The 461373-nt window shown below is 68.2% G+C and carries 383 protein-coding genes, 2 tRNA genes, 1 other RNA gene, 1 pseudogene and 1 riboswitch (2 of these 388 running past the window's edge); of the genes and pseudogenes, 242 read left to right on the top strand and 145 right to left on the bottom strand.

The window, feature by feature from the left end; translation table 11 throughout:
* Window positions 1–1302, top strand: partial view of a hypothetical protein gene (locus R3E10_08305; GenBank protein MEZ4415743.1) — the 3' portion only. Its footprint begins 462 nt before the window's first position; only the last 1302 of its 1764 coding nucleotides appear in the window; its start codon lies off the left edge, out of view; the stop codon is at window positions 1300–1302.
* On the opposite strand, the gene R3E10_08300 is transcribed toward R3E10_08305, so the two are convergent.
* On the bottom strand, window positions 1299–2762 hold the full coding sequence (locus R3E10_08300; protein MEZ4415742.1) for an SDR family NAD(P)-dependent oxidoreductase: 1464 nt from the start codon (window positions 2760–2762) through the stop codon (window positions 1299–1301). The genes R3E10_08305 and R3E10_08300 overlap by 4 nt on opposite strands.
* Window positions 2763–2912: 150 nt before the next feature.
* Between R3E10_08300 and R3E10_08295 the strand changes: the two genes are divergently transcribed.
* Window positions 2913–6110: an amidohydrolase family protein gene (locus tag R3E10_08295; GenBank protein MEZ4415741.1), complete on the top strand. Its 3198-nt coding sequence runs from the start codon at window positions 2913–2915 to the stop codon at window positions 6108–6110.
* A gap of 57 nt (window positions 6111–6167) precedes the next feature.
* Here the strand turns inward: R3E10_08295 and R3E10_08290 are convergent, their stop codons facing one another.
* Entirely contained in the window at window positions 6168–7370 is a 1203-nt protein-coding gene (locus R3E10_08290; GenBank protein ID MEZ4415740.1) for a GGDEF domain-containing protein, read from the bottom strand.
* A 33-nt stretch (window positions 7371–7403) separates the two neighbouring features.
* Between R3E10_08290 and R3E10_08285 the strand changes: the two genes are divergently transcribed.
* A complete protein-coding gene (locus R3E10_08285) occupies window positions 7404–9221 on the top strand; it encodes an alpha-amylase family glycosyl hydrolase (GenBank protein ID MEZ4415739.1) in 1818 nt (605 codons plus the stop codon).
* Window positions 9222–9275: 54 nt separating this feature from the next.
* Here R3E10_08285 and R3E10_08280 read toward each other — a convergent pair whose 3' ends face one another.
* Window positions 9276–12638, bottom strand: a complete 3363-nt coding sequence (locus R3E10_08280; protein ID MEZ4415738.1) for an amidohydrolase family protein — start codon at window positions 12636–12638, stop codon at window positions 9276–9278.
* A gap of 221 nt (window positions 12639–12859) precedes the next feature.
* Here R3E10_08280 and R3E10_08275 point away from each other — a divergent pair, with 221 nt between their 5' ends.
* Complete coding sequence (locus R3E10_08275) at window positions 12860–14020, top strand: NAD-dependent epimerase/dehydratase family protein (GenBank protein ID MEZ4415737.1); 1161 nt, start codon at window positions 12860–12862, stop codon at window positions 14018–14020.
* A gap of 81 nt (window positions 14021–14101) precedes the next feature.
* On the opposite strand, the gene R3E10_08270 is transcribed toward R3E10_08275, so the two are convergent.
* Both R3E10_08270 and R3E10_08265 read right to left on the bottom strand, forming a co-directional pair.
* Complete coding sequence (locus R3E10_08270) at window positions 14102–16294, bottom strand: DUF11 domain-containing protein (GenBank protein ID MEZ4415736.1); 2193 nt, start codon at window positions 16292–16294, stop codon at window positions 14102–14104.
* A gap of 205 nt (window positions 16295–16499) precedes the next feature.
* Window positions 16500–17783: a hypothetical protein gene (locus R3E10_08265; protein MEZ4415735.1), complete on the bottom strand. Its 1284-nt coding sequence runs from the start codon at window positions 17781–17783 to the stop codon at window positions 16500–16502.
* 163 nt (window positions 17784–17946) lie between these two features.
* Here R3E10_08265 and R3E10_08260 point away from each other — a divergent pair, with 163 nt between their 5' ends.
* Window positions 17947–18513, top strand: coding sequence for a dihydrofolate reductase family protein (locus R3E10_08260; GenBank protein ID MEZ4415734.1), 567 nt, complete (start codon window positions 17947–17949; stop codon window positions 18511–18513).
* 13 nt (window positions 18514–18526) lie between these two features.
* Here the strand turns inward: R3E10_08260 and R3E10_08255 are convergent, their stop codons facing one another.
* Window positions 18527–19054, bottom strand: coding sequence for a hypothetical protein (locus tag R3E10_08255; GenBank protein ID MEZ4415733.1), 528 nt, complete (start codon window positions 19052–19054; stop codon window positions 18527–18529).
* A gap of 777 nt (window positions 19055–19831) precedes the next feature.
* Between R3E10_08255 and R3E10_08250 the strand changes: the two genes are divergently transcribed.
* The 11 genes from R3E10_08250 (at window position 19832) to R3E10_08200 (ending at window position 33519) form a co-directional block, all read left to right on the top strand.
* Window positions 19832–21907: a TonB-dependent receptor gene (locus R3E10_08250; protein MEZ4415732.1), complete on the top strand. Its 2076-nt coding sequence runs from the start codon at window positions 19832–19834 to the stop codon at window positions 21905–21907.
* Window positions 21908–21923: 16 nt separating this feature from the next.
* Window positions 21924–22361, top strand: a complete 438-nt coding sequence (locus tag R3E10_08245) for a hypothetical protein (protein ID MEZ4415731.1) — start codon at window positions 21924–21926, stop codon at window positions 22359–22361.
* 251 nt (window positions 22362–22612) lie between these two features.
* Window positions 22613–23833 carry an amidohydrolase family protein gene (locus R3E10_08240; protein ID MEZ4415730.1) on the top strand — a complete coding sequence of 407 codons (1221 nt, stop codon included), beginning with the start codon at window positions 22613–22615 and terminating at the stop codon, window positions 23831–23833.
* A 28-nt stretch (window positions 23834–23861) separates the two neighbouring features.
* A complete protein-coding gene (locus R3E10_08235) occupies window positions 23862–24845 on the top strand; it encodes a DNA-3-methyladenine glycosylase 2 family protein (protein MEZ4415729.1) in 984 nt (327 codons plus the stop codon).
* A gap of 29 nt (window positions 24846–24874) precedes the next feature.
* Window positions 24875–26356 (top strand): tryptophan 7-halogenase, encoded by a 1482-nt coding sequence (locus tag R3E10_08230; protein MEZ4415728.1) that lies wholly within the window; start codon window positions 24875–24877, stop codon window positions 26354–26356.
* A gap of 9 nt (window positions 26357–26365) precedes the next feature.
* A complete protein-coding gene (gene peaA / locus R3E10_08225) occupies window positions 26366–28042 on the top strand; it encodes a quinohemoprotein amine dehydrogenase subunit alpha (GenBank protein ID MEZ4415727.1) in 1677 nt (558 codons plus the stop codon).
* Window positions 28039–29478 (top strand): quinohemoprotein amine dehydrogenase maturation protein, encoded by a 1440-nt coding sequence (gene peaB / locus R3E10_08220; protein ID MEZ4415726.1) that lies wholly within the window; start codon window positions 28039–28041, stop codon window positions 29476–29478. The genes peaA and peaB overlap by 4 nt, the downstream gene beginning before the upstream one ends.
* Before the next feature lie 55 nt (window positions 29479–29533).
* Window positions 29534–29929, top strand: coding sequence for a quinohemoprotein amine dehydrogenase subunit gamma (gene qhpC / locus R3E10_08215; GenBank protein ID MEZ4415725.1), 396 nt, complete (start codon window positions 29534–29536; stop codon window positions 29927–29929).
* Window positions 29926–31020, top strand: coding sequence for a hypothetical protein (locus R3E10_08210; protein MEZ4415724.1), 1095 nt, complete (start codon window positions 29926–29928; stop codon window positions 31018–31020). The genes qhpC and R3E10_08210 overlap by 4 nt, the downstream gene beginning before the upstream one ends.
* An 82-nt stretch (window positions 31021–31102) precedes the next feature.
* Window positions 31103–32746, top strand: a complete 1644-nt coding sequence (locus tag R3E10_08205; GenBank protein ID MEZ4415723.1) for an ABC transporter ATP-binding protein — start codon at window positions 31103–31105, stop codon at window positions 32744–32746.
* A 5-nt stretch (window positions 32747–32751) separates the two neighbouring features.
* Window positions 32752–33519, top strand: a complete 768-nt coding sequence (locus R3E10_08200; protein ID MEZ4415722.1) for a S8 family serine peptidase — start codon at window positions 32752–32754, stop codon at window positions 33517–33519.
* Here the strand turns inward: R3E10_08200 and R3E10_08195 are convergent.
* Window positions 33470–34621 carry an NAD-dependent epimerase/dehydratase family protein gene (locus R3E10_08195; GenBank protein MEZ4415721.1) on the bottom strand — a complete coding sequence of 384 codons (1152 nt, stop codon included), beginning with the start codon at window positions 34619–34621 and terminating at the stop codon, window positions 33470–33472. The two genes, R3E10_08200 and R3E10_08195, sit on opposite strands and share 50 nt — an antisense overlap.
* Before the next feature lie 112 nt (window positions 34622–34733).
* On the opposite strand from R3E10_08195, the gene ppk1 reads away from it, so the two are divergent.
* The 4 genes from ppk1 (at window position 34734) to R3E10_08175 (ending at window position 40925) form a co-directional block, all read left to right on the top strand.
* Window positions 34734–36782, top strand: a complete 2049-nt coding sequence (ppk1, locus tag R3E10_08190) for a polyphosphate kinase 1 (protein MEZ4415720.1) — start codon at window positions 34734–34736, stop codon at window positions 36780–36782.
* Window positions 36783–36921: 139 nt separating this feature from the next.
* Window positions 36922–39291, top strand: a complete 2370-nt coding sequence (locus tag R3E10_08185; GenBank protein MEZ4415719.1) for a GAF domain-containing protein — start codon at window positions 36922–36924, stop codon at window positions 39289–39291.
* Window positions 39292–39510: 219 nt separating this feature from the next.
* The gene (locus R3E10_08180) at window positions 39511–40113 is read left to right on the top strand and encodes a DUF5706 domain-containing protein (GenBank protein MEZ4415718.1); all 603 of its coding nucleotides are present in this window, start codon (window positions 39511–39513) and stop codon (window positions 40111–40113) included.
* A complete protein-coding gene (locus R3E10_08175) occupies window positions 40110–40925 on the top strand; it encodes an MBL fold metallo-hydrolase (protein ID MEZ4415717.1) in 816 nt (271 codons plus the stop codon). Before R3E10_08180 ends, R3E10_08175 begins: the two co-directional genes overlap by 4 nt.
* A 55-nt stretch (window positions 40926–40980) precedes the next feature.
* On the opposite strand, the gene R3E10_08170 is transcribed toward R3E10_08175, so the two are convergent.
* Window positions 40981–41766, bottom strand: coding sequence for a hypothetical protein (locus tag R3E10_08170; GenBank protein MEZ4415716.1), 786 nt, complete (start codon window positions 41764–41766; stop codon window positions 40981–40983).
* A 116-nt stretch (window positions 41767–41882) separates the two neighbouring features.
* On the opposite strand from R3E10_08170, the gene R3E10_08165 reads away from it, so the two are divergent.
* The 3 genes from R3E10_08165 (at window position 41883) to R3E10_08155 (ending at window position 48672) form a co-directional block, all read left to right on the top strand.
* On the top strand, window positions 41883–45083 hold the full coding sequence (locus R3E10_08165) for a glycosyl hydrolase (protein ID MEZ4415715.1): 3201 nt from the start codon (window positions 41883–41885) through the stop codon (window positions 45081–45083).
* Window positions 45084–45155: 72 nt separating this feature from the next.
* On the top strand, window positions 45156–46709 hold the full coding sequence (locus tag R3E10_08160; GenBank protein ID MEZ4415714.1) for a hypothetical protein: 1554 nt from the start codon (window positions 45156–45158) through the stop codon (window positions 46707–46709).
* Window position 46710: 1 nt separating this feature from the next.
* Complete coding sequence (locus R3E10_08155) at window positions 46711–48672, top strand: cation:proton antiporter (GenBank protein MEZ4415713.1); 1962 nt, start codon at window positions 46711–46713, stop codon at window positions 48670–48672.
* 51 nt (window positions 48673–48723) lie between these two features.
* On the opposite strand, the gene R3E10_08150 is transcribed toward R3E10_08155, so the two are convergent.
* Window positions 48724–49320 carry a thioredoxin family protein gene (locus R3E10_08150; GenBank protein MEZ4415712.1) on the bottom strand — a complete coding sequence of 199 codons (597 nt, stop codon included), beginning with the start codon at window positions 49318–49320 and terminating at the stop codon, window positions 48724–48726.
* 193 nt (window positions 49321–49513) lie between these two features.
* On the opposite strand from R3E10_08150, the gene R3E10_08145 reads away from it, so the two are divergent.
* The gene (locus R3E10_08145; protein MEZ4415711.1) at window positions 49514–50581 is read left to right on the top strand and encodes a DUF1028 domain-containing protein; all 1068 of its coding nucleotides are present in this window, start codon (window positions 49514–49516) and stop codon (window positions 50579–50581) included.
* A 38-nt stretch (window positions 50582–50619) separates the two neighbouring features.
* On the opposite strand, the gene R3E10_08140 is transcribed toward R3E10_08145, so the two are convergent.
* Window positions 50620–51885, bottom strand: a complete 1266-nt coding sequence (locus tag R3E10_08140; protein ID MEZ4415710.1) for a glycosyltransferase — start codon at window positions 51883–51885, stop codon at window positions 50620–50622.
* A 559-nt stretch (window positions 51886–52444) separates the two neighbouring features.
* Between R3E10_08140 and R3E10_08135 the strand changes: the two genes are divergently transcribed.
* From R3E10_08135 to R3E10_08120, 4 genes are all read left to right on the top strand, one after another.
* Window positions 52445–53623 (top strand): hypothetical protein, encoded by a 1179-nt coding sequence (locus R3E10_08135; protein MEZ4415709.1) that lies wholly within the window; start codon window positions 52445–52447, stop codon window positions 53621–53623.
* Between the two features lie 79 nt (window positions 53624–53702).
* Complete coding sequence (locus R3E10_08130) at window positions 53703–54686, top strand: DUF3187 family protein (GenBank protein MEZ4415708.1); 984 nt, start codon at window positions 53703–53705, stop codon at window positions 54684–54686.
* 19 nt (window positions 54687–54705) lie between these two features.
* Complete coding sequence (locus R3E10_08125) at window positions 54706–55572, top strand: prolipoprotein diacylglyceryl transferase (protein ID MEZ4415707.1); 867 nt, start codon at window positions 54706–54708, stop codon at window positions 55570–55572.
* A gap of 152 nt (window positions 55573–55724) precedes the next feature.
* Complete coding sequence (locus R3E10_08120) at window positions 55725–56615, top strand: M55 family metallopeptidase (GenBank protein ID MEZ4415706.1); 891 nt, start codon at window positions 55725–55727, stop codon at window positions 56613–56615.
* A 65-nt stretch (window positions 56616–56680) separates the two neighbouring features.
* Here R3E10_08120 and R3E10_08115 read toward each other — a convergent pair whose 3' ends face one another.
* The 4 genes from R3E10_08115 to R3E10_08100 form a co-directional block, all read right to left on the bottom strand.
* Complete coding sequence (locus R3E10_08115) at window positions 56681–57121, bottom strand: DUF5658 family protein (protein MEZ4415705.1); 441 nt, start codon at window positions 57119–57121, stop codon at window positions 56681–56683.
* A gap of 74 nt (window positions 57122–57195) precedes the next feature.
* Complete coding sequence (locus tag R3E10_08110; protein ID MEZ4415704.1) at window positions 57196–57822, bottom strand: lytic transglycosylase domain-containing protein; 627 nt, start codon at window positions 57820–57822, stop codon at window positions 57196–57198.
* Between the two features lie 126 nt (window positions 57823–57948).
* Complete coding sequence (locus tag R3E10_08105; GenBank protein MEZ4415703.1) at window positions 57949–58302, bottom strand: tRNA-binding protein; 354 nt, start codon at window positions 58300–58302, stop codon at window positions 57949–57951.
* Between the two features lies 1 nt (window position 58303).
* Window positions 58304–59791: a serine hydrolase domain-containing protein gene (locus R3E10_08100; protein MEZ4415702.1), complete on the bottom strand. Its 1488-nt coding sequence runs from the start codon at window positions 59789–59791 to the stop codon at window positions 58304–58306.
* A 243-nt stretch (window positions 59792–60034) separates the two neighbouring features.
* Here R3E10_08100 and R3E10_08095 point away from each other — a divergent pair, with 243 nt between their 5' ends.
* Window positions 60035–61291 (top strand): LamG-like jellyroll fold domain-containing protein, encoded by a 1257-nt coding sequence (locus tag R3E10_08095; protein MEZ4415701.1) that lies wholly within the window; start codon window positions 60035–60037, stop codon window positions 61289–61291.
* Window positions 61292–61315: 24 nt separating this feature from the next.
* On the opposite strand, the gene R3E10_08090 is transcribed toward R3E10_08095, so the two are convergent.
* The 9 genes from R3E10_08090 to R3E10_08050 form a co-directional block, all read right to left on the bottom strand.
* Complete coding sequence (locus R3E10_08090; GenBank protein MEZ4415700.1) at window positions 61316–62116, bottom strand: ABC transporter permease subunit; 801 nt, start codon at window positions 62114–62116, stop codon at window positions 61316–61318.
* Window positions 62116–62889 (bottom strand): ABC transporter ATP-binding protein, encoded by a 774-nt coding sequence (locus R3E10_08085; GenBank protein MEZ4415699.1) that lies wholly within the window; start codon window positions 62887–62889, stop codon window positions 62116–62118. The genes R3E10_08090 and R3E10_08085 overlap by 1 nt, the downstream gene beginning before the upstream one ends.
* Complete coding sequence (locus R3E10_08080; protein ID MEZ4415698.1) at window positions 62886–64175, bottom strand: nitrous oxide reductase family maturation protein NosD; 1290 nt, start codon at window positions 64173–64175, stop codon at window positions 62886–62888. Before R3E10_08080 ends, R3E10_08085 begins: the two co-directional genes overlap by 4 nt.
* Window positions 64172–65281: a nitrous oxide reductase accessory protein NosL gene (locus tag R3E10_08075; GenBank protein MEZ4415697.1), complete on the bottom strand. Its 1110-nt coding sequence runs from the start codon at window positions 65279–65281 to the stop codon at window positions 64172–64174. The genes R3E10_08080 and R3E10_08075 overlap by 4 nt, the downstream gene beginning before the upstream one ends.
* A gap of 65 nt (window positions 65282–65346) precedes the next feature.
* Window positions 65347–67329, bottom strand: a complete 1983-nt coding sequence (gene nosZ / locus R3E10_08070) for a Sec-dependent nitrous-oxide reductase (protein MEZ4415696.1) — start codon at window positions 67327–67329, stop codon at window positions 65347–65349.
* A 44-nt stretch (window positions 67330–67373) separates the two neighbouring features.
* A complete protein-coding gene (locus R3E10_08065) occupies window positions 67374–67922 on the bottom strand; it encodes a c-type cytochrome (GenBank protein ID MEZ4415695.1) in 549 nt (182 codons plus the stop codon).
* Entirely contained in the window at window positions 67919–68350 is a 432-nt protein-coding gene (locus tag R3E10_08060; GenBank protein ID MEZ4415694.1) for an Rrf2 family transcriptional regulator, read from the bottom strand. The genes R3E10_08065 and R3E10_08060 overlap by 4 nt, the downstream gene beginning before the upstream one ends.
* Before the next feature lie 196 nt (window positions 68351–68546).
* Window positions 68547–69752 (bottom strand): aminotransferase class V-fold PLP-dependent enzyme, encoded by a 1206-nt coding sequence (locus tag R3E10_08055; protein ID MEZ4415693.1) that lies wholly within the window; start codon window positions 69750–69752, stop codon window positions 68547–68549.
* Entirely contained in the window at window positions 69749–70948 is a 1200-nt protein-coding gene (locus R3E10_08050; protein MEZ4415692.1) for a dicarboxylate/amino acid:cation symporter, read from the bottom strand. Before R3E10_08050 ends, R3E10_08055 begins: the two co-directional genes overlap by 4 nt.
* A 277-nt stretch (window positions 70949–71225) precedes the next feature.
* Here R3E10_08050 and R3E10_08045 point away from each other — a divergent pair, with 277 nt between their 5' ends.
* From R3E10_08045 to R3E10_08010, 8 genes are read left to right on the top strand one after another with little or no spacing between them, the layout of a single operon-like run.
* Entirely contained in the window at window positions 71226–71768 is a 543-nt protein-coding gene (locus R3E10_08045) for a Na+/H+ antiporter subunit E (protein ID MEZ4415691.1), read from the top strand.
* Between the two features lies 1 nt (window position 71769).
* Window positions 71770–72012 (top strand): monovalent cation/H+ antiporter complex subunit F, encoded by a 243-nt coding sequence (locus tag R3E10_08040; protein MEZ4415690.1) that lies wholly within the window; start codon window positions 71770–71772, stop codon window positions 72010–72012.
* A gap of 5 nt (window positions 72013–72017) precedes the next feature.
* Entirely contained in the window at window positions 72018–72332 is a 315-nt protein-coding gene (gene mnhG / locus R3E10_08035) for a monovalent cation/H(+) antiporter subunit G (protein MEZ4415689.1), read from the top strand.
* On the top strand, window positions 72329–73306 hold the full coding sequence (locus R3E10_08030; protein MEZ4415688.1) for a hydrogenase subunit MbhD domain-containing protein: 978 nt from the start codon (window positions 72329–72331) through the stop codon (window positions 73304–73306). Before mnhG ends, R3E10_08030 begins: the two co-directional genes overlap by 4 nt.
* Entirely contained in the window at window positions 73303–73614 is a 312-nt protein-coding gene (locus R3E10_08025) for an NADH-quinone oxidoreductase subunit K (protein ID MEZ4415687.1), read from the top strand. The genes R3E10_08030 and R3E10_08025 overlap by 4 nt, the downstream gene beginning before the upstream one ends.
* Window positions 73611–75098: a proton-conducting transporter membrane subunit gene (locus R3E10_08020; protein MEZ4415686.1), complete on the top strand. Its 1488-nt coding sequence runs from the start codon at window positions 73611–73613 to the stop codon at window positions 75096–75098. Before R3E10_08025 ends, R3E10_08020 begins: the two co-directional genes overlap by 4 nt.
* Window positions 75095–76594, top strand: a complete 1500-nt coding sequence (locus R3E10_08015; GenBank protein MEZ4415685.1) for a proton-conducting transporter membrane subunit — start codon at window positions 75095–75097, stop codon at window positions 76592–76594. Before R3E10_08020 ends, R3E10_08015 begins: the two co-directional genes overlap by 4 nt.
* Before the next feature lie 13 nt (window positions 76595–76607).
* Window positions 76608–78146: a proton-conducting transporter membrane subunit gene (locus tag R3E10_08010; protein MEZ4415684.1), complete on the top strand. Its 1539-nt coding sequence runs from the start codon at window positions 76608–76610 to the stop codon at window positions 78144–78146.
* A 7-nt stretch (window positions 78147–78153) separates the two neighbouring features.
* Here R3E10_08010 and R3E10_08005 read toward each other — a convergent pair whose 3' ends face one another.
* Complete coding sequence (locus R3E10_08005) at window positions 78154–79245, bottom strand: methylated-DNA--[protein]-cysteine S-methyltransferase (GenBank protein MEZ4415683.1); 1092 nt, start codon at window positions 79243–79245, stop codon at window positions 78154–78156.
* A 153-nt stretch (window positions 79246–79398) separates the two neighbouring features.
* On the opposite strand from R3E10_08005, the gene thyX reads away from it, so the two are divergent.
* The gene (gene thyX / locus R3E10_08000) at window positions 79399–80376 is read left to right on the top strand and encodes an FAD-dependent thymidylate synthase (GenBank protein MEZ4415682.1); all 978 of its coding nucleotides are present in this window, start codon (window positions 79399–79401) and stop codon (window positions 80374–80376) included.
* Window positions 80377–80386: 10 nt separating this feature from the next.
* Here thyX and R3E10_07995 read toward each other — a convergent pair whose 3' ends face one another.
* Complete coding sequence (locus R3E10_07995) at window positions 80387–81178, bottom strand: SDR family oxidoreductase (protein ID MEZ4415681.1); 792 nt, start codon at window positions 81176–81178, stop codon at window positions 80387–80389.
* A gap of 2 nt (window positions 81179–81180) precedes the next feature.
* On the bottom strand, window positions 81181–81552 hold the full coding sequence (locus R3E10_07990; protein MEZ4415680.1) for a cupin domain-containing protein: 372 nt from the start codon (window positions 81550–81552) through the stop codon (window positions 81181–81183).
* Between the two features lie 182 nt (window positions 81553–81734).
* Between R3E10_07990 and ggt the strand changes: the two genes are divergently transcribed.
* On the top strand, window positions 81735–83498 hold the full coding sequence (gene ggt / locus R3E10_07985; GenBank protein ID MEZ4415679.1) for a gamma-glutamyltransferase: 1764 nt from the start codon (window positions 81735–81737) through the stop codon (window positions 83496–83498).
* Here the strand turns inward: ggt and R3E10_07980 are convergent.
* Together R3E10_07980 and R3E10_07975 are read right to left on the bottom strand one after the other, a co-directional pair.
* The gene (locus R3E10_07980) at window positions 83469–83723 is read right to left on the bottom strand and encodes a hypothetical protein (GenBank protein MEZ4415678.1); all 255 of its coding nucleotides are present in this window, start codon (window positions 83721–83723) and stop codon (window positions 83469–83471) included. The two genes, ggt and R3E10_07980, sit on opposite strands and share 30 nt — an antisense overlap.
* A gap of 8 nt (window positions 83724–83731) precedes the next feature.
* Entirely contained in the window at window positions 83732–84565 is an 834-nt protein-coding gene (locus tag R3E10_07975; GenBank protein MEZ4415677.1) for a hypothetical protein, read from the bottom strand.
* 135 nt (window positions 84566–84700) lie between these two features.
* Between R3E10_07975 and R3E10_07970 the strand changes: the two genes are divergently transcribed.
* Both R3E10_07970 and R3E10_07965 read left to right on the top strand, forming a co-directional pair.
* Complete coding sequence (locus R3E10_07970; protein MEZ4415676.1) at window positions 84701–85315, top strand: hypothetical protein; 615 nt, start codon at window positions 84701–84703, stop codon at window positions 85313–85315.
* A 74-nt stretch (window positions 85316–85389) separates the two neighbouring features.
* Window positions 85390–86250, top strand: a complete 861-nt coding sequence (locus tag R3E10_07965; GenBank protein MEZ4415675.1) for a methyltransferase domain-containing protein — start codon at window positions 85390–85392, stop codon at window positions 86248–86250.
* Window positions 86251–86308: 58 nt separating this feature from the next.
* Here the strand turns inward: R3E10_07965 and R3E10_07960 are convergent, their stop codons facing one another.
* Window positions 86309–88450, bottom strand: a complete 2142-nt coding sequence (locus R3E10_07960) for an ATPase, T2SS/T4P/T4SS family (protein ID MEZ4415674.1) — start codon at window positions 88448–88450, stop codon at window positions 86309–86311.
* Window positions 88451–88631: 181 nt separating this feature from the next.
* On the opposite strand from R3E10_07960, the gene R3E10_07955 reads away from it, so the two are divergent.
* Window positions 88632–90464: a DegV family protein gene (locus R3E10_07955; protein MEZ4415673.1), complete on the top strand. Its 1833-nt coding sequence runs from the start codon at window positions 88632–88634 to the stop codon at window positions 90462–90464.
* Between the two features lie 46 nt (window positions 90465–90510).
* On the opposite strand, the gene R3E10_07950 is transcribed toward R3E10_07955, so the two are convergent.
* Entirely contained in the window at window positions 90511–90957 is a 447-nt protein-coding gene (locus R3E10_07950) for a hypothetical protein (GenBank protein ID MEZ4415672.1), read from the bottom strand.
* Between the two features lie 31 nt (window positions 90958–90988).
* Window positions 90989–92242, bottom strand: a complete 1254-nt coding sequence (gene rho / locus R3E10_07945) for a transcription termination factor Rho (protein ID MEZ4415671.1) — start codon at window positions 92240–92242, stop codon at window positions 90989–90991.
* A gap of 214 nt (window positions 92243–92456) precedes the next feature.
* On the opposite strand from rho, the gene R3E10_07940 reads away from it, so the two are divergent.
* Genes R3E10_07940 through R3E10_07925 form a run of 4 tightly spaced genes read left to right on the top strand, consistent with a single transcriptional unit; the run spans window position 92457 to window position 95371 of the window.
* Entirely contained in the window at window positions 92457–92843 is a 387-nt protein-coding gene (locus R3E10_07940) for a hypothetical protein (protein ID MEZ4415670.1), read from the top strand.
* A 16-nt stretch (window positions 92844–92859) separates the two neighbouring features.
* Complete coding sequence (locus R3E10_07935) at window positions 92860–93642, top strand: ABC transporter permease (protein MEZ4415669.1); 783 nt, start codon at window positions 92860–92862, stop codon at window positions 93640–93642.
* Entirely contained in the window at window positions 93639–94388 is a 750-nt protein-coding gene (locus R3E10_07930) for an ABC transporter ATP-binding protein (GenBank protein ID MEZ4415668.1), read from the top strand. Before R3E10_07935 ends, R3E10_07930 begins: the two co-directional genes overlap by 4 nt.
* Complete coding sequence (locus tag R3E10_07925; GenBank protein MEZ4415667.1) at window positions 94385–95371, top strand: MlaD family protein; 987 nt, start codon at window positions 94385–94387, stop codon at window positions 95369–95371. The genes R3E10_07930 and R3E10_07925 overlap by 4 nt, the downstream gene beginning before the upstream one ends.
* Window positions 95372–95400: 29 nt before the next feature.
* Here the strand turns inward: R3E10_07925 and R3E10_07920 are convergent, their stop codons facing one another.
* Entirely contained in the window at window positions 95401–96510 is a 1110-nt protein-coding gene (locus R3E10_07920; protein ID MEZ4415666.1) for a serine hydrolase, read from the bottom strand.
* A 271-nt stretch (window positions 96511–96781) separates the two neighbouring features.
* Here R3E10_07920 and R3E10_07915 point away from each other — a divergent pair, with 271 nt between their 5' ends.
* Together R3E10_07915 and trxB are read left to right on the top strand one after the other, a co-directional pair.
* Entirely contained in the window at window positions 96782–97789 is a 1008-nt protein-coding gene (locus tag R3E10_07915; GenBank protein ID MEZ4415665.1) for an NAD(P)/FAD-dependent oxidoreductase, read from the top strand.
* A complete protein-coding gene (trxB, locus tag R3E10_07910; protein MEZ4415664.1) occupies window positions 97789–98784 on the top strand; it encodes a thioredoxin-disulfide reductase in 996 nt (331 codons plus the stop codon). The genes R3E10_07915 and trxB overlap by 1 nt, the downstream gene beginning before the upstream one ends.
* Before the next feature lie 37 nt (window positions 98785–98821).
* On the opposite strand, the gene R3E10_07905 is transcribed toward trxB, so the two are convergent.
* Window positions 98822–99556 (bottom strand): SDR family oxidoreductase, encoded by a 735-nt coding sequence (locus tag R3E10_07905; protein MEZ4415663.1) that lies wholly within the window; start codon window positions 99554–99556, stop codon window positions 98822–98824.
* A 232-nt stretch (window positions 99557–99788) separates the two neighbouring features.
* Between R3E10_07905 and R3E10_07900 the strand changes: the two genes are divergently transcribed.
* From R3E10_07900 to R3E10_07815, 18 genes are all read left to right on the top strand, one after another.
* Window positions 99789–100505: an SDR family oxidoreductase gene (locus R3E10_07900; protein ID MEZ4415662.1), complete on the top strand. Its 717-nt coding sequence runs from the start codon at window positions 99789–99791 to the stop codon at window positions 100503–100505.
* A gap of 59 nt (window positions 100506–100564) precedes the next feature.
* The gene (locus tag R3E10_07895) at window positions 100565–101959 is read left to right on the top strand and encodes a class II fumarate hydratase (GenBank protein ID MEZ4415661.1); all 1395 of its coding nucleotides are present in this window, start codon (window positions 100565–100567) and stop codon (window positions 101957–101959) included.
* Between the two features lie 440 nt (window positions 101960–102399).
* Complete coding sequence (locus tag R3E10_07890) at window positions 102400–102816, top strand: 6-carboxytetrahydropterin synthase (GenBank protein ID MEZ4415660.1); 417 nt, start codon at window positions 102400–102402, stop codon at window positions 102814–102816.
* A gap of 7 nt (window positions 102817–102823) precedes the next feature.
* Window positions 102824–103432, top strand: a complete 609-nt coding sequence (gene folE, locus R3E10_07885; GenBank protein ID MEZ4415659.1) for a GTP cyclohydrolase I FolE — start codon at window positions 102824–102826, stop codon at window positions 103430–103432.
* Window positions 103433–103437: 5 nt separating this feature from the next.
* Window positions 103438–104139 (top strand): SDR family oxidoreductase, encoded by a 702-nt coding sequence (locus tag R3E10_07880; protein MEZ4415658.1) that lies wholly within the window; start codon window positions 103438–103440, stop codon window positions 104137–104139.
* Window positions 104140–104171: 32 nt separating this feature from the next.
* Window positions 104172–104543: a 6-carboxytetrahydropterin synthase QueD gene (queD, locus tag R3E10_07875; protein MEZ4415657.1), complete on the top strand. Its 372-nt coding sequence runs from the start codon at window positions 104172–104174 to the stop codon at window positions 104541–104543.
* A gap of 4 nt (window positions 104544–104547) precedes the next feature.
* Window positions 104548–105165 carry a hypothetical protein gene (locus R3E10_07870; GenBank protein MEZ4415656.1) on the top strand — a complete coding sequence of 206 codons (618 nt, stop codon included), beginning with the start codon at window positions 104548–104550 and terminating at the stop codon, window positions 105163–105165.
* 67 nt (window positions 105166–105232) lie between these two features.
* A complete protein-coding gene (locus R3E10_07865) occupies window positions 105233–105679 on the top strand; it encodes a tetratricopeptide repeat protein (GenBank protein ID MEZ4415655.1) in 447 nt (148 codons plus the stop codon).
* Window positions 105666–106118 carry an OsmC family protein gene (locus R3E10_07860; protein ID MEZ4415654.1) on the top strand — a complete coding sequence of 151 codons (453 nt, stop codon included), beginning with the start codon at window positions 105666–105668 and terminating at the stop codon, window positions 106116–106118. Before R3E10_07865 ends, R3E10_07860 begins: the two co-directional genes overlap by 14 nt.
* On the top strand, window positions 106115–107950 hold the full coding sequence (locus R3E10_07855) for a long-chain fatty acid--CoA ligase (protein MEZ4415653.1): 1836 nt from the start codon (window positions 106115–106117) through the stop codon (window positions 107948–107950). Before R3E10_07860 ends, R3E10_07855 begins: the two co-directional genes overlap by 4 nt.
* Window positions 107951–107959: 9 nt before the next feature.
* Complete coding sequence (cutA, locus tag R3E10_07850) at window positions 107960–108286, top strand: divalent-cation tolerance protein CutA (protein ID MEZ4415652.1); 327 nt, start codon at window positions 107960–107962, stop codon at window positions 108284–108286.
* 134 nt (window positions 108287–108420) lie between these two features.
* A complete protein-coding gene (locus R3E10_07845) occupies window positions 108421–109131 on the top strand; it encodes a tetratricopeptide repeat protein (protein ID MEZ4415651.1) in 711 nt (236 codons plus the stop codon).
* A 5-nt stretch (window positions 109132–109136) separates the two neighbouring features.
* Window positions 109137–109616 carry a macro domain-containing protein gene (locus tag R3E10_07840; protein ID MEZ4415650.1) on the top strand — a complete coding sequence of 160 codons (480 nt, stop codon included), beginning with the start codon at window positions 109137–109139 and terminating at the stop codon, window positions 109614–109616.
* An 89-nt stretch (window positions 109617–109705) separates the two neighbouring features.
* Window positions 109706–111262, top strand: coding sequence for a transglutaminase-like domain-containing protein (locus R3E10_07835; protein ID MEZ4415649.1), 1557 nt, complete (start codon window positions 109706–109708; stop codon window positions 111260–111262).
* Window positions 111263–111266: 4 nt separating this feature from the next.
* Window positions 111267–112049 (top strand): ABC transporter ATP-binding protein, encoded by a 783-nt coding sequence (locus R3E10_07830; GenBank protein ID MEZ4415648.1) that lies wholly within the window; start codon window positions 111267–111269, stop codon window positions 112047–112049.
* On the top strand, window positions 112046–113800 hold the full coding sequence (locus R3E10_07825) for a hypothetical protein (GenBank protein MEZ4415647.1): 1755 nt from the start codon (window positions 112046–112048) through the stop codon (window positions 113798–113800). Before R3E10_07830 ends, R3E10_07825 begins: the two co-directional genes overlap by 4 nt.
* Window positions 113801–114068: 268 nt before the next feature.
* Entirely contained in the window at window positions 114069–114218 is a 150-nt protein-coding gene (locus R3E10_07820) for a hypothetical protein (protein ID MEZ4415646.1), read from the top strand.
* Window positions 114219–114312: 94 nt separating this feature from the next.
* Complete coding sequence (locus tag R3E10_07815) at window positions 114313–114558, top strand: hypothetical protein (GenBank protein ID MEZ4415645.1); 246 nt, start codon at window positions 114313–114315, stop codon at window positions 114556–114558.
* A gap of 28 nt (window positions 114559–114586) precedes the next feature.
* On the opposite strand, the gene R3E10_07810 is transcribed toward R3E10_07815, so the two are convergent.
* Window positions 114587–116170, bottom strand: coding sequence for a DUF445 family protein (locus R3E10_07810; protein ID MEZ4415644.1), 1584 nt, complete (start codon window positions 116168–116170; stop codon window positions 114587–114589).
* Window positions 116171–116192: 22 nt separating this feature from the next.
* On the bottom strand, window positions 116193–117149 hold the full coding sequence (locus tag R3E10_07805) for a hypothetical protein (protein ID MEZ4415643.1): 957 nt from the start codon (window positions 117147–117149) through the stop codon (window positions 116193–116195).
* A gap of 71 nt (window positions 117150–117220) precedes the next feature.
* Between R3E10_07805 and R3E10_07800 the strand changes: the two genes are divergently transcribed.
* Complete coding sequence (locus R3E10_07800; protein ID MEZ4415642.1) at window positions 117221–118522, top strand: dicarboxylate/amino acid:cation symporter; 1302 nt, start codon at window positions 117221–117223, stop codon at window positions 118520–118522.
* A gap of 55 nt (window positions 118523–118577) precedes the next feature.
* Here the strand turns inward: R3E10_07800 and R3E10_07795 are convergent, their stop codons facing one another.
* Window positions 118578–119036: a DUF1499 domain-containing protein gene (locus tag R3E10_07795; protein MEZ4415641.1), complete on the bottom strand. Its 459-nt coding sequence runs from the start codon at window positions 119034–119036 to the stop codon at window positions 118578–118580.
* Window positions 119033–119794: an SIMPL domain-containing protein gene (locus R3E10_07790; GenBank protein MEZ4415640.1), complete on the bottom strand. Its 762-nt coding sequence runs from the start codon at window positions 119792–119794 to the stop codon at window positions 119033–119035. Before R3E10_07790 ends, R3E10_07795 begins: the two co-directional genes overlap by 4 nt.
* 152 nt (window positions 119795–119946) lie before the next feature.
* Between R3E10_07790 and R3E10_07785 the strand changes: the two genes are divergently transcribed.
* The 5 genes from R3E10_07785 (at window position 119947) to fabG (ending at window position 125249) form a co-directional block, all read left to right on the top strand.
* Window positions 119947–120945 carry a sugar phosphate nucleotidyltransferase gene (locus R3E10_07785; protein MEZ4415639.1) on the top strand — a complete coding sequence of 333 codons (999 nt, stop codon included), beginning with the start codon at window positions 119947–119949 and terminating at the stop codon, window positions 120943–120945.
* Window positions 120946–120980: 35 nt separating this feature from the next.
* The gene (locus R3E10_07780) at window positions 120981–122222 is read left to right on the top strand and encodes a LeuA family protein (protein MEZ4415638.1); all 1242 of its coding nucleotides are present in this window, start codon (window positions 120981–120983) and stop codon (window positions 122220–122222) included.
* Window positions 122212–122943, top strand: coding sequence for a response regulator transcription factor (locus R3E10_07775; protein ID MEZ4415637.1), 732 nt, complete (start codon window positions 122212–122214; stop codon window positions 122941–122943). Before R3E10_07780 ends, R3E10_07775 begins: the two co-directional genes overlap by 11 nt.
* Window positions 122940–124256, top strand: a complete 1317-nt coding sequence (locus R3E10_07770; protein ID MEZ4415636.1) for an ATP-binding protein — start codon at window positions 122940–122942, stop codon at window positions 124254–124256. The genes R3E10_07775 and R3E10_07770 overlap by 4 nt, the downstream gene beginning before the upstream one ends.
* Window positions 124257–124346: 90 nt before the next feature.
* Window positions 124347–125249, top strand: a complete 903-nt coding sequence (gene fabG / locus R3E10_07765; GenBank protein ID MEZ4415635.1) for a 3-oxoacyl-ACP reductase FabG — start codon at window positions 124347–124349, stop codon at window positions 125247–125249.
* A gap of 101 nt (window positions 125250–125350) precedes the next feature.
* On the opposite strand, the gene R3E10_07760 is transcribed toward fabG, so the two are convergent.
* Together R3E10_07760 and R3E10_07755 are read right to left on the bottom strand one after the other, a co-directional pair.
* Window positions 125351–125788, bottom strand: coding sequence for an Hsp20/alpha crystallin family protein (locus R3E10_07760; GenBank protein ID MEZ4415634.1), 438 nt, complete (start codon window positions 125786–125788; stop codon window positions 125351–125353).
* Between the two features lie 249 nt (window positions 125789–126037).
* Complete coding sequence (locus tag R3E10_07755) at window positions 126038–126238, bottom strand: dodecin family protein (protein ID MEZ4415633.1); 201 nt, start codon at window positions 126236–126238, stop codon at window positions 126038–126040.
* 137 nt (window positions 126239–126375) lie between these two features.
* Here R3E10_07755 and msrB point away from each other — a divergent pair, with 137 nt between their 5' ends.
* Entirely contained in the window at window positions 126376–126822 is a 447-nt protein-coding gene (gene msrB, locus R3E10_07750; GenBank protein MEZ4415632.1) for a peptide-methionine (R)-S-oxide reductase MsrB, read from the top strand.
* 75 nt (window positions 126823–126897) lie between these two features.
* On the opposite strand, the gene R3E10_07745 is transcribed toward msrB, so the two are convergent.
* Both R3E10_07745 and R3E10_07740 read right to left on the bottom strand, forming a co-directional pair.
* On the bottom strand, window positions 126898–127959 hold the full coding sequence (locus R3E10_07745) for a YncE family protein (protein MEZ4415631.1): 1062 nt from the start codon (window positions 127957–127959) through the stop codon (window positions 126898–126900).
* A gap of 5 nt (window positions 127960–127964) precedes the next feature.
* A complete protein-coding gene (locus R3E10_07740; protein ID MEZ4415630.1) occupies window positions 127965–129713 on the bottom strand; it encodes a hypothetical protein in 1749 nt (582 codons plus the stop codon).
* A gap of 205 nt (window positions 129714–129918) precedes the next feature.
* On the opposite strand from R3E10_07740, the gene R3E10_07735 reads away from it, so the two are divergent.
* The 9 genes from R3E10_07735 to R3E10_07695 all read left to right on the top strand — a co-directional run bounded on the left by R3E10_07735 (window position 129919) and on the right by R3E10_07695 (window position 136317).
* Window positions 129919–130551 carry a hypothetical protein gene (locus R3E10_07735; GenBank protein MEZ4415629.1) on the top strand — a complete coding sequence of 211 codons (633 nt, stop codon included), beginning with the start codon at window positions 129919–129921 and terminating at the stop codon, window positions 130549–130551.
* Window positions 130548–131039 (top strand): hypothetical protein, encoded by a 492-nt coding sequence (locus R3E10_07730; protein MEZ4415628.1) that lies wholly within the window; start codon window positions 130548–130550, stop codon window positions 131037–131039. Before R3E10_07735 ends, R3E10_07730 begins: the two co-directional genes overlap by 4 nt.
* A 108-nt stretch (window positions 131040–131147) precedes the next feature.
* Window positions 131148–132164 carry an isocitrate/isopropylmalate family dehydrogenase gene (locus R3E10_07725; protein MEZ4415627.1) on the top strand — a complete coding sequence of 339 codons (1017 nt, stop codon included), beginning with the start codon at window positions 131148–131150 and terminating at the stop codon, window positions 132162–132164.
* Window positions 132161–132520 (top strand): hypothetical protein, encoded by a 360-nt coding sequence (locus R3E10_07720; protein ID MEZ4415626.1) that lies wholly within the window; start codon window positions 132161–132163, stop codon window positions 132518–132520. Before R3E10_07725 ends, R3E10_07720 begins: the two co-directional genes overlap by 4 nt.
* A gap of 121 nt (window positions 132521–132641) precedes the next feature.
* Entirely contained in the window at window positions 132642–133826 is a 1185-nt protein-coding gene (locus R3E10_07715) for an acyl-CoA dehydrogenase family protein (protein MEZ4415625.1), read from the top strand.
* Window positions 133827–134030: 204 nt separating this feature from the next.
* The gene (locus R3E10_07710; GenBank protein ID MEZ4415624.1) at window positions 134031–134822 is read left to right on the top strand and encodes a hypothetical protein; all 792 of its coding nucleotides are present in this window, start codon (window positions 134031–134033) and stop codon (window positions 134820–134822) included.
* 72 nt (window positions 134823–134894) lie between these two features.
* Entirely contained in the window at window positions 134895–135422 is a 528-nt protein-coding gene (locus R3E10_07705) for a GTPase domain-containing protein (protein MEZ4415623.1), read from the top strand.
* A 66-nt stretch (window positions 135423–135488) separates the two neighbouring features.
* Window positions 135489–136040, top strand: a complete 552-nt coding sequence (locus tag R3E10_07700; protein ID MEZ4415622.1) for an RNA polymerase sigma factor — start codon at window positions 135489–135491, stop codon at window positions 136038–136040.
* Window positions 136033–136317, top strand: coding sequence for a zf-HC2 domain-containing protein (locus tag R3E10_07695; GenBank protein MEZ4415621.1), 285 nt, complete (start codon window positions 136033–136035; stop codon window positions 136315–136317). The genes R3E10_07700 and R3E10_07695 overlap by 8 nt, the downstream gene beginning before the upstream one ends.
* Before the next feature lie 19 nt (window positions 136318–136336).
* Here the strand turns inward: R3E10_07695 and R3E10_07690 are convergent, their stop codons facing one another.
* Genes R3E10_07690 through R3E10_07680 form a run of 3 tightly spaced genes read right to left on the bottom strand, consistent with a single transcriptional unit; the run spans window position 136337 to window position 140099 of the window.
* Window positions 136337–137734 carry an FAD-dependent oxidoreductase gene (locus R3E10_07690; GenBank protein ID MEZ4415620.1) on the bottom strand — a complete coding sequence of 466 codons (1398 nt, stop codon included), beginning with the start codon at window positions 137732–137734 and terminating at the stop codon, window positions 136337–136339.
* Window positions 137731–138480, bottom strand: a complete 750-nt coding sequence (locus R3E10_07685) for a glycosyltransferase family 2 protein (protein MEZ4415619.1) — start codon at window positions 138478–138480, stop codon at window positions 137731–137733. Before R3E10_07685 ends, R3E10_07690 begins: the two co-directional genes overlap by 4 nt.
* Window positions 138477–140099, bottom strand: a complete 1623-nt coding sequence (locus R3E10_07680; GenBank protein ID MEZ4415618.1) for a hypothetical protein — start codon at window positions 140097–140099, stop codon at window positions 138477–138479. Before R3E10_07680 ends, R3E10_07685 begins: the two co-directional genes overlap by 4 nt.
* A gap of 269 nt (window positions 140100–140368) precedes the next feature.
* On the opposite strand from R3E10_07680, the gene R3E10_07675 reads away from it, so the two are divergent.
* Window positions 140369–140442: transfer RNA gene (locus tag R3E10_07675), tRNA-Lys, on the top strand.
* Window positions 140443–140634: 192 nt separating this feature from the next.
* Here R3E10_07675 and R3E10_07670 read toward each other — a convergent pair.
* The 6 genes from R3E10_07670 to R3E10_07645 form a co-directional block, all read right to left on the bottom strand.
* A complete protein-coding gene (locus tag R3E10_07670) occupies window positions 140635–142077 on the bottom strand; it encodes a hypothetical protein (GenBank protein MEZ4415617.1) in 1443 nt (480 codons plus the stop codon).
* 240 nt (window positions 142078–142317) lie between these two features.
* Complete coding sequence (locus R3E10_07665; GenBank protein ID MEZ4415616.1) at window positions 142318–143100, bottom strand: VOC family protein; 783 nt, start codon at window positions 143098–143100, stop codon at window positions 142318–142320.
* Between the two features lie 75 nt (window positions 143101–143175).
* Complete coding sequence (locus tag R3E10_07660) at window positions 143176–143673, bottom strand: DinB family protein (protein ID MEZ4415615.1); 498 nt, start codon at window positions 143671–143673, stop codon at window positions 143176–143178.
* On the bottom strand, window positions 143670–144143 hold the full coding sequence (locus tag R3E10_07655; protein ID MEZ4415614.1) for a MarR family transcriptional regulator: 474 nt from the start codon (window positions 144141–144143) through the stop codon (window positions 143670–143672). Before R3E10_07655 ends, R3E10_07660 begins: the two co-directional genes overlap by 4 nt.
* Before the next feature lie 73 nt (window positions 144144–144216).
* On the bottom strand, window positions 144217–145572 hold the full coding sequence (locus R3E10_07650) for an amino acid permease (GenBank protein ID MEZ4415613.1): 1356 nt from the start codon (window positions 145570–145572) through the stop codon (window positions 144217–144219).
* Between the two features lie 167 nt (window positions 145573–145739).
* Entirely contained in the window at window positions 145740–146663 is a 924-nt protein-coding gene (locus R3E10_07645) for a leishmanolysin-related zinc metalloendopeptidase (GenBank protein ID MEZ4415612.1), read from the bottom strand.
* Window positions 146664–146935: 272 nt separating this feature from the next.
* Here R3E10_07645 and rnpB point away from each other — a divergent pair.
* Together rnpB and R3E10_07635 are read left to right on the top strand one after the other, a co-directional pair.
* Window positions 146936–147329, top strand: an RNA gene (rnpB, locus tag R3E10_07640) — RNase P RNA component class A.
* A gap of 16 nt (window positions 147330–147345) precedes the next feature.
* A tRNA-Arg gene (locus tag R3E10_07635) sits at window positions 147346–147419 on the top strand.
* Between the two features lie 566 nt (window positions 147420–147985).
* Here R3E10_07635 and R3E10_07630 read toward each other — a convergent pair.
* Window positions 147986–149056, bottom strand: coding sequence for a hypothetical protein (locus tag R3E10_07630; GenBank protein MEZ4415611.1), 1071 nt, complete (start codon window positions 149054–149056; stop codon window positions 147986–147988).
* A gap of 51 nt (window positions 149057–149107) precedes the next feature.
* Complete coding sequence (locus R3E10_07625) at window positions 149108–150160, bottom strand: hypothetical protein (GenBank protein MEZ4415610.1); 1053 nt, start codon at window positions 150158–150160, stop codon at window positions 149108–149110.
* A gap of 358 nt (window positions 150161–150518) precedes the next feature.
* On the opposite strand from R3E10_07625, the gene R3E10_07620 reads away from it, so the two are divergent.
* Window positions 150519–152885, top strand: a complete 2367-nt coding sequence (locus R3E10_07620; GenBank protein ID MEZ4415609.1) for a hypothetical protein — start codon at window positions 150519–150521, stop codon at window positions 152883–152885.
* Window positions 152886–152980: 95 nt separating this feature from the next.
* Here the strand turns inward: R3E10_07620 and R3E10_07615 are convergent, their stop codons facing one another.
* Window positions 152981–153769 (bottom strand): VOC family protein, encoded by a 789-nt coding sequence (locus R3E10_07615; GenBank protein ID MEZ4415608.1) that lies wholly within the window; start codon window positions 153767–153769, stop codon window positions 152981–152983.
* Between the two features lie 293 nt (window positions 153770–154062).
* Between R3E10_07615 and R3E10_07610 the strand changes: the two genes are divergently transcribed.
* Window positions 154063–154788 (top strand): hypothetical protein, encoded by a 726-nt coding sequence (locus R3E10_07610; protein ID MEZ4415607.1) that lies wholly within the window; start codon window positions 154063–154065, stop codon window positions 154786–154788.
* Between the two features lie 19 nt (window positions 154789–154807).
* On the opposite strand, the gene R3E10_07605 is transcribed toward R3E10_07610, so the two are convergent.
* Window positions 154808–155593 carry a hypothetical protein gene (locus R3E10_07605; protein MEZ4415606.1) on the bottom strand — a complete coding sequence of 262 codons (786 nt, stop codon included), beginning with the start codon at window positions 155591–155593 and terminating at the stop codon, window positions 154808–154810.
* Window positions 155594–155708: 115 nt separating this feature from the next.
* On the opposite strand from R3E10_07605, the gene R3E10_07600 reads away from it, so the two are divergent.
* The 3 genes from R3E10_07600 (at window position 155709) to R3E10_07590 (ending at window position 160146) form a co-directional block, all read left to right on the top strand.
* The gene (locus R3E10_07600) at window positions 155709–156035 is read left to right on the top strand and encodes a helix-turn-helix transcriptional regulator (protein MEZ4415605.1); all 327 of its coding nucleotides are present in this window, start codon (window positions 155709–155711) and stop codon (window positions 156033–156035) included.
* Window positions 156032–158758, top strand: coding sequence for an ADOP family duplicated permease (locus R3E10_07595; protein MEZ4415604.1), 2727 nt, complete (start codon window positions 156032–156034; stop codon window positions 158756–158758). Before R3E10_07600 ends, R3E10_07595 begins: the two co-directional genes overlap by 4 nt.
* 152 nt (window positions 158759–158910) lie before the next feature.
* On the top strand, window positions 158911–160146 hold the full coding sequence (locus R3E10_07590) for a hypothetical protein (protein ID MEZ4415603.1): 1236 nt from the start codon (window positions 158911–158913) through the stop codon (window positions 160144–160146).
* Between the two features lie 3 nt (window positions 160147–160149).
* On the opposite strand, the gene R3E10_07585 is transcribed toward R3E10_07590, so the two are convergent.
* Window positions 160150–161166 (bottom strand): crosslink repair DNA glycosylase YcaQ family protein, encoded by a 1017-nt coding sequence (locus tag R3E10_07585; GenBank protein MEZ4415602.1) that lies wholly within the window; start codon window positions 161164–161166, stop codon window positions 160150–160152.
* Window positions 161167–161211: 45 nt separating this feature from the next.
* Complete coding sequence (locus R3E10_07580) at window positions 161212–161880, bottom strand: O-methyltransferase (protein MEZ4415601.1); 669 nt, start codon at window positions 161878–161880, stop codon at window positions 161212–161214.
* A gap of 198 nt (window positions 161881–162078) precedes the next feature.
* Here R3E10_07580 and R3E10_07575 point away from each other — a divergent pair, with 198 nt between their 5' ends.
* Both R3E10_07575 and R3E10_07570 read left to right on the top strand, forming a co-directional pair.
* Window positions 162079–163029, top strand: coding sequence for a hypothetical protein (locus R3E10_07575; protein ID MEZ4415600.1), 951 nt, complete (start codon window positions 162079–162081; stop codon window positions 163027–163029).
* 22 nt (window positions 163030–163051) lie between these two features.
* Entirely contained in the window at window positions 163052–163540 is a 489-nt protein-coding gene (locus R3E10_07570; protein ID MEZ4415599.1) for a hypothetical protein, read from the top strand.
* Window positions 163541–163584: 44 nt separating this feature from the next.
* Here R3E10_07570 and R3E10_07565 read toward each other — a convergent pair whose 3' ends face one another.
* From R3E10_07565 to R3E10_07555, 3 genes are all read right to left on the bottom strand, one after another.
* Window positions 163585–166680, bottom strand: coding sequence for a glycosyl hydrolase (locus R3E10_07565; protein MEZ4415598.1), 3096 nt, complete (start codon window positions 166678–166680; stop codon window positions 163585–163587).
* A 121-nt stretch (window positions 166681–166801) separates the two neighbouring features.
* A complete protein-coding gene (locus R3E10_07560; protein MEZ4415597.1) occupies window positions 166802–167386 on the bottom strand; it encodes a protein tyrosine phosphatase family protein in 585 nt (194 codons plus the stop codon).
* A gap of 14 nt (window positions 167387–167400) precedes the next feature.
* Complete coding sequence (locus tag R3E10_07555; protein MEZ4415596.1) at window positions 167401–169887, bottom strand: TonB-dependent receptor; 2487 nt, start codon at window positions 169885–169887, stop codon at window positions 167401–167403.
* 240 nt (window positions 169888–170127) lie between these two features.
* Between R3E10_07555 and R3E10_07550 the strand changes: the two genes are divergently transcribed.
* Both R3E10_07550 and R3E10_07545 read left to right on the top strand, forming a co-directional pair.
* Window positions 170128–171384, top strand: a complete 1257-nt coding sequence (locus R3E10_07550) for an amidohydrolase family protein (GenBank protein ID MEZ4415595.1) — start codon at window positions 170128–170130, stop codon at window positions 171382–171384.
* Between the two features lie 7 nt (window positions 171385–171391).
* Window positions 171392–171814: a DUF1801 domain-containing protein gene (locus R3E10_07545; protein MEZ4415594.1), complete on the top strand. Its 423-nt coding sequence runs from the start codon at window positions 171392–171394 to the stop codon at window positions 171812–171814.
* A gap of 13 nt (window positions 171815–171827) precedes the next feature.
* Here R3E10_07545 and R3E10_07540 read toward each other — a convergent pair whose 3' ends face one another.
* From R3E10_07540 to R3E10_07530, 3 genes are all read right to left on the bottom strand, one after another.
* Window positions 171828–174302, bottom strand: a complete 2475-nt coding sequence (locus R3E10_07540; GenBank protein MEZ4415593.1) for an ABC transporter permease — start codon at window positions 174300–174302, stop codon at window positions 171828–171830.
* A gap of 152 nt (window positions 174303–174454) precedes the next feature.
* Window positions 174455–175237, bottom strand: coding sequence for an arginine deiminase family protein (locus tag R3E10_07535; protein MEZ4415592.1), 783 nt, complete (start codon window positions 175235–175237; stop codon window positions 174455–174457).
* Between the two features lie 12 nt (window positions 175238–175249).
* Window positions 175250–177667, bottom strand: coding sequence for an adenylate/guanylate cyclase domain-containing protein (locus R3E10_07530; protein MEZ4415591.1), 2418 nt, complete (start codon window positions 177665–177667; stop codon window positions 175250–175252).
* A 168-nt stretch (window positions 177668–177835) separates the two neighbouring features.
* On the opposite strand from R3E10_07530, the gene R3E10_07525 reads away from it, so the two are divergent.
* Entirely contained in the window at window positions 177836–179773 is a 1938-nt protein-coding gene (locus R3E10_07525; protein MEZ4415590.1) for an amidohydrolase family protein, read from the top strand.
* Here the strand turns inward: R3E10_07525 and R3E10_07520 are convergent.
* Window positions 179770–179955, bottom strand: coding sequence for a hypothetical protein (locus R3E10_07520; GenBank protein ID MEZ4415589.1), 186 nt, complete (start codon window positions 179953–179955; stop codon window positions 179770–179772). The two genes, R3E10_07525 and R3E10_07520, sit on opposite strands and share 4 nt — an antisense overlap.
* A gap of 180 nt (window positions 179956–180135) precedes the next feature.
* Between R3E10_07520 and R3E10_07515 the strand changes: the two genes are divergently transcribed.
* From R3E10_07515 to R3E10_07505, 3 genes are all read left to right on the top strand, one after another.
* Window positions 180136–180729 (top strand): class I SAM-dependent methyltransferase, encoded by a 594-nt coding sequence (locus R3E10_07515; protein ID MEZ4415588.1) that lies wholly within the window; start codon window positions 180136–180138, stop codon window positions 180727–180729.
* Window positions 180726–181760, top strand: a complete 1035-nt coding sequence (locus R3E10_07510; GenBank protein ID MEZ4415587.1) for a DUF5924 family protein — start codon at window positions 180726–180728, stop codon at window positions 181758–181760. Before R3E10_07515 ends, R3E10_07510 begins: the two co-directional genes overlap by 4 nt.
* Before the next feature lie 97 nt (window positions 181761–181857).
* A complete protein-coding gene (locus tag R3E10_07505; GenBank protein MEZ4415586.1) occupies window positions 181858–182580 on the top strand; it encodes an HAD-IB family phosphatase in 723 nt (240 codons plus the stop codon).
* A gap of 29 nt (window positions 182581–182609) precedes the next feature.
* Here the strand turns inward: R3E10_07505 and R3E10_07500 are convergent, their stop codons facing one another.
* Entirely contained in the window at window positions 182610–183770 is a 1161-nt protein-coding gene (locus R3E10_07500) for a PQQ-dependent sugar dehydrogenase (protein MEZ4415585.1), read from the bottom strand.
* 284 nt (window positions 183771–184054) lie between these two features.
* On the opposite strand from R3E10_07500, the gene R3E10_07495 reads away from it, so the two are divergent.
* Window positions 184055–185908 carry a PQQ-dependent sugar dehydrogenase gene (locus tag R3E10_07495; GenBank protein ID MEZ4415584.1) on the top strand — a complete coding sequence of 618 codons (1854 nt, stop codon included), beginning with the start codon at window positions 184055–184057 and terminating at the stop codon, window positions 185906–185908.
* A gap of 128 nt (window positions 185909–186036) precedes the next feature.
* Here R3E10_07495 and R3E10_07490 read toward each other — a convergent pair whose 3' ends face one another.
* The 4 genes from R3E10_07490 to R3E10_07475 all read right to left on the bottom strand — a co-directional run bounded on the left by R3E10_07490 (window position 186037) and on the right by R3E10_07475 (window position 192209).
* A complete protein-coding gene (locus tag R3E10_07490; protein ID MEZ4415583.1) occupies window positions 186037–188034 on the bottom strand; it encodes a filamin/ABP280 repeat domain-containing protein in 1998 nt (665 codons plus the stop codon).
* A 147-nt stretch (window positions 188035–188181) separates the two neighbouring features.
* A complete protein-coding gene (locus R3E10_07485; GenBank protein MEZ4415582.1) occupies window positions 188182–190065 on the bottom strand; it encodes a hypothetical protein in 1884 nt (627 codons plus the stop codon).
* 29 nt (window positions 190066–190094) lie between these two features.
* The gene (locus tag R3E10_07480; GenBank protein ID MEZ4415581.1) at window positions 190095–191402 is read right to left on the bottom strand and encodes a serine hydrolase domain-containing protein; all 1308 of its coding nucleotides are present in this window, start codon (window positions 191400–191402) and stop codon (window positions 190095–190097) included.
* A 117-nt stretch (window positions 191403–191519) separates the two neighbouring features.
* The gene (locus R3E10_07475) at window positions 191520–192209 is read right to left on the bottom strand and encodes an OmpA family protein (protein MEZ4415580.1); all 690 of its coding nucleotides are present in this window, start codon (window positions 192207–192209) and stop codon (window positions 191520–191522) included.
* 417 nt (window positions 192210–192626) lie between these two features.
* Here R3E10_07475 and R3E10_07470 point away from each other — a divergent pair, with 417 nt between their 5' ends.
* The 3 genes from R3E10_07470 (at window position 192627) to R3E10_07460 (ending at window position 197860) form a co-directional block, all read left to right on the top strand.
* A complete protein-coding gene (locus R3E10_07470) occupies window positions 192627–195452 on the top strand; it encodes a TonB-dependent receptor (GenBank protein MEZ4415579.1) in 2826 nt (941 codons plus the stop codon).
* Between the two features lie 111 nt (window positions 195453–195563).
* Complete coding sequence (locus tag R3E10_07465; protein ID MEZ4415578.1) at window positions 195564–197147, top strand: fibronectin type III domain-containing protein; 1584 nt, start codon at window positions 195564–195566, stop codon at window positions 197145–197147.
* 131 nt (window positions 197148–197278) lie between these two features.
* The gene (locus tag R3E10_07460) at window positions 197279–197860 is read left to right on the top strand and encodes a hypothetical protein (protein ID MEZ4415577.1); all 582 of its coding nucleotides are present in this window, start codon (window positions 197279–197281) and stop codon (window positions 197858–197860) included.
* A 55-nt stretch (window positions 197861–197915) separates the two neighbouring features.
* On the opposite strand, the gene R3E10_07455 is transcribed toward R3E10_07460, so the two are convergent.
* Window positions 197916–198653, bottom strand: coding sequence for a response regulator transcription factor (locus R3E10_07455; GenBank protein MEZ4415576.1), 738 nt, complete (start codon window positions 198651–198653; stop codon window positions 197916–197918).
* Window positions 198654–198879: 226 nt separating this feature from the next.
* Here R3E10_07455 and R3E10_07450 point away from each other — a divergent pair, with 226 nt between their 5' ends.
* Window positions 198880–199371, top strand: a complete 492-nt coding sequence (locus tag R3E10_07450; GenBank protein MEZ4415575.1) for a hypothetical protein — start codon at window positions 198880–198882, stop codon at window positions 199369–199371.
* Between the two features lie 21 nt (window positions 199372–199392).
* Here R3E10_07450 and R3E10_07445 read toward each other — a convergent pair whose 3' ends face one another.
* A complete protein-coding gene (locus R3E10_07445) occupies window positions 199393–199902 on the bottom strand; it encodes an SRPBCC domain-containing protein (GenBank protein ID MEZ4415574.1) in 510 nt (169 codons plus the stop codon).
* Window positions 199899–200213, bottom strand: coding sequence for a metalloregulator ArsR/SmtB family transcription factor (locus R3E10_07440; GenBank protein MEZ4415573.1), 315 nt, complete (start codon window positions 200211–200213; stop codon window positions 199899–199901). Before R3E10_07440 ends, R3E10_07445 begins: the two co-directional genes overlap by 4 nt.
* Before the next feature lie 136 nt (window positions 200214–200349).
* Between R3E10_07440 and R3E10_07435 the strand changes: the two genes are divergently transcribed.
* From R3E10_07435 to R3E10_07420, 4 genes are all read left to right on the top strand, one after another.
* On the top strand, window positions 200350–201915 hold the full coding sequence (locus R3E10_07435) for a M20/M25/M40 family metallo-hydrolase (GenBank protein MEZ4415572.1): 1566 nt from the start codon (window positions 200350–200352) through the stop codon (window positions 201913–201915).
* 5 nt (window positions 201916–201920) lie between these two features.
* The gene (locus R3E10_07430) at window positions 201921–203666 is read left to right on the top strand and encodes a D-aminoacylase (GenBank protein ID MEZ4415571.1); all 1746 of its coding nucleotides are present in this window, start codon (window positions 201921–201923) and stop codon (window positions 203664–203666) included.
* 6 nt (window positions 203667–203672) lie between these two features.
* The gene (locus R3E10_07425) at window positions 203673–204101 is read left to right on the top strand and encodes a hypothetical protein (protein MEZ4415570.1); all 429 of its coding nucleotides are present in this window, start codon (window positions 203673–203675) and stop codon (window positions 204099–204101) included.
* A gap of 120 nt (window positions 204102–204221) precedes the next feature.
* Window positions 204222–204635, top strand: a complete 414-nt coding sequence (locus R3E10_07420) for a hypothetical protein (protein MEZ4415569.1) — start codon at window positions 204222–204224, stop codon at window positions 204633–204635.
* A 117-nt stretch (window positions 204636–204752) separates the two neighbouring features.
* Here the strand turns inward: R3E10_07420 and R3E10_07415 are convergent, their stop codons facing one another.
* Genes R3E10_07415 through R3E10_07400 form a run of 4 tightly spaced genes read right to left on the bottom strand, consistent with a single transcriptional unit; the run spans window position 204753 to window position 207641 of the window.
* Window positions 204753–205910 carry a hypothetical protein gene (locus tag R3E10_07415; protein MEZ4415568.1) on the bottom strand — a complete coding sequence of 386 codons (1158 nt, stop codon included), beginning with the start codon at window positions 205908–205910 and terminating at the stop codon, window positions 204753–204755.
* A 56-nt stretch (window positions 205911–205966) separates the two neighbouring features.
* Complete coding sequence (locus R3E10_07410; protein MEZ4415567.1) at window positions 205967–206770, bottom strand: prepilin-type N-terminal cleavage/methylation domain-containing protein; 804 nt, start codon at window positions 206768–206770, stop codon at window positions 205967–205969.
* Window positions 206767–207183 (bottom strand): hypothetical protein, encoded by a 417-nt coding sequence (locus R3E10_07405; GenBank protein ID MEZ4415566.1) that lies wholly within the window; start codon window positions 207181–207183, stop codon window positions 206767–206769. Before R3E10_07405 ends, R3E10_07410 begins: the two co-directional genes overlap by 4 nt.
* Window positions 207180–207641, bottom strand: coding sequence for a hypothetical protein (locus R3E10_07400; protein MEZ4415565.1), 462 nt, complete (start codon window positions 207639–207641; stop codon window positions 207180–207182). Before R3E10_07400 ends, R3E10_07405 begins: the two co-directional genes overlap by 4 nt.
* Before the next feature lie 716 nt (window positions 207642–208357).
* Between R3E10_07400 and R3E10_07395 the strand changes: the two genes are divergently transcribed.
* The 10 genes from R3E10_07395 (at window position 208358) to R3E10_07350 (ending at window position 219399) form a co-directional block, all read left to right on the top strand.
* Window positions 208358–208498, top strand: a complete 141-nt coding sequence (locus R3E10_07395; GenBank protein ID MEZ4415564.1) for a hypothetical protein — start codon at window positions 208358–208360, stop codon at window positions 208496–208498.
* A gap of 135 nt (window positions 208499–208633) precedes the next feature.
* Complete coding sequence (locus tag R3E10_07390) at window positions 208634–209752, top strand: calcium/sodium antiporter (GenBank protein ID MEZ4415563.1); 1119 nt, start codon at window positions 208634–208636, stop codon at window positions 209750–209752.
* A gap of 25 nt (window positions 209753–209777) precedes the next feature.
* Window positions 209778–209876: riboswitch (TPP riboswitch) on the top strand.
* Window positions 209872–211770: a phosphomethylpyrimidine synthase ThiC gene (thiC, locus tag R3E10_07385; protein MEZ4415562.1), complete on the top strand. Its 1899-nt coding sequence runs from the start codon at window positions 209872–209874 to the stop codon at window positions 211768–211770. Its footprint overlaps the riboswitch before it by 5 nt.
* Before the next feature lie 99 nt (window positions 211771–211869).
* Window positions 211870–212475: a DinB family protein gene (locus R3E10_07380; protein MEZ4415561.1), complete on the top strand. Its 606-nt coding sequence runs from the start codon at window positions 211870–211872 to the stop codon at window positions 212473–212475.
* A gap of 263 nt (window positions 212476–212738) precedes the next feature.
* A complete protein-coding gene (locus tag R3E10_07375; protein ID MEZ4415560.1) occupies window positions 212739–213350 on the top strand; it encodes a sulfocyanin-like copper-binding protein in 612 nt (203 codons plus the stop codon).
* Between the two features lie 218 nt (window positions 213351–213568).
* Window positions 213569–215461, top strand: a complete 1893-nt coding sequence (locus R3E10_07370) for a hypothetical protein (protein MEZ4415559.1) — start codon at window positions 213569–213571, stop codon at window positions 215459–215461.
* Between the two features lies 1 nt (window position 215462).
* On the top strand, window positions 215463–215900 hold the full coding sequence (locus tag R3E10_07365; protein ID MEZ4415558.1) for a DUF3052 domain-containing protein: 438 nt from the start codon (window positions 215463–215465) through the stop codon (window positions 215898–215900).
* 203 nt (window positions 215901–216103) lie between these two features.
* Window positions 216104–216604, top strand: coding sequence for a sigma-70 family RNA polymerase sigma factor (locus R3E10_07360; protein MEZ4415557.1), 501 nt, complete (start codon window positions 216104–216106; stop codon window positions 216602–216604).
* On the top strand, window positions 216588–217760 hold the full coding sequence (locus R3E10_07355; GenBank protein MEZ4415556.1) for an anti-sigma factor: 1173 nt from the start codon (window positions 216588–216590) through the stop codon (window positions 217758–217760). Before R3E10_07360 ends, R3E10_07355 begins: the two co-directional genes overlap by 17 nt.
* A 106-nt stretch (window positions 217761–217866) precedes the next feature.
* Window positions 217867–219399 carry a M28 family peptidase gene (locus tag R3E10_07350; protein ID MEZ4415555.1) on the top strand — a complete coding sequence of 511 codons (1533 nt, stop codon included), beginning with the start codon at window positions 217867–217869 and terminating at the stop codon, window positions 219397–219399.
* Between the two features lie 109 nt (window positions 219400–219508).
* Here R3E10_07350 and R3E10_07345 read toward each other — a convergent pair whose 3' ends face one another.
* Window positions 219509–219814: an STAS domain-containing protein gene (locus R3E10_07345; GenBank protein MEZ4415554.1), complete on the bottom strand. Its 306-nt coding sequence runs from the start codon at window positions 219812–219814 to the stop codon at window positions 219509–219511.
* Window positions 219815–220169: 355 nt separating this feature from the next.
* Here R3E10_07345 and R3E10_07340 point away from each other — a divergent pair, with 355 nt between their 5' ends.
* From R3E10_07340 to R3E10_07315, 6 genes are all read left to right on the top strand, one after another.
* On the top strand, window positions 220170–220709 hold the full coding sequence (locus R3E10_07340) for a hypothetical protein (GenBank protein MEZ4415553.1): 540 nt from the start codon (window positions 220170–220172) through the stop codon (window positions 220707–220709).
* Window positions 220710–220807: 98 nt separating this feature from the next.
* Window positions 220808–221485 (top strand): nitroreductase family protein, encoded by a 678-nt coding sequence (locus R3E10_07335; GenBank protein ID MEZ4415552.1) that lies wholly within the window; start codon window positions 220808–220810, stop codon window positions 221483–221485.
* 8 nt (window positions 221486–221493) lie between these two features.
* Window positions 221494–223407, top strand: coding sequence for a glutamate-cysteine ligase family protein (locus R3E10_07330; GenBank protein ID MEZ4415551.1), 1914 nt, complete (start codon window positions 221494–221496; stop codon window positions 223405–223407).
* 21 nt (window positions 223408–223428) lie between these two features.
* Entirely contained in the window at window positions 223429–224607 is a 1179-nt protein-coding gene (locus R3E10_07325; protein MEZ4415550.1) for a succinylglutamate desuccinylase/aspartoacylase family protein, read from the top strand.
* A 34-nt stretch (window positions 224608–224641) separates the two neighbouring features.
* Window positions 224642–225313, top strand: a complete 672-nt coding sequence (locus R3E10_07320; GenBank protein MEZ4415549.1) for an SOS response-associated peptidase — start codon at window positions 224642–224644, stop codon at window positions 225311–225313.
* Between the two features lie 50 nt (window positions 225314–225363).
* Complete coding sequence (locus R3E10_07315; protein MEZ4415548.1) at window positions 225364–226521, top strand: response regulator; 1158 nt, start codon at window positions 225364–225366, stop codon at window positions 226519–226521.
* A gap of 63 nt (window positions 226522–226584) precedes the next feature.
* Here R3E10_07315 and R3E10_07310 read toward each other — a convergent pair whose 3' ends face one another.
* Both R3E10_07310 and R3E10_07305 read right to left on the bottom strand, forming a co-directional pair.
* Complete coding sequence (locus R3E10_07310; protein MEZ4415547.1) at window positions 226585–228078, bottom strand: AAA family ATPase; 1494 nt, start codon at window positions 228076–228078, stop codon at window positions 226585–226587.
* Entirely contained in the window at window positions 228078–229778 is a 1701-nt protein-coding gene (locus R3E10_07305; GenBank protein ID MEZ4415546.1) for an amidohydrolase family protein, read from the bottom strand. Before R3E10_07305 ends, R3E10_07310 begins: the two co-directional genes overlap by 1 nt.
* A 120-nt stretch (window positions 229779–229898) precedes the next feature.
* Here R3E10_07305 and R3E10_07300 point away from each other — a divergent pair, with 120 nt between their 5' ends.
* Complete coding sequence (locus R3E10_07300) at window positions 229899–230099, top strand: hypothetical protein (protein MEZ4415545.1); 201 nt, start codon at window positions 229899–229901, stop codon at window positions 230097–230099.
* A gap of 25 nt (window positions 230100–230124) precedes the next feature.
* Here R3E10_07300 and R3E10_07295 read toward each other — a convergent pair whose 3' ends face one another.
* Complete coding sequence (locus R3E10_07295; GenBank protein MEZ4415544.1) at window positions 230125–231243, bottom strand: aminotransferase class I/II-fold pyridoxal phosphate-dependent enzyme; 1119 nt, start codon at window positions 231241–231243, stop codon at window positions 230125–230127.
* Window positions 231244–231434: 191 nt separating this feature from the next.
* Between R3E10_07295 and R3E10_07290 the strand changes: the two genes are divergently transcribed.
* The 16 genes from R3E10_07290 to R3E10_07215 all read left to right on the top strand — a co-directional run bounded on the left by R3E10_07290 (window position 231435) and on the right by R3E10_07215 (window position 253797).
* Window positions 231435–232643, top strand: a complete 1209-nt coding sequence (locus R3E10_07290) for a 2,3-bisphosphoglycerate-independent phosphoglycerate mutase (protein MEZ4415543.1) — start codon at window positions 231435–231437, stop codon at window positions 232641–232643.
* A gap of 41 nt (window positions 232644–232684) precedes the next feature.
* Entirely contained in the window at window positions 232685–233539 is an 855-nt protein-coding gene (locus tag R3E10_07285) for a tetratricopeptide repeat protein (protein MEZ4415542.1), read from the top strand.
* A gap of 57 nt (window positions 233540–233596) precedes the next feature.
* The gene (locus R3E10_07280) at window positions 233597–234868 is read left to right on the top strand and encodes a pitrilysin family protein (protein MEZ4415541.1); all 1272 of its coding nucleotides are present in this window, start codon (window positions 233597–233599) and stop codon (window positions 234866–234868) included.
* Window positions 234865–236226 (top strand): pitrilysin family protein, encoded by a 1362-nt coding sequence (locus tag R3E10_07275; GenBank protein ID MEZ4415540.1) that lies wholly within the window; start codon window positions 234865–234867, stop codon window positions 236224–236226. Before R3E10_07280 ends, R3E10_07275 begins: the two co-directional genes overlap by 4 nt.
* Window positions 236226–236807, top strand: coding sequence for an NUDIX hydrolase (locus tag R3E10_07270; protein ID MEZ4415539.1), 582 nt, complete (start codon window positions 236226–236228; stop codon window positions 236805–236807). Before R3E10_07275 ends, R3E10_07270 begins: the two co-directional genes overlap by 1 nt.
* Before the next feature lie 254 nt (window positions 236808–237061).
* The gene (locus R3E10_07265; protein MEZ4415538.1) at window positions 237062–237703 is read left to right on the top strand and encodes a sigma-70 family RNA polymerase sigma factor; all 642 of its coding nucleotides are present in this window, start codon (window positions 237062–237064) and stop codon (window positions 237701–237703) included.
* Window positions 237704–237869: 166 nt separating this feature from the next.
* Window positions 237870–238424 (top strand): zf-HC2 domain-containing protein, encoded by a 555-nt coding sequence (locus tag R3E10_07260; GenBank protein ID MEZ4415537.1) that lies wholly within the window; start codon window positions 237870–237872, stop codon window positions 238422–238424.
* 11 nt (window positions 238425–238435) lie between these two features.
* Window positions 238436–239428: a DNA polymerase III subunit delta gene (gene holA, locus R3E10_07255; protein ID MEZ4415536.1), complete on the top strand. Its 993-nt coding sequence runs from the start codon at window positions 238436–238438 to the stop codon at window positions 239426–239428.
* Window positions 239425–240048, top strand: coding sequence for an SPOR domain-containing protein (locus R3E10_07250; GenBank protein MEZ4415535.1), 624 nt, complete (start codon window positions 239425–239427; stop codon window positions 240046–240048). Before holA ends, R3E10_07250 begins: the two co-directional genes overlap by 4 nt.
* Before the next feature lie 226 nt (window positions 240049–240274).
* Window positions 240275–240955 (top strand): tetratricopeptide repeat protein, encoded by a 681-nt coding sequence (locus R3E10_07245; GenBank protein MEZ4415534.1) that lies wholly within the window; start codon window positions 240275–240277, stop codon window positions 240953–240955.
* Between the two features lie 8 nt (window positions 240956–240963).
* Entirely contained in the window at window positions 240964–243618 is a 2655-nt protein-coding gene (locus R3E10_07240) for a hypothetical protein (GenBank protein ID MEZ4415533.1), read from the top strand.
* A 38-nt stretch (window positions 243619–243656) separates the two neighbouring features.
* Complete coding sequence (locus R3E10_07235; protein MEZ4415532.1) at window positions 243657–246101, top strand: AMIN domain-containing protein; 2445 nt, start codon at window positions 243657–243659, stop codon at window positions 246099–246101.
* Window positions 246102–246108: 7 nt separating this feature from the next.
* The gene (locus R3E10_07230) at window positions 246109–246957 is read left to right on the top strand and encodes a hypothetical protein (GenBank protein ID MEZ4415531.1); all 849 of its coding nucleotides are present in this window, start codon (window positions 246109–246111) and stop codon (window positions 246955–246957) included.
* Window positions 246958–246971: 14 nt separating this feature from the next.
* Window positions 246972–248468 carry a cytochrome c3 family protein gene (locus R3E10_07225; GenBank protein MEZ4415530.1) on the top strand — a complete coding sequence of 499 codons (1497 nt, stop codon included), beginning with the start codon at window positions 246972–246974 and terminating at the stop codon, window positions 248466–248468.
* The gene (locus R3E10_07220; protein ID MEZ4415529.1) at window positions 248465–249808 is read left to right on the top strand and encodes an NAD(P)-binding domain-containing protein; all 1344 of its coding nucleotides are present in this window, start codon (window positions 248465–248467) and stop codon (window positions 249806–249808) included. The genes R3E10_07225 and R3E10_07220 overlap by 4 nt, the downstream gene beginning before the upstream one ends.
* Before the next feature lie 419 nt (window positions 249809–250227).
* The gene (locus R3E10_07215) at window positions 250228–253797 is read left to right on the top strand and encodes a hypothetical protein (protein MEZ4415528.1); all 3570 of its coding nucleotides are present in this window, start codon (window positions 250228–250230) and stop codon (window positions 253795–253797) included.
* A gap of 102 nt (window positions 253798–253899) precedes the next feature.
* Here R3E10_07215 and R3E10_07210 read toward each other — a convergent pair whose 3' ends face one another.
* Together R3E10_07210 and R3E10_07205 are read right to left on the bottom strand one after the other, a co-directional pair.
* Window positions 253900–254550, bottom strand: coding sequence for a sulfite exporter TauE/SafE family protein (locus R3E10_07210; protein MEZ4415527.1), 651 nt, complete (start codon window positions 254548–254550; stop codon window positions 253900–253902).
* Window positions 254551–254563: 13 nt separating this feature from the next.
* Window positions 254564–254812: a hypothetical protein gene (locus tag R3E10_07205; GenBank protein MEZ4415526.1), complete on the bottom strand. Its 249-nt coding sequence runs from the start codon at window positions 254810–254812 to the stop codon at window positions 254564–254566.
* Between the two features lie 180 nt (window positions 254813–254992).
* On the opposite strand from R3E10_07205, the gene R3E10_07200 reads away from it, so the two are divergent.
* Window positions 254993–256372, top strand: coding sequence for a sigma-54 dependent transcriptional regulator (locus tag R3E10_07200; protein MEZ4415525.1), 1380 nt, complete (start codon window positions 254993–254995; stop codon window positions 256370–256372).
* A gap of 31 nt (window positions 256373–256403) precedes the next feature.
* Here R3E10_07200 and R3E10_07195 read toward each other — a convergent pair whose 3' ends face one another.
* The gene (locus tag R3E10_07195) at window positions 256404–257915 is read right to left on the bottom strand and encodes a protoglobin domain-containing protein (GenBank protein ID MEZ4415524.1); all 1512 of its coding nucleotides are present in this window, start codon (window positions 257913–257915) and stop codon (window positions 256404–256406) included.
* 127 nt (window positions 257916–258042) lie between these two features.
* On the opposite strand from R3E10_07195, the pseudogene ccoN reads away from it, so the two are divergent.
* The 7 genes and pseudogenes from ccoN to ccoS all read left to right on the top strand — a co-directional run bounded on the left by ccoN (window position 258043) and on the right by ccoS (window position 265004).
* Window positions 258043–260274 (top strand): annotated as a pseudogene (gene ccoN / locus R3E10_07190) (cytochrome-c oxidase, cbb3-type subunit I).
* Complete coding sequence (locus R3E10_07185; GenBank protein MEZ4415523.1) at window positions 260271–260447, top strand: cbb3-type cytochrome c oxidase subunit 3; 177 nt, start codon at window positions 260271–260273, stop codon at window positions 260445–260447. The pseudogene ccoN and the gene R3E10_07185 overlap by 4 nt, the downstream one beginning before the upstream one ends.
* Window positions 260448–260993: a c-type cytochrome gene (locus R3E10_07180; GenBank protein ID MEZ4415522.1), complete on the top strand. Its 546-nt coding sequence runs from the start codon at window positions 260448–260450 to the stop codon at window positions 260991–260993. It abuts the gene before it with no gap.
* Window positions 260994–261007: 14 nt separating this feature from the next.
* Window positions 261008–262348, top strand: a complete 1341-nt coding sequence (gene ccoG, locus R3E10_07175; GenBank protein MEZ4415521.1) for a cytochrome c oxidase accessory protein CcoG — start codon at window positions 261008–261010, stop codon at window positions 262346–262348.
* A complete protein-coding gene (locus R3E10_07170) occupies window positions 262335–262523 on the top strand; it encodes a hypothetical protein (GenBank protein ID MEZ4415520.1) in 189 nt (62 codons plus the stop codon). The genes ccoG and R3E10_07170 overlap by 14 nt, the downstream gene beginning before the upstream one ends.
* Before the next feature lie 256 nt (window positions 262524–262779).
* A complete protein-coding gene (locus R3E10_07165; protein MEZ4415519.1) occupies window positions 262780–264870 on the top strand; it encodes a cation-translocating P-type ATPase in 2091 nt (696 codons plus the stop codon).
* The gene (ccoS, locus tag R3E10_07160; GenBank protein MEZ4415518.1) at window positions 264867–265004 is read left to right on the top strand and encodes a cbb3-type cytochrome oxidase assembly protein CcoS; all 138 of its coding nucleotides are present in this window, start codon (window positions 264867–264869) and stop codon (window positions 265002–265004) included. Before R3E10_07165 ends, ccoS begins: the two co-directional genes overlap by 4 nt.
* A gap of 17 nt (window positions 265005–265021) precedes the next feature.
* Here the strand turns inward: ccoS and R3E10_07155 are convergent, their stop codons facing one another.
* Window positions 265022–265570, bottom strand: a complete 549-nt coding sequence (locus R3E10_07155; protein ID MEZ4415517.1) for an adenine phosphoribosyltransferase — start codon at window positions 265568–265570, stop codon at window positions 265022–265024.
* Window positions 265571–265738: 168 nt separating this feature from the next.
* Here R3E10_07155 and R3E10_07150 point away from each other — a divergent pair, with 168 nt between their 5' ends.
* On the top strand, window positions 265739–268018 hold the full coding sequence (locus tag R3E10_07150) for a heavy metal translocating P-type ATPase (GenBank protein MEZ4415516.1): 2280 nt from the start codon (window positions 265739–265741) through the stop codon (window positions 268016–268018).
* Window positions 268008–268337 (top strand): TfoX/Sxy family protein, encoded by a 330-nt coding sequence (locus tag R3E10_07145; GenBank protein MEZ4415515.1) that lies wholly within the window; start codon window positions 268008–268010, stop codon window positions 268335–268337. Before R3E10_07150 ends, R3E10_07145 begins: the two co-directional genes overlap by 11 nt.
* Window positions 268338–268346: 9 nt before the next feature.
* Here the strand turns inward: R3E10_07145 and R3E10_07140 are convergent, their stop codons facing one another.
* The 8 genes from R3E10_07140 to R3E10_07105 all read right to left on the bottom strand — a co-directional run bounded on the left by R3E10_07140 (window position 268347) and on the right by R3E10_07105 (window position 277871).
* Window positions 268347–269357 (bottom strand): Gfo/Idh/MocA family oxidoreductase, encoded by a 1011-nt coding sequence (locus R3E10_07140; GenBank protein MEZ4415514.1) that lies wholly within the window; start codon window positions 269355–269357, stop codon window positions 268347–268349.
* A 15-nt stretch (window positions 269358–269372) separates the two neighbouring features.
* Complete coding sequence (locus tag R3E10_07135) at window positions 269373–270560, bottom strand: Gfo/Idh/MocA family oxidoreductase (GenBank protein ID MEZ4415513.1); 1188 nt, start codon at window positions 270558–270560, stop codon at window positions 269373–269375.
* Window positions 270561–270629: 69 nt separating this feature from the next.
* Window positions 270630–272255, bottom strand: a complete 1626-nt coding sequence (locus R3E10_07130) for an amidohydrolase (protein ID MEZ4415512.1) — start codon at window positions 272253–272255, stop codon at window positions 270630–270632.
* 162 nt (window positions 272256–272417) lie between these two features.
* On the bottom strand, window positions 272418–273404 hold the full coding sequence (locus R3E10_07125) for an ATP-binding cassette domain-containing protein (GenBank protein MEZ4415511.1): 987 nt from the start codon (window positions 273402–273404) through the stop codon (window positions 272418–272420).
* Window positions 273401–274405, bottom strand: coding sequence for an ABC transporter ATP-binding protein (locus R3E10_07120; protein MEZ4415510.1), 1005 nt, complete (start codon window positions 274403–274405; stop codon window positions 273401–273403). Before R3E10_07120 ends, R3E10_07125 begins: the two co-directional genes overlap by 4 nt.
* Window positions 274402–275292, bottom strand: coding sequence for an ABC transporter permease (locus R3E10_07115; GenBank protein ID MEZ4415509.1), 891 nt, complete (start codon window positions 275290–275292; stop codon window positions 274402–274404). Before R3E10_07115 ends, R3E10_07120 begins: the two co-directional genes overlap by 4 nt.
* Window positions 275285–276238 (bottom strand): ABC transporter permease, encoded by a 954-nt coding sequence (locus R3E10_07110; protein MEZ4415508.1) that lies wholly within the window; start codon window positions 276236–276238, stop codon window positions 275285–275287. Before R3E10_07110 ends, R3E10_07115 begins: the two co-directional genes overlap by 8 nt.
* 13 nt (window positions 276239–276251) lie before the next feature.
* Window positions 276252–277871: a peptide ABC transporter substrate-binding protein gene (locus R3E10_07105; protein ID MEZ4415507.1), complete on the bottom strand. Its 1620-nt coding sequence runs from the start codon at window positions 277869–277871 to the stop codon at window positions 276252–276254.
* Between the two features lie 61 nt (window positions 277872–277932).
* Between R3E10_07105 and R3E10_07100 the strand changes: the two genes are divergently transcribed.
* Complete coding sequence (locus tag R3E10_07100; GenBank protein ID MEZ4415506.1) at window positions 277933–279177, top strand: DUF819 family protein; 1245 nt, start codon at window positions 277933–277935, stop codon at window positions 279175–279177.
* A gap of 13 nt (window positions 279178–279190) precedes the next feature.
* Here R3E10_07100 and R3E10_07095 read toward each other — a convergent pair whose 3' ends face one another.
* The 7 genes from R3E10_07095 to R3E10_07065 all read right to left on the bottom strand — a co-directional run bounded on the left by R3E10_07095 (window position 279191) and on the right by R3E10_07065 (window position 286382).
* A complete protein-coding gene (locus tag R3E10_07095) occupies window positions 279191–280366 on the bottom strand; it encodes an FAD-dependent oxidoreductase (GenBank protein ID MEZ4415505.1) in 1176 nt (391 codons plus the stop codon).
* An 80-nt stretch (window positions 280367–280446) separates the two neighbouring features.
* A complete protein-coding gene (locus R3E10_07090) occupies window positions 280447–281535 on the bottom strand; it encodes a D-2-hydroxyacid dehydrogenase (GenBank protein ID MEZ4415504.1) in 1089 nt (362 codons plus the stop codon).
* A gap of 97 nt (window positions 281536–281632) precedes the next feature.
* Complete coding sequence (locus R3E10_07085; protein MEZ4415503.1) at window positions 281633–282235, bottom strand: hypothetical protein; 603 nt, start codon at window positions 282233–282235, stop codon at window positions 281633–281635.
* Window positions 282232–282789: an RNA polymerase sigma factor gene (locus R3E10_07080; protein MEZ4415502.1), complete on the bottom strand. Its 558-nt coding sequence runs from the start codon at window positions 282787–282789 to the stop codon at window positions 282232–282234. Before R3E10_07080 ends, R3E10_07085 begins: the two co-directional genes overlap by 4 nt.
* A gap of 7 nt (window positions 282790–282796) precedes the next feature.
* Window positions 282797–283453 carry a hypothetical protein gene (locus R3E10_07075; GenBank protein ID MEZ4415501.1) on the bottom strand — a complete coding sequence of 219 codons (657 nt, stop codon included), beginning with the start codon at window positions 283451–283453 and terminating at the stop codon, window positions 282797–282799.
* Window positions 283454–283522: 69 nt separating this feature from the next.
* The gene (locus tag R3E10_07070; GenBank protein ID MEZ4415500.1) at window positions 283523–284716 is read right to left on the bottom strand and encodes a hypothetical protein; all 1194 of its coding nucleotides are present in this window, start codon (window positions 284714–284716) and stop codon (window positions 283523–283525) included.
* The gene (locus R3E10_07065) at window positions 284706–286382 is read right to left on the bottom strand and encodes a DUF885 family protein (protein MEZ4415499.1); all 1677 of its coding nucleotides are present in this window, start codon (window positions 286380–286382) and stop codon (window positions 284706–284708) included. Before R3E10_07065 ends, R3E10_07070 begins: the two co-directional genes overlap by 11 nt.
* A gap of 182 nt (window positions 286383–286564) precedes the next feature.
* Between R3E10_07065 and R3E10_07060 the strand changes: the two genes are divergently transcribed.
* From R3E10_07060 to R3E10_07030, 7 genes are all read left to right on the top strand, one after another.
* Entirely contained in the window at window positions 286565–287689 is a 1125-nt protein-coding gene (locus tag R3E10_07060) for a type III PLP-dependent enzyme (protein MEZ4415498.1), read from the top strand.
* A gap of 85 nt (window positions 287690–287774) precedes the next feature.
* Window positions 287775–289061, top strand: coding sequence for a hypothetical protein (locus R3E10_07055; GenBank protein ID MEZ4415497.1), 1287 nt, complete (start codon window positions 287775–287777; stop codon window positions 289059–289061).
* Between the two features lie 199 nt (window positions 289062–289260).
* Window positions 289261–290415: a hypothetical protein gene (locus R3E10_07050; GenBank protein MEZ4415496.1), complete on the top strand. Its 1155-nt coding sequence runs from the start codon at window positions 289261–289263 to the stop codon at window positions 290413–290415.
* An 11-nt stretch (window positions 290416–290426) separates the two neighbouring features.
* Window positions 290427–290903, top strand: a complete 477-nt coding sequence (locus tag R3E10_07045; protein MEZ4415495.1) for a hypothetical protein — start codon at window positions 290427–290429, stop codon at window positions 290901–290903.
* The gene (locus R3E10_07040; protein MEZ4415494.1) at window positions 290881–293640 is read left to right on the top strand and encodes an ATP-binding protein; all 2760 of its coding nucleotides are present in this window, start codon (window positions 290881–290883) and stop codon (window positions 293638–293640) included. The genes R3E10_07045 and R3E10_07040 overlap by 23 nt, the downstream gene beginning before the upstream one ends.
* Window positions 293641–293653: 13 nt before the next feature.
* Complete coding sequence (locus R3E10_07035; GenBank protein MEZ4415493.1) at window positions 293654–294733, top strand: response regulator; 1080 nt, start codon at window positions 293654–293656, stop codon at window positions 294731–294733.
* A gap of 113 nt (window positions 294734–294846) precedes the next feature.
* Window positions 294847–295821 (top strand): hypothetical protein, encoded by a 975-nt coding sequence (locus R3E10_07030; protein ID MEZ4415492.1) that lies wholly within the window; start codon window positions 294847–294849, stop codon window positions 295819–295821.
* A 6-nt stretch (window positions 295822–295827) separates the two neighbouring features.
* Here R3E10_07030 and R3E10_07025 read toward each other — a convergent pair whose 3' ends face one another.
* The 3 genes from R3E10_07025 to R3E10_07015 all read right to left on the bottom strand — a co-directional run bounded on the left by R3E10_07025 (window position 295828) and on the right by R3E10_07015 (window position 298836).
* Window positions 295828–297009, bottom strand: a complete 1182-nt coding sequence (locus tag R3E10_07025) for a hypothetical protein (GenBank protein ID MEZ4415491.1) — start codon at window positions 297007–297009, stop codon at window positions 295828–295830.
* Window positions 297010–297097: 88 nt separating this feature from the next.
* Window positions 297098–298474, bottom strand: a complete 1377-nt coding sequence (locus tag R3E10_07020; protein MEZ4415490.1) for a radical SAM protein — start codon at window positions 298472–298474, stop codon at window positions 297098–297100.
* The gene (locus tag R3E10_07015; protein ID MEZ4415489.1) at window positions 298474–298836 is read right to left on the bottom strand and encodes a hypothetical protein; all 363 of its coding nucleotides are present in this window, start codon (window positions 298834–298836) and stop codon (window positions 298474–298476) included. The genes R3E10_07020 and R3E10_07015 overlap by 1 nt, the downstream gene beginning before the upstream one ends.
* A gap of 129 nt (window positions 298837–298965) precedes the next feature.
* Here R3E10_07015 and R3E10_07010 point away from each other — a divergent pair, with 129 nt between their 5' ends.
* From R3E10_07010 to R3E10_07000, 3 genes are all read left to right on the top strand, one after another.
* Window positions 298966–300324, top strand: a complete 1359-nt coding sequence (locus R3E10_07010; GenBank protein ID MEZ4415488.1) for a HupE/UreJ family protein — start codon at window positions 298966–298968, stop codon at window positions 300322–300324.
* Window positions 300325–300444: 120 nt separating this feature from the next.
* Window positions 300445–301470: a peptidyl-alpha-hydroxyglycine alpha-amidating lyase family protein gene (locus R3E10_07005; protein MEZ4415487.1), complete on the top strand. Its 1026-nt coding sequence runs from the start codon at window positions 300445–300447 to the stop codon at window positions 301468–301470.
* Window positions 301471–301558: 88 nt separating this feature from the next.
* Window positions 301559–303538: a PQQ-binding-like beta-propeller repeat protein gene (locus R3E10_07000; GenBank protein MEZ4415486.1), complete on the top strand. Its 1980-nt coding sequence runs from the start codon at window positions 301559–301561 to the stop codon at window positions 303536–303538.
* Window positions 303539–303676: 138 nt separating this feature from the next.
* Here R3E10_07000 and R3E10_06995 read toward each other — a convergent pair whose 3' ends face one another.
* From R3E10_06995 to R3E10_06980, 4 genes are all read right to left on the bottom strand, one after another.
* Window positions 303677–304162 carry a hypothetical protein gene (locus R3E10_06995; GenBank protein MEZ4415485.1) on the bottom strand — a complete coding sequence of 162 codons (486 nt, stop codon included), beginning with the start codon at window positions 304160–304162 and terminating at the stop codon, window positions 303677–303679.
* A gap of 159 nt (window positions 304163–304321) precedes the next feature.
* On the bottom strand, window positions 304322–304969 hold the full coding sequence (locus R3E10_06990; protein ID MEZ4415484.1) for a hypothetical protein: 648 nt from the start codon (window positions 304967–304969) through the stop codon (window positions 304322–304324).
* Between the two features lie 141 nt (window positions 304970–305110).
* Window positions 305111–305521, bottom strand: a complete 411-nt coding sequence (locus R3E10_06985; GenBank protein ID MEZ4415483.1) for an SRPBCC domain-containing protein — start codon at window positions 305519–305521, stop codon at window positions 305111–305113.
* Complete coding sequence (locus R3E10_06980; GenBank protein MEZ4415482.1) at window positions 305518–305835, bottom strand: helix-turn-helix domain-containing protein; 318 nt, start codon at window positions 305833–305835, stop codon at window positions 305518–305520. Before R3E10_06980 ends, R3E10_06985 begins: the two co-directional genes overlap by 4 nt.
* A 163-nt stretch (window positions 305836–305998) precedes the next feature.
* Between R3E10_06980 and R3E10_06975 the strand changes: the two genes are divergently transcribed.
* The gene (locus R3E10_06975; GenBank protein MEZ4415481.1) at window positions 305999–309142 is read left to right on the top strand and encodes a glycosyl hydrolase; all 3144 of its coding nucleotides are present in this window, start codon (window positions 305999–306001) and stop codon (window positions 309140–309142) included.
* A 55-nt stretch (window positions 309143–309197) separates the two neighbouring features.
* Window positions 309198–312125 carry a serine/threonine-protein kinase gene (locus R3E10_06970; protein MEZ4415480.1) on the top strand — a complete coding sequence of 976 codons (2928 nt, stop codon included), beginning with the start codon at window positions 309198–309200 and terminating at the stop codon, window positions 312123–312125.
* 9 nt (window positions 312126–312134) lie between these two features.
* On the opposite strand, the gene R3E10_06965 is transcribed toward R3E10_06970, so the two are convergent.
* Window positions 312135–313454: a M20/M25/M40 family metallo-hydrolase gene (locus tag R3E10_06965; GenBank protein ID MEZ4415479.1), complete on the bottom strand. Its 1320-nt coding sequence runs from the start codon at window positions 313452–313454 to the stop codon at window positions 312135–312137.
* A 195-nt stretch (window positions 313455–313649) separates the two neighbouring features.
* On the opposite strand from R3E10_06965, the gene R3E10_06960 reads away from it, so the two are divergent.
* The 13 genes from R3E10_06960 to R3E10_06900 all read left to right on the top strand — a co-directional run bounded on the left by R3E10_06960 (window position 313650) and on the right by R3E10_06900 (window position 329594).
* Window positions 313650–315554, top strand: a complete 1905-nt coding sequence (locus tag R3E10_06960; protein MEZ4415478.1) for a 2-oxoacid:acceptor oxidoreductase subunit alpha — start codon at window positions 313650–313652, stop codon at window positions 315552–315554.
* Entirely contained in the window at window positions 315551–316498 is a 948-nt protein-coding gene (locus R3E10_06955; GenBank protein MEZ4415477.1) for a thiamine pyrophosphate-dependent enzyme, read from the top strand. The genes R3E10_06960 and R3E10_06955 overlap by 4 nt, the downstream gene beginning before the upstream one ends.
* Window positions 316488–317540, top strand: a complete 1053-nt coding sequence (locus R3E10_06950; GenBank protein ID MEZ4415476.1) for a hypothetical protein — start codon at window positions 316488–316490, stop codon at window positions 317538–317540. Before R3E10_06955 ends, R3E10_06950 begins: the two co-directional genes overlap by 11 nt.
* A gap of 3 nt (window positions 317541–317543) precedes the next feature.
* Window positions 317544–318398 carry a (Fe-S)-binding protein gene (locus tag R3E10_06945; GenBank protein MEZ4415475.1) on the top strand — a complete coding sequence of 285 codons (855 nt, stop codon included), beginning with the start codon at window positions 317544–317546 and terminating at the stop codon, window positions 318396–318398.
* Window positions 318395–323500, top strand: a complete 5106-nt coding sequence (locus R3E10_06940; protein MEZ4415474.1) for a 2-oxoacid:acceptor oxidoreductase family protein — start codon at window positions 318395–318397, stop codon at window positions 323498–323500. The genes R3E10_06945 and R3E10_06940 overlap by 4 nt, the downstream gene beginning before the upstream one ends.
* A 69-nt stretch (window positions 323501–323569) precedes the next feature.
* A complete protein-coding gene (gene rsxC, locus R3E10_06935; GenBank protein MEZ4415473.1) occupies window positions 323570–324898 on the top strand; it encodes an electron transport complex subunit RsxC in 1329 nt (442 codons plus the stop codon).
* A complete protein-coding gene (locus R3E10_06930; protein MEZ4415472.1) occupies window positions 324895–325896 on the top strand; it encodes an RnfABCDGE type electron transport complex subunit D in 1002 nt (333 codons plus the stop codon). Before rsxC ends, R3E10_06930 begins: the two co-directional genes overlap by 4 nt.
* A complete protein-coding gene (locus R3E10_06925; protein ID MEZ4415471.1) occupies window positions 325893–326612 on the top strand; it encodes an FMN-binding protein in 720 nt (239 codons plus the stop codon). The genes R3E10_06930 and R3E10_06925 overlap by 4 nt, the downstream gene beginning before the upstream one ends.
* On the top strand, window positions 326609–327277 hold the full coding sequence (gene rsxE, locus R3E10_06920) for an electron transport complex subunit RsxE (protein MEZ4415470.1): 669 nt from the start codon (window positions 326609–326611) through the stop codon (window positions 327275–327277). The genes R3E10_06925 and rsxE overlap by 4 nt, the downstream gene beginning before the upstream one ends.
* On the top strand, window positions 327277–327852 hold the full coding sequence (locus R3E10_06915; GenBank protein ID MEZ4415469.1) for an Rnf-Nqr domain containing protein: 576 nt from the start codon (window positions 327277–327279) through the stop codon (window positions 327850–327852). Before rsxE ends, R3E10_06915 begins: the two co-directional genes overlap by 1 nt.
* A 146-nt stretch (window positions 327853–327998) precedes the next feature.
* The gene (locus R3E10_06910) at window positions 327999–328991 is read left to right on the top strand and encodes an FAD:protein FMN transferase (protein ID MEZ4415468.1); all 993 of its coding nucleotides are present in this window, start codon (window positions 327999–328001) and stop codon (window positions 328989–328991) included.
* A gap of 10 nt (window positions 328992–329001) precedes the next feature.
* The gene (locus tag R3E10_06905; protein ID MEZ4415467.1) at window positions 329002–329202 is read left to right on the top strand and encodes a hypothetical protein; all 201 of its coding nucleotides are present in this window, start codon (window positions 329002–329004) and stop codon (window positions 329200–329202) included.
* Window positions 329199–329594 carry a hypothetical protein gene (locus tag R3E10_06900; protein MEZ4415466.1) on the top strand — a complete coding sequence of 132 codons (396 nt, stop codon included), beginning with the start codon at window positions 329199–329201 and terminating at the stop codon, window positions 329592–329594. Before R3E10_06905 ends, R3E10_06900 begins: the two co-directional genes overlap by 4 nt.
* 64 nt (window positions 329595–329658) lie before the next feature.
* Here the strand turns inward: R3E10_06900 and R3E10_06895 are convergent, their stop codons facing one another.
* Together R3E10_06895 and R3E10_06890 are read right to left on the bottom strand one after the other, a co-directional pair.
* The gene (locus tag R3E10_06895; GenBank protein ID MEZ4415465.1) at window positions 329659–331248 is read right to left on the bottom strand and encodes a caspase family protein; all 1590 of its coding nucleotides are present in this window, start codon (window positions 331246–331248) and stop codon (window positions 329659–329661) included.
* Between the two features lie 50 nt (window positions 331249–331298).
* Entirely contained in the window at window positions 331299–331973 is a 675-nt protein-coding gene (locus tag R3E10_06890; protein MEZ4415464.1) for a hypothetical protein, read from the bottom strand.
* A 263-nt stretch (window positions 331974–332236) separates the two neighbouring features.
* Between R3E10_06890 and R3E10_06885 the strand changes: the two genes are divergently transcribed.
* Together R3E10_06885 and R3E10_06880 are read left to right on the top strand one after the other, a co-directional pair.
* On the top strand, window positions 332237–332587 hold the full coding sequence (locus tag R3E10_06885) for a PadR family transcriptional regulator (GenBank protein MEZ4415463.1): 351 nt from the start codon (window positions 332237–332239) through the stop codon (window positions 332585–332587).
* Between the two features lie 12 nt (window positions 332588–332599).
* Complete coding sequence (locus R3E10_06880) at window positions 332600–335332, top strand: ADOP family duplicated permease (GenBank protein ID MEZ4415462.1); 2733 nt, start codon at window positions 332600–332602, stop codon at window positions 335330–335332.
* 39 nt (window positions 335333–335371) lie between these two features.
* Here R3E10_06880 and R3E10_06875 read toward each other — a convergent pair whose 3' ends face one another.
* The 3 genes from R3E10_06875 to R3E10_06865 all read right to left on the bottom strand — a co-directional run bounded on the left by R3E10_06875 (window position 335372) and on the right by R3E10_06865 (window position 337768).
* Complete coding sequence (locus R3E10_06875) at window positions 335372–336178, bottom strand: DUF4159 domain-containing protein (protein ID MEZ4415461.1); 807 nt, start codon at window positions 336176–336178, stop codon at window positions 335372–335374.
* A 73-nt stretch (window positions 336179–336251) separates the two neighbouring features.
* Entirely contained in the window at window positions 336252–336500 is a 249-nt protein-coding gene (locus R3E10_06870) for a hypothetical protein (protein MEZ4415460.1), read from the bottom strand.
* A 185-nt stretch (window positions 336501–336685) separates the two neighbouring features.
* Window positions 336686–337768 carry a membrane dipeptidase gene (locus tag R3E10_06865; protein ID MEZ4415459.1) on the bottom strand — a complete coding sequence of 361 codons (1083 nt, stop codon included), beginning with the start codon at window positions 337766–337768 and terminating at the stop codon, window positions 336686–336688.
* 104 nt (window positions 337769–337872) lie between these two features.
* Between R3E10_06865 and R3E10_06860 the strand changes: the two genes are divergently transcribed.
* The 3 genes from R3E10_06860 to R3E10_06850 all read left to right on the top strand — a co-directional run bounded on the left by R3E10_06860 (window position 337873) and on the right by R3E10_06850 (window position 340847).
* The gene (locus R3E10_06860) at window positions 337873–338100 is read left to right on the top strand and encodes a hypothetical protein (GenBank protein MEZ4415458.1); all 228 of its coding nucleotides are present in this window, start codon (window positions 337873–337875) and stop codon (window positions 338098–338100) included.
* 308 nt (window positions 338101–338408) lie between these two features.
* Window positions 338409–338834 carry a hypothetical protein gene (locus tag R3E10_06855; protein ID MEZ4415457.1) on the top strand — a complete coding sequence of 142 codons (426 nt, stop codon included), beginning with the start codon at window positions 338409–338411 and terminating at the stop codon, window positions 338832–338834.
* A gap of 162 nt (window positions 338835–338996) precedes the next feature.
* Window positions 338997–340847, top strand: a complete 1851-nt coding sequence (locus tag R3E10_06850) for a gamma-glutamyltransferase (protein ID MEZ4415456.1) — start codon at window positions 338997–338999, stop codon at window positions 340845–340847.
* A gap of 75 nt (window positions 340848–340922) precedes the next feature.
* Here R3E10_06850 and R3E10_06845 read toward each other — a convergent pair whose 3' ends face one another.
* Window positions 340923–341558 (bottom strand): hypothetical protein, encoded by a 636-nt coding sequence (locus R3E10_06845; protein ID MEZ4415455.1) that lies wholly within the window; start codon window positions 341556–341558, stop codon window positions 340923–340925.
* A gap of 137 nt (window positions 341559–341695) precedes the next feature.
* On the opposite strand from R3E10_06845, the gene R3E10_06840 reads away from it, so the two are divergent.
* Window positions 341696–343327, top strand: coding sequence for an amidase (locus R3E10_06840; protein MEZ4415454.1), 1632 nt, complete (start codon window positions 341696–341698; stop codon window positions 343325–343327).
* A gap of 83 nt (window positions 343328–343410) precedes the next feature.
* Here R3E10_06840 and R3E10_06835 read toward each other — a convergent pair whose 3' ends face one another.
* From R3E10_06835 to R3E10_06820, 4 genes are all read right to left on the bottom strand, one after another.
* A complete protein-coding gene (locus R3E10_06835; GenBank protein MEZ4415453.1) occupies window positions 343411–344292 on the bottom strand; it encodes a hypothetical protein in 882 nt (293 codons plus the stop codon).
* Window positions 344293–344360: 68 nt separating this feature from the next.
* On the bottom strand, window positions 344361–347351 hold the full coding sequence (locus R3E10_06830; GenBank protein ID MEZ4415452.1) for a CHAT domain-containing tetratricopeptide repeat protein: 2991 nt from the start codon (window positions 347349–347351) through the stop codon (window positions 344361–344363).
* Between the two features lie 3 nt (window positions 347352–347354).
* Window positions 347355–348257, bottom strand: coding sequence for a hypothetical protein (locus tag R3E10_06825; protein ID MEZ4415451.1), 903 nt, complete (start codon window positions 348255–348257; stop codon window positions 347355–347357).
* 57 nt (window positions 348258–348314) lie between these two features.
* A complete protein-coding gene (locus tag R3E10_06820; GenBank protein ID MEZ4415450.1) occupies window positions 348315–349067 on the bottom strand; it encodes a sigma-70 family RNA polymerase sigma factor in 753 nt (250 codons plus the stop codon).
* A gap of 201 nt (window positions 349068–349268) precedes the next feature.
* On the opposite strand from R3E10_06820, the gene R3E10_06815 reads away from it, so the two are divergent.
* Window positions 349269–351494, top strand: a complete 2226-nt coding sequence (locus R3E10_06815; GenBank protein MEZ4415449.1) for an NADP-dependent isocitrate dehydrogenase — start codon at window positions 349269–349271, stop codon at window positions 351492–351494.
* Between the two features lie 81 nt (window positions 351495–351575).
* On the opposite strand, the gene R3E10_06810 is transcribed toward R3E10_06815, so the two are convergent.
* The 4 genes from R3E10_06810 to R3E10_06795 all read right to left on the bottom strand — a co-directional run bounded on the left by R3E10_06810 (window position 351576) and on the right by R3E10_06795 (window position 356814).
* A complete protein-coding gene (locus R3E10_06810) occupies window positions 351576–351851 on the bottom strand; it encodes a hypothetical protein (GenBank protein MEZ4415448.1) in 276 nt (91 codons plus the stop codon).
* A 9-nt stretch (window positions 351852–351860) separates the two neighbouring features.
* Window positions 351861–353135 (bottom strand): hypothetical protein, encoded by a 1275-nt coding sequence (locus R3E10_06805; protein ID MEZ4415447.1) that lies wholly within the window; start codon window positions 353133–353135, stop codon window positions 351861–351863.
* Between the two features lie 2 nt (window positions 353136–353137).
* Entirely contained in the window at window positions 353138–353509 is a 372-nt protein-coding gene (locus tag R3E10_06800; GenBank protein MEZ4415446.1) for a hypothetical protein, read from the bottom strand.
* A gap of 188 nt (window positions 353510–353697) precedes the next feature.
* Window positions 353698–356814: a hypothetical protein gene (locus R3E10_06795; protein MEZ4415445.1), complete on the bottom strand. Its 3117-nt coding sequence runs from the start codon at window positions 356812–356814 to the stop codon at window positions 353698–353700.
* 212 nt (window positions 356815–357026) lie between these two features.
* Between R3E10_06795 and R3E10_06790 the strand changes: the two genes are divergently transcribed.
* From R3E10_06790 to R3E10_06770, 5 genes are all read left to right on the top strand, one after another.
* Window positions 357027–358196 (top strand): hypothetical protein, encoded by a 1170-nt coding sequence (locus R3E10_06790; protein ID MEZ4415444.1) that lies wholly within the window; start codon window positions 357027–357029, stop codon window positions 358194–358196.
* The gene (locus R3E10_06785) at window positions 358196–360472 is read left to right on the top strand and encodes a DUF5916 domain-containing protein (protein MEZ4415443.1); all 2277 of its coding nucleotides are present in this window, start codon (window positions 358196–358198) and stop codon (window positions 360470–360472) included. The genes R3E10_06790 and R3E10_06785 overlap by 1 nt, the downstream gene beginning before the upstream one ends.
* 15 nt (window positions 360473–360487) lie before the next feature.
* On the top strand, window positions 360488–361573 hold the full coding sequence (locus R3E10_06780; GenBank protein ID MEZ4415442.1) for a histidine kinase: 1086 nt from the start codon (window positions 360488–360490) through the stop codon (window positions 361571–361573).
* Entirely contained in the window at window positions 361570–362397 is an 828-nt protein-coding gene (locus tag R3E10_06775; GenBank protein MEZ4415441.1) for a LytTR family DNA-binding domain-containing protein, read from the top strand. Before R3E10_06780 ends, R3E10_06775 begins: the two co-directional genes overlap by 4 nt.
* Window positions 362398–362564: 167 nt before the next feature.
* Window positions 362565–362933, top strand: coding sequence for a DoxX family protein (locus R3E10_06770; protein MEZ4415440.1), 369 nt, complete (start codon window positions 362565–362567; stop codon window positions 362931–362933).
* 63 nt (window positions 362934–362996) lie between these two features.
* Here R3E10_06770 and R3E10_06765 read toward each other — a convergent pair whose 3' ends face one another.
* Window positions 362997–366173 carry a glycosyl hydrolase gene (locus R3E10_06765; GenBank protein MEZ4415439.1) on the bottom strand — a complete coding sequence of 1059 codons (3177 nt, stop codon included), beginning with the start codon at window positions 366171–366173 and terminating at the stop codon, window positions 362997–362999.
* A gap of 306 nt (window positions 366174–366479) precedes the next feature.
* Here R3E10_06765 and R3E10_06760 point away from each other — a divergent pair, with 306 nt between their 5' ends.
* Window positions 366480–366899, top strand: coding sequence for a CBS domain-containing protein (locus R3E10_06760; GenBank protein ID MEZ4415438.1), 420 nt, complete (start codon window positions 366480–366482; stop codon window positions 366897–366899).
* A 78-nt stretch (window positions 366900–366977) separates the two neighbouring features.
* Here the strand turns inward: R3E10_06760 and R3E10_06755 are convergent, their stop codons facing one another.
* Window positions 366978–368513, bottom strand: coding sequence for an amidase family protein (locus R3E10_06755; protein ID MEZ4415437.1), 1536 nt, complete (start codon window positions 368511–368513; stop codon window positions 366978–366980).
* Window positions 368514–368735: 222 nt separating this feature from the next.
* Between R3E10_06755 and R3E10_06750 the strand changes: the two genes are divergently transcribed.
* On the top strand, window positions 368736–370721 hold the full coding sequence (locus R3E10_06750) for a CocE/NonD family hydrolase (protein ID MEZ4415436.1): 1986 nt from the start codon (window positions 368736–368738) through the stop codon (window positions 370719–370721).
* Window positions 370722–370731: 10 nt separating this feature from the next.
* Here the strand turns inward: R3E10_06750 and R3E10_06745 are convergent, their stop codons facing one another.
* Both R3E10_06745 and R3E10_06740 read right to left on the bottom strand, forming a co-directional pair.
* Window positions 370732–370962 carry a hypothetical protein gene (locus R3E10_06745; GenBank protein ID MEZ4415435.1) on the bottom strand — a complete coding sequence of 77 codons (231 nt, stop codon included), beginning with the start codon at window positions 370960–370962 and terminating at the stop codon, window positions 370732–370734.
* A 21-nt stretch (window positions 370963–370983) separates the two neighbouring features.
* Window positions 370984–371286, bottom strand: coding sequence for a hypothetical protein (locus tag R3E10_06740; protein ID MEZ4415434.1), 303 nt, complete (start codon window positions 371284–371286; stop codon window positions 370984–370986).
* Window positions 371287–371456: 170 nt separating this feature from the next.
* Here R3E10_06740 and R3E10_06735 point away from each other — a divergent pair, with 170 nt between their 5' ends.
* Entirely contained in the window at window positions 371457–375086 is a 3630-nt protein-coding gene (locus R3E10_06735; GenBank protein ID MEZ4415433.1) for a M20/M25/M40 family metallo-hydrolase, read from the top strand.
* Window positions 375087–375100: 14 nt separating this feature from the next.
* Complete coding sequence (locus R3E10_06730; GenBank protein MEZ4415432.1) at window positions 375101–375721, top strand: trimeric intracellular cation channel family protein; 621 nt, start codon at window positions 375101–375103, stop codon at window positions 375719–375721.
* Between the two features lie 75 nt (window positions 375722–375796).
* Here R3E10_06730 and R3E10_06725 read toward each other — a convergent pair whose 3' ends face one another.
* From R3E10_06725 to R3E10_06695, 7 genes are all read right to left on the bottom strand, one after another.
* Window positions 375797–378205, bottom strand: coding sequence for a DUF5916 domain-containing protein (locus R3E10_06725; GenBank protein MEZ4415431.1), 2409 nt, complete (start codon window positions 378203–378205; stop codon window positions 375797–375799).
* A 171-nt stretch (window positions 378206–378376) separates the two neighbouring features.
* On the bottom strand, window positions 378377–379699 hold the full coding sequence (locus R3E10_06720; GenBank protein ID MEZ4415430.1) for a hypothetical protein: 1323 nt from the start codon (window positions 379697–379699) through the stop codon (window positions 378377–378379).
* Entirely contained in the window at window positions 379680–380408 is a 729-nt protein-coding gene (locus R3E10_06715) for an ABC transporter ATP-binding protein (GenBank protein MEZ4415429.1), read from the bottom strand. Before R3E10_06715 ends, R3E10_06720 begins: the two co-directional genes overlap by 20 nt.
* 13 nt (window positions 380409–380421) lie before the next feature.
* Window positions 380422–381663: an FtsX-like permease family protein gene (locus R3E10_06710; protein MEZ4415428.1), complete on the bottom strand. Its 1242-nt coding sequence runs from the start codon at window positions 381661–381663 to the stop codon at window positions 380422–380424.
* Entirely contained in the window at window positions 381663–382955 is a 1293-nt protein-coding gene (locus R3E10_06705; GenBank protein MEZ4415427.1) for an FtsX-like permease family protein, read from the bottom strand. Before R3E10_06705 ends, R3E10_06710 begins: the two co-directional genes overlap by 1 nt.
* A gap of 2 nt (window positions 382956–382957) precedes the next feature.
* Window positions 382958–383746, bottom strand: a complete 789-nt coding sequence (locus tag R3E10_06700; GenBank protein MEZ4415426.1) for an outer membrane lipoprotein-sorting protein — start codon at window positions 383744–383746, stop codon at window positions 382958–382960.
* Window positions 383743–384390, bottom strand: coding sequence for a TetR/AcrR family transcriptional regulator (locus R3E10_06695; GenBank protein ID MEZ4415425.1), 648 nt, complete (start codon window positions 384388–384390; stop codon window positions 383743–383745). The genes R3E10_06700 and R3E10_06695 overlap by 4 nt, the downstream gene beginning before the upstream one ends.
* A gap of 123 nt (window positions 384391–384513) precedes the next feature.
* Here R3E10_06695 and R3E10_06690 point away from each other — a divergent pair, with 123 nt between their 5' ends.
* The gene (locus tag R3E10_06690) at window positions 384514–384777 is read left to right on the top strand and encodes a hypothetical protein (GenBank protein MEZ4415424.1); all 264 of its coding nucleotides are present in this window, start codon (window positions 384514–384516) and stop codon (window positions 384775–384777) included.
* Window positions 384778–384876: 99 nt separating this feature from the next.
* On the opposite strand, the gene R3E10_06685 is transcribed toward R3E10_06690, so the two are convergent.
* From R3E10_06685 to R3E10_06665, 5 genes are all read right to left on the bottom strand, one after another.
* The gene (locus R3E10_06685; GenBank protein MEZ4415423.1) at window positions 384877–385275 is read right to left on the bottom strand and encodes a hypothetical protein; all 399 of its coding nucleotides are present in this window, start codon (window positions 385273–385275) and stop codon (window positions 384877–384879) included.
* Window positions 385276–385493: 218 nt separating this feature from the next.
* A complete protein-coding gene (locus tag R3E10_06680; protein ID MEZ4415422.1) occupies window positions 385494–386204 on the bottom strand; it encodes a hypothetical protein in 711 nt (236 codons plus the stop codon).
* Window positions 386205–386349: 145 nt separating this feature from the next.
* The gene (locus R3E10_06675; GenBank protein MEZ4415421.1) at window positions 386350–387099 is read right to left on the bottom strand and encodes a zf-HC2 domain-containing protein; all 750 of its coding nucleotides are present in this window, start codon (window positions 387097–387099) and stop codon (window positions 386350–386352) included.
* Window positions 387086–387568 carry a sigma-70 family RNA polymerase sigma factor gene (locus R3E10_06670; protein ID MEZ4415420.1) on the bottom strand — a complete coding sequence of 161 codons (483 nt, stop codon included), beginning with the start codon at window positions 387566–387568 and terminating at the stop codon, window positions 387086–387088. Before R3E10_06670 ends, R3E10_06675 begins: the two co-directional genes overlap by 14 nt.
* 154 nt (window positions 387569–387722) lie before the next feature.
* On the bottom strand, window positions 387723–389969 hold the full coding sequence (locus R3E10_06665; GenBank protein ID MEZ4415419.1) for a TonB-dependent receptor: 2247 nt from the start codon (window positions 389967–389969) through the stop codon (window positions 387723–387725).
* A 203-nt stretch (window positions 389970–390172) separates the two neighbouring features.
* On the opposite strand from R3E10_06665, the gene R3E10_06660 reads away from it, so the two are divergent.
* Entirely contained in the window at window positions 390173–392608 is a 2436-nt protein-coding gene (locus tag R3E10_06660) for a TonB-dependent receptor (GenBank protein ID MEZ4415418.1), read from the top strand.
* Between the two features lie 197 nt (window positions 392609–392805).
* Entirely contained in the window at window positions 392806–393627 is an 822-nt protein-coding gene (locus R3E10_06655) for a phosphatase PAP2 family protein (protein MEZ4415417.1), read from the top strand.
* A gap of 61 nt (window positions 393628–393688) precedes the next feature.
* Here R3E10_06655 and R3E10_06650 read toward each other — a convergent pair whose 3' ends face one another.
* Both R3E10_06650 and R3E10_06645 read right to left on the bottom strand, forming a co-directional pair.
* The gene (locus R3E10_06650) at window positions 393689–394249 is read right to left on the bottom strand and encodes a hypothetical protein (protein MEZ4415416.1); all 561 of its coding nucleotides are present in this window, start codon (window positions 394247–394249) and stop codon (window positions 393689–393691) included.
* A gap of 34 nt (window positions 394250–394283) precedes the next feature.
* Window positions 394284–397583, bottom strand: coding sequence for a glycosyl hydrolase (locus tag R3E10_06645; protein ID MEZ4415415.1), 3300 nt, complete (start codon window positions 397581–397583; stop codon window positions 394284–394286).
* A gap of 471 nt (window positions 397584–398054) precedes the next feature.
* Between R3E10_06645 and R3E10_06640 the strand changes: the two genes are divergently transcribed.
* From R3E10_06640 to R3E10_06610, 7 genes are all read left to right on the top strand, one after another.
* On the top strand, window positions 398055–399596 hold the full coding sequence (locus R3E10_06640; GenBank protein MEZ4415414.1) for a TolC family protein: 1542 nt from the start codon (window positions 398055–398057) through the stop codon (window positions 399594–399596).
* On the top strand, window positions 399593–400915 hold the full coding sequence (locus tag R3E10_06635; protein ID MEZ4415413.1) for an HlyD family efflux transporter periplasmic adaptor subunit: 1323 nt from the start codon (window positions 399593–399595) through the stop codon (window positions 400913–400915). Before R3E10_06640 ends, R3E10_06635 begins: the two co-directional genes overlap by 4 nt.
* 8 nt (window positions 400916–400923) lie before the next feature.
* Window positions 400924–401676, top strand: a complete 753-nt coding sequence (locus R3E10_06630) for an ABC transporter ATP-binding protein (GenBank protein MEZ4415412.1) — start codon at window positions 400924–400926, stop codon at window positions 401674–401676.
* Between the two features lie 224 nt (window positions 401677–401900).
* Window positions 401901–402593 carry an ABC transporter ATP-binding protein gene (locus R3E10_06625; protein MEZ4415411.1) on the top strand — a complete coding sequence of 231 codons (693 nt, stop codon included), beginning with the start codon at window positions 401901–401903 and terminating at the stop codon, window positions 402591–402593.
* A 3-nt stretch (window positions 402594–402596) separates the two neighbouring features.
* Window positions 402597–403967 carry a sigma-54 dependent transcriptional regulator gene (locus tag R3E10_06620; protein ID MEZ4415410.1) on the top strand — a complete coding sequence of 457 codons (1371 nt, stop codon included), beginning with the start codon at window positions 402597–402599 and terminating at the stop codon, window positions 403965–403967.
* A 36-nt stretch (window positions 403968–404003) separates the two neighbouring features.
* Window positions 404004–405356 carry an ATP-binding protein gene (locus R3E10_06615; GenBank protein ID MEZ4415409.1) on the top strand — a complete coding sequence of 451 codons (1353 nt, stop codon included), beginning with the start codon at window positions 404004–404006 and terminating at the stop codon, window positions 405354–405356.
* A 316-nt stretch (window positions 405357–405672) separates the two neighbouring features.
* Complete coding sequence (locus R3E10_06610; protein MEZ4415408.1) at window positions 405673–406677, top strand: hypothetical protein; 1005 nt, start codon at window positions 405673–405675, stop codon at window positions 406675–406677.
* Window positions 406678–406775: 98 nt separating this feature from the next.
* On the opposite strand, the gene R3E10_06605 is transcribed toward R3E10_06610, so the two are convergent.
* Window positions 406776–407540, bottom strand: a complete 765-nt coding sequence (locus R3E10_06605; GenBank protein MEZ4415407.1) for a hypothetical protein — start codon at window positions 407538–407540, stop codon at window positions 406776–406778.
* A gap of 310 nt (window positions 407541–407850) precedes the next feature.
* Between R3E10_06605 and R3E10_06600 the strand changes: the two genes are divergently transcribed.
* Window positions 407851–408699 carry a hypothetical protein gene (locus R3E10_06600; GenBank protein MEZ4415406.1) on the top strand — a complete coding sequence of 283 codons (849 nt, stop codon included), beginning with the start codon at window positions 407851–407853 and terminating at the stop codon, window positions 408697–408699.
* A gap of 76 nt (window positions 408700–408775) precedes the next feature.
* On the opposite strand, the gene R3E10_06595 is transcribed toward R3E10_06600, so the two are convergent.
* On the bottom strand, window positions 408776–410572 hold the full coding sequence (locus tag R3E10_06595; protein ID MEZ4415405.1) for a winged helix-turn-helix domain-containing protein: 1797 nt from the start codon (window positions 410570–410572) through the stop codon (window positions 408776–408778).
* Between the two features lie 291 nt (window positions 410573–410863).
* Between R3E10_06595 and R3E10_06590 the strand changes: the two genes are divergently transcribed.
* The gene (locus R3E10_06590; protein ID MEZ4415404.1) at window positions 410864–411421 is read left to right on the top strand and encodes a DinB family protein; all 558 of its coding nucleotides are present in this window, start codon (window positions 410864–410866) and stop codon (window positions 411419–411421) included.
* Between the two features lie 46 nt (window positions 411422–411467).
* Here the strand turns inward: R3E10_06590 and R3E10_06585 are convergent, their stop codons facing one another.
* Complete coding sequence (locus tag R3E10_06585; GenBank protein MEZ4415403.1) at window positions 411468–412106, bottom strand: hypothetical protein; 639 nt, start codon at window positions 412104–412106, stop codon at window positions 411468–411470.
* 598 nt (window positions 412107–412704) lie between these two features.
* On the opposite strand from R3E10_06585, the gene R3E10_06580 reads away from it, so the two are divergent.
* Both R3E10_06580 and R3E10_06575 read left to right on the top strand, forming a co-directional pair.
* Window positions 412705–413271 carry a hypothetical protein gene (locus tag R3E10_06580; protein MEZ4415402.1) on the top strand — a complete coding sequence of 189 codons (567 nt, stop codon included), beginning with the start codon at window positions 412705–412707 and terminating at the stop codon, window positions 413269–413271.
* A 141-nt stretch (window positions 413272–413412) separates the two neighbouring features.
* On the top strand, window positions 413413–414384 hold the full coding sequence (locus R3E10_06575) for a hypothetical protein (protein ID MEZ4415401.1): 972 nt from the start codon (window positions 413413–413415) through the stop codon (window positions 414382–414384).
* A gap of 48 nt (window positions 414385–414432) precedes the next feature.
* On the opposite strand, the gene R3E10_06570 is transcribed toward R3E10_06575, so the two are convergent.
* Window positions 414433–415281, bottom strand: a complete 849-nt coding sequence (locus tag R3E10_06570) for a creatininase family protein (GenBank protein MEZ4415400.1) — start codon at window positions 415279–415281, stop codon at window positions 414433–414435.
* 66 nt (window positions 415282–415347) lie between these two features.
* Window positions 415348–416733: a serine hydrolase domain-containing protein gene (locus R3E10_06565; protein ID MEZ4415399.1), complete on the bottom strand. Its 1386-nt coding sequence runs from the start codon at window positions 416731–416733 to the stop codon at window positions 415348–415350.
* Between the two features lie 214 nt (window positions 416734–416947).
* Here R3E10_06565 and R3E10_06560 point away from each other — a divergent pair, with 214 nt between their 5' ends.
* On the top strand, window positions 416948–417652 hold the full coding sequence (locus R3E10_06560) for a response regulator transcription factor (GenBank protein MEZ4415398.1): 705 nt from the start codon (window positions 416948–416950) through the stop codon (window positions 417650–417652).
* A complete protein-coding gene (locus tag R3E10_06555) occupies window positions 417649–419115 on the top strand; it encodes an ATP-binding protein (protein MEZ4415397.1) in 1467 nt (488 codons plus the stop codon). The genes R3E10_06560 and R3E10_06555 overlap by 4 nt, the downstream gene beginning before the upstream one ends.
* Here the strand turns inward: R3E10_06555 and R3E10_06550 are convergent.
* Window positions 419112–421523, bottom strand: coding sequence for an ADOP family duplicated permease (locus R3E10_06550; protein MEZ4415396.1), 2412 nt, complete (start codon window positions 421521–421523; stop codon window positions 419112–419114). The two genes, R3E10_06555 and R3E10_06550, sit on opposite strands and share 4 nt — an antisense overlap.
* 331 nt (window positions 421524–421854) lie before the next feature.
* Here R3E10_06550 and mutS point away from each other — a divergent pair, with 331 nt between their 5' ends.
* From mutS to R3E10_06380, 34 genes are all read left to right on the top strand, one after another.
* On the top strand, window positions 421855–424446 hold the full coding sequence (gene mutS, locus R3E10_06545; protein MEZ4415395.1) for a DNA mismatch repair protein MutS: 2592 nt from the start codon (window positions 421855–421857) through the stop codon (window positions 424444–424446).
* A gap of 11 nt (window positions 424447–424457) precedes the next feature.
* Complete coding sequence (locus R3E10_06540) at window positions 424458–424838, top strand: energy transducer TonB (GenBank protein MEZ4415394.1); 381 nt, start codon at window positions 424458–424460, stop codon at window positions 424836–424838.
* Window positions 424835–426223 (top strand): pyridoxal-phosphate dependent enzyme, encoded by a 1389-nt coding sequence (locus tag R3E10_06535; protein ID MEZ4415393.1) that lies wholly within the window; start codon window positions 424835–424837, stop codon window positions 426221–426223. Before R3E10_06540 ends, R3E10_06535 begins: the two co-directional genes overlap by 4 nt.
* Entirely contained in the window at window positions 426220–427254 is a 1035-nt protein-coding gene (locus R3E10_06530; GenBank protein ID MEZ4415392.1) for a D-alanine--D-alanine ligase, read from the top strand. Before R3E10_06535 ends, R3E10_06530 begins: the two co-directional genes overlap by 4 nt.
* A gap of 118 nt (window positions 427255–427372) precedes the next feature.
* Entirely contained in the window at window positions 427373–428197 is an 825-nt protein-coding gene (locus tag R3E10_06525; protein MEZ4415391.1) for a rhomboid family intramembrane serine protease, read from the top strand.
* 137 nt (window positions 428198–428334) lie between these two features.
* Entirely contained in the window at window positions 428335–430425 is a 2091-nt protein-coding gene (gene fusA, locus R3E10_06520; GenBank protein MEZ4415390.1) for an elongation factor G, read from the top strand.
* A gap of 172 nt (window positions 430426–430597) precedes the next feature.
* The gene (locus tag R3E10_06515) at window positions 430598–431344 is read left to right on the top strand and encodes a YebC/PmpR family DNA-binding transcriptional regulator (GenBank protein MEZ4415389.1); all 747 of its coding nucleotides are present in this window, start codon (window positions 430598–430600) and stop codon (window positions 431342–431344) included.
* A 19-nt stretch (window positions 431345–431363) separates the two neighbouring features.
* Window positions 431364–431867 (top strand): crossover junction endodeoxyribonuclease RuvC, encoded by a 504-nt coding sequence (gene ruvC, locus R3E10_06510; protein ID MEZ4415388.1) that lies wholly within the window; start codon window positions 431364–431366, stop codon window positions 431865–431867.
* Window positions 431864–432454: a Holliday junction branch migration protein RuvA gene (gene ruvA, locus R3E10_06505; protein ID MEZ4415387.1), complete on the top strand. Its 591-nt coding sequence runs from the start codon at window positions 431864–431866 to the stop codon at window positions 432452–432454. The genes ruvC and ruvA overlap by 4 nt, the downstream gene beginning before the upstream one ends.
* Window positions 432455–432459: 5 nt before the next feature.
* Window positions 432460–433494, top strand: a complete 1035-nt coding sequence (ruvB, locus tag R3E10_06500; GenBank protein ID MEZ4415386.1) for a Holliday junction branch migration DNA helicase RuvB — start codon at window positions 432460–432462, stop codon at window positions 433492–433494.
* Window positions 433491–434546, top strand: a complete 1056-nt coding sequence (queA, locus tag R3E10_06495) for a tRNA preQ1(34) S-adenosylmethionine ribosyltransferase-isomerase QueA (GenBank protein MEZ4415385.1) — start codon at window positions 433491–433493, stop codon at window positions 434544–434546. Before ruvB ends, queA begins: the two co-directional genes overlap by 4 nt.
* Window positions 434543–435685, top strand: coding sequence for a tRNA guanosine(34) transglycosylase Tgt (gene tgt / locus R3E10_06490; protein ID MEZ4415384.1), 1143 nt, complete (start codon window positions 434543–434545; stop codon window positions 435683–435685). Before queA ends, tgt begins: the two co-directional genes overlap by 4 nt.
* A 57-nt stretch (window positions 435686–435742) precedes the next feature.
* Window positions 435743–436078, top strand: coding sequence for a preprotein translocase subunit YajC (yajC, locus tag R3E10_06485; protein MEZ4415383.1), 336 nt, complete (start codon window positions 435743–435745; stop codon window positions 436076–436078).
* Window positions 436079–436107: 29 nt separating this feature from the next.
* Window positions 436108–436623, top strand: coding sequence for a peptide deformylase (gene def / locus R3E10_06480; GenBank protein MEZ4415382.1), 516 nt, complete (start codon window positions 436108–436110; stop codon window positions 436621–436623).
* Window positions 436620–437555, top strand: coding sequence for a methionyl-tRNA formyltransferase (gene fmt / locus R3E10_06475; GenBank protein ID MEZ4415381.1), 936 nt, complete (start codon window positions 436620–436622; stop codon window positions 437553–437555). The genes def and fmt overlap by 4 nt, the downstream gene beginning before the upstream one ends.
* Window positions 437552–438220: a thiamine phosphate synthase gene (locus tag R3E10_06470; protein MEZ4415380.1), complete on the top strand. Its 669-nt coding sequence runs from the start codon at window positions 437552–437554 to the stop codon at window positions 438218–438220. The genes fmt and R3E10_06470 overlap by 4 nt, the downstream gene beginning before the upstream one ends.
* Window positions 438213–438434 carry a sulfur carrier protein ThiS gene (gene thiS / locus R3E10_06465; GenBank protein MEZ4415379.1) on the top strand — a complete coding sequence of 74 codons (222 nt, stop codon included), beginning with the start codon at window positions 438213–438215 and terminating at the stop codon, window positions 438432–438434. Before R3E10_06470 ends, thiS begins: the two co-directional genes overlap by 8 nt.
* 8 nt (window positions 438435–438442) lie before the next feature.
* Window positions 438443–439246 (top strand): thiazole synthase, encoded by an 804-nt coding sequence (locus R3E10_06460; GenBank protein MEZ4415378.1) that lies wholly within the window; start codon window positions 438443–438445, stop codon window positions 439244–439246.
* Window positions 439243–440550: a transcription antitermination factor NusB gene (locus tag R3E10_06455; protein ID MEZ4415377.1), complete on the top strand. Its 1308-nt coding sequence runs from the start codon at window positions 439243–439245 to the stop codon at window positions 440548–440550. The genes R3E10_06460 and R3E10_06455 overlap by 4 nt, the downstream gene beginning before the upstream one ends.
* A complete protein-coding gene (locus R3E10_06450; protein MEZ4415376.1) occupies window positions 440547–441392 on the top strand; it encodes a PASTA domain-containing protein in 846 nt (281 codons plus the stop codon). The genes R3E10_06455 and R3E10_06450 overlap by 4 nt, the downstream gene beginning before the upstream one ends.
* Window positions 441392–441940 (top strand): TlpA disulfide reductase family protein, encoded by a 549-nt coding sequence (locus R3E10_06445; GenBank protein ID MEZ4415375.1) that lies wholly within the window; start codon window positions 441392–441394, stop codon window positions 441938–441940. The genes R3E10_06450 and R3E10_06445 overlap by 1 nt, the downstream gene beginning before the upstream one ends.
* 27 nt (window positions 441941–441967) lie before the next feature.
* Entirely contained in the window at window positions 441968–442900 is a 933-nt protein-coding gene (locus tag R3E10_06440) for a CdaR family protein (GenBank protein ID MEZ4415374.1), read from the top strand.
* The gene (gene tsaD, locus R3E10_06435) at window positions 442897–443958 is read left to right on the top strand and encodes a tRNA (adenosine(37)-N6)-threonylcarbamoyltransferase complex transferase subunit TsaD (protein MEZ4415373.1); all 1062 of its coding nucleotides are present in this window, start codon (window positions 442897–442899) and stop codon (window positions 443956–443958) included. Before R3E10_06440 ends, tsaD begins: the two co-directional genes overlap by 4 nt.
* An 8-nt stretch (window positions 443959–443966) precedes the next feature.
* On the top strand, window positions 443967–444818 hold the full coding sequence (locus tag R3E10_06430; protein MEZ4415372.1) for a prolipoprotein diacylglyceryl transferase: 852 nt from the start codon (window positions 443967–443969) through the stop codon (window positions 444816–444818).
* Between the two features lie 7 nt (window positions 444819–444825).
* Entirely contained in the window at window positions 444826–445683 is an 858-nt protein-coding gene (locus R3E10_06425) for a metallophosphoesterase (protein ID MEZ4415371.1), read from the top strand.
* A 17-nt stretch (window positions 445684–445700) separates the two neighbouring features.
* Window positions 445701–447965, top strand: a complete 2265-nt coding sequence (locus tag R3E10_06420) for a BamA/TamA family outer membrane protein (protein ID MEZ4415370.1) — start codon at window positions 445701–445703, stop codon at window positions 447963–447965.
* Between the two features lie 2 nt (window positions 447966–447967).
* Complete coding sequence (locus R3E10_06415) at window positions 447968–452347, top strand: translocation/assembly module TamB domain-containing protein (GenBank protein MEZ4415369.1); 4380 nt, start codon at window positions 447968–447970, stop codon at window positions 452345–452347.
* 176 nt (window positions 452348–452523) lie between these two features.
* Window positions 452524–453348, top strand: coding sequence for a zinc metalloprotease HtpX (locus R3E10_06410; GenBank protein MEZ4415368.1), 825 nt, complete (start codon window positions 452524–452526; stop codon window positions 453346–453348).
* A gap of 70 nt (window positions 453349–453418) precedes the next feature.
* On the top strand, window positions 453419–456307 hold the full coding sequence (gene uvrA / locus R3E10_06405) for an excinuclease ABC subunit UvrA (GenBank protein MEZ4415367.1): 2889 nt from the start codon (window positions 453419–453421) through the stop codon (window positions 456305–456307).
* A gap of 267 nt (window positions 456308–456574) precedes the next feature.
* A complete protein-coding gene (locus R3E10_06400) occupies window positions 456575–456973 on the top strand; it encodes a CesT family type III secretion system chaperone (GenBank protein MEZ4415366.1) in 399 nt (132 codons plus the stop codon).
* 7 nt (window positions 456974–456980) lie between these two features.
* Window positions 456981–457826, top strand: coding sequence for a PspA/IM30 family protein (locus R3E10_06395; GenBank protein MEZ4415365.1), 846 nt, complete (start codon window positions 456981–456983; stop codon window positions 457824–457826).
* Between the two features lie 163 nt (window positions 457827–457989).
* On the top strand, window positions 457990–458856 hold the full coding sequence (locus tag R3E10_06390; protein MEZ4415364.1) for an aminotransferase class IV: 867 nt from the start codon (window positions 457990–457992) through the stop codon (window positions 458854–458856).
* A gap of 122 nt (window positions 458857–458978) precedes the next feature.
* Window positions 458979–459860: an MBL fold metallo-hydrolase gene (locus R3E10_06385; GenBank protein ID MEZ4415363.1), complete on the top strand. Its 882-nt coding sequence runs from the start codon at window positions 458979–458981 to the stop codon at window positions 459858–459860.
* A gap of 58 nt (window positions 459861–459918) precedes the next feature.
* Window positions 459919–461253, top strand: a complete 1335-nt coding sequence (locus tag R3E10_06380; GenBank protein ID MEZ4415362.1) for an amidohydrolase family protein — start codon at window positions 459919–459921, stop codon at window positions 461251–461253.
* A 16-nt stretch (window positions 461254–461269) separates the two neighbouring features.
* Here the strand turns inward: R3E10_06380 and R3E10_06375 are convergent, their stop codons facing one another.
* Window positions 461270–461373, bottom strand: the final stretch of a protein-coding gene (locus R3E10_06375; GenBank protein ID MEZ4415361.1) for a DUF1343 domain-containing protein. Its footprint extends 1162 nt past the window's final position; 104 of the gene's 1266 nt are visible here — the last part of the coding sequence; the start codon falls outside the window, past its right edge; its stop codon occupies window positions 461270–461272.

The following is a 461373-nucleotide window of genomic DNA, read 5'->3' as shown; positions in this document are numbered from 1 at the left end:
AAGCTGCAGAAGGTGTCGTCTCTCGAGTCCATCGGTCGCACGTCGGTTCTGCGCTACGGAGAGACCGGGAGAACGACGTCGGAGATCGCTTCGGATCTGGCTGTCGACTACGTGGGCGAATGCACCGTGCAGCGATCCGCCCCGAGGATCCGCGTGATCTTCCAGTTGCTCGACGCCCGGGGCGTACAGGTCTGGGCCGACGACTACGATCGGGACCTGACGCTGGCCAACATCCTCGATATCCAGATCGACATTGCCCAACAGGTGGCCGGTGCCATCGGAGCCACGGTCACCGGCGACGAGCTGGACCGGATCACCCGACCTCCGACCCTCGACCTGACGGCCTATGAGCTCTATCAAGCGGGCCGCACGAGGTGGATGACGCGCTGGGGTCCTTCCATGCTGGAAGCGATCGGGTTCTTCGAGGCGGCGGCTGCAGAGGACTCCACCTTCGCGCTCGCACACGCGGGACTGGCCCAGGCGCACATGCTCCTTCCGATCTTCGAAGACCGGCCGGCACCGCAGCAGTTCGCCATCGCTCGCCGCGAGGCGACGGTGGCGCTGGCCATGAACCCGGATCTGGCGGAGGCCCACGCGGCATTGGGGTACATCGCCTTCGCGTACGATTGGGATTGGACCGAAGCGGAAAGCGAGCTACAGCGCGCCATCATGCTGAATCCGAACGACGCCGAGACCCGGGGTTGGTACAGCGATCTGCTCCATGCCGTGGGCCGAAGTGAGGAAGCGCGGATCCAGGCAGAGAAGGGGATGGCCCTGGACCCTCTGTCCTGGAGCGCCACCAACGCGGCTCTGGCCTCCACGCAATGGGAGAGCCTCGAGGAGCCCGAGCGCCTGGTCGAGGACTTCCTCGCCGCGAATCCCGGTCATTCGCCCGCACGCTTTGCGCTTTCGATCCTCTTGTTGTTGGAGTCCCGCTACGAGGAGTCGGGATCGGTTGCCAAGGAGCTGTGGGAGGCGTACGGGCTGAAGCAGGCGGACAGCATCATGCCGCTCTACCGGTCGGTCGGAGACCCTCGGAGCCGGGATCGAGTCGCCAGACTTCTCGAGCTGCTGAAGCGTGAGGTGACGGATCCCGACGCCCGTGCGCTGACCGGCCTGTTCCACATGCTCATCGACGACGACGAGGGCGCGCTGGAGGACGCGCGCTTCCTGGTGGACGCCCGGTCGTACCACGCCACGCAACTGCGCGGATGGACGCCTCTGTACGACCAGCCACGCTTCCTTGAGCTGCTGGATCAGGTCGGCCTTCCCAGGCCGGACCCCACGGATCTCGAGCGCTAGCGCAGCCGCTCGGCGATCCGCGGTCGGGCCTCCCTGAGTCGATCGTAGTCCAGCTCCAGGCCGTACGGACCCAGCGCGGCTCCGAGGAAGTCATAGATGGGAACGACCGCCTCGAAGGGCACCGAGACGACGTCGAGCGGGGTCGATCCGTTCGCGTTGCGGATGGTCCTGTCCGCACCCGCCTCCAGCAACGCATCGACGATCTCGGAGCGGCACAGGAGTGCAGCGGTCAAGAGCGCCGTGGATCCGTCGCTGTTCTGTTGGTCCACGTCCGCACCGGCCCCGATGAGCGCCCGGGCGATCCGCGGGCGTCCGAACACCGCGGCAAGGATCAGCGGACTCGATCCGCCGGAGGCGTCCTTGGCGTCGAGATCGCCACCGCCCTCGATGTACCGCTGCACGGCCTCCAGGTCCCCGGCGACCACCGCCCCGTGGATGTCATCCGCCGGTGCCGGCGCGGGAGCCGCGGGGCGCATGCTGCCCGTCGCGTCGTCCAACATCTGCACCAACTCGTCTCGCGTGTAGGAGAAGGGGTGTGCCTCGTTCAACTGCACGAGTTCCAGCAGGGCCTGGCGGATGGTCAGCTCGGCCTCGCCCTGGTTCGGCACGACCATGTAGCGGTGCTTGGGAGCGGGGCTGGTGAAGAAGTGCAGGGCGGCCTCGGCGACTGCGTTGGGCTCCGGGTACTGTGAGCGGTCCAGGGGCCCGGCGATCAAGTCGCGCATCGATCCGTAGCGGGAGCCCTCCGCCGAATACCCTGTGCGCTCCATCCGCTCGACCATGGATGCGACGATCTGCGACTTGTAGTTGCCGGGTTCCACGGCGCCGACCGTGATGCCGAAGCGAGCCAGCTCCGCAGACAGGGCGTCGGTGTAGGCCTCGATGCCGTGTTTGCTCATGCTGTACGCCCCGTTGAAGGGCCCCGACACGATGCCGGCGATCGAACTGACGTTCAGAATGCGTCCCCCGCTTTCGATCAGCAGATCCGCGACCGCCCTGGTGACGCGGTAGGGGCCGAGCAGGTTCACGTCGAGCTGGAAAGCCAAGTCGGCCTCGCTCGTCTCGATGAGCGGTCCCATGACGGCGACTCCCGCGTTGTTGATCAGCCCGAACAGGCCTCGGCCTTCGCGTCGGATGCGGTCTGCCGCCGCGTCGATCTCCGCTGGGACGGTCACGTCAAGGCGCACCGACGTGACGTTGGTCATGGCATCCAGGCGTTCCAGATCCGCCGGGTCGCGTGCCCCGGCGTACACGTGGAAGCCGTTCTGAGAGAGGAGTTCCGTGGTCCGCAGCCCAATCCCGGAGCTGGCGCCGGTGACGAGCACGGCGGGTGCTCTCCGGGTGGCCTCTGCGGGCGGCTGCTGTGTGATCGCCGGAGACGGCGCGAGGAGGAAGGCCAAACTCAGCAGCATCAAGCCGGGTACGGGCGCGGGGGTGGAAGCGCTATCGGTGGTGCACATGGTCTAGCACCTTCGACAGTGGGGAGCGAAGGGGGCGGACTCCCTGAATCTACCAGTCGACGGCGTGCCGCGGCCTCCTGCGCCCCTGGGCCGGTCCGTCTAGGTTGCCCGGGTCAGCTCGTGCCCGACCCTCTGATCGAGGAGCCACGAATGCCGCGCCCGGATCTCGCCCATCCGATCACCCTGCCTCTGACCCTTCTCGCTACGCTCGCCGCGCTGCTCGTGGCGCCCCCGATCCAAGCTCAGCAGGACCGGACGGCCCGGCAGGGAACCGCCTGTGACAGCCTCTGCATCGCGCCCACGCGGACGCTTTCATTCGAGGTCAGCGAAGGCACCCAGATGAACGTGGACGTCTCGCCCGACGGGCAGACCATCCTGTTCGATCTGCTGGGTGACCTCTACACCGTGCCCCGCGCGGGTGGGGCCGCCACCCGGCTGACCAGCGGAATGGCGATGGACCTCCAGCCGGTGTTCTCCCCGGACGGGAGCCGCATCCTGTTCGTGAGCGACCGGAGTGGCAACGAGAACCTCTGGACGATCGCTGCGGACGGGTCCGACCCGCAGGCGGTGACCAACGATCGGGGCAACCTCCACTACGACGACCCGGAGTGGTCTCCGGACGGCGAGTACATCCTGGTCCGCAGGAACGACGAGGACACCTCCAACACCGGACGGCAGGCGTGGCTCGTGCATGTGGACGGCGGCCGGGGGATCGCCCTGTCCGAGGACGCGCAGGGAGGTGGGTTCCGCTGGGGAGCGGACGGGCGCTACGTGTTCTTCCGGGGCACGGAGGGCCCTCAGGCCACTGCGGCGCAGCGCGGCAACGGCATCCCCGAGCGCGCGCAGATCCTGCGACTGGATCGCCGCACGGGCGATGTGGCCCAGATCACCAACACGCCGAACGGCGGCGCGCGGCCTGCGGTCTCGCCGGACGGGGAGTGGCTGGTCTATGCGTCCGACGTGGATGCCAAGAGCGGGCTCCGCGTCCGCAACCTCGTCACCCACGTAGACGAGTGGCTCGCATTTCCCATCGACCGTGAGGCGCCGGAGGACCGGACCCGCTTCACGTTCACACCGGACAGCCGCGCGGTGGTGTTCGTGACCAAGGGCACCTTCCAAGAGGTGGACGTACGCACCCACGCGGTACGGCCTATCGCCTTCACCGCGCAGGTGGAGCAGCAGCTCGGACCGCGCATCCAGCACCTGATGCCGTTTCGCGACGACTCGCTCACCATCCGCAACGTGCGCTACGCCCAGCGGAGTCCCGACGGGCGCCAACTGGTCTTTGGCACGCTCAATCAGCTCTGGGTCATGGATCTACCGGCCGGTACGCCCCGGCCTCTGATCCAGGGGGGCGGCGGGCAATACCAACCCACCTTTTCTCCGGATGGCTCCAGCATCGCCTTCGTGAGTTGGCACGAGACCGAGGGTGGGCATGTGTGGCGTGTGTCCGCCCGTGGAGGTGCGCCGCAACGCCTCACCACCTACCCGGCCTACTACGCCAACCCGGCTTGGTCCCCGGACGGAAGCAAGATCGCCTTCATCCGTGAGGATGCGGGGGCCACGCGCAACCGGGATACCCGCAACGTCGGTTTCCTGGAGTGGCTCCCCAGCGCCGGTGGGGAGGCCCAGTCCGTGATTTCGGCGCCCTCCGACAACGTGCTGAGCTTCAACGCGGACGGGTCACGCATCACCTTCGCCGACAATGGCACTCTGGTCTCGGTGCGGCTGGATGGCACGGAGCGGCGCGAGCTGGCCAAGGTGGAGGGTGCGGACGAGATGCTGCCCTCGCCGGACGGGCGCTGGTTGGCGTTCACGCTGCGCGAGGAGGTCTTCGTGGCGGCGCTGCCACCGACCACCGAGACGGTCTCGATCACCGAGCGCTCCGGGCCCGGTCCCGTGCAGCGGGTGACGCGGACCGGCGGCCAGGACCTCAAGTGGGCGGCCGGCGGCGAGACGCTCAGCTGGGTGTTCGCCAATGTCTTCTCGCACCTGGCCCTGGACCCCGTGTTCGGGCCCGCTGCGCCGGACTCCGGGCTCGATCAGCGCGCCGAGAACCTGCGTATCGCCCTCACGGTGCCGATGCCGCACCCCCAGGGGACCGTGGCGCTCACCGGTGGTCGGGTGGTCAGCATGCGGGGGGACGAGGTCCTCGAGAACGCGACAGTCGTGGTGACCGACAACCGAATCGGTGCGGTGGGGCCTGCTGGCTCCGTGCGAGTTCCGGAAGGCGCCCGCGTGATCGACGTCACGGGGAAGACCATCATCCCGGGGTTGATCGACGCCCATGCCCACATCCGCGGCATGCCCCGGGACGTGCTGGTTCAGATCGCACCGGAGCCACTGGTGAACCTGGCGTTCGGGGTGACCATGGCGCGGGACGTGAACGCGTCCACCGACCAGTTCCACTACCGGGAGTTGATCGCGGCTGGTCGGATGTTGGGCCCGCGGATCTTCATGACCGGGCCGTCGCAGACCACGCGCGCCGTGAAGATCGACCGCTTCGAGGACGCGCTGGCCGGCGTGCAGCGCTACGTGGACCGCGGCTCCATCTCCATCAAGCAGTACATGCAGCCCCAGCGCCGCCAGATGCAGTGGATGCTGCTCGCGGCCGACCATCTCGGCATCAACACCACGGCCGAAGGCGGCGGCGTGATGCGCGAGGTGTCCATGGTGCTGGACGGCTACACCGCCGTCGAGCATGCACCGACCGACGTCGTGAACATCTACGACGACGTCGTGCAGCTCTACGCCCGCTCGGGCACCATGTATGTGCCCACCCTGGTGGTGGCATCACCCAGCACCTACCAGGGCGAGCTGTACTGGTACCAGACTACCGACGTGCACGCCAACGAAAAGCTGGCGCGCTTCCTCACCCATGAGGCGCTGGACCACAAATCGCGAACCAGTCAGCGCTACGCATTGGACGAGTACTACTTCCTGGAGGGCGGCGCCGGCGCGGCGCCCATTCTGCGTGCGGGCGGCAACGTCGCGGCCGGCGGTCACGGGCAGGTCCACGGGCTGACCGTGCATTGGGAGCTCTGGATGCTGCAGATGACCGGCATGACCCCGCACGAAGCGCTGCGGGCCGGCACCATCAACGTGGCCACCGGCATGGGGATGGCGGCGGACTTTGGAAGCATCGAGGTGGGGAAGGTGGCGGACTTGGTGGTGCTGGATGCCAATCCGTTGGACGACATCCGCAACAGCACCGCCATCCGCTACGTGATGAAAGGCGGCGAGCTGTACGATGGAAACACACTGGACATGGTGTGGCCGCGGGTGGAGCCGCTGCGCGCCTTCAAGTACACCGATTTCGGGCCGCCGCGGGAGGGTGGGATGCGGTGAGCCACAGCCGCCGCAGAGGACATCTACCTGCGTGTCGCAACGACCGCGGTTCCGGCGCTAGATCGCTCGTACGCGCGGCTTCACCCGGCCGGACCCGGTTGCGTCGCGGTCTGCGCCCTGCTCCGTCCGGGTGGCCCACCGGTTGCGTCCTTCGGCCTTCGCGCGGTAGAGCGCCTGGTCCGCTGCCTCGAGCAGGAGGTCGGGATGCTTCCCGATCTCAGGGACCTGCGTGGAGACTCCGACCGAGCAGGTAATGGCGACGGGTTGACCACCGCTCTGCAACTGCAGAGCGGTGATGCTGTCGACGAAGGACTGGGCCATGCGCTCGGCCGCCTCACCGTGGGTTCCGGGAAGGAGCACCACGAACTCGTCGCCCCCATAGCGGACCACCGAGTCGGACGCCCGCCGGGTGCCCGCGTCCAGGACCCCCGCCACGGCACGCAAACAGAGGTCGCCGAAGCGGTGGCCATGCGTGTCGTTGAGGGTCTTGAAGTGGTCCAAGTCCACGACCATGAGCGTCAGAGGTAGTCCCTGCCGACCGCACAGCGACCAATCCCGGTGGATCTGGTCGTCGAAGTGCTTCCGGTTCCCGACGCCGGTCAATGCGTCCGTCACGCTCAGCTCGTCGAGCCGCGCGGCCCGCTCTTCTGCGATGAGTCGGTTCGTCAGCGCGATCAGGTAGTCGTTCCCCGCGATACGGGCTGCCGAGTGGATGTAGGCCAGCGACAGGATCGAGAGAACGACGAGCAGGTGGTGCTCCGGCCGGCCTACGAACGGCGTGGCCACGACGAATGGCGCAAAGATGAGCGCAGGATACCCGTGCCGTACGACCGCTGAGATTCCGAGGATCGACGCGCCACCGATCGCGAAGGCGGGCAGCGAGACGACGATGACGGTGTGCAGGTCGCCGTAGGCTCGGTGGTGGATCAGCCACGCGGCCAGAAGTCCCCAATGGAGAGCGGAGGTGAGCAGGAGCAGGATCAGCGACCGGATCAGGCGATCGGTATCGTGTGGCCGTGCGGATACGACCCGGAGGTAGTGGAGGCCACGGGCGAACCCGAGACCCAGCAGGACGGCAGCGTTTCCATAGAAGAGTGCGGGGGCCCGGGCGGGGAGGTGGGCCCACGTACCGATGATCACCCAGACCACCAGGTACAGCGGAATGCCGCTGCGGGCGCGCAGGGACAAGTCCCTGAGCGCCTCGGCGCGGAGAGCGGGATCGTCCGACGCGAAGGCATCGCGTGGGGTCGGGTATTGCATGATTCCTTCAGTATCGGCCGGTTTGGGCCCCGAATGGAGCCTACCTCGCCCGTCGGAAGCCTCGACTCGTCAACGATCTGGGCGGGTCAGGTGCCAGCCGGTGGGTTGCTGGCGCCCGCCGATCCGGACATCCTGGCCACTTGGACTCATCCAGAGGTCGACGTGGTGCCGACTCGAACGCCGCTGGCGGTAGGTCTGAGCGTTCTGATCCTCTTCGCGTGTGAGGGGGGCGGAGCCGTTCGCACTGCTGCCTCCGTTGGAGGCCCGGCGGCCAACGCTGGCGCCGAAGGCACTGACTCCGCGCGGCCGGGCGACTGGCGCCGGGGCGGCACCTGCTACGAGATCTTCCTGAGGTCCTTCTTTGACAGCGATGGCGACGGCGTCGGCGACCTCGCCGGCGTGGTCGAGAAGCTCGACTATCTCAACGATGGAAAGCCCGCATCGGGATCCGACCTGGGCGTCCGCTGCATCTGGCTGATGCCGATCAACCCATCGCCCAGCTACCACGGGTACGACGTCGCCGACTACTACGGCATCGATCCCGAGTACGGGGATCTGCAGGCGATGCGCACGCTGGTCCGGGCGGCGCACCAGCGCGGCGTCGCCGTGCTGATGGACCTGGTCGTCAACCACACCTCGTCCGAGCACCCCTACTTCGTCGATGCGCTGAACGACCCGGAGTCTCCCTACCGCGATTGGTACATCTTCCGCGATCGCCCGGGTCCTGCCAACGAGTACGGGGATTCGAACTGGCATCGTTCGCCGGTGCGGGACGAGTTCTACTACGGGTTCTTCTGGTCGGGAATGCCGGATCTGAACTGGGACAGCGATGCGGTCCGGAACGAGATGAAAGCCGTGGCCACCTTCTGGCTGCGCGACGTCGGGGTCGACGGGTTTCGGCTCGACGCCGTCCGCCACCTGGCGGAGGAGGAACGCGACGGGACCCTGACGACGACCAACGTGACCCGCACCCACGAAGCGCTCCGGGATCTGGGCGCGCACGTGCGGTCGGTGGCACCGCAGGCCTTCACCATTGGAGAAGTCTTCGATTCTACGAGTGCGCTCCGCCCCTACTATCCGGATCAGCTGGACGCGTACTTCGGGTTCGAGGTGGCCAACGCGATCCTCTCCGCCGTGAGCGGCGGAGGAGCGTCGCAACTGATGCGGAAGGTCCTCGAGGCCGAGGAGGTCTCCGCCGGTCGGACATGGGCCCCGTTCCTGCGCAACCACGATCAGTCGCGCACGATGACGGTGCTGGCGGGCGATCTCGGTCGGGCCCGATTGGCAGCGAGCCTCTTGCTGACGCTCCCGGGTCTGCCGTTCGTGTTTTACGGCGAGGAGATCGGGATGACCGGAGACAAGCCGGACGAACGGATCCGTACGCCCATGCACTGGACGAGTGGGCGAGCGGCCGGGTTCACGACGGGTGCGCCATGGCAGCCACTGCAGGGCGACTCGCTCACCGCCAACGTCGGCGCCCAGGATGCCGATCGGAGCTCACTGCTCAACCACTATCGGCAGCTCATCCACTTGAGGGCGGAGACGCCGGCGCTCGGGGCAGGGGAGTTCGTGCCGCTGCAGTCCGGCACCGACGAGGTGGCTGCGTTCCTGCGGAGATCCGCTGGGGAGGCGGTCATGGTGATCGCCAACCTCTCGACCCGGGCACTGCGCGAGGTGACGCTGACGTCGGAGGCAGGCACGCTGCCGTCGGGTCAATACGAACCGTCAGGCCTGATCGGCGGCCCCTCGGGAGCTCCCCTCGACGTCGATGAGCAGGGCCGGTTCGTCGGCTATCGGCCTCTGGACTCGCTAGCGCCGAGGACTGCCTATTTGTTTCGGGTGGGGCGCTGACCGCGAGGCGGCTTGCCGCTGACTGGGGCGGTGGCAGTTCGCTGCGGCGCCTCCTCACCGCCCCCGTCGATCAAACACGTCCGTCCCGACCGTATCCGAGCGGAACACATCGTCATTGATCCAGTACGCCGGCCCGAACGGCACGGCATTCGGCCATACCTGGTCCAGCGTCATGGCGTCGTAGAGCATTCCACCCTTCATGACATACTGCGCGTCGATGGTGGCGCGGATGTTCTCCAGCGGATTGGAATTGAGCACCATCAGGTCGGCGAGCTTGCCCACTTCGAGCGAGCCCAGGTCCTGATCGGCACCCAACAGTCGGGCCCCGTGCAGACTGGCGACTTCCAGCGCGCCGTGGTTGCCCAGGGCACTCGCGCCCATCCAGGTCTCCCAGTGCGTGGCCAGTCCGTGATGCTCGCCGTGGGACCCAACCGCACCGTAGCCGCCCTCGGAAATGATGTCGGCCATCGCCTGCGCGATCAGCGGATAGGAATAGTCCGTGGGCGGGCGCAACCAACGAATCCGCGTCTGCGGTACCAACATGCGCCACGGGAACCAGTGGCGCTGCTTGGGATCCTTCCAGACGTCGCTCTCTTGGAAGAAGTACTCGATGCTCCAGTAGGAGGGGCCGGCCACCACCAGGGTCGGGGAGTAGGTGGCCTGCGCCTGGCCCAGGAACTTGGCACCGTCCGAGTACATGGGCACTTCGCTGAAGGCATGCTCCCAGGCCGTCTGGCCGTCCATGATCATGCCCAGGTTCTCGACGAACGAGCCACCCTCGGACGTGATGTTCACGCCGACCTGACGGGCCGCTTCGCTGAACCACTGGCGCTGGTCCCGCCGCGGCTGGGCGTACTGCTTGATCTGGGTGGCACCCCAGCTCGACAGCCGCCGCACAGCGGCCACCGCGTCGGCCAGGTTGGAGATCTCGTTGGTGTGAGATCCATCCCCCCCCGACTGGTTGTCTCCGGTGCTGAACCCCCGGGGCCCGATCATCTCCCCCGCCTCGATCAGCTCGGCGGTGGGGAACATGTTCTGGCTCCACATGGACACGTCCATGGTGGTGGTGACGCCATAGGCCAGATAGATGGCCTGCTCGTAGTCGTGCCGCGGCCGGATGCCTCGCCACTCCCGGTAGTGGTGGGCGTGCATGTCCACGAAGCCGGGGATGATGGTCTTGCCCCGGACGTCGATGGTGCGGTCCACGCCGTCCAAGCTGCACTGTCCAACGCAGGCGATGCGGCTGCCGTTCACCACGATGGTGCCGTTCTCGATGACCTCACGGTTGTTGAGCGTGACGATGCGCGCCCCCGTGAGCGCGACCCGGCCCTCGGGCATCGCGCGGGGCACCTGGAGCGCCATGGTGGTGGTGTCGGTGGCGCCCGTGTCCATGTGGTGCACATAGTGCTGCGGGCCGCTGCCGTACTCGAGTGTGGTCTCGTTTCGCCAGCGCGGGAACAGCCCACCGTCCCGGGTGAGTTGCGTCACCGGCAGCGCGCCCCGGCGCTTGTCCACCTCCAGCACCTCGCCTCCCAGCGTCTCCCAACCCAACGGCTGCACGTAGACGTTGTCCCCCTCCTGGAACGCCACCCAGCGCCCGTCGGGGGAGGGCACGATCTCCTCCGCGTTGGGGAAGCTCAGGTGCTCCTGCTTGTCGCTGCCGTCGGTGGCCACGCTCATCAACGACGTACGGCTGCGACCGCCGCCCTGGGGCGTGCGGATCTCGGGATAGAAGACGCGCCCGTCGGGGCCGAACGACGGACCGACCAGCTGCCGGCGAGCGACGCCCTCGCCGGGAATGGTGACCACGTAGGTGCCGGCATCGCCACCGGCCGGCGGCGCGGCGGCGAAGCGCACGAGGTCGAAGTACGCGTTGGCGGTCATGGTGCGCTGGCGCGCGGTGGCGCCCTCGCCACGTGCGACCACCACCGAGCGGCCGTCGGGACTCCAGACCGGGTTGGCGTAGTCACCCGGGTCGCGACTCAGCCGCTGAGGCGCACCGCCGGCGGCCGGCACCTTCCACACGTGGCCACGGATGGTGTCGTCCCAGCTCACGAACGCCACCCACCGACCGTCGGGGCTCCAGGCCGGCATATACTCGAGCGGGTCGAAGCTGTCGGGCGTCAGGCGGCGCGGCCGACCGCTCCCTTGCTGTGCGTAGATGCGCCCCACGGCCTGGAACGCCAGCGTGCGGCCGTCCGCCGTCGAGATGGGCCAGCGGAAGAAGGTGACGTCAATGGCGTCGTCGGCGATCCGGAACTCCTTGCGTGCCATCTCGGAGATGGTGCGGTGCACGTGCGCGCTGAAGGAGATCGTGGACACGTCCATGGACGTCACGTCCACTCGGCGGATCTTCCCGCCCTGCGTGATCAGCACGGAGCGGCCGTCGCTGGCCCAGTCGTAGCGCGGTAGCACGCCCAGGGTCTTCCCGCCCGATGCGATCAGCGGTTCGATCGGATCCATGAGCAGCCGCTCGGCACCGGTTTGCAGATCCCGCAACCAGAGGGCTGTACGGGGCCCGAACTCGTGCCCCTTGAAGGTGAGCAGCGCGTCGGGCAGGTGGCGCGCGAAAGCGAGCCAGCGGCCGTCCGGCGAGACTTCGGGCGCGGCCGCCCCACCGCTCGACTGACGCCCTGCCGCCGCCCCGTCGCTCACGCCGGAGCTGATGTCGACGATCTCCCCGGTCTTGAACTCGAAGCGCTTCACCTGCTGGGCACCGCTCAGCGGCTGGCTGTCCGAGAGATTGCGATTGATCTGGTAGTAGAGGAAGCGTCCGTCCCCGCTGGTGGTGGGCCAGGAGGGAGCTCCATCCTGCGTGCCCACGAGCTGCACGCCGCGGCCGCCATCTTTGTGGTAGATCCAGAGCCCGTTGCCGTTGCCACCGCCGCCACCCCCGCCCTGACCACCGCGCGTGGCGCGGCGCACCACGATGTATTGCCCGTCGGCCGTCCAGGCCGGTTCGAACGTGGCGACGTTCACATCGCTGAAGACCGCACGCGGATTGCTGCCGTCCGCGCTCATGACCCAGAGGTTGTACTGGCCGCCACGGTCCGTGATGAAGGCGATGCTCTGACCGTCCGGCGAGATGCGGGGCTGGACCGACAGCGCCACGCCCGCGTCCTGCGTGAGCACCTGTGCTTCGCCGCCCTGGGCGGGCATGCGGTAGATGTGCCCGAGGAGATCGAAGGCGATCCAGGTCCCGTCCGGTGACAGGTCCACCGCCATGCGCGTGCCGTCCTCGGTGGTGAAGTCGATCTCGCGCGTGGCGCCGTGAGCGGCCGTGACGTCCCAGCGAGCACCTTCACCTTGCTCGCCGCCCTGGCGTTGCGCATGCGCGGCCTGGGCGGGCAGTGCGGCCAGCAAGGCCAGGCAGGTAGAGCGCGCTGCGGTCTTCAGAGCGGGAACGGGCGTGGACATGGAGTGGAGTCTCCGAAAGCGTGCGGGTCGCGTGCGGCCGGCTCGTAGAGTGCGGCCTGAGCGGGCGGGACGCCATGGGAGGCCAGAGACGTGGGGCCGGACCGCGAACGCGTATCCGCGGGGTGGACGGCGTATCGACTCCCGAGGCTGACTCGACGCTGCCCCGCACGTTCGATACGTTCCCTCGGGATCGGGTCGCGCACTGGAGGGAGGGGACGGGCATGGATCGACGAGGATTCCTGGGTGCGGCCTTGGCCAGTCCTGCGGCGCTGAGGGGCGCTGGGTTGGCCGGCTTGGAGCGGTCCCTCACGCGTCCAACGGGTCACGCCAGCGCCGTGGGCCAGGAACGGCGCGCCCTCCGTATCCTGGTGCTCGGTGGAACGGGCTTCATCGGTCCGCATATGGTGCGCCGCGCGCTCGAACGTGGGCACGACGTCACCCTGTTCAACCGCGGGCGCACCAACACCGATCTCTTTCCCGAGGTCGAGAAGCTGATCGGAGACCGCAACGGTCAACTCGACGCGCTCGCGGGGAGGAGCTGGGACGTCGTCATCGACAACAGCGGGTACTATCCGTCGCATGTGCGGGCGTCGGCGGAGGCGCTACGCAGCTCGGTCGACCACTACATCTTCACCTCGACGATCGACGCCTACCGCGACTTCAACACGGTCGGCATGGACGAGTCGTACCCCCTGCATCCGCCGTCGTCGACCCGCCCCGAGGATCCCAGCCGCTTCTACGGCCCGCTCAAGGCCGATTGTGAGCGCATCGTGCGCGAGGTCTACGGTGCGAACTCCACGCAGGTGCGGCCGGGATGGATCGCGGGGCCGGGGGACAACAACCACCTGCTTACCTACTGGTGCGTGCGTATCGACCGGGGTGGGGAGGTACTCGCTCCCGGTGAGCCCGAAGACTACATGCAGGTCACAGACGTACGCGATCTCGCGGCGTGGTACGTGCAGATCGCCGAGGAGCGCATTGCGGGTGCCTTCAGCGCGGTGGGACCGGTCTGGTCCTGGGCAGAGACGCTCCATGGAATTCGGGCCGTGACCTCGGCGGACGTGTCGTTCACCTGGGTGGACGCGGACTTCCTCCTGGAGCGCGACCAGAAGCCCTGGACGGACATCCCGCTCTGGTGGCCGGCACGCAACGGCTGGGGGCCGCGATCGTTTGGCGGCAACATCGGTGGCGAAGGTGCCTTCGCCATCGACGGGTCCTTGGCCTGGGCGAACGGCTTTGCGCGTCGGCCGCTGGCCGACACGGCGAAGTCCACTCTCGACTGGTACTGGGAGACCTTCCCCGACTGGCCGGAGGACCGGCGACCGGGCTTCTCCGCTGCGGTAGAGCGGCGTCTGCTGGAGGAGTGGAAGGCGAGAACGTAGGGGCGGGCGTCCAATGCGGTTCAGAGGCCGCGCTCCCGCAGGACGTCCCGCGGGGCGCGGCCTCATCTCCGCCAGAAGACGTCAATTCACCCGCTGCGTGTACACCACGGTATTGTCTGTCAGGTTGGGATCCGGCTGCCCACCCCCCACGCTCAGGGTGTTGGTGTGGAGCCCCACGGCAGCGCCCCGGAAGCGGACCACGAACTCCGCCTGGAAGCCCGGATCCAGAGTGCCCAGCGCGCACTCCAGCGCTCCACCCCCGCGCACCGAGCAGGTCGCTCCCGTGGCGTCGACCAACTCCAGCCCGACCAGCGGCAGGCTTGTGACACGTACCTGTGTGGCGGGACTCGGTCCGGCGTTCGTGACTCGGAACGAGGTGCTCATGGTGTCGCCCAGGAACTGGTTGTCTTGCTGCGCCACCTTTACCAGGGTGAGGTCCGCCGCCTCATCGTTGTCGAAGAGGGTCACCGGAAGGCGTGGCACCACCGCGTTTCGATACGTCGGATCCGTACTCGTGACGGCATGTCCGAGCGTGTCGGCGTGGGTACCTTCGACGTCAGCGTCGTCCACGGCCATCACGGACACGGTCCGAGGGAGCATCCAATCGGCCGGATCGAAGGTGACCGCCGCCCGGATCGACACCTCGCCGGCGCGGCTCACCGGCAGGACCTGCACCGATGCGGTGGGGGCAGCAGCTCCCAGACACATACGGTAGCTCACGGGGGGGCCGCCTTCTTCGACGGTCAGTGCGGCCGCGTCCAATGTGAACGGGCTGCCTGGGCGATAGCCCACCAGATCCACACCCTGGGCTCCCACGTGCAAGCGCCAGGCTCGAGGACCAATGGGGCTAGGCAGTGATGTCGTCTGGAACTGACCGCTGACCTCGCCCGTGATCAGGGGCACGACCTGGCCACAGCTTCCGCCCTGAAGACCGGGTGCCGTCGTGACCCGCAGATCGCCAAACAACTGCACGGCATTCGCGACCGCGAGTTGATCGAAGCCACCGGCCGTCGTGTCCGCCACTTCCAGGTCGACCCGGCTCAACGCGTCCAGTTCGAGTGTATTGAAGGTGAGTGTTCCGTGCGGGGCGTTCGTTGTGCCGGGGGCGATGATCGTGTTCACAGCGGTGACGGACCCGAGTCCTCCGGTCCCGCGCAGCGTCGCGCTCAGGAGCGTCAGGCTCCCAGTCATCGTGCTTCCGGGCCGGGCCTCGAATGCGGATCCGGGCATCATTGTGAGGGTGCTAGCCCCGCTGATCTCTCCTTCGTTCACGATGCCGGACTCGACATCGAGACCGCCGTAGGGCGCGTAGATGAGTCCCCGATTCACGATGCGACCGGCCACCACTGTCGTCGGGCTCCGGACCTCGAGCTCGCCACGTTGCTCGAAGACGGGAGACAGATCGAGAAAGACGGGGCGGGCCTGGCTGTCTTCGACTTCGATATCCCCTTCGTTCAGCACGGTCCCGCTCAACGCAGTGCGACTCTTCCGGAAGGCATACTGCTGTCCCGTCACCCCTTGCACGCCGAGGCGCAGCGCTACATCCGCTCCGATGTCTCCGAAGACGGTATCTCCACGCTCGAGATAGAAGGTGCCGGAGAGGTTCGTCGACCCGAGCAGCAGAACCCCCGCTCTCAGCCGTGCGTAGGTGCCAGCCCCGTCCCATTCGATCAGGTCTCCACTCATCGTGGAGGGGTCGAATGGAGAGCTGGACACAGTTCCCCCTCCGCTGTTCACGATCCGTGCGCCGATCCATTGCATCGGACCGACGTACCCCAGATAGAGATCTCCGTGGTTCTCCAGGTTTCCTTCGATGACGGTCCGGTCAGCCCACAGGGCGCCGTGGTTGATCAGCATCCCAAGGTCGACATCCGTCGACGAATCGATGTCCAGTCGCCCCCGCACGAGGATGGTATCCTGGACCCACAGGACATTCTCATGGAAGGTGACCGATGCCTGCCCGCCGACCTCGAGGGAGCGCACCCTCACCGAGTCGTGAACATCGAGGAGGGTCCCGTTCAGGACACAGGCGACGTCGGAAGGGCGTGGCGCTCCGACCGGGGTCCAGTTGTCGGAGTCGTTCCAGTCATGTGGCCATCCGCCGCTCGTCCATGTCTTCGTACAGGCCAGGGTCGGAGCCGTCACGGGAGTGGGCACGAGACCGGCGGTGAGCGCGGGGGGCTCCTCCTGGCCTCCAACTCCGACAGCGGTGGGCAGTTCTTTGCACGCGACAAGGGACAATCCCAGCAGACAGAACGTCCACGGGCGACGCATCGGAGGACTCCGGGTAGAGGGTGGCTCTCCCCGCTGAGCGGGGCACCTCGCTCAAGGCGACAATCGGAGTCAACGGATGGACATGCGGGGGATGACCTGCGTGCGTCCCTCGATCCTGGTCTTGCCGGGTAGGGGGGGAGCTGCCCGCTGGCCCGGCTCGATGGTGGGTGAGAATCGTGGCGTGGGAGGGGGGGTGTCCCCGACTTCAGTGGCCCGACTTGCGCGGCTTCTTCAGCTCCTTGGCCACGAACCGGGTCGGCACGCCCGTCACCTCCTCGATGCGCTGCGCTACCACCTGGCTGGCTCCAGGACCGGGAACGCCCTGCAGCAACACTTTGGGCTTGCCGCGCACCGGCACCGCAGTGAAGCGGTAGCTCAGGGTCCCTGACGCACCGCGACCCATCTGGGCGTCCGGTGTGACGTCGATCGACCGGAGCTCCTCCACACTGATCCGGCGCTCTGAGCTGCCGAGCTCGAGGTGGGCCTTGCGAACGGTCAACGAACCGCGGCGCACGATAGGGAGCAGGCCTACGAGCATCAGCAGCGCGCCCATCAGCACGAACATCGCTGCCATGAGACCGGTCAGGCCACCAAGCACCATCGCCAGACCACCTTGGCGCAACGCACCGAAGGCTCCGATACCCAAGCCGGCGCCCGAACCCGCGAAGAGGAGTCCGAAGATGCCCAGCGCGACGCCCACACCGACGTTGCGTCCGCGCAGGAGCTCCACCTGCAGGCCCTCGGCGGCCGCGTGGATGCGGACCTTGCGGTGAGGCTCACTGTTCGAGCCCAGAGTTGTCACCGGGCTCGGCTCCTGAGCGAACCGCGGTGCCAAGGACGGGAGCACCGGCACCAGGAACGCCACATCCAGATTCGGCCCCGCACCACGGTACTGCACTCCGACGTGCCAGTCGCACCCGTCGACCTTCCGAGGCCGGCTCGCGGGCAGGTCCGCGGGGACGTCGAAGGTGAACGACAAGCGCTGGTTGCCGGCGCGCCAGCGCTGGAGTCGTGGATGCCCCTCCGTGGCCCAGAGTACCCGGTGGCTGACCGAATCGCCGTCTGATTCCACGCGAGTACAGGTGAGCCGAACCCGGCAGTCGCGTGGTTCCGCCTGCGCGAGGGGGAGCTCGAGCGAGCCCCCCACCTGCCCGCCAGGGCTGGCGGGGAAGGGGTCCAACCGCAGTGCCAAGCCGCGGAAGCGAAGCCAGCGGCCCCCGAGAATCGAGGCTTGCAAGGCGAACGCCGCCGAGCCGACGGCCCACAGCGACGCGCCTGCCATCCAGAGGGGGTTGGCGCTATCGATGCCCGCCCAGGCCGCGTTCCAGGCGCCGACCCCGAAACCCGCGAGGATGACGAGCCCCACGCCGGCTCCGGCCCACTCGCGTGCCCAAGGGGGGCGCACCACGCCTCGTGCCCAGCGCGGATCGTCCGGCGTCGCCAGCGTGGTCTCCGCGGAGACCCGAGGAGCGAGGGGAGGTGTTGCCATGTGCCGTGGTCGAGTAGTCGGGGACGGCTGCGCCCTACCCCACGATGCAGGGATCGTGCAACCGGCGCGTGCGTGCGACATTCAGCGGCCGGCGCCGGTCGCGCTCGGATCCATGCAGCGCGACCGCGGTCGGGGATTGCATTGTCCCACTCCGAGGTGACCCATGAACGACCCGCGCGTCCGGATCTATCTGGCCAGCTCCCTGGACGGGTTCATCGCCGGATCCGACCACGACCTCTCCTGGCTGGACAGCGCGGACGTCGCGCACGCTGCGGGCGAGACGATGCCCCCGGGTGCCCTGGACTATCCGGAGTTCATCCAGGACATCGGCGCGTTGCTCATGGGGCGTCGTACCTACGACGTCGTGCGCGGATTCGGCGTTCCGTGGCCGTACGGATCCCGCCCGGTATTGGTCGCGACCCGCCGCCCGCTCGACGACGATCCACCCGCGACGGTCCGAGCGGTCCAAGGCAGCATCCACGAGCTGGTGGCTCAAGCGCGCGACGCGGCCGCAGGCAAGGACGTCTACCTGGACGGGGGTGTGCTCATCCGGCAGGCGGCGGAAGCGGACCTGATCGACGACCTGACGATCACGCTGGCGCCCATCGCCCTGGGCTCCGGGATCCCGCTCTTCGCGGGCATGGAACGCCGCTATCCGCTCGAGATCGTCTCGCACCACCCGCACGTCGGTGGGATGCTGCAGCTGCGGATGCGGCCCAAGCGGGGGTGAGGCGGCTCGCGCCTCAGCGGACCTCCGCCACCGTTACCGGCTGCACCAATTGCACCGGGGCGGGATAGCGCTCGTCCGGTAGCCAGTGGTAGCGGAGCGCGCTGGCCACCGTCCGGATCACGTCGTCCGCGCAGGCGCTCCCCGTGGACTCCGCCATGCGGATCACGTCGGCGTCGCCGGAGGCTCGGATGGACAAGCGCACGGTGCCAGAGACGGGGAAGGCCGCACGTGCGCGCCTGGTTCCACAGGAGACCGGCAGCTCGGTGAGCCGCTCGGCCTCCAGGATGCGATCGTTGGGCTCGGTGCGACCCCGACCGTCGGCTGTGAAGATCGTTGGGGGCCCGAACAACACGCTCACGTATCCGGCGGCGGTGAGGAGGGACACGGGAGCGGCAGGTGCCTCCTCGGTGGGGCGGCGGCCGTCTGCATAGCGGAAGCCTACCCAGCCGAGCAGGGCCGCGTGCAGGGCGACCGAAGCGATGAGTGCGCCGCGCAGCACTCGCCGGTCACGGGCACGATGCTGGGAGGGGGAGTGTCGCACGTCTTCGGGCCGCGACTCCTTGGTGGGTTGTGGTGCTCTTGGGGACGTACGTAGGGTAGCGGGCGTGCTTTCGCGGAGCGGCAGTCGAGACCCGCGTTGTCCGTCGCGATGGACCAGGGGCGATGACGCGCCCGCGGCTCGGATGACTCCCCTGCAACCAAGGGAGCTGGGGCTCCGCCTGGCCGCCCTGTCGGAACGAAGAGGGGCGTGGTACCCTCCCTACTGCGTCCGTGGAGCCGGAAGGCGGCCGAGGAGGGTTGGGAAGTCGATGCGGAGTGGGCCTCTGAGAGTCGTGTCTGGCGCGATCGTGATCACCTGGCTCGTCGCCGGGTTCGCGATGCCCATGTCGGGCTCGGGTTGCATGCATGGGGCGACCTCCGGCGCATCGCAGGATCCTCAGCCCGCCCACGTTCACGCCGGGCCCGCATCCACACCCCCACTCCAGACGACACATGCGGGTCACCCGGCCAGCGCGGAGGACGGACCTACCGCGCCGGGAAGAAGCAGGGACGACGGCGAGTCGCGGCCCTGCTGCGATGGCGCCGGGGCCTCTTGCTGCCCGCCTACTCTGCTGGCTGCAGCCACCACCCTCACGCTGACGGCTGCCTTCGCGACGCTGGGTTCCACGGGATTGAAACGACTTCACGGAGTCGCCCCGACCCGGCCGCTCATCTTTGCCGTTTCGCTCCCCCAACCCCCTCCCGCCTGATCCGAACCAAACGGTAGCACCCGCCTGCAGTCCACGGCGGACTGCTTCATCAGGGACGGGAGGGAGCCATGAGCGGACGCTTGGTTTGCGCCTGCCTCGGTTTGTGGACCGTGGCGGTGCCCAGCGCAGCGCAGATACCAGATTCGATCAAGCCTTTGCCCCTCGAACCGCTGGAGGTCACGGTGGTTCGGGAGGGGACGGTCGCACCTCCCGTCGTCACCATCGCGGTGGGGGCCGACGCGATCCGTCGCGCGCAAGCAGATACTCCGTACGACCTTGTGCGTCGGCTGGCGGGGATCGAGGTCCACGAGCACGGGCAGGGCCCCGGCTTCGCGGCGGACGCGGTGCTGCGCGGATTCACCTCGGATCATTCGTCCGATGTGCTGCTCGTCGTGGACGGCGTGCCGATCAACCTACCGGTGCATGGGCACGTCGAAGGATACTCGGACTGGTTCATGTTGGTGGCGCCGGCCCTGCGCGAGTTGCGCGTAATCCACGGACCGGCCAGTCCACTCTACGGCGACTTCGCCTTCGGGGGTGTGGTGGAGGCGTTCACCGAGGTGGACGAGGACGTCGCGTCGGGATCCCTTGGCACATCGAGCCAGGGGGGCGCCACCGCCTGGTTTCGAGGAGGACGCCGCGGGGAACGGGGCGGGCTTCTGTTCACGGCAGACGGCGAGCGCAACGAGGGCTGGCGCGAGCACTCGGGATTCTGGCTCGGGAGGGGACTGGCTCGCGGCTGGCGGGCCCTAGGCGACGGCCGTCTGGAGGGGGGAGCGTCGGTCTATCTCTCCGATTGGAACTCGCCGAGCTTCGTCAGCGTCGATCAGTACAATGCGGGGGAGCTGCGCCAGGCGGTCGATCCCACGGATGGTGGGCGCGCCCATCGCCTGATCGTGCACGGGCGCTACACGGGCGTGATCGGGAGCGGCGGGGTGCAGGCTACTGCCTGGGCCCAGACGCTGGGTTCCCTCGTGTTTCTCAATCTTCCGGACGACGGGGTGCTGGCGCAGAGCGAGGAGCGGGACGAGCGTGTCGCCGCCGGCGGTCGGGTGCAAGCGCTGTGGAACCTTCGGGGCGGCGACGCGACGTTGGGGACGGAGGTCCGGCGGGACGCAAGCCAATACCGACTGTTCGCGACGGACCAGCGCGAGCGGGAGAGCGCCACCACCGGGCTCGACGGCGACTACACGAGTGTGGCGGCGTACGCCCGTTGGCGCACACGGGTGAATGATCGCGTCACGCTCGACCTGGGTGGACGACTCGATGGGCTCTACTACACCAGCGTGGACCGCCTGAACGATCCGGAAAGCGCGTCGCCCCGGACGAACCACGTCTGGCTGGCGAGCCCGAAGATCGGCGTCCGCTACGCGCTCGACGATCGCTGGTCTGCCCTCGGCTCCTTCAGTCGCGGGTTTCGGGGCGCCCCCGGTGTGTTGACCGATCCGCAGCGCCCCGCGATGACTGCGTGGGCTGGCGAGTTGGGCCTGCAGCTGCTGGCGAGTTCCGTGACCGCGCGCCTTGCCGCTTTTCGACTCGATGTGACGAACGAGCGGATTCAGGATCCTGTCTCGCGCGTCATCTCCAACCAGGGTGCATCCGTGCGGCAGGGTCTCAGCGTCGACGTTGCCTGGGCGGCGTCGGCGCGCATGTCGCTCTTCGGATCGTTGACCTACAACGATGCGTACATCGCGGAAGAGATCACGTTCCCGGAGCCGCCGCTCGCAGGCGGCTTCGACGGGTTGAACGGAGGCGTAGCGCCGACGACCGCTGCCTTGCGCCTCTTCCATCTCGTGCCCCTCCGCCCCGGCGATCCCGTACCCAACGTGGGCAGGTACGTCGGGCGCGCCGGCGTCGAGGCGCCTGTGGGCGAGGCATCGGCGCTGCGGGTGACCTGGCGGTTCTCGGGGCCGTTCTCCCCGATCGGCGAGCCCAGGGTCCGGACACAGGCCTACGGTGTGCTCGATCTGGGCGCGAGTCTGCCCGCGCGACCAGCGCACGGCGTGCTCGACATCGAGCTGGAGAATCTGACTGGCACGCGGTACCCCGAGGTTCGTGCCTCGGGCTTCATCAACCCGGGCGCACCGCGCACGCTGCGCGTCGCGTTGCGATTCGGTGCTGCAGCTCCGGTCCCATCCCACTGATCCCAAGGAGGTCACAATGGCTGCTCCAACGTCGGTCCGCATCGCAACATTCACCACACTCGCCATTGCTTCGGCCCTGTTCATCGGTGCGTGCAGCTCCGATGAAGTCGGCCCGGAGGACGAACACGACCCGGTGTCCGTCACACTCCACATCGTGGGCGGAGCGGAACTCACGCCGAACGTGGTTCTGGCAGCAGGACAGACCGTCCAGGTCGAGGCGCGCTTCTATGACGACGAGGGGACCTTCATCGAGGATCTCGAGGATGAGCACTTCGCGGCATTTGTGTTCAGCCCGGCGGACCTTGCCACCACGACCCCCGTGGCCGGGCGCACCTTCGCGTTCGCGGTCACCGCGCGAGCCACCCCAGGCACCGGAACGATCACCGTGGATTGGGGCCACGATGAAGACGTGGACGAACGGTCCTTCGGGCCGTTCAGCGTGACGGTCCAGTAGGGGACGGGCTGCACCACAAGGACTTCGGGCGGGACGGCTCGCTGGGCTATCCGGAGTTCGCTGGCACGCGCCGCGAGCTCCGGGTAGCTTGAGCGGCCGTCGGTGTTCTGGAACCCCTCAGCGATCGACTCCCGATGACCCGTCTCACCTGTACGTCAGCTCCGTGGGTGCACGCTGGTTTGTGCTCCTTGGTCACTCTTCTCGCTTGCCCCCGCCTCTCCGCCCAGTCCCCCGCCGCTCCGACCATGCAGATGCAGGGCCCGCACGTGATCCGCGCGGCGCGGATGTTCGATGCTCGAGCCGGACGCATCGTCGACAACGCCGTGATCGTGGTCGAGGGAGGCCGCATCACGGCCGTGAACCCCAGCAGGGTGCCCGAGACGCAACACGACATGGACCTGGGTGACGTGACGTTGCTCCCGGGCCTGATCGACGCGCATACGCACCTGGTCAGCGAGATCGGCCCCAACAGCTTCATCGAACCGGTGACGATGTTGCCGGAGGAGGCGGCCCTCGGGGCCGTGAAGAACGGGTGGACCACGCTGCAGGCGGGCTTCACCACGGTGCGTGACTTCGGTGGTGATGCCACGGTAGCGCTGGGGCGGGCCGTCGAACGAGGCGACATCGCCGCGCCGCACATCATCCCCTCCCGCAACGCGCTGGGCATCACCGGCGGACACTGTGACGTGACGGGCTTTGCGCCGGGCGTGCGCGAGCTGGGTCCCGCGGACGGTGTGGCCGATGGTCCCTGGGAGGTGGTCGAGGCCGTGCGCTATCAGATCAAGCACGGAGCCAAGGTCATCAAGACCTGCGCGACCGCGGGGGTGCTCTCACTGGAGGGGCCGGTCGGTGCTCAGCAGTACAGCTACGAGGAACTGAAGGCCATGGTGGACGAGGCGGCCCGCCATGGGATCAAGGTGGCGGCGCACGCCCATGGTTCGGAAGGCATCCTGGCTGCCGTGAAGGCCGGCGTCGCCTCCATCGAACACGGCTCCATGTTGACCGACGAGATCCTCGCCGAGATGAGGGGACACGGCACGTATCTGGTGCCCACCGTCTACCTGCAGCAACGGATCAATCTGGACGTGCTGCCTCCACTCGTACGCTCCAAGGCGCAGACCGTGCTCCCGCTCGCCCAGGCCAGCATCCGCAGGGCGATCGCTGAAGGCGTGAAGATCGCCTTCGGCACCGACGCGGGGGTGTATCCGCACGGCGAGAACGCGCGCGAATTGGAAGTCTATGTGGAGTGGGGCATGCCTGCAGCGCGCGCCCTGCAGACGGCCACCCTCTATGCGGCCGACCTGCTGGACACCGCGGACCGCGGCGTGTTGGAAGAAGGGATGCTAGCGGACATCATCGCCGTGCCCGGCAACCCCGTGGACGACATCTCGGTCACCCGCGACGTGCAGTTCGTGATGCTGGCCGGTCGCGTCGTGAAGCATCCCCCCAGTCACATGGGGATGAGCCACTAGGGACGTGGGCGGCGGAGCGGAGGAGACGGTGCGCCCAGGGGCGAGTGTCGATCGCGCGATGGTCGGCGCCACCCATGCACCCGCGGAGGCCGCAGTGGGGGCGGAGGAGGCGGAGGGCCCTGCGCCCGCTGCGACCGGTGCGTGGCCGTTGCCCCGTCCCTACGACTTCTTGGAGACCACACGCATGCTCCGGGTGGGCGCGTGGGATCCGACGGTGCGGCGGGAGCCGGGCGGGCTGTGGCGGACGGCGAACACACCGGAGGGGGTTGCCACGGTGCGCCTGCGTGTCGGCGACCAGGTGTGCGCCCAAGCCTGGGGGCCGGGCGCGGCTTACGCGATCGGCGAGGTGCCGGCCTGGATCGGGCTCGACGACCCGGTCTGGGCGCTGCCGCCCCATCCGGTCACCGATCGGCTTCTGCGACGACATCGCGGCCTACGCGCCACCGACACCCGGGATGTCTTTCAGGCGCTGGTGACGATCGTGCTACAGCAGTTGGTGACGTGGCAGGAGGCCGCCCTGACCTGGCGCCGGCTATGCAGCGCACTGGGAGCGCCTGCGCCCGGGCCCATCGGCGACCTGCGCCTGGCACCGACTCCCGGCGCCATTCGAGCGGCCGGTCCGGAGGGCCTGCAACAGCTCGGCGTCGGATTCCAACGTGCCCGGACGCTGCTCGCGGTGGCACGGGCGGCGCGCTTGCTCGAGCAGGCGAAGTCGCTGCCGACCGGAGAGGCCTCCGCGTTGCTTCAGTCCGTACGAGGCGTGGGCCCCTGGACGGCCGCGGTCGTGCTCGGTGCCCGCCTGGGCCGTCCCGAACCGGTGCCCGTCGGCGACCTGCATCTGCCGCACACGGTGTCCTGGGCGTTGGCGGGTGAGCCGCGCGGCTCGGACGCACGCATGTTGGAGCTGCTGGAGCCCTTCCAGGGGCTGGGCTACCGAGTGGTGCGCTTGATCCATGCGGCCAGGATCGAGGCGCCGCGGCGGGGACCGCGGATGCCGCTACGGCGGCGCTGACTCCGATCAGCGAATCTGAGAGGCGCGCCATGTCCGAGCACGATGCTCTCGTGGTCGGTGGTGGACCGGCGGGAGCGGCCGCGTTTCAGTTGCTACGGCAGCGTGGTCTGGACGTGTGCTGGGTGCCGGGCCCTCGTCGTGCGCACGATTCGCTTACGCTGTCCCTGCCTCCGAGCTGTGCCTCGCTGTTCCACCGAGCGGGCCTGGGGGCCGTCTGGGAGCGGACCGATTGGCATCCGACCACCGGAAACGCCGTCCACTGGGCAGGCGTGACCCGCGGCGAGCCCTTCGCTGCGGGTACCAGCGGACGCATCTGCGAGGCCGGGCCGCTGGAGGACGCGTTGCGCGAGGCCGCTGGGACGGCGCCCGGTCGCATTCAGCCCGGCCGCGCGCTGCGCATCGAGTCGGAAGGCGAGCGCATGGCCGTCCGCATCGAAGGCTGCAGCGAACCCCTTCGGACCCACTGGGTCCTCGACTGCACGGGCCGGAGCGGGCTGGCCGTGCGCAGCGGCCTGGCCAAGCGCGAGAGTGGTCCTTCCACCCTGGCGGTCAGCGCCCGCTGGCATTCCGAAGGTGCCTGGGGCCCGGGTGCGGGTGGCGCCGACACCGTGATCGAGTCCCAGCAAGACGGGTGGGCCTGGTCCGTGCCACTGGCTCCGGACGTGCGGGACGTGAGCGTGATGCTAGATCCCCGCCACACGCCTCGGGACGCAGGATCGCTGCAGACGCTCTACCGGGCGCGCCTGGCTGCGGCCCCGCGGTTGTGTGAGTTGCTGGGGAAGGCGGTGCAGGAGAGCGCGGCCTGGGCCTGCGACGCCACGACCTACTGGACCGATCCTGTCGCCCGGTCGGGACTGTTGCTGGTGGGAGACGCCGCCAGCGCGCTCGATCCCCTAACCTCCTACGGAGTGAAGAAGGCGTTGGCCTCCGCCTGGTTGGCGGCTGCGGTGGTGGAAACCTGCCTGGCCGACGATGCGATGACCGGCGCGGCGCTGGACCTCTACGCGGAGCGTGAGCGGGCGATCCCCGAGCACCTGGGGAGCGCGGCTGCGGCCTTCGCTGCCGACGCTGCCCGCACGCACGCCCAGCCGTTCTGGAGGGTGCGTGCGGACACGGACCGCCCCCCGTGGGCGGAGCTCGATCCCGACGTGGAGGCGCTGCGCTCCGATCCGGCGGTGCTGGCTGCCTTCGAGGAGATCCGCGGCGTCCCTACGGCGCGCTTCGCGGTGGCGACCCTGCAGACCGTCCGCAGGCCCACGGTCGTCGGCACCCGCATCGCCTGGGAAGACCGCCTGGTCACGCGGCGCTGGCCCCGCGGCCTTCGTCACCTGCGGGGGGTGGATCTGCTGGAGCTGGCGAAGCTCGCTCCCCAGCACCCCGGCGTCCCGGACCTGTACGAGCGCTACTGTCGAACGTCGGAGCCGGTCATCCTTCCGGATTTCACGGGTGCGCTCTCCGTGTTGGTGGCCGAGGGCGTGCTGTCCTTGTGCCCCACCGGGCCGGGGTGCTAAAACCCGCTGATGCGAACGAAATTCACCTGCACCATCCTGCCACGGGTCGTCCTGCTGGGCGCGATTGCCCTGCCGGTGCGCCTGGGTGCCCAGACCTCCCCCGACGAGCGCATTCCCGAGGGTGGCATTCCCATCCAGGACGACGCGGTGGTCCGGAGCTGTCGGCGCTGCCACGCGGTGAGCGACGATGGGCGCATGTCGCGGATCTCGTTCTCCCGCAAGACGCCGGAAGGGTGGGAGCTCACCCTCCGCCGCATGGTCACGCTGAACGAGGTCGATCTGGAGCCGGCGATGGCCCGGCGCATTCTGCGCTACCTCTCCAATCAACAGGGCCTGGCTCCGGAGGAGTTGCGCCCGGTCTCCTACGAGGTGGAGCGGCGCCTGGACGACCGTGAGTTCGCCGACGACCTGAAGCCCACCTGCACAGGGTGCCACTCGGCCGCGCGCGCACTCACGCAACGCCGCACGCGCGAGGAGTGGGCGCTGCTGGTGGCGATGCACCGCGGATACTATCCGCTCATCGACTTCCAGGCCTTCCGGCGCGGAGGGCCGGCCGAGGAGGGCGAGGATCCCCGCCACCCGATGGACAAGGCCATCGACCACCTGGCCGAAGGCTATCCGCTGGAGACGCCCGAGTGGACCGCCTGGAGTGCGTCGATGCGTCCACCCCGTCTGGCGGGTACCTGGGCGCTGTCGGGCAACGAGTTGGGTCGAGGGCCGCTGTACGGTCGGGTGACGGTCACACCCGTCGCGGGCGCGGAGGACGAGTTCACCACCGAAGTGACCTACCGGTACGCCAGGGACGGCAAGACCGTCACGCGTCGCGGGCGCGCGACCGTCTACACCGGTTATCAGTGGAGGGGCCGCACCGGTGAGGGTGACGAGGCCCTTCGCGAGGTGATGTTCGTCGAGCGTGACTGGCAGTCGATGTCGGGCCGCTGGTTCACCGGTGCCTACGACGAGCTGGGCATCGATGTGGAACTCACCCGCAGCGACGGCCCCACCGTGTTGGGCGCCTGGCCGCGGATGCTGGTGAGCGGGCGAACGGGCCAGACCGTCGAGGTACACGGAACGGAGCTGCCCGCCACGCTCGGGACCGCCGATGTCGACCTGGGTGCAGGCGTCCAGGTCCGCGCGCTGGAGCGGCTCTCTGCGGAGCGCGTTCGCATACGCGTGGATGTGGACGCCGACGCTGCGGTCGGACCGCGGGACCTGTTCGTGGCCGGGAAGAACCGCGCGGCAGCTTTGGCCGTGGCCGACGGCGTCGATCGCATCGCAGTCTCGCCGGCCTGGGGCATGGCGCGCCTGGGCGGTGGCAACTTCCCCAAAGGCTTCCAGCGCTTCGAGGCGCTCGGGTACCACAACGGTCCCGATGGCAAGCCCGACACCGGGGACGACGTGGCCTTGGGGCCGGTGGACGTCGAGTGGAGCCTGGAGGAGTACTCGGCCACCCTGGGCGACAACGATCTCGCCTACGTGGGTGCGCTGGGCGCGGACGGGACGTTCACGCCGGCGCTGGACGGCCCCAACCCGCAGCGCCCGGGCAACCGCAACAACGTGGGCGACGTGTGGGCCGTCGCCACGTACGCACCCGACGGAGGCCGAGCGCCTCTGCGCGCACGCGCCCACCTGCTGGTGACGGTGCCGCTCTACATGCGTTGGGACCCGTGGACGGAGGGCCGGTGAGCACCATCGGCCTGCGCGAATTCCACGCCTTCGAAGCGGCAGGGCAGCGCTTCCTGTATCTGGTGCCGTCCGCGGGCGTAGTGCGACTCGACGGGCCGTCGGCGGCCGTGCTGGACGCGTTGGACGCCGGACCCCGCGCCCGGGAGGACGTCGTGGGTGCCCTTGCCGATCGCTTCGGCAGCGAAGCCGTCGACGGGGCCATCGGCGAGCTGCTCGAAGTGCGGGCCATCGGGCCCACACGGGCCGAGCCCGAGCGGGCGTTGCCGGTGCTCCCACCGCGCGGCTTTCCCCTCACCACCATGGTCCTGAACGTCACCAGCAAGTGCAACCTGGCGTGCACCTACTGCTACGAGTATGGCGAGGACGCCATCGTCCCTGAGACCAACAAGCCGCGCTTCATGAGCGAGGGGACCGCGCGGCAGAGCGTCGACTGGATGTTCGAGCAAGGCTCGGCCAATGATCGTGTGCTGCTCACGTTCTTCGGCGGCGAGACGCTGCTCAACTTCAAGGTGCTGCAGTCAACGCACACCTATGCGATCGAAAAAGCGCGTGAGCTGGGCAAGCAGGTGGATTTCTCGCTCACGACCAACGCTACGCTCCTGCGCCCGCACATCATCGAGTGGTTGGCCGACAACCGCATCGGCGTGACGATCTCGATCGATGGCCCCCAGGACGCCCAGGACAAGTCCCGCGTCTTCAAGAACGGGCAGGGCAGCTACGAGACGGTGTTGCCCCGCATCAAGGAGCTGCTGCAGCGCCATCGCTCACGCCCCATCGGCGCGCGCGTCACCCTGACGCGACAGAATCTGGACGTGCTGGGCATCTTCCGGCATCTGACCGAAGAGATCGGGTTTCAGGAGGTAGGGTTCGCTCCCGTGACCACGGCGTCGCAACGCGACTTCGCGATCGAGGGCACCGGATTCGACCGCATGCTCGGCCAGTTCGAGACCCTGGCGGACGAATACAAGCACGCGGCTCTGGCGGGTCGTCCCCACGGTTTCTCCAATGTGAAGGACACGCTGGAGGAGATCCACAAGGGCGTGAGCAAGGCGTTCCCATGCGGGGCTGGCCTCGGCCTGATGGGGGTCGCCACCGATGGAGACGTGGCGCTCTGTCACCGGTTCGCCGGATCGGACGACCACCGCATCGGGTCCGTGTTCGACGGCGTCGACGAGGTGCGGAAGTACGACTTCCTGAAGAGGCACCACATGGTCAACAAGACCGACTGCAGCACCTGTTGGGCCCGCCCGCTGTGTGCGGGCGGGTGCTACCACGAAGCGCACGTCCGCTACGGGGACACCGGCCACGCCAACCTGCACTTCTGCGAGTGGGTGCGCTCCTGGACAGACACGTGTCTCGAGATCTACGGCGAGCTGGCCGAGCGACGGCCGGATGTACTCGCCCTGTTCGACGAACCGCTCCCGCTTACGGCGTAGGAGATCAGCGAGCGCGGGTGGTCCCTTTTGTGGGACTGTCCGCCGGAGAGAGCCCGTGAAACACATCAAGGCGATCAACAGGAAGGCGGCGCGCATCGAGCGTCTCGCCGAGGCCGGTGAGCATGCCGACCCCCAGCCTTCGGCCGGCATCGGCGCGGACGACGGATTCGTGCGCGAGGATGAGCTGGACGTGGTGGCGCTGCAAAGCGTCGAGTCCGGCCCCCACTTTCCCATCGGCTGTTCGCTGGTGTTCTTCCCGGGATGGGAAGCGGACAGTTCAGGTGGCACCGCGGGGCTTTGTCAGCCGGTGGAGCGGGACCTGTTCGACTGCCACCTCGGTTGCTTCTGGCCCGCGCACGTCCCCGACCAGCTCAACTACGCGCCCGACTGGACCGGCAAGTGCGCCTCGGCCCAGAAGGACTGGCGCAAGATCGACCTGATCTTCCCGTGAGCGGGCACGCGCGGTCGGCTGCGCTGGTGCTGTGCGCCGCGCTCGGGTTCGTCGCGCCCATCGCTGCGCAGGCGCCCCGGAGCGGTGGGAACGGCACCTTCTACCTGGCGGGATACGACAGGCACGTCTACGTGATCGACGAAGCCACGCTGACGGTACGTGAGCGTTGGCCTTCCCAGATCGGGATCCCCGCGCGCGTGTCGCTCTCGGACGACCGCTCGCTCCTGATCATCACGGACGTGACCACTCGCAACGTGGAGCTGATCGAGCGGGCCACGGGACGCTCGGTCGACCACTTCACTCTGGATGGTGGCAACACGCAGGTGCGGATCGGCGGCGTGGCGCTCTCGCCCGATCACAGCTGGCTGGCGCTGCAGATCCAGTCGTACACCAAGCTGAGGGACCGCTTCCAGATCGGAGAGCCAGTGCTGGTCCGCTATGACCTGGGCACGCACGCGGTGACCGATACCATTCCCTGGCCGGACGGCCCCGACGCGCCGGGTGGTGCCACCATCTTCTCACCCGACGGGCGATTGCTCTGGGTCTTTGGGGAGGACCTGGTGGCGCTCGACACCGAGACGTTCCGGGAGGCGGACCGCTGGGCGCTGTCCCGGCCACTGGAGCCCGGTCTGGGCCAGGCGTCGTTCGGCCTCTCTCAGAGCTTCTACGAGGCGCCGGGTATCTACACGGGGCTCTTCCGCACCACCGATCCGGTGCAGCACCGCCGCCTGATGGGCATCGCGCGCGTGGACCTGGCCGCCAAGGATGTCGACTTCTACACGCTGGGGCCCAGCCAGCCGGTCGGATTCACGCTGGCCCCGGACGGTCGCACGGGCTATGGCCTCTACTCGGAGATCGGACGGTACGAGTTCTGGACCTTCGATCTGGCCAATCGGCGTGTGGCGCGCCGCCAGGAGTTCGCGGGTCGCCCGCGCATGCGCCTGGCTGCCAGCACCAACGGCGAGCTCCTCTACATCGCGACCGCTGGAGCCACCATCGACGTGTACGACGCGGAGACGTATCAGCATCTCCGTACCGTGACGCTCGATACCGACATGATCGGCTGGGTGTTGGTCCCGCCGGAGGACTGAGCCTGTCCTGAGCACCCGACCGGAGGGCCTTCGCTGGGCGCTGAGCTACGTTCGCCCCCACGCGCGGCGCCTGGTTCTGGTCGTGGGCCTGAGCCTGGCCTCGACGCTGGCGTCGCTGGCCCTGCCCTACCTGACTCGACGGCTCGTCGACGACGCCCTGTTGGGGCGCGACCTGCGGGCACTCGTCACCACGGTCGGCGCCTTCACGCTGCTGGGCGTGCTGGGCTTCGCTCTCAACGTCGCCGCCGGCCTCCGCTACACGCACGTCTCGGCAGACATTCTCTTCGCCATGCGTCGGGACCTCTACCGGCATCTCCAGAGTCTGTCGCCACGCTACTACGCGCGCACCCCGCTCGGCGACATCGTCTCCCGTATCAACTCCGACATCGGCGAGATCCAACGCGTCGCGGCCGAGACGGCGTTGGCCTGGATCGGAAGTGGCCTCTATCTGGTGGGGACGGTGGCCGTGATGCTGTGGCTGGACGCCCGCCTGTTCTTGATCGGGCTGCTGGCACTACCGCCATCGCTGCTGGCCCTGGTGATCTATCGCCGCCGGCTGGAGGCCGGCGTGACCCGGGTGCGGGAGCGCAGCGCCGACATCGGCTCCTTCTTGATCGAGACACTGCTGGGGATGCGCCTGGTGGTCGCGAGCAACGCTCAGGACCGCGAGCTGTCCCGCTTCGAAGCGAAGAACGACCGTTTCGTCGAGGCGCTCCTGTCCATGCGCTGGCTCACCTATCTCGCCGGCGGCCTGCCTGCCCTGCTGCTCACGCTCGGCACAGCCGTGGTGTTCCTGTACGGTGGCTTCCGTGTCATCGCTGGCACCGTGACCCTCGGGACGTTCGCCGCCTTCATGGCCTACCAGATGCGGCTGCTGTCACCGGTGCAGGGACTGATGGGCCTCTACGCGGGGCTGGCTACGGCTCGGGCCTCGTTGGTCCGCGTGGCCGAGGTCTTCTCCGTAGCGCCGGAGGTGACATCCCCAGCGGAGGCGCCGCCCTTGGGCCGGGTGGATGGACGGCTCACCCTGGAGGGCGTGCACCTCGCGCACGACACCGTGCCGGTCCTGGCCGGCGTGGACGTCGAGGTCGCGCGTGGAGAGACCGTCGCGCTGGTGGGACCGAGCGGGAGCGGCAAGTCGACCCTCGCCGACCTGCTCACGCGGCAAATCGATCCCGACGCCGGTCGGGTGCTGCTGGATGGGCGCGACCTCACGACGATGGCGTTGTCAGAGCTGAGAGCGCAGGTCCTGGTGATCGACTCGGAGCCCTTCCTGTTCAACGCGTCGATCGACGAGAACGTGCGCTACGCACGACCGGACGCGAGTCCCGAGGACCTGGAAGACGCGCTGCGCGCCGCCGGCCTCCACCGGATCCGCGACCGTCGACCGGATCCGCACGGTCCCGTGGGGGAGCGCGGACGAGGGCTCTCGGCGGGCGAGCGTCAGCGCGTCCAGATCGCGCGCGCGCTGTTGGCTCGCCCGGCCGTGCTGGTGCTGGACGAGGCCACCGCGGCCCTGGATCCCGCCAGTCAGGCCGAATTGTGGTCGGCCTATGCGCGCGTGTTGGCGGACCGTACCACGGTGATCATCACGCACCGGCCCGAGTTGGCGCGACTCGCCGACCGTATCGTGCTGCTGGAGAACGGTCGCATCCGAGCGGAGGGCCCGCCGTCGCAGCTCGAGGCCGACAGCGCTCCGTTGCGCCGCCTCTTCACGAGCCGGTGACCCCGATGGAACCGATGTGCGTGGGCCCGGAGACTCCCCGCGTGGTGGGCCGCACGGGGCGGGGGGTGCGCATCGCGGTGCTGGACAGCGGCGTCAATCCCTGGCACCCCCATGTGCGGGGCGTCGAAGGCGGCGTGGACGTCTTGCGCGACGGGTCGCTCGGTGACGACTGGACCGACCGGCTCGGGCACGGCACGGCGGTCACGGCCGCGATCAAGCATCACGCTCCGGACGCGGAGCTCTGGGCGGTGCGGATCTTCGGCGACAGGCTCGCCACGACACTCGACGGTCTCGTGGCTGGACTGGAGTGGTCGATCGCCCGGGGGGCGCATCTCGTCAACCTGAGCCTCGGGACCACCGCGCAGGCGCACCGACCCGCGCTGGAAGCGGCGCTCGCCCGTGCGCGCAGCGCCGGGGTGCTGGTCGTCTCCGCGGCCGAGCACGAAGGCGTGTGCTGGCTTCCCGGCGGCTTGCCGGATGCATTGGGCGTGCGAGTGGCGACCGACCTCCCACCGCTCACGGTGCGCTTCACATCGACGAGCGCGGGCGGAATCCGGGCCGAATCCGTGGGACTTCCCCGGTCGATTCCGGGGGTGCCGGCTGCGCTCAACGTGCACGGCATCAGCTTCGCGGTGGCCAACGCCACCGGGGCGCTGGCTCGACTGCTGGAGGCCGGCACAGGCCCCTCCGGCATGGCCGGGGTCGCCCGTGCGCTGGAGGCGCTCAGCCCCTCCGCTTCCAGGCCTCCAGCAACTCGCCCTCCCGGGCCATGAGCGAGCGTTCGCCGGAGCGCATGCGCTCGCGGCGCTCCGGCTCCACGGCGTCGGACATCCACCATTCGTAGATGTCGTGCGCGCTCTGGGCGAGCGGCCGGTAGGTGAGGCCGTTCGCCAGCGCGCTCTCCTTGTTGACGAGTGCCGAGCCCACGTACTCGTTCAACGGGATGATCCAGGGAATGGAGAACGGTAGCTCGTGCTCCATCAGGAAGTCGTAGTCGTCCACCGCGATGAACGTGGCCCGCGAGCTGAACGCAGCGTGGGCGCCGTATACGAACTGGTGCATGCCGGTGTTGGAAGCGGGGCCCACGGCGTTGAACGTACCGGCGACGCGACCTTCGATGAGGCGGACCATCCACTCGGAGACGTCGCGCACGTCGATGTACTGGACCGGATCGTCGGCGTGGCCAGGCACCAGAACCTCTCCGCCCCGTGCCAGACGCACGGGCCAATACGTGAACCGATCGGTGCGATCACCGGGGCCCATGATATACGTGGGACGCACCACGATCGTGCGGTCGTCCCCGAAGATCCGGCGCGCCTCCAGCTCCGAGTTGGCCTTCATCACCCCGTACCCGTAGGACGCTGCCGCGTCCCCTTCCAGGCCGGGCGGCACTTCCATGACCAGCTCGGTGCTCTCCGTGAGGTCGCTGCCCAGGTACGGGTAGTAGACGCCTGTGGACGAGGTGTACAGATAGAGATCCACCGTATCGCGCAGCAGTTCCGCCGACGCACGCGTCCAGGCGGCCTGCTGCCCCGAGTTGTCGATCACGGCGTCCCAGTGACGGCCCCGGAGCGCGGACAGGTCCGTCGCACGGTCTCCAACCAACTGTTCGACGTTGTTGAACAGGCCCTGGTGCACCGTCGGATCGGTGCGGCCCCGCGTGAAGGTGGTGACCTGATGGCCGCGGCCCAGCGCATAGGCGATGGTGTGGGGCCCCAGGAAGCCCGTTCCCCCCAGGATGAGAATGCGGAGCGGGTGCCGGCCCGGGGGAAGGATGGATCGCACGGCTGTGTCGGCGAGAGCCGTTGATGGGCTGGCCAGCAGCGTGACCCCCGCGGCAGCTCCCGTGGCGATGAACTCCCGTCGACTCGGCATCGGCTGCTCCTGGAAGGAAGGGGCGGGGCCGAGCGGCCTCGCCGCTCCGATGATATCATCCCCGGTGCGCGTTGCCCACCGCGGGCACCCTCCCCCCCGTGCCCGCCGAGCGATGAGCCGCACCGACCGCATCCACGATCGAGAGCTGAGCTGGCTGGGCTTCAACGGTCGGGTGTTGCAGGAGGCGCAGCGGTCCGAACTGGCGCCGCTCGATCGGCTGCGCTTCCTGGCCATCGTCTCGTCCAACCTCGACGAGTTCTTCCGGGTGCGCGTCGCGTCGCTGCGCAGCGCCCTGCGTCTCAAGAAGAAGAAGCGGGCGGAGCTGGGCTTTCAGAAGACGCGCAAGCGGTTGCGTGCCATCCACGAGGCGGTGCTCCGTCAGCAGTCCGAATTCGGCCGCACACTCCGGGAGCAGATCCTGCCGGAGCTCGCTCGCAGGGGCGTGCCCTTGTGGGACGAACGGACGGCCCCCCCTGCCACCCACGATTCGTTGCGCCGGTACTTCGACGAGCGGGTCGCACCCCTTCTGGATCCGGTGCCGCTGCGCACTGCGGACACGCCCCTCTTTCTGGAGGATCGCAGCCTGTATCTCGCGTGTGTGCTGCGCGACCCAGAGGCGGTGCCGCTGTCCGAGTCCGAGGTCTGGATCCTGAGGGTTCCGGTCGGCCCTCTCCCGCGTTTCGTGGAGGTGACGGAGGCAGGCGGTGGAGTGCTCTTCGTCGACGACGTGATCCGCCTCCATCTGCCCCGACTGTTCCCTGGGCACCGTGTCGAGGCGGCTTGGTCCGTGAAGCTGTCCCGGGACGCCGACCTCGATGTGGACGACGAATTCTCGGGTGATCTGGTGGAGAAGGTCCGGTCCGCGTTGGAGCGGAGGGGGAGGGGCGTGCCGGCCCGCTTCCTCTACGATGCCGCTGCACCGGCGGCGCTGGTGCAGCACCTCAAGGACCGCCTGGCTCTCGAAGACGACGACCTGGTGGCGGGATGGCGGTACCACAATCTGCACGACCTGGGCACGTTCCCCACCCTCGGCCGGGCGGTGCAGGGGGCTCCGCTCCCGTCGCCGCGGCCCCTGCGCGCCCTCGCAGGCCCCGACACGCCGTGGGAGGCCATCCGCGCCCAGGACCGGCTCCTGCAGCTGCCGTATCAGTCCTTCACCGCCGTGCTCGACGTGTTGGGGGCTGCAGCTGCCGATCCACAGGTCACGGAGATCCAGGCCACGCTCTACCGGGTCGCCGCCGACTCGCGGGTCGCAGCGGCATTGATGGCAGGCGCCCGCCGCGGCGCACGGGTGGTGGCCTTCGTGGAGGTGAAGGCCCGCTTCGATGAGGCGTCCAACCTGGATTGGGCACGAGCCATGGAAGACGCGGGCGTGCGGGTGCTCTACAGCAAGCCTGGGATCAAAGTCCACAGCAAGCTGGTGTCGATCACCCGGCAGGACGCGGACGGGGAGCGGCGCTACGCCTACCTGGCCACCGGCAACCTCAACGAGTCCACTGCGCGCTTCTACACGGATCTGGGGCTGTTCACGGCCGATCCGCGGCTGACCGACGACGTGGCGGAGGTCTTCCGTGCGCTCGCCAGCGAGGACATGGGCTCGAGACCGACCTTCGGGCACCTGCTGGTGGCGCCCTGGGGGCTACGCAGCGGGTTCGAGCAACGGATCGAGGCGGAGATCGACGCCGCGGTGCGGGGCAGGCCCGCGGGCATGACGCTCAAGATGAACGCACTCGAAGACGAAGCCATGATCGAGCGCCTCTACGATGCGAGTGCCGCCGGTGTCCCGATCGATCTGATCGTGCGCGGCATCTGCTGCCTGAAGCCGGGTGTGCCGGGCCTCAGTGAATCCATCCGGGCGCGTAGCCTCGTAGGCCCGTTCCTGGAGCATTCCCGCGCCTACCGTTTCGTGGCAGGCGGCGAGGAGCAGCTGTACCTGGCCTCGGCGGACTGGATGACCCGGAACCTGGATCGGCGCGTGGAGGTGGCCTTTCCCCTCTACGACCGGGAGGTGCGGCGCCAGGTGTCGGAGATGTTGGACCGCCAGCTCCGCGACAACGTGCGGGCCCGGGTCATCGACGCAGACCAGACCAATCGCTTCGTTCCGGAGGGCAGCCCCCGTGTGGATTCGCAACTGGCTGCATTCGACGCGATCGAGGGCTGACGCGCCCGGCCGGGCACTCCCGCCTGCGCCGACGATGGGCACCGGGGGAACCGGCCGTCGACGGCACGGGTTAGCCTAGGTTCGCGGCGAGCACCAGTACCGGGCGCCTTGCCGTTCGCGACAGGGGAGGGGACCAATCATGGGACATCTGCGGGGACCAGCTTTCCCATTCTCCACGTACCTGAGCCTGGAAGGTGTCCTGGAGTTCTGGCGGGGGTTGGGCCAGGATCCAGGCCATGCGCTCAGCGCGCACGCGCGCACGCTGCTGCATCGCGCGGAGGGCACGGGGCAACTCCGCGGGCGGATCGCCGATGCGGTGGTGATCGAGCGCCACCGGTCCCTGGTCGAGGCTCTGTTGTCGGCGTTGTTCCCGACCGCGGACGCCCAGGCCCTGGGCGCGGTCGGTGCGCCCTTTGCTTACACCAACATCTACGAGACGCCAGCGGCGCGACGGACGGGCGTCTTCAGTGAAGACGCGTTTCGGGATGGCCTGTCCCTGCGAGGCGATGTGCTGGAGCGCGGAGAGATCATCGCGGCCTACCAATACGTCCTGCTTCGCTGCTACGGGATCGACGCCAAGCTCGATTACCCGATGCTCATGTCCCGCACGGACACGACGACAGGGCTGCTGCGCCACTATCAGGTCGGATGGGATTCGGCGTTCGTGGAGGTGGCACCGCGGGGTCCCAAGTTGCACCCGAGCGATGCGGATCTGCGCCGCCTGCTCGCGGAGCCTACCAACCTGGCGCTCTGGATGGAGGTGCTACCACCAGAGCGCTTCGAGCTTGGAGGCTTGAGCATCGTGCGTGCTACGGACGTGACGGTCCGCGAAGCCGTATCCCGTCTGAAAGACGATCTGCTCCAGCACGACGCCATGGCCTCGCCGGCCCACGTCGAACGCTGGCAGCAGCGCATCCGCACCTTGTTAGGAGCGCCCGATGTCGAGGTGGGTGTGATCGGTTTCGGTGACGCCAGTGACGTGAGCGAGCTCGACTACGCATTCCCCGTCGGGCGCAGCCTGCTGCTCTGCAGCGGTGCGTTGCCCGAGTGTCCGGAGCGGGGAGAATCGAACTACGCGGAGGCGTTCACCAGCGGTGCGGCCGTCATCGTGAGCGACCTCGAGCACGCGCGTCGCATCACGGGGCTCGAGGCCTCCCTGATGGCGCAGGGGTTCAAGAGCCTCCTCCTCCAGCCGCTGTTCGTGGGGCAGCGTCTGCTGGGGCTGTTGGAGGTGGCCTCCCCCCGGGAGGGAGCCATGAGTGCGCTCAGCGCCTTCAAGCTGAGCGAAGTGGCGCAACCGTTCGCCACGGCCCTGGAGCGGAGGTTGGGCGAGCGCGAGGTGCTCCTGCAGTCCATCATCAAACGGAAGTACACCGCCATCCACCCGTCGGTCGAATGGCGCTTCCGCGAGGCGGCTGCCCGCGTACTCGATGGCGACGAGGAGGAGATGCCGGAGCCCATCGTATTTCCGGGCGTCTATCCGGTCTACGGGCTGACCGACATTCGGGGTTCGTCCGAGACGCGGAGCCGGGCCATTCAGGGTGACCTGGTCGAGCAGCTCGAGCTGGGGCTCGCCGCGGTACAAGCTGCGGGTCGGCGCCCTTCTCTCCCTGTCCTCGATCAGCTGGCCTTCCGCATGGAGCAGTGCCTGGAGCGGGTCCGCAGCGAGCTGCGCTCTGAGGACGAGACGGCGGCCCTCACCTTCCTGGGTCAGGAGATCGAGCCGCTGCTGGATGACCTGGCGGCTTTGGACCCCGATGTGGCCCGCGCGGTGGAGGCCTACCGGGAGGCCCTCGATCCACGGCTCGGTGTGGTCTACCGGCGGCGGCAGGCGTTCGAGCACAGCGTCGCCCGCTTCAACGAAACGGTCGCGCAGGTCCTCGAGCGGGAACAGGAGCTGGCACAGGCCGTGTTTCCGCACTTCTTCGAGAAGTTCCAGTCGGACGGCGTCGACTACAACGTCTACGTCGGAGATTCGATCGCCCGCCACGGTGGGTTCAGCGAGCTCCACCTGCACAACCTGAGGCTGTGGCAGCTCGAGATGATCGCGCGCATCGAGTGGGAGTTGGCTCGGGTGCGGCCCACCTTGAGCGTAGACCTCGCCCCGACCCACCTGGTCCTGGTGCAGGACCAGCCGCTGGCTATCCGCTTCCGGGTCGACGAGAAACGCTTCGACGTCGACGGTGCCTACAACATCCGCTACGAGTTGGTGAAGAAGCGGATCGACAAGGCGCACATCCGCTCGACCGGAGAGCGCCTGACCCAGCCGGGCTACCTGGCCGTGGTCTACTCGCACGCGCATGAGGGCGTCGAGTACCGCAGGTACTTCGAGTACCTGATCGCGTCCGGCTACTACACGGGGCCGGTGGAGGAGCACGAGCTCGAGGATATGCAGGGCGTGCGGGGCCTGCGGGCGCTGCGCCTTGGCATCGCGTCCGTCGCGCCGGACACGCGTCCGGACGGGGCGCGGGGGGTGGCCGCGGCCGGGTCGGCCCGCGTCAGGGCGTAGGCGGGCGCGGTGAAGGGTGGCGGGGAGCCTTTCCCTCACAGCGCCCCCGACCCAGCTTCAGGGCTCAGACCCATCCGAGCCAACAGGAGCGCGCCAATGTCCACCTCGGACTCCCACCCCGAGGACCCCGTCGCAGAGACCCCGCACCCGCCCCGGCCCGCGGGCACGAGCTCCGAGGTACAGCATCCCGCGGCTGGCTGGGATGGCGGAAGTGAAGTCGTGTCTGGCGACGAAAAGCCGAAGAAGAAGAAAAAGAAGAAGCACAAGGACGACGGGTTGGGGTCTTCTCGCGGTATCGAGACCATGTTCCGCACGTCCTACCAGTCGCATCTCAATCTCAGCTCAATGGCCGACAACAAGGCCAACATCATGATCTCCATCAACGGGATCATCATCTCGGTGGTGATCGCCTCGATCTCGCCGAGGATCGACAGCAATCCCTGGCTGCTGGTCCCGACGGTGGTCCTGCTGCTCGGATGCGCGGCGTCGATGGTCTTCGCGGTTCTGGCGGCGCGTCCACGCATCACCCACCGGCAGCTCACGCTGGACGACGTCGAGTCCAACCGGGCCAACATCCTGTTCTTCGGGAACTTCGTGGGCTTGACCGAAGATGACTTCGTGGCGGGGCTCAAGTCGTTGCTGACCAACACGGACCGTCTCTACACCAACATGATGCGGGATATCTATTCACTGGGGCGCGTATTGCAGAGGAAGTACACACTGCTGCGTACTTCGTACACCGTGTTCATGATCGCGCTGGTGGCGAGTGTTCTGCTCTTCCTCGTGGTGTACTACGGGGTGGTGGGCCAGGTGACCTTATGATCGTGACGCTTTGGGGCACCCGCGGCACCTTTCCGGTGCCAGGGGCTGCCACCGTCCGACACGGTGGGGATACGTCCTGCCTTTCCGTGGAATGGGACAAGAGCGTCCTGGTGATCGACGCGGGCACTGGGGTGCGGCCCCTGGGTCAGGACCTGGCGGGTCGCGACGTCGATGTGAGCGTGCTGCTCACCCACATCCACGGGGACCACGTGCTGGGGCTCCCCTTCTTCCGACCCCTGTGGGAGAAGGACCGTACCGTGGTCATCTTCGATGCAGATACCGACGAAGGTCCTTGGAGCCCTCTGGCCCTGCTGGATGGTCGTCACTTTCCGGTGCGGGCGGCGGCTCTGCCCGCCTATGCTCGTCGTATCGCAGGCAACCCCATCCCGCATCTGGCGGGCCAGGGCCTGGGTCTGGCGCGCCAACGCTGCAACCACCAGGGCGTCACCTACGGCTACCGGATCGGCGAGCCCGGGCGGGACTTCGTGTTCATGCCCGACAACGAGCTCGCATCCACGTCGCCCGAACGGATCCCCTTCGACGACTTCGTCCAGTTCGCGGAGGGCGCCAGCGTGCTGGCCCACGATGCCCAGTTCACCGAGCAGGAGCTGCCGCGGCGTGCGGGTTGGGGCCACAGTTGTATCGAAGACGCCTGTGCCCTGGCCGATGCGGCCGGGGTGGGTCAGTTGGTGCTGGTGCACCACGACCCGTGGCGGTCCGACGACCAGTTGGACGCGCTGGTGGAGGCGGCCCGGTCCCGGACGCGCGTTCCCGTCGTCGCCGGACGTGACGGGATGCGCTTCGAGTTCTGAGCGTGGTGGTCGGTATGAAGGCTACCTGAACACCGCGGCGCCAGTTGTCCCTCCCTCAGCCGCCGCTCCGTCCTCTTTGCAGTCGCCAACGAAGCGGGAAGAGCAGGAAGTAGCCGGTCACGCCGAGGAGTAGGCTGAGCACCCCCGAGAACACGAGCACGGCGCGTTGCAGCGTCCGCCCTGCGAACTCCTCGATCGGCCAGAACTGGTGCGCTCGCATGAGCCCCTCGCTGATCCGCTGCATGAGCGTTCCCGCGTGAACCCGTGCATCGATGGGGTTGACCGCCCACACCGGTGAGGAGCTGCCCGCCACCGTGAAGACGTACGCCGGCAGGCCGACGTCGCCCCAATAGGCCAGTGAGCGTCCTTCCTGCACCGCCCCCTCCAGCGTTTGCTCCCCGAGGCCGTAGCGCTGCCGCACCAGTGCTTCGGCTTCCTGCTGGGTGAGACGGAACGACTCCCCGTCCAAAGCCCGCACGATCTTGCGCCCGGCGCTCGTGCGGATGTCGTAGACGGCGTGGGGACCCATCATGGTGAGTTGCACGGTGCGCACTTCGGCATCGCCGGCCAGCTCGTCCAGCGCACGCTGCGCGGCTTCCGCAGCCGACACCGTGACCTGGGAGAGGTCCAGCGACGCTTCGCCCCCCACCTCGGGGACGCGGCCGCGGAGGGCCGGGAAGTACACCTGCAGGGGGTACCAGAGGCCGGTGATGCTGAGCGCGATCAAGAGAGCGCCGCCGATCCCGGCGAGCCAGCGGTGCCAGGAGATCCAGGTCTTCCGTTTCATGCGGGCGAAGGTAGAGGGGGACCGGCTGCCGGCCAATGCCGGGCCGGCAGGCATGCGGGCCTCCACCGGAGGCCCTTCCCCCGTTTGCAGCCAGCTTCGTGCCGGACCCTGGACCCACGGCGGTCCTGGACCGACTTTGCCAGCGACCCAGGATCTTCCGGAGGAGCAGGATGCCCAGTCGCTGTCGCAGGTTCGCGTGTCGTTTTCGTCCACTGCTGGCCAGTGCCGGCCTTCTGTTCGCGTCCGGTGTCGGCGCCCAGCAGGTCGCTCCCGAGCGCTACGCCGCGCTGAGCTACCGATTCATCGGACCGGACGGGAACAGGGCCATCGCGGTGGTGGGAGAGCCCGGCAACTCCTCCGTGGTCTACGTGGGTGCGGCGTCGGGTGGCGCTTGGAAGACCGAGGACGGGGGCGTCAGTTGGCGACCCATCTTCGACGACTTCGACGTGGCCTCTGTATCTGCGCTGGCGCTGGCGCCCAGCGAGCCCAACGTCGTCTGGTTGGGCACCGGTGAGACCTTCGTCATCCGCCCCGCCCATGCCATGGGAGACGGGGTCTATCGCTCCAACGACGGCGGAGCCACCTGGATGCACATGGGGCTGGAGCAGACGGGTCGCATCGGCCGTATCCGAGTCCACCCCGACGACCCGGACGTGGCCTACGTGTGCGCCCTGGGCCACGCCTACGGTCCTCAGCCCGACCGGGGCGTCTACCGCACCACCGACGGCGGCAAGACCTGGGAGCAGGTGTTGTTCGTGAGCCAGGACGCCGGCTGCATCGACCTCGATATCGATCCGGTCAACCCGCGCGCGCTGTACGCGTCGTTCTGGGATGTGCAGATCGACACCTGGGGGCTGGATTCGGGCGGACCGGACAGCGGTGTGTGGCGCTCGCGGGACGGCGGGGACACCTGGGAGCGCCTCGACCACACGGGCAGTGGACTCCCTGAGAACCCCGAGCAGCACATCGGCAAGGTAGCGGTCGCCGTTGCGCCGAGTGATCCGCGACGCATCTATGTGCTGACCGAGGAGGCCAGCCCCGGCTTCTACCGTTCCGACGACGGAGGAGACACCTGGCGCCTGGTGCTTCGCAACCACACGATCGCCGAGCGTGCCCCCTACTATACGCGCTTTGGCGTCGATCCCTCCGATCCGGATCGCATCTACTTCACGTCCGTGCGCTTCAGCCTCTCCATCGATGGAGGCGCCTCCCTGGTCGAGAACGGGCCGCGGGGTGGCGGCGACACCCATGACGTGTGGATCGATCCCACCGACGCCGATCGCATCATGGTGGCTGACGATGGCGGGTTGAACATCAGCTTGAACCGGGGAAGGTCGTTCGAGCGCATCGTGCTGCCCATCGCACAGATGTATCACGTGCACGTGGACGACGAGGTCCCGTACAACGTGTACGGGAATCGGCAGGACGGCTACTCGTACCGCGGTCCCTCCAACAGTCGCCAGGGTGCCATCCCACTCGGGCTATGGGAAGCGGTGGGCGGGTGTGAATCTGGCTTCTCCATCCCGGTGCCCCGGGATTCCAACATCGTCTGGTCGGGCTGCTACGACGGTGGGCTGGAGCGCTACGATCGGCGCACGGGGCAGGCGCGCAACGTGCGCGTCTGGCCGGAGGCAGCCTACGGATGGACGCCCGCGGACCTCAAGTTCCGGTGGCACTGGACCTTCCCCATCTGGATCTCGCCGCACACCGAGCGGGAGACCGTCTACGTGGGGAGCCAGGTCGTCCACCGGACGACGGACGCGGGCCAGACCTGGGACGTGATCAGCCCGGATCTCACGCGCAATGACAAGAGCCACCAGCAAAGCTCCGGCGGTGTCGCCGTAGACAACCTGATGACGTTCGACGGTGCCACGCTGTTTTCCATCGCCGAGTCGCCGCTCAGCGAAGGACTGCTCTGGGTGGGCTCCAACGATGGCTTGATCCACCTCTCGAGGGACGGGGGCGGCACCTGGACCGAGGTCGGCCAGAACGTGCCGGGTCTGCCCCACTGGGCCACCATCGCCAGCATCGAGCCCTCGCGCTACGCGGAGGGCACCGCCTACATCGCGGTGGACAACCACCAGCAGGCGGACTTCACACCGCACATCTACAAGACCGCGGACTACGGGCGTACCTGGCGCAAGATCTCGTCCGGGATCCCGTCCTCGCCGCATTCGTTCGTGCACATCGTCCGCGAAGACCCCAAGCGTCAGGGGATGCTGTATGCAGGGACGGACAACTCCGTCTGGTTCTCCCTGGACGACGGCGCCACCTGGAATCCGCTGCGCAACAACATGCCCCCCGCCCCGGTCTACTGGCTCACGGTGCAGGAGCGCTTCGACGACCTGGTCGTGGGAACCTACGGTCGCGGCTTCTACATCATGGACGGGATCGAACCCCTGCGCGCGCTCGATCGCCGGGACGGGGACGCGCTCGCGCTGATCACGCCGCGCGCCGCCTACCGCTTCAACTCGGTGCAGGGCATCCACACGGAGAGCTCGTACGTGACCGGCCGGAACCCTCCTTCGGGGGCCGACCTCAACTTCTGGGTCGGGGAGGGCAGCGCTGGACGCGCCAGTGTGGTCATCACGGACGCGGCGGGGGATACGGTGCGAACGCTGCGAGTGGCCGCGCGCCCCGGCGTGAACCGTACGTGGTGGGACCTGCGCTACGAGCGCAGCAAGACGCCACAGCTGCGCACGCCTCCCCCCGACATGGAGTGGGTGCCCATGGGGCCGGATGGTTGGCGGCCGCTGCGCACGTGGGATCTGGATCTCAACCAGGGCCAGCTGGGGCCGCGCGTGGTGCCTGGCACCTACACCGTGTCCGTCTCGGTGGGAGACCGGAGCGCCAGCGGAACGCTCGAAGTGCTCAAGGATCCCCACTCCGCGGGGACCGTTGCGGACATCCAGGAACAAGTGGCGCTTTCTTTGCGACTGCGTGACGAGATCGACCAGATCGTGACGATGATCAACGACCTGGAATGGACCCGGAAGCAGGTGGACGACGTGCAGTCGCGACTCGGGAGCGATCCCGGCGCGCAGGGCATCCTGGAGGAGGCGGAAAAGGCGGAGCGCGCGGCCATCGAGGTGGAGGCGCGCCTGTTCGACATCTACCTGACCGGTGCGCGCGAGGACGCCTTCCGTAACCCGATGAAGCTCTACGGTCGCTACAGCGCGCTGGCCAATGACGTGGGTGCGTCCAGCGCGGACTTCCGTCCCACCACCCCACAGGTCGAGGTGCACACCGAGCTCAAGGTCCGCCTGGACGAGGCCGCGGAGCGCTACCGTGCGCTGGTGGACGGTGGGTTGGAGGCGCTCAACGCGCTGCTGCGCCAGCGTGGACTTCCTGCCATCGTGTCCGAGGAGTAGCCACTGTCCACGGAGCGGTCTGGTCCGGCCGCCCCCGATGCCCGCCGCCGGTCCCTGCAGGAAGCGCTCGCGGTGGGTGCGGCCGTGTTGGTGGCGTATCTGCTGCTCAGGGTCTCGCCCTACCTGGCGCTGGGCGCCCTCTCCGACGACGCGATCTACGTGTCGCTCGGCAAGGCGCTCGCGGAGGGGGAGGGGTACCGCTCCATCTACGCCGTGGGGAGCCCTGTACACGCGAAGTACCCACCGGGACTACCGCTGCTCTATGCGTTCTTCTGGTCGGTGGGTGGCGGGCTCACCCGCGTGCAGTCGATGGCACTCTTCTCCAGCACCCTGGCCAGTGCCACCGCCGCTGGGTTGCTCTGGTGGACGGGGCGCGTCCGCCTGGGGGCTGAGGCCCTCCCTCTGGCCGTGCTGTGCGTCGGAGCCTTCCTGATCGAGACCGCGGTCCAGTTCTTCAACCTCGCCGTGAGCGAGCCCTGGTTCCTGCTGGGATGGGCCGGCGCGCTGGCTCTCGTTCCCTGGGCCGCAGAAGGGCGGGTCCTCAGGGCACTCTGGCTCGGGTCCGTGCTCGGCCTCACCACGCTGTTCCGGTCGCAGGCGCTCTTCCTCGTCCCCGCGTTCATGGTGGCCATCGCGTGGTTGGATGGAGCGAGGAGCCGGGGGAGCCTGCGCGCGATCCTGGTGGGCGGGGCGGCTGCGCTGCCTGTCCTCGTCTGGAGGATGTGGCATGCGCGCATGCTGCGCCTGGGGCCCGGAACCACCCAGCCGGACGAGGCGTCCTACGAATCCTGGTTCCCGGCAGGAACCCTGGGGGAGCGGATCGCCTACTTCGCCTCGGTGATCCGCCACAACGCACGCGGGTACGCCACGTTCCTACCGGATCATCTGGCTCCGGCCGTCTTCCTCGGGTGGGCGGTGCTGGCCGTGCTGGTCGTATACATGGCAACAGCCATCGCTCGACGTGCTCGCGTCACGTCGGCGGTCTGGTTGGCCTTGCTCGCACAGGGTGCGCTGCTCTCGATCTGGCCCTTCGCACAGGATCGCTTCTACGCACCGTTGCTCCCGGTGATGGGGCTGTTGGCGGCGGGCTCACCGCTCTGGGCCGTCTCGAGCGCACGGCGTGTGGGCCAGGGCGTGCTGGTGGCCGTCGCCGCCGTGGTGGGCGTGCGCCAGGTTCAGATCCGGGCAGGAGTGCTGGAGCCGACGGACACGCGGGTCACGTACCACGCGTCGCGGTATCTGCTGGCCAACTCGGTGTCGCTGGTGACCGCCGCTGCCTGGGTGGATCGGAACACCCGCCCGGACGACCGCCTGCTGGCGCCGTTCGCGGCCAGCCTCTTCCTGTACACGGGGCGGCAGGGCGTCAACGCGGAGCCGGCCCAGCCCGATGTCGGGGGGACGGTGTTCGAGCGGCCCGGGGCGTTTCTGGCGGGTCGGGTCCAGGCGGACCAGGTGACGGTCGTGCTCTTGTTGGGGAGCGAGTTCCAGGTGGTGCGGGACGTGGCGGCTGTCCAACAAGGCTGCCCCGGCGCGCTCGAGTTCCTCGGCTCGGTGACCACGCCCGCGGAGGTCGCAGCGTACCGCGTCCATCCGGACGCGTGCCTCCTGGGATTGGCCGAGGGCTGACATGCACGGCGGGACCCTGCTCGCCGACGTGGTCGTACTCTTTGGCGCCGCGCTCTTCGTCCTCCTGTTGAGTCGGCGTCTGCGGTTGCCCGCCGTGGCCGGCTTCCTCCTGACCGGTGCCTTGGTGGGCCCGTCCGGATTGCGGCTGATCGCAGAAGTCGAAGAGGTCGAAGCGTCCGCCGAGCTGGGTGTGGTCTTCCTGCTCTTCATCGTCGCGCTGGAGCTCTCGCTCCCGAGGCTGAGGGAGCTGGGACGCTTCCTGCTCGTGGGTGGCTCGCTCCAGTTCGGCCTCACTGCGGGCGCGGGCTGGTTGGGCGCCACCTTGATGGGGTTGGACCCTGGTCCGGCACTGGTGGCGGGGTTGGCGCTGGGTATGAGCAGTACCGCGATCGCGCTCAAGGTGTTGGCGGATCGCGGCGAGCTGCGGTCGTCGCACGGGCGCGTCACGCTGGGCATCTTGCTGTTCCAGGACCTGGCCTTCGTTCCGCTGCTGTTGGTCGTCCCGTTGCTGATGGGTGCCGGTGCGGACAGCTCGGCCGGCGGAGGGCTCCGCATCCTGGGCGGGTTGGTGGGCGTGGCGGTCGCTTTCCTGGTGGGGCGTGTCGTGACGCCGGCGTTGCTCAAGCAGATCGTCGAGTCGGGAATCCGCGAGCTGTTCGTGCTGCTGGCCCTGTTCGTGTGCTTGGGCGGTGCGCTGCTCACGGGATCGCTCGGGTTGTCGCCGGCGCTGGGGGCCTTTCTGGCGGGGCTGCTGCTGGCTGACTCCGAGTACCACTACCACATCCTCACCGAGACGGGACCGTTCCGGGACGTCTTCACCAGCTTGTTCTTCATCTCGGTGGGAATGCTGCTCGACATCCGGTTCGCGCTGGAGCACTGGGCGGCCGTGCTCGGGCTCGCAGCGCTCGCCATCGTGGGGAAGGGCTTTGTGGTGGTCGTGGCCGCCGCACTGCTCGGACTGAAAGGACGCGCCCGTGTCCTCAGCGCGGCCGCGCTCGCGCAGGTGGGGGAGTTCGCGTTTCTACTGCTGGGGGCGGGCGCTGTGGCCGGTGGCGGCCAAGGGCCCTTCGCGCTGCTGGTGCCTGCAGCGGTGCTCACCATGCTGCTCTCCCCGTTGCTCATCCACGCGGTAGCGAGTGGGTGGGACCGCGTGGCGGCCGGGGCCCCCGCCGAGCCCCAGGTTCCCGCCGCGCCCGCCGCGCGCGTGATGATCGGAGGCTACGGCGTCAACGGCGAGAACCTGCTTCGCGTACTGCGCTCTGCCTCGGTGCCCACGGTGGTGGTCGAGATCGACGGCCGCCGCGCTGCGCGCGCCCAGGGTCCCCATACGCGTGTGGTCTTCGGCGACGTCACGCGACCTGACGTGCAAGTCCTGGCCGACGTGCGCCAGGTGAGTGTCGTGGTGCTGGCACTGTCCGATCCCACCGCTTCCGTCAGCGCAGTACGCGCGGTCCGTAGACTCAACCCCGATGTGGTCATCATCGCGCGCGCCGCGCGCATGGCGGAGATCGCACAGCTCACCCAGGCGGGAGCCGACGAGGTCGTGGCGGAAGAGTTCGAGACGTCGATCGAGATCGTGGCCAGGCTGTTGAGGCGGCTCCACGTTCCGGGAAACGTCGTGCGGGCTCAGGAGCGCCTGCTGCGCGCGGATCGCTACCACATGCTGCGCCGTGCGGAGGGAGAGGTAGGCCTCACCGACCGCCTGGCGCGGGCGTTGGCGGCCGCCACCACGGAGACCGTGGCGTTGTCGCCGGCGAGCCCCGCCGTGGGGACCACGTTGGCGCAGCTCCGTCTGCGCGCGTTGACGGGGGCCACCGTCGTGTCGGTGGTGCGCTCGGGTACCGCCGAGCCCAATCCGCCGCCGGAGTGGGTTTTCGCCGCGGACGATGTCCTGTTCCTGCTCGGCAGTCACGAGCAGATCCAGCGCGCGCTCGATTTGCTGGAAGGCGCCAGTTCCGCGTAGTTGTCGTGCGCGCCGCGGGGACCGCTGTGCGTGCGGGTCGTGGCCGAGCGGTCAGCCGGCCGACGCAGGCTGGGCGAGCCAGAGGCGGGTCAGCTCACGCAACGTGGTCTCCCCGCGATCGCGCGCGTACCAGCGCCGCTGTTCACGGTACCGGGAGTCCTTGTCGAGCTGCTGGCCCTCGCCCAGCACCCAATCCTGCAGCTCCTGGGGGCGAGGACCCCACCACCCGACCTCGTTCCCGGACGCGTCGATGACGATGACGACCGGAATGGAGCGACTATGGCCGCCGGTGAGGTAGCGGTCCATGAGCTCCAGGTTCTGGTCCCGCGCCAGGACGCGAACCTCGACGCCCAGGCACTCCGCCAGGCGAGCCACCAAGGGGACCGTGTTCACGGCGTCGCCGCACCAGTCTTCGGCGATCACCAGGAAGCGCAGGTCGGGCCGACGAGGCAGGGTCGCAACCCAGGCGGGCAGGCGAGCCCGCGCGTAGAGATCCAACCACAGCTCGTGGTTCTTGAGCGTGCCCTCGAGGTAGCGCTCGAAGGGTTGGGCCCCCTCGAACCACTCCGTCAGGCTGCGCGTGTCCACCGCATCCATCGCTGGGGTCCTTCCGTCCAGGTGCGTGTCCGTCGAGCGGACGACCATCATCGACTCATCACCGTCCCAACCACCGATGCACGTTGCAGGTTCCCGGCCAGCACGCCCGCCGCTGGTGCGCTGGCCCGCGACCGCATCGTAGAGGCTCGCCTCCGGGGGAGGCGAAGGCCGGTGGCCCGCCCTATCTTGGCGGCTGCTCGCGGGGCCGAGACCCGCGCCTTTCCCCCTTCACGTCAGATCGCCCATGCGCTCTTCCAAGGTCGCGCCGTCGTTGCTCGTGCCGGCCAGTCTGCTCGCCTTCGCGCCCGCCGGCGCACTCGGCCAGGAGCCGGTTCTCTGGGGCACCGGTGTGGACGCGGTGTTTTCCACGTTCTCGATCGCTGCCGTCGACCCTCGCACTGGCGAGAGCGGCGTAGCGGTCACGACCCGGGTGCCCTGCGTCGGCAACGGCGTGCCCTGGGTGCGGGCCGGCGTGGGGGCGGTGGCCACCCAGGCCAACACGCGCACGGAGTACGGGAATGAGCTGCTCGACATGTTGGCTGCGGGCATGAGTCCCGACGAGGCCCTGAGCAAGGCCTTGGCTGCGGACGAAGGTCGGGATCGAAGACAGGTGGGTGTCATCGACCTGTCGGGGCGCAGCGCGCAGCATACGGGTTCAGGCCCCAACGATTGGAAGGGGCAGCGGGCGGGCCTCAACTATGCCACCCAGGGCAACGTGTTGGTGGGACCCGAGGTGTTGGAAGCCGTGGCGCGGACGTTCGAGGCCAGCGAAGGATCGCCCCGTCACCTCGCCGATCGGCTCATCGAAGCGCTGGCCGCGGGTCACGCCGTGGGAGGCGACGCGCGACACGGCCGCAAGCAGTCGGCGGCCGTGATCGTGGCCGATCCACGTCCCGGGCGTTCTCGACGTTCCGATGGCCTGACCGCGAACATCAACGTCTGTGAACACCCTGAGCCGGTGGCGGAACTGCGGCGGATCTACGACACCATCAGCCAGACGCTGGGCTACCGTGTGCTGGAGTCGATCAGTGGAAACGACGTCTGGCAGCTCAAGGTCATGCTGCATGCGCTCGGGTATCTGAGCGGGCCCGCGCCGGAGCTGGACGCCGCCGGCCAGCTTTACGACCCCGCGGCGATCGACGCAGTGGAACGCTTCCGGAAGGACGAGGGGCTCTCCACTGCGGCTGCCGGGGCGCCGGCCGGTTTGGTGGACCAGGAGGCGCTCGTCCATCTGTGGCAGGCGCTCGCGGCCCGCGGCCTGGCCGACGGCGTTCGGGAGCGTGTGCTGGAGGCGACCGCAGTCCGGCGCTGAGGTGCCTGGGCCTTTCGGAAAGCCCCGCCGGCGCCGACCTACTCGTCCGTGATCGGCTTGCCTTCGAGGACGTCGACGAGGCGGTCGAACTGCCGCTCCGTGCTCCACAGCTTCAAGGCGTCCGTCGAGCTGGTGGCGCTGCTGTGGTCTCGGATGAGCGCGGTTGCGCGGCGGAACGCGGATTCCCACGCGTCGGCGGTGTCCTGGTACAACAGGATGTGCCGCCCCGCCCGCCGCAGCAGGTGCGCCGATTCGCCGTCCTCGTCCACGAGCGCGATGATGGGCTTACGGGTGCCGAGGTACTCATAGAGCTTGTTCGGTACCTGCGCAGGCTGGTTGATGGCCAGCAAGATGGGGAAGTCGGCGGCGGCCAGCGTACGCAGAGCCTCTGCGCGGGGTTGCCAGGCTTCGAAGATGGCGGCGCGGGCCAAGCCGAGCCGTTCCGCCAACGCCTGCAGCCCCTGACGCTGCTCGTCGTCATCGACGCCCACAAAACGGACGCGCAGCGTTTCGGGATCGGAATCCGAGGTCAGCACACGCGCCAAGCCCTCGAGCAGGAACTCGGCCGAGCGTGCCCCGTAGAGCGTGCCCAGGTGCAGGAGCTCTGAATGTGGGCGCGGGGTCGGGGCTTCTTCCGCGATGGTGTCGATCCCGTTGCGAACCAGGAGCAATTTACGCGCATTCTGGGGGCCATGCCGCTCGGCCAACTCGTTGAGCAAGCGACGCGTCCCCACTACCACCCGCTCCGCGGTACGGATCACCGCGCTCTCGAAGCGATCCTCCAGGGCGTCGGTCAGACCCGTGCGAGGCTTGGGGTTGACCGGGTTGTTGGTCCAGGGATCGCGGAACTCCGCCACCCAGGGGGTGCCTGTGAGACGGTGCAACACGTAGCCCGCGAGGTGGGACGAGAACGGCGGCGCGGTCGAGTAGATCAGGTCGTACGACGCATGCGCATGGGTGAGCCCGTGCGTGAGCGCGGCCAGCCCAAAGCCCTGTTGATCATCGGGCAGGAACAGGAGGGCGCGGATGAGTTGTGAGGGCCCCCCGCCGTTGCGCGAGGCGAATCCGGACGAGCCGCCCGCTCCCCCGCCGGAGCGTCCGTTCCCCTTGCCATTGCTTCTTCCCAGCAGCTGCCGGGCCCGGATCCAGAGGTGGCGGGGATTGCCGGGGTAGCGGAGCGTACGCACCTCGAGGCTGCGATCCTCGATGCGGATGCCGCGCTCGCCGGCTCGCGCCGGCGCGGTGAGCACCTTCACCTCGTGGCCGCGCGCCACCAGCGCCTGTGCGATCTTCTCCGCTCGCATCGACCCCGAGGCGGGGAAGGGCGGGTACGCGAAGGCCAATAGGAGCACCCTCAGCGGACGCGAGGCGCCCGATGAGGTGGCCGGGTGGGGCTGAGGCCTGGCCCACTCGCCGGGTGAAGCAAACTCGAGTGTCGGCGGGCTGCCCTGATAGGTGTCGATCACGCCCCGACCGCCTCTCCGCTCTTGAGTGGTGCGGCTCGAAAAGCCTGCTGCGACGTGGGGGTGGAGCCGAAAGCTATGTGCAAGAGCCGCGCCGCCAAAGGGTGCGCACCGCTTCGCCCCGGGGCGCGGGAGCTGGCCGGAAGTTGAGGTGAGCCAAAATGTTACGGCGGTGGATGCCGGGCACGGAGGTTCGCACGCACCTCCGGATGCTCCACCGTCCCAGGAGTGGAAGGCCCTCCGGCCCGCCGGAGTGGTCCTCGCGACAGGCGGGACATCCCCGCCGCCTGTGTGTACCAGTCCGCCCGGAGCAACCGTGGGGCCGTTCCAGAACGTCCCAGCCACGTTGCGACGAACCGCGGGTGGAGCCCCAGGGTCGCCTGCCAGACGGAGGATGCTGATGCGAAGGTCGGTACTTGCGGTCACCGGAGTGGTGGCGGCAATCGGGATGGGATCGGAGGCGGGAAGCGCCCAGGGGGTCCCCCGCCTGGTACGCGACGCCGCCCTCGACGAGGGCTTCGGGTTGGTCAACCGCGTAAGGGAGCTCCCGGACGGCCGCCTCGTCGTAGCGGATCCGTTGTCCAAAACGCTCCAGGTCGTGGACCTCGCCAAGGGCCGCGTCGAGCCGTTCGGGCGTGAGGGCCAAGGCCCCGAGGAGTACCGGCAGCCGGACGCGGTCTATGCGCTGCCGGGGGGCCGCAGCCTCCTGGTCGATCTGGGCAACGCCCGGCTCACCGAGCTCGGGGCCGATCTCCGGTTCGGGGAGACCCACCCGATGGCGACCGGGACGCCGGGCCCGGGTGGGAATTTCGAGCCCCGCATTCCCGCGGGCGCGGATGGGCAGGGACGGATCTACTATCAGACCGTCGGACTCGCCCCGGGTGGAGCGCTGCCCACGCACGCCAAGGTAAAGCGCTGGGACCTGGCGACCGGAGAGATCGTCGAGCTCGGCGAGGCCCAGCTGCCCGCCCGCGAGGACCGCTCGTCGGGGGGGCCCAATGCTCAACAGCGTATGGTGCGTCAGATCCCGCTTTCGGCCGCGGACGGGTGGGCGGTCGGCGCGGACGGTCGGGTGGCCCTGGTCCGGATGGGAGAGCCCTACCGCGTCGACTGGATCGATCCCGACGGGACCGTTCATCCCGGGACGCCTGTGCCCTACGACCCCATCCCGATCCGCACGGCGGACAAGAACGAGTGGGTGCAGACCAGCGCGCAGCGCGGCGGTGGCATCGGGATCTCCGTGGAGATGAACAACAGCCAGGTGCGGACCAGCTTCGCCCGCGGCGGGGGGTTGGGGGCGGAAGCGGACATCAACGACTACACCTGGCCGGAGACCAAGCCGGCCTTCGATCCCGGCGATGTCCTGGTGGACCCGAGTGGTCGTGCCTGGGTGCGGCGCTACCGGCGCGCCGGTGAGCCGCCGCTCTACGACGTGTTCGACGCCAGCGGGAAGCGGATCGGCAGCGTGGAGCTGGAGCCCGCGCGGCGGCTGGTCGGATTCGGAAACGGCACCGCCTACGTGATCCGCTTCGACGAGATGGACCTCCAATACATCGAGCGGTACCGACTGCAGGGCTGAACTGCCAAGGAGCGGGAGCCACGACCACGGTGGCTCCCGCTCACGCTGGACCCCATCGCGCCTTGCTCTATCTTGAAGGGTGTCCCCCGCCACCCTCCACCTCGCCCTCGCTGCGTTCCTGCTCCTGCCTCTCCGGGTCTCGGCGCAGCAGCCTGCGTTCGGGCCGCTGGGCACCAGCGAGCGGAACCCCGTCTATGAGTTGTTCTACGTGCCGATCCCCGAGGGGGCGGACGTGCTGGCGCGGAGTCGCACCCGGGCAGACGTGGCGTTCGCCTATTCGAACATCTTCGAGAGTCGGGAGGGCGACGCCCTCCAGGAGTACTTCGATCTCGAGCGCCTGACCACGACCGTGACCGTGCGCCGGGGAATGGGACGAGGGTGGGAGCTCGGGGGCCGGATCAGCTTCCAGACCAACTGGGCGGGCTTCCTCGACCCGCTCATCCAGGGACTGCACGGCGCTTTCAACCTCCCCAACGGCGATCGGGAGCAGGTGCCCAACGGTCAGTATGGACTCGTCCTCTGGGACTCCGATGGAGAGGTTCTGCTCCGGGTGCCGGAGCGCAGGTTCGGCCCCGAGGACGTGCAGCTCTTCGCGAAATGGGCCGTGCGCGCAGGTGAAGGGAGCGCGCTGTCCCTGCGCGCCACGGTAGAGTTGCCCACGGGGGTGGAGGGCACGGGAACGGGGCGCGGCGATCTGGGAGTGGAGGCCCTCTGGCGCCGATCCTGGACCCGCTGGCACCTGCACGCGCTGAGCGGCGTATCCACCCTGAACGCGCCGGCTTGGGCCCGGCCCTGGACGCGCTCCGCGGCATTCTACGCGCTGATCGCCGGGGAGCGTTCGCTGGGGTCGGTGGCGCTGCTGGCACAGCTCGCGGGGTCGAGCCCGTACCTGGTCGGGGCCGGGGTGAGCGAGCTCGACCATGCCGCCACTTTGCTCACGCTGGGCGTGGCGGGGACCCGGGGCGTCTGGCGGTGGCAGGTGGGCTTCGTCGAGGACGTGCCGCCCAACAGTCCGTCCGTGGACTTCACGGTCCACGTGCAGTTCACCCGCATTTCGCGCTGAGGGTCACGGAGGGTTTTTCGTGCGACCGATCCTGTTCCAAATCCCCGAAGGTTTTCCGATCATCGGGGGAGCCGAGGTGCAGTCCTTCGGCATCCTCCTGTTCTTCTCGTTCATCGCCGCGGGAGTGGTGGCTCGTCACGAGCTGAACCGGCTGGGCGAAGACGGGGAGCGCATGAGCGACCTCGTGTTCTGGGCGCTGGTCGGGGGCATCGTCGGCGGAAAGCTCTACTTCGTGCTGGCGAATCCGCCCCAGTCCGGTGGGCGGGGCCTGTCCGCGCTGTTCTCCGGCACGGGCTTCACGTGGTACGGCGGATTCATCCTGGCCACGCTCATGGTGTGGATCTACATGCGCCGCACGCGGCTTCCGGTGGGAAAGACCTTCGACGCCATCGCGATGGGCATGCCGATCGGGATTCTGGTGGGGCGCTTCGGCTGCTTCCTGGCGGGGGACGACTACGGGCGCCCCACCGGGTCCTGGGCGGGCGTGGCCTTCCCAGAGGGAGCACCACCGACCACGGTCACGGTGCTGCGCGACCGTTTCGGCGTGGAGATCGATCCCGCGCTGGTGGCCCGCTTCGGTGAGGTGATCCCCGTACACCCCACCCAGCTCTACGAGATGGTCACCTCGCTCGTCATCTTCGTGCTGCTGCTGCGGCTCCGGCATGTTCCCCATCGGCCAGGCTGGATGTTCGGCGCCTGGATGGGCTTGTACGCGGTCAACCGCTTCCTGCTGGAGATCGTCCGCTTGAAGAGCGACCGCTTCCTGTTCGGCACCTTCACGCAAGCACAGGTCATCTCGGCGGTGCTGCTGGGCGTGTCCGTATGGATGGTGACACAACTGCGCGCGCGGCCGGGGGCCACCGGGGGGACGGCGCGAGCCGCCTAGGCCGGCCGGCCTGTTCTCGAGCGCTGGTGTCCCTCTCGGGCGGCACCCGCGCCGCACGAGGGCCGCTCCGGGGATGCATCGAGCCTCCTTCGGTTGCGCGACCGGCACCCGCAGCGAAGACTGACGCCTCCAGATCTCGCTCCGGAGGCACCATGGTCCGCACCGCCGCCACACTCCTGATCCTGGCCGGTCTCGCTCCCCAGCTCTCGGCCCAGGGGCTCAAGGTCCACATCTCCGCCGACCTCGAGGGGATCACCGGGGTGGTCACGGACGAGCAGCTGGGTCCGGGTGGCTTCGAGTACGCCCGCTTCCGCGAGTTCATGACCGACGAGGTCAACGCCGCCATCGAAGGTGCTCGGGCGGCGGGTGCCACCGAGATCGTGGTGGCGGACTCGCATGGGAACGGTCAGAACATCTTGATCGAACGACTCCCGGACGACGTCTTGCTGGTGCGCTCCTGGCCCCGGCCCCTGGCCATGATGGAAGGCATCGATTCCACGTTCGATGCCGCCGTCTTCATCGGCTACCACTCGAGCACCACGAACACGGAAGGTGTGCGGGCCCATACGATGTCGAGTGCCAACCTCACCGCCGTGCGCCTCAACGGTGTGGAAATGCCGGAAGCGGGGATCAACGCAGCCATCGCCGGCCATTTCGGCGTCCCGGTGGTCGCGATCTCGGGCGACGACGCCATCGTGGCCGAGGCCCAGGGCCTGCTGGGCGACATCGAAGGTGCCACCGTGAAGTGGGCGCTGGGTTTCCATTCGGCCACCACCATGATGCCCCGCCCGGCGCAGCAGCTCATCCGGGAGAAGGTGGAGGCGGGCGTGCGCAGGCACGGCTCGCTGCGCCCCTACCGCCTGAACGGGCCCATCGAACTGGAGATCTCGTTCAAGCACTACCGCCAGGCGCAGGTTCTGGCCTACCTGCCGTTCATCGAGTTGAAGGATGCGCACACCATCCGGATGACCGCCCCGGATATGGTCGCCGTCGCGCGCTTCCTCGAGTTCATCTCCTACTACCAGCCGGGGCTGTCCCCCTGACCGGTGCGGCGGGGGCCAGCGGTGGTGCGGCTCTGGAGTGACGAAGCGCGCCGGGTGGCGGCTCGTCAGGACAGCCCGAGCAGGTGCACCTCGTAGCCGATGAGAGCGACGTAGAAGACCAGGATGCCGTGCAGGATGCCCCGCACGGGAACGCGGCGGAGGACCGAGTTGGTGTTGCAGGCGACCAGGATCAGCATCGCGAACCCGGTCAACAGCACCTTGAAGTTCGCGAAGAGCTGCACGTCGAGCTCCATGAGGAAGCGCATGACCGGATTCGCTTCCCGCACCACGCCGCGCGCGATCAGCTCGAGCGTGAAGATGGCGTCCAGCGTGCTCAGGGCCATGACCACCAGGGTGAGCACCAGGAACCAGGGGTGATGCCAGTCGACGCCACTCTCCAGTACCTCGCCTGCCCGACGGCCACCCCGGCGGCGTCCGCGCCAGGCCCAACGCCAGTCGGACAGCAGGACGTGGGATGCCCGCCGATCGGTCTGTCTGCGATCCATCGGCACTCCTGGTTCGGGGGTGCGGCCGGTGCCTTGGTCGGTGCTCACGAGCAGACGATATGCCACCCCCCGCCTCAAGGCGAGGGGACCGCCTGGATCCAGCCGCGAATCAAGGCCTGACCTGCCCTGGCGTACACCTTGGCAGGGTATTCGTGGCAGTCCGGAGTGTTGCGTCCATGCACACAACCGTTGTAGCGGAGGAGCGCCCGCTCCACGTCGCCGTCGGAGCGGTCGAGCAGTCGGGCGAAGATCCGCGACCCGTGGCAGATGTTGGCTTCGATGTTCTCGAGGTCGTCCGACTCGCACTCCCACTCTCCCGCATGGAAGGGCATCACCTGCATCAGGCCCACGGCCCCCACGAAGCTGCGCGCCGCCGGGTCGAGCCAGGGATTCTCCACCAGCAGGACGGAGGTCAGCAGTCCGGGAGCCAACCCAGTGGAACGTGCCTCTCGCACCAGCGCCAGCGACACGCGGCGCACGAGCAGGGAGTCTGTGGAGAAGGGCCGCAGCATGCGCTCGATGGGCTCGACGTCGGCCCGGTAGACGGAGTCTGCACGGGCCAGCTCGGCGGCCAGGCGGTCGATGCGCTGGCGCAGGGGCGAGAGCACCTCTTCCTCGGGAGTGGCGGGACTCCCCGGCGTCGCTGGCGTGAAGGCGGCCAGCGCGAGGAGCGCACAGGTGGTGAGAGCGGCTGATTTCACGTCGATCTCCAGGCAGGCAGAAGAGGTGCTCGTCGGCCCTTGCACCTGGATATGGCGAGGTGCGGGCCCGAGACCGGCCATGCCGGATGACGTAGCTGTGTGCTCCCGATGACGTAGGGTGCTTTCTCAGCCCGCCCGCGCGCCGTTGGGGATGGGCCCTTCGGGAATGGCCAGGCGGGGTGTGACTCCGTCGGCATGCCCCAGATCGAACAGCATGCCGTCGGAGACCTCCCCGGCCATGCGGCGAGGCTCGAGGTTCACCACGAACAGCGTCTGGACGCCCACCAACGCCTGTGCATCCGGTCGCTCCTTCTTCATTCCGGACAGAATGGTGCGGACCCCGTCGCCGAAGTCCACACGCAGGCGCAGAAGCTTGGACGACCCCTCCACGTCGCTGACCTCGACGATGGTGCCGACACGAATGTCGAGTTGGGCGAAGACATCGTAGGGAATGCGGGATTTGAGCGGCGCAGGCTCCACGTCAGCGCATCCTTCGTGAGTGGTTTCCGAAGACACTGAAGCTGGTCACGTTGCCTTGGGCGTCGCGGTGGAAGACCACATCCTCGCCCCGTTCCCCGTCGGAGCGCACGCGGTAGAAGACGTCGCCCGAGTCGTGTTTCAACCGCGTCAGCCCCCTGAGCGGGTTCTCGGTGGGCAGCGACAGGAGTGCCAGGCTTCCTTTCCACCGCACCACCGCGGTTTCCGATCCCCAGGGCTGCCCGGAGTACGTGCCGACGAACGGGGTCAGGTCGAGCGGCGGTCCGGGCTGAGCCTGGGGCGGCGATGGGGGGGGCACGCTCGGGTTCGGCGGGTCTTCGGACCCCGTGGCCGCGCGGATGGCTTCGGACACGAGATCGTACATCCCGTTCGTGTAGGTACCCGCCCCGATCATGGCGTTGGCCATGAAGACCGTCGCGATCTTCTCGTCCATCTGCAGCGTGAGCTGGCTGCGGAAGCCCGGACAGCTGCCGCCGTGCCCCACGAAGGTCTTGTCGCCGCGGCGGCTGATGCTGAAGCCCAGCCCCCAGAAGGTGTTCCACTCGGGGTCGACGTAGTGCACGCGCTGCATCTCCGCCAGCGTATGGGCCTGCAGAACCTGCTTGGCGTCGCCCTGCAGGCGGAATTGCCAGGACGCGAAACGCGAGAGGTCCCGCGCGGTGGATGCATAGCCGGCAGCGGGCGCGATGCCCTTGGCCTGGAAGAAGGCGACGGGCTCCCGTCGTCCACTTCGGGTCGGAGAGCCGTAGCCGGTGGCCAAGCGGCCCTCGCGATGCTCCAGCGGGATCTCCGGATAGGTGTCCGACATTCCCAGCGGCCGCAGCACGTTCTCTCTCACGTAGGCGTCGTACGGCATGCCGGAGATCTGCTCCACGATTTCCCCCGCCAGGGTGAGACCGAGGTTGGAGTACTGGAAGTACTTCCAGGCCGGGTACAGCGTCTCTTGTTCATGGAGCCCGGCGATGATCTCGTCCTTGGTGGGGAAGGCGAAATCGGGCTCGGTCCAGTAGGGGTGGTTGGACTCGCGGGGCAGGCCGGCCGAGTGCGTCAGGATGCCTTCCACCGTGATGGGCGCCGACCCCGGGAAGCGCTGTTCGAGATCGAACCAGGGAAGGTGCTTCGCTACCGGGTCGCGCAGGTCGAGCAGCCCGCGGTCGCGCAGCTGCATCACGGAGACGGACGTGAACAGCTTCGAGATCGAGCAGATGCTGTAGAGCGTGTGCTCGTCTGCGGCCCCGCCCCGGTCGGGGTGTGCCAATCCCGCTGCCCGGCTCCAGACCAGCTCCTGGTCATGCACGATGGCAGCCTGGAACGACGGGATCTGCTCGTAGGCCATCTGAGCGTCCAACCAGGTGCCCACCACCTCGAGGGCCTCGCGCACGGCATCGTCCTGCGACACCTGGGCGGCGGTGGCGACCGGGAGCGGAGCCAGCAGCAGCGCCAGGGCGAGGGAGCGGATGAGGGGGCGCATGAATGGATCTCCCGGAATGGCGTCCTCGACGTGGGAGCCACCTGGCTCCCCGCGCGGCCCAACATGGCGATCGGCGACCTCCCTGGCCACCGCGAGGTGGCGGGCGCAGTGGGTCGGGCGCAGTACGGCACGCGTGTCAGGTCGAGGTGCTGCGGCAACCCGCTCGCCGTATGATCTGTGTCATGATCCAGACGCGAGACACGGCGTTCCAGTCTCGTGCGCGCTGACCTCGGAGGAGTGTCGATGAACAGGTTCCGTCCGGCAGTGGGCAGGCGTTGGCTTCGCTGGCCCGCTCTGCTCGCCGCCGTCAGCGCCCTCCTGGCTACGGTTCGGTCGACTTCGGCTCAAGTGCCTCATTTCCAGGGCATCACGGCTGAGCGGCCCACGGGCAGCGCTGCGATCGAACCGCGGGGACTGGTGCTGGCGTGGGACATGGAGACGCTCACGCCGGACGGCTTGCTTCGCGACTTCAGCGGCCGCGGACACCATGGAGAGTTGGGTGAGGCGCTGCTGGCGCGCGGTCCGTTGGGAGGTGCCCAGGCGTTCGCGTCGGTCGCACAGCGCATCCACATCGCAGAGCATGCAGATCTGGCGCTCGACGGGCCGCTCACCATCGCGGCCTGGATGCGCGTGGATTCACTCGGGCTGCACCAGCACGTTCTGGCGTGTGACGACCAATGGGCCTTCTGGATCACGCCCGACGACCGCTACCGGTTGGGGGACACGCGAGGTGGCGGGGTCTCGACCGTGCCCGGTTCCGTGCGCCCTGGCCGCTGGACCAGTGTGGTGCTGGTCATGGGGGGGACGGTGGGAGACCCGATCGATGCCGACCTCGTCACCATCTGGGTCGACGGTCGGCCGGCGGTGGCCGACGCTCATCTGCGCAACGAAGCGGCGCAGGCCGCGCGGCGCTGGAGTCCCGGTGAGCTCTATCCCACGGATGCGTGCTATGCCGGCTTCGAGTCCCATCAGGGGAACGAGGTTCACCAGACGATGCCCTTCGTGGGTGCCATCGACGAGTTGCTGGTGTTCGACCGCGCGTGGACGCCGTCCGAAGTCGCAGCGTTCGCGGCGCGCTTCGGCCCCGAGGAATCGGCGGTGCGCGAAACCGGCGAGAGGTTCTTTCAGGCGATGGCGGCCCGCGACACCGTGCAGCTGGCGGCGTTGTCCCACCCCGGGCTGACTCTGGTCGCCACGGTGCCGGGGCCTGACTCGAGCACGGTCCGGGTCTCCACGCGGGCGCAGTTCTTCACCCAGATCGCCAACGCGGCGCGCGTGCCCATCGAGCGCATGTGGGACCCCGAGGTGCGCGTCCGGCACGACATCGCGACCATCTGGACGCCGTACGACCTGCATTGGGACGACACCTACAGCCACTGTGGGATCGACACCTTCCAGCTCGTGCGCGAGCGGGGGCGTTGGCGGGTGCTGACCATCCTCTACACGGTGGAGCGAGCGCCCCAGCGCTGCGAGCCCAATCCGGCCGGGCCGCCGGGGTGAGCGGGTCCTGCGTTCGGATGGACCTCAGAAATCCATGCGGCGGAAGCGGCGTAGCCCCACCCACGCGGGCAGAATCACCCACAGCGAGAGGGATGTGAGCGCGACCGCCGTGCCCAAACCGCTTCCGAAGAAGCGCTCGAAGACGGCGCCGGTGTACCCCATCAGCACCGAAGCGTCCAGCCCCGTGAGGACCAGCACGCGCGCCACGTCGACCGGATTCAGCAGCATGGCCGCCAGCAGCGGGCGCTCCAGCGGCCAGTCCGCCAGAGCGTGAGCCGCCAGCAGGACCACGCCGTCGTAGAGCACCGTGAGAAGCAACCAGAGCAGGAGGGCCGCCCCGAGAGCCCGCGCTGCGTCCGTGAAGGAGAGTGCCACCCAGCAGGCCAGGGCGGTGAAGATCGCCGTCAGTAGCACCCCACCCAGCAGGAGGAGCAGCACGGCGGTGCTGGACGTGCCAAACGCCCCATACCACACCAAGGGCAGACCGGCACCCACCAGGTAGGCGGCGGAGAGCGGGAGCGCCAGGCCGAGATAGAGCGCGAGGAACAGCGCGTCGCGCCCCACGGGGTGGGATAGCAGCAGCTCGGTGAAGTCTCTGCCGTCGAAGAGCGACACGGTACCCACGACGAGGCTGACCAGCGGTACGATGAGGAGCGTGACGCTGGCCAGCGACGGAAGAGCGCGTTCCAGGCCGCCGCCGAACCGCAGCAGGCCTCCGCTCACGGCGAGGAAGAACAAGCCGTAGCCGAGCAGCGCCCGCCCCCGCAGCGCGTTTCTCAGCGTGTAGCGCAGGATCTTGGTGGCGCCGCGAAAGCGACCGTTCATCAGGCCACCTCCTCGGTGCAGGGATCGCCCGGCTTGCTCGTCGCAGCGTCCCGGACCATCAGCGTCGCTACTGCGCCCTCCAGTTCACGCTGACCGGTGCTGTTCAACAGATGACGCAGAGAGCCCTCGTAGCGCACGACGCCGTCGAGCAGAAACACGACCTCGTCTGCGAGCGCCTGCACTTGTCCGAGATCGTGAGAGGTGAGCAGCACCGCTCGACCCGCGTCAGACACCTTGCGGATCTTCTCCTTGAGCACGCGTGCCGCTACCGGATCGAGCCCCGCGGTGGGCTCGTCGAGGATCAGCACGGGAGTCGGATAGCGGAAGGCCAGCGCCGCATTCACCTTCTGACGCGTTCCCCCGGAAAGGGCCCGGAACGGCTTGTCCAGCACCGGCGCCAGCCCGAACGTGTCGAAGAGCTCCTCATCGGGTGTGTCGCGGAAGTCACGCAGGTCGTCCAGCATGGCTGCCAGCTCACGAGCCGACAGGTTGGCGGGGAAGCGGGGAAGCTGAGGCATGAACCCGATGCTCCGCCGGAACTCCGACGTGCCGCGCACGTCCTGACCCTCGCGGATCACTTCTCCGGCGTCGGCACGCACCAGACCCAAGGCGATCTTGAGCAGCGTGGTCTTGCCGGCACCGTTGGGCCCCAACAGGGCTGTGATCCGACCGCCGTGCAGCTCCACCCGAACCCCCTTCAACACCTCCAAGGGGCCGTAGCGCTTACGAATGCCATCCAGGCGTAGTGGCGGATCGGCGTGGGCGAGGTTCACGACGACCTCCAGGGCGTGGCCTTGGGCTCCAAGGCGGGCTGGACATCGACGAGGTTCGCGGGGGTGAGAACGGGGAGAACTTCCTCGGCTACGTCCAACAGCGTTACGAGCACGCTGCGGTGCAGCAACAGAAGCGGCCGATTCTGCTCGGCGAGCAGCGCAAACAGCCGGACCGGGCGGAAGGGTACGTCGCCCACGCCGTCGCGGTCCAGGTCGTATCCGTGGTAGCGGTCCCAATAGTTGCCCGCGAAGAAGCTGCGGGTGCGGCGGCTGTTGGTGGATACGTCGAAGGAGTTGCCGGCGAAGTTGTTGTTCTCGAAGCGGGAGTCTTCGGAGTTGGCCATGAGCTGGACGGCCCAGCCGTTGGCCAGAAACTCGTTCTCCCGGATCTCCACCCGGTTGGCGCCCTCGGCGTGAAGGGCCACGCTGTTCTCGCGAAAGCGGTTGCCGGCGATGCGTGTGTCCGTGATGTCCTTGAGCAGCAGGCCGAAGGTGGCGAGGCCCCGGTTGTGATCGAAATCGTTGTCCTCCAGAACCACGTCACGCGTGTACATGACCGCGACTCCCGCTCCGTTGTGTGCGAAGCGGTTGCCACGGTATTGGCAGCCGTTGGAGAACATGAAGTGGAGCCCGTAGCGCAGGTTGCCGCTGCTGTCATTGCGCTCGACCCGGCTTTGTTCCACGAACTCGAAGTAGATCCCGTCGCGATGACCAGTGATCACGTTGTCCGTGATCTGCACCCGCAGTGAGTACCAAAGGTGGATGGCATTGCCTGCCCGGGTCTCGCGCTCCGCGTCGGCCGTGAGCGTGTTTCCGGACACGACGCAGTCGCCGACATTGGCGAGGTAGATCCCGAAGAACGTGTTCCGGAAGTCGTTGCGCTCGATGGAACAGAATCGCGCCTTCTCCACCAGCAACGCCGCGCGGTCCTCCGTAAAGGAGATGCCGGTGTCGAAGAAGCTCAACCCGGCGACCGTCACCGAGTCGGCGCGCACCACCAGGAGAGCTCGGCTGCCCTCCCCGTCCAGAATGGCGCCCTCGTCTCCCAGCAGGGTGAGGGGACGGTCCACGACGACGGTGGGCTCGCGGTAGCGACCCGGGCGGATGCGGATGGTGTCGTGCGGCGCAGCGACGCGTACCGCGGCGCCCAGACTCGCCAGAGGTCCGCCCGGCTCCACCGTCCAGGTTCGAGCGGCGCTTCGCCGATCGTCCTTGGCAGATGGGGTAGCTGGGGGGGCTACCGGCGGCGACTGCAATGCGCACAGCAGGAGTAGCGCGTGGATCATGCGGGGATCCGCTCAGCGCTGTCGAGGGCTCGACCGACGTGCCCCCGAGGCGGATTGCCGCCCGGCCAGCGTTCAGCGACGAATGCGCTCAGCTCGCTCCACGCCAGCGCCTGCCCTCCGTGCTGCTCGAGGGCACGGGTCCGCGCCCCGGCGTCGCCGAAGGCGGCGAGCCCGAGACCCATGGGGGAGCCCAGGGACTCGCTTGCCAGATAGAAGGCATCTTCGGCGCGCAGAAGCCGGCCGCCCCCGGCTCGGTCGGCCACCCAGGCGGAGCCCACCGGCACGCCCTCCGCGTCGTGATCCAGCCAGGCGACCATGCACTCGATCGAGTCGAAGGTGTAGATGCGCCCACGTGTGGTGAGTACCTCCGCTCCGCTGGCATCGTCGGCGACCGCCATGTGGCAGCGCGTGCAGGTGTCCACGCCTGCCACCAGCGCGCGTGGCTCGGGCGCCGAGCAACCGGCCGTCGCGGCGAGGCCCGTGACAGCAAGCAGAACAACGGCCGTGGGGGCGGCGGTCTGCTTCGACGAATGCCGACGTCGTTCGGAGACGGCCACCGCGACTCCGGTCAGCGCGCTGACGATGAGGATCCACCCGCCAGCTCCCGGCCAGGAATGGGCGCGGAAGTTCAGCAGTTGCTTGGAGCCGATGAGCGGCGGCTGGTAGTTCATTCCAGGGATCTTGATGATCGCGTTCTCGTCGTCGAGGTTGTGCCCGTAGTCGTATTCCCACTTGTAGAAGTCCGCCAGACCCACCAAGGCCACGACCAGGTAGGTCGCGACCCATGCATACAGGGCCGCGCGACGGCCGAAGGCGGCGACGAGCAGTCCGCCGAGCAAGAGGGCGGCGACCACGAAGGGCATGATGCGCAACTCCGGAATCGACTCCGGCTCGATGCGCTTCATGCCGATGTAGTGGTTCAGGTTGTTGATGTTCCGGAGGTCGTTCGGCTTCACGCCCTCGATGGTATTGATCCGAATGACCATGCCGAGCCCTTCGGGATACTGCGGTGCCTCGAGGTCGATGGTCCACAGGGGGAACGCATACGCGCCGAGAAGCGCCAGGGACGCCAGAAGGACCAGGATACGGCTCGCGCGTGTCAACATGGCTCGGGTCTCGAGTGTCGAGGGGAACCCAGGGGGACGGGCCGAAGCCCGCCCCCCTGGTCGGATCAGCGCGTGTTCCAGGTGCCGCCCGTCCCCCAACGGAGTGGCGTATTCGAACCCGCTGCGGATACCCGAACGTATCCCTGCATCTCCTGGTGCAGTGCCGAGCAGAAGTCGGTGCAGTAGAACGGATAGATGCCCGCGGCCTGCGGCGTCCACGTCAGGGTGCGTGTCTCGCCGGGCATGATCAGGAGCTCCGCGTTGCGCGCACCCATGGCCGCGAAGCCGTGCGGCACATCCCAGTCCTGCTCGAGGTTGGTGACGTGGAAGAACACCCGGTCTCCGACCCGGACGCCCTCGATGTTGTCCGGTGCGAAGTGGCTGCGGATGGAGGTCATGTAGACATGGACCTCATTGCCTCGCCGCTCCACGCGCGTCTCCGCCTCCGAGCGCACCGCGTTCGGATTCGCGTTCTCGGCGAGATTGTAGAACTGCACCTGCCGATCACGGATGATGTCGGCCGCGATCCCCTGTGCGTAGTGCGGCTCCCCCTGGGTGGGGAAGTCGAGCAGCATGCGCATCTTGTCCCCGCTGATGTCGATCAGCTGAGCCGCGTGGGCCAGCTCGGGCCCGGTGGGCAGGTAGCGATCCTTGGTGATCTTGTTCAAGGCCACCAGGTACTTGCCCCAGGGCTGGCGGGAGTCACCGCCGGGAATCATCAGATGGCCGACCGAATAATAGACGGGGATGCGGTCGACGACCTGCCAGGTGCCCAGCTGCCACTTCACGATCTCCGAAGAGATGAAGGCCGTGGTGTAGGCATATCCGCGACCGTCGAACTCGGTGTGCAGCGGCCCCAGCCCCGGGTTCTGCACTTCGCCGGCCAACACGCTCTCGTAACGCAGCACCGGAATGCCATCGATCACTTCGTCGAAGTCCTGAGCCTGGATGGCTGCCGTCATCTTCTGGAAGGAGTGCACCGGGATGACGGTGGCCAGCTTGCCGCCGGCCACGATGTACTCACCGGTCGGATCGACGTCGACGCCGTGCGGCGACTTGGGCGTGGGGAGGAAGTAGACCATGTTCGCGCAGTCGCTTGGCTCCATGGTCCGTACGGACGTGACCTCCTCCGAGGTCGCGATGTGGTCGTCCCCCAGGTAGTTGTGGCGGTAGCGCACGTTTGCCGTGCCGCCGGCGCCGTTGGCGATGCACTCCTCCGCCCGCCGCCAGTTCACCGCGGCCACGAAGTCCTTGTCCTTGCGAGATGCGTTGATCTCGAGGAGGGTGTGTTCTTCCTCCGAGTTGTAGGACGTGAAGAACACCCAGCCGTCCGAGGGGCCCTTACCGGCGTGCGCGAGGTCGTAGTTGTATCCCGGCACGATGATCTGGAAGGCGACGCGCATGTTGCCGGGGTCGTTGGCCCGGACAAAGCTCAGGGAGCCCTTGAAATTCCCACGGTAGTCCTCGATGGACATGTCACGGTTGGGAATGGGGACGCTGAACCGGGTCGAGGCGACCAGATAGTCCGAGTTGGGCGTGATGAAGGGGGAACCGTGGTTGCCCGCCGAGTTGGGGATCTCGACGATCTCCGTGGTTTCGAAGGTCGTCAGGTCGATGCGGGCGACCCGGGGTGTGTTGTTCCCGTTGATGAAGATCCAGCGGCCGTCCGGCACGCCGTCGGTCATGGACAGCTCCGGGTGGTGGGAGTCGTCCCAGGGAATGAACCCGTGGCTCGTCTCCAACATCGGCTTGGTTTCTTCGGAGTATCCCCACCCGTTCTCCGGGTACTGGCTGAAGACCGGGACGGTCTTGAGCAAGCGCCCGGAGGGCAGACCCATCACCGTGAGGTTGCCGCTGAAGCCCCCGGACATGAAGGCGTAGAACTCATCGTACTCGCCGGGAGCGACGTAGACGGCTTGCGCCGCGCTTGCCATGTCCCCGGCACCAATCGCGGGACTGGTACCGCGGGGCGAACAGGCGTAGAAGCCCGCGCCGATTGCGACCAGTATGCCCGCGGCGAGGAGCAGCGGACTGCGTGAGCGGATCATGACAGGGTCTCCTTGACGTGCGTTCTGCCGCCGGGACGAGGTGATCACAGGTCGCCTCCGTCACTCGGCGTCGGGGTGGTGGTGGTGTCGATCTGAACCGAGCGCAGGTATTCGAGGATGGCGCGGGCTTCCGGCTCTCCCGTCACCTGCACGGTCATGGGTGTGAAGAACTCGGCCAGCATGGCCCTGGCGCGCGGATGACGCTGCACCATCTCGTTGGAATTCAGCATCATGTTCATGGCGTACTCCGGCCGGACCCGCGCGAGCACCGTCCCGAGGCGCGGACCGACGTAGCGCTCCTCGATCTTGTGGCAGGCCGAACACTTCAGGACGAAGGCCGTCTCGCCCTCCGCGACCAGCGCCGGATCGATGGGCCCGAGGGCGAGATCGCGGATGGGACCGATGCCCTGCTCCAGTTCGGCGGGGCTCAGGGCGGCGGGCTCGGCTGCGGCCGGAGCCGCCGGCGCGGCACCCGGTGCGGCCTCCTGACCGCCCTCCCCACCGCAGGCCAAGGTCATGACCGGCACGGCCAGCGTGAGCGCGCGCAGGAGGAGGTTCAGGGGGGCAGGGCGGCTGCCCTTCGAAGACGTCATAGGTCGTTCCTGGTGATGGGTGAGTCGCCGGTGCCACCGAGCAGGTCGGCCACTGTGGTGTTCTCCAGCACGGTGGTCCCGCAGGCCGTCAGGCGGCTCCAGCGGGCGTGCGCTTCGCAGGGGTGCTCCGGATCACAGGCGCCCCCGAGCAGGCAGCGTTTGCCCACGGCCACGTCCTGGAAGGGGGCAACAACGCGGAGCACGGAGATCTCCCGGGCGGGGAGAGCCAAGCGGTAGCCACCACCCGCACCTCGCGTGGACGAGAGCAGCCCTTCGCGGCGGAGCCGGTGCAGCGTCTTGGCGAGGTAGCCGCTCGGGATGTCCAGCTCCCGGGCCAGCTCGGCGGCTGCCACCAACTGGTCCTCTCCACTCTGGGCGAGTCGGAGAACGGCCTGCAGCGCGTAGATCCCGGTTTGTGACAGCAGCATCGACTGGCTCCCGACCCGAGCCCCGGCGGGGGTCTCGACGATCCGGCGTCCATCAATTGTTGTTAATCGGATGAATAAATCCGAAATAGACACCGGAGAAGTCGGGGTCTGCTCCACGGTAGGGGTCGGGAGAACCCTGACAGGGCCCCAGCAGGCCGGCGATCGACCGGCGGTCAGATCCCCGAGACGGCCACCGTCAGTGGGCGGAGAGGGACGTGCGTCTCCACTCGGCGGCGGCCTCCGCGACGCGCTCGACGTCCGGGCGGTCGTTGTAGCCGTGCAGCGAGAAGCGCAGCACGCCTTTGCGCACCGCGAAGTGGATGTCGCGCTCGGTGAGGAAGCGATGCAGGGACTGCATGCGTGGATCGTCCACGGTATCGTGCCGCCCGCCGCCGCTGGTTCCCACCGCGACGATGTGGCCGAGATCGGGCCCCGGCTCGCCGCCCACCACCGGCAGATCCAGATCGAGCAGGCGTTGCGCCAGACCGCGGGCCAAGCCCCGCACATGCGCCTCCAGGATCGGCGTGCCCACGGACTCGAGGATCTCCAGGGCGCGGTTGGCGGCCAACACGCCGAGGTAGTTGTAGTTGCCCACGTCGAAGCGGCGCGCCGCGTGTGCGTAGCGGAAGTCCTCGTCCGCGAGCGCGGTCTCGTGCGCATCGTCGGGCAGGTCCACGCCGAACCGCGCCAACGCCGCGGGCTGCAGCGCTTCGGCTGCCTCGGCGCGGCAGTAGAGAAACCCCATGCCGTAGCAGGCCATCAGCCCTTTCTGGGTCGCGACGGCCAGCGCATCGGCGCCCATTGCGCGCACGTCGGTGTGCAGGATTCCCACCGACTGGGCGGCGTCGACGAGCAGGAATACGCCTCGCGCTCGGCAGACACGGGAGAGGGCCTGCACGTCGGTGATGAAACCAGGCGAGAACGACACCGTGGGGACGGTGATCAGGCGCGTGCGCGCGTCGATGCGCTCGGCCAGGCGCTCGACCGGAACCCGCCCCTCCACCGGCTCGACGGCCCGCAGCTCCACGCCGTGGCGGTGACGGGCATTGAACCAGGGGAACACGTTGGCCGGATGCTCCAGTTCTGGACAGAACACCATGTTGTCCCCCGGGCGCCAATCGATGGCTCCGGCGATCATGTTGATCCCGTCCGACACGTTCTTCGCGAAGGCGACTTCATCGGCGCTCTCGGCACCGATGAAGCGGGCAAAGCGGGCACGTGTCTCCTCGGTCCGATCGAAGAGGGCTTGCTTGTCCCACTCGTATCCCGTGCGGAGATGCAGGTACTGCTCGATGGCGAGGCGAACCGGCTCGGCCATCAGACCTCGCTGGGCGACGTTCATGAACGTCCCGGAGCGCAAGGCGGGGAACAGATCACGGAAGCCCTGCAGGTCCAGCGTCATGCTCGCTCCTCCGAGTGGGCTACGATGGCGGTCCCCACCATGTCTCCCATCACATTGATGGTGGTGCTGCCCATGTCGATGAGACGGTAGATCCCACCCACGATCGCGGCGATCTCAGGCGGGAGGTTGAAGGCCTGCACGAAGATGAGGGCGATGACCAACCCGCCTCCGGGGATACCGCCCGACCCCTCGGAGAGCAGCAGCCCGATCAGCACGATCGTGACCTGCGTCGCCAGATCGAACTCCACGCCGGCGGCCTGAGCCGTGAACAACAGCACGGCTGCCAGCATGATGGAGGTGCCGTCCTTGTTGATCTGTGCGCCGAGCGGCAGGGTGAAGGCGTACACGCGCTCCGGGAGGCGCAACCGCGTCTCCGCCAGGTCCATGGCGACGGCCAGGCTGGCCAGGGAGCTGCAGGTGGCAGCAGTGGTGGCCCAGAGCGGACCGGTCTGTTTGAGGAACGTCCAGGGCTTTCTCGGCGTGAGCGTGCGCAGCAGTGTCAGGTACACGAGGACCATGACCAGCTGTGCGCCCCAGACCGCTGCCAGGAAACGGGCCAGCGGCCCGAAGATCTGGGAGCCGTACTGTCCCAGGGTGCTGGCCGCCAGCGCGCCGATCCCCAGAGGGGCCGCCCACATCACCACGTCGACCAGCTTGCGCAGGAGCTGCGCGAGCGCGTCGAACGCCTCGCGCAGGCGCTCACGCGGAGCGGAAGGGAGCTTCACGGTGGCCACTCCCAGGAGCACCGCGAAGACCACGATCTGCGAGACCTTCCCCTCCGCGAATGCGCGGAAGACGTTCTCCGGGATCAAGTCCAGGATCACGTCGAGCACACGAGGCGCGGTGCCCAGTCGGTCTCCGACCTCGCCGGTGAGGCGCATGCCGCGGCCGGGTTGAAGTGCGTGCGTGGCCAGGAGACCGAGCGAAAGGGCGGCGGCGGTGGTGATGAGGTAGTAGAGGACGATCTTGCCGGCCAGCCGGCCCAGCGTGCGCAGGTCGGTGAGGCTGGTGATGCCCGCGAGCAGGTTGAAGAAGACCAGCGGTACCGCCGCCATGATGAGCAGGCGGATGAAGACATCCCCGATCGGCTGCACGGCCGCTGCGGACTCTCCCAGCGTGAGGCCGGCAATGCCTCCCAGGACCATGAAGACCAGGATGCGGGAGCCCAGCGACAGGGACCGCCACCGCTCGATCATCGGGACCGCATTCCCGCGGGGCGAGGCAGGAGTGCTCCTTGGATCACGCCGTGCGACTCATGCTGCGCGACGGCAGCGTGCGCGGGGGGGCGATATCGAACGGGAGGCGCACGCGTCGGTCCGGAGCCAGGGGAGAACGTCGGGGAGGCATGGTAGCCGGGCTGGCCACCTGGCCACCACCCCCCGGACGACCGCCGGAGGTGTCCCGGCTTGACGGGATGTGCGCTCCGATGCGACATGAACGAAGCGTCACACGCTCCTTTCGCTTGCCATCGTCATGCCCGCACGCGCAACGCGCGCAGCCTCGCAGGCCCTGGCTGTCGGCGCCCGGCTCGTGGTGCTGGTCGCCCTCTGGTGGCTGATCTCGGATGGGAGGGACGGCTCCTGGTGGCTGGGAGGCGTCGCCGCCGTCCTGGGTGCGTGGCTCGCGCCCCATGGGTCCGGACCGTCGTTCCATTGGTGGCGCGCCGATCGCCTGGTCGTCTTCGCCGCCTTCTATCTGCTCCAGGCCGTACGCGGTGGCGTCGACGTTGCCCTGCGCGCCCTGGACCCGCGCCGCTCGGTGGACCCTGGCTTCGTGGCGTTCGCGCTGCGCCTTCCCGACGGACCCGCGCGGTCGCTTCTGGCCGTGACCATCAGCATGCTGCCGGGAACGGTGGCGGCCGAGCTGAGAGGGGACATGCTCATCGTGCAACGTATCCACTCGGGGGTGGCGGTCGAGGGACCTTGCCGGCGCGCCGAGTCACTGATCGCGGGCTTGTTTGGACTGCGTCTGGAGAGAAGCCCTGCGCCCGTCACTGAGGAGGCGCATCGTGATTGAGATGTTCCTCGGCTGCGCCGCGCTTCTGTTGATCACGGTCATGGTCGCGTTGCTGCGCGTCGTCTGGGGGCCGACCCGTGCTGACCGTATGATGGTGGCGCAGCTGTTCGGAACCGTTGCGGTGTCCGTGCTCCTGCTGCTCTCGGTCGCCTTGGAGGATCACGCCCTCGTCGATGTGGCCCTGGTGTTCGCGGTCCTGGCCGCGGTCACGACCATCGCGTTCGTACGGCGGGCCTGGTGGTGACCGCGATGGACTGGGAGAGCCTTCGTGCGCTGGCGGCTGTGGTACTGGTCGGGATCGGGATGGTGTTCTTCCTGGCGGGCCTGGTGGGGCTGCTGCGCTTCCCAGACGTGTTTACTCGCATCCACGCCCTGACCAAGGCTGATACGCTGGGCTTGGGGTGCGTCGCGCTCGGCGTCGGCCTGTTGCAGACGTCCCTGGTGTCCGGTCTGCGCGTGCTCTTGATCTGGACGCTGATCGCACTCGCGAGCGGCGCGAACGGACACTTCCTGTGCCGGGCCGCCTATCTGGACCAGCGGGGCCGCGGGGAGGAAACGCCGTGAGCGCGACGACGGGCGCCTGGATCTTCGATCTGCTGCTCGTGGCCACGCTCGTCCTGGTGGCTTGGGGCAGCATTTCGGCCCACGACCCATTCACGGGGACCGTGCGCTACATCGCTTTCGGCCTGCTGACCGCGCTCGTCTGGGGCCGATTGGCGGCACCGGACCTGGCGCTGGCTGAGGCCGCGATCGGAGCCGGGCTCACCGGCGCGCTGCTGCTTTCCACGTTGGGGCGGCTCCGCGGCGCAGGTGGCTCGTCCCAGAGTGAGCCTCGATCGACCCTGCACGGGCAGCTCCCCAGCAGTCCCCTGATCAAAGCGACGATCGCCGCCGCGGTGACGATCTTCGCGCTTCTCGCCTCCACGGCGGTGCTGGCACTGGCGACCCACAACGAACGCGTCGGACTGGCCGATGCGGTCGCCCGTTTGGGCACCCGGAGCGGGATCGAGAGCGCCGTGACGGCGGTGCTCCTGGATCTGCGCGGCTACGATACGCTCCTGGAGACCTCGGTCCTCTTCGCTGCCGTGCTGGCGGTGTGGGGCCTCGGGATCGTCCGGACCCGACCGGCGCACTGGCCCGGAGACCCCGTGCTGGGTTCGGTGTCGCACTTCCTCCTGCCGCTGCTGCTGCTCGTTGCCGCGCATCTGCTCGGCGCCGGGCTGCATGGCCCCGGAGGAGGCTTTCAGTCCGGCGCCCTGCTGGGGGCCGCCGGGGTCCTTTGGACCCTCACCGACCGACGAGCCCTTCGTCTGGGAGAGCGACGACGCACGCGCTGGGGGGTGGCGGCAGGACTGGGCGCGTTGCTGGCCGCGTGCGCTTGGCCCCTGCTGCGGGGGCGGGCTCCCCTCGAATACGCCGCTGGGACAGCGGCCGCCTGGGGTCTGTTCATCGAGGCGTGCATCGCAGTGTCCGTGGGGCTCACCTTGACCGCCCTGTTCATCGGTGGCCTGGCTGAGCTCCCGGAGGAGGAGGGATGAGCGCGGCACTCCTCTATCCGCTCGTCGGGGCGGCGGTCTTCGCCATCGGCCTGTTCGGGCTGCTCGCACGAGCCGAGCTCGTCGCCAAGGTGCTCTCCTTCAACGTCATGAGCACCGGTGCCTCGCTCGTGCTCGTCGGGTTGGCCCGCTCCGGCGCCAGCGGGCTCGATCCGGTGCCGCAGGCCCTGGTGCTGACGGGCATCGTCGTGACGGTGAGTGCGACGGCGGTGGCCTTGGCGCTGATCGTGCGGCTCCGGCAGGCCGAGCGAGAGGAGGTGCCGACGCCTACGGAATCGCGACTGCCATGATGGCCGCTTCCCCTGCCTGGCTGGTGGCGGCTCCGCTCGTGGGCGCGATTCTCGCCTTCGTTCTACAACCAGTACGGCGGGGAGGGGTCGCGCTTCTGCTGGGCGGCGTAACAGCCATCTGCGGTGTGGTGACGTGGACCATCTGCGGGGCTCTGCTGCGGGGAGGTGCCTGGCGGGTCGCGGTAGGAGCGTGGCCGAGCTCCGTTGGCATCGGTCTCAACGTCGATGGCCTCTCGGCCGCGTTCCTCGCGATCGTGTGGCTGGTCCTCCTCGCCGCGAGCACGGATGCATGGCGATCACGGGTGGACCCGCGGTCGAACCAGCTTGCTGACGACGTACGCGCAGCAAGGACCTTCTGGCCGCTGTGGTTCTTGCTTTGGGCCGGACTCAACGCCCTCTTCCTCACCGCCGATCTCTTCAACCTCTACGTGTGTCTGGAGCTCGTCGGACTCACCTCCGTCGCTCTCGTGGCTTCGGCAGGGGGAGCGGGTCCCCTTCGGGCGGCGCTGCGCTACTTCTTCGTGAACGTCGCGGCGTCCTTGGCGTTCTTCCTTGGGGTCGCGCTCGTGTACCATCGCTACGAGGCGTTGGACTTCCAACGACTGGCCAGCTTGGTACGGCCGGATGGAGAGACCACGCTGGCGCTGTCCCTCCTGAGCGGCGCGCTTCTGTTCAAAGCGGCCATCGTACCGCTGCACGGATGGCTTCCCGCGGCTCACGCTGCTGCCCCAGCGCCGGTGAGCGCGCTTCTCTCCGCATTGGTGGTCGAAGCTCCCCTCTACCTGCTGCTCCGGCTCTGGTGGTTCTGTTTCCCCGGCTTGCCTGGCTCGGCCGCCGCAGCGTTGATCGGAGTGCTGGGGAGCGCTGGACTCGTGTGGGGATCCTTGCAGGCCATTCGGGCGGTCCGTCTCAAGGAGCTGGTGGCGTACTCCACGGTGGCTCAGATCGGCCTCCTGCTGGTGGCGGTCCCCCTCGTGCGTTCGAGCGCGAATCCGCGGGCGTGGGCGGGCCTCGTGTTCCTCGCCGCTGCGCACGCGCTGGCCAAGGCGGCCATGTTCCTGGCGGCGGGCGGAGTGGCGCGTGCCTATGGCCACGACCGCCTGAGCGAGCTGGCCGGATTCGGGACCCGCCACCCCGTGCACGCCTACGCGCTGGGACTGGCCGGGATGAGCTTGATGGGGGTGCCCGGTACGGGGGGCTTCATGGGCAAGTGGCTGCTCGCCACTTCTCCCGCCACGCCCGCAGACCTCGTGTGGGTGGTCATCATCGCGGGCAGCGCCTTGCTGACCGCGGGATATGTGTGGCGCGTCTTGGTGCCGGCGATCCGCCCTGAGCCGCGGGGGGCTCCGCAGGAGGGCGGTGCGCAGGAGCGCGGCTGGGCGGCGCTGGCCTTGGCGTTGGCTGCCCTCCTCCTTGGTGTGGCATCCGCCGTGCCCGACACCCTCATCCGGATCGGCCTCCCGGTGCTGGGGGGAGGGCCATGATCGGCGTCGATCTGCTCCCTCCGCTGATCCTGGCCTCGTCGCTGGTGCCGGGGCTCGTGATCTTCTTCCTCCCCGAGTCTCGTCGAAGCCTGCGGACCCTCCTCAACCTGGGCGGTGCGGGGGTCAAGCTCGTCGCGGTGACCGCCCTCCTCCTGGTCGTCGCCCGCGGTGGGCGTCCGTCCTGGCAGTGGCATCTGGCCGACGGCGTCGATCTCCTGTTGCAGGCGGATGAGCTCTCGCTCCTGTTCGTGACGTTGTCGGCGGGGCTGTGGCTGGTCACCACGCTGTACGCCATCGGCTACCTGGAGCACGCTCCGCAGCGCGCGCGCTTCTTCGGGTTCTTCAGCCTCTGCGTAAGCGCCACCGTCGGCATCGCGCTCTCGGGCAACCTGTTGACGTTCCTCGTCTTCTACGAGCTCCTCACCGTCACCACCTATCCACTGGTCGTGCACCGAGGCACCCGCCGCGCCCTGGCCGCCGGAGCTCGGTACCTGACCTACACGCTGAGCGGAGGGGCACTGCTGCTGCTCGCCACCGCCTGGCTCACCGCGTTGGCCGGTCCGGTGGACTTCGCAGAGGGGGGCGACGCGCTGGCCCGCCTGTCCGCGTCGCACGCGACGGAGCTTCGGATCATCTTCGTGCTTCTGATCGGCGGGCTGGCGGTGAAGGCAGCCATCGTACCGCTGCATGGGTGGCTGCCCGTGGCGATGATTGCCCCGGCGCCCGTGAGCGCGCTGTTGCACGCCGTGGCCGTGGTGAAGGCGGGAGCCTTCGGCATCCTCCGCGTCATCTACGACGTCTACGGATTCGACCTCGCCACTCGCCTGGGCGTGCTTCCCTGGCTGGCTGCCGCTGCCGTGTTCACGATCCTGTTCGGCTCGGTGCGCGCACTGGTCCAGGACGATCTGAAGCGCCGCCTCGCCTACTCCACCGTAAGCCAGCTCTCGTACATCACCCTCGGAGCCACCCTCCCGAGTCCTGTGGCCCTCACCGGTGCTGTAGTGCACCTGGTGCACCAGGGGCTGATGAAGGTGACGCTCTTCTTCTGTGCGGGAAACCTGGCCGAGACGCTGAACGTCAAGCGCGTCAGTCAGATGAAGGGTGTCGCCCGCCGCATGCCGCTGACCATGGCTGCCTTCACCGTTGCGGCGCTCGGGATGATCGGCGTGCCGCCCGTCGCCGGGTTCGTCAGCAAGTGGTATCTGGCTGCTGGGGGCCTTCAGGCCGGGCGTCCCTGGGTGGTGGCCGTGTTGGTGGTGAGCGGGTTCCTGAACGCGGCGTACTTCCTGCCGATCGTGAAGACGGCCTGGTTCGATCCGCCGGAGCGACACTGGGCAGAGTCTCCTCGGAGCGGTGCTCGTGAGGCTTCCTGGATGCTGCTGCTTCCGGTGCTGGCCACCGCGCTGCTCAGCCTCCTGGTGGGGCTCCTGGCCGGTTTGCCCTACAGCCCGCTGTCCTGGGCAGAACGCGTCGCCCGCTCCGCCTACGGTCCATGAGGGGGGACACTCCATGATCGGGTCTGCCCAGGCTGCCGCTGCGCCGTCCACGGCGTTGCCCTGGTTGCTGGTCGGTGGCCATGTGCTCTGGGATCCCGTTGCGGCTGCCTTCTTCGTGTCCAGTGCGCTGATCTGGGTCACGGCAGGATGGGCGGCATGGAAGGGGATCGAGCCGCAGGGTCGGCGACGCTTCTACTTGTTCTTCATGTTGGTGGCGGCAGCTCAACTCGGGGCCACCGTGGCTGGCGACGCAGTCACCTTCTTGCTGTTTTTTTCGTTGCTGGGTCTGGCAGCCTATCCGCTTGTCACCCACGACGGTTCGCCGCGTTCGGTCCGTGCGGGCCGCGCCTACCTGGTGTTTGTCCTCGCGAGCGAAGGGGCCCTGCTGGCGGCGGCGTTGGTGACTTGGGGTGCTGCGGACGGCGCTGGCTTCGGCGGGGGTGTCCTCGGCCGCGGCATGGCGCTGCTGCTGCTCCTGGGTCTGGGCGTGAAGACCGGTCTTCCGCTTCTGCACGCATGGATGCCGGCTGCGTACGCCGCGATGCCCCGTGCGGCGGCAGCCGGATTCGCGGGAGCCACCGTAGGGGTGGGTGTACTCGGGTGGATCCGCTTCGGCGCTTTCGCCAGCGGGATCGCGCCGTACGAGTGGATGGCGCTGGGCGTGGCCGGCACCGCCTTCGGTGTACTGAGGGGCCTGACGCGCCGCGAGCCCGAGCGCGTCCTGGCATACTCCAGCGTCAGTCAGATGGGAATCGTGGTGACAGTGCTGGGCGGCGCCCGCGGAGGGGAGGGCGCGACCCTGGCTGCGGCCGCGTTCATCGCCCATCACGCGCTGGCCAAGAGCGCGCTCTTTCTCGGCATCGATGCGGTCCGGGTGTCCGACCCTTCGGCCCCGCGTCCACTGTGGCGTTGGGCGGCGCTGGGGCTTCCGGCTCTCGCGCTGGCGGGTGCGCCGCTGACGAGTGGTGCGCTCGCCAAGGGGGCGTTGGCCGAGGCGGTTCGCGAGCACGGTGTGGAGTTGGGCGTGTTCTTTCGACTGTCGGCGGTGGCCACCACCGTGTTGATGCTCCATCTCCTGCGACAGCTCTGGCGCCGAGCGGCGGAGCCGTCAGGCGAGGCGGCGCATTCCTTGGGGCCGTGGGTTGCCTCCGTGGTGGCCGTGGCCGGGGGCGTCTGGCTGTGGCCTGCTTTCGGGAACTACGCAGGTCACGCGGTGAGCGGCGCGGCGGTCCTGGGCGAAGCCTGGCCCGTGCTGGTCGGCATCGCGGTGTGGAGCGCTCTGACGCGAAGCGGGTGGCGGGCCGCGTCGAGGCCCACCACGGTGGACCGCTGGGCCCGTTGGCTGGGGTGGCGCTGGGACGACTACCTGCGCCGCCGCAGCGAGAAGCGACCGGTCCTCCGTCATGCCCCGGCCCATGTACGGCGGCGGGTGCGTCACGCTGCCAACGCAGCGCTGCGTCAGCTGGAGGCTGCGGAGCGGCAGGCTGCCGCCTGGGCTGCGTTGGGTACCCTCTTTCTGGCGCTGGTTCTGTTGCTGCGATTGGCGCTCTGATCGGCGCTCAGCGCCCGCGCCGTGGTACTGCCTCGGGCCCCGGGCCGTCGGCGGCGCCCCGCTCCAACTCGAGCAGCCTGCGTTTGCGCCAAAGTCCGCCTCCGTACCCGGTCAGAGCTCCATCGGAGCCGATCACTCGATGGCAGGGCACCACGATCGCGAGTCGATTGTCCCCATTGGCGCGGGCCACGGCGCGCACCGCTCGGGGCCGTCCCAGACGAGCGGCCAGCTCGGCATAGCTCACCGTGGCTCCGGCCGGAATCGCGCGGAGCGACTCCCAGACGGACCGCTGGAACTCCGAGCCGAGCAGCAGCAGCGGGGTGCGGAAGTCGGCGGTCCCGGTCGAGAAATAGGCCTCGAGCTCGCGGGCGATGCGCCGCAGCGGGTCGGCCGCCCCCGGCGCGAAGACCGGGCTGAGCTTCCGGGCCAGCGTGCGGATCTGCCGCTCCAACATTCTTCGGTCCGCGAACTCCAACAGGCAGAGCGCTTCATCCGTGGCGGCCGCCACCATGGGGCCGAGGGGGGTCTCGAGGTGGCGGAGCCACACCACGGGCCCCCGCGCCGCCTGGCTGGGGCTGCTGCCCACCACCTCACGGAACGCCGAGTTGAATCCGCTCAGGGAGTCGTAGCCATGCTCGAAGGCCGCGCTCGACACGGCGGTGCCGTCGCGGATCGAACGGAGCGCGGCACCCAGCCTCCGCGCCCGGGCGTACGCCGAGAACGTCATCCCGTGGCGCGACTGGAACCAGCGACGCACCCGGTCGGGGTGAAGCCCCCGTGCACGGAGGTCGGCCGCCGTCCAGCGGCGGGTCGGCTCGGCCTCGACGGCGGCCAGCAGCGGCGCGACCCAGTCGGGGGCCTCGCCCGGTCCTCGCAGAGGTAGGCAGCGACGGCAGGGACGATAGCCGGAAAAGAGCGCGTCCTGCGCGGTGGCGAAGAACTCGACGTTCTCGGGGTGCGGCTTTCGCGCCGGGCAGACGGGGCGGCAGAAGATCCCGGTAGTCCGAACCCCCGTGAAGAAGATGCCGTCGTAGTCGGCGTTCCGATCCAGGAACGCGGCCATCATGACGTTCTGCGGAGGAAGCGCGTCGGCGGTCATGGTAGAACCTGGCCACCCTGGAGGGAGGCCGCCACCGAGAATGTGACGTCGAATTCGGGCGCACCCGACTCGGGAGCGACGCGACTCGACCGTGCCCCCGTCCCGGCTATATTCGGTCGACCCTCCACCCCGACCACGCTGGCCCCCGCGGACATGGACACCAAGCGCCCCACCAGCCCCGCCGCCGAAGAGATCCTGGGTGGCTACTTTCCGGTCCTCGACCACGGCTTCGTGGCCCTGGTCGACTACATGGGCTCCGACGAGGACGTGGAGCGGGCCGCCCGCGTCAGCTACGGCTACGGTACCCGCAAGGTCTCGCAGACCCGTGGGCTCGTCCGCTATCTGCGACGCCATCATCATACGACGCCCAGCGAGATGGTGGAGTTCAAGTTCCATTGCGCCATGCCGATGTTCGTCGCTCGCCAGTGGATTCGGCACCGAACCGCTTCAGTGAATGAGCTCTCGGCACGGTATTCGTTGATGCCACTCCTCTTCTATACGCCGCAGGCCCAGCAGTTCGCGCTCCAGAGCCGGTCCAACAAGCAGGGGCGGGAAGAAGGGGCGTCGCCCGAGATATACCGTGAAGCGGTGCGGCGCTGGGAACAGTTGCGTGCCGACGCGGGCGCCGCCTATCGCTGGATGCTGGAGGAGGACGTCGCTCGCGAGCTCGCTCGCATCGACCTGCCGGTATCGACCTACACGCAGTGGTACTGGAAGATCGACCTGCACAATCTGCTGCACTTCCTCACACTCCGCGTCGATCCGCGCGCACAGTGGGAGATCCAGCAGTTCGCACGCGTCATCGCCGGTATGGTCAAGCGCGTGGCACCCCTGTCCTACGAGGCTTGGATCGACTACGACCTTTCCAGTAGGCCCATCACGCGTGTGGAACGTGAGGTGTTGGCCCGCTTGGTAAAGACGGGCGATGAGGGTGTGGGCGTCCGGGAGGGTGCGTTCGTGGACAACGCCGCGATGCAGGCGGCCGGGCTATCCAAGCGCGAGGTCGACGAGCTGCGCGAGAAGCTGGCCCCGCCACCCGCCGAGGACTTCGAGCTCGATCTGCGCGCAATGCGAACCTCGGAGCAGATCGCGGAGAAGATGTACCAAGCCGTGCCCGGAAGCTTCGACTAGCCAACCGACTCTACAGAAGCGAGCGCACCCAGCCCCCGTCCACAGCGATCGATTGGGCGGTGATGAAGCTCGCGCGCTCCGACGCCAGGAACGCGATCAGGGCTGCGAGCTCGTCGGGGCGACCGAGGCGTCCCGCCGGCGTCTGCCGCTCCCAGACCGCCCGCTCCTCGTCCGGCGTCGTTCCTTTGCGTTCGGACAGTGCGTCCGCCAACTCCGTCAGGCGCTCCGTCTCCGTGTAGCCTGGCAGCACGTTGTTGACCGTGATGCCCAGGGCGGCCACTTCGTTGGCGAGCGTGCGTGCGAATCCTGTCACCCCTGCCCGGATTGAGTTCGAAAGGATCAGGCCGTCGACGGGCTGTTTCACGGAGATGGACGTGATGTTGATGATGCGGCCCCACCCGTTCTCCTTCATGGAGGGGAGCGCACCACGACAGAGGTTCAGCACGCTCTCGAGGTTCTGGCGAATGGCGCGTGCCCAGGTCTCGCGGTCGTGCGCTTCGAAGGGCCCAGCGGGGGGACCACCCGTATTGGTCACGAGGATGTCGATCCTGCCAAAACGCTCGAGCGTCTGTGCGATGACGCGATCGACCTGCTCCGGTTCCGAGAGGTCGGCGGCGATCGCCAGGGTCTCGGCCCGCGTGGAGAGCGCAATGTCGGCACGGGCGGCCTCGATGGCCCGTTCCCGGCGCGAACACAACACCACCCGCGCGCCTTCGCGGGCCAGCTCTGCGGCGGCGGCCCGTCCCAGACCGGCGCTGGCTCCGCACACCAGGGCGACCTTTCCGGTGATTCCCAGATCCACGACTACTTCTTCCTCAGGTAGGAGTCGGTGCCGGACAGCCAATCCGCCCTCGGCGGGCAGAAGATGTCGACATCCACGGTGTCCTCGAGCGCCTCGGCCTTGTGGGGAACGTGCGAGGGGATGAGCAGGACCTCGCCCGCCCGCACGATCAGCTCCTCCGACTCGTCCTCGCCGATCCAGAACTTGAGGGCGCCGTCGACGATGAAGGTGATTTGCTCGTTGTCGTGGGAATGCCTGGGCACCACGCAGCCCTTCTTGAGCAGTACTTGCGCATACATCATGCGCTCCCCGGTGATGAGGCGGCGGGAGAGGAGGGGATTGACCTCTTCCAGCGGCATGTCGTTCAAGCGGTGGTGATGAACCTTCGAGCTCATGGCGTTCGCGTTCCCTTCGCTGGTTCCGTGCCGGGCTGCCGATCAGCCGCGCGAGGCCAACATGCGCCGCGGGTCCGGGCCCCGAAAGGTCGGGTCGCCCGGGGCGGGTGAGGGCTGTATTCATTCCTGACACGGCCTGCGGGATGTCGTCGTTGGGCCGGGCCGTCCTTCAGGAGTGGATCATGCGCCGCATGGGCTCAGATGGTTGGAAGATCCGGTCAGGAGCAGTGTTCCTTCTCGCCGGCCTCCTCGCTTCCCAGGGCTGCGGGGTCGGCGAGGGCCGTGCCCAGGCCGGGGCCCTGGAGCGCCCGGTGCCGTCCACGGACCCCGTTCGAGCTCCTCACGGCATGGTGGTGTCCCAGTCCGCCATCGCCAGCGAAGTCGGGGCGCGCGTGCTGGAAGCGGGCGGCAACGCCGTCGATGCGGCCATCGCCACGGGGTTCGCCCTGGCCGTGACCCACCCCACGGCCGGGAATATCGGCGGCGGTGGCTTCATGGTGATCCGTTTCCCTGACGGCCGCGCCACCACGCTGGACTTCCGCGAGAAGGCGCCGATGGCCGCGCGTCCGGAGATGTTCCTGGACGAGGACGGTGAGTACGCCTTCGACCGACACCACAATTCGCACGTGTCGGTGGGTGTGCCGGGCACGGTGGCTGGGTTCTGGCAGGCACACCAGCAATACGGATCGGAGACGTGGTCCGCCCTGGTCGATCCTGCGGTCGAGCTGGCTGCGGAGGGGTTCCCCGTCAGCGAAGGTCTGGCGGAGGGGTTGGAGTGGCTGCTGGGGCAAGCTCGCGACCGGGGGTACCAGGGCACGATCGACGCGTATTCCAACCAGGGTCGGCCCTACCAGGAGGGCGAGACACTGCGCCTACCGGACCTGTCGCGGACATTGGGCCGCATCCGCGACGAGGGTCGGGACGGATTCTACCAAGGTGAGACCGCCCGCTTGCTGGCCGAGGAGATGGCGCGCGGGGGCGGCCTGATCACGGAGGCGGATCTGGCATCCTACCAGGCGGTGGAGCGAGCGCCGGTGCGGGGATCATACCGGGGCTACGAGCTGATCAGCATGCCGCCTCCGTCCAGTGGCGGTGTGGCCTTGGTCGAGATGCTGAACATCCTCGAGGGCTACGATCTCGGGGCCCTGGGGCACAACTCGCCCGCGTATCTGCACCTGCTGGCCGAGTCCATGCGACGGGCCTTCCTGGACCGGGCCCGCTATCTCGGGGATCCGGACTTCAACGAGATGCCGTTGGATCACCTGATGGACAAGGGGTACGCCACCGAGCTCCGGGCCGGAATCGACCAGGCCATGGCCACGCCGTCTGATTCGGTGCAGGTGGAGATGGCGTACGAGAGCCCCGAGACCACCCATTACTCGGTGGTGGACCAGGGTGGCATGGCGGTCTCGGTGACCTACACGCTGGAGTTCGGCTATGGCTCCCGCATCACGGTGCCGGGTGCGGGTTTCCTGCTCAACAACGAGATGGGTGACTTCAACGGCAAGCCCGGCGTCACCAACTCCATGGGGCTCATCGGCACGCCGGCCAATCTGGCCCGGCCCGGACAGCGCATGCTCTCCAGCATGTCACCGAGCATCGTAGCCAAGGATGGCCGTTTGGTCGCCGTCATCGGCACGCCGGGAGGCCGCACGATCATCAACACGGTCCTGCAGGTGTTCCTCAACGTCGTGGACTTCGGGATGAACATCCAGGAGGCGGTCAACGCGCCGCGCATCCACCATCAGTGGCTGCCCGATCGACTCCGAATCGAAGAGGGCGGCCTCGATGAAACGGGCTTGGCCGCGCTGCGCGCCATGGGGCACGACGTGTCGATGGGAGGCGAGCAGGGATCGGCCAACTCGATCATGATCGACCCCGGCAGCGGCGATCGCCTGGGCGCCCCGGACCCGCGCTCAGCCGATGCGGGGGCCGCCGGCCACTGAGCCGGGGATGGGGCGGCCGATGGCGTGCACCGTGCCGGCCTGGTCAGGGGACTCGGCCCATCCCAGAACGCCGCGGAAGCGGCCGGCCCGCTGACGCGCAGCCACAACGAACGCGGTGACGGCGGCCAGCGCCAGAATCACAGCGAGCCAGGCGATGATCCGCCGAATGCGCTCGCGCCGCGCGCGCCGGGGATTGGGGCTCTTGCCGCGAACCAGGATTCGCATGGGACCGTCTACGCCAGGGCCTGACGGCAGGCTGCCACCGCTTCGTCCACGAAGGCCGAAAAGGTGCGGGCCTGGTCGGTGGACTCCAGCAACTCGTCCGCGCTGAGCACCGCTCCTGTCCAGCCGGCCGTGTGCCAGCGCCCGGACTGCAGCCGTGGGAGACGGCCAGGATCGGGGTACGGCCACAGGTTCACGTACACGTAGGGTGCCGCGCCGTTCGCATCGCCGGGGGAGAGCCCGACTCCGATGGAGCGGGCGTCGGTCGCACCAGGCGGATCCACGGCGATGAGCGTCGCGAGGTCGAAGTGGTGCGGCCACCCGCGTACCGCGGAGGCCGTCGGCTCGCGGGAACTCAGCGCGCCAAGAGCGCTGGCTGCGTTGCCGTACCAGCGGGCCAGCTCCGCGTGCCGCTCATCCGGGGTTCCAAACGGTGTGCCGGTGCTCACCGGGTGTGCGGGGATCTCGTACTCGGGCCAGTCCAGGTCCTCCGATCCGGTCGGGTGGTCGGTCAGTTCCCGCGACAGCCAACCCCGGGCGGCCGCGAGCGTGCTCCCGGCCAGGGCGAGGCGGGCGCCGCTCTCCGGTCGGCGTACCTGGAGCTCCAGCCGGACCGGATCGAGCGCCACTCGCACGCTCCGGGCGTGCTCCAGTGGCTCGCCCACGAACGCACCGTCGCTCCACACGAAGCCCCGGTGGCTGTCATCCCGGCGGGGCTCCGCCCGGGACTGCCCCGCCGCGGCCAGGAGCTGTACCGCGTGATGGGTCTGCAGGCGCGCGTCCTCCAGGTGACCTGGGGCGACCGCTCCCAGCCTGGACCACGTAGAACGTCGCTCGAGGGTCACCGTGCGGGAGTCTCTGGCTCGGGGAAAGGTCTGGCCGGCCTCTTGCTGCGGCCCAGGGGAGGTCGGCGCGGTATCCCACCTCCCGAGGGTGGAAAGGACGCCGCGGCCTGTGCGCCAATCTACGTGGATCGAGGGATGATGCCTACACGATCGCGGCCGGTCATGACCGCACTCCTCGTCTGGGTCGCGGCGGCCCTGCCCGTCGCGGCGCAGGATTCGGGCCAGCCCTTCTCGGTGGAGGGCCGGTTGGGATTCTCCTTTCCCACCGGATCGCTCGCGCGGGGTCAACGGGGGGTGGCCACCAATGTGGGGCTTACCCGCGGCCTGTCGGCGCTGCTGCAGCTCCACTCCCATCTCGGGCTCTACGGCGGCTGGAGCCGTCACGGCTTCGCGTGCAGCGAGGACTCCGACTGCGCTGCCGATGCGGTCATCGCGTCCAAGGGCTTCGAGGCGGGCGTGAAGATCGTCCTGCCCCACCAGACGGCGACCGTGCCCTACTTCCGAGGCGGTGTGACCCTTCACCGCTTCAGCTACGACCTCGACGGCGTCGTTGCCGAGTCGGACATCGCGCCCGGCGTCGAGGCGGGCGTCGGCGCGGACGTGGCCATGCACCGGAACCTCTCGCTGACGCCTCAGGTGCGCTTCCTCTACTACCGGACCGATCTGAACCTGGAGACGTTCAACACGGGAGCCGAGACCTTCGTGGTCTCCTCTGTGGTGATCGATCTGGGGGCCCGACTCCACTTCTGACCCGACGCCCGTCCCGGTGGGAGCGGGTGCCGCAGACGGTTGCGGCGCTCCCGCGGAGCGATGAGCTTCGTCGCATGTCCACACCGACCGACGCGGTCTCCGCACCGCAGAAGGCCCGGGTGCAACAGCACTGGGAGCGCGAGACCTGCGGGATCCGCTACGCAGACGAGCTCGCGGACCGGGAGCGCTTCTTCGCGGAGATTCGCGAAGCGCGCTACGGTCTGGAACCATACATCCCGGTCTTCGCCGACTTTTCCTCCGGGAAGGGTCGAACGCTACTCGAGATCGGCGTGGGCGCTGGGGCGGACTTCGTGCAATGGGTGCGTGCTGGCGCCCGGGCCCGTGGGGTGGACCTGACCGAGGCGGGGGTGGCCCTCACGCGTGAGCATGTCCAGCTCGCCGGGTTCGCGAACGCGGACTGGGAGGTGCGGCAGGCGGACGCCGAAGCTCTCCCCTTCGATGCGGACACCTTCGATCTGGTCTATTCGTGGGGCGTCCTCCACCACACGCCCGACACACGCCAGGCGTTCGCGGAAGCGCTTCGAGTGCTGAAGCCGGGGGGGGAGTTGCGTGCCATGATCTACCGTCTCCCCTCATGGAGCGGATGGATGCTCAAGGCGCAGCACGGCTGGCTCAGGGGACGCTTCGGCTTGACGGCTCGCGAGGCCATCTTCGAGCACCTGGAAAGCCCAGGCACCAAAGCCTATACGGAGCCGGAGGCGCGGGCTCTGCTGGAGGCGGTCGGGTTCGGCGACATCACGCTGTCCGCGCAGCTCGGCCCTGCGGACGTCCTGTCCATCCGTCCGTCCGAGAAGTACCGCTCCCCGCTGTTCCGGCTGATCTGGGCGCTCTATCCGCGCTGGTTGGTCCGTGCGCTGGGAAACCGCTTCGGGCTCTGTCTGCTGATCCGGGCCCGAAAGCCGGTCCTCGCCTGAACGCCCGCGAGCCCGCTGCGCGCGGGGCATCGCACGTGTGCAGAGCTTCCCTGGCGCCTCAGACGGCTACGAGAAGCTCGGGCTGTGGGGCTCCGAGCAGCGCATCGTAGGAACCCGCGCGTCGTAGGACCGCGCGGACCCGTACGGCCAAGCGGGAGGGCTCGACCGGCTTGCGCAGGTAGTCGTCGGCGCCCGCCTCCATCAACTCGATCTCGAGGTTGGGATCCTGTTCGGCGGTCAGCACCACCACCGGGAGCCCCGCCGTGCGAAGCGAACCGCGGATGCGGGCCAGCACTTCGGCGCCTCCGAGGCGCGGCATGTTGAGGTCCAGGAGCACCAAGGACGTGTCGTCGTTGAGCTCGAGGTGCAGGAGCGCTTGATCGCCGTCGGACGCCTCGGCCACGTCGAAGCCGCGCCCCTCCAGGATCGTGCGTGCGAGCAGCCGCACCTCCGGTGAGTCGTCCACCACCAGCACGCGCGGGCGCGTGCGCGTGGGCACCACGGCCGACATGCCGGGCGGTAGGCTGCGCTCCACTTCGAGCAGGGAGGTACGCCCGGCCCGAACGCGCTCGAAGGTGGCTTCCTCCAGCGACCCCTGGTCCCGCATCAGATCGCCGAGCTCCGTCATGCTGGCCCCACGACCGATCGCCGCTCGGAGCTCGTCGACGACCTGCACGGCATGCGTCACCAGAAGCTCGCCGGAGTAGCCACTCTCCTGACAGGACGGGCATCCGCCAGCCATGGCGCTCGGGGTCACCCCGTAGGCGGCGACCAGCACACGCTCGCGCGCCGGAAGTTGATCGACGGAGTCGACCGGCTTCTGACAGTGCTCGCACAAACGGCGCAGGCTCCGGAAGACCACGATGCCACGCAGCACCTCTGCCAGGGACGCGGTGGAGAGCTCCAGGCTGCGCAAGGTCGCCACGGCGGCGGCCGGGTCCTCGGCGTCGAGCGCCGCCACGATCCAGGTTCCCTGGCGTGCGGCCTCCACGGCCAGGCGGGCGCTGTCGTCCTCGTCCAGTCGACTCACCACCACGGCGGCCGGGTCGGCGTCCAGAGCTTGCGCCAGCGCTTCGCCGAAGCGGAAGCCGGCTTCCGGATCGGCCTGGATCTGCCTGACTTCGGGGACCGGCGCCAGCAGCGAGGAGTCGACAACCGTGACGGGTCCCTGGGCGGCCAGCGCGCGAGTGAAGGCGGTCAGCAGCGTCTCGCGACCCCGGCCCGGGGCGCCGGCCACCACGACCAGACCGGGCGGCCCGCTCAAGAGAGCGCGCGCAGCCTCGACCTCCGCGGGGGGCAGGCCCAGATCGGCGAAGGTCGGCCGCAGCGCGGGGTCGCTGATGCGGACCACGAGACTCTCGACCGCCCGCCCGGGCTCGGAGCGCACCCGCATGACGAAGCGCCGACCTTCGACCGCCGCGGTGAACTGCCCTTCCTGGGAGCGTTGGCGCACGGTCAGATCCAGGCGTCCCAGCTCCTTCAGCCGCCGAACCACGCGAACCAGCGCGGGATAGGGCAGATGCATGAAGTGCTGGAGGCTGGATCCGATGCGGAAGTGGACCCGTCCACCCTCGGCGTTGCCGGAGATGTGGACCTCGGAGGCTCCCACCGAGGTGGCCTGGCGTAGCATGCGCTTGACCAGGCTGGCGACCGGCCGGGTGTCGGAGTAGGTGTCGGCCGGGGCTCCCTGGGCCTGGTCGCGCACGATCTGCACGTCGTCCCGGCCCACCTCGGCGGCCAGGTTCTGGAGCACGAACTCGATGATGCGGCTCCGCGAGTAGCAGTGGTCGATGGCCTCCGCGAGGGGGCCGGGAGCCGCGATCTGGAAGACTGCGCGCCGGCCGGACAGGAACTGGAGGTCCTGCTCGGCGTGGACGTTGGTCGGGTCGGCCGTGGCCACCACGATGACCTGATCGGAGGCGCGCAGGGGAAGCACGCCGTGCTTCCGGGCGCTCTGCTCAGGGAAGAGCTTGGCGGCGCTGGGCTCGGCCGCGGAGAGGTCGGCGACCTTCAGGCGGAAATGGGTGGCGACCCGCTCGGCGAGCTCGACGTCTGACACGCTGCTGGCCCGGGCGATCTCCGCCCAGGCGGCGCGGACCTGATGGAAGGGAGGGTTGGGGTCGATGTGCAGGCCGCGTAGGCCCGTGGCATCGGCCACGTCGTCGAGCCAGTGACGGCTGGGTGCCCGGGTTGTGTACAAAGGGTCCCCTCGGTGCTGTTTCCTGCCGGCCCGGGAGCCCTCCCGACGCCCGGGAATCCGCGCAATTCCTTGAGTGTCGGTCGATCGACCCAGGATTGCGAGCACCGACTTCTCAAGACGCATGCCAGGACCAGGGCCCCCGTTTTGCACCTGGGCGGCGGACCATCCATCTTGGGGCGCCATGCGAATCGCGTACGTGGACGGCCCCCGTTTCCGACGGTCGCTGTTGGCGGCCTGTGGATACGCGGAGAGCCGCCGGCAGGAACTCAACCGGATCAACGTGTTTCCGGTCCCCGACGGGGATACCGGGACCAACCTGGCGTTGACCGTCCGGGCCATCTCCGAGCAGCTGCGCGGCAACGTCGACATCTCCATCGGCGCGGTCGCGCGGCACGCCGCCGAGGCCTCCGTCCTGGGCGCTCGCGGCAACTGCGGGATGATGCTCTCCCACTTCCTGCTGGGCTTCGCCGATCGGCTCGGCGGACGAGACCGCATGGACACCCGGGACTTCGGGGCGGCCTTGTCGTCGGGGGTGGCCCGTTTGACGGACGCGCTGGAGCGCCCGGTCGAGGGGACGATGCTTACCGTCATGCGCGACACGGCCGTCGCGGCGGAGGCCGACGCTCAGGATGATTTTCTCCCGTTCCTGGAACGGATCCTGGCCGTCGCCCGCAGCTCCCTGGCCCGGACCCCCGAGCTCCTGCCCGCGCTGCGCAAGGCCGGCGTCGTGGACGCGGGCGCCAAGGGCTTCGTGAACCTGCTCGAGGGTGTTGTGCTGTTCGTGCACGGGGACCCGGTCGTGGAGGTCGAAGTGCCGGCTTTGCTGGAGGGGCCGGCCCTGGGGGTCGCCGCCGTCGAGTTTCCGGCGGAGGCCGAGGTCTACCGCTTTTGCACGGAGGCCCTGGTGCGAGGCGAGGGTCTCCCCGACCGCGATGCGGTCCGGGAGCGACTCCAGGGTCTGGGGGACTCGCTGATCGTCATCCGGGCGGAGGGGCTGCTCAAGCTGCACATCCACACCGACGAGCCGGAAGCGGTATTCCGCTATCTACGAACGGTCGGCACCCTGGCCGCGCACAAGGCCGAGGACATGCACGTTCAGCACGCCGCGGTCGAACGGGCGGCGGCGCAGGGCCATGTCACCTTGGCGCGTCGACCGGTATCCGTGGTCACGGACTCCAGCGCGGATCTTCCCGATGACGTGCGGCGACAGCACGGCATCCACGTGGTGCCGCTCGTGTTGATGGAGGGAGATCGGGCGCTGCGCGACCGCATCGATGTGACGGCGGAGGAGTTCCACCGCCGTATGGTCGATGGGGACGAGCTACCTACCACGTCGCAACCCACACCGCAGGCGTTCGCGGACACCTTCAAGCGTGCGGCGGAGGACGGAGAGGCCGTCATCGCGGTCGTGCTCGGCTCGGCGTTGTCCGGCACCTTCGGCTCGGCGCAAGCGGCGGCGCGGCTGGTTCCGGACGCCCATGTGCGCGTCTTCGACTCGAGGGCCGCCAGCAGCCTTCTGGGCCTGTTGGCCCTGAAGGCCGCCGAGCTGGGAGAGGCGGGGCACGGCCCGGACGAGATCCTGGACGAGCTGCAACGGACCCGTGATCGCTCGGGCGTGCTGTTCACCGTGGACACCTTCGACCGGTTGATCGCGTCGGGGCGCGTGGGCCGAGGGCGGGCGCTGCTCGGCTCGCTGCTGAGCGTGAAGCCCATTCTGGGGCTCTCGCAAGAAGGGAAGGTCGTTCCCTTCGGCAAGGCGCTTGGACGCGAGCGGGTCCTGCCGGCGGTACTCGACCTCTTGCAGCGGGAGATCCCCGAGGGCCACCCGGTCCGCTTCGGATTGGCACATGTGGCGTGTGCGGACGAGATGGAGCGCGTCGCCCGCGCCCTGCGCGAACGGTTCGGAGCGGTCGATATCGCGGTGGCACCGGCCACGCCCGTCGTGGCGACCCACACGGGTCCCGGGGCCTGGGCGGTCGCCTACCTGGTGGAGGACCCGGTCCCGACGGACTGAGCGGCCGCGGCCGGGCCGAGCCCAAGGCCACCCCTCAGGATGGGCTCTACTGGCGGAGCTTCAGGCGTCCCTGCACGAGCAGATCGAAGGTGGCGCGCTGAGCGGCGCTCAGCTCCTGCGGGAGCCCCACCAGCAGGGCGCGCGTCCCCTTGTCGTCGGGGAGGTGCAGCACCAGGCGGTCGGAGGGCGTGGGCGGCCGATGGGGATGGCGTTGCCCGCTCGCGTCGACCTCCACGGTTTCCCCGGGCGCCGTCCAGGCGCAGAGGCGGCGCCCGTATTCGAGCCAGGCGGACAGCGGCTCGACCTCGCCGCGCGCGATCTTCGGAACCAACTCGTCCTGATAGTACGACACAGCCTGCTGGTAGGCCGCGGGATCGCTCTGTTTCAGCTCGCGCAGACGTTCCCGATAGAACTCGCGCGGATCGCGTGCACCGCTCGCTTCCAACGCCTCCTGGAAGCGGTCATCGTGCGCGCTCTGCAGATCGCTGCTCACCGCGGTCGCTCGGGTCCGAGGTGCGCGGGACTCAGCCGCCCGCCATGGAGTCGAGGAACTCCTTGTTGGTCTCGGTGCGGCGCATCCTCTCCAGAAGGAAGTGGATGGCCTCGGTGGGCGGCATGTCGGCGAGGAAGTTGCGCAGCAGGTAGACCCGGTTCAGCTCGGCTTCCGACAGCAGGAGCTCTTCCTTGCGTGTTCCCGAGCGATTGATGTCGATCGCGGGAAATATGCGCTTGTCCGCGATGTGGCGATCGAGGATGAGCTCCATGTTGCCCGTGCCCTTGAACTCCTCGAAGATCACTTCGTCCATGCGGCTTCCGGTCTCGATGAGGGCCGTGGCGACGATCGTCAGGGAGCCCCCTTCGTCGATGTTGCGGGCCGCTCCGAAAAACCGCTTGGGCTTGTGCAGTGCATTGGCGTCCACGCCGCCGGAAAGGATCTTCCCCGAGTGGGGGACGGTGACGTTGTAGGCCCGAGCCAGGCGAGTGATGGAGTCGAGGAGGATCACTACGTCCTGTCCGTGCTCGACCAGACGCTTGGCCTTCTCCAGCACCATCTCCGCCACCTGGGTGTGGCGCTCGGCTGGCTCGTCGAAGGTGGAGGAGATGACCTCCGCCTTCACGTTCTCCTCCATGTCCGTGACCTCCTCGGGGCGCTCGTCGATGAGCAGCACGATGAGGTAGACCTCCGGGTAGTTGGTGGCGATGGAGTTTGCCAGCTTCTGCAGGAGCATGGTCTTCCCCGCCTTGGGCGGGGAGACGATCAAGCCGCGTTGCCCTTTGCCGATCGGCGCCATGAGATCGACGACCCGCGTGGAGAGGTCGTTGCCCTCGAGGCGCTCCAGGCGCAGCCGGCTCTCCGGATAGCGGGGGCGCAGATTGTCGAAGGCAACGCGGTGTTTGGCTTTCTCGGGCTCGTCCCCGTTGACGGTCTCCACTTTGAGAAGCGCGAGGTAGCGCTCGCCGTCCTTCGGGGGGCGCACCTGACCGAGGATCGTGTCCCCAGTCCGCAGATCGAAGCGCTTGATCTGAGAGGGGCTGACGTAGATGTCGTCGGGCCCGTAGAGGTAGTTCCAGTCCTGGGAACGCAGGAACCCGTAGCCCTCTGGGAGGATCTCCAGCACGCCCTCGCCGCGCAGCACCACCTCGCTGTCGAGCAGATTCTGTTCGATGCGGAAAATGAGGTCCTGCTTCCGCATTCCCGAGAAGTTCTGGATGTTGAGCTGCTCCGCCATGTCCTGGAGCTCGGGAACGGTCTTGCTCTTGAGTTCGGCGATGTCCACGGGAGGACTCCTGGGACCACCGGGGCCGGGGTCCGCGTACGGGAGGGGGAGATTCGGGTCGGTTGGTGCGCGTCCGACGGGACTGCGCGGGGATTTTGAGGACGGTCCGATGTTAATGGGCGGCCCGGCAGTGGGCAAGACTCGGCTTGACAGGTCAGATTCCCCCGCAGAACGTACGTTTCCTTTCCAGTTTCGACGACGTTCCGGAGGGTGCGTGGCTCGCCACAATCGCACGGCCAAAGGGGTCGATCAGCGTGACCAGAGCTACGGGATCGACTACCAGCCGGATTGGCTGCGACGGGTGAGAGTGACGCGCAAGCTGGCGAACGGTCGGCAGTCGACCATGAACCTGTTCCGGAACCCGGTGCCGCATCGCCAGGCCGAGCCTGGAACGTCCACACGGACAGCCATCCAATCGGCAGACGGTGCGATCGACTTCTCGATCCAGGTCACCGATCCGCGTTTGCGCGTACGGAGCGTCACGGTGTCGTACGAACTCGATGCTCCGGCCCATCCGGGGCGCCGGCGCTCGGCCGCCGCACGGGGAGAGGTCGTCGTCTTCACGCTCGAGGACGGACTGAAACCGGCTCCGCCGCGCTGAGCGCCAGCGAGGGATCATGCCTACGATCCTGAAGGTGCTGTTCGGTGCCATCGGCCGTGGGGTCTTCGATCTCGCGGCCGGAATCGGCCGCTGGGGCGGACTCGTGTTCCAGACGGCGCGTAGCGTGCCCCGCTTGAAGGAATGGATCGGCCTGCTGCCGGGACAGATGGGACGCATCGGGGTGGATTCGGTCCCGATCGCGACCTTCATCGCGCTGTTCACCGGGGTCGTGCTGGCACTGCAGGCGTCCTACACGTTCACCGGCGCCGTTCCCCTGTACTTCGTCGGCACCCTGGTCGGCAAGACCATGATCCTGGAGCTGGGGCCGGTCCTGACCGGACTGGCCTTGTCAGGGCGGGTGGGAGCCAACATCGCGGCGGAGCTCGGCACGATGCGGGTGACCGAACAGATCGACGCGCTGGAGACACTCGGGTACGACCCGGTGGACTATCTGGTCACGCCGCGCGTGGTGGCCGGCACGGCGATGTTCCCGGCGGTCATGGTCATCGCCACGGCCATCGGCATCGTGGCCGGATGGCTCACGGCCTTGGGTCTGCTCGACATGAGCACGCCTGAGTTCCTCAAGGGCCTGCGACTGTTCTTCGAACCCTTCGACGTGCGGTTCGCGCTCATCAAGGGGCTCAGCTTCGGGGCCATTCTCACCACGATCGGTTGCTTCTTCGGGTTCACCACCCAAGGGGGTGCCCAGGGGGTTGGGCAGGCCACCACCCGCGCGGTGGTGGTCAGCTCCATGGCCATCCTGGTGCTGGACGCCTTCTGGGCAGCGGCGCTCCTGTGAGCATTCGCATCGTCGGATTGCACAAGGCCTTCGGCACGAAGCGCGTCCTGGAGGGCGTCGATCTCGAGGTGGCCGAGGGCGACACGGTCTCGGTGATGGGACCCTCCGGTGTGGGGAAATCCGTGCTGCTCAAGCACATCGTCGGACTGCTCCAACCGGACTCGGGCGAGGTGTTCGTGGATGGGGAGCGGGTCGCCGATCTGGATGCGGAGCAGCTCCGCGACCTGCGGCGACGGGTCGGGTACGTGTTCCAGTTCGCGGCGCTGTTCGATTCCCTGACGGTGGAGGAGAACATCGGTCTGGGTCTCAAGCGCATGCCCGAGTGGGACGCGAAGCGCATCCGGGTCCGGGTCGAGGAATGCCTCTCGCTCGTGGATCTGGAGGGCTACGGTCGGCGGACGCCGGCCGAGTTGTCAGGTGGCCAGCGCAAACGGGCCGGTCTGGCCCGGGCCATCGCCACCAAGCCCCGGTATCTCCTGTACGACGAGCCCACCACCGGCCTCGATCCCGTCACCACAACGGTCATCGATCGCCTGGTGATGCGTATGCGCGACGAGCTCGGTGTGACGTCGCTGGTGATCACCCACGATCTGGATTCGGCCTTTCGGATCTCGGACCGCGTGGCGATGCTCTATGAGGGGAAGATCCGCTTCATAGGGACGCCCGACGAGGTGAAGGCGGCTACCGATCCGGTGGTCCGCGGGTTCGTCGCCGGGCTGCCCGAGCTGATCGAGGGGGCAGAGTGAGACGCAAGGAAGTCCTGGTCGGGCTGGTGATCGTCCTGGCCACCGCGCTGGCGGTGGGGGGGACGCTGTTCCTGAAGGGTGCGTCCTTGCGCCGCAACACGGTGATGGTGGACGCCGTGCTGTCGGAAGCGGGTCAGCTCGCCCGGGGCAATGGCGTCAAGTTCCGCGGAGTGAACATCGGGCGCGTGGAGGACATCCAGGTCGAGCCGTCGGGCGAGGCCGTGCGGGTCTCGATGTTGGTACAACGCGACGTGAAGCTCCCCGCGGACGCCGGAGCACTGGTCTCGCCCGAGTCGATGTTCGGCGACTGGCAGGTGGAGATCGTCTCGCGCGCAGCGTTCCCTCGGTATTCGTTCCTCAATCTCGAGGGTGTTGAAGCCCTGCCGGGTCACACTCTCCCCGACCTCTCCCGACTCACCGCGGCTGCCGACGAGATCGCGGATAACCTGACGGTGCTCACCGATCGCGTCGAGCTGGCCTTCACGGAAGAGACGGCGCGCAACCTCGCCCGTGCCATCGACAACATCGGTGCGGTAAGCGACGAGCTGAATCGGCTGGTGAGTCAACAGGCGCAATCCGTCGCTCAACTCACCGACGAGGTGGCTTCGACCGCAGGGCAGGTGGGCGCTGCCTCGGACGAGGCCGGGGCCACGTTCGCCCGCATCAACCGGATGCTGGACTCGGGCGCCGCCGACTCGACCTTGTTCGACGCGCGTCAGACACTCGCCAGCCTGCGCGCGGCCTCCGCCCGCCTCGACTCCACCCTGGTGCGGGTGGATCGCTCGATGGTGGCGGGCGAGTCCGCGCTGGAGCGCTTCGACCGCATCGGCGCCCAGATCGAGGCCGGGCAGGGGACCCTTGGTCTGCTGCTCTCCAACAACGAGTTGGCCGTGCGCGCCGAAGCCGTTCTCACCCAGCTCGACTTGCTGCTCGCCGATTTCCGGGACAACCCGAAGCGCTACGTGAGGCTGTCCATCTTCTAGCGGTGCAGCGGCCCGCCGAGGCTGCCGCCTCAGCGCAGCAGCGCGGGCAGGATGTCCGAGTAGAGCCAGGTGACGGGAGTCCATTGCTCGCCGCGCTGCACATCGCTCGTGACGGCCACAACCATCTGGTGCTCCGGGATCACGAAGATGAACTGACCCCCGGCGCCGACGGCCGCGTAGATGTCCTGGACTCCAGCGCCGTCCGGGTCCGGCTCCAGGATCCACCAGAGATATCCGTACCAGCGGATGTGTTGACTCGAGGTCGCGGGCACCTGGAAGTCGACGTGCCGCTCCCAGGAGGCCTGGATCCACTCCTGGGAGACGATCTGCTGGCCATTCCAGGTGCCGCCCTGCAGGTAGAGCTGCCCGAACTTGGCCATGCTGCGTGTGGTGAGGGAGAGCCCGCCTCCGAGGTGCGGATGCCCTTCCTGGTTCGTGAACCAGCGCGCCTCGTTGATCCCCAGTGGTTGGAAGAGCCAGCGGTCGGCGAGCACATCCGCGTGCACACCGGTGCGGTGCTTGAGGATGCTGGACAGGGCGATCACGCCGCCCGAGTCGTACTGCCAGAAGCTCCCAGGCTCCCGGATCATGCGACGGCGGAGCCAATAGAGGTCCCATCCGGTCGGCAAGCTGTTGAGCTCCCAGTGCGGGGCGTCCGGTCCCTCCTCGTGGTAGTCCGTTCCGGTCCGCATCGTGAGGATGTCCTTCAGCCGCATCCGATCCCGTCGGGCATCCCGACGTAGCTCTTCGTCCCATTGCGGGAAGAAGTCCAACACGCGCTCATCCACATCCGAAACGAGCCCCTTGTCGATCGCGATTCCGAGCAGGGCCGAGCCGAAGCTCTTGGTCACGGACTGGAGGGAATGGGGGAGGGGCGCCCCTCCTCCGGAGAAGTACTCTTCGATGACCGGCACCCCGTTTCGCTGGACGATGAGGCTGTGCACCTCGCCGTGTCGCCCGGCGGCCAGCCGATCGACCAGGCGGTAGAGCCGCACCCGGCTCAGACCTTCGAGCACCGTCGTGTCCCGCGGTGCCGCAGTGGGCACATTCGGGCTCGGGCGCGGTGTCGTCGGCCCCTCCCCGCAGGCCGCGGCGCAGATCCCCAGGAACGCGAGGCCCACGAGCGACCCCTGCCTCATCCGTTCCCCCTGAGGGAGGCCCGCGGGTCGATGGTCGCCGGCGTGACCATGCGTCATGCCTCCGTGGTGGGGCAGTCGTGTCCTTGTCCTCGATCCATACTCGGTGGGGCGCGGGCGCCTTACCGGCGTGTGAGGGTGTGGGCACCGGCGGTGGCAACGGGAATCGCGGAGCGACGGGCTGGCGAGCCTGGATTCACCGGATGGACGGGGGTATCCTTGAGCGCCCCGGCCGAGGTCGGGCGGGGCCATCTTCTGTAGCCCCACGGTTTCGATGGCTCCCACGATCCGCGATCTGATCATCATCGGCGGCGGCCCCACCGGCCTCTTCGGCGCGTTCTACGCCGGGCTGCGCGGCCTCTCCACCACCATTATCGACTCCCTGCCCGATCTGGGTGGGCAGCTCAGCGCGCTGTACCCCGAGAAGTACGTCTTCGACGTCGGCGGCATCCCCAAGATCCTGGCCAAGGACCTGGCGCGCGACCTGGTGAAGCAGGGACTCCAGTTCGGAGCCGAGACCATCCTCGACGAGGAGCTGCTTGGCCTTGTCCGGGAAGACGACCACTTCCGCCTGGTGGGGCGCACCGGTGAGCACCGCGCCCGGGCGTTGCTGGTCGCCGGTGGAAAGGGCGCCTTCGAGCCCCGCCACCTCGACGTTCCGGGATATCAGGAGCTGCTGGGCCGAGGCATCGTGTACGCGGTCAAGGATCCCGAGCTCTACCGTGGCAAGCGTGTCGTGATCGTGGGCGGCGGCGACTCCGCCCTCGATTGGACCCTGGCCCTCCAGGACGTGGCCGAGCAGGTCGTGCTCCTCCACCGGCGCGAAGGATTCCGAGCCCACGAGCAGTCGGTGCAGGCGCTGCACCAGGCGGTGGCCTCGGGCCGCGTGGACCTGCGGACCTTCCACGAGGTGCGCTGCGTGGAGGGCGGGGAACAGGTGGAGTGGGTCACCGTATTCGACAACCGAACCGACGCCGAGGATCGGGTTGCCGCGGATGCACTCCTCTGTTTCCTCGGCTTCAAGCCGGACCTGGGCCCCATCCGCGAGTGGGGTCTGGAGATCCGCAAGAACCGGATCGTCGTGAGCTCGCTGATGGAGACCAACCTGCCGGGCGTCTATGCGGCCGGTGACATCGTCGACTACGAGGGCAAGCTGGACCTGATCGCCACCGGATTCGCGGAGGCGGCCATCGCCGTCAACAACGCGGCGCGCTGGCTGGATCCGTCGGCGCGCGTCGCCCCCGGCCATTCCACCAATCTGAAGATCTTCGAGGACAAGTGATGTCGGAGACGCGTGGGGAGAAGCTCGTCATCGTGGGATCGGGCCCCGCGGCCTGGACGGCCGCCATCTATGCGGCCCGTGCCGACCTGGAACCTTTGGTCTTCGAGGGAGAGCCCAGCCGCGAGATGATCCCCGGCGGTCAGCTCATGTTCACCACCGAAGTCGAGAACTACCCGGGTTTCCCCGAGGGCGTCACGGGACCCGAGATGATGCAGAAGTTCCGGGAGCAGGCCGAGCGCTTCGGCACGCGCGTCGTCTCAGAGAACGTGGAGCGCGTGGAGTTGGATTCGCATCCGTTCCGCGTCGTTCCGTCCAGAAGTGACCCTGTGTTGGCCGGTACCCTGATCGTGGCCACGGGGGCTCGCGCGAACTGGTTGGGACTGGACAACGAGCAACGTTTGGCGCAATCGGGGGGCGGCGTCTCCGCCTGCGCCGTCTGTGACGGGGCACTGCCGTTCTACCGGAACCGCCGCCTGGCGGTCGTGGGTGGGGGCGACTCCGCCATGGAGGAGGCGCTCTACCTGACCAAGTTCGCCAGCGAGGTGGTGATCGTTCACCGCCGCGACGAGTTCCGCGCCTCACGCATCATGGCCGAGCGCGTTCTGGAGCACGAGAAAGTGCGTGTGCTCTGGAACCGGCACGTGGTCGACGTGATGGGCGACGACGAGATCACCGGCATTCGCCTGGAGGACACGCAGAGCGGCGCCCAGGAGGATCTCGAGGTCGGGGGACTGTTCGTGGCCATCGGGCATACGCCCAACACCGCTTTTTTGGCGGGGCAACTCGAATTGGACGCCCAGGGCTACATCCAGATCCAGGAGCGCTTCCGCACGGCCACCAGCGTGCCCGGCGTGTTCGCGGCCGGGGACGTGATGGACAGCTACTACCGACAGGCCATCACGTCCGCGGGGACGGGATGCATGGCCGCGCTGGACGCGGAGCGCTGGCTGGCCCACCACGGGGTGGGTGAGGTGCCTGTGCACAAGGCCGACTGAGCGCTGCGGTCCACCGGCGGCCCCGCAGACTCGAACGCTAGCTCCCCAGCGCCAGCCCTCCGTCGACCAGGATCACGTCTCCGGTGACGTAGGACGCTCCCGCCAGGAATAGTGCCGCCTGAACGACGTCGTCCGGTGAGCCCAGACGGTCGAGCAGCGTCTTCCGCCGCTCGCGTTCCAACTCCTGCGGGGGGCTGCCCTCGGGGGGCAACACCGTGCCCGGCGCGATCGCGTTGACGCGCACATGGGGAGCGAAGGCCTTGGCCATCACCTTGGTCAGATGCAGCAAGGCGGCCTTCGACACGGAGTGGTGGGGATAGCGGGCCCAGGGGCGCAACGCAGAGACGTCGACGATGTTGATGATGGAGCCCCGGGACACCCGCAGCAGCCGCTCGGCGAACTTGGCCATGAGGAAGGGCCCCCGCAGGTTGACGGCCATCACCTCGTCCCACTCGGTCGCGTCGATCGACAGCAGTTGCGCTTCCCGAAACACCGACGCGCTGTTGACCAGGACGTCGAGGCGTCCGAGCTCACGCTCTGCCTCGTCGATCATGCGCTGGGCGTCGTCTTCGCTCGCCACACTCCCCTGCAGAAGCGCGACCCGACGCCCCAACTTGCCGATGCGGCGCGCCAACGCACGAGCTTCGCCGTCGGACTTGTGGTAGTTGACGGCGACGTGATAGCCCGCTTCCGCGAATCCCAACGACAGCGCCGCTCCCACGCGCACGGCGCCGCCCGTGATCAGCGCCACCTTGTGGTTGCCCTCCGACATCCCCCTCCTCGGTTGGAAGCCCGAACCTACCGGCGGTTGCGGGGCTCTGGCCAGCACCTGTCGACCTGTCCCATGGCGGCGCTCTTGCCGTGTGGGCGCCTGACTCTCGCGATCCCGCTACACCGACCTCCGGTGGTTCCCTACTATTGAGGTGGGCCGGCGCGACTCCGCCGGTCGAGCCGGGCACGGGCGGCAGGGAACCCGTGGGCAGGCAGCAGACGGAGTACGCCTCATGAGCCTGGACCAGCACATCGCTTTCGTCACTGGCGGCACCAAGGGGATCGGCCGCGCCGTGGTGGAGCGGCTCCTGGCTGAAGGTGCCCGAGTGGGTTTCTGCGCCCGCTCTCGCGCCGAGGTCGGCCAGATGGCCTCGGAGTTGGAGCCGCGCCATCCCGGTCGGGTGTTCGGGACCGACTGCGACGTCCGGGACGCCACTCAGGTGGCGCGGGCCATCGGCGAAGTGGCGAGTCGCCTGGGCGGTCTCTCTGTCCTCGTCAACAATGCGGGCGTGGGCGTCTTCGCCCCCCTCGGGGAACTCAGCGCCGAAGACTGGCACCTGCAGATCGAAACGAACCTCAGCGGCGTGTTCCATTGCTCCCAGGCTGCCCTGCCGCACTTGAAGGCCGCCGAGGGCGCCTGGATCATCAACGTGGGGTCGCTCGCGAGCCGCAACGCGTTTGCCGGGGGGGTCGGCTACAATGCGTCCAAGTTCGGTTTGCTCGGCATGACCGAGGCGATGATGCTCGATCTCCGCTACGATGACATCCGAGTGAGCCTGGTGATGCCGGGGAGCGTCAACACGGAATTCCGCGGTCGTGCCGTCGAGGCCGACACCTGGAGGTTGACGTCCGAGGACGTGGCCCGGGCGGTCGTCGATCTGTTGCACTACCCGGCCAATGCCCACGTCAGTCGGGTCGAGCTCCGGCCCTCGCAGCCTCCCCGGAAGTGACCGGTGTCACTCCGGATTCGAACCCAGCACGCGGTCACAGACCGAGAAAAGGACGTCCCATGAGTTCGAGCATGCGCACCGAGCGCGACTCCCTCGGTGAGGTACAGGTTCCCGCTGACGCGCTCTACGGGGCGCAGACGCAGCGCGCGGTGGAGAACTTCCCCATCAGCGGGCGCCCGTTCGGCCGCCGCTTCATCGAGGCGTTGGGCCTGATCAAGCGGGCGGCTGCTGAAGCCAACCTGGAGTTGGATGGCCTGGACGAGAAGCTGGCGGCTGCCATCGTGCAGGCGGCCACAGAGGTGAGCGAGGGGCGTTGGGACGAGCACTTCCCCATCGACGTGTACCAGACGGGATCTGGAACGTCGACGAACATGAATGCGAACGAGGTCATCGCCACGCGCGCCACACAGATCCTCGGTGGCACACCGCGTGTGCACCCGAACGACCACGTCAACATGGCGCAGTCGTCGAACGACGTGATCCCGACCGCCATCCATCTCTCGGGTTCGCTGGCAATCCACCGCGACCTGCTTCCCGCGCTCGACGAGCTGGCCTCGGCGCTGGAGGCCAAGGCCACGGCCTTCGACGACATCGTGAAGTCCGGGCGCACCCACCTCATGGACGCCACTCCCGTGCGGTTGGGGCAGGAGTTCGGCGGGTATGCCGCCCAGGTGCGGAGGGGCATCGAGCGCGCGCGGCGCGCGGCAGAAGAGTTGAGTGAGCTCGCCCTCGGTGGAACGGCGGTGGGGACGGGGATCAACACGCACCCGCGTTTCGCCGGGCTCACCATCGCGCGCCTCGCTGCGGCGACGGGCCTGCCCTTCCGGGAGGCGGACAACCACTTCGAAGCGCAGGGCGGTCGCGATGCCGTCGTCAGCGCGTCGGGCGCGCTCAACACGGTCGCGGTCTCACTGATGAAGATCGCGGACGACATCCGTTGGTTGGCCAGTGGACCGACGTCGGGCCTCGCGGAGATCCAGCTGCCGGCGGTGCAGCCGGGAAGCTCTATCATGCCCGGAAAGGTCAATCCAGTGCTGAGCGAGGCGCTGATGATGGTGTGTGCTCGGGTCGCGGGGAACCACACGACCATCACGGTCGGCGGAGGACGCGGCAACTTCGAGCTCAACGTGATGATGCCGGTGATGGTCGAAGCGCTCCTCGAGTCCATCACACTCCTGGCCGGTGGCGCCCGCGCGTTCACGCGGCGGTGCGTGGTGGGGATCGAGGCCAACCGGGAGCGCATCCGGGCCCTACTCGAACTCAATCCTGCGATCGCGACGGCGCTCAACCTCCACATCGGCTACGACCGGGCCGCGGAGGTGGCCAAGGAGGCTGCCAAACGGGGTGCTTCCGTCCGGGAGATCGTGCGGGAGAAGGGCTTGCTACCCGAAGACCAGCTCGACCATGCCCTCGACGTGCGGTCCATGACCGAGCCCGGACTGCCCGGGAGCTGAGGGCGGTGCGGGTGCGGCACACGATCTGCTATGGAAATGCGTCCCATGGGCGCTTGGACGGCGCCCACGCCCCGGCGTATATTGGGGCGACATGGAATACGGGCGTGCTGAGGGGACTCCATTATTGAGCCAACAAAAGTGAAGCCGGGACTGACTCTCGGAGCTGACGACCTGCCCCCGAGGGGGACTTCGAAGGCAACGGGGGAGTCACCATTCCTTGGACCCGGGCTTCAATAACTCCCTTCAGTACGTTCACCCCTTCGGGCCGGGGCCAGCGATGGCGCCGGCCCGAAGTCTTTCCTGCCCCAGGGGCGGCGACAGCGGGGACCCCACGGCCTCGGCCCGGGGTAGCCGAGTGCCGGTTATGCGGGTGGCTAGACCCGCGCCGGGCCGCTGACGACGCGGTGGACGCACTCACCCCTGGATCCGCGAGTCGACCAATGCCGATCGTTCGGGTTACGCGGCGGCTCCACTTCAGCGCTGCCCATCGCTTGCACCGCCCCGAGTGGTCGGACGAGCAGAACCAAGCCGTCTTCGGGGACTGCTCCAACCCTCAGTGGCACGGACACAACTATGAGATCGACGTGACCGTGGAAGGGCCGGTCGACCCGGAGACCGGTTTCGTGTTGGATCTGAAGCGACTCAAGCGGGCGGTCCAGGACCACGTGCTGACGGACGTGGATCATAAGAACCTGAACACCGAGGTCTCCTGGCTCGCCGGGATCAATCCCACCACCGAGAACGTGGCCGTGGCCATGTGGCACCGAATCCGGGATCACCTGCCCGGTGGCGTGCGGCTGGTCCGCCTCAAACTTTGGGAGACGCCCCGCAATTATGTCGAATACGACGGACGCTAGGAGCTCTGTGGCGCATGGCGCTGGGGATGCCCTGGACCTCTCCGGGGTGTCCTTCGAGGCGCTGGTGACCGAGATGCTGAAGCGCCTCGGGGAAGACCCGAGTCGAGAAGGGTTGCAGCGCACGCCGGAGCGGGTCGAAAAGGCGATGCGCTTCCTGACCAAGGGCTACGGGCTTACACCGCAGGATGCCCTGGGCGAAGGGATCTTCGAAGAGCCCCACCACAACATGATCCTGGTGAAGGACATCGAGATGTACTCGCTTTGCGAGCATCACATGCTGCCCTTCATCGGGAAGGTCCACCTGGCCTACATCCCCGCGGGCCGGATCATCGGGCTGAGCAAGGCGGCTCGTCTGGTGGAGGTCTACGCACGGCGCTTCCAGGTGCAGGAGCGGCTTACCGAGCAGATCGCCCAGGCCCTCTGGGATGCCATTCGGCCCCAGGGCGTGGGTGTGGTGGTGGAGGCGTTCCACCTCTGCATGATGATGCGGGGGGTGGAGAAGCAGAACTCCAAGACCATCACCTCGGCCATGCGGGGGGTGTTCCTGGAGAATGCCGGTACGCGCAGCGAATTCCTGCGCTATGCCATGACCCCTCACGGTCCCCTCGACTCCTGACGCGCATGAGGGACCGGACCGTGTTGATCACGGGGGCCACGCAGGGCATCGGTGCAGCCACCGCGGAGCGGCTTGCTGCGGCCGGTGCGCGCCTGGTCCTGACCGCCCGACGGGCGGAGCGCCTCGAGGAGGGGGCCGCACGGCTGGGATGCGATTGGGTGGCGGTGGACCTGGATGCCCCCGGTGGCGTCGCCGCCTTGATGGCGGGGGTCCGGGACCGGATCGGCGGCGTGCCGGATGCGGTGGTGCATGCGGCGGGCGCCTTCGTCCTCGCCGGGGCCGAGGCGACGGATCCTGGGGACCTCGAGCGCATGCTGGAGCTGAACCTGCGCGTGCCCTTCGCCCTGGCCCGGGCCTGCCTGCCCGCGATGAAGGCGCGGGGACAGGGCCACCTGGTGCACGTGGGGTCGGTGGCCGGGCGCAAGGCGTTTCCCGGCAACGCCGGCTACTCGGCGTCCAAGTTCGGCCTTCGGGGCTTGCACGAGGTCCTTGTCGAGGAGCTGGCTGGAACCGGCGTTCGCTCTACGTTGATCGAGCCGGCTGCGGTCGACACGCCCCTGTGGGATCCCATCGATCCGGATACCGACCCGCATCTCCCGTCCCGGAGCCGGATGCTGCAGCCGGCAGACGTGGCCGACGTCGTGTTCTTTGCTCTGACGCGGCCGGACTCGGTCGTGGTCCCTCTCATCCAGGTCCAGCGAGCCTGATTCCACCTCCGTCGCAGAAGGACGCCACCAGCATGTACACCGTCAGCGCCCGCACGCACTACGACGCGGCCCATTTCCTCCGCAACTACAAGGGGAAGTGCGAGAACCTCCATGGCCACCGCTACGTGGTCGAGGCGACCGTGCGCACCGAGCGACTGAACGAGAGCGGAATCGCCTTCGACTTCGTCGAGCTCAAGCGCCACCTGCGGGAGATCGCCGGCCGCCTCGACCACCGGCTGATCAACGAACTGCCGCCCTTCGACGTTTGGGAGACCAGCGCGGAGAACCAGGCACGGTACTTCTACGAGGAGTTGCAGAAGCTGCTGCCGCCGGACATCGCGGGGGGGCTGGTCCACACGAGGGTCTGGGAGACGCCCGACCAATGTGCCCAGTACGAGCCTTGAGCCAGTGCATCTGCTGCTGACCGATCGCCTCGCCTGTCCCCGCTGTGGGCCGGCGTTCGGCCTGATCCTGCTGGCTCGAGAACTCCGGGAGCGGAGAGTGCTGGAAGGCGAGTTGGGGTGCGCCAACTGCCGTCAGCGCTATCGGATCGAAAGGGGGTTGGCCGACCTGCGTGTATCCGGTGGGCCGTCGGAGGACGATCCGCAGCTGTCCGCCGTGGACGAGGGAGAGGCTGTGAAGGTGGCCGCCCTGCTCGGCATCCAGGACGGGCCCGCCTCTGTACTTCTCCACGGGAGAATGGCCCGGGTAGCGGAGCCTCTGGCGGCGCTGCTCCCCGACGTGAGCTGGCTCGTGACCCATCCGTCCGTGGCCCACTGGCCCGAGCGGCCGGGGGTGGAGCGTATGCGCGTCGGTCCCGCGCTTCCCTTCTTCGACCGCTCCCTGCGGGGCGTCGTCCTACAGGGAGAGAGCGAGGGTCTAGACGATTTGCTGCGGCTCGTCCATTCCCGCGGGAGGATCGTCGTGCTCGATCCGGCGCCGGGCCTCGGGGCGTCCATGCGCGCCGCCTCGGGTTTCGATCTCGTGTTGGACGAGCCTTCGGCGCTGGTGGCGGCGCGCCGATGACCGTTGCCTCGCTGCACAAGGTTCCATATGCTTCGGGCATCCTGCCTGCGAAGGGGTCGAAGCATCGATGAACTGGCTGAAGAAGCTCATTGGCGGTACGAGCGGACCAGGAGGCGTCGACTACTACGCCGAGGCGCTGGTACTCCTCGACGCGGGTAACCTGCACGAAGCGCTGACCTCGTTCAGGCTCGCGCTCAAGCAGTCGCCCGGGGACCCACTGGTTCTGCAGCAGATCGCGATCGCCTACACGCGCATGGGTCTGCTGGACGAGGCCGCCAAGACCTACCGGCACGTCCTCCAGAAGGACCCGACCGAGGCCGGAGCCCACTACGGCCTGGCGTTCCTGCTCCTGCGGACCGGCCTCAGCGCAGCCGCAGCGGATCACCTCCGTTCGTTCCTGGCGTACGCGCCCCACGATCCAGCGGTGGCGTCCCACGTCGAGCACGCTCGCGCGACGCTCGACGCGCTGGCGGAAGCGGACGGCGAGGCCGGGTCCAAGCGTGAGCTCGCCTGAGGGGCGATCCGACCCCATCAGACGCGTCCGGCTGACCTGGACCGGCCGGAGCGACGTATTCGAAGGCACGGCCGGTGGGCAGCCGATCACGCTGGACAGTGACGGGGTCGAGGGACCGTCGCCCACCCAGGCCCTGCTGCTGTCGCTCGCGGGATGCATGGCCGTAGACGTGCGTATGATCCTGGAGAAGTCTCGGGTCCCTCTGACCGCACTCGAGGTCGAGGTGGCGGGCCGCCGGGCGGAGAAACCCCCGCGGCGCTTTCTCGCCATCGACCTGACCTTCCGCCTGACCGGACCTACGGAGGCGAATCGCAAGCGGATCGACCGGGCCGTCCAGCTCTCCCGCGATCGGTACTGCAGCGTCATGCACTCGCTGGCTCCGGATATCGCCATCGGGATCGACGTCTTGTTGGAGACCCCCGCCGGGGCCGCACCTTGAGCTCCCTGACCCACTTCGCCAATCCGACCCCGGTCCCCCGGGGAACGCTGGTGGAGTTGTTCCTGGAAGCCTGTGAACGGCGGAGAGAGCGCCCGGCTTTCCAGTACTTCGTGGAAGATCAGCTCCTGGGCATCTCCCACGCCGAGGCGTACGAAACCGTACAACGGGCTGCTCGCGCCCTGGTGGCGAGCGGGGTGCGCCGGGGGGACCGCGTCGCGATCCTCAGTGAAAACCGACCGCAGTGGGCGCTGTCCGACTACGCATGCCTCTGCGTCGGTGCCCAGGACGTCCCCATCTACTCGACGCTCCTCCCGGAGCACATCGCGTACATCCTGAACGACTCGGGTGCCAAGGCCCTGTTCCTCTCCACAGCCGAGCAGTGGGCCAAGGTGCGCGAGATCCGGAGTCAGTGTCCGGCGCTCGAGACCGTCGTGGGTTTCGACGGCGACGGGGACGAGGGGCTGCTGTCCTGGGAGGCGTTCCTGGCGCGAGGAGGCGCGGATCTGGACGAGCGTGCCTTCCGGGCCGAGGCCCAGCGTGCCCAGCCGGAGGACGTGGCCACGCTGATCTACACGTCGGGCACCACGGGCGAGCCCAAGGGCGTGATGCTGACGCACGCCAACCTCTACACCAATGTGCAAGCGTGTCAGCTCGCGCTGCAGGTACACGACCACGAGACCACGCTTTCCTTCCTGCCGCTGTCGCACGTCTTCCAACGGATGGTTGACTACCTGCTGTTCTGGAGGGGGTGCGTCATCGCGTACGCGCACTCCATCCACACCGTGGCGGACGATATCCGGGTGGTGCGGCCCACGCTGGTGGTGTCGGTGCCGCGCCTGTACGAGAAGATCTACAACCGGCTGACGGACGCCCATGGACTCCGGGGCGTGCTGATCCGGTGGGCCATGCGGGTGGGATCCGCCTGGGCGGATGCGAGCTTGGCCGGTCGGACGCCGCCCGCGCCGACCCAATGGCAGTACGCGCTGGCCAGCCGGCTGGTGTTCGCCAAAGTGCGGGAGGCGGTCGGGGGCAGGCTTCGATTCTTCGTCAGTGGCGGGGCACCGCTGTCTCCGGAGATCGCCAAGTTCTTCTACTACGCGGGGCTCCCGGTCCTGGAGGGCTACGGCCTCACGGAAACCAGCCCGGTCACCAACGTGAACACCCTGGAGGCATTCCGGATCGGCACCGTGGGAAAGGCCATCGCCTCCACCGAGATCCGGATCGCTGACGATGGAGAGATCCTCGTCCGGGGCCCTCAGGTGATGAAGGGCTACTTTCAGAAGCCCGAGGCCACGGCGGAGGTCATCGACGCCGATGGCTGGTTCGCGACCGGGGACATCGGTGAGATCGATGCGGAGGGGTTCCTGCGCATCACCGATCGCAAGAAGGACATCATCGTCACCGCCGGCGGCAAGAACATCGCGCCCCAGCCCATCGAGAACCGGCTCAAGACCAATCCGTTCGTCGAGCAGGTGGTCATGCTGGGCGACCGTCGCAAGTTCCCGGTGCTCCTGGTGGTGCCCGACTTCAGCGTCCTGGGTGCCTGGTGCCGCGCCCAGGGCATCCCCGCATCCGACCACCGGGCCATGGTCCACGATACGAAGGTCCAGGCCAAGCTCGGCGACGAGGTACTCCATCATCTCGACCACCTCGCCTCCTACGAGCGCCCCAAGAAGATCGGCCTCCTGTACGAGGAGTTCTCCATCGAGCAGGGCACCATGACGCCGAAGCAGTCCATCCGTCGGCGCGAGGTGGAGAAGCTGTATCGCGAGCTCATCGACGGGTTCTATGCGAACGAGGCCGTCGAGCAGAACGTGTTCGCCGCGCCCTGAGCGCCTGCGATGGCCGACGCCGTGCGTCTCGTGCTGATGGCGGTTCCCGACGTGGCCACCGCTGAGCGACTCGTCGAAACTCTGGTCACCGAGCGGCACGCTGCGTGCGGTTCTATCGTCCCTGGGGCGACGTCGATCTACTGGTGGAAGGGCGTCCTCGAGAAGTCGGCCGAGGCGCTGGTGGTGCTCAAGACCACGCGAGCCGCGACGGAGGATCTGCTGTCGCGAGCCGCGGAGCTTCATCCCTATGAGGTTCCCGAGCTTCTCGTCGTCGCCTTGGACGGGGGGCATCTCCCGTATCTGGACTGGGTTCGGACCGAGGTCCGGACCGACTGACATCCCACACGTGCGGTGGCTCGCTTCGGGCCGGGGGGCGGTACGGAACGACCCGCCCTCCGCGAGAGGGCGAACTGCACATATGTTTCTAGGATCGACCGCTCCGGATCGGGGCGTCGACGGGAGAGGGAGCCGTGGAAGGTTCTGTGGTCGGAGCGGCGGGCGAGGAGGGGGGCGAGGCCGTCCGCGTGGCGAAGCACTGGAGGCATGGCGTGTCGGAGGACGAGCCCACCCGCAGCGAGGCCCTGGCCAAAGCCCGTACGCTGGCCCGGGCCGGACGCACGGAGGAGGCGATCCGCGAGTACAAGACGGTCTTGCGGATCGACCCCGCCGACGTCAATGCCCGCGACGAGCTGGGGATGCTCTACGAGAAGATCGGTGAGCACGACCAGGCCGTAGCGCAGCTGCGCGCGGCCGTACAAGAGGAACCCGAGAACCCGGAGTTGCTCATCCATCTGGGAGCTGCGCTGGGGGCGGTGGGGCGGTTCGACGACGCCGAGACGGAGCTGCGGAAGGCCAGCAAGCTGGCGCCCGAGAACCTGGATGCCCGCGCCAACCTGGGCATCTTGTTCTTCAGGCGGGGCCTCTACGAGCAAGCCGACTCGGAGCTACGGTCCGTTTGCCTCAGGGACTCCGCCCACGGCCCGGCGCACTTCTACCGCGGCGAGGCGCTGAATCGCCTGGGTCGCTACGACGAGGCGATCGAAAGCCTGGAGCGGGCCATCGAGCTGCAACCCACCAACGCCCGCGCGTACTACACTCTTGGTATTTTGTTCGATCGTAAGCACTTACATGATCGGGCCGCCGCGATGTTCCGCCGTTCGCGGGAGTTGACCGACCGTTGATCCGCGTGCGCCGGGGGTCCCTCACGGACGCTCGCTCGGAGGCGATCCTCCGCCCCATCCGCTCCGACCTGGACCCCCTGACCCCGGCCGGGCGGGATCTGGAGCGAGCGGCGGGAGAGGGCGTGCGGCGTCGGCTCGAGCAGATCGGCGAAGTGCCCGTGGGGGGGGCGGTGGTGACCCCGGGGGGCGATCTTCCGGCCATGCTGCTCATCCATGCCGCCATCGAGTCCCAAGATGAGCCCGTTACGCGTGCGGGCGTGGAACGGGCGTTGACCAACGGCATCCGGCGCGCCGTGGAATGGGGCGTCGGCTCACTTTCCCTCCCGCCTCTCGGTGCCGGCGCGGGGCAGCTGGAGCTGGAAACCGTGGTGGCGCTGATGATGGACGCCCTCCGGAAAGCGGTCCTCGACGCGGCAACTCTTGCCGAAGTGGAGATCGTCGTGGAGACCGAATATCAGGAAACCGCTTTCCTGCAGGCGGTTTAGCGAGGGTACGCCCCCGGCGGCAGCGGAGCACGGCTCTTGCCACCCGGCAGGGGTTTTGGGCCACTGCGGACTGCTTCGGGGACGACACCATGCGACACAGGCGCGCCGTCGGGATCCTGATCCTGGCGTTCTGGATGGCCATGGTGGGCTGGCAGGTGCGCCGGGAGTACTTCCGACCGGAGCTGGCCCGCCTGGCGGAGGCGACCCGTGCCCTGGCCCCTGGCACGTATTTCTACACGCTGGAAATGGCCGATCGGGCCATCGGGCTGGCCAGTTCTCGCCTGGACACGGTACCTGAGGGGTTCGTGCTGGAGGACCTGCTCTCTCTCGAGCTCCCCGCGCTCGGCCAGACCGGCGCGGCGGTGGCGCGCACCCGGGTGGACCTGAGCGCTACCCTGGCCATGCAAGGGTTCGATTTCTCCCTCGATTCCGACGTCGGCCGCTTCGCGGCCGCGGGAAAGGTCGCCGGGGACAGCCTGCTCCAGGTCGAGATCCGTTCGGGCAGTGATGTGCAGACCATCGACTACCGCTTCGGTGATGCCCCGCTGGCGGCCGCGGTGCTCCCGATCCGCGTGGCCATGGGGGGCGAGCTCGAGGTGGGGTCGACGTTGCGTCTGCCCATGTTCGATCCCTCCACGTTGGCCACCCGCACGGTGGAGGTGGAGATCCTGGCGTACGATACGCTCCTGGTCCCGGACTCGGCCTGGTTCGACCCGGCCACGTCTCGCTGGACCGCCGCCCACTACGATTCCATCCCCGCCTGGCAGTTGGCCGAGTCGTTCGGCGGCATCCAGATCGAGACCTGGATCGACGAGGATGGGCGCACGCTGGAGGCGTCCAGCCCCCTGGGGTTCACCATGCGCCGCACCGAGTTCGAGCTGGCCCGCCAGTCGATCGAAGAGGCACGCGGACTGGAGACGACGCTGGTGGACGAGGATGTGATCCTGGCCACTGCCGTCCAAAGCAACGTGGACCTCGAGCTCGTCGAGACGTACGACGCGCTGCGCTTTCGACTGAGCGGCGTAGACCTGACGGGCTTCGCGCTCGTGGGAGGGCGGCAGGAGCTCCGGGGCGACACGCTCATTGTGCGCCGCGAGGACTGGAATGCGCTCCAGTCGGACTACACGCTTCCCTACAAACGCATGGACCGCGTGGCGGAGCTTCAGCCCGAGCCGCTCATCCAGAGCGCCGATGAACGCATCCAGACGGCGGCGCGCCGCGCCACCAACTGGGGGTCTTCGTGGACCCATGACCCCAAGCGCGTCACGAGGCAACTCACGAACTACGTCTTCAATCTCCTGGAGAAGCGCGTCACCGTCTCGGTGCCGAGCGCTGTCCAGGTCCTGGAGTCGGAGCAGGGAGACTGCAACGAGCACACGGTCTTGTTCGTGGCCCTGGCGCGCTCGCTGGGTCTCCCAGCGCGGACGGCGGTGGGATTGGTCTACGTGAACGGCGCCTTTTTCTACCACGCCTGGCCGGAAGTCTGGATCGGCGATTGGGTGGCGGTGGACCCGACCTTCGGTCAATACCCTGCCGATGCGGCGCACCTGCGATTCGTCGTGGGTGGCTTGGCCCAGCAGGTCGACATCGTGCGGCTCATCGGCCGCCTCCAGATCGAGGTGCTCGATGTGTCCCGAGGAGAGTGAAGGCATGCAACGGCCCATGATCGAGCTGGACCAGGTCGTCAAGCGCTACGGGAAGTTCGAAGCCGTGAAAGGGCTCAGCTTCCAGGTGCCCCAGGGGCGCATCTTCGGATTCCTGGGGCCGAACGGCGCGGGGAAGACCACCACGATCCGGATGGTGGCCGGAGTCCTGAGGCCCAGCAGCGGACACGTCCGGATCGGTGGGGTCGACGTGGAGCAGGACGCCGAGGCCGCCAAGATGAAGATCGGCTACATCCCGGACCGCCCCTACCTCTACGAGAAGCTGAGTGGCTCCGAGTTCCTCCGCTTCGTGGCCGGTCTCTGGGGCCGGAACGGAAACGGCACCGAGGACCGCGCCGATCGACTACTGGACCTCTTCCAGTTGCGGGACCGCAAGGACGACCTGATCGAGAGCTACTCGCACGGGATGCGACAGAAGCTGCTGATCACCTCGGCGCTGGTACACGAGCCGGAGCTGATCGTGGTGGACGAGCCCATGGTCGGCCTGGACCCTCGCTCCGCGAAGCTGCTCAAGGATCTCTTCCGGACCTATGCCGACAACGGGGGCACGGTGTTCCTGTCCACCCACACACTCGAGGTGGCCGAGGCGCTCTGTGACCACATCGCCATCATCAACGCGGGTCGCATCATCGCGCAGGGCACCATGGACGAGCTGCGCACCCAAGCGGAGGCGGGCGGTGCCGGCCTGGAGGAGATCTTCCTGAAGGTCACCGGTGGCAGTGACATCGCGGACGTGCTGACCGGGGTGACGGGAGCGCTGGCCGGATGACCGGCGTCTCCGCCGCCCTGGGGATCGATGACGGCCGCATCGCCGATCATCGCACCGAGTTGGCGGTGCGAACGGTCGACCCCGGCCTCGGTTGGCTGATCGGGGCCAAGATCCGGGGGCGGCTGAACCGGGCGCGCACGGATGAGGCACGCCTGGCCAAGGGGGTGGTCTTCGGTGGCGTCGCACTCTTCTTCTGGGCTTTCATCTTCGCGGTGATCTTCCGGATGCTGCTGTACTTTCGGGGGACGCAGGGCGTAGGGGACCTCCTGGCGGGTAAGCTGCTAGGATTGGCGCTGTTGACGTTCATGTCCATCCTGCTGCTCTCCAACGTCATCTCTGCGCTCTCCACCTTCTTCCTCGCCCGTGACCTCGAGCTGTTGATGGCCGCGCCGCTCGATCCGCTGCGGGTGTATGGGGCCCGCCTGCTGGAGACCGGCGTCAACTCCTCTTGGATGGTGGCGCTCCTCGCCGTCCCACTGTTCGCGGCGTACGGCGTGGCCTACGGGGCAGGCCCGCTCTACCTCCCGTTGGTCCTGACGGTGATGGCGGCCCTGTTGACCATTCCGGCTGTCGTGGGCTCGGCCACGACGCTGCTGCTGGTCAACGTCTTCCCAGCGCGTCGCACGCGTGACCTGCTCGCCCTGATTGGCCTCTTCACCGCAGCGGGTGTGGTGGCCCTGTTCCGATTCCTGCGCCCCGAGCGGCTGGTGCGGCCGGACGAGTTCCGCGATCTGGTGGACTTCCTCGCGGTGCTGCGCGCCCCCACCTCACCGTGGCTCCCCAGTGAGTGGGCTGCCGATACGCTGCTGGGCTTCCTGCGCGGTCGCTTCGATCTGCTTCCCTTCCTGCTTCTGCTCAGCACCGCGGCGGCGTTGGTGGTCGTGGGCGCCTGGCTGCACGGTCGCTACTACCGGTCGGGGTTCACCCGGGCCCAGGAAGGCGCGGAGCAGCTCTCGGGACGGCGGCGCTCGCGCTCCCTGGAGAGAGTCCTGGGCGGGCTCGACCTGACCACCCGTCAGTTGATCGTCAAGGAGATCCGCGTCTTCTTCCGGGATGCCACCCAGTGGTCCCAACTCATCCTGTTGGGTGTGCTGGTCGTGGTCTATGTCTACAACATACGGTCGCTGCCGCTGTACACCGGCGAGCAGCTCTCCTTCTTTCTCATCAACCTGATCTCGTTCCTGAACCTGGGGCTGGCGGGGTTCGTCATCGCGGCCATCGCTGCGCGGTTCGTCTTTCCGGCCATGTCCCTGGAAGGCCGGATGCTTTGGCTCCTGCGCTCCGCGCCGCTCGACATCAAGCGTGTGTTCTGGTCCAAGTATTGGGTGGGCTGCGTGCCGCTGCTCGTGATCGCCGTGCCCCTCATCGTCGGCACCAACCTCATCCTGCAGACGAGCCTTTTCCTGCATCTCCTCTCGGGCATCACCATGGTGGGTGTGACGGTGGCCCTGACCGCGCTCGCGCTCGGCTTCGGGGCCCTGCATCCCAACTTCGAGACCGAGAACGCGGCGGAGATCCCCACGTCGTTCGGCGGCCTGTTGTTCATGATGACCGCGGTGGGCTACTTGGCGGCTCTGGTGCTGCTGGAGGCCTGGCCCGTGTACGTGTTCCTCAAGAGTCGTCTGGACGGAAGCCCCCAGAACGTGTGGCCCGTGGTGCTGGGCCTGACCGGCGCGTTCCTCCTGACGGTGGTGGCGACGATCACGCCGCTGCGCGCGGGTGCCCGCAAGATCCGCGAGATCGAGGTCTAGCAGGGGCATTGAAGAAGGGGGATGCCCGGCGCGCAGGCGCCTGCTGGCGGCGCCCGGGCCCTTTGAACTCCATCGCTAGGCCGTCAGTCGCTGGGCAGCGCCACCACCGGGTCGACGTGTCCGAAGCGCCGGCCGGCCACCAGGCCGCGGTTTCGCGGTCGTAAGGCCCCACGGGGTCCGCGGCGGAGGTGCCCTGAGCCAGCCTTGAACTCCGCCCCGGGTCCGGCCCATATTCCGGGGTTCCCACGAACCCTCGAGGAAGCGCTGCATGGGCAACCTGGTACCTGGCGGATACGTCTTCACGCACGCCGTGTTCTGGTCCGTCGTCGGCCTGGTCGCGGTCGGCACCAACGCCGTCGCGATCATCTGCTCGATCGGGCTGGCCATGATGGTCTTCGAGCGCTTCTCGAAGGACTAGTTTCACTGGTGGTCAGCCTCCGGAGGTGTGGCTGCGGTAGCCAAAGCCCCGGAGTGTGCCCGCCCACTCTCGCCTCGCAGCCGGCCGACCACGCATGATTCTGTTGATCGTGGCGGGCATCCTTGCCCTCGGGTTCGGCATCTGGCTGGGTCTGCCCGGTGACTCGCACGTCTCTCGTGAAGAGGCCGAGGACGCACTGACCAACCCCTACCGCATCCGGAAGCGGGTGAAGAAGGTGTTCACCCCGCTGGATTGGATCCGCGCAAGGCAGGGAAGCCAGCTCCGCGAAAGCGAGCCCGACCGCTTCAAGATGGCCAAGACGAAGAAGCGGGGTCGCTGACTCCCAGGCGAGCCAGCCGGCGGGCCCTCTAGCTCCCGAGCAGACGCGGCAGGATGGCGTTCACGCCGACGAGCACCAAGCCGACGATCGCGCCCAGCAGGTAGCCGAGCTTCACGATCAGGCGCAGCTCGCGCTCCGTCACCCGCCGCACGATCTCCTCCATCTTGGCGGTGGGGAAGGCCAGGACCTTCTCCTCCACCCGCCGCGACACCTCGATCCTGCGCACGATCTCCGGGACCTGCGTCTGGACCCAGGCCCAGAGCGCGGTGCCGAGCGCGGGCTCCACGCGAGCCACGGCCCCCTCGGGGAACCAGTCGTGGGGCCGGCCCAGGGGGCGGTCGAGCAGGGACGTGGCCATCCGGTGCAGACCCTCGCGAGCGAACCGCATGGCCGTCTCGGTACGGGCCGCCTCCACCAGCCACCCCGCGAACCGCTCCGGAGGCACCCGTCCCAGAAGGTCGCCCCAGGTGCGCTCGCTCAGGCCTGACAGCGCCCGGCCGAGCCGCTCGGTCAGGAAGGTGCGGGTACGCGGGTCGTCGGCCATACGCAGCACCCAATCGGTGAGCGTCTCGATGGCCTGATGCACACTCTCGTCGCCGGGGGCGCCCAGCACGGAGCGCACGGGCCGCCCCAGCAGGTCGACGAACGCGTCGTTGACGCCCCGGGACATGGCCTGCTGGATCTCCGGCTCGCGCAACATCTCGCTCAGACGATCGGCGCCTTCCTTCTCGATGGCGGCCAGCACGCGGTCGACCGCGTCGTCGGTCATCACCAGCTTGGCCACGATGCGCTGGTGGAACTTGAGATCCTGCATGAAGCGACGCAGGAGATCGTGGATGGCCCGCTGGAAACGCAACCGCGTGACGGGGTCCTCGAGCAGGCGGCCGAGCCGTTGGATGGCCAGTGGGAGATACCCGGCCACCGCGCGCTCCAGCGAGGCGACCAACCCGGCGGGTAGGATCTCCTGAAACGTTCGACCCTCGGCCAACATCCGCTCCGCGGAGCGCTCGATGTATTCGCGTACGGCGCTGCGGAACGCCGAGCTGGCTGTGGCATCCCGCAACCAATCCGCCGTCAGCTCGCTGAGACTGGCCTGCCGTTCGGGGGTGAGCAGCTCCGCCAGCGGTTCCTGGCGCACTCGTTCGTAGAGGGCTTCGGCCCGGTCCTCCACCTGCACCACGAACGACGGGGAGCGCACATGGGCCTCGAGTCGATCGACGGCGAAATCCACGGCCTCCACCACCAGCCGCTCGAGCTCCGGACGCACCGTGTCCGGAAGGATGGAGCGCAACGAGCCACGCTCGACTCGCAGCAGCGCGTCCAGGAACACGGCCAGTCGATCGTCGAACGCCTCACGGAACTCGGGGGCGGCGAGGATGCGGGCCAGGTCCTCCTCGGTGAGCAACCGTTCGCCCACGGTGCGCCCGATGGCCGCCGCGAGTCGGGCCTGGTTCTTGGGCACGGCCCCATGCAGGAACCGGAGGGGTACGCGCCCCAGGCGCGGAGGCTCGTAGGGGTGGAAGAGCATCCAGATCGCGACGGTATTGGTGAGACCGCCGGCCAGGGCGCCGAACGCGATCGTGATGAGGGCGCCGATCCAGTCGTGGCTCAACGTCGTCCGCCTTTCCGTCGGATCACGATTGGGAGTGGATGGCCAGGCCCAGGATCGGATACTCGACGCCGTAGAGCGTGACCGACCCCTCCAGCAGAAACAACGCCTCGACCGGGAGCTGAGGCGCGTCCGCTGTGCCCGCCTGCAAACGCGAGGCGCGCACCCGCACCTCGCCGCTCAACTCCTCGTCGGAGGTGGCCAGCGACCACTGATTGGGCACGTCCCGGCGGGCCGGCTCGAAGGACCGCACCTCCGACCACTCTACGGAAAGCGCGGGCCACTGCGTTTCGATGTCGTCGACGCGGGCCCATCCGCGGTAGGTGGCCGCGGCCCCGAGCCCCTCCCCTTCCAGGATCACGTGCACCGAGTCGCCGCTGGCCAGAATGAGCCAATCGCCGGGCGTGCGCTCCGCGGGCCGCCAGTTTCGACTCAGGTCGATGACGCTGCCTTGGGTCGCTTGGCCGGTGAGACCCAGGGCCCCGGTGAGTACCCGGATCTCTTCGCCGCGCGGCCCGCTCCAGTCCGACTGTTCGTCGGTCACGATCAGGTCCAACTCGTTGGGGGGCTGGCGGAACAACACGTGCTCCACGTTGTCGTTCTCGCCCACCACCAGGCCCATGCCCTCGTGTGGAAGAAGTCGCCAAGGCGCGCGACTGGGCGGGGAAGACCACTCGGCGGCGAAGAACTGCTCCCACGCATCGGAACGGAAAAGCCACGCGGCCACCTGGCGCTCCACACTTCCGGGACGCGTGCGCGCATCGAATGCCCAGGGAAGCACGAGTGGCTCGTCCGCGTCGTACGAGAGGAAGATCAGCGTGCGCTCGTAGCTTCGCCCAGGCCCTTCGGTGCTCTCTTCGTTGGGCAGCGCCGCCGCCGGCGGAGCCGCGCTCGGAGGCGCTTCCCCGTCCGAGCACGCGAACAGCGCCAAGACCACTGGCAGCGTGATACGGCGCAATGCGTTGGGTGGATGGTTCCTCACGACTCCTCGGTTGCCGAAGCGGAAGCCCGAATCTATGTTGGCGCGATCTCTTTTCCCACAGCCCCGAGATCGTGCCGCTTCATACCAAGATCCTCATCGCGCTGGCCGCGGGCGTATTGGCCGGGTTCGTCGCCAACGTCCTGGGTTTGACCTGGCTCCAGTCCTTCTTCGGTTCCATCGAGCCCATCGGCACCGCCTGGATCCGCATGATCACCATGATCGTGGTTCCGCTGGTGGTGGCCAGCCTCATGGTCGGTACGGCCTCCTTGGGAGACATCCGCAAGCTCGGGCGCATCGGCGGAAAGACGGTCCTGTTCTATATGACCACCACGGCGATCGCGGTGGTGATCGGGTTGCTCCTCTCGAATGTGGTCCGCCCCGGCTCGCGCGTGCAGCCCGAGACGCGCGACTCGCTTTCCGCGCAGTTCGAAAGCCAGGCGGAGGCCAGCATGACACTGGCGGCCGACAAGCCGAGCTGGGTGGAGACGTTGTTGGAGATGATCCCGCGCAATCCCATCCAGGCGGCGGCCAACATGGATCTGCTGCCGCTCATCTTCTTCACCATCATGTTCGGTGCCGCCATCACGCTGATCGACGCCGACAAACGGGACGCGGTGCTGCGATTCTTCGAAGGCGTCAATCAAGCCAGCATGGTCATGATCGATTGGGTCATGAAGTTGGCTCCGTTGGCTGTCTTCGCACTGATCGCGTCGATCGTCAGTCAATTCGGGTTCGACTTGCTGCAGAGTCTGCTCATCTATGCGTTGACGGTCGTGGCCGGGCTGCTGCTGCACGTGTTTCTCACGTACATGTCGATCGTAAAGGTCCTGTCCAAGCTGAATCCGCTGCAGTTCCTGCGGCGGGCCAGCAAGGCGCAGCTGATCGCCTTCAGCACCTCGTCTTCGAACGCCACACTGCCGGTCACGATCGAGACCGCGGAGGAAGACATCGGTGTGTCCAACGAGGTGGCCAGCTTCGTCCTGCCCCTCGGCGCGACCATCAACATGGACGGGACTGCGCTTTACCAGGCGGTAGCGGTCATGTTCATCGCCCAGATCTACGGCATCGACCTCACGCTGGCCGATCAGGCGACCGTGGTCCTTACCGCCACCCTGGCCTCCATCGGCGCTGCGGGCGTTCCCAGCGCAGGCATCATCACGCTCATCATCGTGTTGAATGCGGTAGGCTTGGGCGCGCACATCCAGGCGGGCATCGCGCTCATCCTGGGCGTGGACCGGATCCTCGATATGCTGCGGACCGCAGTGAATGTCACGGGTGACCTGACGGCCTCGACCGTCATCGCGCGCAGCGAGGGCGAGACCATCGAGCCCCACCCGGTCGATCACAAGCTGGAGATGGCGCCGACGCGCTGAGGGGCTTCTCGGGGCACTGTGCCCCGGGCCGGGGGGAGGAGCGACCAGAGGTCGGTCAGGCGCGAAGGCCGATCGACGAGGACGAGCCGGAACGCTGGGGTCGGCCGGCGCTGGTCTCCAGGATCTCGTCCGGGGCAGCCTCCAGACGCTGGTCCAGCTCACGAAGGAAGGTCTCGATGCGGCGGGCGTTCATGCCGAAGTCGGCCTTCCCCACCTTGGAGCGCGAGGTCAGGTCCACCCGTGTCTGTGCGTTCTCGTCCAGCGTGATGCGGATGGTCACTTCGTCCGTCCAGCGGAACACTCCCGCCCGTGCCTCGGCCTTGATCAGCCCTTCGCGATCGTTCCAGGACGTCACCCGCCACCCCGGGAGCCCCTGGTCGGCCAGCAGTGTGGCGACGTTCCAGACCCGATCGAAGGGAATGGCATAGCGCCGGCCCCGCAGCCGTGGATCCCGAGCGGCCGGGTGGGTCTGGGCCTGGTTGCGCGTCAGGGCGCGGATGAGACGGGACATCATGGGTCCGGGTGCGTCTGGAGGGCGAAGCGAACGGTCACCGTTGCGGTGATCTGCTGGTCGCCCGCCTCGATCGGAGTGTCGGCCACCATCATCTCACGGGCAAGGTAGGGTCGGAAAGGCCCGCCGCTCTCCGCGCCTCCGTGGACCTCCAGCACCGGGCCCAAGGGCACGCCCAGCGCGCGGGCCATGGTCTCGGCCTGCCCCCGGGCCCGGGCCACCGCCATCTCGAGCGCCTGGAGCCGAAGCGGCTCCGGGTCGGCGACCTGGAACTCCAATCCCGCCACACGGTTGGCCCCGGCCCCGATGGCGGCGTCGATCAGGCGTCCCACGCCGGTCACGTCCGAGGCTTGGGCCCGCACGAAGTTGAGGGCCCGGTATCCGCCGATCCGCGGCACCTGCCCCGGCTCCTCCGCGGCGCGGTAGACGGGCTGGAGCTGGTAGCCGTGGGTGCCCACCTGTAGAGCCGCCAGCCGGGTACGGCGGACCGCCTCCAGGACACGCTCCATGAGCCGAGCGTTCTCCTGGGCCGCCGCTTCGGCCGTGGGCGCCTCGGTCTCCACCGCGAACGTCACGACCGACTGGTCCGGCTTCACGGAGATCTGGCCGGTGCCGGTCACTTCCACGAACGCGGGAGACTCGGGCATCTGTGCGCGGAGGGGTGGGGCGTCGCTGGACGCCAGGACGAGGAGGGCAACCGGGAGCGAGGCCAGCGTCTGGCCCCTGCGGCCCGCTGCCGAGGGACGTCGGGGTTTGGGCATGCAGCGCATCCATAGAGGTACACGAGAACCGGGGCAAGGTTTGCCAGCGTGCCCCGACATCGTCCGGGGCATGCCCCTTGCGACGGCCCGCCGGACGTCCGACCGTGCCTCCACGCCCATCCGCAGGTCCGTTCAAGGGAAGCCCGATCCGCATGAAAGCCATCATCCCCCTCGCCGGGAAAGGGACCCGGCTCAGGCCGCTTACGCACGTGACCCCCAAGCCGCTGGTGAAGGTCGCCGGCCGCCCGGTCATGAGCTACATCCTGGACGATCTCAAGGCACTCGGTGTCGAGGAGATGGTCTTCATCGTCGGCTACCTGCGCGACCGGGTGCGGGAGTACATGGACGAGGCCTATCCGGACGTGCAGGTCCACTACGTGGTCCAGGAGGTCCAGGATGGGACGGCCGGCGCGGTCAAGTTGGCCGAACCCTGGGCTGACGACGAGCTGCTCATCGTCTTCGTGGACACGCTCTTCGAGGCGGACCTCTCCCTGGCACGCTCGCTGGGCCCCGACTGGGCGGGCGCCATCTGGGCCAAGGAAGTGGAGGACTATCAGCGCTTCGGCGTCATCGTGACCGACGAGCACCACGCCATGCAGCGGATCGTCGAGAAACCGTCCGAGCCCATCTCCAAGCTGGCCAACATCGGGCTGTACTACATCCGGGACCACGCCCTCCTGTTCGAGGGAATCCATCACGTGATCGAGAACGTGAACCCGGGCAAGGGAGGCGAGTACTATCTGACGGACGCCTTCCAGTACATGGTCGACAAGGGAGCGCGTCTCTTCACCGCCCCGGTTGGCGGCTGGTATGACTGCGGCAAGGCCGACACGTTGCTGGAGACCAACCTGCACCTGCTGTCGACGGGGCGCGGTGGTGTCGACCCCCGCGCCACCGTACGGGGATCGGAGATCCACCCTCATGCTCGGGTGGAGGAAGGTGCGATCGTGGAGGACTCGGTGATCGACTCCAATGTGACCGTGGAGCGGGGCGCCCGGGTGGTCGGGAGCCGCGTGCGGGACACGATCGTCGGGGCAGGGGCGACCATCCTGCGTTCCGAGGTCGGTGAGTCGTTGATCGGCGAGTCCTCCGAGATCGAGGGATTCAAGGGCTCGGTGAGCCTCGCACCCCATTCGATCGTGCGAGGTTGAGTCCTGACCGCAGTCCGCACGCGGCCGGAGAGGCCATGAACGAGCGCGACCTGATCCACGACTGGAACCTGATCGAGCCCTCCTTGAAGCCGGGCTCCGGCATCCACGTGGAGCTGAACGACGAAACCCTCCGGGACGGGCTGCAGAGTCCGTCCGTCGTGGACCCGCCCATCGCCGTGAAGCTGCGGCTGATCCATCTGATGGACTCGATGGGCATCGCCAGCGCCGACATCGGCCTGCCCGGCGCCGGGCCGCGCGCGGTGGCCGACGTGACGCGGATCGCTCAGGAGATCGTCGCGTCGGGACTCCAGATTCGACCCAACTGCGCTGCGCGCACCGTGGTGGCGGACGTCGAGCCGATCGCCGCCATCAGCCAGAAGGTCGGCATTCCCATCGAAGCGTGCACGTTCATCGGCAGCTCTCCCGTGCGGCAATACGCGGAGGGGTGGACGCTGGAGCGGATGCTTCAGGTGTCGGAAAAGGCGGTACGATTCGCGGTCGGTGAAGGTCTCCCCGTGATGTTCGTCACCGAGGACACCACACGGGCCCGACCGGAGGTGCTCCAAGCGCTCTACGGGAACGCGATCCGTTGGGGAGCCCGTCGGATCTGCCTGGCGGACACCGTCGGGCACGCGACTCCCGAGGGGGTGCGCTCGCTGGTGCACTTCGTCCGTGAGGAGATCGTCGAGCCCTCGGGCGAGGAGGTGCAAATCGACTGGCACGGCCACCGGGACCGCGGTCTCGGGCTTGCCAACGCTTTGGCCGCCATCGAGGCAGGCGCCGACCGCATCCACGGGACGGGACTTGGTGTGGGAGAGCGCGTCGGCAACGTCGAGATGGACCTGTTGCTGGTCAACTTGAAGCTGATGGGCCTGCACCAGGTGGAGCTGTCGTCGCTGTGCGAGTACTGTGAGACCATTGCGGAGGCCTGCCACATTCCGCTGCCTCACGACTATCCTGTCTTTGGACGGGATGCGTTCCGCACAGCGACGGGCGTGCATGCGGCGGCGATCGTCAAGGCGCACGCCAAGGGCGATTCCTGGCTGGCGGATCTCGTCTACTCGGGTGTGCCTGCGGCCATGTTCGGTCGGTCTCAAGAGATCGAAGTGGGCCCCATGTGTGGGCTCTCCAACGTCAAGTTCTGGCTGCGGGCCCGCGGCTACGATGCGGACGACACCGAGCTCTGCGAGCGCATCCTGGCCGCGGCCAAGGCGTCGGATCACACCTTGAGCGAGGCCGAGGTGTTGGCCTTGATCGCGAGCGGCGTTGGCCGGTAGGCAGGGCGAAGCCGAGGCCCGGCGCATCCTGGTCGTCGAGGATGAGGCCGACATCGCAGCCCTGGTTGCCTATCAACTCACCCGGGCCGGGTTCCAGGTCCAGACGGTCTCCAGCGGCACCGACGCCCTCAAAGCCGTGGAACGGCAGGTCCCGCACCTGATCGTGCTGGACATCATGCTCACCGGCCTCTCGGGCCTGGAGGTCCTGGAGAGGCTGCGCAGCGACCCCGCCACGCACGACGTTCCGGTGCTGCTCCTGACCGCCTTGCGCGAACCGTCCGACCGGATCCGCGGCCTCGAGCTCGGAGCCGACGACTATCTGACCAAGCCGTTCAGTCCCAAGGAGCTCGTTCTTCGGGTCGAGGCGGTGCTCCGCCGGGCCGTGGGCGCGGCGGCGGGCAGCGGATCCATGCTGCGCGCGCTCGATCTGCGCCTCGATCCATCGGCGGCTCGGTGCTGGTGGCGGGAGCAGGAGCTGCAGCTGACCCCGACCGAGTTCCGGCTGTTACAGGCGCTCATGGAGCGCAGAGGCCGAACCCTGAGTCGCCACCAGCTCCTGGAGAGCGTGTGGGACGTGGACCAGCGGGTCGCGGGGCGACTGCAGACACGCACGGTGGATATGCACATGCGGCGACTGCGCGCCAAGCTGGGCGAAGCCGGTGAGTGGGTGCAGACCGTGCGCGGGTTCGGCTACCGCTTCGAGCCCCCCGACTCCGAGTGAGAGCACCGAGGCTGGGCTTCTGGGTGGCGGCCTGTGTGGCGGCGGGCGGCTCTCTGGCCCTGGCGCTCAGCGGGCTCGGCGTGGGCTGGGCGTTGCTGGCGATGCTGGGCCTGGCAGCCGGGGCGGGGTGGGTGACCCATCGCAGCCTGCGTCCGTTGCAGGAGCGCGTTCGAGCCCTGCGGGAGGGGGAGCGCCTGCCCGCGTTGGGGTCCGGCGGTCTCCGCGACCTGGAGACGCTGGGTCGGGAGCTGGGTACGGTGGCGGATGACCTGGCCGCGGCCCAGGAGCAGTCGCGCCGGGAACGGGCCGAGATGACGGCGCTGCTCGACGCGATGGCCGAAGGCGCCATCGAGCTGAGCGACGACGCCCGCCTGATCCGCGCCAACGCGGCCGCCCGTCGCATCCTGGAGATCCGCGAGTTTCGACCGTTCGCACCGGTCGAGGCGCTGGTGCGGGACAGCGAGCTGCGCGATGCCCTGGAGGCCGCCGTCGTGCGCCCGCTCGATCCCGTGGAGGTGACGCCCTGGGACCGGACCATCATGGTGCGCGCCCAACCGTTGCCGAGCGGCGGGGCCATCGTCACGCTGCAGGACCTCACCGAGGTTCGTCGGCTCGAGCGCGTCCGGACCGACTTCGTCGCCAACGCATCGCACGAGCTCAAGACCCCCCTGACGGCGCTGCGGGGGTTCGCCGAGTCGCTGCTGGACGACGAGCCACCGCCGGAGATCCGCCGGACCTTCATCGAGTCGATCGCCAAGAACGCGGTGCGTCTCCAGCACCTGGTCGAAGATCTGCTCGATCTCTCCCGCCTGGAGTCAGGAGGGTGGCGTGCGGAGCTCGAAGCCGTCGATCTGGCCGAGCTGGCCGAACAGGTTTGGGCAGAGACGCTCGAGGGAACGGAGCGGAGGATCTCCTTTTCCGTGGAGGGTGCCGGCGTCGCTTGGGCCGACCAGCGTGCCGTGGAGCAGATCTTCGCCAACCTGTTCAGCAACGCGCTCCGCTATACGCCGGACGGCGGCCAGGTGCGCCTCGTCATCCGGCCCGGCCCCGAGCGGTTGCAGGTATCGGTGAGCGATACGGGCTCTGGGATCCCTCCGGAGTCGCTTCCCCGGATCTTCGAACGGTTCTACCGCGTCGATCCCGCCCGATCCAGAGCGGAGGGGGGGACGGGTCTGGGCCTATCCATCGTCGCGCATCTGGCCCGTGCCATGGGCGGCTCCGTCGGGGCCACCAGCCGGTTGGGCGACGGCACCACGGTGACGTTCACGCTCCCGCGGGCGACCGAGGAGCACGGCGCGGGGGCCGACGCGTAGGCGTTCAGGCGATCGGAGGTCGCAAAGCCGGTGCGCCCCTCGCTACCTTGCACCGCCACGTGACCCGAACCGCCACCGGGAGCTGAACGAGTGCACGACTCCGACGCATGGAGCCCGCAAGCCGCCTGGATGCCCGAGCCCGGGGACGAGGCGTGGCGGGGCTCCATCGGCGGTGAGGAGCTCTCCTCCGTCCTGGAACCCCTCACCGAGCCCGAGCCGCTGGCTGCCCATCGGGAGTTCCGGGACCGCGTGGCCATCATCAGCGGCGGATCGAGCGGCATCGGGCGCGCAGTCGCGGTCGAACTGGCAGCGCGGGGAGTCCACATCGCCTTCAACTACCTCGACGACGGGACCTCACGTACGCGTCGGGAGGCCCAGTCGGTGGCGTCGGAGCTGCGCATGATGGAGGTACGCGTGGTCTGCGATGCCTGCGACGCCCGCGACTCCGCTCAGGTGAATCGGTTCGTCGCTCACGCGGTGGAGACGCTGGGGCGCGTCGACATCCTGATCAACAACGCGGGCGTGGGTCGGGACCGGGCGCTCTGGCGCATGACGGACGACGAGTGGCGGGTGGTGTTGCAGACCAACCTGGACGGCGCCTTCTTCTTCACGCGTGCGGTCGCGCCCCATTTCCGGAGTCAGGAGCATGGGAAGATCGTCAACGTGGCGTCGGTGCACGGCCTGCGCAGCGAGTTCGGCCTCTCCAACTACTCGGCGTCGAAGGCCGGGCTCCTGGGCCTGACCCGCTCGGCCGCTGTGGAGCTGGGGCGGTCCAACGTGAACGTCAACGCTGTGGCTCCCGGCTACATCCGCACCACGCGACTCACCGAAGCGGTGCCGCCCGAGATCCTGGATCGAGCCCGGGAACGAAGCGTCCTGGGGCGCCTGGGCGATCCTCAGGACGTGGCCAACGTCATCGTGTTCCTCTGCAGCGAGGCAGCTCGCCACATCACCGGTGCCGTCCTCCCCATCGACGGCGGTTACTTGCTGTAGGCCCGGCGCCGCGGCGCCCCGGATGCGGGGTGCCCCACTCGTGTCGAACAGGGGATGCCCCGGCCGCTCCGGGAGCGGTCGGGGCTCCTGCGGAGGGCTGTTCAGGCGACCGGAATGTGGATCGGCGTGACCTCAGGTGCCTTGGGGACCCCGATCGTCAGCACGCCATCCTTGAAGGTGGCCTTGATCTTGTCTTCCAGCACTGCGGTGGGGAGGGTCAGGGACCGGTAGAAGGAACCGAACGACCGCTCCATCCGCCGGAAGTCCTTGCCTTCCTTCTTCTCTTCGTGCTTCCGCTCACCGCTGATGCTCAGGCAGCCGTCCTGGAAGTCGACCTTGATCTGGTCCTTGGAGACGCCCGGCAGGTCGAGATGGATCTCGTACGCCTTGTCGGTCTCGCTCAGGTCCATGCGGGGCGCCCAGACTCCGTCGTTCTCGGTGACCTCCAACTCCGGCAGCAGGTCATCGAACAGGCGCCCGAGCTCGCGGCGGAACAGGGTGCGAGTGGGGACGTCACTCCAGCGAGTCAAGCTGACCATGGAAACCTCCTTTCCGATCTCGGGGTTGGTGATGGGAGCCGAGCACCCCGACGACTCGGCTCTTGGGCAGAGACACAATCTTCTGCCACGAACGCCCTGCGTCTGCCGGGCACGGCGAACTCGCAGATGTCGGGAAATCCCCGCTGGAACCCAGAGATGGAGAGCGGCCCTCGATGGCGAGGGAGAGGAGGGATCGGCCGGTCGCTGAGCGACCCGCGGGGGCGGGCCGCTCGGACTCGGCCTCGGGTGTCAGGACCCGACCAGGAATGTGACCTTGCAGTTGACCCGGAAACGGGAGACCGCGTTGTTGGACACCACCGCCTGGATATCCTGAACGTAGACCGAACGGATGTTCTTGACCGTCTTGCTGGCCTCTGCCACCGCGTCCTCGACGGCCGTTTCGATGGAGCTGCCTTCGGCCAGGACCTCGATGACCTTCGCTACCGCCATGGAACCCTCCCTTCGTTGAACGGGATTACGGTGTGGTGGAGCGAACGCCCTGCGGCCGTGCGACGGCCCGACGCCCGAACCACACCTCGGTTGAGAGGGTACCCTACCCTATGCACCATGGCAACTGGAGAGACGCGATGAGCAAGAAGACGACGAAGTCGGATCGGGAGTGGCGCGAGGAGCTCGACTCGGAGCAATACCGCATCACCCGCCAGAAGGGTACCGAGCGGGCGTTCACCGGTGAGTATTGGGACTCGAAAGCGCCTGGCATGTACACGTGTGTCTGTTGCGGCCAACCGCTGTTCGACTCCGCCACCAAGTATGATTCAGGATCGGGCTGGCCCAGCTTCTATGCACCGGCGGATCCGGGAGCCATCACGGAGAAGGACGATCGCAGCCTCTTCATGCGGCGTACCGAGGTGCTGTGCTCCGCCTGCGACGCGCACCTGGGACATGTGTTTCCCGATGGCCCCGCGCCCACAGGTCAGCGCTACTGCATCAACTCCGCTGCTCTTCGTCACGAGCCGCGCCCCACCACCGAGCACACCCCCGATCCCAACGTGATCGAGGAGCAGGAGGCCTAGGCGGGCGCGGCGGCGGCGGGCACCGGCGCCCGGAGGCTCTCGCGGAAGCACACCTGGACGGGACCAAGCCCCGCGTCAGGACGCACCGCCCGAAGGCTCGCGGACCGCGATCCCCAACAGATAGCCACCCAGGTCGCGACGCCAGCGGACGCTCAGGTCGACCAGATCCACCGCCACAACGGTGCCGGCGGTCCCCGCTTCTCCTTCCAGCGTGAGCCAAGCACTACCACCGTCGGAGGACACGGCGATGCCGTGGGGATGGGCCCCTCCGAGGGGAATGCGGGCCTGCTCCCGCAGCGTGCGGGCGTCCAGCACGCTGAGCGTTCCGTCCATTCGATGGGGGATCAGCAGCAGGCCGCCGGGCGTAATCGCCAACTGCGCGGGACCGGGGCCCGTTGCAACGGTCGGCCCGCGGGTGCCGTCCCGCGCGAAGCGTACGACTTCGTCGGCCGCGTGCATGCCCACGAAGAATGCGCTCCCGTCCGGCAGCCAGGTGACATTCAGCGGACGGTAGCGCGGTGTGCCCGGCGAGCCGGGCGCATCGCCGGCCGTGACACGGACACGCTCCGTGAAGCTGGAGGCGTCCAGCAATACCACCTCGTCGGACAGGCTACACGCAATCGCCACCAGCGCGCCGTCCGGACTGACGGCGGCATCATGGGGGGCGGCACACACGGTCAGCTCCGCCGCGACCGTCAGGGCATCGAGATCGACCACGGAGATGCCGCTGATCGCACCCATGCCACTGCGATAGTAGTCCGGGATGAACGCGCGCTGCCCATCCGGGGTGATACGGACACGGGAGGCGCCGGGCAGGTCCAGACGCAGGCGGCCCACCAACCGATCCCCGGCTGCCTCGAACGCCCACAGCGTGGGCTCCCCGTGCGAGAGGGTTACATACCAACGCTCTCCGTCGGGGGCAATCGCTATACCGTGCGGCTCGTCACTCTCTCCGGGCCGTAGATCGACGTCGATGCTGTCGAGGAGCGCGCCGGTGGCTGCGTCCAGTACGAACACCTGATCCGTGAACCCGGACGTGACGTAGAGGCGACTCACCCAAGCGTCGCCCCCGCAGCCGGCGTGAGTCAGCGCTGCGGCGAGCGTCAGCCCCACCGCGAGGCGCCGCCCGCCGCCCATGGCGCTCAGAAGGTGGGCCGCAGGACGACCAGCCCGTTGTTCATGTCGGACACGTAGAGCAATCCGCCATGGAGTTGGGGTGCCCACGTGCACGTGCCGTCCACGGTTGCGCATCCGAACCCTTGTCCGTCGTATTCGACGCCGAAGACCTCACGGCCTTGCGCTCGCAGGTCGCCCAGCAGCGGGCCGCTCACATCCAGCGCGTGTAGGCCGCGCTCGTACCAGGCGAGGTAGAGTACGCCCCGCTCCTCGTCCAGCCAGAAGTTGTGGGGTGTCGTGCCGGGCACGCGGAAGCTGGCGACCTCGACCGGGTTGCTCAGGTCGTGCAGGTCGACGACATGCATGTGGCCTGGCGACTGGAAGTCCTCTTCACCGACGAACACGTATCCCGACTCCGGCCAATACCAGGCGTTGTGGGTCTGTCCGCCGAGGTCCGGCACGCGGCTCACTTCGACCGGGTTCGTTGGCGAGCCGCCCGCGACGCCATTCCCTACGTCGAGGATGATCAGCCCGGCGTTCCAGTGGGAGAGGAAAGCGAGGCCGTCCCGTACGTAGACGTCGTGCAAGAAGCTGGAGCCTCCGTAGAACGATGCCGCCAGCCGAGGGGCGCGCGGGTCACGGATGTCCAGGATGCGGAGGCCGTTGCCCACACCATCGACGACGAGATAGGCATAGTCGCCGTCGAGCCAGGCGTTGTGCACGCCGCTCTCCAGGCCCTGGGTGAAACGGCTCAACACGGCCGGGTGGGCCGGGTCTGCCAGGTCCAGGAACGTGACGCCGTTGCGACCCGCGTTGTCGCCCTCGTGCGTGATGACGGCCAACGCGCCGTCCGAGCGCACTTTGACGTCGTTGAGCGTGCGCGCTTCGATGGACACGGCGTCGACCCGAACCGGACTGGTGGGTGTGCTCAGGTCCCACACGTTGAGCGCGTCTCCCCAGAGCGAGACTCCGTTGCGCGTGCGTGCGCCCCAGGTGCCCGTGTAGGCGTAGGAGCCGTGCAGCCAGAGGTCCGAGGTGTGCCGCTCGAGCACCGCGCCCTCTCCCACCCGCACGGCATCACCGCCGAGCCCGCGGGCGCTGACGGTGACGTCCAGGCGCGCAGTCAATCCGCCCACGTGGGCGCGGAGGGTCAGTGTTCCCGGCTGGTACGCCACCAGCGCCCCGCTGGGTGCCACGAAGCCGGCGTCCTGAGGCGTCACACTCCACGTGATGGCAGCACCTTGGAGGGGAGCCCCGGCCGTGTCACGTGCCTCGGCCCGGTAGGGGGTGACGTCTCCTTGCCGCACGGTCGTCGGTCCACTCGTGATCTGGACCGCGGCCGCCTCTACGCCGGTGACTGCGGGCATGGTGAAGCTCACGGGCAGTCGAGTCTCCGCCCCGGGGATGGCGGCGACGAGCTCGGTCGCGTAGGTGCCCGCCTGCAGCAGCGTGCCCGATTCGATTCGCACCTGCAGAACCGCGGATGCGCCGGCGGGCAGCGTCGACAGCTCGGGCGGATCGACCACGAGATGCGCGCCCGGCACGTCGGTGGCGCCTCCTGCCGAGACGGGGCCGGAGCGGAGCTCGATCGGGCCCACCGCGCGCGGGCCGGCGTTGCGTACACTCAACGATCCCGTGAGTGAGGGGCCGAGGGTCAGGGCGGGAACGTCGAAGGCGATCACGTCCGGGGTGGTGCCGTCGGTGCACGCCGCCAGGGCCAAGGCGAGTGGGATCGCCGGGATCCAGCGAAGGGACCTGAGCAGTCGAGCCACCATACGTCCAATCCTGATTGATTCCGCGCCGCGAGCCCCCGCGCTGGGCGTGGCCGCTCCTCGGAGGGCTGCTTGCACTGCCCCCGCTGTGCCCCTCCTGATACGCGTGGGCCGCACCAGGGTTGCGGTCCTCAGGGAACGTCGGGGCCTGCTGCCCTGTAGCACACGGTGTTCCATTCCCTCGTTTCCGTCGAAGGACTCGCCCTCCGTGCACCATTCCCTGCGCTTCGGAAGGAGCGGCCCGCTCGGGGCCCTGCTGGTCATGGCGGCCGGGTGCGCCAGTGCGCCTCAGGCGCCGCCCCAGGCCGGACAGGCCCGTGGAGCTCTGCCGGATCTCGAGGGGCAGAAGGTGATGGTCTTCCCCGTGCAGCGGGTCCGCGGCCTGGGCTCGGAGTTGGATCCCGCGGCCGAGGTGGCGTTCGCCTTCGAAGCACGCGGCGGAGCGGAGTGGATCCTGCCCACGGAGCTGCGACGGGCAGTGGCCCGCACCCCAGGGCTCACCGTTTCTGCCGACGGCCTGCCGGTGGACATGTTCCTGCGTGCCGAGGTGGATCGGATCGGTGATCCGCTCTTCGGCATCCTGCGGCGCATGGCGGCCCTGACCGGGGCAGACCTGGCGCTGGTTCCCGTGGAGGCGCGCAGCGCCCCGTCGGATGCCGAGGCCGGCCAGACCGTCGAGATTGCCGCTGCCTTGATCAACGCCCGCACGGGGCGGGTCTTTTGGTACGGTGTGGTCGACGGGGTCAGCAGCGCGGGATCGGCAGGCGCCTTGGCGGGAGCCGCTGAAGCGCTCGCGCGCGCGGTAACGCCGCGCCTGGATCGCGGGAGGGAAGTGCTGTGATGCGCCGGGTGTTGTTGGTGGGGGTGGCTGCGGCATTCTGGGGGTGTGAGCAAGCGCCGCTGGAAGTGCCGGCTGCCGAGGATGTCGTGGCGGCCTACCAGTACTCCGGGCGCCTGGAGGCCGAGGTCAGCGGCAACGTGGCCGAGGTGACCGTGGTGCAGCCGGGCCAGCAGCTGCGGCGAGGTGGAGCCCTGTGGGCCAAGGTGGGGCCCTACATCTTTCTGTTCAGCAAGGAAACCCAGGGTCTCTTCGAACGCTATGACGGTCTGGCCGCCGTGCGGGTGGTGACCAAGGCCAGCAATGGGCAAGAGATCGCTCGTGCGCTGCTCACCCGGGATACGTTCAACGACGTCACCTGGAACCGGGCCATCCTGGCGGCTGTGAAGGCGCGTAAGGACGGCACGCGCAGCCCCGGTCTGGTGGAGGACCTGGTGCGCTTCGGCGAAGACCACACGACCTTCGAGTACTCCAAGCGCTACGTGCGCTAGGGCGGGCGCGCCCCGCTGGCAGCGGGCGGCTGCGCACGCTTGATTCGACGGGGGGCTCGGGCGATCATAGGCCCCGCACCTCCTCATCTCCGCCCACAAGTGAAGGACATGGCCCGCACCATCACGGTGATTCCCGGAGACGGGATCGGTCCCGAAGTCACGCACGCCACCCTCGAGATCCTGCGCGCGTCCGGTGCCGACCTGGACTACGAGGAGCAGCCAGCCGGGGTCACGGCCCTGGAGCAGGTCAAGGATCCCCTGCCCGCCGCCACCCTGGAGTCCATCCAGCGGCACAAGGTTGCGCTCAAGGGACCGCTGACCACGCCGGTAGGGACCGGATTCCGCTCCATCAACGTGGCCATCCGCAAGGAATTCGATCTCTTCGCCAACGTGCGGCCCGCACGTTCCCATACGCGTGGGGGTCGCTACGAGGACATCGACCTGGTCCTGATCCGCGAGAACACGGAGGGACTCTACGTCGGCGTCGAACACTATATCGGCATGCACGGCGATCCACGGGCGGCCGCAGAGTCCGTCATGATCATCACCCGCTTCGGTGCGGAGCGCGTGCTCGAGTACACGTTCGAGTTTGCCAAGCGCACGGGGCGGAAGAAGGTCACGCTCGCGCACAAGGCGAACATCCTGAAGTACACGCAGGGGCTCTTCCTGGACGTGGGTCGCGAGATCGCAAAACGATACGAGGGAGAGATCGAGTTCGAAGATCGCATCATCGATGCGACCGCGATGCACCTGGTCATGAACCCGTACCAGTTCGACGTGATGGTGATGGAGAACATGTTCGGGGACATCGTCAGCGACCTCATGGCCGGGCTGATCGGAGGCCTCGGCATGGCGCCCGCGGGCAACATCGGAAAGGACGTGGCGGTCTTCGAGGCGGTCCACGGCTCGGCTCCCGACATCGCGGGCCAGGGGGTCGCCAATCCCACCGCCCTCACTCTGGCGGCGTGCATGCTGCTGGACCATCTGGGGCAGCGCGAGGCTGCCACGCGCATTCGCACGGGGCTCGACGAGGTTCTGATCCATCGCCTGGCGCCCACGCGGGACCTGGGCGGAACCGCGACCACTCGCGAGTTCACCGAGGCGGTCATCCGCGCGATGAAGTGAAGGGCGCCGCCTTCTCCTTCCTGGATCGCTTCCCCGGCGAGTCGCTGACCTGCGTCCGCTGCTTGGAGCGCAAGCCCAAGTCGGAGTTCGACCGACTCCTCTGGTGCGAAGGCTGTCGGGAGCGCGCGCGTGCACGCGCGGCTTCCATCGGGTGGGTCGGGGGCGGCGTAGCGGTGGTGATTGCCGGACTCTACATCTGGTTCGTCGTCCGGCCTTCGGGGCTCATTCCCCAGCTCTGGCTCGCCGCCTTGGTCGCCGTCTACTGGCTGGCCGCCCGTTTCGTGCGGGAGATCGCCCTCGGCGTCATGCGTTACCGCAACGACCGGGCAGCCGAAGCCCGGCCCCCGGACGAATAGGGAAGCTCCGCATGGGTGGCGTCCCCGAGGCGCCTACTGCTGGTCCCCGTGCGCATTACATTAGCACCGTCCCCGGGGGGCACCGCGCCCCTCCCCGCAGGACCCTGTCCCCGAGACGAGCATGGCCGAGAGATTCCAGGGAGTCGACTTCTACGCGCTGGACGCCCACTTCTCCGAGGAGGAGCGGATGGTCCGCGACACCGTCCGGGACTGGGTCGAAGACCGCGTGCTGCCGCTCATCGGCGACGCCTACATCGAGCGCCGCTTCCCGCGGGAGTTGATCCCCGAAATGGGCGAGCTCGGTGTGTTGGGAGCGAACCTCCCTGAGCAATACGGCTGCGCTGGTCTCAACAACGTCGCCTACGGGCTCATCATGCAGGAGATGGAGCGCGGCGACTCCGGACTCCGCTCCTTCGCCTCCGTACAGGGGGCGTTGGTGATGTATCCCATCTATGCCTTCGGGAGCGAGGAGCATCGGACCAGCTGGTTGCCGAAGCTGGCCAGCGGCGAGGCCATCGGCTGTTTCGGTCTCACCGAGCCGGACTACGGCTCCAACCCGGCGGGCATGCTGACGAACGCCCGCAAGACGTCGGACGGATGGGTTCTGAACGGTACGAAAATGTGGATCACGAACGGATCCATGGCGGACGTGGCCGTCATCTGGGCGCAGACCCGGGAGCAAGGCGACACCAAGGGGATCCGGGGGTTCGTGGTTCCGACAAACACGCCCGGGTTCAGCGCGCGCGACCAGAAGGGGAAGCTCTCTCTGCTGGCGTCGGACACGAGTGAGTTGGCGCTGCAGGACGTGCACGTACCCGACTCGGCGCTGATGCCGAAGACCGACGGACTGAAGAACCCCCTCATGTGTCTCACCCAGGCCCGTTACGGCATCGCCTGGGGGGTGGTGGGCGCGGCCATGGCCTGCTACCACGAGGCCCTGTCCTACGCCAAGACCCGCGTGATGTTCGACGGTCCCATTGGAGGCAAGCAGATCCAGCAGGTGCGCCTCGCCGATATGGTGACCCGAATCACGCAGGGGCAGCTACTCGCGTACCATCTGGGTCGCATGAAGGATGCGGGCACCATGATGCCGCAGCAGGTCTCGATGGCCAAGCGTGCCAACGTAGACATGGCCTGCGAATGCGCGCGCGAGGCGCGCCGCCTGTTGGGGGCCAACGGGATCCTGATCGAGTATTCGGCGATGCGCCACATGTCGAACCTCGAGTCGGTGTACACCTACGAGGGGACGCACGACGTCCACTCGCTCATCCTGGGCCAGACGGTAACCGGCGTCGCCGCCTTCTGACCGGCCGGGTCGGCGTCCTCCCCACCCCGGGGAGGCCGCCCGCCGGGCCGGCCTCCATACGCTTCGAGCGCGGTCCCGCTCGCGGCCCTCGGTCCGCCTGCTCGACTGCCGCAGCCATGCCTCACAGCGGGCACGCTCGTTGCATCCGCACCACGCGTCTGCCCGGTCCGAACCCCCCGGGCGCGAACGCCGGAGGAGAGAGGTATGGAGAGCGCCATGGGCCGTTGGAGCACCGATTCCGGGCACTTTCCCGGTTCCGACACCATTCCGGAGGCCCCGGAAGAGGTTGCCGTACGCGAGGCATCCGTTTCCGCTCCGCGTCCTGCCCCTCTGGGCTCCGCGACCAACGGGGCGGCGCCCGCCAGCCCAACCATCGCGGGCATGGTGACGCCCCTTCATACGGTGCGACCGACCCCGGCGCCCACACCTGCTCCGTCGCGGCCGACCCCCCCGGTTCCGGGGCTCGCCGGTGAGGAGCGGCTGGCTCAGGTCCGGGAGTTGATCTTCGGCAACGAAATGCGCGCCTACGAGAAGCGCTTCGCCGAGATCGAAGACCGGCTCGTCCAGCGCATCTCCACGTTGCAGACCGAGCTCGTGCGCGAGCTCGCCACGCTGCGCCAGACCCTCGAGCCCCGCATCGGCGCGGTCGAGCGGGAACTCGCCGAGTTGGGTGAGGCGGAGGAACGCGCGGTGGAAGCGGCGCGTGAAGCGGTCGAGGGCCGCGTGCGCGACATGCGGGTCGAGTTCATCGGCTACCGCAAGACCCTGGAGGGCACCATTGCCCAGGTCGAAGAGCGCGTGGCCAAGGGCGGCCGCCAGCTGACCCAGGAGATCGTGGAGTTGCGTCACCAGACCGCCCAGCGCTTGGCGGAGGTGGCTGCCGATGCCGACCGACGCATCGGCACGGTGGAAGGCCGCATGACGGATCGTGAGACCTTGGTCCGGGGCCTGGCCGAGTTGGCCCGCGGCTTGGTTGGCAAGGATCCCCACGCCTGATTCGAGCGATGAGCGGACGGGCCGGTTGTCGTCTCCGGCCCGGCCGACTCATCCCTCGAGGCTGACAGCCGTATGGTGATTCGCAAGGTCTGCCTGGTCGGCGAGCCGGGCGCGGGCAAGACCTCTTTGATCCAGGCCTGGGTGGGCCCCGACGCCGTGCCCATGGCGTCTCCCCACCCCGACGTGCGCGTGCATCGCAAGGTTGCGCGTGCTCAGGGCAGCGAGGTCTCCCTCGTTCTCATTGACCTCTCCCGCCGCGCGGCGGGTGAGACGTATCCGCCGGAGTTCCTGCGAGGATGTGCAGGCTACGTATTGGTGGTCGACGCGAGCAGACCACCGAGCACGGACTCGGCGCTTTGGCTGCGGACACGCATCGAAGCGGCGTCCGGAGCGCTCCCTTTCGTTGTGGCGGCCAACAAGCAGGATCTCGTGAGCGGCGGTGCGTACGACTCCGGCGCCCTCGTTCCGTTGGCGGGGGATCCGGAGTGGGTCGTTCCCACCAGCGCGCGCACCGGTGAGGGCGTCCCAACGGTCTTCGACCGACTGGCGCTGCGCATCCTTCGGCCGGCCGCCCCCTTGCTTCGCGCCCGACTGGTCTGAATCCTCCCGGGCGGGTCCTGGCTCTATCGAATAGGAGCTGGACCGATCCCACGAGCCAGGACAGTCGTGAGCCGGGACGATCACGAGCTCCTCGACCGTAGCGCAGACGGCGACCGGGCCGCCTTCGAGAGCTTCGTATCCAGCCACGCGGACGCGGTGTTCCGCTTTCTGCGCGTGCACACGGAGAGCGAAGCGGATGCGGAGGATGCCCTTCAGGAGGTGTTCATGGCGGCCTGGCGGGGTGCGGCGGGCTTCAGGGGCGGGTCGGGGCGCGCCTGGGTGCTGACCATCGCTCGCAATGCCGCGCACCGACTCTATCGTCGACGCGTGGGCGAGCCCGCCCACTTCGTAGACCTCGAGTCGACGGAGGTCCTCGGGCTCCAAGCCGGCTGGGGGCAGCCCGACGGTGGGCAGGAAGACGACGTCGACGTGTTGCGGCGGGCGTTCGAGCGGTTGAGCTCCGAGGATCGGGAGATCCTGGCGCTACGCGAGTTGGAGGGATTCTCCGGAGAGGAGACGGCCGACGTGCTCGGATTGTCCTTGGCCGCCATGAAGAGCCGGTTGCACAGGGCGCGGCTGCGGCTCACCGCCGCCGTGCGGGAGGCGGGTGATGACTGAGCCAACCAGTGGAGCGGGGCTCGACCGCGAGGTCGCGGGGCTCTCTTGCCGGGACGTCCTCGACGGGCTCTCCGAGTATCTGGACGGGGCACTGGAGCCGGGGGAGCGGGCGCGTGTGGAGGCGCACCTGCGAGGGTGCGATCATTGCGAGCGCTTCGGCGGCCGCGTGGCGGCTGTCATCGCTACCCTGCGGCGGAGTCTGGAGCCCGTCCCGCTCAGTGCCGAGCAGCGTGAGGCGTTGACGCGTAGGCTGCGGAGCTCGGGAGCGATTCCCTAAGCCGGTTCAGCGACCTGCGCTAGACGCGCGCCTCCACCGGATCCAGCCAGTCGCGCATGTCACCGTGGAAGGTGTACTCGGTCGTACCTTCCAGGATTCGTCCGACGGCCTCCACGCCCTGCATGAGCGAGTGATCCTGGTTGGAGACCTCGTACTTCCAGGCGCCGAAGCGTCCACGGCTCAGGATACCGTGCTCGCTGAGGGCCGCCTCGATCGGTGCGAGGACCTCGTCCCGGCCCAACCACGGCGTAGGGTAGCCGTGCTCCATCCGACGGTGCCAGGTGCTCACGATGCGCTCATCGGGACGGATCAGGCGGCTGGCACGGAATCCGTCGATGACGTCCTGCACGACGCGGCTGCTGTCGACCGGCTTGGCGGGCGACTCGCTCACCTCGGCCATGAGCGACCACTGCTGGCCGGGGCGAGGGACATTGTGCGGCGAGTAGTTGCTGAACACCGTGACCCGGTAGAAGGGGGAGGAGTCTTCCGGGAAGTACATCCAGCACTTGGTCCGGAGCTCGTCCGGCACCGGGCCGTCGAAGCCCACGCCCACGATGTGGCTGGAGGAGTGGACGAAGCGTCGTGCCTCAGGCGCCAAAGCTTCACCACCCTTCAGGATGCCCAGCAGAAGGTCGAGCGGCATGGTGCTCACGAGGTGGTCGTAGGCCACCCGCTCGCCGCTCTCCAGGGTCAGACGGCGCTCATGCAGATCGACGGAGATCACGCGACGTCCCAGCTGCAGGCGTTCCTGCGGAAGCTGCGCCGCGACCGCGCGCCAGATGGCGCCGGTTCCGCCGTGAAGCGGAAAGCGGAAGGTGGAGTTGGGGCCCCAGCCCACGTCGTCGCTGCCCAGCACCACGTTCCGCACCACGCGCTTCAGGTCCACCGGTGCCACGCGCTCACCCATCCACCCCACGTCCATGGTGGCCGGCGGATAGGCCCACACCTTGAAGTTGTAGGGGAACATGAACACGTCGCACAGCCCCTGACCGAACTGGCCGAGCAACCACTGGTCGAAGGAGGCGGGGCGCTCGCGCTCGCGCCCTTGCAGGTCGATCAGGCCTTCGATGCACGCGATCAGCTCATCGGTGGGCAGGCGCCGGATGTTGTTCTGGAAGGGGTAGGGGAGCCAGCGGTCCCGCATCCAGACCCAGGCCTCGCGCACGTGCTCGACCCACGCATCCCCGAGTGCCCGGTCCATGAGGGCGTCGAAGTAACGATAGTGCGAGAAGAGGACGTGCCCACCGATGTCCCAGGTGAACCCCCGCTCATCGACGAACGAGGAGGAGAGCCCGCCCGCGTGCGGGAAGGCGTCGAACAGCGCCCAGTCGCGGTGGCCGAGCTCCTCCATGCGCGTGGCGGCCCCGAGACCGGTCGGGCCGCCACCGATGATGGCTACGAAGGGTGAGCTGCTCATCCGGCGACCTGTGACTCGGGAAGGGGAGCCCGGCGTGGCGCCGCCCGGAGCGCGCCGCGAAAGGCAAGGAGCTGTCGGAAGGCCCGGGCCGAGAACTTGATCAGCTTCCAGCGCTTGATCGACACCTCACCCGTTTCGCGTTCCTTGTGCGTGACATCCACCTCCCGGACCCTGAGACCCGCGCGACGGACGTAGACCGCCAGGAAGAGCGACGGGGCGAGCGTATCGTCCGGGATGAGCGGGCGGGCGGCGTCCCAGATCTCCTTGCGGAAGACCTTGAAGGGCACATTGGCGTCGTACATCGAGACACCGAAGAGGGCGCGCAGCGCCTGGCGGATCACGGCGGTCAACCACAGACGCACGCGGGGGTCGTTGCGGCGGCGACGGACGCCGAACGCGGCGTCTGCACCGTTCTGCACCGCATTCCACAGCGCCGCGAAGTCCTCCAGCGGGATCTGCCGGTCCGAATCGATCAGGAAGGCCCACTCCCCGGACGCACGTCCGAGTCCGGCGATCAACGCCGACCCGTGGCCGCCATTGGGCTTGTGCAGCACCTGCACACGGGGGTCGCTGGCGGCAAGCTCGTCCAGCAAGGGGCCGGTGCCGTCCTTCGAGCCGTCGTTGACCACGAGGAGCTCGGCACCCGCCACCTTGTCGAGCACGTGGGTCTGTACGTCCGCGACCGCGTCGCGGATGGCCTCTTCTTCATTGTAGGCGGGCATCACCACCGTGAGGATGGGATTCACCGGGCCTCCTCGTTCACCGTGTAGATCTCCAGGTAGGCGCCCTCGCCGCTCCGGGGCTCCAGATGCAGGCCCGGGGCCAGAGCCGCCAGCACGTCCGACTGTGGGAAGCCGGCCTGCGGGCCGAGCAGCCACACCTCGTCCCCTGGGCCGACCGGGAGTGGGTGTGGTAGCTGTCGCGTGGCCGGGCCGAACCACAGGACACGGATGTCGGTTCGCCCGAGCCGGTAGGTCAGTCCCTTGAGGATGTCACCCTGCAGGTCGCCCTCCGTCAGGTGTGCGCCTGCTTGGGGGAGGTGGTAGACCACCGCGTGGCCGTTCCAGTCGTGGAAGAACAGCACCACCCGGCCGGGGCCCTCTCCCCGGGACACGGGTTCCAGGCGCGCCCCCAGCTCGGTGGCCAGCTCGGACCCCACGCCGAACCCCGGCCCGCGTAGCGAGCGCCCGAAGACGCCGCTCTGCAGATAGGCCTGGTACAGCAGAGCGCCCGTGTACATGGCGCTGTCGTGCGTGCCATAGGACGGCGCCCGCAGGCGCGCCGAGAAGGGTCGCGCTTCGAAGCGGCCCAACCCGAGGACCAGATGCAGGAACCCGAGCGCCAGCACCAGGCTCCAGGCCAGGTTCCGCCGGGGTCGCGGTGCCAGGGCCACGGCGCCCTGCATCCCGAGCCCGACCAGGATGCCGAGCGGGAAGACCGCCTGCAGGAAATAGCGCGTGGTGGTGGTGGTCGGGAAATAGAACAGGAACAGCGGGAGCACACCGGCCAGGAGCGGCGCCACCACACGCTTGTGTTCCGAGAGCCCCTCGCGCAGCCCCAACACCGCGAACGCCAGCGCCAGCGGAGAGACGGCCCACACCAGGTGCTCGAAGAAGAGCGTCTGATTGTCGTCTTCGAAGTGCGAAGTCACCTGCGCGAACATGCCCCGCAGCGAGGGGTCCAGCGCGAACAACAACGCGTAGAGCGCCACGCCGCCAGCGGCGGCCGCCGCAAGCACCAGCGCCGCTCGCTTGAGCGAGCCCGTCGCCTGCCAGACGAGCACCGCGATCATGGGCGCGACCAGGGCGGCGTCGGCGCGCACGAGCACGCCCCCGGAATAGAGGACCAGACCCAGCAGCAGGCGTGAGCCCGCGCTCGCATTGGAAAGCACCGTGACGGCGGCCACGACCAGCGCCGTGGACACCGTGGCCGCGTTGCCGTACTGGCTCGCCACCCAGAGTGCAGGGTTGGCGAACAGCACCGCAGCGATCAGGACCCGGGTGGAGGGCTCGAGTTGACGCCGGAAGGCGCGAAGCCCGCTGGCAGGGATGGCCGCTCCGGCGACGGCAGAGACCACGACCATCACGCCGTGGATGCCGTCGATGCCCCCCGCCAGCCTGGCGATGCCCTGCAGCAGCCGGTAGTAGCCCAGCTGCGGCCCGTAGCGATACAGGGGGCCGCCGTCCCCATTGAGCAGGGCCGCGACACCGCCTGCGATGGAGATTTCATCTCCCTCGTAGAAATACCCGAAATTCCCGGCCAGCAGGCGAGCCACCACCAGGGCGCCAAATGCGGTCAGGGCGCCCAGTGGGCTCGTCAGCCAAGCGAGGAAACCGGGGCTGGGCTCGGAGACCGGCTCGTGCATACGAGTGGGGTTCGGGGGTCTTTGACCCCGGGGGTCGTGCAAGAGGGAGGCCCGGGGCCGGACCGCGGCTGCGGGGCCGGGAATGGCGGTAGTCTAGGCGGAAAGGGCGCGGGGGCGCCAATGCGCGCGCCGTGCGCGCCCCACACCTGATGCCTGGGTCCCTCACCCCGATCGAACCAGCGCGGGGGGGTGGCCCTTGCCCCCGTGCCGGCGCGAGGGTTGACCTCCGCCCGTCAACGGGTAGGTTTTCGACCTTCAATGGAAGGGCCGCGCCGCTAGCTCAACTGGCTAGAGCAACTGACTCTTAATCAGTAGGTTCGGGGTTCGAGTCCCTGGCGGCGCACTGGAGCGGCTTCTGCGCATGGCGTGGGAGCCGCTCTTTCGTTGAAGCAGCCGGAGGGAACGATGGGAGGAACGGGCTCGTGAGCGTACGCCTTCCAGCGCGATCCCACGCGACTCGGCTCGCGTCGATGGAGGGCGAAGGCGCAGCGTGTGCGGGGGCCTCTCGACCCCCGCACCGCCCCACTCGCAAAGGCTAGTTCAACTTCATCAGCAGGATCTGACCATCCTCGACGCACTCGGGGCAATTGGCCACGCTTTCCCCGTGGGCCTGCACGTCGAAGATCCAGGCCCCCGCGCCGAACCACTCTGCCGCCTCGACGATCCCGCTCGTCTCCCAGCAGTTCGGTGCCCCTGGCGAGCAATCGCCACCGACGACCTGCGCAATGCGCGTTCCGACCGGATCGGACAGCTCACCGTCGCCTGCCAGGCGGAGCGTCCAGATGGACGGTGGTCGCGCACCGGCTGAGGCCTCCCACGGACCGTTCGCCGGATCTTCTTGCAGCATCACGGTGCCGTTGCGATCCATGTCACCGTTGTCGGGGGATGCCCAGCCGTTGGCCGGGCCGTCCGAGCGGCCGATCAAGGTAAGACGTGCTCCACCACCGACCGGATCGCGCAGGTCGTTGTAGTCGAGGCGGTAGATCGAGCCCCACGGATCGATGGGCTGACCGGTGTCGGGGTCCGTGATGCTGGAGCGCCCCGTGTCGTAGAAGTAGGCGGTGCCCTGCATACCGGGCCGCTTGTCGTAGAAGCCGTCCTCCAGGCGGATGAAGGGGAAAGCCATCACGTTCAGATCGTCGTTGTAGGCTTCCAGCGCTGCCGGGTCCTGCTCGATCGACTCGGGGACCAGCACCCAGTGGCCCGGGATGCTCTGATTGATCGTCAGGTCGTTGGCGAGAAGTGAGGGATCGTCCGCGGCGAAGACGTACAGCTTTCCCCGACCGCGGATCACCTGATTCGAATTCCGCGCCACGTACATGTACAGCTCCGAGCGGGCGCCTGCCCGACCCACGCCGCTACCACCATTGTCGTCGAAGTTGAGGACGACCACATGGCCGCGGAAACCGGGCACCGAAATCTGGTTCTCGTGGTTGTAGGCGCCGATCCACGGCATCTCGGTGACGGTGCCCTGAGCGTCGATGGCCAGCTGCAAGCCGTCGGTGCCCTCCTCGCCGGTGAAGAAGTATCCACCGGGGAAGCCGTCCCGGGCGTCCACCCATTCGGCGGAGCAAAGCCGACTGTAGCCCTCCGAGCCATCGAGCGTGTACGCGTGGGCCAACACTTCGGCCGTCTTCGTGTCGAACGTGAAGCGGGACACGCGCGCGGCGCCCGAGATCTCGTGGTTCAGGTACATCTCCATGAAGCGGTCGCCGCCCCAGACACCGATGCCGTCCGGAATGCCCACCAGCTGGGCGCCTCCCGGCATGATGTCGCCGGCGGTGGCCAGCGGAGTGAGCAAGCCGGACACGAGCAGCTCGGCCTGTGCCGGCGCCGCCGTGATGAAGCCGGCGTGCTGTGCTGAGGCTTCCAGGAGGGTGGGGGTCGCTTCAGGACCGACGGACTGAGCCGGGTCCTCGCAGGCCGACGCGGCCAACGTCGCAACGGCCAGCAACGACAGCGCGGAATACCGATGCAAGGTGCACCTCCAGCGGTGAAGAGAGACGACGAGTGCGGTTGGTGAACCGCCGCTGAAGGCTATGCGGAGCTCGTGTCGGAGCCACGACGGGTAGCGTGCGCTTTGGTAGGGAAGGAATGACCAACGCGTAACGGGGCGTGTCCGATCCCACGCTAGCGCCCAGAAGGTGAAGATGCCGGCCCGGACGGATCCGGACCGGCATCTTCAACGCCACCCTGTCGGCGGTGGACCGCCGAGCGGTTACGCTTGCGCCGACATGTGCAGCGCAAAGGCTGCACCGGTGGGGTCCATGCACTGTGCGATCTTGTCGCCCCCAGGGACGTCCATGGGGCCGTTCAGGACCTGGCCCCCGTTGGCCTTCACCCGATCGAGGGCGCCGTCGAGATCGCTCACGCGCACATAGTACATCCAGTGGCTGACCGGCACGCCGTCCGGAAGGTTCATCATGCCCCCGATGGGTGCGCCACCCTGGTGGAAGATCTGGTAGACGCCCATGGGACCCATGTCCATGGGCTCACCCTTTTCCCAACCGAACAACGTGGCGTAGAAGTCGAAGGCCTTGCCCCAGTCCTTGGTCATCAGCTCGTGCCAGGACATCTCACCCGGGCGAGGCATCCCGTCGTGACCGGGCATCTCCCCCGCAGGCGTGTAGGCCGCGAAGACGGCGCCGAATGGATCGGCGAGGGTGGCGAAGCGACCCACCTCTGGGATGTCCATCGGTCCGTGCAGCAGCGTTGCGCCCAGCTTCTTGGCCTGCTCCACGGTCTGGTCGACGTCGGGCGTCCCGATGTAGGCGATCCAGTGGGAGGGCGCGCCCATCTTGGCCGCTTCCTCCGGAAGCTGCATGACACCGCCGATGGGACCGTTCTCCGTCATCCACATGTCGTAGGGCATCGGCGCGTTCTGGCTCTGCCACTTCTCCGGCTTCCAGCCGACCACTTTGGTATAGAAGTCCTTGGCGGCACCTGGATCGGTGGTCATCAGGTCGAACCAGAGATGCTTGCCCTTGGCGACTTCGCTCATCTGTCCCCTCCCATCGTCACGTGTGTCGGTTCTGAGCCCTGCGACGCGCCGGGCTCGCTTGCATCAAGGGTCCTGCTAGTTCTGGCCGGGGGCGCGCACCGCGCCCGGATAGCCGGCCACCCGACGAGAAATCGCGAGCTGGCCGGCATGATAGGCCTGGTGGAAGGCCAGCAGCGCCAGCAGCTCCTGCCGCGTCGTCTCGCCCCCGAACGGGTGCGGGATGCCGCCCTGCATGAGTTCCGCATCGCTCTGGCGGGCAATTGCCGCCAGGCAGCGGTCCTTGGACGCAAGGAAGGCGGACCGCATGGTGTCCCAGTCGATGGCGCCCTCCGCCCGCGTGATGGGGTCCTCGCCGGCGCGGGTGAGCTGTTCGCTCTCCCATACGGGGGCCTCTCCCAGGAGTTGCATGGCGGAGTTCTGCACGTGGGTCAGGTGCCCGAGGATCCAGTTGGCGCAGTTGCCACCCGGATCCGGCTGTCGGAGAGAATCGGCGTGGGAGAGCCCCTCCGTGTTGGCGGAGACGACCTGGTAGATCAAACCGAACTGGGATTGGATGAGGTCCTTCGCCGTCATGGGGTCTCCGTGCGGTTGAGGTCGACCTGGGTCAGGTCGGCGATGGCCTGCATCACCGACTTGAAGCCCGCGAAGTCCCGCGCGTCGATGCGTGCGTGGATGCCCTGCTCCAGACCCTCCAACATCTCTCGCAACTCGGTCGCCACCTCGGCACCGGCCGGCGTCACCCGCACCAGGGTGGAGCGACGATCCTCCGGGTTGGGCTCGCGCGTGAGCAGACCCCGCTCCTCGAGGCGGTCCAGCATCCCGGTCAGCGTCGACGGTTTGTATCCAAACACGCGCGTGAGCTGGGAGACCGGGCAGGGTCCGTAGAGAGTCGTGTAGGAAAGCAGATGTCCCTCGCTGGGCTCGACGCCGCGCTCCCTGGAGTCTGTTTCGATGAACTCTCCGATCTGCCGTGTTGCCTTGTGCAGGGGAGAGATGAACTCCAGGGGCTTGGGCTTCTGTTCACGGCTCCGTGACGGTTCCATACGCGCTCGCGATCTCAGGCGTTACGGAATCGTATAACACGGTATCGTATTGTACGAATCCGAATTAAAAAGGTCAAGCCCCATCCTTTGAGACCTTCGCGGGTCGCCCGGTGAGGCGGTAGAGCAGACCACCCGACGCGACGATCGCCAGTCCCAGGCCGGCCTCCTGGGGCCGGTCCACCAGCAGGAACGCGAGCGTCCACAGGGTCAGGGAAAGGTAGACGAGCGGGGTGACCGGATATCCCCAGGTCCGGTAGGGCCGCTCCAGGTCCGGTTGGCGCCAGCGTAGCACGAACACGCCCAGCACCGTGAAGAAGGAGTTCAGCCCCAACGTGAAGCCTGCGAAGACCAGGATGGACTCGAACGACCCCGTGAGGATGAACAGCACGCTCACTGCGCCCTGCGTGGCGATGGCCGCCCAGGGAATCCCGTCGCGGTTGGTCCGCGCCAGGAAGCGAAAGAGGTGATAGTCCTCTCCGATCACCTGCAGCACCCGCGGGCCCGCCAGCACCATCGCACTGACGGTGGAGACGAGGAGCGCGGCCAGCACCAAACCCATGATCTCGCCGCCTCGCGCTCCGAAGGTGTGCGTGGCGGCTACGTAGCCTACTTCCAGCTTGCCCACCAGATCCGCTTGGGGGGCTGCGTAGAGGAAAGCGTGGTTGAGCGCCACATAGAGCACGAGCACCAGCCCCGTGCCCAAGCCCAGGATCCAGGGCAACGTGCGCTGCGGCCGTTCCAGCTCGCTGGTGAGGTAGGTGGCTGCGTTCCATCCGGTGTAGGCGTAGGAGACATAGATGAGCGACACGGCGAACGCACCGCTGGTCAGCGCTGACAGCCCCGCCGCGTCAGGCAGCAGCGGCACGGGTTGGGGGGACGGAGTCAACGTCCAGGCTGCCACGCAGAAGGTCAGGATCAGCAACACCTTGAACGTGGTGAACACGCTCTGGACGGTGCTCGAGTTCCGCCGCGTGGAGGCGTGCACCACGGTGAAGATCACCACCAGGGCGCTCGCCAGCAGCGCGGCGTTCGCGGCCGGAACGACGGACCGCACGTAGGTGCCGAAGGTGATGGCGGCCAGCGCCGTGGGTGCGGCGAAGCCGATGCTGGCCGACACCCACCCGGAGATGAACCCGGCGGCCGGATGGTAGATGCGACCCAGAAACGTGTATTCGCCGCCGGACCGGGGCAGGGCGGCCCCGAGCTCGGCGTAGGTGAGCGCTCCGCAGAAGGCGGCCACACCCCCCACCACCCACAGCATCAGCAGCGCGAACGGGGAGGTGATGTCGAGGAGTTGGAATCCCAGGCTCGTGAAGACACCCGTACCGATCATGTTGGCCACCACGACCGACAGGGCGGCGTAGGGGCCGAACCGGGTCGGAGGGCCGGGCGGCCTCGGACCCTGTACCGGCTGGGATGGCTCAGACATGCGTGGACCCTACCGTGGCGCGTGGAGGTCTGCGGCGCGGAGGTTAGGGCCTGGGGGCGGATTCGGCACCTCCTGGGGCTGCAACGCCCAGGCAGGAACCTGCGGGGGTGCTGGGCCGGCACCCGCTCGGGGTTGGAGCGAGGGCCGAGGTGGGGAGGCGCTCGCGACTAGAAGCGGCTCAACCGTGGAGGGGGTGCCGGGACCTCCTCGATCGTGAACCCGGTGAGCACCTGCGAGCCGGCCGCCGTCGCGCTGAAGGGATCGGCTGCGCTGTAGTCCACCACGTAGCCGAGGTCTTCCAGGGCACCCACGGTCACGCGGCTCAACGGATTACGCGTGTGGTGGTTGATCCAGCCGGTCATGATCTCGGCCCCCAACGCCGCCTCGCGCCAGTGCACGTCCCGCGTGGCGATGCTCCCTGAATTCTCGAGCGGCACGGGGCCCTCGGCGCCGCCAGCGGCGCGGTACTCTGCGATGGCATGCGCCCCGGTGTGCACCGGGTTGGCGCTGCCGGCGCCGCTGAGCTGGCCGAGGCCTTCCCAAAGCGGTCCCAGTCCGAGCACGTGTCCGATCTCGTGCAACAGCACGCCGGACAACTCGTCCGCCGCGGCCAGTCGCGCCACGTCATCCGAGTCCACCCGCACGATACCGAGGATGGGAAGACGGGATCCACGACGGAGCATGCACGGTCCCGCCGATGCCAGCGCTCCGCCCGGCCCGTCGATGCGATTCACCTCGACGAAGATCAGCAGGTCGTCCACGCGCCGGGAGATCGCCTCGTGCGGCACGTTGCAGAGCCCCGCCGGCACGTCCACCTGCTCGTCCGGCAAGTCTCCGCGAACAACGCTCCGCCACCGTGTCGTCGCCTCCGAGAGCGCGCGCTCCACGGATGGGGGGAGCGGGGACACGCCCGTGGTGACGATGTCGAACCCGCCCGCGGCCGCCACGGTCTGCGGAAGCTCAGGTCCTGTCTGCGATGCGGGGCCGACCACGGTGACGGTATCACATCCCGCCAGCACGAGCGCAGCAGCCAGAAACGCACGCGCGTGCGTGATGCTGCGAAGCCCGGAACGAGACGGGAGGAAACGCACAGCGAACACCGAAGTCGAGGTTGATGCAACGCCGACACACCGCGTGTTCGGCTGGATGGGGCAGGTGCAGAGGGGGTGCCAAGCGCCGGTTGTGTGGAGGAGGTCCCACATGCGTCCGCTGGAGGGCCGGCGGCCGCCCGAGCCCCCGGGACTGGCCGAGCCGCTGCACGGCCCGGCCTGGTAACGCTTTACCACCGCCCGCAGGGCCGTTAAGGTTGAGGTCTGCCACGCAGCCACTCGGGGCCGGTTCCGGACTCGGGGGAACGCATGGGAGCGCAGGAGTGGGGACCGCCGGAGCGCTTGCCGCCACCGGAGGAAAGTCCGAGCTCCGCAGGGCAGGGTGCCGGGTAACGCCCGGGCGTCGTGAGACGACGGAAAGTGCAGCAGAGAGCAGACCGCCGATGGCCCCGCAAGGGGCACAGGTAAGGGTGAAAGGGTGCGGTAAGAGCGCACCGGGCCTCCGGTAACGGAGGTCGCACGGCAAACCCCACCCGGAGCAAGGCCAAATAGGGGACGAGAGGCGGCCCGCCTCGTCATCAGTCCCGGGTAGGCCGCACCGAGGTCGGCAGTGATGCCGGCCCCAGAGAAATGGTTTCCACGCGACGCGTGATCGCCGCGAGGCGAGCGCACGGAGCGGACAGAACTCGGCTTATTCCTGCGCCACCCCGCGTGCGTGCATGAAGCGCCCGTAGCTCAGTTGGATAGAGCGTCGGCCTCCGGAGCCGAAGGTCACAGGTTCGAATCCTGTCGGGCGCATGAAGAGAGCCCGGGGTCCCGCAGGGGCCCTGGGCTCTCTTCTTGTGTTTGCCGGTGAGATTCTGACCTCCGGTTCGAACGCCCGGGCCCGAGGTGGTGACGACGAGCACGAGAGGTCATCCCGGGCAGAGCGAGCACGGGCGCAGCCCGCGCGCAGCTCAATCCTGTCGGGCGCTTGTGTCCGCCGGTGAGATTCTGACCTCCGGTTCGAACGCCCGGGCCAAGGGTGCTGACGAGGAGCACGAGAGGTCATCCCGGGCAGAGCGAGCACGGGCGCAGCCCGCGCGCAGCTCAATCCTGTCGGGCTTGTGTCCGCCGGTAGAAGGCGACCCTCCGGTTCGAGCCGATGCGTCGGAGTGTCGGTCGAAGAGCAGAGGCGGTTGCACGCGAGGCGAGCGAGCACGGGCGCAGCCCGCGCGCAGCTCACCGCTCGGATCGTGCCGTCGAACGAGGGGCCGTGCGGACGGACCGGGCAGACGGAGCGCAGCGACGTCAATCCTGTCGGGCGCATGGGTCGGATGCACCCTCCCGGTCGCACGGGAAGCCCAGCATCCAGCCAGCCCCGCTCAGAAACTGAACTGGACGCCGAGGTTAAGCACCCGAGTGGATCCGCCCTCCGGCTCCCCCGATCCCGATGCGACCAAAAGGTTACCGCGCACTCGGCCCAGAGACCCTTTCAGTACCATCTCAGGAGACACCCAGAACGCAAGGCCGAACGCGTCCTCCGTATGCTCGTCTGGAGACTCCGTGGAGTCTCCATTCGCGGTCGAGCGCACGCGTCCGAGCGTGCCGGACGCCTGGAGGCGGCGAGTCAGGAATACGGCAGCTTCGACATAGCTCTCCCATGCGGAGATGCCCTCGGTGGCCCACGAACGGAATGCCTCGCTTCGCACCCAGACCCGCTCACCCACGTAGCTCAGGTGCGCTCCCAAGACGGCGTCCCGCTCCGACGACGCTTCCGCAGTCGGCTCGGAGTGGATTCCCGTGTAGCCCGAGGCGCCGAAGACGAGGCCTGGCAGGGGGGTAGCCGCCACCAGACGCCCGCCGATCACCTCTTTGCCCGTCTCGGGCTCGCCGCCCTCCTCGTCGTCAGCGCCCGCGACGAAGACATCCAGACCACCGACGTAGGCGTCGTAGCTCAGCGCCCAGGAGCCGCCGAGATCGATCCGTCCCCGGGCGCTCACACCGTCGAGTCCCTCGGAGACCAGCCCCACGGCCCCGTACACGGATTGCGGAAGGCTCAGGAAGGGACGGATGGTCCCTACGTCGTACACCTCGTTGTAGATGCCGAAGGGGTGCGGGATGCGACCGGCCCGGAGTCCGAAGTCCGGATCCCACTGCCAGGCGGCGAACGCATAGTCGATCTCGGCTTCGTTACCCTCGGCGGTCCGATTCCAGAAGAGCTGCGCATGGATGCCGACCGAGGGTTGGATATTCGTGCCCAGGTTCAGGGCGAAGTAGGAGTTGCGGAATTCCCCCTCGGGAGTAGCTCCGAGATAGTCATTGCCTCGTGTCCGGCCGTAGCTCCAGTGCCCGAACCCGTGGATGGTCACGGGCTGGAGCTCCTGCGCACCCAGTGCCGAGGACCACGGGGCGGCGAGGCACGCAAAGGCCAGGCAGATCGTCCCTGATCTCATTCTCCTGCGCACGACGATGCCCCGCATCTGGTGGCTCACCCCCCGCCCGACTCACGCCACCTGATCCAACCGTCCCTGTTCCGACCGTTGCGCCACGGCCTCCAGCGTCTCCGGCACCAGTTGCGGCAGCGGTGACTCTTCGCCGGTCCGCACCTGCGACATGGTGACCAGCGTGGACTCGAAGATGCGCACCTTGAGCGAGAAGCCCAGGACGCCGTCCTCCTGTCCACCGATGCCGCCGGCGAACGCCTCCGCGATGCGGCTCAGGAAGCCACCGATCACGCGAAGCGGTGTCGAGGACGGTCCTGCTTCGCCCTGCTCAGGCGCTTCTGCGGACTCGCTGTCCTCCGCACCGACCGGTGCCGGCTCGACTCCAACCGGGTCGTTGGCCGGCTGCGTCGTGACGGGTCCTTCTGTCGGCTCCACAGCAGCCGCGGCCGCGGGGAGCGCTTCGGGAACGTCCGCGCCGGCTGCGACGATCGCCGCTCCTTCCAGCGGAGCCACACCCTCGACGGGCAGCTCACCCTCGACCGGCGCAATCGCCGGCTGGGACGCGAACGAGACGGCTGAATAGGTGAGCTTCTCTTTGACACCTGCGTGGAACATCACCTGCGCCAGCTGCTCGGCGTCGAAGTTCAAAGCGGACGCATCCTCGAAGGCCCCGCTGGTATTGCCCGCGAAGAACTCCTCGGCGAGCGCGGCCGCCTGATCGAAGGTGTCCTGGATGGCGGCCATCTCCTCCGCGCTCAGGTTCCCTTCGATCGTCATCGAGATCTTGGAGTTGCTCTTGGCCGTGAACGTGACGGCGCTGGCCGACGTGGTCCCGTCGTCGAAGTGCGCCTCCTGGAGACCGACGCGCTCCCGGGTCCGGAAGCTGAGGCGTACGAGATCTCCGTCCTGCGTCTGGATGAGCAGCGAAAAGCGCTCCGTGCGTTTGTAGCTGAGGGACGACGCGCCTCCGCTCCACGCAGTGGACGCCCCGCCCTCCGGATCGCGGCATTCCCTGCAGGCAACGCCTGATTCGGAGCCTTCCGGGCCGCGCGTGTATTGCGGCTCGAGGCCGAGCCTCGTCCAAGGCACGGCTGCCCCGCTCTGGATCTCCATGATGTGCTCCCACCCGACGTAGATGCGTGCTACCCCTTCTGGTGAGGATCGGAAGGAGCGACGCCGAGTTGAGCGCGGGGCGACGGGGTCGGAAGCGTACGGCCCCCGGCCGTGCTGCGGACGGCGCCCGACACCACGTCCGTCGTTCTCCCCACAGCGGTCCTCGGAGCGCCGCCGCACTATGCCTGCGGAGTCCCGTGTCGGGAGATCGCCGTCGGTTTCCCGCCCCCCCGCTGTTCTCCTGCACCGCTGTGGCGTGCAGGCTCGCCTCGTGGCCCGAGGCCCCCCGCCGCGCCCGCCTACCGCACCAACCCATCCTTGAAGGGGCGTGTCTGTCGGCCCCGAAGGAGAGCTCACCATGGCCACCAAGAAGGACGACGCCGCTGGACGCGCGTCCGGGAAGACCAGGCTCCGGTTCGAGGGCCTCGCCGCGGGGGAAGAGCGCCCCGAAGTCCAGGTTCGTGCCTACGACCGGGCAGGCAAGGAGATCGCCGCCGTCACGGTCGGCGAAGACGGCACCTTCACTCTTCCAGATGCCGCTCTCAAGAAGGCGCATCGTGTGCGGGTGGGCCCGGTGGGCGATGCAACCCCGGAGTTGAACACTGCGTCGCTGACGTACCGAGCCGCTGACTTCCGTGCCGTCATCGACGCCGGCCTGCTGGACATCGGTCGCAGCGTCTGGGAAGGCTGGTTCCACCTGTGGCGCTGTGTGTCGGGGCGGGTCAGTCGCTGCCGACGTGCGCAGTGGTGGTATGATGCGGTTGCCGTGGAGGCCTGGCGTCCGCTCGCCGATGCTCCGCAGATGCTCCCGCTGGGGGGCCAAGCCCCCCGGTCCCGGGCGCTCGCCTCCGTGGCCCGGGAGGCCACGATGGCCCGCCCACCCGGAGTCCTCGATCTGGACGGCTTGGTGGCGCTGCCGTGGGGCTGCACGCCGATCTGTCTCGGCACGGTGGAAGTGTACCGGCGGGTTTGTTGCTGCAAACCCTGGGTGTTCAAGGATCCTCGGCTCGATCATCTCCTCGAGGAGCTCGAAGAGCTCGTACGCGAGCCTCCCAAGGGGCCGGGTTCTCCCTTCCCGCCCGGTCCGTGGCCGGGTCCTGATCCTGCCCCTTTCAACGCAACCTTCCTCCGGGACGGGGCGTTGGATGAGCGGGCCCTGCACGCGGCCGAGGATCTGATCGCGATCCGGAGACTCCCGGCGGAGCGGATTCCCGAGTACATCACCGCACGTCCCTACCTGCTGTGCCCGAGCTACTCGTGCGGCACCCCCGTCAAGCTCGCGGAGGGGAGCATTGGCCCGGATGGCCGCTTCAACATCTGCTGGTCGGAGTTCCCGGCGGTTCTCGTCTCCGGCTGCCACTACGAGTACGCCTACAAGGTCAAACAACGCATTGGCCCCTTCACCATCACCATCTACGACGGTGTGGCCGCCGGCCAGTGGTTCGGGCAACACGACGACGCGCACCTGAAGTCCTATCATCCCTGGGCCATCGCATGTCGCGACAACGGCGGACCGGGCGATGCCTTCGTGTACCTGGACGTCATCGGGCATACGGGGTCGCATCTGCTGGCCACGCCCGATCAGAAGGCGGCTACCGCAGTGCAGCCGCTCGCTGCCAACAGCGGAGTGGCCTATCCCACCGGCGGCCCGGCTGGAAACGGGAGCCACGATCGCAATTGGGGAGGCACGCTCAAGATGTCCATCATGTTCTCGGAGAGCATGCGAGACATCGGAGCCAAGTACTACCGGGTCAGCGTCAGGGAGGTGAACAGCAACGGCGATCCGGTGGGGAGCGCCGAGTACTACAGTGATGGCCTGTCCTGGCGAAAGGCTGTCTCGACCGGAGGGGGTGGGGTGGACATCGTCCCCGTGTCCCTCGGGCCCACCAGTGCGGGTCCTGTGGGTAGCGTGCAGGACAACCTGTACGAGATTCCCTTCGACGGATCCCTGCCGCTCAACTCGGATTGGGAGGCGGATCAAACCCACGTGAGGCTGGTCACGACGGATCCCGCGAAGGACTGGAGCGAGTCGACCACACCTCCGGTAGCCGGTCAGCCCACCAAGCGGCACCTCGTCACCATCGAGGTCTTCAACGCCGCCGGTGAGCGGCTGCGGCCCAATGGCACCCCGGCGACCGGACTGGGTGGGGTCGAGGTGCAGGCGGCGTTCACGTTCCGCCGGAAGTTCCAGGCCATCGGTCCCACCAACATGGTGCCCTTCGGCGCGCTCAGCCACGTGTTCTGGTGGGACAATCGCGCTGAGGTCGCGTTGATCGAGGACCTGCGCATGAACGGCGTCCTTTCGAACGAGGAGTGCCAGTTCCTGGCTGGGACCTCGACCTCGACGTTCGGCATCGGCTACCGGGCCTACCACCCCTACGAGATGTTCCAGTACTACCACAAGATCTGGTGGAAGCGGGGCTTGAGTGGTGGCAGCGACACCATGCACACGTCCAGTCTGAATGTCGGCGTGCCACCTGCGGCGGCGGGAGCGAGCCCGACCCACACGTTCGGGCACATGCTGGATCATCCCGCGCCGGCCACACCGCCGCTGACCAAGTGCGCCTTCTCGGTCTTCCTGACCACCTACAACAAGCGGACCGATGGGGACGATCTCTGGCACCACTGGGATACGGACAGCGCGGCGTTCGCACTGGACATCGCGCCGGAGTGCCCCCCCTGTGAATGTCAGAATGGAGGTGGAGGGGGTGACTCGAACAACTAGGCGCTGCTCCGCTCCACGCGGAGGTGCGAGTCGATTGTAGGAATGGAGGGGGCTGGTCGAGGCCGGCCCCCTCTTCGCACGTCCGCGCCCTCTCCTCAGCCGTGATCCGTGCTCATGCGGATCACCTCGAAGACCGCGCCTTGCGGGTCCTGCAGCACGGCCATGCGGCTTCCGCCCGGGACGTCGAACGGGGCCCGCAGCACCGTGCCTCCCGCGGCTATCGCGGTCTCTGCGGCACGGTCCACATCGTCGGTCGCGAAGTACACATCCCACGAGGTGGGAAAGTCCCCCATCTCAGGCGTCTGCTTCAGGATCCCGGCCACGGGACGCCCCGCGACGTTGAGCGTGATGTAGGGCGTGGGTAGCCCCATCCGCTCCACGGCGACGCCGAAGACCGTGGCGTAGAACGCGGCCGCTTTCTCGGGCTCTTTGGTGCAGAGCTCGTTCCAGGTCATGGCTCCCGGAACGTCGAAGATCTCAGCGCCATGTTCCGGCGCGGGATGCCACAGCCGCAGGAACCCTCCGACTGGATCCTGGATGATGGCGATGGTGCCGACACCGGGCTCTGTGATGGGTTCCTCCAGCACGGTGCCTCCCGCTGCCTTCACCCGCTCCAGTGTGGCGGCGACGTCATCGACGTGCATGTACGTGCCCCAGTGGGGGGGTACGCCCATGCTGCGGAGGCGCGGATCGAGCTCGTAGAGCCCCGCCACCATTGCACCGTCGAGTCGCTGCACGGAGTAGAGGTTACCGTCCGCGCCGCGCATGCGTTCAGGCGTCCAGCCGAACACCGTGGAGTAGAAGCGCTCAGCCGCATCGAGGTCCGTAGTGGCGCAGTCGGCCCACGTGGGCACGCCCTGCTGCTTGGATCGGATTCCCTCCATGGTTCTCCTCCTCGGCGGTCGAATCGTGCCTGCCAGGATGATCGCAATGATCGCAGAGCTACCGGATTCTCGTGCGTGGAGTCGGGGGCGTCCGTCGGGTGTCCCCTGATTCACGTATGGGGCCCTCTCTGCCCAGCGGGGCAGGTTGGCTCCAGTCCTCGACGGCGCGGAGGCTCGGGACCCCCGCGGGTGAACCCTGACACAGGTCGCGGGGACCTCTCGGTCCCTTCCAAAGAGGCGTCGCGTCAGGTTGAGGTGCAGCGGCCCCTGAACTCCGCTGGGGAGGGGAAGAGATGAGTATGCGCGTAGGCCTTGGGCTTTCCGCGCTGGTGATGCTTGCGTTCGTTCCTCCGCTGGCCGCGCAGCGACCCGAGCAGTTGTTCCCTCCGGCGGAGCCCCGCGGAGAGGCCGGTGGCCATCTGGTCGTAGCGATGCCGGTGGGCGAGTTCGGTGACTACGTCGACATCGGCGGTGGATTCGCAGGGTTCGGCGTGCTGTATCTCGATCCCGCTCGCGTGGTGGGGCTGCGTCTGGACGGCGCCTGGTTGATCTACGGTAGCCGCACGGTGCGCCGCCCGCTCAGTCCGACGGTGCCGTTCGTGGATGTGGACGTGACAACCCAGAACTGGATCGCTCGTCTCGGGTTCGGGCCCGAGGTCGCTCTCGGGAGTGGGCCGGTGCGGCCCTATCTGCACGGTTCCATCGGCTTCTCGTACTTCGCCACCACGACCTCGGTGGAAGGCAGCCTGAACACCGAACCCTTCGCCTCGTCGACCAACTTCGACGACATCACCTTCGCGCTGGCGGGTGGTGGCGGGCTGCGCATCCGCCTGAGCGGTGCAAGAGCACACCGCGTCTCGCTCGATGTGGGCTCCGAATACGTCCGCAACGGCCGAACCGAATACCTCCGCGAGGGCGGGCTCCGCGAGACGCCGGGGGGTGGCGTGCAGGCCGAGCCGATCCGCTCCAGGACGAACCTGGTGACGTTCTATCTGGGCGTGTCGGTGGGGGCGCCGTAGAAGGGCTGGTTCGGCGTGCCTAGCGCATGCAGGTGCGGATCTCCTGGTGCACGTAGCTGACTGCGAGCACGCAGTCGCGCGCCATCTCCGCACCGATCAGCACGAAGCCCTTTCCCTCGCCATCGCCCCAGCGGGGAAAGAGCTGGAGCGGGAGGACACGCGTCCGGCGCGCAGGATAGGACGCATAGCCCATACGGAAGTCGACGCTTCCGTCCTGAACTCCTGCAGTCCGGGACGCCGCTTCGCTGATGACCATGGTGGGACCGGCGAGGTCCAGCAGCGCTCCGAAGATCGCTCCCCCCATCTCCACATCGGTCCGGATCAGCATGTCGTGGATGACCTGGACGCCGACCGGGTTGGACAATGTGAAGCCGGGCCAGCGCACGGAGCGGGCGGCGGGTTTGAGCAGGAGCCGGCCATTGGGCGCATCGACCAGAACGTCGAAGGTGTTGAACGTCTCCGACCCTACGATCCCGCCGATCCCCTCCGGTGCCGGTCCGCCATCGAGCGCAGCGAGATCGTCCGGGACCACCTGGGCGGTTCCCAGGGCCACGGGCAGGCCGCCCAGGGTGAGCCCCCGACGGTCCTCGCCGATCCGGGCCGCGCCGGAGCGGGTCAGGAACGTGGCGCCCAGCCCCAAGACGAAGTCCATCTGCGCGCCGGACGCCAACTGCACCGGCACGAGGAATCTCCCTGCGACGGTCCGCAGCGGGATCTCGATCGCTCCGTCCGGCGCCTGCTGCGCCTCGAGCACGCCCGGCAGAAGCCCGAGCAACGCCGCTCCCACCATTGTCGTTCGGCGCATCTCCACCCCACCGCTTCTAGGTATGGCGAAATTGTGAACACTACTGTACACTTCGGCTGAGCCGAAGACAAGAGGAGCCGCCAGAGGCCGGCCGGAGGCCGCCGAGGAGGTGGGAGTGGGGCGTCCGTTCGGACACGCGGTGACCAGCATCCTCGCCGCTCTCGAGGGTGGGGTGAGCTACGGCCTGGATCTGACCGAGCAGACGGGCCTTCTGCCGGGAACGGTCTACACGACCCTACGTCGCTTGGAAAAGCGCAAGCTCATCGCGGGCCGCTGGGAGGATGCGGAGCTCGCAGAAGCCGAGCGCCGGCCGCGACGCCGCTACTACGCGCTGACGGCCGCAGGCGCCAGAGCACTTGGGGAGGCCCGCGCGCGCGTGGGTGGACCTCTCCCCGGCGTGCGTTCCGACGGCCTACGCATCGTCGGAGACGCCGAGTCGTGACCCACTCGGGCCACGAGTGGCGGCCCGATGCCCTCACCCGCTGGAGCCGGCGCCTGCTTCGAGTGGCGGCGCGACTCGTACCAGGGGACGGACGTCGGGAGTGGTTGGACGAGTGGGAAGCGGAGTTGTGGCAGCTCCGTCGGTCGGGGCAGGGAGGTGGAGCGCGGGTTGCGGCCTTCTTGTTCGGCGCGTTCTGGCACGGGGCCTGGGAGTGGAAGGAGGGGTGGACGATGGAGTCGGTCCTGCAGGATACCCGCTACGCGTTGCGCACGCTGGCGCGTAGCCCCGGGTTCGCGGTCGCCGCGCTGATCATGCTCGCGTCCTCGATCGGTGCCAGCACGGCACTGTTCACGGTGCTGGAGGAGGCGATCCTTTCGGATCCGCCGTTCCCCGAGCCCGAGCGTCTCGTGGTCGTCGACCAGATGGTCGGCATGACGCCAGCCGAGATGGGTGGGACCCGGTGGTCCTATCCCCGCTACCAGGATCTCATGCGGGACGTCTCGTCGATCGAGGTGGCCGCGGGGTACGAGCGGCGCACCATGACGCTCACGGAGCTGGGCGATCCGTCGGTTGCGTCGGTGGAGGTCGTAACGCCCTCTCTATTCGAGCTGCTCGGGCTGGAGGCGGCGAGAGGCCGGCTGTTCGGCCCGGACGACGAAGACGCGGGCGCGCCGCGGATGTTGGCCCTGGTGAGTCACGATTTCTGGGCCCAACGCTTCGGCTCGTCCGACGCCGCCATCGGGAGCAACCTCACGCTGGACCAGTTGCGGTTCGAGATCGTGGGGGTCCTACCTTCGACGTTCCCCGGCCTGACGGGCGAAGCCGACATCTGGCTTCCCATGGCCGCCTTGCGCGAGGTCGAGAACGACAGCGCTCTGGACGACGCATGGAACATGCACTTCCTGGTCCTGGCTCGGTTGGTTCCAGGCGTAACGTTGGCCGCAGCCCAGGAACAGGTGCGGGCGTTCGGTGCGACCCTCAAGGAGCGCTTCCCGGCGCCCGTGGCAGCGTCCGAACTCCTGTTCGGTGCCGATCTGATGACGTTTCGTGAGGCGCGCTCGAACCCGACCGCGCAGGCATCGCTGCTCGCGCTCTTCGCGGCGGTCCTGCTGCTGCTGTTGGTCGCGACCGCGAATCTGGCTGCGTTGCTGGCGGCGCGGGGAGCGAGCCGGCAGCAAGAGGTCGCGGTCCGCACCTCGCTGGGAGCGGCTCCCGGCCGGATCCTGCGGCAGATGCTGACGGAGAGCCTGGTGCTGGCCGCGCTGGGTGGCCTGGCCGGCACCGTCCTGGCCGGGTTGGGTGTGGACGTGCTGGGTGGGTGGCTGGCCCAGGCCGTCGGCACGACGGGAAGGCGTGCGATCGTCTACCTGGACCCCGCAATGCTCAGCATCGACTGGCGGGTGGTGGTGTTCGCCACCTTGCTGACGGCCGGAGTCGGTGTCGGTTTCGGCCTCCTCCCAGCGTGGCGGGCGGCCCAGAGCGATCCCAACGCGTCCCTGCGCGGCGGGCGCCCACCGACGCGACGCACCGCGTGGAGGCTCGGGATCACCGGGAGCAACGGCTTGATCGTGCTCCAGGTCGCCGTGGCGCTCGTGCTCCTCTCCGGCGCGACGGTGATGATCCGAAGCCTGTCGAATCTGCAGCGGGTAGACCTTGGGTTCGATAGCGAGCGCCTACTGACGGCCACCTACGCGCTCACGACCACCGATCGTCTCGCGGGAATCGATCCCGGCACCTTCCACACCGCATTCGTGGACCGCGTGCGAGAGCTTCCGGGCGTGAGCGCGGCCACCCTGGGGTCGATCCCCATGGGCAGCCCCACCTGGCGGGCCATCGTGATGGGCTCGGACGGACGTCCCCAGCTCGATCCCACGGCCCACACCTGGCTTCGCATCCAGCCCGTTCCCGAAACACACCTGGCGACGATGGGCATCGAGCTCATCGAGGGCCGCGACATCGAGCGCACGGACGACGAGACGAGCGAGCCTGTGATCGTCCTCGGCGAAACCGCCGCGCGCTACCTCTTCCCCGATGGCGGAGCGATCGGGCGCCGCATTCGCTTGAGCTGGTCCGAGTTCGGGTTGGGTGGAATGGTCGTGGGGATCGCGAGGGACGTCACCTACGACGGGCTGGGCCAACCACCGGGGCTGCAGGGTTACGTCTCGGTGCGGCAAGCACCGCGGCTGGAAACCGGCATCATGGTGCGCACCACGGGCGACCCCACGTCGGTGGTGGCCGCCCTGCGCGCAGCGTTGGCTGAATTGAACCCGAACGCCGTGCTGACCTCCGTCATGTCCATGGACACCCGCCTGGCCGACATCACAGCGCGGCCCCGCGTGGTCACGATGCTGCTGAGCCTCTTCGGGGGCGTCGCTCTCTTTCTCGTGGGGGCGGGGCTCTACGCAACGATCGCGTTTGCGGTGGTGCGCCGGACGCGCGAGTTGGGTCTGCGAGCCTCCCTCGGCGCCCCCCGGGGGCGACTCGTCTTGTTGGTCTTGCGGCAGGAACTGGCGGTCACCGGGCTCGGCATCCTGGCCGGACTGGCTGGGTCCCTATGGGCCATGCGCTTCCTGGAGGCCCTGGTCTTCGGTGCGGACACCACCGACCCGCGCACCTTCGCCGTGGTATCCGGGCTGCTGTTCGGAGTCGCGTTGCTGGCTGCCTACCTGCCGGCGCGCCGGGCGCTACGCATCGATCCGGTGGTGGCGCTGCGGGCCGAGTGAGGGAGTAGCCGCTTTCGGTGCGGTGATTGGAACGGTGAACTCCGAGTTCCCCGCGACGGGTCCTTCCGCACTGTGTTCGCCCCACCGACGCGCGGCTGATAGGTTGCGGATGCGTCCAAGCAGAACGGTGCTCCCACGGCGAGGGATCCCACATGGCGAAGCTGCCCGCAGCGCTCCTGATCGCCTCCAGCCTGGTTGCCACCTCCTGTGCCGAAGGCCCGGCGCCGCGCCCGTTCAGCGCCCGAGACAGCGCGGGTGTACGGATCGTCATGAGCCAGGCCCCAGTGGCGTCCAGTCCGTGGACCTTGGACATCCTCCCGAGCGCCGAGATCGGTGCGGACGCGAGCGACACGATGCAGGTGCTTTTTCGTGTCTCCGACGGGACTGTTCTGGAGGACGGCAGCATCGTCCTCGCGACCGGCGCGGCACCGATGCTTCGCTGGTTCGATGAGCAGGGCCAGTATGTGCAGGGGACGGGCCGGCAGGGTGGTGGCCCAGGCGAGTTCGGATCTGCCCATGGAGCGCGAATTCAGTGGCTCTGGCCCCTGGGGGACTCGGTGGCCACCTGGGAGCACGCGGAACGCCGGATGCAGGTCTTCGGGCCGGAGGCCCGCTATTCACGGATGCTGCAGCTCGAACCTCCGACCGATCCTGGCTCCTATCCACAACTGGTCGGCCCGATTGGCGAAGGATTTCTCGCCTTTCTCCTCGAGATGCGTCCACCGGGTGTGTTGGGTGCCGTTGAGCGCGATCCGATCCGGTTCGTTCGATATGGACCCGATGGCAAGTTCTCGAACCAGGTGTTCGAGGGTTTGGGCTACTCGTACATCACCTACTTGTGGAAACGACCGGACGGTACGGAAGACAAGACCCGGGGCCGCCCCCCCTTCTCGCGCAATCCCGTCGCGGCGGTTGGCAACGAGCGGCTCTACTTCGCCGATAACGAAGCGTATTCCATTGCGGTGCTGACCCCGGAAGGCACGCTGCAGTCGTTCATTCGTCGGCCGGAACTGGGGCGAGCGCTCACGACCGAGATGGTCGAAGCGTACAAAGCGGCCTCGTTGGCCGGCGCCCCGGAGGACCCCGAGGTGCGGCGCCGCTGGAAGGAGACGCTGGACGACGCGGTCTATCCGGAGTACCTCCCGTGGATTCGCCAGATGCTGATCGACCGGATCGGCATGCTCTGGGTCCAGGAATACGTACCGCAGACAGCACTCGAGGCCACGTGGAGCGTGTTCGATCCATCGGACGGACACTGGCTCGGTGATATTGTCTTGCCGATGGCCTGGCAGGTCCTGGAAGTGGGGGCAGACTACGTCTTGGCGGTTGTGCCCGATGATTTCGATGTGGAACGGGTCCGTCGCTACGCGTTGTACCGCTCCAAATGACCCTCAGTCCGCCCACTGCACGACGATCGGATCCCGAAGCCCGGGCAGAGGCAGCGACCCGGCTTCGGCCGCGACCGCGTCGCGGGCGGCGCGCGCGAGGCGTTGCCAGGGCTCGACGGTGAGCACCGCTCCCGCACGCCGCCAGATGCCGACGATGTCTCCGTCGACCATGACCGCTCCCGGCCACACGCGGGACGTCCAGAGGGCGGCCCGGCGCGTCGCGTCAGGAACCAGCAAGGCTCGATCGTCTCCCTGCAGCAGGTAGTAGGCGTCCCCACTCGGGAGCAGTCGGGCTGAAGCTGCGGGTACAGCGGGTTCGCGGAATGCTGCTTCGTCCTCGCTGAGGATGGAGGCATCGCCCGCGGGTGTGCGCACAGGTGTGAGCTCGGGCTGAAGGGTCTGGTACGCCCCGCGAGCCTCCCGTGCGCCGACACCGGCCCAGCGCGTGAAGGCGTCGACCGTGGTTGGGCCGAACACGCGCAGGTGCCGACGGGCGAGCTCCAGGCGGGCGTCCAGTGGATCGAGCGTAGGCGGCGAAGTGACCCGCACGGTGGGCTGGTGCGCGCCGTCCCACCGGATCAGGAGACGTCCGGTGAGGGTGGCGTAGCGCAGTCGGTTCCGTGCCTCTCCCAGCGCCCGCTCCGCGGCGTCCGCCGGCATCTCCCGACCTTCCAGAAGCGCGTCCAGGCGCGCGGCCATCCGCTCGAAGGTGCGCTGCTTGGCCGGGGAGTCGGGCATGCGCCCCACGGTGAAGATCGGGTGGTCCCCAGACGCCACCACGTAGGCGCTGTAGCGCGGACCCCAGATCTGGACCCACGCGGTGTCTTCCAGCGCGTCGGGCGCGGTGGCACTGACGCGTGCGTGGAGGGAGAGCAGTGCGGCACGCGGCATACTGTCCTGGAGGCCCGCCCGCGCGGCGTGCGCCCCCGAGAGGGGGCCCGCTGGGAGACGTGCGTCCAGGGCACCGACCCGGCGTCGGAACCGGAGGATCTGCTCCCGGGTGAGACCCAGCCGCGTCATCCGCGAAGGACTCGCGCGCGCAGAGGCCGCGGGACTGCGCGTGCGCTAGCGCACAAGGGCGAGCGCGAGTCCGTCGTGACCCTTCCGCCCCACCGTCTGGAGGATCGTGGAAGTGATCCCGTGCGTCTTCGCCAACAACGCGTTGAAGCGCCGGACCCCCTGAACCGCCTCCTCCTCGTGGTTGGCATCCAGCACCGTGCCGCTGCGGATCACGTTGTCCGCGATGATCAGCGTGCCTGGCCGCGAGAGCTGGAGTGCCCACCGGAAGTAGTCGGCCATCGGCGGCTTGTCTGCATCGATGAAGATGAGGTCGAACGGGTGGGCGCCCTGGTCGCGCAGCTCCTGCAGCACATCGAGCGCGCGACCACCCCGAATCTCCACCAGATGAGCCACGCCGGCCCGCTCCAGGTTGCGCTGCGCGACTGCCTGATGCTTCGGGTCGGCCTCGATGGTGATCAAGCGCCCGTCGGGGGGAAGCGCGCGCGCCATCCAGATGGTGCTGTACCCGGCCAGCGTGCCCAGCTCGAGAATCCGCGTCGCGCCTCGCGTCAGGGCCAGCAGGTGCAGGAAGCGGCCGTGGACCGGCGAAACGCTGATCCGGGGCATATCGGCCTCGGCCAGCGACGCCTCGACGGCGGTCAGGTCTGCGTCGTCGCCGCCGTAGAGCCCCTCGACGTACGCGTCCACCTTGGCAAAGAGTTCCTCGTTGACCATGTGCGCTCCATAGGCCCGACAACGTGCGGAGTTCCCGCGTCGTCTCTTCCGGGAATCCGCGAGTCGCCCTGCCCCGGCTCCGCGGCCCATCTCGGGCGGTCCCACCGATGTCCTGTTTCGACCTGGGGTGACGCCTCTTCAGGTCACACCCACGCCGCCTACGGGCGGCCCGATCGCACCACCCACCCGGGAGGCCCCATGCGCATCCCGCGCCTTCCCCCCCTTCGTGTCCTCGCCCTGACGCCGCTGGCCATCGGTGGCGGCTGCCACTGCGCGAGTGTGACCAACAACGCCGGCGCCGACAGCGCCGTAGTGCTCGTCGACGGCAACCTCGGCGGCACCTGCGTGAATGATTCGATCTACCGGATCGTGGATGGACCCGTGAGCCTGGGTACCTTCGACGCTCCGGGTGCCTGCAACACCGAGATCATCGTCTTTTCCAACGGAGACGCGGTCGCGCTGGCTGACCCCAGCAGTGTGTTTTCGTCCTCATACGGCACGGTGACCATCGATCTGACCCCCGATCGTATCGTGGTGCCCGTCGTGGTATGGCGGGCCGACGGGGGCTCCGGTGCCGGCGCGCCGGCGGCCGGCGAGATTGCACTGGCCGACACCCTCTTCGACGAGAACCACGGAGGAATTGCGTTCACGGCCACGTATCAGAACGTGGCAACGGCCGATTCGACCACCATCAACCAGGTGGCGATCGACGTCTGGAACGGAGGTTTCTGCACGACTTCGTCGATTACGAGCGACGCCACCATCTATACGGCGGGTCAGATCAACATCTACTACACGAATGAAGCGTTCACTGGTTGGCACTGCGGAACCGACAACATCATCATGATCGGATCCCTGGCTCAACCCGAGTCGCTGACCCACGAGTTGGGACACGCGTTCAGTCTGGGACACACGAACAGCGTCGACTACGACGGGGATGGCGTCCTGGACTTCGCCGCCAACAACATCATGGTGGGCGGTGGCTTCGGGCGGGACCACTTCTCCGAAGGCCAGGACCTGCGGATGTCCCTGAATGCCAGCTCGGACCTGAACGGGCTGGGCTACCGCACGGGCGCCACGCGTACCTGCCTGGATTCCGACATCACGGACACGTGTCCTTGGCTCGCCCTGGACGGCGTGCCCAACTGACCCGCGTGTCGAGGAGACTACCATGAAGATCGTCGTCATCGGCTTGGCGGGGCTACTCCTTGCGGGATGCGCGCCCAAGTCCCAGCCGCCCGACGCGGAGACCTCGCAGGTGCCCCCGAGCCAGGTCCCGGCCTATCCTACCGATCCCGTCGGACGTTGGATGGAATGCGAGGAGTGTGACGAAGGCGAGCGCCAGGCAGTGGTCGCAATGGGGGGGGCGGCGGTGCAAACCCTCGCCGGCTATCTGAACCAGGGCCCTCCGGCCGAGCGCGTCGCGGCACTGGAGCAGGCGTTGCGCGGCTCGTATGCGCGGCGCGCCGACACCACCATCAGCGAAGCGCAGTGGGTGGCCCGGTACCGGGCCAACTACGAAGCGAAGTACCGCATCCGCGCTGCCGAGGCACTGGGCGCCATCGGCGGCGCGGAGGCCCAACGGGCGCTGAGTGGCTTCGATACCGCCTCGGCGCGCTCCGATGTGCGGGAGGCGGTGCGGAGGGCGCTCGGAGGCTGAAGAAGGCCGGCGGCGGGCCTGCGCCCGCCGCCGACTTCGGTCCGTCATCCGACCAGCCGCGCCCTCCGTACCAGCTCCGCGTACTCCTCCTCCCGGATCCGGGCCAACGCCTCGGCCCGCTCGCGGATCCCCTCCACCAGCCGTTGGAAGAGCTCTTGCTCTCCGTCCGTGGGGGGCGCGTCGGCCATGGAGGCGAAGTTCATCAAACGGGCCAGCTTGGAGTCGATGCCCGTGGGTTGGGCGATCAGGTCCTGGCCCGCACGAGCACGGTACTGCACCAGGCGCTCCTCCAATGGATAGAGCTTGTCGTTCAGGCGCTTGAGCGCCTCGACCAGCTCCTGCCGATTCCCACCCGCCTCGACCAGGCGCTCGGCTTCGGTGCGCAGGTCCCGGATCTCCTTCACCAGGTCCATGGTCTCGCTCAGCCGGTCCCGCACGCCGATCAGGAAGTCGTGCTGTGCCATCAGGTCCGCATCCGTGTAGTGGATGCGCGGGTCACGCAGGATCTGGAAGTCCTGGCGCTGGGTGCGGCCGTCCGCCACCAGCTCGACCGTGTAGGTGCCCGGCGCGGCCAGAGGTCCCTGCGGGCTCCCCTGGAAGACCGCGTCGTCCAGCACGCGAGCACCCGGGTAGCGCATGTTCCAGATCCATGTGTTGGCCCCTTGGCGGGCGGGAGCGTTCTCAACGCTGCGCACCACCTCGCTGCCCTTGAGAATGCGCAGCGTCACCGAACCGGTCGGGCGATCATGGAAGTAGTAGGGCACGACCACGCCGCTCGGTGGGTTGCGGCCCGCAGCGCCCCCTCCCGCGTAGTTGGCGACCAGGTCCGCGCCGTCCCGGAAGCGGATGGTGTTGCGGGGCCTGAAGAGGTGAACGGGTTCCGCCATGGCGGCGGCGCTCAGCTGATGGAGCAGCGCGACGTTGTCGAGGATCCAGAACGAGCGACCGTGGGTCGCGATGGCCAGGTCGCCCTCCTTGACCTGGATGTCATGCACCGGCACCACGGGCAGATTGTGGTTGAGCGGCTGCCAGTGCGCCCCGTCGTCGAAGGAGACGTACAGCGTCCGCTCCGTCCCCGCATACAAGAGGCCCGGCCGTGCCGGGTCCTCGCGGATCACCCGCGTGAAGTCGTTGGCGGGAATCCCGGTGGTGATGCGCGTCCAGGTGGCTCCGTAGTCCTTGGTCTTGTAGAGGTAGGGGGTCTGATCGTCCAGTTTGTAGCGCGTGGCCGCCACGTAGGCGCTTGCAGCGTCGTGGTGACCCGGTTCGATGATGCTGATCAGCGCGAACTCCGGCAGATCCGGGATGTTCACCTTGGTCCAGTTCGCGCCGTTGTCGCGAGAGACGTGAATGAAGCCGTCATCGGACCCGGCCCACAGCACGCCTGCCTGGGCGGGCGATTCCGCGAAGGCGAAGACGGTGGCGTACCACTCGGGTCCGTATGCTTCGCGCGTGATGGGGCCCCAGTACTGACCCGGCTCGGGATGCTCGTAGGAGGGCGTACGTTCGATGGTGCTGGGGTCGGCGCGCGTCAGGTCCGGGCTCACCACCTCCCAGCTCTGGCCTTCGTTCGTGGTGCGGTGCACGAACTGGGAGGTGACGTAGAGCACGTCGGGATCGTGTGGTGACGTCATCACCGGATATGTCCACCAGAAGCGATACAGCATGTCGGCCGCGCCCCACCCGTAGTAGGTCTCCGGGTTCGGCGAGATGTCGCGGATCTGCTTGGTGCTGTGGTCGTAGCGGTACAGCCAGTGATGGTCGCCGGCGTACACGATGTTGGGGTCGTCCGTGCGCGGCGCCACGTATCCGTCCTCACCACCACCCACGGTGTACCAGTCCTCCACGGTGACCGAGCCGTAATCCGAGCGGCTAGGGACGGAGATGGTGGTGTTGTCCTGCTGGGAGGCGTAGAGCCGGTAGGGGAAGCCGTTGTCCACCGCGACGTGGTAGAGCTGCGCCGTGGGTTGGTTCATGATGCTGGACCAGGACTGGCCTCCATTGAATGAAACGGTGGCACCGCCGTCGTTGGCGTTGATCATCCGCAGCGGATTCTCCGGATCGATCCAGAGGTCGTGGTTGTCGCCGTGGGGTGCTTGCACCAGCTCGAAGGTCTCGCCGCCGTCGCTCGACTTCCAGAAGCGGACATTGAGCACGTAGACCGTGTTGGGATCCTTCGTGTCCGCAAAGATGTGATGGTAGTACCAGGGACGCTGCGTGAGGTCGGCGTTGTCATTGACGCGCGTCCAGGTGTCACCGGCGTCGTCGGAGCGGAACACTCCCTTCTTGCCCAGCTCGGCGTCGATGATGGCCCAGAGCCGGTCGGGACGAGCCGGCGAGACCGTGATGCCGATGCGCCCCTTGAGTCCGTCCGGCAGGCCAGGTCGGTCTGTGAGCTCGGTCCAGGTGTCGCCGCCGTCCGTGGACTTGAAGAGGCCCGTGCCCGGTCCGGCGCTGGTGAACCCCCACGGATAGCGACGGAGCTGCAGCAACGACGCGTAGAGCACGTCGGGGTTGGTCGGGTCCATGATCAGGTCGATGGCACCGGTGTCGTCGTCGCGGAACAGGACCTTCTCCCAGGTGGCGCCACCATCCCGGCTCCGATACACGCCGCGGTCGGGACTGGGGCCCCACGGGGTGCCCAACGCCGCGACGTACACGAGATCTGGATTGGTGGGGTGCACCCGCACGCGCGCGATCTGGCTGGTGGCGGCGAGCCCTATGTGGGTCCAGGTGCGCCCGGCATCCGTGGAGCGGTAGACGCCATCGCCGATGGACGCGTTTCCGCGGATACAAGCCTCGCCCATGCCCACGTAGACGATGTCGGAGTTGGACGCTGCCAGCGCGATCGCGCCCACGGAGCCCGTGTGGAAGGAGCCGTCCGACACGTTGGACCAGTTGAGGCCTCCGTCTTCGGTCTTCCAGACGCCGCCGCCCGCCGTGCCCTGATAGAAGGTGAAGTCGTGCTGTGGGTCTCCTGCTACCGCCAGGACCCGCCCGCCTCGAGTGGGTCCCACCATGCGCCAGGACACCAGGTCCAGATAGGAAGCGTCGACCGTCTGGGCGGGAGCGGTCGAAGGCTGAAAGCCGAGGAGTGCGACGAAGAGGAGCGAGCGCGCGCGCATGACCGACATCTCCATCCGGAAGTCCTAGGGACCGCACGAGGGTCCTGCGGGGATGGTGGCGCGCGGGGCGGGGAGGGGCAAGGGCGACGCGGCTGCCCTGGGCCGATGCGGGTCGCCGCCCGAGAGGGAGGATCCGTCAGCCCGCCTGGCCGAGCTCCGTGCGGGCGCGCTCCAACAGCCTGGCCCAGGCGTCGTTCTCTCGCGGGTCCCACACAGCGTTCATCGTGGCACGCGCTTCGGCCTCCGGCATGCCCTCGACCAACGTCCGGCATAGATAGACGAAGGCCGACGCCCGCATGTTGGCGAAGCAGTGCACGTAGACCTTGCGATCCCTGTTCGCACGCATGACATCGAAGAACATGCGAACGTCCGCAATCTCCGGTTCGTCCCACACCACGGGAATGTGCACATAGGTGAGGCCCTCCTGCGCGACCAGGAAACCCTCCCTGCCGTTCCTCTCCTCGTCGGCTACGGCCAGGTTGATGATCACCTGATAGCCGGCCTCCCGAATGAGCGGGATCTGGTCATAGCCGATCTGACCAGACGACGCCAAGCGCTCGGAGACGATCTGGAAGTTGCGCACGGTCGCGAGGGGTGCGGGGGCGGGCTGCTGGGCCAGGACTCCACCCACGGGAATGGAGGCCAGCAGGCACGCGCTCAGTCCGAGTCTGCCCATGGCTTCGATGGCGCTACGGATCGCCGATCGGATCAGAAGCTGCATCTCCCGCTCCAACCTCAGCCGAAGCGCCAGCGGATGCCCACCGTGGCGACCTGCGTCTCCATGAGGTTCTCGTACAGCGCGGTGAATCCTTCCCCCTCGACCTCACGCCGGATCCCGAAGTCGTTGAAGATATCGGAAAACGTGAAGATCAATTCGGCATTCTGATCGGCGAGCGGCCACTTGCCCGAGACATCCACGGAGGAACGGGCGCGCTCGAAACCCTGCGGGACGTTGCGGCGTCCGTAGCGGATAAAGCTGAGCTGGACCTCGCCATCGCCCGGAACCCGGATGCGGTTGTTCACGGTCAGGTCCCAGGTATCGAGCGACGATGCCGACAAGGAGAACGGGCGTTGGGTCGGGAAGTACAACGTGGTCTGGAGCGCGTCCACTTCGTTGCGGAACCAGTTCACGCTCCCGGAGAGCAGCCAGGGACCCGCGATCTCCTGCTGTACGATCACTTCCACGCCTGTCTGCGTGGAGTTGCCGGCGTTCTCGTAGATCTTGTTGACGATGTCGTAGTTGGCGTTGGAGTCGTCGATCGCGAAGATGCGCAGGAAGGCGTCGGAGATGTCCCGCCGGTAGAGGGACGTGGTCCAGGATCCGCTGGTCCAGGAACGACCGTACCCGAGCTCGTAGACATTCGTGAGTTGTGGCCGCAGGAAGGGATTCCCGACCTTGAGCAGCTCGGGGTCGTCGTACTTGGGGAAGATGCGGAGCTCTGGTTCGCCAGGCCGGTCGATGCGGCGATTGTAGGCTGCAATCAGGCGATCCGAGCTGGAGAACGCCCAGGTCAGCTTCACGTTGGGAAAGAGCTCCAGATAGTCGTACGCATCGCTGCCCGGATAGTAGATGTTCTCCGTCGGGATCCGGTACTCGACGCTGGTCTGCTCCAGGCGCAGTCCTCCCTCGAGCGTGTAGGTGTCGGTGATGCGCACCAGATTGAGGTAGGCGGCGTAGAGGTCCTCTTCCCAATCCGAGTGGTCTCCCAACCCGTCGTAGATGACGCTCTGCACGCCACGGTCCACGGTGTAGGTGATGGGAAGCCAGCGGCGCTGCAGCTTGCCTCCGAGCTCGACCCGGCCGCTCGCCAGGGGGCGCACGAAGTCGAGGGTCAACGGCACGGTGTTTTCGACCGCCTTCAGGTGCGTGCCGTCCCTGCCCACGCGGACCGGTGAGTCCTCGTTCAGGAAGTACTCCTCGTCCTCCCAGCCCCGCGTATACTGCAGGTTGACGTCCAGCTCCTGACCCGGCGTCGCGAACTGGTGCTTCCAGTTGGCGGTGACGTTGACGAATCCGGTGCTCTCGTGCTCCCGCCAGAACCAGTAGCGGAGCCGCTCTCCCGTGGAATCGAGGATGAACGGCACCTGGGCGCGGTCGGTGTGCGACTCGAAGTCCCAGATCCCGGAGACCGTGAGCATGTTCACGTCATCGAGTTGGACATCCGATCCGCCGTTGAAGATGTAGTGCGTCTGCACCCGATTCTCGGGTACCTGCGACTCGATGACCCGACCATCATCGTAGAAGCGAGTCGTGAACTCGTTGTTGGGCAGATCGTGCTGACGGAACACCTCGCCGTGCCCGAATGCGCGCACGCGATCGGTGTTGTACGCCAGGCTCACGCTCGGGATGATCTTCTCGTTGGTGGAGAAGCTGCCCAGTTCGGTGGGGAGGTCGGGCCGCTGCTTGGAGAACTGTCCCAAGCCCAGCGAGAGGCCGAAGTCCCCCGAAAGGCCGAGCTGCTGCTCCTGCCTGTAGATGATGTTGATGATGCCCGCCATTCCTGCAGCGTCGAAGCGGGCCGACGGGTTGTTGATGATCTCGATGGCCTCGATGTTGGCCGCGGGCACATTGTCCAGGCCACGTTGGCTTCCGAACCCGGTCAGACTGGACGGCTTTCCGTCGATCAGGATGGCTACGTGGTCACTGCCCCTCAGCGAAACCTTGCCGTCCTGGTCCACCGTCACGCCGGGGAGGTTGCGCATGGCATCCAGGAGAGACCCGGTGGTCTGGGCCGCGGCCTCGCCGATCCGGAACACCTGCGTCTCGACCCCCGCCGTGCGCACCGCTTCCACCGTCACGCGCAACTCGTCGATGCTCCCCACCGCCGTCAACCGGATATCGCCGAGGTCGTAGGAGAGGTTCAGCGCGGAGACCAGGAGGGGAACGGACTCCGGGAAGAAGCCGGGGAACGAGACGTGAACTGTGTAGCGCTCCGGGGTCAGGCCTCGCAGGACGAAACGCCCGTCCTGCCCTGCGATCGCGCCGGACAGGGTGTCGCCGCTGGAGGTGCGCTCCACCACCACGGTGGCCAGGCCGATCGCGGAGCCGTCGACGGCGCTCACGGCGCGCCCGGCTACGGTGGCACCTTCCTGACCCGCCAGCGGGGCTGGGACGGTGCCGATGAGGGCCGTGGCAAAGACCAGAAGAGCGAAGGGGACGGCGGAGCGGCGTCGATCCGGGCCCGGCCGCAGCGATGCGTGCGACCATGAGAACAAGGACATGGCGTTTGGATTGCCTCGAAAGTGTGCGTTCCCTCTCCTAGAAGGTGGAACACCTCGGGAGGGGCCACAACACGCCTCGCAACACCTGTGCCCGGCGGCCCGTTCCAACGCTCGCCGGGCGTGGCCGCTGAACCGGAGCGAGAGTCCAGGGGTAGGCAGCCCCCGTTGATGACGCCATGCGAGGGCGGCCGGAACGCGCCAAGGGCGTTCCGCTTCGCTCACGCTGCCCTGGGGGAGCACATGCGAACGCCGATCCTAAGAGCCTGTCTTGCCCTCACCGCGCTCGCCGGGATCCGTCCGGCTCCCGCCCGCGGCCAGGACCTCGTGCTCCTGCACGCCCGGGTGGTGGATGTGGAGCGCGGCACGGTCCTCCCGGAGGGCGTCGTCGTGGTGCGAGGTGGGAGCATCGCCCAGGTGGGCGGCACGGTGCCCGCCGGCGCGGATCTCCCCACCGTCGACGTAGGCGGGATGTACCTGTCACCCGGCCTGATGGATGCGCACGTGCACATCGCGACCTTCGACCAGGCCCGGCGCGCGCTGGAGTCCGGAGTGACGACCGTCCGGAGCATGGGCGTGGACGACTACGCGGACGTGGGCCTGCGGGAGCTGGCGGCCGCCGGGGCCATCGACGCGCCGGAAGTGCTCGCGGCCGGATACCACATCCGTCCCCATCCCTCGGAGGCCTTCTTCCGTAACCATCCGGAGATGGGGCGGTTCGTGTCGACGGAGGTGCGTGGTGCCGAGACCTTGGCTGCCATGGCGCGCACCATGCTTGGGCGCGGCGTTGATTTCATCAAGCTGAACGCCACCGAGCGCGCTGGCCTTCCGGACACCGATCCCCGCAAACAGTTCTATGATGCCAGCGAGATGGGGGCGGTGGTGGCCGAGGTGCGGCGGGCCGGCGCGCGAGGGGTGGCGGCCCACGCGCATGGAGACGAAGGAGCGCGGGCCGCGGTGGAAGCCGGCGTCACCAGCATCGAACACGGCACCTACATGAGCCCTGAGACGCTGCGACTCATGGCCGAGCGCGGGACCTACCTCGTTCCCACCGTCGCGATCGTCCGTGATCTGACCATTCCCGGTGGTGACTATGAGAGCCCCGTGCTCATGCTACGCGGGCGGCACATGTTGCCCCGGGTGCAGGAGATGGTCGCGACCGCCCACGAGCTGGGCGTTCCGATCGTGGCTGCGACGGACACCGGGTATGGCCCGGCAGGCGTCGTGCGCGTGTCACACGAGCTGGAGGAGCTGGTGGGTATCGGTCTGACACCTCTGGAGGCGCTACAAGCGGCCACCGTGACCGCCGCCCGGCTCTTGGGCGTCGACGATCACACGGGCCAGGTACGCGTCGGGCTGGATGGCGACCTGATCCTCACCGAGCGCAATCCACTCGAACAGATCGGCACGCTGAACGATGTCCTGATGGTGGTCAACAACGGGAAGATCGTCTTCACCAAGGGCGATTGGTTCAAGGGCAGCGGACCGATCTCGGACTGAGGATACCATGGCGAGAGCGAAGCTCAAGACCACCCCCAACTCGGGGAGTGTGACGGCCTTTCTGAAGGGGGTCGACCACGAGCAACGCCGCGTCGACGCGCGACGAGTGCTCGAGCTCATGAAGCGTGTGACCGGCAAGCAGCCGAAGATGTGGGGAGACAGTATCGTCGGGTTCGGATCGTGTCGGTACCCGGGCGCAAGCGGGAAGGAAACGGAATGGTTCGCCACCGGCTTCTCGCCCCGGAAGCAGGCGCTCACGCTCTACATCATGCCCGGTTTCGATCGCTTCCCGCACTTGATGAAGCACTTGGGCACATACACAACTGGGAAGTCCTGTCTCTACGTCAAACGGTTGGACGATGTGGACCAGGGCGTCCTGGAGGATCTGATCCGCGAATCCGTGGAGTACCTGGAAGCCAAGTACGGCTGACCCGACGGGCGTCCTACTCCTGCCGCAGCGCCACGATCGGATCGACGCCCGCCGCGCGGCGAGCCGGGATCCAGTTGGCAGAAGCGGCTACCAGCGCGAGGACGCCGAGCGCCAGCGCGAAGCTCACGAGATCGAACGACCCCACGAACAGGACCGAGGACAGCGAGCGCGCGGCCAGCACCGCGAGGGCGGCTCCGATCAGGCCACCCACGGCGACCAGGCGCATGCCTTGCCGGAGCACCATGCCCACCACACCGCCGGAGCCCGCGCCCAGCGCCTTGCGGATCCCGATCTCGCGAACCCGGCGGCTCACCGAGTACCCGATCACGCCATAGAGCCCGACCGCGGCCAGCAGCAGTGCGAGGAGAGCGAAAGCGCCGATGAGCCAAGCGCCGGCGCGGATGGGGAACAGTCGGATATCGGCCAGCCGGCGCATGGGTCCGACATCGAGAAACACGAGGTCGGGGTCCAGGGCGCGAAGCTCCCCCACCAGCGAAGGGACCAGGGGCCCCGCTTCGTTCACGGTCCGCACCAGGAACTCGCCGAATACCGAACGCGTGCTGAGCGGTAGATGGATGTACGGCTTGGGGCCTTCCCCAGGAGTGTCGACCTTGTAGTCTTCCGCCACCCCCACGATGCGATAGGGCTCCCCGCCCCAGGCGGTGCGGAACTCGCGTCCGACCGCATTCTCACCGGGCCAGAACCGCTCGGCCATCGTCGAGGAGATCACCGCGACCCGGCGCTGCTCGTCGCGATCGGCTCGCTCAACGCCTCGGCCTGCCAGGATGGGGACCTCCAAAGCGGTGAAGTATCCCTCGTCGACATAGGCGCCGTCGATGCGAAAGGGCTCGTCGTTTCCTGAAGTCTGGTGGCCGTCGATGAACACGCCGAAGCCGTTGTTGTTGAGCGAAAGCGGCAGCCGGGAGGTGAGGCCGACCGCCGCGACGTCGGGGCGGTCCAAGAGCCTGAGCCTGCCGGCCTCGAGGAACAAGCCCGACCGCTCCGCGTCATATCCGTTCATCTCCATGGCGAGAGAGAGGTGGACCAACCGGTCGACGTCGTACCCGAAGTCGACGCGTTGGGCCACGGCGAGGCTGCGTACCAGAAGTGCGCCGCCCACCAGCAACACCAGTGAGAGCGCCATCTGTGCCACCACGAGGACGTCGCGCAGCTCGATTCCCCGTGCGCCTCCACTCCGCGCATCTGCCGCCTTGAGCGCGGGGACCAGATCGGTCCGGGAGGCGCGAAGGGCGGGGACGAGCCCGAACAACACACCCGTGGCCACCGCGGCCACCAACGTGAACAGAAGCACTCGCCAATCCAGTCCGATGTTCAGACCGAGATTGATGGGGAGCGGTGGCTGCAGGCGGGAGATCACCTGGACCAGCCAGCCCGCCAACAGCAACGCTACGGCCCCGCCCGCGACGGCCAGAACCATGCTCTCGGTGAGAAGCTGTCGTATCAAACGTCCGCGACCTGCGCCGAGAGCCAGGCGCACGGCCAGCTCCTTTCTCCGGCCCGCCGCGCGCGCCAGCATCATGTTGGCGAGATTGGCGCAGGCGACCAACAACACGAGGCCGACGGCGCCCAGCAGCACCAGCCCCACAGGGAGCACCGTTCCGTCGAAGTCGGGGTTGATGTGCACATCACTGCTGGCGAGCACCGTGATGCGCTCGAGTTCATTGGTCTCGGGGTATTGTGCGGCGAGCCTGCTGGCGATGCCTTCGAGCTCCGCGCGCACCTGGGCCACCCCCACACCGGGCCGCATGCGGCCACGGAGCCAGAGCCAGTGTTGGCCGCGACGCTCCAAGCGCGTGGCGCCCGGTCCCCCGCCGGAGCCGCGCTGGTTGCCGATGGGCTCGACCTCCTCGACCATCGCGGTGGGGATCCACATCTGCGCCGTGATGCCCGGGAACATGCCGCCGAAGTCCTGGGGCGCGACACCGACGACCGAGTAGACGATCCCGTTCATGCGGAACGTTCGTCCGACGACGGACGGATCGGCAGCGAATCGATTCTGCCAGAGCGCGTGACTCAGGACGGCTACGGGAAACGCACTCGGCGCCGAGTACTCCTCGTCGACGAACGGCCGCCCCAGGGCGGGCTGCACCCCGAGCACCTGGAAGTAGTTGTCCGTGACCATCTCACCGACGACCAGCTCCGAGCTCCCCTCGATGGACAGGTTGGCAAAGAAGTTCGAGTAGCCGACCAGTCCTGAGAGCGTCTCGGTCTGCTCACGGTAGTCCAGATAGTCAGGGTAGGAATTCGTGTCGTGGCTCGACGAGGTGGCGGTGTGCCCGTAGACGTCCACGAGCTCTTCGGGATGATCCACCGGAAGGGGACGCAACAGCACGGCGTTGACGATGCCGAAGATCGCGCTGTTGACACCGATGCCGAGTGCCAGGGTCACGATGGCGACCAACGCGAATCCAGGAGAGGTGCGCAGACCACGCAGCGCGTAGCGGAAGTCCTGGCCGAAAGTGTCCATGCGTATCCATCACGGTGGTGTGAGAGACGCCCCGCGGTCGAAGGCCTCGTTGGATACTGGGAGTACGGGAGACCGCCGAAGCCTGTTTCGCCTCTGACCGCCGGAGCCGACGCCGGGGCGCCGATACCCACCCGGAGCCTGGTGTCCAGCCCCTATCTCGGATGGGGCTTTCGCAGCGACATGCAGCTCAGCCCGCCGTCCAACTTCTGGGCCTCCGAGATATCCAGCTCCACGACCGCGTAACCCGCGGCGGTGAGGCGCTCGGCCGTGCGTGGGTAGCCCCGGGCCAGGAGCACGCGGTCATTCACCCTCACGGCGTTGGCTCCGGTCTCCTCTCCCTGTGGGACTTCGATCACCTCGTAGCCGTCGAACACTCCGGACGCGGCAAGGCGACGCGTGGCGAGGACGTGACCATCGCCGAGCGTGGCGCAGTCGGACTTGAGGTGCAGCACACCCGCGGGCACCTCCGTCACGCGGACCTGGTACCCGAGGGGAGCGAGCACATGCGTCAGGGATGCGGCTCCGCGCGCGTTGGTGCGGGCCGAAAGCCCGATGAGGATCTCCTCTTCCAGCACGAGGATGTCCCCGCCCTCGATCGTTCCCTCTACGACCCTCTCCACTGCCCTCCCATACAGGGCGTGCAGGGCCGGTAGCAGCCCCACCGTCTCTCCGGCACGAGTGACGGCTGCCGGCCGCAGCAGGACCGCGGCCTCGTGCAAGCAGAGCGCCGGATCCTCGACGAACACGCTGTCGGGATGCAGCTCATCGGGAGCGAGAACCGTGACACCCAGGCCCGCGGTCTCCAATGCCAGCGCATAGGCGCGGTGCTGGTCCACGAAGCGCACCGGGTCAGGCGCGCCCCGGTCCACGGCGCGCAGGCCGCGGACGCAGCTGGCCGAGGGTTCACGCAGCAGGGCCTGTTCGAATCGGTACACCGACGTTGCTCCTCAGCCGTCCCAGAGCCGGCGCAGTTCGTCGCCGAACCCTTGGACCAGGACCATCTCCACCCGTGCACCTTCCCCCGAGTAGCGTGCCATCAGGAAGCGTGCATCGTCGCTACTGACCCGATAGGAGTTCGAGTTGTTCGCGAAGTAGAATGCGTCCTCGACGTCGAACAGCGTGCGGCGTTCGAGAACCGAAAACGGTGGACCGGGGCTGACCTGCGCCTCAATGAGGCGGCGTACTCCCACCGTGGTCCCGCCTTCGTCGGCGATGTAGTAGAGGGTGCGCCCGTCACGCGACCACAACGCAGCTCGTCCGCCTCCCTCGGAGATCTGGAACTTACCCCCCTCGACGTTGGGAAACGGCCGCACGAAGACCTCGCGGCGACCTGTCTCGTCCGAGTGGTAGGCGAGCCAGCGCCCGTTCGGAGACACGGCGGGCGCCGCCTCGTCGGCGGCGGAGGGAAACAAGGCACGCGGCACGCTGTCGACCCCGGGCCGGATTGCGAAGAGGTCGCGATTCCCGATGATCCCCGCAGCGCCGGCCGTCCGCAGCACCAGCCACCGGCCGTCCGGGCTCCACACGGCCTCCGCGATGCTCTGCTCCATGTCCACCAGAGGCACGGCGGTGCCCGTACCGTCGGCGGGGCGCGACCAGACGTCGAGGTTGCCGTCCCGGTCCGTCAGGTAGAGAACGGAGCCGCCATCCGGAGAGAAGCGTGGCATGCGCTCCTCGCCTGCATCGTAGGTGAAGCGCGCGGGCGGGCCGCCGCCCAGCGTCTTGATCCAGATGTCCGCTCCCAGATCCGTGACCGCCTTGAAAACGATGCCGCGATCGTCGGGGGAGAGGTCCCAGCCTCGGTTCTCGCTGTCGGGGTCGAAGGTCCACCGCGATTCGACCGGTGTGGAGCGTCCATCACGGTCCACCCAGAAGAACTGCAGGGCAACGCGATCGATCAGCCCGGTTCGATACAGCAGAGAGCCATCGTCGGCGATGGCGAACTTGGTGGCGGCGCCACCGCGTAGCGTCTCTGCGTCGATGATCACCACAGGCGGATCCACGACGCGTCGCCGACGCCGGTCGAAACGGGTGGCGCGTAGCGCGCCGTCTGCGCCGGAATAGAGGAGATGGCCCGAGGGGAGGAGGCGGCCGCGTGTGCCGGTGAGGAGCGTGCGCACGGAGTCCTCCCCGCCTACGGCCAGCATCAGCGTGCTCCGCTCCGGCGTGCCGGGACGCTCCAACGTGAACAGCACGCCTTCGCCGTCCGGCAGCGCCTGCGGAAAGCGATGCACTCCGTCGCCGGGCGTCGTCACCGGTTCGGGCGCCCCTCCTCGCGATGGTACGCGGTAGAGCACCTCCGCCCCCGGGAAGTACACGAAGCCGTCGGCACCCCAATCGGCGCCGCCGCTCAAACCGCGCTCGACCAAGGTCACCGGCCCGCCGCCGTTCAATCGCATGGTCCGCAGGCGTTCACCTTCCCGGAAGGCGATGCTGGTTCCGTCGGGCGAGAACACCGGGTCGCGGGCATCCCGGGTGTCGGGGATGGCCTTGGGAGCGAGGTCGTCCAGACTGCGCCGCCAGAGCTGCGTACCGCCCGGTGCTGCCCCGACCCAGACCAGCTGACGTCCATCCGGCGAGAGCGCGACGTCGACGCCGACCACGTTCGGGAGCAGGCTACTCTCCGTGGACGGGGTCACCTCGAAGCGAGCGAGTCCCCGGTCGGGGTCCGCATGGTGGCCTCCCGGCAGGAAGTGGCCTACGAACGCCGCCGTCGCGACCACGCCCACGCCCAACAAGGCGCGTCGCAGTCGGGTTGCACCAGGGTGCCTCGCCGAACTCGTCGCGGGCAGGGAAGGCGAGTTCAACAACTCGCCGCCCCGAGCACCGCGCATGCGCTCGGGCGTGGGGACGCTCAGGCCAGGTGCCAAGACCGCGTAGACACCGACGGGATTCTGGACGTTCTTCAACGCGAACATCCCCAGATACGCCGTCTGCATGGCGGGCTGATTCTTCACATCGTCGTGCACCTTGGCCGAGATCAGCACGCTACCGGCAGTACCGAGGGTCTCGATGCGGGCCGCGATGTTCACGCTGTCCCCGAACGCCCCTTGCGAGTCGAAGCTGATCTCACCCTGATGCACGCCGATCCGCAGCGGCAGGGGCGGAGCTTCGATCTGCGCATCCTGCTGGATCTTGATGGCGGCGCGTACGGCGTTGACGGCGCTCGGGAACACGCTGAGGCTTCCGTCCCCGAACGTCTGGAGCAGGTCGCCGTCGTGGCCCGTGACGGCCGTTTCCAGGATCGATCGGTGGCGAGCGCGCACTTCGCGGGCGGCGCCCTCGTCGTCCTGCATGAGGGCCGTGTAGCCGACCACGTCGGTGAACATGACCGCCATGATCTGCCGGGTCGTCGATCCGCGCATGGTCCTGGGGGCAGAGGTTCACGCTCCTCGGCGGGGGCGAGGCTGCGCGCTCCCACCATGCCGAAAGGCGTGCGGGTGGGCAAGGAGAGATCATCCAGGCCTCGCTTTCGGTCCCGGCAGCGCCGCAGTACCGTGTCGACCATCCACCTTCGACGGACGATTCCTGCCATGAAGCTCGCCTTCGGCGCCCTCCTCCTCGTGGCGTGCGCGCTCCTGATGACGTCCAGCCATGCCAGGGCCACGGACGTACCCACGTACGACCTGGTCTTGCGCGGCGGCACCGTGGTGGACGGAAGCGGCTTGCCCCGCTACCGGGCCGATGTGGCCGTGCAGAACGGGTTCATTCGCCTCGTGGGCGACGTGGCGCCCGGCGCGGGACGCGACGAGGTGGACGTCAGCGGGCTCTTCGTGGCGCCCGGGTTCATCAACCTGCACAGCCACGCACAATTGGAGGGGCTGCGTAGCGCGGAGAACATGCTGAGCCAGGGTGTGACCACCGAGATCCTGAACGCCGACGGTGGGGGTCCCCCTGATCTCGCCGAGCAGATGTCGACGCTGGAGGCGACCCCCTTGGCCCTCAACGTCGGGCTCGACATCGGCTTCAACAGTGTGTGGGCCGAGACGGTGGGAATGGAGGATCGGCGGGCCAGCGACGCGGACGTGGCCACCATGCAGCGGCGCATCCTCGCCGGCCTCGAAGCGGGGGCCTGGGGTGTCTCCTCCGGGCTCGACTACAAGCCGGCCTACTTCGCCACGCTCGACGAAGTCGTGCGCGTGGTGGAGCCGGCTCGAGCCTGGCGCACCAACTTCACCAACCACGACCGACTGACTCCTGAGACCGGGTTCAGTTCCACCGTTGGCATCGCCGAGACGGTGACGATCGGGGAACGCAGTGGACTGGTTCCAATCATCACCCACATGAAGGTGCAGGGAAGGGAGCAAGGGCGCGCTGCGGAGATCCTGCGCTCGATGCAGGCTGCCAGCGAGACCGGTACGTGGGTGGCCGCCGATGCCTACCCCTACCTGGCGGGACAGACCTCCCTGGCGGCCTTGATCATCCCTGGCTGGGCCCAGGAAGGGGGCCTGGACGCCATGAAGGCGCGCTTCGCCGATGCCGCGCTGCGCGACCGGATCGCGCGCGAGGCGGACGAGGCCATGGCCGCCCGCTTCGGCGGCCCCGGCGGCGTGTACATGCCGGAGACGGGCCGCGAGCTGGTGGATGTCATGCGCGAGCTCGGGGTGGAGTCCGGAGGCGAGGCCGTCATTCGCATCCTGGAAGAGAACGGACGAATGGGAGCGATCCTCCGGTTCGGGGCCGAGGACGATCTCGTTCGGATTCTGCAATACCGGAGCACCTCGGTCGCGTGCGACTGTGGCGCGGTGGCGGGACGGGTCGGGCATCCCCGCTACTGGGGGAGCTTCCCGCGCGTGTTGGGGCGCTACGTGCGGGAGAGCGGGGCGCTGAGCTGGGAGGACGCGGTCCGGAAGATGAGCGCTCTACCGGCCGCCACGATCGGCATGGCGGATCGCGGATACGTAGCGCCCGGTATGGTGGCCGACCTGGTCGCCTTCGATCCGGCCACGGTGATCGATCACGCCACGTTCCAGGAGCCCGGTCTGCGTTCCGAGGGCATCGTGCACGTGCTCGTGAATGGTCGGTTCGCGCTCGAGGACGGGGCGGTGACCGGGGTGGGAGCCGGCCATCTGCTTCGCCGTGGCGCTCACCTCCCCAGCCGGCCGATGAGCAACGCGCGGGAGCGCCGCGCGTCCGCCTCGGGGGGTGAGCTCGGTGGACGGGCGTTCGACCTTGCGTTGGAGGTGCGTCAGCTGCCGGGGGAGGTGGGGGCCACCGGGACGCTGCGCTTCCTGCACCCGCAGGGGGGCCCGATCTCCGTGTCCCGCCTCGGGGTGCTGCAGGTCGCGGAGGGGTGGGCGAGCGTCACCGGCATCGCCGCCGTGGGGTCGGCCGACGACGAGCGGGCGGTCCTGGTCGTCCTCGACCGGCCTTCAGCCGCGCCCTCGGGAGCGTTTCGGATCGAGGTGGAGGGCCTGGCACCGATCGAGGGCCAGCTGGGTGCCTCCCCGAGCCCCGACGCCCGTCGCTAGTCGAGCAAGGGGCGCGAGAAGGCGATGGCCACACGCTGGCGGCTGAACTGGAATCCCGTCACCTGCCAGCCCTCCGTGCCCATGCGCTTGAGCAGGGCGTTGATCTGGTTCCAATTCACGTCGGTGCCGGGCGTGAGCTCGAAGGTGCGGATGTGGTTCTCGAAACGTGGCGGTCGGCTCACGGGCGCTCCTGTAGAAACCGAATAAAAACCGAAAATGATTGCCGAAGGGCTCGCGTGGCAAGGGGAGCGAAGCGGTCCAAGCCCGATTGACAGTCACCCGGCGTCCGGACATCGTCCCGCTCGGTTGAGGGGCCCTGGCCTCCCAACACCGGGCGCCCCCCTTGTTCAGCGACCTGCTAGATGTGGGATGAACGCTATTCGACGGCTGAGTACGTCTACGGCACCGAGCCCAACACCTTCTTGCGCTCGATGGCGGGCCGGATTCCCCCCGGTCGGGTGTTGTCGCTGGCCGAGGGCGAAGGGCGCAACGGCGTCTTTCTGGCCGAGCTCGGCTATCAGGTCGTAGGGGTCGACGGCTCCGCGGTGGGGCTCGCCAAGGCGCGACGCCTGGCCACGGAGCGTGGCGTCGAGATCGAGACGATCCTGACGCGCCTGGAGGAGTTCAGCATCGAACCCGGCGTCTGGCAGGGCATCGTCTCCATCTTCTGTCACGTGCCGCCACCGGTGCGCCGCCACCTGCACCGCCAGGTGGTCGAAGGGCTCGCGCCCGGGGGCCACTTCGTTCTCGAGGCCTACACGCCCGCTCAGCTCGCGCTCGGCACCGGTGGTCCCAAGGTCCCGGAACTCCTCATGACCCTGGACGAACTCCGAGAGGAGCTCGCAGGCCTGGACCTCGTCCACGCACGTGAGGTTCGGCGCGAGATCCACGAGGGCAGGGGACACGGCGGGCCGAGTGAGGTGGTGCAGGTCGTCGCGGTGCGCCCCCACCCGTGAGCGGAGGATCGAGCTTCCGGGAGCGGACCGGACGCTTCTGGCAGCGACACCGCACGCTCTTCTGGATGATCCACTCGGTGTGGGCGTTGGCCACCGGGATCGCAGTGGTGATCCTGGCCCGCGAGCGCTACGCCTTCATTCCCTGGGTGGTAGTCTTCCTCGGCGTGACCTGGGCGTCGACGCTCTTCTTCGGCCGCAGCGCAGCTCGGGAGGCCACCGAAGGGCCCTATCGCCCGGGCCTCAAGCAGGAGCTCTCCTCCTACCTCACCCGGACGCTGTATCAGGAAACGCTGTTCTTCCTGCTGCCGTTCTACGCGTATTCCACCGTACTGCGCTCGCCCAACGTCGTGTTTCTGGCGCTGTTGGCGGGATTGGCCGCGTTCTCCTGCCTGGACCTGTTGTTCGATCGCTGGCTGCGCACCAAGGTCGTCTTCGGGATGATCTTCTTCGCCTCGGTGGCGTTCGCGGCGCTCAACCTGCTGCTGCCCTTCCTGTTCAGCATGCCGCCCCGGGTGGGGACGCCCATGGCGGCACTGCTGGCCGTGGGAAGCGCGGTGCCACTGGCGTTGCAGTCCGGCGCGCGCGGGTGGGGCGTGCGCCTCCGACTGGCGGCTGTGGCGGTGGTGATCCTGATCGTGGCTATCGGACTCCCCGAGCTGGTGCCGCCGGTTCCGCTCCGGATGGAGCGCGTCACCTTCTCCGCGGACATCGACCGCGAGACCCTCGTGCAGCCGGACACCCTGCCCGCATCGGTGCCGGCCTCCGCGTTGCGGGGTCGACTGGTGGTCGTGGTCCGGGTGTTCGCGCCAGCGGTGGTGCCCACCCGCGTCTCGCTCGACTGGACCCGCGATGGGGTCGCCGTCAAGCGCTCCCGGGTCGTCGAGATTCTGGCGCACGAATCGGGGTTCCGCGTCTGGGACGGCCTGCGGCCGGAGGACGGACGGATCGAGCCCGGCGAGTACCGCGTGGTGCTTCATACCCAGAACGGCCGGGTGTTCGGCGTGGGCTCCGTTTCTGTGACGGAGCGCTGACCGGAGGACTCTGGACCCTTCTGGGGTATAACCCTAGCTGTGGACGACTTCCGGAGCCCGCTGGCGGGTGCGCCGGGTTCCCCAGGACGAGAGTGGAATGGCTAATCCCGACCGACCCTTCAAGCACGGACCTCCCTTCGATGCCGTGGTCTTCGACTGCGACAGCACCCTGTCGGCCGTCGAGGGGATCGACCAGCTCGCACGCAGGGCCGGCCTTACCGTGGATCTCTCCAAGCTCACCGCGGATGCCATGGAGGGCCGGGTCAAGCTCGAGGAGGTCTATGGCCTGCGCCTGGATCGCATCCGCCCGAGCCGCACGGCCCTGCGCCTGCTGGGCGAGTTGTATCGTCGTCGGCTGGTCCCCGGCGCAGCGTCGTCCATCGCTACCTTGAAAAGCCTGGAGAAGCCCGTCTACGTCGTCAGTGGCGGACTCAAACAGGCGGTCGTCCCGTTCGTCGGCCAGCTCGGTGTCGCGGAGGAGAACGTCTTTGCCGTGGAAGTGCATCACGACCAGCATGGGCAGTACACCGGCTTCGACGAGGCTTCGCCCATGACGCGGAGCGGGGGCAAGGCCGAGGTGTGTGCTGCGTTGGCCAAGAAGCACAAGTCCATCGTCGTGGTCGGGGACGGCGTCACCGACCTCGAGGTCACCAAGGTGGGAGTGGACTTCATCGGCTTCGGCGGCGTGATCGAGCGGGCGGCCGTGCGAGCCGGGGCTCCGTTCTGGCTCCCCGGCCCATCGTTGGCGGGCGTGCTCAAGGTGGTCCTCACGCCTGAGGAGATCGAGCGGGCGGCCGCGCTGGCGAGCGCGTCGTCGTAGAACGCCGTGCGGCGGAGCCGCCGCCGGGCCTACCGGCGGGGCACCGGCTCCAGTCGAACGATGGACGACGGGTTCCCGTCGTCGTCCTCGATCGCGACATAGATGAGGCCGTCCGGCCCCTGGCGGATGTCGCGCACTCGCCCCATCCGTTCCAATAGGTTCTCCCGCGAGATGACGTTGGCGTCCTCGAGCGTCAGGCGCGCCACCACCTGCCCCGCCAGGCCTCCGGCCAGCACGTTGCCCTTCCACGCCGGGAAACCCTCCCCCGTGTAGAACAGCAGGCCAGAGACTCCGATCGAGGGAACCCAGACGTGGGCAGGGTCCTCCATCCCTTCTCGCATGGTGCCTTCGTGGATGGCGCGCCCCGTTCGGTAGTTCACGCCGTACCCCACCACCGGCCATCCATAGTTGCCGCCCTTCACGATCAGGTTGAGCTCGTCTCCTCCCTGGGGGCCATGCTCGGTCGCCCAGACCCGGCCGGTCGAGGGGTCGATGGCCAGCCCCTGAGGGTTGCGATGCCCGTAGCTCCAGATCTCCGGGCGTGCACCACTCCGGCCCACGAAGGGATTGTCCACCGGGATCCGACCATCGTCATGGATGCGATTGATGGTGCCGTGGTGATTGGAGAGGTCCTGGGCCGGATGCCCTTCCAGGTCGCCCTCAGGCGGGACTTGGCGATCTCCGACCGTGATGTAGAGGTACCCCTCGCCGTCGAACGCAAGGCGCGATCCGTAGTGGCCGTTGCCCTCGGTATCCGCTTCGAAGATCTCCTCGACCTCGGAGAGGCGGTCGTTTTCGAAGCGTGCCCGCACCACGGCGGTAGTCCCACGTTGACGGTCGGCTCTCGGCTTGGAGAAGCTGAGATAGAGCAAGCGATTGGTGGCGAATCGGGGGTGCGCTACCACGTCCAGCAATCCGCCCTGGCCCTCGGCGACCACATCCGGAACCCCGCCGACCGGCTCGGGCAGTAGCCTTCCGTCGCGGATGATCCGCAGGCGGCCAGGGCGCTCTGTGACGAGGAGGTCACCGGCCGGCAGGAAGGTCATCGACCACGGAAGCACAAGTCCGTCTGCCACGGTGACCACGCGGTAGTCGTGGCGGGCCGATTGCATCACCGGTTCCTGCGCGTCGAGGCAGACAGGGGCTGCGAGCAGCGAGAGGGCGAACAAAGGCCGCTTGATCCGTTTCATGAACCTGCCGGGCCGGACATGGGAAGGTGGATGGACCCGGCCACGGACACCGCACTCAGGCACGGTGTTCCGTGGGCCCCCGGGCCAGGCCAGGCGCTCCCCCCTCCATTCGTGGTGCCCTCTTCGGCCTGCCGTTGGATGGTTTCGCGGCCGGGGGACGGCGTCCGCTCTCTCCAGCCGGGGCCTTCCGGTTGGCGGGCAGCGGCACGGAGGGTGCAGCTTCAGCGCGGCTGCCGGAGAGTCGGCTGCAACGCACGGATCGACGATCGTGAAAGGGGGGGGCGATGGCCGGAACTCGAGTCTCGCGCTGGTTGCCCTGGCAGGGACTTGGGCTGGTGGTGGTGCTGCTCATCCCCAGCCGCTGGTGGTTGGCGGCTCTGCCCTGGCACGCCCCCGCCGATCAGCTCGTCATGATCCGCACGGTCGCCGCCGCGTACGGGCTGGCGATCCTGGTGACCGCCGCATTCGGTCTCTGGCGCAAGGGCATCACCGTTTGGGTCGCGGTCGGCGTGCTGGGGACCTGCATGGCCGTCGGGTTCCTGCTGCTGCTCCTGTCTCCACGGGAGTACTACCGGACCGTGATGGTGGCGTCCGTGGGTCTGGCCGGGCTCTTCGCGCTGTTTCCGCTCCTGATCTCGCACCTGGGGCGACGTGCGGGCAGCGTCGCGACCCTGGTCGGGGTGGGGGCCGCGCTGGCCGGGATGGGAGTGGTCACCCTCAAGGATCCGCCGCCGATCCTACCAGAGGACATCTTCACCAACGAATACACGCTCCAGATGTACCGCCACGCCAACGTCGCTGAGCCCACCGTGATGGCCGGCGGCGGGTTGGCCGCGCTCGGGCCGGACCTTCTGGTGGCGAACGGACAAGGCCGGCTCTACCGCGTGCGCCTCCCAGGAGACGGGTCCGTGTCGGTGGACTCCTTGGACACTCCACAACTCGACTTCGGGGAGTTCGCGCCCGATCTGCCGCGGGCGGTCTCGCTCCCGCGGATGCGGGTCAACGACGTAGAACTGATGGCGGCCGGCGGCGGTACCGTTCTGTTGATGTCGCACTTCTTCTGGGACAACGAGCGCCGTTGCCGCACCGTCCACCTCTCTGCGCTGCGGGTGCAAGGACCCACCGATCCCACGCCCACCGAGAGCACCTGGCGCGTGCTGCACGAGGCGAGGCCCTGTGCCCGCTTCGGCCCAGGCGGTGATCCCTGGAACTATCTCATGACGGGTGGGCGCATCCTCCCGCTGGGGGACGGGCGGATTCTGTTCACAGTTGGGAATCCAACGCACGGGATGCTGTCCCAGGAGGCGGAGTCGAATCTGGGCCGAGCCCTGATCATCGACGTGGAGACCGGGGAGATCGAGGAGTTCTCGCGTGGACATCGCAACGCCCAGGGCCTCCTTCGCGACGCACAGGGCCGCCTCTGGTCCACAGAGCACGGTCCCAAGGGCGGAGACGAGCTCAACCTGCTGGTGAAGGGGGCCAACTACGGCTGGCCGGTTCGGACCCACGGAGTCGAGTACGTCACGCAGTCGGCGTCCGGCTACGAGGACGCAGACCTGGGCGTCCCCCTGGTTGAGCCGGTGCATGCCTGGGTGCCTTCTATCGGTATCTCCAACCTCATCGAGTTGAACAGCGAGCTGCTTCCCGCGTGGAAGGGCGACCTGTTGATCGCGTCGCTGCGGGGGCGGGCCCTGTACCGCGCGCGCATCCAGGGCGAGGAGCTCGCGTTCGTGGAGCCAATCCCGATCGGGCTGCGGATCCGGGATCTGCTGCAGCTACCGGATGGACGCGTGGTGCTGTGGACGGACGAGGGGACCCTGGTCGAAATCGCGGTCCCGGTAAACGAAGCGTCGCTGGAGCTGCTCACCGACTGCATGACCTGTCACACCTGGGCCGGTGAGCGCATCGGTACTGCCCCTCCCCTGCAGGGGATCTACGGGCGGAAGGTCGCTTCGGTGGAAGGCTTCGAGTACTCCGATGCGCTGCAGACGATGGGCGGCGAATGGACGGCCGACCTGCTCAACCAGTTCTTGCGGGACCCCTCCGAGATGGTCCCCGGCACGATCATGCTCTTCGAGGGGGTTTCCGACCCGGATGCCCGGGCCGCGATCATCCGCTACCTGCAGGACAACCGCTAGTCCGACCGCTGCGCACGGGAGCCTTGCGGTGAGGCACGACGCCGGCCCAGGAAGCCTGGGCCGGGCGTTCTCGTCGGAGGCGGCAGAAGGCCGGGTGTTCCAGCGCCTCGCTCCCTCCACGCGCGCGGTCAGTTGGGCGGACCGGCGATGGTCAGGAGGGCATAGCCCGTCTGATCCGTGGCGTCGACCGCGCACCCGGTTGGGTACTGACGCTCCAACGCCATACGCTCGTTCTCGAGCAGTACCAGGCAGTAGCCGACCGAGGTGCCCAACCCCAGTGAGAAGTCGGAGGGGTCGCCGCTGGCCAGCGGGTGCGCCAGCTCATGGAAGACGCCCGCGGCGCTGGCGCCGCTCTCCCCCGTACCATCCTGCTGTCGGTCGTGCTTGCGCCAGGTCCCATCGAAGTGCAGATCCTGGAAGCGACCGCGGCTGACGCGCAGCTCGTCGTCGCCTGTGTCACTGACGCCGTTCGATCCGTTGTCGAAGCGGATCCGGAACACGCTGGAGGCGGCTCCGGGCGTCGCGGGCAGCTCCAGCCCGACGTAGAGCGACCCCGCGTCGTTGAGGAGCAAGAGTGTGCTTCCCGCGTACGGCCCCGCGAACACCGGAATCGCCTGCGCCTGGTCCCATTCACCGGGGCTCTTCACGCCATCGATGACTGGAGTGCCGAAGCCGTTCGGCGCGACGGAGGACGTGAAGGGGCTGCCGCTCACCGCGTTCCCGTCGATGGTGATCTCGATCTGGTCCGAGCCGGGTTGGGCGGGCGTGTAGCTCAGCGAATAGGTGCCGTCCTTGTGGTTCACTACGCTGACCGGTGCGCCCGCGTTGGCACCGCTCACCACGCCAGCCACGGTGCCGCCTCCGGTCGGGTGGGGCACTCCAGGCGCGACAGCGGTCTGGAGCGTGATGACCGTGGTGGCTCCGGAAGTGCCGGAGGGCACAGAGGCGGTGCTGGCGGCCGGGTCGACCGGGAGCGTCGCACCGAACTCGCTGAACCCGCCCACACCGCGGGTATTCAGGCCTCCGTGCAAGGCCACCAGCCTCTGGGGCCGCACCAGGCTGGCCAGCGCCCCGAGCCCGGCCGACACGCGTCCGGCCCAGGAAAGGCGGGGAGCCCGCATGGAGGGCGCCGAGCCGGGTCCCGCGCACTGAGGTGCGCCGAAGGTCGTGACGAGCGGGAAGGCCTGGTTGTTGTGCACGCGGACGATCTGCAGGAACGGGTGCAGCACATCGGGCAGGAAGGAAGGGCTTTGTGGATCCTCCAGATCGATGGTCTGACAGAGCACCACATCGGCACCCGTCTGGAACGTCACGTCGTTGCCGTCGGAGTCTTTGGCAGTGGCCCGCACGAAGAAAGGCACCCAGGGTGTGGACAGCTGAACGCCCGGCGGTGGCGCGATGTGCTCGAGGGTGAGCACGAAGTGGGGCTCGCCGTTGGGGACGAGCGCGTCCCCGGCCGCCACACTCACCTCGCCCGCGAACTCTTGCGTGGTGGGGTTCCCGACTTGCACCACGCCGCCCTGCGACACGGGAACCTGGATGACGTCACAGTCCAGCACCGCGGGGTTCGTGACGCAGCCGGAGGCGACCGGCAGCGCACCCTGCTCGATCCGGAACAGGACCGGGAGCACGCTTCCGGCGGGGACGCTGACGGCGTTGGGCACGACGACCGAGTTGCCCTGGGTGTTGCCGTTGGCAGCGGGCGTGAAGACCACGTCCACGGACCCCAACTCGAGTGGGCCCACCAGGGCGCGGACGCGATAGAGCACACCGACCTGCGGTACGGTCGCGCCCGTGTTCCACTTCACCCCGTACAGCTCCTCGTTGGGGAACAGCTGGACGGAGGGTGACGTCTGCGTCGTGAACTCGACGAGGACAGAGGAACAGGGGTTGCTGATGCCCTCGCACACCTCCACCCGGGGCGCCAGCGTGGCGTCGAACGGGTCCGTGACGGAAAGCGAAGCCAGGGGCGGCGCGAAGCTGAAGCCGGCGCTCAATGGACTCAGCTGCACCACGAAGTCGTCGGCCCGGTCTCCCTGGGCTTCAGGGGTCAACGGTGTCTGGCCGGAGTCACAGCCAATGAGCACAGCGACGGCCGCGAGGGCCGCCAGGGCGGGGCGATGCATGGGGGTATGTCCTGGGGAGCGGGGGTTCGCAGCTACCGGTGTATGCGGACGTAGAGGGGATCTAAGCGACGTCGGATGTCCCGCGCAAACGTTGCAGCGGGGCGACACCGGAGTCGGGAAGCGCTGCAGACGTGGGGCGGAGCGTTCCTAAGGGGCGAGGAGTGCCTTGAAGTCCGGGTTGGCTTGCAGGCCTCGCCACCACCAGTGGTTGGTGAGGCGCCAGCCCTGGCGGTGCTCCGGGCTGGCCTCGAGGTAGGTCCGAAGCAGGTCGATGGCCTGGGCCGGATCACCCATCTGGACCCGGATCACCGCTTCGAACGCGAGCAACTCGCGCGTGGGATCCACGTCGGGCCCCACTCGGGCCCCCAGCAGCACGGCGTCGGCGCTGTCCGCCAGCGACGCCTGCGCCAGAGTGCCGGCCACCGTGATGCGCCCGATGACCCGGTTCCAGTCGCGCAGGTGGGGAGGACTCAGTTCCACCAGGGTATCCGCCAGCGCCCACGCGCGGTTCACGTCTGTCGTCACCGCGCCTGCTTCCAGGAGCCAAAGCTGACACTCGACGAAGTTCGGGTCTCTGGGAAAGCGCCGGTGCCCCTCCTGACAGTACTCGACCCCGTCTTCGAACTGCTCCAGGTCGTAGGAGGTGGCATAGAGGCGCCAGAGCACGTCCGCCGCGGAGCGCAGGAAGGCATCTTCCTCGTAGGCGCGCAGCGCGTTCACCTTGGCGCCCACGATGTCGTTCTTCTGCGAGTGGATGATGGACAGCAGGTTCCAGGCGTTGGCCAGGTGCGAATCGAGGCTGGTGGCGCGACTCAGGTCCTGCTCCGCCGCGGCCAACAACCCGTCGGCACGGAGAGGGTCCGGCTCGAGCCCCAGTCCCCAGCGCAGGTACTGTAGCGCTCCACGGAACTCGAGTGCCCGAGCGTTCGACCCATCGAGGCTCAGCGCCCGATCGGCGTGCGCCACGCCCTGTTCGATCCACTCGGCGGCCTCCGTGAGATCGCCCGCTGAGATCTGGGCCATGCGAACCGCGAGCTCGGCGCGTTGGACGGCTGGCCGCGGCCAGCGGGGTTCGGCGCTGGCCGCAGCGACGAAGAAGGAATCCGCCTGCTGCCAGGAAGCCAGGGCACCAGCCAGGTCGTCCTCTTCGAGTCGGCGCTCGAACAGCTTGCGCGCCTGCTCTCCTCGCTGCAGCTGAGCCCACGCCGCTACGTTGCGCGTCTCGCCGGCGTCGCTGCGCAACGCGATCTCTTCGCCCAGCCAGGACCTGAGCAGCCGCGCCACTTCGGCGCCAAGGTCGGATTGCAACTCGAGCAGGTCTTCGGCCGGCCGCTCGAAGGAGTCGCGCTGATACTGCGTGCCGCTCTGCCCATCGGACAGCGCCACGTTGACGCGGATGCGGCCCTGCGCGGCCTGCTCCACGGAGCCCGTCACGATCGTGCCCGCCCCGACGGCACGTGCGACGCTGTCGCGCGCCAACTCCAGGAGCTTGAACTGCAGCGCGCCGTTCTTGCTGACCACGTTCAGCGCGGGCACGGCCGCCAGCTCGTCGATCAGCGTCTCGGTGAGACCGTCCGCGACGTGGCCGAGCGAACCATCCGCGGAAAGGTCGTCCAGGTAGAGCACGGCGATCCGGTGCGGATCCAGAGACCCGGCGCCCCCTTCCAGCACGCCCACCGCGCGTCCGCTGGGCTCGGGACGGAGCGCCAGGGTCAACCCGATGCCCAGCACCGCGCAGAGGCCGAGGAGCAGCAACTCCACCCGCGACACACGCTGTCGGCCCTTTTCCCCGTGATACCAGCCCACCACCAGAGCCGCCGCGATGCCGGTCAGATACCAGGCCAGGGTCACAGGGTAGGCGCCCTCGGGGAGCACGTCACGGTCGACGAACTGGTCGACCACGCTGACGACGACCCAGCCGGCCGCCACGTAGGAGGCCAGGATGCGGAACATCCGTCGTTGCTTGAGCTCTTCGAAGAACCCCACTTCATTCTCTCCCTGAACGCCGCGAACCCGTGGTGCGGTCCGCACGCGGGGTAGCCACGTCCGTCAGCGATCTGCTAGGGCTGCCGCGACGTTTCGATGGCCTGGTAGACGAGCGTCCGGAACTTCCGTTGCAGATCGAGGCCTCCGGCCGGCACCAGCTGCGCCAGGAAGATGCCGACGAGACCTTCCGTCGGGTCGACCCAGTAGCTGGAGTAGTAAGCGCTTCCCCAGCCGTAGGTGCCGGGCGACCCATAGACCGCTGCTGCGCCCGCGTCCTCCAGCACCTCGAACCCGAGCCCGAACCCCAGGCCCGGCTGTCCGTACAGCGTATCGACGTGGTTTGCGGTCATGAGCGAAACGGTGGTCGGGGCCAGCACCCGGGCTTCGCCCAGCCGACCGCCCTGCAGCAGGGCCAGCAAGAACCTCCCGTAGTCCTCGGCGGTGCTCACCAGTCCCGCGCCTCCCGAGAAGCTGGTGCGGGGGCCAGTCACGTAGTTGCCCTGACCCATCCCTTCGTCGGGCGCGCGGTGGATCTCGCCGTCCGCGTTGACAGAATAGACCGCGGCGAGGCGCGCAGCTTTGTCGGGAGGCACATAGAAGTAGGTGTCTCGCATGCCCAGGGGCATGAAGATCCGTTCGCGGAAGAAGGCGTCCAGCGGCATTCCGGAGGCGACCTCGACCACCCGCCCCAGCACATCCGTGGAGAACCCGTACACCCAGGCTTGCCCGGGCTGGGCCTCGAACGGAAGGCTCGCCAGGCGCTCGATCGTCGCACCAATGGGTTCGTCCTTGTCGGCGAAGTACCACTGATAGACCCCGGTGTCCTGGTAGCGCTGGGTAAGGCGGCCTCCGCCGTAGGAGATCCCGGAGGTGTGCGTCAGCAGGTCCCGGATCGTGATCTCCCGCCGCGCGGGCTGCTCCGAGAAGAGCAGGCCGCCGAAGCGCGTGCTGTCGGGGACCGCGACGCGAGTCCCCGCAAAGGCGGGGATGTAGTGGGAGACAGGGTCATTCAGGGCGATCCGACCTTCCTCCACCAGCATCATGGCGGCCACGCTGGTGATCGCCTTGCTCATCGAGGCGATCCGGAACAGCGCGTCCGTGCGCATGGCGGTGCCCTGCTCCCGATCGGCATCGCCCAGCGCTTCCAGATGGACGATCTGCCCATCCCGGATGACCAGGCTCACCGTCCCGGCGATCCGCCCCGCGTCGATGTATTCCTGGGCCAGACGGGTCCAGCGCTCCAGCCGGGCGGCGGACATGCCCACGGCGTCGGGTCGGGTCCGAGGTAGCGCCTGCCCGCCCAGGGACGTGGCCGGAAGCAGCGCCGCCGCGCAAAGCGCGGCCAGCGCGGCCGAGTGCAGCGGACGGGGGGCTCGCTTCACGGGACGCTCCGGTCTCGAGGGTTGGGCTCCAATGTACCGGGTTACGCTACTAATACGAGAACGGGGCCCCCGAGAGGGCCCCGTCGCGACTTCGTGGGTCCGGCTGCAGGGAGTGCATCAGAATCCACCGGCGCGCCGCCGGGCGGCGTTCTGGAGTGAGTCGCCCGCGAAGATCGCCACCTCCACGCGGCGGTTGAGGGCGCGTCCCTCCTCCGTCTCGTTGCTTGCCACCGGCTCGGTCTCGCCCAGGCCCTGGCGATCGATACGGTCGGCGTCCACACCCCGGTCCATGAGGAAGCGGGCCGCCGCTCCGGCGCGGCGCTCGGACAGCCCCTGATTGTAGCTGTCGCTGCCCGTGGCATCGGTGTGTCCGACCACCAGGACGTTGGTGCCCGGATAGTCCCGTAGCGACTCGGCCAGGTTGGTCAGGTTGGTCTGCGCGTCCGGGAGCAGGCGATCCGAATCGAATCCGAACAGGATCCCCGAGTCGAAGGTGACCTGGATCCCCTCGCCCACGCGCTCGACGGTGGCGTCTTCGAGGTCGTCTTCGAGGCCGTCGGCCTGTTCGTCCATCTGGCTGCCGATGATCGCGCCGGCGGTGCCGCCGATCACGGCACCGAGGATGGCTCCCTTGGCGGTGGAACCGCTGCGGGACCCGATCACGGCCCCGACCACGGCGCCCGTCGTGGCCCCCACGGCCGCACCCTCCTCGGCTTGGGTCTCCTTGCGCAGCGAGGCGCAGGAAGAGAGCGCGCCGACCACCAGCGCCAAGCCCAGCACGGAAGTCATGTGCAGTCGAGTCTTCATACACGCTCCAGCACGGGTGTCTCCCGCCCCCTAGCGGGCGGGACGGCGATTTGACAAGCAGCGGCCGTGCCAGGGCGCGGGCGCTAGGCGGGGAGGGCGCCCGGCGGCCCGCCCCCCGACGCCCGCTCGCCCCTCGTGGAGGGCGGAGCGGCGTGGCCGGAGTCCCCCCGGCTGGGCCGGTTCGCGTCGGGATCGCCCACGCCAGTGGCGTTTCGAGGCAGCGGGTGCGCCCTCTGTGACCCCTGCGCGGAGCCCGCTCTGGGGCCAGTGCTGTAAGTGTCGATAATACAATCATTTATGTCGTTTACCATTCCGTCACATTCTCGCCAGTCGGCTGTTACTGCGCCCCGGTAAACTCCCATGCGAGCCAGGTACGGCTCGATCGGACTCACGAGGAAATCGCAGAGGAGACAGCGCATGAACGCGTTGGTCGAATTCCTCCGGTCCGTCGCACGCCCCGCCCTGCTGTTGGTGGGGATCTCGATCGCGGGCATCGGGTGGCCACTGGCGGCCCAGGCCCAGAGCGAAGGACGGATCGTAGGGCGCGCCGTGAGCGCGCAGAACGGGGAGCCGCTCTCCAATGCCCAGGTATTCGTGGTAGGCACGGGCATCGGGACGCTTTCATCCCTGGACGGACGTTTCGTGTTGCGTTCCGTGCCGGCCGGCACGATGGACGTCCGCGTGGAGCTGCTGGGCTTCGCCGACAAGACCATCACTGGAGTGGTGGTCCGGGCGGGCGAGACCATCACCCTGGACGTCTCCATGGAGCCGGAGGCGATCGCCCTCGAGGCCCTGGTCGTCACGGCCGAGGCGGAGCGCGGCAACACGGTCGCCCTCATTACCGAACGGCAGAAGGCGCCCGTGGTGGTGGACGCCATCGGCTCCGACCAGATCTCGCGCTCCCCGGACGGCGACGCCGCCGCGGCGCTCCGTCGTGTGCCGGGCCTATCGGTGGTCGACGGCAAGTACGCCTACGTGCGCGGTCTGGGAGAGCGCTACAGCTCGACGACGCTGAACGGCTCGCCGCTGGCCTCGCCGGTGCCGGACAAGAAGGTCATTCCACTCGACGTCATTCCGTCGAGCATGCTGGAGAGCATCGTCACCGCCAAGAGCTACTCGCCGGATCAACCCGGTGACTATGCGGGTGGGCTGGTGCAACTCCGCACCAAGGACTTCCCGGCGTTCCGCATCTTCAACGTCAGCCTCTCCAGCAGCTACAACTCGGTGGCGTCCTTGAAGGACGGACTCGGGTACGCCGGCGGCGGCTACGACTTCCTCGGCTTCGACGACGGGACGCGTGACCTTCCCGCGCTGCTGCCGCGGGACCGCGCTGTGAACCGCGCCAACTTCTCGCCTGCCGACCTGCAGGCCATCGGTCAGGCCTTCGGCGGGGCGTGGGGCCCGTCCGCCCAAGCGCTCCCCGTCAACGAGAGCTTCGGCGTCTCCTTCGGCGACGAGTTCGAGCTGCTTGGCCGGTCGTTCGGCTTTCTGGCCTCGGTCAACCAGTCCAGTGACTACGGCGTGCAGGCGAACCTGATCGAGCGCGCCTTCGGCGCGGGGGGCGGTGGGGAGCCCGACGTGGACTACACGGGCGACGTCACTACCCACTCCGTGTCGCTGGGCGCATTGGTGAACCTCTCCTACGAGTTGGCGCCGACGCATCGGCTGACGATCAATGGCGTCTACAACCGACTCACCGACGATGCGGCGCGGTCGCTGGAGGGGTTCAACCTCGACTCCAACACCGATCAGCGGAACACGCGCATCCAATACGTGGAACAGACGTTGACCAACGCGCAGTTGCGCGGGCAGCACGAGTTCGGTGGGCTGGGCAACGTCGCGGTCGACTGGCGCACGGCTCTCACCCGTGCCGAGCGATATGAGCCCAATACCCGCGAGTCGCTCTATCGCGAGTTCAACGGTCAGTACTTCTGGGACGACTTCATCCAGAGCGGCAGCGTCTTCCACCAGGACATGGTGGATGACGGTCTGAGCGGTGGCATCAACGTCAAGGTGCCGTTCGCCGTTCGAGGCTTGCCCGCCTCCTTCCAGCTCGGTGCCAGCGCCGATCGGAAGGAGCGCGATGCCTACTCGCGCCGGTTCCGCTTCCGGCCGCAGGGCTCGGACATCAACTCCGACGTGCGCACCCTGGAGCCGGACGACCTGTTTCAGCCGCAGTACATCTCGCCCACAGGCTTCGAGATCCAGGAAGCGACCTTCCGCACCGACAACTACACGGCGTCCGAGGACATCGACGCTGCGTACGCCATGATCGATGCGGAGATCCTGCCGCGCCTCCGCTTGGTGGGAGGTGCCCGCTTCGAGCAATCCAAGCAGGTGGTGTCGCCCCAGGACCTGTTTCCTCAGGCCAGCCAGGAGCCGCTGGCCGGCGCGGACGTGGACCGATCCGAGATCCTGCCGTCGATCAATCTGACACTGGAGCTGACGGACGCGATGAACCTGCGGGGAAGCGCCTCGCGGACGTTGGCGCGCCCACAGCTTCGTGAACTGGCGCCGTTCTCGTTCGCAGACTACGCCGGCGGCTTTCTGGTGGTGGGGAATCCAGAGCTGACCATCAGCCGCATCCAGAACTACGATCTGCGTTGGGAGTGGTTCTTCCAGCCAGGTGCCCTGATCGCCGTCTCCGGTTTCTACAAGCGCTTTCAGGACCCCATCGAGGTCCAGGTGCTTCCGAGCACGGAGTTGATCAAGACGTGGGTCAACGCGCCCAGCGCCAAGAACTATGGTACCGAAATCGAGTTGAGGGCACCGCTTACGCTGTTGGCCGATGCCTTCGAGGGATTCACGGCCAACGCCAACGTGACGCTGGTCCAGTCCGAGGTCGCAGCGGGCGGACTCTTCCGCTACTACCTGCCCGGAGTGGGGGCCCAGGAGCTCGACGTCCAGTCCCGCAGCCGCGCGCTGCAAGGGCAGTCTCCCTACGTCGTCAACGCGGGGCTGACGTACTACAACGACCGTTCCAACACCACTGCGACGGTCCTCTTCAATCGCTTCGGTCGGCGGATCGACGCCGTGAACCGGGAAGCGACCCCCAACATCTATGAAGAGGCGCGCAGCCAGCTCGATCTGGTCTTCGAGCAGAAGCTGAGGGACAACCTGGCACTCAAGCTGTCCGCGGCCCGTCTGCTCGGCAATCAGGTCGACTTCACGCAGGGCGAAGACCTGCTTCGCGCCTACGACATGGGTCGGAGCTTCTCGATCGCGCTCAAGCTCGGGAACTGAAGAACCCATGCGCCGACGTCTTCCCCTGCACCTGAAAAGGCTGCCCCAAGGCGGGACAGCCCAACCCCGGTCCCACCACGGGACCCATCCGTAACGGAGGAGACGTTCGGAATGTTCAGCATTGGAAGAGTCAAGCTCGTGGCGTTGGGCGTGGCTGCCGCGGTGGCGGTGGGCGCCTGCAGCGACAGCGGCACCACGCCGGATCCCCAGCCGCCGGCAGCCCCCACGGGCGTGACGGTGAGCCTGGCCAATGGTCAGGTCACGGTGGCCTGGAGCGCCTCGACGGGGGCCACCTCGTATCGGGTGCAGCGACGGGTCAGCGGCACGGGGGCGGCCTTTGCGGACGTTGCGGCCAATGTGACCGCCACGACCTACACGGACAGCGCCATCACCGCGGGCAACACCTACCAGTATCAGGTGATCGCGGTCAACGCCGACGGGAACTCCTCGGCCAGTGCTCTGGCGGAGGTGGTGGTGCCGGTGGAGAACCGGACCGCAGTGTTGAGCGGCACCATCACGGGCAACCGGCAGCTGTCAGCCGACACCGTCTACAAGCTGCAGGGCATTGTGACCGTGGAGGACGGAGGCGAGCTACACATCCCTGCAGGGACCATGCTCCAAGGTGACGTGACGGTGCAGCCCACGGCTCTGATCGTACGTGTGGGCGGCAAGATCTTTGCCGAGGGCACGGAGTCCAATCCCGTGATCTTCACCAGCTCTCGGGTCGGTGGGAGCGGCAGCAACGCGCCCACCGCCGGTGACTGGGGTGGCCTGGTCATCAACGGTGAGTCGCAGTGCAACTTCCCCGCGAGCGAGTGCGTCGGCGAGGGCAGCTCGGGTCAGTACGGGGGCAACGTCCTGGACGACGACTCGGGTGTGCTCAAGTACGCGCGCATCGAGTATGCCGGCTTCGAGGTCTCGTTCGGAAACGAGCTGAACGGCCTCACACTCAACGGCGTGGGCAGCGGGACCGAGATCCACCACGTGCAGGTGCACGAGGGACTGGACGACGGTGTGGAGTTGTTCGGCGGGACGGTGGACATCAAGTACATGATCGTCACCGACGCCTCGGACGACTCCTTCGACTGGTCCACCGGGTGGTCGGGCAATGGGCAGTACTGGATCGTGCAGCAGGATCCGGACGACGCGGACAACGGCTACGAGGTCGACGGCAACGAGGACGACTTCACCGCGACTCCGCTGACGAACCCGAACGTCTGGAACACCACGGTGGTGGGGAAGGGTGCCACGGGGACTGCCGGTGAGAGCACCACGGGCATGCTCCTGCGTCGGGGTACCGGCGGCATGGTGATGTGCGCGGTGGTGGTGGGCTTTGGCACCGCCGGGCTCGACGTGGACAACGCCGAGACCATCACCAACGGCGTGCAGGTGGGATCGACAATCCTGTTCGACAACGCGGTCAACATCTCGACCGACAGCGATGGTTTCCAGGCCACCGTGTGGGCGGCTGGAGCCGGCAACCAGGAAGCCGATCCGATGCTGGCGGATCCGTACAACCGCACGGATCCGGACTTCCGCCCCGATGCGTCGGGGCCGGCAGCGTCGGGCTGCGCGGCGCCGCCTGCGGGCAGCGGCCTGGACACGGTCGACTACATCGGCGCGGTCGAGCCGGGCGCTTCTTCGGAGTGGTATGCGGCACCCTGGACTCGTTGGGGTGATCCGAACGCGGGCTGAGCGAGGAACTCCTCTGCCGCGCTCACCGCGTGGGAGCGCCGGGTCGGCCGTACGGCTGGCCCGGCGCCTCTCTCTCCAGGGTCAGGAAGACGCGAGCTTCGTTACGTGGAGGTTCCAAGGTGAGGGTGGGCGTGCAACGCGTAGGTTCCCTCGAGGTTCGACCGAGCCGAGCCCGGCTTGCGGCCGTCTTCTGCCTGACGATCTCCGTGGTGAGTGGAGTCGGGTGCGGGCGCGAGGAGCAGAGCACCCCCAACGTAGAGCCCTTCCCGGGCTCCGCATCTTCGCTGCGAGCGCTCGGCGAGCTCGTTCTTGACGGCTTCGCTCGTGGAGACACGGTGACCCTGGCTCGCCTGCGACTGACGGCGGAGGCGCATCGGGACGTGGTTTGGCCCGAGATCACGACGGCGCAGGGGTCGGGGCTTCCGCAGGATCTGGCTTGGTCGGATCTCGAGCGCCGCAACGCGCGCGCTGTGGCGCGGAACCTCGCCTGGTTCGCATCCCGGTCTGTCGCCTTCGAGGACGTTCACTGCGAGGGCGTGTCGCGGGAGTTCCCGACGTTCCGGGTGCTCACCGATTGTTGGATCCGCTTCCGGATCGAGGGAGGTGGTCTGGGGGAGGCCGCGCTCTTCGAGGAGGTGGTGGCACGCGGGAAAGGCTACAAGGTGTTCCGCTACTCCGACGGCGGCGTACGAGCCCTCGGGAGCAGCACTTGAGGCGTGCGGACGGAGGTCGAGAGGAAGTAGGGAATACCTTGGGCGCTTGGCCGGCTCAGCGGACCGGGCCCCGGAATCGGTAGCCGAACCCCCGCACGGTTTCGATCCAGTCCCCGGCGTCGCCCAGCTTGCCGCGTAGCCGCCGGACGTGCATGTCGACCGTGCGTGTCTGGATGCGATCGGAGATGGCGGCGTCGAGATCCCAGGCTCTTTGCAGGAGCTGGCGTCGGGATTGCGTCTTCCCTGGCCGCTCCATCAGGGCTTTCAGCAGGCGGAACTCGGTGGGCGTGACGGTCAGCTCCGCTCCCTCGTATGCCACCTGGTGGGAGCTGAGGTTGAGGGCCAAGGGTCCCGATCGCAGAAGTCGCACTCCCGTATCGACCGCGGGTTCCCGAATACGCCGCAGGATGGCCTGCACGCGCAGCACCAGCTCACGCGGGCTGAAGGGCTTGGTCAGGTAGTCGTCCACGCCCAGCTCCAAGCCCTGGATGCGGTCCTCCTGTTCCTTCTTGGCGGTGAGCATCAGCACAGGGAGTGTGCCGAGGGACGGATCCGAGCGGATCTCTCGCAGCACCTCGTCGCCGGACAACTCCGGGAGCATCCGGTCCAGGACGATGAGGTCGGGCACCTCGCGCTCCACCGCGCGCAGCGCATCACGTCCAGTGGCCGCCGTCTCCACGCGATAGCCGGCGCGCGTCAGCTCGTAGGCGATGAGCGCCGCGATGTCCACCTCGTCCTCGACCACCAGGACGCGCGGACGTGGCTCGGTCCCGTTGGGGCCGGACGTGGCCAAAACCTCTGTCCTCCGACGAAGGCACACTTCTCAGGATCGGAGAAAAGGTCGGCTGGAGGGAGTAACGGTGGGGGCTGCCCCGTGTAACGACCCCGTAACCTTGTTTTGGGGATGTCCGGGTGCCGGCCCTGCCCCAGGGGGCCAGCCCCGCCGCAACGGCTACGGTGCGGAGGGTGGGCCAAGCTTGTACCATTCGACCAGGGATCCCCCTGCAGGATGGAGCCAGATGGAACGAGGGCGCGAGGTTCGGGCATTCGACTACGTCAATCGCCCCTACACCAAGGTCCGCGAAGCGCTGATGGGCGACGTGCTCGAGTTGTTTCGCACCGCCACCAAGGCGGCGGCGTCCCGAGCGCACGACGTGGCGGCGGGTCTGCACGTCAACATCGGCGGGCTCGAAGTGGGGACGCCGATCGCGATCACGGTGACCGGCTGCGAGGAGGAGGTGGGGGAGCTGGCTTCCCAGCGGCACACCCGCATCCGCCTGGAGTGGGAGGCGGCCCAGTCGCCGCGCCTGTTCCCGCTCATGAAGGGGACGCTGTCGGCCTACCCGCTCACGGCCACAGAAACCCAGCTGGATTTCGAGGGCCACTACACAGTGCCGGGCGGGCCGATCGGCGACGCCATGAATGCGCTGGTCGGGCATCGCATCGCCGAGGCCTCGGTGCACCGGTTCATGTCCGACGTTGGGGAGCACCTGCGCAAGGCGCTGGCCTGAGCGCACCGGCCTCGGCGTGAGTCAGCGACGGCGCGCCAGCAGACGACCAGCCAGATCGAACGCCAGCACGCGAAGGGTGCGGCGGCCGGCGAAGCGGTCCAGCATGTAAGCCCACCCGATCGGATACCCACGGCGTGCCTTGCGCGCCAGCGGTGCCGCCAAGCGCTCCCAGCCCGACATGGTGAGCGTCACGCGGGTGCTCTGGTCGCCGCCTTCAAAGCGCACCTCGACGTCCTGCGCTCCACCGGCCTCACGGCCCGGATGCCAGGTGAACCGTACGCGGGAAGGCGGCTCCCACACGGTCACGGTGCCCCAGACGTGCCGCTGCCCCTGGTCGTCGATTTCGGCAATCGTGCCTCCCACGCGTTCCTCGAACTCGAGTGAGCGCGCACGGGAGCCCGCCACCGAGTGGCTGTCGAGTGGCCACCAGGAGCCCATTTCGCGCGTGAAGCGGCGAAAGGCCGCTCCTGGAGGGACCGGTACGCGGGTCTCGCGCACGATCGGGGGCAGAGCGGGGGATGGGGACGTCATCGTGTCTTCCGGTGCGGGTCCTCGAACGAGTCCTGGTAGGCCTGCAGGACGTCGTCCCACATCGCTTCCAGGTAGGCCTTCAGCTCGGCCAGCCCGTCGGGCGTGGCGTGGTAGACGTGGCGCGTGCCATCGCGGCGGTGCGCCACGAGTCGCGCATCGCGGAGCACCCGCAGGTGCTGGGACACCGCGGGTTGGCTGATCCCCGCCCAACGCGTCAACTCACCCACCGCCTGGGGCCGTCGCCGCAGCCGCTCGAACAGGGAACGACGGGTCGGGTCCGCCAAGGCCGTCAACGCCTTACCATAGGTCATGACTTATATAAGTGTACACCTATGGTCCGCGCAAGCCCACCTCGCCCTCCCGCTCCCTTGCCGCGCGCCGCTTGGCGGCGCTCTGTTGGAGTCCCTCGTTCCCGTGAGTTCCTCGGGCCTTCCGGAGCCGTGCCTCATGCGCTGTCTACGCAACCTCCTCGTCGTGTCGGTGGGATTTGCATCCCTGCCCCTGTCCGGGCGGCTCGCCGCGCAGACGTTCCCCACCGACGACCCTGTCATCCGCGCGATGTGGGAGCAGGGCATGGGCGCGGGCTCCCAGGTGGAGACGCTGGCCCAGGCGCTGATGGACTCGATCGGACCCCGCCTGATGGGGTCACCCGCCTACGACGCCGCGGGCGACTGGCTGATCGAGCGCTATCGCTCCTGGGGCATCGACGCGGAGAAGCGAGCGTATGGCACCTGGAACGGATGGCAGCGCGGCTACACGCACGTCGACCTGATCGAGCCGCGCGTCCGCACCCTGAACGGGATGATGCTGGCGTGGTCTCCGGGAACGTCGGGTCCCGTGGAGGGCGCAGTCGTCGCGATTCCCGCCAGCGTGACCACCTCCGACGCCTTCGACGCCTGGCTGCCGCAGGTGCGAGGCGCCTTCGTGCTGCTTTCGTTCCCCGAGCCGACCTGCCGCCCCGATGAGAGCTGGGAGCAGTGGGCCACCGAAGCCTCGTTCGCCGCCATGAAGGAGCATCGTCAACAGGCGGCGGCAGCCTGGGCCACGCGTCTGCGATCCCTGGGGGCGGATCTGGCGGGACGGGTCGAGCGTGCCGGTGCCGCGGGGGTGCTGACCAACCGCTGGTCTGCCGGCTGGGGCGCCGACAAGATCTTCTCCAGCCAGACGACGCAGGTGCCGTCGCTGCATCTGAGCTGCGAGGACTATACGCTGCTCCATCGACTGGCGGAGCGGGGGCAGGGGCCCCGGCTGCGGGTCGACGCGCAGTCGCGCGATCTGGGCCCGGCGAGCGCCTTCAACGTGGTCGGCACCATCCCCGGGAGGGAGCGTCCCGACGAATACGTGCTGCTCTCGGCTCACCTCGACTCCTGGGACGGGGCCTCCGGCGCCACCGACAACGGGACCGGCACGATCATGATGCTGGAGGCGATGCGCATCCTGAAGCAGACCTATCCCAATCCACGGCGCACCATCGTGGTCGGGCACTGGGGAGGGGAGGAGCAGGGGCTGGTCGGCTCCACTGCGTTCGCTGCGGACCATCCTGACATCGTCTCGGGTCTGCAGGCGGCCTTCAACCAGGACAACGGCACCTGGCGCATCGACTACATCCGCATGCAGGGGTTCCTCGGGGCCGGAGCCCACTTCGGGCGTTGGCTGAGCGCGCTTCCCGGGGAGATCACCGATCAGATCGACCTGGATATCCCGGGCGTGCCGGAAACCGGCGGCAGCGACCACATGAGCTTCATCTGTGTGCCGGCAGCTGGCTTCCGGTTGCAGTCCAGCTATCCCGACTACCGGCAATACACCTGGCACACCAACCTCGACACCTACGACAAGGTCGTCTTCTCCGATCTCAAGAACAATGCGACCCTGGCAGCCATGTTGGCGTATCAGGCGTCGGAGGACCCCGAGCGCGTGCCGACCGCTCAGCGCACGCTCCCAACCAACGAACGCACAGGACAGCCTCAGACGTGGCCGCAGTGTAGGCCGCCGCGGCGCAGCCCCGGGGAGTGAAGCAGATGAGACGCGCATCGCGCTGGACCGGAACCGTCGCCGTCGTCGGCTGGGTTGCCAGCTCCTGCATGGCCACCGGGTCGACCACGGGTACGTCGACGCGACCGCAACCTCGCTCGTCAGGAGGCTACGATCTCGTCATCGAAGGCGGTCGTGTGGTGGACGGAACCGGAGCGGCCTGGTTCTACGGCGATCTGGCCATCCAGGACGACCGGATCGTCCGCATCGCTCCGCCGGGGATGTTGCGCAGTGTAGCCGCACGTGACCGCATCGACGCCACGGGGCTCGTGGTGGCTCCCGGGTTCATCGACATTCAGGGCCAATCCCAGTCCCAGACGCTTCGGGGTGACGGCCGGCTGATCAGCAAGGTCACGCAGGGCGTGACCACCGAGATCCTCGGAGAGGGATCGACGATGGCGCCGGTCAACGACCGGATCATCGAGGCCGGAGGTGTGCGGGACAGCGCGGCCGTGGCGCGCCTGCGCCGCTTCGAGGGTCCCCGCGGGTTCGACGCCTGGCTAAGGGCCATCGAAGCGCACGGGGTGTCCGCCAACATCGGCTCGTTCGTTGGCGCCAGCACCATTCGCACCTATGGGAGGGGACTGGCCATGGGCCCGGCCAGCCAAGCCGAGATGGAGGAGATGCAGGAGGCGGTCCGCAACGCCATGCGCGACGGCGCCTTCGGCCTCGCTTCCGCTCTGATCTACCCGCCCGGCAACTTCGCCACCACGGAGGAGCTGACGCTCCTGGGTCGGGCCATGGCGCCCTTCGGTGGTCTATACATCACACACATGCGCTCCGAGGCCGACCGGCTGCTGGAGGCGATCGACGAGGCGATCGAGATCGGCCGACGGGGGGGCGTGCCCGTCGAGATCTTCCACCTGAAGGCGGCGGGCAAGCGCAACTTCCCCAAGATGCGCGCGGCCATCGCCAAGATCGACTCCGCTCGAGCGGCGGGGCTGGACGTGCAGGCCGACATGTACCCGTACGCGGCCGCGGGCACCGGACTGACGGCCTGCTTTCCGCCCTGGGTGTCCGCAGACGGACGCCTGCTGCAGAACCTGAGGGACCCTCGCGTTCGCCAGCGCATTCGCGAGGAGATCCGGAGCAACGACGGCTCCTGGGAGAACCTTTGTGACCTGGCCACTCCGGAGGGAGTGATGCTGCTCGGGTTCGAGCGGGAAGGGAACCGGGGCCTGATGGGACGGCGCCTCGCCGACGTGGCCAAGATGATGGGGAGCGACTGGATCGATACTGCGATGGACCTGGTGCTCTCCGAGGAGCAGCGGATCGGCACCGTCTACTTCATGATGGACGAAGACAACGTGCGCCTCGGCCTGCAGCAACCGTGGATCAAGATCGGGACGGACGCGAGTGGGGTCGATCCGGATGCGGAAACGGGGTTGGTGCACCCTCGCGCCTACGGGACGTTCCCCCGTATCCTCGGCCGCTACGTGCGGGAGGAGGGTCTCCTCACGCTCGAGGACGCCGTGCGCAAGATGTCGTCGGCGGTGAGCACACGCCTGCGGATCCCCGATCGCGGTGTGCTGGCCGAGGGTTGGTATGCGGACGTCGTGGTGTTCGACCCGGAGACGGTGGGAGACAGGGCCACCTTCGAAGAGCCGCATCAACTGTCCACCGGGGTCCTGCATGTTCTGGTCAACGGCGTGCCCGTGGTCCGCGATGGCAGCCACACCGGGGCGACGCCGGGGCGGGCGCTGCGCGGTCCGGGTTGGACCGGCCGGCGGTGAGGACGCATGCCACAGCGTGATTTCATCCTGCGGCTCATCGAGGAGATGGGCCGTGCCCTGGCGGAGATCCGCCGTCGTATTCTCGGCGGTGAGCTCTCCGGTCCCAGGGTGCGTGAAGAGGTGGACCGGGCCCTGGTCGGGGTCGGGCTGGACCTCGACCTGGCGCTGCGCGCCTCCCCCGAGACGTTGGAGTTGATGATCGCGTCGACCGGTGAGGTGGATCCCACACGTGCGTGGGTACTGGCGGAGTCGCTGTACGTGTACGGTCTCGGGGCGGAGGCGGAGGGGCAGACCCACCTGGCTCGCACAGCCTTCGAACGGGCCCACCGGCTCTTCACGCTCTTGGCGCCTTCTGCCGCGTTCTACGGCCTGGTCGAGGCGGAAGGACGGCAGGAGGAGCTCGAGGAGCGCTTGCGGTCTCTTGCGGACGGCTGAGGCGCCCGGGGCCTGAGCCCGGCGCCCACTGGCTCCAGCCTTGCACCCGGGGACCGTGACCCGGTCCGACTCCGGGATCCGGATCCGGACCGCGTCCGGGCGCCAAGCATCCGAACGCTCATGTCGATCGTCCGCGCTGTATTGCGTTGGTACTTCCTCGAGCTGGCGACCGTCCTCGCGGTCCTTGCCGTTTTCCTGGGGTCGCCTCTGGAGCGGCTTCTTTGGATCGGAGTGGCCTTGCTGGGCGGCGTGGCGCTGGTCCACAAGCATGGCGGAGAGCGCGCGGGCGCGCGCGCCTTGAAAGCCGTGTTGGGCCTGGCGGCGCTGGCGTTGGCCCTCTTTGGCGTGGCCCTACTGGTCTTCGGAGTGGTGTTGGTTCGGGCCGGGAGCTTCGGCATCCTGGCGGGGATGGTCCTGGTGCCGATGGGGCTGTCCGTGGCGGGCCTCGGGTGGTCGGCGTTCAAGATGGCCACCACCAAGATCGATCATTCGGGGTTTTCGACCCGCCTGAACCATCTCTTCCGTCGCGCCTGACCTACGCGGGCGTCACCGCCCCCGGCGGGCTCGACAACGACAGCGACGACTCGACCCCCAGCTCAGACTCGACCGGTGGCTCAGACTCGACCGGTAGCTGAGGACTCGACCCGTAGCTCAGCTTCCTGAGAGGGACGACAGATCCACCCACCCGCGCTCCCAGAGGGGGCGGGCCCGGTTGAGCTCGCTCGCGTTGAGGATGGCACGCTCGATCGCACAGCTCGAGAAGTCGACCACCGACTGGCCGACGGCGTTCTGCTGATCGAGGTCCACGTTGCTGGCCATCACTGCCCCGTAGACGCGGTTGCCGGACCCCTGGGAATCGTACTGCCCGTGTACGATCACCAGTCCGTGGAAGAGGAAGTCTCCACGCACGGCCAGGTCACCGTCCACGAGCAGGATCCCCTGGCCGCGGCTTCCCGACTGCAGGTTGGCGCTGCCGGCCATGTAGATCACGGGAAAGTAGTTCCCGCAGGGCGCAGCCGGGTTCTCCGGGTCTCCCCAGTTCTGCATGTCTCCGAAGTCGCAGTTGCCATTGACGTCGAGCTGGGGGAAGAACTGGTTGAGCGAACCGCCCGCGTAGACCTTTGAAGCCAACGAGACCAGCTCGGCCCAGTCCATGTCGCCGAACTGGTTGAAGGTCTGGGACCCGATCCCGGCATCCTCTTGGACGGGCGGGTTGCCGGTCACCTTGCTCTTCCCGGCGTTCCCCATGGTGGAGGTGTCCTGCATCAGGACACCAGCGCGGTCGCTGAGTGGGCCGGTGCATACGCCGCCCCAGCCCGGGGGCACATGATCCTCGCCATGGACCTCGGCGCGCCCACGAACCGAGACGTTCACCGTGGTGGTGATCGCGGCGCGGGGGTCGAAGTCCGGGAGCGTCATGCGTGCGGCCAGCCCCACCCGTCGCGACGAGCCCTGGTAGAGCAGCCCGCCCTCGGTCAGGGTGCCGGTGGCATCCAGGTAATAGATCTGATCGTTGCCCTTCGTGACCGTCACCGTCCAGATCCCCATGGCCGTGGTGTCGGTCGATTGACGCGTGCCCCACTGGGGCATGGCCGCGTACTGCGCGTTGTTCCACGACCCCAGCACGTCGACGATGCCCTGCTCGGCGAGGTAGAACGCCTTGGTGGAGCGCTCTGCCGACGCGCCGATCTGCGACTCCTGCTGGACTGCGAAGAAGCCGGCGGTGGTGACGATCGTCAGTACCACCACGGCCAGCAGGGCCGCGGGAAGGACGAAGCCTCGCTCTTCAGCCAGGGTGCGTTGGGGCATGAATCGAAATCCGACGCTGGAGGTTGATGCGGGGAAGGAGATGATGTGCCCGGGCATCAGTTGCGGGCGTAGACCGTGGCGCGCAGCGAGTCGACCACCGTGATCGCGCCGGTGGCCTGCACCGGGGCGGCGGTGCGCACGAGCACGTCGATGCGCCGCACGTCGGCCGGGACTGCGGTGACGGCGCCGTTGGCGTCGAAGTACTCCAGAGTCAGCGCCGGGCCGGACGACGCGTCCAGCGGCCCCACCAGTGGGACGAAGCTGGAGGTCGAGGACCAACGACCCAGATAGGACTTGCCCGCGTACAGGCCCAGCCCGAAGGACTGCCATTCGAAGGAGCGCAGCAGGGCGCCTTCCCGGACGGAGTCCGCGGCGAAAGCGCCAGCCGCGCCGGGAAGCGAGATGCGCTGGGCCATCTGCCCGCTGCAGCTGCCCAGCGTGTCGGCAGCGCCCACGCGGCCTGCGATCCAGGTGTCGTCGAAGGCCACGTCCGGGTCGCCGTCCGCGAAGACGAACACGGAGTCGAACACCGCGAAGTGCTCTCCCACCGGAATGGCGGTGAGCTGGGGCGTGCCTCCGTAGGTGACGGCGCAGGTGATCCCGACCCGCCGCATCACGCGCACGGTGATGGAGTCGTCGTCCATGGCGATCACGTCGCCACCGACGGTGCTCAATGAACGGAATTCGGTGACGAGCACGTCGAGTCCGGCCCGCACCGACTGCGCCGCGTCCATCTGTGCCGTCTGGGTCGTGTACGCGTGTTGCTGCGTGGTCAGCGTGCCGAACAGGCCCAGGAGCAGCAATCCGCCCACCGCCGAGACAACGACCAACTCCACCAGGGAGAAGCCCCTTCGGTTCACGGCCGGATCACCTGGTAGTCGACGGTGTCGATCACGGCCATGTCCACGTAGGCCCCCGACGACCCGAACTTGAGGCCGGGGCCGGCGGTGACGATCTGGACGTCCTTCACGTAGCGGCCATTGGCCTGCACGGTCCAGTTCACGGCGAACTGACCGGCGGTGTGGCCCCCGGCGGCCAGGGAGTCGAAGTCGAAGGAGCGAACCTCCTCCACGGCCGAGATCAGCGCGGCGTTCCGCTCGGTCTTCAGCGCGGCCAGCGTCGTCTGCCGCTGCAGCCCCGCCGTCATGGCGGCCATGCCCAGCGTGCCGAACGCGAAGAAAACGATTCCCACGGTGAGCTCCACCAGGGAGAAGCCGCGCTCACCCCGCAGGGAAGCGTCGGCGGTCGGGTCCATCGGTTGATGCGCCTTCATGATCCGAGAATCTGGCCGAGAGGAAGAACCTGGATCGCCGAAGACGCGCCACCCCGCTGGAACAGGATGGTCATCACGGCGTTCGTCCCACAGGTGGGGTCGGCCACGCCCCGTGGGGTCATACAGATCACGACCGGTACGTTGGTCTGGACGTCCACGGCCAGCTCGGAGTCGAAGGCGAAGCCCTCCACCCGCTGGGTGCCTCGCACGATCCAGGCGCTGTCCCCGGCAGCATCGAGTCGGAGGACGGCGTCCTCTCCCCGCTCGATCGCCTGGGCGCGGGTCCGCGCCACCAGACCACGGAAGGCCTGCTCGGCCGAGCGTAGCGCGGTGCGTTCCTGCACCGGGCTGAGCGAGCGAACCGTCATGGAGAGAAGGACCAACCCGATCGAGACCGCGGTGAGGGTTTCCATCACCGTGAAGCCACCGCGACCGTGCACTGCGCGACTCAAGCTCATATCCACCCTGCTGACCGTGTTGAAGACCGGCTCCCGGGGGGGGATCCAACGAACCGGAACTCTGGGGCTGTGTGGTCCGCCCTGACGTGGCGGCCCGTATGGGGTCGTGCACCCTGCGACATCTGTGCCGCAGCATGCCACACCGTGGCGCGGAGCCCACACTGCGGGACGACGAGCCTGAGCCGGTCCGAAGTGCTGATTTCACCGCGAGTTGAGGCTTGCCCGCCCGGGTCCGCTCCGAATCCTCGCGCGAGGTGTTGCGTGGCACGGCCAGGGTGGACCGCTACGAAGTATCCGGCGCGGGAACAGACGATGCCGAGGAAACAGATGGCGGTGATGCGCCGACTCGCCGAACCCGAGGTCGGTTGTTCGACCTGGGGCTCGGCCTTCCAGGACCGCCCTGCCGAGCCGGAGCGTGGATTCCGTTCGGGATGCCCCCGACCGGGGCATGAGGGAACCCGCAGGGAGGCGCCAGCATTCCCTACGGTAGGCCGCCTCGAGGCAACCCTGGGCAGGGCCCATCGATCCAAGCACAGGACGGGCGCTGCCCGGTCGGGCCCCGAGCGAGATTGGGTCGAGTGAGTTGCCAAGGGGCTGAAACCGGCGGCGCAGGTCGAACGTAGGAAGGGATGCATCGTCGGGTCATCCGAGGCGGACGAAGATGCGGACGCGGCGGATGGAACTGGAACCTGATGCGAGGGGCGGGGAGGAGGACGATGAAGACTGAAGACCGAATCCGGTACCTGCTTCGCGCGGCCGGCCGTGCCGAGGGTGAAGGAAACGCCCGTGCGGCGAATGCGCTTCGGCGGATGGCCCGCGATGTACTCCCTCTGGAGGTGGGACCGCTCGATCGCTGAGCGTCCACAGGAGGGCGGCGGTTCCGGAGTTCCCGGAGCGGCTGATCTGGAACGGCCCCGGTTTGCGCCGGGGCCGTTCGTCTTCTCCTCGGGAACCCCGGAAAGAACAGGCGCGTACCGGGGTATCTCGGCGCCATGCATGCGGCCTTCGTTCTGCTGGGTGCCGGACTGCTGGTGTTGGTGGCCGGAGCGGAGCTCCTGGTGCGCGGCGCCAGCCGCCTCGCCGCGTCGTTCGGGATCAGCCCCCTGGTCATCGGACTCACGGTCGTGGCGTTCGGCACCAGCGCCCCGGAGCTCGCCGTCAATCTGCAGGCGGCCTGGGCCGGCCAGGGAAGCGTGGGCCTGGGCAACGTCCTCGGCAGCAACGTCTTCAACACCCTGCTCATTCTCGGACTGGCCGCGACGGTCACGCCGCTGCGAGTCCAGGCCAGCCTCGTGCGTTTCGAGGTCCCTCTGACCCTGGTCGCCTCGGTGGGTGCGTATGCACTGGCTGTGGACGGAGTTCTCACGCGGGGGGACGGCATCCTCCTGTTGATGGGGATGGCCGGCTATTCCTTGTTCCTGCTCGGGTCCCCAGACGGAGCACCCACGCCGGCCGCCCCGACCTCCGCTCCCGGAGGTGCCGGGGCCCCGGAGGGAAGCACGCCGCTGCCCCCGCCCACCCCCTCGCCCCGGCGGGCCGTGCCCTGGACCAGCCTGGCGTCGGTGCTGGTCGGCCTGGGCCTCCTCGTGGGGGGATCCCGCGCTCTGGTTGCCGGTGCCGTCGACATCGCCGGAGCCTGGGGCGTGAGCCCGCTCCTGGTGGGGCTGACCATCGTCGCGGGCGGGACGTCGCTACCGGAACTCGCGACCTCGGTCGTGGCGAGCCTGCGGGGGCAGGTCGACATCGCGGTCGGAAACGTCCTGGGAAGCAACCTCTTCAACCTGCTCTTCGTGCTCGGCTCCACCGCCGTCGTGGGCGGAGGCGGTGTGCAGGTGCCGGAGGGCGTGTTGCAGTTCGACTTCCCGGTGCTGTTGGGAGTGGCTCTGGCCTGCTTTCCGATCTTCCTGACGAGGCTCGAGATCTCTCGACGCGAGGGGGTGTTGTTCGTCATCTACTACGGCATCTACCTCGCCTACCTGGTGCTGGACGCGAGCGGCCACGCCATGCTCGGTGGGTACCGGGCAGCGCTCGGGTTCTTCGTGTTGCCCCTCACCGCCCTGGTCCTCGCGTTCACCCTGCTCCGTGGCCTGCGCGACAGGGACGCGCACTGACGCGATCGCCGCCAGCGTGGTACGTTGCAGACGCTGGGGGTGCCCCGGAGGGCCCGGGGCTGAGATCAGACCCTTCGAACCTGACCCGGCTCGTACCGGCGTAGGGAAGCGAGGCCCGCATGTCCCGCGATTCCGCAGTCCACGAGCGCGTCCACGAGCTCAACGACGAGGTGACGCGTCCATTCCCGCGGTCCAGGAAGATCCACGTCCCTGGAAGCCGCTCCGATCTTCAGGTTCCCATGCGTGAGGTCACGCTGGACCCGACGCCGTCGTCGTTCGGCGCGGAGGTCAACCCTCCGGTCACGCTCTACGACACGTCGGGTCCCTACACCGATCCCCGGACGACCGTCGATCTGACGCGGGGTCTCGATCCGGTGCGGAGCATCTGGATCGATGAGCGAGATGACACGGAGCACCTGCAGGGACCGACCTCCCGCTACGGCCGCGAGCGGGCAGAGGATCCCGACGCCCAGGCGCTGCACTTCTCGCTGCGCCGGGATCCGCGCCGGGCCAGGGCGGGCCGCCGGGTCACACAGATGCACTACGCTCGCCAGGGCATGGTGACGCCGGAGATGGAGTACATCGCCATCCGGGAAAACCAGCGCGCGGAGGAGCTGCGCGCCCAACTTGCCGGCACGCAGGGTGGGACTCGACTCCTGGCACAGCATCCAGGTCAGCCGTTCGGAGCGCGGATTCCATCGGTGATCACCCCGGAGTTCGTGCGCGACGAAGTCGCGCGCGGGCGTGCGATCATTCCGGCCAACATCAACCACACCGAGTTGGAGCCGATGATCATCGGCCGCAACTTCAAGGTGAAGATCAACGCCAACATCGGGAACTCGGCTGTCACGTCCTCGATCGCCGAGGAGGTGGAGAAGATGGTGTGGGCCATCCGTTGGGGCGCGGATACCCTGATGGATCTCTCCACGGGCCGGAATATCCATGAGACGCGCGAGTGGATTCTCCGGAACTGCCCCGTGCCGGTGGGCACCGTGCCGATCTACCAGGCGCTCGAAAAGGTCGGCGGCGTCCCGGAGGCGCTGACCTGGGAGATCTTCCGCGACACGCTCATCGAGCAAGCCGAGCAGGGGGTCGACTACTTCACGATCCACGCTGGCGTGCTCTTGCGGTTCATTCCCCTCACCGCCGAACGGACCACGGGAATCGTCTCGAGGGGCGGCTCCATCATCGCGAAATGGTGTCTGGCCCATCACCAGGAGAACTTCCTCTACACGCACTGGGACGATATCTGCGAGATCATGGCCGCGTACGATGTATCCTTCTCCATCGGAGACGGCCTGCGCCCTGGATCGATTGCGGACGCCAACGACGAAGCCCAGTTCGCCGAGCTGAAGGCGCAGGGGGAACTGACGCGCCGTGCCTGGGAGCACGATGTCCAGGTCATGAACGAAGGCCCCGGCCATGTGCCCATGCACATGATCCAGGAGAACATGACCAAGCAGCTCGAGTGGTGCGACGAGGCGCCGTTCTATACCCTGGGGCCCCTGACCACCGACATCGCGCCCGGGTACGACCACATCACGTCGGGGATCGGTGCGGCCATGATCGGATGGTACGGCACGGCGATGCTCTGCTACGTGACGCCCAAGGAGCATCTCGGACTTCCCGACAAGCACGACGTGCGCGAGGGCATCGTCACGTACCGCATCGCGGCGCACGCGGCCGATCTGGCCAAGGGACATCCAGGAGCCCAGATCCGCGACAACGCCCTCTCCAAGGCGCGCTTCGAGTTCCGCTGGAACGACCAGTTCAACCTGAGCCTGGATCCGGAGCGCGCGCGACAATTCCACGACGCTACGCTTCCCAAGGAATCATCCAAGGTCGCCCACTTCTGTTCCATGTGTGGGCCCAAGTTCTGCTCGATGCGCATCACGCAGGACGTACGGGAGTATGCTCGGGCCAAAGGCATGGAGACGGTCGATGCCATCGAGGCCGGTCTGAGGGAGAAGGCCGAGGAGTTCGTGGTCACGGGTGCGGAGATCTACCGGGACGTCTGAGGCGGTCAGGTGAGCCGGGCACTCTTCGGGGGCTGCAACGGTTTCCGTCGAGGGTCGTACGATACCATTCCACGTGTGTTGCCCTGAACCGGAGGAACCATGCGCGAGATCGGTGCACGAGAGGCGAGCGGGTGGGCGGCGTTGTTGGTGTCGCTGGGCATGGTTGCCTGTGGTTCCGCCGACGGACAGTCCGCGGAGCCGGCGTCGTCGACGACCGCCGCCGAGGCCTTCGATCCCATGGCGGACATGGAACAAGCCGTGGCGCAGGTCGAGCAGAAGCTGGTGGCGCTCGCGGAGGCGATGACCGAAGAGCAGTACGCCTGGCGGCCGATGGAAGGCGTGCGCTCGGCCGGTGAGGTCTTCATGCATGTGGCCGCCGACAACTACTTCCTGACGTTGCCCGCCGGCGTCGAGGCGCCCGCTTCCACCGGTATCACCCTGGACTACGGCGCGACGGTGGTGCCCTACGAGACGCGGTCCGCCACTCGCGCGGAGATCATCGCCGACCTGAAAGCCAGCTTCGCGCATCTCCGGGCCGCGATGAACGAGAGTGCGGCCGAGCCCAACCGCGAGATCGACCTGTTCGGTCGCAGCAGCACGGTGGGCGGCCTTTGGGTGGCGACCACCACCCACATGCACGAGCACCTGGGCCAGGCCATCGCGTATGCCCGGGCCAACCATGTCGTTCCCCCGTGGAGCGGCTGAGCCGCGCGGGCGGTTCCGCCGGCCCCTGATGCGAGCCCCGGTCCGTTGGCCGGACGTGGAAACGCCGTAGGCGGAGCAGCGCGGGACCGCCGGGAGAGCCGGCGCGTAGGGGATTCCACCGGGACCGGTACCGGCCGGGAAGGCTCTTGGCTAGCTTATGGGGCTGCGGGCATGCTGGCAGGGAGCCCGGAGTTCCGTCCGGAGGTTAGCGGGCCCCCGGAGGTCGGATCGTAAGCCGCAAACTCAGCACAGGAAGACCAACCATGAAGCGTCTCGCTCTTCTCTCTGCTTTCGCCTTCGCCCTCGCCGGCACCGCGTGCGGCGGATCGGAGTCCGGCGGGTCAGAAGCCGCTGGCGGTGGTGAGCAGGCCGCGCCGATGGAGCATGAAATGCCCGCCGCTGGTGAGCAGATGGCGGAAGCCCCCATGGGTGAGCTGATGACTCCCGAGTGGTTCCAGATGGACGGCTCGAACGTCACGCTCGACATCACGGCGGGTGCCACCAACGCGCAGAACTACTGGAACTTCAACGGCTTCCTCGGTGGTCACGGCGAGATCGTCGTGCCGGCGGGGTCGCATGTCACGATCAACTTCAAGAACGACGATCCCAACATGGCGCACAGCCTGGGGATCGAGGCCTGGCGCGACTCCATGATGGGTGCCATCACGCCCAATCCGGTGTTCGCTGGCGCGGTCTCCACCAACCCGGGCTCCCTGACGGACGCCACGATGCCCGGCCAGTCCGAGGTCATCACCTTCACGGCCGAGACGGCTGGCAAGTACCAGATGCTCTGCTACATCCCCGGCCATGCCCAGATCGGTATGTGGGTGGCCTTCACGGTCTCGTCGGACGGTTCGGCCGGCGTGCGCCAGTAGACTCCCGCGTCCTCGGACGCGCACGGCGCCCCGGTCGCATTCGCGGCCGGGGCGTTCGTCGTTCAGGGGCCGGTTGCCGAGCCGGCCCGAGCCTCCGCGTGGGACCTGCGCGGTGGCCCGCTGGACGGGTGGGCTAACGGGACCCGCCCCATGGCGGTCGTGTATCTGACGCAGCGACCGCGGCACGCGGTCCCACGCTCAGGGTCGGAGGAGGTGGCATGGTGGCAGGGGCAGGGTGGCGTCGGGCGTGGCGGGCCTCCGTCCTGGGCCTCTTGGTGGCAGCACACCCGTCCCCGTCGCTGGCGCAGGAGAACGGATCGGCTCACGCGGACTCCCTGGTCGCTGCAGCCCACCAGGCACAGATCGAGTTCGAGTCGTTCCGGGAGAGTCGCATCCCGCCAGAGGTCCGCGGCGGTGGCGGCTTCTGCGACGAAATGGTCGGACGCCTCTGCCTGCGTCATGGCGGCGACGAGTCACCCCTCGACGACGAGCCGCCCGCGGTCACGCTCCAACGCAACCAACTCCTCAGCATCCTCTTCGGAGCGTACCGCGCGGCTCCGGACGCATGGCTCCTCGGGCAGATCGTCTTCTACCTCGGGGAGACCCAGGCCTGGCAGCGCGCCGCGCTGCTCACCGATGACTGTGAGATCCCCGAGGTCTGGTGGTGCGGCGCGTTGAAGGGTGTGGTGCTGCAGGGGATGGGCAGCACGGTCGAGTCGCTTGCCACCTTCGAGCGAGCGCTGACCCAGATGCCCGCGGATACCGCCGCCTGGTTCCGCTCGACTCGCTTCTTGCTGGATGAGGATGCGCGCAAGGCGCTGGACGGCGACGAGGCCGGCCGTGCGACCTTCGAGCAGACGTTCTGGCTGCTCGCCGATCCGCTCTTCCTCGAGCCCGGCAACGACAGGCTCGCCGAGCATTACGCGCGCAAGGCGGTCGTGTTGATCCGTCGCAACGCGGCCAACCCGTTCGGCCTGGATTGGGAGGAGGACCTGGAGGAGCTCACCACGCGCTACGGTCCCGAGGTGGGTTGGGAGCGGGGGCGGGGCCTGGTGCCGGGGCAGCAGGGGCTGGCCGCCGACGACCGCTACGTGATCGGCCGCCACCACCCCAAGAGCGCGCAGTATGTGCCACCGGGGCGCTACCTCGAACATCCCACCGAGATCCCGGCAGACGAGTGGACGATCGAGCAGCGGAAGCCCCGCACCGGCTATGCGCCGCGCTACGCTCCGGACATCGATCCGTTGTACTCGCAGGTCGCCCGCTTCCGCCGAGGCGATTCCTTGCTGGTGGTGGCGGCCTGGCAGCCCGGTGAGGATGCCCAACCCGCTCCGGTGGCGCAGGCACCGCGGAGAGGGCCGCCGGCACGCGGACAACGGGCCCCCGCGCCCAGCCCCTTCGAGCGTTCGGATCCCTTCCGTTCCGACGGGCAGGACGGCGCCGCCGCGGCGACGGACAGCTCGCCCGCCGGTCTGGCGCGCGCGGGAGAGCTCAGCGTGCAGACCGGTTTCTTCGTGCTGCGCCCCGATGGAGAGCCGGAGCTCGAACTACGCGGATCCTCGGCCGTCGGAGCCCTCACTGCGGAGGTCCCCAACGGCGAGTACATCCTCGGGATGGAGGTGTTGAGTCCAGGGACCCGTTACGCGTGGCGCGCGCGGCAGGGACTCAGTCAGATCTCCATCCTGCCCGATCTCGCGGCGGCCTCCGATCTGCTCGTTCTGGACGGCGAAGGAGGACTCCCCGGTTCAGTGGCGGAGGCGGCAGCGCGCGCGCTTCCGGGGGTCCGGGTGCGATCGGGCCAGCGGATCACGTTGGCTTGGGAGGTCTACAACCTCCGCCCCGGGGATCGCGCGCAGGTCACGGTAGGCGTCACTCAGGGGCGGCCGAGCTTGCTGCGCCGCGCGGGTGAGTTCCTGCGCATCCTGGAGCCCGACGTCCCGCTGGTCGTCTCCTTCGAGGACGCCGGCCCCGACGAGCTGGGCACCATCTTCCGCACGGTGGCCCTTTCCCTGCCCGAGTTGGAGCCGGGAGACTACACGCTGCATGTCGAGATCACGCTGATCGGTCGCGCCCCCATGGTGCTGAGCCGCCGCGTGGTGGTGACGGGCTGACGTGCCGCCGGTCGGCTACTCCGGCACGCCCCTGGCGCGTAAGCTGGGGCTCAAGGCGGGTCAGCGCGTGGCGGTGGTGCGCCCGCCCGACCATCTGGAGGACTTGCTGCGGGACCGCCCGGAGCCTCTTCCCCTGCTGCGCTTCTCGACGCGCGGCGCCCGCTATGATCAGCTGCTGCTGTTCGCGCGGGACCGGAGAAGCCTGGAGCGCGACCTGCCTCCAGCAGCGGATCGAGTGGACGTGGATGGTTCGATCTGGGTGTGCTGGCCCAAGAAATCCTCATCCCTGTTTCGGGACCTGACCGAGGACGGCGTGCGGGAGCAGGTCTTTCCGCTCGCGCTGGTCGACATCAAGGTCTGCGCGGTGGACGCCGACTGGTCGGGGCTGAAGGTCGTCTATCGCAAGGAAGAGCGCCCGCGCATCCGGGCCTCCCGTTGAAGCGGGGTCGCCGATCCACTCACTGAGCCACGGGCGTCCCCCCCGGGCTGGTGGCGCCGGTCTCGATACGGGATCGCCGAGGGTGTGCAAGGCGGCCCGTCTCGATCGTCCTCCCCTGTGAAGAGCGACAGGTTTCGGCTCAACAGGTGCCGGGTGGTGTAGGGAGAGACCCAAGGATTGCCTGACCAGGAGCGTGCACCGGTTTGGACTGGGCAGATCTCTACCGAGCGGTCTTTCCCGACCTGGTCCGGTATCTCCACCGGAAGGTCTGGGACGAAGAGCGTGCGCACGAGCTGGCGCAGGAGGTCTTCGTGCGGGCCCTGCGCGAAGAACCCGAGCGCCCGCGCGCCTGGCTCTTCACGGTGGCGGCCAACCTGGCTCGGGACGAGATCCGGACCGTGGTCCGCAGGAAGAAGCACCTCACCTTGCTCAAGGGAGAGATGGAGACGCAGACGGTCGGCAACGACCCGGACAGCGTGTTGGAGCGTTCCCAGCGGAACCTCGATGTCCGCGCCGCGCTCGAGTCGTTGAGTGAGCGCGATCGCGAGATCCTGTTGCTCTGGGACGCGGGGTTCGGGTATGGCGAGATCGCCGAGCAGACGGGTCTGGCGCCCGGTGCCATCGGAACCACGTTGGCGCGGGCGCGCAGGCGACTGGTAGAGGCCTATCAGGGGCGGGAAGAGAGCGATGTCGCACATCCCTGAAGGAGAGTTGCACGCGTATCTGGATGGCTCCCTGGACCACCTGGGGGACGAGGCCTCGGAGCGGATCCGTGCCCACCTGGAGCGCTGTTCCTCCTGCCGAGCTCGTCTCGAGGACGAGCGCGTTCTCCGGGCGCGCGCCGAGTCCTTGCTCGGACAGACAGCGCCCCGCCGGCTGGATCCGCCGTCTTTCGAGGAGCTGCGCCTGCGCGCTCTGCGTCCCCCCGAGTCCGGAGAGGACGGATCTCCGCCAGCAACGAGGCGACGTGGACCGGGCGTGCCCTGGGGATTGGCGTGGGCGGCCTCCATCCTGTTGGCGCTCGGTGTTGGGTGGGCCGGTCGGGGCGCCTTCTTCGGCGAGGCACGGACCCTCGCCAGCGCCGTTCGCCCCGAGATGGATAGGAGGGCCGAGGCCCTGGAGGAGGCTCCGACTGCGTTCAGCGAGGCACGCCCGGGCGTCGTCGACGAACAGGGCGCGACTGCCGAACCGGTGGCTGACGCAACGCCGCGTCGCGTGGTGGAGGAGGAGCGCCAGGCCGCCGCCGCCAGAGAAGGGGCACCAGCCGCGACGGAGCGGTTGGACGCGACCGTCCCGGCCGTCCAGCTGGCGGACGCCAACCGTGCTGCCGAGGCGGCCCCGCCCAGCGACGCGCTGCTCCGCACGCAGAAGCCCGAGCCGTCAGCGGCCGCGGCGCCTCCACCCGCCACTCCGCAGCCCGTGGGCAGCGCGAGCGCCGGGGCCAGCGTGCCCGCGGAGACAGAGTCTGCACCGGGCCGCAGGGCGCCCGCGGCAGAGGCGACCCGGGACGCGACGGCCTATCGCCAGAGAGAGAAGGAGGAGGATGCCCTGGCGGTCCCGGGCTTCGAGATCCTCGCGATCGAACCCGATGCGGGGGTGCCCGGTCAGCCGGGCCTTCGTATCCTGCAGCGGCTCCATCAAGGAGATACGCTCGAGCTTCGCTACTTCGGGTTGCTCACCACCGGCGATGCTACGCTGGGCACCAACGAGCGCGAACGGATCTCGATGCGTGATCTTCCCAATCCGCCCTTGAAAGCGGGATGGAACCAGGTCGTGCTCAGGCGCGGGAACGGCTGGTTGGTGGCACGGGCTCCCATCAGCAAGGAGTCACTCGAGTTCCTGCTGCGTGTGCTCAACTAGGTTCCTGCTGCGTATGCTCCACCAGGGCCACCGGGACGCTGTCCAAGGCGGCGTCCCTCGCGCGCCGGGGCACCACGCACAGCATACTCCAATCTATGGACGTCCGATGAGAAAGAACTGGCTGGCCCCTTCCCGCACCGCGCTGGTCGTGCTTCTGGTCGCGTGCGGGCCAGGGACCCCCGACCAGCCCTGGACGGGAACCGGTAGCGAGGCGGCGGCCGCGTCCATCAGCGCCGCCGACGTGATCGAGCGGATCGGCGTGTTGGCGGCGGACTCGATGCGGGGTCGGGACACCCCGAGCCCCGAACTGGACGAGGTCGCGGAGTGGATCGCCAGTGAGTTCCAGCGCTTCGGGTTGGAGCCTGCGTTCGCGGGCGACTACGTGCAGCGCTATGCCATCCGCAACGTGGCACCCGACCTCACCTCATCCCGCGCCTCGCTGGAGAGCGGTGGCGAGCTCGCCTTCGGAGAGGATCTCTCGTTCGCGACCGGCCCGGCGGAGGGGCACCTGCGCGGCGCCGTGGTCGTGGTGACGGGCGAAGCGGGCTGGGAGGAAGGCCTGGGCGAGCGTGGCTTGGAAGGCCGCCATGTGGTGTTGCTCCCTCCCGCGGGTCAGGTGCCGCTGCGCACGCGCACGGGACGGCAACTGCTCCGGGCGCTCCGCAACGCTGGAGCGTTGTCGGTGTTGGTGGCGACGGATGTCGACCGGCAAACCTTCCGCGGCGACGCCGCCCTGCAGGCGCAACAAACGGCGTTCCGACTCGAAGGCGAGTCGGGAACTCCCACTCTGGCTGTGCGCCAGGCGGCGTTGGCAGGAGGGTTCGGCATCGATGTGGAGGCGCTGCGCCGCCCTTCCGAAGCGCCCCTCGCGGTGACCGACCTGCCGGACGTGGTGCTCACGCTCGATCTGGCGGTGCGGGTGATCAGCGAAGCACGGGCGCCCAACGTCGCGGGCATCCTACGGGGCAGCGATCCGGAGCTGAGGGACGAGTATGTCGTCTACTCTGCGCACATGGACCATGTAGGGGTGGGCGCGCCCGTCGATGGCGACAGCATCTGGAACGGGGCCGACGACGACGCGTCGGGTACGGCGACCGTGATGGAGGTGGCGCAGGCCTTCAGCGGCCTCGACCTGGCGCCGCGCCGCTCCTTGCTCTTTCTGCTCGTGTCCGGGGAGGAGAAGGGCCTGTGGGGGAGTCGCTTCTTCGCCGAACATCCACCGGTTCCGCTGAGCCAGGTGGCGGCGGACCTCAACGTGGACATGGTGGGTCGCAACTGGCCCGATACCATCGTCGCGATCGGAAGGGAGCACTCCGAGTTGGGCACCATCCTCGCGGAGGTGAACGAGGCCCATCCCGAGATCGGCATGACAGCCATCGACGACATCTGGCCCGAAGAGAGCTTCTACACGCGGTCGGATCACTTCAACTTCGCACGCAAGGGCGTGCCGATCCTCTTCTTCTTCAACGGCACCCACCCCGACTATCACCGTCCCTCCGATGAGGTCGAGCGCATCGACGGAGAGAAGACGGCCCGCATCGGTCGACTGCTCTACTACCTCGGCCTCGAGGTCGCGAATCGCACGGAGCGACCGGAGTGGAACGCGGCAAGTCGGGCCCGCATCGTCGAAGGCGGGTGATCGCTTCTTCGGCAGGCGTGCAGCGACCTGCTACGGAAGCGTGAGACAAAGTCGGGGGACCCGACCGTTTGGTCGGGTCCCCCGAGGTCGTACGGTGGTTGGACCGCGTTCAGTCGAGTGCCGCTTCTCCGTCTGGGAAGACGCGGAAGTACTCGTCGAGCCCCATCGCGCGGAAAAGAGCCCAAACGCGTGAGGGGAGTCCGGTCAACCACACCGTCTGATCATTCTGGTTCGCCATGCGTTGCGCCGTCAGGAGCCAGGAGAGGCTCTTCACGTCGAGCGTATCCGTTTGCGAAAAATCGAAGATCAGATCGGTTTCGCAGCGGTCTCTACGGGCCTCTTCTTCAGAGGTCATAGCAGCCGCGTGCACCAGGGCCAGCCCCGGCGTCCGTTCGTCGCCTCCATGTCCTCTCATCGTTCCTCCTCGGTCAACCCACGACCCTCAGGGTTCGCTTCTCCCCGAGTATCGGACGCCGCGCCGTTGGAGTTGTGCTCCGGTGTGCGGCGGCGTCGACTCGCTTGGTGATCAGGTCAAGACTCGTGCCACCTGAAACCGCGGCGGCGTTGCAATGCTGCCTCGCCCGAAAGTCGAGGATTGGCGCAGCGACGGATGCCGCAGGCACGTGGGGCCGGGGCAAGGCCCGGCCGTTGCATTCCGCACGGAATCCCGGAGCTCACCAGAGTTCCTGAGGCGGGCGCCCCACACCCCCGCAGACAGGACGTTGATCTCTGGAGAGGACAACCGGCCTCGCGAGGAGGGTACGTTGACCGTGTTCCCACGAATCGCGGTGGTGGCCGTCGGGTTGGCGGCGCTGCCGTCCCCGATGCATGCGCAAGTCACGTCCAGCGACGCGTCCGCCAGGCAGGCGTACATGGAGGCCGTGGCCCGGCACTACCATGTGTCGCTCGCCGAGATCGATGTGTTGTCCGATCTCGTGGGGAATGCTGAAGACGTTCCGGTGCTCTTGTTCATCGCCTCCCGTGCGGGGGTGACACCTGACGTCCTTGGCACGCTGCGCCGACGTGGTGCCGGGTGGGACGCACTGGCTCGCCGCTTCCAGGTCGATCCTTCCAGTCTGGTGGTTCCGCTGGGCGGCGACATGGCGCCGCGGGGCCTCGAGCGCGTCTACCTCGCCTATCGGCGGGACGCACGCGGACTGGTGCTCGAAGACGAGGAAGTGGTGGCGCTGGTGCACCTCCGCATGCTCGCCGCCATCCTGGAGACCTCGCCCGCTGCATTGGCTGGCCGCGCCAGCTGGTCGGGTGGCTACACGGGACTTCTGCGGACCCTCAGGCAGGATCTGCCCTGAACCCCCCTTCGCTCAGGCTTGACGCGTCGCGCCGACCCCAGACACTCTAGCCCCAGGCGGCCGCCCTCCGGCCGCCAGGCCCGGGTCGAGGAGCCGACGTGCCGTACGGGGAGCACCATCCCCTGGTGGGGTATCCCATCAGGTCGGACGAGGAGATGATCGCGCGTGCGCGGGGCTTCGCAGACGAGATGCGAACCCGGCGGACCGTGCGCTCCTACGCGCCACGGCAGATCGCAGAGGCAGTGGTCCGGTCCTGCCTCGAGGTGGCGCTCTCGGCCCCCAACGGCGCCAACCGCCAACCCTGGCATTTTGTGGCCATCACCGACCCCGGCCTGAAGCGCCAGATCCGCGAAGCGGCTGAGGAGGAGGAGCGGCGGTTCTATGGAGGGGGCGCACCCCAGGAGTGGCTGGACGCCCTCGCTCCGCTGGGAACCGACGCGGACAAGCCCTTCCTCGAAGAGGCGCCTCTCCTGGTGGCGATCTTCGCGGAAAGCTACGAGTTGCGACCGGATGGCACGCGCGTCAAGAACTACTATGTCCAGGAGTCGGTCGGCATCGCTACCGGGATGCTCATCACGGCATTCCACCACGCCGGTCTGGCCACGTTGACGCACACACCGTCCCCGATGCGGTTCCTCAACGATCTTCTGGGACGGCCCTACCACGAGCGGCCCTTCCTGCTGCTGGTGGTCGGACACCCCGCCCAGGACGCCACCGTCCCCGCCATCACCAAGAAGCCCTTTGCGAGCGTGGTGACGTTCGCCAGGGGGAGCTGAGAAGAGCGATGGGCCGTCACGACGTCAGCGCAGCCGACGGCGCCGGGGTGCGGACCTTCACACGCGCCCTCCTGCGCGATTTGCAGGCGTTGGAGCGGATGCTGGCGGAAGGGCTGATCGAGTCGGGAGTGAGGCGCTTCGGGGCCGAGCAGGAGCTCTTCCTGGTGAACCGGGGTTGGAGACCGGCCCCGGTAGCCATAGAGGTGCTGGACCGGTTGGGCGACGGTGCCTTCGTGACGGAGCTCGCGCGCTTCAACCTCGAATTCAACCTGGATCCACACGAGCTGGTCGGCGCGTGCTTCAGGCACCTCCAGACCGAGATCGACACCCGCATGGCCGAGGTGCGGCGCGCGGCGGCCGAGTTGGGATGCGACGCAGTGCTGACAGGCATTCTGCCAACGCTGGGCAAGTCCGACCTTACGCTCGACAACATGACGCCGAAGGAGCGCTACTACGCGCTCAACGAGGCGATGAACCGGATGCGGGGCGGCAGCTATCGCCTGCGCATCATCGGCATCGACGATCTCAACATCGAGCACGATTCCGTCATGCTGGAGGCGTGCAATACCAGCGCGCAGGTGCATTTGCAGGTGGAAGCCGAGGAGTTTGCCACCTTCTACAACGTGGCTCAAGCGGTGACGGGCCCGGTGCTGGCCGCTTGCGTCAATTCACCGTTGCTGTTCGGGAAGCGCCTGTGGTCGGAGACGCGGATCGCGCTCTTTCAACAGTCGCTCGACACCCGTTCCACGACGCTGCACATGCGGGAGCTGCAACCCCGTGTTCGCTTCGGCGAGCGGTGGCTTCGCGAAAGCGTAACCGAGCTGTTCGAGGACGACATCGCACATTTTCGGGTCCTGCTCGCCACTGAGATCGAGGAGGATCCGCTCGAGGTGCTCGACCGGGGTGGGGTGCCCCGGCTGCGTGCGCTCCAGCTGCACAATGGGACGGTCTACCGATGGAACCGACCCTGCTACGGTGTCGGAGGCGGGAAGCCTCACCTTCGCATCGAGTGTCGGGTCATCCCGGCGGGTCCGTCGGTCGTCGATGAAGTTGCCAATGCGGCACTCTGGATCGGCGCTGTCCTCGGAGGGGTGGCCGAGTTCGGTGACGTACGCGAGCGCCTCTCGTTCGACATCGCGCGGGCCAACTTCCTGGCGGCGGCGCGTATGGGCATGCGGGCGGGCTTCTTCTGGTTCGATGACACGTCCATCTCGGCGCAGAGCCTTCTGGAGGACGAGCTGATTCCGCTCGCTCGCCGCGGCCTGGCCAGCGCTGGAATCGACGAAGGCGACATCGACTACTATCTGGGTGTGGTGGAGGAGCGTGTGCGGAGGCGGGCGACTGGCGCGGCCTGGACCCTGACGTCGCTGGCCTCCATGGCCGGGAAGGGGACTCAGTCGGAACGGTTGGCTGCGGTTACCGCCGCCTCGGCGGCCCGCCAACGGGAGGGCAAGCCCGTACACGAGTGGTCGCTGGCCCGCATCGAGGAGGCTGGCGATTGGGCGCCGAACTACCTGACCGTGGAACAGTACATGACCACGTCCCTGTACACGGTCAACGAGGACGAGCTGATCGACCTGGTGGCGTTCCTCATGGACAAGAACGTGATCCGGCATGTCCTGGTCGAGAACGACGCGAACGAGTTGGTCGGTGTGGTGTCTTATCGCTCTCTGTTGCGGATGGTAGCCCAGGGCAAGAACCCCAACATGGATCCGCTTCCCGTCCGGGACGTGATGGCGCGGGATCCGGTGACCGTGACCCCGCAGACACCTACCCTGGAGGCGATCGAGCTGATGCGGGAACGCCGCCTTTCGTGCCTGCCGGTGGTCAGCGGCGGAAAGCTGGTGGGAATCGTCACCGAGAGTGACTTCATGCCGATCGCCTACCAGCTTCTTTCCGATACTCTCAAGGAGAAGGCTTGAACGGCTCAGGAGTGGGGTTGGATGTCCGGTAGCACGTCAGGGGCGGTCGCGGAAAGCGACCGGGTCGGCATCGAGGTCGAGCGCATCCTGGGGCGGGTCCGAGGCGAACGGCCGGGACCCAGCCTGGTGGCGGTGGGCGGTCTGCACGGCAACGAGCCCGCCGGCGTGCTGGCGCTGCAGCGAGTGGTGGCCACGCTGGTGGGCCGCCAGGACCGCCTGCGCGGGGAGCTGGTGGCCATCGCCGGAAACCGACGGGCCTTGCGGGTCGGGAGGCGCTTTCTGGTCCGCGACCTCAACCGTGCCTGGGGCTCGAAGCGCGTCGAGATGCTGCGGACCACGAGCTCGGCCCTGGAAGGAGGTGAGGACCAGGAGCAGTCCGAGCTGCTGAAGGAGCTGGACGAGGCCTTCCACGATGCCCGGGGTCCGGTGTTCGTGGTCGATCTGCACACGACCTCCGGCGAAGGCGCCCCGTTCAGCACGGCCTGCGATACACTCCGCAATCGCGCGTTCGCGCTGACCCTGCCGATCCCCCTCGTGTTGGGCCTGGAGGAGCGGGTCGAGGGAACGTTGATGGACTGGGTCGACGGCCTCGGCCACACAGTCATGGTGGTCGAGACCGGGCAGAACCAGGACCCGCTGGCGGTCGAGCGGGCAGAGGGGGCCATCTGGCTGGCCCTGGTGGCCGCCGGTCTGCTCGACGCTGCCGATGCTCCGGAGGCGGAAGCGGCAAAGGCGCGCCTGGAGGACGAGCGGGGCGAGATTCCGCGCGTCCTCGAGTTCCGCTACCGGCACCCGGTCGCTCCATCGGACCAGTTCACCATGTTGCCCGGCTTCCGGAGCTTCCAGCCGGTGGACCGGGGGCAGGTGCTGGCGCACGACGTCGGCGGGGAAGTCCGTTCCCCCGCCACGGCCCGGATCCTCATGCCCCTGTATCAGGCGCAGGGCGACGACGGCTTCTTCATCGTCCGCGAGTTCCGCTTCATCTGGCTGAAGATCTCCGAGTGGCTGCGCCATCTGCACACCGACAGGGTCGTGCACTGGCTTCCGGGCATCCACCGCGTCGCGGGGTACGACGACCGCCTGCTCGTCAATCGGCGGGTGGCTCGCTGGTACGCCCTGGAATTGCTCCACCTGTTGGGCTACCGCCGGGAGCGCGAGCAGGGCGCGGCCCTGCTGGTCCAGCGACGGCCTTCCGAGTGACGCGCCCGCCCTTCTGGCGGACCCGGGGTCACTGATGTGCGGTCGCTACGGGGTCGCGCTGACCGCCGACGAGTTGAGCGAGCTCTTCGAGGGCGCCGAGGTGCCTGAAGGCTACCTTCCCCGCTACAACATCGCCCCCACGCAGGAGGCGCTGGTTGCCCGCGGATCGGCCACCGGGGCACGGCTCGATTGGGCGCGCTGGGGACTGATCCCTCCGGGGGAAGACAGCCGCCGCGCCGGTGCGCGGCACATCAACGCGCGCTCGGAGACCGCAGCCTCCCGCTGGCCGTTCCGGAACGCGCTGGCCCACCGTCGCTGCCTGGTGCCCGCCTCCGGGTTCTACGAATGGCGACGGGGCCCCGGTGGGAAGGTACCGTACTGGATCCATGGCGCCCGACCCCTCACCTTCGCGGGCATCTGGGAGCGGCCCCCCGAGGGTCTTCCGCCTTCGTTCGCGATCCTGACCCGCGCCGCCCCGCCGGAGCTGGCCCACATCCACGACCGGGTCCCCGTGTTGGTCCCGGAGCCGCTCCGAAGCGTGTGGTTGGACAAGAACACCTCGTCGAGCGAGCTTGAAGCGGTCGTTCAGGGGGCCAGCGCCAGGCTCGAAGCACACCCGGTGTCCGTCCGGGTGAACCGTGTCGAGGAGGATTCGCCGGATTTGATCCGGGTCGTCGACGAACCTCTCGAGCTCCCCTTGGAGTGACACTCGCGTCCGACGCATCCAAGGATTCGCGCCCAACGCACCAGAGGACGATGAAGCCGGTTCCTTCTCCGCTCTGGAACGAACAGCTCCGCCAGGCTCGCATCCTCCTCGTCGACGACGAGGAAGACAATGTGCGCGTCCTGGACCAGCTGCTCCGCGCCTCGGGATTCCACGCAGTGGTCTCCACTCAGGACCCGCGCGAAGCGCTCGACATCTTTCTGGGGTTCGAGCCCGATCTGATCGTGCTGGATCTGTTGATGCCGCACCTGGACGGCTTCGATGTCATGGCCGCCCTGGCTCCGTACATCCCGGACAACACCTATCTCCCGATCCTGGTCATCACGGGACACCTCGATCCGGAAGCGCGGCGCAAGGCACTGCAGATGGGCGCCAAGGACTTCCTCACCAAACCCTTCGAGGCCGGCGAGGTCCTGCTGCGCATCAAGAACCTCCTGGAGACGCGCTTCCTCCACCGGGAGCTCCGTCGGCACAACGAGACGTTGGAAGAGAAAGTGCGGGAGAGGACGCACGAGCTCGCGGAAGCGCAGGTCGAGATCCTGCGGCGTCTGGCCATCGCAGCCGAATACCGGGACGACATCACGGGCCAGCATGCCGAGCGCGTCGGTCTGCTGTCCGCGCTGCTTGCGCAGGAGCTGGGCCTGCATCGCGAGGAAGTCCGACTGATCCGGCGGGCTGCACCGCTGCACGACGTCGGCAAGATCGGGATTCCCGATTCCATCCTCATGAAGCCGGGGCCGCTGACCGAGCAGGAATTCGAGGTCATGAAGGGGCACACCACGATCGGAGCCCGCATTCTCTCGGGGAGCCACTATTCCCTTCTTGAGGTGGCGCGCCGCATCGCCGACAGCCATCACGAACGGTGGGACGGGGAGGGGTATTCCGGGTTGGGGGAGGACGACATCCCGTTGGTGGGGCGGATCGTGGCCGTGGCGGACGTCTACGACTCCCTGACCCACAAGCGCCCCTACAAGGATGCTTTCCCGCACGATCTGGCGGTCGAGCGCGTGCGCGCCAAGCGAGGTCGCCACTTCGATCCGCGCGTGGTCGACGCCTTCGATCTGCTGCTGGAGCGCGGCCTGGTCGGGGAGTTGGAGGATATGGCGCACGGGCTGGAGCCCGATCCGCTGTTGGACGCTCAGGGAGGTCCGTTCGGCACCCCGGTGTCCACATTCCGCACCTCGACGTAGGGGACGTCGAGCTCGTCCAGCGCGACGCCGAGCACGGTCCCGAAGCCCACGGCTTCTACCGGGTCAGTTCGCCGGGACCGCCCGTTCTCGAGCCCAGGCGCGCATCTGCGCCACGCGCTCCTTCATGGTCACGGCCAACGGCAGCGTTCCCTCGATCTCCGCGTTCAGCGTGGCCTGGGTGAGGGGCTTCTGCGCAGAGAAGGCGCTGAACAGGGCCGCGACCACGACCTGTTCGATCTCTGCGCCGCTGAAGCCATCGGTGGCGGAGGCAAGGGCCGCAAGGTCGAAACCGGCAGGGTCGTGTCCGCGCCGGGCGAGATGGATGCGGAAGATCTCGATGCGGACCTCGGCAGGAGGCAGGTCGACGAAAAAGATCTCATCGAAGCGACCCTTGCGGAGCAGCTCGGGAGGAACCCGAGCGATCTGGTTGGCAGTGGCCACCACGAACACCTCGCCCCGGCGCTCCTGCATCCAGGAAAGGAAGCTTCCGAGGATCCGCTGCGACACGCCGCCGTCTTCCGACCCTCCTTCGGCGAAGGCCTTCTCCAGCTCGTCGATCCAGAGCACCACCGGCGCCATGCGCTCGGCCGCTTCCATGGCCCGCTTGAAGTTCTTCTCGCTCTCGCCGATGTACTTGTTGTAGAGATTGGACGGGTCGAGCTTGAGGAGAGGGAGCTGCCACTCGGTGGCCACGGCTTTGGCGCACAGGCTCTTGCCGCAGCCCGGCACTCCCAGCAGCAGCATACCGCGGGGAAAGGCCAGCCCGAACTTCTCCGCTGCCGCGGGATCCTGTAGAACCGCTTTGCGCTTGCGCAACCAGCCCTTCAAACGCACCAGATCGGCGATCTCGGTCCGCGTCTCCTCGAGCGGATAGTACTCGAGCAGCCCCTCGCGTTCGATGACCTGCTTCTTGGCCTCGATGACGTGACGGATGTCGTCGACGGTGAGGCGACCGTCTTCGACGATCGCCTTGGTTAGGATCTTCTCCGCCTCCAGGAGCGTGAGGCCCTCCAGAGGGCGCAGGAGACGGGTGAGCTCGGCAGGAGTGACGGCCACCTCCACGTGCTGACGCGCCGACAGGTCCCGGATCAACTGCGAGAGCAGCGCACGGAGCTCATCTTCCGAGGGCCCCGGCAGTGTGAAGCGAGTCACGTGGGGGCGCAGGGTCTCGGATAGATCGACGTCCACGCCCGTGATCAATAGGGTGGAACCCGGGCCGCGGGCGCGCTGCACGGCCTCCTCCAACCGGGCTTCCAAGACGGCGTTGCCGCGCACGAGGGGAGCCAGGCCGGGCAGATGGTACAGTGCCTGGACGTTGCTGGCGGCCATATGCCCCAGGGCGGCGCCGACGTCCTCGGTTCCATAGACCGGCCCGCTGGCACCGGCGCGGGTGAGGCCGCGCACGCGCGACCACGAGAAGAGCGGGAGCTGGAGCGCGTCGGCGACGTGGCGGAGCAGGGTGTCGATCCGGTCGCTGTCGGCGGACTCCAACACCAGCAGAGGGTGTCGCGATTTGACGAGCAGCGCCAGCTCGTGCGCGGCGTCGCGTAGCGGCACTAGTGCCCTCCTCCCCCTCGTGTCAGGATCCGTCCAGGCAGCGCCCACGTCAGCTGCCCGGCTTCCACGACTGGTACGCCTCCGACCACCACCCACTCGATGCCCTGCGCATACTGGTGCGGCTCCACGAACGTGGAGGCATCGGCGATGGTGCCGAGGTCGAAGACGACCAGGTCGGCCACCATCCCTTCACGGATCATGCCGCGATCGGAGAGGCCCATGATCCTCGCCGGCAGGGAGGTCATGGAGCGTACCGCGTCCTCGACCGAGAGCACTCCCCGCTCGATGGCGTAGTGCCGGATCTTGCGAGGGAAGGTGCCGTAGTAGCGGGCGTGCACGTTGGGGCCGTCCTCGGGAAGGGAGATGCCACCGTCGGACGCGGTGGCCACCCAGGGTCGGCCTGCATACGCCTCGACATCGATCTCCGACATCGAGAAGCCGCGTACCCGCCCGCCTCCGGGGCGCCTGGGGTCGCCCAGGCGCTGCAGGGAGAGCGCGGCCTCGACCGGGTCCTGGCCCAGGAGCGTGGCGATCTCTGCGAGGCTCTTGCCCACGAAGTCCGCGCGCGGGTGGTCGGACACCACCACGCGATCCGCACCCCCACGTCGCCGGATCTCGTGCGCGATGTCGCCCCGCACCTGCGCAGCGCTGCTCTCCTGCGCCAGGGCGCGCTCGAGCTCGGCGGTCCGGTCGGGCTCCTCGCGGGCGGGCGCTCTGAACACCCAGTCCGGGATGAGGACCGTGCCGCCGTCGGAGCCTGACGTCGCGTACGGATACTGATCGGCCCAGACCCGCACGCCCTCCGAGCGGGCCCGCTCGATGCTCTGGATGGCTGCTCCGCTCGAGCCCCAGTAGTGCGCGCCTTTGGCCTTGATGTGGGAGGCGACCACCCGCGCGCCGCTGCGCCGACCGATCTCGATCGTTTCTTGCACGGCATCGAGCAGGGTGGGCGGCCCGGCCGGATCCTGACTGGGCCAGTACCACATGGGATCGGAGCCCTCGCTTCGCTCGTGCGAGATGTAGACGCCGTCGAAGGGCACGAGCTCCGCGGCCAGCGCGGCAACCTCGTCCGTGGTGCTGAAGCGGCCGGGGACGTACTCGAGACCCGCCGACAGACCCCAGGCACCCTCCTCCTGAGCCTGGCGCACGAGCGCCCGCATGCGGCTCACTTCGTCCGGGGTGGCGGCCCGCGCGAAGTCGTCTCCCATCACCTGCCGACGCACCTCACCGTGCCCCACCATGAGCGCCACGTTGGGTCCGGCGCCCAGTCGCTCCAGGGCGGCACGCTGCTCGCGGATCGGCCAGAAGGATCGTCCGTCCTGGTTGACGACGACCGTGGTGACACCTTGCGCCACCACGTTGGGAGCGGCCCGTCGGCGTGGATCGGGGGAGCGCAGTCCCGTGGGCTCCCGGCCCGCGAAGTGATCGTCGGCGTGCGAGTGCATGTCGATGAAACCGGGCGCGACCATCCGTCCCCGGGCATCGACGATCCTGCGGGCCGTGGACCCCTCCAGCCGCCCCACGGCGGCGATGCGTCCGCCCCGGACCCCGACGTCGGCCTGGAACCACGGATTCCCCGTACCGTCCAGGATGCGGCCGCCCCGAATGAGGAGGTCGAAGGGCTCCTGAGCGGGGAGCGCGGGGGCCAGGCTCAGGCCGAGCAGCACTCCGAGGCCGAGCCCCTTCCACGTGATCTTCACGGGTCTTCCTTCATCTTTTGTTGGGTTCCCCCAGGGCCTATCTTGGCCGGATACGGCCAGCCCTTTTCTCCGGGGCCGTCCCGGAGCCCCCAGGGTGCGAGGCCCGCGGACGGTCAGCCTGTGACGTCGGAGCCCTCCATCTCGAGCGATACGATCCGGGAGCTTCATCGGCTCTGGGTGTCGGCGACTGCCGATTCCATCTCCCGCGATCTGGATCGGGCGACCTCTCTGGCCGACGCCGCGCCTCCCGAGGACCGTGAGGAGGCGGCTCGCTACGTAGCCGCCCTCTGGCGCCTCGAGCGCTGGCTCCACGACCGCTGACCCTCGTTCGCGAGACCCGGGCTCCTCAGACCCCGACCGCGCGAAACTCCTGCGCGACGCGCTCCAAGCCCTCCAGCAGCAGTTCCTCCGGCGGACCGATCCCGATCCTCAGGTAGTGATCCATCCCGAAATGATCACCGGGTACGACCAGGACGTCGCGCTCGGTGCGAAGTCGCTCGGCCAGCTCTGTGGAGTTGATGGGCGCGTCGTAGCGCACGTAGCAGATGGCTCCCGCTTGCGGCAGACGGTAGGAGAACAAGCCATCCTGCTTCTTCATCCACTCGACCAGCAGCGGGAGGTTGCGATTCAGGATCTCGCGCGTACGCGCGCGGATGCGCTCACGCGCCTTCCGCTCCACCGCGAGCGTGGCCAGCGCATCGGAGAGTGTCGCCGGAGTGATGGTCGTGTAGTCCGTGCGGCTCCAGAGGTCCTCGCGCAGGTCGCCAGGCGCGATGATCCAACCGAGGCGGAGCCCCGGCAACCCGTAGGCCTTCGACAGGGAGTTGGTGACCAGGACGCGCTCGCTGCGACCGTGGAAGCTGGGGCTCTGGCGTCCGTCCAACTCCGCGCCTTGATACACTTCGTCCGCCAGGATCCAGGCACCCACGCGCTCGGCCTCCTGGACGATGCCGTCCATGGACGCCTCCGTCAGGATGCTCCCCGTGGGGTTGTTCGGGTTGGTCACCAGGATGAAGCGGGCACCCTCATCGAGACACGCACGCAACCGGTCGAGATCGGGCTGCCAACCGGTCTCCTCCAGCAGGGGGAAGGTGAGGGGCTGGGCGCCGAACGTCTGCAGCAGGCCAGGCACCTGCATGTAATTGGGCACCATGACCGCCACCTTCTGGCCCGACTCCATCAAGCGCCAGCACGCCGTGAAGTTGGCCTCGGCACCTCCGACCGTGACGAGCACGGATGCCTCGGAGCAGTCCGGATAGAGGGCCGCGATGTTCTCGCGCAACTGATCCGAGCCGTTGGACTGGCCGTACTCCAGTCGGATGCCGAGCACATCGAGGTCCGACCCGGCGAGCTCCAGCAGCTCGCGCGTCGTCATGGGGTGGACGCCGCTCTCGGAGAGGTTGTAGCGGACCCGATGCTCGAAGGTCGACTGGTACCGCTCCATCTCGAAGCGCGTGAGTCTCACGGGTTCTCCCGGTTGGCAGGGCGGGGGGGCAGGTGTCGGATCGTAGGGACCGAGGCGGGGGTCCGCAATCGCGGCCGACGGAGCCCCCGCGTGCAGCGCGGCGCTGCCTTCACGATCGCCAGCGACCTGCTAGATTCCTGCCGAGTTCCGGCCGTGGTCACGCGCCGGACAACCCCCGTTCGTTGGGACAGATGAGCGAGATCACGATCCCGGACGACCTCGTATCGCGAGCCGAGGGCGGCTCGATCCTCCTGGTCGTGATGGACGGCCTCGGAGGTCTCCCCGGGCCCGCCGGTTTGACCGAGCTGGAAGCGGCCCGCACGCCCAACCTGGACGCCGTGGCGGCGCGTTCGTCGCTGGGTGTGTTCAATCCCGTGGCTCCCGGGGTCACACCGGGTAGCGGACCGGCCCACCTGGCGTTGTTCGGGTACGATCCTCTGGCGTACCCCATCGGACGCGGCACCCTGTCGGCCTTGGGGGTGGGCTTCGACCTGAAGCCGGGTGACGTGGCGTTCCGCCTGAATCTGGCGTCCCTCGACAAGGAAGGACGCATCAGCGACCGTCGGGCCGGCCGACCCAGCGACGCGGAAGGGAAGGCCGTCATCGATCGGGTGCGGTCCGCGGTGGAAGCGCCTCCCGGGGTCGAGCTCACCATCCTGCACGAGAAGGAGCATCGTGCGGTGATGGTGCTCCGCGGCGAGGGATTGGGCGGTGCCGTCGAAGACACGGATCCCCAGGAGACGGGTGTCCCACCGCTGCCGGCCCGTGCCTCGGCTCCCGACTCGGTGCGTACGGCAGAGCTTGTCAACCACCTGCTCGATCAGGCGCGGACGGCGCTGGCGGACCACCCGCGGGTCCAGGCGCTCCTGGCGCGTGGCTTCGACCGCTACGAGGGGATCCCGTCGTTCCGGGAGCGTTTCGGGCTCTCGGCGGTGGCGTTGGCCAAGTATCCGATGTACCGGGGTGTGGCCCGCCTCGTCGGGATGGCCGTCGAGGTGGAACCGGCGGGGGACGAGCAGACCGTCTCCGCGTTGGAGTCGTGTTGGGATCGCTTCGACTACGGCTTCCTGCACTTCAAGGCCACGGATGCTCGCGGCGAGGACGGTGACTTCGATGCCAAGGTGGCGGCCATCGAGGCGGTCGACGCCCTTATCCCGCGCATCGTCGCCCTGGAGCCGGACGTGCTCATCGTGACTGGGGACCACTCCACGCCCGCGGCCCTGCGAGCCCACTCGTGGCATCCCGTGCCCGTCCTGATGGCCTCACGGTGGGTGCGCCCCACCGCGTCTCGCTTCGGCGAGCGTGACTGCCGGGGAGGGGATCTGGGACACTTCCACGGTGTGGAGTTGATGTCGCTCGCTCTGGCTCATGCCGGGCGCCTCGAGAAATACGGCGCCTAGCCTCGCTCCCGAACTACCCTCGCATTCGCCACGGCGGCCACGTGCACATCGATCCGGAAGAACGTCAGCGCGGCGTCGACCGCGCTTTCGGCATGGCCGAGGAAGGGGATTGGGACGGCGCCGCCGAGTCGTTGCGAGCCCTGCTCGAGTCCGACGAGGAGGACGTCACGGTCCTGTGTGCTCTGGGCGTGGTCGAGACGGCGCTCGGGTTGGAGGGAGTCGGCTACGAGCGCTTCAAGCGCGCGCTGGAGGTCGGGATCGATGACCCCGAGCTGTTGGCCACGGCCGGTGTCGGCCTGGCGCGCTTCGATGACCCGGACGCGGAGGCTGCGCTGCGTACCGCCACACTGCTGGGACCCGGACTGGCGCGCCCCCACTACCTCTACGGCGGCTACCTCGCCCGGGAAGGATACGGGGCGGAGGCCCTGCGAGAACTGGACGAAGCGATCCAGATCGCTCCGGACGAGCCGCTCGCGTTCCTCGAGCGGGGGGTGGGCCGCGCCCTCACGGCGGATGCCCAGGGCGCCCTCGATGACTTCCACCAGGCGTCTGCGCTGGATCCCGACGACCCCTGGGCGCGTGTGCTGGTGGGGCTGGCGCTGATCGAAGCCGACCGCGCGGACGAAGCCGTGGCCGATCTGGTGGTGGCGGCTCGCCTCGATCCCGAGGATGTGGAGGCCCAGATGCTGGCGGCCCTGGCTTGCGCGGCGGAGGGAGACGAGGATCTCGCCTGGGAGATGCTGGAGCGGGCGCGCGCGGTCGAGCTCGAAGAGGGCGAGAGCGCGGTCGAGGAGCTGGAGGACCTCCTCGGAGAGGGCGCGGTGGCCGCGGCGGCCGCGCTGAAGGGGAGCTACGGGCCGAGGGCCTACCACGCGCGCTTGATGACCCGTCCGTGACGATTCATACGCGAGGGGAGGGGAAGACCCCGTCCCGCACTCGGTCAGGAGAATGACTTGATCCGTTTCGAGTACGAGCGCCTCACGCTGGCCAACGGCCTGCGAGTCGTGCTGGCCCCGGACGACACCACACCGATCGTGGGCGTGAATCTCTGGTACGGCGTGGGCTCCCGAAACGAGCCCGAGGGTCTCACGGGGTTCGCCCATCTGTTCGAGCACATGATGTTCCAGGGCTCGGCCCACGTTCCCAAGAACCGACACTTCGAGCTCGTCGAGAGAGCGGGCGGCTCGTTGAACGCCTCCACCTGGTTCGACCGGACCAACTACTACGAGACCCTCCCGTCCCACCACCTCGAGCTGGCGCTCTGGCTGGAGGCCGACCGCATGGGGTGGATGCTGCCGGCCATGACGCAGGAGAAGCTCGACAACCAACGTGACGTGGTGAAGAACGAGCGGCGTTGGCGTTACGACAACCAGCCGTACGGCGATTGGGACGAACGCGTGCAGGCGCTGGTCTTCCCGCCCTCGCATCCCTATCACCACACCGTCATCGGTTCGATGGAGGACATCAGCGCCGCCAGTTTGGAGAACGTCTCCGACTTCTTTCAGACGTTCTACGTGCCCAACAACGCGGTCCTCACGGTCTGCGGCGACTTCGATCGCGACGAGGCGCTGGAGATGATCGAGCGCAACTTCGGCGAGGTCCCGGCGGGCGCTCCCGTCCCGGATCTCCCTGGAGAGCCGGAGATCGATCCGGTGCTGGGGGTCGGGATCTACGAGCGGGTGGAAGCGCGCGTGCCGCTCAACCGCGTCTATGTGGGGCTGCGTGCACCCCGTTTTACGGACGCAGGGTTCCAGACCGCGGAAATGGCGTTCGGCGTGCTTTCGCTGGGGCGGTCGTCGCGCCTGTACTCGCGCTTGATCCGCGAGCGCAAGATCGCGAAGGACGCAGCGGGATTCGTATTCCCGGTCGACACCGGCGCGGCGCTCGCCGTGCTCTGGGTGACGGGACTGCCTGGCGTCGAGGCCGAGGTGCTCGAACAGGCCGTGGCCGAAGAGCTCGATGCCATGGAAGAGGTGCGCGAGGAGGAGGTGGAGCGGGCGGTGGCCATGGCGGAGACCCGGCTGCTGGCGAGCGTGGAGGAGATCGGAGAGCGGGCCGATTTGATGTCGATGTATGAGCACTACTTCGCAGATCCAGGCCGGATCGAGAGCGAGATCGATCGGATGCGTGCCGTGGGCCCGCGTGAGGTCGAGACGTTCGCGCGCGAATTCCTGGGCGCGCAAAACCGCGCTGTGCTCACGTATGTGCCGGAGGAAGAGGCATGAGCGCCCGTACCCATGTCGACGTGCCGGCGCCGGGTCGCATCCGGCCGTTCCAACCCCCTGCGGTCGAGCGCGTGCAGTTGAGTTGTGGCGTCCCCCTGCAGGTCGCACGCATGCCCCGCATTCCACTGGTCACGCTGACGTTGTTGCTGGACGCTGCGGAGTCGGGCATCCCGGCGGAGGCGGCGGGCCTGGCCGTGCTCACGGGACGTGCATTGGAGGGCGGGACCTCACGGCGCACCGCCGCCGAGCTGGCGGAGGCCCTGGAGGCCCTCGGGACCTCCGTCGGCGTGCGGACGGGATGGGATTCCACCGTCATGGCCATCACCTGTGTCGCGGATCGCACGCTGGAGGCGTTCGACCTGCTGGCCGAGATGGCGCTCGATCCCGCGTTCCCCGCGGACGAGGTCGAGCGCCTGCGCTCGCAGCGCCTGGCGCAGATCGAGCATGAGCTCGCGGATCCGCGGGCACTCGCCGCCCATTCCGCTGCACGCTACCTCTACGCCGGCGACGAGCCCTACGGGCGCCGCTTGCAGGGCGAGCGTACCAGCGTCGAGGCGCTGGATCGGGAGGCGGTCAAGGAGTATCACGCCCGCACCTATCGCTCGGGTGGCGCTGCGATCGTGGCGGCCGGCGACGTGGACACACAGGCCCTGGCGGCGCGCATCGACCAGCGGTTCGCGCGCTGGTCCGGGGACGGACCCGGACGGCCCGCCCTGGCGTGCGTCTCCAGGTCGGCGGAGCCACGCGTGTGGATCGTGCACCGTGAAGACGCCGTCCAATCGGAAATCCGGATTGGCCACGTGGGGGCGGCGCGCACGATCCCGGATTTCTTCGCGCTGCGCGTGTTCAACGAGATCCTGGGCGGGCTGTTCTCGAGCCGGCTCAACCTGAACCTGCGCGAGAAGCACGGGTTCACCTACGGCGTGCGCTCACGGTTCGACCTGCGACGCAACCGGGGGCCGTTCACGGTCTCCACGGCGGTCGAGACACAGGTGACTGCAGCCGCGGTTCGGGAGGCGCTTTCGGAACTGCGCGCGATGGTGGAGGCCGGACCGACCCAGGAAGAGGTCGAGTCGGCGCGGGACTACATGGCGGGGGTGTTTCCGCTTCAGTTCGAGACGGCGGCGCAGGTGGCCACCCAGGTCGGGCGCCTGTGGATGTACGACCTTCCGGACGACGAGTACGAGCGCTACCGCGACCGCATCCGCGCGGTCACGCCCGAGGCGGCGCTGGCGGCGGGCCGCAACCACATCCGGCTGAGCGAGCTCCAGGTCGTGGTCGTCGGGGACGCGGAACGGATCCGAGCCGACCTGGAGGCACTCGACCACGGTCCCGTCGAGGTGGTGGGCGCGCACTGATGGAGAGTGCCACGCCCCCGGAGCCAGGGCGGATCGGACGCCGGGAGGTCCACAGCGGGCGCATCGTGCGCCTCAGCGTCGATACCGTGCGCTTCCCCGACGGGTCGGTGGGCGAGCTGGAGCTGGTGCGGCATCGCGGTGCCTCGTGTGTGGTTCCCTTCCTGGACGCTCCCGGTACCGTGACCGATCCCCGCATCGTGATGCTCCGTCAATACCGCTATGCCGCGGGCGGCGAGATGTGGGAAGTGCCGGCGGGCATGCCAGCCTTCGACGGTGAGGACTGGGAGGTCTGCGCCCGGCGGGAGCTGGAAGAGGAGACCGGCTACGTGGCAGGGCAGCTTCGCTACCTGACGCGCATCCATACCACACCCGGCTTCACCGACGAGGTCATCCGCCTGTACGCCGCCTGGGACCTCTCCGACGGCCGCACCGAGCGGGACTCCGACGAGTTCATGGAGGTGGTGTCGCTCCCCTGGTCCCGGGTCGAGTCCTTGATCCGCGAGGGCGCCGTCACCGACGCGAAGACCCTGGTCTCGCTGCTCTTCGTGGGGCGCTTCCTGCTGGGGGGCCAGGGGGGCTGAGCCCCCCCACCGGTCCGGAGGCGGGTCCCCGGCCGCGGCGGGCCAACCAGCCCTACCTCGTTTCGAGTTCCAACCCGTCCATTTCGAAACACGCCCCCGTCCCAACCAGAGGACATGATCCGCGGAATGCCTCGTATTTACTGGGGTTCCGGCGTGGTATGGAAGGTGCCTTTCCTAACGCCCGGAGTCCGTTGGCTGTCTACTGGACAGTCCGAGCTCATTCGAGCCTTGGGGGGAAGATGGGAGCGAGGAAGATGAGTCTCCTGCGCAAGCCGGCGCCCTTTGGGACCGGAGCCTCGCGAGAGGCCCGGGTCGAGCGGGCGCAGCTGTCCGACAGCGACGTGGTGCGGGCCTTCCTGGCCGGCGACGAGCGCGCCTTCGGAGAGTTGGTGGAGCGCTACGACCAACGCCTGCTCAACTTCGTCTACCGTACGGTGGGGGATCGGGAGCGTGCCCAGGACCTCGTCCAGGAGACGTTCGTCCGGGTGTACCGGCACCTGCACCGCTTCGATCAGACCAAGAAGTTCTCGACCTGGATCTACACCATCGCCGGGAACCTGGCCAAGAACGAGTTGCGCAACCGTTCCCGCAATCCGCTGGTCCTCTTCCAGACCATCAAGAAGAACTGGGACGCGGACCATCGGCCGCTGGAGTGGGAGGATCCCAAGCTCAAGCCCGATGACCTCTACCGGAAGCGTTTTCTGCGCGAGAAGGTCGAAGAGGCCGTGGCCGAGCTGCCCGAGCACCACCGGGAGGTCTTCGTCCTTCGGGAACTGGAGGGGAAGACCTACGAGGAGATCGCGGAGATCACCGACTGTAACCTGGGTACGGTCAAGAGCCGCCTGAATCGGGCGCGCAACAACTTTGCCCGGATCGTCGCTCCCATGATCGACTAGGGAAGCGTCCGACGCCTCTCCAGAGGTTCCCGGGGGCGGCCTGGCCAGGCCGCCCCCGCTTCTTCCGTACCCCTCCCGGAACCTGCCCCGATCCCCGCCAGTATCACTCCTTGAGCCGCTGGCAGTGCGGCCCGGTTCACCACTGACTGAAGTACGGGATTCGCGCATGGGGTGTCAGGACTTCCTGACCAGCTTCTCCGACTATTCCGACGGCCTGCTGGGTCCGGCGGAACGGGAGTCGTTCGAGCAGCACCGGGCGGTCTGCCCGACCTGTGATCGGTATGCCGTGGTCTTCGAGAAGAGCACCCGGGCGGTCAAGAGCCTCCCCGGGGTCGAGGCCACTCCCGATTTCCGTGCCCGCCTCGAGGCTCGGCTCAGCGAGGAGCGGGCGATCGGTCGATTGGCTCGCAGTTCCCAGGGGTCGGCGGCGACCACCAGCGCGCTGGCCGGTGTTGCAGTCTTCCTGGTGATCCTGGCTTGGTTGCCGACCCTGCAGCCGGTGGTCCTCGACGTGACCCTGCCGGCGATCGCCGCCGAGCCACCCCGGCGCCCGGCCTCGCGGTTCCGGCTGGGCTCGACCCCCTTTCCGGGGACGGCGGGTGTCTCGGCTGCGTTGGACGACTTCTGGGGAGACGCGAACGCGTTGCTGTATGAGTACTCGGCGTTGGCGGGCCGACGTCTCGACGTAGGCTTCCCGGTCCACACGGTCGGGTTCGAGTAGGCGCTGCCGCGATGGCGTCAGCGTCCGCCACCGGTCGCAAGGGCGGCGTCTTCTTCCTCCACGGTGAGGACGAGTTCCGGAAGGAGCGCGCGTTCGCGGACCTCATCTCGGCACACCTCGAACCAGGCGTGCGCGACTTCAACCTCGACGTCCTGCGAGGATCGGACGTCTCCGTCGAGACCTTGGCCTCGGTGATCGGGACGCCCCCGATGATGGCGGAGTGGCGCGTGGTGCTGGTGCGGGATGCCGAGGCGCTCGCCGCGAGCGCTCGCACCCGGGCCGTCATCGAGGACGTGCTCGAGCGCACGCCGCCCGGACTCGCCCTCATCCTGGTGGCGCGCATCCCGTCCGGCTCCAAGGCCAAGTTCTGGACGACGTTGACGCGAAAGGCTCGTTCCACCGAGTTCGCCCCGCTCTCGCAGGACGACGTTCCGGGGTGGCTCATGAGCTGGGCGCGCGAACACTACCAGATCGAGGTCGACCCGGATGCCGCCCACGGGCTGGCGGCGGGTGTGGGTGCCGATCTCGGCATCCTGGATCAGGAGTTGGCCAAGCTCCGCGACCGCGTGGGCGCGGGAGGTCGGGTAGGGACCGCCGACGTGGAGGCGGCCGGGACGCGTCTACCGGCGCAGGACCGGTGGCGGTGGTTCGACCTCGTCGGCGAGCGTCGCTTTCGCGAGGCGCGCCGAGCGTTGCCCGTGCTCGCGGATCAGGGGGAGTCAGGGGTCGGGCTCGTCATCGGGTTGGGCGCGCATCTGTTGCGTCTGGGCCTGCTCGTCTCGGGGGGCGCGGCCGCGTTGGAACGCGTCCTTCCTCCGCATCAGAAGTGGCTCGCCAAGCGCCTGCGCCCGCAGGCACGGGGCTGGACCGAACCCGAGCTCCGCACCGCCCTCGTGGAGTTGGCGCGCGTAGACCGTCTCCTCAAGAGTGCGAGCTTTTCGGACGAACACCTGCTGGAGGAGTGGTTTCTCGCGCTCGAAGCGAGGAGCCGCCGCGCCGCGTGAAGAAGCGCGCGCCCACGCTTCTGCTGGGCCTGGCGTGGGCGCTGCTGCATCCGGGTCTCGCGCTGGCCCAGCGCTCCGCGCTCGACGACGTGGAAGAGCGCGCCGCCGAGGCTCGACTGGACGAGGCGCGCCTGACGCTGGAGCTCTGGTTCGAGACCAACGGCGAGATTCGCTCCGTGGACATGGAGCGGGCCCTGTGGCTGCGCGCACGGCTCACCGTCGACCCTGATCTCGCAGCCAGCGACTACCGGCGGATCGTCCTCGAATACCCGTCCGGTACCTACGCGGCCCGCGCCCGCCTGCGACTCGATCAGCTCGCAGAAGCGAGAGGTGAGCGCGTCGACCGCGAGGACGTCTTGTTCGCTCTGGAACTGGGGTCGACGGACTCCTATGCGCGGGCGGCCCGGTTGTTCGATCGGGCACTCCGGGCTGGACTGACGCCTCGGCTGGTGCGTCTCGACTCGGACGGCGACGATCGCTACCGCGTCCGGGTGGGGCGCTTCCGCAGCCGGGCCGACGCCGAGCGTAGCGCCCGACGCGTAGGGCGTCTGGACTTCGACGTGCGGGTGACGGAAGATGCCCGATCCGAGACGATCGTGCGCCGGCGCGATGCACCGTAGTGCGGGCACCGCAACGCTTTAGTAGCTCCTAATCCCCCGCAGGCGTGCGCCTTTCTCCACCCGCTCGCGGTGCGTCGGCGACATTCGCATTCCCGGGTCCGGGAATTGCTCCGTAGTACTACCCACGTACGCTGGTGAGGCCCCCCGGTGCGGCCCTGTGTCGCGCTTCATCCACAACACCGCGGTCTCTCCGGTCAGGTTCACGACAACCTGAAGGTGGGTCCTGGTGACATCCTTGAAGCCTGAAGTATCACGAGAGCGAGAGCTGCGGCGCACGCGGGGAATGGCGGCGGCAGCTCTGCTGGTGGGCGTGGGCGTGACCGCCGTGGCCTTCATGCGGATGACGGGGGGCGGTGCGACGCCAGGGCCGCTGGAAGGCGCGGGGATGACCGACGAAGCGTTGCGGTCGCTGCATGCGGAGGCCGGCGTGGAGTTGGGTGCGGGGGCGGGTGGAGCACTGCCGTCGGACTCCGTGGGTCCGGTTTCAGACGCGTATCGCACGCAACTGCAAGCGTTGCAGGCGCGAGTGACGGAGTCGCCGGAGGATGCGGAGTCGCTGGAGGCGCTGGCGACGCTGCTGCACGATGCGCACAAGCGCGAAGAGGCGGCGGCCCTGTACGAGCGGCTGATCGAGTTGGATCCGAGCCGACGGCAGGCCTGGCTGGACCTGGCGGACTGCTACGGCGGTCTGGTGCGGTGGGCGGACGTGCGCGATCTGATGATCCGGATGATGGGTCCCTTCCCTGAGGATCCGGCAGCCCTGTACAACCTGGGTGTGGCGGAGATCAGCCTGGGGAACGTGTCACAGGCGCGGAGCTGGTGGGAGCAGGCGGCGTCGCAGACGAGCAGCGGCGCGGTGGCGGCGATGGCGCGGTCAGCGTTGGACCGGATCCGGGATCAGGGCTGAGGCACGAGATGGGGTCCCTCCTACGAATGCTCGCGGCGACGAGCCTTCTGGCGTTGAGCGCTGGGGGCGCGGCGGGGCAGGCGAACGTGGTCAATCCGCACGGCACGCTGCCGTCGGATCTGGACTGCGCGTCGTGCCACACAGCGAATTCGTGGGCGCCGATCAAGCAGAGCCTGGACTTCGACCACGGCCGGACGGCGTTCCCTCTGACGGGGTCGCACAGCGAGGCGCAATGCGTGCGCTGCCACCTGAGCCTGCGGTTCGATCAGCCGAAGGTGGAGCTGGGCGACTGCACCTCGTGCCACCTGGACGTTCACCAGGGGGCCTTGGGCCAGGAATGCGCGACGTGTCACACGACGACGTCGTTCCAGCAGGTGGAGGCGGTGGAGCTGCACGCGCGGACGGAGTTCCCGCTGACGGGGTCGCACCTGCAGGTGAGCTGCGAGAGCTGTCACGTGGACGACCGCGGGGGCGCGTTCTCGGCGCGGGACGCGGAGTGCGTGAGCTGCCACCTCGGGGACTATCAGCGCACGAACGTGATCGACCACGAGACGCTGGGGTTCCCGACGACGTGCGAGCAGTGCCACGGGACGTTGTCGTGGCGGGCGACGGAGTCGTTCGACCACGCGCGCTTGTCGGGCGGATTCGGCCTGGTGGGGGCGCACGTGGGGCTGGAGTGTGCGAGCTGCCACGCGCTGCCGTCGCTGGAGCCGCTGTGGAGCCCGGCGAGTCAGGACGACTGCCTGACCTGTCACACGGTGGACTACGAGCGGGAGCACGGGGGGAACGGGTTCCCGACGACATGCCTGACGTGCCACACGGTGGAGACGTGGTCGGGAGCGGCGATCGACCATCCGGCGCTGTCGGGTGGGTTCCGGCTGTTGGGGAGCCACGAGCAGGCGGCGTGTTCGAGCTGTCACAGCGGGCCGCAGTTCGGGGTGGTGTTCTCGGCGGCGAACGACGAGGACTGCGTGGCCTGCCACCAGGCGGACTACGACGGGGAGCACGCGGGCTCGGGCTTCCCGACGACGTGTACGCAGTGCCACACGGTGGACAGCTGGTCGGGCGCGCTGTTCGACCACCTACAGCTGAGCGGGTTCCCCCTGTTGGGCGAGCATGCCGCACTGGCCTGCGAAAGCTGCCATATCCCGCCCAACCATGCGCTGCGCTTCCAGGCGCAGAGCGCCAACGACTGCGTGGCCTGCCACCAGGCGGACTACGATCGGCAGCACGCGGGTACCCAGATCCCGACGGAGTGCGCCACCTGCCACAGTGTGGACGGGTGGGGCACGCAGACGTTCGACCATGTGACGATCTCGGGCGGGTTCCAGTTGCTGGGTCGGCACCTGACGGCCGCCTGCTCAGCGTGTCACTCGGGGCCGAACGGGGCGCTGCCCTGGGCCCCGAGCAGTCAGGACGACTGTGTGGCTTGCCACCGGACGGACTACGACCAGCAGCACGCCGGCACGAACATCCCGACGGACTGCCTGGCCTGCCACACGGTCAACTCGTGGGCCGGAGCCGCGTTCGACCACACGGTCCAGTCCGGCGGCTTCGGCCTGGCGGGCGCACACAGCACGGCGGCCTGCTCCGCGTGCCACTCGGGCCCGAACAACGCGGTGCCCTGGGCCCCGAGCAACCAGGACGACTGCGTGGCCTGCCACCAGGCGGACTACGACGCGCAGCATGCGGGCAGCGGCTACTCGACCGCCTGCCTGTCCTGCCACAACGTGAATCAGTGGACGGGCGCCACCTTCAATCACGGGTCGGTCTCTGGAGGGTTCAACCTGGTAGGCGCCCACAGCTCGGCGGCCTGCTCTGCCTGCCACTCCGGCCCGAACAACGCGGTACCCTGGGCTCCGACCACCCAGGACGACTGCGTGGCCTGCCACCAGGCGGACTACAACGCGAAGCATGCGGGCACAGGCTACCCGACCACGTGTTTGTCCTGCCACAACGTGAACCAATGGACGGGCGCCACCTTCAATCACGGCTCCGTGTCCGGGTTCAACCTGGTGGGTGCGCACAGCTCGGTCGCGTGCAGCACCTGTCACTCGGGCCCGGGCGGCGCAGTGCCCTGGTCCCCGGCCAACCAGGACGACTGCGTGGCCTGCCACCAGGCGGACTACAACGCCGAGCACGCGGGCACCGGCTATCCGACCACCTGTCTATCCTGCCACAACGTGAACCAGTGGACGGGTGCGACCTTCAACCACGGTACGGTGTCCGGCGGATTCAATCTGGTGGGCGCGCACAACTCGGCAGCCTGTAGCACCTGCCACTCGGGCCCCGGCGGTGCGGTGCCGTGGAACCCCACGAACCAGAACGACTGCGTAGCCTGCCACCAGGCGGACTACAACGCCGAGCACGCCGGCACCGGGTATCCGACCACCTGTCTGGACTGCCACAACGTCAACCAGTGGACGGGCGCCACGTTCAATCACGATGCTGCGTTCTTCCCGATCTACTCCGGGAAGCATCAAGGCAAGTGGAGCAACAACTGCGCGACCTGTCACACGAATCCGTCGAACTACGCCGTCTTCACCTGCCTTAGCTGTCACGCCCACAACAAGAAGGACATGGACGACAAACACAAGGGCAGATCGGGCTACTCGTACGACAGCAATGCCTGCTTCAATTGTCATCCGCGTGGTCGCACATGAGGAGTCGCAACGCGGGGTGGGGGTTGTGGACAACACTCTTGGTTTGCCGCCTTGCGGCCGCCCCTCCGATTGGGGCACAGACCACCGCTGCCGAACTGACGGGCGTCGTGGTGGGACCGGGTGGAGCCGGCACGCTGGTGACGCTGTCCCATACCGGGACCACCACCGTCAAGGCCTTCCAGCTCTCCGGGCCACCTCGCGTGGTGATCGATCTCCAGGGCCTGCAGCACGGCTTGCCGCAAACCGACTTCGGCGGCGTGGCCGGGTCCGGTATCGGCGCCATCCGCACCAGTCAGTTCGACGCCACGACCGTACGTGTGGTCCTCGATCTGGATCGCGCCGTGCGGTACAGCGTCGAGCGAAAAGGCGGGCGCGTAGAGATCTCCCTGGCCACACGGGCCGCGGCCTTCACACCCTGGTCTGCAGCCCGAACTGCGCCGCTCGCGGTCCCTGACACCCGCATCGCGTCTCTCCCGACCCCCTCCGTGACATTGGGCGCCGCGGAGGCACAGGCCCCCAAGGGGCCCGGCGTGACGCCACTGCCCATGGTCGTGCCGAGGGCGGACTCGTCGAGTGCTGCGGACTCCACCGTGTCCGATGACACAGTCGTCCGAGAGACCGCTGAGGAGTTGCAAACAGACAGCGCAGCCGTGGTCGCCGAAGCCGCGAGAGCCGACTCGACGGCGGTGGCTGCGGACTCCGTGTCCAGCACCGAGGCTGCCCGGGCTCGCGAGCCGGACTCTCCGCCCGTGACGACGGACCCGCCTGACACGATGCCGACGACGACCGCGGTGTCGGAACGGGTCTCCGCGAATCGGCGAGCCGGGGGCGCCGCACCGCGGCGCGCGAGGCCTGACACCGCCGCGGCCGGAGTGTCGGAACCGGAAGCCAAGGCGGCCCGAGCAGTGTCAGGGGCGGCGGCCCGGACGGAGCAGTCGGTCGTGAGTGGTGCGGCCCTTCCAACACCCTCGGGACAGGACGTGGTGATCACCACGGTCACTCGCATCGCCGGTGCCACGCTCTACATCGACCGTGGGAGCGAGTCCGGAGTTCTCATGCAGGACACGCTGCGACTGATCGCCGTGGAGGACGACGAGCGCGGGGGGCCGCAGCTTCGAGTATTGGCGAGTGCGGAAGGTCGGGCGGTTCTCGAGTTCATCGGTGCCCCCGTCCAGATCACGCGGGGCGACAAGCTCAGCCTGGTGCACGCGACCCCTGCTCGGGCGGACGAGACGCTCCTCGACATCTACTCGAGGGCGTTTCCCAACGGGGCCGCACCCGCCGGCACTCGGGCGGAGGTGGTCCGGGCGGGTCCACAGTCGGCCGGGCGCCTCCTGATCGATCTGAACGCCATCCAATCCACCACCAAGTGGTCGGACAGCGTGGAATCCGGTTCGGTCTCACGGACCTTCCTGACGCCAACGGCTCGTTTCATCGGGAGTGTGACCAATCTCCCAGGTGGGTTCCGCCTCGAGTCCAACCTGCGAGGCTCCTACCGCTACGCGACCGGTGGCGTGTCTCTGAGCAACCAGCAGTCCCTGCGGGTCTACGAGCTCAGTCTCGACCGGTCGACCGAGGGCCTCCAGGTGAGGCTTGGTCGGTTCTACAGCCCCTACGAGTCCTTCAGCGGATACTGGGACGGCGGAGTGGTTCGCGTGGGGTCGGACGATCTCGGTGCCGGGATCCTGCTCGGTTTTCAGCCGGACGCCTGGAACGAGAGCTTCAGCGTCGACATTCCCAAGATGAGCCTGTTCGTGGACCTGGAGCGGCGCTCGCAGAACGGAGGCTTCCGAGCGGACTGGTCGGCGCACAGGCTCATGCCGCGCAATGGGCTGGAGACCCACACCTTTCTGGGCTGGTCCCAACGTCTGTGGTGGAAACGACTGACCGTCTCCAATGAGCTGCAGCTCGATCAGAACAGTGTCGAAGGCGGCTGGGTCGTGAGCGAGTTCCAGACCAACACCAGCATGAGCCTCGGTGCCCGGACCCAGGTCTATGCGAGAGTCTCGCGCCGTCAGCCCTACTACTACTGGGTGGCCGAGGACCCGTTCTCCTATCTGCGCGACGGAGCGGGCCTCGGGATGACCGTGGCGGTCTCCGACGCGGTCGTCGGAGGCGATGTCACGTTCAATCACTCCGAGCTGCGTGGCACGTTGCGTGCGTTCTCCGGTAGCCTGCAGCTCCCCGCGATGGCCGGTGGGTGGTCATCGAGTACCTACGCGACCTGGTGGTCGGACAAGTACAGCTCCGGCGCCAGCCTCTCTCCGACCTTCTCGCGGGCGTTCGGCGATGTCAACGCGCGCATGGGCTACCGGTACTACTGGAGCGAGAGTGCGTTCAACACGCTCGGCACGCACGGATTCGACGGGACTCTGATCTTCCCGGCCGGACCAGGGCTGCGCGCGACTCTGCAGGCGAGTGGGCAGTGGGGAGGGAACCTCCGCAACCTCCGCCTCTACAGCAGCCTTTGGAAGACGTTCTGAGGTCACTGTGTTTCGTTGGATCCTGATCCTGATCTGGCTGGTCGTTGCTGCGACCTCCTCCGCGTACGGTGTGGAGTACTATCGCCTCCCCGTCGACGAGCGGCTCTACGCCGATACCCACGATCTGTTCGCCCCCAACGGGCTGATCGGCCAAGGGTACGGCATCGTCGGCACCATCATGATCGTGACGGGAGTTGCCTTGTACACAGCCAGGAAGCGCTTTGTCTTCCTGTCGCACTTCGGGCGACTCAAGGGGTGGTTGGAATTCCATATCTTCCTCTGTACGCTCGGCCCCTTCCTGGTGCTGTTGCACACGACGTTTCGCTTTGGTGGGGTCGTGGCCATCGCGTTCTGGTCGATGGCCGCTGTCGTGGTGAGTGGCGTCTTCGGCCGTTACGTCTACGTGTGGATCCCGAAGACGGTGAATGGCTCATTCCTGACCCAGAAGGCCATCGACGACGAGAAGGTGGAGCTCATTGCGCGGGCTCGCTCCATCGCTCCGATCGATGAAGCGGCGCTCGAGAAGATCTGGGGCCAGAACGGACACACGGCACGCCCGGGGCTGGCGTCGGCCTTGTCTCGCTCTGTTCGGTATCGACTCTCACGCCGGCGCGAACACAAGAGAGTGATGGAGGCGCTGACGCGGGGTGGTGTGCCCGCCGGACTGCGCACGGAGGTCGCCGCCATGGTGGAGCGTAGCCATCGCCTGGAGCAGCAGGGAGCCCTGCTGCAGCCGTTCCAGCGCATGTTCCGCTACTGGCACGCCTTTCACCTCCCGCTCGCGATCGTGATGCTGCTCATCCTTGTGGTTCACGTCGGGGTGGCGGTGGCTTTCGGCTACACCTGGATCTTCTAGGGAGACGGGCGAAGGTGGGACGCCGAGTGCGGTTCTGGGGTGTGACGCTGGGATGGGTGGCCCTCGTCGCGAGTGCGGCGCCGGTGTCCGCGCAGCTCATCTCGCCCGGGAAGCTCACGGATGCCCACGCGTCCCTGGAAGGCATCCGCAACTGCACACAGTGCCACGAGCTCCGACAGAAGGGGATCTCGCGGAGCCTCTGTCTGGACTGCCACGAGCCACTCGCCGCGCGCATCAGCGGCGACAAGGGGTTCCATGCCCGGCTGGACGAGCAGGATTGTGGCGTGTGCCACAAGGAGCACGCGGGCCGGGAGGCGGATATTGTCCGTTTCGACACCGATGGATTCGCCCATGCGCGGGAAGTGGGCTTCGAGCTCGAAGGGGCCCATGGCACCCTCGAGTGCACGAAGTGCCACAACCGCGACCTGGTGCAGGATGTTCGGGTCCGCCGCTTCAAGGCGGCGCAAGGTGCCGGTCTCGACCACACCTTTCTGGGGCTGGGGACGGAGTGCCTGTCCTGTCACCGTTCCGACGATCCCCACGACGGTCAATTCGGCGATCGCACGTGCACCGATTGCCACGGACAGGAGGAGTGGGAGGGCGCTGTGGGATTCGACCACGACGACGCCCGCTTCAAGCTCACCGGCCTGCACCGGCAGGTCGAGTGCGTGGATTGCCACCCCTCCGAGCCCTGGTCGGGCTCGGCTCAGCGCCTGCGCTTCCGCCCGCTCTCCTTTGGTACTTGCCTCGACTGTCATGAGGACAACCACGACGGAGCCATGGGCGCAGAGTGCACCAAATGCCACGGCACGCAGGGGTGGGACCGGATCTCCCGCAACCAGTTCGAGGGGGACTTCGACCATGCGTCCACCGGCTTCGAGCTGGTCGACGCTCACGCGGGCCTGGAGTGCATGAACTGTCACCGGCCGGCGCCGGAGTCTCGTGACCGGATCGCGATCCAGTTCGCGGCCCGGACCCGCATGGCGACGTATCCGCGCCCCGTTGTTGACCGGGAGTGTCTGTCCTGCCACGTGGATCAGCATGGCGGCGAGTTCGCGGAGCCTCCGGCGGCCACGGATTGCACCTCATGTCACGACCAGACCGCCTGGTTGCCCTCGGAGTTCGACCTGTTCCGGCACCAGGAGACGGCCTTCCCCTTGGTGGGAGCCCATCTGGCCGTCGAGTGCAGTGGTTGCCATGTGCCCGACGACGGAGCTGAGCACCTGCGATTCGACATGGGTGAGCGTACGTGCGCCCAGTGCCATGTCGATGACGACCCCCATGAAGGGCAGTTCGAAGGGCGCGCCTGTACGGACTGCCACAACGAGAACGCGTTCGTCGTCCCGGGCTTCGACCACGACCAGACCAGCTATCCGCTGGATGGGGCGCATCGGGACCTGGCCTGTGCTTCCTGCCACCTGCAGGAGGAGGCGCCAGACGGGCGGGCGTTCATTCGATTCCGGCCCCTCGCGAGCGAGTGCCGGGACTGCCATGGAGGAGAGGACCGATGAGTGACGTCACTATCATCTGGTTGCTGGGGGTCAGCTTGGCGGTCGTGACCACGATCCCGGTGGTCCTGCGGCTTCGTGCCAAGGAGGAGCGCAGCGAGGAAGCTGACCTGGAGGCGCTGAAGTACGGGCTCAAGGAGCCGGCTACACTGCACCCGGTCATCAACCCGGACGTCTGCATCGGCATCGGCAACTGCGTGAGCGTGTGTCCGGAGGGGGACGTGCTGGGCATTCGCAATGGTCAGGGGTTCCCCGTCATGCCGGCCCGTTGCATCGGTCACGGTTTGTGCGAGCGCGTCTGTCCGGTGGAAGCGATCCAGCTGGTGTTCGGCACCGAGAAGCGGGGCGTCGATCTGCCTCGAATCCAGGAGAATTTCGAGACGAACGTCCCTGGGATCTACATCGTGGGTGAGTTGGGTGGGATGGGCCTCATCCGCAATGCATTCGAGCAAGGGCGGCAGTGTATCGAGGGCATCAAGATGGAGGACCGCCCCACGAATCCCGATCTCCTGGATCTGGTGATCGTCGGATGTGGACCCGCAGGGTTGTCGGCCTCCTTGAACGCCTTGTCCGCAGGTATGCGCTTCGAGACCGTGGAACGGGAAAGCATCGGCGGCACGGTGTGCCACTACCCGCGCAAGAAGCTGGTGATGACGGCTCCCGTGAAAGTACCGAACTACGGCAAGGTCGGGGCGCGCGAGATGCGCAAGGAGGAGTTGATCGATACCTGGGAACGTCTGGTCAAGCAGGCGAACCTCGAGGTACGCACGCAGGAGACGGTGCAGGACGTGAAGGCCCGCCCCGACGGCGGTTTCGATGTGTTCACGTCGCGCGGGATGCTATCCGCCAACCGTGTCATCCTAGCGATCGGGCGCCGCGGCGTGCCGCGGAAACTGGGTGTGCCCGGGGAAGATGCCGCGAAGGTGATGTACTCGCTCCGGGAGCCCGAGGGGTATGCGGGCGATCGGATCCTGGTCGTGGGCGGAGGAGACTCCGCGATCGAAGCGGCCATGGCGTTGGGGGAACAGGAGGGCACCACGGTGCACCTCTCCTACCGTCGTGAGAACTTCTCCCGCATCAAGCCCGGGAACCACAAGAAGATCGAGAAGGCGATCCAGGCGGGGCAGGTGCAGGCCCTGCTCGGTACGAGCGTCAAGGAGATCACCACCGAACGGGTCGTGATCGCGGGCGGGGATGGCTCGCCCCTGATCCTTCCCAACGATCAAGTCTTCGTCTTCGCGGGTGGGGAGCTGCCCACGCCCTTCTTGGCGGCATGCGGCATCGAGATCGAAAAGCGATTCGGGACACCGCGGAAGAGGAGGCTGACCCGCAAGTCCGCCTGAGTCGGGTTGGTGCCAATGTTGTGGCAATCGAAGACCATTCCGGAGCAGGCGTGCCTCGGGGTGATGCACCGTAGCATAAGTGCCACAACGACTTAGCGGAACCTAATCTCCCGTCGTTGAGCCTTTGGCCGGCGGTTGTTGCGCCCGCAGGTCCGATTTCGGTGCCGGGTCCAATGATTGCTCCGTACAACTACGCAGTTCGCTGTTGACGAGGCCTCCCCCGGGGCGAATCAGGGCGCGCACTCTGCGCCCTTCGATCGCCGGTCTCTCCGGTACGTGAAGGGAAGGAGGGACCGAGTGACATTCTTCAAGCATGAAGCAGTTCACACGCCTGGGGCGCGCCAGAGTCGCGAACCGGCCATGACGGCCGTGGCGCGGTCAGCGTTGGACCGGATCCGGGATCAGGGCTGAGGCACGAGATGGGGTCCCTCCTACGAATGCTCGCGGCGACGAGCCTTCTGGCGTTGAGCGCTGGGGGCGCGGCGGGGCAGGCGAACGTGGTCAATCCGCACGGCACGCTGCCGTCGGATCTGGACTGCGCGTCGTGCCACACAGCGAATTCGTGGGCGCCGATCAAGCAGAGCCTGGACTTCGACCACGGCCGGACGGCGTTCCCTCTGACGGGGTCGCACAGCGAGGCGCAATGCGTGCGCTGCCACCTGAGCCTGCGGTTCGATCAGCCGAAGGTGGAGCTGGGCGACTGCACCTCGTGCCACCTGGACGTTCACCAGGGGGCCTTGGGCCAGGAATGCGCGACGTGTCACACGACGACGTCGTTCCAGCAGGTGGAGGCGGTGGAGCTGCACGCGCGGACGGAGTTCCCGCTGACGGGGTCGCACCTGCAGGTGAGCTGCGAGAGCTGTCACGTGGACGACCGCGGGGGCGCGTTCTCGGCGCGGGACGCGGAGTGCGTGAGCTGCCACCTCGGGGACTATCAGCGCACGAACGTGATCGACCACGAGACGCTGGGGTTCCCGACGACGTGCGAGCAGTGCCACGGGACGTTGTCGTGGCGGGCGACGGAGTCGTTCGACCACGCGCGCTTGTCGGGCGGGTTCGGGCTGGTGGGCGGCCATGTAGGAATCGAGTGTGCGAGCTGCCACGCGCTGCCGTCGCTGGAGCCGCTGTGGAGCCCGGCGAGTCAGGACGACTGCCTGACCTGTCACACGGTGGACTACGAGCGGGAGCACGGGGGGAACGGGTTCCCGACGACATGCCTGACGTGCCACACAGTGGAGACGTGGTCGGGAGCGGCGATCGACCATCCGGCGCTGTCGGGTGGGTTCCGGCTGTTGGGGAGCCACGAGCAGGCGGCGTGTTCGAGCTGTCACAGCGGGCCGCAGTTCGGGGTGGTGTTCTCGGCGGCGAACGACGAGGACTGCGTGGCCTGCCACCAGGCGGACTACGACGGGGAGCACGCGGGCTCGGGCTTCCCGACGACGTGTACGCAGTGCCATACGGTGGACAGCTGGTCGCGTGCGCAGTTCGACCACCAGCAGATGACCGGGTTCCCGCTGCTGGGCGAGCATGCGACGGCCACGTGCGAGAGCTGTCATATCCCGCCCAACCATGCGCTGCGCTTCCAGGCGCAGAGCGCCAACGACTGCGTGGCCTGCCACCAGGCGGACTACGATCGGCAGCACGCGGGTACCCAGATCCCGACGGAGTGCGCCACCTGCCACAGTGTGGACGGGTGGGGCACGCAGACGTTCGACCACGTGACGATCTCGGGCGGGTTCCAGTTGCTGGGCCGGCACCTGACGGCCGCCTGCTCAGCGTGTCACTCGGGACCGAACGGGGCGCTGCCCTGGGCCCCGAGCAGTCAGGACGACTGTGTGGCTTGCCACCGGACGGACTACGACCAGCAGCATGCCGGCACGAACATCCCGACGGACTGCCTGGCCTGCCACACGGTCAACTCGTGGGCCGGAGCCGCGTTCGACCACACGGTCCAGTCGGGCGGGTTCCAACTGCTGGGTGAGCACCAGAAGGCGAGCTGCGAGTCCTGCCACTCGGGCCCGAACAACACCGTCCCCTGGAACGCGGCCAGCCAGGACGACTGCGTGGCCTGCCACCAGGCGGACTACGACCGACAGCACGGCGGGAGTGGGTTCCCCACCACCTGCGTGGACTGTCACACGGTCAACGGGTGGGGGTCGGCCGCCTTCAACCACGTCGACGTCTCGGGCGGGTTCGCGCTAATCGGTCGGCACATCGAGATCAGTTGCTCGAGATGCCACTCGGGGCCGAACAGCACTGTACCGTGGAGTCCCGCCAACCAGGACGACTGCGTGGCCTGCCACCAGGCGGACTACAACGCCGAGCACGCCGGCACGGGCTACCCGACCACCTGCCTGTCCTGTCACACGCTGAACGGATGGGCGGGCGCGACCTTCAATCACGCCACGGTTTCGGGTGGTTTCGACCTGGTGGGCTCGCACACCACGGTGGCCTGCACGACCTGTCACTCGGGACCCAACAATGCCGTGCCGTGGACGCCTGCCAATGCCAGCGACTGCGTAGCCTGCCACCAGGCGGACTACAACGCCGAGCACGCGGGCACGGGCTACCCGACCACCTGTCTGGACTGCCACAACGTGAACCAGTGGACCGGTGGCACGTTCAATCACGCCACCGTGTCCGGCGGGTTCAACCTGGTGGGCGCGCACAATGCGGCGCAGTGCAACACCTGCCACTCGGGGCCGAACAACGCGGTCCCCTGGAACCCGAGCAACCAGGACGACTGTGTGGCCTGCCACCAGGCGGACTACAACGCCGAGCACGCCGGCACGGGCTACCCGACCACCTGTCTGTCCTGCCACAACGTGAACCAGTGGACGGGCGCCACGTTCAACCACGGGTCGGTGTCCGGCGGGTTCAACCTGGTGGGCGCGCACAATGCGGCGCAGTGCAACACCTGCCACTCGGGTCCGAACAACGCGGTCCCCTGGAACCCGAGCAACCAGGACGACTGCGTGGCCTGCCACCAGGCCGACTACAACGCCGAGCACGCCGGTACGGGCTATCCCACCACCTGTCTGTCCTGCCACAACGTGAACCAGTGGACGGGGGCCACGTTCAACCACGGGTCGGTGTCCGGCGGATTCAACCTGGTGGGCGCGCACAACGCGGCGCAGTGCAACACCTGCCACTCGGGTCCGAACAACGCGGTACCCTGGAACCCCACCAACCAGGACGACTGCGTGGCCTGCCACCAGGCGGACTACAACGCCGAGCACGCCGGTACGGGCTATCCCACCACCTGTCTGTCCTGCCACAACGTGAACCAGTGGACGGGGGCGACCTTCAACCACGGGTCGGTGTCCGGCGGGTTCAACCTGGTGGGCGCGCACAATGCGGCGCAGTGCAACACCTGCCACTCGGGCCCAGGCGGTGCTGTGCCCTGGAATCCGACCAACCAGGACGACTGTGTGGCCTGCCATCAGGCCGACTACAACGCCGAGCACGCCGGCACGGGCTATCCGACCACCTGCTTGTCCTGCCACAACGTGAACCAGTGGACGGGGGCGACCTTCAACCACAGCCTGGTCTCGGGTGGCTTCGGTCTGGTGGGGGCGCACAGCAGTGCCCAGTGCAGCACCTGCCACTCGGGTCCAGGCGGCGCGGTGCCCTGGAATCCCAGCAATCAGAACGACTGCATCGCCTGCCATCAGACCGACTACAACTCGGAGCATGCCGGCACGGGATACCCGACCACCTGTCTGGACTGCCACTCGCAGACCCAGTGGTCGGGGGCGTCGTTCAATCACGACTCCGCGTTCTTCCCGATCTACTCCGGGAAGCACCAAGGCAAGTGGAGCAACAACTGCGCGACCTGCCACACCGATCCCACGAACTACTCGGTGTTCACGTGCTTGAACTGCCACGCCCACAACAAGACGGATATGGACAGCGAGCACCGGGGCAAGTCCGGCTACTCCTACAACAGCAACGCCTGCTACAACTGCCACCCCCGCGGTCGTACCTGATCTCGGGAGGCCACGCCCTCGCCCCTCGGGGCAGCGAGTCGGCCAGTCCTGGAACGACGGAGTGGGTGGGGCGGGTCTGAGCCGATCAGCGAAGCTGTAGGCTCAGCGAGAGCTGGAGGCGGGCGCGTGTGCCCCGTGCATCTGGCCGTGCGACCCGATGAGTCCGGCGCGTGAGGCCACCGAGAACAGCCCGGTCACCAGGACGAGCAGCGCCAACACCCTCCGGCCCCGGAGCGTGCGGAGCCCGAGACGCTGGGAGAGCAGCACCAGGGCTGTGAGTGCGGGAACGGTCCCCGCCCAGAACCCCAGCATCACCAGGGCGCCGGTCGCTGCCGAGAGCGTGGCCAGGGCAAGACCGAGAGCGGCGTAGACCAGGCCGCAGGGGAGCAGGCCGGTGGCCATGCCGAAGAGCAGGCGCGGGCTGAAGCCCCTGGGTTCCTTGGGGCTCCGCAAGCGAGTCAATCCGGGGGGGCGAAAGCGCGGCTCGGGGAGCGCCCCGGCCAGGACCCCCGCGAACCAGACCACCAGCACGAGGGACACGGCGGTGGGGAGCCAGCGGGGTCCGGGGAGCGCCGATCCGAACGCTCCCGCCACGGCCCCGAGCCCTGCGTAGGTGGCGGCTCGTCCGAGGTGCCACCCCAAGGTGCCGCGCTTCGAGCTGCCACAGGCCACGGCGAAAGGCCCGCACATCCCCACGCAGTGGGGACTCCCCACCAGCCCCGAGACGAAGGCACCCACGATCAGGCCGCTCACCACCGACGCGCCCTCACCGCTCGAACTCGGCTACGACGATCCGGACCGGACCATCTCCAGGAACGGCCTCGACGTCGAACGCGTCCATTCCGTCGCGGTGGAGGAAGGCACGGGCTTCTTCCGCGAAGGGAAGGTCGCGGAGTTCCTCCGGCACCGAGACCACCAATCGAACCAGGCGACCTCTGCGCACGCTGGTCAGCGTACGCACGCTGCGCGACAGCTCGCGCAGTACGGTTGCCAGGGGATTGCTGGAATCGATCACAGGTCACTGAGGCTCGGAGGTGTCTCCCCCCGCGAATGCAACGCACATGCCCGACACCCGAGGGCGGGGGCCGGCTCCTAACCCAATAGGAAGCAACCACATACGGGGCCGACCCTTGTGTGGGTCCGTCCGGGGGGCGACGCTTGCCTGTGTAATTTCGCACACTTGCCCTGGGGATTCGTGAACACGTCGCGACGCGTCAGCGTGCTGGTCTGTGATGACGAGGAGCTGATCCGCTGGTCGCTCAGCGAGCATCTGCAGGGGGAAGGATACGCCACCATCGAGGTGGACAACGGGGCCCGCTGTCTCGAGGCGGTGCGGGATCATGCTCCGGCGCTCGTGCTCCTGGACCTGAAGATGCCGGAGCGAGACGGTCTCTCGGTGCTGGAGACGCTCCGCTCCGAAGGCAATGACGTTCCCGTCATCGTGCTCACCGCGCACGGGGGTATCGAGAGCGCGGTCACGGCGACCCGTCTGGGCGCCAGCGCCTACCTCACCAAGCCCTTCGATCTGGTCGAAGTGGGACTTCAAGTGGAGAAGGTCCTGGCCGACGACCGACTCCAACGGGAAGTCCAATACCTGCGCAACCGCCAACGGGCGGGATACGGCGAGTTCATCGGCGCGTCCCCGCGGTTGGCACCGCTGTTCGAAGCGCTCGAGCGCCTGGAGCGTGTCGATGCCCCCACCGTCCTCGTGACGGGAGAGAGCGGTACCGGCAAGGACGTGATCGCACGGGCCATTCATGTCCACGGGCCACGCAAGGATGGAGTCTTCGTCGAGGTCGATTGCGCCTCGCTCCCGGAGCACCTCATCGAGAGCGAGTTGTTCGGGCATGAGCGGGGCGCCTTCACGGATGCCAAGAACACGAAGCGAGGGCTCTTCGAGTTGGCGGCGGGGGGCGTGGTCTTTCTCGATGAGATCGGCGAGATGAAGCCGATCACCCAGGCCAAGCTCTTGCGGGCCATTGAAAACCGCAGCTTCCGCCGAGTCGGGGGCGTCGCTTCCATCCCGCTGAACGCGAGCCTGATCGCCGCGACGAACCGCGACCTCAGACGCGAAGTGGAGCAGGGGGGCTTTCGCGAGGATCTCTACTTCCGCCTCAACGTCATCCCCATCCACATACCGCCGCTACGAGACCGCACGGAGGACGTGCCTGCGCTGGTCGCTCACTTCCTCGACCGGTTCTCCCGGACGCTGGGGCGGAAGGTGGAGGGCGCGTCGCGCGACGCCATGAGCTTGCTCCAGAGCTACGGCTGGCCCGGCAATGTGCGTGAGCTGCGCAACCTGTTGGAGCGCGTCGTGTTGCTCGGCAAGTCCGGCACCGTGGAGGTCGACGACCTGCCTCCGGAGATGCGGTTCCGGGGCATGGCCCGCGCCCGGCGGACGGCGGTCCACGGCTTCACCCTTCCGGAGGAGGGTGTGGACCTGGAGGCCGTCGAGCGCAGCTTGGTGGCCCAGGCGCTGGAGCGGGCCGCTGGCAATCAGTCTGCCGCAGCGCGCCTGTTGGGGATCTCCCGCTACGCGCTCCGCTACCGGATGCAGAAGTTCGGACTGGCCTGAGGCGGATAGGGACCGCGGCGCCGCGACCCGGTCAGCTGGGCCAACGCAGGAGGAAGCTGGCACCCGAGGTCGGACCCTCGACCAAAAGGAGGTCCGCCCCCATGCTCACCGCGCCGCGCCTGCAAATGGCGAGACCCAGACCCGTTCCCCGCGAGCGGGTGGTGAAGAAGGGGTCGAAGATCCGGCGGCGATTCTGTGGGGGGACGCCGGGCCCCTCGTCGCTGACGCGCAGGTGACCGTCGGTGATGTCCACACGCACTTCGCCGTGCCCGCTCATGGCCTGCGATGCATTCTGCAGGAGATTGAGCACGATCTGACCGATCAGGTCGGGATCTCCAAGGGCCTCGCCGGCTCCGCTCACAAGGATCTGGACGCCGGGTTCCTCGCGGGCGAGCAGGTCCGCGGCGGCTTCCGCCTGTTCACGAAGATCGACCGGTTCGATTCGCGGGTCCGCCGGCTTGGCCAACGCCAGGAGCTCGCCCACCATGCGGTCGAGGCGACGGATCTGCACGTCGACCTTGTCCATGACCCCCTTGCGGCGATCCTCTTGGTCGAGTGAGCGGGAGATCACCTGCAGAGCGCCGGAGATCCCCGCCAGTGGATTCCGCAGCTCATGTGCCACCGCTGCGGAAAAGGCGCCCAGCTGGGCCAGGGTCTCGGCCTGACGCGCCCTGCTCTCGGCCTGGATCACGTCGGTGAGGTCTGCCAGGTGCAGGAGAGCGCGGGCCCTGGGGTGTTCGAGCGGCACGATGGAGATGCGGAAGCTGCGCGTGCGCTCCTCGTCTTCGACATCGACTCGGGGAAGGGTCACCTCGTGGCCGGTGTCCAAGGCCCGCCGCACGCGTTCTTCGAGCTGGGCCACCTGAAGCAGGGGGGCCGGCAGGACCTCCAGGTAGTGCCGGCGGACGGAGGACTCCCCCTCGAACAGTCCTGTGTCGGAAGCGGCTGCCGACGTGACCAGGCCCTCGGCATCCACCAGCAGGACGGTGGCGGGCATGTGCGACACCAGCAGTCCCTGCAGCGTGTCCAGCTCGCGCTCCTCGCGCGTCTCGATGTAGGCGTCCATGACCGCGGCGAGACCCACGCAGGTGAGCCGGTCGAACGCGCTGGCGAAGGTAAAGGCGCGCTCCCGTCCCCAGGCCTCCTCCACCAAACCGCGTAACTGCTCCCGCAGGGCGGACATGCTGGTGAACACGTAGCGCGGAGGGACCCCGTGCATCACGTGGACCCGGCCGATCTGGCGTTGGCGGGCGTGGAAGGCCTCGTCGTGGGGACCCGCCAGAACGTCCTGGATCCAGGCCGCCAACGTCCCCTTGAGGCGCTCAACCTGAGCGTCCGAGCTTATTGCGGCCCGGGCTTCGGGTGCCGCGCGGATGTTGGCGTAGAAGGCCTCGGCCACGCTCCGGAGGTGTGGGCGCAGGACGGGAAGCGCCTCACGCAGCAGGCGGGCGTCCGCTTCGCCGAAGGCCACCAGCTGCTTCAGCTCGGCAAACTCCCGTCCAGGGTGTGCGGGTCCGCCCGATCCATCTGTGCCAAATCCCACAGTTTCGCTGGCCTCGACGCTGGTCGTTTCTGCTAAGTGATTTAAAGGCAAAATCTTACGCGGTGGCATGTCCCGTGCCCCTGCGCGGGCCGGATACGAACCGACACTCGCGACCCAAGGGAATGGTATGTCGGGACAGAACCCCACGACACCGGATCCGAGAGCGGCCCTCGCCGTGGCGCCCAACGGATCCGCGGTCTCCTACGACGATGACGTCGTCAAGCTCTTCTTCTGGGCCACGATCCTCTGGGGTGTGGTCGGGATGCTGGTGGGCGTGATCATCGCCCTCCAGATCGCCTGGTGGCCAGCGAACCTGGGCCTGCCCTGGACCACGTTCGGCCGGTTGCGCCCGCTGCACACGAATGCCGTGATCTTCGCATTCGGGGGCAACATCTGCTTCACGGGCATCTACTACTCGATGCAGCGCCTGTTGAAGACCCGGATGTTCAGTGACGCGCTGTCACGACTCCATTTCTGGGGCTGGCAACTCATCATCGTGTCGGCGGCGATCACATTCCCGTTGGGCATGACGCAGTCGAAGGAGTACGCGGAGCTCATCTGGCCCATCGACATCGCGGTGACGTTGGTCTGGGTCATCTTCGCGATCAACTTCTTCGGCACCATCGCCATCCGGAAGGTGCAGCACCTGTACGTGGCGATCTGGTTCTACATGTCGTTCGTCATCACCATCGCGGTGCTCCACATCGTCAACAGCTTGGCCATCCCCGCCACGCTGTTCCGCTCCTATCCGATCTACTCGGGCATGACGGACGCGCTGGTGCAGTGGTGGTACGGCCACAATGCCGTCGGCTTCTTCCTCACGACGCCGTTCCTGGGTCTGATGTACTACTTCCTGCCCAAAGCGGCCGAGCGCCCGGTGTACAGCTATCGGCTCTCCATCATCCATTTCTGGGCACTGGTCTTCCTCTACATCTGGGCAGGCCCGCACCATCTGCTCTACTCGTCCCTGCCGGAGTGGTCCCAGACCCTGGGCATGATCTTCAGCATCATGCTGCTCGCTCCTTCTTGGGGCGGCATGCTGAACGGGTTGCTGACGCTGCGAGGCGCTTGGCACAAGCTGCGCTCCGATCCGGTCATCAAGTTCATGGTGGTGGCGGTCAGCTTCTATGGGATGAGCACCTTCGAGGGGCCGATGATGTCGGTTCGGGCGGTGAACGGACTCTCCCACTTCACCAACTGGGTTGTCGGTCACGTCCACTCGGGTGCCTTGGGATGGGTGGGGATGATCTCCTTCGGCACGCTGTACTGGCTGGTGCCTCGCCTGTACAACCGTCCTCTGGCCCATCCCACGTGGCCGACCACGCATTTCTGGCTGGCCACGATCGGGATTGTGCTCTACACGGTAGCCATGTGGGCCGCCGGGTTGATGGAGGGGTTGCAGTGGCGCGCCATCAACGAGACCGGCCAGCTCGCGCATCCGATCTTCGTGGACATCGTGAATCGCCTCGAGCCCTTCTACTGGCTGAGACTCGTCGGCGGAACGCTCTTCCTGATCGGTGCCATCATGGCGCTGGTCAATTTCATCCACACGGTGCGTAGGCCGGCGCCTCAAGAAGGTGGCCAGCTCCACGCCGCCGCGGCTGCCTGAGGAGCGACGACAATGGCCAGCAACCAACAGCACCACAATCCGGAGTCCGAGAAGGCCTACGGCCAACTCCACCGGAGACTGCTCGAGGGCAAGAGCGCCGTCTTCGCCGTCACCACGGCCGTCGCGATCTCCGTCGGTGGACTGGTGGAGATCGTGCCCATGTTCACCGCGCAGGCGCCGCAGACTGTGACGGCGGTCACGCCCTACACGCCGCTGGAGGTGGCGGGTCGTGACATCTACGTCCGGGAGGGGTGCTACCTGTGCCACTCCCAATGGGTGCGGCCCATGCGCGCCGAGGTCTTGCGCTACGGCGAATGGAGCCGAGCGGTCGAGTACACGTACGACCGACCGTTCTTGCTCGGGTCTCGTCGCATGGGACCCGACCTGCACCGCGTGGGTGGGAAATACCCGGATGCATGGCACTTCGAGCACATGCGCGATCCGCGCTCCACGTCTCCCGGGAGCGTGATGCCTCCGTACCCGTGGCTCTATACCCGCAGCATCGACCCCGAGGACGTGGCGGCTTCGGTACGAGCGTTGAAGAAGGTCGGCACGCCCTACAGCGACGCAGAGGTCGCCGGTGTCGCGGAGAGCCTGCAGCGTCAAGGGCAGGACATCGTGGGCCGGCTGGCGGCTACGGGTGCCCAGACCAGTGGGGACCGTGAGATCGTCGCGCTCATCGCATATCTGCAGAGGCTGGGTGTCGACGGCCGGCGCATGCTCTCGCAACAATCCGGGGGGACGCCATGAATCCCCTCATTCAGGAAGCCGCCGGCTCCGTGGAGCTGGGTTGGTTGCTGGGTGTGATGACCGTGGTCTTCTTCGCCTTCTTCCTGGCCTGGACGTACTGGGCCTTCGCGCCCTCACACCGGCGCCGGATGGAGGAGTACGCCCGCATGCCTTTCGACGAGGGAGGTGAATAGGTGGCCAAGGATACCAACCGCCTGCTCGGCCACACCGACGAGGCCGACGGCATCGACGAGTACGACAATCCACTCCCGGATTGGTGGCTGGGATTGTTCTGGTTCACCATCGTCTGGGCCGTCGTCTACGGCGTCCACTACCACTTCATCGCTGAGCGGTCGGCCGAGAAGCGACTGGCCGCGGAGATGGCGGCTGCGGAGGCCCGCTGGCCCGCGCAGACCGCGGATGCCTCGACGTTCACTTTGACGCCCGAAGCCATCGCGGCGGGCGAGCAGGTCTTCCAGACCAACTGCTTCGTGTGCCACGGGGTCAATCTGGAGGGTGGGATCGGTCCCAATCTGGTGGACGACGAGTGGATCCACGGGGCGAGCGTCGACTCGATCCTGGCGACGATCAGCAACGGTGTGCTGGACAAGGGAATGCCCAATTGGGGGTCGCTGCTGGGGCCTGAGAAGGTGAATCAGGTGGCAGCCTACGTGATCAGCCTCAACCCCGAGGTCACGCAGTCCGACGCTCCAATGAGCGACAATCCTTCGGGGTCATAGAATAGATTCGGATCATGTTGGGCTTCAGCCAAACGCGCGAGTGGGTCTACCCACAGTCGATTCGCGGCCACTTCATGACCCTGCGGCGCTGGACGTTCGCTGCGCTGCACGTGTTGCTGTTCGTGGCACCGTGGATCCAGATCGGTGGGTACCCACTCGTCCGGATCGACATCCCCGCCCGTAGAGTCTTCCTGTTCGGGCAGATCTTCACGCCGTACGACACGATCTTCCTGCTGCTCCTGCTTCTGTTCCTTGCCTTCTCGCTGTTCTTCTTCACAGCGATCTTCGGGCGGGTCTGGTGCGGATACGCCTGTCCCCAGACCGTCTTCCTGGAGACCTGGATCCGTCCGCTGGAGCTTTGGATCGAGGGGGATCGCACCACGCGCAAGCGTCGCGACGCCCAGGGGTTCAGCTTCGACCTCGCGTGGCGCAAGGCCGCGAAGTGGACCGCTTTTGCCGCGGTGTCGTTCCTGATCGCCATGGCGCTCGTGAGCCTCTTCGCGGGAGCCCGTGAGCTCTGGACAGGCCGGGCGGGTCCGGTGGCGTACGCGTTCGTGGTCGTGGTCTCCATCGCGTGGTTCTGGGACTTCACCTGGTTTCGGGAGCAGTTCTGTAGCTACCTCTGTCCCTACGCTCGCTTCCAGAGTGCGTTGGCCGATGAGGAGAGCCTCATCGTCACGTACGACGAGGTGCGGGGTGAGCCGCGTGAGAAGGGGAAGGCGGCTGCCGCCGAGGGCCGCTGCATCGACTGCAACAAGTGCGTCGTGGTCTGCCCCCAGGGCATCGACATCCGTGACGGCTTCCAGTTGGAGTGCATCCAGTGCGCGCGCTGCATCGACGCCTGCACCAGCGTCATGGAGCCGCTCCAGCACCCCACGCTGGTGGCCTACGGGTCGGTCGCAGAGTCGCAGGGGCGGGTCGTGCGCCGCTGGCGGCCGCGGACTTTCGTCTATGCGGGGCTGCTCGCCGCCCTGGTAGTGGCGGGCGGTGTGCTCATGGTCCGGCGCGTGCCCTTCGAGGCGACGGTGAACCGGGCACCCGGATCCACGTTCACCGTGGACGCCGATGGGTACATCCGCAATACGTTCCTGCTCGAGATCACGAACAAGGATCCCCGACCGGGATCCGTTTCCTATGCGGTGGGGTTGGAAGGCTTGGAAGGGGCGGAAGCGCTGGTACCCCCCTTCGAGTTGGAGACCAGTCAGTCGAGGACGCTGCCCTTGGTGGTGCGGATCCCGGCCGCCTCGGCGACCGCTCGCAGCTTGCCGCTGCAGGTGCGGGTCTCCAGCGATGAGAACGAGATGGTGTTGCCCACCACCTTCCTGACAGGAGGCCCCACCCATGGAGGCACGTGAGCGCGCGGACTCGGCGGCACCCAAGCGCGTGATCGAGCTGTCGCGCGATCACGTCTGGCCCGTGGCCATCGCGATCGGGCTGCTTCTGGTCGCTCTGGTCAACGTGACCTTCATCTACATCGCAGTCACCGGCGCGGACGAGGTGGTGCCCTCCTACGTGTCCGGTCCTCGGTAGCAGACCCCTGGACAAGAGCCGGGCATCGACGGCTGCGGCCGGGGCGCCGGCAGTCCCGCGACCGGCTGAGGCACGCCAGGCACGGTGCCCTCATTGCGGCACGCCCGTCGAGGGAGACCGTGACGCATTCTGCTGCCATGGGTGCGAGATCGCGGCGGCGATCATCCAGGGAGCCGGCCTCGAGCGCTACTACCAGGAACGGGAGGCCTACGCCCCTCGACCGGGTGCTCTGGAGGGGGCCTGGGACGCCGTGCCCGTGACCGCGCTGCAGGATGGTAGTTGCGAAGTCCGTTTGGGAGTCGATGGCCTGCGCTGCGCGTCGTGCGTGTGGGTGACGGAGCGGGTGCTGGAGGCCACCCCAGGCGTGGTGGCGGCGACCGTCTCGTACGCGACCGGGAGAGCCACCCTGCGTTGGCGCCCTGAGCAGGTGGACCTCGCGACCCTGGCGCGCCGCATCGGTCAACTCGGCTACCGTCCGCGTCTTCCCGGCGAAGAGAGTCGTGCCGATCCCGGCCTCCTGCTGCGCCTGGGTGTCGCCGTGTTCGCCGCTCTCAACGTGATGCTGGTGTCGGCGGCGTTGTACGCCGGTTGGTTCGGCACGATGGAGCCCCGCTTCGTGGCGCTCTTCCAGTGGACGGCGCTGTTGCTATCCACTCCGGTAGCGCTCTGGTGTGCGGAGCCGTTCTTCGCAGGTGCGTGGACCGGGCTGCGTCATCGGACGCTCTCCATGGACGTGCCCATCGCGCTGGCGGTGGCCGTGCTATACGCGCATGGCGTATGGGCCACGCTCCGGGGAGTCGATGCCTATCTGGACTCGCTCACGATGCTGGTCGCCCTCCTGCTCATGGGCCGCGTGCTCGAGTCGGGAAGCCGCCGCCGGGCCGCGGAGGCGGCAGTGGCGCTGGCCGGCACCGTACCGGCCAGTGCCCGTCGCCTGGGCCGCGGCGGGTTGGAGCGGGTCGCTGCCGCGGAGCTCACGGTGGGGGACCGCATCGAGATCGGAATGGGCGAAGAGGTGGCGGCCGACGGCGTGGTCGTCGAGGGCAGCGCCCACGTCCGCATGGCTCTTCTGACCGGCGAGTCGGCGCCCGTACCGGTCGAGGTGGGGGACCGGCTGGTCGCGGGCGCGGTCCTGGAAAGCGGCTCGCTGGTATTGGAGGTGGATGCAGTCGGCAGTGCCACGGTCGTCCGACGCATGGCCGACGCCCTGAGGACCGCGCTGGACCGGCCCGCGCGGGAGAGCGCCGTGGACCGCATCGCGCCGTGGTTCACGGGCGTGACGCTGACGGTGGCGCTCGGGACGGCGGTGGCCTGGTGGTGGCTGGCCGGGCCCGCGCGCGCGCTGGAGGTGTGCGTGGCGGTGCTCGTGGTCGCGTGTCCCTGTGCGCTGGCGCTGTCGCGTCCGCTGGCCGCGGCCGCCGGCCTGGGGGCCGCCGCCCGTCGGGGCCTGTTGATCCGCTCTCCGGAGGCGCTCCTGGATCTGAATCACATCACCACACTCGCCCTCGACAAGACGGGGACGGTGACGGCAGGGGAGCTCACAGTGGTGGAGGCGGACGACGCGGCGGTTCGGGTCGCGGCTGCCTTGGAGCGGGGGAGCGTGCATCCGATCGCGCGGGCGTTGGTGGACGAAGCCGTGCAGCGGGGCATTCCACTGGCCCGCGCCCAGGATGTGCGTGAGGAGCCCGGTGTGGGCGTGTGCGGCCGCGTGGACGGGCGGTTCTGGCAGCTGAGCGCCGGGGGACCTGGAGCGGTCCTGCTGCGGAGCGACGACGGAGTCGTCCACGAGTTGCGCATGGCGGATACGCTGCGTGAGGACTCTGCCCAGGCCACCGGCGAGCTGTCGAGGCACGGCGTGGGCGTGGCCCTGCTCTCGGGGGATCGCCCGGAGGTAGCCACGCGTGTGGGAGCTCGCCTGGGAATCGACGAGATTCACGCGCCGTTGACCCCGGACGCCAAGGTCCACTGGATCGAGGAGCAACGGTCGCGGGGTGGGCGAGTGCTGTTCGTGGGCGACGGCGTGAACGATGGTCCGGCCCTGGCTGCCTCCGACGTGGGCATCGCCATGGGGACGGGGGCGGCCTCTTCCGTGCTGGTGGCCGACGGAGTGGTGACCGGTGGATCGCTGCTCTCCTTGGTCGGCGGCTTCGCGGCCGCCCGCGCGGCGCGCACGCAGATCCGTTCCAACCAGATCCGCTCGATCGCCTACAACGCGCTGGCCGTGAGTGCCGCGGCGGCCGGCTGGATCAATCCACTGGTGGCGGCGGTGCTGATGCCGCTGTCGTCCCTCCTGGTGATCTGGGGGGCTTCCCGCGTGGAGGTACGCGTGCGCAGGTCGGCGGCATGAACGCGCTCGCGTTCCTCCTGCCGGTGGCGCTGCTGCTGGGCGCCGTCTTCGTCGTCCTCTTCATCGTGGCGGTGAAGAACGGGCAGTTCGAGGACCTCGACGACCCGCCCGAACGGATCCTGCACGAGGATTGAACCGGACAACCGCCTTCTCAGCCCCCCTGGAAGGCCATCAGCGTGTGAACCTCCACCCCGGCTTTGGCGAGCCGTTCGGCACCGCCCAAGGTGGGCAGGTCCATGACGAAGGCAGCGGCCACCAGCTCCCCTCCAGAGCGCCGGATCAGCTCGGCAGCGGCCAATGCGGTGCCTCCCGTGGCGACGAGGTCGTCGATAAGGAGCACGCGGTCGCCGGAACCGATGGCGTCCGCGTGGATCTCGATGGTGTCCACCCCGTATTCGAGCTGGTACTCCTGGCCGATCACCTTGGAGGGGAGCTTGCCCTTCTTGCGGATGGGCACGAAGCCACGACCAAGGTCGTGGGCCACCGCGCCGCCCAGGATGAAGCCCCGGGCTTCGATGCCGGCGACATAGGTGATGTCGGCGTCCAGGAAGGGCCAGACCAACTCGTCGACGGCGGCGCGGAGTCCGCGCGGATCCGCCAACAAGGGGGTGATGTCCCGAAAGAGCACACCCGGGGCCGGGTAGTCCGGGATGGTGCGGACCAGGCCCGAGAGGTCCAGGCTGCTGCGACGATGATGCATGGCACGTCCTTTCAAAACGGGTCCCGCCGACGATAGGGGAGACCGCCGCGTGCGTCGAGGGGGGCGTTTTCGGCGTCGGAGCCCCGTGAATGGCCGCAGGGCGGCTCCGCGGGTGGGGAGGGACCCCGGGGGGTAGCACAGGAAGAACGTCGTACGGGAGGGATTGCCATGACGCCGACGGGCGCGCCCAGCGCCACGCAGGACCGCCGCGAGCTGGCCATCGACGGGATGCACTGCGCTGCTTGTGTCGGACGGGTGGAGCGCGCGCTGCAGGGGGTGCCAGGAGTCCTGGAATGCTCCGTGAACCTGGTGGAGGAAACGGCGTCCCTGACGGTGGACCCGTCCGCGTTCGACGCAGCGTCCGCCACGGCGGCCGTCGAGAAGGCGGGGTATGCCGCGCGGGCCCGCTCCACCGACGTTCTCGAGCCCGCTGCCGATCGCGAGCAGGAGATGGCCCGCCAGGACGACGCGTGGCGCCAAGCGCTGCGGCGGTTCTGGGTGGGAGCCATCCTGGGGCTCCCGGTGCTGGTGCTGGGCCACGTGGGCCTGTTCCCCGGCCTCGAGCACCTCGGCCACGATCGCCGTCTGCAGATCCTGAGCGGGCTGCTCACCCTGCCCATCGTCACCTGGGTGGGTGGCGGGTTCTTCACACGGGCCTGGGCGCAGATCCGGCGAGGCGAGACCACGATGGACACGCTCATCGCGCTCGGCACCGGCGCGGCCTTTCTGTACTCCGTGGTCGTCGTGGCGGCGCCCAGCCTTTTCCCCGCAGGAACGGCCCATCCGTTCTTTGAAGCCGCCGCAGTGGTCATCACTCTGGTGGTCCTGGGGCAGGCGCTGGAGGCCCGTGCGCGGGGCCGCACGTCGCGGGCGCTGCGGGCCCTGCTGGAGCTGCGGCCCGAGCGGGCGCACGTGCTGCGTGAGGGTCACGAGATCGACATCGACGCGCAGGACCTGATGGTGGGCGATCACGTCCTGGTGCGCCCGGGCGAGCGCGTTCCCGTGGACGGCACCGTGGTGGAGGGCGCCAGCGCGGTGGACGAGTCCCTCGTCACCGGAGAGAGCCTGCCGGTAACCAAGAGCGTGGGCGACTCCGTGGTCGGCGGAACGGTGAACGGTGAAGGGAGCCTCGTGTTCGCCGCAGAGCGGGTGGGTGCTGACACCGTGCTGGCCCGCATCGTCGAGCGGGTGCGGGCGGCGCAGGCCAGCAAGCCCCCGATCCAGCGCCTCGCCGATCGGATCGCCGCGGTGTTCGTCCCGACCGTCGTAGTCATCGCTCTGCTGGCGGGCGCGCTCTGGTACCTGTTCGGGCCGGAGCCGCGATTGAACTACGCCGTGGTCGTGGCCGTGGCCGTGCTGGTCATCTCGTGCCCGTGTGCGCTCGGCCTGGCGACGCCGATTTCGGTGATGATCGGCATCGGCAAAGGCGCAGAGCACGGCATCCTGATCCGCAATGGCGAGGCGTTGGAAACCGCTCGCCGCGTCGACACCGTGGTGGTGGACAAGACTGGGACCGTCACTGCCGGAGAGCTCGCCGTCGTGGCTGTCGCTCCGGCCGCCGATGCCGACACGGCGGAGGTGCTGCAACAGGGCGCCTCCGCCGAGATGCGTAGCGAGCACCCCGTGGCCCGAGCGATCGTGGAGCACGCGCGCGCGCAGGGGATGGAGACGCTGCCGGTCGACAGCTTCCGCTCGATCCCTGGACGTGGAGTCGAGGCGCGCCTGGCGGGTGCCAGCGTGCGCGTGGGAGCACCGGACTTCATCCGCGATGGGGGCGGCGACCTGTCAGCGCTGCAGGACGCCCTGGAGCGCGAGATGGCCCAGGGTCATTCCCCGGTGGTCGTGGAGCGCGAGGGCCGAGTGTTGGGTGTGATCGCCGTGGCGGATCGCATCAAGCCCGACGCGCGTGAGACCGTGCGACGCTTACGGGCGCAGGGGCGGGAGGTCGTGATGCTGACGGGCGACCAGGAGGCCGTGGCCCAGGCGGTCGCCGCGGAGGTGGGCATCGGGCACGTCCGAGCCCGTGTGCTTCCCGAGGAGAAGTCGCGCGCGGTGCAGGCGCTGCAGCAGGAGGGACGAACGGTCGCGATGGTGGGGGACGGCGTGAACGACGCACCCGCGCTTGCCCAGGCCGACGTGGGCATCGCCATCGGCTCGGGGACCGACGTGGCCATGGAGGCGGCGGACGTCACGTTGCTCGGCGAGCGGCTTGGGGGCGTAGCCGACGCGCTCGATCTCTCGCAGGCCACGGTGCGCAACGTGCGCCAGAACCTGTTCGGCGCCTTCGTCTACAACGCCCTGGCCATTCCCATCGCGGCTGGTGCGCTCTACCCCTTCTTCGGCACGCTCCTGTCGCCGATGATCGCCGGCGCGGCGATGGCCTTCAGCTCGGTGACCGTCGTATCCAACGCCAACCGCCTGCGGGGATGGAAGCCGAATGTCCGCTGATCCGGGTCTTGTCCAGCGCATCCGCGAAGCCCTCGCCCAGCGCTCGGATGTCGTGGAGAAGCGCATGTTCGGCGGGGTCGCCTTCATGGTCCGCGGTCACATGTGCTGTGGCGTGGCCAACGACGACCTCATGTTGAGGGTGGGGGCGGAGCGCTACCCTGAGGCTCTGACCCGTCCGCATGCGCGGGAGATGGATTTCACCAAGAAGCCGTTGAAAGGCTTCGTCTACGTGGCGCCTGCGGGCATCGAAACGGACAACGCTCTCGAGTCCTGGTTGGCCTGGGCGCTCGAGTTCGTGGAGTCTCTGCCTCCCAAATAGGGGCGGCGCTCACCGCGCCTCCCGATCGAGATCCACACGCGCACCCTGCGCCCGCGCGGATACATAGATCGCTTCGATCACCTTCAGGTTGCGCGCCGCCTCGCGGGCATCGTACCGCAGCGGGAGTCCGTCGAGGACGGCGTCCTCGAAGTGCTCCACCATCCGTAGGTATTCATCCGCGCCGGGCACGAGGTGGTCTTCGCGCCCGGACCGCCCCCGATGCTCCTCGATCACGCAGTCGTTCGTTCCCGGCAGGAAAGCCTGCGGGATTCGGAGCCAGGCGTCGGTCCCGGCGACCTCCACCTGCTCGCAACGCTCCATGGTGAGCGCGCAGTCGAAACGGGCCACGAGACCTCCCTCGAAGAAGAGCGTCCCGGTGAGCTCCTCGTCCACGCCGCGCTCGCTCCAGCGCGCGGTGGCCTGGACCGCCAGAGGCTCACGACCCGCAACCATGCGACTCACGTTGACGCAATAGCATCCCACGTCCAGCAGGGCCCCACCACCGAGGCCGGGATCGAGGCGTATGTTGTCGGGGCGTGTCAGTCGGAACGTGAACGTGCTGCGGATCATGCGAAGGTCTCCCAGGGCACCCGACCCGACCATCTCCAACAGGCGCTCGCTGCGCGGGTGGAAGCGGTACATGAACGCCTCCATGAGCCGCACGTCGTGCACGCGGGCCACCCGGTCCATCTCCAGGCACTCCCGGGCGCCGAGGCCCAGTGGCTTCTCGCAGAGCACGTGCTTGCCCGCCTCGGCGGCTTTCCGGGTCCACTCCAGGTGCAAGCTGTTGGGGAGCGGGATGTAGACGGCGTCGATCTCGGGATCGTCGAGCAAGGCCTGGTAACTCCCCACGCCCCGGGGAATGCGGTTGGCCTCGGCGAACTGACGGGCCCGTGCCTGGTCTCGACTGGCGACCGCCTCCACGCGACTCCGAGGGGACGCGTGCAGGGCGGGAACGACGGCTGCGCGACCGATGTTCGCCGTGCTCAGCACACCCCAGCGCAAGATCCGGTCGGACATCGTGACTTACCCGCGTCAGAAGGGGCTGGCCGGCAGTGCAGCGCCGTCCTCCCCCTCCAAGGGGAGCGAGACCCAACGATGCTCCCGGTGCGACAGCGCTACGGCGTTGATGATCTCCTGAACACGCGCGCTCTGCGCAAAGTCACCTTGATTGACCGGGCCGCCGTCCGTGATCTCCTCCAGGAAATTGTGAACGAGGTTGCCGTAGAAGGCGGTGCCCCATGCGTCGGTTTCCTGGTAGCCGGGCGGGAAGTAGCGATCGGGGATCTCCAGCGGCACGAACTCCACGGCATCCGGCTGGGCCGCGTGCAAGGTCTGGATGACACCGAACTCCTCGACGAGCCGGACGATCAACGCTCCTTCCGAGCCGAAGATCCTGGCCTCGATTCCCGGGTAGTTTCCGACCGTGACATAGGAGGACTGCATGGAGAACAGTGCTCCATTCGCAGCCTCGCCCATGAACATGTCCGCGTCGTCGATGTTGATGCGCTCGCGCTCGCTGTCGAGGTTGGTGCGGCGGCGGTAGGGGACCATGTTGGCAAGAATCCCCACCACCTGCGTCAGGTCCGCTCCCACGCACTCCAACCCGATGTCGATGGTGGGGGCACCGTAGCCTTCGAGCGAGGAGACGGTGATGCCTTCGCGGCTCAGGTCCGTCCCCCATGGGGCTTCGTCCACGGGCTTCGTCTTGTGGATACGCTTGTCCATCGGGTTGTCCGGGTCGAGCCACTGCGAGTTCTGCTCGTACCCGTTGAAGATGTACGGCTGCCCAATGAAACCCTCCCGGATGAGGTCGAACATGTACATCACCGCGGGGGCGTAGCGGAAGGTCAGCCCGACCTTGGTCTTGAGGCCCTTGGACTCCGCCAGGCGGTGCGCGAGCCACACATCGCGGTAGTCGTGACAGACCGGCTTCTCGACCAGACAGTGCTTGCCGGCCTGGAGCGTGGCGAAGACGAGCTCCTGGTGATCGCCGCGGGTCACCACATCGATGACGTCCAGGTCGTCGCGCCCCAGCAGATCCTCCGCGTCGGTGTACACGTCGGGGATGCCATACTGGGCGGCACGGGCCTGTGCGAGATCGAGGTCTCGGTCGCAGATGGCGACGAGGTCGCACGCCGGCGAGCGGTGGAAGCCAGGAAGGTGGGCCGTGTTGGACCAGCGCCCTGCGCCGATCACGCCGACCCGGAGTCGTTCAGGCATGGGTGTCCACGGTGAAAGAAGAGCGCCGGGCGTGCGGGACGCCCGGCGCTCCAGGTGGTGCGAGGGAGATCAGCGCCCGTCTTGCTCGCTGACCGGCCGCGTCCGCACGGTGGGGTACTCGATCCCGAGCTGCTCGAGGTAGTTCGAGAAGCGCGAGGGGTCGTAATAGTACTCTCGCATCTGCGGACGCCACTTCGCCATGATCTCTTCGTTCAGCCAGATGGCGGGCTGATCGGTGGGAGCGATGAACGGCGTGTACTTGGTCTCCGCGGTCTGCACGGTATTGAAGTAGTCCCAGGCATCGGTGACGAGCTTGGGCGTCAGCAACAGGTCCAGAAGTGTCAGCGCCTGGACCTTGGCGCCGGCCACGGCGCCTTTGTGGGCGATGGGTGTGGCCATGGCGATCCCGTTGGCCCAGTTGTGTCCGGGGCCGCCCGGGATGTTCGACGGGTAGTTGAGGGTGATGGTCGGCATGTTCCAGGAGATGTCACCGATGTCATCGGAGCCGCCGCCCAGAGACCGCTCCAGATCGACCGGTCCGCTCAACTCGGGGATCGAGTCGGCCAGGCCGTCCTCGTCCACGCCGAGCTCCTTTTGCAGTCCGCGCGCCAGCGTTTGATCCGCCTCGCTCCATTGAGGCAGGCCCACCCTTTGGATATTGGCGTAGGCGACCTCTGCCACGGGCTTGGAGAAGTGACGACCCCATGCGGAGCCGACCGTCATGATGGTGTCGACTGTGGTCCCGGTCATCAGTGCGGCGCCTTCGGCCATCTTCACCGCTGCGTCGTACATGGCCTTGGTGCGCGGATAGTCCCGCTCGCGGAAGTAGAACCAGATGGTCGCCGTCTGCGGCACCACGTTGGGTTGGTCTCCACCGTCCACGATGATGTAGTGGGAGCGTGCGGCCGGCTGCAGGTGCTCACGCTTGAACTCCCAGGCCTGGGCCATGAGCATCACGGCATCCAGCGCCGAGCGCCCGCGCCAGGGTGAACCCGCGGAGTGGGCGGTCTCGCCGGTGAAGCGGAACTGCACCGACCAGAGCGCGTTGCCGCCGCCCTGGCCCCAGGACATCCCGAAGTTGGAGCCGACGTGCGTGAAGAGGTTCACGTCGACGTCGTTGAAGATCCCCTCACGGACGAAGAAGGCCTTGGAGCCGACCTGCTCTTCCGCGATGCCCGGCCAGATCATCAGGGTCCCGGGGATGTTGTCGCGCTCCATGAGCTCTTTGACCGCGAGCGCCGCCACGATGTTGACGGCCTGTCCCGAGTTGTGCCCTTCTCCGTGGCCCGGTGCCATGGAAATGATGGCTTCCCGGTAGCCGACGCCCGGCTTCTGATTGGACTGGGGAATGCCGTCCACGTCGGAACCGAGCGCGATGACCGGCTTGCCAGATCCCCAGCGCGCGGTCCAGGCCGACGGCATGCCGGCCACACCGAGTTGGATCTGGAAGCCCTCCTGCTCGAGCAGGCCCGTCAGATACTTCTGGGTCTCGAACTCCTGCATGCCGAGCTCGCCGAACGAGTACAGCATGTCGACGATCTCCTGCACTTGCTTGGAGCGGGCCTCCACCAGCTGCAGTGCTTCGTCCTTGAGGCCACGAAGACGTCGATCGGCCCTCTGGGCAGAGACCCAGGACGGGGCCAGCAACGCGACTAGAACTGCGATCCAGAGAGCCCGCGGGGCGGACGCGCGCATCGGTTTTCCTCCAAAGAAGCGGCTGCATGGACTGCGGCCCCGAGCCCAACCGCGGACCGGGGACGTCGGTAGGATGCGGGCGCCTGGGGGTGGCGGCAAGCGCGGAGGTTGGCGCCCGCCCCTGAACCGCGAGGATCGGGCGGCGGCAGCACTCGTGACACGTCACTCGCTGTGGTGACAGGCGGCCTGGTGTCCTTCGCCTTGGGGCGAGGTCGGGGTCAGAACGGGGGCCTGGCGGCGACAGAGGTCGGTGGCCAGCGGGCAGCGCGGGTGGAACCGACACCCCGCCGGCGGATGGGCCGGATCGGGGAGTTCACCGGGAACCAACGGTGCCGAGCGCGCCCGACGGGAGGGGTCGGGGATCGGGATCGACGAGAGCAGGGCTCGCGTGTAGGGGTGGCGTGGGGCGTCGAACACTGCGCGTGTGGGCCCGATCTCGGCTACCCGACCGAGATAGAGGATGGCCACCCGGTCACTCAGGTGCCGCACCATGGCGAGATCGTGGGCGATGAAGAGGTAGGTGAGGCCCAAGTCCTCCTTCAGGTCGGCGAGCAGGTTGACGATCTGGGCCTGGATGGAGACGTCCAGCGCCGAGATGGGCTCGTCCGCCACCACGAAGCGCGGACCGGTGGCCAGGGCTCGAGCGATGCCCACGCGTTGCCGCTGGCCTCCGGAGAACTCGTGCGGATAGCGGGAAGCGAAAGCCGGATCCAGCCCTACTCTCTCGAGCAGCACCTGCGTCCGGGCCCTGCGCTCCGCCGGCGTGCCCAGGGCGTGGATGTCGAGCGGCTCCCGCACGGTATCACCCACCGTGCGACGTGGGTTCAGAGACGCCATCGGGTCCTGGAAGACGATCTGCATGTCGCGCCGCAGGCGCCGCAGCGCTGGGGGCGCCAGCGAGGCCAGGTCGACACCGTCGAACTCCACCGTACCGGACGTCGCGGGCTGCAAGCGCAACAAGGCGCGCCCCGTCGTCGACTTCCCGGAGCCGCTCTCGCCGACCAGGCCCAGCGTCTCGCCGGCCCGGATGTCGAGGTCGACTCCATCCACCGCGCGAATGGCACCGACCTGCCGCCGCAGGAGACCCCGCCGGATGGGGAAGTGCACGGCGAGGTCGCGCACGCGGACCAACGGCGCAGCGCCGTTCATGCGCCCACCTCCTCCCAGCGCCAGCAGGCCGCCGTGTGATTCTCGGCCACCGTCTGGAGCGGGGGGTGCTCGGCCCGGCACCGCTCAACGGCGAGGGAACAGCGTGGCGCGAAGGGGCAGCCAGGGGAGAGTTCGGTCAGATCGGGCGGGGCCCCTTCGATGGAGGGGAGGCGGCGCTCCGGAGGCGCATCGATGCGGGGCAGGGAACGCAGCAGACCGACCGTATACGGATGTCGAGGTGACGTGTACAGGCGTGCGGCTGGCGCCTGCTCGACGAGCGTGCCGGCATACATGACGGCGACGACGTCCGCGAAGCCTGCCACCAGAGCCAGGTCGTGGGTGATCCACAGGATGGCGGTGCCCAGCTCGTCTTGCAGACGCTGCACGAGTTCCACGATCTGCGCCTGTATGGTCACGTCGAGGGCCGTCGTCGGCTCGTCCGCGATCAACAGCACCGGATCGCAGGACAGCGCCATGGCGATCCCGATCCGCTGGCGCTGCCCACCGGAGAACTCGTGCGGGTGGTCGGAGAGCCGCTGCGCGGCTCCGGCGATCCCGACGCGCTCGAGCAGCTCGACCGCGCGGGCACGCGCGGCCTGCCGCCCCAGGTGCAGGTGGGCCTCCAGCGCTTCGGTCATCTGACGCCCGATGGTCAGCACCGGGTTGAGCGAGCTCATGGGGTCCTGGAAGACCATGGCGATCTCACGGCCCCGGACCTGTTGCCACTCACGCGGCGTGAGGGTGAGAAGATCCCGTTCGCGTAGCAGGACCCGGCCTCGTTCGACGCGCCCCGGCGGCGTCGGGACCAGCCCCATGAGCGCCAGCGCGCTGACCGTCTTCCCGGAACCACTCTCGCCCACCAGGGCCAGCGCCTCGCCGGCGGCGATCGAGTAGGAGACGCCGTTGACAGCATGCACCGTGCCCTGCTCCGCGTCGAAGCGCACCACCAGGTCGCGGACCTGCAACACGAGCGGCCGGTCGTTCGGGGACAGCGTCGTCATCGCATCCGCCCCGCGGGATCGAGTGCGTCCTGGAGACCATCGCCGAGGAAGTTCACCGCCAGCACGATCACCAGAATCGCGAGCCCGGGAAAGAGGGTGAGCCATGGATTGGTGGCCATGGTGGCCTGGGCGTCCTGTAGCATGTTGCCCCAGGTCGGAGTGGGTGGCTGCACGCCCAGCCCCAGGAAACTCAGCGACGACTCCAGGACGATCGCGTTCCCCACGGCCAGCGTTGCGCCCACCACGATGGGGCCCACCGCATTGGGCAAGAGGTGACGGGTGATGATGCGTCCGCTGGTGGCGCCCAGGCTGCGCGCGGCTTCCACGTACGGCATCTGCTTGAGCGAGAGCAGCTCCCCACGTACCACCCGGGCTGTCGTCATCCAGGAGAGCAGACCGATGATCAGGGCCATCGAGCCCGCGGCGGCCTGCGTGTAGGAGCTGAGCACGATCAGGAGCGGCAGGGTGGGGATGGCATACGCCACGTCGGTGCCTCTCATGAGAACGCCGTCGGTGCGCCCGCCGAAGTATCCCGCCAGCGCGCCGACCAGCGTGCCCAGGCCGGTGCCCAGCAGGGCCGACAACACGCCGATGAGGATGGAGATCCGGCCACCATAGAGAACGCGGGTGAAGAGGTCGCGCCCCAGGTCGTCCGTGCCCATCCAGTGTGCCCAGGAGGGCGCCTCCCGGATGCTGCCAAGGTCGATGGCGTCGAACTCATAGGGGGCGATCCACGGTGCAGCTACGCACGCGGCGGCCACGACCACGAACACGCCGAACGAAAGCCAGGCCGGCGTGTGCCGGGACAATCGGCGCCAGGTGCGGGACCGTGCGCTGGCGGTGCGATGGGCCCCAGCCGGCCGTGGATCCGAGCGCGGCTCACTCATAGCGGATCCGCGGATCGAGGACGCCGTAAAGCAGGTCCGCCACCAGATTGAAGACGATCACCATCAGAGAGCCCAGCATCAGGATGCCCATCAGCAGCGGATAGTCGCGCGCGAACATGGCCTGCACGAACATGCGCCCGATCCCCGGCCAGGCGAACACGGTCTCCGTGATGACGGCGCCCGAGAAGAGTCCTGCGAGGTTGAGCGCCATGACCGAAAGCACAGGGATCAGGGCATTGCGGATGGCGTGCACCCCGACCACGGCGCGCTCCGAGAGTCCCTTGGCCCGGGCCGTGCGCACGTAGTCCGCTCGCAGCGCCGTGAGCAGGCTGGAGCGCAGGTAGCGCGACCAGCCCGCGATGTAGCGGAAGGAGAGCACCAGCCCGGGAAGGACCAGGTGCAGCAGGTGGTCTCCGAGCGAGCTGGCGCCCACGGTCTCGGTGCCCGACACGGGCAACCACCCCAGCTTGACCGCGAACACCCATTGCAGGATGAGCGCGAACCAGAACACCGGCATGGCCATGCCGAGAAAAGAGAGCGCGGTTCCCGCATAGTCCGCCGCGCTGTACTGCTTGACCGCGCTGATCAGCCCCAGCAGCGTGGCGACCAGGGCCGCGAACAGGAAGGCCGCGCCCATGAGCTCGACCGTGGCCGGCAGCCGCTCGAGGATCATGTCCAGCACCGGCCGGGTGGTGGAGAAGCTGATGCCCAGGTCGCCGGTGAGCGCCGCGGAAAGCCAGCGCACGTATTGGACCGGAACCGGCTGGTCGACTCCCAGTCGCTCGCGGTAGGCCTCGATCACTGCGGGATCGATGAAGCGGCCGCTCTCGAGCAATGCGCCCTCGGGCCCTCCCGGCGCTGCCTGGATCACGGCGAAGAGCACGACACTGATCCCGAACGCCATCGGGATCATCTGCAGCAGCCTGCGCAGGACGTAGGCTCCCATCAGCGCCTCGAGGTCAGCGAGCGGGGTCCAGGGTCCACTCGTGCAGGTTCCAGAAGCTGCCGAAGTTGGTGCCGCTGCCGCGATAGCTGCCGATCCGCTCGCTGACGACCTCAGGGATCACGTTGTGGTAGAGCAGCAGCGTGTGCGCCGTCTCTTGCAAGCGCACCTGGGCCTGATCGAGCAGCGGCTTGCGCTCTTCAAACGAAAGATGCTGATCGGACTCCTCCAGGAGCTGGTCCAGCTCGGGGTCACAGAAGCCGGTCATGTTGTTGGGTCCTTCACAGGCGTACAGGCCGGTGAGGCTGGGGTCGGCGGGGAGGAACCAGGCGCTGATGATCCCCTCCCATTGACTGCTGCGCCAGCGCTGCGTCCATGCTGCGCTCTCCAGCGTCTCGAACCCGACCTCGATGCCCACCTGACGCAGCTGCGCCTGGATGACCTGGGCAATGGCGATGCGGTCCGTGCTCCCCGCCCGGTTGAGGAGCGTGAAGCGGAAGCGTTCCCCATCCTTGGTCCGAATGCCGTCCGGCCCAGCCCGCCATCCGGCCGCGTCGAGCAGCCGACGCGCTGCCTCGGGCTCGTAGGCGAACGGGGGCACATCCGGGTTGTGGTAGGGGCTGGTAGGGTTGATGGGAGAGTTGGCGACTTCGACCGTGCCCTGCATGAGCTGGTCTGCGATGGCCTGGCGGTCGATGGCCTGGAAGAGGGCACGACGGACGTCGCGGTCTCCGAAAAGCGTTCGTCCCCTGGGGGTGGTCACGTTCAGGTCCAGGTGCATGACCGAGTTGGAGCTGACCAGATGGACCCGCATGCCGGAGGCGCCCTCCATCTCGGCCACCTGGGTGGGCTGGATCTGGCCCCAGTGGTGGGCCCCGGCCTTCAGGGCGTTCAAGCGGGTGTTGTTGTCGGGAATGAACGCCCAGACGATCTCGTCGATGTGGGGCTCACCATTCCCCCGCCAATAGTCCGGATTCCGCTCCACACGGATGTACTCGCCGGAACGCCACTCCACGAAACGGAAGGGGCCGGTGCCGACGGTACGCGAGCCTCGGTTGTAGGGCTCGAAGTTGACGACCTCTTCGGTGCTCATGCCGCCCAGGACGTGCTCGGGCAGGATCGCCTCGAACAAGCCGGCGTAATAGCCGTAGATGCCGTTCCAGCGGAGCACCACCGTGTGCTCGTCCGGCATGAGGCAATCCGTGATGTTGAGGTACTGGTCCCGGTTGTAGGTCTGGGAGCCGGGGCTCGAGACGAACCCCCACGTGAAGCACACATCGGCGCTGGTGAACGGCTCCCCATCGTGCCAGCGCACGTTCTCCTGGAGCGGCCAGGTCATGTCGACTGTGCCGTCGGGATTCCGCACCACCAGGCCGTTCGCTTCCGTGGGGATGGCCTTGGCCAGCACCGGAACGTAGGTGTTGTGCTCGTCGGTGGTGATCAGGCCTTCCATCATGCTGAACTGGATGTCGACCAGGTTCTGACTGGTGAACGGGTTCAGCACGTCGATCTCCCGCGCGTACGCGACACGCAGGATGGGCCTTCCGTCCGCGCTGGCGGACGCTCGCGGTGCGTCCCCGCTGCAGCCGACGAGCAGAAGAAGGACAGGAAGCGCCGTGCCTGCGACTCGGATCATGATGCGGTGTGCCTGGGTCCAGAAAGGGCCGACGGGCACCGGACCCCGCGGGGCCGGCACGGTGAAGATCCGCCCAGAGTGCGGGGGGGTAGCGACACGACGCAAGGACGGACCGGCCTTGCTGCCCGGCGCGGTCGACACCTATCCTCGCGCGATGATCACGAGCCCCCTCGCGCACCTGTTCATCCTGGCCGCCGTCGTGCTGGGTGCCGTCTGGCTGGAGGCCAACCGACGTCTCTTCCGGTCGCTCGGCGCCGCCCTGGTGAGCATCCTGCTCGCGATGGTGCTCTCCAACGTCGGCCTGATCCCCGGGGAGTCGCCTGCGTACGACTTTCTGGCGGGACCCGCCGTCAGCGCCGGGATCGTCCTGATCCTGCTCGCGGTCGATCTGCGTACCGTCGTCCAGGCCGGCCCGCGGATGCTGGGTGCGTTCGGGGTGGGCGCTCTGGGCACCATGGCCGGTGCGGCCACCGCCGCCTTTCTGTTGTCCGGCGCCATCGGTCCAGAGACGTGGAAGCTGGCCGGCCAGTACACGGCCACCTACACGGGGGGCGGAGCCAACTTCGCCGCCGTGGGGGCGGCTTTGGAGACGAGCGGTGAGCTCTTCGCGGCCGGGATCGCGGCGGACGTGATCGTCACCGCTGTGTGGATGGCCACCTGTCTGGCCGTGCCGGTGCTGTGGGGACGCGGGAAAGGCGGGGCTGTTCCCGGTCTGGAAGCGCAGACAGAGGGCCCGGTCGGGTCGGCCGACGCGCTGGACCGCCGCCTGTACGCGACGGTGGGAACGGTATCCCTGTCCGACATCGGCGGGCTGACCGTGGTGGTGTTGGGGACGCTCTGGGCTGCTGAGCTGTTGGCCGCACGCACGCCGCTCCCCGGCGTGTTGTGGCTCACGACCATCGCGCTGATCCTCGCGCAGTCCCGTTGGGTCCGTCGCCTGCGTGGAGCGGCGGTTTTCGGCAACTACCTGGTGCTCTGGTTCCTGGCCAGCAACGGGGCCAGCTCGGTGGTGGCCAACATCGTGGCGGTGGGACCGCCCATCTTCTACTTCGCGCTCATCACGGTTGCCATCCACGGTCTGGTGACCTTCGTGGGCGGTTCCTTGGTCGGGCTCGATCTCAAGACGCTCGCGGTCGCCTCGCAAGCCAACGTGGGCGGGCCGGCCTCGGCGATGGCCTTGGCCAGCGCCCGCGGGTACACCGACCGCCTGCTCCCGGGCGTGGCGGTTGGCCTGCTCGGGTACGCCGTGGGCAACTATCTGGGCTTCGCGGTGGCGAGCGTGGCGCGGTCGCTGATGGGCGGCTGAGCGTCGCCCTCGCTCAGATGAAGCGCTCCACCCGGTAGGGCGCGAGCAAGTCGACCTCCAGACCTTCGAGGATCTCGCGGGCGGCCAGCTGGCTCAGCAGTGCGGACAGGGTGACGCCGGAGTGCGTTACCATGAGGTAGAGATTGGGCGCCGCACTCGGGAAGCCCACAACGGGATGGCCGTCGGTGGGGAGCGGCCGCCATCCGACCGTGGTTCGCTCGAGCGTCACACCGTCCATCGCATCGAAGCGAGCCTGTGCCAGCGTCAGCACGCGCTCGGCTTCCATGCGCTCCGATTCAGGCCGGTCTCGGCGGTAGACCGGCTCGCCGGTGAACCCGCCTCCGATCACCATGCGTCCGTCGGCGTGCTGCTTCACGATCACGTCGGGGCCGACGACGATGGGTCCGATCTCTGGACCGGTGGCGGAGCACTGGGCGAGCACGCCCGGCGCGTCACGTAGTGGAACCCGGACATCCATCCACGCAGCGATGCGAGGCGTATCCACTCCGGCCGCTACCACGACGGCGTCCGCAGGCAGCTCGCCCGCCGACGAGCGCACGGCTCGCACGAGTCCGCCACGGACGTCGAATCCCACAACCTCGCACGAGAGCAAGAGGCGGGCGCCCGCGGTCTCCGCTGCTCGGGCCAGCACCTGGCAGGCGCGGCCGGCGTCGAGTCCGCCCTCGTCGCTGGCGAAGACACCGGATTCCACTGTGTCGGGCAGGCGGAGCGCAGGTGCACGCGCCCGCAGGGCCGCGCGATCGAGCATCTCGATCGGATAACCCCAGGACTGCTGCCGGCGCACGGCTCCGGACAGCTCCGCGACCGCATCCGGGCTGGGCTGCCACTCGATGCGGCCTCCCCACTTCAGGGGAAGCTCGGGGACGCGGTCCTGAAGCTCGCGCCACACCAGTTGACTGCTGCGGTTGAGCTCGTAGTAGCCACGCGGTTGTTTGCTTGCGTACGCGTTGATCCAGGCGAACGACTTCTCCGAGGCGCCCGAGCCGGGCGTAGCACGCTCACAGAGCGTTACCTCCGCCCCGAGGGTGGCGAGGCGGTAGGCCGTAGCGCTTCCCAGGATCCCGGCGCCGATCACGACCACGCGCTTGGGCGGACGGAGGCCCGAAGGGCGCGCTCGGGCCAGCACCGGTGCCATGGCGAGCACCCGGAGCGCATCGCGACGCAGCATGGTGGAACCCTCCGAGCGGGTGACGGGCGACTGCCTCGAACCTCCGCTCCGCCGCAGCGGAGGGCAAGCGCCCGCCTACGTCAGTACAACCGATCAGGGTCCAGCCGGTTGAGCAGAGGCTCTCCCCGTTGCCAACGGTGCAGGTTCTCCGAGAACAGGTCGGCGATACGCACGTTCTCGCGGTCGCTGGTGCTGCCGGAGTGGGGACTCACCAAGACGTTGGGCATGCCCCAGAGCGGACTCTCCAGCGGCAGCGGCTCCTCCTCGAACACGTCCAGGTAGGCGCCGCCCAGATGTCCGCTGGTGAGCGCTGCCACGAGCGCGGGCTCGTCGACCAGCGCCCCTCGGCCGATGTTGACGAGTGCCGCCCCTGGAGGCAGGGCCGCCAGCTCCGCTGCCCCGATCATGTGCTCCGTCTCGTCCGTGTGGGGAGCGATCAGCACAAGGAAGTCCGCTTCGGGCAGGACGTCGGTCAGGGACTCGGGACCCAGGACGCGCGGGGGCGGTGGTTCGGGAGCCCCGGTCCTGGGGCCCGGCGTCGCGGCGTGTTCCGACCCAGCGAGGTCCCGATCGGGGTGGCGCCGCAGCGCAATCACGCGCATGCGCAGCGCCTCCGCCACGCGCGCCACCTCGCTCCCCACTGCCCCGAGGCCGACGATCACGACGGTGCGACCCTCCAGGTCCGTACCGGCGAAACGTTGCCAGGTCCGGCGACGTTGTGCCTCCATCATGTGCAGGGCACGGCGAGCGTGCAGGAGCATCGACATCACGGCGAACTCCGCCAAGGGCGCCCGGTGGACGCCGCGCGCTGTCGTGAAGACCACCCCCGGCATTCGTTCGGCATAGCGCATCCTGCGCACGAACTGCCCGATCCCCGCGCTGGTGGCCTGGATCCAGCGCGCCCGCGGCGCGCGCTCCGGAAGATCCTCCAGGTGCGTCTGGTCGAAGTCGAAGAGGATGGTGGCGCGCTCGAGCAACGACTGCCAGCGCCGCTCGCCCGCCAGCGAGCGGGTCCGCTCCGCGCCTTTGTGGTCAGCGGGGTACCGCGGGGGCCTCAGCAGCTCGGGTTCGTACAGGAACTCGATGTCCGGGTGATCGGTGCGCAGGCGCTCGACGAGCTCGGGCTCCAGCCATGAACAGATGAGGGCGACGTGAGACTCGGCAGACAAGACGACGAACCTGTGGTTGGCGCGTTTCTCGGGTCGGGACCCGCGAAAGGTAGTGTGCCCCTACCCGAATGCCACCGCCTTCGTGCCTCGTGCACCATCACACGAGGGGGCGGATGACGATCCTCCCTCCATGGCGCACGTGTGGGCAGGTCTCCGCCACACCGCGTGCGTCGTCCATGGAGGCGGCGGAGATCACGAAGTACCCGGAGAGACGTTCCGCTGCGGGCCCGGACTGGGACGGCGCTTCGGCGAGCGCGGGCGCCACGACCACGCGCTCGGGACCCAGCTCGGAGCCTTCCACGGCACGGAGGTCATCCGTCAGTGTGCGGGCCCAGTGCACGTACTCCTGCACGCGTTCAGACTCTGCGCCGGGCGCGGGAGCCTGGTAGCCGTCATCCTCGTAGAGGAGCAGCATCCAGCGTGGGCCGGTCGTTGCCGGGGCCGGGGCTGAGCGCCCCGGGATGGCCCGACCGAGGAGGAAGCCGGCCGTCGCGGCTGCGAGCGCGCCCGCCTGAGCCAACCAGGCGCGCCGCCCTCCCCGCCGCGGTCCCAACCAGCCGCGCGCCTTCAGCGAAGCCACCACGCGGTCCTCGAGGGCAGCGGGAGGGGGGGGACTCTCGCGCAGGCGAGCCAGATCGGGCCTCTGGGAGATGTCGCCCATACCACGGTCCCGGCTGTGCTCGTCGAGCGGTGACGTCATGGTGTGGCCTCCTTCGGCTCGAGCCATTCCCGCAAGCGGCGCCGCGCGCGGGAGAGCTGACTCTTGGACGTTCCGACGTCGATGTTCAGGAGTCGCGCGGTCTCCTCATGGGAGTAGCCCTCCACGTCGTGCAACACGACCGCCGCGCGATACCCCGGGGGCAGCGCCGTGATGGCCCGATCGAGGTCCACTCGTGCCTCGTGAGCCACCGCACGCACGGCCGGCTCGGCGATCCGCTCGAGCGGGGCCCACTCCACACGGCCCCACGCTCTCCACTGTTCGCGCACACGGTTGATGAGAACGCCGGTGAGCCAGGTGCCCAGGGACGAGCGCCAACCGAAGGTCGACAGGCGCTCCACCGCCCGGACCCAGGTGTCGTGCACCACGTCCTCGGCGACGCCCTCGCGATCCTCGGTGAGTCGCAGCGCGATGCGGTGGAGCTGCGGCGTGTACCGTCGATACAGCGTACGGAAGGCGCGTTCGTCTCCGCCATCCAGCACCGCGGAGACCAGCTCGCGGTCGCCGGCCTCAGCGCCTGGGCGCCCTACGTCCATGCCCGGCTCAGGGTCTTTCCTCTGCGCCGGAGACCGCTACGAACTCGGGAACCACGACCATCAGGTTTGCCGTCGGCAATCCTGAGTCGACGACCATCCCTCCCATCAGTCCGGGCGGCGTGGAGTGGCCAGCGTCCTCATTGGTCAGCCACGGAGAGTAGATCATCAGGTGCGGCCGCCACTTCCCCGCCGGCGTCCCGTCGTCGGCGATGAGGCGTTGCCCTTCGGACATCATGTACACCACGGCCATGCGCTGCGGGAGGCGGAACGTCCCATCGGCGATGCCGTCGGCGATCCGGCGCTCGGCCTCCTCCGGAGCCACTCCCGCGTGGAGCAGCTCCGTCCGCGTCATCTCCATGGGCATGATGGTGCGGGTACCCTCCGGATCGAAACACTCGGGCTCGAGTGAGTCGGGCCAGCTGCGACTCACCAGGCAGGCCGCCCCGCTTCCGCCCCGCGCTGCCAAGACGTACCCGTCTGCGGTGAACACGTAGACGTCCGCACCTGCGCTGACGGACGGCGGGGCGGCGCTGCGCGCCAGCAAGATCTCGTGTTCGCGCTCGAGGAATGAACGAGGGCCGGCCTGCCCACTTCCTACGCTCTGGGCCGAAAGTCCGGTGCTCGCCCCCCACACTGCCACCAGCGCCGCCGCTGTGCTTCGCATGTCCCCTCCGGGATGCAGGTCCAGAGGTGGGTGAGGGCAGGGCTGCCCAGGGTTGCACGGCCCCGCTGGTCAGTTCTGCGCGGGGCCCCCCCTGAACATGGAGACCGTGTCGACCGAGTGCAGGCGGCCATGCAGATAGCGAAGGAACTCCGCCCGCTCCGGGCGGGCCACCCGGGTCCAGGTCGGAAGCACCGAGGGCTCACCCCACCAATACGACCAGATGAGCACTGCCCGGGCGGGGGCCTCCAGGAACGCCATCCGGCCCTCCACCCATCCGTCTCCGCCGACCAGGCTCTGGTCGCGCAGCCAGTCCTGGACGCGGGCGCGGGGCCACCCCAACGCGTGCAGCCGCCAGGCGGCCCCGGTTCCGATCCCCGCCCGGTAGCGCGTCATCAAGGACTGCACCCGGTCGTGGCCGTCCTCGATCCACTCGAGCATGGCCAGGCCGGCATCGGCGATGCCCTCGAACACCGACGAGCTGGCGGTGTTGACCACCGAAACCAGGACGTCGGCGGGGGCGCTCCCTTCCAGTCCCCAGGTCTCGCGCAACTTGAACTGCACGTAGTGACCCGGACAACCCTCGTGGACGGCCAGATGTTTGAGCGCAGGGCGCGTCAACACCGGATCCACGTTGATCTCCACCCGCCGTTCGGCATAGTTGCAGCGCGCGTTGAAGGCGGCTCCCGTGATCGCCACGGCGCGCATCCCATCACTCGGGGCCGCGGGAATCTCCAGGAGCCGGTCCTCCGTGCGGGCCCAGGCCTCCTCCAGGAGCTGATTGAGCACGCCCTCCACTTCGTCGGGCGGCACCCGGTTGTCGGCCTCCCAGCGGGCGCATTGCGAACGCAGGTCGCCGGAATAGCCCATTTCGGTCAGGAGGGTCCGCATTCCGTCTCGCAGCGCATCCAGCTCGGCATCGGACGCTGGCGCCACCGGCACGTGGAGGAAACGGCCGAGCTGTTGCTCGAAGGTCAGGTTCTTCGCACGCCATGCGCAGAAAGCCCGGCTCGAGACTGCAAGCTGTTGGTAGTAGACCCGGCGATCGGGCTCGGGAAGGTCACCGGCACGCTCGCTCAGTCCCGTGAAACGTTCCGCGGCCTCTTCGTAGCTCTCGAACCCCTCCGGGCGGTGTCGGCCCTCCCGGTCCAGGTTGAGCACCGCCAACCCGTCCCCATCGCCGCTCTCCCTGCGGTAGAGCGCGTCGAGGCCGAGGAGGGCTGCCAGCGCCTCCTGGGCGTACGCCAACGTGCGCTCACTCAGCATCGGACATCTCCATCAGCTCGCCCACCAGGCGGACCGGCACCGACCCGTAGGAGAGAACCCGGTCGTGGAACGCGCGCAGCTGGAAATCGCTTCCTTGGCGCCGCGCGGTGGCCTGCCGCAGGGCGTGGATGCTGTCGGTGCCCACGAGATACATGAGGGCCGCGCCAGGGAACATGCTGTTCTTGACCGCCTCGGCCGACGCCGCCCCAGCGGCCATCCCGGCGGTCTGCTCGTAGAAGCGCGTCGCATCGTCCAGGGTCATCCGCCCGTGGTGCAGCTCCACGTCCACGATGGCGCGGGCGCACATGCGGATTCGGGAGCGCGCCTCCGCCACCCGCTCATCCGCCGTGAGGGCACCGGTCTCGGACATCACGTCGGTGGCATAGCAGGCCCAGCCCTCGGCCATGGTGCCCCCGCAGAACATGGCGATGCGTGAGGCGCAGTCGACGGCGGCGATGCGTCCGACGCGGGAAGCCGCCTGGAACGCGTGCCAATTCTGGACGTGATGTCCGATGCCGCCGTGGTGGATGACGTGGTTCAGCTTGATGACGGAGTCGTTGTGTGCGCGCAGGCGACGCTCCTGCTCCGCTTCGTCCAGATCCTCCTCGATGGGTTCGACCAGGTATTCGTGCACGGGCGGGCGAGCGAACACGGCCGGAGAGCGGTAAAAGAGGAAGTACAAGGATGGCGCGCTGGAGCGTACCCAGTGAGGCCGGGGCACATAGCGGAGGGGGAAGTCCGGCCAGGTGACCAGGTCATGGCCCGCAGCATGGGCCCGCATGGTCTGCCAGATCTCCGAGTAGCGGTGCAGGTAGCCGTCCACAGTGACGTGGCCGGCCGCGAGTCGCTCCGCGATCTCCGCCTCGCTACCCCCGGCGGCAGCGGTGGAGGCAGCGAGCTGTGCCCGGGCACGCGCCAACTGATCGCGCGCGTAGGCCACCACCTCTGCGGCGCTCTCCGATAGGAAGTGACCCTCGCGCAACAACACGTCGAACGCCTCTTCCCCCGCGGAGGGGGGGGGCTGCCAGCCTGCCGTCAGGTCCGACTGCAAGAAGTGGCGGTGGTCAGCGAAGGCGCGGGCAGCGGCGTCCGCGCTGCGCAGCACGCGATCGTTCAGGGAACCCTTCCCGCCCAGCAAGCGCGACAGTCCTTCACCCAGGAAGGCGATGGCACCCTCACACTCACGGATCGCACGGCGGGTCCACTCGGGCGGGGCTTCCCGGATCTGTGCGCGGGCGTTGGCGAGGAAGAGCGGTAAGGCCGCCATGCGCGCACGCGCAGCCTCCACCCGCTCCTGAAGTGGCGCATAGTCCGTGAGGAACAGTGAGAGGAGCGCGAACACCGCTTCGCCGGTGTGCAGGCTGGGGTTCCCTCGCTGGAATAGCGGTGACGCGTATTCCCAGCAATGGATACGCAGGAAGCCGCGCGCCAGTCGCCGGTCCAACGCTTCGATGGGGGTCAAAGGCTCGGAGGGGAGCCGCTCCAGTGCATCCAGCTCGGCCACCATCTCCGCCACCGTATCCCCGCACCCGCTGTCGGACCAATCCGGCAGCCGGTGATCGTGGCTGTGTTCGCCGATGAAGGTGGCGTTGACCGGCCGCTCCGCGTAGTAGGACGCGAAGAAACGGTCCAGCCATGCCGTGAAGTGCGGCGCGTTGGACGTCATGCCCCTCGACTCTCCTGTGCCCTGCAGGCGTTCTCACACGGGTGGCACCCTGCCGCCGTCCGCCCCCCGTGGATGCAGCCAAGCGTAGGATGGCACCCTGGGGGAGGCCACCCCCCCTCGAATGTCCTCTTTCTCGTCCCAGTGTCGCCTACTAGTTCGCCCTGCGAAGGAGGACGAAGGGAATGACGCCCCGGCTGAACCGGTTTCTGGACTCCACCCGACTGACCACGCCCGTGCTGGTGGTGGATCTCGAACGGGTCGAGAACAACTACCGCGCCCTGTCCCAAGCCTTTCCCCGGGCTCGGGTGTTCTATGCCATGAAGGCCAACCCGGCGCGTGAGGTCCTGGAGCGGCTCCTGGCGTTGGGATGCAGACTCGACGTGGCCAGCATCCAGGAGGTGCGAGCCGCGCTCGCCGCCGGGGCCGGCCCCGGGGCTCTGTCCTTCGGAAACCCCATCAAGCGGGTTGCAGACATCGCGGAGGCCTGGGCGCGCGGCGTTCGCGTGTACGCCGTGGACTCGGTGGACGAAGTCGAGAAGATCGCCGGCGCAGCACCCGGAGCGGAGGTCGTGTGTCGGATCCGGGTGGAGAACACGGGCGCCGAATGGCCACTCTCGTCCAAGTTTGGTTGTGATCCCTCGGAGGTCGACGCAGTTCTGCTGCGGGCGGCCGCCCTCGGGTTGGAGCCGGTGGGCATCAGCTTCCATGTGGGCTCCCAACAGACGGATCCCGAGCAGTGGGGTCCCGCCATCGTCGCAGCGGGCCGGGTGTTCCGGCGTCTGGGGGCGGCTGGCGTCCGCCTGCGGCTCCTGAACCTGGGCGGAGGCTTCCCGACCGCCTACCGGCGGCCGATCCCCGGCCTCGATGCGTACTCCCGCGTGATCTGTCAGAGTTTGAGGGGTGCCTTCGGAGACGACCTACCCGACCTCATCATCGAGCCCGGGCGCAGCCTCGTGGGGGATGCCGGCGTCATCGAGACCGAGGTGCTGCTGGTCGCGGCCCGAGGAGAGGACCGCCGTCGCTGGGTGTACCTGGACGTCGGAAAGTTCGGCGGTTTGGCGGAGACGCTTGGCGAGGCGATTCAATACCCCATCGTGAGCGCACGTACAGGGCCGCGGGGAGCGGTCGTGCTGGCCGGCCCCACCTGCGACAGCATGGACGTGCTGTACGAGACGACGCATTATGAGCTCCCCCTCGACCTGAGGATCGGGGATCGCCTACGCATCGGGGCCACAGGTGCCTACACGCAGTCGTATTCATCCGTCTGCTTCAACGGGTTCGAGCCGCTGCGCACCCTGTTCGTGTAGTCGGCCGGGCCTGCTGTCTGCGGCGCGTTCTGGATGCCTGGCCACGCTGCTGGCAGCCGCCCCGCTGGCCGCGAGCGCGTTGCCGGTGCTGGCGCAAGAGGCCACGGCAGCGTCCACCTTCGTGAGCGCGTTCCTCGATGCGCGCTCGGAGGCTGAGCGCGAGCGCGCAGCGCGCGCCATCCTCGACGCGGGCACCCCCTTCGGCGAGGTGCTCCCGCTGTTGCGGAGCGGGCGCGTGTACGGCAGCGACGTGCCCACCGGTCGTGTTCGCGGGGTGCGCTCGGACGCGGAGGGCGTGGAGTTGCCCTACTTCGCCCAGGTTCCGGAGGGCTACACCGCCGAGCGCCGCTGGCCGGTGCGGGTCTACCTCCATGGCGGCGTGATGCGGGAGCGCCCGTCGCAGGACGAGCTCTGGTGGCGCGACGCCGACCGCCTGGCCAGCGAGGATCACATCGCGGTCTTTCCGGCCGCGTGGAGGACGCGCCGCTGGTGGCAGAATGCGCAGATGGAGAACCTGCGCGAGATCCTGCGTATTCTCCGCCGGACCTACAACATCGACGAGAATCGGATCTCTCTCTCCGGCGTCTCGGACGGGGGCACGGGAGCCTGGTGGATGGCCTTCCGCGACACCACGCCCTGGGCCTCGTTTCTGCCCTTTATCGGGCACCCGGTGGTGCTGCTCAATCCGGCGGTGGGTGCCGAAGGCGAAGTCTTCCCGAGCAACCTCGTCAACAAGCCACTGTACGTCGTCAACGGCGAAGAGGATCGACTGTATCCGGCCAGCTCCGTAGATCCATTCATCGTGGAGTTCGCAAACGCCGGCGCGCAGATCGAGTACCGTCCCAAGCGCGGGTACGGGCACGAGACCGGTTGGTGGCCGGAGGAGGTCCCACGCATCGACGCCTTCGTCGCTGCCTTCCCGCGAGAGCCTCATCCGCGCTGCATCTCCTGGGAGACCGAGTCGCCGCAGCATTCCGGGCGGGCCCATTGGCTGCGCATCGATGCGCTGGGAGACCAACCTTCCGACGTCGAGTTCCCTGCGTCGGCACTCGTTCCTCCCTCTACGACCTCCGGGAGGGCGGACCTGTCCCGGGAAGGCAACCTGATCCGGATCCGGTCGCGCGGCGTCCGGGCGCTCACGCTCCTGCTCTCCCCGGACGCGTTCGATCTGGCCCAGCCGGTACGAGTGCGCTGGAACGGGATCGACGTCCATGAGGGACACGTGGCTGCGGATGTGGGGACGTTGCTGCGCTGGGCGGCCCGTGACGACGACCGCACCATGTTGTATGCCGCGGAGCTGCACCTCGATGCCCCCAGGGGCGCAGCGCGTTGGCGGCCGGGTGAGCTTGACCAGCCCCTCTGCGGAGGCTGACGCGAGCCGCCTGCGGCACCCCACCGCCTGCTCCAGAGTCCGGCCCGCGCCGCGGCCGGGGCACCCCTCCGCGCCTCATCGGGGCGTGGCGCCGGCGCAGCGACGGCCGGCGGCTCAACCCCCCGTGAGATCCTCCCGATCCTAGAGTACGAGGCCCGGCGGCCGCCGCCGGGGCACCCAGGAGAAGGGAGTAGGAACCATGCGCACGCTGCAAGGCAGTGTTGGGCTCTGCCTTGTCGCCGTACTCGCGACGTCCCCCTTGACCGCGCAGGACATCCGGCCGGTCGACATCCACGGTTTCGGCGGCTGGTCTTTCGGCCAGACCTCGGTCAACCGATTCCTGGGGGCGGACGACGACGGCGAATACTCCAAGACCAACTTCGCGCTGAAGCTCACCAGCACGGGCATTCCCGCCGTGCAGCTCAACGCGCAATTGTTCCTTCGCAACGGATTCGATGGGTCGAGCACGAGCCTCGACTACGCGTTCGCGGACTGGGAGCTGAACCCGGCCCTGCACGTCCGCGTTGGCAAGGTCAAGCACCCGTTCGGGATCTACTCGGAGGTCGCGGGGCTGGGAACGGTCCGCCCGTTCCTCAACTTGCCCCAGGTCATCTATGGACCGGTGGCCATCGCCAGCAAGTCCTACCGAGGGGTAGGCCTCAGCGGCAGCGTCTCACTCTCCAACCGGTGGGGCCTCGACTACGACCTCTACGGCGGCGGAATCGAGTTCGAGCAAGAGGAATCGGCGCTGGCGCTCATCAGTTCGGCTGCAGCGGACAGCGCGGCCAGAGTCAGCGACGTGCTCTTCGAGAGCGAGGCAGTGATCGGGGGGCGGCTCGTCATCGAGGCGCCCGTCGATGGGCTGCGCATCGGTGCTTCTGCTTATTCGGGGCGGCCGGAATCGTATACCTCACCAAGCTCGACGCTGCGATACCATGTGTACGCGGGACAGGCCGAATACGTGATCGACCGGACCTGGGTGCGCGGAGAGATCGCGCGTCAGATCGACAAGATCCCGGGCACCGACGACCGGGCCACCAGTGCATACGTAGAGGTGGCCCAGTTCATCGGGGGCAACTGGCAGGTCGCAGGACAGTGGAGTTGGTTCGACGTGAAGGTCACGCTACCTCCGCCGGCGACAGCCCCCGGCGACCTCACGCACCACCGCGAGTGGGCCATGGGCGTCAACTATTGGGTGAGCCCGGAGTTTGGGCTCAAGTCCTCCATCCACTGGACTGAAGGGAATCTCTTCGCGGAGCTGAACCAGCAGGATTTCCTGCAGGTCCTCTTCACGCGGATGAGCCCCCAACCCCGCACGCGCCTGTTGCAGTTCGGCGCCCAGTTCAGCTTCTGATGGAGCGCCCGATGAAAGCACTCCTGATCGGAACGCTGCTGGGAGCGACGCTGGGCTTCGTGCCCGCCCGGCAGGACCCGACCCCGGCGCAGGCGACCCAGCCCATTGCCGTGATCGTCCATCCCGACAACCCGGTGGACGGGTTCACGCTCGAGGAGCTTCGCCGGCTCTACCTGGGGAACACCACGCTGTTCGCAAACCGGGAGCGCGTGATCCTGCTGGAGTCGGCGGAGGAGCGGGGCCGCTTCTATCGCACCGTGGCGGGGATGGGAGAGGACCGGCTCAAACGCCACTGGGTTGCACGGGTGTTCGCAGGGGATTCCGGGACGCCACCGATCGAGTTTCGAAGCCCGGAGGACCTGAAGCACTATGTGGCGACCCATCCCGGCGCGGTCGCCTTCCTTCCCGCAGCTGCCGTGGATCGCAGCGTGAAAGCCGTGCCGATCGACGGGAGACGCCCGGGCGATGCGCGCTACCCGATCCCCTGAGGCCGGCGGCACTCTGCCGGGCGACCCGCTCCCGGACCCCCGTCGCAGCGAGGCCGCGCAGGACCGCGCCCTGAGGGGCCGGCCCTTCCTGTCCATTCGCGGCAAGGTGATGGCAAGCACCGTCCTGGTGCTGTTCCTCATCACCGTTTTCACGACCATCTACTATCCAGGGCGTCAGCGGCGGGCCGCGCTGGATGCCATGCGGGCGCAGACCACACTGCTCGCGGAGATGGTGGCCCTGAGCGTGGGGATCGGGCTGGAGCTCAATCAGCTCAGCGCTGTGCAGGCCGCTGTGAACTGGGCGAAGCAGGACCAGTCCCTGGCCTACGTACACGTGGTCGATCCGGGGGGACAGATCTTCGCCAGCTACAACCCCGATGATCGCCCCATCGACATCGCCAACGAACTCGCTCACCTCGGGCAGATCCGCGAAGGCGGGGGTCTGGTGCGCCTCAGCGTACCGGTGGTCTTCCAGGAGCGCTCCCTCGGGACGCTGAGCCTCGCCACCTCGCTGGAAGCGACGCTTGCCGAGATCGACCGCTTCCGGTGGACCGCGCTTCTGGTTTCCCTGGCGGCGTTGGCCCTCGGATCGGCGTTGGCGATGTTCTTCGCCCACCGCATCACGACCCCGCTGCGAACGCTGCGTAACGCTGCCGATCGAGTGGCCCGTGGTGACCTGGAGGTGACGATCCGGCCGGGCGGTGGCGATGAGGTCGGGCGGCTGGCTCGGGCGTTCGGCGTGATGGTGGGGCGTCTGCGCGCGATGCTCGCCGAGCTCGAGGATCGAGGACGCTCGCTGGCGCGCGCGCGCGACGAGGCGGTGGCAGCGGCCCGCGCCAAAGCGGACTTCCTCGCGGCCATGAGCCATGAGATCCGCACACCGATGAACGGCGTCCTGGGGATGCTGGCCCTCTTGGGCGACACCGGCCTGACTCCCAAGCAACAGGAGTACCTGCGCACCGCCGACGGATCCGCCCGAGCGCTCCTCACGGTGATCAACGACATCCTGGACTTTTCGAAGCTCGAAGCGGGCAAGATCGAGACGGAGTCGATCCCCTATCCTCTGCGCGAAACGACCGAAGAGGTCGTTCGGCTGGTGGCCGAACGCGCGCGCCGCCGGGGCCTGACCCTCTCCTGCCTCATCGAGGAGACGGTGCCGGACCGCGTTGTGGGCGACCCGGTGCGCACGCGGCAGATCCTGCAGAACCTCCTGGACAACGCCGTGAAGTTCACGACCGAAGGGGGTGTCCACGTGCACGTGCGTCGTGAAACTGCCGCCGAGGGGGACCGGGTGCAGTTCGAGGTCGTGGACACCGGGATCGGTCTTGCGCCCGACGTGCAGGCGCGCCTCTTCCAGCCGTTCACCCAAGCGGACGCCTCGACGACACGTCGTTTCGGTGGCACCGGTCTCGGACTGTCCATCGTCCGCCGCTTGGTCGAGAAGATGGGAGGCGAGGTGGGCGTGCGTTCCGTACCGGGGCAGGGGAGCACCTTCTGGTTCTGGCTCCCACTGCAGGCGGCCGGTGGGGACACCTCACTCCCCCACGAGCGCCTGCTCGCCGGCTTCCGCGTCGTAGGCCTCGTGCCCCTGGACGAGGAACGCAAGCAGATCCTTCATCACCTGGTGGCGCGGGGCGCGGCCGTGGATCTGGTCGCAGAGGAGGAACGGCTCGCTGAGCGACTCGGTGCCGACGCGAAGGGCCAGCTGCCGGACGTGATGCTCCTCCCGTCGGAGTGGGCGACCCGCGAGCGAGTGGGCGCGCTCCGCGGTCAGGGGCGCCTGGACGGCGTCAGGATCATCGTGATGGCGCCGGTAGGAGAGCGGCTCAGCGCCGCCGTGACCGTCGACGGGTGTGTGGAACGGCCGGTCCGACGTGACGAGCTGCTCAGCGTGCTGGGGCTGGCGCTGGGACGTCTGCAGGCGCCGCTCACCAGTCATCCCCGGGCCGCGACGTTGCCGCGCAGCGGCCCACGCCGCGGTCACCTGCTCCTGGCGGAGGATCACGAGGTCAATCGACAGTTGGCCGTCGAGGTGCTCACGCAGGCGGGATACACCGTGGAAGTCGTCGAGAACGGTGTGGAGGCGGTCGACGCGCGTTTCCGAGCCGAGTTCGACGTCGTTCTCATGGACTGCCAGATGCCGGAGATGGACGGCATCGAAGCCACGAGGACCATCCGCCGCCGAGAGTGGGGTCGGCGCGCGAAGCCCGTTCCCATTGTCGCGCTCACGGCGAACGCGATCACCGGGGACCGGGAGACGTGCATGGCCGCGGGCATGGACGACTATCTGGCCAAGCCATTCATGCCCGCCGAGCTGTTGGACATGGTGCAGCGCTGGGCCCACCCGGAGCAGGCACCGTCGGAAGACCTGTCGGCCCCGGAGGGGACCACTCCGTCGGCTGGAAGCGAGACGGTGGTGGACCTCCACCGCCTCGGCACCATGCTGGGCGGGGACGAGACGAAGATCCGCAAGTACCTGCACATCTTCGCGGACGTCACCGAGACCCAGATGGAGGCCCTCAAGGACGCGTTGGAGGCCGGTCACTCGGACGACATCCGCCGGCTCGCCCACAAGACCAAGGGATCGGCCGCGATGATCGGCGCGGCGCGACTGGCAGAGCTGGCGGCCGAGATCGAGCGTGCTGCCGCCTGCGAGGATCTGGCGGCTGTCGGAGCCGTCCTGGGCGACCTGGTGGCGGAGTTCGCGAGCGTGCAGGCGTTCGCACTGGAGTACTGAGGGTGGAGGCTCGATGATCTCGCTCGCTGCGCGCACAGAGCCATTGACGGTGCTGCTCGTGGACGACGATGTATTGGCGGTACATCTGCTGGATGAGTTGATCGGGATGTTCTCGTCCGCTCGGCGCGAAGCCTTCACAGATCCGCTGGACGCAGTCGCCTGGATGGAGCGACAGGTGCCCGACCTGGTCATCACCGATTTCGACATGCCCGGCCTGAACGGCCTGGCACTGCTGCGTCGTCTCCGCAGCGATCCCCGTACGGCCGAGATCCCGGTGTTGATGATCACCGGCATCGAAGATCCTGACCTGCGGCTGGCAGCCCTCGACGCTGGCGCGCACGACTTCATCCGCAAGCCCTTCGATGGCCATGAAGTGCGGAGCCGGGTTCGCAACATGTTGGCGTTGCGGGAGGGTCAACGAGCGCAACAGCGCCGCAACGAGCAGCTGTCCCTGGAGGTGGCCCGAGCCGTCGGCGTGATTCGGGAGCGGGAGCGGGAGACCATCCTGCGACTGGCGCGCGCCGCCGAGTATCGCGACTCCGATACGCATGCCCACCTGGTACGTATCGCTGACTACGCCGATCTGGTTGCGGAAGGGATGGACATCGGACGGGTACAGCGGGAAGCCTTGTCCTTGGCAGCACCGATGCACGACATCGGCAAGATCGGCATCCCGGACGAGATCGTGCACAAGCCCGGTCGCCTCGATCCGAGCGAGTACGAGGTCATGAAAACCCACACGAGCATCGGCCACGCGATCCTCGATGGGAGCAGCTCCGACCTGCTGCAGTTGGCAGCCGAGATCGCCCTGTCGCACCACGAGCGCTGGGACGGGCAGGGCTACCCGCATGGTTTGCGCGGGGAGGAGATTCCGATCTCGGGCCGGATCGTAGCGGTGGCGGATGTCTTCGATGCCTTGACGAGCAGCCGCCCCTACAAGGAGGCCTGGGACCGGGAGCGGGCCCTCACCTACCTGGCAGATGGAGCGGGCAGCCAGTTCGACCCGGCCTGCGTGACCGCATTCCTGGAGCGGCGCGACCGCATCTTCGTGGTGCGCGCGAGGGTGGGCCCCCCCGCCTTCGCCGAGCCCTAGCCCGGGTGCGAGGCGCCCCCGGGCATTTGCCGGAGGACGCCGGACGCTCGACACTTGGCGGAGTACGGGCCTGGAGTACGGGGCCCCGGTGCACCTTCTTCCAGGAGGAACCGATGCTCTGGCGAGCGACCTGGCGGCCGTTTGCTGCGCTCCTGCTGCTCTTCGGCCTCGCCGCCTGTGGTAAGGCCGCGTCCGATCGCCCAACGGGCGCCGCGACGGTTCGGGCCGTCCTCGCCCAGGATCCACTCAGCGAGCCACAAGCCACCTCGCTTCTGGGCGAGCCCCTGTTCGCGCAGCCCGACACGAGCGGGGCGGTCGCTCGTGCGGACTCCGCGTTGTCGGGTGCCCCGGACGACGTCGAGCTCCTGATCGCCGCGGGCCGCGAACGACGCAACGTCTGGCAGTACCGTCAGGCGATGGCGCTCTACACGCGGGCCATGGAGTTGGCGCCCCAGGACTGGCGGGCTCCTCGCTTCCGCGGGCATCGCCATCTGTCCGTGCGGGAGTTCGACAGGGGCATCGCCGACCTGGCGCGTGCTCGCGAGCTGGCCCCCTACAATTGGGACGTCGCCTACCACCTTGGTCTGGCCCACTTCCTGGCCGGGCACTTCGACGAAGCCGCCGACGCCTACCTGCGCTGCCTGGGGTTGGCGGAGGACGACGGAGCGCGGGCTGCGCAAAGCGAGAGCTTCCGCAGCTGTAGCCAGAACGACGCCGACCTGGAGTCGCGAGTGGCCATGACCGAGTGGGCGGTCCGGGCCTTGCTCCGCGCCGGGCGGGACCAGGAGGCCGGCATGTTGGTCGCCAATGTCGACTCGGGTTGGCCGGTCGAGGAGAACATCGCCTACTACCACGACCTGCTCTGGCGGAAGGGGCTCAAGACCGAGGCCGAGTTGCTGGAGGGCGTCGAGTCAGGCCTCTACCGCTTGGAGACGGTAGGGTTCGCCGTGGCCAACCAGCGGTTGGCGCAGGGCGACACCGCCGGGGCCCGGGGGATTCTGGAGGAGCTCGCCGCCGATCCCTGGTGGCCGGGCTTCGGCCGCATCGCGGCCGAAGCCGAGCTGGTGCGGATGGGGGAGGTCCGCTGAGCGTCCCTAGCGTTCTCCGCGCGGCCACGGGGGGCCCTGGTTCTCGGCCGCCACCGGACCCATCCCTTTGTACACGAACTTCTGCACCCGCTTCCCTTCGTAGGTCTCCGTCGTGTAGATGTTGCCGCGGGAGTCGGTGGCGATGGAGTGCACCGCGAAGAACTGACCCGGTTGCCGGCCACCGTCTCCGAAGCTGGTCAGCACCTCCAGCGACTGCCGGTCCATGACGTACACCTTCTCGTTCTTCCCGTCCGCCAGATAGAGGAAGCGCTGCTCGGGATCACGCGAGAAGGCGATGTCCCACACGGAGCCGTCCCCGAGGGTGAGCGGCGCGATCTGCTTCTCCTTCACGAAGGTGCCGTCCTTCCGGAAGACCTGGATGCGGTCGTTGGGCCGATCGCAGACGTAGAGCAGACCATCGTGCGTGGGCTCGGCGCAGTGGACCGGCGTACGGAACTGCTGCGCGAGCGGGGCGTTGGGGTCGTAGCGGCCAATGTCCTCGTCGCTGGGCACATTGCCGTAGGCGCCCCAGAAACGCTTGATCGCTCCGGTGTTGATGTCGAGGACCGCGACGCGTCGGTTCAGGTAGCCGTCCGCCACGTACGCCTCCTGCGCCTCCGCGTCGAACGAGATCTTGGCCACCCGTCCGAAGTGCTCCATGCTCGTGCTGTTGGCGCCCTGGCCCGGGATGCCGTACTCGGCCAGGAAGCGCCCATCTCGGGTGAACTTGAGGATGTGGGAGTCACCCGCACCGTTCCCACCGATCCAGACATTGTCCATGGGATCGAGGGTGATCCCGTGGTTGGAGGTGGGCCAGGTATAGCCTTCCGCTTCGCCACCCCATGAGTTCACCAGATTCCCTTCGGGATCGAACTCCAGGATGTTGGGGGCCGGGATGCAGCACTCACCGGTGGGCGGGTCGGTGGCGGCGCCGATCTCGGTGCGCTCGTTGAAGGTGTTGCGGCGGTGGATGATGAACACATGATCGCGCGAGTCCACCCCCACCCCGATGGTCGAGCCCAGGATCCAATGGTTGGGCAGGGGCTTGGGCCAGAACGGATCCACCTCGAACAGGGGTACCTCACCCTCGGCGCCGGTGCTGAGGGGAGCGCCGTCGGCCGCCGCCATGCAGGCGGCCAGGGAGAGCGGGACAGCAGCGAGGACACTCATCTGCAGAGCTCTGCGCACCGGGTACCTCCTCCGAGCGGACGGATGCGCACCGAGCGGCTCCACTGCAGGAGCGCCTGTCCCGAGCTCGGCGCGCGTGGGAGGTAGGCTACGATCCGCTGTGGACCGGCGCCAGCCTCGTGGCGCGCGCGGCGCGAAGGCGGCCGTGCGCCAACGTCACCAGCTCCTTGGGGAAGAAGCGGAAGGGATCGCATTCCCCACGGTGCACGCGGCCCAGCCGCTCGTATTCCCAGGGACAACCACCCATGCAGACCGGAAGTGCGGAGCAGTTCGAGCAGCCCGAGCGTCCTGCGGGGTCGTAGCGCGCCCAGCGGGCCCGTTCCCGGGCGGCATTCGGGGTGGCTGCCCCCGACACGTGGCCGATGGCCTGCTCCACCGTGCCGTCGATCTGATTCCAGCACTTGAAGAGGAGACCACTGGGGGCCACCACGTACCCGAGCGGAGATTCCACGGAGCACATGGGGCCACACAGCGGCGCGGGAAGTCCTCCGGGAGGGAGGAATCCCCGGCGGAGCAGCTCCGCGTCGAACCAGGTGGACAGCCGGGCTCGTTCCTCGTCCGCGAGCGCCTGATCGGCTACGTGCGAACAGGTGCTGGTGGCAGCCACCACGAACCCGATCGAGATCTTCGCACCGGGGAGCAGGCCCTCGCAGGTCAGCCGATCGAGAAGCTGGGGCAGGGCCGAAGCGTTCCGTCGGTCCACGTTGACACGCAGGTCCACCGGAAAGCCGGCGTCCAGGGCGCTCCTGCAATTCCTGACGATGCGGGCCCAGGTCGGTTGCCCACCCATGAGGACGCGGCGGGTATCATGCACCTCGGGCAGGCCGTCCAAGGTGACCTGCACCATCTCCCAGTCACCGAGTGCCTGCAAGCGCTCTACCATCGGTGGATCCAGGAAGTAGCCGTTGGTGACGATGCCGCGCTTGATCTGAAGCCCGCGCGCTTCCCCGAGCGCGTTGGTGAAGCGCTGCACCCGCTCCACCACCTCCGGTTGCAGCAAGGGCTCCCCACCGAACCAGGTGGTGGTGATGGCGCGTGCGCCCTCCGCCTTGTCCGCGATGAAGCGGAGTAGCTGGGCTTCCGTCTCGGGCGTCATCACTTCCTGGCGATGCGACTCGAAGCAGTAGGTGCAGCGGAAGTTGCACTGGATCGTGGGAGCCAGCGTCAACAGCAGGGCGTCCGGTGCGTCCAGCGCGCGTCTTCGGACCTCGAACAGTGCCTTCCGTTCATCGAACGTCGCCGGCACCAGCATACCGGCCGCTTGCAGGCGCCGCTCGAGCTCTGCCGGCAGATTCCCCGGGGCGGGCGATCCCGTGCGACCATCGAGGGGCGCCACCCGCCTCCAATCCTCCTCCTCGAGCTCCAGCAGCGCGCCGGTGAAGGCGTTGAACCCGAGCCAGGTGCCCGGCAGGCCGGACTCCGTGAAGGTGTTGTAGCGGGAGACCACCCACCCCGGGGCGCCCACTATTCCATCCGTCCAGCCAGGGACTCGCCCAACTGTCGTGCCCATGCAGGCACCGACTCCTTGAGGCCCTGTGTCTCCGGGTCGGGAACCTCGATGTAGCGGCGAGGCTTGCAGACCGGTGCATCCGGTGCGTCGGGGTCCACCACGATGTAACGCTTTCCTGAACAGGTCGGCGCATTGGGGGCGTCGGGGTCGACCACGACGTAGCGCTTCCCGGAGCAGGTCGCGGCCTGGAGCGCCTCTACCTGCGGCGTTTCAAGGCCCTGCGGGCCGAGCGCTCCGGCGTCCCGCCGAGCCTCCTCGAGCGCGCGCTGGGTGCGGGTGGATGGGATGAGATCACGAGAGGGGGATCCAATACTCATGGGTCACCTCGGGAGGGGGGAGGTGGTCGTGGCAGCGGCGTGGGGCCGCCTCTGTCCCCAATGGCGACGTTTCTCGCGACAACTGGACTCGGGCTCGCCCGCCAGCCCATGTTGCCGTGCATGAGGGGGATGCCAACCCGAGCCAGGTCCCGACTGCGCCGCTGGCGTGGGCCGGCCCTGGCCGCGCTTCTGCTGTTGCTCCTTCCGGGGCGGCCGGCGGCCCACGAGATCCCGAGCGACGTCCTGGTGCGCGTGTTCGTCCGTGCCGAGGGGCAGCAGCTGCGCGTGCTGGTGCGGGCGCCCCTGGAGGCGATGCGCGACATCGTCTTCCCGGTGTGGGGACCTGGATACCTCGATCTGCTGAAGGCGGGGCCAGCCCTCCAGGACGCGGCCGCGCTCTGGGTGCGTGACTACCTGCACTTCTACGAAGACGGCCGGCCGTTGCCGGCGGCGCAGGTGGAGTCCGTCCGTGCCTCACTGCCCAGCGATCCCAGCTTCGCGGACTTCGACGCTGCGATGGCGCACATGGAGGCCGGCCCCCTGCCGCCCGGCACCCAGCTTCCCTGGCAGCAGGCCGTGCTCGATGTGTGGCTCGAGCTTCCCATTACATCGGATTCCGCCGAGTTCGCGCTCGATTCGAGGCTCGCCCATCTGGGGCTCCGCACCGTGACGGTCCTACGCTTCGCGCAGGCCGGCGGCCCCGAGCGCGCGTTCGAGTTCGTGGGGGATCCGGGGCGGGTCCGCCTCGATCCGCGGTGGTACCACGCCGCCTGGCGCTTCGTCGTGCTGGGGTTCGAACACATTCTGGACGGGGTCGACCACCTGCTCTTCCTGCTCTGCCTGGTGGTGCCCGTGCGGCGTGTCCGGGCGCTGATCCCCGTCGTCACCGCCTTCACGGTGGCGCACTCGATCACGCTGTTCGCTGCGGCGCTGGGCCTCGCGGGAGACCTGGCCTGGTTCCCGCCGCTGATCGAGATGCTGATCGCGGTTTCCATCGTATACATGGCGTTCGAGAACATCGTGGGCGCGCGCCTGGAACGGCGCTGGTGGATGGCGTTCGCGTTCGGCCTCGTCCACGGATTCGGCTTCTCGTTCGTGTTGAGCGATACGCTGCAGTTCGCGGGGGGTCACCTCCTCACGTCGCTCCTCTCGTTCAACATCGGGGTGGAGATCGGCCAGCTGTTCGTGTTGGTGCTCACGGTCCCGCTGCTGAGCTGGCTGTTCCGGCGGGTGGTCTCGGAACGGATGGGGGTGGTCCTGGTGTCGGCACTGATCGCTCACACCGGATGGCACTGGATGAGCGACCGCCTCGGCGTGTTGCGGCAGATCCCCTTCCGGGCGCCGACGCTGAATGCCGCATTTGGGATGGAGATGGTGCGCTGGGGCGGGTTGGCGGCCGTGGTGGCGGGCACCGCCTGGCTCCTGAAGGGGATCTACGTGCGCTGGGACCGCCGCCGTCCGGCGGGCTCCACACCGGCGCTCGGCTAGCCGAAGACCTCGGGAGCCGTGTTGCTGCTGCCCCGGGAAGCCCGTGGGCCCGTGCCCCATGGCCCCGAGCGTGTACATTGCCAGCCGCCGACCACGAGTTCTCTTGCGAGGAGATCCGCCATGCCCGACTGCCGCCCACGCCGCACCACCTGGACCGCTGTGTCCGCAGCGCTGGTTCTGGGCGCGCTCGCCGGTCCGGCAGCCGCGCAGCACTCCAATCCGTACGCGGCCCAGGACAGCTGGGGCACGCTGCCGGCCGGGCGCACGTGGGGGGCGGTGAGCGCCGTATATGCGACGCCGGATGGGCGGCAGATGTGGGTGGCCGAGCGCTGTGGCGCCAACACCTGCATCGGCAGCGATGCCGATCCCGTGCTGCTGTTCGATCTCGATGGGACCCTTGTACGCAGCTTCGGCGCCGGGCTGATCGCCTGGCCCCACGGCATGCACGTGGATCGGGACGGCAACGTGTGGGTGGCGGACGCCCTGGGGTTCGGGCAGCAGCCCGCGGGCTGGGGTCACGTGGTCTACAAGTTCAGCCCGCAGGGCGAGGTCCTGATGGTCCTCGGCAAGAAGGGCGTCTCCGGGGCGGGGAGGGATACCTTCGCGAAGCCGTCGGACGTGTTGGTGGCGCCGGACGGCAGCATCTTCGTGGCAGACGGACATGACGCTGGGGGCAACAACCGCATCGTCAAGTTCGATGCGCAGGGCAACTACCTGCTGGAGTGGGGCGCCACCGGGAAGGAGGATGGCGAATTTCGCGATCCGCACGCCCTGGCCATGGACTCGCAGGGGCGGCTTTTCGTGGGCGACCGCGGAAACTCGCGCATCCAGATCTTCGACCAGCAGGGCACCCACCTCGCCACCTGGACGCAGTTCGGACGCCCGTCCGGACTGTGGATCGACGCGAACGACCGCCTCTACGCCACGGACTCCGAGTCGAACAAGGGCCGCAATCCGGGTTGGCTCCGTGGCATCTACATCGGGAGCGCAAGGACCGGTTGGGTGGAGAGCTTCATTCCCGATCCGGAACCCGATCAGGACAACTCGGGCACCAGTGGAGCGGAGGGCATCGCGGTCGACGCCATGGGCAACCTCTACGGTGCGGAGGTGGGGCCCACACAGATGCGGAAGTACACGATCCGCTAGGATCCCCGGGCGGGGCCAAGGGCCAGCTTGCCTGGCGGGCGGGCAACGCGGATTGTAGAGCCGAACTCCGAACAAGGCAGGGAAAGTCATGAGAGGCCAGACGCTCGCTCCATCCCTCGGGACCTTGGCGCTGACCGTCGCCGCGCTGGCCGGAGCGGCAACTCCGGCGGTGGCTCAACAGGCGGTCCGCGGAACACCCCCCGGGGAGTGGCACTTCTGGGGCGGGGATCAATACAGCACCCGCTACACGCCGCTCGACCAGATCAACGCGCAGAACTTCGGCGATCTCGAAGTGGCCTGGATCTGGCGCGGGGACAACTTCGGCACGGAGCCGGATCCGCTCCTGCGGGCCACGCCCGTCTACGCCGAGGGCAAGCTCTTCAGCGTGGCCGGGGACCGCCGTACCGTGGTGGCCATCGACCCCAGGACCGGGGAGACGCTCTGGACGTACCGCGAGCCGCCCACCAAGCGCTGGGAAGACTCCATGCGCAAGGACTACGGGAAGGGCGTGGCCTACGATGTGGTCGACGGGCGCGGTCGTGTCTACGTGGTCTCACCCGCCTTCTTCCTCACGGCCCTGGACGCGGAGACCGGTAGGCCGATCGAGAGCTTCGGTCAGCACGGGGTGATCGATCTCCTGGACGACCTGGGCCCCTGGGAGCACGATCGCAACCTCGGCCTACCGCCGGAGGTGGGATACATCACCAACTCGTCCCCCCCGATGATCGTCAACGGGGTGATCGTGGTGGGGAATTCCCACGAGCAGGGCTACTACGAGACCATGAAGGAGAACGTCCCGGGGAACATCCTGGCGTACGACACGCGCACGGGACGTTTCCTGTGGCGTTTCAACGTGATTCCCCAGGAAGGCGAGTTCGGCCACGACACCTGGGAGAACGACGCCTGGAAGTGGACGGGCAACGTGTCCGCCTGGGCTCCGATGTCGGCCGATGCCGAGCTGGGTCTGGTCTACGTGGTGATGGATCCACCCACGATCGACTACTTCGGTGGCTTCCATCCCGGCGACAACCTGTTCTCGACGACGATCCTGGCGTTGGACGTGCGCACGGGTGCGCGGCGGTGGCACCAGCAGCTCGTGCATCACGACATCTGGAACTACGACATTCCGGTGGCGCCGAGCCTGATGGACATCACCGTGGACGGGCGACCCATCAAGGCGTTGGTCCAGACCACCAAGCAGAGCTGGGCCTACGCGTTCAACCGCGAGACCGGTGAGCCCATCTGGCCCATCGAGGAGCGCCCGGTGCCTCAGTCCGACGTGCCCGGGGAGCACACGGCACGGACGCAGCCGTTCGTGACGCGGCCCGCCGCCTACGAGATGCAGGGCATCAGCGAGGACGACCTCATCGACTTCACGCCGGAGCTGCGGGCCGAGGCGAAGGAGATCATGAAGAAGTTCCGGATGGGTCCGCTCTTCAACCCACCGGCCGTGCAGACGCCTGAGCTGGAGGCATCACTGCACTGCCCCGGTGCCAACGGCGGCACCAACATTCCGGGAGGCACGGTGGTGGACCCGGAGTCCGGTATCCTCTACACGGCCTCCACCAAGGCCTGCAGCGGGCCCCGGCTGGTCCCTGGCACCAGCGTGGATCCGAAGTCCAACGTGGAGTGGGTGAGCGTGGGGCCGGGCGGAAGCCCCCGCGTTCAAGGCCTTCCCATCTACAAGCCGCCCTACGGCCGGATCACCGCGATCGACATGAACACCGGCGAGATCCTCTGGTGGATCCCGAACGGGGATACGCCGGACAACATCAAGAACCACCCGGCTCTGCGGGGTGTCGATGTCGGCAACACCGGTCAGCCCACCCACGCGACCGCCATCGCCACCAGGACCCTCCTGATCTACGGGGAGGGCCGCGGCGGCGAACCCCGGCTGCATGCGGTGGACAAGCGCACCGGCAAGGAGCTGGCGGTGATCGATCTGCCTGCGCCTACGCTGACGGCGCCGATGTCGTACATGCACGAGGGCAAGCAGTACATCGTGGCGGCCGTCGGCGCCGGGCGAGAGCTGCCCGGCTCCCTGGTGGCGTTGCGTTTGCCCGACTGACTGGAGACCCCCCCGGCGGGTGGGTGACCCCTCACCTGTCGCCGCCTCCGGTCCCTGTGCGGGGCCGGAGGCGGTTCTCGTTAGTACTCCTGGGATAGAAGGGGGTCCTCGGAGGTTGGGTCCGGGACCCGGAGTCGCCTAGAAGGTCAAATCGTGCTGGCCCACGTCGAGCTCCGGGAGAGCCACGCCCTGGAACGACGGCCGTACCGTGATCCGGTACCGCCCCGGGGGCAGCGAGTCGCCGAGAATCTCCTCGACCCGGTCCTGGCGCACGAGGGTTTGACGCTGCCCTGGCGCAAGTCGCAGTTCGATCCGTACGGCGGCGCACGCAGCCGCCGGGGGCGGGGCGCTGTCCCAGGAAGCCGCAGTCGATGACCCAAGGCGATAGATCCGGACGCCGCTTCCGCTCCAGCAGCCGCCGTAGACCCAAGTCCGCGTTTGGTTGCTGGCGTTGTGAATCTCCAGCGTGGTCTCGAGCAGGGTGCCTTCCACGCTGGGCAACGTGCGCGCTCGCGCCTGGAATACGGCGTCGTCGGGGCCCAGCCCCGTACACCCCGCGGCCGCCAGAACCGCTGCGGACCCCACGGTCCAGGCCCACCGTCCCCGGGCGCTGGTTCGCGCCACCCCTGCCTCCTCGCGTTGAAGCGCTGCCCTTCCGTGGAACGGTTCAGAGTGCCCGGATGGGACGTCTACGTACTCGCTCTATGGTGCACGAACGCCTCCACCGGAGCACCTGCCGGCCGAACCCGTCTCGGGACGACCGGACCCCGACCTGCCTTTCGCTCAGGACAGCCCGAAGCAGTAGAAGAATCCGTTGCCGCCCGTGGCCTGCAGATTGGCCTGCGAGCAGCCTCGCGACGCATGCGCGGAGTTCCAGGAGGTGGGATTGGCGCCGCCGCCCTGTCGGTCGTGATGCCCCAGCATGGCGCTGCCGTCCTCGGCATTGCTGGTCCAGTTCCGACAGGTGGTGTCCCCCTCGGCGCCGACCACGACCCGGCCGTCCAGGCCCGACCCGGTAAGGATGTCGTGCATGTTGGGCGTGTCACCGCGCCCGTTGACGACGCTGCCCTTCTCGGTGAGCTGTGTCTCCTTCGTGAGGTTGTTGTCATCACTGTGGAGTTGCGCCACGTCGGCTGCGACCATCACGCCACCGTAGTTGTAGAAGGGGCCGGCTCCGATGCGGTCCCGTGCGTTGACCGCCGCCTGCCCGTTCATGGCCACGGCGCTGAGGTAGGCGTGCCAGGTCAGCTCACCGGCGCCGGCCGCGTAGGCCAGGTCCTGGCAATGCTGATCGGCCCCGGCCAGGCCACCCAGGTTGGCCCCATCTCCGGAGCCCACGCTGGTGATGAAGAAGTTCATGCGCGCGCTCTGCGCCGAGAGGGGCAGGGCCAGGAGGGTAAGCGCGGACAGGACGGACGCGACTCGAAGCATACCTGAACCTCCGGTAGGGTCACTCGTGGGAACGAGGGAGGAGGATAGCTCCCGGCCCGCGAGAGCGTCCAGCGACCTCTGCCTGGGCGGGTCAGAGGTCGGCCGGATCCAGCTCCGTCCCCGGACGGCCGGCTCTCGCGCTCAGTCGGACCCGAGCAACTCGGTCAATTCCGCCAGCTCGGCGTCCCAGCCGCCCGTGTTCTGTTGGAAATGCTTCTCCGAGTCGAAGCCGGACTCGCGCACGTGCAGGGTGGTACCTCCGTCGGCGCGTGCCGTCAGCGTCCACTCCACCCGCGTCGAGTACTCGTCGATGCTTCGTTGGTCGTTCCCCGACCAGCGCCACACGAATCGGCGCAGGGGTTCGACCTCGAGCACCTCCATGGTGGCGGTCCCATGGTTCTCCCACGTGAGCGTTCCGCGAGCCCCCTCCTCCAATGCCAGCTCGGCGCGGTCCGGAAACCAGCGGGTCAGCTCGGCCGGGTCAGAGAGGGCCTTCCATACCCGCGCCGGAGACGCCTTCAACTCCACGGTCTTCTCGATCGTCCACTTCATGCCTCGTCCTCCCCTTCATCGAGATGGTGGGCCAGCCGCTCCAGACGGCGGTCCCAGGCTGCGCGGTAGGGCTCCAGCCAGGCTGCCAGATCCACCAGCGGCTCCGCGCTCAGGTGATGCAGGCGCTCCCGACCCCGCCGTTCCCTACGCACCAGACCGGCCTCGACCAGGATGTCCAGATGCTTGGTGGTGGCCTGGCGACTGATGGCGAGCGGGGCGCTCAACTCCGTCACCGACAAGGCACCCTCGGTGCGCAGGCGGTGGAGGAGACCCCGGCGCACGGGATCCGCTACGGCATCGAACACGTCGTTCATGGGGTCAATATGCAACCATAAGGTTGCATGTCAACCCCAGTGGTGCGGCTGGCGCATGGCGTGGCTCGCGGCCGCGCGAGGCCCGGTCGGTGGAGACGGGCGTTTCCGAAGGCAGGAGGGCGAAGTACCCTATCCCGATTCCCATCCCCCGGAGGCTCCATCGATGAAGCGGCTGCTGTCGTTGCTCCCCCTCGTGGCTTTGTTGACCTTCGCGGCGCCGCTTCTCGCGCAGGACGCTGGCTTGGCCGAGCTGGCCTCCTCTCTGACCTGGCGCTCGATCGGGCCATCCGTCACCGGGGGACGGATCTCCGATTTCGCGGTGGACGAGTCGAACCCGGCCCGGTTCTTCGTAGGCACGGCCAGCGGGGGCCTCTGGAAGACCACCAGTGGCGGGCAGCGCTGGGAGCCGGTGTTCGACGAGCAGCCCACTGCATCCATCGGCGCCGTCTCGCTGGCGCCCTCCAATCCCAACCTGGTTTGGGTCGGCACCGGTGAGCCCCAGAACCGGCAGAGCTCACCCTACGGCGCGGGGGTGTTCAAGTCGGTGGATGGCGGGCGCACCTGGGAGCACAAGGGTCTGACGGAGACGCGCCATGTGGGTGCGGTAGTGATCCACCCCACCGATCCCGACATCGTCTACATCGCAGCGGTAGGACACCTCTGGGGGCCCAATCCCGAACGCGGGGTCTACCGAAGCGAGGACGGTGGTGACACCTGGGAAAAGGTCCTCTACATCGACGAGAACACCGGCGCGATCGATCTCGCCATGGACCCGGGGGATCCGAGGACGCTGTTCGCCGCCACCTACCAGCGCCGGCGAACCGGGTTCGGGTTCAGCGCCGACGGGGACGGGTCGGGAATCTGGAGGACCCTGGATGGTGGGGACAGCTGGACGCAGCTGAGCGAGGGTCTGCCTTCTGGATACCGGGGTCGCATCGGACTCGATGTCTATCGGCGCGACGGGAACCGCGTCTACGCGATCATCGAGGGGAAGGACGCACAGGCCCGCGGCATCTACCGGTCCCTCGATCGGGGAGACCACTGGGAACGCGTGTCGGGCACCAATCCGCGCGCCATGTACTTCTCCATGATCCGCATCGACCCCAACGATCCGGAGCGCGTCTATATCGGTGGCGTGCAGTTCGGAATCTCCGACGACGGCGGACGCACCTTCCGCGACGGCGATGGCGCGGAGGGCATCCACGTCGATCATCACGCGCTCTGGATCGATCCGGCGAACTCCAACCATCTTCTGCTCGGCAACGATGGCGGCGTGGCAACGTCGATCGATCGCGGAGAGAGCTGGCGGGAGATCGACAATCTTCCGATCGGACAGTTCTACGAGATCGGCGTCAGCATGGAAGACCCGTACCTGGTGTGCGGCGGGCTGCAGGACAATTCGTCGTGGTGCGCGCATCACGATACCGGCACCCAGTACGGGATCATGAACGGGAACTGGATCGACGTATCCGGGGGGGACGGTTTCTACAACAAGGTCGACCCCAACGACCCGAACATCGTCTACACCGAGTCCCAGGGTGGAAACGTATCCCGTTTCGATCGGCGCACCGGCGAGAGCGTGCGTATCCGTCCCGTGGCCCACGTCGACGCCGACGACGAAGCAGGGCAATACCGCTTCAACTGGAACGCGCCCATTCACGTCTCCACGCACAACAGCGCCACCGTCTACATCGGCGCCAACCACCTGCTGCGTTCCCGGGACCGGGGCATGACCTGGGAGGAGGCCAGCCCCGACCTGACCAAGCAGATCGACCGGGACACGCTGCCCATCATGGGCATGGAGACCACCGAAGAGACGCTGTCGCGCTACGACGGGATCTCGTCGTACGGGAACATCACCACGATCGGAGAGTCGCCCCTCAGCGCCGACCTCCTTTACGTGGGGACCGACGACGGAAACCTGCAGGTGAGTCGGGACGGGGGAGCCACCTGGACGGATCTGACCGAGCGCGTCCGCGGCGTGCCCGCGCGGACCTACGTATCGAGCGTGGCGCCATCGGCCGCGGTGGAGGGCCGCGTGTACGCCACCTTCGATGGGCACCGCAACGACGATCTGGCGCCCCATGTGTACGTAAGCGAGGACTACGGCCAGACCTGGCGCTCCATCGCCCGGGGATTGCCTGCGGAATCCGTGAACCGGATCCGGGAGCACCCGCGCACGCCGGACCTCTTGTTCCTCGGCAACGAGGTGGGGCTCTGGTTCTCGGTGGACCGGGGCGCCGAGTGGCAAAGGCTGGACGGCAACCTGCCCACGGTGCCCGTCGACGACATCGTGATCCACCCTCGCGACAACGACCTGATCCTGGGCACGCACGGGCGCAGTGCCTGGATCCTGGACGACCTCGGGCCCCTGGAGACGCTGGCCAGCGCCCGGAGCCGCAGTGCGCACCTGTTTCCGGTTCGGCCGGCGACGATGGTGAATCGCCGGGGAGGCTGGCCCTTCTGGGGGGACGAGTTCCAGGGGGAGAACCGGCCGGACGGAGCACTGATTCGCTACCTGCTGGGACAACCGACCCCGTCCGCGAATGGAAGTAGCGGCGCCTCCGAGGAGCCTGCCGTCGAGTTGACGGTTCTGGATGCGAGCGGCACCGCGGTTCGCACGCTGGAGGCTCCCGGCAAGGCGGGGCTCCATACGGTGCTGTGGGACCTGCGCATCGACGCGCCCTACACGCCCGAGCCCTCCGCCGGCCGCGGCGGAGGGGGAGGGGGCGGCGGCTTCGGGGGACCCCCGCGGGGCCCGCGCGTGCTGCCCGGCACCTACACCATCCAGTTGGTGGCGGGTGGCGAGACCACGCGAGTCCCCGTAGAGGTCCGCATGGATCCGCGGGTGCAGATCGCGCGCGCCGATCTGGAGGCGCGTCAGCAGGTGCTTCTCAGCCTCCATGCCTTGGCGAAGCCGGTCTATGAGGGTGGCCAGCGCATTCGTACGCTACTCAGACAGGTTCAGGAGGCGCGCGATCTCCTGAAGGGACGCGAGGGTGTTCCGGAGACGCTCACCACAGAGGCCGATTCCCTGCACGCGGCCCTCGAAAGGGTTCAGGAGGACCTGGGTCCCGTCCAGCGAGCGGCCTTCCTGGGCGGGCAGATCGAGGCAGCCTCGGTCCGGCCCACCGCCGACCAGCTTTGGCAGATCGATCGTGCCTGGTCGGATGGACCGGAGGTCCTGCGCCGACTGAACGCGATCATCGAGACGCGCATGCCGGCGTTCAACCGGATGCTGAACGAACAGGGGATCCGCCCCGATCCTGGCGCACCGGTGAGTGTGCCGCGGCGTCCGGGCGGGTAGCGAGGTCCGCGGGCCCAGCGAACCACGGCCCGAGGAATCCGAGGAGGTAGGTGGCTTGGGAAATGAGCGCTGGCAGCGGGTGGAGGAGCACTTCGCCCGACTGAGCGACCTGGACCCTGCCGAGCGCCAGCAGGCATTGGTGGCACTCGGCACGTCCGAGCCGGACCTTGTGGCCGAGGTCGAGTCGCTGTTGGCGGCGGCGCGCCCGGACGGGGTCGAGCTCACCGACGTGTTCGGACGCGCCCACGGCGCGCTGTCGGCGCCGTCCCGGCCCGATGCCCTGGAGGGTCGGCGGATCGGGCCGTACCGCGTGGTGCGGGAGCTGGGAAGCGGGGGGATGGGCTCCGTCTACCTGTGCGAACGGGTGGATGAAACCTACCAGGCCCAGGTGGCGCTCAAGCTGCTGCGAGCCCCGCTGGCCGGGTCCGAGCTCGAGCGTCGCTTCCGAGCGGAACGCCAGATCCTGGCACAGCTCAGCCACGCCGGGATCGCCCGTCTGCTCGACGGAGGCACCACCGAACAGGGGGTGCCCTATCTCGTGATGGAGTACGTGGCCGGATTGCCGGTGACCGACTTCGTACGGGAGCGCACCCTGTCGTTCGACGCGCGCCTGCGGCTCTTCATGCGCATCTGCGAGGCGGTGCAGTATGCCCACGCCCGCTTGGTCGTCCACCGCGACCTGAAACCCGCCAACATCCTGGTCGACGAAGAGGGCATGCCCAAGCTGCTCGACTTCGGGATCGCCAAGCTCATCGGAGACGCCGAGGCCGCCTTCGACGCCGCTACCACGCGCACCGGGATGCGCGTGATGACGCCTCTGTACGCGAGCCCGGAGCAGGTACGGGGCGAGCCCATCACGGTGGCTACGGATGTCTACGCACTGGGCGTTCTGCTGTACGAGCTGCTCACCGATCGTCTTCCATACAAGGAGGATCCGCGCGACACGCGCGCGGTCGAGCGCGCGATCGTGGATCGGGATCCAGCCCGGCCGAGCGAGGCATTGGCGACGGAGCTGAAGACGCAGGTCGACAGCCCGGAGTCGACCCGGCAGCGCGCGGTGCGGGCTCTGCGCGGAGATCTGGACACGATCGTCCTGAAGGCCCTGCAAAAGGACGCGGCCCGCCGCTACGCCTCCGTCGAGGCTCTGCGGGACGACATCGGGCGCCACCTCGAAGGCCTCCCGGTCCGGGCTCGGCCGGATCGCTGGACGTACCGCACCGGGAAGTTCGTGCGGCGGAATCGTGGCATCGTGGTATCAGGACTCGCCCTGCTGCTCACGATCCTGTTCTTCACGGCGGGCACGGTGCTGCAGTCGATCCAGCTCGAGCGTCAGCGCGATCTGGCTCGACGCGAGCGGGATCAAGCGCAGGCGGTGGCCGACTTCCTGGCCGACGTTTTCAGGGCGTCGGAGCCCAGCGAGAGCCTGGGCGCCGAGGCGACCGCGCGCGAGCTTCTGGACCGTGGCGCGGAGCGGATCCGCTCCGACGGCAGCCTGGACGGCGACCTGCGCGCGACCCTTCTGGGCGTGATCGGCGACGTCTACCGACAGCTCAATCTGCAACGGGAAGGAATCCCTCTGCTGGAAGCTTCGTTGACGGAGCTGAGGGCGCTGCGGACGGCTCCGGATGCGGAGTTGGCGCGGGGCGAAGCGCGGCTCGGCAGTGCCTACGCACAGCTGGGGGACTTCGAGCGCGGGCTCCCGCTCATCCGGGAGGCCTATGAGCAGGTGGGCGCGCTGGACGATCTACCGAGCCAGGAACGCGTCAACGTGATCAATACGCTGGGCAGCTACCTGACGCGGGCGGGGATCTACGAGGAGGCGCGGGCTCGCCTGAACGAGGCCCTCGCCGTGGCGGAGGGTCGTGAGGATCGCAACGGGGCCGACGATGTCGAGTGGACGGTGCTCAACAACCTCGGCCAGTTGGAAACCTCGGTGGGGGACCACGAAGCCTCCCTGGCGTACCACCGTCGTGTGTTGAGGGAGCGTGAAGCCGCGCTCAGTCCGCTACACCCGTCGGTGCTCAGTAGCCTGAACAACTCGGCGCTGGTGCTGGAGCGTCTGGCGCGCTACTCGGAGTCGGACTCGCTGTACCAGGTGCTGGTGGAGCGCGCTGCCCAGGTCCACGGAACCGAGTCGCCCTACTACGCCACCTACCTCAACAACCTGGCCAGCTTCTACAAGCGGATCGGCCAACCGGAGCGGGCCGAGCCGCTGCAGCGGCGGGCCCTCGAGATCTTCGTGGCCGTGCAAGGTGAAGAGAGCGCCGACGTGGCGATGAGCTACAACAACCTGGCCAATCTCCTCCACGACCTGGGGCGGCCCTCCGAGGCCGTGGAGATGCATCGCAAGGCCTTGGCGCTCAACCTGCGCCTGTATGGAGAGAACCACGACCGTGTGGCGGGATCCTACAACAATCTGGCTGCCGCGTTGCGGGACCTGGGGGATCTGGACGGGGCGATCGAGAACTACCGGGCCACGCTGGAGATCGATCGACGCACGGTGGGGGAAGATCATCCATTCCTCGCCAGCGATCGCGTGAATCTGGCGAGCGCCCTGTCGGCGCGTGGAGACTTCACAGAGGCGACAGCCCTGTTCGACAGCGCCGCTGCGATCCACGAGCGCGTGCTGCAGCCCGAGCACACCGACAACGCACTGCGCCTCGTGGAGGTGGGGATCCACCTGTTGCGGCAGGGCAGGGCCGAGGCGGCGCTCCCACTGCTGCGCTCGGGTCTGGAGATCGACGAAGCGGCCTTGCCCGAATCGTCGACCCAGATCGCCTATGCCCGCACGGCCCTGGGGGCCGCTCTGGTCCGAACCGGAGAGCGGCAGCAGGGCCTGGGCTTGCTGCAGCTCGGCTACCACCGCCTGGTGGAAGCGGCCGGACCGCAGGCGCGCGGATCCCGCCAGGCGCGCGCCTGGATGGAGGAAGCCGGCGTGCGCGTCGAGTCGACGGAGGACGGCACGCCCTCGAAGATCCCCTAGGCGAGCGCGCTACGGTACGGGCGTCAGCGTGAGCCGGTGCATGAGCACGGCGGCGCGTTTTGCCTGAACGGACAGCGTGGGCAGGTCGATCCACTCCTCCACCGTGTGGTCGTTGCCGCCGCCTGGCCCCAAGCCGTCGATGGCCATGTCCACGAGGCCAGCGGTGAAGGACACGTCCGCCGCTCCCGCGTTGCGGGGGTCGACGGGTGTCACCGGACCGAGTCCCAGATCGCGGCTCACCTGGTCGAACAGCGAGAGCAGCGTGCGATTCCCGTCCGTGGGGGCGAGGGGTGGGTAGCCGTCGTCGAACGTGAGCGTGGCGGAGGTGCGTGGGAGGTTCTGCCCCGCCACGAATCGCATGAGTGCCCGAGTGCGCTCCAACTGCTCCAGTGTGAGTGTGCGCAGGTCTCCGGTCACCACCGCGTGTTCGGCCACGACGTTGCTCTTGCCGAATGCGCTGCCACCGGCGTTGAACTCGTCGTAGTCGAGGGCGGTGCCCCCCAGCACCACGCCGGGGTTGAAGGTGAGGTAGGGTTCCCCGGCCAGCCGCTCGTAGAAACCGGAGAGGATGCGCCCAGCTTCGTAGATGGCGCCGGCGCCCACTTCCGGTTGGAACAACTGGGACGAGTGGGCCGGCGTCCCGGTGACGTCGAGTCGCCAACCGGTCGATCCACGACGGGCCACCACGGCGGTGGCAGGGTTGCTGTCTCCATTCTCGAAGGCGATGGCGATGTCGGCGGCCTCGGCCGCTTCGATCAACGCCGCGCGGGCCAGGCTGAGAGGTCGCCCACTGCGCTCCTCGTCCCCGGTCATCACCACCGTGATGGTCATTCCGTCCAACAGGCCCGCATCCCGCAGCGCCGTGAGCGCCTGGACGATCACGACGTCTCCCCCCTTCATGTCCACCACGCCGGGCCCCCTGGCGGTGGAGTCGGGGCCGGGCTGGTAGCGCTGGAAGGGGCTGGAGGGCTCGAACACCGTGTCGAGATGGCCGATCAGTAGCAGGTGGGGCCCACGCGACCCGGCTCTGCGGGCCACGAGGTGCCCGGCCCGCTCGAAGCTCGCACCATCCACCCACTCCGTCTGGAATCCGAGTCCCTGCAACTCGGCTGCCAGCACCCGACCCACCTCGCGCACCCCTTCGAAGTTCATGGATCCGGAGTTGGTGTCGACCAGGCGCTGCAGCAACGCGAGGGCCTCCGCATGGTGGGCATCGACCGCCTCCACGATACGCCGTTCCGCGGGTGCCAGGGTCTGCCCCACGACGGGGGTGCCCAGGAGGGCGAGGAACAGCGGCGAAAAGGCGGCAAAGCAGGTGCGGGCAGCCATGGGCCGGGGCGCCTCCGTCAGGCCGGAAGTGACAGTCGCTGCGAACGATAGTGGGAGGGTGCCACTCCCCCCAACCCTGCGGGGAAAGTTCGTACACGGCCCTCAGCAGAACACCTACAGACGGACCCCTGCAGATTGGGTCGATTCAAGGTGCACAGGAGATCCGTAGTACAGCTCGGAAAGTGGGTAACCACGATGGCCAAACGGCTTCCGACGCTGGGGACCGAGCCTGCCGAGGCTCGCCCGGCGTCCGTGCTCGACGTTGATTCCTTCACAGTCGAAGTCGTCTCGGATTCTGGGGAAGGAGCCCAGAAGTGCGGGCAGATCTTCGGAACCGTCTCCGCCAAGATGGGCAACGGCGTCTGGACGGTCGAGATCATCCCGGCCGAGGTGCAGCCCCCCCCTCGCAACGCGGCCGGCGCTTCTGGCAACCGGATCCGCATCGGAGCGGGCCCCGTCACCAACTGGGGTGATCGCTCGAACCTGGTGGTGGCCTTCAACGAGCAGGTGCTCCTCGCTCGCCACCGTCTGGGCGCGCTCGAGCACGACGCCATCGTCCTGCTGGAGAATCAGTGGGCGACCCACGACGATCCGGGCATCCGTCAGCAGTGGGAGGAGGCGCTGGAGGAGTTGTCGGGGCACGAATACCGGATCATTCCGGTGCCGATGCACGAACAGTGTCTGACCCTGGTCGAGAACCCGCGCCTGGGCAAGAACATGTTCGCACTGGGCATGCTCACGGAGGTCTTCCAGCGCGACGCCGAGCGCGTACGCGACCAGATCCGCTTCTCCTTCCGCAAGAAGGACTCCTCGGTCGCGGATCGCAACATCGCGCTGCTCGAGTTGGGAATGGCCTGGGCGGCCCAGCATCTGGACTTCCGGGTCGCGGTCCCGCCGCATCCCACCGAGGAAGACATGGTGGTGATGAACGGGAACCAGGCCATTGCGCTGGGCGCCATCGCTGCCGGGATGGAGTTGGCCGCGATGTATCCCATCACTCCGGCCACGTCGGTGTCTCATCAACTGGGCGACGTGTTCGAGCGCTTCGGTGGTGTGGTGCACCAGGCCGAGGACGAGATCGCTGCGGCTGGCGTGGCCCTGGGTGCGTCCTATGCCGGCAAAGTCGCCTTCACCATCACGTCCGGCCCCGGCCTCGCGCTCAAGACCGAGTTCCTGGGGCTGGCCATCATGACGGAGACGCCCCTGGTGGTCGTCGATGTCCAGCGAGGTGGCCCCTCGACCGGCCTTCCCACCAAGGTGGAGCAATCCGACCTGCTGGCGGCGCTGTTCGGGCAGCCAGGCGATGCGCCCCATGTGATCATGGCCCCGGCGACCATCGAGGAGTGCTTCCATGTGATGGTGACGGCGCGCCGGCTGGCCGAGGCGCTGCGGACCGTGGTGATCGTGCTGTCGGATGCGAACCTGGCCACGGGCGTCCAGCCCTTCGTGCGGCCCCGCCTCGATCCGGCCTGGGTGGCGGCACCACCCGACCAGAGCCCCATTCCAGAGGGACTCCGTCCCTACGACTGGGATCCGAAGACGGGGCTGTCCCGGCGGTTCGTCCCGGGGCAGGCGGGCGGAATGTTCACGGTGACCGGCCTGGCCCACGACGAGCGCAGCAAGGTCGCCTACAGCTCCGACATCAATCAGCGTGCTTCCGAGATGCGCAGTCGCAAGATTGCGGTGCTGCAGAGCACGCTGAAGCCCCCTGAGGTCAACGGCGACGACTCCGGCGAGCTCCTGATCGTGGGGTGGGGGAGCACCAAGGGAGCCATCGAAGAAGCCGTAGAGCGGGCGCGGGCCGAGGGGCGCTCCGTCTCTTCACTGCATCTGACCTTCCTCTCGCCGCTCGAGCCGGGTCTCAAAGCGATCTTCAACCGCTTCCGCAAGGTGATGACGGTCGAGATCAACTACAGCGACCCGCCCGATGCACCCTTCATCACCGATGAAAGCCGGCGTAGGGGGCAGCTGTCCTGGCTGCTCCGCGCCCAGACGCTCGTGGATGTGGATTGCTGGACCCGGGTCCTGGGCGAGCCCCTGCGGCCGGGCGCCATTCTCGACGTCATTCGCGCACGCACGTCACGGGGGGCCCGCGCATGAGCAGCTGCTCGTTGTTCCATCTGTCCGACCTGGATGAGCACGACTACTCGATGTCCGACTACGAGGGGGCGCAGGCGCGTTGGTGCCCCGGCTGCGGCGATCACTCCGTGCTCAGCAGTGTGCAACGGCTGCTTGCCCAGGAGAACCTCCCACCCGAGCAGACGGTGTTCGTCTCGGGCATCGGCTGCTCCAGCCGTTTCCCGCACTACGTGAACACGTACGGGTTCCACGGCATCCACGGACGAGCCCTGCCCATCGCCACGGGAGTGAAGCTGCATCGGCCGGAGCTGCACGTGTTCGTCGTCATGGGCGACGGCGACTGTGTCTCGATCGGGGCTGGTCACTGGATCCATGCCACGCGCTACAACGTGAACATGGTGGCACTGCTGCTGGACAACGAGATCTACGGTCTCACCAAGATGCAGACGTCGCCGACCACGCCGCAGGGATATCGGACCAACACGCAGCCGCGCGGCAGCTTTCTGCCGCCCATCAATCCCATCGAGGCCACCTTGGGCGTCACCAACGCCTCCTTCGTCGCCCAGACCGCGGAGTGGATTCCCGCGCACATGGCGGCCACGCTGGAAGCGGCCTACCGGCACCCGGGCTTCTCGTTCGTGCGCATCCTGCAGCGCTGTCCGCACTTCACCCCGGACCTGTTCGGAGACGACGTGAAGAGTCCCGAGCGGACGCAGATGCTCGTGCATGAGCGCGGGATCGATCTGCCGGAGCTGGCCAAGCGCTATGCGGACCGCTTCACGCACGATCCCTCCGATCTCGATGAGGCCCGCCACCTGGCGCAGGACCAGAGCAAGCTGAGACTCGGGATCTTCTTCCAGGATGCCACCCTGCCGCGCTACGAGGAGACCCGGCACTTGCCGGGGCACACCGTGGACGAGAAGCTCGCGCTGCTGGAACGGGAGCTGGACCGCTATGCCGTCTGAACCGGATCGGACCCAGGAGGCCCTGCGGGCGCTCGCCCCTTCGATCGAGCGCTTCGAAACCGCGTTGGCCGCGACCATCGAGGAGCTGCGTGGTTTCCTGGATGCCCACCGAGGCGGGCCGGAAGAGGCCGACGCGCGTCTGGGCGCCGAGCTCGGCCGTTTCGCAATGTCCCGCATCGACCCCGCCCGCTTCTCGACGCTCATTGCGCCCAAGGCGAGCGTGGACGTGGAGACGCTGCACGTCGTCGAGCAGGCCATGGCCACGCTCGGTGAGCTGCGTGCGCGGGGTGACGACCTGTTCGTCGCACGCGTGGCTCCGGGTGGGGACCTGCGCACCGCGGTGACGGACGCGCTGGCGGAGGCCGGTCGAGCGTTTGGTGTCGCCCGGTCGCTGCGCTTCGTCTGGAACGGGGTGCCCAGCACCGCGCTGGATGACCCACGCGATGCGTTTTCGCCGTGGCGCTGGAACCCGGCCGAGCGCGAGCTCGCTCCTCCGCTGGTCGTCGAGGTCGGTGGCCGTGATCTGAGTGCCGCCGGGCTCGCCGATCTGCTGGAAGGAAACCAGAAGATCGTGCTGATCACCTCTGGTCCGGCGCCGGTGGCACCCCTGGCCCGTTTGCTCACCCCGGGACTGTGGGTGGTTCAGGCCGACCAGGCCGAGGCGTTCCTGGAGATGACGCACGCACCGGCCGCCGGCATCGCCGCATGGCTGCCCTCCGAATGTGCGCGCTTCGTCCATCGCCCTGGTGGCGGTTCGTTCTCCGCCCGCATCGAGATGCAGTCCCTTCCGGAGAAGGGGACGGGGCGGTCGCTGGGCCGCGTGGCCGCCGCTCGCGAGGCGAACGATCTCGAACATCTGCGCGAGCTGTTGATCGCCTCCCCGGCACGGACCGCCGTGGAGGCCGCCCCTGCCGGTGCGGTGCCGTCCGCGGCCCCGACGCCGGAGCCGGGATTCGTGGGAGCGAAGCCGCAGTCGGCGGAACCCGTGGACCGCCTGGCGGGCTGGTTGTTGGCGCAGGCGGGACTGGCGGCGGGGCAGTAGTCGATGGACGGCGCCCTCGTGCTGGAGTCCGTGGCCATTCTCGGTGGGGTCGGCCTGACGTTCGGCACGCTCATCGCGCTGGCGCACAAGAAGCTGCGCGTATGGGAAGACCCTCGGGTCGATGCACTCGCCGAGCTGCTGCCAGGCGCGAATTGCGGAGCCTGTGGATTCGCCGGCTGCCGCGCGTTCGCCGAAGGGTTGGTGACGGGTGCGGTCGCTCCGGCAGGGTGTACCGTGATGGGTGAGTCCGAGGTGGACGACGTGGCCGCGCTGCTGGGCGTGGAAGCCGGACAGGCGGATCGGCGTGTGGCGCGGCTGCTGTGCGCGGGAGGGTCCGACGTCGCCCGCCGCAAGGCCGACTACTTCGGGATCGCCAGCTGCGCCGCTGCGCGCGCCGTGACCGGGGGAGGAAAGGCATGCGCCTGGGGCTGCATCGGCCTCGGGGATTGCGCGGTCGCCTGCGATTTCGATGCGATCACCATGAGCGCGTTCGATCTTCCGGTGGTCGACCCCGATCTCTGTACAGCCTGCAACGATTGCGTGGTGGCCTGCCCGCTCGACCTCTTCGTGCTCATGCCCCTGGAGCAGCATCTCATCGTGCAGTGCAGGAACCTGCTCGAAGGAGACGCGGCCACCAACGTCTGCTCCGTCGCCTGCAATGCCTGCGGGCGCTGCGTCCAGGACGCCGCGCCCGGGCTGATCGAGATCCGCTCTGGCCTGGCGGTGATCGACGACGCTGCTGTCGAGAAGGCCAATCCCGACGCTACGGCCCGCTGCCCGACCGGTGCTATCGCCTGGGTGGTGGGTGGCCAAAACTTTCCTGGTGTGGAACCGCGAATCGGTGAGGCGGTCGCATGATCGAGCCGTTCAGGAAGAAGAAGCCCGCATCCACCCCCATGGACGCCGCGCCCCGCTTCCCGGGGGAGCTGGAGGCGACCGACGGTAGCACCGCAGTGGTGGCGATGGAGACCGCCGCCAGCGAGGCCGCCGGCGCGTATCCCATCACGCCGTCGACGCAGATGGGCGAGGGATGGGCTCAGGCCGTCGCGGCCGGGCAGACCAACGTCAACGGCCGGCGCCTGCTGTTCTTCGAGCCGGAGGGCGAGCACGCGGCCGCAGCCGTGACGGCAGGCATGAGCATGATGGGCCTGCGTGCCACAAACTTTTCCAGTGGCCAGGGCATCGCCTACATGCACGAGTCACTCTACGCCGCGGCGGGCAAGCGGTTGACCTACGTGCTGAACGTGGCCGCTCGCGCCATGACCAAGCAGGCGCTCAACGTACACGCCGGACACGACGACTATCACGCCGTGGACGACAGCGGCTTCTTCCAGCTCTTTGCCAAGAACGTGCAGGAGGCGGCGGACCTCACGCTGATCGCCCACCGTATCGCCGAGCTTTCGCTGACGCCCGGGATCTCGGCCCAGGATGGATTCCTGACCAGCCACGTCATCGAGTCTTTCCTGCAACCCGAGCGTGCGTTGGTCAAGACCTACCTGGGGGATCCCGGCGACATCATCGATTCTCCCACGCCCGCTCAACGTCTCGTGTACGGCCCCACGCGGCGCCGCATCCCCGAGCTCTTCGACTTCGACTATCCCGCCATGTTCGGGGTGGTCCAGAACCAGGAGAGCTACGCGCAGGGCGTAGCGGCCCAGCGACCGTTCTACTTCGACCATGTCGCTGCGCTGAGCGACCAGGCCATGGCGGAGTATGCCGCGCTGACCGGCCGTGAGTATGCCCGAGCCAGCGGCTACCTGCTCGACGACGCGGAGTACGTGCTGGCCGGCCAGGGCTCGGTGGTGTGGAACGCCGAAGCCGTAGCGGATCATCTGCGCCGCACGCGTGGCCTCAAGGTCGGGGTGCTTAACCTCGCCATGTTCCGACCCTTCCCGGCCGACCGGGTCAGCGCGCTGCTGAAGGGCAAGAAGGCGGTGACCGTCCTCGAGCGCGTGGACCAGCCCCTGGCGGTCGATCCGCCGCTGCTGAGAGAGATCCGCGCCGCCATGGCCCAGGCACTGGAGAATGGACGGGCCCGCAACGGCGCGGTGCCGCACGCGGGCGTCGCGTCTCTCCGACCTGAGGAGATGCCCGACTTCCATGCCGCCGGCTTCGGGTTCGGCAGCCGCGACCTCCAGCCCGGCGACCTGGTCGCGGCGGTGGACAACATGCTGGAAGGCGGCGCGGGCCGCCGTCACTACTATCTGGGGATCGACTTCATCGATCGGGAGACGAGAGCCCCCAAGCTGCAGATCTGGCAACAGGAGTTGCTGGATGCCTATCCCGACCTCGAGCGCCTGGCTCTGCCGGCGGCCGGAGACATCGATCTCCTGCCTGAGGACTCGATCGCCATCCGCATCCACTCCGTGGGCGGGTGGGGCGCGATCACGATGGGGAAGAACCTCGCGCTCACGGCCTTCGAGCTGGCTGGGCTGCACGTGAAGGCCAACCCCAAGTACGGCTCCGAGAAGAAGGGACAGCCCACCAACTTCTACGCCGTGCTCGCGCGAGAGCCCATCCGCATCAACGCAGAGCTCAAGCACGTCGACGTGGTGCTCTCTCCCGACCCCAATGTGTTCCGGAGCACGGATCCACTCGCCGGGCTCAATGCCGGCGGCGCGTTCGTCATCCAGAGCGACCTGCCCGCCTCGGACGTGTGGGCATCGCTGCCCGCTCAGGCGCAGCGCACGATCGTATCGAAGGGGATCAAGGTCTACGCTCTGGACGCCTTCAAGATCGCCTCCGAGGAGGCCACCGATCCGGAGCTGCGCTACCGCATGCAGGGCGTCGCCTTCATGGGTGCCTTCTTCCGCGTGTCTCCCTTGGCCGAGCGCGAAGGGCTGGGCGAAGAGGCACTGTTCGCCGGGATCCGCGAGCAGATCGAGAAGAAGTTCGGAAAGCTGGGTCAGCGCGTGGTCGACGACAATCTGCGCGTGATCCGTCGGGGCTTCGACGAGCTACGGGACGTGCCGCATGCAGCGGTGGGAGAGGACGAGCCGGGCGCGCATCCGCTGCCAGGGCTGCCCTCGCTCCTGGACGTTCCGGGGGCCAAGCCCGGCATCGGCAACCCGGGGCGTTTCTGGGAGCAGGTGTGTGCCTACTGCGCCACCACGGGCAAGGATGTGATCGCGGATCCCTTCGCCGCGCACAGCGCCATCCCGGCCGCGACCAGCACCGTGCGTGACATGACCAACATCCGCTTCGAGGTCCCCGACTTCGTCGCGGACAAGTGCACGGGGTGCAGCCAGTGCTGGATGCAGTGTCCGGACGCCGCCATTCCCGGGCTGGTCACCTCGGTAGAGGACGCGTTGGAGGCGGCCATCCGCACGGCGGCCAACGGGAAGCCCCTCAATCGCCTGAAGCCGCTCACGCCGCATCTGGCCAAGGAGTCGCGCAAGATCCTGCAGGGCGTCGGATTCCGCTCGTTCGCCGACGCCGTGTCGGCGGCCTACGAGAACGTGGCCGGGAAGCTCAAGTGGGATCCGGAGCGCAGAAAGGCGCTCGATGAAGAGTGGGCGGCCGTGTACGGAGTCGTCGCCGACTTCCCCTTCGCGCGCACGGCCCCCTTCTACGACCTCCCCGAGAAGAAGGAGAAGGGCACTGGGGGGCTGCTCTCCATCACCGTGAACCCAGAGGCCTGTAAAGGCTGCAACATCTGCGTGGACGTGTGCCCAGAAGGCGCGTTGGTCACCGTCCGCCAGGACGAGGCCATCGTGGAGCGGCTGCGTCGCAACTGGGATCTGTGGGAGAACCTCCCCGACACGGACGATCGCTACATCAACGTCCGCAACGTGGAGCAGGGCATCGGCGTGCTTCCCACGCTGCTGTTGAAGAAGAAGAACTATCGGTCGATGGCGGGGGGAGACGGGGCCTGCATGGGCTGTGGTGAGAAGACCGCCGTCCACATTCTGGTCTCTACCATCGAGGGCCTGATGCAGCCGCGGGCCGAGGCGTTCGTGAGGCGCCTGGATGGGCTGGTGGCCGGACTGGAAGAGAAGGCGCGGACGCTGGTGGCAGCCGACGCCGATCTCGACGATCCGGCCGCCGCGAGTGGCGCCCTGGCCGTGCAGGCGACCCCCGAACACAGGGAGCGACTGGCGCTGCTCCTGCGCACGCGCGACCGGCTCAGAGACCTGCGCTGGCGCTATGTGGAAGGACCCGGGGGACGTGGGCGAGCCCACATGGGGATCAGCAACTCGACGGGGTGCTCGTCCGTGTGGGGAAGCACCTACCCCTACAACCCCTATCCCTTCCCCTGGGTGAACCACCTCTTCCAGGACGCGCCCTCGATCGCCATCGGGATCTTCGAGGGACAGATGCGGAAGATGGCGGACAACTTCGTCGACGTGCGACGCGCCGAGCTTCTGATCGGGGACGACTACGCGCCCGAGCGCGACGAGCTCTTCTTCGAAGCGTTCTCGTGGAAGGAGTTCAGTGACGAGGAGTTCCACCTCTGCCCGCCGGTCCTGGCCATGGGCGGTGACGGTGCCATGCTGGATATCGGCTTCCAGAACCTTTCCCGCCTGCTGGCGTCCGGAAAGCCGATCCGCGTGGTGGTGCTGGACACGCAGGTGTATTCGAACACCGGCGGGCAGTCCTGCACGAGCGGCTTCACCGGCCAGGTGGCGGACATGGCCGGCTTCGGCAAGGCGCAGCATGGAAAGACCGAGACCCGCAAGGAGTTGTCGCTGATCGCCCTGGCGCATCGAGGCGCCTACGTGCTGCAGACCTCACAGGCGGCACCGTCCCACATGATGCAGGGCCTGCTCAAGGGCCTCAACAGCCGTCGCCCGGCGGTCTTCAACATCTATACGCCTTGTCCCGTGGAGCACGGCGTGGCGGACGAATGGGCTCCCCATTCGGCGCGCCTGGCGCTGGAGAGCCGTGCGTTTCCTTTCCTCGTCTACGATCCGGACGAAGGCCCCACGGTGGCCGAGTGCCTGAACCTGGACGGCAACCCTTCCGTCGAAGACGTGTGGCCCACCTATACGCTGCGCTACAGCCAGGACGGCGAGGAACGCTCGCAGGAGCTTCCACTGACCATTGCCGACTGGGCGGCGACCGAGGGAAGGTTCAAGAAGCACTTCCGGCCCCTGAAGAAGGACGAGTGGGACCGACCGGAGCTCGTGTCGTTCGCGGAGCTGGTGGCACTGGAGCCCGACGACCGTGTGGGGAAGGTCCCCTTCATCTACACGCTGGGGCAGGACGGCGGGCTCGAGCGCACGGCAACCACCGCCGAGATGGTGGACCTGGCGGACGACCGCCTGCGCTTCTGGCACCAGTTGAAGGAGCTGGCTGGACTCGAGGTGTCTTCCCGGGTGCGTCAGGGGCTGGCCCGTGAGACCGAAGTCGAGTTCGAGGCGCGCCTGAGCGCGCTCAAGCACGAGTATGAAGCGCGCCTGGCCGAGCTGAAAGCCAGCTATCCGGCCGTGGTGGCGCGGCGTCTGGCGGAAGGCCTGCTCGCGGGTGGACCGGATCGCACGGTCGCCGAGTTGCTGGATGCTGCAAAGGATTCTCCGCCGGTGGGGGCGGTGGCCATCGAGGAGCTGGGATCTCCTGTGCCTAGCGTGTCTGCGGCGGGGGCTCCCCCGTCCGTGGTCGCGCCCCAGCCCGACCCCGTTTCCCCGCCGGCGGCTTCGGCCGCAGCAGCGCAGGTCGCACCACCTCCCGTCGCCGAGAGCGCGCCCGCGGAGGAGGACGACGACGAGCTCGTGATGGGCCCCTACATCGAGACGGCGCTGTGCACGAGCTGCAACGAATGCATCAACATCAACAAACGGATGTTCGGATACGACGACTCCAAGCAGGCCTACATCAAGGACGCCAAGGCGGGGACGTTCGCCGAGTTGGTGCGTGCGGCCGAGCAGTGTCCGGCTGGCATCATCCATCCCGGTACCCCGCTCGACCCCAACGAACCGGACCTCGACAAGTGGCGCGTGCGGGCGGAGCCCTTCCAGTGAGGTGCACGCAGCGCAGGAGCGGACACGCGTTGAGCGCTTCGGGCTCTTCCCGGGGAAGGGAGCGCTGACGTGTTCGGACGCTGGAGCTTCCGGCATGGCGTACACCCGCCCGACTCCAAGTCGCTGACCGAGGCACTCCCGGTCCGGCGGCTGCGCTTCCCGGAAGAGGTGATCCTACCGCTCCGCCAGCATGCCGGCCGGCCGGCCCGCCCACTGGTCCAGAAGGGAGACCGGGTCGAGCGCGGCGACAAGATCGCCGAGGCGGACGGGTTCATCTCGGTTCCGATCCACGCGTCGGTGGCCGGGACCGTCGTGGACGTCGGGTGGTGGCCGCACCCGGACGGAAGCGTCGACACGGCCGTGCGCATCCGGGCCGAGCCCTTCTCGCCGCAGATTCCCCGCCCCCGTCTCGTTCCCCACTGGGAAGGCCTGACGCCGCAGGAAGTGGTGAAGGCCGTACAGCAGGCCGGAGTGGTGGGCCTGGGCGGTGCAGCCTTTCCCACGCACGTGAAGCTCCTGCCTCCCGATGGAGTGAAGGTGGAGCTGCTCCTGGTCAACGGAGCGGAGTGCGAGCCGTACCTGACCACCGATCATCGCACCATGGTCGAGTATCCCGAGCGGGTACACTTCGGCGTGCGGGTGATGCTACACACACTCGGCGCACCGCGCGCCGTCATCGGTGTGGAGAACAACAAGCCGGACGCCATCGAGCGGCTGCGGGCCACGGCGCCCCCCGATCTCCCGGTCGAGGTGTTGCCGCTGACGGTGAAGTATCCGCAGGGCGCGGAGAAGATGCTCATCAAGACGGTCATCGGACTCGAGGTCCCCTCCGGGAAACTGCCCGCTCATGTGGGCACCGTCGTACAGAACGTCGGCTCGATCGCGGCTATCGCCGAAGTGTTCGAGACCGGGCTTCCGCTCATCGAGCGGGTGGTCACGGTCACGGGGCCCGGTGTGGTCGAGCCCCACAACCTGATCGTGCCGGTGGGCACCAAGCTCCGCGACCTGCTGGACCAATGCGGTGGCCTTACCGAGGATGCGGCCGAGATCGTCTTCGGAGGTCCGATGATGGGCACCGCCCAGCCAGACCTGGACGTGCCGCTGCTGAAAGGCACCACCGGAGTCGTGGTCCTCACCCACCGTGAAGTGAAGCCCAAGCGGACCTACCCGTGTATCCGCTGCGGGCACTGCCTGGACGCCTGTCCGGTCTTTCTCAACCCACAGCTGCTGGGCTCGCTGGCCCAGGCCGCCCGCTATGAGGAGATGGAGGCGGCCAGTCTGATGGACTGCATGCTGTGCGGGTGCTGCTCGTACGTCTGCCCCTCCAACATCCCACTCTCGCAGATGTTCGCGCTGGGGAAGGCAGGGCTCAAGAAACGAAAGGCGATGACGGCATGAGCGATGTACGCCTCGAGCTCACGGCGTCGCCCCACCTGAAGGCGCCCGACTCCACCGCGCGCATCATGTGGTCGGTGGTCTGGAGCCTGGTCCCCGTCGTGGCCACGGCGATCTGGTACTTCGGGCCCAGCGCCGTACTGGTCATCGGCGCCGCCACCGGCGGAGCTGTGCTCACGGAGCGCCTCTTCGGCCAGGGCGGTAGCCTGGCGGACGGCTCCGCGGCCATCACGGGGCTGCTGCTCGGTCTCACGCTCCCGCCGGGCCTGCCGCTCTGGATGGCGTTCCTGGGCGGCGTCTTCGGAATCGGCTTCGGCAAGTTGATCTTCGGCGGGCTCGGCCAGAACGTGTTCAATCCGGCGCTGCTGGGCCGGGCCTTCCTGCAGGCGGCCTTTCCCATCGCGATCACCACCTGGCCCGCGCGCCCGGAGTCCTGGTGGGCGCTGCGCGGCCCCAATCTGGCCTGGCCGCTCTTCACAGGCAGCGCTCCGGACGTGCTTACCGAGGCGACACCACTGGGAGCGCTCAAGTTCGAGGGCCGAGGCACCGAGTTGTTGGATCTGGCCATCGGCAACACCGGCGGCTCGTTGGGGGAGACCGCGGGCCTCGTCATCCTGATCTGCGGTGCCTGGTTGGCGCTCAAGAACTACCTGAACTGGCGTATTCCGCTGAGCATCTTCATCACGGTGGGCCTGCTCTCCGCAGTGCTGCACGGAATCGACGCCGCTCGCTATGCCGACCCGCCGTTCATGTTGTTCAGCGGTGGTCTGATTCTGGGCGCGGTCTACATGGCCACCGACATGGTCACCTCGCCGGTGACCAACGGGGGGGCGTGGATCTTCGGGTTCGGGATCGGAGCATTGGTGGTGGTGATCCGGATCTGGGGCGGACTCCCGGAAGGCGTGATGTACGCCATCCTGTTGATGAACGCCTTCGTCCCCTTCATCAATCGGGCGACCCAACCGCGCGTATTCGGGCACGCGCGCAGAGGGGCTGCATGAGCGAGCGACCGCTGCCCACCCTGGGCGCCCCATCACCCCCGCCGGAGGGAGCGGCGGCGGCTTTGCCGGTCGACGATTCCCCGCCGTCCTGGCGCCTCCTCGGCACCTTGGCCCTGGCGGGTATGCTGGCGGGCCTCCTACTGGTAGTGGTCTTCCAGGCAACCCAGCCCCGCATCCTGGCACACCAGGCCCAGGTGCTGCGCGAAGCCGTCGAAGAGGTCCTCGGAGGACCGGAGCGCTACGAGACCTTGTTCGTCCTGGATGGTAGCCTGCAGGCCGATCCAGCGGGTGCGGACACGGCGCGGCTCGACCGCGTCTATCTGGGCTACGACGCCGCGGGCCGCCCGCTCGGCTTCGCCGTCGAGGGAGGAGAGCCCGGCTTCCAGGATCTGGTGCGCCTCATCTTCGGCTACGACCCCGCCGCCCAGCGCGTGCTGGGCATGACGGTGCTGGAGAGCAAGGAGACGCCGGGGTTGGGAGACAAGATCGAGAAGGATTCGCTGTTCGTGCGCGAGTTCGCCGGGGTGCTGGCGCCGCTGGCGGGCGTCAAGCGTGGAGCCGGCAGCGGTGACGCGCACGAGGTGGACATGATCACCGGAGCCACCATCTCGTCGCGCGCCGTGATCGGGATCATCAACCACCGGCTGGACGCGCTGGCTCCATTGTTGGAACAGTACTGGAACGGAGCGGTGGTTACTGCGGAGGCGCACCCATGAAGGAGACCACGGCCCGCCAGGACCTGGAGCGCGGATTCTGGAAGGAGAACCCCGTCTTCGTGCAACTCCTGGGCCTGTGTCCCGCCTTGGCCGTCACCAACTCGGTGGCGAATGCGCTGGCGATGGGGCTGGCCACGTTCTTCGTCCTGACCGGGTCCAGCCTGCTGGTGTCCTCACTCAAGAGCTGGATTCCGCACGAGGTCAGGATCTCGGCGTACATCCTCATCATCGCCACCTTCGTCACGATCGCGGACATGACTCTGGCGGCACTCGTGCCCGACATCCACAAGGCCCTCGGAGCCTTCATTGCGCTGATCGTGGTCAACTGCATGATCCTGGGCCGACAGGAGGCTTTCGCGTCCAAGCGACCCGTGGGCCGGGCCCTGCTGGATGCGGCCGGCAGCGGTGCCGGATTCCTGGTGGCCCTGGTGGCGCTGGGGCTGGTGCGCGAAGTCCTCGGCAACGGCAGCGTGCTGGGCGTTCCGGTATTCGGCGGCGGCTTCGAGCCGTGGGTGATCATGATCCTCCCGCCCGGCGGGTTCTTCACGCTGGGCGTGTTCCTCCTCGGCTTCTCCTGGTGGGCGCAACGACGTGAAGCGTCCCGGCCCAAGGTGCGGGAGTGGCCCCACGGCGTGGCCACCACCACGCACAAGGAGGCGGCGTGATGGGCGAGCTGTTCTGGATCCTGATCTCCGCCATGCTGGTGAACAACTTCACCCTGGTGCTCTTCCTGGGGCTTTGCCCGTTCATGGGCGTGTCCGGGAAGGTCTCGACGGCGCTCCGCATGGGGGCGGCCAATCTGTTCGTGCTGGTGCTCACGTCGCTCACCGCGTGGTTGCTCAACACCTGGGTGCTGAGCCGGGCACCCTATCTGCGAATCATCTCGTTCGTGGTGGTGATCGCCTCGCTGGTGCAGATCGTGGAGATGACCATCAAGCGCTTCAGCCCCACGCTGTTCCGCGAGCTGGGCATCTTCCTTCCGCTCATCACCACCAACTGCGCGATTCTGGGTTTGGCGATCTTCCAGACCAACCGCGGCTATGGGTTGGTGGAGGGGCTCTTCTTCGCGGTCGGAGCCGGGCTGGGGCTCACCCTGGCCCTCGTGCTGATGGCCTCCATCCGCGAGCAGACCGAACTGGCCAGCATCCCGGCGGTGGCCAAGAACATGGGACTGGTGCTCATCCTGGCGGGCAGCCTCTCCATGGCGTTCATGGGGTTTGCCGGGCTGTTCAGCTCGTGAGCGCCGAGGAGGAGGTCGGAGGGTGAGCACCGTGGCCGCGGTCGTGCTGATGGGAGGGCTGTTCGCCCTGTTCGGCTGGATACGCCACCGCGGTTGCGATGGCGGGTGTGCGGGATGCGGCGCATCCTGTGAACACAGGAGGAACGATGGCTGACGCACACGGTGGCCGGGGGCTCCCGGGTCGGAGGGCGTTTCTTTCGGTCGGGCTGGGCGCATTCGTAGTGGCGACCCTTCCCTGGGCGCGCCGCGCTCCCAAGCTCGTCCGTCGGCGCCTGCCGCTGATGGGCACCATCGCCGAAGTAGGCGTGGTGCATCGTGATGAACGGTTTGCCTGGACGGCAGCCGGCGCGGCGCTCGACGCGCTGTCGGAATGCGAGGGCCGTCTGACACGCTTTCGGCCGGAGTCGGAGGTCGGGCGCATCAACGAGATGGCTCATGTCCGCCCCGTCACTGTGAGCGCGACCACAGCGGACGTCCTGGAGGCGGCCCTGGCGGTCGCGGAGCGCAGCGGTGGGCGCTTCGATCCCTGTCTCGGTCGGATGGTGGTGGCCTGGGACGTTGCCCACCGCCGGACGCCCCTGGCACCGGAGATCTCACGGGGCTTCGCGTCGAGGGAGCTCCATCGTCTGCTGGATCTGGAGAGGACGCCGCAGGGTGCGCGCGTCCGAGCCTTGGATGCCGACGTTGCGCTCGATCTCGGCGGCATCGGGAAGGGCCACGGTGTCGATCGGGCGGTGGCCGTGCTGCGGGAATGGGGGATCCGCGACGGGCTCGTCAACGTGGGCGGCGACCTCTTTGCGCTGGGGCGCTCCCCCGAGGGGGACCCCTGGACGGTAGGGGTGCGCTCCCCGGAGGATGCGCGGGTCCTTCTGCGGGAGCTCGAGGTCTCGGACGCGGCGGTCGCCACCTCCGGAGACTATCAGCAGGGCTTCGACTACGAAGGGCGGCGCTACGCGCACATCCTGGATCCCGTCACGGGCGCGCCCGTCCAGACCCCCGTGCGCACCCTCACGGTCGAGGCCGAGACCTGCATGGAGGCGGACGCCTGGGCCACCGCCGCCTTCGGCCTCACGGCTGGTGACGCCGATGCGCTGCTGGCCAAGGCTCCGTCAGCGGTACAGCTCATTCACGTCGCATAGGGAGGCAGCCATGGAGGTTCGTCACGCGTATTGCTCCGCATGCGACCGGCAGGTCGAGGTGGTCGTGCGTCCGGATTTGCCGGAAGGGCAAGAGCCCACCGCCGAGGACCTCGTGTGTCTTGCGCATGGGGACAGTTGTACCGGGGACCTGTGCCCCGTCTTCACCGTGCCCACCGAAGAGATGAAGCGCCGCCTGGAGGACCGCCGATGAAGACCCGTAGCGTTTTCTGCAGCCATTGCAACAAGAAGGTCGACGTGGGCGTCACTCCGGCACCGCTGCAGGGAGGGCAGGCCAGCTTGCCCGATGGAGGAGAGCTGATCTGCCTCGACTTCGGCGCCGGATGTCAAAACAGCGAGTGCCCGGTCTCGCAGCTCCCCTCGATCGTGATGGGGTTCCGGTTGGCACGCAGCGGAGAGGACAAGCACGGCGGCTGGCCGATGGTGAGCGCCGTGTGCGAAGGGTGTGGTCTGCGTACGGACATGGAGGTGCTGGATGACCACCATGCCTTCTGCACGCAGTGCCGCACCACCAACACGCTGGTGCTCCTGCGGATGGACGACGACAGCTACGTGGCGGTGGCGGGGAAGTCCGAGCCCACCTGAGCGAGCCCGCATGGGCCCCGGCTCGGCCGAGGATCGGCGCAGGTGGGCGCTCGACGCCGCACGCCTAACGGAACAGCACCCGTTCGCCAGCCACGCTTCCGCGATCGACCACGAGATGTTGGTGGGAAAGATCGCTCTGGCGCCGGTAGCGCTCGTGCAGGTACTCGAGCAGCTCGGTCGCCGTCAGGGCGCCATCGCCATCCTGGTCGGCCGCTCGTTTGCCCACTCCGTCGAAGACGAACTCCGAGAGATAGCCGCCGGCTCGATACTCGGCGGCGACCTGTGACGTGACGTGCTCTTCGCTGGAGAAGATGCCGAGCCGGCCCGGGCGGGAGATCACATCCTTGGCGAAGCCTCCGCTGTAGCAGGCGTCCAGGATCACGACGATCGCGCCTGCCTGCGCCTCGGCCAACGCCTCCGCCAGCTCGTCGTCCAACAGCGGGCCGTCGTGGAGCATCAGCGCCTCGTCGAGACCATCCGGATCGGACGCCTGCGCTCGAGGAGCGGGGACCTGCACGCCGTGCCCTGAGAAGAAGAAGACGAAGGTGTCGTCGGGCCCGGCAGCTGCGCTCAGGCGGCGCACCGCACGCAGGACGCTGCGGCGCGTGGCACGATCGTCCGTGAAGAGGGCCTGGCCGGCCTCGTCCAGATCGCGGCTGTGCCGCATCGCGTCCAGCGTGCGGCTGGCGTCCGCCGACGTGTACGGAAGGTCGACGCCGTTGCCCGGGTAGTCCGAGATGCCCACGAAGACGCCGAACACCCGGGGGGAGCCCCCTCCGGATGCCTGCGCTCCCAGCACCGTGGGTGCCTCCTTGAACCCCGTCGTGGAGCCCGGCGCAGGCGCGGCCTCGAAGACGTACGCTCCCGACTCCGTCGCGAGGCGGGACGCGAGGAAGAGACGCCAGGTGCCCGGCTCGTCGACCTCGAGGGAGAGACGCGATCCTCCGGCCTCCGACGCGTCGCCCACCCACCAGCGTCCGCTGGGCGAGACCGCGGCCAAATAGGGATGGAACTCCGACGAGCGGAGCAACGCGTCCAGATGGTCGCCCTTGGCGAAGGCTCGGTCGATGCGATGGAAGAACTGATCTGGCAACAGTCGTCCGCGCAGGGAGCTCCTGCCATCCCACGGCAGCGAGACGCCGGTATCGGTGGGCGCTGCGCCCTCTGAGGGTGCAGGTGTACCGCGGGCGCGTGCTTCGGAGGGTCCCGCCTCGTAGAGCGCCACCCCGAAGCGGCATGCGCTGGCCAGGCAGCCGACCATGGTGACCTGAACCTCGAAAGGCCCTGCGTCTCCCAGGTTGAAGTGCACCAGCGGGACGGCGTCCGGCGCGCCATCCCTGCCCACCACGGCCCCCTCCAATCCGGTGACCCGCAGGTCCAGATCATCGCAACGCTCGTCGCAGACTCCCTGGAGGGTATAGGTGATCCCCGGCTCGGGCCTCATCTGGAAGTAGGCCGAGGTGCCGGCGGCCAGCGACCCGGTCTCGGACCAAACACGGCGGGCCGCCAGGCTGCCCAGGCCGAGTGCCGACAGGTCGAGCTGGGCCTCCACGTAGCGCTCCCACGCCTGCTGGGGGTGAGCCGCCCAGCCGGGTGTGGCGGAATGGGCCGGGCCGGCGAACGCCAGCGAGAGCGCCAGGACCGTCGCGTGCATCCGGCTTGCCGCGCGGAGCCTGTGATTCCAGGACGTCTGCGTGCCGCTGCTCATCGGGCCCGCAACGCGCGCAAGGTGATGAGGTGTCCGGCCAGCGCCCCCGCGACACAGACGCTGCCGATCCACACGTGCGGGAAACGGAAGGGGAGCGTGACGGGGTCGGGGAAGCGCTGCAGCGGACCGGGCAACGAGGTGGCCACGATCCGAAGGATGTTCACCAGGAGCAGGATCCCCACCACGGTGGGCACCCAGGCGAACACGCGAGATCGGCTGATCAGCGGCACGGCTGCCAGCGCGAGGAGTCCGCTCACGATGTCGGGGTTCTGGCCGGTCCAGGTCATCTGGGGCGGCGCCACTCCCGCGGAGACCCACCGATGGAGCACCAGCTCGAGCGGTAGGCGGAAGCCCTGGAATCCGACGAGTGCGGCAAGCGGCGTGGACCGCGCGATGGCGCCGCCCAGACGTGACAATGCGAACGCGACAGCCGCCAGCAACACCGCCCCCATGAACGCCTGTGGCGGGAGCCGCCCGTCTGGCGCGAGCAGGCCGCTGACGGTGGGCAGTGCCGTGAGCAGCAGCCAAAGCGCACCGAACGACAGCGCACGCAAGCGGACGCGGCGCCGTTCCTCGGCGGGAGCGGTGCGCTCGGTGGCGGTGGCGCCCGCGATCACGACAGAGAGAACCACGCCGAGGAACGCCAGGTTCGCGACCGGCGTGCCATCCATCGCTGACTCCTTGGAGAGCTCGGTGATGAAGAAGGCCCCATACGGAACGGGTGACGCCCTCTACCACGGACAGTGGCGCCAGGAGGCTCCGCGGAGGGTCACCCGGGCCTCGGCCCGTCAGCCGGTTGGCGCGGGACCCGACCCCTTCCTCGGGGACACGGGGTCGTCCCGTCGCCCTGAGTCACCCTTGACTACGTCAGCGGGCCGTCGCCATTATCCCTGAACAATTCAGGGGTTAACAATTCAGGGGTCAGGAAGGGGTCATGGAGCAGCAAGGGATGCGGTTGTTACAGGGGACTCTGGACCTCCTGGTCCTGAACGCCCTGGAGGGAGGGGCGTCGCACGGCTACGCCGTCGCGAGTTGGATCCGAGACGCGACGGGGGACCGGCTGCAGATCGAGGACGGGGCGCTCTACACGGCCTTGCACCGCATGGAGCGCAAAGGCTGGCTTCGAGCGGAATGGGGCCTCACCGACACCAACCGCCGCGCCAAGTTCTATCAGCTGACCCCATCCGGACGGAGGCGTCTGCAGGACGATTCCCGCACGTGGGTGGAATACGCCGAGGCGGTCTTCGCCGTGTTGAAGGCGGCCAAAGCCACGAACGTTTCCTGAGGGAGTCGAGGCATGGCGGAGCGGGGGAGGCAGGAGGGGGAGGGACGGAGCTTCGACATCCGCAACGTGCGGCGTGACGTGCGTGCCGATCTCGCGGACGAACTGGCGTTCCATTTCGAACAGACCATCGAAGAGCTGATCCGGGCGGGCTGGTCACCCGTAGAGGCGCGTGCCGAGGCTCAGCGTCGGTTTGGAGACCAGCAGCGCTACGTGACGGAGCTCGTGCGCACGGACCGCCGCACAGCACGCGGCGAGGCGCTGCGACGCCGCCTACAGGACGGGTGGAGCGCGTGGAAGATCGTGTTGCGCGGCCTGGGGCGCTCTCCCGGCTTCGCCGTGACGGCCGTGCTGACCCTGGCCCTGGGAATCGGGGCCAACGCCACCATGTTCGGGATCGTCGATCGACTGCTCCTGCGACCGCCCGATCATGTGGTGAACGCGGAGCGGGTGCGCCGCCTGTTCGTGCGCCGGGAGTGGCGGCCCGGTGACCTGATCGTCGACAACACCCTTTCGTATCCCGATGTCGAGGACTGGGAAGGCGCGCGCACCATTCGCTCGCTTGCGGCCTACTCATCCTGGGGCGAAGTCACGATGGGACGGGGGCCCGGCTCTATCCGCGTGCGGGCGGCGCTCGCCCAAGCTGCGTTCTTCCCGACCTTGGGCGTGCAGCCCGCGCTGGGTCGCTTCTACACGCGCGACGAGGACCGCGTCGGCGGCCCTACCGTGGCGGTGCTGGGATACGAGCTGTGGCAATCGGCGTTTGGCGGTGATCCGGGCGTGGTGGGCCGGACGATCGAGTTGGGTGGCGAGGCCTTCGACATCGTGGGGGTGGCTCCGCAACGGTTCACGGGGATGGAGCTTCGCCGCGTGGACCTGTGGCTTCCCCTCGAGAAGTATGGCTTCGAGGTCATGGGCAACGCCTCCGACAGCCGGAACGACTGGTGGGTCAACGCGGTTGCGAGACTGGCCGACACCGTGAGCGTGGCCCGGGTGGAGGCGGAGCTGACCGCGCTGCACCGCGCTGGCAGGGCGGATGCCGGCGGCTCGTACGATCCCGAGGCGAGCATCGTCGCCGTCTCGTCCATCGTGGCGCGGGGACCGGAGGGCGAGAGTGGAGGGCCGGGCAGCGTTGCGCGTGTCTCGGTCTGGCTGGCCGGCGTGTCGCTCGTGGTGCTGCTGATCGCCTGTGCCAATGTCGCCAACCTCTTTCTCGCCCGCGCCAGCCAGCGGCGGCGCGAGCTGGCCGTGCGGGTCTCGCTCGGGATCCCCCGTGAACGCCTGGCCTTCATGGTCTTGGGAGAGAGCCTCTTGCTGGCCGTCTTCGCGGCATTCGCCGCCATGGCCTTGGCGACCTGGGGTGGTGCGGTGGTGCGCAGGACCCTGCTGCCGGACGTCGACTGGTCGGGCGTGGGCTGGGACCCGCGCGTCGGCTTGGCGACACTGGGCGTGACGCTGCTGGCCGGCGTGCTGGCGGGTGTGGCGCCCGCGATGTCTGCGACCCGTACGGACGTCATCGAAGGACTGCGTGCGGGGGATGGCCGCAGCAGTCTGGGGCGGAGCCGGGTGCGTACCGCGCTCCTGGTTCTCCAGCCGGGGCTCTCCGTGTTGCTGCTCGTGGGAGCGGGGCTGTTCGTGCGCAGCCTTTCCGCGGTGCGGGGGATCGACCTCGGCTTCGATCCGGACGGGCTGTACACGGTGCGACTGGAAGCCGATGAGGGTGGAAACCCTCTGCCGTCGGCCACCTCGCCGTTGGCGGATCTGTACGAACGTGCGCAGGAGCGTGCAGGGGCGCTGCCTGTGGTCGATCAGGCTGCCTTGGCCTTCAGCATGCCCTTCCGCGATAGCTGGAGCGCGGAGTTTCGCGCCCCCGGACTGGACTCGCTACCCCACTTTCCCGGTGGTGGCCCCTACCTCAATGCCGTGAGCCCGCAGTTCCTCTCCACCATGGGCCTCGAGGTCCGGCGTGGGCGGGGCATCGAGGACAGTGACGCCGAAGGCACGCTGCCCGTGATGGTGGTCAACGAGTATCTGGCTTCGCGGCTGTGGCCCGATCAGGATCCGATCGGGCGCTGCGTTCTGATCGGGCGCGATGCCGAGACCTGTACGACTGTGGTGGGCGTCGTCGAAAACGCGCATCGCCAAGGCCTCATCGAACCGGACGAGGCGCTCTACTACCTGCCGCTGGCCCAGCATCTGAACGACTATCCGCCGCGCACGCTCTTCGTGCGAGTGCGTCCGGGGGCCGCGGATGTGCAGCAGTCTTTGCGCCGGGAGCTGGAGGGCTTCGATTCTCGCATCCGCTTCGCCGCAGTGCGAGGCTACCGCGAGATCCTCGATCCCCAAGCGCGGGCGTGGCAGTTGGGCGCGACGCTCTTCACACTGTTCGGAGCGCTGGCCTTGGTGGTGGCGGCCGTGGGGATCTACAGCGTCTTCGCCTTCGATGTCACCCGCCGCGTACCGGAAATCGGGATCCGGGGGGCTCTGGGGGCCACGCCCGGGTGGATCGTCCGGCTGGTGCTCGCAGATGTGGCGCGGGTGGCCGGGACGGGGTTGGTGCTCGGGTTGGTGGTCGCACTTCTGCTGGCCCCGCGGCTCGCGCCGCTGCTGTACGCCGTGCCCGCTCGTGATCCCGTCGTACTGGCCGGCGTCACGGTGGTGCTGTGTCTGGTGGCGCTGGCAGCGGGTGCCGTTCCGGCCTGGCGGGCCACCCGGGTGGAGCCCACCGTGGCGCTCCGCGCGGAGTAGTCGACGAGGGCGAGCGCCCGGGGGAGGGGCGGGCAGAGCTCAGTGCGTCAACGAGTAGATGATGAAGTTGACCGCCAGCTTGTAGGCGTACGACGACAGGTCGAAGGGATACTCGGGGCGCTCGGACCATTCCCAGGCATCGCCCAGGTCGCTGTTCCAGTTGATCACCATCATCAGGCGGCCCTTGTCGTCATGGATGCCTCGGATGTGGGGCACGATGCCGTCCCGTTCGTAGCGCCGGTAGAGATTGTTGGCGGCCGGGACCTGCTTGATCTCCTCGATGTCGTAGAACGTGTTGAAGAGTTGGTGATCGGTTCCCAGCTCGACGATGGGGAGCTCGGGGAAGACGCGACGCATCTCGTACTCGAAGTTGTTCCACTCCGCAGTGCCCCAGAAGTCGTCCACCACCAGGAAACCACCGGAGAGGAGGTAGTCGCGCAGACCGCGGACCTCCTCGTCCGAGAGGCTCATGTAGCCGACCTCGAGCATGTACAGGAAGGGGAAGCGCCGAAGCTCCGGATCGTCCAGCCGCACGGGGTTGACGCCCTGGTAGACGTCCAGCAGCTCCAGCGTGCGATCGATCACGATCACGAACTGCTCGTCTGCCTTGGGGAAGTCGGTGGCCCAGGAAGCGTAGCGCCGGAAACCGCGCGCCAAGCCAGTGCCATAGACCGCGCGTGTGAAGTAGAAGTCGTATCCGGCTGGCGCGGCCTGGAAGAACTCCTGGGCGCTGATGGGCTGCCCCGGAGGCGGGAGTCGCGGTGTGCCCGTTTCGGGCGGCGTCAACAGCACGCTTCCCAGCAACATGCCCAGGAGCGGCAGGCGGGAGGCGGGCAGAGGCAACATGGTCAATACTACGTCCAGCCGGGGTCGGGAGTGCCCCCGGGCCGGAGAACCCTGCTCTCCGTCTTCCCCCGCGCTACGGCTCTCCCGAGCGACGCATCCGGGAGGTGTGGGTTTCGATGGCCCGGCTGACCAGGTCCTGTGCTACGCGCAGGCCTTCGGGCGTCCGTCCGACGGCCTGCAGCAGCGAAGCGAGCTCCTGCCCCATCTCGGGGTCGTCCGCACATTCCGCCTCGATGAAGCGCGCCTGCTCGCCGCTCCCGAGTCCCGCAGCGCGATGAAACAGGGACTCCAGGCGGGCCCAACGGGCTGGCGAGAGGCGCATCGTCGCGGTCGGCGTCCGGAGAATGGGGCGGAGATTCGAGCCGGCCCCTACCCGACTCCTGGGAGGCAAGCGCAGGGCCCTTCATCCACAAAGCGACAAACGGGGCTCTCTACCATCATGGCAGCGCCGCGGCGCACGGCCGCTGCCGAGCTCGGTGCGGACGGGAGGTGGGCCTCGCTCTGCGCTCAGCCTATGACCTCCTCGTAGAGGCGAAGGAGATTGCGGCCCATAATCCGCTCCACGTCGTCTCCGGAATAGCCCAGTCCCGCGATTCCGTCCCATACCACTTCCATTCGCCGGGGCCCGTTCAGCTCGTCGATGAAGTAGGGGAGCTCGGTGCTCTGCACCTGGCTACCTTCTTCCGCGCGCAGCTCTGCTTCGTACTCGGGGGTCATCTCGATGACGCGGTGATCCCGGTCGGACCCTATGCAGACGTGCTCGACACCCGCGGTTTGCACGGCATGATCGATGTGGCGGAAGTAGGTGTGCAGGTTGTCCCGCTTCTTCTCGGTGAGGAACGGCCGCAGCTGACAGATCCCCACCACGCCGCCTCGGTCCGCCAGGGCACGGAGGTTGGCATCCGTGGTGTTACGCTCGTGTGGGTAGACCGCGTCGCAGGCGGTGTGCGAGATGTGAACGGGCACCCGAGAGGCCTCGATGGCGTCTGCCATCGTCTGCATGTTGGCATGCGAGAGGTCCACGAGCATCCCGATGCCGTTCATCCGGTCGATCAAGGCGCGACCGAAATCCGTCAGGCCGCCCGCGTCGCCGGCCTGACGACAGCCCACCCCCGCGCGGTTGCGGTCGTTGTACGTGATCTGGCAGCTGCGCAGACCCAGTCGGTGGAACAGATCCACTCGGTCCAGATCACCGCCGAACTGCTCCGAGTTCTGGTAGAGATAGAAGACCGCCATACGACCGGAGCGCCGTGCGCGCTCCACGTCCGCGGCGCGTGTGGCCTTGATGAACAGCTCCGGGTGGGCAGCCAGATAGCGGTCGTACTCGAGGAGTCCGTTCACGGCCAACTCGAGGCCTTCCGCACCCACCGGCTTGGGATCGCAGAGCGTGACCGTGATGGAGTCCATGCCGCTGGCGAGCATCTCGCGCACCAGGGCGGATTCGTAGATCGTCCGCAGCTCTCCCATGGCGTCCATGATCAGGGCTCGTGGGTCGTGCTGGTCGCGGCGTGCACTCGCACGTCCGGGTTGGATGAGCGGTGGCGCCAGTGAGGTGAGGGCAGCGGCGCGGACGAAGTCCCGGCGGTTCATGGAATCCTCCCGTGGTTCTCCCCAGGGTAGGGCGTGGGCATGGAAACTGCACCCCCGGGTGCGGAGCTCAGGCCCCACATGGATCATCCGCCCAGGAGACCGCCATGCGACGATTGGCTTCCCTCGCCCTGTGCGCCGCCCTGCTGGGCGCGGCGTGTCCGGGGCGCGCGTCCCAGGCCGAGGAGCCGGCGCCGGAATTGACCCGCCATCAGAAGGACTCCCTGGTCGCCACCATGCCCATTCCCGGGGCCAAGGCGGTGGGAACCGCGATCCGAGCCCAGGATGCGGCTGCGGAGCGGGCCCGGATGTTGGACGAGGAGTCGTCCCGCTAGAACCGCCCGGGACACCAAGGAACTCGTTTCCACACGGCCCCCCCCTGCGGGCCGCCCCGACGCCGGCAAGACTACCTAGGGCAGGTGCCGGTGGGGGGGACCGGCCTGAAGCGGGCGGTGCAGCGCGGAGTCCCGTGCGGATGTCGGGGTAGGGTGCGCCGGCTGAACGGGGCGACCATCTGTAACGACGGACACAGGCCCGGGATTTCTCGCGTTTGGCCTTGGGTGGCCGGTCTCTCCTGGTTTCCGCGCCTGGGAGGTGTGCGGCCTCCCACCGGGGGAGGCCCCAGCCGCTTCGGGGGGCAGCCATGCTGATCGAGCATCCCATCCAGGTCCGCATCCTGGCCGGTGGCGTTCGCCTGTGGTCCAAGGGATTCGCGGGGACCGTGGCCCTTGGATTGGGCGCGCTGACGCCGGCCGAGAACCTCGCGTTCCAGGAGCGGCTCAATGCGCTGCTCGCGAATCGGGCCTGGCGAGCCGCAGGGTTCGCGGCCCTGCTGGCGCTGGGGCTGGTCACCGTCTGGACCCGCGGCCAGGGTTCCCCGTGGCTGGGAGTCCCCGCCTGGTGGGTGGGGGCGGCGGCGACGGCGGTGGGGGCAGGCATCGGCAAGGCGATCGGAACGGCGTACGCCCATGTCTGCCTGCGGCGCTCCTTCCAGGAGCTCTATGACCGCGTGTCGCCGCGGCGTCCGGGAAAAGCCTCGCGGGTGCCGCTCATCCTCGTGGCGGAGTGACCGACCCCGCCGGCCTGCCGCGAGCGTAGGCGCACCGCCGATCCAGATCAGGTCTAAACGGAGGCCCGCCTCCGCCGCTGGGAACGCCCGGGCGACTCGCCAGGGGGTTGGGCGTGGACCTACGTTGCGGGGACCGCCGATCCCCGAGCCGAGACTCGCCCCATGCGCACGCTCGTCCGCCTGACCGCTCTGGCCTGCTTCCTCTGTCTCGCACCCGCGGCGGCGCACGCCCAACGCACCCAGAAGCCGGTGCTGCACGGGAAACACTGGATCGCCATCACCGGCAAACCGATGGCCGCGACCGCCGGGGCGATGATGTTCCAGAAGGGGGGCAACGCCGTCGACGCGGCCGCGGCGATGCTGGCGGCGACCGCGACCATGTGGGACGTCCTGTCGTGGGGTGGGGAGACGCAGGCGCTCATCTATCACCCCGGCGAGCGTCGGGTGATCGGGCTCAACGCGCTGGGGGCGGCTCCCACCGGAGCGACGCCCGAGTACTTCCGCGAGCAGGGGATGCGCTACCCACCCGAGACCGGGGTGGACGCCATGGTGACGCCCGGAACTCCGGGCGGACTCATGCGCATGTTGGCCGAGTGGGGAACGCTCTCGCTCGCGGACGTACTGGCCCCCGCCATCGAGATGGCCGAGGGGGGATACCCCATGGAGGCCGATGCCGCGCGTCGCATCGGGGCCGAGGCTCAGCTCATGAAGACGTGGCCCTACACGGCGGCGGTCTTCTTCCCCGAGGGGGAGGCTCCCGAGGTCGGTGAGATCTTCGTGCAGCGTGATCTGGCGGCGACATTACACAAGCTCGTGGAGGCGGAGGCCCAGGCCTTGTCCGAGGGCAAGAGCCGAAAGGAGGCCATCCACGCGGCCTACCAGCGCTTCTACCGGGGTGACATCGCTCAGGAGTATGTGCGGGGCGCACGGGAGCAGGGTTCGCGGGTGACCATGGACGACCTGGCGAACTGGAGGGAGTACATCGAGGAGCCGGTCAAGACGACCTACAAAGGGATCGAGGTCTACAAACTCACGCACTGGGTGCAGGGACCCGTCCTGTTGCAGGCGCTGAACATCCTCGAGAACGTCGACCTGAAGTCGATGGGGTACAACAGCGCCCGCTACATGCACGCCCTCTATCAGGCCATGAACCTCGCCTTCGCCGACCGCGATTTCTACTACGGAGATCCCTATTTTCCGCCAGAGGAGCCGATCGCGGGGCTCTTGTCCAAGGACTACGCCCGGGAGCGCGCACAACAGATCGACTGGAGCAAGAACGACCCTGCAGTGGGGCCGGGCGACCCCTACCCGCATCAGGGAGGAGTCAACCCGTTCACGGAGCTGTTGGCCCGTTGGAATGCGGGATCGCGAGCCGTCACGGACGGCATGACCCCCGCCGAGCTCGAGGAGTACGAAGAGGATTTCTACATGGGCACCACCTCGGTGCAGGCGGCCGACGAGGAGGGATGGGTGGTCTCCATCACACCGTCCGGAGGGTGGGTGCCAGCCGTGATCGCGGGCCGAACCGGAATCGGCATGAGCCAACGAGCTCAGTCGTTCGTCGTCGACGCCGAGGACGGCCCTTACAACGTCATCGAGCCGGGCAAACGGCCGCGGGCCACCCTGACGCCTTCGCTGGCCTTGAAGGATGGGCGGCCGTTCCTGAGCTTCGCCGTACAAGGCGGAGACAGTCAGGATCAGAACCTGCTCCAGTTCTTTCTGAACGTGGTGGAATTCGACATGAACGTGCAGGAGGCCGTCGAGGCCGCCAACATCAATTCGTTCCAGATGCGCAGCTCGTTCGGAAATCGCGACATCGCGCCGGGTCGCATGCTGGTGCAGGACGCGACGCCTCCCTGGGTGCAGGCGGAGTTGAGGCGGATGGGCTACTTGCTGACCTTCGCCGAGCGGACCTCAGGGCCCATCAACGCCATCTTCTTCGACTGGGCGCACGGCAGCTTCTGGGGCGGGTCGAGCAATCACGGCGACGACTACGGCGTGGTCTGGGACTGACCGGCGCCCCCAGACGCTGCGGTCATCGCGACACGCCGAGGCTTCCCACGGCCGGGGCTGTGGCGTCGAGCGTTCTCAGCCGTCCAGCCAGAGGATCGCACCCCACACACGCCATTTCACCTGGGCGAGCGTGCTTTGTCCACAAAGGGCTCCCAACGATGCCGTGGCCTCCGCTTGCAGTTCGACGCGGAGCGTGTCGCCCCCGTGCAGCTGGCCGGCACGAACGGGCCACTCCGGTGTGACGTCGGTACTCACCAAGGCGATGGGATCGGTCGCTTCGTCACTGTGCTTGGATGAGCCCAACGCAGAGGCGTTGACGGTGAAGAGGGCGTCCTGGCTCCAGGTCATGTGTCCTCGTCCGGCGAACGAGTAGGACGTGATCGGTCGCATGAACACTCGCCCACCACGCCGCAGGGTGTCCTCGACGCGGCCTACCCACCCGGCGTTGATCACGCCTGAGTAGGAGGCCCCTCCCGCGCGCGCCTGCGTGCAGCTCGCCGAGTCCTGTCCGGAGGCGATCAGAGAGATGGCCTGGGCTCCGGGGGCCAGCTGAAGCGCGTACCCCCTGAGAGAGCCGGCCACGGTGTCGGGCGGGGGCGGTGCCTCCTCGGGGGCGTCCTCTTCGCGAGGCAGGTCGGCAGCGGTTGGCGCGCTGTGACATCCGGCAACCATCGCCCCCAGGGCCAGCAGCAGGGACGGGACGCGGGTCATGGAGTGCTCCGGGCTCGGGGAGGTGGCCTTTGCAGTCCAGGCGACGAAGCGGGCCGCCTTTGGACACCGTCGCTGCGCAGCCGCTGGCCCCACCCTATCATGTGCGCTCGCCCGTCACCGACCAGGAGAGCACGACAATGATCGACCGTCGACGCTTCATCGAGACCACCGTGGCAGGGGGGATGGGGGCGGCGGCCCTGGGGACGTCCGGCTGTGGTCCGGCTGGATCCACCCCCGTCGGCCGCGAGGGGAGGGAGGCCGTGCCGCCCTTCGAGCTCGATGAGGTCACTGTCGAGCAGCTCCAGCGCGCCATGGAGACGGGCGAGCGCTCGGCGCGCTCCATCACCGAGCTCTACCTGCAGCGGATTGCGGACCTCAACACCCAGGGGCCGGAGCTACGAGCGGTCATCGAGACCAACCCGGACGCCCTGCAGATCGCCGAGGAGTTGGACGCAGAGCGCGCGGCGGGCCGAGTCAGGGGGCCGCTGCACGGCATCCCGGTGGCGCTGAAGGACAACATCGACACGCACGATCGCATGCCCACGACAGCGGGCTCCCTCGCCCTGGAGGGCTCCATCCCCCCCACGGACGCGTTCATCGCGCAGAAGTTGCGTGAAGCGGGCGCCATCATCCTGGCCAAGCTCAACCTGAGCGAGTGGGCCTATTTTCGCGGTGAGCGCGCCACGAGCGGGTGGAGCGGGCGGGGCGGGCAGTGTCGCAACCCGTACGCATTGGATCGCAACCCGTGCGGCTCCAGCTCGGGGTCGGGCGTCGCCGCTTCTGCGAATCTGGCCGCCTTGACCATCGGCACCGAGACGGGGGGGTCCATCATGTGTCCGTCGTCCAGCAACGGAGTCGTGGGCATCAAGCCCACCGTGGGCCTATGGAGTCGCTCGGGGATCATTCCGATCTCCCATTCCCAGGACACGGCCGGACCCATGTGCCGGACGGTACGCGATGCGGCGCTGCTCCTGGGGCCGCTCACCGGCGTCGACCCGCGGGACGGGGCCACCGCCGCCAGTCAGGGGAACGCCCTCAGCGACTACGCTCCGTTCCTGGATCCAGCGGGCCTCCGCGGTGCGCGCATCGGCGTCGCCCGCAGCTTCACCGGCTTCGATCCGCGCGTCACGGCGCTGTTCGAGGATGCCGTCGAGGCCATGCGGGCTGCGGGAGCCGTCATCATCGACCCGGCCAACCTCACGCAATCGGCCTGGAACGACAATCTGCCGCTGACCTTGCTCGAGTACGAGTTCAAGGCGGACCTCAATGCGTATCTGGCCACGCTGGGGCCGGACGCTCCGGTGAAGACCCTGGCCGAGGTCATCGAGTTCAACATCCGCAACGCGGATCGGGAGATGCCATATTTCGGGCAGGAGCGCATGATCGCGGCGCAGGCGCGGGGGCCGCTCACGGACCCCGAGTATCTGAATGCCCAGCGCACGATCCAGCGGGCCAACCGGGAAGACGGGATCGATCGCTTGATGGCTGAACACAATCTGGACGCTATCGTTGCGCCCACGCGGGACATCCCCTGGCCCACCGACCACATCAAGGGTGACCGTGCGGACGGGGGCAGCTCGGCGGGTCCAGCTGCCATCGCCGGCTACCCGGACATCAGCGTGCCCATGGGCTTCGTGGGCGGCCTTCCGCTCGGCATCTCGTTCTTCGGCCGAGCGTGGAGTGAGCCCACTCTGATTCGCATTGCGTATGCGTTCGAACAGGCCACCAATCACCGCCGCATGCCCACCTTCGCGGCCACGCTCGGGTAGCACGTCGCCGAAGCGCTAGGCTCGGCGGCCGCGAGGTTCGTCGCGACCCCCGACGGGCGCAGGCACCGGACCGTTGGGGCGGCCTACCAGAAGCCCCCCGGGAAACACGTGGGGAGCCCGGGCGCCATCGTCGCAGCGCTCGCGGTGGCGAGCGCTGCTCGCAACGCCAGGGGAGCGGATTGTGGAATCCATACCGGGTAGTGGAGCCCGGTCGTCGGCATCGCTCCGCTCGGATCCACCGTACAGCGGTACATCCACTTGAAGTCGTGATCCGCGCAACCTGTTCCGCTGCACGGAGACAACCGCGGGTATTCCAGCGCCATGGCCGCGTCCGGCGTGTCGATGCTCATCACGATGATCTCGATGGCGGGAGCGTTGGCCAGGCGCAGCGTCCGCACGTTGGCAGGATCGGCGAGCTTGCCGATCTGCAGCTCCATGCCCGCGGTCGGGGCCACCGACGTCCAACGCACCGTCCATGGAAGCGCGGCGCTGCGGATGCCACCTACGTCCCACTCACCCGGTTCGCCGGAGCTGCCGCTGCTGAGCACGTAGGTGAGCGATCCAGCGGGCAGCTCGAACTCCGCCGCGAGCACAGAGGGGTCGTCTGAGAGCTTCAGGTCGTGCCCGTTCCGCGAGGCTCGCGCGATCGCATTCTGCAGCGTGGATCCGTTGGTGCTTCCCCGGGATGGATAGAAATCGATCTGATCGCCGAGGTCGTCTGCGCCCAGGCGGATGGCACACCAGAGTTCGCCGTTCGAGTGGGTCACGAGCTCGTCCCAGGTGCCGCTGATCAGGTCGTCACGGCGTACGAAGAGGAATCCGTAGTGCGGTTGGACATTGGCGGGGCTGGTGGCGTGATCGGGATGATTGGCCGCGTCTTCCGCGGCGGGTAGCAGTACGCGCACACTGCCGGGGTTGGCGAGGTCGAACAGACAGGGGCCGCGAAACTCGATCGTGAGGGACATCTCGGGGGCTCTCGGGGGTTGAAGGCTCGATCCGACACTTACTCAGACGGCCGCGCCTCTCCCGATTCTCACCGACGCGCCTCGATGCGCAGCGCGGCCCAGGTGGACGGTGAACGCAGGGCCGGATCCTGCGAGCCACCAAGCTCTCGTTGGACGGTGGCCAGCGCGACGTCGGGGGCGGACCCGTCGGCCAGAGCCCGGTAGATCCGGGGAACCACCCGCGCCATGATGCGATCGTCCACCGCCCACAGCGTACCCACGACCGCGTCCACTCCAGCGGCCAGGAAGGCTGAGCTCAACGGCCCGAATCCGAGCACGACCCCGTCCACCGGACGTGCGGTGTTGCATGCGGAAAGGAACACCAACTCCGTGCCCGTCAGATCCAGCGCTGCGATCTCGGCCGCGGTGAGTTCGCCGCCCGTGGAATCCGCTGCCAGCAGCAGGGACGAGCGCTGGGGGTCGTGCTCGTTCAGGACCGCGTGTCCCGCGAAGTGAAGCACCCGCGCGCTGCGGGCGGCGCCGAGGACGGGGGAGCGCGCTGCGGCCGACCCGCTCAGCACCAGCGGGGCTGCAAACAGCGCCGTGAGGCTGTCCGCTTCCACGCGTGCCATGGGGAGCCGGCTCAGCAACGGGTGTGCGTCTGCGGCGAAGGCTGGATCGGCCACGACGAGAATGCTCCGGTCTGCGGCTCGCTCCTCTGCTGACGGTGGGTGCTCCAGGGGCACCGCCCTCGGGTAAGCGAGGCTGAAGCGAGTCATGAGAGGAGCGTCGTCCTCGTCCAGGAGTGCGGCGAAGGGGAGCGTTCCCAGGGGGCCGCTGGTCACGATCTCGAGCCGCTCCCCCTCGGGGATCCGTGCGACCAGCGGTCGCATGAGAGATTCATACAGGCCACGGGAGAGCGCCGCCGACTCCTGCTGCGCCAGGCGCGCGGACAGGGCCGCGACATAGCGCGCTACGGCGGCGTAGATGGCGTCCGCGTCGTCGCTCAGTGCCAGGCGCTCGCTCCCGGTCGAGCTTTGGATCCACGCCCACAGTCGCTGCTTCCCTTCGGCGAAGACGATGCGGGTCTGTCCGTCTTCCGGCGGGGCGAGTCCGCCGGACGACAGACCAAGGGCCCGTTCTTCCTGACCCGAGCCCAGGTAGAGGTCCAGAAGGGAGCGGCGGCCGTCGTCCACCACTCCGCGCAGCATGAGTTTCAGGAACAGGGAGTCGCTGCGGGCCGTCTGCTTCTCCGCGGCGGCGAGCAGATGCTCGAGATCGGCGATGGCGGCGACGGTATCGCCCGCAGACACGTGGGCGTGGGCCCGCACGACCAGGAGTCGGCTGGCCAGGATCGGCACGTCCACCGCTTGGAAGTACGCGAGCGAACGGTCCAACGCATCGAGGGAAGCGGGTGTGGCGCCCTGCGCAGAAGCGCCCTCCACCGACGCTGCTTCGGCCTCCAGGCGTTCCTGCATCGCCACGTCGGGGACGGAGTCGATCAGGGTGCGGGCCTCCGACAACAGCACGGCAACGCGACCGCCGTCCGAGAGCGAACGGGCCAGCTCCACGCGGGCTTCAGCCCGGATGCGCGGCTCTCCGCGGCTCTCGGCCAGCAGCAGCGCTTCCTGGAAGAACGCACGAGCACCGCCGACATGCCCCAGCGCGAGGGAAAGGCGGCCAGCCGTCACCAATTCGTTGTGCAGATTGTCGAAGGATCCCAGACGACGATGTTCGGGGATGACGTTCAGCAGCTCGTGCAGCGCTGCGCCGGGCTGGCCCGTGTAGCCGTAGACGTCACCCAGCAGGAAGCGGGCTCCCGCGGCACCGTCGGGATCGCGCAGCTGCTCGTACGTGTCGAGCGAAGCGCGATAGTGGCGGACGGCCTCCTGCCAATCGCCCTGTCGACCCGCGACGATGCCCAGGCCCCAATGGGCGTAGGCCCGGAAGGTCGGCGACGGTTGTTCGAGGACCGTGCGAAAGCGCTGTCGGGCGCCATCCGGATCCGGGGCGTAATACCGCGTCACACCCGCCCAGAAGGTGGCGGCGGGTAGCAGAGGACTGGCATCCACCCGCCAGGCTTCCTCGGCCTCGGCCAGATGGACGCCCGCCTCCGCGTAGGCACTGCGCAGGAAGAGGAGGCGGCCGCGCGCATAGGCCCGCAGGGCCTCGGCACCCGCCTTGGTGAAGACCCCGCCGGCGCCGCGTGCTGCCGCGTCCAGCGCGCCGGCGAGTGCGGAGTCCCCTGGTTCGTCGCGTAGCCAGGTGGCCAGTGACCGGGCCGTGATCCACCGGGCCCCGCTCACCGAGTCGCTGTCCTGCAGCGCGGGAGCCAGCACGTCGACCAGTGCGAACTCCAGCACCCGTCGGCTACCCCCCGTGGTGAGGTCATCGAGCAGGCGCACCGGCGGCTCGGCCCCGCGCTCCAGCAAACTGCGCAGCGACGCCACCGTCGAATCCCGGGGAGCGGCGGGGGTCCCCGCGCCGGGCGCGGGCGAGTTCTGCTCCAGGCGGCTCAACAAGGGGAGTCCCAGTCTTTGGAGCACCAGGTTGCGGTTTGCGCGAGCCGCGGCCTGGGCTCCGTCTTCGAGGAGCACGCTGTCGAACTGATCGAGGGCCGCCAACCACGCTTCCGGCTCGTCGGCTTCGTCACCCTCCAGCGCCAGCGCTACGCCGAGGTCGTTGCGAGCGTCGACTGCGTCTTCCAACGCGATGACGTGCCGGAGACGACGCGCGGCCGCATCGAGGCCGAGCCGCCGGTCGGAGGGCAAAGCGATTCCCAACAGAGCGGCGGCCCACAGCGCATCCCGGTCCGGTACCCCGTTCAGAGCCCGATCGACGTCGGCGGCCAAGCGGGTGGCCCCGGCCAGTGCGGGTCGCTGGATCGCGAGGGAACAGTCGGCCTCCGGGCCCGTGGGGCGGGGCCACCGCGAGCAGACATGCACACCGCCCGACAACTCGAAGCCGTCCGCCGAGTTGGCGAGCAGCGTGCGGGCGCGCTCGGTCAGGGAGGACTCGACGGAGCTGCTGCACGCGGAGGCCAACAGCGTGCCCAGAAGAGCCGCGGCGCGCAGGCGCACGACTCAGAGGCCGAGGGTCGCTGCGAGTTCCCTCAACCGGGCGAGAACGCGTTCGGGTGGATCGCCCTCGTCGAGGGCCGTGCGGACCCCTTCGACGGCGCCGCGGGCTTCGACTCCAGGAGGAAGGTCCGGGAGTTGGGCGGCCAGGGGTCCCGCCAGGGAGGACAGCTCGTGGGCGCGGTCCCGACTGCCCAGGGCCACGGTGATCTGGACCGCACCGGCCCAGACGCCCAGCGCAAACCAAGGCGCCGCGCTGGCGGATTCGAGGTCACGGAAAAGTATGTCCCGCTCGGCTACGTCGACGTCTGCGCCGTCGGACCTCTGGACGAGCGCGTCGAGCCGGCTGGAGAGCACCGCTGCGCCGGCTCCGCTCCCCAGGGCTTCGGAGAGCAGTGCGGCGCTCCGCTCCGAGTAGGCGACATCCCCGCGCTGCAGCCCGAGCTCCAGGTGACTCCAGGAGGCGCCAGCGCGGAAGGAAGCGTCGGCCGCCGCGGCTGCGGAAGGGCGACCCTCCCCGCGAGAGACGCTCCAGAGGGGCGCCAGTGCGACGGTTTCGCTGTCCGAGGGGGCCGTTGCGGTCCCCTCGTTGTCCACGGCACGCCGCAGCACTCGCAGGCTCCGTTCGCCGGGCGAGGTTCCGCCACCCCGGAGGGCGGGCAAGGCCAGCAGCACAATGCCGGCGGCGACGGCCAGCCAACGGGCCGTCCGCTTCCATCGGGTCCAGCCGGTCCCCTGAGACCGTTCCCCCACCAGGGTCCGGACCTCTGTCAGGGTGGCCGACGCGTCGACCATCCACTCGCGCGCCTCCTCGGAGGCCGCGAGCCACTCCAGCACGCGCTCTCGCTCGAGGGCCGTGAGCCGGCCCTCCAGGAAGGCTGCGAGGGTTTCGTCGCTCGGGCGTGTCATGGCGCGTCCTTCCCTCTCTCCACTGTCCAGTGGGGACGGCCCCGCCCCGGTCGATTCTCACGCATGCAGGGTTTCCTTGACCTGTTCCACGTCGACCCCGTCTTCGGTGAGCGCCCGCTCCAGGCCCTTCATGGTGCGAATCACCCGCCGATAGAGGGGCTTTTGGGGAAGCCCCAGGGTTCGGGACACGTCCGCCAGCGTGTGCCCTTCCAGGTAGTGCATGCGGATGATCACCTCGTCCTCTCGCGGCAGTGAGCGGAGCGCGCGGTCCAACGCCGCGCGGGTCCGCTCCGACAACGCGATGCGGCTCCTTTGCTCCAGGGCTTTCTCCGGCGTGTTCTCGTCCGGCGTGAGCCCCTGGCTCAGATCCACGAACTCGGGTCGATCTCGCCGGGGTGGCAGCGCCGCGGCCAGTCGAGCGAACTCTGTGTCGGAGAGCGGGATCTCGAAGCGCGCCCGCAGGGCTTGGGCAGCCTCGCGCAGGGAGAAGCCGTCGCGATGCAGGAGGGCGTCGAGCTGGATCGCGACCGGCCCCCGGCGGCGGGCTTCCGCAGATGGACGCCACTTGCCCCGCTCCGCAATGCGGTAATCACGGTACAGGTTCCAGATCACCACCGTCAGGTACCCCCCGATCGTGGTGCGGCCCTCGAATCGTCGAAGGATGGCGCCGTCGTTCTCGAGGAGGCGCAGCCGGACCCACCCGGAAAAGTCGTCCGCATCGTCGCCCAGCACAGCTCGGCGCCGACAAATGCTCGCGACGATCCGGTCGACGATGGGTAAATGGGTTTCCAGCAGTCGGTGGGGATCCACCGGACTCGACCTCCGCAATCGCTGTCGTGGAATTGAATGCAAGATCGGCGGGGTGAGGGGCTATCCGCAACGTGGGGCGGGTGTTCCGCCGCCGGATCGCGGGGTGCGCAGGCGGGTGGCCGGCCCTGTCGCGGACGCTCCGCGCGGGGCATCTTGGGGCGCCCCTTCTCCTTAGAACCCCGGCTGGACCCGACGGACCCCATGAGCAAAGCGCCCTCGATCCTCTATACGTGGACGGACGAAGCCCCGGCCCTGGCCACCCACGCGTTCCTGCCCGTGATCCGGGCGTTCGCGGGCGCGGCCGGCGTACCGGTGGAGACCCGCGACATCTCGCTGGCGGGCCGGATCCTGGCGGTGTTCGCCGACCGTCTGCGGGAGGATCAGCGCATTCCCGACGATCTGGCCGAGTTGGGGCGCCTGGTGGAGACACCTGAAGCGAACATCATCAAGCTGCCCAACGTCAGCGCCTCGATTCCCCAGATGAAGGCCTGCATCGCGGAGCTCCAGGCCAAGGGCTACGCCCTTCCGGCCTATCCGGCCGAGCCTGCCGACGACGCCGAACGCGAGATCCGCGCGCGCTACGATCGCGCCAAAGGCAGCGCCGTGAACCCGGTGCTGCGCCAGGGGAACTCGGATCGGCGAGCGCCCAAATCCGTCAAGGACTTTGCGCGCGCCCACCCGCCCAGGATGCGGCCGTGGCCCGAAGACTCCCGGACGCACGTGGCCACGATGGGCGAGGGCGATTTCCGAGCCAACGAGCGGTCCGTCACGCTGGAGGCGGCTACCACGGCACGCATCGAGCACGTGGCCCCGGACGGCGCCGTCACCGTTCTGAAAGACGGCTTGGCCCTGAAGGCCGGTGAGGTGCTCGACGGTACCTTCTTGAGCAAGCGTGCCCTGGTCACCTTCCTGGAGAAGCAGATCGGCGATGCCAAGGAGGAGGGGGTGCTGTTCTCGCTGCACCTCAAGGCCACCATGATGAAGGTGTCCGATCCCATCCTCTTCGGGCATGCGGTTCGCGTGTTCTTCGCGAACGTCTTCCGCGCGCACGCAGCGGTGCTCGACGAGCTGGGCGTGGATCCCAACAATGGGTTTGGTGATCTGCTGGCCAAGATCGCGACCCTGCCAGCCGAACAGCGCGGTGCGATCGAGACGGACATCGCGGCCGCCTACCGGAACGGTCCGGCGCTGGCGATGGTGAACTCGGACAAGGGGATCACGAACCTGCACGTGCCCAGCGACGTGATCATCGATGCGTCGATGCCGCCCCTTATCCGTGATTCAGGACGGATGTGGAACGCCAAGGGCGAACTTCAGGACACCAAGGCCGTGATCCCCGACTCCAGCTATGCGGGCATCTACCAGACGGTGATCGAGGATTGCCAGGCCCACGGGCAGTTCGACCCGGCCACGATGGGCAGCGTGCCCAACGTGGGCCTCATGGCGCAGAAGGCCGAAGAATACGGGTCGCACGACAAGACGTTCGAGATCGCGTCCGCAGGCACCGTGCGGGTGGTGGATGTGCAGGGCCGGATCCTGCTCGAACACGTCGTGGAAGCCGGGGACATCTGGCGGGCTTGCCAGACCAAGGACGAGGCGATTCGGGACTGGGTGAAACTGGCCGTCACGCGGGCACGGGCCACCGGGGCCCCGGCCCTGTTCTGGCTGGACCGGGCTCGGGCGCACGACGCCGAAGTCATCAAGAAGGTCGAACGTGATCTGAAGGAGCACGACACCACGGGCCTTGTCATCCGCATCCTGGCTCCCGTCGACGCCATGAAGTACTCGCTGGAGCGGATCCGGCGCGGGGAGGACACGATCTCGGTGACGGGAAACGTGCTCCGTGACTATCTCACGGACCTGTTCCCCATTCTGGAGATCGGCACCAGCGCGCGCATGCTGTCCATCGTGCCGCTCCTGCAGGGCGGAGGCCTGTTCGAGACCGGAGCCGGTGGCTCTGCGCCCAAGCACGTGCAGCAGTTCCAGGAGGAAGGACACCTGCGCTGGGATTCGCTCGGCGAGTACATGGCCCTGGCAGCGTCGCTGCAACACCTCGGCGAGCAGTTCGGGAACGAGGGGGCGCTGGTATTGGCCGACACTCTGGACGCGGCCACTGCGGAATACCTGCAGAACGGGCGCTCCCCGGAGCGGGACGTGCATCAACTCGACAACCGGGGCAGCACCTTCTACTTGACGCAGTACTGGGCCAAGGCGTTGGCGGCGCAGACGGCCGATGCGGCTCTGGCCCAGCGCTTCCTGCCGGTGGCGCAGGCGCTGGCGGACGGCGAAGGTACGATTCTCGCCGAGCTCGATGCGGCCCAGGGCTCGCCTCAGGATCTGGGCGGCTACTACCTGGTCGATCCGGTGAAGGCCGGTGCCGCGATGCGGCCCAGCGCGACGCTGAATCGGGTGCTGGACCAGGTCTGAAGAGGCGAGCAGCAGCCGGCGGCGCGCCCGACGCTCGCTGGGAACGGGGCACTCGCCCGCGTGTCCTCCTGGGCGGCGAGGCTACTTCGAGTCCGTGACACGCACGGCCAGCGTTCCTGCGCTCCCAGGGAGCAGCAAGACCGCTTCGTTGGGAGGGACCGCGCACTTGATCGTCACCGCGGGCGCTCCGTCTACGATGGTGAACGTGGTCGTGGGCGTGTCTTTGGGCCGAGCCACGGCCACGGCACCATCCGCCCCGTGGGCCGCCACCCACACCAACACGGTTTCGACAGCCGTGGTGGCGTTGACGTACACCACTGTCTGCGACGAGACGATGCTCAGCGGAATCAGCTCCATGGCGGGCTCCTATCCCTTGCGGTCTTTGCGGCTCACGCGGAAATCGCGCTTGATCGGCCACCCCAGCACCAGGTGGCGCTTCAGCGTGGCATAGCCTTGCTGCACGTCGGTTTCGTAGGCGGGTTCTGGGAGTCCCAGTTCGGTGAGCAGGCGAATGCGTTCGAGATCGATCCAACGGACCATCGTCTCTCCCAGGCCACCCAGCGCCACCAGCGCGGAGAGGTACAGCAGCCGCGCGAGCAGCAGCGCCGCCAGCAGCAGGCCAGCGGCCCAGGCATCGAACACATGGACGGAGCCACGAAGCCGGGTCGTCCACTCCAGCACCTCGGCCCCCCCGATCCAGAGCCCGAGGACGAGGAGTGCAGTCATGAGGTTGATGGAGGCGTCCACTGCCTGCTGCGCCTCCTGCACCTCTTTACGGGCACCCTCGGGCAGGATGCCCCAGAGTCGGGTCCAGAGCTCGCCGGTCGCCATCCCCAACCTGAGCTCGGCGTAGTCGTCCAACGCCGCCAGTCGACTCCCGAAGCGAGTCGGTTGCACCCAGCGAAGCTTTCTCGGGTAGGCGTCCCTCCGGCGCCGCAGGGTGGCAGCGCTGCCCTCCGCGACCTCGGCCGAGAGATCCAGCAGCTCGCGAACCGCCGCGTCGGTGGCGTGCCACGCGCGCCACCGATCCAGCTCCGTCTGCACGTCCGCGGGCAAGGCCTGCCCTTCGTCCGTGACGATCGCGGCTTCGCGCAGCCGGTGCAGCGCGGCGCCAACCCGGGCGACCCATTGCGGAGAGAGCGGAATGCCGGTCGCGAGTTGGGCCCGGATGCCGCGCTCGGCCTCGGCCGCACCCTCCGCCCAGCCGCGCGCCTGGGGCGTGGCGCTGGGTGCCACGATCCGGACGAACCGTCCCTCTTTCCACCAGCGGAAGGCGCTCAGGTGCCGCTCCCATTCCGCGTGGGCCTCGGTGAGGCTGCGGGCGCGCTGGAGCGACAGCGTCAAGAAGGCGTCGCGCAGTGGACCGAAGGGGAATTCCACCAGGAGATACTGCAGGCCCCCCCGAGCAGCGAGGAAGAGAAAGGCGAGCAGAAGGATCAGAAGCACCGGCCAGGCCGCCGCCGCCAAGGAGTCCATCCACGAGGTGACCGTGGCCGAAAGCGCGTCGAGTCCCGGCCGACCACTGTGGTAGAGGTGCACGCCTCCGGCGAACACCAGCGCAGGCGCCAGACCGACGATCAGGAAACTTCGATTGACGAGCTGGCCGACCGCGCTGTAGACCGACTCGAGAATCTTGGTCATGGCTACCCGCGTTCGTGCAGCGAGCAGGGATTCTCGTCGGTCAGGTGGCCACCGGGCTCGCACCAGCGTTGTTGATTGCGCTCGGCCCACTCCAGGATCTCTTCACGCAAGGAGTCGGCGACCTCGCCCCGCAGGAGCTGCGAGGCGATCACGCTCGCCGGGAAGAGTCCGAGCGGGTGATCGGCTTCACCCGTGAGCTCGATCAAGTCCGTCGGCGCGCAAGCGACCGTCACCCGGACGCCGCTGCCCAGCGATTCGCCGAGGCGCACCCGGAGTGGAGGAGTGACCGTCGGGACCCGGATGGTGCCTTCGATCTGGGCGCGGGTGAAACCGAGGGCCCGTCCGATGGAATCTCGCAGGGGATCGTGGTTCATCGTTCCTCCGGCGGATACGCCAACAGCGGGGGCGAGGCGGGTGGAAGAGCGCGGACGCGCTGCGCACCGTCCCCCAGGACGAGAATGCTACGCCGGCGGGAAGAGCCGGCGCAACCAGAACGCTTTGCGCCGGTGCTCCGCGAGTACCGCTCCGGGGATAGGGAATGTCGGGCCGGGTCGCCGGCCTCCTACCGGCCCACCGGCGGGATGGTCTTCACCGGCAGGCCCTGGATCCCGTTGTCCGCGAGCAGGCGATAGAGCTCGGGAAGCGTGCGTTCGATGGCAGCATTGATGTCTGCGACGACGGCGTCCAGGTCCGGGCGGATTCCCGCGAAGGTCTCCTGCTGTAGCGCGGTGGGAAGCGCCTGCGCGCCGATCACCTGGGACTTGAGCCCGTTGATGCGCTGCCGGACCGGCGGGAGCCGGTTCTCCTCGTCTTCGTCGTCACCACCGGGCCGACCCCCGAGCAACCTTCGCCTGAGCTCGGCCACCTGCTTCGTCACCTCCTCCGTGCGGGTCTTCACAGCCTCGGGTGCATCTTCGTTCTTGCCCACCCAGGAGCTGAGCTCGTCCACTTGCGTGCGTAGCGCATTGACGGCGTCGGCCGCCTGGCCCGCGGTCTTCTGCATGGAGGTCAGGGCCACGAGCATCTCGTAGCGCTGTTTGCGGTCGGCGTCGCTGATCCGGATCTGTGGGTCCCCGTTCACGCGCACGGTCGTGGTCCGCTGAGCGGCTCCGACGCTCAGGGCGACCTGATACTCGCCGGGTAGCACGAAGGGCCCCAGCTCGGACAGATTCAGCGCTCCAGCCAGCCCCTCTCCCAGGGCGCCGTAGGGCTCGGCCCGCAGGTCCCAAAGCAGGCGGTGCAGGCCGGCCGTACCCGGTCCCTTGAGCTCGCGCACCGCGGTGCCAGAACGGTCCGAGATGGTGAGTGTGACGCTGTCCTCCTGCGCGGTGCCCAGCCAATAGGAGAGCGCGGTGCCGAACTCCGGGTTGGGCGCATGATACTCCCGCCCACCCAGGAACCAGCCGTTCTCGTTGGGGATGAACTGACGGCCGGGGCGGGGATCGAAGAGGTGGGCCGCCTCCGCCATCGTGCCGCTACCCATCTGCTGTAGCGCCGAGATGTCGTCGAAGATGAGGAAGCTGCGGCCGTGCGTGGCCAGGATCAGGTCGTTGTCGCGCGGGTGTACCATCAGGCCGTATACGGCCACGGTCGGGAACGTGGGCCAGCGGGTCCAATGCGCCCCGCGGTCCAACGATGCGTAGAGGCCGAACTCGGTCCCCAGGTGCAACAGGTCCGGGTTTCGGGGATCTTCTGCGATGACGTAGACGGGGCCGCGGTCCAGGTTCGAGACGATGGACCGCCAGGTCTGTCCGTAGTCGGTGCTGACGAAGACGTACGCCTCGAAGTTGTCACTGCGGTGACCGTCGAAGGACAGGTACACCGTCCCCTCGGCGACACGCGAGGGGGTCAGGCGGCTCACGTACAGCATGGGTGGCACGCCGCGCACGCGGTCGGTGAGATCCGTCCAGGTGGCGCCACCGTCCCGGGTGACATGCACCTTGCCGTCGTCGGTGCCCACGTAGAGCAGCTGGCCGTTGAGTGGTGACTCGGCCAGCGCCGTGATGTTGCCGAACGAGGTCATGCCGTCGTGCTTGGACAGGGTGACGTCGGTGCCGCGGACCCCCATGAGTGGCAGGGTGTCGCGGTCGATCTGCCGTGTGAGGTCGGGGCTGATGACGACCCAGGAGTGCCCTCGGTCCGTGGAGCGGAAGAGTCGATTGCCGCCCGTGTAGAGCGTTCTCTCGTCGTGCGCGGACACCACGATCGGAGTCGTCCAGTTCCAGCGCAGCGCCGGTTCCTCGGGTCCCAGGTCGGGCATGACGGACTGCCGCTCGCCCGTGCGCCGGTCGTAGCGCACGATGCGGCCGTTCTGGCAGTTGGTGTACACGGCCTGCTCATCGCTCGGATCCACGGCGACGTACATCCCGTCACAGGCCAGTACCATGTACCAGTCTTCGTTGGAGATGCCCTGACGGTCCCGCACCCCGCTGGGTCCACCCCACGTGGCATTGTCCTGCATGCCGCCGAAGATGTGGTAGGGCTCCTGCATGTCGGCCGCCACGTCGTAGAACTGACCGATCGGGTAGTTGTTCAGGTGTTCCCAGGTGAGCGCTTTGTCGCGACTCTGCCAGGTGCCCCCGTCGTTTCCGTCGAGCAGATGACGAGAGTCCGACGGGTCGATCCAGAAAGCGTGGTGGTCGAGGTGCACGCCCGGAGCGCCCTCGGCGCTGAAGGTCCTGCCGCCGTCGTCCGAGACGTGCAGCTGTACGCCGCCGAGATAGATGCGGTCGTCGTCGTTGGGGTCGACGCGGATCTGGCTGAAGTACATGGGGCGGGGGTTGAGGTCGCTCATCCGCGTCCAGCTTTCGCCCTTGTCGTCGGAGCGGAACACCCCCCCGTCCTCGGCCTCGATCACGGCGTAGACGATGTTGGGATCGCTGCGGTAGATGTCGAGTCCGATGCGGCCCGTCGCTCCTTTCGGCAGCCCCTTGGACAGCTCCCGCCAGCTGCGGCCGCCGTCGACGCTCTTGAAGATGCCGCCGGTCTCGCTCCCGCCGTTGAATCCCCATCCGCTGCGGCGACGTGCGTAGGCCGCCGCATACAAGGTCTTGGGATTGAGCGGGTCCAGGGCCAGGTCGATCACGCCTGTGTTTTCGTCGATGGCCAGCACGTGCTCCCAGGTTTGTCCGCCGTCTGTGGTCATGAAGACGCCGCGCTCCATGTTGGGACCCCAGAGGTGTCCCACCGCCGCCACGTAGACGATGTCCGTGTCGATCGGATGCACGACGATCCGCCCGATGTGGTGGCTGTCACGAAGGCCCATGTGGGTCCAGGTGGAACCGCCGTCGGTTGACTTGTACAGACCGTCTCCCCAGGAGGAGCTCTGTCGGTTGTTGGCCTCGCCGGTTCCCACCCAGACGATGTCTGGATCGTTGGGGTTGATGGCGACATCGCCGATCGAGACGGTTGCCTGATCGTCGAAGACGTTCTCCCAGGAGATGCCTCCGTTGACGGTCTTGAGGAGCCCGCCCGACGCGGAGGCCGCATAGAAGATCGACGGGTTCGCTTCGTAGACCGCGAAATCCACGGTCCGGCCGCCCATCTTGGCCGGTCCGACCGCCCGGGGCTGGAAGGTGGCGAGCACGTCGTCGAGCGCCTGTGCCGTGACGGGCGCGGGAGCGAGAGTGACGACGGCGCTGCTCAGCAAGACTGCCAAGGCGGTTGGCAGGGAACGCATCGGGGCCTCCGGGTGAGGTGGATCCTGCCAGATTGGAAGGCGGGGTGAGGGGTGGGCAAGGGGACCCCCGTCCTGGTGGTGGCAGCGCCGCTCGCCGTCGGCTGCCCCGCCTCCACCGCCCAGCGTAGCAACTCCTCCGCTCGCGCGGTCTCCTCACCGTGCTCCTGGAACGTCCGCCACACTTGGGGGCCGCACCCATCCAAGGAGCCACGATGCACCTCCGTCCCCGCACCCACCCCGCCGCGCACGTCCTGCTGCGCGCGCTCCTTGCGGCCGGCACGGGCCTGATCCTCGCGTCGGAGCCGGGAGCTGCCCAGCAGGCCCTCTTCGCCGACGCGTTCGACGCCGGGCTGCGGGGGTGGACGGTGTACGGCGTCGCGGCGGCACACATCCTCGACTCCGGGGATCCCGTGCACGGCAACGTCCTGGTGCTCCGCCCCAACGGGGACGCACACGTTCTCATTCGTGGATCGGAAGCGTGGGGGCCCGTGCGCGTGGAGGCGGACGTGCTCTTCCCCGAAGACCGCAACAACTATCTGGGCCTTCTCTACAACGTCACGGAGCGCGACGGCCGCTTCGACTTCGGCAACATCTACATCAAAGGCAACGACTCCTACCTGCAGGTCAATCCGCATCGCGACTACAACGTCTCGCGCACGCTCTACCCGGAGGGGCACGTCGCGCTGACCGGCGCGGATCAGGTCGTGATCGGGCGCTGGCAGCGCGTCGCCTTCGAGGTGAGTGGGCGTACGTGCCGCGTATACGTGGGAGACCTGGAGACGCCCAAGCTCACGTTCTCCGACCTCGAGCTCGATGCCGGTGCCCTGGGCTTTCAGCCGCGTTCGGTGGGCGGCGAAGTCTGGCTGGACAACGTGCGCGTGGTGCCGCTGACGGACCGATCCGCGCGCGGCGAGGATCAGCCCGCTGGACGACCTCACCCGCCGGGCCTGCTCACGCAGTGGCGGGTGCACGGACCGCTGGAGCGAACGCAGGACGACGTCGCGCGGGATCCGGCTGTGCTGTCCACGTGGCGCCCCTTCGACACGGATGGGCGGGGTGCGGTCGTCACCGGTCGGGTCGTCGACTATCACGGGCCGCGCACGGTTGCCTACTTTCGCACGCAGGTGGAGGCGGAGCGGGCGGGGCCCGCCGTGCTGCACCTGGCTACCGTGGACGATCTGGCGCTTTGGGTCAATGGGCGCTTCCACTGGTTCGTGGCCGGCGAGAGTCGCGCCTGGCCGGACTTCACCACCGAAGCGACGCACGCAGGCCAGCAAATCCCCGTCGAGCTCGTCGAGGGAGTCAACGAGATCGTGCTGCGCGTCCACGGGGGCGTGTACGCGACGGGCGGGTTCTTCGCCGCGTTGGAGCCCGCGCGCTGATGGGGCGCCCACTCGGCTGGCTGGTGGCGGGGATCATGGCGGGTGCGCTGGCTGCGCCCAGCGCGGGGATCGCGTCCGCGACCCGCTTGAGCGCCCAGACGGGCGCCTCGGCGGAGCCGGGAGCGACGCGGGTCCTGGAAGCTTCCCGACCCGACGTGCCGGTGCACCTGCCGCGTCTCCGCGGCCCGGTCACTCTGGACGGCTCGCCGACCGAGGCGGCGTGGCAGGACGTCCCAGCCCTGCCGCTCACCATGTACTTCCCCACGTTCCGGGGTGCACCTCAGGAGCGCTCCGAGATCCGGGTCGCCTACGATGACGACTACCTGTACGCGGCCGGCTGGTTCTACGACTCCGACCCGGACGGGATCCGCATCCACTCGCTCTACCGGGACCGTTGGAACGGAGACGATGCCTTCGCCCTGTACGTCGATGCCTTCAACGACAACCAGAACGCCAAGTGGTTCGGGGTCACGCCGGCCGCCACGCGCTTCGATCTGCTGGTGTCGGAGGACGGCGCGGCTCTGAACGACAGTTGGGACGCCTTCTGGGACGCCGCGACCCAGGTCGCCGGGAACGGCTGGTTCGTGGAGGTGCGCATCCCCTTTTCGACGATCGGCTTTCAGGTGGACACCGCTGGACGAGCCACGATGGGGTTGACGGTGACCCGTCTGGTCTCGCGCACCGGAGAGCGGGTCACGTTCCCTGCCATCGATCCCCAGTTCGCCTTCCGCCAACCTTCGGTGGCGCAGGACGTAGTTGTCGAGGGCGTGCACACCGACCGACCGCTCTACCTGTCGTCCTACGTGTTGGGCGGCGTCGACCGGGCCGCGACCCGGGCCGCCGCGGGCACGCCCTGGACCGCGGAGACCGGAACCACCCGCGAAGTGGGTGTGGACCTCAAATACGCCCTTTCCAGCAACCTGACCCTGGACGTCACCGCCAACACGGACTTCGCGCAGGTGGAAGCGGACGATCAGCAGGTCAGCCTCGATCGCTTCTCGCTGTTCTTTCCGGAGAAGCGCCGGTTCTTCCAGGAAGGAAGCGGCGTCTTCGATTTCGCCACCGGAGCCGGCAGCAGGCTCTTCCACTCCCGTCGCATCGGGCTCACCGATACCAACGAGCCGGTGCCGGTGCTGGGCGGCGCGCGACTCGTGGGACGCGTCGGGGAGTGGGAGGTGGGCGCCCTGGCCATGCAGACCTCTGCGGTGGAAGCGCTACCCACCGAGACTTTTGGCGCGGCACGCCTGCTCCGCCGCGTGTTGAACGACTACTCGACCATGGGGGGGATGATCACCACGCGGGCACGATCAGGACACGTCAACGTCGCCACGGGGTTGGACGGTGCCTTCCGACTCTTTGGCGACACCTACCTGGGGCTCAAGTGGGCGGGCACGTTCGGAGATGGGGAGGGCGGGGATCTCTTCGGTCGATCGCACCTCAACGCGCGCTGGCAACGCCGGGCCAACCGGGGACTGGCCTATACCATCGAATACACGCGTTCGGGGGAGCGCTACCAGCCCGAGCTGGGGTTCCTGCCGCGTCGGGACTTCACGCAGGCGAATCTGCTCGGGAACTACTTCATCTTCACCGATGCGCATCCCTTCTTCCGCAGGGTCTACCCGGGCTTGCTGGCGTTCTCCACGTTCCGCAACCAGGACGGCACGCTGGAATCAGGGACCTACGCGGTCTGGGTGCAGTGGGAGACCAAGGGCGGTGGCGGTGGGTGGATCGAGCCCAAGCTGTTCGTGGAAGACGTGCGGGCCCCATTCTCCATCGGCGGTGCCGTCGAGATTCCCGAAGGCCGCTATACGTACGCGGACCTGCAATTCGTCTGGACCATGAACCAGGGACGCAAGCTGCGGACCGACATCGACGCGCGGGCGGGCTCCTTCTTCGATGGTACCCGGACCCAGGTGATCGCGGGCCCGACCTGGAACGCGTCGCCCCGGTTCGAGGTGGGCGCGGACTACCAATGGACGCGCCTCCGGTTCGACGAGCGTGCTCAGGCCACAGACATCCACCTGGCTCGCGTGCGCCTGCGGACCGCCCTGGACAGCAAAGCGTCGGGCAACGCCTTCGTGCAATACAACTCCACCACGGACCGCCTGGATCTCAACGTCCGCTTGCGTTACAACTTCGCCGAAGGACACGACCTCTGGCTGGTCTTCAACGATGGCCTGGCCACGGAACGTCTGCCGGACCCGGGCGAGCCCCGGCTCCCGCTCTCGCTGAGGCGGACCTTCATCATCAAGTACACGCACACGTGGGGAGGGTAGGGGAGTGCACCGTCCATGAGCTGGCGCGTGGTGTTCGGCGTCGCGGCCTTCTGGCTGCTCGTGGGCGTGGTGCTGGGGAGCCAGACGGCACTCGGGATGACCATGCAGGGCAACCCGGTGGCCTTGACCGCGGCCGTGCGTACGGCGCTGATCAACTGGCTTCCCTGGATCCCGGTGTCGCTGCTGGCCATCGCGTTGGTGGAACGGCTTCCGGTCACCCGGCAGAGTTGGGCGCGCAACACCTGGGTCCACCTGATCGCCATCCCCCTGTGCGCGTGGGTGGCGAATCTGTTCACCGTGCTCGGCTTCTGGTGGGCCGGGCGCAACTGGGGCGGGTGGGGAACCCTGGTTCGGCAGGCCGCCTTCTGGGGCACCATCCGGGTCCATGTGGCGTTGACGGTCTACGTGGTCACGGCCACCCTGGCCCAGGCCTGGAGTTACTACCGCAGCAGCCGTGAGCGTGAGCTGCGCGTCGCCCGCCTGGAGGCGCAGCTGTCGGACGCGCGCTTCCAAGCGCTGAACGCCCAGATCCGCCCCCACTTCCTGTTCAACACCCTGCACACGATCGGTCAACTGTGGCGCTCGGGGCGCGATGAGGAAGCAGACGCGTTGCTGGATCACCTCGGCGCGCTCTTCCAGCGCGTGCGGGCCTCCACGGACCGGATGTCCATTCCGCTGGGCGACGAGCTGGCCATGGTCCAGGCGTACCTCGCCATCGAGCAGGCTCGCTTCCCCGATCGGCTCACGCTGGACGTGCATGCCAGTCCCGAGGCTCGCTCGTGCGCAGTGCCGCCGCTTCTCCTCCAGCCCCTGGTTGAAAACGCCATCCGCCACGGGGTGTCCGCCGATGCGCGGGCGGGGCGTGTCACGGTCACAGGTGCGGTGGACGCCGGACGCCTTCGTTTGGAGGTCATTGACGACGGCCCCGGGATGTCGAATCCCACTCCCGCTCCCGGCAGTGGAACCGGGCTCTGGAACACGCGGGAGCGCCTGCAGCATGCGTATGGCCCCAAGGCCACGTTCCGGGTGGAGAGCGCCGACGGTCGTGGAACCTGTGTGCGCATCGAGATTCCCGCGGAGCCGGACCGGGACGCCGAATGAGCGCCGGGCGGACGTTTCGGGCAATGGTCGTCGACGACGAGCCCGCCGCCAGGGAAGCCGTGCGCACCTTTCTGGATCGGATACCGCGCGTCGAAGTCATCGGTGAAGCGACGACGGGTCGCGAGGCCGTGGAGCGCATACGAGCGCTCGGGCCCGACCTTCTCTTCCTCGATGTGCAGATGCCTGACCTGGACGGCTTCGCCGTCCTCGAGGAGCTCGGCCGCGATGTGCCAGCGGGCATCGTGCTGGTCACTGCCCACGACGAGTACGCGCAGCGTGCCTTCGAGGTGCATGCCCTCGACTACGTGATGAAGCCGTTCGGACGGCCACGCTTCATGGCAGCAGTGGAGCGGGCGTTGCGGCGCCTGGAAGCCGAGGAGGCGCTGGGGCTCGCGGATACATTGCAGGCCCTCATCCGGAGCGTGCGCTTGCGCGAAGGCGAGGCGGGGTCGGTGCTTGGAGTGCCCGCCCCGACCGAAGCGCCACCCGCACGGATCGGCGTGCGCGTGGGGACGCGTACCACCCTGATCGAGGTCGCCGAGATCGATTGGGTCGAGGCCGATCGCGATCTGCTCCGTGTCCATGCCGCGGGGAAGGTCCACCTGGTCAGTGGACGGATGCAGGAGCTGGAGCACATGCTGGCCCGCGGGCGGTTCCACCGCATCCATCGGTCGACCATCGTGAACCTGGACCGCATCCAGGTCCTGGACCGGGAACGCGATGGCGGCGGTGCCGTGGTGTTGGCGGATGGCGTGCGTCTACGGGTGGCGCGGGGCCGGTGGGAGGAGCTGGAGCGGGTGCTCGGGGTGGAGTGGAAGGGCTGAAGAACCCGATCAGGGCCGAAGTCTGGCTCCCGGGCCTGATGCGTCCCATGATTCAAGCTTGAATCAATAGGCTCCGGCGGCGGGGACCGGCGTGACTCGGGGGAGTTGGCTCTGACCTGCCGGTGCCCGCGGCGCACCCTTCGCGATGGAGAGCACTGATGGAAGCCTTGCCCAAGGTAGGTCGCGTCCTGTATGCCGTCCCGCTGGCTGTCTTCGGACTACTTCACTTCATGAACGGTCCAGCGATGGCCGGCATGGTCCCCATTCCGGGCGGGGTCGTCTGGGTCTACCTGACGGGCCTGGCCCTGATCGCGGCAACCGCCGCGATCGTCACCGGGAGGGAGGCCGTGCTGGCTACCCGGCTTCTCGGGGTGATGCTGCTCATCTTCGCCGTCAGCATCCACCTGCGTGGTGTCCTGGGTGCGGCCGATGAGATGGCGATGGCTGCGTCCATGGGCAATCTGCTCAAGGACACGGCGTTGGCCGGCGCCGCCTGGTTCATGTCGGGCGCGGTGGGTCAGAGGCGATCGGAGTGACGTTCCCGCGGGGTCCCGCGGGTGGGTGGGCCGGCAGGCACGCTGCCTGCCGGCACCGGGCCGTCAGCTCACCACCCGCCTTCCCACCTCTACTGCCTTCACGCCGAGGGAATCCAGCAGCTCGTTGAAGCCGCCGACGCCCGGACCCAGAATCCAATCGATGCGGGAGCGGTAGGTGCGCCACTCCTCGGTGAGCTCCCGGAACTGATCGAGCATCCCCTGCGTGGGGGCCCCGGGCATGCCATCCACCGCGCTTCGCAGGTAGAGGAAGAACTGGTTGAGGCGCGTGGGGAAGACGGTCGGATCCTGGCCGGTGGTCCAGTTCCGGTTGACCAGCATCGAATCGACGGCCTGGATGCTGTCTGCGAGCATGCGGGCGGCCGCTTGAATGGTGTCGCGGCGCGGGTGTTCCTTGGTTCGGTCCACGGCGCCTTCGACCTGCGCGTTTACTCCCTGCAGCGTGTTCACGCTCTGGTGCAGTGCGACCAGCTCGTCCCGAATCTGCTGGGCCAGTCGGTCACGCGCGGCGTGGTCCGCCGCGTTGACCTCGGCGGCCACTTGCGGCACGTCCATCACCCGCACGCTGGTCTCGAGCTGTTCCCGCTCGCCCAGCGACAGCACCACGCGGTATTGCCCCGGTGGGACCATGCGTCCCGCCCGTGATCCGAACGTGAACAGCCCCTCCACGTTGGGCACCGTCTCGTGCCGCAGGTTCCACGCGACCCTGTTCATGCCCGCCTTCACGTCCAGTCGGCTGGGGGCGTCGGGCTCGTCCCCGGGTCGGGTGGTGAACGTACGGATGAGCGTTCCCTCTGCGTCGAGGAACTGCAGCGTGATGGGCGCAGCAGTGGCGCTGGTGTCGATTGCGCTGGCGGCCAGCTTGAAGTGCACGACCACGCCGCTGGGCGGGTTCGAACCCACCGCGCCGCGGCCGCCACCGAAGCCTCCTCCGCCCGGGAACTGGCGATAGGTGTCCCGCGGCTGGAACAGCCACGCGTCGGCGGCAGCGATCTCGGCCCGAGCGGCGTGCAGCTGACGGATCGGAGAGAGATCGTCCAGCACCCAGAACGCGCGCCCCTGCGTCGAGGCGAGAAGATCACCCTGGTGCACCTTGAGATCGGTGATCGGGGTCAGAGGGAGGCCCAACTGCAGGCTCTGCCAATGCGCTCCATCATCGAACGAGACGAAGATTCCGAGCTCGGTACCCAGATACAGCAAGCCCCGGCGCTCGCTGTCTTCACGGATCACGCGCACCCAGTGCTCGGCCGGGATCCCGTCCGCGATGGCGGTCCAGGTGCGCCCGAAATCCGTGGTCTTGTACGCCATGGGTGCGAAGTCGTTGAACTTGTAGCGCGTCACCGCGATGTAGGCGGCGCCTGCCTCGTGCGGACTCGCCTCCACGGCGTTGATCATGGCCTCCGGCAGGGCGGGCGTGACGTTGGTCCATGTACGACCCCCGTCCTGGGTCACCTGCACCAGCCCGTCGTCCGAGCCCGTCCAGATGACATTCCGGTCCACCGGCGACGGGGCGATCGTGTAGATGGTGCCGTAGACCTCGCCGCCTGCGCCCTCGTTGGTGATCGGGGTTCCGCCCGGGCCCTGCTTGGTCTCGTCGTCCCTGGTCAGGTCTGGACTGATCTCGGTCCAGGAGGTGCCGCGATCCCGGGACATGAGCAGGTGGTTGCCGCCGTGGTAGAGCACGTTGCCATCGAACGGGCTCACCACGATGGGCGCGTTCCAGTTGAACCGGTAGCGCATGTCCTTGGGTTGGATCGAAGCCGGCATGCCGGGACGTACCTGCACGTTCCGACTCGTCTGCAGGAGGTCGTCGATCTCGTTGATCTGTCCCAGATAGCACCCACCGTACTGGAAGCGGGGCCGATCCGGGTCGAACGCCACCCACGCGCTCTCACAGCCCGCCGAGGCGCGGAAGTCCTCGGGCCCGATGGCTCCGTCGAAGTCGCGACTCTTGATGGCGACGCTGGTGTTGTCCTGTTGGCCGCCGTAGATCCAGTAGGGGACCCGATTGTCGGCGTTGACGCGATAGAACTGGGCGGTGGGCTGGTTCATGATCGACGACCAGCTCTCTCCGCCGTTGAAGGTGATCTCCGCGCCGCCGTCGTCGGCCAGGATGAGGTTGTCGGGATCGCCCGGGCGGATCCACAGGTCATGCGTGTCTCCGTGGCCGACCGACACCGAGCTGAAGGTTCGGCCGCCGTCGATCGACTTCCAGAGCGGTGCGTTCAGCGCGTAGACTGTGTTCTCGTCGTTGGGGTCGGCGAAGATCTCCATGTAGTACCAGGGCCTGGAGCGCAGACCCCGCACGTTGTTGACGCGGCGCCAGCTCGCACCGGCATCGTCGGAACGGAAGACCCCACCCTCGGGCTCGGCTTCCACGATCGCGTAGACGATGTCTGGATTGGCGCCCGACACGCTCACGCCGATCTTGCCCATCAGGGCTGGGAGCCCGCGCTCCAGCTTCGCCCACGTGGTCCCGGCGTCGGTACTCTTCCAGAGACCGCTGCCGGGCCCCCCGGAGCGCACCTCCCACGGCTCACGCACATGATCCCAAAAGGCCGCGTAGAGGATGCGCGGGTTGGCCGGGTCCATGCTGAGCTCACTGGCGCCCGCGGTCTCGCTGACGTAGTGGACCTTCTCCCAGGACGTGCCCCCGTCCAGGGAGCGGTAGATGCCCCGCTCCGCGCTGGGGCCATAGGGAGCTCCCTGCGCGGCGACATACACCACGTCCGGATTCTGGGGGTGGACCACGATGCGGCTGATGGCCCGTGTGCTCGTGAGGCCCAGGTGCGTCCAGGTCTTGCCCGCATCCGTGGACCGGTAGACGCCATCGCCGTGGCTGGTGGTCACGCCGCGCGGCGCATGCTCACCCATGCCCAGGTAGACGACGTTGGGGTCGGAGGGAGCGACGGCGATCGCGCCCACGCTCGCGGTGCTGATCTGACCGTCGCTGATGTTGGTCCAGGTGATGCCTGCGTCGCTGGTCTTCCACACGCCGCCGCCCACTCCGCCGAAATAGTAGGTCTGTGGCTGATCGCGGACCCCTGCGACGGCGACGGAGCGTCCGCCCCGGAATGGCCCGACCAGCCGCCAGGCCATCGTGGAATACAACGCCGGGTCTGCCACGGGGGATTCCGTCCGAGCCGCACGTTGCGCCGATCCGCTGGCCGGCAGGAACCCGAGGAGCACGAGGCTCGCGAGGAACGGTGGGAGTCGCGTCACGAGAGACGGGTCCTGGAGATTGGGGAATGCAGGGAAGCGGAGCAGCTCGGCCTCCCGTGCGTCCGAGGGTGGTTCGTCCCCTCGGTCGGGGGATCCGGGGCAACCTGTGGGGGCCGCCGGTGCGGGGCAACGGCGAGGGGGGCGGGGGGCGAGGAAACCCGGCTTGGTCGTTGCACGATAAGGCGGTTCCTTCAGGCTGCGTCGGGTTCTGCCGAAACTCTACCGAGAGGCACCGGCCACTGCCCGAGCGCGGAAGGCGTGCTCGGGAGCGCCGGGGCGATCGGGGCCGGAAAGGAGCCCAGGCACGTGAAGGTCAAGGACGTGATGTCCCGGAAGGTGTTCAGCATCCGGGTGGACAAGAAGGCGTTCACCGCCCGTCAGATCATGGACTGGGCGCACATCCGGCACGTTCCCGTGGTGGATCGTGCCAACCGTGTCGTCGGCGTCGTGAGCCACCGCGACGTGCTTGAAGCGTCGGTCTCGTCACTGACCGAGCATGGGCCGCGTGTGGACGCGGACCGGCCACTGATGGACGCTCCCATCGTGGCGCTCATGCACAAACCCGCGCGCACCACCGTGCCAGACGCCACGGTGGCCGAAGCCGCTCGCATCATGCTCGATGAGCATCTGGGGTGCCTTCCCGTCGTTGAAGGGGACGTACTGGTGGGCATCGTCACCGAGGCGGACCTGCTGCGGGTCCTGGTGGAGTGCCCCAACGCACGTTGAGCGAAGCGCGCACGCCCTACTGCGCCGGCGTCGCGGGCCAGCGGTGCCGTCGTCGTCATCCACGGTCGGCTGCAGGCGTCAGCGGATGCGCTCCCCACGCAGCGGCGGAGTGAGCGCCGGGTCGCGACGGGCCTGCGTGCGTTGTTCGAACGCGTAGCCCAGGGCCAGGAGGCGCGGCTCGCTGAATGGCCGCCCCAGAAAGCTCATCCCCACGGGCAGCAGGTCGCTGGTGAAGCCGGCCGGGACGATGAGGTCCGGGAAGCCCGTCAGGTTGGCGATGTTGGTGGCCGAGGGGCCGCCCCCCCCACCACCGGTCACCAGACCCGGGCGGGTCGCTGAGGTGGGATAGACGATCACGTCGAGACCTTCTCCGTTCATGAGACCCTCGATCAGCGTGCGCATGAGCGGCAGCGCATGGTCGCGGACGGACACGTATTCGGCGTCCTGCAGGGTGCCGCTGTCCTCCTCCTGGAGGAACAGTCCCCACCGCGTGGGATTGGGCTGCTGGCCTTCCGGCGTGGGCGAGGTCAGTCGTTGCGAGCGCTCGATCATCTCGGCGAGCGTACGAGGGTAGCCCGCGTCCAACGTCGACAGGTAGGTCGGGATCTGAGCCCGGAACTCCCGCCAGCGGATGGTCGTGTACCACTCCTCCTTGGACTGGAGCAGCCAGCGGGGAAGGCGAACGTCCACCACGGTGGCGCCGGCGTCGCGCATGGCTTGCAACGACGCCTCCATGATCCAGTCCACTTCGGCGTCCTGGCCGAAGAAGTCGCGGGCCACCCCGATACGGGCTCCTGCCAGCGCTTTGGCGTCGAGAAACGATGTGAAGTCGACTCGGCTCGAGCCGGCGCCCGTCTGGGTGACCGGGTCGGCCGCGTCCACGGCGGTCACGACGTTCAGGACCGCGGCAATGTCCGCCACCTGGCGAGCCATGGGGCCCGGCACGTCGAACGAAAGCGCCAGCGGGACGATTCCGTCTCGACTGAGCAGCCCCATCGTCGGCTTCAGGCCCACGATGCCGTTGGCGGTCGACGGGCCCCGCACGGAGCCCCCCGTGTCCGTTCCGAATCCGATCGGTGCGTAGGCGGCCGCGATGGCGACTCCCGTCCCTCCCGACGATCCCGAAGGGGAGCGGCTGGGGTCGTGCGGGTTCCTCATGGGGCCAGCCACCGAGCTCAACGTGACGCCCGAGGCGAGCTCGCTCAGGTTGACCTTGGCGAGCACGATGGCGCCGGCGGCCCGCAGCCGTTGCACGAGGAAGGCGTCGTCGGGGGGGATCGAGCCCAGCAGCAGGGACGACCCGGCCGTGGTGGGCAGGTCGGCCGTGTCGATGTTGTCCTTGAGCACAACCGGAATGCCGTGGAGCGCGGAGCGCGGTCCGCGTTCACGGCGCTCCCGATCCAGCGCCCGAGCGGTCTCGAGTGCGTGCGGGTTCAGCCAGAGGACGGCACCCAGCGCTGGACCCGCGGCATCATAGGCCTCGATGCGCGCCAGGGACATGCGCACGAGGCGTTCGGCGGTCAGGGTGCCAGCCTCGAAGGCCGCGTTGAGGTCGGCAATCGATGCGCTGGCCAAGCCGTCTGTGGTCTGAGCGCAGAGAGGAGTGGTGCCCATCACCCAGACGAGCAGGACGTGGGCTGCTCCGCCTGTCCACCTGCCGGTTCGGCCACCTCCCATCCTGTGCCTGGGGCCATGGGACCGGCGTGCGGTGGGGCTTCGGCTCATCGGTGCCACCTCCAGGTGCGGGAACGAGGAAATCCCGGCACAATACGCCCCGTGCGTGCCCGTGGACGAGAGGCGCGCAGCCCCGACCCCACTGGACACGGAGCCTCGCCCATGCGCGACCCTCTTTCGGGCGCCTTCTCTCGACGCGAATTCAACCGCCGGCTGGGTCTGGCGGGGGCCGGGTTCGCGCTGTTCGGGCCCGGCGCCTGCGCGCGCGCCGGTGGGGATGCCGCCGACGCTGACTACGAGACCGCCCGCGAGCTGGACATCATGGTGCCCATGCGCGACGGCATCCGGCTGGCGACCGACATCCACCGACCGGCCCGCGACGGGGTGCCTGTGGAGGGTCGCTTCCCGGTGCTGCTCGAACGCACGCCCTACGGGAAACACCTGCCGAGCCGCTCCGAGGTACGGGCGGGCGCGGTGGACGATCCCTGGTCTCGAGCGCAGGTGGCCGACTACTTCGTGCGCCTCGGCTATGTGGTCGTCTACCAGGACGTGCGCGGGCGCTACGGGTCGGAGGGAGCCTATGTGAAGTACCTGGACGATGCGCCCGACGGCTACGACACGTGCGCGTGGATCCTGGAGCAGTCCTGGTGCGACGGATCCATCGGTACCAAGGGACTCTCGTACGCCGCGCACACCCAGGGTGCCCTGGCCAGCGCCGGCGCACCTGGCGTCGCCGCCATGTTCGTGGATTCGGGTGCCTTCTCCAACAGCTACCAGGGAGGCATCCGACAGGGGGGCGCCTTCGAGCTGAAGCAGGCCACCTGGGCCTACAGCAACGGCCTACGGGATCCCGCGGTGCAGGCCGACCCCGCTCTCAAGGCAGCGATCGAGGCAGAGGACATCCGCGCCTGGTTCGCGCGCATGCCCTGGAGCCCTGGGGACTCGCCGGTGGCGCGCATTCCGGAGTACGAGGACTACCTGTTCGAACAGTGGACGCAGGGCAACTTCGACGACTACTGGAAACAGGCGGGCATCTACGCCGAGGGGTTCTGGGATCAGTGGCCCGATTGCCCTCAGGTGCACATGAGCTCGTGGTACGATGCCTACGCGCGCACCGCGACCGACAACTTCGTCGGGCTGAGCGCGCGCAAGCGCGGACCGATCCGCTTGATCATGGGTCCGTGGACGCACGGAGATCGGTCGGAGACCTTCGCCGGGGACGTGGACTTCGGACCGGGCGCCACGGTGGACGGCAACCTGGCGGCCGACTTCTGGGAGCTACGACGCCGCTGGTTCGATCGCTGGTTGCGTGACGTGGCCAACGGCGTCGACGAAGAGCCCACGGTGCGCTACTTCCTCATGGGCGGAGGCAGCGGCCGCAAGAACGCGGCGGGCCGCATGGAGCACGGGGGCCGCTGGAAGACCGCCGACGATTGGCCGCTCCCCGACACGGCGTTCACGCGCTATTACCTGCACGGCGATGGTGGCCTCCGTACGGAAGCGCCCGCGTCGGACATGGAGCCACGGTCCTACCACTATGATCCTCGGGATCCCGTTCCCTCGATCGGAGGCACCATCACGTCCGGTGCGCCGATCATGTACGGGGGAGCGTTCGACCAGCGCGAGAGCGACGCCGTCTACGGGGCGAAGCCCCCCTTCACCCGCCTCGCCGACCGCCCCGACGTGCTGGTGTTCCAGACCGACCCGCTCCGCGAGGACGTCGAGATCACCGGTCCCATCGAAGTGAAGCTCTGGGTCAGCTCGGATGCGCCGGACACCGACTTCACCATGAAGCTGGTCGACGTCCATCCCCCGAACGAGGACTACCCGGAGGGGTTCGAGATGAACATCACGGACGGGATCCTGCGGGCGCGCTACCGGGACTCGTGGGAGAGTCCCTCCCTGATGGAGCCTTCACGCGTCTACGAGATCCGCATCGCGCCGTTTCCCACCTCGAACCTGTTCGTCGCCGGGCACCGGATCCGTCTGGACATTTCGAGCTCCAACTATCCGCACTTCGATCTGAACTTCAATACCGGAGAGCCCGAGGGTCAGGCAACGGGGTCTCGGGTGGCTCGCAACACGGTGTACCTGGACGCGGCGCGCCCCTCTCACGTCGTGCTGCCCATCGTGCCTTCGCTGCGCTGATCCGCCGCCCTCAGCGGATCGGTTTCAGGTGAGCCACCATGGCGAGGGTGCCGGCATCGCGACCGTCGACCAGCACGCGGGCGCCCGCGCCGGCAAAGTGGTAGCGGGCGCCGGTGATGGGTCCGTACAACGTCAGGGGCCCCGTCCCCAGGTACTCGTAGAGCACGTGTTCGCGCCGGATCGGGATGGAGGTCGGCGTCTCCGTCCGCGGGCTTGCCCTATGTCCACCGCAGCAAGACATCGTTGTTCGCTCCGTTGAGATTCAAACGTGAGGCCCGCGCAGGAGGCGGGTCTCGATCAGGATTGCGCCGGCCGACAGCGCCAACCACACGAACAGGCGCGACGTCCAAGGCCCTCCCCAGAGCCAGGCGCCCGGCAAAGACACCCAGAGGCTCAGACAGAAGAAGCAGTCGAAGGCCTCACCGATTCCCAGGCGCGCGACCACGGCCCGTAGTCGTGTGAACACACCCCAGGGACCGTGCTCCAGGTGAAGCAGGTGCGTCAGCCGCCACACGGCCAGCACGGCCACTGTGAAGGTCCAGGGCGAGGGGAGGCCCTCAACCACGGGAACGGCTCCGCCGGGCGATCATCAGTTCCATGTCCCATGGAGGCGTAGCGTCCCGCAGGGACCGGCCAGAGCAGGACACCCGAGCGCCCGGAATTGCGTAGTTTGTGGGACCCCGCGCCCCGGGTGGCGGCGTCGGGCGGGGCCTGAACCAGAGGAGCCTCAAGGGCGTGAGCAAAGACGACGGGTTGCCGGAGATCCCTTCCTGGGAGGAGCTGGGCATCTCCCCGGAGGAGCTGAAGGAGCTCGAAGACGAGTTGGCCAAAGAGGAGGCGGGGGCAGCAGGCCCCCGGGCCGCTGGGGGTGACTCGGCTGCGGCCCCCTCCAAGGCCGGCTCGGCCCCTCCCGAGAAGAAACCTGCGGCGCCACCCCGCGGTCCTGCGCGCGCGCGCGCGTCGGAGCCGCCGTCTTCGCCGAAGGCAGCCAAGCGGCGCTTCTGGCAGCGCCGCTCCGCCTCGTCGGGCGAGGGCGCCGCGGCCTCGTCGAGGGCAGGGAAGGCTCGTCCGTCCGGACCGGCTTCGCCGCCGCCTCCTGAGACCGGGGCTACGCCACCGTCGCCCCGGCTGCGTGGTCCGCTCACCGTCCTGCTGCTTCTGGGCCTGGCCTGGATGGCAAGTTCGACGCGTTCCATCCCCGGACCCGTCGCGGCGGACGCACCCGATTCGGTCTTTTCGTCGGAGCGCGCGTTCCAGCACCTGGAGCGCATCGCCCGCGCCGCCCATCCGCCGGGCTCACCAGAGCACGCCGCCGTTCGTGAGTACCTGGTCACCACGTTGCGGGGGATGGGGCTCGATCCCGAGGTGCAGACCACAACGGAGGTGATTGGTCGCGGGTCACAGGCGCGCGCCGCCACCGTGCGCAACATCGTCGCGCGGATGCCTGGTACCGGCGCGCCAGGCGCGGTGCTGGCCACGGCCCACTACGACGGGCGCGAGGTCTCCCATGGAGCCGGGGACGACGGCACCGGCGTGGTGGCACTGCTGGAGGCTGTGCGGGCGCTCCGAACCGGACCGCCGTTGGCACACGACGTGATCCTCCTCATCACGGATGCGGAGGAGCTCGGTTTGATCGGTGCTCGTGCTTTCGTGAACCAGCATCCCTGGATGCAGGACGTCGCGGTCGCGCTTTCGTTCGAGATGCGGGGTGGGGGAGGGCCGGCGATGATGTTCGAGACCGGCATCGACAACGGCTGGATCGTGGAGCAGTATCGGGCGGCCTCTCCGGCGCCCGCGACCAACTCGCTTTCCTTCGAGGTCTACAAGCGACTCCCCAACGACACCGACTTCACGCCCTTTCGCGAGGCCGGCACGCAGGGGCTCAACTTCGCGGCGATCGGACGCGCGCACCTCTACCACCAGGAATACGATCGACCGGAGAATCTGTCGCACGCGACGCTGCAGCATCACGGTGTGCAGGCGCTGGCGCTGCTCCGTCACCTGGGGAACGCCGACCTGAGCGCTCTGGACGCGCCGGACCGCGTCCACTTCTCTCTTCCGTTCGTGGGCGTGCTGACCTACGCCCCCGTCTGGTCCTGGGTCTTGAGCGCGGCCCTCCTGCTCCTGTTCGTCACCTTGGGGTTGCTCGGGCAACGCGCGGGCCTGCGCATGGGCGGGGTGGCCTTGGGGACGCTCCTCAGCGTGCTGGCCGTCATGGGTTCGGCCGCCATCGGCTGGGCCCTCCTGCAGTGGCTACCCCGCTTCCATCCAGAAGCCGGGCACCTGCACGGGAGCATGTTCCACTCGGAAGGGCCGTACGTCTTGGCGCTCGCTCTGGCGGTGACAGGCTTCACTCTCGTGTTGACGGCGGTGGGTCGTCGCCTCGCTTCGGTAGGTGAGCTTGCCCTGGGCGCATCCATCCTCCCCATGCTTTCGGCCGTGGCCCTGGGTGTCGTGGCACCCATGGGTGCCATGAACCTGCAGTGGCCGGCCCTGGCCATGTTGCTGGCGGCCGCCGTGGCGCTGCGGGTCGGCCGCGGTGTGCGTCCGGGTTGGGTACGGTGGATCCTGTGGCTGGCGTTGTCGGTTCCGGTGCTGGCCTTTGGCGTGCCCCTGGTGGAGCTGCTGTGGCTGGCCATGAGCTTTGGCCTCGCGGCGGCGCTCGGCGGACTGATCGCCCTCTTTGCGCTCATGCTGTGGCCGTTGTTGGACCTGGCCCGTGAGCCGAACGGCTGGTGGAGTACCACCGTCGCCATCGTCGCGGCGGCTGTGCTGATCGGCGTGGGGCTGGCCCGTGCTCGCCCCAGCCCGGACCGTCCGCTTCCGTCGACGCTGCTCTACGTCATGGACCGCGGGGACGGCTCGGCGGTTTGGGCCATGGACCCGGCCGCGCGCGCGGCGGACGCTACGGCACGGGCCGATCTGATCTGGGAGCGGGAGAAGGGGGGTGTTCCCGACACGGTCCGCGCACTTCCGGCGGTATTGCCCGCCCAACTTCAGTACGCGACCTCTCCAGCGCCGCCTGTGGGCGCGGCGCCCATCGAAGTGGCGTTGGTCACGGACTCTGCGCGGAGTGGAGCGACGGCGCCGATCCAGGTGCGCGTACGTTCGGCGCTGGGCGCCGAGGCCCTACGCTTCCAATTCCCCGAGGGCGGCGTGCGCCCCCTGGCGATCAACGGCCAGCCGCTTTCGGGGATGCCCGGCCTGACCACCGTGGATCACTGGGGCACGCCGGCAGCGGACGCCGTGGTTCTCGATCTCGATCCGGTGTCCATTCGTGGCCCCGTTTTGTTCACCGTGGTCGAGACGCTGCTGCGGCCGGAGGAGTTGCTCGGCGCACAGGCCTTCGCCCGGCCGCCCGAGTTGGCTCCGGACATCACGCGGTACAGCGACCGCGCGCTGATCCGCACCCCCGTTCAGATCGACCTGTCCACCCGGGGCGTCACGCTGGGCACCGGGGGAGTGGCCCAGGCGCCCGCGGCAGGACCCGCGCCCACGCTCGAGCCCGAGGTCGCGGTCGAGCTGTTCGCGCGCGACCGGATCTCCACGGTCGATCCCGAGTTCGCGACGACGTTCAGCCCGGATGGACGGACGCTCTATTTCAATCGCACCGATGCACGCCGCCAGCGCTTTGCGCTGCTGGCCTCGCTGCTGAGGGGCTCGACCTGGAGCGACCCCGAGCCGGTCCCCTTTGCCGCGGCGGACGGACGCGACATCGACCCGTTCGTCGCGCCGGATGGCGATCGGATCTGGTTCAGCTCCGATCGACCGCGCGCCGGCACTTCCGTGTCTTCGTTTTCCACCTGGTACGTGGAACGGACAGCTACCGGTTGGAGCGCGCCCATCGATCCAGGAGTGCCGTTCAACTCCGACTCCGCCGACGTGTTCGTATCGCAGGCCCGCGACGGAACGGTGGTCTTCAGTTCGACGCGCAGCGGTCCCCGCCGAGTCTACCAGACGCATCCCGAGCGCGATGGTTGGGCGGAGCCCGTGGCACTCCGCTTCGGATCACTGGAGGAGGCCAGCAACCCACTGATCGCGCCGGACGGTTCGTTCATCCTGCTCAGCCTGGTGGGACCTACCGAAGCGGCGCCGGACCTCTACGTCACGTGTCGAGGGCCGGACGGCGACTGGGAGGCGCCCCGGCGCCTCCCGGATGGAATCAACTCGCCCTTCGCCGAGTTCGCGCCCGCCCTGCACCCGGTCGATGGGGCCCTCTATTTCACCTCGGAGCGGCCCGGAATCCTGGGACCCGTGCCGGATTCGATCCGCCCGCCCGGCGACCTGTATCGCGCGGACCCGACGTGGCGGGTTCCCTGTGACACCACGGGGCGAAGTCGGGAACCCGTTCCCGGCGTTCCCTGACCCCGGCTTCGCTCATGACTCCCGCGTCCCTCTTCGATCTGATCGAGCTGGCGGCCGTTCTGTCCGCCGGGTTGTTCGGCGTGCTGCTCGCACGCAAAAAGGGGATGGACTTCGTCGGCGTCTTCTCCGTGTCCTGTATCATCGCCTTCGGAGGAGGAACGCTCCGCGACCTCTTCCTGGACCGTACCCCCCTCTTCTGGATCGGAAGCCCCGAATACCCGGTGCTGATCTTCGTGCTGTCGCTGCTTGCCTCCGTCCTGCGTTTTCCAGAAGAGAGCCGGCTGATCCGCTGGCTGTTCGTCCCGGACGCCCTCGGGCTCGGCCTTTTCAGCGCGCTGGGCGCCGGGTATGCGCTGGCCGCCGGCACCTCGTTGTTCGTGGCCTCGCTGCTGGGGGTCATCACCGGGACCTTCGGGGGCGTCCTGGGTGACATCGTCTCGAACGAGATCCCCAGCCTGTTCCGCTCGGGAACTACGCTCTACGCCACCTGCGCTTTTGTCGGGAGCTGGGTCTTTCTGGTGTTGCAGGTGGCTGGTGTGCCCGAGCCCTGGCCGGTCACGGCCGGGATCGTCACCACGGTCTCGATGCGGTTGGGGGCAGTGCTCGGGGAGTGGCACCTGCCGGCACTGCGCTGACCGGGGTCGGTCGGCCCCCGGAGGGAGGGCCGCCCCCGCGCCGAGCGTCCGAGGCGGTTCGCCTGAGGGCGGACCCTACATCCGCAGGCGGTAGCTCACCTTCACGAAGAGGCCGTCGGCTTGGGTGGCCAGGTCGCGGAAGCGGAAGCCCAGGCTGTCGCGCATCTGACGCGAATACCCCGCGAACAGCACGGTGCCGGGCGAGGGTTCATACCCGAGCAGTGCCTCCACCGAGACATCGTAGGCGCTCGAACCGTCCTGCAGGGAGCACACGCCGTCGGCACAGAAGGAGAGCGACAGCCCGCTACTCGGGTCACGCACCGGCCCGCGTTCCTGGCTGGCGTACTCGGCGATGGCGCGCAGGAAGAGAGCGCGGCTGAATTGATACCGTGCCTGCAGGCGTGGCAGGGTGGCCGTCGAGTAGACGCTGCCATCCCGGTCCCGAACCAGACGGACGTGTCGCAGTCCCACCTCGGTCGTGAGTGAGGCGGTGGGATAGACCGCGACGTTCAGGTCACCGCTCCAGCTCTGCCCACGGTCTGCGGGCAGGCCCAGCGCTCGGTCGAAGATGGGGGTTTCGCTCCAGGAGGCGCCGCCGTTGAGACGGACGCGCTCCCACGAGTTCACCCAACCGCGTACCCGCACGGCATCGAGGCCCCGGAAGAGTGAGCTCCCTGGCGCGAAGGGCGCCTCCGCAGTTCCGCTCTCGTCCGTCAGGAACAACCCCTCGTAATCGGCTGCAGGATTGGCGAAGCTGGAGCGCGCCACCGAGAGGAATGCACCGACGTTGCCTCGCAGAGAAACGAAGGCGCCGAGGTCGATCTGTGATTCGACCGGGCCTCCGCCTGCCCAGAAGGCGTCGCGATCCCAGAAGCCGCTCATCCCGATGGAGGGACTCAGGCTTTCCAGCAGGGCGCCCCGCTTTCCCCGCCAGGTGTACCCTGCTCCTGCGTCCAGCTGCGTGTACCCCACGCGCCGGATGAAGCCGCTGCCTGCCCGAAAGTCGGAGGTCACGTCCTCGACGCCTGCGTCGAAGCCGAACGAGCGACCCGAGCGACCGAAGCGTGCAACCAGCAGGGATCCGACGTCGGTGTTGTTGTCGACGGCGCCGTCCGCGCTGGCCGCGGCCAGGAGATTCAGCGTGTAGCGGCCGCCCATCACGAACCGACCATCCGCGCCGACCACGCGATTGAAGTCCGCTCCGGGCCTGGTGCGATCGGTGTAGGCCAGCCCCACGGTGGAGCTGGCTCCCACGTCCTGCTTCAGGCGCACCAGATTCACGACCGGATCGTTCCCGTCACTCCCCACCTGATCCACCGCTCCCACATAGGCGACGCTCAGGTTCCCGACTTTGCCGGACACCTTGGCTGCACCCACGGGATTCGCGATCGAACGGGTGTAGACGAGTTGCTTGGGCATGGCGAACACGTCCGTGCCCTCGAGGAAGAAGGGGCGCTTTTCGGGCAGGAACACGGCGAAGCGCTCATTGACCGTGATCTGACCGGCGTCCGCTTCGACCTGACTGAAGTCGGGGTTGTAGGTTCCGTCCAGCGTGAGGTTCGACGTGAGGCCGTAGGTGACGTTCAGTCCGAAGTCCCCGATGATCGGTCCGGGCTGGAACCCCGCGCCCTCCGCGTCCAGCGCGCCCGAGCGGCTCGCGGTCACGACGGGATTGACCTCCAGGAAGAGCCCGGGGTCCAGATCGCGGAGGCCCACCAGACGCCCCGACTGGGCGAGGCGGTTGGCCTGATCGTTGGTCAGCGGCGCCCAGGACTCTTCATACCCGTTGCGCTGGATGCGGCGGACCACCTGGAAGCCCCAGTCCTGCAGCGGGTCTGCCGGGAAGCGCAGACTCTTGAAGGGGATCCTCAGCTCGACCACATACCGGTCAGGGAGCACCTGGCCGGCCGACTCCCAGACGAAGTCGGGGTTCCAGTCCACCGGGGCGCCACCTCCGCCGCCTCCCCTGCCTCCTTCCAGCCAGAGTCCGTCTCCCTGCACCCCCAGGGGATTGACCTGGAAGACGAAGGCGCGCCGCTGGTCGTTGAAGGTATCCAGCACGAAGCGCACATAGTCGTCGGAGCGGCCGTAGCTGTCCCGCTTGGCCAGAGTGGCGCGGATTCCGCCCGCCTCCTGGTCCCAGGCCTCGACCGCCAGGTACAGGGCGTCGTCGCTGACCAGGACCCTGACCTCCGTCCGCTGCGTGGCCGGTACCCCCTCCAGGGGCTCGAATTGCGTGAACCCGTGCAGGAGAGGGGCCTCCGCCCAGGCCGCCTCGTCGAGGCGGCCGTCGATGAGGAGGGCGGGTTGGGCGAACCAGGGGTTCAGGATGTCGAGCTGCAATGCCGACCCGTCGTGACTGACCGTGGTAGCCGGCACCGTCGATTCAGCCTTGGGGGTGGGCGCCGAAGGCTCGGAGTCGTCGGACAGGCCGCCTGCCTGCAGGGCCGCGGCGAGGATCAACGCAGAGGGAATCAAAGACATCGTACTCAGTGTGGGGAGATAGCTATACAAAAATTGTACAACAAATGAACAGATTGGTCCACAGGGAAGGGTGGCACCGGGGGCTCGGGGCGGCCGCAGGGGCAAGGACCGGACCGATGGAGCGGAGTGGGGCGTGGCTGCAGCGACCCCCGGGGACCGGGAACCCGAACCTCAGAAGTAGAGGGCCAAGCCGGTGTAGAAGAGCCGCCCGTATGCGCCGAACTCACTGCGGAGCAACGGAGCCGACGGGTCCAGTCGCGGCGTCTCTCCGGTGGTGAGCAGGGCCCCCGCCTGGATCCGGGCGTTCTGCCCCAGGTCGTAGGATGCCAGGGGGGTGAGGGACAGGCTGGGGTCGTCGAGGTTGGTGAGCGCGCTCAGGGCCAGGCCGAGGCGGTCCGTGGCCTGGTAGCTGAACGCCGCGCCCAGGTAGTCGCGGCCCAGCAGGTAGGTTTCCCCGCGGGCCAACTCCGGAGACTGCAGCGCCGCCAGGTAGTCGGCGGCGTCCGTGTGGCCCAGGCCGTTTCTGTGGACCTCGATCGAGGCGGACCAGGTGCTTCCCAACCGATCTGCCCCCAGGGTCCCGCGCAGGGCCCTGGCCTCGCCACCGTCCAGATCCCAGGGCGCCGCCATCTCGGCGCGCAGCTTCCAGCGGTCCAGGACTACGGCGGCGCCGGCCATCGCGATCGCCTCGCGCCAGAACTTGCCGGCCGCCAGGTAGAGGTCGGCGCGCGTAAGCTCCAAGGTCGCGCGCACCCCTCCCGAGAGGTCGCGCGCACTGCCTCGGTCCGCGATCACCAGGTCCAACTCGAGCCCGGGAGACGGATAGAGCAGGGCGCGGATGGCGTCGGTGCCGCGTTTCTCCTCGGTGTCCAGCTCGAACGGGCTGAACTGGGCCCACAGATCGGCGACGGGAAACAGCGTGGAGATTCCCCACGTGATGGCCTGACGGCCGATGGTGAGGTCGACGGCGTCCGTCCTCAGGTTGAGCGCCAGGCGATCGAGGTCGTGCCAGGCACGAAAGCGCTCTTCTTCGACGAACACCGTCTCCAGATCCAGGGAACGGCCCGGTACCGCGCTCACCCCGAACCCGGTCACTCCGGTACCGAGCCCCTGCGGCGCCGAGGAAAGCTGCACCTGCACGCGGTCGTGCACGAACAGGCGGGCGCGCTCACCCAGTCGGATCTGCCAGCGGACTCGCGCCACTTCGCCGTTGAAGGCAGAGCGCCGTTCTGCAGAGGGCGCGTCGTAGCCCAGGTCCTGCAACGCGGTCAGGGAGCGAAGATACCCGCTCCAGCTCAGGAAGGCGTCGTCGGTGGCCTGCGCCACGACCGGCGCCGCCAAGGCCGTGGCCAGCGCCAGCACCGCGGCGCAGGCGCCCAGGGGGCGCAGGCTGCGTTGTCCACGCGCGGCCGGCTGGTGCCGCCCGCGGCCCGGGCCTCTCCCGTGCGCGGGCGAGCGACACGGCGGGATTCCCTCAGAATCCAGCAGTCCCATGGTCTTCGATCAGCCCGTCACGCAACCGGATCAGGCGACGCACGCGTTCGATCACGACGGGGTCGTGACTGGAGAACAGGAACGTGGTCCCGAGCTCCCGGTTCAACTCGTCCATCAGGTCGAGCAGGCCACCCGACGTCTTGGAGTCGAGGTTGGCCGTGGGCTCGTCGGCGAGCACGATGTCCGGCCGCGTTGCCAGCGCGCGCACCACCGCCACGCGTTGCTGTTGCCCGCCGGACAGCTCGTGCGGTTTGCGGTCGATCTCCGCGGCCAGGCCGACGCGCTCGAGCAACGGAAGGACGCGCGAGCGGCGCTCCTCCGCAGACACGCCCCGCAGCAGGAGGGTGAACTCCGCGTTCTCGAAGGCCGTGAGCACCGGCACGAGATTGTACGCCTGGAAGATGAATCCGACATGGTCCAAGCGGAAATCGGCAGCCGCGCCCTTGTCCATCTCCGTGACGCGGTGACCGGCCACGTCCACCCAGCCGGCGGTGGGCTTGTCCAGGGCGCCGATGATGTTCAAGAGCGTCGTCTTGCCAGACCCGGACGGTCCCACCAATCCGCAGAACTCCCCCACTGCGATCGTCAGATCGACGCCCCGTAGGGCATGCACCGCGAGAGTGCCCTGTCGGAAGATGCGCGTAACGCCGCGGACCTCGATCTGGGGCCCGCCGGGCGTGCTTCCTCCACCAACTGGATCGCCAGTCACGTTCACCCCTCGGTCATTCGAAGAAACGCATCGCTTCGGCCGGAGCCAGGCGCGTCGCGCGCCACGCGGGATAGAGCGAGCTGGCCATGGTCGCCAGGATCACCAATCCCGTACCCACCACCCATTTCCCTAGGCGGATCTCGCTGTGCATGACCAGGTCCGCCATGTCGATGCCTGAGATCTCGATCTCGTCGAGGCCCCAGGCCGAGAGAGGGATGCCCCAGTGATTCGCGGCCAGGTGGCCAGCGAAGCCCAGGAAGAAGCCGATGGCTACGGCAAGGAACGTCATCAGCACGCTCTCGGCGAGCAGCAGGTGGGCGACTCTGCGGCCCCGGAGCCCCAGAGCCGAAAGGAGGCCCAACTCGCGCACGCGTTCCAGCACCGCCATCAGGAACGTGTTCGCGATCGAGAACAGCACCACCAGAAAGATGACAGCGAGGTAGATGTAGCCGAACGCGTCGTCGAGCTCCGTGAAGCCCACCATCTCCGGCACCGCCTGCTGCCACGAGAGGACCTCCAGGCTTTCGGTCGTGCCGGACAGCGCGGCGCGAACGTCCGAGGCCAGCCGGAAAGCATCCGCGTCCGCCTCACCGAGCACGCCGATCTGCGTGAGCATGCCGTCCATGGCCACCGCGTTGCGCGCAGCGGCCAGGCTCGTGTAGGCCACTCCTTCATCCAGTTCGCGCGAGCCGGTGGAGACGATTCCGGTAAGATGGAAGAGGGCACGAGTGACCTCCCCCTGCACGTCACTGGCTGTCAGCACGACGCGGTCGCCCAGCTCGAGCTCGAGTTCCTGGACCAGAGTGGCGCCCAACACCAACGGATCCGCCTCCGACCCCGTCAGGAACGTGCCTGCGACCAGATCGCTGGCCGGATCCCCGAGCGCCGGCTCCGCCGCCGGGTCCACGCCCAGGAACTGTACTGGCTGGGTTCCAGAGCTCGTGCTGAGCAGTCCGGTGAGTAGGATGCGGGGCAGCACGGCGCGCACCCCGGGGGCGCCGCGCACGCGCTGGAGCGCGTCGGCAGCGTCGCGGATCACCAGGTCGCTGGCCCGGGTGTCCCAGTAGTCGCGCTCGTGCACCAGCACCTGCCCCCCCGCTGCCTTGGCTGCCTCCTCGAGCATGCGGCGATGTCCGTCGTCGTTGATGCCCATCCCCACGAGCATCAACCCGTACGTGAGGGCGACGGCCGAGACCATGATCAGCGTGCGACCCCGATGCCTCCACAGATTCCGCCAGGCCATGCGCCAGAGCATCAAGTCCTCCCCGAGATTGCAGGAACGGGATCGATGCGCGCCGCCCGGTAGGCGGGCCAGAGCCCACAGAGCAACGCGAAGACCACCATCACCGCGATGGGTTGGATCAGGGCCGCAGGTCGAAGCACCGAGTACATCCGGTCCGAAAACGAGACGCCCATGTAGGAGAAGGCGACCTGGTCCGTGAAGAGTGACATGGAAAGCCCTGCGGTGGAGTGGTACCAGGCCAGCGCTCCACCCAAGATGGCGCCGATCAGCGCGCCCACCAGTCCGAGCACTGCAGTCTCGACCTGGAGGGTTCGGAACATGCGACGTGGGCGCATGCCGATGGCCATCATCACTCCGAACTCGCGGCGCCGCTCCAGCGCACTCATGCGCTGCGTGTTGAGGATGCCGACGCCGGCGACCATGTAGATCAACAGGTACATGAACCAATACGACCGTCGGAACAACACGACCATCTGGTCGATGGCGGGCAACAGTGCTTGCCAGGGCTGCACCACCAAGCGCTCGTCCTCCTGCTCGGCGGCTCCCATGGGCACCTGCTCCAGCGCGTCCAACCGTAGGGCCAGTGCGGCGGCAGTCTCGCGGGCGCGGCTGAGATCTCGGGTGCGAATGGCCAGCTCGTGGATGCTACCGTCCAACGCGGTGATGGTCGCCGCGTCGTCCAGGTGCAGGTAGACGCTCATCCGGTCCACCAAGGTGTTGCCGGTGCGAACGATCCCGACCACGCGTAGCAACTCGTTCCCGAGCGATCCGTCCGAGGCTTCGAGGAAGACGACCAACTCCGCACCGACCGCGACGCGCAACTGGCGCGCCACGCCCTCTCCGATGACGATCTCCCTCGGAGCGGGATAGGGCGGGGGGCTGGCCGCCAGCCAGCGTCCCTCCGTCACCGCGTCCGCGACGGGGGTGGTTTCGGCCTCCCGCACCGGGTCGACTCCGAGCAAGCGCACCACCTGGGAGCGCTGCTCGTTGCCGAGCAGGCCGGCTGCGAGGATCCGGGGAGAGATGGCGACCACCTCCGGGTCGGAGCGGATCGCGGTGTAGAGCGCGGTGTCGGTCGGGAAGCTCCGGTAGACGCGGGCCTTGTCGGCGTAGGCCGCCGTGTGGACCTGCACCTGCGCGGTCTCCACGGCCGTAGCGCCTTGCACCATCTGCTGCAACCAGCCCTCGTAGAATGCCAGGGTCCACACCATCAGCCCCACTGCGACTGCGATGGCCGCCAGCGTCAGGCCGCTACGCCACCGGTTCCGCGCCAGATTCCGGATTCCCAGCTTGGGCGCAACCATGGTCAATTGCCGGCGATCCGGCGCAGCCCGCGCCGCGTGAACATCTCGGCATCCACCGGGATGTTCAGTTGCAGCTGGTCATAGAGAACCTCCGTACGCTCGTCAGGCTCATCCATCGGCTGCAGCACCATCCGCATGGGAATCCTGCGGTCCGCGATCGTCTCCACGCGGTCGAATCGCATCTGGCGGGTATGCTCGTCGTCATCGTAGTAGTCTGCCTGCACCGGAACCCAACCCTCCGGGTCGAGCAGGAAGACAAGCCGGGTATAGACGACGGGCAGCTCCGGCTTGGGGATGAACGTGACCTCCAACACGCGCCGGCCCTCCAGCGTGGTCCAGCGGGCGGTGCCCGTATGGTCGTCGAGATAGCTGCTTTCGCGGAGGAGATCGTCGTTCGTGAAATGGCTCCCCATCCAGCTCTCGGAAAGCAGACCCGAGGGGATGCGAATCAACCGGTCGGCGCGCGGAGCGTAGTTCCACAGGCCCTCTTCGGTGCGCAGGGTGGCGGTGCCCGCTTCGCGCGCGGGCTCGCGGATCACGATCAACGCCTCGTCCTCGCCGCGCGACCAGGACTCCAGGGTGAGCTCACGTGTCCCCCGTCGGCGCGTCACGGTCATGGTCATGACCGCGTGTGACGACTGCGACCGATAGAGGTCGTCCAGCCGATGGACGATCTGCGGGAGATCGGGAACGGCTTGCGCCGACACGGCGTGGGGGGCCGCTCCGACGCACAGACCGATGAGTAGAAACGTGAGCCGTGCCGTGCGCCGCTCCGCGACCGAGTGCCTCATCGTCCCTCCTCCCAACCCTGGTTGTCCGCGTGCAGCATGTCGCGCATGAGGTCGATGTGTGCGTCCCCGCTGCGCAGCCGTTCCTCGTGTGTGAAGTCGTCCCAGTGCTCGAGGCGCCAACGGTCGGTGGCCGCGTCAACGGCCAGCGTGATCTCGACCAGCAGGGGCAGGGGCAAGTCGGTGCGCACGACGCCGAGGCGCTGTCCCCCCTCCAGGATGTCGTGGATGTATCTCGACATCTGGTCCAGCACTCGTCGCGCGGCTGGCGCCGCGGGACGCTCGAGATGGAACTGGTGGAAGGCGCGTAGCAGCCGGACGTACCACTCGTGGCCGCGGAGGTAGTCCATCGACCGGCGCATCATGTCGCGGAAGGACTCCCAATAGGTCTCCGCGGCCAGCGTAGCGGGGGAGGGGAAGCCCATGGCCTCCATGCCCCGGTCGAGCGCCTGCTCGATGACCGCGCCGAAGAGGTCTTCCTTGTCGTCGAAGTAGTAGTAGAGCGTCCCCTTGCTGATGCCCGCCCGTTCGATGATCCGGTTGACGGATGCGAGCGAATAGCCCTGCTGGACGAATTCGTCCGCAGCGGCGCCCAGAAGCGCCTCCTGGCGCTCGGCCGGCAACTCGGCGAACCGGGGGCGGGGCATGGGTCAGGCGTTCCTGCCCGAGCGAACAAGGGCGGCTCGGCGTCCGTAGACCTGGTGGTTAGACCACATGGTCTACTATGGTAGAGAGCGTGTTCCAAGGCAACTGTGGAGGCGACCCGACCGATGTTCACGACGGCCCAGGTCCTGATTCTGTTGGCTGCGGTGGCCGGCTCCGGCGGCATGGCCGCGGGGGCGGCCCTACTGTGGGTGCGCCTCCGCCGAGTGGAGCGGGAGCGCCTGTCCCGGGAGGTGCTGGAGGGGGAGGTGCGGGCGCTGCAGGAACACCTCGTGGCGCTCGAGGATCACGTCGAGCGGCTCGGCGCCCGCGTCGAGTTCACCGAGCGGTTGCTGAGCCCTGGAGCGGGCGGTCCCCCGACCGGCCCCTAGGCCGACGGCAACCGGCCCGGCCGATAGCCGCCCGGCCGTTCCTTCCGGGTCCTGGCGGCTCGGGCCGATCGCGCGCGGCCGGACCGGCCAGGGCGCTCCCTACCAGGTTCGGATCGAGTACGGCCGGAAGCCCGGCTCGAACCGGTCCGACGAATCGTGGATCGTCAGCTGGATCCGCTCTCCGGGGGCTACCGCCACGAAATCGGTAAGGGTGCGAGGGCCGTCCACGTTGGCAAACAGGAGCCTGAGCTTGAGCGCACCGGCGGTCGGCCGCTCGGCCGAGATGATCTGGGTGCTCAGAGCGCCAACGACGGCCGCCTCTTCGGGGGTGGGGCTACCGATCTCGACGCCGACGTCGGCATAGTCCCAGTTCCTGACCATCACCGCGATGGTGCGGGCGCCGGGACTGGGCTCCTCGAACGGGTTGGCGGCGCCGGCGTGCACACACGCCGCAAGAACTGACGTGCAGGCAAGGGATGCCCAGCTTCGGTGGATCATCGTGCCACCTCCCCCTGCAACAGGGTCGGCAATGGGAAATCGTTACAGTAACGTTACCCCATTGTGCAAGCAGTATGCGCGGCGTTCGGCTATAAAGCCAGATCCCAATCGTAACGATGTGTCACGATCGCGGGGGCGAAAGCACAAACGCGGGCGAAGAAATCCGGCTGGACGGGCCGTGATCCGCGGCCCGGCCGGCCCTTCCTACGTCGGTGCCTTCAAGAACCGGTCCTCTCCAGGAGCTCGACCCGGCCACCTCCCTGGGGCAGCCCCAGGGTGAATCCGATGCCGGAGCAGAACAGCTTGTCCTCGTGGGAGGCAGACTCCAGCCCGTTCCATTCGTCCGTGCGCACGCAGTTGGTGAAGGTGCCTGCCGGCACCACCACGGTCTCGCCCACGGCAAGGACCTTGGCCCAGTCCTCCGCCTCGCCTTCGTAGAACTCCTGTCGGTACTCCTCCCCGATGTGTTGGCCGGGGTTCGCCCACATGATGATCCCGGGAAGCGCGCCATCGACGGCCCATTCCCAGGAACCGTGCGTGGAGACGACCTGGCCGTTCTCGATCTCCTTGGAGTCCTCTCCTAGGTACCAGACGTTCCCGCTGGAATCCTGGGCGTACCAGTCGTAAGTGTCCTCGATCAGGTCGCCCTCCAGATAGACGCGGTCATGGACGACCACGGCTGAGACGCCGTTCACGGTCCGGCGCACGGTCAACATCTCGACCACCACGGTCTCGAGCCCCTCGTCGGTCTGTTGCTCGAACCGTTGGGACGATCCTGGAAGGAAGGGGAACCAGGGGTTGGTGATGTCGGCTGCCCAGTCGGTGGGGAGCACGGGGTCGTAGGGAGGGGAGGTGGGGTGCTTGTCGCAGGCGGCGACCAGTCCGCCCTGCAGCCAGGCGGTGAACAAGACAGCGCGTGAGAGTTGCATGGGAGCTCCTCCGAAGAAGGTCGTTCCCAAGAGGAGCACGCGAGCCGGGGCGGCCCTGACAGGCACCCCAGCGGCCGGCGGGGGCGTGGTCCCGACCCCCCGGCGTTGTGGCTCGCGTGGATGCCCGGGGAACTGCCTGGGCGGTCTACTGATCCGGACGCAGGATGTAGACGCCCTCGCCGTCGGGAGTCGCCTCCGAGGAGATTCGACCCTCTCGCGCCTCGAACAGGACCCGTCCCTCGACCCTGAGCACGACGGAGCGCGCGTCCGTGGGGAGGTTCACGTCGATCACCAGTCCGGTTTCATGAGGTCGGATGGTCAACTGGCCTTCGGCCGTCGTGAAACCGGCGGCACCTCTGGGGACCCGCACGCTGACGTCGGGGCGCGAGCCCACCCCGATCCGGAGCACAAGTCCGGCGGGAGGGTCCACCACATCGATCTCGAGGGCCCGATCGGACGAGAAGGAAAGTCCGGCCAGATCAGGGGAAGGTGAGGCCGGGGCCTCCGACTGTGGCCATGCCCGCAACGAGCGCCACCAGCGGGGCAGGGGGGAGCCAGGGGCCGCCCAGGCGCCCGCCGCGAGGCCGAAGAGCAGGACGATGCTGGCGGCCCAGCGGCGTAGTCCCCGGTGCACCTGCTTGGACCGACCTTCGCTCGCACGTGCTCCGCGTTCTGCTCCGCGAGCGGCAGCGATCACGTGGTCCGCCGAAAGCGACAGCGCGGGTCCGTCGAGGGACTTCAACAGTTCGGCGATGTCGGCTTCCTCCGTGCGGAGTTCGGCCAATCGCTCCCGGCAGGCCGCGCATGACCTCCAATGGGCTTCGAGGTCTCCCCGATCCGCCGCACCCAACTCGCCATCCACATACCGTTGAAGGCGCTCGTCATCGATGTGCATGCATGGCTCCTTCATAGGCGGCCTTGAAGGCGCGCTTCGCTCGGGCGAGCAGCGTACCCACGCTCGCCTCGTTGAGCGCGAGCTCGGCGGCCAGATCGCGGTAGCTGTATCCCTCGCTTCGGAGCAGCAGCAACAGCCGCTCGCGTTCGCTGAGTTGATCGATCGCCGCGCGCACGGCGGTCCGCGTTTCTCCGCTCTCGAGAACCTCACCGGGCAGCGGAGGACTGTCGGAGTGGGCGCGGGCGCCCCGCTCGGGCGTGAGCAGACGGGTTCGGCGGACCGCGGTCGAGCGCACGTTGCGGAACAGGTTGAGTGCGACGGTGATCAGCCATGCCTCGGGTCGATCCGGTTCCTGCCCTCTGCGATACAGCTGGATGAACGCCTCCTGCGTGAGGTCCTGTGCCAGCGCGTGATCCCCCGTCAGGCGATGGAGGACCCGGAACACGCGCTGCGCATGCGCGGCGAACAGCGCGTTGAAGCGGTCTTCGTACGTGGTCTGGCTCAGAGTCTGCTCCCTGGATCAGCCGGCTCCGTTCCTCCCGACCTGACAGGAGCCCGGAAGCCCCCAAACCTGTGACACGCCGGAGCTGTGATCCGGCGCTGCGGTAGCCGCGACTCTTCCCTCAGAACCACCACTCCAGTCCCAGCACCAGGGGGGACAGGGGCCTCATGTCGACGCCGGCGAGACCGCCGGCCGGGTCGCGAACGTAGGTCAGCACGTTCTTGCGCCCCAACAGGTTGGTGACGGTGGCGTAGGCGCCCAGTCGGGTGTCGCGCCCCTGGAGGCGTCTGTGCCAGTGCTTGCGTACGCCTGCATCGATCCGGACATAGGAGGGAAGTCGCACCCCACCCAAAGGACTCCCCGTGTAGTCGGGCGTGCCGACGAACTCGCACCCGTCGATCACGTTGCACGCTTCCCATTCGAAGGCGGTCGCGATCAGCGTGGAGCGCCTTCCGAGGAGACTGGTCACCCCCAGCCGCAACGAAAGCGTCGGGTCGGGGAACACCACGATACCGCCGTCGACCGCGTGGGTCGTCGCGAACTCGGGGGTGTAGCTGCCTCCGGCGTAGTCGTAGCGTACGTCCTGCCACGAGTAGCCGCCGAGGACTCCCAAGCGGGCGTTTCCGAGCTCTACGTCGAGGGAGGCGCCCCGCGCCCGGCCGCCACCCTGCTGGGGGTCGCCGAGCAGGAAGGGTCCACCTGCGAACGGCGCCACCAGCACGAGGTTGTGCAGGGTCCGGCGGTAGGCCTGGACCCGTAGGCGCAGGAGCTCGCGAGGTCGTACATCCGCGGCCAGCAGCACCTGTTCTGCGCGCGCGATCGGGATGTCAGGGTGCCCCCCGCCCAGGAAGAGATCGGGCGGAAAGATGCGCCCGACCACCGACTCGGCATTGCGGAGGGATTGGGAGAACTGGATGGTGCGCCCAACGCTGGCGCCCAGCGCCAGCTTCGAGTCTGGCTCCCAACGAAGCTCCGCGGATGGCGCACCGTAGAACGCGCCGTCCGTCCGTGCCAGTGCGGCTGCGGCGCGCAGGCGCAGTCCCGCCGGGAGGGTCTGCTCCATGCGAAGCGACAGCGTGGCGACGGGCGTAGTGGCGTCGAGGTCCACGTCGCCCGCTGATCCGCCTGTGGTACGGTAGGCGGTGCGGCTACGCTCCATGCGGACGCCCAGGCCGAGCGCGCCCGATGGCCGGCTCCAAAGCGCTTCCAATGCCGCTCCGTGGTCCACGCGCTCTGAGGCCAGGGTGGCCGGCAACGTCGAGGCTGCCGCCCACGTCGCGTCTGCGCCTTGCGACGCTCGCCAGGCGCGCATGGTGACACCCGGCTGTCCGGCCGTGCTGCGCCACTCCAGTCCGAGGGATCGGCTTCCCCACGCGAACGTGTTTCGCGGGCGAGGACTACCGGTCGAATCGGGCTGGCTGGCGAGTGGCTCCATCTCGTTCTCCGAGCCGTAGTACACGGCCTCGAAGTGCCCGCCCCCGACCGGAAGCGTGATCGTACCGATCCGGTCCCCCGACTCGCCGCTGAGTCGGGTGGGATCCTTTCTCCCCGGCGGAAACGTGGGGAAGCCGGCCCGGGCGCTTGCGAGGAAGCCGGCGCCCGAGGAGCCGATCGGCCCGTCGACGGTGAGCCCCACCTGTGTGGTGCTGACCTGCCCCCGCCCCGCCAGATGGGAGGAGGGGGCGCGAGTTGTCGCCAGCAGAGCGCCCGAAAGCGTGTTGTCCGGCAGCCCCCCGGCCGAAACCGCGCGAACTTCGACGGAGCTGAGGGCGTCCGGACTGAAAGCGCCGAAGATCCCCCCCGCGTGGTACGGGCTCAGGATCGGGATGCCGTTCAGCAGGTATGCGGTCTGGTCCGATGCGCCTCCTCGGAGGTGGACGCCCTCCCCGGCCTCTGGCGTCGTTCGCACCACTCCACTACGCAGCGCCAACAGCGCATCCACTTCGGCCACGTAGGGATCGTTGCGGGCGGCCGGCATGGAGATGTGTGGGTCGACCAAGGCCTGAGCGAATCCGTCCTCGAGGGTTCCGACCGCAGGCGGCGTGTAGATCTTCAGCGGATCGAGGCGAACCGGATCGGGCTCGAGCGTGATGTCGAGCTCCACCGTTCCCGAGCGGGGCACAAGGGCGTGTAGTGTGCGGGCGTGGTACCCCAGAGCCTGGACCGTGATATGCTGCGGCCCGGGCGGGACGCCCGTCAGACGGTAGCGTCCTTGTGGGTCGGTCTCCCGGACAAGGCCGGCGTCGCTGACGGCCACAACCGCACCGCCCAACGGTCGGTCGGAACCAGCCTCCCGCACGACACCGCTCACCTGCGCCGCAGGCGCCTGCACGGCCAACGCCAGCAACAGGTGTGCGAGTGGACCCATTCGGTCTCCTGGATCGACCTGAGTCGAAGTAGCCCCGTCCCCGGGGCAGGCCTCGGGACGCTTTCGGGGTGAGGCCGTGCCGGGGGACTCGAGTCCAGACCAGGATGCTCATACCTGATCTGACCCGTCCCGGTGCCGTACCCCTGTCACAAACTGCGCCTGCAGGGGCTCCTCGGGCGAATCTCCACCAACCCGATGAGCCCATGTCGAAGCTGCTTCGCCGCTGTCGGATCGACTCCACTGCCGCTCTGGGCGCCGCCTGGTTGATCCTGCTGGGCGGGTCCGTTCCGAAGTCGCTGGAAGGCCAGACCCCGGCCTACGAGCTCACCGGGCACGTCTCCGACCGCTCGACCGGCGTCCCGCTGTCCGGCGTCACCATTCGCATCGTCGATCTGTCCAGGGAAGCCACGAGCGATGCGCGTGGCTTCTTCCGGTTCGCCGGCGTGCCGGAGGGACGTCGTCAGATCGCCGCGACGCGCCTCGGCTACCAGGACCTGCCCCCGACGCCCGTGTGGGTGGGGCAGGGCATGACGTCCGATCTCCGTCTGGAGATGACCCCCGAGGCGTTGACGCTCTCGGAGCTCGTGGTGACGCCCGGTGCCTACGGCGTCATGGGGGGGATCGCCGGCGCGCAACAGACCATGACGCGCGGTGAGATCGAGTCGGTGCCGCAGTTTGCTGAAGACATCTTCCGCGCCGTGAATCGGCTTCCCGGCCTGACCTCCGGCGACTTCTCGGCGCGGTTCTCGATTCGAGCGAGTCGGCCGGACGAGACCCTCATCCTGCTCGACGGACTGGAGATCTATGAGCCGTACCACCTGAAAGACTTCAACGACGGGGCCATCAGCATTATCGACGTCGAGGCCATCGACGGCGTGGAGCTCCTTACGGGTGGGTTTGGTGCCGAGCACGGAAACCGCACGGCCGGCGTGTTCAGCATGACTCCCCGCGATGCGGTGGCCGAGGGGGTCCGGTACCGGATCGGGGCGAGTCTGGTCAATGCCCGCGCGATGGCGGAGGGCACCTTCAGCGAGGGACGGGGATCGTGGTTCGTGTCCGGCAGGCGGGGCTATCTGGACCTGGTGGAAGACATCCTTCATCTGACCGATCTGCCTTCACCCTCCTACCGCGATGTGTTCGCTCGAGGACGCTACGATTTCAGTGCGGCGCAGCGGCTCACCGTGAACCTGCTGCATGCCCACGACGCCTACACCTTCAACGCCGAAGCGACCACGGGCTTCGCGGATTCCATCGCAACCATCGAACGCGCAGGCAACACGTACGGCAACACCTACGCGTGGCTGCGTCTGCGATCGCTCTTCGGCGAGCGACTGGAGCTGCAGACACTCGCGTCGATCGGCCAGGTAACCGCGCACCGGGATGGAGCCGAAGAGTACGTGCTCGCTGCCGACCCCCTCTACCGAATCACGAACGACCGCGATCTCGACGTGCTGACCGTCAAGCAGGACGTCCGCGCGCAACTCACACCGTCCCTGTTGCTGCAAGCCGGCTACGATCTGCGCAGCATGCGCATGTCCGATCGATTCGAGAACCAGGTGGGGCAGAACCCGGACGATCCTTCGGACGACCAGTCGACTCTCTTTCCTCAGGTGACGCGCTCCGCGCTGCGACGCAGTGGGTCCACCCTGGGCGCTTATGTGTCGGGCCGGATGCGACCCGTGGAGCGGCTCGCTGTGGACCTGGGCCTGCGCTACGACCGGGCCAGCTACACGGGGGATCGGGACTGGAGTCCCCGCGTGGGCGCGGTGCTGGATCTGGGGGATGGGCGCTTCCTGCGAGCGGGATGGGGCATCTACCGTCAGATCCAGGGCGTTCACGAGGTGGCCGTGCTCGATGAGCTGACCGACTACTTCCCGTCGGAGAGGAATGAGTTGGTGACGGCAGGGTTCGAGCAGCGCTGGTCCGATCGCACATCCTTGAGGATCGAGGCCTACTCGAAGCGGGGCTCGCGACTACGGCCAGTCTACCGCAACTGGAAGGGAGGGCTGGACACGTTTCCCGAGACCAACGAGGACCGGATCCTGGTCTTCCCCGAGTCGATGCGCGCCAAGGGCGTCGAGGTGATGGGCCAGCGGAGCTTCGGAGATCGGTGGTTCCTGAGCGCCAGCTTCGCGTGGGCGGACGCCCGCGAGACCGCGTTCCGCATCGACAACGTCAACGTGGCGCAAGCCCTGGAGTTCTCACACACCCATGCGCTCCCACAGGATCAGCGCCATGCGCTGAAGCTGGACGCGAGCTATCGCACGGCGTCGTCCTGGACGTTCAACGGGGCGTTCTCGTTCCACACTGGATGGCCGAGCACGCTCGAACGCCTGGTGGACTACACGCGACCCGACGGGATGCCCGACCCCACCATCCGGACGGAACGACTCTACGGGTCCCGGTTCCCTGCGTATCAGCGCTTCGACGTGAGGGCCACGAAGCGCATGCCCACGCGAAGGGGCGACCTGCGCTTCTTCGTCGAGATCACCAACCTGACCAACCACGCCAACGTCTTCGGATACGACTACTTCCGCGAGCGGGACCAGAACGGGAGCATCGTGCTCCGGCGCGATGAGGAGACGGGGTTCATCATTCTTCCCTCGCTGGGAGTGAGCTGGAGCGGCCCGGGGCGTTGAGCAGAGGCGGGCCGGGGTCCGCTACGGGCTGGCAGAATCGGTGGGGCGGCCCCATGTTGGCCGCCCAGCATCGTGGGGTGGGGGCAACAGCTCCCGTCCCTGGTCATGAACTTGCTTTCCCGTTGTTCCTCGCACGGACGCCCCGACCGACCGCCCGGTCCGGCGCCGCCTCCCCGCTGGAAAGGACAGGAAACACGGTGGAATTGGCCCCCCACCGGTGGCTCCGCGCCGCCGGCCTGCTGGGTCTTCTGTGCCTGGCCTCTCCGCGGTCGCCGCTGGTGGCTCAGCTTCTGACCTCCTCGGACACCGTCCCCGCGAAGCTCCTGCAGGTGGATGGATTCCACCTGGGGGCACGGGGCGGCCTGGCTTTGGCGGCACTCGTCGTGATGCCGTTCGATGAGGAAGTCCGCGAGGTCTTCCGCGGGTCCGCGCAGGGTCAGCCGATGCTGGGTGCCACCGCCTCCACCTTCGGGCAGTTGGGGGGCGCGGTCGTGCCGTTACTGGGAGGCGGCCTTTGGGTGGCGGGGAAGGCGCTGGGCCAGGAGACGCTCACGGATGTGACGGGGCAGGCGCTCGAGGGCATCATGGCCGCGGCGGCCGTCACCTACCTGGCCAAGACCTTGGTCGGCCGGGAACGTCCCACCGACCGCGAGGGCGGACAATGGAGCTACAATCTGGGGCGCGGATTCTCCGATTCACACTTCCGAGCGTTCCCCTCCGGCCACACGGCGCAGGCGTTCGCCCTGGCTACGGTGCTCTCCCGGGAGATGGAGGACCACGGGGTGGCAGCCGTCCATTACGTGCGGCCCCTGCTGTTCGGCGCCGCCACCGTCACGGGATTGTCCCGGATCTACCACGACCGGCATTGGGCCAGTGACGTTCTCCTGGGTGCGATGGTCGGCAACATGGCCGGCCGCCTCACCCAGGGCCACCACACGTTCGGGCTTCCCGGAACGCCGATCCTGGAGCGCAGCGAGGATGGAGGGCTGGCGGTGGGGATGCAGTTGCGCCTGCCCTGATTCCTCGGGGTTGGGCGCCCACCTCCCACATCGGTGCGCAGCGGACCTCGGCTCTGGAGCCTCAGCCGCCGGAGCGCCCGATGTACCGGTCCGGAATCGGATTGTCGGGTCGCTCGGCATCCCAGAAGATCGACACGATCCAATAGCGGCTCCCATCGTGGAGGAGCTGGATCGAGTTGATCCCGCGCTGGAAGGGCTCGGCATCCTGAAGCGTGTTGCGGGATTCGTAGGTGCTGAACGCGTGCACGATGTTTCCGAACTGCTCGGTGGTGCGTCCGATCTCCTGCTCGAAGAACCCGCGCTGCTCGAGCGAGGCGCCTGCAGCTGCGATGTACTCCTCCGGGGACCACACCCGGTGCCCGACCCCGTTGGGACCGCGACCCGTGGGGATCAGACGTGCGCCCTCGATGAAGAGCCCCCGGAAGCGGTCCCAGTCACGCTTCTGACCCTGCGGGCCGGAAATCACGTCGTAGAGCGCGGCCATGATCGCATCCAGGGACTCCACGTCCTGTGGGGCCGCCGCCGGCGTCGCATGCTGCTGGGCCAAGGCCGGCCGAGGTGCAGCGAGCGCCAGCAGCGTCCAGACGCCTGCCGACAATACGAGGATCCTCACGTGTCTCATGTCTCCTCCGATCGAGGTTCGTCCGCGTGGTGGCTCACAGGCCGGGGTTCCAACGGGGCAAGGCCCGCCCCGAGGTCCAGGGGATGCCCGCCGCCTCGAGGCGCTGTTCCAGAGATGGTAGATCCCCTTCGATCAGTTGCCGCAGACCGTCGTATACGGCTGCGAACTCGTCCGCTGCGATGCGATACTGCTGACGGTGTGTCTCGGTCGGGCCGAACATCCCACGCCAATGGCCGCCCACCACCTGGTTCACCCTCCCCACGATGCCGGGCATCGCCGGCTCTGAGCGCGAGCTGCGCGTCCGGTCCCCGTTCAGCTGTTCCTGCAGATCGAGGAGCCGTAGCTCCAGGGCTCGGGCCGACTGACGAAGGTCCTCTGTCGCTTGTGGCACCGCGGCGAGAGTCCGCTTGATGGCCTGGATCCGCTGCATGGCGTCCGCCGCCGCGCGCTGTGTACCGGTCACAGCACGGAGCAATTCCCCCGTCTGACGCTGGAAGGCGAGCACGGCCGCCGGATCCTGGGGTGGAATCGCCGCGTCGACCACGGGGGCGATTTCGAAGGGGACGGGACCGGCCAGCTCGGTCACGACGCCGTCCACCCGCTTGGAGAGCGACACCGTGTAGCGGCCCGGCAAGGCCATGGGGCCGATGGGACCGCCCCCGAATCCACCGCCGCCGCCACCCGTGATCGGCGTATAGCCCGGATAGCGGAAGTCCCAGGTGGCCCGATGTACGCCACGGGCGGCGGACCCCCGAACCGTGTTGACCAGCTCACCTCCGCTGTCGCGGATCGTGAGGAAGACCTCGGGTGCCTCCTCGCGATCTTCCTGCTTGAGATCGTCCCACGACGGATAGGGCGTGTCCTCGCCGCGACGCTGGGCGGCCTGCTCGGCCGCCTGACGCGTAGCCTGTCGGGTGCGGAGCGCATCCCGCACGAAGTAGGTGAAGGTGGCTCCGAACGGTGGGTTGGGCGCCTGATAGAAGTCGGCGCCGGAGTCACCCCCCGGATTCCACTCCAGGTACATCTCCGCGGTTCGCACCGGGAAGATGTGACCTTCCTGGGCGAGGACCTCGGCCGAGGCGGCGGCCAGCGCGCGCAGCGCGGAGTAGTCGTCGAGTACGAAGAACCCACGACCGAACGAGGCGGCCACCAGGTCACCGGCCCGCTTCTGGATCTCCAACTCACGGATGGGGATCGTCGGCATTCCAGCGCTCAACTCGACCCAGGAAGCGCCTCCGTCGATCGATGCATAGGCTCCGTACTCGGTGCCGACGAAAAGCAGGCCCGCCTGCTCGGGGTCCTGCACGATCGTGAACGCAGGGCCGTTCGTTGGGAGGTTGCTCGAGATCGAGCTCCAGGTACGTCCCCGGTCCGTGCTGCGCAGCACGTACGGCTTGAAGTCGCCGCGCTTGAAGTTGTTCGCCACCGCAAAGACCGTGTTGGGGTCGTGCAGCGAGGCCTCGACGTCGTGGACGAAGGACGTATCCGGCACCCCGGGCAGGGACGTCACCGCCCTCCAGCTCTGTCCGCCGTCCTCCGTGACCTGGACGAGCCCGTCGTCGGTCCCCACGTAGATCAGTCCCTCCATCAGCGGGGACTCCGAGATCGAGACGATGTGACCGAACACGGAGGTCGAGCGGTTCTTGCCCACCGCATCGACGCTCCAGACGCGGTCCATGACTTCGAGCTGGTTGCGGTCGAGGTTGCGACTCAGATCCCCGCTGATGGCGCGCCAGGTCGAGCCCATGTCGTCGGAGCGGAAGAGGATCTGCGCTCCGAAGTACAGACGTTGGTGATCATGGGGCGAGAGGTGCAGCCCTGCGTCCCAATACCAACGCAGAGGAGGACCGTCGGCGCTCTCCTGTGGCTGCACGTCCAGGCGTTCCTTGGTCTTGCGGTCGAAGCGCGAGAGCGTTCCATGCTGGAGTTGTGAGTAGATGATGTCCGGGTTCTCGGGATCGACCACCGGGTCGAAGCCGTCTCCGCCCATCGTGACGTACCATTCGGAATTGCGAATCCCACCCGACATGGTGGTCCGTGAGGGCCCTCCGAAGGAATTGTTGTCCTGCGTGCCACCATAGACGTAGTAGAACGGCTCGTCGTTGGATGTAGCGACCTTGTAGAACTGCGTGATGGGCAGATTGTCGAAGAACTTCCAGTTGTCGCCGCCGTCCAGGGTCTCGTAGAGTCCGCCGTCGTTCCCCGCGATGAGGTGCTCTGGATCCTCCGGATCGAAGTTGAGGGAGTGGAAGTCCACGTGGACGTCGCGGATGGGCAGACGGTCCCAGTCGCGTCCCCCGTTGTCCGATACCTGGATGAACGTGTCCAGCGCGTAGATGCGGTCGAAGCGGTGCGGATCGGCATAGAGCTCGTGGTAGTACATGGCCGCGCCGGACTGGTACCGCGAGGTGCGCTGCCAGCTTTCGCCCATGTCGCTGGATCGGAACGTGCCCCCGTCGTCGCCGCTGGCTTCCACGATCGCATAGAGCACGTCCGGGTCGATGGGCGAGACGGCCATTCCGATCCGGCCCTTGTCTCCGGACGGCAGGCCCCTGTTGATGCTCTTCCAGGTGACGCCACCGTCGCTGGACTTGTAGAGACCAGACCCCGGTCCACCGTCGATCATGGTCCATTGGTGGCGACGACGCTGCCACGCGACGGCATAGATCACATCCGGGTCGCGCGGATCGAAATAGACCTCGTGTACGCCCGTGTGCTCGTCGATCTCCAGGACCCGGGCCCAACTGCGCCCGCCGTCGCCCGTACGGTAGAGCCCGCGGTCTCCCCCCGAAGCCCAGAGCGGCCCTTGAGCGGCCACGAACACGACGTCCGAGTCCTCCGGGTGGATGGCGATCATGCCGATGTGCTCCGAATGCTCGAGGCCCACGTTGGTGAACGTGCGCCCGCCATCGACCGATTTGTAGACGCCGTCCCCGTAGCCTGCGGAGCGCTGGGCGTTGTTTTCACCCGTGCCCACCCAGAGAGTCAGGTGCCGCCGCGGATCGAGGGCGATGGCTCCGATCGAGTACGATCCGTAGTCGTCGAAGATCGGTGCCCAGGTGGTCCCCGCGTTTTCCGTCTTCCAGACTCCGCCCGACGAGGCGGCCACGTACCACACGCTCCGGTCGGTCGGATCGATCGCCACATCGGCGATCCGGCCCGAGGCCATCGCGGGCCCGATGTTCCTCCAGCGCAGCCCGTTCAAGAGACGGGAATCGACGGTGGGACTGGCAGCGGCCTCCGCACCCCGGCGCTGGGCCCGGGCCGGCGGGGGGCTCACCATCGCGAGCAGGAGGACGAGCAGGATCGAAGCGAGTGGTCGGTTCAGCGACATGAGCGGACTGGCGGTCGGAAGTGGACGACGTGCGTGACGGGAGTGTCGCCGCCGTGCGGGCGGGCCGGGCACAAGTTGCCTGTGGGTCGGCGCCTGCGCCACACGACGCCGGCCCGGCGCTCCCACACCCCTGCCGGGAGTGGAGGGGGGGCGCGGCTTCGTGGAGACGACGTCCGATCCCGGGATGCTCTGTCTCGGAAACGGACACTTGCGGGCGCTGGCCGTCGCGGGGAGCGGTCTGCTAAGCCCTTGAAAAATAACGCGTTCGACCGATTGGGCCGCCCGGCATGAACCTTTCCTTCCCCTGGCCTCGTCCTAGGAGGTGTCCCCGGACGGCGCAGAAGGCGTCAGAGCGGAGACCGCGTGAACCCATCGATCGACGTGACACGATCCAAATCCATAGAGAGAGGGGGACGGAGCCCGTGGGCGGGTCCGCTCTCCCACGGTCGTCGCGATGTTGGCGGCTCCCGCGTGCGGTCCCTCCCCACGGCACGGCCCGTCCAGCTCATGTGCCTGGCCGCTGCGGCACTTCTGGCCGCCGCGACGGCGCTGGCGGGGCAGGCGCCGGAGCCCCGCCGGCTGACCCTGGACGACGCGCTCCGGATTGCGCGCGCCCAGAGCCCTGTCTTCCGGCAGGTGGCCAACGACGAGAGTGAAGCGACCTGGGCAGAGCGGAGTGCCTGGGCCTCCTTCCTTCCGTCCGCCACGTTGCGCAGCAGTGCGAGCTATCAGGCCGCCGGTCGTCAGCGCTTCGGATTGTTCACCAGTGAAGACATCGGGGCCGGCACTACGACCGACTATCTGTTTTCCGACTACGCGCTGACCCTTTCCTATCAGCTGAGCGCGGCCACCTTTGCGCGTGTCGGATCGGCGCGGGCGGACCGGCGGGCCACCGAGGCACGGGTCAGCGCGGCGGAGTTCGATCTCCTGTCCGCAGTGACGGCCCAGTACCTGGCGGCGCTGCGGGCTCGGGCCACGGTCGAGGCCGCCACGCGCACGCGGGCGCGCGCTGAAGAGAACTACCAGCTTGCCGGTGCGCGCATGGGTGCCGGAGCGGCATCGCGCCTGGACAGCCAACAAGCCGAGATCGACTTCCGGCGGGCCGAAGTGGAGCTGCTGCGGGCAGAAAACGCGCTGCGGGCGGAGACCTCCCGTCTCCTGGAGCAGATCGGCCTCGATGACACGAGCCCGTTGGAACTCGTCGAGGAGCGCGGCGTGGAGGAGCCCCAGTGGGATCCCGTCGATCTCACGGAGCGGGCGCTGACCGGGCATCCCTCCCTTCGGGCTCTCTCCGAGGCGGAGTCCGCCCGTGACGCCGACATCTGGACCGCGCGCAGCCAGTACTTTCCGCAGCTCAATCTGACCGCGAGCTGGTCGGGGTTCACCCGGGAGATCGGCAACCAGGACTACCTGTTGGGTCAGGCGCGCCAGAGCGCCGCGGCTCAACTGGAGAACTGCCAGTTGCTCAACGCCATCTCCTCGGGGTTGTCCACACCGCTGTCGGGCTATCCCTCGAGTTGCTCAGGATTCGTTCTGACACCGGCCGACGAGCAGGCGATCATCGCCAACAACCGAGCCTTCCCATTCTCGTGGGATTCGGACCCGTTCTACATGAGCTTCCAGGTCTCGCTGCCCCTCTTCGATCCGTTCACCCGCAAGGTGCAGGTGGAGCGGGCTCGCAATGCGGCGGAGGACGCCCATGAGGCCCGTCGAGCCGAGGAGCTCCGCTTGCGGACCACCGTTCGTCAATCGCTCGACGACCTGCGCACGGCGTACGACGTGGTGGGGATCGAGGAGCGTGCGCGCACCCTGGCGGAACAGAACCTCGATGGTGTGCAGGAGCGCTATCGCCTGGGCGCGTCCAGCGTCCTCGAACTCTTGCAGGCCCAGGAGCAGCTGGCCACGGCCGAACAGAGCTATCTGGGGGCCGTCTACGACTACCACGCCGCCCGAGCCGTGTTGGAACAGGCCGTTGGCACCCGTTTGGAGCTTCCCACCGGAGAGGGTCGATGAGCCAGCCCGAGCGCAAGGAGCGCCTGTCCCTGGGCGCGGAGCGCCCTTCCGGTAAGGAGCGGCCCTCCATCACGGGCATGGACATCCGGCGTTCGCCGCAGAGGTCCAAACGGAAGTGGCTGATCGGGGGTGGGATCGCGGCCGTGGTGACCATCCTCGGCTTCACGATGCTGCTCGATCCGGCCCTGCCGTCTGTGGATGAGAGCTCGTTGCTCTTCGGCACCGTCGAGCGGGGCTCCTTCGTCCGTGAGGTGCGTGGGCCGGGGACCCTGGTTCCCGAGGAAGTCGTCTACGTCTCCGCGCTGACCGGTGGGCGGGTGGACCGGGTCCTGCTGCAGCCGGGAGAGGTGGTCACGGCGGAGACGGTGCTGCTGGAGATGAGCAACCCCGACGTGGAGTTGGAGGCGCTGCAATCGGAGCAGCAGCTGACCGCTGCCCGTGCGAACCTGGTACAGCTGGAGCGGGAGCTGGGATCGCAGCGGCTGCAAAAGCGCAGCCAGGTGGCCCAGAGCCGTGCGGCGGCCCAGGCGGCCCGCCGGGAGGCCGAGGTCGCCCAGGAGCTGCTGGCAAAGGAGCTCATGGCCCCCAACGAAGCCCGCCGAGCCCTGGAGCAGGCGGATGCCCTGGAAATCCAGGTAGAAACCCAACAGGGCGAGCTCGATCTCCTGGAGCAGACCGTCGAAAACCAATTGGCTGTGCAACGCGAACAGGTGGAAAGACTGTCTGCTATTCAGCAGTACCAGCGCCGGCGAGTCGCCTCCATGCGGGTGACCGCCGGGTCGGGCGGTGTGTTGCAGGACCTGTCGTTGGAGGTGGGGCAGTGGGTGCAGCCCGGAACCCAATTGGCGCGGGTGGCGCAGCCGGGACGGCTCAAGGCGGAGCTGCGCGTTCCGGAGACCCAGGCCCGGGACGTCCAGATCGGACAAGCCGCCATGATCGACACGCGCACCGACTCCGTGGCGGGACGGGTGCGCAGGGTCGACCCCAACGTCCAGAACGGGACGGTGTTGGTGGAGGTGCGACTCGAGGGTGATCTACCGCCGGGAGCGCGGTCGGACCTCAGTGTGGATGGGACCATCGAGATCGAACGACTCGACGATGTCCTCCACATGGAGCGGCCGGCCTACGGGCAGGCCAATGGCACCGTCAGCTTGTTCCGGATGGTGCCCGGAAGCAACGAGGCGGAGCGCGTCACCGTCCGACTCGGCCAGAGCAGTGTGAATCGAATCGAGATCGTGGATGGGTTGCAGGAAGGAGATCGGGTGGTGCTATCGGACCTGCCACGCTGGCAGGACGCCGAACGGATCCGGATTCGCTGAGAGAGACCATGACCGAGAACGGACAGAAGCAGCTGATCGAGTTGGACGGTGTGCGCAAGGTGTATTACACCGAAGAGGTGGAAACCCACGCGCTCTCCGAGATACACCTGCAGATCAAGGAAGGCGAGTTCGTCTCCATCGCGGGCCCCTCGGGCTGCGGGAAGTCGACGCTCCTGTCCATCCTGGGTCTGTTGGACACGCCGACGTCGGGGGTTTACCGGCTCGACGGCAACCCGGTTGCCGATCTCGACAGCTCGACCCGCGCCCGCATCCGCAATCGGCACATCGGCTTCATCTTCCAGGCCTTCAATCTGATCGGCGATCTGACGGTCTACGAGAACGTGGAGCTACCGCTCACGTATCGTGGCGGGATGTCCGCCTCCGAGCGCAAGGAGCGGACGCTGCACGCGCTCGAGCGTGTGGGCATGACGCATCGTCAGACGCACTATCCGGTCCAGCTCTCGGGCGGTCAGCAGCAGCGCGTGGCCGTGGCCCGTGCGGTGGTGGGCAGTCCCCTCATCCTGCTGGCCGACGAGCCCACCGGAAACCTCGATTCCAAGAACGGCGAGGCCGTCATGGACCTGCTGAGGAGCCTGCACGACGAGGGCTCCACGATCTGCATGGTCACGCACGATCCTCGCTACGCGGAGTACGCCGGCCGTTCGATCCACCTGTTCGACGGACAGATCGTGGAAGACATCGAGCGCCCCGAGCGGGCCGTGAAGGAACTGCGCGAGAGCGGATTCGAGATCCAGGCTTGACGATCGAACGCAGGCCCGAGCGGGGACAGCACACCCGGAGGATGGGACGGGTGGGGAGGGCGACGACCGTGAGGTCGTGGGTGTGCTGTGCCCCGGGTCTGATCTGGGTGCACGACGTCCGCTTGACACCGGTGCAGGGGAGCGCTTCCCTTCGCGGGAGGTTCGCGGAGTCGCCCATGGCGATGCCGCCCTCTCCGCAGCACTGACCCGTAGTCCCAGGACCGATGATCCAACTCCGCGGTGTCGAAAAGTGGTACCCCTATCAAGGGGGGCGGACGTGGGTGCTCCGCAACATCGATCTCGACATCGAGCCGGGCGACTTCTTGACCATCATGGGTCCGTCCGGTGCCGGAAAGTCCACGCTGCTTTCGATCCTGGGCATGATGGACGGGGAGTACGACGGAGAGTACCGCTTCCAGGGCCGGGACGTAGCCCGCCTCAAGCCCAAGCAGCGTGCGGCCCTGAACAAGGAGCACGTCGGCTTCGTCTTCCAGCGCTTCCATCTCCTGGAAGACCTGACCGTCTACGAGAACATCGAGGTGCCCCTCACCTATCGCGACGTGCGGCGCTCCGAGCGCGAAGCCCGCGTGGCGGAGGTCCTCGACCGCTTCAACATCGTGGCCAAGAAGGACCTCTTCCCCAATCAGTTGTCGGGTGGGCAGCAACAACTGGTTGCGGTGGCCCGGGCGGTGATCTCCCGACCGACGCTCCTCCTGGCGGACGAGCCTACGGGCAGCCTGCACTCCAGCCAGGGCGAGGGCATCATGCAACTCCTGGCGGAGCTCAACCGGGAAGGCACCACCATCATCCAGGTGACGCACGACCCCAAGGTCGCAGAGGTTGGGAAGCGGATCATCCAGCTGGCCGACGGTTGGATCGTCCCGCGCTCGGGAGGACTCCTCGCCACCGGTAGTTGAGGGATGGTCCAGCCGGGTAAGCCACTGCGCATCCTGGTCGCCGACGACCAGCCCGACGTCCTGCGCGCCCTCAAGATCCTGTTGGGCGCGGAAGGCTTCGAGGTTCTGACCGCCACCTCCCCCGCCGGGATCGAAAGCCAGGTACAGGCCGGCGAGCTGGACGCCGTGTTGATGGACCTCAACTACGCCCGTGACACCACCTCGGGCGGCGAAGGCATGAAGCTGCTCCCCCGGTTGAAGGCCTTCGATCCCTCCCTGCCCATCGTGGTCATGACCGCCTGGGGGTCCATCGAAGGGGCGGTGGAGGCCGTCCGTCGCGGGGCCGGGGACTACATCGAGAAACCCTGGGACAATCAGCGCCTGCTCAGCACACTGCGCGCGCAGATCGAGCTGGGGCGGGCCATGCGCCGGGCTGTGCGCCTGGAGGGCGAGAATCGATCCCTCCGAGCCGATGGGCCTCCCCTGATCGCGGAATCGGCGGCGATGCTGCCCGCGTTGCACCTGATCGAGCGCGTCGGCCCTGCGGACGCCAGTGTGCTCATCACCGGTCCACCCGGGAGTGGCAAGGAGGTCGTGGCGCGACGGCTGCACGCCCTGTCCGGCCGGGCCGAGCGCCCCCTCATCACCGTCAATGCCGGTGGTTTGTCCGAGACGCTTTTCGAGAGCGAGATGTTCGGGCACGTGAAAGGCGCCTTCACCGATGCGCGCACGGATCGAGTGGGCTATTTCGAGGTGGCGGACGGGGGGACGCTGTTTCTCGACGAGGTCGGCAACCTCACTCTCGCGCAGCAGGCAAAGTTGCTGCGGGTGCTGGAGACGGGTGAGCTGCAGCGAGTAGGCTCTTCCCGCACTCGCAAGGTCGACGTCCGGCTGTTGGCGGCGACCAACGCGGACCTCCCCGCGATGGTGGCCGAGGAGCGCTTTCGCGAGGACCTGCTGTATCGCTTGAATCCCGTGGAGATCCGCTTGCCACCGCTGCGGGACCGTCGAGAGGACATTCCGCTGCTCGCCGCCTATTTTCTGGAGCAGCAGGCGCACCGGTACGGACGGACGCTCCGCTTCTCGGAGCGGGCCATGCGCGCGCTGCTCGCCTACGCCTGGCCCGGGAACGTCCGCGAGCTGCGTCATGCGGTGGAGCGGGCCGTGCTGCTGGCCGAGCAGGAGTTGGTCGATGCCGAGCAACTCGGCCTCGACCGGGTGCCTCGAACCTCAACGAGTCGGTTGGAGGACCTCACCCTCGACGAGGCGGAGCGCCTGTTGATCCAGAAGGCCCTCCACCGCCATGGTGGAAACGTCACCCACGCAGCCGAGTCGCTGGGGCTCAGCCGGAGCGCCCTGTACCGGCGGCTGGACCGGTACGGGATCGAGCCCTAGGTCTCGCTCTCCGACAATGGTCCCCGGACGGGAGTCATGGGACGACCAAGACTGACCTACGAGCGACGGATCCCGCTGCTGGCCCTGATTGCCGGCCTGCCGGCGGTCGTGCTGGCGCTGGTGCTGCTCTGGTCGGACGAGCATTCACTGCGGGTCCAGTGGACCCTTTCCCTCTTGACCGTGAGCGTCTGGCTGACCGTCGTGCGCGTATTGCACGTGCGTCTGGTGCGACCTCTCCATTCCCTCTCGAACACGATGGCCGCCCTCCACGATGGCGACTATTCCATGCGTGCCCGCGTGGGGGAACCGGGGGACGCACTGGGGCTGATCGGGCACGAGCTGAACGCGCTCGGTACGACCCTGAGGGAGCAGCGCATCGGGGTGCTGGAGGCGACGGCACTCCTTCGCCGGGTGATGGGCGAGATCGACGTCGTGGTCATCGTCTTCGACGAGAACGACCGTCTTGTCCTTGTCAACCGTGCCGGAGAGCGCTTGCTGGGTCGGTCCGCAGAAAGCCTGCACGGCCGCAAGGCGGACGTACTCGGGTTGGGCGCGCTGCTCGGGGGGAGCGAGCCACGGGTCGTGGAGCTGCGACTGCCCGGTGCGTCCAGTCGCTGGGAGGTACGGGTCAGCCGCCTGCGCCAGGACGGACGCCCACACCGACTGCTCGTGCTCTCCGATCTGAGTCGAGCCCTGCGCGACGAGGAGCGCAAGGCTTGGAGGCGCCTCGTACGGGTGCTCGGGCACGAGATCAACAACTCCCTGGCGCCGATCCAATCGATCGCACGCAGTCTGCTCCAGCGCCGCGTCGGGCAGGCTGACCGCCCCAGCGAGCTGGACGCCGAGGACCTGTCTCTGGGTCTCGAGGTCATCGCCAACCGCTCTGAATCGCTCAGCCGCTTCATGGCCGCGTACGCACGGCTGGCCCGTCTGCCTGCGCCCAAGCGCGCGTCCATGGACGTCGGCTCCTGGATCCAGCGCGTGGCCGACCTGGAGCAGCGCGTCGAGGTGCGGCGGTTGCCCGGGCCGCCGCTCACGTTGCGTGCTGATGCCGACCAGCTGGAGCAACTGCTGATCAACCTCATCGACAATGCGGTGGATGCGAGTCTGGAAACGGGAGGTGGAGTGCGTGTGGGTTGGGGCCTGCGTGCCGGCGCGCTCGAGGTCTGGGTGGAGGACGACGGTCCCGGGATTTCGGAGACGAGCAACCTGTTCGTACCGTTCTTCACGACCAAGCCCGACGGGTCGGGGATCGGCCTCGCGCTGAGCCGTGAGATCGCCGAGGCGCACGGGGGCTCCCTTTCCTTGGAGAACCGGGAAGCGGGGCCCGGCGCCATTGCCCGCCTGCTGTTGCCGCTCGGCGAGATGTCCGAGCGGGAGAGCGCATAGCAACGACCCCGGGTGCGCTCTGCGACGGCTTCCTCTCGTTCCTTCCTTCCTTCCTTCCTTCTTCCCTCGTTCCTTCAACCCAGCGATCCGAGAGCGTCTGCGATCGCTGCGATCGGACATGAAGTCACTATCCAATGGTCATCGACTTTGCTCGTCCCGAGCATGGATGCGAGCGAGTCACCCCGAGACCTTGGTGAAGCGAGCCGCGCCCCGGTGGTCAGGCATGCGGGCGAGGGAAGCGCGGCGCTCCTTGTGAGTCTGACCCGGTGGTCTCCTCGTCCGGCAGGTCGGGGCCAAACGGGTCGAGGGGGTGGGGATGGATGGACGACGATGGCTCCTGTCGAGCGTGGCACTCCTGTGGGGATGCGAGGCGGACACGGCCGTGCAGCCGCCCCTTCCCACGGAGCCGGAGGGGCCGCGGTACGATCTGGTCCTGGACTGGCTTCCGGGTCGGCCGCTGCCGGAGGGGCGGGAGCGGGGCGCCACCGCCGTGGTGGGTGGAGTCTTGTACGTCGCGGGCGGAGCCCAGATTCGCGTGGAGGACTACCCGATTCCCTCACACAACCCGATTCCGTTCTATCGGCGAGACGTGTTTCGGCTCGATTCGCCCGTGGACGCGTGGGCACGGGTTGCACCGCTCCCAGAGCTGCCGGCGGACGGTCTCCGCCTGGCTGGGAACGGACGGCGCCTCTACGCGGCACTGGGTCGCCGCATCTGGGCGTACGACCCCGGGACGGATGTGTGGTCGGAGCTCACGGCGCTCCCCGCTGTGCGATCGGCGTCCACGCTCATGGCGATCCAGGACCGCCTGTACGTGGTCGGCGGCGCTGGTCCGACGCTGATCTTCGATCTCGGTCGGGAGCAGTGGCAGGAAGGGGCGCCGGTGCCGGAGGAGAGGACCAGTCCGGTTCTGGTCGAGGCGGGTGGGCGGATCCTGGCCCTGGGCGGCGAGGTCTACAACGCTCTCGAGTCGCGTTTCCTGCCTGCGCGCGACATCGTCGCCTACGATCCGGCCATCGACGCCTGGATGACAGTACAGACGGTGCCCGCGGACCTCACCGTGACCGTGTTCCGTCATGGGGGGCTGGGACCGTCCGGCACCGCAGTGCACCTTTTGAGCGAAGACGCGCGCACACAAGCCATCCTCGACCTGGATACCGGTGTCTGGACCCGTGTGCAGCCCCTCCGCCTTACCCGGACCTCGACCGCGGTGGCTGTCTGGGACGGAAGGGTCCTGAGCATCGGCGGGTGGATCGACCGGGGGGCCAACGTCCCTTCGCCCAGTCTGGCTACGGTCGAGTGGGCGGTGTTGCCCCGGTGATCGATCACCCATGAGGTGCTCCGGCCTCGGACCCTGGCCCTCCGCGGCGCGGGTCGGTCAGGCGGGGGCGGCGGTCGGTCCGGCGTGCGATCGACGCTCTACCTCCACCCCGAGGCGCGCTCGACCAGCTCTCCCCCATTCCACACCAGGACCCAGTAGGCTTCGGGCTGCTTCGCGGTGTGGCCCGTTTGCGCTATCGCGATGGAAACCTCGATCGCTCCATCGTACGTGAGCGAAGTCGTCACCATGTCACCCCACGGCCACTGTCCCGGGGGGCCGTCTCCCGCCTGTGGAGCGCGAGCCATGAGTAGCGCCGTCAGGTCTGCGGTCGCCAAGAGTGTTCCGCTGGCGGTCATGGCGCCAAGCCGCCACCCCATCTCGTAGCGCTCGTCGTCGATCGACATGCGGCCGGCCGGTTCCACATGGAAGAGGACGAACAACACGCGTGGATCGGACGGCGGATCCAGTGCGAGCGCCTCGAAGATCTGCGTTCGCACGCTTCGATAGTAGGTCCAGTTGCCACGGACGTGGGGCGCCGAACTGATGAAGAGCGGCTCTCCCGCGAACGGGTCGGCTGGTTCGGGAGTAGGGAGCAGCGAGGCCAGGACGGTGGAAGTGTCGATTCCGGCGCGCTCCAGATACGCGATCACATAGGGGGCGAGCGGCGAGTTCACGACCCGACCATGGGTGGCCTCGTAGGCGCTGGTCGGCGGCGCCGGCACGACGCTCAGGGGCGCGTGCGACTGTGCCGAAGCCGTCGAAGCAGCCGCGATCAGCACGAGCACGAGCCAACAACCGATCGCGAGAAGCCGCCGTGCGGTCCCCCTCCGTGGATGCCGTTGGACCGGACGGGTGGGTCTCATGCACTACCTCCTGAGTGAGGGCACGGGGTGAGCACCGAGTGGAAGCGTGCTCCCCCCGGTCCCGATGTTCGATGGCGCGTCCGTTGCGATCGGATTGTGTCCGACCTGCGTGAGATCACACTCGGCGAGTAGGTGAGCGCGCGAGCGCGGAGGGAGATCGGTCCGGTTCGGGAGCGAGTGTCTTGAATCGCAATGGAAGCGTAAGCGAACGCCTGCGGGCCGATCATGGAGGCTCGCGTCGGCCGGCGCGAGCTTCGTGGTTCGGCCCACTCTGGGGTCGCGATACCAACGAGCGGTCGGGAGGTGGTGAATGGGAGGGGAATGGACGCGGGAGCCCGCCGATGAGCGGTGGCAGGGTGGTGGTCGGATCAACGGACGCCGCTGGGTCGCGCTGGCTGGCCTTCTGCTCGCGGGTGCCCTCCCGGGAAGGGCCGTTGCTGCGCAGGAAATGCTCTGGCCGGGAGACGCACGGATCGCTCCGGACCGCATCCAGGCGCACTGGGCCACCTATCGGTTCATCCAGTTCGCCCGCGGGGACTCGACCGTGGTCGGCCGGCTGTCACGAAGGGTCGAGCGAGTGCATCACACGGCCGAGGAGCCCAGCATCCTCATCTCGATGCAGTTCCACGGCGACCGCCGCTCGGGACTCGACATCGTGTATCTGGACGCCGAGACCCTCGCCATGAGGGTCCGCTATCTGACGGCTCCCACCGGGCTCAAGATCTACTACCAGAGCGGACAATCTCTACAGACCACCTACGTCTCCCGGGCGGCGGAACGACTGGTCGCAGACACGAGCGCGATTCGCGAGCGGTTCGGCGGTGGAGCCGACCTGGTCCTCGCCGCGCTGGATCTCGATCCGGGCGAGGAGGTGTCGCTCCCCGACATCGGAGGCGCCGCGACGACTCTGTCCGCCGCGCTCGTATCCGACTGCGTGGTTCTGGTGGGGCCCGAACCCCTCGACGTGCCCGGTGTGTGGAGCGGAGAAGTCTCGCGATTCGAAAGCGTGCAGGCGAGCGGCACCCGGGTGACCTATTGGATCTCCAAAGAGGCGCCGCATTTGATCCGGCAGGAGTTCCGATCGGCGGACGGGGTGTTGTTCCTGCGGTGGGAACTCGAGCGCCTGACTCCGGAGCCGCTGGCCCACCAGCTTCGATGAGCGCCCTGCGCCGATAATCGGCCGTCCGATGTGGCGACCCAACGCGGGAGTGGTCCGGCGGACTTCCTGTCCAGGCTCAGTCGTATTGACGCGAGCCTTCGCCGGCAGGCAAGCCGGCGGACTGGGCTGCCGTGCGAAAGGCCTCTGAGGTCCGGGCTCGGTCGAACAGGGGGTCGTGGAGCGCCAGGACCAGGTTGCGGACATCCTCCCGGACGGCGCGCACGAGGGCGTCAACGACATCGTCCTCACGGCCCAGCAGCATCAGCACGCGGGCCTGACCAACCGCATCGAGGGGAATGCTCGGTGCTCGGCTCCAGAGCCAGGTCCACAGTGAGCGCTCGTCACCAAGGGCCAGGGCCGCGAGCACCGGCTTCGATTCAGCAGAGGAGGCCCCCAACATGGAAAGGAACTCCCCGATGACAGCGGATTCGGCCTGCAACTGGCCCTGGGCGTGCGCCGCCAACAGGATGCAAGCGCGTGCCGGCAGCGAGGCGGGCACGAGCTCCAGCGCGGACCGACACGACTGGCGCGCCTGCCCGAACTCTCGTGCGTAGTAGAACACCCAGCCGATGTCACCGCGCACGGTTGCCGAGACCGGATCCAGCGTAAGCGCGCGCCGTCCCAAACGGCTGGCTTCCTTCAGACGCCCTACGGCTGCCAGAGCTTGCGCGTAGGTCCGTTGGACGTCGGCGGAGCCCGGTTCTCGCTCCAGGGCCTGCTCGAGGTGCCGTGTAGCGCGCCGCGCATCAGCCTCACCGAACAGCGCCACGCGCCCTTCCACGAAGTCGAGATCATGCGCGGCTGGGTCGATGGACCGTGCCCGAGCGAGGTCGGCCCGCGCGGCGCCGATCTGGTCGAGCAGCAGGTGGGCCTCGGCGCGTCGGACCCAGGTCGGGGCCCAGAGGGAATCGTAGGTGAGCGCGGTGTCGAGCAAGCGCAGGGCCCCACTGGCCCCCGCCGTGGTTTGCCGGTCGATCAGGTAGGCCGCCCGCAGCAATTCCGTGCGGACCCGGGGATCGGTCGGCTCCGTCGCCGGGCTTCCACCTCCCGAGCGAATCGAAAGCGCCGACAGGACTCCGCGGGCGATCTGGCCCTGTACGCCCCCGAGCTCCAGCGAATCTGCTTGGATGCGCTGGCTCCAACGGTAGGTTCCAGAGGCGACGTCGAGGAGCTGGACCGCGATGGTGAGCAGGCCGCCTGCTTCAACCACCGAGCCTTCGAGCACGTAGTCGGCGTCCAAGGCGGCTCCGACGTCCAAGGACCCCTCACCGCGATCCGCGAGCCCGAACGAGGACGTGCGCGCAAGGACGGCGATGCGGTCGGGGTCGTTCTCCGCCAGGGTGGTGATCACCTGGTCCGACAGGAAACGGCCGAGGGACGGGAGTGAATCACCCGCCGCGGTGTCGCGAAACGGGAGCACGGCGATGCGTGTGCCCTCCGGGCGCAGCTTGAGCGCGAGGATCCCGAGCAACGCCAGCAAGGTCACCAGCGCGAAAGGCCGCGCGCGGCGCCCTCCTCCACCCGAGGCGGAGTCCACCGTCGCCTCCGGAGCCGGGTCTGCTGGTGCCACCTCGGCGATGAGCCGATAGCCCCGCCCGCGGAGCGTCTGCACGTAGGTCGGGTTGTCCGGGTCGTCTCCGAGAGCGACACGGATCTGCCGGATGCAGACGTTGAGGCCGAGGTTGGTGTCCGTCCCCCCCGCTGGCCACAACGCGTTCCGCAACAGCTTGCGAGGGACCAGCTGCCCAGGGCTCTGCGTCAGGATGGTGAGCACCTGACTGGCGTGCGGCCGCAGTTGCACCACCTCCTCCCCGCGCACCAACTCGCCGGTGGCAGCGTCGAAGAGAAAGTCACCCAAACGAAATCGAGGCATCCCCAACGATAGGCCCACAGCGGAAACCACTCAAGGTCGAGGACGTCGTGGGGCGAGTTCTGTAAATCCAAAATTCAAAAGGATTTACGAAGTCGTAATGAATCGACAACCCGATGGATGTGCGTTGACCATGGAGCCCGTGCACGCAGGGGCTCACCCTCTCGCTGCGCGTGAGCCCTCTCCGGACAGCGCGGGGCTGCGCGAGGGCCGCGGCCACAGGCGCGCAGAACGCGGTTCAGGGCACGGACGCGACGTTCGGGCCCGAGGTGGATTCCCAACAGGAGCAACTGGATGAGAGCATCGATCGCCGTACTCGCAGCCGCAGGGATCGGGGCCTGGGCGCCCGCCATGGCCCGAGCCCAGGCCATCACGGTCGACGACCTGGTGGCGAGCTGGGACATTATGACGACCATGGTGGTGGGGTCGGCGAAGCGAATGCCGGCAGAGCACTTCGCGTACACCCCCGGCCCACCGCTACGGAACTTTGCCGACCAGATCAATCACACGACCCAGTCCAACTTGAGCTTTTCGCGCGTGGTCAACGCGGGCGCGCCCGACTTCCGAGTGCCCGCTCGGGAGAACCCACCGCAGACGAAGGACGCGGTGGTCGATCTCCTGGAGAAGTCGTTCGCACACTTCCGAAAGGGCCTGGTCGGTCTGTCCAACGCAGACCTGGAAGCCGGCGTTCCCTGGGGACCGTCGAACAACAGCACGACCATCACCCGCCTGAAGGCCATCCTGATCGTGGTGACCCACCTGCAGCGCGAGCATGGCAAGACCATCATGTACCTGCGGGCGCAGGGGATCGAGCCGGCCCCCTCGGGCGACTTCAACATCGGGCCTGTCTGAGAGAGGTGGGGCGTCGGGCGAGCCCCCGGCGCCCCACCTCGCCATGTCAGGTGGACGGCAGATCGACCACCGCATCCACCAGGAACGATCCCTCCAGCAGAAGCGTTCCTTCCCCTGATTCCAGCACGACCACCGGACCGGGGCCGGTGTCCGCGCGCACGACCTGGTAGCGGCTGAATCGGGTTTGAAACATTCCACCCAATCCGCCCGTGGCCGTCTCTCGTACGGTGACCGAACCGGTGTCCGCGAACCAGACCCGCCTGAGCTCCGGGCCCAGCAGTTCTTCGTACGAGGCGCCACTGTGCTCAGAGGGCTCCGACCCGAAGGCAACGGACACCTCTGCGCGGCCCCGTGCGACGTCCTCGGGGATCCAGAGCGTGACGGTAGACCAGGGTTCGGTAGATGTGTCCGCCATGCCGACCACCAGGTGTCGCCCTCCGGTAGGAGTGTCGACCGTCGCGCCCACCGCGCGAACCCCTCGAGCCCCCGTCACCCTACCCGAGAGATCTCGGTCCTGCGCACCACGAAGGGTTGCCACGAACTGCCCGGGACTCAGGGACGCGGGAGTGGTAGGGGTCTCTCCACACGCCGAGAGCGCGACGGTCAGCGCCAGAGCCGCGACGACTCCCTGAGGTCGCCCGCGCCCCGCATTCCACTCCCGTCCAACACGGTTGGTTGCGATCATCGTCCCCTCCTCACTCGAGTTGCGTTCCACCCCGCTGAGCACGGTAGTGAGTGCCCCCCAGGGACTCCATGATCATCACGGGAGCGCTCGATTATCGTCTGGTTGTCTCTTGCCTTCCGACGATCCCGGACGATGCAGGCACGGCGTGTCGAGGGGCCCGCGACCGTTCGGCCCGCAACGAAGTCGTCATGCTGCGACAAGCGTTTCGTGTCGCTCCATGCATGGAACCGCGCCCACCGCAGTGCGATGCTGTTCAGCAAGGATGAGGGTAGCGATCGGAGAGACGGTCTCATGCTGACAACCGGTCGCGATCGTCCTGTAGCAGGGGAAGACCAAGGTCTGGCGCGTGTGCGGGTGCGCTTGGAGTGGTTCCTCCGGCCCCTGCTGCAGGGCGATTCCCTACTCGCACTTCGCTGAACCGCACGCGCCGCAACGGAGGAGAGTCGGGAAGATGCGTGTCGAAGACGGCAGGAGAGATGATCTTCCGGCGGACGTGCCGGGCAGAGCGACGAGCAGGGGCTCCCCGGTGTCTCGTGTGATTCCGCTGCTCTGCCTCGTGCCACTGATCTCGGTGTGTTCCGAGTCTCCTGGGCACAGGATGGGTGCAGCCGAGGTGCCGCTTGCGATGCCCCTGGCCGGGCTGGCGGATGCCGTGGATTCCTTCCCGAGCCCTCCGCGCACACCCGACCCGCGTCCCGTAGCGGCCCGACGCTTCGACTTCCTGTGGGGCAGCTGGACGGTGCGCAATCGCACCCTGGTCGATCGTCTCGCCGATTCGCAGGAGTGGCGCGAGTGGGACGCTACGCTCGACGTGATCCCGATCCTCGGCGGGATGGGCAGCGTCGACCGATTCCGAGCGGAGCGGGACGGGGCGTCCTACGAGGGTGTGACCGTGCGCCTGTTCGACCCGACGACCGAGCGTTGGTCGATGTACTGGATGGACGACCGCGGCCTACGCCTCACCCCCCAGGTCGGAGGCCCCATGGAGGACTGGGGCGGGGAGTTCCATGGAGCCGAGGAGTTCCGTGGGGATACGGTCGCACTGCGCTTTCGCTGGACGCACCCGACCGCCGGTACGGCCCGCTGGGAGCAGGCCTACCAGCGCGCCGACGGGACCTGGGAAGTCAACTGGACCATGGAGTTCACGCGACCGCGCGGCGGCTGACGCTTCAGGCTGGAGGCGCTCGCTTCGGTGCGGGGCGCCTACGTCACAGCGGAGTCGGTCCTACGCCATCGGCCCTGCCCGGACGGGGTCGTCCGCCACCGACCTTTCACCACGAAGCGATCTACCGACCAGGAAGGCATCGTGGACAATGATGGCGTCAAGTTGAGGAGGCGGGGGGCGCTCCTGTGGACTGCCTTGGTTCCGCTGGTCGGCGGGCCGGCCGCCGCGCAGACCCAGGCCGACACCGTTTGGCTGATCCGCCCGCGGGTCGAGAGCGCATGGAGCGGCATCGTGCCTGCAAGTGGACTCCGGCGGGGCCAGCCGGTCCGCGTTCGCTCAGAATCGGTCCTCTTCGACGGGTATTCGGAGCAACTGACCCCGGATGCCCTGCGCGTGCGGCAGGATGCCGGCGCAGTCTGGATCCGTCGCGCAGACGTCGACGAACTGTGGCTCCAACGGTCGGTCGCGTCCCGGTACACGGTACGGGGGCTCGGCATTGGTGCGCTGAGCGGAGGGTTGTTCCTCGGATGGTACGGGAGTGGCCTCTGCGACGCGGCGGACTGCAGCGGAGCGTTCATGGACGGATTCCAGACCGGAGCCCTCCTGGGTGCCACCGCCGGTGCAGTGATTGGGTATTGGATCGGGTACCTACGGCCCGAGTGGCAACGCGTCTTCGTGAGGCGCGTCGAGGATACACCGCCCGAGATGGGTGCGTACTTCGCCGCGATCGCACCACGGGTCGGAGGTGCTCCGCAACCCATCGCACGAGAGGGCTCGTCCAGCCGCTGGGGGCGTGCCCTCTGGGGCGGACCGTTCCTTGGCGGTACGACGGGCCTGGCCACCACGCTGATCACGGAGGCTGAGCCCGCGGCTGGAGCCATCTTCGGCGGCTTCGCGGGGCTGACAGGAGGACTGCTCGTAGCCTACAAGGAGCGGTCGAGGCCGTTGACGCGAGGTGAGGGCATCCGAAGGGGGCTCATCCCCGGCGCGATCCTCGGAGCTCTGGGGGGCGCGTCCAGCTTCGGACCGGCTGGGGCCGTGGTCTGGGCCGCCATCATGGGGCTTCCCAGTGGAGTGAGTGGCGCGCTGGTGGCGTCGGGAGCAGCGTCGTGAAGGGCCATCGAGTACCCGCACCCGACCCGTGCCTGGCGTTGGGGCCGCCTAGCGCCCGCGCGCCCGCCGGACGGCCCGCGCCGTGATCTCCGCTCTGTACCGCACCAGCCGGCGTCCGTTGGCGATCGTGGTTTCCAACGGACTCATCTCCACGCCGTTGATGCTGAACAGCCCCGCCTTCATGCGTTGTTCCGCGCGGATGCGGACGGGGTCGGTGGTCGCGATGATGGACTCGTAGTGATAGTCGTCGTGATAGCGTCCGCGGGTCGCGACGCATTCCGGAGGCTGCTGGTAGATCCCTAGCTCCGATTCGAGCAGGTGGCAGGAGTAGATGTCTTCGGTGTAGTACTCCGAGATGAAGTGCACACGGCTCGGGGCGCCGCCCCAACGGGTGTTCAGCGCCTCTGCCACCGCCTCCATCCCCCGCTGATTCCCACCGCTGTCGCCAATGAGCACGATGTCGGTGAAGCCATGCTGGGCGAGGCTTTCGACGATGTCGGTCAGGAGCGCTTCGAACGTCTCTTCACGCAGGCTGATGGTGGCGTGGTAGTTCATGTGTCCCGAGGGGGGATCGATGCTGCCCTCCGGGACGAACTTGACGATGGGAGCCACCAGGGCGTCACCCAGTTCGCGCGCAATCGCTTCGGCGGTGGCCTGCAGCACGAAGTTGTGCTTTCCCGCCGCAACGTACGGTCCGTTCTGCTCCACGCCCCCCGTGCCGACCACGATGGTGGTCTTACCCCCCTGGATGGCGTCGCGCACCTCCATCCAGGTCATCTCCTCGAGCCAGACCGTGTCGATTCCGTCGATGGGCCGCGGGGCATCGAGTTCCTGGCCGGCGGCCAGTCCCGTGAGCCGCCAGAGCCCGAGGCACAGAAGCAACGTGTAGGTACGCATGTGACCTCCTGAGGATGGAGGCGCAACCTACGTCAGACCGTGCGCAACGGCACGGTCGGATTGCCGCTAGCCGCCGCGCAGTGGCCGCCCCAGTACCATGGACGCGATGGCTTCGACCATGGCGCGCTCGCCGATGGCCCGCCCCTCGCCATTCGCCAGGAGGAGGACGCGCGAGCCCTCACCATTGGAGGCCTCGAGGATGAAGAACCCGCGGTCGGAGCCGCCGATGCCAACCCGGGCGCCCTGTTGCCACTGCGCGCCCTCGCCCTGAAGGAGTCGTCCGGCGTCGATGGCGTCGTAGTAGCGCTCCATGTCCTCCAGCGTCGAGAACATCCCTCCGCTTCCCATCACCAACCAGGACGTGGGGCCCCAGTTCGGCGGGATGTTGGGGATGCCCACCGTGCTGGCACCATATCCCGTCGCGAATGCGGACACGTCGAGCCCGAGCGACTCGCCGTAGAATCCGGTGCGGCTCATGCCGACGGGCTCGAGGATCTCCGAGCGCACGAAGTCCCGGTAGGTCGTGCCGCTCGCAATCTCGATCACCGCCGCCAGGAGGCCGAACGCGGAATGGGAGTGTCCGTCGCCGGAGCCGGGCTCGAACAGCAGCGGTTGCGCCAGGATCCGACGCACCGCCGTGTCCCGATCGATCCAGGCCAGATCGGGGTCCCAATCCACACCTGGGACGTCGTGGAAGTTGGGAAGGCCTGAGCCGCCGGTCATGAGATGACGAAGGGTGATGGCCTGCTTGTCCAAAGGCACGTTCGGAATGAACCGCGACAGGGGATCGTCCAGGCCCACCTGTCCGCGCTCCGCCAGGATCAGGATGGCGGTCACCGTGAAGTCGATCGGCGTCGAGCCGATGCCGAAGATGGTGTTGAGACGGATGGGCCGGCCTTCCCCGCGGTCGGCGAGGCCGTAGGCTTTCCGCAAGATCTCCTCACCGTCGTGGCGGGCCACGACCACCCCGCTGAACCCGGCCTCGTCCGCTGCGCGCTGAAACACCTCGGGCAGGTTGTCCCAGGTCAGATTATCGAACGGCGACGGAGGGAGCTCCTCCGCACCGAGCAGCTCGAGGTGCGTCACCTTCCCGGCACCGTCCAGGTGCAGCGAGATCGAGATCGTCCGTTCCCCACTCAGATGGAGCACCAGCCCTTCGCCGGCGCGTTCCACGGCCACGTCGTCCGTCGAGCCCTGGGCGGCGTCGCGCAGCTCCCGGAGCAGGGCGAGGAACGCCTCTCGCGTTGCGCTGTCCCGGTAGGTGGCGGACAAGCGCGCGTCCAGGAAGGACACGAGGGGAGCGTCTCCCGAACTCTCCAGCATCTCGATGAGGGCCCCGACGGCGGCGCGCACCTCGGGCGGGGGCCCCTCCTGGGCCGTGGACGAAGCCGGCAGCGCCAGTGCCATGAGAAGAGCGGACGCGAAGACGGACGAGCGGACCTGAGTGAACACGCACTGATCTCCGAAAGGGCAAACCGAGACTCCAATACCCGCAGTAGTGTGACACGGGGGCGTGAAGAGCGCATGAAGACGCCGCGCCTCGGTCCGGTTGCCAGGGCGGGTCCGCGCCTTCATATCGTCTTAACCCCGAGGAGGGAAGCTCCGGTTCTGGCGGGTCACTGACGATCCGCCTCCTGTCTCCTCTGTGATTGCGCCGGTCGATTCCATGGCAGTACGTCCAGGCCCTGCCCGCGTGCTCGTGGTGGAGGACGATCCCAAGACGGCCGAGATCGTCGCCCTGTACCTCCGCAGGGAAGGCCACCTGGTGCACGTTGAACACCGGGGCGATCGTGCGCTCGATCGCCTGCGGGAGCAGCCGTTCGACCTGGTGATCGCGGATGTGATGCTGCCTGGCACCGATGGGCTCGACCTCTGCCGGCAGGTCCGCGCTCGAGGAACGGTGCCGGTGATTCTGCTCACTGCCCGTACGCGCGAGGAGGAGCGTGTGGCCGGCCTCGACCTGGGGGCGGACGACTACGTCACCAAGCCGTTCAGCCCGCGGGAGCTGGTGGCCAGAGTCCGAGCGCTGCTGCGGCGGGCGCCCCCCGGCGGTGAAGACTTCGTGGTGGTGGGCGACCTGGTGATCGATCGGGCCCGGCGCGGCGTGCGCGTGGGAGATCGGGACGTGGAGCTCACGACCAGCGAGTTCGCTTTGCTGGAGGCGCTCGCTTCGCACCCTGGCCATGTGCGGAGCCGGGCCCAGCTTCTGGCCGTGCTGCCCGGGGGGGCGTCGGAGACCCTCGACCGCACGGTCGACGTCCACATCCGCAACCTTCGACGCAAGATCGAGCCGGTGCCCTCCCGTCCGGCCTACATCCGCACCGTGGTCGGAGCTGGCTATCGCCTCCTGGCACCGGAGACGGTGGGGTGAAGCTCTCCCTGCGGATCCGATTCTTTCTCACTTCCTGGCCGTTGGTCGTGGCCGCGGTGGCGGCGGTAGCCCTCGCGTTCGACCGGGGAGCCCGCCAGGAGTTCGCGGCTTTGGAGGACGTGATTCTCTCTGGCGAGAGCCCGCATCCGCTGGCCGCTCTCGCGGATACCCTGTCTGCCCACTGGGGCGAGATCGAGACGGGTGGAGCGGGGGCCCTGATCCGCATCGCCGACCGGGCTGCTGCCGGCAACGACCTCGTGCTCATCCCCTTGGACGGCGGCGCGATCCTGTCCACGGACTCGAGCGTGGACATCGTGGAGGGTAGCGCGCCGAACGCGGAGACGACGGTCTTCCGGCAGCGACTCGGCGCTCCTGGCGCACCGCAGGTGGGGGAGCGCCAGCTCGAGCTGAGTGGCGTGCCGGTGCGGTCATCCTCCGGCGTGTCGGTCGCCCGGCTCTATGTCCTGCCTCGCGAGATCGAGCCACCGACGGACGTGGTGCGCGCACTGCGCGCGCGCTTCCGACGCCTGCTCCTCGTCCTGGGAGGGATCGCCAGCCTGATCGCTGCAGTGGCGGCGGTGCTGCTGGCGAGCCCGCTGGTGGAGCGGGTCAAGCGGCTGCAACGGGCCGCCTCCGACGTAGGGGCCGGTGCCCTGGAGACCCGCGTCTCCGATCAGGGCACCGACGAGTTGGCGGACCTGGCTCGCTCGTTCAACGGCATGGCAGCCGCGTTGGAACGTGCGGAACAGCAGAAGCGGACCTTGGTGGCCGACGTGGCGCACGAGCTGCGCACGCCGCTGACCAACGTGGTCGGATTACTGGAGGCCATCGAGGACGGACTGCGCAGCCCGGACGCGGCGACGCTCGCGTCACTGCGCGAAGAGGTCGCCTTGCTGACCGGATTGGTGGAGGAACTCCAGGACCTCACCCTGGCCGAGTCGGGCCAGCTTCCCTTCCACCTGGAGCCCGTCGACGCAGTGGCCACGGTCGAGGCCGCGATCGCGGCGCTGCCGCCCTCGCACGTCCAGGTCCGGCTGGAGCCCGTCGACCCCGTCGCGCCGCGGATGGTCTGGGCGGATCAGCGGCGGCTCGCGCAGGTGCTGCGCAATCTGCTGGCCAACGCACTCACGCATACTCCGGCCGGGGGCACGGTGCGCGTCGCCCTGTGCGGGCGGGCGGATCACCTGGCTCTGCGCGTCAGCGACTCGGGAGCCGGCATCGCCCCCGAACACCTCCCCCTCGTGTGGGAGCGCTTCTACCGCGTCGATCCCGCACGCGGGCGGGGCAGCGGTGGCTCGGGGATCGGTCTGGCGCTCGTTCGCCAGCTCGTACACGGCATGCGGGGATCGGTGCGTGCCACCAGCACGCCTGGAATGGGCTCGACCTTCGAGGTGGAGTTGCCCCTGCCTGCCGACCCGCGCGAGAACCCGGAAAACGAGCGGAGCCGCGGAGGCGTACCCTAGCTCGATCGCAATGCCTCGGCGGGGTGGATGCGCGAAGCTCGCACGGCGGGCACCGCCGCCGCCAACACCGCTACGGAAAACAGCAGCGCGGCGACTGCTGCGATCGTGCCCGGATCGAACGGTGAGATGCCATAGAGCAGGGAGGCCAACAGACCGGAGCTCGCCCGCGACAACACCAGGCCCAGCGCCAGCCCCACCAGCGCGTAGCGGAGGCTCTGGGCGACGATCAGGCCCAGGATGCCACTGCGCGAAGCGCCCAGGGCACCCCGGATGCCGATCTCACGGGTGCGCTCAGCGACCATGGCGCTCAGCACGCCATAGAGACCCGAAGCCGCGAGCAGGAGCGCGGTCAGCGCGAAGGCGCCGAACAGCCAAACGGTGAAGCGACGCCGCGCTGTCGTTGCCTCGATCAGGTCCGGCAATGGTGCGGCATTGGAGAGCGGCACGCGCCCATCGACCGACCACACGGCATTGCGCACGGCAGCCAGGGCTGTCTCAGGATCCTGCGCCGTGCGCACGACCATGGATACGTAGGAGTCGATGAACAGCCACTGGTCGGCCGGTCCGTAGACCTGGAACTGGGGCGGCACGTCCAGGGCGCGCTGTCGGGTGTCGGCCACGACGCCCACGATCGTGCGCGCTGGGCTCGAGGGACCGCCCAGTCGAATCTGTTTCCCGATCGGGTCTTCGCCGACGAAGATGCGGTCGGCCATGGTAGTGTTGATCAGCACGACCGGGTCGGCATCGGCGTCGTCGGCGCTGCTCAGCGGGCGCCCGCGCTCGAGCGTCAGGCCCAACGCTCCCAGGTAGTCGCCCCGCACGCTGTAGCGAAGTGCCGCCGGCGCGTCGGCTGGATTGTCGTCGGGTCGATCGACGCGATGGACGCCCCAGGCGTCGTAGTTGGCGCCGAAGGGAAGCAGCGACGTGAAGGCGACCGCTTCGACTCCCGGGAGATTGGCCACCCGCTCCAGAACCTCCCGCTGAAAGGACTGAACCGCTTCTTGCTCCGCATACCGTGGCCCGATGGTCTGGAGGTCGAGGGCCAGCACGTGTCGCGGCTGGAATCCCACGTCCTCGGAAAGGAGGCGGCCGAGGGAGCGCAGCAGGAGGCCGGTCGAGGCGAGCAGCGTGACCGCCAAAGCGACTTCCACCGCAATCAGGGCGCCCCGGCCCCGGTGCCGCGCGCCCCCCACCGTCCGCAGGCCCTGGGCGGGTGCCCCGAGGCCGCCGCGCAGCACCAGCCAGGCGGGCCCCACGGGCACCAGCAGTCCGCAGAGCAGGGTCAGCACTCCAGTCGCGACCAGCACGCTCCCTTCCATCCGGGCGTCCGCCAGCCGTTGCAGTCCGGCAGGGGCGAGGGCTTTGACGGTCTCCAGCCCCCAGGTGGCCAGCACCAGAGCGAGGATTCCGCCGGCCACCGCCAGCAACACGCCTTCCACGAGGAGCAAGCGCAGCAGGCGCCCCCGGCCGGCACCCAGCGCGGCGCGGACGTTCAACTCGTCCTCGCGGCGCAGTGCCCGCGCCACGAGGAGATGGGTGACGTTCACACAGGTCAGACCCAGCACGAGCGCGACTCCGAGAAACAGCGCCCGGAACACGGGAGACAGCGTGGCGGTCAGGCGCTCCGGAAGCGGTTGCAGTGCCATGTCCGGTCCGGAATACAGCGTCGGATAGGTCTCGTGCAGAATGGCACCGATCGCATCGAGCTCAGCCCGTGCCTCCCCGAGCGTCACCTCCGGTGCGAGCCGCGCGAGCCCCTCCAGGTGACGACAGTCCCGACAGGCGCTTCCGTCCGTCTCCTGGTATCCCAAGGGACGCCAGATCTCCGCGAGCGGGTCGGCGGGACTGACGAACGCGGCGGGGAGCACCCCCACCACCTCGTAGGGCCGCTCGTCCATCAGCACCGTTTGCCCCACGATGCCGGGATCGGAGCCGAACCGTCGCACCCACAGCGCGTGCGACAGCACGACCACCTGGTTGGCTCCGGGCTGATCCTCCGCGACCGTGAAGAAACGGCCCAGCGCGGGCGGAAGCCCCAACGCCGCGAAGTAGCCGTGGGTGACGCTCTCCCCGCGAAGACGTTCGGGTGCGCCGTCGCCAGTGATGGAGGTGCTCCAGTGAGCGAGCGCGGAGACCGAGGTGAGCGTGAGCGATGCCCGCTCGATGTCGCGCGCCGTGAGCCAGCCGATGCGCGACGGCGATCCATCGGCCTCGCGCTCTCCGAAGACCACGATGCGCTCGGCGTCCGGGAACGGCGTCGGCTTCAGGAGCACCGGCCGGGCCACGGCGTAGATCGCCACCGAGCAGCCGATTCCCAGGGCGAGCGTGAGGGCACCCATCAGCACGTTGGACGGCCTGCGCGTGAGCCCACGCAGAGCGGCACGCACGTCGACCCACAAGGCGTCCATCCGTCTCCTCCGTCCTGGTGCCCCGACTCAGGGACCGCCACGATGTGCGCGGCGCTCCGCCGAGGGGCTCAAGGGAAAGGTCGTGCCACGGGTGCCCTGGTGCCGGATGGGGAAGTCCGGCAACGACTTGGGCAGCCGCGGCCTGTAGCGGCTCTGGAGTGGCCCCGTCCGATGTCGGGACGGACGTCCCAGGACCGGACGCCCGGCGCTGGGCCGCCATTGGTGACGGGCCCGGTTGATCCCGCGCCTCGCTGCGGGGTAACCTTCGGCGACCGCAGACCCGACCAGCCACGCCCCGGCCCGGATGCCCGCCACCCAGGACACGCCCCTGATGCAGCAGTGGCGAGACGTGAAGTCTCGCCATCCGGACGCCCTGGTCTTCTTCCGGGTGGGCGACTTCTACGAGTTCTTCAATCAGGACGCGGAAGAAGGGGCGCGGCTGCTGGGGCTTACCCTGACCTCGCGGAACAACGGCGCGGCGGGTGACGTCCCGCTGGCGGGGGTCCCGGCCAAGGCGCTGGACGACTATCTCGCCCGGCTGGTGCGGCTGGGCCGTCGGGTCGCCATCTGCGAGCAGGTCGAGGACCCTGCGTTGGCCAAGGGCATCGTCCGCCGCGAGGTGGTCGAGATGGTCACGCCGGGAACCGTGCTGCACGACGCCCTCCTGGAACCGGGCAAGAACGTCTGGGTGATGGCGCTGGTGCCGGACGGCGAGACCCGTGTCGGGACCGCGGCCCTGGACCTGTCCACGGGCCAGCTCGAGCTGCGGCTGGTCGCCGCCGACCATCTGGCCTCCGAGTTGGCTCGCACCCAGCCGGCCGAGCTGGTTTCGACGGAAGCGTTTGCCTCTGCGCTTCCACGTTCGACCGACGGTGCGGGGCCGACTCCTCTGCTGACCTTGCGGCCGGATTGGATCTTCCACCCGGAGGGCGCCAAGGAAGAGCTCCTGCGCAGCTTCGCCGTGCACTCCCTCGAGGGCCTCGGCTTCCATGAGGGGGACACCGCTTTGATCCGGGCCGCGGGAGCGCTCCTGCACTACGTGCGGGAGACGCAGCCCTCAGGGGTCGGACACCTGTCGCCGCCGCGAATCCATCGCTCGGGCAGCGTGATGGTGCTCGACGAGATGACCGTCCGGAATCTCGAGCTGGTCGAGCCGCTGCGGGCCGGGACCGGCGGCGCCACGCTGCTGCAGGTGCTCGGTCGCACCGGCACGCCCATGGGTGCCCGTCTGCTGCGTTGGTGGGTGTTGCACCCCCGGATCGATGCCGATGAGATCTGGGCTCGTCAGGATGCGGTCGCGGACCTCTTCGACGACCCAGTGCTGCGGGGCCGGCTGCGCGACGCCCTCGACCACGTGGGCGATCTCGAGAGGATCGCCGGCCGCCTGGGGACGGAGCGCGCGACGCCACGCGAGCTGCTCAGCCTTTGCCGCTCGCTTGCGCACATCGAGCCTCTCCCTGGGGTGTTGACGCCGGCGCGCTCGGAACGGTCGAGTGAGCTGCGCACGCGCCTGGATCCGATGACGGATGTGCGCGCGGTGCTGGAAGGGGCGCTGGCGGACGATCCACCCGCAGTGCTCGCTGACGGCGGTGTGATCCGGGAAGGCTACGACGCGGAGTTGGACGATCTGCGCCGCACTCGGGACGGGGCGGTGGACTTCATCGCGTCCCTCCAGGAGCGAGAGCGCCAGCGCACCGGCATCGGCAGTCTCAAGGTCGGCTATAACCGTGTGTTCGGATACTACCTGGAAGTGACGCACGCGCATCGCGGCAAGGTGCCGGACGACTACGTGCGCAAGCAGACCCTGAGCAACGCAGAGCGCTATTTCACGCCCGAGCTGAAGCAGTGGGAAGAGAAGGTCTCGACCGCCGAGGATCGCATTCGAGAGCTCGAGGCGCAGCTCTTCTCAGATCTCCGCACCGCGCTGGCCGCGGAGGTGGCTCGCTTGCAGCGGACCTCCCGGGCGGTTGCCGAGCTCGACGTGCTCGCCGCGCTGTCCGAAGTCGCGCGGGAGCGGGGATACGTTCGCCCGGAGGTCCACACCGGTTTCGAGTTGGAGCTGGTCGCGGGACGGCACCCGGTCGTCGAGACCATGATGGCTCGGGAAGACTTCATCCCCAACGACGTGCGGCTCGAGCCGGGCGCGCGCCTGATCATCCTGACCGGCCCCAACATGGCCGGGAAGAGCACCGTGCTGCGCCAGGTGGGACTGATCCAGTTGCTTGCGCAGATCGGGTCCTTCGTGCCCGCCGATCGGGCTCGGGTCCCCGTGGTCGATCGCATCTTCACCCGCGTCGGCGCCAGTGACAATCTGGTGCGGGGCCAGTCCACCTTCATGGTGGAGATGACAGAGACGTCCGCCATCCTGCACGGTGCCACCGAGCGCAGCCTGGTGCTCCTCGACGAGATCGGCCGCGGGACCTCCACCTACGATGGGGTGTCGATCGCGTGGGCCGTGAGTGAGCACCTGCACGAACGGGTGGGTGCCAAGACCGTGTTCGCCACCCACTATCACGAGCTCACCCAACTGGCGGACCTTCTGCCTGCTGCACGGAATATGAACGTCGTGGTCCGCGAGGTCGGGGAAGACATCGTCTTCCTCCGACGACTGGAGGCCGGAGGGGCGGATCGCTCCTATGGCATCCAGGTTGCACGCTTGGCCGGGCTGCCGTTGGAGGTAGTGGCCCGGGCGCGGGAGATCCTGGCCGAGCTCGAAGGTGCGCACAGCGCCGGAGGGGAAGGGTTGGGCCGACACGGAACCCACCGGCCGGCCAGCCAGGCTCCCCCGGATCAACTCGCGTTGGAGTTGGGCGAGCACCCGGTGCTCGCCGACCTGAGGGACGTGGAAGTGGATCGACTTACGCCGCTGGAGGCGTTGAACCTGTTGCACGCGTTGGCCGCACGCGCGCGGTCTCGCGGATGAGGAACCGAGGTGTGAACGGACGTCCGACATGGAAGCGCGCCGCCGGCGCAGGCCTGGTGGTGCTCCTGGGGGCTTGCAGCGGAGAGCGGAGGATCGAGCAGCCCGTCCCGCTCTACGGCGAGTCGCCGGTGGAGTATCCCCTCGAGCTCTGGGACCAGGGGGTCGAGGGCGAGGTGGTGCTGCGCGTCCTGGTCGATGAGGACGGTGCGATCGACAGCGTAGCCGTCGAGACCTCGAGCGGTCATCAGGGACTGGACAGCGCCGCCATCGAGGGCGTGCGCTCCATGCAGTTCACGCCGGCCCGGCTGAACGGACGGCGCACGGACGCCTGGGCGCGGGTACCGGTCCGATTCTCCAAGAAGCCCAGATCGGAAGGGGGCATCCCTCGATGAGTGAACGGCACTTGCAGCCGTATGACGACGTGCTCGAGATGGTCGGGTGGACGCCCCTGGTGCGGCTGCACCGCTTTGCCGAGGGCATCCGCACTCCGCTGTACGGGAAGTGCGAGTTCATGAATCCGGGCGGCTCCGTGAAGGACCGCATCGGCTTGGCCATGATCCAGGCTGCGGAACGGGCGGGGACGCTCAAGCCCGGAGGGGTCATCGTGGAGGCCACCAGCGGCAACACCGGGTTGGCACTGGCCATGACGGCCACGACCCGGGGATACCGCTGCATCTTCACCATGCCGGACAAGATGAGTCAGGAGAAGGTGAAGCTGCTCAGGGCCTTCGGCGCCGAAGTCGTCATTACGCCCACCGCGGTGCCACCCGATCATCCCGACAACTACCTGATGCGTGCCAAGGCCATCGTGAAGGAGACGCCCGGGGCGGTGTTGGCCGACCAGTTCTACAATCCGGCCAACCCCGAAGCGCACTACCGAAGCACCGGGCCGGAGCTCTGGGAACAGTCGAGCGGGCGCATCACCCACTTCTTCGCGGGAGCGGGGACCGGTGGGACCATCAGCGGCACGGGTCGCTTCCTGAAGGAGAAGAACCCCGATGTCCGCATCGTGGGGGTCGATCCCGAGGGATCGATGATCGGACCCTTCTTCCGCACGGGCGAGAAAATCGAGGGGAGTCCCTACAAGGTGGAGGGGCTGGGGAACGACAAGATCCCCGGCTCCCTCGATCTCGGCGTGGTCGACGAGTACAGAACCGTGAGTGACCGCGACGCGTTCCGGGCCGCGCGCAACCTCGTGCGCCAGGAAGGGCTCTTCGTGGGTGGGTCATCCGGGTTGATCGCTCATGCCGCGCTGGAGGTGGCGCGCGAGATCGACGACCCCGACGCTTTCCTGGTGACGGTCCTGTGCGATTGGGGCGAGCACTACCTGACCAAGCTCTTCGACGACGACTGGATGCGGGACAACGGCTTCCTGGAGCGCACCTCCCGTAGCGTGGCCGACCTCATGGGACGTCGCAACGGCGGAGCGCCGGCGCTGCTCTCGGCTCAACCGGGAACGGCCGTGCGCATGGCGCTCAGTACCATGAGCAGTCACGACATCTCTCAGCTTCCGGTGCTCGAGGGCGGGGAGTGTGTGGGTTCTGCCATCGAAGCCACGCTGCTGGCACGCGTCCTCGAGGATCCCAAGGTGCTCGATCAGCCGGTGGGCGACTTGATGGAGCCGCCTTTCCCGGTGGTCGACGAGTTGGCGCCCTTGGACGTGGTGACCCGGCTGCTGGCCCGGGAGAACCCCGCGGTCCTGATCCGGCGCGGCGGGGAGGTCGACGCGATCCTGACTCGCCACGATCTCGTGCGCAGCCTGACGGGGGGTGCGTGAACGATCGCCTGCGGGTGGCGGTGCTGATGGGAGGGACCTCCGAGGAGCGCAACGTCTCGCTCTCTTCGGGGGCGCAGGTGGCGCAAGCGTTGCGCGAGGCCGGACACGAGGTCGTCGCCATCGATTCCGCGCGCGGCCTTCTCTCCCCGGCGGACGAACGACGGCTGCGCGAGTCCGGCGTCCACGCCCAAGCGCCCGTCTCGACGGAGTTGGACGTCCTGCGTGGCGGCGACACCCGGGCCCTGACCCGGGCGCCCGAGGTCTCCGGAGCGGACGTGCTCTTCCTGGCCCTCCACGGCGGCGCCGGAGAGGACGGGACCCTGCAGACGCTGCTCGATGCGGCGGGATTGCCCTACACCGGCAGCGGTCGGGTCGGGTGCGCTCTGGCCATGGACAAGGACCTCACCAAGCGCCTCCTGCGCGACGCGGGGATCCCCACCCCCGACTGGATCCTGGGCGCGGCGGACGCCGACGCCGTGGTCGGGCGGCTCGGCCTGCCCGTGATCGTCAAGCCGGCGTCCGGTGGGTCGACGGTCGGCCTGACCCTGGTCAAGGACGCGGCGGACCTCGACCAGGCTACCGAGTTGGCGTCGCGCTCGGGCGACCTGCCCATGTACGAACAGTACGTGAAGGGCCGCGAGCTGACCGTGGGGATCCTGGGGAACGAGGCGCTCCCGGTCGTCGAGATCATCCCGGCTCACGAGATCTTCGACTACGAGTGCAAGTACCAGACGGGCCTGGCCCAGGAGATCGCGCCCGCCGATCTGATCCCCGAGGTGGCCTCCCAGGTGCAGGAGCTGGCGCTCCGGGTGCACCGGGTACTTCGCCTGCGGGACTTCAGCCGCGTGGATTTCATCCTGGACGCGACCGGCAGGGCCTGGTGCTTGGAGGCCAACGCCCTGCCGGGGCTGACCGCCAACTCCCTGCTGCCGAAGGCGGCCCTGGCCGCCGGTATCTCTTTTGCAGCCCTCTGCGACCGGATCGCGCGCATGGCCGTGGCCCGGTCGGCCCTGGGCACGGGTGCGGGGTAGCGGACCCCGGACCGACGACGTAACTAGTACCGAGCGGGGTCGGTGGGGCGCCGGGCTGGAACCCCCCCGGGATCCGCAGTGTTGTACCGAACCCGGGCTCCTCTGACCGTTCTGCCCCATGGCCTACACCGAGCGCATGCCGTTCGCTTTCCAGCTGACCCCCTGGGTCAAGCGTTTGATGATCGCGAACGCCGTGATGCTGCTGCTCTCGGTGCTTACGGACTACAGCTTTCTCGAGCGCTGGTTGGCCTTCTGGCCCAACCGGGCACTCACCCAGCCCTGGGGCTTCCTCACCTACATGTTCCTGCACGGGGGCTTCTGGCACCTCTTCTGGAACATGGTCGGGCTCTTCTTCTTCGGGCCGCCCCTGGAGTCGCGCTGGGGCTCGCGCGAGTTCATCAAGTACTACCTGATCTGCGGTCTGGGTGGGGCGGCGCTCTCCCTGTTCTTCCCGGCGCCCATCGTCGGGGCGTCGGCGGCGGTCTACGGCGTCATGCTGGCCTTCGCGATGAACTGGCCCGATGCCCCCATCTACCTCTGGGGCCTCCTGCCCGTGAAAGCCAAGTGGTTCGTGGGCTTCCTGTTCGTGGCTTCGCTCTTCAGCTCGTTGAGCGGCGGCGGTGGTGGCATCGCACACCTCGCGCACCTGGGCGGGCTGGTCACCGGCTTCCTCTACTTGAAGAGCGATTACTGGAAGCCCACAGCCCTGTCCACCCGGACGTCCCGTCCCCGCCCGCGTAGGCTCGCCATCGTACCTCGAGAAGAACGCGCGGAGAGCCAGCCGGCCCGCCCGACGCGTGGTCGCCGCGATGCCGACGAGGAACGGCTCCTGGACGAGGTCGACCGCGTGCTGGACAAGATTTCGGCGCAAGGGATGGAGTCCCTGACGGACCAGGAGCGCAGCCTGCTCGATCAGGTGTCGCGCATGCACCGCTCCAACTGAGCGGCCCGCAATCCAGGCATTCCTGGGCTCCTGCGGGGGCCCGCCACACCGCTTGACCCTCCGCTTCGGCGCCGCCTACGTTGCTGGCCCTTTCCGATCCGAGCGAAAGCCTCGGACTCGACCCTCAGGAGGCGCAGGTGGGGACAGCCAGGGAGTACACGACCGACCAGATTCGTAATGTCGCCGTGCTCGGTCACGGGGGATCCGGCAAGACCACCCTGATCGACGCTCTCTGCTTCACCGCCGGAACGGCCCGCCGACGCGGAAACGTCGACGATGGCCATGCCCTCACGCTCACCACCCCGGAAGAGGCCGATCACAAGATCTCGATGCAGCTGACCCCCGCCTATGCGGAGTGGATGGACGCCAAGATCAACCTGCTCGATACCCCCGGATACCTCGATTTCACGGGTGATGCGGTGGCGGCGGTGCGGGTGGCGGACGCGGCGGTGATCGTGGTCAGCGCCGTGGGCGGGGTCGAGGTCGGGACGGAGAAGGTGTGGGAGTACTGCGAAGCCCGGGGGCTTCCTCGCATGTTCTTCGTCTCCATGCTCGACAAGGAGCATGCCGATTTCAACGCGGTCTACCGCGAGATCAAAGAGCGGCTCTCCCCCAAGGCCCTGCCCGTGGAGATTCCGATCGGGTCGGGAGACGGATTTCGAGGGATCATCAACCTGTTCTCGGAGCGGGCCCACATCTACCAGCCGGGGACGCAGACCGGCGAGTACGACGAGGCGGACATCCCCGACGAGTTGAAGGCCCAGTTCGACCCCTGGGAGCAAGAGCTGCAGGAGACGATCGCCACCAGCGACGAGACGCTTCTGGAGCGCTATCTGGAGGGTGAGACCATCTCTCGCGATGAAGCCATCGAGGCGATGGCGCGCGCGGTGGCGCGCGGGGACGTGATCCCCGTCTTCTGTGGATCGGCGCGGCTCAGCTACGGGATGCGCGCCCTGCTCCGCAAGATCGTCGAATTGTTTCCCCATCCCGGCGAGATCGGACCGGTCCGGGCCCGGGACGGAGAGCGGGAGATGGAGCTGTTCCCCAACGGCGACAGCCCGTTCAGTGCGTTGGTGTTCAAGACCAGCGCCGAGCCCCACGTGGGCGAGCTCTCCTATTTCCGCCTCTACAGTGGTACGGCCGTCAGCGGTATGGAGGCCTACAACCCCGGCCGTGGCGGTTCGGAAAAGCTGAATCACCTCTCTGTGCCGCTGGGCAAGGAGCGGATCGAGGTACAGCGACTGCACGCCGGCGACATCGGCGTCATGGCCAAGTTCAAGGACACCCATACCAACGACACGCTCACCGCTCCGGGCCGCGAAGTGCAGCTGGAAGCCATCGCCTTCCCCCGGCCGGACATCGCCGTGGCGCTGAAAGGCGTCACGCGCGGGGACGAAGACAAGCTCGGCGAGGTGCTGCACAAGCTGAGCGAAGAGGATCCGACGCTGACCTCGGAGTTCAACGCCGAGTTGCACCAGACCATCGCGCGCGGACTCGGCGAGCTCCACCTCGACGTTCACATCGAGCGCATGAAACGGAAGTACGGCGTTTCTGTGGTGACGGAGCAGCCGAGGATCGCCTACCGGGAGACCATCACGCGGCAGGCCGAGGGGCAGGGCCGCTTCAAGAAGCAGAGCGGCGGCCGAGGCCAGTTCGGGGACTGCTGGATTCGCCTTCGTCCCATCGGGCCTGGGGAAGGCTATTCGTTCCAGGACTCCATCAAGGGCGGGGTCATCCCCGGCAAGTACCTCCCTTCCATCGACCGGGGGATCCAGGAGGCGGCCAGCAAAGGCATCTTGGCCGGCTATCCCGTGGTGGACTTCGCCGCAGAGTGCTACGACGGGTCCTACCACACGGTGGACTCCTCCGACATCGCCTTCAAGGTGGCCGGATCCATGGCGTTCCAGGCCGTGGCCGAGAAGGCCGGCCCCGTGTTGTTGGAGCCCGTCATGGAAGTGAAGGTCACCACGCCCGACGAGTACGTGGGCGACATCATGGGCGACCTGACCGGGCGCCGCGGGAAGGTGCAGGGGATGGATCCCGACGGTGGGCGGACCGTCATCACCGCCAGGGTGCCCGAGGCCGAACTCTACAAGTATGCCGCGACGCTGCGCTCCATGACCCAGGGGCGGGCCCACCACAGCCGGCGTTTCGCCGCCTACGAACAGGTGCCGCACACCGAGGCCGAGAAGATCATCGCCGCTCGCAAGGCCGAGAAGGACGCCTAGGCGACCCAGGGCGGCCCCGCTTTCGCGGCGCCTGGGCCTCGACCCCCCTTGCCTCCGCCCCGGGGCGCCCGATTGATCGGGTGTCCTGGGCGGGATAGCTTTGGTCCCCGAACAGATCCCCAAAGTCCCGAGGTTTTCCGCCCCGCCGGGCGGGTGTTCAGGAGTGTTTCCGGTGGCCGGTCATTCGAAGTGGGCGCAGATCAAGCGCAAGAAAGCCGTCATCGACGCCAAGCGTGGCAAGGTCTTCACCAAGCTGATCCGTGAGATCACGGTGGCGGCCCGGGAGGGTGGGGGTCACGCGGAGTTCAACCCCCGCCTGAGGCTGGCGATCGATACGGCCAAGGCGGCCAACATGCCTGCCGACAACATCGAGCGTGCCATCAAGCGAGGCACGGGCGAGTTGGAAGGCGTCTCCTACGAGGAAATCGTCTACGAGGGCTACGGTCCCGGCGGCGTGGCGCTCTACATCCAGACGCTGACCGACAACCAGAACCGGACCGTCGCGGAGGTCCGCCATGTCCTCGATCGCAACGGGGGCAATCTGGGCACGTCCGGCTCGGTGGCGTGGCAGTTCGCCCGCAAGGGACAGATCTACGTGGATGCCTCGGCCCACGGCGAGGACCAGGTGTTCGAGGCGGCCATCGAAGCTGGCGCCGAGGACGTGCGCCGGGAGGGCGACGAATACCTCGTCTCCACCGAAGTCGCTGACTTCCACGCCGTACAGCAGGCGTTGGGCGGGGCGGGTATCGGGATCTCCGACGCCGAGCTGTCCATGATCCCCAGCAATGAGGTGGATGTGGGCGGCAAAGAGGCCGAGCGTCTCATCAAGCTGCTCGATGCCCTCGAAGACCTCGACGACGTGCAGAAGGTCTACTCCAACGGCAACATCGACGAGGACATCCTGGCGGAGGCACTCTGAGCGTGCAGGATTCGTGTCCGTGATCGTCGTCGGGGTGGATCCGGGAACGCAGGCCACCGGGTACGGCGTCGTCGCGGCACGAGGCGGCGGCGCTTTTTCCTTGTTGGAGTGTGGGGTGATCCGCACGGCGTCGTCGGCGCCGCTGGCGCAGCGGGTGCGAGTGATCTACGAGGGTACGTGCCAGATCCTCGATCGCTACCAACCGCACTCGATCTCGGTGGAGCGAGTGTTCCAGGGCAAGAACGTGCACAGCGCGCTCACGCTCGGGCACGCACGGGGCGTTGTCCTTCTCGCGGCGGCGCTGCGCGACATCGGGATCGCGGAATACGCTCCGCGCGAGATCAAGAAGGCCGTGGTGGGCTTCGGTGGTGCGGGGAAAGACCAGGTCGCCTTCATGGTGCAGCGCATGCTCCGGCTCAAGTCGCCACCGACTCCCAGCGACGCGGCTGATGGCGTGGCCGCGGCGCTGTGCCATCACCTCTGCGGCGGGGTGACCGCCCTGGCCTCCGGGGGGGCGTCGTGATCAGCCGGCTCAAGGGCACCTTGGTGGCGAACGAGCTGGATACGCTCGAGGTCGAGACTCAGGGCGGAGTGGTCTACGAGGTCGAAGTACCGCTCACCGTCCTGTCGCACGTTCCCCGCTTGGGTTCGCCCATCGAGCTCCGCACCCTGCAGGTGGTCCGAGAAGACTCGGTGGCCCTGTACGGTTTCATCGAAGCACACGAGCGAGAGATGTTCAGGCGCTTGCTCACCGCTCCGGGGGTGGGTCCCAAGCTGGCGCTCGCGATGTTGTCGGCCATGTCTGCCCGCCGCCTGGCGCGCGCCCTGGTGGACAAGGAGTACCCGGTGCTCATGCAGATCAGCGGCGTGGGGCGCAAGAAGGCGGAGAAGCTGGTGTTGGAGTTGGCCGGCAAGGTCGAGGACCTCGCCGGGGGCGCTGCGGAGGACGGGGTGGTCCCGGCAGCGGGTCAGGAGGCCGTACGCGCGCTGGTGGCGCTCGGCATCCAGCACTCAGAGGCGGAGGCGGCCGTGCGCGCCGCGGTCGCCACCCTCCCCAACGCGGCCGCAGATCAGCTCATCCGCCAGGTGCTGGCGGAGCGGGCGGGCTAGGCTAGATGAGCGACCGCTACGAGATCACGACGCCCGAGGAGCTCTCGGAGGACGCGGCACCTGAGCTGTCGCTCCGGCCGCAGCGACTGTCCGAGTTCATCGGCCAGGACAAGGTGAAGGAGTCCCTCACCATCGCCATCGAGGCGGCGAAGGCTCGGAGGGAGCCACTCGATCACCTGCTCTTCCATGGCCCGCCCGGTCTGGGCAAGACCACGTTGGCGTCGCTCTTGGCACGCGAAATGGGAGTGAACATCAAGACCACCTCCGGGCCGGTGCTGGAGAAGCCGGCGGATCTGGTGGGGATCCTCACCAGCCAACGGGAAGGCGACATCCTCTTCATCGACGAGATCCATCGCTTGCGTCCGGTCATCGAGGAGTTCCTGTATCCGGCCATGGAGGACTATCAGATCGAGATCCGCCTGGCCGAAGGCCCGCGCGCCCAGACCATGACCATGAACGTGGAGCGCTTCACACTCGTGGGCGCCACCACCCGTTTCGGCCTGCTCACGGCCCCCATGCGAGCGCGGTTCGGCATCGTGGAACGGCTCGGGTTCTATCCGCCGCCGGAGTTGTCGGAGATCGTCACACGCAGCGCGGAACGGCTCGGTGTGGGGATCACGGCCGAGGGCTCCCTGGAGCTCGCCCGCCGCTCCCGTGGCACGCCCCGGGTGGCGCTGCGGCTCCTCCGCCGGGTTCGTGACTACGCGCAGGTGCGGGCGGCGGGCGTCATCGATCTGGAGGTGGCCCAGGCAGCGCTCCGCCTGCTGGATGTGGACGAGTACGGCCTGGACGAGATGGACAGCCGCGTGTTGAAGACCATCATCGAGAAGTTCGCGGGCGGCCCCGTGGGATTGCAGAGCTTGGCGGTCGCGCTCAGCGAGGACGTCTCCACCCTGGAGGAGGTCTACGAGCCGTTTCTCATCCAGAACGGCTTCCTCATGCGCACACCGCGCGGCCGACTGGCCACCGCCCGTGCCTACGAGCGCTTCGGGTACGAACCGCCGTCGGGCGCCGAGGGGCAGGGCACGCTTTTCGGGTGAGTGAGGGGTCACGCGGTTCCCGCGTTTCGGACTACGACTACGCCCTCCCTCCGGAACGCATCGCCCGCTATCCGGCGGAGAGGCGGGACGAGAGCCGACTGCTGGTGGTACCACGGCAGCGGGGCGCCTTCGAGCACCTTCGCTTTCGAGACCTTCCCGAGCTGATCGCGCCCGGTGACGTGCTGGTTCTGAACGAAAGTCGGGTGCTCAAGGCCCGCCTGCTGGGACAGAAGCCCAGCGGCGCGCCGGCCGAGGTGTTGTTGCTCCATCCCCTTTCGGGCGAAGGTGGCCGACGCTGGGCGGCACTGGTGCGGCCGGGAGGGAAGCTCAAGCCCGGCCGCTCGGTCGTGGTCGCCGACGACCTCACCGTCGAGATCGTGGATTCCACCGACGACGGCGGCCGTGTGGTCGAGCTGTGCACGCCGCTCTCCCCCGAGGACGCGATCGAACGCCACGGTCACCTACCGCTACCTCCCTATCTGGAACGCGAGGCGGAGGCGCTGGACCTCGAGCGCTATCAGACCGTCTACGCGGGCGTTCCCGGATCGGTGGCGGCTCCGACCGCCGGGCTCCACTTCACCGATCCCCTGCTGGAGCGGGTGCGGGGCAGGGGAGCGCACATCGCCAAGGTCGTGCTGCACGTCGGGGTGGGCACCTTCCGCCCCGTGGAGGAGGAGGACCCGTCCCTCCACCGGATGCACAGCGAGCGTTGGTCGGTGCCGGAGGCCACGGCCGCGCTGTTGGCCGAGGCACGCAGTCGCGGAGCGCGGATCTGGGCCGTGGGAACGACGGTCGCCCGCACCCTGGAGACCGCGGCGGACGCGCAGGGGCGCGTTGTGGCGGGGACGGGCGAGACGGAGCTGTTCATCCGGCCCCCGTTTCCGTTCCGCGTCGTCGATGTGCTCATCACCAACTTCCACCTCCCCCGTTCGACCCTGATGATGCTCGTGGCCGCGTTCGCCGGCTTCGATCAGACGCATGCCGCCTACGCCGAAGCGGTGGGGTCGGGGTATCGGTTCTATTCCTACGGCGACGCGATGGTTCTGCTTTGAGCGGGTTTCGCTTCACGCTGGAACAGCAGAGCGGCGCGGCCCGGACCGGGACGCTGGAGACGCCGCACGGCTCGGTCGCCACTCCCCGCTTCATGCCGGTGGGAACACTCGGTGCGGTGAAGACCCTGACCGCGGAGGAGGTCCGCCAGGCGGGCGCGTCCATGGTCCTGGCCAACACCTATCACCTCTACCTGCGTCCCGGGCACGATGTGGTGCGAGAGTTGGGTGGATTGCACGCGTTCATGCGGTGGGAGGGGCCCATCCTGACGGACTCAGGGGGGTTCCAGGTCTTCTCGCTCTCCAAGATCCGGCGCATCCACGACGACGGTGTCGTGTTCCAGAGTCACATCGATGGATCCTCCCACGCCTTCTCGCCCGAGCGGGCCATCGACATCCAGCGCGCCCTCGGGGCGGATGTGGTCATGGCTTTCGATGAATGCCCACCGGGGGGTGCCGACCGATCCACGGTCGAGCGCGCCAACGAGCGGACCGCGCGCTGGCTGGAGCGGTGCCGGGTCCATTTCGACGGATTGGCCCAGGACTCGGATGGGCCCGAGCAGGTGCTGTTCCCCATCGTCCAGGGCAACGTCTACGACGACCTCAGGCGTGCCTCCGTTCGTGACGTCCTCTCGATCGCTCCGTCCGTGGGATACGGCATCGGCGGCCTGAGCGTGGGGGAGGCCAAGCCCGACATGTGGAGGACGCTGGAGGTGCTCGACGGGGAGCTCCCGCGCGGCGCGGCCCGCTATCTGATGGGTGTGGGCTACCCGGACGACCTCCTGGAGTCGATCGCTCGCGGGTGCGACCTCTTCGACTGTGTGGCGCCGACCCGCAACGCGCGCCATGGGACGGCCTGGACGCTGGAGGAGGGCCAGATCAACCTGAAGGCCGGCCGCTTCCGCCTCGACCGCCGACCCGTCGATCCGGGCTGCGACTGCGCTGCCTGCGCCCAGTACGACCGGGCCTATCTGCGGCACCTGATCGTGTGCGGGGAGAGCCTGGCCCACCGCCTCCTCTCCGTCCACAACCTGCGCTTTCTGCTCCGGCTCACCGAGGAGGCCCGGCGGCGCGTGCTCGACGGGTCCTTCAGCGACTGGAGCCAGGCCTGGCTGGAACGCTACCGCGGTGGCCGGGGGTAGAGCCTCCGCGGCCCGCCCGATCCACGGCGCCCGCCCGAGCTTTCCAAGGAGAACCGCGTGAACGTGAGCGCTTCGCTGCTGCTGGCCCAGCCCCGAGAGGGCGCCAACGGCGCCGTCGTCTTCCTGGTCCAGATGATGCTCTTCTTCGTCATCCTCTACTGGCTGTTCATTCGGCCGCAGAGGAAAGAGCAAGAGCGCTTCAAGCAGATGGTCGATGCGATCAAGAAGGGTGACGAGATCGTGACCAGCGGCGGTGTGGTCGGCACCGTGGTGCACGTGGCCGACGACCGTTTGACCATCAAGTCTGCCGAGTCCCGGTTGGTGATCGAGCGCGCCCGCGTCGCGCGCATCCTGTCCGGGGGGCAGTCCGCCGAAACGCAATCCGGCGCCTAGCCGATCGAGACAGCCGAGGAGTAGAGCCTTTGTCCATCCGCCCCATCCGCATCCTGGGCGATCCCGTGCTGCGCGAGTCCGCGGCCCTGGTCGAGTCGTTCGACGAGGCGCTGGCCGAGCTCGTCGAAGACATGTGGGAGACCATGTACCACGCAGACGGCATCGGTCTGGCTGCGCCGCAAATCGGTGTCTCCCAACGGATCTTCGTCATCGACGTGCGACGCTCCGACGAGGATGGCCCCGAGCCCCTGGCCCTCATCAACCCTACGGTGGTCGACTCCAGCAAGAAGACCGAGAAGGCGCCCGAAGGCTGCCTCAGCATTCCGGGGATGGAGGATGTGGTGACCCGTCCGATCGCCGTCCGGGTCGAGGCGCTCGATCTGAGCGGCGCTCCACTGGTGTTGGAAGCAGACGGCCTCTTTGCCCGCGCCCTCCAGCACGAGATCGATCACCTGGACGGAGTCCTCTTCATCGATCGGCTCAGCCCGCTGAAGCGGCGCCTGCTCCTCGAGAGGTGGAAGAAGGCGCAGGCGGACGAGGAATGAGGGTCCTCTTCTGGGGCACTCCCGAGTTCGCGCTCGCCTCCCTCCTCGCCCTGGAGAGCGAGGGACACCACATCGCAGGGGTGGTGACGCAACCCGACCGGCCCGCCGGACGGGGACGACGCCTGACCCCGTCGCCCGTGAAGCGATGGGCGGAACAGGAGGGCTACCGCGTGCTCACGCCGGAGCGTCCGCGCGGAGAGGACTTCCTGACCGACGTGCGGGATCTGGCCCCCGAAGTCTCAGTGGTCGTCGCGTACGGCCACATCCTCAGGCCCGAGGTACTCGATCTCCCTCCCCAGGGCTCGCTGAACGTGCACGCGTCCCTGCTGCCAGAGCTGCGCGGGGCCGCCCCCATCAACTGGGCGATCGCCCGCGGCCACGACCGCACCGGCGTCACGATCATGCGGATGGTCCCGGAGATGGATGCCGGCCCCATCCTTCTGCAGGCGGAAGAGCCCATCGGAGCGCGTGACACGGCAGCGGCGCTGGGTGCGCGCCTGGCGGAGCTGGGCGCGGAGCTGCTCGTGGAAGCCCTTGCCTTGCTCGAGGCGGGACAGGCCGTCGAGCAGGAGCAGGACCACAGCCGAGCCACGTTCGCTCCCAAGGTGAACCGTGAGGTCGCCCGCATCGATTGGTCGCGTAGCGCGACCGAGGTGGGTTGTCACGTGCGGGGCATGGACGCGCTTCCAGGCGCTTGGACGGAGCTCGACAGCCAACCGCTCAAGCTCTTCGACCCGACGCCTCTCGCGGAGGCCGTGCCGGACGAAGCGCCCGGGACGGTGCTGGTGGCTGACTCCACGGCAGGGTTCGTCGTGCGCTGCGGAAGCGGCGCCGTCGCGTTCGCTGAGGTGCAGCCGGCCGGAAAGGCGCGCATGCCGGTCGGCGATTGGTTGCGGGGTCGGGGCGCGGAGGCAGGTCAGCGCCTGCGGTGATCCGCGCGCTGCACGTCATCGCCGGTGCGGCCCTGCTGAAGGCCGGTGTCCCGCTGGAACCTGTGCTCCGGGCCGCGGCCTCCCAGCCCGGTCGGATCGCCTTGCACCTGCGAGCCCCGGAGCTCTCTGCGGCCGACCTCCTGGAAAAGACACGCGCGCTGCTCGGCGCACCGGGACTGCAGGTCCTCGTGAATGATCGAGTGGATGTGGCCCGGGTGGCTTCCGCACACGGAGTGCAGCTGGGGCAGGGTTCCCTGGACGCCACCGCGGCGCGCCGCCTGCTGGGAACCGCGGCCACCATCGGCGCCTCTGTGCACACGGCGGAAGAAGCCGCCGAGACACGCGTAGCCGACGCCGATTTCCTCCTGGTGGGCTCCATCTTCGAGACTGCCTCGCATCCGGAGCGAAGCGGTGCAGGGCCTGAGCTACTGCGGCGGATCTCGGCCCTGGAGGCGCGCCCTCTCGTCGCGATCGGAGGGATCTCCCCCGAACGGGTCGCGGTACTGTTGGACGCGGGTGCCGCCGGCGTCGCGGTCCAGACCGGTATTTGGGGCGCCGCCGACCCGGAGCACGCCGTGGCTGCCTATCTGCGCGCGTTGGAGGACGGAACAGCCGGAGCGCGAGGCGCGCTCGCGCGCCGACCGAACGAGCCTACGAATGTCTGAACGACCCGAGACGATTCCAGTCCGCCTGAACGGGAGCGAGCGCAACGTCCCAGCAGGGTTGAGCGTGCACGCCCTGCTCGAGCATCTGGATCTGGTGCCCGCCACCGTGGTCGTGGAGCGGAACAAGCGGATTCTCCGACGCGACCAGTACACGGATGAGCCGGTCGAGTCGGGAGACGAGCTGGAGCTGGTGCACTTCGTTGGGGGAGGATGACAAAGACGATGCAGAAGGACCTGGAGACAGCAGTCGCGTCCGACGACGTCTTCGTGATCGGTGACCGGACCTTCCGTAGCCGGCTGATCGTGGGGACGGGCAAGTACTCGGACAACGCGACCATGGTACGGGCACTGCGCGCCAGTGGCGCGGAGATGGTGACCGTGGCCGTGCGGCGGGTGGACCTGGATCGCTCGCAGGAGGAGGGCATCCTCCATCATCTCGATCCCTCCGAGTTCTTTCTGCTCCCCAACACTGCGGGGTGCTTCACGGCGGAAGAGGCCGTGCGCTACGCGCGTTTGGGCCGTGCAGCCGGGCTCGGTGACTTCGTCAAGCTCGAGGTGATCGGAGACCAGACCACTCTGCTGCCGGACACGGTGGCCACGCTGGAGGCCGCGCGGACGCTGGTGGCGGAGGGATTCCAGGTGATGGCCTACACCAATGACGACTTGATCATGGCCCTGAGGCTGGAGGATGCGGGCTGTGTCTCGGTCATGCCCCTGGCCAGTCCCATCGGATCGGGTCTGGGAGTGGTCAACCCGTTCTTCATCCGCGAGATCAAGCGCCGCTGCTCCGTTCCCATCATCGTGGACGCCGGGGTGGGAACCGCCTCGGACGCCTGCGTGACGATGGAGCAGGGCGTCGATGGCGTGCTCATGAACACGGCGATTGCCAAGGCCGTGCATCCGCCGGCGATGGCCGAGGCCATGAAGCTGGCTGTGCGGGCGGGGCGCCTCGCCTACCTGGCGGGGCGCATGCCTTCCCGCGAGATCGCGGTTCCGTCCTCGCCGTCACAGGGGATGCTCGACTGAGCGGCCGGGTCGGCCGCGCGACGGAGGAGCGCCGCGCGGTCGTGCAGGTCCTCCTCGCCATCGAGCGCGGGCGGCGCGCCGACCGTGTGTTCGAGACGGAGGCGCTGGCTCCCGAGATCCGCCCCTGGGTCCACCAGGTCGTGTACGGGGTCCAGCGCATGCGCGGCCGCCTCGACCACCTGCTGGGCGTGGTTTCCAGTCGCCCGCTGGCCGAGTTGGATGCGCCGGTACGGGCGATCCTGCGCGCGGGCCTCTACGAGGTGCTGTCGTTGGGCACGCCCACCTACGCTGGGATCTCCCAGGGGGTGGAGCTGGCCCGTGACGTGGTGGGTGAGGGCGCCGCCCGCCTCACCAACGCGGTCCTTCGCCGTGCCGAAGCCCTTTCCCACGACCCGGATGCCTTTCCGGCGTTCGAGGCCGACCCCCTCGGTCATCTGTCGTCGTGGGGCTCGCACCCCAGGTGGTTGGTGGAACGCTGGCTCCGCCAGTGGACGCCAGGTGATGTGCGCGCCCTCGTGGAGTCGAACAACCGTCAGCCCCCCGTCTTTCTGGTCCCTGCGGATGGCGATCCGCACCGCCTGCGTTCCGCGCTCGAAACCGAGGGCGTCGTCGGAGCTGCATTGGAGGAGGGGGTCGGCTCCGTCCGCCTGCCCGCAGGAACGCGGCTGCGGACCCTGCTCCCGCGCGTCCACGCCTTCGTGCAGGATCCAGGGGCGTCGCTGGTGGTCGGGATGATCGACCCTGGAGACGGGGCCTTCGTCGCCGACCTGTGCGCCGCGCCGGGGGGCAAGGCCCTGGGACTCGCGGCGCGCGGGCTGCGAGTGGTCGCTGCCGATGCCTCGGAGTCGCGCCTGCACCTCCTGGCCGCGAGCGTGCGACGTCTGGGGCTCGGGGTGACGCTGATGGTCGCCGATGCCGGCCGCCCGCCTTTGCGAAAAGCCCCGGTGGTGCTGCTCGACGCCCCCTGCACCGGGACCGGAACCTTGCGGCGTCACCCCGATGGACGCTGGCGCCTCAGACCGAAAGACATTCGAGCCATGGCCGGGGTCCAGGAGAGGCTCCTCGACGGTGCGGCGCCCCTGGTACCCCCCGGGGGCCTTCTGGTGTATGCCACCTGCAGCCTGGAGCCGGAGGAGAACCAGGAGCAGGTCGAGCGGTTTCTGAGCCGCCGTCCGGACTTTAGGTTGGAGGCGCCGCGGACCATGGACCCGCGGTTCCTGGACGAACGAGGCCGCCTTACGGTCCTGCCGCAGCAGAGCGGCTACGACGGCGCCTTCGCCGCTCGCCTCAGACGGGATTCATGAAGCCGATCAGCCCAGGAAATCAGAGCAAAGAAGCGCAGTCGAGCGTGATCGGGCCTCGTCGTCGGCCGCGCTCGGGGAACGCCGACGTGCGCCGCTGGCTCTCTGGCGTAAGCGGCAGCGGCTGGGGACGCGCGGCGGTGCTCGGCCTCGTCGGGCTTCTGGTCGGTTATCTGTTCTCCACCCGCGTGGTGTTTCCGGCTGCCCCGGCGCCCGAGAATCTGATCACCGTACCCGATCTGAGTGGGGAGGAGCTCTCGGAGGTCGCGGCTCGCCTTGAAGGCATAGGCCTGGTCGTCGGCGAGGTCGACTCCGTCAAGCATCCGGGGGTCGATATCGGCGGTGTGTTCGGACAGAGCCCGCTGCCCGGCCAGCGAGCGCTGCCGGGCTCGGCCGTCCGGCTGTCCGTGAGCAGTGGCCGGCAGGAGATCCGCGTGCCGGAGCTGGTGGGGGCGCCGCTCGACCAAGCCGTCGCGTTGCTGGAGGCGTCGGGCTTCACGTTGGCGCTGGACAGCGTGGAGGCGTCGGCGCCCCGCGGCACGGTGGTGGGGCTGGTGCCTGAAGCGGGGGACCTGGTCGAACTACCTGCGACCATCGGGGTGCAGGTGAGTCTGGGGCCCCCACTCGTCGCCATGCCGAGGTTGATCGGCCTGAGCGAGGAGGAGGCCACCGAGCAGCTGGAGGCGCTTGGTCTGCGGGTCGGAGACGTCGAGGTCCGCTTCCGCTTCGGATTGGATCAAGGAAAGGTGATCGAGCAGGAACCGGCGCCCGGGCGCCAGATCGAAGAGGGATCCACGGTCCGCTTGGTGGTGGGCCGGCGCGCTCGCGAAGGAGGGGGGAGCTGATGCGGCCGTCACGCGTGTACATGATCGCTGCCGGGACCGCGTTGGCGTTGATCGCCGCCGCCTGGATCAGCCGCGACAAGTTTCGCCCGGTGGGCCCGGGCGTGGCTGCGCCGACCTTCGCCTATCCCTCTCTCGAGGGGGACACGCTCGATCTGGCCGACTACCGCGGCAAGGTGGTGCTGGTGAACCTGTGGGCGACCTGGTGTGCTCCCTGCCGGTCGGAGATGCCGTCGATGCAGCGCCTGTACGAGGAGATGAAGGATCGGCCCTTCGAGATCCTGGCGGTCAACGTCGACGCCAGGTTCGGCGAGGTCGATGTGGGCGGACGGCCGGGCGGCGACGTGCCCGCGTTCGTGAGTGAGTTGGGTCTCACGTTCCCGATCCTGCTGAACCCGGCTGGCGAGATCCAACGGGAGTATCAGACCACAGGTCTGCCCGAGTCCTTCCTGGTGGGGCCGGATGGCGTGATCCGACGCAAGGTGGCGGGCGGGACCAACTGGGATCAGCTCGCGTACCGCGAACAGATCGAGCGGATGCTGACTCCGTGATCCGCGCGGCCGGAGCCCCTTCCTGACGTGAGTCGGTTGCAGGAGGTATTGGCGAAGAACGGGGCGCTGAAGGCAGCCGCGCTCGGCCTCGCCCTGCTGCTCTGGATTGCCGTACGCATCGACTCGCCCGCCACTCGAACCCTCGAGAACGTCCCGGTGACGGTCGAGCTGACCGACCGCAACTGGGCCGTGCGCACTCCACTGCCGGGGCCGGTGACCTTGCACTTCGAGGGGGCCACCCGCGATCTCCTCCGACTGGCCGGCAGCAACCCGAGCATCGTCATTCCCATCGAGGCCGTTTCGGGGGCCGATACCACGGTCGCGATCGAGCGCGACTGGATTCGGCTGGGGGGTCGCCTGGCAGGGAGCGTGCGGGAGGTTCAGCCGCCGGCACTGCGTTTGAGCTTCGAGCCCATGGAGTCGCGTTCCGTTCCGGTCACCGTGCGGGCCCTCGGGGGCCCGCCCGAAGGGCTGGCTCTTTCAGCACCGCTGACCACGGTTCCACGTAGCGTGCGGTTGCGTGGGCCGGCCACCGCCGTAGCCGCGCTGACCGAGATCCCCTTGGAGCCGCTGGCGCTGGGGGACTACCGTCGCGCCACCACCGTGACGCGCGCCGTGGACCTGACCGGGCATCGTGATCTGTCCGTCACGCCGGACTCGGTCACGGTGGTGATCACCCTCGAGGAGGAGGTCGAGCGCCGGATCGATGGGATCCCGCTCCTACCCGATCCGCGCGTCGGCGCGGTGCGACTGGAGGCGGACACGGTGAGCATCCGAGTCTTCGGGGCCCGCTCCCTGGTGGGACGCCTGGACACGGGGCCGCTGCTGGCACTGGCCCGTCCGCAGGCCGACGCCGTGGACACGACCTTCTGGACCGTCCGGCTCGAGGGACTGCCAGAGTTGCTGCGCGCGGAGGTCGATCCGCCCCGGGTGCGCATTCGCCCTCCGGAGGCGCCGTGAGCGACCTCTGGGTCATGGGCATCGAAACCAGCTGCGACGAGACGTCGGTGGGCATCGTGCGGGGCCCCGAGACGCTGGCTGCGCTGGTCATCCACAGCCAGGATCAACACGCCCTCTATGGAGGAGTGGTTCCGGAGGTGGCTGCGCGTGCGCATCTGGCCAAGATCGACGACGTGGTCGACGCCGCCTTGGTCCAGGCCGGCATCGGGTTCACGGATCTGGACGCCATCGGGGTCACGTCGGGCCCCGGCTTGATCGGCGCTCTTCTGGTGGGCGTGACCTGGGCCCGCGCTGCCTCTGTGGCGCTGGGGATTCCCTTGATCCCGGTGCACCACATGGAAGCCCATCTTTTTGGCGTGGCGCTCGACGATGCGGAGGCGAGGCCTCCTTTCGTCGGACTCCTGGTTTCCGGTGGTCATACCCTGCTGCTGTACGCGGAGGAGTGGGGTCGCTACGTGCTGCTGGGTTCGACGCGGGACGACGCTGCGGGAGAGGCGTTCGACAAAGTGGCCAAGATCCTGGGCCTGGGGTATCCGGGCGGGGCCGCGTTGGAGCGACTGGCCCGGGAAGGGGATCCCTCGCGGCATCCGCTGCCGCGGCCGATGGTGCGAAGCGACCAGGCGCCTGGGGACGACGACTACTACGATCTGTCCTTCTCGGGGTTGAAGACGTCTGCCGCCCAACTGGTGGCGGACCTGGATGCGACCGGTCGCCTCGATGGTGAGCGCCCCCATATCGCCGCTTCGTTTCAGGAAGCCGTGGTCGACGTACTGGTCGCCAAGACGAGACGCGCCGTTGCGGAGACCGGCGCTCCACGCGTGCTCCTGGGGGGTGGTGTGTCGGCCAACACGCGCCTGCGCCAACGCCTCGCCGCAGCGCTGGCCCCCAACGCGAGCGTGCACACGGCTTCGCTGCGGCTGTCCCTCGACAACGGGGCGATGGTGGCGCGCGCCGCTTTGTTCCGCTGGACTCGCGATGGCGCCGCGGTCCCTGTTTCCGCCGACGCCGCGCTGCCGTTTCCCGGTTTGCGCGCGGCCAGTCCCAACCCCAGCCGCTGAGGCCGCTCGTGTTTCCGATCCTCTTCCGCTTTCCGGAGTGGATTCCGATCCTGGGCGGGGAGCCCATCACCACGTTCGGCGTGATGATGTTCCTCTCGTTCCTCACGGCTGCTTGGCTGCACCGGAAGGAGATGGCGCGGGCCGGCTTCAATCCAGACCACACCTGGGACCTGCTCTTCTCTGCGGTGGTCGGTGGTATCCTGGGCGCGAAGCTCTACTACGTGCTGCTCAACTTCGACCTGGTCCTGGCCGATCCACGCTTCCTGTTCTCGCGGGGCGGGTTGGTGTGGTACGGTGGCTTCATCCTGGCCACTCTCCTCGTGGCTCTGCACGTGCGCCGCCTGGGATTGCCGGTACCCCGCATCGCGGACCTGACCGCGGCCCCGCTGGCGTTGGCCTATGCGGTGGGTCGCGTCGGCTGCTTCCTGGTCGGTGACGACTACGGACGGCCCACGGACTCCTGGGTGGGGGTCCGCTTTCCTGAGGGGTCGCCGCCCACAACCGTCGACGCGATCGAGCGCACCTTCGGCGTGCAGGTCGATCCTGCACTCGTGCAGCGTTTCGGCAACGTCGTCCCCGTGCACCCCACACAGCTGTACGAGGTCGGCATGTCGCTGCTGATCTTCGCGTTCCTGTGGCGGATCCGTCGGCACGCCCACAAGCCGGGCTGGTTGTTCATGACCTGGTTGTCGCTCGCGGGCATCGAGCGCTTCGTAGTCGAGATCTTCCGGATCAAGGACGACCGCTTCTTCGGTCCCTTTACGCTCGCGCAGATGATCAGCATCGGGCTCGTCGTAGCAGGCCTCCTGGGGGCCCTGCGCCTGCGCGGCGCTCCGCACGCTTCCACTGAGCGCGCTTGATCCTCCCATGCCCGTCATCCTGCAGGCCTCGGACCTCCACTTCGGCAAGCCACACGACTCGGAAGCCGCCGAGGCGCTCCTGGCAGCGGCTCGGCAGATCCGACCCGATCTGATCGTCCTGGCGGGCGACTTCACGCAGCGCGCCAAGCCGCGCGAGTTCGAGCAGGCCCGAGCTTTCATCGACCGCCTGCCCGAGGTACCGCGGGTGCTCACGCCGGGCAATCATGACGTGGCGCTCTATCGGGTGGCGGAGCGCCTGCTGTTCCCGTTCCGCAACTACCGTCGCTGGATCGAGGATCGCCTGGACTCGGTGACGCGGATCGACGGGTTGACCGTCGTGGCACTCAACACGGCGGCCCCCCGCACCGCCATCGTCAACGGCACCGTGCGTGAGGCGCAGTTGACCTACGCTCGGGAGGCCTTTGCGGAGGCGCCCCCTGGGGACCTCAGGGTCGCCGTGCTGCATCACCACATGGCCGTTCCAGGGGATTGGACCTACCATCCGCCGCTGCCGCTGCGCGGGCGGGTTCTGGACGTGCTCGAAGCCGCCGGCGTGGATCTGATCCTGAGCGGGCACCTCCACCGTGGCTTCGTGAGTCGAGCGGCGTGTGTGCTCCCGGAGCGGAGCCGGGACATCCTCATCGTCCATTCGGGAACCGCGACCTCCCGGCGCGGACGGGGGGCAGAGAAGGGAAAGAACACCTTCAATGTGGTGCACGTCGACGCGGAACATCTGACGGTCGAGCACCATATGTACTTCCGGAACGACGGTGTATTCCGACCTACCATCCGCCACGTGGCGCCGCGTCCACCCGCCAGCTGGCTCGCAGGGCGGGCTGGGTCCCCCGACTCGGGCGCGCCGTGACCACTGCCGGTGCGTCCATGCGCAAGACCCTCCAGCGAGCGTTGCTTTCCAGCCTGATCGGCGGCGCGACGCTGGCGAGTACCTTGGGCGCCCAGAGCCGTGAACCCGAGGTGGTGTCGCTGCGCTTCGAAGGCAACTCGGCCATCGGCCGTAGGGAGCTGCGGCAGTCGATCTTCACCAACGAGAGCGCCTGTCGTTCGGCGCTCCTGGCTCCCTTGTGCTGGCTGGGCGTGGAGGCGGCTCAAGAGCACTACACGATCAGCGCACGCATGCTGCAAGTCGATGCGGTGCGCCTGCGGGTGCTGTATGCGCAGAGAGGCTTCCGGCGGGCTACCGTGGAGCCGGTTCTCACCTACCCCGAGCCTGGGGATTCCTCCAAGGTCGACCTTCTGTTCCGGATTACGGAGAACGACCCCATCCTCATCGACTCGTTGACCTTTCTGGGGTTGGAGGAGCTGGATTCGGATCTCACGGGTGCTCTGCGCACGCATGTAGGGAGTCGACTGGACGGCATCGATCTGGCCGCGGACCGCGACTCCGTGCTGGTGCGGCTCCAGGAACAGGGCTACGCGCACGCCGAGATCTTCCGGGAGATCTTCATTCCCGCTTCGGCGCCCCTCTCGGCCCAGGTGACCTTCGACGTCTACACCGGTCCGCAGGCGCGCTTCGGCGCGGTGTCGTACGAAGCGGTGGCAGTCGACTCCGCGGCGGGTCCCACCCTCTCGGACGAGACGCTTCGACGGGCCGTCCGGATTCGTCCGGGACAGCCCTACGTGAAGAGCCGTCTGCAGAACGCCACGCAGGATCTCTACAGCATGGAGATCGTGCGCTTCGCGAACATCGCCGAGAACCTGGAGAACGATCCGGATTCGATCGTTCCGCTCCACGTGAGCGTCACCGAGGGGGACATCCATCGAGTCCGGGCCGCACTGGGCATGAGCAATGCCGAATGCCTCAACGGCGAGGGGCGTTGGACGAGCCGCAACTTCTTCGGCGGTGCGCGCCGCCTCCAACTGCGGGCACGCATCTCCAACGTCCTCGCTTCGGAGTTGAACAGCACGGCCTGCAGCGAGGCCGGCACGGGCGAGTTCGCGGGCTTGAACTGGCAGCTTGCCGGGGACTTCACCCAACCGTTCGTGTTGGGGTCGCGCACCTCGCTCCAGTCGAGCGCCTTCATCGAGCGGCAGGCCATCCAGGACGTATTCATCCGCAATGCCGTAGGAGCGACGGCAGCGCTGACGCGCGACATCGGAAGTGGGCAGCTGGTCTCGCTGTCATACCGGCCCCAGGTGGCGCGGCTGGACGCAGCCGAGTTCTTGTTCTGCACGAACCTGCTGGTGTGCAACCTCCAGGACATCATCGTGCTGCAGGGGAACAACTGGCTGACGCCGCTCGGATTGACCTACACGCGCTCGCGCATCGATCAGATCCTGAATCCCACCCGCGGCTTCACGGTCCTCCTGGACGGCGAGTACGCGGCCGCCTGGACGGGGTCGGACTTCGGATATCGGCGCTGGCTCGGAGAGGTGGCGTGGTACCGTCGCCTTTCTGAGCAGGTGGTCTTTGCCACGCGTGCGCGGGCGGGCAACGTGACGCCGAGTGAGTTCCGCGGCTTGTCCACCAATGAGACGGGGCTGGCGATCATCCACCCGCAGAAGCGCTTCTACGCGGGGGGCGCCAGCACCGTGCGCGGGTTCCGGGAGAACCAGCTGGGCCCCCGCACGCTGGCGGTCGAGCTGGAGCGCCTGGTGATCCCGGCGGAGGGCGGCGCGGCCGTCTGCGCACCCGCTGAGGTCCAGCTCCTGACCTGCGACGCCACCCCTCTGCTCGATGTTGCCGGAGCGTTCAGCCCGAGACCGACCGGGGGGAGTCGGGTAGCGTTGGCCAGCGCCGAGCTGCGCGTGGACTTCGGCGAGACGGCGCTCCAGGGGGCTGCCTTCCTGGACGTGGGACAGGTGTGGGATGAAACAGGGTCGTTCTCACTCTCTGATCTGGAGCCGTCTCCAGGCGTCGGGGTGCGGTACTTCTCCCCGATCGGCCCCATCCGTCTGGACGTGGGGTATCGATTCGCGGAAGCGGAGATGTTGCCCGTGGTGACGTCCCAGATCCGCCGCTACGACCCGGACCGCGATGCCGGTCGGACGCCGTTCGAGGTGGACGGCGTGGAGTACGTACGGAGCGACGACCTGGCGCTGTTGAGGCCGCGCGTGCTCTTCGGCTCTGCGGACCGCTGGTCGCTCGACCGCTTCCAGTTCCATCTCTCGATCGGACAGGCGTTCTGACGGTGCGCGTGTCACGGTGGGTGCGCGGAATCGCATTCTCGATCGGGGTGGTGGTCATCCTGGTGATGACGACCACCTTGCTCTTGGCGCGCACCGCCCCGGGACGGTCCCTGGTGCTCTCGCAGGCCCTGGAGCGCGCGCGGGCGCTGGTCAACGGCTCGCTCGAGGTGGGCGCGTTCGGTGGAGGCGACCTGTTCGAGCAGGCCTCCCTGATCGACGTGGTGCTCCGGGATCCCGACGGCATGCCGCTGCTCACCGCCGACTCGATCCTGGTCGGCTATTCGGCCTGGTCGTTGCTCACCGGGAGCCGTGAGCTTTCGTCCCTGGACGTGCACGGCGCGCTGCTGGTCCTACGCTCCCAGGAAGGGGGGTGGAACGTGGCCCGCGTGTTCGCGGACACCGCGGCGGTCCCGGCGGCCCAGCCGGCCGTCGCTGACTCGACCGACACGGGGCTGGTGGGACCTGCTCGCTTCGTGCTGCGCAACGTCGAGCTCCACCGCACCAGCATACGCATCGAGCCGCCGGACGGGCGCCCGCTCCAGTTTTCAGCGATCGATGCGGAGCTTCCCCGCGTCGTGCTGGGGGGCGCGCAGGGCATCGACGTCGCGGAGATCTACCGGCTGGGATTCCAGGCGGCCCTGCTGGAGGGCACGGTGGACGTGCAGGAGATGGTCGGTCGCGTCGAGCACGAAGCCAACCAACTTCGTGTGGAAGTGGCCCGGCTGCGGCTTCCGGAGTCCGAGGCGAAGGGCGGGGTGCAGGTTTCGTGGAGTGACTCGACGGGCGTCGTCACTGCGCTTCAGATCGACGCGCGGCCGGTCGCCCTCGAGGAACTGCGCTGGCTCCTTCCCGAGTTGCCACAGGGGCGTGTGCAGGGGCACCTCGAAGGAGCGCTCGCGCCCGGGAGCAGCCGCTGGTCGTTCTCCGAGGCGCGCTACGAGGGTCGCGGCGGAGCACTCACGGCGAGTGGCGACCTGACGTTCGATCCCGACCTGCGATTCGAGCGCATGGCCCTCTCGGTCGAGAATCTGGATCTGGCGCTGTTGGAGCCCTGGCTCCCCGACACGACCCTGGCCTGGGGCCGCGTGGATGGGACAGCGCGCGTGGACGGCCCCCCGTCGCGACTCGCGCTGGATGCGAACCTCACCCTCCGCGATCCGGCCGGAGCGCTCACGCCGTCGCGGCTTGTCCTCGACGGTGTCGTGCGAACGGGCCGGACGGTCGGAGCGAGCGACCTGCGCGTGGTGGGGCAACCTTTCGACTATGCGCTCTTGCACCGCTGGGGCGGCCCAGGCTGGCTGTCGGGTCCCGGCGAGTTCGACGTCCGCGTCGACGGCACGCTGGCGGAGGGCCTTCAGCTACAGGGTTGGGTGCAGAAGGGAAGCACGGCCGCCCCCCCCACGCGTATCGCGGCGGATGTCCGCCTGCAGCGCCCAGCGGGCGAGGCGCTGGGTGTACTTGGCACCTTGGATCTCGAGCCCCTCCGCCTGGTGGACCTGATGGCGCTGGCCCCCGAGCTCGAGCCGCGAGGCGAGGCTCGCGGACGAGTGGAGGTTTCGGGAACGGTCGAGGCACTGCAGCTCACCACCGACCTCGAGACCAGCGGTGGACCGCTGGACGTGCGTGCCCGCGTGACGCGCGTCGGCGGCCGAGCCGCCGTCGAGGTGCAGGGAACGCTGGCAGCCTTGGACCTCTCCGCGCTGTCGGGCAGCGTCCCGGAGCGCACGGCGGTGAACGGCTCGGTGGATCTCACGCTGGGCCCCGCCGAGGGTGCGTTGACCGCAGCGTTGGACCTGACTTCGTCGCGCCTGGCCGGTATCCAGATCCGCCAGGTGAGCAGCGCGTTGCGTGTGGACGAGGGCGTGCTGCGCCTCGACTCGTTGGCGGCCGCGTCGGCGCTGGGGCGACTGGACGCACGGGGCACTCTGGCGTTGGAGCCCGAGGCTCCCGAGGGTGCGCTGCAGATCGCGTTGACGGAGGGCACGCTCGCGGGCCTGCGACCGCTGGTCTTCGGAGAGGAAGGCGACCTGCCGGTGGGCCTGGCCGAGGTGCGGCGCCGGTTGGAGGCTCTGGAGGGCTCGCCGGCCGATACCAGCGCCGTCGACCTGGGTGGAGCCTTCGAGCTGCGCGGCACGCTGCGCGGCACTGCACGCGCGCTGATCGGCGAAGGGCGGGTCGAGTTCACCGATGCCGTCTACAAGGGGATCCGGGCGGAACGCGCGGTGGCGCAGGTGGACCGCTTCGACCTGCAGAGCGGCGATCTCGAGGCACGCGTGGAGGGCACCGCGGTGGCGCTGCTGGACCGTCCCTTCCAGTCCGCCACGGGCACAGTGGGATTGTCCGGGGGCCGCGGCCGGGTGGTCATGGAGCTGGTCCGCGAGAGCGGCACCGTGTTCGCCGCGGGCGAGATCGATGCAGATTCGACGGCGACCCTGCTGCACGTGGATCAGTTCTCGCTCGTGGACCAGGGCGAGCGCTGGAATCTGGGCGGTCCGGCGCGACTGGCCTGGGGGCCGCAGGGGCTCGAGGTCCGGGACCTGACGCTTCTGCGGTCGGGAGTGGAGACCTTCCGTCTCGACGCCAACGGGACCCTGCCCAGGGACGGCTCGGGCTCCTTGGCGGTAGAGGTGCGCGCCCTCGACCTGGCGCGCATCAGCCGGGTCATCGCGTTCCAGGAGAACGACATCGAGGGCCTGGTCGATCTGAGCCTCGACGTGACGGGGACGCTGGGCGCCCCGGTCATCGAAGGCAAGCTCGGCGTACGTGACCTGCGCTACCGCGTGGTGCGCTTCGATCTGTTGGAAGGAGACCTGGACTATCGTGGCCGAGTGTTGCGCGGCTCGGTATTCGGATGGAGAGGCGGGCGTCGAGCCGTTCGCATCGAAGGAACCATGCCGGCCGATCTGGCACTCGTGGGAGTCCAGGACCGGATCCCCGAAGGACCGGTCCGGTTGTCGATGCAGGCGGACTCTGTTCCTCTCGCCAACGTGCTGGGGTTCTTCCCCAACTACGAGCAAGTCGAGGGCGAGCTCTCTGGCAACTTCGTGGTGGCCGGCACGCCCAGCGACCTTCAGCCGTCCGGTGCCGTGCGCCTGACCGGTGGTGCCGCGACCCTGCCCGACTTCGGGATCCGCCCCTCCGAGGCTGACGGCACCTTCGAGCTGACACCCAATGGAGTCGTGACGGTCGACGCTACGCTGCGCGAAGGCGGGCGGGCACGCGTCACCGGTACGCTGAATCTGAATCCCATCGCCGATCCGGGGTTCGATCTCGATATCGTCACCGTGGATCGGGACGTGGTGCGCGCCGCGGCCCGGCGCGAGATGGAGGCCCGCGTCGCGGGCAGCGTCCACCTCGGTGGCAGCTATCGCCGCCCCGAGCTGACGGGCCAGCTGAATGTGCGCGAGGGAGTCCTCTACCTCGACGAGTTCGTTCGCGCGGCCACCATCGTCGACCTGACCGACCCGGCGCTGGCGGAGTTCGATCGCGAACTTCTGGCGCTCGAGCCCATCGTGCGGGAGAGCCAGAACCCGTTCATCCAGAACCTGCGAGTGACCGTCGACGTGTCGATGGACGGCAACGTCTGGTTGCGCAGTCCCGAGATGAACGTGGAGATGGCCGGCGCCCTGCTGCTCACCTTTGACCGCTCCAACCGGACGCTGGCCATGCTGGGCGATCTGAACGCCCTGCGGGGCACCTATCGCGTCGTCGGCCGCCAGTTCGACGTGCAGCAGGGGACCGTGCGCTTCCTGGGCACACCGGGGGTCAACCCCACCTTGGAGATCACGGCACTGAATCGTCTGCGCACTGCCGGGAGTGGTGGCCTCGATATCACGGCCAGCGTGGATGGCACCATGCTGCGGCCCGAGGTTCACCTCACCAGCGATCTCCCCGGCGCCACCCAGGAGGACCTGATCAGCTACCTGCTGTTCGGGCAGCCGCAGGCGGCGCTGTCCCAACTCGCGCGCCAAGGCGGCTCCGTCCTGGGGTCGGCAGGGCTCACCCTCACGTTGGGCGCCCTGGCCAGCCAGGTGGGCTCATTGGTCGCAGAGGAGCTCCCGTTCGACTACCTGGCAGTCACCACCCAGCAGGCGTTCAGCCAGGGAGTGAGCCAGAACGCCGTGGTCGCGGGACTGCGCACGGCCGAGGTGGAGGTGGGCAAGTACGTCGCCGACGATGTGTTCCTGGCACTGATCCTGAGTCCGTTCGCCTCCCAACGCTTCTCCGGCTTCAGGGTGGAATGGCGCCTCTCGGACGAGGTCGGTGTCGAGGGCTTCGTGGAGCGTAGGCTCGCGCAGCTGGGGGCGACCGGGTTCGACGAGCTGCTCTTCGACCTCAGACGGGTCATCGGCGTTCGTTTGTTCCGGGAGTGGGGTTACTAGCAGAAGGAAGATCTGCTGGTCCTGCGTCCCGCGGGGCTGCTGCACATGCCGGGAGCGGGCCGACGGCCGCCCTGGGGCAGGCAGGGCCGGGGCCGGCACCCGGGGATCCCGTCAGGGTAGAAGAGACGATTCCCGGGGTGTTTCCCGGGAGGGCTTCACAACCGGGGGATGTACGGATGCAGAGAACCAAGGTCTTCGGGCTCATGGCGGTCATGACAGCCATGCTGGCCATCGTCGGCGGCGTCTTCGGGGGCCGAGGCGGAGCGCTGACCTTCTTCCTCTTCGCGGCGCTCATGAACTTCGGGATGTACTGGTTCAGCGACCGCATGGTGCTGCGCATGTACCGCGCCCGGATCGTCGGACGCGAAGACGCTCCCGATCTGTATGCCCTGGTCGATCGCTTGCGGCAGCGAGCTGGGCTGCCCATGCCCACCGTCGCGCTCGCACCGCAGAAGCAGCCCAACGCGTTCGCCACCGGACGTAACCCCGAGCATGCCGTGGTGTGTTGCACCACCGGGTTGTTGGAGCTCATGAACGAGCGTGAGATCGAAGGCGTGCTGGCCCACGAGCTCGGACACATCAAGCATCGGCACATGCTGACGGGAACTGTGGCCGCGACGATGGCCGGTGCCATCGCCTCGCTTTCGCGCTGGGGGTTCTTGCTCTCGCGCGGCGAGGACCGCAATCCATTCGTCGGCATCGCCATGATGATCGTAGCGCCCATCGCGGCTGCGATCGTGCAGATGGCCATCAGCCGCCAGAATGAGTTCCAGGCGGACCGCGCCGCTTCCGAAATCGTAGGATCACCGCACGGCCTCATCAGCGCGCTCGAGCGGCTGGACGCTGCCTCTCGCCGCATTCCCATGGACGTCAACCCGGCGGCGGCCCAGCTGGCCATCGTAAACCCGCTGGCTGGCGTGCGTGGCATGGCCTTCACCAAGCTCTTCAGCACGCATCCGCCGACCGTCGAGCGGATCGCGGCTCTGAGGGCGCTGGCCTAGAGCCCGGCGACCGATGAGCCGTTGGCGTTCACCGGTCACAGGCCTCTAGCCGACCAGGGAGGAGCGGACTCTGCCGGCTTCCAGCGATCCGCGCGAGCAGCTCGTCGTACGGGGTGCTCGCGAGCACAATCTCCAGAACATCGACGTTTGCCTTCCCCGAAACCGCCTGATCGTCATCACGGGTCTGTCGGGTTCGGGGAAGTCGTCACTGGCCTTCGACACCATCTACGCCGAGGGCCAGCGTCGTTACGTGGAGTCTCTGTCTGCCTACGCCCGTCAGTTTCTGGGACTGATGGAGAAGCCGGACGTGGACACGATCGAGGGCCTCTCTCCGGCCATCTCGATCGAGCAGAAGACGGTGAGCCGCAACCCCCGCTCCACCGTGGGCACGGTCACGGAGATCTACGACTACCTCCGACTCCTGTACGCGCGCGTTGGAACCCCTCACTGCCCATCGTGCGGCGCGGCGGTGGAGCGTCAGTCCGCCACCCAGATCGTCGGGCGCCTGCTGGAGATGGGGGAGGGGACCCGCATCGAGGTGCTGGCGCCGTTGGTGCGGGGAAGGAAGGGCGCCTTCCGGGACCTGTTCGAGAAAGCGCGCAAGGAAGGGTTTGTGCGGGCCCGGGTGGATGGAGAGACCTACGACCTCAGTGACCCACCCACGCTCAACCGCTACGAGAACCACGAGATCGGGATCATCGTGGACCGACTGTCGATCAAGGACGAAGAGCGGGATCGGCTGGCGGACTCGGTGGAGACCGCCCTCAAGGCAGCGGAGGGCGTGGTGGAGGTGACGGAGCATCGCGGCAAGACCCAGGTGCGGCATCTGTTCAGCGAGCACTACGCCTGCGTGGAGTGCGGGACCGATCTTCCGGAGCTGGAGCCTCGCCAGTTCTCCTTCAACTCGCCCTACGGTGCCTGCCCCGACTGCGGCGGACTGGGGACCCGCAAGGAGGTCAACCCGGACCTGTTGCTCGCGGATTCCTCCGTCTCATTGCTGGAGGGCGTCGTCCTTCCCTGGGGGGAGCCCACTGGAAACCTGAGGCACTCGGTGATTCCTGGTCTCGCCGACGCCTACGAGTTCGAGCCCAACCAACCCTGGGTGGAGCTGTCCAAGGAGGCGCAGCGCGCCATCCTGCACGGCTCAGGCAAGATGAAGATCCGCTTCCCCTACCGGGCAGGCTCGACCAAGGGGTTCTACGAGGATCGCTGGGAAGGGGTGGTGGCCAGTGTGGAGCGGCGCTACGCGGAGACCAAGTCGGATCAGGTTCGCACCCAGCTCGAGGACTACATGTCCACGCTCCCGTGCACCGCGTGTGGGGGCAGCCGCCTGCGGAGAGAGTCGCTGGCGGTCACGGTAGGGGGGCGATCGATCTGGGACGTGGTGGACGCACCCATCGACGAGGTACTGGACTTCGTGGGGCGCGTGCGCGTCGCGGGCGAGAAGAAGCCGCGCAAGGCGATCGACATGCGGCCGCTCCCGGCCGAAATCGCAGGACCCATCCTCAAGGAAGTGCGGGAGCGGCTCGGCTTCCTCACCGACGTGGGGCTCGGCTACCTGACCCTCAGCCGTTCGGCCGAATCGCTTTCGGGTGGCGAGGGACAGCGCATCCGCCTGGCGACGCAGATCGGCAGTCGTCTGGTCGGCGTGCTCTACATCCTGGACGAGCCGTCCATCGGACTGCACCAGCGCGACAACGATCGCCTCCTTGCCACGCTGGAGCGGCTCCGCGAGTTGGGCAACACGGTCATTGTCGTGGAGCACGACGAGGACACCATCCGGGCTGCGGATCACATCGTCGACCTGGGTCCGGGGGCGGGTCGGGCCGGAGGTCGTGTGGTGGTCGAGGGCACGCTGGCGGACGTGATGGCCTGTGACGCGTCTTTGACGGGAGCCTATCTGAGCGGTCGCCGAGACATTCCGCTGCCTGAGCACCGGCGCGGTCCCGAGAATGGCTCCCTGGTGGTGCGCGGCGCCCGCGAGCACAACCTGCGCGAGATCGACGTGGAGATTCCGCTGGGGTGCTTCGTGGCCGTCACAGGCGTCAGCGGCTCCGGGAAATCCACGCTGGTCAACGAAACCCTCTATCGCGCCTTGGCGCGCCGGCTCTATCGATCCAAGGCACTGGCGGGAGCGCACGACGAGATCGAGGGCATCGAGCGGGTGGACAAGGTCATCGAGGTCGATCAATCCCCGATCGGCCGGACGCCCCGCTCCAATCCGGCCACGTACACGGGCGTCTTCACGCCGATCCGTGACCTGTTCGCGAGCCTGCCGGAGTCACAGATGCGCGGCTACTCCGCGGGTCGCTTCTCCTTCAACGTGAAGGGCGGGCGCTGTGAGGCCTGCGCGGGAGACGGGCTGGTCAAGATCGAGATGCACTTCCTGCCGGACGTGTACGTGCCCTGCGACGTCTGTCGTGGCAGGCGCTACAACAGGGAGACGCTCGACGTCTACTACAAAGGCAAGAACATCGCGGACGTCCTCGACATGACCGTGGAGGAGGCCGTGGAGTTCTTCGATGCTGTGCCGCGGATCCGAGAGAAGCTGGCCACCCTGGCGGACGTGGGCTTGGGCTATGTCCACCTCGGTCAGGCGGCCACGACCCTGTCCGGCGGCGAGGCGCAGCGGGTCAAGCTCGCCACCGAGCTCTCCAAGCGCGCCACCGGAAGCACGGTCTACATCCTCGACGAGCCTACGACCGGCCTGCACTTCGAGGATGTGCGCGTGCTCCTGGAGGTGCTGCATCGTCTCGTCGAGCTCGGTAATACGGTCGTGGTCATCGAGCACAATCTGCAGGTGATCAAGACCGCCGACTGGATCATCGATCTGGGCCCCGAGGGTGGGGCGGGTGGCGGGCGCGTCGTCGCGTCGGGGGCGCCGGAGTCGGTGGCGGCCAACTCCCGCTCCCATACCGGCCGCTATCTGGCACCCCTCCTGGCGGCCACACCGGTCTAGCCAGGCAGAGGCCAGGCGCCGGGCTGCGCGGCTCGCCTCGCCGTGGGCCGCGCGCTACCTTCAGGGACGCAACTCCCTCTGAAACCGAGGCTTGGGGGACTGCGTACGGACCGAAGCCCAGGGGAGCGGGGTCGGCTGAGCCGGCCTGGCTGAACATGACCGCCCCCTGGACCGTAGCATGGACGATCACGCGCTCGGCGGCGGGGGCCCGCCGCGACCGGGAGGCACGGGCCTTCCGGGCCCGAGCCTTGCCTGAGAACGGAAACCATGGTGAGCCGAGACGATCTCGAGAGCTTCCTGATCCGCATGGACGTGGATTACACGGAGGTCGCCGAAGGAATGTTCGTGGTGCGCTCCCGGGAGGGAGGGCCCACGGTGGTGCTCCACCATTCCCCGCCACTCCTGGTGGCGCGGCTGAAGGTGATGACGCTGCCGGAGAAGAACGGGTTGGCAGACCTCTACCGGACGCTGCTCGAACTGAACGCCACCGATATCGTGCACGGCGCCTACGGGATCGAGGGGGACGAGCTGATCCTCTCACACACGCTCGAGCTCGAAACGCTGGACTACCATGAGCTGCAGGCTTCGCTGGAGAGCCTGCAACTCGCCGCTTCCGGACACTTGGACCGCATTCGCTCCCTCGCGTCCGCCGGCGTGGAGGGCTGAGAGACCCATGGGCATCCTGCAGAAACTCTCGACGGTCTTCAAATCGAACATCAACGACCTCATCGCCCGGGCAGAAAACCCGGAGAAGATGCTGAACCAGATCATCCTCGACATGAGGGATCAGCTGGCGAAGGCGAAGCGAGAGGTCGCAGCCGCCATTGCCGATGAGCGCAAGCTCCGGCAGCAGCTGGACGACGAGGTCAAACAGGCACGGGAGTGGGAACACCGAGCCATGCTGGCGGTCAAGGAGAATCGGGACGACCTGGCCAAGCAAGCGTTGATCCGTCAACAGGAGCATGCGGGTCGTGCCGCTGCCCTGGAGCAGACTTGGACCGCGCAGTCCGCGGAGACCGAGAAGCTCAAGAACTCGCTGCGCCAGTTGAACGACAAGATCGAAGAGGCCAAGCGCAAGCGGAATCTCCTCATCGCCAAGCAGAAGCGCGCCCAGGCCCAGAAGCGCATCCACGAGACCATGGCGGGCCTGTCAGACACGTCTGCCTTCGAGGCCTTCAACCGCATGGCGGAGAAGATCGAAGAGCAGGAGCGCCAGAGCCTGGCCTCCGCCGAGGTGACCGAAGCGTTGCGCGGCGACACGCTCGAGGACGAGTTCCTGCGTCTCGAGTCCGGAACCGGGGGCTCGGATGTGGAGGGACGGCTCCTGGCGCTCAAACAGCAGATGGGCCTGCTCGGCGCAGGTGAAGCCGGTGAGCCCAAACAGCTGTCGGCAGGCGACGAGGTGGCCGAAGACGAGGATGAGAACACCCCGGTGGCCGCCGATTCCGCCGACAACGTGGTGCGTGACGCCGAGCTGCTCGAGGAGTTCGAGCGGTTGGAGCGCAAAGGGTTGAACTGAACCGGGGGCGTCCATCGGTTGGAGGTGCAACGGCACCTCCACCAGAGGGACCGATCCGACCCGCGCCGATCCGCAGTGGTGGGCGGCGTGGCGGGATGCAGTGGCACGTGGGTGGCGCCGGCCTGGCGTCACCCACTTCTCGTTCGATGCGGAGGCTGGATCCGTGAGCGTGGTCTACCTGAATGGGGCCTACCTGCCGGCGGCGGAGGCGATGGTGCCGGTGGACGATCGAGGCTTCCTCTTTGCCGACGGGATCTACGAAGTGGCTGCGGCCTACGAGGGCCGCTGGCTGCGCCTCGATGCACACCTCGCCCGCATGGCGTCTGGGCTCGCGGCGCTCTCCATCGACTTCGATCCCGCGAGTCTGGTGGCCGTCCATGACGAGTTGTTGCGCAGGAACGGACTTGCCAACGCGCCGGCTGCGATCGTCTACGTGCAGGTGACGCGCGGGGTGGCCCCGCGGTCGCATGCATTTCCCACTCCGGCCGTGGCGCCTACCGTATACGCGTTTGCCAAGGAGTTCCGCCGTCCCGATCCGGTGCGCTGGAGTGAGGGCTATTCCGCGATCACCGTCCCCGATCCTCGCTGGGCCCGCTGCGATATCAAGTCCATCGCGCTGCTGCCCAACGTCCTGGCGCAACAGTCAGCCGTAGCGGCGGGCGTCGACGATGCGTTGTTCGTCAAAGACGGGATCGCGATCGAAGGTGCCCACAACAACCTGTTCGCCGTGTTCGGCGGTACGGCGGTGACCTACCCCAAGTCCAACTACATCCTTCCGGGCATCACGCGCGACCTGGTGTTGGACCTGGCGCGGGCGCGAGGCATCCCGGTCGAGGAGCGACCCATTCGCCTCGAATCGCTCTGGGATGCGGACGAGCTCTTCACCACGGGGACCACGACGGAGGTCCGCCCGATCGTGAGCGTGGATGGTCGCCGGGTGGGCGGTGGCCGCGTCGGGGCGGTCGCCCGGACGTTGCACGAGGCGTTCTCGGAGGCGGTGGGCGCGCTGGCATCCGGCGCCGTGACGTGACGCGAGGCCCCGTCCTCGCGCTGGCGGCGGCGCTCGCACTGGGCGGTTGCACTCTCCTGGGGACGCCGGCTCCGCCTCGGGGTACCGTGCCCTGTTGCGGTGGAGGTGCCGGTGACCTGCACGTGCGCTACCTGGGCGTGGGCGGCTGGTTGCTCGAGTGGAACGGCGTTCAGATCCTGACCGCGCCCTTCTACTCGAATCCTTCGGCCACGCGCGTGGCTTTTGGCCGCATCGAGTCCGACACCTCGCGCGTCGACGCCCTCTTGCCGGACGTCAGTGGCGTCGAGGCCATCCTGGTCGGACACGCGCACTACGATCACCTGATGGATGTGCCCTTCATCGCGAATCGCCGCGCCCGCGGCGCCACGGTGTACGCCAATCGCACGGCCCGCAACATCCTGGCCCCGGTGGTCGACCCGGCGCGCGTGCACGCGGTCAACGCCGACGCGGGCACTCCGGAAGTCCCCGGCCGCTGGCTGGCGCTGGCCGGGGGGCGGGCACGGGTGATGGCCATCCAGACCCTGCACGCACCCCACTTTCCGAAGGTCGAGCTCTTCGAGGGCACGGTGGATACGCCGTTGGCGGAGCTGCCGGAGACCGCGGAAGGGTGGAAGGGCGGAGTCGCCTACGCGTTTCTCATCGATTTCCTCGATGCCCAGGGAGGCGTCGCCTACCGGATCCATTATCAGGATCTCGCCAGCACGGAGCCCTGGGGCTCGATTCCCGACGATGTGTTGAAGGATGGCGTGCCGGTGGACGTAGCGATCGTATGTCCACCCAGCTTCGACCACGTACGCCGCTATCCCGAGTCGATCGTGGAGAACGCGCAGCCGCGCCACGTCTTCCTGGGACACTGGGAGGACTTCTTCGACCCCCCCTCCGAAGCACCGCGTTCCGTTCCCCTCACCGACCTCGACGAGTTCGTGCGCAGGCTGGAGCGGGTGCTCCCGGCCGGCTCCAGCTGGAGCCTCCCCTACCCGGGGGAGCGGTTCAACGTCCCCTGACGGTCGCGACTCGAAGGGAGTGGGGTTCGGCCACGGCAACCACCAGACGGAGCGCCGTATGAGGTCCTGGGTCCGGGCACGCGAGCGTTCCCGTCTTGCCGCCGCCGCCGTTCTGCTCACGGCGGGGTTGGCGACACACGTAGCAGCGCAGGACCTGGTCCTCGAGAACGCGCACATCGTCGATCCGCGTGCGCGCACGGTCATCGAAGGCCGCCTGGTGATCCGTGCGGGTCGGGTGGCGGCGGCCGGCGCCGACGCGCCCGTGCCCCCGGGGGCTCCCATCCTCGACGTCCAGGGGCGCTGGGTCATCCCCGGACTCTTTGATCTGCACACACACTCCTTCGGCAATGCCGCCATGACGGGCCCAGGCCAGATGACCGGGCCGGTCGGTACCGCCCGGCTCGCGCTGCGCGCGGGGGTCACCGGCTTCCTCGACCTGTTCAGCATGGAAGACATGATCCTGGGTGTGCGGGACCGTCAGCGAGCGGAGGGGCTCCCCGGCGCCGACGTGTTTGCTGCAGGTCCATGCCTCACGGCCACGGGTGGGCATTGCTCCGAGTACGGAGTGCCCACCCGGCTCGTGGACACGCCGGAGGATGCCTGGCGGGAAGTCGACGCGCTGGCGCTCAAGCGGCCCGACGTCGTGAAGCTGGTGTACGACCACAATGTCTACGGCGGTCGTTCCCTACCCACGTTGGACCGGGCCACCTTGCAGGCCGTGGTCGAGGCCGCCCATTCCCACGCGCTGAAGACGATTGTGCACGTCGGCACCTGGCAGGACCTGCAGGATGCGGTCGAAGCCGGCGCGGACGCCGTCACGCACACCCCGGGCCCGGGGCCGATGCCGCCCGGCGTGGCCGCCCTGATGGTTCAGAAGGGGACCCTGCACATCCCCACGCTCGCCGTGCAGAGCGAGTTGGCTCGCATCGCGCGCGACCCGGCGCTTCTCGACCGACCCCTCCTCGTTGAGTCGGTAGATCCGTCGGTCCTCGACAGCTATCGGGATCCGGCTGTCTGGCCGGCGCGTATGCAGGGCTTCCTGGCGTGGGTGCGCTCGCTCGAGCGACCCAATCTCGAAGCCGTGTCGACCTTGGCTGCGGCGGGAGTGCGCATCGGCGCCGGAACCGACGCGGGCAATCCGGGCGTCTTCCAGGGCTACTCGGTCCACCGTGAGATGGAGCTGTTGGTGGAAGCCGGGCTTTCCGAATGGGATGCCCTCGCTGCCGCCACGGTGGTGCCGATGGAGTTCCTCGGCCACGATTGGGGTGTGGAGGCGGGCGCGGAAGCCACGGTGCTGGTGCTGGACGCGTCGCCGCTGGTCGACATCCGCAACACTCAGCGCATCCATGCGGTGATCCAGCGAGGCGTGCGAGTTGCAGAGGGCGGTTCCTAGCCGCCTCCAGGCCCCCTCACGGGTAGATGAGGTAGCGGCTGCGGAGCTGTTCGAAGGCCCGACGCTGTTCCGACCAGGGTGCCGTAACGGCGTCGAGGCTTCGTCCGGCTTCGATGCCGA

The organism is Gemmatimonadota bacterium (assembly GCA_041390105.1).
GTDB lineage: Bacteria > Gemmatimonadota > Gemmatimonadetes > Longimicrobiales > Gaopeijiaceae > JAGQIF01.
This window is presented reverse-complemented; position numbering and strand designations above follow the sequence as displayed.

Bases quoted from the DNA above. Each gene is read 5' to 3' on its own strand.
- R3E10_06460 (MEZ4415378.1), top strand. From the start codon at position 438,443: ATGCAGAAGGACCTGGAGACAGCAGTCGCGTCCGACGACGTCTTCGTG.
- R3E10_06785 (MEZ4415443.1), top strand. From the start codon at position 358,196: ATGGGGCGCCCACTCGGCTGGCTGGTGGCGGGGATCATGGCGGGTGCG.
- R3E10_07290 (MEZ4415543.1), top strand. From the start codon at position 231,435: ATGAGCGAGATCACGATCCCGGACGACCTCGTATCGCGAGCCGAGGGC.
- R3E10_06650 (MEZ4415416.1), bottom strand. From the start codon at position 394,249: ATGAGACACGTGAGGATCCTCGTATTGTCGGCAGGCGTCTGGACGCTG.
- fmt (MEZ4415381.1), top strand. From the start codon at position 436,620: ATGAGGGTCCTCTTCTGGGGCACTCCCGAGTTCGCGCTCGCCTCCCTC.
- R3E10_06605 (MEZ4415407.1), bottom strand. From the start codon at position 407,540: ATGAGACCCACCCGTCCGGTCCAACGGCATCCACGGAGGGGGACCGCA.
- R3E10_07760 (MEZ4415634.1), bottom strand. From the start codon at position 125,788: ATGGTCAGCTTGACTCGCTGGAGTGACGTCCCCACTCGCACCCTGTTC.
- R3E10_07330 (MEZ4415551.1), top strand. From the start codon at position 221,494: ATGGGCCGTCACGACGTCAGCGCAGCCGACGGCGCCGGGGTGCGGACC.
- R3E10_07430 (MEZ4415571.1), top strand. From the start codon at position 201,921: ATGAGACGCGCATCGCGCTGGACCGGAACCGTCGCCGTCGTCGGCTGG.
- R3E10_07620 (MEZ4415609.1), top strand. From the start codon at position 150,519: ATGGCCACCAAGAAGGACGACGCCGCTGGACGCGCGTCCGGGAAGACC.
- R3E10_06420 (MEZ4415370.1), top strand. From the start codon at position 445,701: ATGCGCAAGACCCTCCAGCGAGCGTTGCTTTCCAGCCTGATCGGCGGC.
- R3E10_06905 (MEZ4415467.1), top strand. From the start codon at position 329,002: ATGGAGGTTCGTCACGCGTATTGCTCCGCATGCGACCGGCAGGTCGAG.
- R3E10_07105 (MEZ4415507.1), bottom strand. From the start codon at position 277,871: ATGATCCGAGTCGCAGGCACGGCGCTTCCTGTCCTTCTTCTGCTCGTC.
- R3E10_08300 (MEZ4415742.1), bottom strand. From the start codon at position 2,762: ATGTGCACCACCGATAGCGCTTCCACCCCCGCGCCCGTACCCGGCTTG.
- R3E10_06910 (MEZ4415468.1), top strand. From the start codon at position 327,999: ATGGCTGACGCACACGGTGGCCGGGGGCTCCCGGGTCGGAGGGCGTTT.
- R3E10_07835 (MEZ4415649.1), top strand. From the start codon at position 109,706: ATGCGACACAGGCGCGCCGTCGGGATCCTGATCCTGGCGTTCTGGATG.
- msrB (MEZ4415632.1), top strand. From the start codon at position 126,376: ATGAGCAAGAAGACGACGAAGTCGGATCGGGAGTGGCGCGAGGAGCTC.
- R3E10_07045 (MEZ4415495.1), top strand. From the start codon at position 290,427: ATGAAAGCACTCCTGATCGGAACGCTGCTGGGAGCGACGCTGGGCTTC.
- R3E10_06895 (MEZ4415465.1), bottom strand. From the start codon at position 331,248: ATGCACGCGACGGTCCTGGCGCTCTCGCTGGCGTTCGCCGGCCCGGCC.
- R3E10_07990 (MEZ4415680.1), bottom strand. From the start codon at position 81,552: ATGAGCTCGAAGGTTCATCACCACCGCTTGAACGACATGCCGCTGGAA.
- R3E10_08195 (MEZ4415721.1), bottom strand. From the start codon at position 34,621: ATGCCGAGTCGACGGGAGTTCATCGCCACGGGAGCTGCCGCGGGGGTC.
- R3E10_06570 (MEZ4415400.1), bottom strand. From the start codon at position 415,281: ATGCGTACCTACACGTTGCTTCTGTGCCTCGGGCTCTGGCGGCTCACG.
- R3E10_06885 (MEZ4415463.1), top strand. From the start codon at position 332,237: ATGGAGCAGCAAGGGATGCGGTTGTTACAGGGGACTCTGGACCTCCTG.
- R3E10_06685 (MEZ4415423.1), bottom strand. From the start codon at position 385,275: ATGATCCACCGAAGCTGGGCATCCCTTGCCTGCACGTCAGTTCTTGCG.
- R3E10_06630 (MEZ4415412.1), top strand. From the start codon at position 400,924: ATGACCGAGAACGGACAGAAGCAGCTGATCGAGTTGGACGGTGTGCGC.
- R3E10_07145 (MEZ4415515.1), top strand. From the start codon at position 268,008: ATGTCCGCTGATCCGGGTCTTGTCCAGCGCATCCGCGAAGCCCTCGCC.
- R3E10_07920 (MEZ4415666.1), bottom strand. From the start codon at position 96,510: ATGAGGCAGGGGTCGCTCGTGGGCCTCGCGTTCCTGGGGATCTGCGCC.
- R3E10_07500 (MEZ4415585.1), bottom strand. From the start codon at position 183,770: ATGAAACGGATCAAGCGGCCTTTGTTCGCCCTCTCGCTGCTCGCAGCC.
- R3E10_07935 (MEZ4415669.1), top strand. From the start codon at position 92,860: ATGCCTACGATCCTGAAGGTGCTGTTCGGTGCCATCGGCCGTGGGGTC.
- R3E10_07265 (MEZ4415538.1), top strand. From the start codon at position 237,062: ATGAGTCTCCTGCGCAAGCCGGCGCCCTTTGGGACCGGAGCCTCGCGA.
- R3E10_08080 (MEZ4415698.1), bottom strand. From the start codon at position 64,175: ATGATCCACGCGCTACTCCTGCTGTGCGCATTGCAGTCGCCGCCGGTA.
- R3E10_07215 (MEZ4415528.1), top strand. From the start codon at position 250,228: ATGGGGTCCCTCCTACGAATGCTCGCGGCGACGAGCCTTCTGGCGTTG.
- R3E10_07710 (MEZ4415624.1), top strand. From the start codon at position 134,031: ATGGAGAGCGCCATGGGCCGTTGGAGCACCGATTCCGGGCACTTTCCC.
- R3E10_06600 (MEZ4415406.1), top strand. From the start codon at position 407,851: ATGGGAGGGGAATGGACGCGGGAGCCCGCCGATGAGCGGTGGCAGGGT.
- R3E10_07795 (MEZ4415641.1), bottom strand. From the start codon at position 119,036: ATGATGTCCCGTCTCATCCGCGCCCTGACGCGCAACCAGGCCCAGACC.
- queD (MEZ4415657.1), top strand. From the start codon at position 104,172: ATGTACACCGTCAGCGCCCGCACGCACTACGACGCGGCCCATTTCCTC.
- R3E10_07540 (MEZ4415593.1), bottom strand. From the start codon at position 174,302: ATGGACACTTTCGGCCAGGACTTCCGCTACGCGCTGCGTGGTCTGCGC.
- R3E10_08060 (MEZ4415694.1), bottom strand. From the start codon at position 68,350: ATGCTGCTGTCACAAACCGGGATCTACGCGCTGCAGGCCGTTCTCCGA.
- R3E10_07475 (MEZ4415580.1), bottom strand. From the start codon at position 192,209: ATGAAGACTCGACTGCACATGACTTCCGTGCTGGGCTTGGCGCTGGTG.
- R3E10_07015 (MEZ4415489.1), bottom strand. From the start codon at position 298,836: ATGAGTATTGGATCCCCCTCTCGTGATCTCATCCCATCCACCCGCACC.
- R3E10_07555 (MEZ4415596.1), bottom strand. From the start codon at position 169,887: ATGTCCTTGTTCTCATGGTCGCACGCATCGCTGCGGCCGGGCCCGGAT.
- R3E10_07155 (MEZ4415517.1), bottom strand. From the start codon at position 265,570: ATGCATCATCGTCGCAGCAGCCTGGACCTCTCGGGCCTGGTCCGCACC.
- R3E10_07400 (MEZ4415565.1), bottom strand. From the start codon at position 207,641: ATGAGCTTGAGTCGCGCAGTGCACGGTCGCGGTGGCTTCACGGTGATG.
- R3E10_07035 (MEZ4415493.1), top strand. From the start codon at position 293,654: ATGATCTCGCTCGCTGCGCGCACAGAGCCATTGACGGTGCTGCTCGTG.
- R3E10_07665 (MEZ4415616.1), bottom strand. From the start codon at position 143,100: ATGAGCGAAGTCGCCAAGGGCAAGCATCTCTGGTTCGACCTGATGACC.
- R3E10_07605 (MEZ4415606.1), bottom strand. From the start codon at position 155,593: ATGCGCCGAACGACAATGGTGGGAGCGGCGTTGCTCGGGCTTCTGCCG.
- nosZ (MEZ4415696.1), bottom strand. From the start codon at position 67,329: ATGATCCGCTCACGCAGTCCGCTGCTCCTCGCCGCGGGCATACTGGTC.
- R3E10_06525 (MEZ4415391.1), top strand. From the start codon at position 427,373: ATGGCCTACACCGAGCGCATGCCGTTCGCTTTCCAGCTGACCCCCTGG.
- R3E10_07625 (MEZ4415610.1), bottom strand. From the start codon at position 150,160: ATGGAGATCCAGAGCGGGGCAGCCGTGCCTTGGACGAGGCTCGGCCTC.
- R3E10_07425 (MEZ4415570.1), top strand. From the start codon at position 203,673: ATGCCACAGCGTGATTTCATCCTGCGGCTCATCGAGGAGATGGGCCGT.
- R3E10_06805 (MEZ4415447.1), bottom strand. From the start codon at position 353,135: ATGACCAAGATTCTCGAGTCGGTCTACAGCGCGGTCGGCCAGCTCGTC.
- R3E10_07705 (MEZ4415623.1), top strand. From the start codon at position 134,895: ATGGTGATTCGCAAGGTCTGCCTGGTCGGCGAGCCGGGCGCGGGCAAG.
- R3E10_06815 (MEZ4415449.1), top strand. From the start codon at position 349,269: ATGAGCAAAGCGCCCTCGATCCTCTATACGTGGACGGACGAAGCCCCG.
- R3E10_07440 (MEZ4415573.1), bottom strand. From the start codon at position 200,213: ATGACCTATGGTAAGGCGTTGACGGCCTTGGCGGACCCGACCCGTCGT.
- R3E10_06620 (MEZ4415410.1), top strand. From the start codon at position 402,597: ATGGTCCAGCCGGGTAAGCCACTGCGCATCCTGGTCGCCGACGACCAG.
- R3E10_07470 (MEZ4415579.1), top strand. From the start codon at position 192,627: ATGAACGCGTTGGTCGAATTCCTCCGGTCCGTCGCACGCCCCGCCCTG.
- R3E10_07815 (MEZ4415645.1), top strand. From the start codon at position 114,313: ATGATTCTGTTGATCGTGGCGGGCATCCTTGCCCTCGGGTTCGGCATC.
- R3E10_08185 (MEZ4415719.1), top strand. From the start codon at position 36,922: ATGGGACATCTGCGGGGACCAGCTTTCCCATTCTCCACGTACCTGAGC.
- R3E10_08095 (MEZ4415701.1), top strand. From the start codon at position 60,035: ATGAACAGGTTCCGTCCGGCAGTGGGCAGGCGTTGGCTTCGCTGGCCC.
- R3E10_07650 (MEZ4415613.1), bottom strand. From the start codon at position 145,572: ATGTCTGAGCCATCCCAGCCGGTACAGGGTCCGAGGCCGCCCGGCCCT.
- R3E10_08260 (MEZ4415734.1), top strand. From the start codon at position 17,947: ATGAACGACCCGCGCGTCCGGATCTATCTGGCCAGCTCCCTGGACGGG.
- peaA (MEZ4415727.1), top strand. From the start codon at position 26,366: ATGCGAACGAAATTCACCTGCACCATCCTGCCACGGGTCGTCCTGCTG.
- R3E10_06845 (MEZ4415455.1), bottom strand. From the start codon at position 341,558: ATGACCCGCGTCCCGTCCCTGCTGCTGGCCCTGGGGGCGATGGTTGCC.
- R3E10_06975 (MEZ4415481.1), top strand. From the start codon at position 305,999: ATGAAGCGGCTGCTGTCGTTGCTCCCCCTCGTGGCTTTGTTGACCTTC.
- R3E10_08200 (MEZ4415722.1), top strand. From the start codon at position 32,752: ATGGAACCGATGTGCGTGGGCCCGGAGACTCCCCGCGTGGTGGGCCGC.
- R3E10_08045 (MEZ4415691.1), top strand. From the start codon at position 71,226: ATGCCCGCACGCGCAACGCGCGCAGCCTCGCAGGCCCTGGCTGTCGGC.
- R3E10_06690 (MEZ4415424.1), top strand. From the start codon at position 384,514: ATGTTCACGACGGCCCAGGTCCTGATTCTGTTGGCTGCGGTGGCCGGC.
- R3E10_06755 (MEZ4415437.1), bottom strand. From the start codon at position 368,513: ATGGGCACCACTCCTCTCTGCGCTCAGACCACAGACGGCTTGGCCAGC.
- R3E10_07415 (MEZ4415568.1), bottom strand. From the start codon at position 205,910: ATGCCCCAACGCACCCTGGCTGAAGAGCGAGGCTTCGTCCTTCCCGCG.
- R3E10_08050 (MEZ4415692.1), bottom strand. From the start codon at position 70,948: ATGATCGAGCGGTGGCGGTCCCTGTCGCTGGGCTCCCGCATCCTGGTC.
- R3E10_08165 (MEZ4415715.1), top strand. From the start codon at position 41,883: ATGCCCAGTCGCTGTCGCAGGTTCGCGTGTCGTTTTCGTCCACTGCTG.
- R3E10_07715 (MEZ4415625.1), top strand. From the start codon at position 132,642: ATGGCCGAGAGATTCCAGGGAGTCGACTTCTACGCGCTGGACGCCCAC.
- R3E10_06610 (MEZ4415408.1), top strand. From the start codon at position 405,673: ATGGATGGACGACGATGGCTCCTGTCGAGCGTGGCACTCCTGTGGGGA.
- R3E10_08075 (MEZ4415697.1), bottom strand. From the start codon at position 65,281: ATGTTGACACGCGCGAGCCGTATCCTGGTCCTTCTGGCGTCCCTGGCG.
- mutS (MEZ4415395.1), top strand. From the start codon at position 421,855: ATGCAGCAGTGGCGAGACGTGAAGTCTCGCCATCCGGACGCCCTGGTC.
- R3E10_07755 (MEZ4415633.1), bottom strand. From the start codon at position 126,238: ATGGCGGTAGCGAAGGTCATCGAGGTCCTGGCCGAAGGCAGCTCCATC.
- R3E10_06945 (MEZ4415475.1), top strand. From the start codon at position 317,544: ATGGACGGCGCCCTCGTGCTGGAGTCCGTGGCCATTCTCGGTGGGGTC.
- R3E10_06865 (MEZ4415459.1), bottom strand. From the start codon at position 337,768: ATGAACCGCCGGGACTTCGTCCGCGCCGCTGCCCTCACCTCACTGGCG.
- R3E10_06835 (MEZ4415453.1), bottom strand. From the start codon at position 344,292: ATGTCCCTCACGATCGAGTTTCGCGGCCCCTGTCTGTTCGACCTCGCC.
- R3E10_07880 (MEZ4415658.1), top strand. From the start codon at position 103,438: ATGAGGGACCGGACCGTGTTGATCACGGGGGCCACGCAGGGCATCGGT.
- R3E10_07575 (MEZ4415600.1), top strand. From the start codon at position 162,079: ATGCGCATCCCGCGCCTTCCCCCCCTTCGTGTCCTCGCCCTGACGCCG.
- R3E10_06580 (MEZ4415402.1), top strand. From the start codon at position 412,705: ATGGGTGCAGCCGAGGTGCCGCTTGCGATGCCCCTGGCCGGGCTGGCG.
- R3E10_07325 (MEZ4415550.1), top strand. From the start codon at position 223,429: ATGTCCGGTAGCACGTCAGGGGCGGTCGCGGAAAGCGACCGGGTCGGC.
- R3E10_07790 (MEZ4415640.1), bottom strand. From the start codon at position 119,794: ATGCCCAAACCCCGACGTCCCTCGGCAGCGGGCCGCAGGGGCCAGACG.
- R3E10_07590 (MEZ4415603.1), top strand. From the start codon at position 158,911: ATGGCGAAGCTGCCCGCAGCGCTCCTGATCGCCTCCAGCCTGGTTGCC.
- R3E10_07825 (MEZ4415647.1), top strand. From the start codon at position 112,046: ATGACCGGCGTCTCCGCCGCCCTGGGGATCGATGACGGCCGCATCGCC.
- R3E10_07550 (MEZ4415595.1), top strand. From the start codon at position 170,128: ATGCGAACGCCGATCCTAAGAGCCTGTCTTGCCCTCACCGCGCTCGCC.
- R3E10_07610 (MEZ4415607.1), top strand. From the start codon at position 154,063: ATGAGTATGCGCGTAGGCCTTGGGCTTTCCGCGCTGGTGATGCTTGCG.
- R3E10_07355 (MEZ4415556.1), top strand. From the start codon at position 216,588: ATGTCGCACATCCCTGAAGGAGAGTTGCACGCGTATCTGGATGGCTCC.
- R3E10_08090 (MEZ4415700.1), bottom strand. From the start codon at position 62,116: ATGAACGGTCGCTTTCGCGGCGCCACCAAGATCCTGCGCTACACGCTG.
- R3E10_07690 (MEZ4415620.1), bottom strand. From the start codon at position 137,734: ATGAGCAGCTCACCCTTCGTAGCCATCATCGGTGGCGGCCCGACCGGT.
- R3E10_07395 (MEZ4415564.1), top strand. From the start codon at position 208,358: ATGAAGACTGAAGACCGAATCCGGTACCTGCTTCGCGCGGCCGGCCGT.
- R3E10_08240 (MEZ4415730.1), top strand. From the start codon at position 22,613: ATGCAGGGCCCGCACGTGATCCGCGCGGCGCGGATGTTCGATGCTCGA.
- R3E10_07380 (MEZ4415561.1), top strand. From the start codon at position 211,870: ATGCGCGAGATCGGTGCACGAGAGGCGAGCGGGTGGGCGGCGTTGTTG.
- R3E10_06775 (MEZ4415441.1), top strand. From the start codon at position 361,570: ATGAGCGCCGGGCGGACGTTTCGGGCAATGGTCGTCGACGACGAGCCC.
- mnhG (MEZ4415689.1), top strand. From the start codon at position 72,018: ATGGACTGGGAGAGCCTTCGTGCGCTGGCGGCTGTGGTACTGGTCGGG.
- R3E10_06890 (MEZ4415464.1), bottom strand. From the start codon at position 331,973: ATGGATGGCACGCCGGTCGCGAACCTGGCGTTCCTCGGCGTGGTTCTC.
- cutA (MEZ4415652.1), top strand. From the start codon at position 107,960: ATGGCCGACGCCGTGCGTCTCGTGCTGATGGCGGTTCCCGACGTGGCC.
- R3E10_06800 (MEZ4415446.1), bottom strand. From the start codon at position 353,509: ATGAACCACGATCCCCTGCGAGATTCCATCGGACGGGCCCTCGGTTTC.
- R3E10_07915 (MEZ4415665.1), top strand. From the start codon at position 96,782: ATGGCTCCCACGATCCGCGATCTGATCATCATCGGCGGCGGCCCCACC.
- R3E10_06810 (MEZ4415448.1), bottom strand. From the start codon at position 351,851: ATGGAGCTGATTCCGCTGAGCATCGTCTCGTCGCAGACAGTGGTGTAC.
- R3E10_07980 (MEZ4415678.1), bottom strand. From the start codon at position 83,723: ATGCGAATCCTGGTTCGCGGCAAGAGCCCCAATCCCCGGCGCGCGCGG.
- R3E10_07495 (MEZ4415584.1), top strand. From the start codon at position 184,055: ATGGCCGGAACTCGAGTCTCGCGCTGGTTGCCCTGGCAGGGACTTGGG.
- R3E10_08285 (MEZ4415739.1), top strand. From the start codon at position 7,404: ATGGAGCCTACCTCGCCCGTCGGAAGCCTCGACTCGTCAACGATCTGG.
- R3E10_07080 (MEZ4415502.1), bottom strand. From the start codon at position 282,789: ATGGACGTAGGGCGCCCAGGCGCTGAGGCCGGCGACCGCGAGCTGGTC.
- R3E10_07240 (MEZ4415533.1), top strand. From the start codon at position 240,964: ATGGGGTCCCTCCTACGAATGCTCGCGGCGACGAGCCTTCTGGCGTTG.
- R3E10_07435 (MEZ4415572.1), top strand. From the start codon at position 200,350: ATGCGCTGTCTACGCAACCTCCTCGTCGTGTCGGTGGGATTTGCATCC.
- R3E10_07490 (MEZ4415583.1), bottom strand. From the start codon at position 188,034: ATGCATCGCCCCGCCCTGGCGGCCCTCGCGGCCGTCGCTGTGCTCATT.
- R3E10_06445 (MEZ4415375.1), top strand. From the start codon at position 441,392: ATGCGGCCGTCACGCGTGTACATGATCGCTGCCGGGACCGCGTTGGCG.
- R3E10_07375 (MEZ4415560.1), top strand. From the start codon at position 212,739: ATGAAGCGTCTCGCTCTTCTCTCTGCTTTCGCCTTCGCCCTCGCCGGC.
- R3E10_07060 (MEZ4415498.1), top strand. From the start codon at position 286,565: ATGACGCCCCGGCTGAACCGGTTTCTGGACTCCACCCGACTGACCACG.
- R3E10_07185 (MEZ4415523.1), top strand. From the start codon at position 260,271: ATGAATCCCCTCATTCAGGAAGCCGCCGGCTCCGTGGAGCTGGGTTGG.
- R3E10_07150 (MEZ4415516.1), top strand. From the start codon at position 265,739: ATGACGCCGACGGGCGCGCCCAGCGCCACGCAGGACCGCCGCGAGCTG.
- R3E10_07070 (MEZ4415500.1), bottom strand. From the start codon at position 284,716: ATGCTGAGTGAGCGCACGTTGGCGTACGCCCAGGAGGCGCTGGCAGCC.
- R3E10_06855 (MEZ4415457.1), top strand. From the start codon at position 338,409: ATGCTGATCGAGCATCCCATCCAGGTCCGCATCCTGGCCGGTGGCGTT.
- R3E10_06700 (MEZ4415426.1), bottom strand. From the start codon at position 383,746: ATGAGGCACTCGGTCGCGGAGCGGCGCACGGCACGGCTCACGTTTCTA.
- R3E10_07000 (MEZ4415486.1), top strand. From the start codon at position 301,559: ATGAGAGGCCAGACGCTCGCTCCATCCCTCGGGACCTTGGCGCTGACC.
- R3E10_06790 (MEZ4415444.1), top strand. From the start codon at position 357,027: ATGCACCTCCGTCCCCGCACCCACCCCGCCGCGCACGTCCTGCTGCGC.
- R3E10_07955 (MEZ4415673.1), top strand. From the start codon at position 88,632: ATGCGAATCGCGTACGTGGACGGCCCCCGTTTCCGACGGTCGCTGTTG.
- R3E10_07740 (MEZ4415630.1), bottom strand. From the start codon at position 129,713: ATGGTGGCTCGACTGCTCAGGTCCCTTCGCTGGATCCCGGCGATCCCA.
- R3E10_08140 (MEZ4415710.1), bottom strand. From the start codon at position 51,885: ATGCGAGCGGAGAAGATCGCACAGGCGCTGGTGGCGCGCGGCCACGAG.
- R3E10_08145 (MEZ4415711.1), top strand. From the start codon at position 49,514: ATGCGCTCTTCCAAGGTCGCGCCGTCGTTGCTCGTGCCGGCCAGTCTG.
- trxB (MEZ4415664.1), top strand. From the start codon at position 97,789: ATGTCGGAGACGCGTGGGGAGAAGCTCGTCATCGTGGGATCGGGCCCC.
- R3E10_07695 (MEZ4415621.1), top strand. From the start codon at position 136,033: ATGACTGAGCCAACCAGTGGAGCGGGGCTCGACCGCGAGGTCGCGGGG.
- R3E10_06585 (MEZ4415403.1), bottom strand. From the start codon at position 412,106: ATGATCGCAACCAACCGTGTTGGACGGGAGTGGAATGCGGGGCGCGGG.
- R3E10_06635 (MEZ4415413.1), top strand. From the start codon at position 399,593: ATGAGCCAGCCCGAGCGCAAGGAGCGCCTGTCCCTGGGCGCGGAGCGC.
- R3E10_06745 (MEZ4415435.1), bottom strand. From the start codon at position 370,962: ATGTCTTGCTGCGGTGGACATAGGGCAAGCCCGCGGACGGAGACGCCG.
- R3E10_07445 (MEZ4415574.1), bottom strand. From the start codon at position 199,902: ATGACGTCCCCATCCCCCGCTCTGCCCCCGATCGTGCGCGAGACCCGC.
- R3E10_06915 (MEZ4415469.1), top strand. From the start codon at position 327,277: ATGGGCGAGCTGTTCTGGATCCTGATCTCCGCCATGCTGGTGAACAAC.
- R3E10_07095 (MEZ4415505.1), bottom strand. From the start codon at position 280,366: ATGCTGCGTCGCGATGCGCTCCGGGTGCTCGCCATGGCACCGGTGCTG.
- R3E10_08290 (MEZ4415740.1), bottom strand. From the start codon at position 7,370: ATGCAATACCCGACCCCACGCGATGCCTTCGCGTCGGACGATCCCGCT.
- R3E10_07110 (MEZ4415508.1), bottom strand. From the start codon at position 276,238: ATGGGAGCCTACGTCCTGCGCAGGCTGCTGCAGATGATCCCGATGGCG.
- R3E10_07560 (MEZ4415597.1), bottom strand. From the start codon at position 167,386: ATGCAGCTTCTGATCCGATCGGCGATCCGTAGCGCCATCGAAGCCATG.
- R3E10_07450 (MEZ4415575.1), top strand. From the start codon at position 198,880: ATGGAACGAGGGCGCGAGGTTCGGGCATTCGACTACGTCAATCGCCCC.
- R3E10_07220 (MEZ4415529.1), top strand. From the start codon at position 248,465: ATGAGTGACGTCACTATCATCTGGTTGCTGGGGGTCAGCTTGGCGGTC.
- R3E10_07140 (MEZ4415514.1), bottom strand. From the start codon at position 269,357: ATGTCCGACCGGATCTTGCGCTGGGGTGTGCTGAGCACGGCGAACATC.
- thiS (MEZ4415379.1), top strand. From the start codon at position 438,213: ATGTCTGAACGACCCGAGACGATTCCAGTCCGCCTGAACGGGAGCGAG.
- R3E10_07315 (MEZ4415548.1), top strand. From the start codon at position 225,364: ATGAAGCCGGTTCCTTCTCCGCTCTGGAACGAACAGCTCCGCCAGGCT.
- rsxE (MEZ4415470.1), top strand. From the start codon at position 326,609: ATGAAGGAGACCACGGCCCGCCAGGACCTGGAGCGCGGATTCTGGAAG.
- R3E10_06780 (MEZ4415442.1), top strand. From the start codon at position 360,488: ATGAGCTGGCGCGTGGTGTTCGGCGTCGCGGCCTTCTGGCTGCTCGTG.
- R3E10_08280 (MEZ4415738.1), bottom strand. From the start codon at position 12,638: ATGTCCACGCCCGTTCCCGCTCTGAAGACCGCAGCGCGCTCTACCTGC.
- R3E10_07505 (MEZ4415586.1), top strand. From the start codon at position 181,858: ATGGCTAATCCCGACCGACCCTTCAAGCACGGACCTCCCTTCGATGCC.
- R3E10_07585 (MEZ4415602.1), bottom strand. From the start codon at position 161,166: ATGACGCGGCTGGGTCTCACCCGGGAGCAGATCCTCCGGTTCCGACGC.
- R3E10_06615 (MEZ4415409.1), top strand. From the start codon at position 404,004: ATGGGACGACCAAGACTGACCTACGAGCGACGGATCCCGCTGCTGGCC.
- ccoG (MEZ4415521.1), top strand. From the start codon at position 261,008: ATGTTGGGCTTCAGCCAAACGCGCGAGTGGGTCTACCCACAGTCGATT.
- R3E10_06750 (MEZ4415436.1), top strand. From the start codon at position 368,736: ATGCGCGACCCTCTTTCGGGCGCCTTCTCTCGACGCGAATTCAACCGC.
- R3E10_07115 (MEZ4415509.1), bottom strand. From the start codon at position 275,292: ATGAGTGAGCCGCGCTCGGATCCACGGCCGGCTGGGGCCCATCGCACC.
- R3E10_06710 (MEZ4415428.1), bottom strand. From the start codon at position 381,663: ATGCTCTGGCGCATGGCCTGGCGGAATCTGTGGAGGCATCGGGGTCGC.
- R3E10_07525 (MEZ4415590.1), top strand. From the start codon at position 177,836: ATGAAGCTCGCCTTCGGCGCCCTCCTCCTCGTGGCGTGCGCGCTCCTG.
- R3E10_07530 (MEZ4415591.1), bottom strand. From the start codon at position 177,667: ATGCGCGGATCGACGACCCGGCAGATCATGGCGGTCATGTTCACCGAC.
- R3E10_06380 (MEZ4415362.1), top strand. From the start codon at position 459,919: ATGAGGTCCTGGGTCCGGGCACGCGAGCGTTCCCGTCTTGCCGCCGCC.
- R3E10_07085 (MEZ4415503.1), bottom strand. From the start codon at position 282,235: ATGACGTCACCGCTCGACGAGCACAGCCGGGACCGTGGTATGGGCGAC.
- R3E10_07370 (MEZ4415559.1), top strand. From the start codon at position 213,569: ATGGTGGCAGGGGCAGGGTGGCGTCGGGCGTGGCGGGCCTCCGTCCTG.
- R3E10_06900 (MEZ4415466.1), top strand. From the start codon at position 329,199: ATGAAGACCCGTAGCGTTTTCTGCAGCCATTGCAACAAGAAGGTCGAC.
- R3E10_06705 (MEZ4415427.1), bottom strand. From the start codon at position 382,955: ATGGTTGCGCCCAAGCTGGGAATCCGGAATCTGGCGCGGAACCGGTGG.
- R3E10_06625 (MEZ4415411.1), top strand. From the start codon at position 401,901: ATGATCCAACTCCGCGGTGTCGAAAAGTGGTACCCCTATCAAGGGGGG.
- R3E10_07005 (MEZ4415487.1), top strand. From the start codon at position 300,445: ATGCCCGACTGCCGCCCACGCCGCACCACCTGGACCGCTGTGTCCGCA.
- R3E10_07820 (MEZ4415646.1), top strand. From the start codon at position 114,069: ATGGGCAACCTGGTACCTGGCGGATACGTCTTCACGCACGCCGTGTTC.
- R3E10_06550 (MEZ4415396.1), bottom strand. From the start codon at position 421,523: ATGGACGCCTTGTGGGTCGACGTGCGTGCCGCTCTGCGTGGGCTCACG.
- R3E10_07050 (MEZ4415496.1), top strand. From the start codon at position 289,261: ATGCGCACGCTGCAAGGCAGTGTTGGGCTCTGCCTTGTCGCCGTACTC.
- R3E10_06695 (MEZ4415425.1), bottom strand. From the start codon at position 384,390: ATGCCCCGCCCCCGGTTCGCCGAGTTGCCGGCCGAGCGCCAGGAGGCG.
- ruvB (MEZ4415386.1), top strand. From the start codon at position 432,460: ATGAGCGACCGCTACGAGATCACGACGCCCGAGGAGCTCTCGGAGGAC.
- R3E10_06720 (MEZ4415430.1), bottom strand. From the start codon at position 379,699: ATGGGACTGCTGGATTCTGAGGGAATCCCGCCGTGTCGCTCGCCCGCG.
- R3E10_08010 (MEZ4415684.1), top strand. From the start codon at position 76,608: ATGATCGGGTCTGCCCAGGCTGCCGCTGCGCCGTCCACGGCGTTGCCC.
- R3E10_07895 (MEZ4415661.1), top strand. From the start codon at position 100,565: ATGAGTTCGAGCATGCGCACCGAGCGCGACTCCCTCGGTGAGGTACAG.
- R3E10_08275 (MEZ4415737.1), top strand. From the start codon at position 12,860: ATGGATCGACGAGGATTCCTGGGTGCGGCCTTGGCCAGTCCTGCGGCG.
- R3E10_07420 (MEZ4415569.1), top strand. From the start codon at position 204,222: ATGTCGATCGTCCGCGCTGTATTGCGTTGGTACTTCCTCGAGCTGGCG.
- R3E10_07030 (MEZ4415492.1), top strand. From the start codon at position 294,847: ATGCTCTGGCGAGCGACCTGGCGGCCGTTTGCTGCGCTCCTGCTGCTC.
- R3E10_07865 (MEZ4415655.1), top strand. From the start codon at position 105,233: ATGAACTGGCTGAAGAAGCTCATTGGCGGTACGAGCGGACCAGGAGGC.
- R3E10_07780 (MEZ4415638.1), top strand. From the start codon at position 120,981: ATGAACGAGCGCGACCTGATCCACGACTGGAACCTGATCGAGCCCTCC.
- R3E10_06985 (MEZ4415483.1), bottom strand. From the start codon at position 305,521: ATGAAGTGGACGATCGAGAAGACCGTGGAGTTGAAGGCGTCTCCGGCG.
- R3E10_06965 (MEZ4415479.1), bottom strand. From the start codon at position 313,454: ATGGCTGCCCGCACCTGCTTTGCCGCCTTTTCGCCGCTGTTCCTCGCC.
- R3E10_06660 (MEZ4415418.1), top strand. From the start codon at position 390,173: ATGTCGAAGCTGCTTCGCCGCTGTCGGATCGACTCCACTGCCGCTCTG.
- R3E10_07655 (MEZ4415614.1), bottom strand. From the start codon at position 144,143: ATGGAACCGTCACGGAGCCGTGAACAGAAGCCCAAGCCCCTGGAGTTC.
- R3E10_06665 (MEZ4415419.1), bottom strand. From the start codon at position 389,969: ATGGGTCCACTCGCACACCTGTTGCTGGCGTTGGCCGTGCAGGCGCCT.
- holA (MEZ4415536.1), top strand. From the start codon at position 238,436: ATGGCGTCAGCGTCCGCCACCGGTCGCAAGGGCGGCGTCTTCTTCCTC.
- R3E10_06395 (MEZ4415365.1), top strand. From the start codon at position 456,981: ATGGGCATCCTGCAGAAACTCTCGACGGTCTTCAAATCGAACATCAAC.
- R3E10_07725 (MEZ4415627.1), top strand. From the start codon at position 131,148: ATGGCCCGCACCATCACGGTGATTCCCGGAGACGGGATCGGTCCCGAA.
- R3E10_06795 (MEZ4415445.1), bottom strand. From the start codon at position 356,814: ATGCGTTCCCTGCCAACCGCCTTGGCAGTCTTGCTGAGCAGCGCCGTC.
- R3E10_07830 (MEZ4415648.1), top strand. From the start codon at position 111,267: ATGCAACGGCCCATGATCGAGCTGGACCAGGTCGTCAAGCGCTACGGG.
- R3E10_06925 (MEZ4415471.1), top strand. From the start codon at position 325,893: ATGAGCGAGCGACCGCTGCCCACCCTGGGCGCCCCATCACCCCCGCCG.
- R3E10_06955 (MEZ4415477.1), top strand. From the start codon at position 315,551: ATGAGCAGCTGCTCGTTGTTCCATCTGTCCGACCTGGATGAGCACGAC.
- R3E10_08120 (MEZ4415706.1), top strand. From the start codon at position 55,725: ATGGTCCGCACCGCCGCCACACTCCTGATCCTGGCCGGTCTCGCTCCC.
- R3E10_07745 (MEZ4415631.1), bottom strand. From the start codon at position 127,959: ATGGGCGGCGGGCGGCGCCTCGCGGTGGGGCTGACGCTCGCCGCAGCG.
- R3E10_07170 (MEZ4415520.1), top strand. From the start codon at position 262,335: ATGGAGGCACGTGAGCGCGCGGACTCGGCGGCACCCAAGCGCGTGATC.
- R3E10_06930 (MEZ4415472.1), top strand. From the start codon at position 324,895: ATGAGCGATGTACGCCTCGAGCTCACGGCGTCGCCCCACCTGAAGGCG.
- R3E10_08150 (MEZ4415712.1), bottom strand. From the start codon at position 49,320: ATGATGGTCGTCCGCTCGACGGACACGCACCTGGACGGAAGGACCCCA.
- R3E10_07570 (MEZ4415599.1), top strand. From the start codon at position 163,052: ATGAAGATCGTCGTCATCGGCTTGGCGGGGCTACTCCTTGCGGGATGC.
- R3E10_07630 (MEZ4415611.1), bottom strand. From the start codon at position 149,056: ATGAGATCAGGGACGATCTGCCTGGCCTTTGCGTGCCTCGCCGCCCCG.
- R3E10_08170 (MEZ4415716.1), bottom strand. From the start codon at position 41,766: ATGCCTGCCGGCCCGGCATTGGCCGGCAGCCGGTCCCCCTCTACCTTC.
- R3E10_07680 (MEZ4415618.1), bottom strand. From the start codon at position 140,099: ATGCACGAGCCGGTCTCCGAGCCCAGCCCCGGTTTCCTCGCTTGGCTG.
- R3E10_06400 (MEZ4415366.1), top strand. From the start codon at position 456,575: ATGGTGAGCCGAGACGATCTCGAGAGCTTCCTGATCCGCATGGACGTG.
- R3E10_07345 (MEZ4415554.1), bottom strand. From the start codon at position 219,814: ATGAGAGGACATGGAGGCGACGAACGGACGCCGGGGCTGGCCCTGGTG.
- R3E10_06590 (MEZ4415404.1), top strand. From the start codon at position 410,864: ATGAGAGCATCGATCGCCGTACTCGCAGCCGCAGGGATCGGGGCCTGG.
- R3E10_06645 (MEZ4415415.1), bottom strand. From the start codon at position 397,583: ATGTCGCTGAACCGACCACTCGCTTCGATCCTGCTCGTCCTCCTGCTC.
- R3E10_06950 (MEZ4415476.1), top strand. From the start codon at position 316,488: ATGCCGTCTGAACCGGATCGGACCCAGGAGGCCCTGCGGGCGCTCGCC.
- R3E10_06560 (MEZ4415398.1), top strand. From the start codon at position 416,948: ATGGCAGTACGTCCAGGCCCTGCCCGCGTGCTCGTGGTGGAGGACGAT.
- R3E10_07130 (MEZ4415512.1), bottom strand. From the start codon at position 272,255: ATGCGCGCGTCCGCCCCGCGGGCTCTCTGGATCGCAGTTCTAGTCGCG.
- R3E10_07350 (MEZ4415555.1), top strand. From the start codon at position 217,867: ATGAGAAAGAACTGGCTGGCCCCTTCCCGCACCGCGCTGGTCGTGCTT.
- R3E10_07120 (MEZ4415510.1), bottom strand. From the start codon at position 274,405: ATGACGACGCTGTCCCCGAACGACCGGCCGCTCGTGTTGCAGGTCCGC.
- R3E10_07390 (MEZ4415563.1), top strand. From the start codon at position 208,634: ATGCATGCGGCCTTCGTTCTGCTGGGTGCCGGACTGCTGGTGTTGGTG.
- R3E10_06825 (MEZ4415451.1), bottom strand. From the start codon at position 348,257: ATGACACGCCCGAGCGACGAAACCCTCGCAGCCTTCCTGGAGGGCCGG.
- R3E10_06840 (MEZ4415454.1), top strand. From the start codon at position 341,696: ATGATCGACCGTCGACGCTTCATCGAGACCACCGTGGCAGGGGGGATG.
- R3E10_07565 (MEZ4415598.1), bottom strand. From the start codon at position 166,680: ATGGAGATGTCGGTCATGCGCGCGCGCTCGCTCCTCTTCGTCGCACTC.
- ppk1 (MEZ4415720.1), top strand. From the start codon at position 34,734: ATGAGCCGCACCGACCGCATCCACGATCGAGAGCTGAGCTGGCTGGGC.
- R3E10_06875 (MEZ4415461.1), bottom strand. From the start codon at position 336,178: ATGTTGCCTCTGCCCGCCTCCCGCCTGCCGCTCCTGGGCATGTTGCTG.
- R3E10_07580 (MEZ4415601.1), bottom strand. From the start codon at position 161,880: ATGGTCAACGAGGAACTCTTTGCCAAGGTGGACGCGTACGTCGAGGGG.
- R3E10_07660 (MEZ4415615.1), bottom strand. From the start codon at position 143,673: ATGACGGCGAAGGACCTCATCCAATCCCAGTTCGGTTTGATCTACCAG.
- R3E10_08265 (MEZ4415735.1), bottom strand. From the start codon at position 17,783: ATGGCAACACCTCCCCTCGCTCCTCGGGTCTCCGCGGAGACCACGCTG.
- R3E10_07320 (MEZ4415549.1), top strand. From the start codon at position 224,642: ATGTGCGGTCGCTACGGGGTCGCGCTGACCGCCGACGAGTTGAGCGAG.
- R3E10_08020 (MEZ4415686.1), top strand. From the start codon at position 73,611: ATGATGGCCGCTTCCCCTGCCTGGCTGGTGGCGGCTCCGCTCGTGGGC.
- ggt (MEZ4415679.1), top strand. From the start codon at position 81,735: ATGCGCCGCATGGGCTCAGATGGTTGGAAGATCCGGTCAGGAGCAGTG.
- R3E10_07785 (MEZ4415639.1), top strand. From the start codon at position 119,947: ATGAAAGCCATCATCCCCCTCGCCGGGAAAGGGACCCGGCTCAGGCCG.
- thiC (MEZ4415562.1), top strand. From the start codon at position 209,872: ATGTCCCGCGATTCCGCAGTCCACGAGCGCGTCCACGAGCTCAACGAC.
- R3E10_08025 (MEZ4415687.1), top strand. From the start codon at position 73,303: ATGAGCGCGGCACTCCTCTATCCGCTCGTCGGGGCGGCGGTCTTCGCC.
- R3E10_08155 (MEZ4415713.1), top strand. From the start codon at position 46,711: ATGCACGGCGGGACCCTGCTCGCCGACGTGGTCGTACTCTTTGGCGCC.
- R3E10_07890 (MEZ4415660.1), top strand. From the start codon at position 102,400: ATGCCGATCGTTCGGGTTACGCGGCGGCTCCACTTCAGCGCTGCCCAT.
- R3E10_08065 (MEZ4415695.1), bottom strand. From the start codon at position 67,922: ATGACGTCTTCGAAGGGCAGCCGCCCTGCCCCCCTGAACCTCCTCCTG.
- thyX (MEZ4415682.1), top strand. From the start codon at position 79,399: ATGGACACCAAGCGCCCCACCAGCCCCGCCGCCGAAGAGATCCTGGGT.
- R3E10_08295 (MEZ4415741.1), top strand. From the start codon at position 2,913: ATGCCGCGCCCGGATCTCGCCCATCCGATCACCCTGCCTCTGACCCTT.
- R3E10_07515 (MEZ4415588.1), top strand. From the start codon at position 180,136: ATGTGGGATGAACGCTATTCGACGGCTGAGTACGTCTACGGCACCGAG.
- R3E10_08250 (MEZ4415732.1), top strand. From the start codon at position 19,832: ATGAGCGGACGCTTGGTTTGCGCCTGCCTCGGTTTGTGGACCGTGGCG.
- R3E10_07900 (MEZ4415662.1), top strand. From the start codon at position 99,789: ATGAGCCTGGACCAGCACATCGCTTTCGTCACTGGCGGCACCAAGGGG.
- R3E10_06410 (MEZ4415368.1), top strand. From the start codon at position 452,524: ATGCAGAGAACCAAGGTCTTCGGGCTCATGGCGGTCATGACAGCCATG.
- R3E10_06675 (MEZ4415421.1), bottom strand. From the start codon at position 387,099: ATGCACATCGATGACGAGCGCCTTCAACGGTATGTGGATGGCGAGTTG.
- R3E10_07970 (MEZ4415676.1), top strand. From the start codon at position 84,701: ATGATGCCTACACGATCGCGGCCGGTCATGACCGCACTCCTCGTCTGG.
- R3E10_07125 (MEZ4415511.1), bottom strand. From the start codon at position 273,404: ATGAACGGCGCTGCGCCGTTGGTCCGCGTGCGCGACCTCGCCGTGCAC.
- R3E10_06850 (MEZ4415456.1), top strand. From the start codon at position 338,997: ATGCGCACGCTCGTCCGCCTGACCGCTCTGGCCTGCTTCCTCTGTCTC.
- R3E10_07465 (MEZ4415578.1), top strand. From the start codon at position 195,564: ATGTTCAGCATTGGAAGAGTCAAGCTCGTGGCGTTGGGCGTGGCTGCC.
- R3E10_07135 (MEZ4415513.1), bottom strand. From the start codon at position 270,560: ATGCCTGAACGACTCCGGGTCGGCGTGATCGGCGCAGGGCGCTGGTCC.
- R3E10_08005 (MEZ4415683.1), bottom strand. From the start codon at position 79,245: ATGACCGCCGACGCGCTTCCTCCGCAGAACGTCATGATGGCCGCGTTC.
- R3E10_06450 (MEZ4415376.1), top strand. From the start codon at position 440,547: ATGAAGCCGATCAGCCCAGGAAATCAGAGCAAAGAAGCGCAGTCGAGC.
- R3E10_08055 (MEZ4415693.1), bottom strand. From the start codon at position 69,752: ATGACGCTGGACCTGCAGGGCTTCCGTGATCTGTTCCCCGCCTTGCGC.
- R3E10_06535 (MEZ4415393.1), top strand. From the start codon at position 424,835: ATGAGTGAACGGCACTTGCAGCCGTATGACGACGTGCTCGAGATGGTC.
- R3E10_06980 (MEZ4415482.1), bottom strand. From the start codon at position 305,835: ATGAACGACGTGTTCGATGCCGTAGCGGATCCCGTGCGCCGGGGTCTC.
- R3E10_08230 (MEZ4415728.1), top strand. From the start codon at position 24,875: ATGTCCGAGCACGATGCTCTCGTGGTCGGTGGTGGACCGGCGGGAGCG.
- R3E10_08100 (MEZ4415702.1), bottom strand. From the start codon at position 59,791: ATGCGCCCCCTCATCCGCTCCCTCGCCCTGGCGCTGCTGCTGGCTCCG.
- R3E10_06595 (MEZ4415405.1), bottom strand. From the start codon at position 410,572: ATGCCTCGATTTCGTTTGGGTGACTTTCTCTTCGACGCTGCCACCGGC.
- R3E10_08040 (MEZ4415690.1), top strand. From the start codon at position 71,770: ATGTTCCTCGGCTGCGCCGCGCTTCTGTTGATCACGGTCATGGTCGCG.
- R3E10_07965 (MEZ4415675.1), top strand. From the start codon at position 85,390: ATGTCCACACCGACCGACGCGGTCTCCGCACCGCAGAAGGCCCGGGTG.
- R3E10_07275 (MEZ4415540.1), top strand. From the start codon at position 234,865: ATGAGCGCCCGTACCCATGTCGACGTGCCGGCGCCGGGTCGCATCCGG.
- R3E10_07405 (MEZ4415566.1), bottom strand. From the start codon at position 207,183: ATGAAGGCGCATCAACCGATGGACCCGACCGCCGACGCTTCCCTGCGG.
- R3E10_08135 (MEZ4415709.1), top strand. From the start codon at position 52,445: ATGCGAAGGTCGGTACTTGCGGTCACCGGAGTGGTGGCGGCAATCGGG.
- R3E10_07010 (MEZ4415488.1), top strand. From the start codon at position 298,966: ATGCCAACCCGAGCCAGGTCCCGACTGCGCCGCTGGCGTGGGCCGGCC.
- R3E10_07065 (MEZ4415499.1), bottom strand. From the start codon at position 286,382: ATGACGTCCAACGCGCCGCACTTCACGGCATGGCTGGACCGTTTCTTC.
- R3E10_07075 (MEZ4415501.1), bottom strand. From the start codon at position 283,453: ATGCGAAGCACAGCGGCGGCGCTGGTGGCAGTGTGGGGGGCGAGCACC.
- R3E10_06680 (MEZ4415422.1), bottom strand. From the start codon at position 386,204: ATGCAACTCTCACGCGCTGTCTTGTTCACCGCCTGGCTGCAGGGCGGA.
- R3E10_06870 (MEZ4415460.1), bottom strand. From the start codon at position 336,500: ATGCGCCTCTCGCCAGCCCGTTGGGCCCGCCTGGAGTCCCTGTTTCAT.
- R3E10_08270 (MEZ4415736.1), bottom strand. From the start codon at position 16,294: ATGCGTCGCCCGTGGACGTTCTGTCTGCTGGGATTGTCCCTTGTCGCG.
- R3E10_07905 (MEZ4415663.1), bottom strand. From the start codon at position 99,556: ATGTCGGAGGGCAACCACAAGGTGGCGCTGATCACGGGCGGCGCCGTG.
- R3E10_07040 (MEZ4415494.1), top strand. From the start codon at position 290,881: ATGCGCGCTACCCGATCCCCTGAGGCCGGCGGCACTCTGCCGGGCGAC.
- R3E10_06990 (MEZ4415484.1), bottom strand. From the start codon at position 304,969: ATGCTTCGAGTCGCGTCCGTCCTGTCCGCGCTTACCCTCCTGGCCCTG.
- R3E10_06880 (MEZ4415462.1), top strand. From the start codon at position 332,600: ATGGCGGAGCGGGGGAGGCAGGAGGGGGAGGGACGGAGCTTCGACATC.
- R3E10_08245 (MEZ4415731.1), top strand. From the start codon at position 21,924: ATGGCTGCTCCAACGTCGGTCCGCATCGCAACATTCACCACACTCGCC.
- R3E10_07260 (MEZ4415537.1), top strand. From the start codon at position 237,870: ATGGGGTGTCAGGACTTCCTGACCAGCTTCTCCGACTATTCCGACGGC.
- R3E10_06425 (MEZ4415371.1), top strand. From the start codon at position 444,826: ATGCCCGTCATCCTGCAGGCCTCGGACCTCCACTTCGGCAAGCCACAC.
- R3E10_08015 (MEZ4415685.1), top strand. From the start codon at position 75,095: ATGATCGGCGTCGATCTGCTCCCTCCGCTGATCCTGGCCTCGTCGCTG.
- R3E10_07615 (MEZ4415608.1), bottom strand. From the start codon at position 153,769: ATGGAGGGAATCCGATCCAAGCAGCAGGGCGTGCCCACGTGGGCCGAC.
- R3E10_07545 (MEZ4415594.1), top strand. From the start codon at position 171,392: ATGGCGAGAGCGAAGCTCAAGACCACCCCCAACTCGGGGAGTGTGACG.
- R3E10_08115 (MEZ4415705.1), bottom strand. From the start codon at position 57,121: ATGGATCGCAGACAGACCGATCGGCGGGCATCCCACGTCCTGCTGTCC.
- R3E10_07270 (MEZ4415539.1), top strand. From the start codon at position 236,226: ATGGAGAGTGCCACGCCCCCGGAGCCAGGGCGGATCGGACGCCGGGAG.
- R3E10_06860 (MEZ4415458.1), top strand. From the start codon at position 337,873: ATGCGACGATTGGCTTCCCTCGCCCTGTGCGCCGCCCTGCTGGGCGCG.
- R3E10_06730 (MEZ4415432.1), top strand. From the start codon at position 375,101: ATGACTCCCGCGTCCCTCTTCGATCTGATCGAGCTGGCGGCCGTTCTG.
- R3E10_08175 (MEZ4415717.1), top strand. From the start codon at position 40,110: ATGATCGTGACGCTTTGGGGCACCCGCGGCACCTTTCCGGTGCCAGGG.
- ccoS (MEZ4415518.1), top strand. From the start codon at position 264,867: ATGAACGCGCTCGCGTTCCTCCTGCCGGTGGCGCTGCTGCTGGGCGCC.
- R3E10_06940 (MEZ4415474.1), top strand. From the start codon at position 318,395: ATGATCGAGCCGTTCAGGAAGAAGAAGCCCGCATCCACCCCCATGGAC.
- R3E10_06960 (MEZ4415478.1), top strand. From the start codon at position 313,650: ATGGCCAAACGGCTTCCGACGCTGGGGACCGAGCCTGCCGAGGCTCGC.
- R3E10_06725 (MEZ4415431.1), bottom strand. From the start codon at position 378,205: ATGTCTTTGATTCCCTCTGCGTTGATCCTCGCCGCGGCCCTGCAGGCA.